The sequence below is a fragment of the Streptomyces sp. NPDC002619 genome (assembly GCF_042889305.1).
Taxonomy (GTDB): Bacteria; Actinomycetota; Actinomycetes; order Streptomycetales; family Streptomycetaceae; genus Streptomyces.
In genome coordinates this window covers 55965-455808 of sequence record NZ_JBIAQV010000003.1, presented here as the reverse complement: position 1 = coordinate 455808, position 399844 = coordinate 55965, and the positions used below count along the sequence as shown (strand labels likewise).

Sequence of the window (399844 nt, the reverse complement as noted above, 5' to 3'; positions counted from 1 at the left end):
AGGGCCGGCAGCCCGCCGCGTGACCGTCTCGCGGTGGCTTCGGCCGCCGCCCACCCCACACCCTCCGCAGGCATCCCTTGGAATTGATCATCTAGGCCTCTTGACCCGTCCGAGGAAATGACACGACTCGTGAGACTGAAGCCGCCCGACACGGCGTGAGACAACCGGAGAACGCCGCGGTCACGGACTTCGCACATGACACGGAAATTGACACCCTACAGCGGTTGTCTCAAATTTCGTGTCGGAATCTCACGGCCGGTGCCGGATGGAAGTCGGATCCGACGTGGCGCTGAGACATGCTGGTCGCGCCTGTACCTCGTTCGCGTTGAACGCCGGCGCCTGGAAGGCCAAGCGGCCGCGCCGGGAACAGCCGGTCCGGCCGACACGGTTGGATCGACCGAGGGACCGGCGCCGCACGGGCGGGGAACACGGAGACCACAAGGTCGTCCGCCCCACCAGGATCCGGGCCCCAAGATCGCGGTACGCCCGCCGCACACTCGGACCAAGACGTATTTCTACAGGAGGACTGTTTCATGACTGACCGGCCCTTGACCCTCATGGCAGTACACGCCCACCCCGACGACGAGGCCACCGGAACCGGAGGGGTCCTCGCGCGGTACGCGGCGGAAGGCATCCGCACGGTTCTCGTGACGTGTACCGACGGCGGTTGCGGTGACGGACCGGGGGGTGTCAAGCCGGGCGATCCCGGGCACGATCCGGCGGCGGTCGCCTTGATGCGCCGTCAAGAACTTGAGGCGAGCTGTGACGTCCTGAAGGTCAGCGATCTGGAGATGCTGGACTATGCCGACTCCGGGATGACGGGCTGGCCGAGCAACGACGCCCCCGGATCCTTCTGGCAGACCCCCGTGCAGGAAGGCGCGGCCCGACTCGCGGAACTCATGCGGCACTACCGACCTGATGTGGTCGTCACCTACGACGAGAACGGCTTCTACGGCCACCCCGACCACATCCAGGCCCACCGCATCACGATGGCGGCGCTGGAGATGACCGCGCTGGCACCGAAGGTGTACTGGACCACGATGCCCCGCTCGATGATGCAGCGGTTCGGCGAGATCATGCGCGAGTTTCATGAGGACATGCCGGAGCCGGATCCTGCCGAGGCCGCCGCGATGGCCGAGATCGGCCTCCCCGACGATGAGATCACCACGTGGGTGGACACCACCGCGTTCAGCGGTCAGAAGTTCGACGCGTTGGCCGCGCACGCCAGTCAGGGCGAGAACATCTTCTTCCTCAAGATGGGCAAGGACAGGTTCGGCGAGTTGATGGGCATGGAGACCTTCGTACGTGTCCAGGACGCCACCGGCGCGGCCATACCCGAGAACGATCTCTTCGCCGGACTGCGCTGATCCGCCCGTCCGGCCGGCCGGGAAAGCGCATCGACCGCACGGCGCGATCGAGCGGGTCACACACCCGGAGGCTTGTCCACGCGAGTTCCGCTCCGGCAGCCCGCGTCCAGGCCCTCGCCGGCGGCGTCGACGCGTGCCCGCCCTTCCGACCCGACACCGCGCTCGTCCCCAAACCACCTGGCAACCGCACAGGTGGGAGACCTGCGGGCTGCTGACTCGGAAGCTGCGCGACAGCCCAGGTCACAAGCCCGGCGGTCTGCTCCGATCAAGACAGACCGCCGAGGAAGCGACACGAAGCAGAGGCTCCGATGTCCGACACGCCGTGAGGCAACGGAAGAAGCAGCAGGTCACGAGGGCGGTCTCCGACACCAACCGCGAGACCCTACAGCGGTTGTCGGGTCTCAGATTTCGCTGCACAGTCTCACGGCCGCTTCATATCGACTGCACATATGAAGCGGCCGTGAGACAAGCAGGGATCAAGCGCCTCGAACGGGACCTCGGAAAGGCGCCGCTTGAACGCGCGGAACGCGGCCGGGCCATGAAACTGACCCCCTTCGGCGAGAAGGTCGTGGCAGTCGCTGGTACAAGGTCGTGTCCGGACCTGTGGCGCACCGCCGAGCCGGGCACACCCGCGCCCGAGCTGCGCCTGGAGGTCGTACGGACCCTCTCCGAGCACGGCATCGGCTGCGGGGTGCTGATGGCGCCGGTCATCCCGTTCCTGAGCGACCATCCGGCCCAACTGCGCGCCACCGTGCGGGCGATCGCGGCCGCCGGGGCCACCTCGGTCACCCCGCTCGTGCTGCATCTGCGGCCCGGGGCCCGGGAGTGGTTCATGGCCTGGCTCGCCGAGCACCACCCGCACCTGGTGCGCCGCTACGAGCGGCTGTACGCCGAGGGGGCCTACGCGCCCAAGTGGTACCAGCGGCGGATCACCCGTCAGATCCATGAACTGGCCCAGGAGTACGGCATCGGCCCCACGCGCGCGGGCATGCCGCGCCGGATCAGCCCGCCCGAGCCGGCGGAGCCGCCGACCCATGGACCGGAAATGCCCGAACCTACTCAACTCACGCTGATCTGAGAGCGTTCGAGGGCATCACGCGATCCAATTGGGTCAAGTATCGGCAGAATGCGTTCTGCCGGGTGCCCTTTCCGGGACGATGCGGCGAGGACGGCGACACACGCTGTCCGAAAACCCTCCGTCCTGGGAGGACCCATGAGAACTCGCGCAGCCGTACTGTGCGCTGCCGCCGTCGTGGTGGCCGGATCGGTCACGGCAGTCCCCGCCGGAGCGAGCACACAGCATCCCGCGCCGGTCGCACCTGCCGCTCAGGCCGCGAATGTCAGCTGGAAGAAGTGCGCCACCACGGACTATCCGACGCTCCAGTGCGCGTCCTTGAAGGTGCCGCTCGACCACGCGAGGCCGAAGGGCAAGCAGATCACGCTCGCCCTGTCCCGCGTCCCGCACACCGCCAAGACCTCTCAGGGCCCGCTGCTGGTCAACCCCGGCGGCCCCGGCGGCAGCGGTCTGACGCTGGCCGGATTCGTCGCGTCCGCGCTGCCGAAGGCGGTTGCGGCCCAGTACGACGTCATCGGCTTCGACCCGCGCGGCGTGGGCAAGAGCACGCCCGTGCTGGACTGCGAACCCGGCTACTTCAAGCCGGTCCGCCCGGACTCCGTCCCCGGCACGCCCGCGCTCGAGAAGGCCAACCTCACGCGCGTGCAGTCCTTCGCCGCCGCCTGCGGCAAGAAGTACGCGAGCGTGCTGCCGTACATCGACACCATCAGCGCCGTCCAGGACATGGACTCGATCCGGCAGGCCCTCGGCGCGAAGAAGGTCAGCTACTTCGGCTACTCGTACGGCACCTACCTCGGCGCGGTCTACGCGAAGCTGTTCCCTCAGCGGGTGCGGCGCCTGGTGCTGGACTCGATCGTCGACCCGACCGGTGTCTGGTACGACGACAACCTCGGCCAGGACTATGCCTTCAACGACCGCCACCGGGCACTGATGGCGTGGATCGCCAAGTACGACTCGACCTACAAGCTCGGCACCGATCCGGAGAAGATCGAGGCCAAGTGGTACGCGATGCGGGCGGCGCTCGCCAAGAAGCCGGCCGGCGGCAAGGTCGGCGCCTCCGAACTGGAGGACACCTTCATCCCCGGCGGCTACTACAACGGCTACTGGCCGTATATCGCCGAGGCGTTCGCGGCCTACGTGAACACCAAGGACTCCGGCCCGCTGGAGGAGGCGTACGACAACTTCGCCGCGATCGACTCCTCGGGCGACAACGGCTACAGCGTCTACGCCTCGGTGCAGTGCCGTGACGCCTCCTGGCCGCACGGCTGGAACCAGTGGCGCAAGGACAACTGGAGGGTGTACGACAAGGCGCCCTTCATGGCCTGGAACAACGCCTGGTACAACGCGCCATGCGCGTTCTGGCCGGTGCGCTCGACGCACCCGATGAACATTGCCAACGGCAAGCTGCCGCCGGTGCTGCTCTTCCAGGCGACCGACGACGCGGCGACCCCGTACCAGGGCGGCGCGACGGTCCACCGACTGCTGTACGGCTCCAGCCTGGTGGTCGAGCAGGGCGGCGGGAACCACGGCATCACGCTGAGCGGGAACGCCTGCCTGGACAAGTACCTGGCGACGTACCTGACCGACGGCAAGGTGCCGCACGGGCACGGTGAGGTCGACGCGGTGTGCCAGAAGACGCCCGACCCCACGCCGCTGACCGCGAAGGCGGCGTCCACGTCGGCGCACGGCTCGACTCTGCACGGTCTGCTCGGCTTCCACGGCTGAGCGGCTCCGCCCGGCCCGTCGGGGGCGTTGTCGGACCCATGGTCCACCATGGACGCATGACCGATCCGACCAGGATTACCGCCCCCGACGGCGTCGCGCCCGCCGCCCAGTACAGCCATGTCGTCACGGCCACCGGCCGGTTCGTCGCCGTCTCCGGCCAACTCGCCCTGGACAAGGCCGGCAAGCTCGTGGGCGAGGGCGACCCGGCCGCGCAGGCGCGCCAGGTCTTCGAGAACCTTCGGCGCTGTCTGGCCGCCGCCGGGGCGACGTTCGAGGACGTCGTCAAACTCACCTATTTCGTCACGGACATGGCCTATCTGCCGGCCGTCCGGGCGGCCCGCGCCGCGCACATGCCCGACGACCGGCTCCCGGCGTCCTCCGCCGTGCAGGTGGCCGCGCTCGTCGCGCCGCAGTTCCTGCTGGAGGTCGAGGCGTTCGCGGTGGTCGGCGCATGACCGCATCGGTGGTCCGGCTCATGACCGAGGCCGATGTCGAGCGCGTCTCCGAGATACGTGTCCGCGGCTGGCAGCACGCCTACCGGGGGCTCATGCCGCAGCCGTACCTCGACGCGCTCGATGTGGCGCGGGACGCGGAGCGGAGGCGCGTCCGCTTCTCCGCGGGCGCCGTGGACGGCGTGGTGAACCTCGTCGCCGAGCGGGCCGGCGAGATCGTCGGCTGGGCGGCGCACGGACCGTACCGGGACGACGAAGTGCGCACCACCGACGCCGAGTTGTACGCGCTGTACGTGGACGCGGCGCATCACGGCAGCGGCATCGGACGGGCGCTGGTGGAGAAGTCGGTGCGCCAGTGCTCCCCGCACCCGCGCATGTACCTGTGGGTGCTGAAGGGGAACACGAGCGCCCGGCGCTTCTACGAGCGGGCGGGATTCCTCGCCGACGGTGCCGAGGAGCCCTTCGAGGCGGGCGGCGTTGCCGTGCCCGAGGTTCGGTATGTGAAGGAACCGCTCGGCGGCTGAGGGCTCATCTCGGCCCGGGGATCCGCGCCAGCGCGTGCACGGCCGCCTCGGCGAGCGTCGGGTGGGCCAGGGCCTCGTTCAGGACGCGCCGGGCGCGGGCGTCCCCGAGCGAGCCGAGCCCCTCCACACAGGCGACGGCCACGCGGCGGTACGGGTCGTGCGGGCGCAGCCGGCGTTCCAGGGTGGTGATCAGCGCGGGCACGGACTCGGGAGCGCGCAGTTCGACCAGGAGCCGTACCGGGTGGAGGGCGTAGGCGACGCGCAGTTCGTTGGTGGCGAGGGCCGCGGCCGCGCGGGCGGTGCGGGGGTCATGGAGCCGGGCGAGGGCATGGGCCGCGGAGGCGCAGCGCGGGGGGTCGCGGTGGTTGAGGAGGAGGACGAGGGCCTCGAAGGCGCGCCGGTCGCCGGCCACGCCAAGGCGGAACGCGGCCAACTCCCTGGCCCACAGCGGTTGTCCGGCCGCGATCAGCACCTCCGCCAGTTCGTCGTGGTCCCCGGTCGCCGCCAGCCGCTCGTACGCCGCCGTGGCGCGTGACTCCTGTCGTAGACGCTCCGTGAGCAATCGCAACTCTTCGTCCACGAAGCCCAGCGTAGGGGTGTCGTCGGGCGGCCGGGAGCCACATCACAAACTCCGGGAACCGGCGCGCTCCGAGGGCTGGCGCGCTCGTTACTCACCGGTTAAGCTCATACGAGCGAGTAACCCACTCGCAGTTCTGCTTGCGGCGGTTTGGTGACGCAGCCGTTGCGAGTGCTGGTCGGTTCGGTACTCCATGTACCGCAGTACGACCCGGCTTCGGGACAGGGCCGGTCGGCATCAGCCGTTCCCCGGGCGTGTGCGCGCCCTCGGACACGGCACCGGGCGTGTGCGCTCGTAGCCCGGCAACACCCGCACTCCTCATATCCGCACCTGGTGCGCCCCCTCGGCGCACCCAGCGCGCTCCCAGCCGTCACCTCATTCCTGGAGTCCCGCGATGGCCACTCCCCTGTCCGACACCCCTCTGTCCCCGTTCAAGACCATTGCCGTCGTCGGCCTCGGCACCATGGGCACCGGCATCACCGAGGTCCTCGCGAAGGCCGGCCGCGAGGTGATCGGTATCGACATCAGCGAGGCCGCCGCCGCCCACGCGAGCGCCGCCCTGGAGGCCTCCACCGCCCGCGCCGTGGACCGCGGCCGGATCACCGAGCAGGAGCGCGCGGACACCCTCGCCCGCGTCCGCACCGGCACCGACCTGCGGGCCGCGGCCGACGCCGACCTCGTCATCGAGGTGGTCCCGGAGTCGTACGAGATAAAGCACCAGATCTTCCGCGACCTGGACGGCATCGTGCGCCCGGAGACGATCCTGGCGACCGGCACCAACGCCCTCTCCGTGACCCGGCTGGCCGCCGACTCGGCCCGCCCCGAGCGCGTGCTCGGCCTGCACTTCTTCAACCCGGCGCCCGCCATGCGCCTCGTCGAGGTCGTCTCCTCCGTGCTGACCGCGCCCCAGGCCGTCGCCGCAGTCACGGACCTCGCCATCGAGCTCGGCAAGGAGCCGGTCGCGGTCGGCGACCGCCCCGGGTTCGTCGCGGACGGCCTGCTCTTCGGCTACCTCAACCAGGCCGCCTCGATGTACGAGGCGAAGTACGCCTCCCGCGAGGACATCGACGCGGCGATGCGGCTCGGCTGCGGTCTGCCGATGGGCCCGCTGGCCCTGCTCGACCTGATAGGCGTCGACACCGCGCGTACCGTCCTGGAGGCCATGTACGCCGAGTCCCGCGACCGGCTGCACGCCCCAGCCCCGATCCTCAAGCAGCTCAGCGAGGCGGGCCTGACCGGTCGCAAGTCGGGCCGCGGTTTCTACACCTACGAGGAGCCGGGCAGCGCCACGGTGGTGCGGGACGCGCTGACCCCGCTGGACGGCACCGCCCTCACGCCGGGCCGTACGGTCCGTTCCGTCGGAGTCGCCGGCTCCGGCACCATGGCCTCGGGCATCGTCGAGGTCTTCGCCAAGGCCGGGTACGAGGTGGTCCTCGCCGCCCGCAGCGAGGAGAAGGCACAGGCCGCCAAGGCCCGGATCGGCAAGTCCCTGGCCCGGTCCGTGGACAAGGGCCGGATGACGGCCGAGGCGGCCGCGCAGACCCTGGACCGGATCACCGCGGCGGGCTCCTACGACGCGTTCGCCGAGGTGGACCTGGCGGTCGAGGCCGTCGCCGAGGACCTGGAGATCAAGCAGCAACTGTTCGCGACGCTGGACAAGGTCTGCAAGCCGGGCGCGATCCTGGCAACGACCACGTCCTCGCTGCCCGTCGTCGCCTGCGCCCGCGCCACGTCGCGCCCGCAGGACGTCATCGGCATGCACTTCTTCAACCCGGCGCCCGCGATGAAGCTGGTCGAGGTCGTGCGCACGGTGCTGACGGCCGAGGACGTCCACGCGACCGTCCGCGAGGTCTGCGTCACGATCAAGAAGCATCCGGTCGACTGCGGAGACCGTGCGGGCTTCATCGTGAACGCGCTGCTCTTCCCGTACCTCAACAACGCGATCAAGATGGTGCAGGAGCACTATGCGTCTCTTGACGACATCGATGCGGCGATGAAGCTGGGCGGCGGCTACCCGATGGGCCCCTTCGAGCTGCTGGACGTCGTCGGCCTCGATGTCTCCCTGGCCATCGAGAAGGTGCTGCACCGCGAATTCCGTGACCCGGGGCTGGCCCCGGCGCCGCTCCTGGAGCACCTGGTGGCTGCGGGCTGCCTCGGCCGCAAGACCGGCCGCGGCTTCCGCGAGTATGCCCGCCGCTGACGGCGTCGGCGACTGGTTCGGCACCGAGGCGGACTGGGGTGGACTGCTCGATCCGGGCAGTCACCCCCCGGCCAGCGGGCCTGGCGTCCCCCCGCCCGCACAGGTCGGGGGGAATCCCGGACATGCGCATCGAGCTGCGCACATGCAGTACGTTCGGGTCATGTCCCAGCCCGCCAAGTCCTCACGTACACCAGCCACGCCCGACGCGCCGGAAAGCGCCGCAGGCAGTCGCGCCGCCGCCCAGCGGCTGAAAATGCGGCGAGAACTGGCAGCGGCCGCGATGGAGCTGTTCGCGACCAAGGGGTACGAGGCGACCACTGTCGACGAGATCGCGGCCGCGGCCGGCGTCGCGCGCCGCACCTTCTTCCGTCACTTCCGCTCCAAGGAAGAGGCGATCTTCCCGGACCACGACGACACGTTGATCCGCGCCGAGGCGGTGCTCAATGCCGCCCCGGCGCACGAGCACCCGCTCGACACGGTGTGCCGCGGCATCAAGGAAGTCATGAAGATGTACGCGGCCCGCCCCGAGATCTCGGTGGCCCGCTACAAGCTGACGCGCGAGGTGCCCACTCTCCGCGAGGCCGAGATCGCGTCGGTGGCCCGGTACGAGCGCCTCTTCACCCGCTATCTGCTCGGCCACTTCGACGAGCACGCACACGACGACGACGCCAACGACGATCCGCTGCTCGCCAGGGTCGCCGCGTCCGCGGTCGTCACGGCCCACAACCATGTGCTGCGGCGCTGGCTGCGGGCCGGGGGGCAGGGCGACGTGGAGGCCCAGCTGGACCACGCCTTCGCGATCGTCCGCAAGACGTTCGGCGCCGGGATAGGGGCCGGACGCACCGCGGCGCCTCAGCCGGCGGCCGCTCCGGCGAGGGTCTCCGCGCAGGGCGAGGTGCTGGTGACGGTGGCCCGGACCGACGCGCCGCTCGACGAGGTCATGCGCACGATCGAGAAGGCGCTCAAGGAGCGCTGACGCCGGCCGACGCCTGGCTGCACCCCTCCGACCGCTGTGACGACGGCCACCCCACCGGGTGGCCGTTTTGGCATGTCAGGGCATCTTTTCGCGCGGATTTCCGAAGCCGTTCGATCGATCATCGCTCATTTGTTACGTAAAGATTTCATCTGAGGCGAATTTCTGGCACTCAGTGCCTTGCCGACTGACACGCGGTGTCATACGTTGGAAGAGTCCGGGCGGCCGGCGCGCAGATACCGATCGTGCGTCGGCTGTCCCCGCAAGCGAGTGGCTCGCGCGCCCGGACGCCTGCGTCACAGGCAACCTCCGCGCCACAAAGCGCTGCCGAAGCACCACCCGCCGAACCGACGGCACCTCACCCACCCTCAGCAGCACCGACGTAACCCTCAGCGCCCCTCCCTCAGGGCGCCCATCGCCGGAGGCACACCGTGACCGTGAAGGACATCCTGGACGCGATCCAGTCGCCGGACTCGACTCCGGCCGACTTCGCCGCACTGCCGCTCCCCGAGTCGTACCGCGCGATCACCGTGCACAAGGACGAGGCGGAGATGTTCGCGGGCATTCCCAGCCTTGAGAAGGACCCGCGCAAGTCGCTCCACCTGGACGACGTGCCGGTGCCCGAACTGGGCCCCGGTGAGGCCCTGGTGGCCGTCATGGCCTCCTCGGTCAACTACAACTCCGTGTGGACCTCGATCTTCGAGCCGCTGCCGACCTTCGCTTTCCTGGAGCGCTACGGCAAGCTCTCGGAGCTCACGCAGCGGCACGACCTGCCGTACCACATCATCGGCTCCGACCTCGCCGGCGTCGTCCTGCGCACCGGCCCGGGCGTCAACGCCTGGAAGCCCGGTGACGAGGTCGTCGCGCACTGTCTGTCGGTCGAGCTGGAGTCGTCCGACGGCCACAACGACACGATGCTCGACCCCGAGCAGCGCATCTGGGGCTTCGAGACGAACTTCGGTGGTCTCGCCGAGATCGCCCTCGTCAAGTCGAACCAGCTCATGCCCAAGCCGGGCCATCTGAGCTGGGAGGAGGCCGCCGCTCCGGGGCTCGTCAACTCGACCGCGTACCGACAGCTGGTCTCCCGCAACGGCGCCGGGATGAAGCAGGGCGACAACGTCCTCATCTGGGGCGCGAGCGGCGGACTCGGCTCGTACGCCACGCAGTTCGCGCTCGCCGGTGGCGCCACCCCCATCTGTGTGGTCTCCAGCGAGCAGAAGGCGGACATCTGCCGGAAGATGGGCGCCGAGGCGATCATCGACCGCACCGCGGAGGGCTACAGGTTCTGGAAGGACGAGCACACCCAGGACCCGAAGGAGTGGAAGCGCTTCGGCAAGCGCATCCGCGAACTCACCGGCGGCGAGGACGTCGACATCGTCTTCGAGCACCCTGGCCGCGAGACCTTCGGCGCCTCGGTCTACGTCACCCGCAAGGGCGGCACGATCGTCACCTGCGCCTCGACGTCCGGCTACACCCACGAGTACGACAACCGGTACCTGTGGATGTCCCTGAAGCGGATCATCGGCTCGCACTTCGCCAACTACCGCGAGGCCTGGGAGGCCAACCGGCTCGTCGCGAAGGGCAAGATCCACCCGACGCTGTCGAAGGTCTACTCCCTGCAGGAGACCGGCCAGGCCGCGTACGACGTGCACCGCAACCTCCACCAGGGCAAGGTCGGCGTCCTGTGTCTGGCCCCCGAGGAGGGTCTGGGCGTGCGCGACGAGGAACTGCGCGCCAAGCACGCCGACGCCATCAACCGCTTCCGGAACATCTAGAGGTCGTACATGAGTGAGCGTCAGCCTGCCGAGACAAGGCGGGAAAAGGACCGGCCTTGGCTCATGCGAACGTACGCCGGGCACTCGACCGCCGAGGCATCCAACGAGCTGTACCGGCGCAACCTCGCCAAGGGCCAGACCGGGCTGTCGGTGGCGTTCGACCTGCCGACGCAGACCGGCTACGACCCCGACCACATCCTCGCCCGCGGCGAGGTGGGCCGGGTCGGCGTGCCCGTCTCGCACCTCGGTGACATGCGCCGGCTGTTCCAGGACATCCCCCTGGAGCAGATGAACACCTCGATGACGATCAACGCCACCGCCATGTGGCTGCTGGCGCTCTACCAGGTCGTCGCCGAGGAGCAGGGCGCGGACATCACCAAGCTCCAGGGCACGACCCAGAACGACATCGTCAAGGAGTACCTGTCCCGGGGCACCCATGTGTTCCCGCCGGGGCCGTCGCTCCGCCTGACGACCGACATGATCGCGTACACGGTCTCCCACATCCCCAAGTGGAACCCGATCAACATCTGCAGCTATCACCTGCAGGAGGCCGGGGCCACGCCGGTGCAGGAGATCGCGTACGCGATGTCCACCGCGATCGCCGTCCTCGACGCCGTGCGCGACTCCGGCCAGGTGCCCGAGGAGCGGATGGGTGACGTGGTCGCGCGCATCTCCTTCTTCGTGAACGCGGGCGTCCGCTTCGTCGAGGAGATGTGCAAGATGCGGGCGTTCGGCCGCATCTGGGACAAGATCACGCGCGAGCGGTACGGCATCGAGAACCCCAAGCAGCGCCGCTTCCGGTACGGCGTCCAGGTCAACTCCCTGGGCCTGACCGAGGCGCAGCCGGAGAACAACGTCCAGCGGATCGTGCTCGAGATGCTGGCCGTGACGCTCTCCAAGGACGCACGTGCGCGTGCCGTTCAACTCCCCGCCTGGAACGAGGCGTTGGGCCTTCCCCGCCCATGGGACCAGCAGTGGTCGCTGCGCATCCAGCAGGTCCTGGCGCACGAGAGCGACCTGCTGGAGTACGAGGACATCTTCGAGGGCTCGCACGTCATAGAGGCGAAGGTCGTACAGCTCGTCGAGGAGTCCCTCGCCGAGATCGACCGGATCCAGGAGATGGGCGGCGCGATGGCCGCCGTGGAGTCCGGCTACCTCAAGTCGCAACTCGTCTCCTCGCACGCCGAGCGCCGCGCCCGTATCGAGTCCGGTCAAGAGAAGATCGTCGGCGTCAACATCTTCGAGACGACCGAGCCCAATCCATTGACCGCGGATCTGGATACGGCCATCCAGACGGTCGATCCGGCGGTCGAGGCCCGTGTTGTCGCCTCGCTCCAGCGCTGGCGCGACACCCGCTACCAGCCGCCCTTCAACCACCCGCGCCCCTGCAAGGCGCTGGAACGGCTGAAGCAGGCCGCCAAGGGCACCGACAACCTCATGGAGGCCACCCTGGAATGCGCCCGCGCCGGGGTCACGACCGGCGAGTGGGCCGGGGCCCTGCGCGAGGTGTTCGGCGAATTCCGGGCGCCGACCGGGGTCTCGTCCGCGCCGGTGGCCGTTCCCGCCGAACAGGGCTCGGCGATGGCCGAGGTGCGCGCCAGGGTGGACGCCACCGCCCGCGACCTGGGCGTCGGCAAGCTGCGCTTCCTGGTCGGCAAGCCGGGCCTGGACGGACACTCCAACGGCGCCGAGCAGATCGCCGTACGCGCGCGTGACGCCGGGTTCGAGGTGGTCTACCAGGGCATCCGGCTGACGCCCGAGCAGATCGTGGACGCGGCCCTCGCCGAGGACGTGCACGCGGTCGGCCTGTCCATCCTCTCCGGCTCGCACGCCCAGCTCGTGCCGGACGTGCTGGAGCGGCTGCGCGAGGCCAGCGCGGCCGACATCCCGGTGATCGCGGGCGGGATCATCCCGAACGCCGACGCCGACCAGCTCAGGGCCGCTGGAGTGGCCGCGGTCTTCACCCCTAAGGACTTCGACATCACGGGAATCATAGGCCGTATCGTCGACGAGATCCGGAAAGCGAACAAGCTCGACCCCCTGGAGGTCCCCGCATGACCACGCCCGTCAACCGTCTGCGTCCGCGGCGCTCCTGCCTCGCCGTGCCGGGCTCGAACCCGCGCTTCCTGGAGAAGGCGCAGGGCCTCCCGGCCGACCAGGTCTTCCTGGACCTGGAGGACGCGTGCGCACCGCTCGCCAAGCCCGGGGCGCGGCACACCATCGTCAAGTTCCTCAACGAGGGCGACTGGACGGGCAAGACGCGCGTCGTGCGCGTCAACGACTGGACGACCGAGTGGACGTACCGGGACGTCGTGACGGTGGTCGAGGGCGCCGGCCAGAATCTTGACTGCATCATGCTGCCGAAGGTGCAGGACGCCCAGCAGGTCGTCGCTCTTGATCTGCTGTTGACTCAGATCGAGAAGACCATGGGCTTCGAGGTCGGCCGCATCGGTATCGAGGCGCAGATCGAGAACGCGCAGGGCCTCAACAACGTCAATGAGATCGCCCAGGCCAGTCCACGTGTCGAGACGATCATCTTCGGCCCGGCCGACTTCATGGCGTCGATCAACATGAAGTCGCTCGTCGTCGGCGAACAGCCGCCCGGCTACCCGGCGGACGCCTACCACTACATCCTCATGAAGATCCTGATGGCCGCCCGCGCCAACAACCTCCAGGCGATCGACGGCCCCTACCTCCAGATCCGCAACGTGGAGGGCTACCGCGAGGTCGCCCAGCGCGCCGCGGCCCTCGGCTTCGACGGCAAATGGGTCCTGCACCCGGGCCAGGTCGAGGCGTCCAACGAGATCTTCTCGCCGTCCCAGGAGGACTACGACCACGCCGAGCTGATCCTGGACGCGTACGACTACTACACGTCCGAGGCGGGCGGCAAGAAGGGCTCCGCGATGCTCGGCGACGAGATGATCGACGAGGCCAGCCGCAAGATGGCCCTGGTCATCTCGGGCAAGGGCCGCGCCGCCGGCATGCAGCGCACCAGCAAGTTCGAGATCCCGGAGGCCTGAGCGCGATGCAGTTCGGACGCACCTACGAGGAGTTCGAGGTCGGGGCGACGTACAAGCACTGGCCGGGCAAGACGGTCACGGAGTACGACGACCACTTGTTCTGTCTCCTCACCATGAACCACCACCCGCTCCACATGGACGTCAACTACGCCGAGAACACCACGGACTTCGGCAAGAACGTCGTCGTGGGCAACTACATTTACTCCCTCCTGCTCGGCATGTCCGTCCCGGACATCTCCGGCAAGGCGATCGCCAACCTGGAGATCGAGTCGCTCAAGCACGTGGCGCCCACGTTCCACGGGGACACGATCTACGGCGAGACGACCGTGCTCGACAAGTGGCCGTCGAAGTCGAAGAACGACCGCGGCATCGTCTATGTCGAGACCAAGGGCTACAAGCAGGACGGCACGCTCGTGTGCGTGTTCCGCCGCAAGGTGATGGTGCCGACCGAGACGTACATCAAGGAGCGCGGCGGCGAGCAGCCCGGCCGCCCGGAGCCGAAGTCTCAGGAGAAGTAATGAGCCGCCTCGCCCAGACCGCCGGTCTGACGGACATCCAGCAGGAGATCGTCTCCACGGTCCGCGACTTCGTGGACAAGGAGATCATCCCGGTCGCCACCGAGCTGGAGCACCGCGACGAGTACCCGCAGCAGATCGTCGACGGCCTCAAGGAACTCGGCCTGTTCGGGCTGATGATTCCCGAGGAGTACGGCGGCCTGGGCGAGTCGCTCCTCACCTACGCCCTGTGCGTCGAGGAGATCGCCCGTGGCTGGATGTCGGTGTCCGGCATCATCAACACGCACTTCATCGTGGCGTACATGCTCAAGCAGCACGGCACGCAGGAGCAGAAGGACCACTTCCTGCCGCGCATGGCGGCCGGCGACATCCGCGGCGCCTTCTCGATGTCGGAGCCGGGGCTCGGCTCGGACGTCTCCGCGATCACGTCGAAGGCGGTCAAGGACGGCGACGAGTACGTCCTGAACGGCCAGAAGATGTGGCTGACGAACGGCGGTACGTCGTCTCTCGTGGCGATCCTCGTCCGAAGTGACGAAGGCCACCCCGAGGGCACCGCGCCGCACAAGTCGATGACGACCTTCCTCGTCGAGAAGGAGCCCGGCTTCGGAGAGGTCCGCCCCGGCCTCACCATCCCGGGCAAGATCGAGAAGATGGGCTACAAGGGCGTCGATACCACTGAACTGATCATGGACGGCCTACGCATTCCGGCCAATCGGGTACTCGGCGGTACGACCGGCCGAGGTTTTTACCAAATGATGGACGGAGTCGAGGTCGGCCGCGTCAATGTGGCGGCGCGCGGCTGCGGGGTCGCGCAGCGTGCGTTCGAGCTCGGCGTCCAGTACGCCCAGCAGCGTCATACTTTCGGCAAGCCGATCGCCCAGCACCAGGCCATCCAGTTCAAGCTCGCCGAGATGGCCACCAAGGTCGAGGCGGCGCATGCCATGATGGTGAACGCTGCACGCAAAAAGGACTCCGGGGAACGAAACGACCTCGAAGCGGGGATGGCGAAGTACCTCGCCTCCGAGTACTGCAAGGAGGTCGTGGAGGATGCCTTCCGGATCCACGGCGGCTACGGCTTCTCCAAGGAGTACGAGATCGAGCGCCTCTACCGCGAGGCACCGATGCTGCTGATCGGTGAAGGCACCGCCGAGATCCAGAAAATGATCATCGGGCGCAGGTTGCTCGAAGAGTATCGATTCCAGGGCTGATTGTCCGCATACAGGGTGTTTTCTTCGAGAAGAAGATCACACCCAGTAGGCAGTCTTCGGCCGCCGACTCAGCTTCCTGGCTTGCCCAGTTGTAGCCCCCGACCGGTACGATCCCGGGAAAGCCGCCGTCCCCCGTTACAGCGCGGCATCATCCGCTACGAAGGTCATCCATGCCCCACAGCCAAACCTCTGCACCACGCGACAGCCTGGTCGGCGTACGTCTTGCGCGCGGAGCATCGCCGTGGCTTATCCCGACCGTCGCCACCGCAGCCCTCAGCCTGGCCCGCGCTCGCCGTTCCGGCGCCGCCAAGGCCGTGGCCGTGCCCGCCACCGCGCTCGCGGCGGGCATGCTGTGGTTCTTCCGCGACCCCGAGCGCGAGATTGCTCAGGGCCGGGTCATCTCGCCCGCCGATGGTGTGGTGCAGAGCATCATGCCGTGGAAGGACGGACGCACCCGCGTCGCGATCTTCATGAGCCCGCTCAACGTCCACGTGAACCGCGCCCCGCTCTCCGGCACGGTCACGTCGGTCGAGCATGTCCCCGGAGGCTTCGTTCCCGCTTTCAACAAGGAGAGCGAGAACAACGAGCGCGTAGTCTGGCATTTCGACACCGAACTCGGCGACATCGAGATGATCCAGATCGCTGGCGCGGTGGCCCGCCGCATCGTCCCCTACGTCCCGCAGGGCACGAAGGTAGAGCAGGGTGACCGGATCGGTCTGATCCGCTTCGGCTCGCGTGTCGACCTCTACCTCCCCGAGGGCGTGGAGGTCGCGGTCGAGGTCGGCCAGAAGACCGTGGCTGGGGTGACTCGCATTGACCGTGATTGATCCGGAGACTCAGGCGGGCTGGGTGCCCGAGGCCGACGAGGTCGACGAAGAGGAGGAGATTCCGCTCTCTCTCCGCCTCTCGATAGCGGACACCCTCACGCTCGGCAACGCGACGTGCGGCTTCATGGCCGTCTACTTCACGACCACCGGCATCCTGATCCCGCACCTCACCGGCGACCAGGAGACCGGCATGGCCCGCCACAGCGCGGCCACGGCGGTCATCCTCATGCTCTGCGCCGCGGTCTTCGACCTGTTCGACGGCCTGGTGGCGCGCAAGCTGCGCTCCTCCCCCATGGGCGCGGAACTGGACAACCTCTCGGACCTGATCAGCTTCGGTCTGGCTCCGGCGTACTTCGTGCTGGTCTACGGCATGGTGGCTGACGACGCGCACCAGAGGATGGCGGCGCTAGGGGCAATCGTGGTGCTCCTGGCCGTGGTCCTCCGTCTGGCGCGCTTCTCGTGCGTGACGATAAAGGACGGCATGTTCCAGGGGATGCCGTCTCCCTTCGGCGCGCTGACGGTCGTGTCGATCGTGCTCCTCGAGCTGCCGTTCGTGGCGACGCTCCTTGCGATCCTGGGTACGGCCTGGCTGATGGTGAGCCGGGTGGAGTACCCGAAGCCGCGGGGGCGTCTCGCCGGGGGCGTGCTCGCCTGGATCGTCCTGTCGATGGGGCTGCTGGCGGCGTGGGCCTTCGACGCGCCGAGCGGTCAGCTGCTGTTGCAGACGGGCTGTGCGCTGCAGCTCGTTATGGGCGCGGTGATTCCCCTGTTCGCCACGGCTCGCCGGGTGAACAACTTCCGCGACAACCGGCGTGAGGCGCGGACCGCGCAGTTGCCGTAACGCGTGTGTTTCTTGGGGCCCCGGACCTGGTTGGGTTCGGGGCCCTTCGCTTTGCGGGCGCACGGTGCTGGTGTGACCGTCCCCGGGGGCTCCGCCCCCAGCCCCCCGGCCTATGCCCCACCCACCACCCGACTCGCTGGGTTCAAGGGGCGCCCTTGCAGCCGACCGTGACGGGTGGGTGGGAAACGGAGCCCCCAGGGGCCTCAGCCCAGGACGTCCTCGGCGATTCGCGCGGCGAGACGCTCCAGGATCGGCCCGGCATCCGCGATGCACGTAGCCACGTCCGGCTCGATCGACGTAAGCGCGTAGGCCCGCGAAATCCCCGCCCGCTGCAACACCGCATCCGGCAGAGCAACCCGCCCGCACACAGCCACGACCGTCTTCCCCGCCGCCCGAGCCGCCGCAGCAACCCCCGCCGGTGCCTTCCCGTGCAGCGTCTGCTCGTCCAGCGACCCCTCACCGGTGATCACCAGCGACGCCCGCTCCAGCGCGGGGGCGAAGCCCAGTACGTCGAGCATGACCTCGATCCCGGCCCGGAACCGCGCCCCGAGCAGCAGCGCGCCGTACCCGATACCCCCCGCGGCCCCCGCCCCGGGCGACGCCGCGTACTCGGCGGCACGCGGACCGAGCGCACCCTCCAGCACCTCCGCGAAGTGCGCGAGCGCCGCGTCCAGCGTCGCGACGTCCTCCGGCGAGGCCCCCTTCTGCGGGCCGTACACCGCGGGCGCGCCCTTCGGCCCGGTCAGCGGATTGTCGACATCGCTCGCGAGGACCAGGTCGACCGAGGACAGCCGGGGGTCGAGTCCGGACAGGTCGGCCCGGGCCAGCGACGCCAGCCCGCCGCCCCCCGGCGGCACCCGCTCCCCGTCCGCGTCCAGCAGTCGCGCGCCGAGCGCGGACAGCATCCCGGCCCCGCCGTCCGTCGTGGCGCTGCCGCCGACCCCGAAGACGATGGTCCGGGCGCCCGCGTCGAGCGCGGCGCGCAGCAGCTCTCCGGAGCCGAACGTGGACGCCGTGAGCGGCGCGAAGACCCCGGCCGGCAGCCGTTGCAGCCCGCTCGCCTCCGCCATCTCCACGACCGCGGTGTCACCACGCAGCGCGAACGCGGCGGTCACCTCGTGCCCCAGCGGCCCCGCGACCCGTACCTCCCGCCGCTCGAACCCGGCGGCGACGGCCGCGGCCACGGTCCCGTCACCGCCGTCGGCGACGGGCAGCGACTCCACCTCGAGATCCGGCACGACCCGGCGCAATCCGGCCGCCACCCGCTCCGCGACCTGCACCGCCGTCAGCGAGCCCTTGAACTTGTCCGCGGCGATGAGCACCCGTCGGGTGCCGTCGACTCCGGCGTCCGCCACTTGCATTCCCCTTGCTCTCCGGGCCCCGCACACGTCGGGGCCAGTCGCGCCGCTGCGACCTTAACCGGAGCGCACCCCCGCCGTCATGCCCCGCCCGAACCCTGGGAACCTCCTGGCAACCCCCTGTGCCACGGGCCCGATACCGGGTAGACCAACCCCATGACCCCTGTGGCCACCGAGCCGGAGCTCGCTGACCGCATCCTCGGGGGCTGGCTGGGCCGGATCGCGGGCAACATGCTCGGCAAGCCGGTCGAGCAGGGCGACCTGTGGACGCGGGACCGTATCGACCGCTATCTGCGACAGGCCGCCGCCCTGCCGCTCACCGACTACCTCCCCGAGCCCGCCGACGACTCCGACGGCGTCGAGCTGCGCCCGGAGTGGCGCCAGTGCGTCCGCGGCCGTATCCACGGCAGCTGCCGTGACGACGACGTCGACTACGCGATCCTCGGTCTGCACCTCCTGGAGACCCACGGCTTCGACTTCAGCACCGAGCAGGTCGGCGACCTGTGGCTGCTGCGGCTGCCGTATCTGCAGACCTTCACGGCGGAGCGCGCGGCGTACCGCAACCTCGCGAACGGGATGAAACCGCCGCTGACGGCGACGTACGAGAACCCGTACCAGGAGTGGATCGGCGCCCTGATCCGCGCCGACGTCTACGGCTGGACCTGCCCCGGCGCCCCACGCCGCGCCGCCGCCCTGGCCCGCCGGGACGCAGTGCTGTCGCACACCGGGAACGGGGTCTACGGCGCGATGTGGGCGGCGGCGCTGGTCTCGGCGGCGTTCACCGCCCCGACCGTGCGGAACGCCGTCGACACCGCGCTGACGGTGGTCCCGGCGAGCAGTCGGCTGGCCCGAACCGTGCGCCGGGTCGTCTCCCTCCACGAGACGCGCATGACCTGGGAGGACACCCTGTCCACGGTGTCGGAGGAGACCGCCGGGCTCGGCTGGATCCACACGATCCCGAACGTCGCCGTACTCACCGCCGGGCTGCTGTACGGCGACGGCGACTTCACCCGGACCATCGCCCTGACCGTGCGCGGCGGCCTGGACACCGACTCCAACGGGGCCACGGCGGGCTCGGTGGCCGGGGTGCTGACCGGCGCGGAGGCGATCCCGGCCCAGTGGAAGGACCCGTTGGAGGACACGGTCCGCAGCGCGGTGTTCGGCTTCGACGGGGTGCGCATCAGCGACCTCGCGGAGCGCACCCTGCGGCTGGTTACCCTTCCTGAGTGACCACGACTCAAGACTTCGCCACGTACATCGCGGGTCTCCCCCGCGTCCTCGCCGGTGCCGCCGCCCTGTTCCGTGACGCCGAGGGCCGGGTGCTGCTCGTCGAGCCCAACTACCGTGACGGATGGGCGCTTCCGGGCGGCACGATCGAGTCCGACGACGGGGAGACCCCGCGCCAGGGCGCGCGCCGTGAGACGGCCGAGGAGATCGGCCTCGACGTCGAACTCGGACGCCTGCTCGCGGTGGACTGGGTACACGGAACGGGCCGCCCGCCGCTGGTGGCGTACCTGTACGACGGCGGCGTCCTCTCCGCCGGCGACCTGCGCTCGATCCGCCTCCAGGAGGAGGAACTCCTCTCCTGGCGCCTGGTTCCCCGCGAGGAGATCACGGACCACCTGCCCGGCGCCCTGGGCCGGCGCGTCCTGACCGCACTGGACGTTCTCGCGGAGGGCTCGGGCACGGCGGAACTGGAGAACGGCAACCGGGTCGCCTGACCAGGCCCCCCGCCCGATAACCGCTCGCCGCCGGCGGACCACCCGACCTACCCTCGAACCCATGACCAAGCCCCTCGTGGCCATCCTCAGTGGCGCAGGTATCTCCACCGACTCCGGAATCCCCGATTATCGGGGCCCCAACGGGCTCTGGCGGCGCGATCCCGGGGCCGAGAAGCTCGTGACGTACGAGTACTACATGGGCGATCCGGAGATCCGGCGACGGTCGTGGCAGATGCGGCGGAAGAACCGGACGCTCAAGGCGGAGCCGAACGCGGCGCATCTGGCCGTCGCCGAGCTGGACAAGTCCGGTGTGCCCGTGCGGGTGATCACGCAGAACGTGGACGGGCTGCATCAGCTCGCCGGGATGCCTGCCCGAAAGGTGCTCGAACTGCACGGCAGCGCGCGGAGTTTCGTGTGTACGCGGTGTCATGCGCGCGGGCCGATGGAGGACGCGATCGCGCGGGTCGAGGCCGGGGAGGCGGATCCGCCGTGCCTGGAGTGCGGCGGCATCCTGAAGTCGGCGACCGTGATGTTCGGCGAGCGGCTCGACCCGGTCGTGCTCGGAGAGTCGCTCGCGATCACCAAGGCCTGCACCGTGTTCATCGCCGTCGGCACCAGCCTCCAGGTCCAGCCCGCCGCCGGGCTCGCCGGTGTCGCCGCCGACCACGGGGCACGGCTCGTCATCGTCAACGCCGAACCGACGCCGTACGACGACCGAGCCGACGAGTTCATCCGCGAACCCATCGGCACCGCTCTGCCCGAACTGCTGCGCCGGCTCCGGGAGACCGCCTCACCCTGAGCTTCCCGAGTGGCGGACCCGGCGGGCATGGACGGCGTCCAGCCAGTCGTCGGCCGCCCGGCCCGGTGTGCTCAACTCCGCCCCGTTCACCTGGCCGTTCCATACCTCGGGGTCGAACACGCCTTCCTCGACGTCGTCTTCGGGCGCGACCAGGACGGGCAGGGCCAGGGCGACCGCCATCCCGGCCTCCAACTGGAGCCAGGGAGAGGTCCACCAGCGGGACGAGGGTGCTTCCTCGTCGGTGTCCGGTCGCCAGACGGAGTGACGTGCGTCGAGCTGCCGGAACCCAAGCAGGACGACGCCGTCGACCCGCGCCAGGATGCGGGGCAGCGTGTGCCAGGGATCGTCGCCGTGGCCGTCCCGTCCCAGCCGGACCACCCGGAACGACTGGTCCTCCAGCCAGACCGTCCACTGTTTCAGGGTGGTCTGCTGGTCCTGGGTGAGGATGGAGGGCGCCCCGAGGAAGATGCGGACGGGTTCGGTGTCGGTCTTCATGCGTGTTCTTCGCTCACTGCGTTTCCGGCCGGGTCCAGCCGACGCGCGACGTCCGCGGGTATGTCCGTGGCGCCCGAGAACTGTGCGCCGTCGAGCCGGGCCCCGCGGAACCGGGCGCCGGTCAGTCGCGCCTCCCGGAAGTCCGCCCCGGTCAGGTCGGCGTCGACCAGGACGGCGTTCACCAGGGTCGCCCGGTAGAAGACCGCCCCGGACGCGGTGACGCCCCGCAGGGACGCGCCGGTGAGATCGGCCTCGAAGAGGTCGGCGTGCGTGAGGTCGACGACCTTCCTGTCGCCCTCGCGGTTCCCGAGGTAGGCGCGCGCCAGATTGCATCCCTGGAGGTCGGCGCGGGAGAGGGACGGCGCGTAGCGGAGGCCGTCGGCCAGGACCTTCTGGATCTGTCCGGTCGGGGATTCGCGGAGCAGTCCGGCGATCACCGCGATCGCCTCGTTGGCATAGGGGGTGCGGCCCGCGCCCTGTTCGGAGTTGTGGTCGAAGAAGCGGCGCATCAGGATCGCGGCGGCCATCTGCTGCGTCGTGTTGTCCGACGCCAGGGACTCCACCACGTCCCGGAACGCCGCCCCGACGGCCGCCGACCTGTCCCGCTTCCGCTGGAAGTTCAGCACCCCGAGCACACTGACCCCGACGGTGACGAACGTTCCGACGATTCCGGTCCAGACCTGCACGTCACTTGCCGCCATCTCACCCCTATGGTCGAGGTCGTGCTCCATGAGACGCGGGCCCGGCCGCGTCGTCACCCGCGTGACCATACAAGGTGGCTGGTACGGCTAGAACAACGCCGTTCCCCTCTCGAAGTCCAGGAGGCGGCGCTTGCGGTCGAGGCCGCCGCCGTAGCCGGTGAGGCTGCCGTCGGAGCCGACGACGCGGTGGCAGGGGACGATGATGCCGACGGGGTTGCGGCCGTTGGCGAGGCCGACGGCGCGGGACGCGTTGGGGTTGCCGAGGGCGTCGGCGAGTTCGCCGTACGTGCGCGTCTCGCCGTACGGGATCCGCGTCAGCTGTTCCCAGACGGTGCGCTGGAACGGCGTGCCGTGCAGGCGGAGTTCGAGGGTGAACTCCTTCAACTCCCCCGCGAAATAGGCGGTCAGCTGGTCCTCGGCCGCACCGAAGAGCGAGTCGTCGCGGGCGCCGAAGGTCTCCTCCGGGGGCCGGTGGCGCTGTTCGGTCATGTAGAGCCCGCACAGGGCGCCGTCGGTGTCGGCGACCAGGGTCAGGGGGCCGTAGGGGCTGTCGAGCACGGTGTGCTGCTTCATCGGAACGTCCTTCACGTCCTTCACGTCCTTACACGGGCAGGAAGTTGATCGGGTGGCCGTCCGTCGCCCACAGGTACTGGACGGCGTACGCCCGCCAGGGCCGCCAGGCCGCCGCGCGGGCGGTGAGGGCGGCCGGGGTCGACGGCAGGTCCAGCTCCTGGGCTGCGCGGCGGATGCCGAGGTCGGTGGGGAGGAAGGCGTCGGGGTCGCCGAGGGCGCGCATCGTGATGACGTCGGCCGTCCAGGGGCCGAAGCCGGGAAGGGCCAGAAGGCGGGAGCGGGTTTCGGTCCAGTCGCTCTCCACACCCAAGTGGAGGGTGCCGTCGGCCAGTTGGTGGACGAGTGTGGTGAAGGTGGTGCGGCGGGTGCGAGGCATCGCCAGAGACTCCGGGTCGAGGACAGCGAGCGCCTCGGGGGCCGGGAAGAGGTGGGTGAGGCCGCCCTCGGGGTCGTCGACAGGGATGCCGTGCGCGGTGACCAGGCGGGCGGCGTGGGTGCGGGCGGCGGCCGTGGAGACCTGCTGCCCGAGTACGGCCCGGACGGCGAACTCGGCCTCGTCGACGGTGCGCGGCACCCGGCGGCCCGGCGCCTTGTCGACCAGGGGCGCGAGGAACGGGTCCGTGCGCAGCTGATCGTCGACCGCGACCGGGTCGGCGTCCAGGTCGAGCAGACGACGGCAGCGGCTGATGGCGACGGGCAGATCGCGCAGGTCGCTCAGGGTGAGGCGGCAGGCGATGTGGTCGGGGCGGGGGGTGAGGGCCACGATGCCGTGGCCGTACGGCAGGCGGAGCGTGCGGCGATAGGCGCCGTCGCGCCACTCCTCCACGCCCGGTACGGCGGTCGCCGCGAGGTGGCCGAAGAGGTTGTCCGGGTTGAGCGGGGCGCGGAAGGGGAGCCGCAGGGACAGCGCGCCCGGGGTGGTCGGAGTGGCTTTCTTCGGCGCGCGGGCGCGCAGGTCGCTCGGGGAGAGGGCGAAGACCTCACGGACGGTGTCGTTGAAGGTGCGGATCGAGGAGAAGCCGGCGGCGAAGGCGATCTCCGCCATGGGCAGCGGCGTGGTTTCGATGAGGAGCCTGGCCGTCTGGGCGCGCTGGGCGCGGGCGAGCGCGAGGGGGCCGGCGCCCAGCTCGGCGAGAAGCTGGCGCTCGACCTGGCGGGTGCTGTAGCCGAGGCGGGCCGCCAGCCCCGGCACGCCCTCGCGGTCCACCACGCCGTCGGCGATCAGCCGCATGGCGCGGGCCACCAAGTCGGCGCGCTGGTTCCACTCCGGGGAGCCGGGGCTGGTGTCGGGCCGGCAGCGCTTGCAGGCCCGGAATCCGGCCTGCTGGCAGGCCGCGGCGCTCGGGTAGAACGTCATGTTCTCGGGCTTGGGCGGCACGACCGGGCAGCTGGGCCGGCAGTAGATGCGGGTGGTCAGGACGGCGGTGAAGAACCAGCCGTCGAAGCGCGCGTCCTTGGACTGGACGGCGCGCACACAGCGCTCCCTGTCGACGTGCATCCCGACGTACTTTCCGTCGTGCATCCCGTTCTGCATGCGTCCAGCATCGGCCATGGACCGTGCTGGGGCTGGCGGGAAACCGACATCAAGGTCGGCTGTCCTGCACCTGCCCGGATCGCCAGGCGGACGCGCGCAGGAGCCGCAGTCCGTTCAGGCCGACCAGCACGGTCGAACCCTCGTGCCCCGCGACGCCGAGCGGCAGCGGAAGGTGCCCGATCAGGTCCCAGGCGACCAGTCCCGTGATGAAGACACCGGCGATCACCAGGTTCTGGACGACGAGCCGACGGGCGGCGCGGGACAGTCGTACGACCGCGGGTACGGCCGTCAGCTCGTCGCGCACCACGACCGCGTCCGCCGTCTCCAGCGCCAGGTCGGAGCCCGCGCGCCCCATGGCCACACCGGAGTGCGCGGCGGCGAGGGCGGGCGCGTCGTTGACGCCGTCTCCGACGAACAGCACTTTGCGGCCGGCGAGTTGGAGGTCCCGCACGGCGTTCACCTTGTCCTCGGGCAGGAGGCCCGCGCGGACGTCGGTGAGGCCGGTGGCCTGGGCGACCCGGGCGGCGGCCGGGGCGTGGTCGCCGGTGAGCAGGACGGGCGCGCTGCCGGTGAGGGCGGTCAGGGCGGCGGTGGTCGCGGGGGCGGCGGGACGCAGCCGGTCGGTGAGGGCGAGGGTGCCGACGGGGGTGCCGTTCAGGGTGACGAGGACGACGGTGGCGCCTTCCGCGCCCGGCGCGGGGTCCGTCCCCGCGCCTGCCCCGTCCGTACGCCCCACAGCCACCGCCTGCCCCTCGACCACAGCAGTCACCCCGCGCCCCGGCGTCGCGGTGAACTCCTCGGCCGGTGCGAGGCGTAGCCCGCGGGTGCGCGCGGCGGTGACGATCGCGCGGGCCAGCGGGTGTTCGCTGGGGTGCTCGGCCGCGGCGGCGAGGGCGAGGAGGGCGTCCTCGTCGAGGCCGGAGCCGGGCAGGGGTCGTACGGCCGTCACCTCGGGGGCGCCCTCGGTCAGGGTGCCGGTCTTGTCCAGGGCGGCGGTGTCGATCTCGCCGAGGCGCTCCATGGCGACGGCGGACTTGACCAGTACGCCGTGGCGGCCGGCGTTGGCGATGGCGGACAGCAGGGGCGGCATCGTCGCGAGGACGACCGCGCAGGGGGAGGCGACGATCATGAAGGTCATCGCCCGCAGCAGCGCGGCCGTCAAGTCTGCGCCGAAGACGAGCGGGACGGCGAAGACGGCGATTGTCGCGGCCACCACGCCCACCGCGTACCGCTGTTCGACCTTCTCGATGAACAGCTGGGTCGGTGCCTTCGTGCGGGACGCCTCCTCGACGAGGGTCACGATGCGGGCGATGACGGAGTCCGCGGGGTCGCGCTCGACGCGGACGCGCAGGGCGCCGGTGCCGTTGAGGGTGCCCGCGAAAACCTCGTCGCCGGGGCGCTTGACGACGGGGAGGGGCTCGCCGGTGATGCTCGCCTGGTCGGCCTCGCTCACGCCGTCGAGAACCGTGCCGTCGGCGCCGACGCGTTCCCCGGGGCGGATCAACAGGACGTCACCGATGGCAAGTTCGGCGGTCGGCACGGTCTCCTCATCGCCGTCGGTCAGCCGGGTCGCGGTGGTCGGCGCGAGGTCGAGCAGGCCGCGCACGGAGTCGGCGGTGCGGGCGGTGGCCAGGGCCTCCAGGGCGCCGGAGGTGGCGAAGATGACGATCAGCAGGGCGCCGTCGAGTACCTGGCCGATGGCGGCCGCGCCGAGGGCGGCGACGATCATCAGCAGGTCGACGTCCAGGGTCTTCTGGCGCAGCGCCCGCACCCCTTCGAGGGCGGGTTCCCAGCCGCCCGCGGCGTACGCAACGGCGTACAGCGGGCCGTAGGACCAGCCGGGCGCGCCGCCGAGGTGCAGGGTGAGGCCCAGCAGGAAGGTGATCGTCGCCGCGAGCGCCCAGCGGGCCTCGGGCAGGGCGAGGACCCGGGTGCGGCGATCGAGCACCGTGGGCCGGGTCTCGGGGACGGGAGCGGGGGCGAGAGTCGTGGACACGCGGCCACCATACAGGAACACATGAAGACTCGTTCATCCGTTCATGTTCGTTGGGTAGGATGCCTCCATGGGTCATGGAGCCGTCACCACCGCAGCCACCGAACGGGTACGCCTGGACGCCGGCAACGTCGGGAACGTGGCCACCACCCTCCAGGCCCTGTCCACGCCCTCCCGGCTGCTGATCCTGGCCCGGCTGCGCGAAGGCCCGCTGCCCGCCACCGAGTTGGCCGCCGAGGTGGGCATGGAGCAGTCGGCGTGCTCGCACCAACTGCGGCTGCTGCGCAACCTGGGCCTGGTGGTGGGCGAGCGGCGCGGCCGCTCCGTGGTGTACGCGCTGCACGACAACCATGTCGCCGAACTCCTCGACCAGGCCGTGTACCACGTCGAACACCTGCGGCTGGGGATCACCGACGCCGAGTGACCGTCAGCGAGCGGGCCCGCCGAAGTAGTGGTCCCGAACTCGTCGCGGGCGGGCAGATCGTGGCCTTCGGGCCGGCGGGGTTCCGCACCGGCCTTCGCCCGGACCTCGCCTCGGTCCCGGTCGAGGGCGTCGAACCGGTCCAGGTGGTCCTCGTGACCCGCCGGGACGACCGCAACCCTCTGCTCTCGGCCTTCCGGGCCTGCGCCGCCGCCCACCTCACCGCTTGAGCGTCAGCCTTCGTGTCGGAACCGGGCGATCCACTCCGAGGTCGCGTGCAGCCCACCGAACGTGTAGAAGTGCACTTTCAGCTCGCCGTGGCGCCCCGGGTCGTACTCCTGGGCCAGTTCGCGTAGAAACCGGTCCGGGCCCGCCGTGTCCACGAGGTTGGTCAGCGAGAAGCCGTACTTGCGGGCGATGGAGGCGCTGGCGCCGACGCCGAAGCGAGCGGCGTAGCCCAGCAGGCGGCGTACGCCGGCGGGGCCGGGGACGCCTATGCGGATCGGCAGGTCGACGTCGCGGGCCCTTACCGCCTCGACCCAGTCGAGGACCGGTTCGGCGTCGAAGCCGAACTGGGTGATGACATTGCCCTCCAGCCGCTCGGCGCCGAGCACCGCGTGCTTGTCGGTGAGCGCCGACCACAGGGAGTGCTCGGTGATGGCGGGGTGACCCTCCGGGTAGCCGCTGATGCCGACGTGGCGGACGCCGTGGCCCTGGAGGAGCCCGGTGCGGATGACGGCGAGCGCGTCCTCGTACGGGCCCTCGGGACGGGCGGGGTCGCCGCCCACCACGAACACGTTCTCACCGGTGCCGTCGGCCTCCAGGCCGGACAGGAACCGCTCCAGGTCGGCCCGCGAGGGCAGGCGGCGGGCGGAGATGTGCGGGACGGGGACGAAACCGAGGCGCTTGACCGCGCGGGCCGCGGCGAGGCGCGTCTGGAGGTCCTCGTGGCCGAGGAAGGTGACGTTGACGCGGGTGCCCTGCGGGATGCCGTCCCGGGCCTCCTCGAGCTTCGGTACGTCCTTGCCGGTCATCTCGAGGGAGAAGTCCTCCAGCAGTGCCTTCGCCGGTGCGGGCGGTGCCGTGGTACCCGGGTTCAAGCGCGCTCCTTCGTCTCGGGCCAGGTCGGACGTTGATGTGAACGGTCCTGAGTGCCCGTCGTATTCCTCGTGATCTCCTCTTGTGCCCTGGTCAGGGGGCTCGCCAGACGTTGTCGAAGGCGGCCTCCTCGATGCTCCGGCGCTGTCGGGTGGCCTGCAGTTCCACCACCGCGTCGTTGACGGCGGCCAGCACGGTCACCACGGCCTCGTCGACGCGGTCCGCGAAGTCCTCGGCGGGCTCGTCATGGATGCCGATGGCGGCCGCGAGGGCGCCGAGGACGGGCTCGTCGGACTCCCAGCGCTCGGCCGCCCGGCGCCGGTCCGGCGAATCGACCAGTTCCGTCCGGCCGGTGCGGATCGGGAGGATCGAGTGCCGTCGCCGGGCGACCAGGCCGTCCTTCTCCAGGGCGGCGAAATAGGCCGCGTACAGGCCACGGCCCCGACGCCACAGCCAGTCCTCGACGGACTCGTACGGCGCCTGCCGGTCCAGCGCGCCCGCCGCCGCGTCCAACAGCACGTCGCCAAGCACCGGCTGGAGACGCGGCACGATGCGGTCGCCGTCCAGGGAGAGGGCCTCGGCGTCAAGGAGATCGAGGAGCTCGGCTCCGGCGAGTGCCAGCGAGAGCTCGCCCTGCTCGACGGGCGGCTCGGGGGCCGCATCGAGGGTGGCGATCAGGAGGTCCCGCGGTGTGGTCATGTCGGACTCCAGGTCAGAGGCGTCGTCGGCGCCGCGCGGGGCGGAGCGCCGCCCACGGCTGCGGTTCGCGGCTGCGGGCCGTCGTACCGGCGGAGTATGCCGCATCACCACCATGTGGTGCGGAGCGCCGATACGCAGCATGGAGACAGACACTGCCCGTGACGGGGGCCCCACCCCCGCTCGGCTTCCCGGAAACCCACCCCTATTTGAACGCGTTCAAATCTGCGGGCTAGGCTGGTGTCAACCGAAGCAGAGGGGGGCTCGATGAAGGTTGTACTGCCCGGGGGGACCGGACAGGTGGGCACGGTCCTGGACCGTGCGCTGACGGCGGCGGGTCACGAGGTCACGGTCTTGACCAGGCACCCTGAACAGGAACGTCACATCGGCTGGGACGGGGCCGCGCTGGGCCACTGGGCGGCGGCGGTCGACGGCTGCGACGTCGTGATCAACCTGGCCGGCCGCAGCGTCTCCTGCCGCTACACCGCCGAGAACCCACGGGCCATGATGGATTCCCGGGTGGATTCGGCGCGGGTGATCGGCGAGGCGATCGCCGCCGCCGAGCGGCCACCGCGGGTCTGGCTGCAGATGAGTACGGCGACGATCTACGCCCATCGCTACGACGCGGCGAACGACGAGTCGACGGGAGTGATCGGCGGCTCGGAGGCCGGGGTGCCCGACTACTGGGCCTACAGCGTCGAGATCGCGAAGAACTGGGAGCAGGCGCAGGCCGAGGCGCGGACACCGAAGACGCGGAAGGTGGTGCTGCGCTCGGCGATGGTCATGAGCCCGGATCGCGGCGGGGTCTTCGACGTACTGCTGCGGCTGGCGCGCCTCGGTCTGGGCGGGCCGGTCGCCGGCGGTGCGCAGTACGTCTCCTGGATCCACGACGAGGACTTCGTGCGCGCGGTGGAGTTCCTGATCGCCCGCGACGACCTCGAAGGGCCGGTCAACCTCGCCTCGCCGGGCCCGCTCCCGCACCGGGCGTTCATGCGGGCTCTTCGCACCGCCTGGGGCGTCCCGGTGGGGCTGCCGGCGACGCGGTGGATGGCGGAGCTGGGCGCGTTCGCGCTGCGCTCGGACACGGAGCTGCTGTTCAAGAGCCGCCGGGTGGTCCCGGGCCGGCTGCGCGCGGCCGGATTCGACTTCGCGCATCCGGAGTGGGACGGGGCTGTCGCGGACCTCGTCCGGCGGGTGCGGTCGATGCGGCCCGGCCTGTTCGGCTAGCCGAGCCGGCGGGCGAACGCGTCGTACGCACGCTCGTCGAAGAGGACGAATCTGACCTCTTCGACGGCCGTGTCCGTCCCGCGCACCGTCTCCACCGCGATGCGGGCGCCGTCGTCCATGGGCCAGCCGTAGATACCGGTGGAGATGGCCGGGAACGCGACCGTGCGGGCGCCGAGGTCGTCGGCCACTTCGAGTGAGCGGCGGTAGCAGGACGCGAGGAGCTCCGAGCGGTCGTCGGAGGACGACCAGACCGGGCCGACCGTGTGGATCACCCAGCGGGCAGCCAGTTCGCCGGCGGTCGTGGCGACGGCCTGGCCCGTGGGCAGTCCCTTGCCGTAGTGGGAGGCGCGCAGCTTGCGGCACTCCTCGAGGATCGCGGGGCCGCCGCGCCGGTGGATCGCGCCGTCCACGCCTCCACCGCCGAGGAGGGAGGAGTTGGCGGCGTTGACGATCGCGTCGGCTTCCTGGCGGGTGATGTCGCCCTGGACGAGTGTGATGCCGGTCATGTCTGTCTCAGCCTCCTCCAGACGGCCTTGGCCGCGTTGTGGCCGGACATGCCGTGCACGCCGGGGCCGGGCGGGGTGGCCGACGAGCAGATGAACACCGCGGGGTGCGGGGTGTTGTACGGGAACAGGGACAGCTTGGGGCGCAGCAGGAGCTGCAGACCGGAGGCCGCGCCGGTGCCGATGTCGCCGCCGACGTAGTTGGCGTTGCGGGCGGCCAGCTCGGGCGGCCCGGCGGTGGCGCGGGCGAGGACGCGGTCGCGGAAGCCGGGGGCGAAGCGCTCCAGCTGGCGCTCCATGGCTTCGGTGAGGTCGCCGGTCCAGCCGTTCGGCACATGGGCGTAGGCCCAGAAGACGTGCTTGCCCTCGGGGGCGCGGGTGGGGTCGGCGACGCTGGGCTGCACGGTGATGAGGAACGGTGGTTCGGGGGCGCGGTGCTGGCGGGAGGCAGCGCGCAGGGCGGCGCCGATCTCCGCGCTGTCGGCGCCGATCTGTACGGTGCCGGCGTCGCGCGCCTCGGAAGCGGTCCAGGGCACCGGGCCGTCGAGAGCGTAGTCGATCTTGTAGACGCCGGGGCCGTAGCGGTAGCTCGCGTAGTGGTTGCCGAAGCCCGCGATGCGGGCCAGGGCGGTGGGTGAGGTGTCGAAGACGTACGCGCGCGCGGGCGGCAGGTCGTCGAGGCGCTTGACCTCGTAGTCGGTGTGTACGGCGCCGCCGAGGTCGTCGAGATAGGCGGTGAGGGCGTCGGAGATCGCCTGGGAGCCGCCGCGGGCCACGGGCCAGCCGCGCGCGTGCGCGGCCAGGGCGAAGACCAGGCCGACGGCGCCGGTGGCGACGCCGCTGAGCGGGGCCATGACGTGGGCGACGAGTCCGGCGAACAGGGTCCGGGCGCGCTCGTCGCGGAAGCGGCGCAGCAGCCAGGAGGACGGCGGCAGCCCGGTCAGGCCGAAGCGGGCGAGGGTGACCGGGTCGCGCGGGAGCGTGCTGAGCGGCAGGGACATGAAGTCGTGCGCCAGGGTGTCCCACTTGGGCAGGAACGGCGCGACGAGTCTGCGGTACGTCCCCGCGTCGCGCGGTCCGAGGGAGGCGGCCGTCTCGGCCACGGACCGGGCCAGCACGGCGGCCGTGCCGTCGGGGAACGGGTGGGCCATGGGCAGCCGGGGGTGCAGCCACTCGAGGCCGTAGCGCTCCAGGGGCATCGCGCGGAACGCGGGCGAGTTGACGCCGAGAGGGTGTGCGGCGGAACACGGGTCGTGACGGAAGCCGGGCAGGGTGAGCTCTTCGGTGCGGGCGCCTCCGCCCACGGTGTCGCGGGCCTCGAAAAGGGCGACGGAGAAGCCGCGGCGGGCCAGCTCCACGGCAGCCGTCAGCCCGTTCGGCCCCGCTCCCACCACGACCGCATCGAGCATCGACGGCACCTTCGGACCCCTTCGTCAGCCGATGGCCACTAGGGATCAGCATATGCCGGGCCACTGACACCGCAGGCGGCGCGGGGTCGGTCGCCCACCGGCGAAACGGGCCGGTGGGCCGGGTGTCCGCAAGCGGAATCAGGGGGTGGCGGCGACCTCCCACGGGCAGCCGACCGCAGTCCCCGCAAACGGAATCGGTGGTGACGGGCAGCACCTCGTCGCCGGCGACCGCGGCCCGCTGATACGGAGTCTCAGTCGTTGCTGCCGCGCAGCAACTCCTGTACCCGCTCGGCCGTCGCCGCATCCCGTGCCGCCGTGAACGGGAGGGCGTTGCCGCCCGTGATGCGGAACGGTTCGCCCGTGAGGGTGAGGTGGGCGCCGCCCGCCTCCTCGACCAGGAGCAGGCCCGCCGCATGGTCCCAGGCGGCTTCCCAGGAGAAGGCGGTGGCGTCCAACTCGCCGCGGGCCACGGACAGATACTCCAGTCCGGCGGAGCCGCACGCGCGCGGGGCGACACCGTCGGTCCACAGGCCGAGCAGCGAGCGCTTCTGCTCGTCCGTCGTGTAGTCCGGGTGGGAGGTGGCTATGCGCAGGTCCCGGCCGGGCTCGGGTGGGCCCGCGAGGAGCCGTACACCGTCGAGATACGCGCCCTGGCCCCGTACGGCCGTGGCGAGTTGGTCGCGGGCCGCCGCGTACGTCCACGAAGCGAGGACGACGCCGCGGTGGGCGAGCGCGACCAGGGTGCAGAAGCCGGGGTCGCCGTGCACGAACTGCCGTGTGCCGTCGACGGGGTCGACGATCCAGACGGGCGCGTCGCCCCGAATCGCGTCGTACGTCGCCGGGTCGGCGTGGACCGCCTCCTCGCCGACGACCACCGAGCCGGGCAGCAGGGCGCCGAGCGCCTCGGTGAGGTACTTCTCCGCGAGCCGGTCGGCGTCCGTCACCAGGTCGTGCGGCCCGCTCTTCTGGTCGATCTCGTGGTCGGCGAGCCGGCGGAAGCGGGGCAGGATCTCGGCCGCGGCCGCCTTGCGGACCGCTTCCTCCACGTCGGCCGAGTGTCGTGCGAGAAACTCGTCGATGGTTTCCGTGTTGTCGAACATGCCTCCATAAGAGCACGCACCACTGACAACCCCCACCCGTTCGGTGTACGCCGAATGGAATCGGGACGAACAACCGGTTCCGCGGATCAACGGCCGACCGCGTACCCCTGCATCCCGCGCGGGTTGGCCGCCGCCGACAGGATCCCGGTCTGCGGGTCCCGGGCCACCGCGCACAGCCGCCCCTCGGACCAGCCGTCGGCGACCGTGACGTCGTGTCCGCGCCGCCGCAGCTCCTCGACGACCGAGGGGTCCGTGCGGTTCTCCACCGTGACGCTGCCGGGGCGCCTGCCGCGCGGGTGGAAGGAGCTGGGGAAGCTGTCGTTGTGCCAGTTCGGGGCGTCGACGGCGCCCTGGAGGTCGAGTCCGCCGCGGACCGGGGCGCGCAGGGCGACGGCGAGGAAGAAGTGCAGCTGCCACTGGTCCTGCTGGTCACCGCCGGGGGTGCCGAACGCCAGCACCGGCGTCCCGTCGCGCAGCGCGATCGACGGGGTGAGAGTGGTGCGCGGGCGGCGTCCGGGAGTGAGGGAGCCGGGCAGGCCCTCCTCCAGCCACGTCATCTGGAGCCGTGTGCCGAGCGGGAAGCCGAGTTCGGGCACGACCGGGTTGGACTGGAGCCAGCCGCCGCTGGGCGTGGCCGCGATCATGTTGCCCCAGCGGTCGACGACGTCGAGATGGCAGGTGTCCCCGCGCGTGCTGCCGTCGGCGGCGACCTCGGGCCCGCCGGGGAGCTTCGCGACCGTCGGCTCGCCCGCTCCCATCGGGTCGAAGCCGGTGTCGGCCGGGGCCACCACGCGCGCGTGCGCGGGCAGCCGCGGGGCGCGGCCGCCGGGGCTGCCCGGACGCAGGTCGTACGAGGCCTGGTCGTCGACGAGGGTCCGCCGCCCCGCGTTGTAGGCGTCCGAGAGCAGTTCGGCGAGCGGCACCTCGGCCGCGTCGCCGTACCAGGCCTCGCGGTCGGCCATGGCGAGCTTGCAGCCCTCGATCAGCAGGTGGACGTAGTCGGCGGAGCCGTACGCGGGCAGTTCGGGCGGCAGCAGGGCGAGTTGCTGGAGAAGGGCCGGGCCCTGGCTCCAGGGGCCGGCCTTGCACACGGTCCAGCCGTTCCAGTCGTACGTCGCGGGGGTCTCGTAGGTCGCCGACCAGCCCTTCAGGTCGGCCGCCGTGAGCGTGCCGGTGTGCCGCTCGCCGCTGTTGTCCAAGGTGGGCCGCCCGGCCTGCCGTACCAGCGCCTCGGCGATGAAGCCGGAGCGCCACACCTCGCGCGCCGCCTCGATGCGCGCCTCCCTGTCGCCCGCGCCGCCGGTCTCGGCGAGCAGTCGCTTCCAGGTGGCGGCGAGGGCGGGGTTGCGGAAGAGGCGGCCGGGCCGGGGTGCCTGTCCGTCCGGCAGGTACACCTCCGCCGACGAGGTCCACTCGGTCTCGAACAGCTCACGGACGCTCTCGACGGTGCCGCCGAGGTTCTCCACGGGCGCGTGCCCGTGCTCTGCGTACCCGATGGCGTACTTGAGGACGTCGTCGAGGGTCTTCGTACCGTGGTCGCGCAGGAGCAGCAGCCAGGCGTCGAAGGCGCCCGGCACCGCGGCGGCCAGCGGTCCCGTACCGGGTACGAGATCCAGACCGAGTCCCCGGTAGTGCGCGACGGTCGCACCCGCCGGTGCCACGCCCTGCCCGCACAGCACCCGTACCCCGCCGCCCGCCGGGGCGAGGAGGATCGGCACCTCACCGGCGGGCCCGTTGAGGTGCGGCTCGACGACGTGCAGCACGAAGGCGCCCGCGACGGCGGCGTCATAGGCGTTGCCGCCGTCCTCGAGCACGGCCATCGCCGACTGCGAGGCGAGCCAGTGGGTGGAGGACACCATGCCGAAGGTGCCCTGGAGCGTGGGCCGGGTGGTGAACACGGGGACTCCTCACTGCGGCGGCGACGGACCGTACGATCGTACGCAGCCGCGGGCCGGAGCCCGGCCGGTGGCAGGTGTGTGACCCCGAAGAGCACGGTTCGTCCCGCGATGCGCGGTGCACCGTCGGCGCTTCACCGTCACGGCGCGGGTACAGAGCGAGTTGGCACTTCCGCCCCACAGTCAGTCGTGTGACACTGGCGTCCCGTCCGCGGTGCGGACCACCTCCGCACACCCTCCCCCACGAGAAGTGTGTCGTGTCCTCCCTTCCTCTGCCGCTCACCCTCACCGCGCGTCTGTCGCCGGTCGCCGTGCTCGCCGCGGCCGGCTGGGCGCTGACGTCCGGCCCGTTGGCCGCGGCTCCGGCCGCCGAGCACCAGCCGGAGCAGAAGACCGCGAGTCAGTCGGCCTCGGCCCCGTCCTCGACGGCCGTGTCGAAGACGTACGCCGGCGCTCCCTCCCCGTGTGCGAGTGTGGGTGAAGCGACCGTCAAGTCCCTTGTGCCGGGCGCCAAGACGGCGGGCAAGGAGATCCCGTCGACGGACACGAAACTGCGCCGCACCTGCTCCTGGAACGCGCTCAAGGGCTACGACTACCGCTGGCTCGACGTCTCCTACGAGATCACGCAGTCGGACGACGCGGCGAAGAAGGAGTACCAGGAGCGCGTCAAGGAGAAGAAGGGCGGAGGGGACGTGCCGGGTGTCGGCGACTCCGCCTATTCCGTAGTGAACCTGACGAGCGAGGACAAACAGGACACGCGCGAGGGTGTGGTGATCGTCCAGGCGTCCAACGCGCTGGTGATCGTCACCTACAACGGCAGCGACTTCGAGTCGAAGAAGGCACCCTCCACGGACGAGATCAACAAGGGCGCCATCAAGGCGGCCAAGAACGCCGTGGCCACGCTGGAGGGCGATCAGTAGTCACAACTGACCGCCCTCCGAGGGCAGTTCGGTCAAGCAGCGGCTTCCGTACGGCCCTTGCCGGTCAGCAGCATCAGCGCCAGGTACAGCACCAGCGAGGTGCCGAGGCCCACTGCCCAGCCGTAGTCGGCCAGCGAGGACAGCGCCGGGATCGGGGTGCCGTCGAACAGCGGCTTGAAACTCGCGCCGCCGATCGCCAGCACACCGCCGGCCAGGAAGGCCACGACCGCCCGCCAGTTCCAGCCGCCCTCGTACCAGTAGCGGCCGCCGTTGCGGTACAGGTCGGTGAGGTCGAGGCGGGTGCGGCGCAGCAGCCAGTAGTCGGCGATGAGGATGCCGGCCACCGTGCCGAGCAGTCCGCCGACCAGGCCGAGCCAGGTGAAGATGTAGCCCTGCGGGTCGGAGTACAGCTTCCACGGGAAGATCAGCACCGCGAGGACGGCGGTGATCAGGGCTCCGGCGCGGAAACTGACCTTCCGGGGAGCGATGTTGGAGAAGTCGAACGCGGGCGAGACCAGGTTGGCCGCGATGTTCACGGAGAGGGTCGCCACCAGCACGGTCACCAGCGCGTAGACCAGGCCCACCACGTTGTCGGTCTTGGCGGCCAGCTGGACCGGGTCCCAGACCGGTTCGCCGTACACCGCCTGCGAACCTGACGTCACCAGCACGGACAGGAACGCGAACAGCGTCATGGTGGTCGGCAGACCGAGGGCCTGACCCCAGGTCTGGGCCTTCTGGCTCTTGCCGTACCGGGTGAAGTCGGGGATGTTCAGCGACAGGGTGGACCAGAAGCCGATCATGCCCATGAGGGAGGGCCAGAACAGCTTCCAGAAGTCGCCGCCCCAGCCCAGCTTGGAGGGCTGGTCGAAGAGCGGGCCGACGCCGCCGGCCTTGTTGCTCATCCACCACAGCATCACGAAGGCGCCGACGAGCACGAAGGGCGCCGCCCAGTTCTCGAAGCGGCGGATGGTGTCCATGCCCCGGTAGATGATCGCGATCTGGATCACCCAGAAGATCGCGAACGACAGCCACATCGTCCAGGCATAGCCGCCGATCTTCGACGCGTTCGCCCAGTCGTCGCCGATCAGCTTCCCGGCGAGGAAGTAGATGGCCTCGCCGCCGATCCACGTCTGGATACCGAACCAGCCGCAGGCCACCAACGCCCGTACGACAGCGGGCAGGTTGGCGCCGCGCACGCCGAAGGAGGCGCGGGCGAAGACCGGGAAGGGGATGCCGTACTTCGGCCCCGCGTGGCCGGTGAGCAGCATCGGGACGAGCACGATCAGGTTGGCCAAGGCGATGGTGAACACGGCCTGTTTCCAGTCCATGCCCACCGCGATGAGACCGGAGGCCAGTGTCCAGGAGGCCGTGTTGTGGGCCATACCGACCCACAGCGCGGAGAAGTTGTACGTGGTCCAGGTGCGCTTCTCGACGGGGACCGGAAGCAGGTCCCGGTTGGCGTACGGGCCGCTGGGCTGCGGCGAGCCGGGCGCGATCTCCACCCGGCCGTCGGCGAGGGTGACTTGGGAGGTCGGCGTTATGGCCGTGGGAGCGGTGTCGGTCATGGGCGGGCCAATCGACTGAGGCGGGAGGAAGTTGCCGTGCGGGCGGCGCCGAATGGGGGGTGCGCACCTGGGCGGACCGAGGGGGAGCGTCCTGGGCCCCCTCCCCGGGACGGCGGGAAGGGGGAGTTCACGAGGCGGGTCGGCTGTTGACCGGTGGATCAGCTGTTGACCGCGGGGATCACCTTCGCGCCGTACGCGTCGATGACCGCTTCCTGGGCGTCGTGCATGTCGTAGACCGCGAACTGGTCGACGCCCAGCTCGCGCAGGGCGCCCAGCTTCTCCACGTGCCGCTCGACGGGGCCGATGACGCAGAACCGGTCCACGATCTCGTCGGGCACGAACTGGGTGTCGGGGTTTCCGCTGCGCCCATGGTGCGAGTAGTCGTAACCCTCGCGGGCCCTGATGTAGTCGGTGAGTTCGTCGGGTACTGCCGCGGAGTGCTCGCCGTACTTGGCGACCAGGTCGGCGACGTGGTTGCCGACCATACCGCCGAACCAGCGGCACTGGTCGCGCGCGTGGGCGAGCGCCTCGGGCGAGTCGTCCTCGGTGACATAGGCCGGGGCGGCAACGCAGATCTTCACGTCGGCGGGGTCGCGCCCGGCCGCCGCTGCCGCATCCTTCACGGCCTTGACCATGTACTCGGTGAGGTACAGGTCCGACAGCTGGAGGATGAACCCGTCGGCCTCCTCGCCGGTCATCTTCAGCGCCTTGGGTCCGTACGCGGCCATCCACACGGGGAGTTCGGCGCCAGGCTTGATCCACGGGAACTTGACGACCGTGCCGCCGAGGTCGGCCTCCTCGCCCCGGCCGAGGGCCCGGATGACCTTCATGGCGTCGCTGATACGGGCCAGCGTGTTGGGCTTGCGGCCGGCGACACGCATCGCCGAGTCCCCGCGGCCGATGCCGCAGATCGTGCGGTTGCCGAACATGTCGTTGAGGGTCGCGAACGTGGAGGCGGTGACCTCCCAGGTGCGGGTGCCCGGGTTGGTGACCATGGTTCCGACCGTCAACTTCTGTGTATTGGCCAGGATCTGACTGTAGATCACGAACGGCTCCTGCCACAGCACGGCGGAGTCGAAGGTCCAGCCGTACCGGAAGCCGTTGCGCTCGGCCCGCTTCATCAGGCTGATCACACGGGAGGCCGGCGGATCGGTCTGCAGGACGAGTCCGAAGTCCATGGCGCCACTCCTAGTTGAGGTACTGACAGGTGGAGCGCGGGGTGTAGACGCCGTGCCCGGCGTGTCCGGTGTACTCCCGCTCGGTGATGACGAGTTCGCCGCGCGAGAGGACCGTCTCGACCCGGCCGGTGGTGCGCTTGCCCTCGTAGGCCGAGTAGTCGACGTTCATGTGGTGAGTGTCGGCGGACATGACCTGCTCGGCGTGCGGGTCGTAGATGACGACGTCGGCGTCGGCGCCCGGGGCGATGGTGCCCTTCTTCGGGTACAGGCCGAACATCCGGGCCGGGGTGGCGCAGGCGATCTCGATCCAGCGGCGGCGCGAGATGTGCCCGTCCACGACGGCCTGGTGGAGCAGGTCCATACGGTTCTCGACGCCCGGCAGACCGTTGGGGATCTTCGAGAAGTCGCCCCGGCCCAGCTCCTTCTGGCCCACGAAGCAGAAGGGGCAGTGGTCGGTGGAGACGACCTGCAGGTCGTTGGTCCTCAGGCCCTTCCACAGCTGGGCCTGGTGCTCCTTGGGCCGCAGCGGCGTCGAGCACACGTACTTGGCGCCCTCGAAGTCGGGCTCGGCGAGGTTGTCCGTCGACAGGAACAGATACTGCGGACAGGTCTCGCCGAAGACGTTCAGGCCCTCGTCGCGCGCCCGGGCCAGCTCGGCGACCGCCTCCGTCGCCGAGACGTGCACGACGTACAGCGGGGCGCCCGCGACCTGCGCGAGCTTGATGGCGCGGTGGGTGGCCTCGGCCTCCAGCAGGGCCTTGCGGACCTCGCCGTGGTACCGGGGGTCCGTCTCCCCACGGGCCAGCGCCTGCTCCACGAGCACGTCGATCGCGATGCCGTTCTCGGCGTGCATCATGATCAGGCCGCCGTTCTCGGCGGAGCGCTGCATGGCGCGCAGGATCTGGCCGTCGTCGGAGTAGAAGACGCCCGGGTAGGCCATGAACTGCTTGAAGCTGGTCACACCCTCCTCGACCAGCAGGTCCATCTCCTTCAGCGTGTCCTGGTTCACGTCGGAGACGATCATGTGGAAGCCGTAGTCGATGGCGCAGTTGCCCTCGGCCTTGGCGTGCCAGGTGTCCAGGCCCTCGCGCAGCGAGTGGCCCACGCTCTGCACGGCGAAGTCGACGACCGTGGTCGTACCGCCCCAGGCGGCGGCCCGGGTGCCGGTCTCGAAGGTGTCGGAGGCGAAGGTGCCGCCGAAGGGCAACTCCATGTGGGTGTGGGCGTCGACGCCGCCCGGGATGACGTACTTGCCGGTGGCGTCGATGATCCGCTCGGCCGTGAAGGCCTCGGCGGCGGGGGTGCCGGAGGCGGCGAGGGCGGCGATCCGGCCATCCTCGATGAGGACGTCGGCGTGGATTTCGTCGGACGCGGTGATGACGAGTCCACCGCGAATTAGGGTACGGCCGGTCATGCTGCTCCCCTGGGTGCGTGGTCGAAGTGACGGTTCGTTGTGGCTGGTCGCGCCCGCGCGGCGGCAGCCGCACATCGAGCACAGCCCCGCGCCCCTTGCGGGGCGCGGAGGTGGGCCGGAGCTGTTACGGAGCCGTCAGCGGCGGATAGGCGTCGGGACGGCGGTCGCGGTAGAACTGCCAGCGGTCCCGGACCTCGCGGAGTTTCGCCAGGTCCAGGTCGCGAACCACCAGTTCCGTCTCCTTGTCGCTCGCCACCTCGCCGACGAACTGGGCCTCCGGGTCGACGAAGTACGTCGTCCCGTAGAAGTCGTTGTCGCCCAGCTCCTCCACGCCGACCCGGTTGATCGCGCCGACGAAGTACTCGTTGGCGACGGCCGCCGCCGGCTGTTCCAGTTGCCAGAGGTAGGCGGACAGGCCGCGGGAGGTGGCCGAGGGGTTGAAGACCATCTCGGCGCCCGCCAGGCCCAGGGCACGCCAGCCCTCGGGGAAGTGGCGGTCGTAGCAGATGTAGACGCCGATCCTGCCGACGGCCGTGTCGAAGACGGGCCAACCGCTGTTGCCGGGACGGAAGTAGAACTTCTCCCAGAAGCCCTGCACCTGCGGGATGTGCGTCTTGCGGTACTTGCCGAGGTAGGAGCCGTCCGCGTCGATCACGGCAGCGGTGTTGTAGAGGACACCGGGCTGCTCCTCCTCGTACATCGGCAGGACGAGGACGAGGCCCAGTTCCTTCGCGAGTGCCTGGAAGCGCTTGACGGTCGGGCCGTCGGGGATGCGCTCGGCGTACTCGTAGAACGCCTTGTCCTGGACCTGGCAGAAGTACGGTCCGTAGAACAGCTCCTGGAAGCACAGGACTTGGGCGCCCTGCGCGGCCGCGTCGCGGGCCGCCTGCTCGTGGACCTGGATCATGGACTCCTTGTCGCCGGTCCAGGCGGTCTGGAAGAGGGCGGCACGGATCACTCTGCTCATCGGGACCTCCGGTCGCTCGGTGTGCGGCGAGCTTAGGAAGGCCCGGAGGCGTCTTTGAGGTGCAGCGTGTCACGTCTGCGGGCATGGCGCGTGTCACCGTGTCACGCTCTCGTCGGCTCATGTTTCACCGCCGTTTTCCCAGGTCGTCGCATGTTTCACCCCTGTTGCGCGTCATACGCGAGGAGCGCGATGTGCACCGAGGCCGCCTGCTCGAAGTCGTCGAGGTCCACGCCGAGTCGCGTCTGTATCGCCTCGATGCGGCGGTAGAGCGCGGGGCGCGAGACGTGGTGGAGCTGGGCGGTGCGGGACTTGTTGCGGCCGGTGGCGAGGTAGGTGCGCAGGACCGCGAGCAGGTCCTCGCCGGGTGCGCACAACAGGCCGTCCAGCTCCCGCTCGGCAAAGGACTGTACGTGCGGGTCGTCGCGCAGCAGCCGGATCAGGCCGCGCAGATGGACGTCCCTGAGGCGCACGACCGCAGGGAGGTCGAGGGCGGCCGAGGAGTCGGCCACCGCGTCCGCGACGTGCTGGGCCTCGCGCAGCCCCGCCGGCACCTCGTCCCAGCCGGTGCGCGGCCCGGCCGCCGCGACGACGGTACGGGTCTGTCCGGACGCCGTCCGCAGCCGCGTCGCGAAGTGCACGGCGAGCGACTCGGCGTCCTGGTCCCGGGCGAGGCTGAGCAGGACGGCGGTGGCCCCGTCGGTGAGTTCGGCGACGAGTCCGGGAAGCCCCAACACACGTAGCATCCGGTCGAGTTGGGCGGGCTCAGCGTCCCGTACGACGAGCGGCACGAAGGTCCGCCGGTTGACGGGAAGCCCGGCCGCCCGCGCCCGCGGCAGCAACTGCCGTGCGGGTACGACACCGGAGACCAGGTCGGTCAGCAGGCTCTGCGCCGACTGCTCCTCCCAGGTGTGGGCGGAGCCGCCGCCGAGCATGCGATGCAGGACGAGCGCCTCGGCGGCGCGGTCGGCGAGCAGCCGCCCGGCGGTCATGTCGCCGCGGTACCCGCACAGCACGATCTGCCCCCACCGCTCCCCGCGCCCGCCCAGTTCGGCGCGGACCCAGCCGTCCCCCTCGCTGCCGCCGGCCTGCCGCGCGATGCGCTCCCAGTCGCGCAGCACGTCGTCCACGGCCGGCCGCTCCCCCGCCGTGGCGAGCACGCGGTGGGCGAGGTTGGTGACGACGACCGGGCAGGCGCTGTGCGAGGCGACCTCGTCGAGCAGGCTCTGCAGGGGCGCGCCCGCGGTGATGAGGGCGGTGAGCGCGGTCCGTACGGACTCCGACAGGCTGACGGCGGCGAACTTCCGCCGCACCAGCCGGGACTGCACCTCCTCGGTCAACTCGGCGAAGGGGAAGGGCCGGTGGAGGACGACCATGGGCAGCCCGCACCGCTCGGCGGCCCGCCGCATCACGTCCGGCGGGGCGGGGAAGGCCCGCCCGAGGCCGAGGACGACGGCGGCCGCCTCGGCGCGGTGCAGGGACTGGATGTACTCGGCCTGCTTGCCCTCGTCGCCGGCGAGCAGCACTCCGGTGGTGAGGACCATTTCGCCGCCGCTGAGCATGACGCCGACGTCGGCGGCCTCGGCGACATGCACCCAGCGCACCGGCCGGTCGAGCTGGGCGGCGCCGGCCACCACCTCGGGCTCCCCGGCCAGCACCCGTTCCAGGCCGAGGACCTGACGGACCGACAGGGCGGGTTCCAGGGTCTCCAGGGTGTCCAAGGTGGTGGTCATGACGGGCCCCTCGCGTTGGTGCCGGTGGGTGCTAGTGGACGCTCCTCAGGGCGTTCTCGAGGATCGCGGCGCCCTCCTCGGCCTCCGCGACGGTCAGCGACAGCGGCGGGGCGATGCGCAGCGCGCTGGTGTTGTGGCCGCCGCCCTTGCCGATGAGCAACCCGCCCTCCCGGGCCGCCTCCAGAACGGCGGACGCGGCCTGCGGATCGGCCTCGTCGGTCCCCGGTTTCACCAGCTCGACGCCGATCATCAACCCGCGCCCGCGCACCTCCCGTACGCCGGGAAGCTGCGCGGTGACGGCCCGCAGCCGCTCGATGAGCAGCCCGCCTACGCGCCGGGCGTTGCCCTGGAGGTCGTGTTCCAGGAGGTACGTCAGGTTGGCCAGGCCCGCGGCCATGGTGACCTGGGTGCCGCCGAACGTCGAAATGCTGTTGCTGTCCAGGCAGTTCATGATCTCGGGGCGCGCGATGACGCCGCCGATGGACATGCCGTTGCCGATGCCCTTGGCGAACGTGAGGAGGTCCGGCGGCCCGCTGTGGCCGTGTGCCTGCCAGCCCCAGAAGTTGTCGCCGGTGCGGCCCCAGCCTGTCTGCACCTCGTCGGCGATCCACAGGATGCCGTGCTCGTTCAGCACCTCACGGAAGGCGGCGTACAGGCCGTCGGGTGGGGAGGTGAAGCCGCCGACGCCCTGGATGGGCTCGGCGATCAGAGCCGCGGGCGGGCGGGTGTGGCCGAGGAGGTCCCGCAGGTCTTCGACGCAGGCCGCGATGAACTCGTCGTCGCTCAGCCCGGCGAACGGTCCACGGGTGCGGACGCCTCCGTGGACGTACAGCGTCTGGAGCGGGGACAGGGAGGTCGGGGACCAGCCGCGGTTGCCGGTGATGCCGACCGCGCTGAAGGAGCGGCCGTGGTAGCTGTTGCGCATCGCCAGGATCGTGTTGCTGTGCCGGTAGGCGGTGGCCAGCAGCAGGGCGGTGTCGTTGGCCTCGGTGCCGGAGGTGGTGAAGAAGACGCGGGCGTCCGGGATGCCGCTCAACTGGGCGACGCGCTCGGCGAGTTCGACCATGGGGCGGTTGAGGTAGAGCGTGGACGAGTGGATGATCCGCCCGGCCTGCTCACTGACCGCCTTGGTCACCTCGGGCAGCGCGTGCGCGGTCATCGTCGTCAGGATGCCGCCGAAGAAGTCCAGGTACCGGTTGCCACTGGAGTCCCATACGTGGCGGCCCTCGCCGTGGGTGATCTCCAGGGGGTCCTCATAGTAGAGGGCGAGCCAGTCCGGCAGGACACCGCGGTGGCGGGAGTAGAGGTCGTTCACGGCTGCACCAGCCCTTCATAGGCGTCGGGGCGGCGGTCGCGGTAGAAGGCCCACTGTTGCCGCACTTCTTCGATGAGGTCGAAGTCCAGGTCACGGACGACGAGTTCCTCGCTCTTGTCGCTCGCGACTTCACCCACGAACTGCCCACGCGGGTCGACGAAATAGCTCGTTCCGTAGAAGTCGTTGTCCCCGTACTCCTCCTGCCCCACCCGGTTGATGGCGGCGACGAAGTACTCGTTGGCGACAGCGGCGGCGGGCTGCTCCAGTTGCCACAGGTAGGCGGACAGGCCACGCGAGGTGGCCGACGGGTTGTACACCAACTGGGCTCCGTTGAGTCCGAGTTGCCGCCAGCCCTCGGGGAAGTGCCGGTCGTAGCAGATGTAGACGCCGATCTTTCCCACAGCGGTCTCGAAGACGGGCCAGCCGGCATTCCCGGGCTTGAAGTAGTACTTCTCCCAGAAGCCTTTGACCTGCGGGATGTGATGCTTGCGGTACTTGCCGAGGAAGGTGCCGTCGGCGTCGATCACGGCCGCGGTGTTGTAGTAGAAGCCGGACTGCTCGACCTCGAAGACCGGGACGACGATCACCATGCCGGTCTCGCGGGCGAGTTCGCGCATACGACGCACCGTCGGCCCGTCCGGCACCGGCTCGGCCCAGCGGTAGTGCTCCGGCTCCTGGACCTGGCAGAAGTAGGGGGCGTTGAAGACTTCCTGGAACCCGATGACCTTGGCGCCCTGACGGGCCGCCTCGCGGGCGTGCTCCTCGTGTTTCGCCACCATGGACTCGGTGTCGCCGGTCCAGGTGGCCTGGACCAGAGCGGCGCGTACGACGTTGGCCATGAGCTGCTCCTTCGACGGGACGTCAGAGCCTCTACGCCCGTAGACACAGGCCGTAGAGGGACGAACGTAAGCCTCGGGGACGGGCTTGCCAAGACCATCGTCGTCAACCCGCGGAGTCGATCATGTTTCACACTCCAGTGGGTGATCGTGCGGCCGTTCAGGCGGTGAACCCGGCGACACGCAGGGCGTGGACGAGGTCCCAGTGCCGCTCGTCCGAGACACCCTGCGCGGCCTCCAGGAGCAGCGGGACGAGGTGTTGCGGATCGGCGGTGACGCTGCGGGCCGCCTCCTCTGGCGTGCGGACCCTGACGTAGGCGTCCAGCAGCGCCCGCACCTCACGCCGGCGTCCCTCGGTATCCAGCGCGAGCACGGCTTCGCCGATCTCGCCGGCGGGCCGGGCGACGCCCTGCCGCAGGATCTGCTGCCCGTCGACGGCACGCCCCGCGGCGACCAGCGCGTCGGCGGCGGCGACCAGCCGCTCGGCCGGCAGCGAGGCGGCCTCCCACAGCAGGGTGGCCCAGTCGGCGCCGTGCCCGGTGCGGTGCAGTTCGGCGGCCAGCAGCGGGAGGCGGGCGGCGGGCCAGTGGGCGGCCTCGACGAGCATGCCGTGCGCCTCGCCGCTGCGCCCCTCGCCCCGCAGCCGTACGAGCGTCTCGACGGCCTCCACGACAGCCCGCCGCGCCTCCGCGTCCAACGGCTCCACCTGCGGCTGCGGCCGCTCCACCGCCTCGGCGGCCCCGGCGAACCGGGCACCGCGCGGGGTACGGCGCGGGTCCGCGGCCGACGTCACGGCCGGGACGGGAGTCTGCGGTACGACGACCGGAGCGACGTCGTCCTCGACCATCCCGGCGAACCGCGCACCGCCGCGGCGGCGCTTGCGCTGTTTGGCAGGGGGCGCAGGGGATGCGGAAGGCTGGGCCTGCGCGGTGGAGGTGGGCCGGGGGGCGCCGTCTCGGGGTGGTGCGGCGGGGGCGTCGTAGGCGGCGGGCGCGGGGGCGCTTTCCGAGGGGTGGGGGGCGGACGGGCGGGGGACGTGCCGGGCGGAGGCGGCGGCTGGGGCCGAGGGCTGGGAGGCGTATCGGGTGGGTACGGTCTCCGGTGCGCCTGTGGCGCGTGTGTCGCCCGTGCCGCGTGTGCCGTCTGCCGCGCCGGGCGCTGACGCGTAACCGGCGGGCGCAAACCCCTCCGGACCGCCTGGCGCCGGCCTGTATCCGCCCTCGGCCCCGAAGGCACCGGCACGAGGATCTCCACGTCCGCCGGTCCCGACACCGTCCGACAACACGCCGCCGGCAGGACCGCCGCCGTACGCTCCCGAGGCCCGAACGCCGGGAGGCGACCCACCGGTCGCCGGGCTCCTCTGCGCCGGCACGCCGCCCGGACCGGTCACCGGCGATCCGCCGTCCGTCCGCGCCCCGGGGAACGGCTCACCGCCCCGCACCGCTCCACCGCCGCCCTCCCCCGGCCGCCGTATCGGCTGAGCGTCCCTCACCTGGCCGCCCGCGCCACGCCGGTCCAACTCGGTGATGCGTGAGCGGAGTTCGACGCACCGGGCGGTGGCCCGTTCGTGGTCGTCGCGGGCCCAGGCGAGGTCGAGGCGGATGGCGTGGGCCTCTTGCGGTGTGCCGGCCGAGGCGAGGAACCGGCCCAGTTCCGCCTGCCGTTCCGCGGCGTACCGCTGCTCACGGAGCATGACGTCGAGCCGGTCGCCCAGGGCGTCCCGGGCGCCCGGCCGGGAGTCGTACGCGCTGAACGCGGCCCCGTGCAGGAGCCGGGCGCGTTCCTTCTCGGCCCCGGCGGCACCGGGCCCGTAGGCCGCGGCGAGATCCTGCAGAAGCGCCTCCACGACGTCCCACGGCGGGACCTCACGCCCGTCCAGGCAGGCCTGCATACCCTCGGGATCGCGCTGCCAGAAGACCCCGCACCAGCCGCCGCCCTGATCAAGGCGCGCCAGAAGGCCGTCCAGGTAGTTCGCGAACTCCCGCACGCGAGCCGGGAGTTGATCCACTGCCATCGCCCAACTCCCGCCAGACCGGAGCACTCCGCTTCGTAGACAACACCAGCCGTGTTACGGGGCCGCTAAGGGGAGTTTTCAGTGCCGAAGCGGGGGCGATCTTGACCGAACCGTGGAACTCCGCTCAGACCTCCGCGAGCACGCACCGCTCGGCCAGTTCGTCCATCGACAGGCCGAGCGCACGGGCGAGCGCGGCAACCGTGAAGAAGGCCGGAGTCGGGGCACGCCCGGTCTCGATCTTGCGAAGCGTCTCCGCGGAGATCCCCGCCTCGGCCGCGATCTCGGTCATGCTCCGGCCCCGGCGTGCCTCGCGGAGCAGTCGGCCGAGCCGTTCGCCGCGTTCGTGCTCTTCGGGGGTGAGGGGGGTGCGCACCATCCCGTCATTCTAATACCGGTATAGTAATTGGCATGGTGGAGCTGAAGACGGATACCTCGATCGACGCGATGCACGCGGCGGGCCAGGTCGTGGGGCGTGCCCTGACGGCCGTACGGGAGGCCGCGCGCGTCGGCGTGACGCTGCTGGAGCTGGACGAGGTGGCACGGGAAGTGCTGCGCGAGGCGGGCGCGAGCTCCCCCTTCCTGGGCTACCGCCCCTCCTTCGCGCCCACCCCCTTCCCGGCGGTCATCTGCGCCTCGGTGAACGACGCGATCGTGCACGGCATCCCCACCCGCCACCGCCTCCGCGACGGCGACCTGGTCTCCATCGACTGCGGAGCCGAGCTGGACGGCTGGGCCGGCGACTCGGCGATCAGCTTCACCGTGGGCAGGGCGCGCCCGGCGGACGTACGACTGATCGAGACGGCCGAGCGCGCGCTCGCGGCGGGCATCGAGGCGGCCGTGGTCGGCAACCGCATCGGCGACATCGCCCACGCGATCGGCACGGTGTGCCGTACGGGGGGTTACGGCATCCCGGACGGCTTCGGCGGCCACGGCGTAGGCCGCCACATGCACGAGGACCCCCCGGTCCCGAACGAGGGCCGCCCCGGCCGCGGGCTCCCACTGCGCCACGGCATGGTCCTGGCAATAGAACCCATGCTGATCGCAAGCGGCAAAAACGGCTACCACGCAGCACCGGACGGCTGGACCCTACGCACCAACGACGGCTCCCGAGCAGCCCACGTGGAACACACGCTGGCGATCACCAACTCCGGTCCCCGAATCCTGACGGCCAGGGCAACCCCCTGAGGGCGCGGGGCTGTATCAATTTGCGGCTCCGCCGCGTGGGCGCGAGCAACCACGACGAACCCGCACTCGCGCACCGAACACGAGCCACCCGAGCTCCAAGGCGCCCCGCATGCCAGCCGGAGGCATCCGTGCCAAGGTATTATGAACGCGCACCAAAGGAACGGAACGCCATGACCAACGGCTACCCTCCCGACCCCTTCGGTGATTTCCTCGCCCGCTTCTTCGGCGGCGGCAACGCCGGAGGCGAGCCGCCCCCTGGCCCCCGCCACATCGACATCGGCCGACTGCTGAGCCAACCGGCCAGGGAACTCGTGCGGGGCGCCGCCCAGTACGCCGCCGAGCACGGCAGCCGGGACCTCGACACCCAGCACCTGCTGCGCGCGGCCCTGTCCACCGAGCCCACGCGGAGCCTGCTCAGCCGGGCGGGGGCGGACCCGGACTCGCTGGCGACGGAGATCGACGAGCGGTCGGGCCCGGTACAGCACCCGGCGGGCGAGGCACCGCCGCCCACGTCGCTGTCCCTGACCCCGGCGGTCAAACGCGCCCTGCTGGACGCGCACGACATGGCGCGGGCCACCGGTGCCGGGTACATCGGCCCGGAGCACGTGCTCAGCGCGCTCGCGTCGAACCCGGACTCGGCCGCGGGACACATCCTGAACGCGGCCCGGTTCGCGACCGGCGGTCTGCCGCCCGACGCCCCCGAGGCGGAGCGGGCCCGCACCCGGACCGGCACCGAGCGACAGGCGCCCACCTCCACCCCCACCCTGGACAAGTACGGCCGCGATCTGACCGAGCTGGCGCGGCAGGACCGTATCGACCCGGTGATCGGGCGCGACGAGGAGATCGAGCAGACCATCGAGGTGCTCTCCCGGCGCGGAAAGAACAACCCCGTGCTGATCGGCGACGCGGGCGTCGGCAAGACGGCGATCGTGGAGGGGCTGGCGCAGCGGATCGCCGACGGGGACGTGCCCGACATCCTGACCGGGCGCCGGGTCGTCGCGCTGGACCTGACCGGCGTGGTGGCGGGCACCCGCTTCCGGGGGGACTTCGAGGAGCGGCTGAACAACATCGTCGGGGAGATCCGCGCGCACTCCGACCAGTTGATCATCTTCATCGACGAGGTGCATACGGTCGTGGGCGCCGGCGGTGGCGGCGAGGGCGGGGCGATGGACGCGGGCAACATCCTCAAGCCCGCCCTGGCCCGCGGCGAGCTGCACATCGTGGGCGCGACCACGCTGGAGGAGTTCCGCCGGATCGAGAAGGACGCGGCGCTGGCCCGCCGGTTCCAGCCGATCCTGGTGCCGGAGCCGACGGTCACGGACACGATCGAGATCCTGCGCGGACTGCGCGACCGCTACGAGGCGCACCACCAGGTCCGCTACACCGACGAGGCGCTGGTCGCCGCGGTGGAGCTGTCCGACCGCTATCTCACCGACCGGCGGCTGCCCGACAAGGCGATCGACCTGATCGACCAGGCGGGAGCGCGGGTACGGCTCGGCGCCCGGACGAAGGGCACGGCCGTACGGACCATGGAGCGCGAGCTCGAACAGCTCACCTGCGACAAGGACCAGGCGGTCGCGGACGAGCAGTACGAGCAGGCCACGCAGCTGCGCGACCGGATCGGCGAGCTGAAGGAGCGGATCGCGGAGAGCAGCGGCGGTGAGCAGGCCGACGAGGGGCAACATCTGGAGGTGACGGCCGAGGCCGTCGCCGAGGTCGTGTCCCGGCTGACGCACATCCCGGTCGCCCGGCTGACCCAGGAGGAGAAGGAGCGGCTGCTCGGCCTGGAGGAGCATCTGCACCAGCGGGTGGTGGGACAGGACGAGGCGGTCGCCGCGGTGGCCGAGGCGGTGCTGCGGTCGCGCGCCGGGCTCGCCAGCCCGGACCGGCCGATCGGCAGCTTCCTGTTCCTCGGCCCGACGGGCGTCGGCAAGACGGAGCTGGCCCGCGCGCTCGCCGAGGCGCTGTTCGGCAGCGAGGACCGGATGGTGCGGCTCGACATGAGCGAGTACCAGGAGCGGCACACGGTGTCCCGGCTGGTGGGCGCGCCCCCCGGGTACGTCGGCCACGAGGAGGCCGGTCAGCTCACCGAGGTGGTGCGCCGGCACCCGTACTCGCTGCTCCTGCTCGACGAGGTGGAGAAGGCGCACCCGGACGTCTTCAACATCCTGCTCCAGGTCCTCGACGACGGACGGCTCACGGACTCGCAGGGCCGCACGGTGGACTTCACCAACACGGTCATCGTGATGACCAGCAACCTCGGTTCCGAGGCGATCACCCGGCGCGGTGTCGGCGTCGGCTTCGGGCCGGGCGGCGCGGAGGCCGACGAGGAGGCGCGGCGCGAGCGGATCCTGCGGCCCCTGCGGGAACACTTCCGGCCGGAGTTCCTCAACCGCATCGACGAGATCGTCGTGTTCCGCCAGCTCACGGCGGAGCAGCTCCGGCAGATCACGGACCTGCTCCTGGAACGCACCCGCCGTCTGATGCACGCCCAGGGCATCGCGGTCGACTTCACCGACGCGGCGGTGGGCTGGCTCGCCGAGCGCGGCCACCAGCCCGAGTACGGCGCCCGGCCGCTGCGCCGCACCATCCAGCGCGAGGTGGACAACCAGTTGTCCCGCCTGTTGCTGGACGGTCGTATGACGGAGGGCAGCCGGGTGACGGTGGGCGTCGCGGACGGCCGCCTCACGTTCGACACGACAGCCGCACCGGCGGAACCGGAGGCCACGGCTCAACCGGCCGCCACGGACGAGGCACCACCACCGGCGGGCCCGGCGTCGTAGCCGCCGGGCCCGCCCGAGGTACTGCTACGGCGCCGGGTTCACCACCATCGCCGAGCCGCCGCCCCGCCGTACCGTCTCGGCCGCCGCGAGCCACTTGCCGCCGGGCAGTCGCTGGACGCCTGTTGCCGCACCGATCTCGGGGTTGAGGGAGAAGGCGTGTCCGACGGCCTCCAGCTGGGCCTTCAAGTCGCTGTTGTACAGGGCGGGTTCGAGTTCGGTCTTCGCCGCGTTGCGCTGGCTGGCGCGCGGCGCGGCGATCGCGTCGACCAGGGGCAGCCCGCGGTCGAGGAACTCGGTCAGGGTCTGCAGCACGGTGGTGATGATGGTCGCGCCACCGGGTGACCCGAGCGCCACCACGGGCGTGTTGTGCCGGTCGAGGACGATCGTCGGCGAGATCGACGACCGCGGGCGCTTGCCGGGGCCGGGCAGGTTCGGGTCGTGGACGGCCGGGTTGGCGGGCGCGAAGGAGAAGTCCGTCAGCTCGTTGTTGAGGAGGAAGCCGCGGCCGGGCACGGTGATCGCGCTGCCGCCGGTCTGCTCGATGGTCAGCGTGTAGGACACCACGTTGCCCCACTTGTCGGCGACCGTGAGGTGCGTGGTGTTCTCGCCCTCGTACGTCGTCGGAGCCGCCGTGCCGCCGACGCCGCAGGCCGCCGGACGGCGTGGGTCGCCCGGTGCGAGCGGGCTGGTGAGGACGGCGTCGTCCTTGATCAGGCAGGCGCGTGAGTCGGCGTACTCCTGCGACAGCAGTTCCTTGGTCGGTACGTCCTCGAAGGCGGGGTCGCCGACCCAGCGCCCCCGGTCCGCGAACGCGATCCGGCTCGCCTCGATGAAGTGGTGCAGGTACTGCGCCTCGGAGGCCTTCGAAAGGTCGGTCTTCTCCAGGATGTTGAGGGCTTCGCCGACCGTCGTGCCGCCCGAGGAGGAGGGAGCGATCGAGTAGACCTTCAGGCCGCGGTACGACGTCTTCGTGGGCGCCTGGAGCTTGGCGCGGTAGGCGGCCAGGTCGGCAGTGGACAGCTTGCCGGGGCGGGCCCTCCAGCCCGAATTCGGGTCCACGGGAGGGTCGTCGACCGTGGAGACGATGTCCTTGCCGAGGTCTCCGTGGTAGATCGCGCCGACGCCCTTCTCGCCCAGTTCCTTGTAGGTGCGGGCGAGTTCGGGGTTCTTGAAGGCAGAGCCGACGACGGGGAGCTGTCCGCCCGGCAGGAACAGCCGGGCGGTGTCGGGGAAGTAGCGGAAGCGGGTCTCGTTGGACGCTGTCTGCGAGCGGAAGGTGTCGTCGACGGTGAAGCCGTCGCGGGCGATCCGCTCGGCGGGCTCGAGGACAGTACCGAGTTTCTTCCTGCCCCATTCGTCCAGGGCCGTCTGCCAGGTGGCGGGCGTGCCCGGTGTGCCCACGCTCAGTCCGCTGCTGACGGCGTCGGCGAAGGCGAGCGGCTTGCCGTTCTCCAGGAAGAGGTCGGAGCCGGCGCTGAGCGGCGCGGTCTCGCGGCCGTCGATGGTGTGCACCGTACGGGACTTGGCGTCGTAGTAGACGAAGTAGCCGCCTCCGCCGATGCCGGCGGAGTAGGGCTCGGTGACGCCGAGCGCGGCGGCCGTGGCGACGGCGGCGTCGACGGCGTTGCCGCCCTTTCTGAGGACCTCGATGCCGGCGGCGGAGGCGTCCGCGTCGACGCTGGCGACCGCGCCTCCGTAGCCGACGGCGACCGGAACCTTCGCCGCGGTGGCGCTCGTGGCCCCCGGTGGCGCTGCCGCCCCCACGGAGATCACGGCGGCCGAGACCGCGAGGACCGACAGTTTCCGTGCGACAGAGCGACGCATCCGCACCTCCAGTGAGGGACCGTTCGCGCAGCTTAATCCAACGGCATGTCCCCGTCAGGAACGCGTCGAACACCGGTTTGCCTTGGCCCGCTACGATGCGCGCCCATGAATGACGACGTCCGCAACATCGTTCTCGGCGTGATCGCCGCCGGCGTCAGCGCCGCGCTCGGCTGGCTGGCCCGCACTTATCTGTGGAAGCGCCGACTGCGCCGGAAGCAGGCCTTCTTCGGGCTGCCCGACAACTCCGAGTCGCTGCTCGTGGTCAACCGGGAGGCGGGCGGCCCCGAGCTGACGGTGATGCGGCACGACGTGTTCGCGCTCCTCGAACTCGCCGCCCTCATCAAGGACTGCAACGCCCACGCGCAGGTCATCGCCCATGACGCCGCGCAGCAGGGCTTCGGTGAGCGCACCGAGTTCTGCGTCGGCGGACCGGCCTCCAACCGCCGTATGGCCGCGCACCTCGCCTCCATGCTGCCCGGGGTACGGGTGAACGTGGACGCCGAGCCGGGCCCGGACCGCGGCGCCTTCCAGATAGGCAGCGAGCGCTACCGACTGGAGTCCGGCAGGAGCGAGTACGTGCTGCTGGCCCGGCTCACGGCGGGGCAGCAGCCCGACGCGCGTCCCGTGTTCCTGTTCTGCGGGCAGCGCGCGATCACCAACCAGGCCGCGACCCGCTATCTCGCCCGCAGTCACGAGCGGTTGGCCCGCAAGCACGGCGGCAACACGTTCGTGCTGCTGCTGAAGGTGGTCAACTCGCAGGCGTACGGCCCGGACGTCGTCGAGGTCGTCGCGGACGTGACGCGAGCCGCGCAGGCGCCGCTGCCGAAGGTGGAGGCTCCACGCGCCTCACACCGGGCCTCCTAGGTCTTCCCACACTTCAACAATCTTTACCGGCACGTAACTTACCGACGGGTTACTTACGGTAAGGGCTCGCGGTTACCGTCGGGTCACTTTGCACTGACACGAGTGAGGAGTGACCCCATGGGCACCGGTCGCACCACCCTGCGCACGTCGGCCGTAGGCGTCGTATCGGCGGCCCTGATCGCCGGTACCGTCGTCGGCCTGGCACCGGCCGCACAGGCCGCCGCACCCTCCGTCCGCTTCGTCGACATCACCGGCGACGGCGGCACGGTGCTCAGTGCGAATGTCGTCACCCCGGCGGGTGCCGATGCCTCGGGCGTCCACCCGCTCATCGTGCTCCCCACGAGCTGGGGCCTGCCACAGGTCGAGTACCTCGCCCAGGCCCAGCAACTCGCCGACTCCGGCTACATCGTGCTCACTTACAACGTCCGCGGCTTCTACCAGTCGGGAGGGAACATCGAAGTGGCGGGGCCGCCCGACGTGGCCGACGCCTCCAAGGTGATCGACTGGGCACTCGCCCACACCCCCGCCGACCCGAAGCGCATCGGCATGGCGGGCGTCTCCTACGGCGCCGGGATCTGTCTGCTCGCCGCCGCACACGACAAGCGGATCAAGGCGGTCGCCTCCCTCAGCGGCTGGGCGGATCTGATCGACTCCATCTACTCCGGCCGCACCCAGCACGTCCAGGCGGCCGCCCTCCTGGACGGCGCCGCGACGCTCACCGGCCGCGAGAGCGCCGAACTCCGGCAGATCTTCGACGAGTTCTACACCTCCGACCTGTCGAAGGAGCAGGAGATCATCGACTGGGGAAGGAAACGCTCCCCCGCGACCTACCTCGACCAGCTCAACAAGAACGGCGCCGCCGTCCTGCTCGCCAACGCCTGGGGCGACACGATCTTCCCCGCGAACCAGTACGCCGGCTTCTACGAGAGGCTGACTGTCCCCAAGCGCCTCGAATTCCGCCCCGGCGACCATGCCACGGCCGAGGCTACCGGGCTGTTCGGACTGCCCAACGACGTGTGGAGCGACACCCGGCGCTGGTTCGACCACTACCTCCGCGGCGTGGACAACGGCATCGACCGGGAGCAGCAGATCCAGCTCAAGTCCCGTACGTCGGGCGGCTACGAGGGCTATCCGAACTGGAAGTCGGTCGCGGCAACCCGGAAGAAGATCTCCCTCGCGGAGTCGGCCACGATCCACGCGAACGTCGACTCGGGCGCGGACGGCGGCGTCGTCTTCCTGTCCGCCATCCTGGACCAGGTCGCCCAGCTCCCGCCGGTCGCCTCGATCCCCCTGCTCCCCCGGCGCTGGGCCGCGGTCTGGCAGTCCGAGAAGTACGGCAGCACCCAACAGGTGCGCGGCACCACGACGTTGCACACGACGCTCACCCCGACCAAGGAGAGCGGCACCCTCGTCGCCTACCTCTACGACGTGGGCCCGCTCGGCCTCGGCAAGCTGGTCACCAACGCGCCCTACACCTGGCACGGCCGGACGCCGGGCAAGCCGTTCGGCGTGGACCTGGACCTGTTCTCCACGGCCTACGACGTCCCGGCCGGGCACCGGCTCGCTCTGGTCGTCGACACGGTCGACCCGCTGTACATCGAGCACAACCCGTCCGGCGCGCAGCTGACCTTCTCCTCGCCCGCGGACGACCCCTCGTACGTGTCCGTTCCGCTGCGCGAGCAGTGATCTCCGGCTGCCGCCGGCCGGGCCTGGCCCTCGACGTGGATCGGTGAGATCACCATCACCGGGATGAAGGGCAAATCCTAGTCGAGGTTCCACGCGTCGAGGGCGCGAAGAGGTCGAGCGCGGTAGGAGAGAGGGGAACAGGTGTACGTCGCCGGTCAGGACTCGGCGACCTCCGCGTACAGCTGCGACAGCTCGGGAACACCGCTCACGGCCCACTCGTGACCGGACGCGACGACGTCGAACTCACGCCCGGACTCCAACCGTACGACCGGCTGCTCGCCGGGCCAGATGCGCCAGCGGGCACCGGGCACGGTCCGGATGATCACCGTGCCGAGATACAGCCCCGCGTCGTTGCCCAGCCAGGGCAGAAGCTCCTCGTCGTCGCGCCAGCGCGGCAGCAGCTGGTCGATCGCCTCCAGCGAGGCCACGGAGTCGTCGAGGACGACACCCTCCTGCGACGCGAGGGAGCGCAGCAGCTCGCACTCGGACAGCAGCCCGGCGACGCCCTCCGGGTCGGCTGCGAACGCCGCTTCATCGCTCTTCTTGTGCCGGTTGCCCAGGAAGGGGATGTTCATACGTCCAGCCTGGCATTCGCACCGCCGTACGCACTACAGGCAGGACACGGGTGTCGCCACCCCGACGGCTGGAGTTCGTCTCCTAGACCTCCAGGTCGACGACGACCGGCGCGTGGTCCGAGGCGCCCTTGCCCTTGCGCTCCTCGCGGTCGACATACGCGTCCTTGACCGCCTTGGCGAACGGCTCGTTCCCGTACACCAGGTCGATGCGCATGCCGCGGTTCTTGGGGAAGCCGAGCTGGCGGTAGTCCCAGTACGTGAACGGGTGGTCGTACTTGAGGGGGCGCGGGACCACGTCGGACAGGCCCGTCTCGCGCAGGGCGGTCAGGGCGGCGCGCTCGGCGGGGGTGACGTGGGTGAGGCCCTCGAAGGCGGCCCTGTCGTAGACGTCGTCGTCCGTCGGCGCCACGTTGTAGTCGCCGAGGACCGCGAACGGGCGGCTGCCTCCCGCGTCGCCGACGACGGCGGCCTTCAGAGCCTCGAACCACTGGAGCTTGTAGGCGTAGTGGGGGTGGTCCACCTCGCGGCCGTTCGGCACGTACACCGACCAGACGCGGACCGGGCCGCAGGTCGCCGAGACGGCTCTGGGCTCCTGGACGCCCTCGTAGCCGGGGTCGCCGGGCAGGCCCTTGACCACGTCATCGAGGCCGACGCGGGAGAGCACCGCCACCCCGTTCCACCGGCCGGTCGCGTTCACCGCCGCCTCGTAGCCCAGCTCGCGCAGCTCGGCGAACGGGAACTGGTCCTCGGCGATCTTGGCCTCCTGGAGGCAGAGCACATCGGTGCCACTGCTCTCCAGCCAGGCCAGCAGCCTCGGCAAACGGGCGGTGATCGAGTTCACGTTCCAGGTCGCGATGCGCATGCCTCACAACCTACCCGGCGGCACTGACAACGCCCTCCCGCGTCAGACGTCGGCCGAGGTGCCCGGGGCGAGGCGCAGGTGCTCCGCGCCGCCGAGCGCGCCGATCTGGCGGTCGTAGATCGGGCGGGCGAGGTCGGTGAGCAGGGCGTCGTGGATGTCGTAGGCGCGCTGCGGCTCGACCTCCCGAACGTAGTCGATGACCTCGGCGATCTTGTTCCAGGGGGCCATCACGGGAATCATCAGCGTCTCGACCGCCTGGCCGGGGACGGTGAGGGCGTCGCCGGGGTGGAAGACGCGGCCGCCGTCGATCAGATAGCCGACGTTGGTGATCCGGGGGATGTCGGGGTGGATCACGGCGTGCAGCTCGCCGTGGACCTGGACGTCGAAGCCCGCGGCGGAGAAGGTGTCGCCGTGGCCGACGGTGTGCACGCGGCCCGGGAAGGCCGCCGCGATCTGGTCGGCGACCGACTTCAGGGTCCAGATCTCCGCGGCGGGGTTGGCCTCCATCGCCGCCCGCAGCCGGCCCTCGTCGAAGTGGTCCGGGTGCTCGTGCGTGACCAGGATCGCGTCCGCACCGACCGCGGCGTCCGCCTCGCTGAAGCCGCCGGGGTCGATGACGAGCGTCCGACCGTCCTTCTCGAGGCGGACGCAGGAGTGGGACATCTTCGTGAGCTTCATGGTCACCATCCTGCCCCCGGCGGCGGGGCGGTGGCGCGGCGGAGGCTGCTGCTCGCGACATCTGGACCGTCGGCGCGCTCAGTCCTCCGGGGTGGTCTCCTCACGGATGACCTGCTGGGCCACCTTGAACGCGCTGTTCGCCGCCGGCACCCCGCAGTACACGGCCGCCTGGAGCAGCACTTCCTTGATCTCCACCGGGGTCAGGCCGTTGCGCAGGGCCGCCCGCGTGTGGAAGGCCAGCTCCTCCAGATGGCCGCCGGCGACGAGGGCGGTGAGCGTGACGCAGCTGCGCGAGCGCCGGTCGAGGCCCGGCCGGTCCCAGATCTCGCCCCACGCATAGCGGGTGATGAACTCCTGGAAGTCGCCGGAGAAGTCGTCGGCCTGCGCCAGCGCCCGGTCGACATGCGCGTCGCCGAGCACCTCGCGGCGGACCTTGAGCCCCGTGTCGTACGGGTCGGACCGGCCCGCGGGTCGCGGCGGTACGAAGGCGGGGGCGATCTCGGCGATGGGCGCGGACTGCGGGGCGCTGTGCGGCGCGGCGGCCAGGACCGGTTTCACGGGGGTCGCCGGAATGGCCATCTGGCCGGTGGTCGAGTCGTAGGCCGGCTGCCAGGCCGAGGAGAAGTGCCGCACCAGCAGGTCGGTGACGGCCGCGGGCTGTTCGACCGGAACCAGGTGGGAGGCGCCGGGGACGACCGCGAGCCGTGCGTCCGGTATGCCGGCGACGAGGGTACGGGCCTCGGCCGGGCCGGTGACCTGGTCGTCCGAGCCGACCAGGACCAGAGTGGGCACGCTGATCCGGCCCAGTTCGGGCCGTACGTCGAAGCCGGCCAGGGCCTCGCACGAGGCGATGTAGCAGCCCGGGTCGGTGGTGCGCACCATCTGCACCGCCCACTCGGTGATCGCGGGCTGCGCGGCCGCGAACCCGGACGTGAACCAGCGGTCGGGCGAGGTGCGGGCGATCGGGTCGAGCCCGTTCGTGCGCACGATCACCCCGCGCTGCCGGAACTCGTCGGCCGTGCCGAACCGCGGCGAGGTGGCGACCAGCGCGAGCGACGCGATCCGGTCGGGGCGGCGCAGGGCGAGTTCGACGCCGATCGCGCCGCCGAGCGCACAGCCCGCGTACCCGAAGCGCTGCACACCGAGTCCGTCGAGCGTGGCGAGCAGCCGGGCGGCCAGCTCGGTGACCGAACCGGCCGGGTACGCGGGGGCGCCGCCGTGGCCCGGCAGGTCGAAGCGGAAGACCCGCCACTGCTTGACCAGCTCCGGCACCTGCCGGTCCCACATGTGCCAGGTGGTCCCCAGGGAGGGGCCGAGGATGAGGACCGGGGCGTCTTGGGGGCCGTCGAAGCGGTACTGGAGGGCAGGGATCTTCGTCTCACTCACGCGTTCCACGCTAACCGCCGTTTCCGGCACCCCGGCCCCTGGACCCCCAGTCTCCACACCGCCGTCCCTGGGATCACCTGCAAACTCTCACACGGCCTTCACCGGATGCCGTACAGCCGCGTCGAAGCGAGGATCCCGTGTGTTGGGGGGCATGGCGTCCGGCCGGACACGGCCCGTGGAGTCGGAGCGGTGCCGACCGAGCCCGGGTGCCGTGGCCTTGCGGTCAGGTGTCGTCCGGGGTGCCCAGGCCCGTCAGGGCGCCCACCGGGTCCAGGTCCGGTGTGCCGCGTGGCCACCAGTCGTCGCGGCCCGGTTCCGACTCGTACGCGTACCACAACCCGTCCTGGCCCAGGCGGAGTTGGACGTGTCCCCGGGGGTGGGTGAGGCGGTTGCGCCAGGGGCGGAAGGCGGGGAGGTCGGCGGCCAGGAGGAGGGGGCGGGCTCGGTCGAAGCGGCCCGCCGGTGGGTCCCAGGGCTCCTCCAGGACGGTCAGCCCCTCGAACCCGCCCTGCCGCCAGGCGGCCACCGCGCGGGCCAGTTCCGCCGGGGTGCGGTCGGCGGCGGAGGCGAGCGAGGAGTACAGCGCGCGGGTGCCGGCGGTCAGGCCGGAACCGGGGCGGGCCGCGGCGAGACGTACCGCGTCCTGCCACAGGGTCAGTCCGCCGACCGGGTCGCGTCCGGTGCCGAGCAGAGCGTGGGCGCGGGCGGCGGCGTCCGTGGCCAGCTGGTCCAGCGCGAAGGGGTCGGGGCCGCCGGGTGCCGCCGGGTAGACCGGGGGCTGCTCGGGGTGCGGGGGGACGGGCAACGGTCGTGGGAGGGGCGGGAGTAGGCGCGGCGAGAGGGCTTCGGCGGCGCGTACGCCGGGGAGGGGGGCGGGTTCCCTTTCCTGCGCGGCGCGGGCCGCTGCGGCGGCGTTGCGGCGGGACAGGGCGTCGAGCAGCTCGCGCTCGCCGCGGCCGCGCAGCAGGAGCAGGACGAAGGGGTCGGCGTCGAGCAGCCGCGCGGTCTGGTAGCAGAGGGCGGCGGCATGCTTGCAGGGGTGGCCCGAGTCGGGGCAGCTGCACCGGGGTTCGAGATCGCCGGGGCTGGGGAGCAGGGGCACTCCGCAGTCGGCGAGGGACTGCGGCAGCTCCTTGTCGAGCAGCGCGGCGATGTGTCCGGGGCGCTCGACGGCGGCGTCCAGGAAACGCGCCCAGTCTACGTCGCCCAGCGTGCGCAGCCCGACCTGCACGCGGTAGGGCCGCGGGCGGCTCCCCCGCACGTACGCCAGCACGAGCCCCGGCGTCACCGTGATCGCGTCGACATGCCCCTGTTCCGCGTACCCACGCCCCCGCGCGAGCCGCTTCACGTCCAACGCGCCCTGCTCCAGCGCACCGACCCAGGCGTTGCCCCACCAGGTCTCGGCGAAGCCCGCCTCCGCTGCCGCTGTGCGGGGCGGGAAGGGCCTGAAGGTACGGCGGAGTTCACCGTCTCGGTGGGGGGTGGCCATGGTGCGGGGGGCGTGGGGCGGGGCGGGAGTCGGCCGTGAGTCGGACGACGGCGCCACGAAGTCTCCCGGTGCCTGCCCGGAGTCGGACGGCGAGGAGGCGGGCCTGGTGGATGCCGGCGCGGAGCTGAACCTTGTCGGCGCGGTACGTGGCTCTCGTCGGGCGTTGTCCTTCGGTGTGTCCGATGTCGTCGGGGGCCTCGTCGTCCGTCCCTCTCGGCGGGCCGACCGCAGCGCCTCCCGGGCGACGTCACCGGGGCGCCCGCCCTGGTGACGGGCGTCGTGTGCGAGCGAAGCGGTGGCCACGTCCACGTAACCCGCTTCGTCGACCGTGGGCTCGTTCAGCGGTCCGGCATCGACGCCGTCGCCCTGCTGCCGCGCTCCCCCGACGCTCCGGCGGGCGGAGGCCGCCGATCGCAGCGCCGCTCGCGCGACATCGCCGGGCCTGTCTCGGCCGGCGACGCGCTTCTCGTCCGCCGTCTCCGCCCCGCCCTTGGGTTCCTCGCCCGGGACCGCTCCCTCCCGCGCAGCCCTGAGCGCCCGGCGTGCGGCATCCCCGGGGCGCTCCTCCCCGCCGCTCACGACTCCCTCCTCAGTGACACCAGGTCCGACAGCTCGCGGTCGGTCAGTTCGGTGAGGGCCGATTCGCCCGAGCCGAGGATCGCGTCGGCCAGGGCGCGCTTGGCCTGGAGCATCTCGGCGATGCGGTCCTCGACCGTGCCCTCGGTGACCAGGCGGTGGACCTGGACCGGCTGGGTCTGGCCGATGCGGTACGCGCGGTCGGTGGCCTGTTCCTCGACGGCCGGGTTCCACCAGCGGTCGAAGTGGACGACATGGCCGGCGCGGGTGAGGTTGAGGCCCGTGCCCGCCGCCTTCAGGGACAGCACCAGGACCGGGGTCCGCCCGCTCTGGAAGCGGTCCACCATGCGCTCCCGCTCCGGCACCGGTGTGCCTCCGTGGAGCAGGTCCACCGGGATCGCGCGGGCGGTGAGGTGGGACGTGATGAGCCGGGCCATCCCCACGTACTGCGTGAAGACCAGCGCCGAACCGTCCTCCGACAGCAGCGTGTCCAACAGCTCGTCCAGGAGCGCCAGTTTGCCGGAGCGTGCGGCGAGGCCGTCGGCGTGCGCCTCCTCCTTGAGATACAGCGCGGGGTGGTCGCAGATCTGCTTCAGCGCGCCCAGCAGCTTCAGTACCAGGCCGCGCCTCGCGATGCCGTCCGCCGTCTCGATGGCCAGCAGCGACTCGCGCACCACCGCCTCGTACAGCGCGGCCTGTTCGCGGGTGAGCGGGACCGGGTGGTCGGTCTCCGTCTTGGGCGGCAGCTCGGGGACGATGCCGGGGTCGGACTTCTTGCGGCGCAGGAGGAAGGGGCGCACCAGGCGGGCCAGGCGCGCCACCGCCTCCTCGTCCTCGCCGTTCTCCACCGCGCGCGCGTGCCGGGCGCGGAAGGACTTCAGGGGGCCGAGGAGTCCGGGGGTCGTCCAGTCGAGCAGGGCCCAGAGTTCGGAGAGGTTGTTCTCCACGGGCGTACCGGTCAGTGCCACGCGCGCGGGCGACGGGATCGTGCGCAGCGCCTTGGCCGTCGCCGAGTACGGGTTCTTGACGTGCTGGGCCTCGTCCCCAACGACCATCCCCCAGGGGCGCTCGGCCAGTTGAGGCGCCGTGGATCGCATCGTGCCGTACGTCGTGAGGACGAAGCCGCCGGTCAGGTCGTCCAGGGTGCGGTCCGGGCCGTGGAAGCGGCGGACGGGGACGCCGGGCGCGAACCGGGTGATCTCCCGCTGCCAGTTGCCGAGCAGCGACGCCGGGCAGACCACCAGGGTCGGCTCGGTGCGTGCCCGCTTCAGATGCAGGGCGATGACGGTGATCGTCTTGCCGAGGCCCATGTCGTCGGCGAGGCAGCCGCCCAGTCCGAGGGAGGTCATGAGGTCGAGCCAGGCCAGGCCCCGGAGTTGGTAGTCCCGGAGGGTGGCGTGCAGGCCGGGGGGCGGCTCGGCGGGGCGCAGGCCCGCGGTAAGGCGGTCGCGCAGGGCGGCGAGGGCTCCGACCGGTACGGCCTCGACGCTCTCGCCGTCGACCTCCGCGGTGCCGGTGAGCGCCGCGGACAGCGCGTCGACCGGGTCGAGCAGGCCCAACTCGCGCTTGCGTGCCTTCCGTACGAGCGCGGGGTCGACGAGCACCCAGCGGTCCCGCAGCCGTACGACCGGGCGGTGCGCCTCGGCCAGCGCGTCCATCTCGGCCTCGGACAACGGGTCACCGCCGAGGGCCAATTGCCAGCGGAACTGGAGCAGTTCCTCGCTCTCGAAGAAGCCCGTGCCGTCGGTCGCCGAGCCCGGCGCGGGCCGTACCACCGCGGCCGCGGTCAGGTCCTGGGCCAGGTCCCGGGGCCAGTGCACGGCGACTCCCGCCGCCGCGAGCCGGGTCGCCGCCATGCCGAGCAGTTCGCCGAGTTCGTCCTCGGACAGGGCGAGGACGTCGGGCACGTCCTGTTCGGCGAGCCGGTCCAGGGGCGGCCACACGCGGGCCGCCCGCCGCACGGCGAGGGCCGCGTCCACCCGCGCGCGTGGCCCGAATGCCCCGTCGGCCTCCCCCGCCCACAGTGCGGCAGCGTCGGCCACGAGGGTGGGGTCGGCGAGGCTGTGCACCTGGACGATCGCCGCGCCCGCGGTGCGGACCCCTGCGCCGTCGAACAGGTCGTAGGCGGACAGGTCCAGGCGGAGCGAGATCCGTACGCCCGCGTCCATGCCCGCGGCGACCTCGGCGGCCCAGTCGTGGGCGCCGGGCAGGTGCTGGGGCTCACGGGCGGCGAAGGGCCTGCCGGAGGTGTACGGCGCGGCCGGGGTGCGGGGCAGGGTGTCCGCGACCGCGTCCAGGAAGGAGCGCACCAGCGCCTCCGGCTCGGGCAGCCGCAGCGGGCCGGAGCCAGGCAGGGGCACGGCGTGCCCCTCGGCGGGCAGGGCCGCCGCGACCGCGCGCAGATGGGCGATGTCGTCGGGGTCCAGGGGGCCGGCCCGCCAGGCGTCGTGTCCGCTCGGGGTCAGTCCGGGCAGCAGCCGGCCGCGGGCGGTGAGCCGCAGCGCGTGCAGCGTCGCCGCGCCCCAGCAGGCCGTCGCAGGGTGGGCGGCCGGGTCGCGCCGGGCCCGGACGAGGAGTGGAAGGGCCGCACTGATCGAGAGGACCCGCGCCGGCACGGTCCTGCGGCGCACGCCCGCGCCATGCCGTCGTATGACCGTCAGCTCGTCGCTCTCGGCTCCGCTGCCGGACTCGCTCCCGGTCGGCAGCGGTCCGCCGTCGGGATCCCAGAAGGCGATCCGTCCGTCACGCGGGAGTGGTGCCGGCAGGTACACGGCGGCGAGGCGCGTCAGGACGGACTCCCCGGATGCCCCTGTGCTCCCGGCGTTCTCGGCCACCGCGGCCGTTGCGCTCATACGTCCTGCCACCTCCCGCCCATGTGTCGGATCAGACGTCTTCGACTGTACGGGCGGGGTCTGACAATCGGTCGTGTCAGGGAACCGTCCGCGAGACGACGTACACCATCGGATAGTTCGGGTCGGACATGTTCACGACCACGTCCTGGGTGGGCGCCGGATTCTTCTGCGGGTGCGCCAGACCCGACCAGACTCCGGGCACCTTGAAGTTCCAGCCGCTGACCTTCTGGTCGCGGGCGCTGACGGTGATGTGGTCCTTCTTCAGATCGTCGCGCCTGACACCCATGCCCTCCAGGAAGCTGTCCAGGCCCGCGCTGTTGGTACGGAACTCGACGTAGAGGCGGCTGGTCCTCCAGTTGTTGGTCTCGTACGAGGCGATGTAGTCGGCCGGATGCGGAACCGTCACCTGGTAGAGGCGGCGCTGCACCTTCGTCGGCCAGCCCGGGGTGAGGCCCCTCGCCGAGTACTTCGCCTCCTTGTCCTTGCCGCTGGCGCGGCTCTGGTTCGCGGAGATCACCAGATAGCCGGCCGGGACGCCGATGAGCAGCACGATGATCAGCAGGGTGAGTGCGCGGCGGCGGGCCTTGTGGCATGGGTTCTCCACCGGCCGCTCCGACTCGTCCGGGGGCGTGGCGGCCTGGCGGGGCAGTGATGCGGTCATGCGGTGTCCTGGGTGCGGCGGGCCTGGGCGTACCGTTCGTAGCGCTCGTACCGCTCGACGCGGCGCCGCTTGGCGCGCCGGAAGCGGCGGGCGACCAGGCGGGCGAGGTCGGCCGCGCCGACCATGCCGGCCTCGGGGCCGAGCTGGGCGCGGGTGATACGGGCCTCGGGGCGGTAGCCGCGGCCGGTGAGATGGCGCTTGAAGGCGTCCCGCGCGGGGCCGATCAGCAGGTTGTCGGCGGCCGAGACGCCGCCGCCGATCACGAAGCAGGACGGGTCGAGCGCGGCGGCGAGGTTGGCGATGCCGACGCCGAGCCACTGGCCGATGTCCTGGAGCAGCTCGATGCACATCGCGTCGCCCTCGCGGGCCAGCTCGGTGATCATCGGGCCGGTGATTTCGCCGATGTTGCCCTTGACGTGCTCGATGATCCCGTACGCCACCGGGGAGTCGGCGGCGGCCAGCTCCCTGGCCTCGCGGACCAGGGCGTTGCCGGAGCTGTACTGCTCCCAGCAGCCGCGGTTGCCGCACGGGCAGCGGTGGCCGCCGGGCACGACCTGCATATGGCCGAACTCACCCGCGACGCCGTACTTACCGCGCTTGACCTGGCCGTCCTCCAGGATCGCGCCGCCGATGCCGGTGCCCAGCGTGATCATGACGAGATGGTCCTCGCCGCGGCCGGCGCCGAAGCGCCACTCGGCCCAGGCGGCGGTGTTGGCGTCGTTGTCCACGAGGACGGGTACGGAGAGCCGACCGCTCAGGCGGTCGCGCAGCGGCTCGTTGCGCCAGGACAGGTGCGGGGCGAACAGCACTCGGTTGCGGTCGGCGTCGACCCAGCCGGCCGCGCCGATGCCGACGGCATGCACGTCGTGCCGGTCGGACAGGTCCAGGACCAGTTCGACGATGGTGTCCTCGACCACCCTCGGGCTCTTGGACTTGTCCGGGGTCTCCGTGCGGAGCTTCTCCAGGATGTTGCCGTCGGCGTCCACGACGCCCGCCATGACCTTGGTGCCGCCGATGTCGATGCCGACGGTGGGGACGCGGGGGGCGGTCAGGTGTGACCGGCGCTCCCTCGTACCGACCGTGCGGAGCGCCGACGCGCGGCGGGAGCCGATGGGGGCGGTGAAGTTGCCGTAGGTGCTCATCGCCGTCGATTCTGCCTCAACCTACGAGTGGCGTGCTGTCAGGGAGAGATAAGAGGGGTGCGCGACCATTGCCGGGTGCGGGTGCGTTGTGGCTTGTCGCGCCCACGCGGCGAAGCCGCAAATCGGCACGGCCCCGCGCCCCTAAGTACGTTGCAGTTCGTGGACCAGAGCCTCCAGGTCGGACCCGCCGGCCATCTCGCTCGTCAACTCGTCCAGGGTGGTCTCGTCCTGTGTGTGGTTACCCACCATCGTCCCCCGTCGCAGCAGTACGAGCCTGTCGCCCACCAGATACGCGTGGTGCGGATTGTGCGTGATGAGGACAACACCGAGGCCCTCGTCCCGAGCCGCCGCCACGTACTTGAGGACGACCCCTGACTGCTTCACGCCCAGCGCCGCCGTCGGCTCGTCCAGGACGAGGACCTTCGCGCCGAAGTACACGGCCCTGGCGATCGCCACGCACTGGCGTTCTCCGCCCGACAGCGTGCCGATGGGCTGGTCGACATCGCGCAGGTCGATGCCCATGCGCAGGAGTTCGGCGCGGGTGGTGCGGCGCATGAAGTCGACGTCCATGCGCTTGAACGGGCCCACGCCCTTGCGGGGCTCGGAGCCGAGGAAGAAGTTCCGCCACACCGGCATGAGCGGTACGACGGCCAAGTCCTGGTAGACGGTGGCGATACCGCGGTCCAGCGCCTCGCGCGGGGAGCCGAGGCGGGTCTCCTCGCGTACAGGAAGTTGATGTTGTCCTTGACGGCGGCCTGCTTCGCGCCGCTCTGCACGATGTCCCAGAAGGTGTTGCCGTCTCCCGAGTGGGTGATCATCGCGAAGGTCCAGCGGGGTGTGTTCACCGCCGCCCTGCCCTGGGCCGCCGCGGCCTTGCGGGCGTCCTCGGCCCGTTTGCCGCCGGTGCTGCTGCAGCCCGCCAGGGAGACCGATAGTGCCCCTGCCAGCGCGATGCCTACCCAGGTCCGAAACCGTGCCACGGGGCCGTGCCTTTCCAGCTGTGCTCTGTCGTACGCGAGGCCCGCCGGTCGGTGAACACAACGGCCTCAAACGTCTCAGTATCGAACACAGGGGACACTCATGACGCGACCGGGGATCGCGCATCGGTCGCATTGTCCGGACATTACGACTGATCCGGGGGTGCGCTCAGGGGCGAATCCGGGGATGCTTCCGGGGATTCTCAGGGGCGAATCCGGGGGCGCTCAGGGCCGTACGAGCAGCTGGAACTCGAAGGAATAGCGGGTCGGGCGGTAGATGTGGTCGCCGAACTCGACAGCGCGGCCGGTGTCGTCGAACGTGGTGCGCTGCATGGTGAGCAGCGGAGCGCCCTCGGTCTCCGTGAGCCGCTCGGCCTCGGCGGCCGTGGCACCTCGGGCACCGATCGACTGCCGGGCGCTGTGCAGGGTGATCCCGGCGGAGCGCATCAGCCGGTACAGGCCGGTCGCCTCCAGCTGGGCGGTGCCCAGGTCGAGCAGGCTGGGCGGCAGGTAGTTGGTGAGGTACGCCATCGGTTCGCCGTGGGCCAGCCGCAGCCGCTCGACGCGGTGGACGTCGCTGCCCTCGGCGACGCCGAGCGCGGCCGCGACCTCAGCGGACGCCGGGACGACGGTGTTGACCAGAACGGTGGTCGCGGGGCGCTGACCGGCCGCCTCCAGGTCGTCGTAGAGGCTGCTGAGCTCCAGCGGGCGCTTGACCTGGCTGTGCACGACCTGGGTGCCGACGCCGCGGCGGCGCACGAGCAAGCCCTTGTCGACGAGGGACTGGATGGCCTGGCGGACGGTGGGCCGGGACAGGCCGAGTCGCGCGGCGAGCTCGATCTCGTTGCCCAGAAGGCTGCCGGGTGTCAGCGAACCGTGCTCGATCGCGGCCTCCAGCTGCTGGGACAGCTGGAAGTACAACGGCACCGGCGAGCTGCGGTCCACACTGAGATCGAGCGACACGGTCGGGTCCACTTCTGGTTTCGGCACGGCCCGAGCGTAGCTCCGTGCCCGGATGACGGGAAGTCGTGTAGTCCGATTGTCCGGACAAACGCATTGACAGCGTACGGGGTGGGGCTCCACTTTGTTTCCATGCGCATCGGGGTCATCGGTACGGGCCGTATCGGCACCGTTCACGCGAACACGCTCAGCCGTCATCGCGAGGTCGGGTCGCTGATCCTCACGGACGCGGATCCGGCACGGGCGCAGGAGCTTGCGCACCAGCTGGGCGAGACGGCGGCGCCGGGGGTGGACGAGATCTTCAGGTGGGGTGTGGACGCGGTGGTGATCACCACGGCGACCTCGGCCCACGCCGATCTGATCGGCCGGGCGGCGCGCTCGGGTCTGCCGGTCTTCTGCGAGAAGCCGATCGCTCTCGACCTGCCCGGCACTCTGCAGGCGCTGGCCGAGGTCGAGGCGGCCGGGACCGTTCTGCAGATGGGTTTTCAGCGGCGATTCGATGCGGGGTACGCCGGTGCGCGGGAGGCGGTGCGCTCCCGGCGGCTCGGGCGGCTGCACACCGTGCGGGCGCTGACATCCGACCAGTCCCCTCCTGATCCGGAGTGGCTGCGGCTGTCCGGCGGGCTGTTCCGGGACACGCTGATCCACGACTTCGACGTGCTGCGCTGGGTGACGGGACGCGAGGTCGTCGACGTGTACGCGACCGGGTCGGACGCCGGGCCCGTGATGTTCCGGGAGGCCGGTGACGTCGACACGGGGGCGGCGCTGCTCACTCTGGACGACGGCATGCTGGCCACGGCGACGGCGACGCGGCTGAACGGCGCGGGCTACGACGTCCGGATGGAGCTCGCCGGAGAGCTGGACACGGTCGTGGTGGGCCTGGACGACCGAACGCCGATCGCGTCCACCGAGCCGACCGGGCCACCCCCGGCGGACAAGCCGTGGGCCGGCTTCCTGGAGCGGTTCGGTCCCGCGTACGAGGCCGAACTGTGCGCGTTCGTCGAGGTGTTGAACGGGGAACGGGCCAACCCCTGTGACGGGTTCGAGGCGTTGCAGGCGCTCAGGATCGCCGAGGCGTGCGAGGTGTCCAGACAGCAGCGCAGACCGGTGCGGCTGGCGGAGATCCCGGGCGGGGCCGAGCGGTTGTTCAGGTGAGCAGCCGTATCGACGGCGTGGTCGCGTCCGTGGCGAGGACGGACTCGCAGTGGGCGCAGCGGACGTCGGACGGCCGTACGGTGTTGGTCTGGATGCTGCCCGTGCCCGACTTCTTGGCCTCCTGGCAGTAGTACCCGAGGTGCAGCCGCACCCAGGGATGGCTGGTGGGCGCGGCGCTGGGGCGGTGGTCCCTGGTGTCGTCGAAGGGCGCCCACCAGAAGTCGACCACGGCCCGCACCGCCAGCCGGTCCGGGCCGGACGTCGTGTCGAACGCGGCGATACGGCCCGCCGTGTGGTGCCGCCCGAAGCCGCTGCGGCTGCCGGAGCACAGCGCACGTTCGGCGCCGGCTTCGAAGACAGTCGTACGGCCCGTGCGCTCGCACACGAAGCAGTCGACGGCGAACTCCAGCTTCGAGCGGAAGTGCAGGGCATGGGTGTCGGCGCCCTTGGGCAGCCCGGTCAGGCCTGCGCTGATCTCGGCGGTGCGCAGCATGCGGTGGGCCTCCTCGGGCGGGGACGGGAACCGGTGCGAGCACGCCGGTCGGCGGAGTTCTACCAGCGCACCGGCAAGCTGCGCACCCCCCTCATGAGCATGCCGGGCAGCCACTCCCCGGGCGGTCCGTCCAGGGTCAGGCCGGGGGCTCGCTCCAGGAGGGTGCGGATCGCCGTGCGGGCCTCCAGACGGGCCAGCGGGGCGCCCAGGCAGTAGTGGATGCCGTGGCCGAAGGCGAGGTGGCCGCGGGTGTCGCGGTGGAGGTCGAAGCGGTCGGGGTCGGGGAAGCGGGCCGGGTCCCGGTCGGCCGCGGTGAGGCCAATCATCACGGGCTCACCCTGGGCGATGGGGGTGCCGGCGATCTCCAGGGGCTCCGCGGCGTACCGGAACGTCGCGTTCTCCACCGGTCCCTCGAAGCGCAGCGTCTCCTCCACCGCGCCGTCGAGAAGGCTCATGTCGGCGCGCAGGGCGGCGAGTTGGTCGGGGTGGGTGAGCAGGGCGTGGACGCCGTTGGTGATGAGGTTGACCGTGGTCTCGTGCCCGGCGATGAGCAGGATGAAGGCCATGCCGCGCAGTTCCTGCGGGGAGAGCCGGTCACCGTCCTCGGCGGTGGTGCGGATCAGATCGCTGAGCAGGTCGCCACTGGGCCCGGCGCACCGCCTGTCCTCGATCAGCTCCGTCAGGTACTCGGCGAGTTTGACGAAGGCGTCGTACTCGCTGTCCGCGCTGGTGGGCGCGACGGCCTCCGTGGAGATCTTCCGGAACTCGGCACGGTCCATCTCGGGCACGCCGAGCAACTCGCAGATCACGGTGATGGGCAGCGGGTAGGCGAGGGACTCGACGAGGTCGGCGCGGCCGCGCGGGAGCATCTCGGCGAGCAGGGAGTCGGTGATCTCCTGGATCCTGGGCCGCAGTTCCTCGACCCGGCGCATGGTGAACGCGCGCGTGATGAGCCCGCGCAGACGCGTGTGCTGCGGCGGGTCGGCCGCCAGCAGGTACTTGCCGATCAACTCTTCGTCGAGGAACCTGATGCCGATCTTCTCGGCGTCCTTGGCGAGCCGTGGGTCGGCCAGCGCGGCGCGCGCCTCCTCGTGCCCCACGACGAGCCAGGTCTCCTGGTGCGCGTCCGGCGCCCCGAGCCTGACCCGGTGGACCGGGCCGAGCTCCCGCAGTCGCGTGTACACCGGATGCGGGTCCCTCCGGAAACCGTCCCCGAACTCCCCCAGATCGATCACCCGCGCCATGCCCCTCCCCTTCCGGACAGTCCCCCGAGGCTTCCCGGACGCGTCGCGGACACGTGCCGGTGAACTGACAACGCGCGCGGCACCCGACTAGTGCCCGACACGGGTCTCGTGCGCGGGTGCCCGCTGGTCTCGTGCGCGGGTGCCCGCGCCGTGAAGACCTGAGGCACCAAGTTAACTCCCTGAAAATTCATCGGACTTGACGGCGAATTCTTCACTCTTGTCATTGACATGTCACTATCTACGCGCGTCATCATGGGCCCATGCGATTCCCCCCACGGATCACTCGTCTCGGCGCCGCGAGCGCCCTCCTGTCCGCCGTTCTCATCGGCGGCACCGTCACCGCCACCACGGCGGACGCCACCACGCAGGCCGTCGGCAGCATCTGCTACGGCGACCTGCCCTCGCAGGCCTACGACACGCTGCGCCTCATCGACCAGGGCGGCCCGTACCCGTACTCGCAGGACGGCAGCGTCTTCCAGAACCGCGAGCGCGTCCTGCCCAGCCGGACCACGGGCTACTACCACGAGTACACGGTGAAGACCCCCGGCTCCTCCACCCGCGGCGCGCGGCGCATCGTCACCGGTCAGGAGTACCAGGAGGACTACTACACGTCCGACCACTACGTCACGTTCGATCTCATCGACTACGGCTGCTGAGATCCGGCGTTCCGCCAGTCCGACGCAAGCCCCTCGCCCTGCGTTCCCCCCACGGCTTCACCGGCCGCGGGGCGAGGTACGTCCGCACGTCCGGGCGCGGTCTAGGCGCCTTCCGGCAGTTCGTACGACCCGTACTCCGGGCGGCCCGCGAAGTCGTACGACTGGATGGAGACGCCCGCCGCCGTGACGCGTCCGCCGGTGTGCCGGAAGGCGGTCGGTACGGCCCCCTCCTCGAACAGGCGGCGGCCGGCGCCGAGCACGACCGGGAACGTCAGCAGATGGAGGGTGTCGACCAGGTCGAGGGCCAGCAGGGAGCGGACCAGGGCGCCGCTGCCGTGGACCTGGAGTTCGCCGTCCGTCTGTTCCTTGAGCGCCGTGACCTCCTTGGCGAGGTCGCCGCCGAGCACGGTGGTGCCGGCCCACTCGGGGTTCGCCAGGGTCGAGGAGGCGACGTACTTCGGCCGGGAGTTGAGCCGGGATGCGACCGGGTCGGCGGGGTCGGTCACCTTCGGCCAGAACCCCGCGAAGATGTCGTACGTACGGCGGCCGAGCAGGAAGGCGCCCACGTGGTCGAAGACCTCCGTGATGAACCGGCCGAAGTCCTCGTCGCCGTACGGAAAGCTCCAGCCGCCCTGGGTGAAGCCGTCGCGGGTGTCCTCCTGGGATCCGCCCGGTGCCTGGTAGACGCCGTCGAGGGTGACGAACATGGTGGAGACGAGCTTGCCCATGTCGGGTGCCTTCTTTCGGGGTGGGGTCTGTTGTCATCAGCTCAGACCCCACGGGCACCCGCAACTCATCGCTTCAGCCGGTGTGGGTCGAGAACAACCCTCCCGTCGGACCCTGCTTGTCGCCGCCCTGTGCCTTCTTCAGAGCGTTGGCGAGGCCCTCGATGGTGAGGGACTGCAGGATGACGCGGCCGTTGCCCTCCAGGGTGGCCAGGGACAGGCCCTCGCCGCCGAAGACCGCGTTCATGATGCCCTGACGATTGAGGCCGCCGACGCGCTGGACGCCGTACTGGATGCCCTCCTCGAAGGCCACCACGCAGCCCGTGTCGACCTCGATACGGCCCCCGAAGTCGGCCGGGTTGAGATCGATGAAGTTGCCCGCGCCCGCGATGATCACCGTGCCGTACCCGGTGAACTTCTCCAGGATGAAGCCCTCACCGCCGCTCATGCCGGTGCGGCCGCCCTGGAAGGCGATGCCGAACTCGACACTGGACTCGGCGGCCACGAAGGCGTCCTTCTCCGCGAACCACGCGCGTCCGCCGTCGAGTTCGAGTGCGCGCATCTCGCCGGGCAGCACGCCCGCGAAGCCGACGGTGCCCTCGCCGCCCTGGGCGGTGAAGTACTGGAACGCCAGCGATTCGCCGGCGAGCATGCGCTGGCCGACCTGCATGGCGGTGCCCATGGCCTGGCGCAGCATGCCGCCCATGCCGCCACCGCCGCCCTGCTGCCCGCCGCCGTTGCCCGACGGGCCGGACAGACGCGTCTCCATGGTCACGTTCGCCGTCTTGAACAGGAACTTCCCGGCCTCGCAGTAGACGGTCTGGCCGGGGTTCAGATTGACGACCGCCATCTGCATGGCGTTGCCGACGATTTCTTGCTGAAGAGTCACGAGGGGAGAACGCGGGAGGCGGACCGAAGAGTTCCGGCCACCGGAGATCGGTGTCCGATCGCCGCCGGCCCGCCTCGGATCAGCCGCCCAGTTCCTGGTGGCGGGCCGCGAGACTCGACGCCCCTGACTCCGTCAGGGAGCCGAACAGGCGCAGGCGGGAGATCCCGCCGTCCGGGAAGATGTCCACGCGCGCGTGCGTGGCGACCGCGGAGGCCGGGAGGACGAAGCGGTGGTTCGTGTCGGGCTGGAGGCGGGTGCGCGGGAGGATCTCGTGCCACTCGCCGGACTCGCCGTCCCGCACCGACACCGACGCCCAGCCCGCGCTGTTCCCCTTCAGGCAGGCGGTGTCGATCTCGAGCGCGCGGATCTGGGACTGGGCGGCCAGGCGGTAGCGGATCCAGTCGTTGCCCTGGTCACGGCGGCGGCGGGTCTCCCAGCCGTCGTCCATCTTTCGGGAGCGGCCGGGCTGGATGGTGTTCGTCGCCGGCGAGTAGAAGAGGTCGGAGGCGTCCTCGACCCGGCCGCCGTTCTCCAGGGCGACCACGTCGAAGGTGCCCAGCACCGCGAGCCACCGCGGGTCCGGTGCGACCTCGCCGTACACGCGCAGGCGCGCGATGCCGCCGTCGGGGTGCTGGTTCACGCGCACGTGCGTGAAGCGCTGCTGGACGTCCACGGCGAAGCCGTTGGCCGCGTGACCGCCGACCGGGGTGCGCGGGACCAACGTGGTCCACTTCACGTCGTCCCCGAGCAGCTCCTGCGGGGACGGGGAACCCGGCACCGACGTGGCCTCGACCGACACCGCCTGCGGGTAGTTCCCGCGGAAGTGGGCCGTGTCGACGACGACGCCACGGACGACGCCCGGCGCGCCGAGGCGGATCAGCGCCCAGTCGTGGTCGTCCTCCGTGGGCCAGGGGTGCTCGGCCGAGGCCCCGCGCCGGCGGCGCGTCTCCCAGCCGTCCATGATCTTGCCCTTGTGCCCGAAGTGCTCGGGGTCGAACTCGGCCCGCTCGGGGACCAGCAGGTTCTCGCGCTCGGCGAAGAACTCGTCGTTGGCGGCGACGACACCTGCACCGAGCCGGCGGTCGGCAAGATTGGCGTGGTGGGTGAAGGGGAAGTCGGCGGTGCGGTAGTCCGCGTACGGGTCACCGCCTCCGTAGGGGTTCGCGTCGCCGGTGGAGGTCGCCATCGCCGTCACTGTGATCAGGGGTTCCTTTCGGGAGTCGGCCGCTGCGGGTGCGGTAGGGAGACGGATCAAGGGGTACGGCTCAGGAGGCGGCCCCTCGGCTCGGTGAACTCGCCGTCCGCGACGATGCGTTCGCCGCGCAGCCAGGTGGACTTCACGACGCCGTACAGGGTCTTGCCCGCGTACGCCGTGACGCGGTTGCGGTGCTGGAGGGCGGCCGGGTCCACAGTGAACGTCTCGTCGGGCGCGAGGACCGCGAAGTCGGCGTCGCGGCCCACCGCGATGGCGCCCTTGCGCCCGTCCAGTCCGACGAGTTCGGCCGTGCGCGTGGACATCCAGCGGACCACGTCCGCCAGGTCGTACCCACGCCTGCGCGCCTCGGTCCACACCGCCGCCAGACTCAGCTGAAGGCTCGAGATCCCGCCCCAGGCCGTCGCGAAGTCGCCGGTCTTCAGGTCGGCGGTGGAGGGCGAGTGGTCGGTGACGACGCAGTCGATCGTGCCGTCGGCCAGCGCCTGCCAGAGCAGGTCCTGGTTGGCGGCCTCGCGGATCGGCGGGCAGCACTTGAACTCGCTGGCACCGTCCGGGACTTCCTCGGCGGTCAGGGTGAGGTAGTGCGGGCACGTCTCGACCGTGACGCGGACGCCGTCGGCCTTGGCGGCGGCGATCAGCGGCAGCGCGTCGGACGAGGACAGATGCAGGACGTGCACGCGCGCGTGGAGGCGTTTCGCCTGCTCGATGAGGCTCGCTATGGCCGTGTCCTCGGCGTCGCGCGGGCGGGAGGCCAGGAAGTCGGCGTAGCGGGGGCCGCCGTACTGCGGGGCGGCGGCGAGGTGGTGCGGGTCCTCGGCGTGCACGATCAGCAGTCCGCCGAACCCGCTGATCTCGGCCAGGGACCGGGCGAGTTGCTCCTGGTCCAGATGCGGGAACTCGTCCACTCCGGACGGCGACAGGAACGCCTTGAAGCCGAAGACGCCGGCCTCGTACAGCGGGCGCAGGTCCTTGACGTTGCCCGGCAGCGCGCCGCCCCAGAAGCCGACGTCGATGTGCGCCTTGTCCGCGGCGACCCGCTGTTTGGTGCGCAGGTGGTGGACCGTCGTGGTCGGCGGCAGGGAGTTGAGCGGCATGTCGACCAGGGTGGTGATGCCACCGGCCGCCGCCGCGCGCGTGGCGGTCCAGTAGCCCTCCCATTCGGTGCGGCCGGGGTCGTTGACGTGCACGTGGGTGTCGACCAGGCCGGGCAGCAGGACGTCGTCGCCGAGGTCCGTCAGGCGGGCGGTCTCGGGTACGGGCGCGTCGTGGGGCAGTACGGCCATGATCGTCCCGGCGGACACGGTGACCGTCGCGGGCCGCGTCCCTTCCGGGGTGATGACACGCGTCGAGCGCAGCACCAGGTCAGCGTCGGACACCCGGACCCCTCTCTCTGCCGCCGTTTTACATCGGGAAACGGGATTTACTCCCACGTAACAGATTTCAACGTTCTGTTGAAGGAGTCTTCACTCCCGCCCGCGTGTCGTCAAGGGCACACTTCTGTTCAGGGGTCGTCGGAGCATTACTCTGGACGTTTCCACAAAGCGGAATTACAATTCCGGCAGGCAGAACGTAGCTACGTACCATCGGGGAGTCGACCGCCCGCCGGATAGGCTTCCTCCTTTCCCGTCAGCCCCGAAAGGAACGCGCCGTGCCGACGTCCCGCGCCAGCACCCCCGACTCCGCCAAGTCCGCGAGCGGCGGGGTCCAGTCCATCGAGCGCGCGTTCGATCTGCTCGAGCGGATGGCGGACGCGGGCGGCGAGGTCGGACTGAGCGAGCTCTCGGCGAGCAGCGGACTGCCGCTGCCGACCATTCACCGGCTGATGCGCACACTGGTGGCCTGCGGGTACGTACGTCAGCAGGCGAACCGTCGCTATGCGCTCGGGCCGCGGCTGATCCGGCTCGGCGAGTCCGCGTCCCGGCTGCTCGGCACCTGGGCGCGGCCCTATCTGGCGCGACTGGTCGAGGAGACCGGTGAGACGGCCAACATGGCGCTGCTCGACGGTGACGAGATCGTGTACGTGGCGCAGGTGCCGTCCAAGCACTCGATGCGGATGTTCACCGAGGTCGGGCGCCGGGTGCTGCCGCACTCCACGGGCGTCGGCAAGGCCCTGCTGGCCAACGTCCCCGACGACGAGGTCCGCGCCCTGCTGTCCCGCACGGGCATGCCGGCCGCGACGGACCGGACCATCACCACGGCCGACGGTTTCCTCGCCGCACTGGAGGACGTGCGCCGCCTGGGCTACGCGGTCGACGACAACGAACAGGAGGTCGGCGTCCGCTGCCTCGCGGTCTCGGTCCCCGACTCCCCCACGGCCGCCGCGATCTCCATCTCGGGCCCGGCGGGCCGGGTCACGGAATCGACGACGGAAAAGCTCGTGCCGGTACTGCAGCAGGTGGCTTCGGAACTGTCCCAGGCACTGGCGACCTCGGGGACGTGAGCCCGGGGGCCGCCTGGCCGCGCACGAAGCGAGGCCGATCAGCCCCGTGGTGGTTCCCCGAACAGGTCCACCGCGTTCCGTACGTCCGACAGCCCCCGTGCCAGCGCGCTCACCGAGCCGATCGCGCCCGCGATCAGCAGGAGCGAGCGGCGCAGGCGTGGGCTTTCCGGAGTGCCGCCGGAGGTCATCGCGGCCAGGGCCGCGAGTTCGTCCTCGGCGATGCCTCGGTCGGGGAACTCGGCGGGGTGCGCTGCGAGTTCACGGCGCAGCCGGGACACCGCGGTCCGCAGTTCCGCCACTCTCGGGTCCTCGTCGATGCCGGTCACTGGCCTCTGCCCCAAGCTCCGCAACACAGCCCTCCCCCTCGCACGTCGTTGTGCGCACACGTCTCGCGGTCCTCCCTACGCCCTCCTGGCGGTGGTCGGGCGCCGGGGGACGCCGGTCAGTAAACGCCACCGGGCGCGGCGAGCGCCACCGCGCGGAGCGAAATTCAGCCCTTCGAAACCGGGCACCGGCCCCTGCGTCAGGTATGCAGGACACATGACGGACAACCAGGACCGGATCGCCGGGCTGCTCCTCGCCGCCGGCGGCGGACGACGGCTCGGGGGACGGCCGAAGGCACTGCTGGAACACCGGGGGCAGCCGCTCGTGGAGCACACGGTCGGGGTGCTGCGGACGGCCGGGTGCCGGCGGATCCACGTGGTGCTCGGCGCCGGGGCGGATGCCGTACGGGAGCGGGCCGACCTCGACGGGTGTGTGCTCGTGGACAACCCCGACTGGGGCGAGGGCATGGGGTCCTCGCTGCGGGCCGGTCTCGATTCCCTCGCCGGTACGGGCGCGCGGGCCGCGCTGGTCTCGCTCGTGGACCAGCCCGGCATCGGACCGGCGGCCGTGGCGCGGGTACTCGGCGCGTACGGGGACGAGTCGTCGCTGGTGTCGGCGGCCTACGACGGGGTGCGCGGCCATCCCGTGCTGTTCGGCGCCGCGCACTGGGCGGGCATCGCCGAGACCGCGACCGGGGACCGGGGTGCCCGTGCCTATCTGCGGGCGCACGAGGAGGCGATCACGCTCGTCGAGTGCGCGGACGTGGCCGAGCCGTACGACATCGACACCGAAGCCGATCTGGCCCACCTTGAGTGAGCGGGGTGGCACCGAGCGCCACGTTGCCTCGACTCGGAGAATCTCGACATCAACAAACCATTGAAGTTCCACGATGAGGAAACTAGTGTCCACTGATCAGAAACGCCTTCCCGCTCCGAGGGCGTCACTCGCCGTACCCGGAACGACTGGCACCCGGTGCCACCGCTGAAGGAAGTGACAGCTCATGTCCGCACCAGCGCCGTCCCCGCTGGCCATCGTCGACGCCGAGCCCCTGCCCCGGCAGGAGGAGGTCCTCACCGACGCGGCGCTCGCCTTCCTGGCCGAGCTGCACAGCCGGTTCACGCCGCGCCGTGACGAACTCCTCGCCCGCCGTTCGGAGCGCCGCGCCGAGATCGCCCGCACCTCGACCCTCGACTTCCTCCCCGAGACCGCCGCGATCCGCGCGGACGACTCCTGGAAGGTCGCCCCGGCCCCCGCGGCCCTCGAAGACCGCCGCGTCGAGATCACCGGCCCCACCGACCGCAAGATGACCATCAACGCCCTCAACTCGGGCGCGAAGATCTGGCTCGCGGACTTCGAGGACGCCTCCGCGCCCACCTGGGAGAACGTGGTCCTCGGCCAGGTCAACCTGACCGACGCCTACACCCGCCGCATCGACTTCACCGACCCGGCGTCCGGCAAGTCGTACGCCCTCAAGGCCGACGACCAGCTCGCCACCGTCGTGATGCGCCCGCGCGGCTGGCATCTGAACGAGCGGCACCTCGTCGACGCCGACGGGACCCAGGTCCCCGGCGCCCTCGTCGACTTCGGCCTGTACTTCTTCCACAATGCGCAGCGGCTGCTCGACCTCGGCAAGGGCCCGTACTTCTACCTCCCGAAGACGGAGTCGCACCTGGAGGCCCGCCTCTGGAACGACGTGTTCGTCTTCGCTCAGGACTACGTCGGCATCCCGCAGGGCACCGTCCGCGCGACCGTGCTGATCGAGACGATCACGGCCGCGTACGAGATGGAGGAGATCCTCTACGAACTCCGCGACCACGCCTCCGGGTTGAACGCGGGACGCTGGGACTACCTGTTCTCCATCGTCAAGAACTTCCGGGACGGCGGGCCCCGTTTCGTCCTGCCGGACCGCAACGCGGTGACGATGACGGCCCCGTTCATGCGGGCGTACACCGAACTCCTCGTCCGCACCTGCCACAAGCGCGGCGCGCACGCGATCGGCGGCATGGCGGCGTTCATCCCGTCCCGGCGCGACGAGGAGGTCAACAAGGTCGCCTTCGAGAAGGTCAAGGCGGACAAGGACCGTGAGGCGAACGACGGCTTCGACGGGTCGTGGGTGGCGCACCCCGACCTGGTGCCCCTCGCCATGGAGTCCTTCGACCGGGTCCTCGGCGACCGGCCCAACCAGAAGGACCGGCTGCGCGAGGACGTCCACGTCGAGGCCGCCGACCTGATCGCCATCGACTCGCTGGACGCCAGGCCGACGTACGCCGGACTCGTCAACGCCGTTCAGGTCGGCATCCGTTACATCGAGGCCTGGCTGCGCGGGCTCGGCGCCGTCGCCATCTTCAACCTGATGGAGGACGCGGCCACCGCCGAGATCTCCCGCTCGCAGATCTGGCAGTGGATCAACGCGGGCGTCGAGTTCGAGAACGGCGAGAAGGCCACCCCGGAGCTGGCCCGCAAGGTCGCCGCCGAGGAACTGTCCAACATCCGCGCGGAGATCGGCGAGGAGGCCTTCGCGGCCGGCCGCTGGCAGCAGGCCCATGACCTGCTGCTCCACGTCGCCCTCGACGAGGACTACGCGGACTTCCTGACGCTGCCCGCGTACCAGCAGCTCAGGGGCTGACGTCCGAACGGTCCGAGTGGCCCAGGGACTTGCCCGGGGCCACTCGGTCGCGTACGGCCTGCTTGACCGCCGTCGGCTCCGGGAAGCCCTGCTCGCGGCGGTCCCAGACCACCTCGCCGTCGACGCGGACGACGAACACCCCGCCCTTTCCGGGCTTGAGCGCCAGCTCGGTCAGTTCGGCCTCGAAGGTCGTCAGCAGCTCCTGCGCCAGCCAGGCGGCCCGGGGCAGCCAGCGGCACTGGGTGCAGTACTCGATCTCGACACGGCCACTCATCCGAGGTGCACCGACCAATCCTGTTCGGCCGCGGGTTTGCCGTGCAGATCGGGGACCTGCTTGAGCCACGCGGGGCGTCCTTGCTGATTGCGCTCCGCGCGCCGGGCCTCCTCTGCGGCGAGCTCCTCCCGGCTCGGGAAGTCCGTAGGCAGCCACTGCTCCGACACCCGCACGCGCGCGTGGAGGTACTCGACGTACGCCTCACGTGCCTCGTCCGGTGTCGCGAAGTCCGTGAGCCACTCGTCGGGAACCTCTGCGACGACCGAGCGCAGCAGTTCCTCGGTCACCTTCGGCGCCAGTTCGGCGTCGGCGGCGCGGACGTCCGGGCCGTAGTGGCCGAGCGCGTGGTGCCGGAAGTCGTACGCCTTCCCGGGCGCCGAGGCGTCCCAGCGGTGATGGAAGACGAGCGCGGCGCCGTGGTCGATGAGCCACAGGTGCGCCGACGCGGTGCCGAAGGTCGGCCAGACCATGAGGTTGGAGCTGTGCACGGTGCGGTCGACGTTCACGGTGAGGGCGTCCAGCCAGACGATCCGCCCCGCCTCCAGCGGGTCCACCGGGAACGACCTGGCGATCTCGGGCGTGAAGTCCTTCGCGCCCGGCAGGTAGTCCATGCCGAGGTTGAGTCCCCGGCTCGCGGTGTGCAGGTCCCGTACCTCCTGGTGCGGCTCGTCCCGGGCGATCGCCGGGTCGAAGTGCACCAGGACCAGCTCGGGGAACCTGAGCCCGAGGGCCCGCGCCAGCTCGCCCACGATCACCTCGGCGACCAGCGCCTTGCGGCCCTGCGCCGAGCCGGTGAACTTCACGACGTACGTCCCCAGGTCGTCGGCCTCGAAGACTCCGGGCACGGAGCCGCCGGACCTCAGCGGGGTCACGTATCGAACAGCGGTCACGTCGCGCAGCACACCGGCCAGCGTAAGCCAGGCCGCGGGTCAGGCGTCGCGCAGCGGGTTCGGAAGGGGCAGGTAGCGGGCGTCGGCACCGTCCGCGCCCGTCCAGCGCAGCAGCAGGTTCGTCTTGCCGGGGAGCGTGGGCGCGGCGAGCAGGGCGGTGATCTCCGGGAGCTCGTGGCGGGCGAGTTCGGCGCGGGCGGCAGGCCAGGGGTCGAGGCCGGGGTGGTGCTCGGCGAGGGCGGCGGCGATCTCGGTGAGGTGGTTGACGACCAGGGTGTACACCAGCCGCTCCCAGCCCGCCGCCCGGGACACCTCCGGCAGCAGCTTGACGCCCTCGGCGTCCCGGTACAGGGCCTGCACAGGCACGCCGTCGGCGTCCACGGCGACGACGGTGTTCTGCAGATGCGCCTCGACGACGACGCCGTGGTCCACGAAGGCCGTGAGCGCGGGCGGAACGACCTGGCGCAGATAAGCCGCCCACCAGGCCGCCGGGTCGGCCGCGGTGGCGAGCGGGCTGCCTTCGAAGCCCTCCACGAGCCCGGCGGCGAGCAGCGGGGTCGCGCCGCGCAGGAGGTGGCCGCCGAAGCCGTCGCGGACGAGGACGGCCAGCTCCTCGAAGGCGAACGCGGCGGTGCGATAGCCGCGGTCGGAGAGCCAGACCGCGGGCCCGTCCTGCGCCGCGAAGGCCGCGGCGGCGGCCGTGTCGGTGCGGCGCAGTCTCAGCAGGTCGTGGCGCCACAGGCGGCGGATGTCGTTGGTGATCCGCACGTCCAGGCTGAACTTCAGGAACACGTCGCGCCCCGGCTCGTACAGGGTGCGGATCGCCGCGGTCGGCCAGACGTCGAAGGTGGTGGCACCGAGCCGTACCAGGCGGCCGTCGGCGAAAGCCGGGGCGAGCGCGTGGGCGACGAGGTCGAGCTGCCAGGGGTGGGCGGGCAGCAGTCGGTAACCGGGCGGGGCCGTGCCGAGCGCGTCGAGCGCGCCGGTGTCGCCCTCCTCGACGACCTGGTCCTCGCGCACGCCGAGCAGGACGAGCGGGAAACGGGCGTGCGCCTCCGGGGCGTACGGCAGCCAGCCCGCCACGGGGCCGCCGCCGCGCGCCTTCGGGGCGGGGTGGTAGGGATGGCCGGTGATGAGGGACTGTTCCGAGCGCAGATACGGGTCCTCGGGCGCCGTCGCCCGGGCCCGGGCGGTGAGCAGCGCGGCGACCGCGTCCCGGCTGTCGGTCATCTCGGCGGGCAGATCGTTGCCCTGCAGCCCCGTGTGCGCGCGCAGTTCCTCGGCGACCAGTTTCACCAGCTCGGTGTGGCCGACGCGGCGCCACTCGCCCGCCGCGAGCACCTCGGGCTCGGCGGGGCGGCGGGCGCCGCGCACGCGCAGCAGCCGGCCGCCGGGCAGCCGGTACACGGGTCGGTCCCCGGGGTGCGGGAGCGGCTCGGCCACCTCCCGGAGCAGGCAGTTGAGCAGGGGCGCGGCCGCGTACGCGTCGGCACACGCTCCGACGTCGTCGCTGGGGGGCATGGGGTCCACGCGTTCCATTCGTTCGCTTGCGTCCAGTCGTTCTCTTGCGTCCAGACGGTCCGATCGCGATCAGTATGTCTGTCGTATCCGCCCATCCTGACCGGCGATCCTGATAGTCGCGACCGTCGCACCCGGCGCTCGTGACCGTCCCGCACCCTAGGAGCCCGCTCGTGCACCGTCCCCCCACCGCCGAGGCGCAGGTCGCCGCCGAACTGGCGGACGTACGGCCCGGCCTCGTGCCCAGGTACGCGGCTGAGCTGCCCGCCGCCCGGGCGGCCGTGCTGACGCGCCTGTGGCGGGCGCTGGCGCACGAGCCGCTGCCCTGGATCACCCGCCGGGCGGACGGGGCGGACGGCCTGGAACTACGGCTCGCCGACGGCCGGGTGCTGCGGGGGCCGCTCGCGGACCCGTACGCGACCGACGCGTATGTGAGTGCCGTACGCCTTGACGGGGTCCCGTACGACGATCCGGCCCGGCTGATGACGGACCTGGCGGTGCCGCACGCGGCGCGCTTCGCGGCCGAACTCGCGCACAGCGCCGCCTCGTTGGCACTGTCGCGGGCGGGACAGCAGGCTCACTCGAAGGAGTGGCCCGCGCGGGACTGGGAGTGGGAGCAGCGGATGGTGGACGGGCATCCGTTCCACCCCAACTGCCGTTCCCGGCCCGGCTTCTCGGTGGTGGAGCAGTTCGCGTACGGCCCCGAGCACCGGCCGGTGGTGCACCTGGGGACGGTGCCGGCCGACGCCTCCGAGTGTCTGCTGACGGGTGACTGGCCGGACGAACTACGGGACGGGGCCCGGCTGTTGATCCCGGTGCACCCGTGGCAGGCGACCCATGTCCTCAAGGTCCCGTGCGAGAACGGGCCGGCCGCGCACCCGCTGATGTCCCTGCGCACCCTCGCCCTGCCCGGCGGACCGCACGTCAAGACGGCGCTGAGTACGCGGCTGACCTCCTCGGTGCGGGACATCTCCACGTACTCGATCGGTGTGTCCGCGACCCTGTCCGCCTTCGCGGAGGATCTGGCGGCCCGCACGGACGGGCTGTTGCACGTCACCCGCACCCTGGGCGCGGTCACGGCCAACTCCCCCGATCTGGCGGCGGTGTTGCGCGAGTCGCCGCAGATGTACGCGGGCCCGGGCGAGCACCTACTGCCGGTCGCCGCCCTGGCCACCACGGACCTGCCCGACTCCCCCGCCTGGCTGGCCGCCTTCACCCGGCTCGCCCTCACGGTCGGGCTGCGCCTGCTGGAGCTCGGCGTGGCCCTGGAGGCGCACGGCCAGAACCTCCTGGTGGTCCTGTCGGAGTCGGGCACCCCGCTGCGTCTGGTCTACCGCGACCTGGCCGACATCAGGGTCAGTCCCGTCCGCCTGACCCACCACGGCATCACACCGCCGGCCCTCACCGGCCGCCTCATCACGGACGACGAGACCACCCTGCGCCGCAAGCTGTTCGGCTCCCTGGTGGCGGGTGCCCTGGCCGGGACGGCAGGCTCGGCCGCGTCCCTGCGGTCCGCCCTGGACACGGCGGTACGCGACGTGCCCACGACCCCCGATCTGACGGCCCTGCGCGAATCCCCCCTCCCGGCCAAGGCCCTGACCCTGATGCGTCTGTCCCCGGAAACCCCGGGCGACCAGTGGGCGGCGCTGCCCAACCCGCTGAACTGAGGATCCCGGTGGCCCCTCCTACTCGATGCGAGGAATCAGTGGGCCTTGACCTCGTCGGCGTCCAGGCCGCGGTCGACGCCGTGGGCGACGACTCTCTGGCCGGGCTCGAGTTCGAGGCGCTTTCCGTCGAGGTGGACCTCGATCTCGTCCGGCTCGAAGGACACCAGGTCGCCGATCCGGCCGACCTCGCGGTAGGCGGCACGGTACGACCAGGCGGCGCGGTGCGCGTCCCCGATGTCGTAGTAGTCGCACAGGCCCTTGTAGGGGCAGAAGGTCTGGCCCTCGACCGGCTTCAGCCGTGCCTCGTCGATGTCGGCGCGCGGGACGTACCAGCGCGGGGCGAAGCCGGACTCGTACAGCACGACGGGGTGCTCGGAGCGGGCCACCACGGTGTCGCCGAGGCGGACTTCGAGGGTGCGGGAGGTCTCGCGGATGTCGATGCGGTGGTAGGGGTCGGCGGCGTGGCCGAGGATGCGTTCGTCCTCCTCGTAGAAGGCGTCCATCGCCCGCCAGGCGAAGGCGGTACGGCCCTGGAGGTCGGCGGCGTGCGCGGGCAGCGCGGTCAGCTCCCAGGCGGCGCGTTCTGTGGTGCGGTCGCCCGCGGTGACGGCGTACCAGGTGGTGTCGCCGAGGTCCTTGTGCCGGGTGACCTTGCCGCTGGGGACCAGGGCCCGCTCGTCGACGTCCTCGCGGGGGAAGTAGGCGACGGGGTAGCGGCCGGGCTCGTGCAGCAGGATCACGTGCTCGCTGTCGGCGATCCAGGTGTCGTTGAACCTGACGCGCATGCGGCGGCGCAGCCGCTCGACGAACAGCAGCCGTTCGGGCAGGGGTTCGGAGGTGAGGAAGTGTCCGATCGCGCCTGCGGAGAGGGGGCCTTGTTGCCAGGACAGTCCCATGGTGAGTTCCTTCCGGGTCCGGGGCGGGCGGGAGGCCGCACCCCTGGAGTGGGTGCGGCCGGTCAGGCGAGGACGCGGCCGAGGAAGTCGCGGATGCGCTCGGTGATGGTGTCGAGGTGGCTCTCCAGGGCGAAGTGCCCGGAGGGCAGCAGGTGGATCTCGGCGTCGGGCAGGTCCCGGCCGAAGGCGTCGGCGCCGGCGGGGCCGAAGATCTCGTCGTTCGCGCCCCAGACGGCCAGCAGCGGGACCTGGGAGTCGCGGAAGTACTGGTGGACCTGAGGGTAGAGGTCCACGTTGGTCGGGTAGTCGCGGAACAGCCTGAGCTGGATCTCGTCGTTGCCGGGGCGGTCGAGCAGCGCCTGATCGTGGACCCAGTTGTCGGGGCTGACCAGGGTCGGGTCGGCGACGCCGTTCACGTACTGCCAGCGGGTGACCTCGGCGGTCAGGGCGCCGCGCATGGGTGCCTCGGTGTCCGGTCCGGGCGCCTTGGCGTAGGCGAAGACGCCGTCCCAGAAGGGCTGGACGAAGCCCTCTTCGTAGGCGTTGCCGTTCTGCGTGACGATCGCGGTGATGCGGTCCGGGTCGCGCAGGGCGAGCCGCCAGCCGATGGGGGCGCCGTAGTCCTGCACGTACATCGCGAACCGGTCGACGCCCAGCTGCTTGAGCAGTCCGTGGGTGACATCGGTGAGGGCCTCGAAGGTGTACGGGAAGTCCTTCGGGTCCGGCATCGCCGACTGGCCGAACCCGATGTGGTCGGGGGCGATGACGTGGTAGCGGTCGGCGAGCGCCGGGATCAGGTGGCGGAACATGTGCGAGCTGGTCGGGAAGCCGTGCAGCAGCACGACGGCGGGCGCCTGGGGGTCGCCGGCCTCCCGGTAGAAGACCTCCTGGCCGTTGACGGTGACGGTGCGGTGGTGGACTGCGGGAGCCATGGATCTAACCTCTCTTTCGAGTGTGACCGGTTACATAGCCAGTGGAGCACGCTCGATCTAACCTGTCAATTAACTTTTACTGGTTAGGTGAATGATTCAGGAGTCAGGATGGGTTTGTTGTAACCTTTCAAACGAATCAATCCGGTTAGGAGGTGGTCGGGGTGGTCGATCGAGAGCGACAGGACGCGCTGCTGGAACTCCTGAACACGACGCCGGTGGTGGGCGGGGCCGTCCAGGACCGGCTCGCGGATCCGGAAGCGGCCAGGTCGTGGCAGCGGGCGCACGGCGGGCAGGGCGGCGCGCAGGAGCGCCGGCATCTGGTGGAGGCGCGCGATGGCCTGCAGGCCGTGGTGCGCGGCAGCCGGCCGGCCGCGTCGCTGGCCCCGCTCCTCGAGGGCGTCGCCTCCCACCCGCGCGTTTCTCCTGGGGGCGTGTCCTGGGAGGTCGACGTGCCGCGGGAGCGCCGGCCGGCGGTGGACGCGGTTCTTGCGTGGGGGGCGTTGCAGGAGACGACGCCCGGCCGACTGCGCCCGTGCGAGAACCCGGAGTGCCGGCGGTTCCTGCTCGACCGCAGCAAGACCAACAAGGGCCGCTGGTGCTCGATGGCCCTGTGCGGCAACCGTATGAAGGCCCGCCGTCACTACCGGCGCACCCACGAGGGCACCACCGAGTGACCGGCACGGCGGCACGTGCCTCATCCCGGCCGGCCCCCGCCGCGGTGTCGACCTTGGGCAGTCCCCGTCGTCGCAGAGACCCCGCCGGCCGCTGTGACGCGGATGCCCCGGGGCACAGCACGCCCGCCACCTTGGCCACGGAACCCTCGTGGACCAAGGCCACCAGGCATTTCAGCGCCCGCAAAGTGGCCATACGTACATTCTCGGCAAATCGGCCCCGCCCGCACCGGACCGGTCGGCCGGACACCGTGCCGCAGCGGCTTCACCTCGCGCGTGAAAACCCCGGACGCGGGAAACCCGGGCAGGTGAATCCCCGTACCTGAGAACCAAGCCCACGGAGGAGAACCGCGATGGCGACGCTGGTGTCCGTCAACGTAGGGATGCCCAAGGACGTCTCCTGGCAGGAGCGGACCGTCCACACCGGCGTCTGGAAGGCCCCGGTCGACGGCCCCCGGATGGTACGGCGGCTGAACATCGACGGGGACGGTCAGGGCGACCTGGCCGGGCACGGCGGTGAGATGCGTGCCGTCCTCGTCTACCAGGTGGAGTCCTACCAGTACTGGCAGAAGCAACTCGGCCGCGACGACCTGACGTTCGGGAACTTCGGTGAGAACTTCACCGTCGACGGTCTGTCCGACGACGAGGTGTGCATCGGCGACCGGTATCGCATCGGCGAGGCCGAGTTCGAGGTCACCCAGCCCCGCGTCACCTGCTACCGCGTCGGGATGCGTCTGGGTGAGCCCGCGATGGCCTCCCTCCTGGTCGCGCACCACCGCCCCGGCTTCTACCTGCGCGTCCTCACCGAGGGACACGTCCGGGCCGGCGACGAGATCGCCCTCATCGGCAAGGGACCGGAACAGCTCAGCGTCGCCGACATCGACGCCCTGCTCTACCTCCCCGACCGCGACCCGGCGACGCTCCGCAAGGCGCTCAACATCCCCGCGCTCAGCCCCGGTTGGCAGCAGTCCTTCCGCGAGCTCGCCGCAGCCGAACAGCCGGCACGACAAACCGGCTGGCCCGGCTTCAGGACCCTGCGCGTCGCCCGCATCGTCCCCGAGACGCCGACCGTCTCCTCCGTCTACCTCGACACCACCGACGACACCTCGCTGCCCGAGGCCCGCCCCGGCCAGTACCTCTCCATCCGCCTGGCCGTCGGCGACGCGGCGCCGACAGTGCGCAGCTACTCCCTGTCGTCCGCGCCCGGCGCCGACACCTACCGCATCAGCGTGAAGTGCGAACCCCACGGCCAGGTCAGCGGCTACATCCACACCGGCCTGCGCCCCGGCGACCTCGTCGACATCGCGAGCCCGCGCGGCACGTTCGTCCTCGAAGCGGGCAGTGCCCCCGTCGTCCTCGTCTCGGCGGGCATCGGCGCCACTCCCGTCATGGCGATGCTCCATCAGCTCGCCGCCGCACGCGACCCACGCCCCGTCTGGTGGATCCACACCGCGCACGACCGCACCCATCACCCCTTCGCCGACGAGGCCCATGCCCTCCTGGCCCAACTCCCCGACGCCCACGAGCACATCTACTACACCGCCGAGGCCCCCCGTCCCGACGAACCCCACGTCACTCAGGGCCGCCCGACCGCCAGTTCACTCGCGGCCCTGGGCATCCCCGCCGACGCCGACGCCTATCTCTGCGGACCGCCCGCCTTCATGGACGGACTGACCGGCATCCTGCGCGAGCGCGGTCTGGACCCGGCGCGCATCCACACGGAACAGTTCGGCGCGCTCTCCGCCATCAACCCCGGTGTCACGCCCGGCGCCACGGTCCGACCGCACCAGCCGCCCGGCCCCACGGGCACCGGCCCGCTCGTCACCTTCGCCCGCAGCGGCATCAGCACCCCGTGGTCACCGACCCACGCGTCGCTCCTCGGCCTCGCCGAAGCCTGCGACATCCCCACCCGCTGGTCCTGCCGCACCGGCGTCTGCCACACCTGCGTCACCCCGCTCGTCTCCGGCGACATCACCTACTCGCCCCAGCCGCTCGAACCCCCGGAGCCTGGCAGCGTCCTCGTCTGCTGCAGCCGGCCCAGCGCCGAAGTCGTCCTCGACCTCTAGTCGTACGACCCGACCAGCGGCCCGTTTTGGAACACGACACCTTGGATCAATAAGATCCGCCGATGATCAGAAGACAACGGCTGGCGGCGGGCGTCTGCGCCCTGCTCGCCGCCCTGACGGCCGGGATCGCATGTCCCGTCGGAGCGGTCGCCGACGAGACCGATCAGGCCGCCCCCAAGGTGGAACTGGTGCTGGACGTCAGCGGATCCATGCGAGCGGCCGACATCGACGGCGGCACCCGCATGGCCGCGGCGAAGCAGGCGTTCAACGAGGTGCTCGACGCAACGCCCGAAGAGGTGCAGCTGGGCATCCGCACGCTCGGCGCCAACTACCGCGGCAACGACAGGAAGACGGGCTGCAAGGACACCGAACAGCTCTACCCGGTGGGCCCGCTGGACCGCACCGAGGCCAAGACCGCCGTCGCCACGCTGCAGCCGACCGGCTGGACACCGATCGGGCCCGCGCTGCAGCAGGCGGCCGGCGACCTCGAAGGCGGTGACGGCACTCGCCGTATCGTCCTGATCAGCGACGGCGAGGACACCTGCCAGCCGCTGGACCCGTGCGAGGTGGCCCGCGAGATAGCCGCCAAGGGCATCGGACTGACCATCGACACCCTCGGTCTGGTGCCGGACGCCAAGACCCGTGACCAGCTCAGCTGCATCGCGGACGCGACCGGCGGGACGTACACCTCCGTACAGCACAAGGAGGAACTCACCGACCGGGTCGGGCAGTTGGTCGATCGGGCCGCCGATCCGGTGGTGACGCCGGTGGAGACCGAGGGTGCCGCGCAGTGCGCGCAGGCCCCGGCCCTCAAGTCCGGTCTCTACACGGACCGCGAGGAGTTCGGCCGGCAGCGCTGGTACAAGGTGGACGTCAACCCCGGTCAGGAGCTGCGCGCTTCGGTGAGCGTGGCGGCGGACCGGGCCGTGAACCCCGACTACGGCGTGCTGCTGCGTGCGGTCACGATGCAGGGCCGTGAGATCGTGCGCGGCGAGGCCGCGGGCAACGGCCGTACGGACGTCATCTCGACGGGTCTGCGCTACCCGAAGGCCGAGAGCGACGACGAGACCGCCACCGCCGAGACCGTCTGCCTCCAGGTCACCAACTCCTACTCCGCGGCCGCCGGCGTGAAGACCACCCCGGGTCTGCCGCTCGAGCTGACCGTCGATGTCGTGGACGGGCCGAGCAAGGCGAGCGACGTGGCCTCCTTCGGCCTCGGGCGCGGCTGGTGGCTGCTCGGCGCGCTGGTGCTGACCGGCTTCGTCGCCGGTCTGCTGTGGGGCTGGCTGTCGCGCTGGCGTCTCGCGGTCTGGAGGACCAACTGATGCGGATCACACATGTGTTGAGCGCCGCCGTGCTGGCGCTGGGACTCGCCGCGGGCCCGGCCGCCGCCGACTCCTCGCCCTCCCCGAGCGCCTCCGAGGACAGCAAGGCGCCCACCCAGGCGGGCACCGCGTTCCGTACGGCGACCGAGATCGAGCAGGGGCAGCAGGCCACCGCGAGCGGCTCCACGGGTGACTACCTGTACTGGTCGTTCGCGGCCGACGCGGGCCTGCGCCCGAAGGTCGCCGCGACGGTGAAGCTCCCCGAGTCGCACACTGCCGAGACCTGGCAGATCGACGTGTACGACGGGCTGCGCCGCCGCCAGTCCTGCCAGTACGGCAACCAGACCCGCACCGCCGCCGAGGGCGCCGCCTCCGTCGAGCTGGCCTGTGTCCTGCGCACGGTCCGTTCCTGGTCGGAGCCGTGGGCCAACGACCCGCTGCCGGGGACGTACTACATCCGGCTGACGGCGGTGAACCTCGCCTCGTCCGACCTGGGCCAGCCGGTGAACGCCGAGGTCCGCGTCGACTCCAAGGACATCGGCGGCTCGGCCGCCGTGGACGGCTCGCTGGCCGAGCCGCTCGTGCCGGGCGTCGCGATGAAGCCGAAGACGGACGAGGCGGACGAGGACTCCTCGCCCAAGGCCGCCGTGCTGTCCGGCATCGAGCCCGACGGCGGCTGGTCCTCCGGCTGGTGGTCCGACCGCTGGGTGTGGACCGCGGTGGGCGGTGCGCTGGCCGCGCTCGCGGGTGTCGGCGGGTACGCGCTGACACGCGGCGTTGGACGACCCGGTCGGATGCCGCCGAACGTGTGATTCCCGGCCTGAGCCGAAGGAAGGCCCGCCGCAGTCGCGGCGGGCCTTCCTCCTTCCCGGGGCTTCTCAGGCTTCTCAGGCCTCGCGCAGCATCTTGGCCAGCGTGCCGTCGCCGGTCACGGTGATGCGCGCGGCCCGCACAGCGTCCAGGACGCCCAAATCCCCCCGGCTGACGGCCGTACAGGTGTCCGTGTCCATGTCGAGCCGGGCGTCGGGGTCGCCGGGCGCGGGACCGTCGCCGTACACCGGACCCTCCTCGGCGCCGACAACGAGGTGGAAGACCCCCTCCTCCAGGCGGACTTCCACGACTCCCTCCCCCTCGATCGCCCGCAGCAGCGGCAGCGCGAACCAGTGCGCGCGTACGGCGTCGGTGGGCCGCCGCTCGCCCAGTTCCGGCTGCCCCCACTCCCCCAGCGCCTGGAGCACGGGCAGCAACTTCCGCCCTCGCCCGGTGAGTTCGTACACATAGGCCGCACCGGGCGGCGGCAGCCGGCGCCGGGTCGTGAGCCCGTCGCGTTCCATGTCCTTCAACCGCGAGGCGAGTACGTCCGTGCTCACGCCCGGCAGGTCCGCGTGCAGGTCCGTGTAGCGGCGCGGACCCGCGAGCAGCTCACGGACGATCAGCAGGGTCCACCGGTCGCCGACGACGTCGAGTGCGCGGGCGGCGGAGCAGTACTGGTCGTAGCTTCGGCGAGGTGACATGCGACGCAGTCTAGACACGTTGTTGGACTTTCCAAGCTCCCACTTGGTAAAACCAAGCAACACGAGTTTCCGGAGGGGCGCAATGGAGTTCCGGCAGTCGAACAAGCTCAGCGAGGTCTGTTACGAGATCCGCGGCCCGGTGATCGAGCACGCCAACGCGCTGGAGGAGGCGGGCCACAGCGTGCTGCGCCTGAACACCGGCAACCCCGCGCTGTTCGGTTTCGAGGCGCCGGAGGAGATCCTCCAGGACATGATCCGGATGCTCCCGCAGGCGCACGGCTACACCGACTCGCGCGGCATCCTCTCCGCCCGTCGGGCCGTCGCCCAGCGCTACCAGACCCTGGGCCTGGAGGTCGGTGTCGACGACGTGTTCCTCGGCAACGGCGTCTCGGAGCTGGTGTCTATGGCCGTCCAGGCGCTCCTCGAGGACGGCGACGAAGTCCTCATCCCCGCACCGGACTTCCCCCTGTGGACCGCGGTCACCACGCTCGCCGGCGGCAAGGCGGTCCACTACCTGTGCGACGAACAGGCCGACTGGTACCCGGACCTGGACGACATGGCGTCGAAGATCACCGACCGGACCAAGGCCGTCGTCATCATCAACCCCAACAACCCCACCGGCGCGGTCTACCCGAAGGAGATCGTCGAGGGCATCCTCGACCTCGCCCGCCGCCACGGACTGATGGTCTTCGCCGACGAGATCTACGACCAGATCCTCTACGACGACGCCGTGCACCACTCGGCCGCCGCGCTCGCCCCCGATCTGGTCGTCCTCACCTTCTGCGGCCTGTCGAAGACATACCGCGTGGCGGGCTTCCGCTCGGGCTGGCTGGTGGTCACCGGCCCGAAGCAGCACGCCCGGAACTATCTGGAGGGCCTCACGATGCTGGCCTCCATGCGGCTGTGCGCCAACGCGCCCGCGCAGTACGCCATCCAGGCCGCGCTCGGCGGCCGTCAGTCCATCCATGAACTCACCGCTCCCGGCGGCCGGTTGCACGAGCAGCGGAACATGGCCTGGGAGAAGCTGAACGAGATCCCCGGGGTGTCCTGCGTGAAGCCGAAGGGCGCGCTGTACGCGTTCCCGCGCATCGACCCCAAGGTGCACCGCATCCACGACGACGAGAAGTTCGTCCTGGACCTGCTCCTGCGGGAGAAGATCCAGGTCGTCCAGGGCACGGGCTTCAACTGGCCCGCACCCGACCACTTCCGCATCCTCACCCTCCCGTACGCGGACGATCTGGAAGCGGCGATCGGACGGATCGGGCGGTTCCTGAGCGGGTATCGTCAGTAGGCCTCGCACGCACCACCGGGTCAGGGGCGCGCCCTGGACCGGCTGACCGGAGTCGTCCAGCCCGTGACCCCGCTCGTCGTCGCGGTCGGAGAACTCGCGCAGACGGTGCGCGGAGCCCTGGGGCATTGAGGCAGGCGGGACAAGACCAGGGGCGGAACGACGAAGCGGCCGTATGGCCCAGCCCGTCCTGCGAGTCGGCGCGACCGTGTGCCACGGTGCCGACAGGCGAGCGGGAAGGGCGCGCACGTGACTGACCTCTTTATCGTCCGGCACGGTGAGACCGAATGGTCGCGGTCCGGACGGCACACAGGCTGGACGGACGTCCCGCTCACCGAGCGCGGACGGGACGAGGCGCGCAGGCTGGTCCCGCTGGTCCGCTCGCACCGCATCGGCGCCGCCTTCGTCAGCCCCCTGCAACGCGCCCGGGAGACGGCCCAGCTCATCGGCGTGGACGACTGCCGAGTCGACTCCGACCTGCGCGAATGGGACTACGGCGGGTACGAGGGGATCACGACCGCCGAGATCCAGCGCACCCGCCCCGGCTGGTTCCTGTTCACGGACGGAGTCGCGCCGGGGCCGCCGCAGCATCCCGGGGAGACCCCCGAGCAGGTCGGCGAGCGGGCCGACCGGATGCTGGCCAAGGTGGACGCGGCCATGGCCAACACCGAAGGCATCGTCCTGCTGGTCGCGCACGGCCACTTCCTGCGCGTCCTGACCGCGCGCCGACTCGGCCTGCCGCCCTCGCAGGGCGCGCTGTTCCAGCTGGCCACGGGCACGGTGTGCCGGCTGAGCACGGAGCACATGCGCCCGGTGATCGCGGGCTGGAACATCCGGCCGTCGCCCTAGCCGAGCGCCCCCGTTGTCGGACCCGGGTCGTACGCTTCGAACGAGCCGGACGGGTACGACAACGGGGAGGAGCACGCCGTGACACGACCGCCGACCGCCGCGCAGCGGCGTGTCATCGACGCCGCCGACCCGGTCACCGGGCGGCTGCGGGGTACGGAGGCGCAGCTCGCGGCGCTGGTGAAGCGCGGGCTCGCCTTCCGGCACCCGCGCCCTCCGCACGACCACTTCCTGACTCCGGCGGGGCATCGGGTACGGGAGTCGGCGCCTCAGGAGCCTGCCGAGCCGGCCCCGGCCCAGGCTTCGGCGGCGGGTGGGGGCTTCGCGGCGCGCGTCGGGGGCGAGGAGGAGGCGGAAGCATCGGGCCCGGCCCGGGTGCGAGAGGTGCACAGCGCCTGGCAGGGGCTGCTGGAGCTGCGCCGGATGACCAATCCGGACGGGGCCACGGACCGGCCGTGCGGGTGGGAGCGTACGCATCTGGTGCGGGCCGCCGCGCTCGCCCTGGAGGCGGCCGGGCACCGGCCCGCGGGGAAGGACGGCGACGGCTACCGGGTGCGTGCGACCCCGCAGCCCGAGGCGGTCGCCGTGTACGTGCCCGACGGCGAGACCCTGCGGGCGTGCGCGGCCACGTTGGAGCGGGCGGGCTGGCAAGCCGGGGAGTACACGGAGCCTCGGACGAGGGCGCGCCATCTGCTGGCCTCGCCGCGCCGGGCGTGAACGGGGCATGCCAGGATCGGAGGGAATCGGTGCGTCGTACACGAGACGTCGTACACGAGAAGGCATGGGCGAGAAGCCGTACAGGAGAAGAGGACATCGTGAGCAAGCCGTTTTCCGTCCGGGTCACCGTGCGCGGATACGAGACCGATGTGCAGGGCCACCTCAACCAGGCGGTGTACCTCAACTACGCCGAGCACGCCCGCTGGTCGCTGCTCCAGGCGGCCGGGGTGAGCCAGGCCCGGCTCGTCGGCGGGGGCGTGGGCCCGGTGACACTGGAGACGACGATCCGTTACCGGCATGAGCTGCTCGCGGGCGACGAGGTCGAGGTGACCTGCGCGTTCGAGTGGGGCGAGGGCAAGACGTTCCGGATCGAGCAGGAGGTGCGCAAGACGGACGGCACGGTGGCCGCCGAGATCACCGCGGTCGGCGGGATCCTGGACCTCGAGCGGCGCAAGCTGGTCGCGGACCCACGGGAGATCTTCAAGGAACTGGCCACGGACCTGCCCCTGTTCGGACTCTAGACGCCCCCTCCCCGCCTACGCGTCGAGCAACTCCGGCTGGCGCTCGGCGTCGTAGGCCGCGCGGGCCTCGGCGACGTACACGCGGTTGCGCTCCGCCCAGTCGGTCAGTCGCTGGAGCGTCTCGTGCAACTCCAGGGCCACCGGGGTGAGTTCGTACTCGACCTTCGGCGGCACGGTCGGATGCACGGTGCGCGTCACCAGGCCGTCGCGCTCCAGGTTCCGCAGGGTGAGCGTGAGCATACGGCGACTGATGCCCTCGATGCCGCGCTCCAACTCCGTGAAGCGGATGGGCCCGTGCGCGGCCGCGACCAGGATCTGGACGCTCCATTTTCCGGCGACCCTGTCAAGAACTTCCCGGACCGGGCACGCGTGCGCGTTCACGACCTGGGTGGTAACACCCGTGTTCCCCTGGGACATCGAACTGCCTCCTTATGCCTCCGCCCATGGTCACCCACGATGTTCCCCGTTACAAGTCGTGCACCTGGTGCACGTACGGTTCCTACGGAGAATGCGGAGGCCTTCAGGCCATGTCGACCACCACCCAGTCACCGACCGGGGCGGCGCCGTATCGAACGTACTCCCGTCGGGCGTCCCTCGTCGTGCTGTGCGCGGGAACGCTGATGACGATCCTGGACGGCAACATCGTCACCGTGGCGATGCCCGCCATCCAGCGCGACCTGGGCTTCAGCGGATCAGGGCTCGCCTGGGTCGTCAACGCCTATCTCATCCCCTTCGGCGGGCTGCTCCTGCTGGTAGGCCGGCTCGGGGACCTGGTGGGCCGTAAGCGGATGTTCACGGCGGGCCTCGCCGTGTTCACCGTGGCCTCGGTGCTCGCGGGGGTGGCCACCAGTCAGGGCGTGCTGATCGCGGCGCGCGCCCTGCAGGGCGCGGGCGGGGCGATGGCGTCGGCCGTGGTGCTCGGCATGCTGGTCTCCCTGTTCCCCGAGCCGCGTGAACAGGCCCGCGCCATTGCGGTGTTCAGCGCGGTCGGCGCAGCGGGAGGGGCCCTCGGCACGTTTCTGGGCGGGGCACTGACCCAGGCCCTGAGCTGGCACTGGATCTTCTTGATCAACCTGCCGATCGGCATCGCGGCGTGGCTGGCGGCGGTGCGGGTCCTGGCGCCCGAGCGTGGCGCCGGGCTCGGCAGGGGCGCCGACTATCCGGGGGCCGCGCTCGTCACCGGTGCGCTGATGCTGACCGTGTACGTCATCGTCGGCTCCGGCGACCGCGAACTCACCACCTCGCTGCCGCTCGCGGGCCTCGCCCTCGCCCTGTTCGCCGGGTTCACCGTCCGCCAGGCGCGGGCCGCGCGCCCGCTGCTGCGGCTGCGGCTGTTCCGCTCCCGGCTGCTGTCCGGCGCGAACGCCGTGCAGATCATCATGATCGGGACGATGTACGGCTTCCAGTTCATCGGCGCGCTGTATCTGCAACGGGTGCTCGGCTACGGCGAGTTGGCGACCGGTACGGCCTTCCTGCCGGCGCCGGTCGCGATCGGGGTGCTGATGCTGGGCCTGTCGGCGCGGACCATCGGGCGGTTCGGGCCGTACCGCGTCCTGCTGGCCGGGCTGGTCCTGATCGTCGCCGGGATGGCCCTGCTGAGCCGTGCACCGGCCGACGGCTCGTACGTCACCGACGTGCTGCCGCCGCTGCTCCTGCTGGCCACCGGGTTCGCCGCCGCGATGCCCGCGCTGACCGGGCTCGCCATGACGGGGGCACGGGAAGAGGACGCGGGACTGGCCTCCGGGCTGTTCAACACCACGCAGGTGGTGGGCGGTTCACTGGGCCTGGCCGTACTGACGACCCTGGCGGCGAGCCGTACCGGCGGACTGCTCGACGGGGGCGCGGAGCTGATCCCGGCCACGGCGGAGGGCTACCGGCTCGCTTTCCGCGTGGCGACGGGGCTCGCCGTGGGCGCCCTGGCGCTGGCGGCGGTGGTGCTGCGGCCGGGGAGGCGGGACTGACCCCGGCCGCAGGCCCACGAACTCGCTGTCGGCGAGCGGAAGTTGCACAACCGGTTCGCCGAGGGCATCGGCCCCTCCTCAGGTCCCGGCCGGGTCCGGTACCGGCTCTCCTCCGGTCGGTTAACACGTCGGCTCTGACGTGGGTTTCTTGGAGGTGGTGCTCGCGGTCGTGCGGGACCGGTGGGGACGGTGACCGTCCGGGGCGCGTGCGCGTCCACGCACGCGCCCCGGAGACGGCCGCCATGGACCCCGCTCGGGTCCACGGCTACCGGCCGGGAGCCGTCCCTCCCGGCCGGAGATCAAAAGCCGTACGGCGAAGAGGAGTTACTGCGCGGTGATCCGCGCGAGCCGCTGGGCTTCCGCCCGCGTGGAGCGGGCGATGGCGTCCTCGTCGACGTGCAGCAGGTGGCTGTCCTGGACGATCTGACGGCCGTTCACGAACGAGGCCGTCACCGGTGCCGCCGCGCCGAGGACCAGGGCGGTCACCGGGTCGGCGATGGAGGCGTGGGCGAGGGTGTCCAGCTTCCACAGCACCAGGTCGGCCAGCTTGCCCGGCTCCAGGGAGCCGATCTCGGCGGCGCGGCCGAGGACTTGGGCGCCGCCGTACGTCCCGAGGCGCAGCGCCTGGCGGGCGTTCAGGGCAGCCTCGCGGCGGGCGCCGAGGCGGTTGATGAGGAGGGCGTTGCGCAGTTCGGTGTGCAGTTCGCCGGACTCGTTGGAGGCGGTGCCGTCGACGCCGAGGCCGACCGGGACGCCGGCTTCGAGCATGTCGGGGACGCGGGCGATCCCGGCTGCCAGGCGGGCGTTGGAGGAGGGACAGTGGGCGACACCGGTCTTCGTACGGGCGAAGGCGGCGATGTCGGAGTCGTTCATGTGGACGCAGTGCGCCATCCACACGTCCTCGCCCAGCCAGCCCGTCGACTCGAAGTAGTCGGTCGGGCCCATGCCGAACAGCTCGTGGCAGAACTTCTCCTCCTCGACCGTCTCCGAACCGTGGGTGTGCAGGCGTACGCCGAGACGGCGGGCCAACTCGGCGCCTTCACACAGGAGTTCGGTGGAGACGGAAAACGGTGAGCAGGGCGCGACGGCGACCTGGGTCATCGCGTCGAAGGACGAGTCGTGGTGTTCCTTGACGGTCGCCTCGGTGGCGGCGAGGGCGCCTTCGAGGGTCTCCACGGCGAAGTCCGGGGGCAGACCGCCGTCCTTCTCGCTGCGGTCCATGGAACCGCGGGCGAGGGTGAAGCGGACGCCCGTCTCGCGGGCGGCGCGGATGATGGCGCCGGACAGGTCGCCGGAGTCCTTCGGGAAGACGTAATGGTGGTCCATGGCGGTGGTGACTCCGCCGCGGGCCATCATCGCGAGGGATCCCTGCGCGGCGGCGTACACCATCGGCTCGTCGATGCGCGCCCAGGTCGGATAGAGCGCAACGAGCCAGTTGAAGAGGTTGTGGTCGGTGGCCAGACCGCGGGTGATCCACTGGTAGAAGTGGTGGTGGGTGTTGACCAGGCCGGGGGTGACCAGGTGCCCGCCGGCGTCGATGCGGCGTACGACGTTCTCCAGGCCTTCGGGGGCCTTGCCCGCGCCGAGCGCCTCGATGCGGTTGCCGGCGATGACGACGTGTCCGCTCGCGTACTCGGTGTCGTCCGCGTCGACCGTCGCGATCGCGGCGTTCTCGATGACGGTGCGCTGGGCTGCTGCCATGATTCGTCCTTTTCGCTCAGTGGACTCGGGGAGCGGGCACGGCAGGACCCTGGGAGTTTGAGTGCCGCGGCCGGGGCGCGGGGATCGCCGGCCGCGGGTGCCGAGATGAAGTTGCCAGGACTACAGGTTCGTGAGGTCCACCGGGATCCGCGCCTCGCAGCCGTCCCGCAGGATGGTGCCCTCGATCAGGCCGTAGGGCCGGTCGGCGGCGAAGTACACCTCATTGTCGTTCTTCAGCCCGAAGGGCTCCAGGTCGACCAGGAAGTGGTGCTTGTTCGGCAGCGAGAAGCGGACCTCGTCGATCTCACCGCGGTGGTCGATGATGCGCGAGCCCATCTGGTACAGCGTCTGCTGGAGCGAGAGGGAGTACGTCTCGGCGAAGGCCTGGAGCATGTGCTTCTTCGCCTGGTCGTACGACTCCTCCCAGTCGGGCATCTCCTGCTCGTCGTCGGTCCAGTTGAACCGCCAGCAGCCGGAGACCTGGGTGGCCAGGATGCGGTCGTACGCCTCCGGGAGCGTCGTGTACCTGTCCTTGACGTAGCCCCAGAACTCGGAGTCGGTCGAGTTCATCACGACGAGGTCCTTGAGCCCGGAGACGACCTCCCACGACGTGCCGTCGTAGGTGATCTGCGTCAACCGGGTCTCCTGGCCCTTGCGGACGAACGAGTGCTTCTTGTCGCCGGAGGTCTCGATCCGCTCCCAGGCGTATTCCTCGATGCGGATGCGGGCCCGGTGGATCGGCTCCTGCGAGGTGACGAAGTGGCGGGCGAGGTGGATACCGAACTGCTCGGCCGACTCGATGCCGTACTCCTTGGCGAACGCGTACACCGTGTTCTTGGTGGTGTCGGTCGGCAGGACGTGGGCGTTGGAGCCGGAGTAGTGGACCTCTTCCATGTCGCCGGAGAGCGACACGGACACGTTGAGGTCCTTGATGTGATGGGTGGCGCCGTCCCGCGTGATCTTTACGACTCGGTTCTCGGCCTTGCCGTACTGGTTCTGTCCCAGCATCACAGGTCGGGCAGGGCGGGAATTGACGGTCATTGAGCTAGCTCCCTCGGTAAACGGAGTAGCCGAACGGGTTGAGCAGCAGCGGTACGTGATAGTGCTCCCCGGCCTTCACGGCGAAGGTGATCGCCACCTCGGGGAAGAACACGGCACCGCTGTCCCGATTCGCGGGGGCGTCCTGCTGCGCATCGGCTTGCTTGTTCTCGAAACGCTCGAAATACGCCTCCACGGCGAAGTCGAGCCGTACGTGGGTGGTTCCTTCCGGCAGGGCCGGCAGGTCCTTGCACCGCCCGTCCACGTCGGTCGCAGAGCCGCCGAGCGCCTGCCAGCCGGCTTCCCGTCCGCCGCGAGCGGAGAGCTGGACGGCGACGCCGCCGGCGGGGCGGCCGATGCTCGTGTCCAGGATGTGCGTGGACACGGAGGCGGTGGTGCTGGTGCTCATGGTGTCAGGCGTCCTCTTCGACGAGTCGGCCGAGCCGGATCCGGTTGATCTTGCCCAGCTCGGTGCGGACGATCTCCCGTTCCTGCTCGGGCGAGTTCCCGATCCGCTCCTTGACCGCGTCCCGCATCTGCTCACCGGTTCTGCCGGTGGCGCAGATCAGGAAGACATGGCCGAACCTGTCCTGGTAGGCCAGGTTCAGTTCCAGCATCTCCGCCTTGAGATCGTCGGAGGCGCCGGCCATGCCGCGCTGCTCCCGGGCCGAGGTCGGATCGCCCTGCTTCGGGCGGCCGATCGGCGGGTGTCCGGCCATGGCTTCGGCCAGATCCTCACCGGTCAGCTCGGCCATGGCTGCGTCGCCGGCGATGTAGAGGTCGTCCGCGGTGGCGTAGGGGCGGCCGGTGAGCAGCCGGCGCGCCCATGCCGTGGAGGCGCACGCCTCGTGGAGTGCGGCGAGGGCCGCGTGCTCCGTAAGGTCGTTGAACCGGGCCAGGCCCGGGGGCGTGGAAGTCGAAGTCACGGGGGCCTCCGTGGCCGCGAGCGGCCTTGGGTGCTGAACGGGCTGCGGCCAGCTAACGCCCTCCGGAACACAACGTCAACACTTTGTTGAAAATTCCGGGTTGCAGAGCCGCCTCAGCTACGCGATCTTCCCGGGTCAGGCCTCTTTCTCACGGTTGAGGTAGTTGTAGACCGTGAAGCGGCTGACGCCCAGGGCGCCGGCCACGGTCTCCACGCCGTGCCGTACGGAGAAGGCGCCGCGCGCCTCCAGTATGCGTACGACCTCCTGCTTGGCCTTGCGGTCCAGCTCGGCCAGCGGCTTGCCCCGCTTGCGCTCCATGGCGGCCAGGATGTGGTCGAGGGAGTCGGCGAGCTGAGGCAGGCGTACGGCGACGACGTCGGCGCCCTCCCAGGCGAGCACGACGTCGTCGGGACCGGCCTCGTCCGGGGGCAGCATCTCCCCGCCCATGGCGTCGACCAATGGCTTCACGGCCGCGATGAAAGGCTCGTCCCCGGTCAATTGTCGCCCTTCCCGATCACGTTGACCTGCAGCGAGATCCGGGTGGCGCCGGCCTCCAGCGACTTGCGCAGCAGGGCGTCGACGGCGCTGAGCACGGTGTCGGCGCCACCCTCCGCCGTGTTGCCGAACGGGCCGACGTCCACCGCGTCCAGCTCGGCCGCCTCGATGACCTCGCGGGCCGCCAGCGCGTGCGCCGGGGCCTCGTCGAGATCGAAGGGTTCCGTCGTGAACTCCACTCGCAATCGCACTGCGCCCCCATGGCATCGCTCGCCCCGGTCACTCCGGGAGGACCTTAACAGCCACGAAAAGGGCGAGCCCGCCGAGGAAGAGAGCGCAGCGGCGTGCGACGCCGACACCCCGCACCGGCCCAGCGCCACACACGGCCTCGCCCCCCGACCCCCTTGACAACTCCCCGACCAGACCTGCAGTCTTCCATTAAGCAGAAATCAACTTCCGCAATACGGAAATGCGAGAACGGAAGGAGCGCGGCCCAGATGGGATTCGCAGACCAGCGCTTCAACGTCAACCTGTCGATCCTCTTCACGGAACTCCCGCTCCTGGAGCGCCCCGCGGCCGCCGCCGCGGCGGGCTTCTCCGCGGTCGAGCTGTGGTGGCCCTGGGTCGACTCCCCCACCCCCGAACAGTCCGAACTCGACGCCCTCAAGAAGGCGATCGAGGACGCGGGCGTGCAGCTCACGGGCCTGAACTTCTACGCCGGACAGCTCCCGGGCCCCGACCGCGGCGCCCTGTCGCTGCCCGGTGAGGAGTCGGACCGGTTCCGCGCCAACATCGACGTGGCCGCCGACTTCGCCGCCGCGCTGGGCTGCAAGGCGCTCAACGCCCTGTACGGCAACCGCGTCGACGGCGTCGACCCGGCCGAGCAGGACGCGCTGGCCCTGGAGAACCTCGTCCTCGCGGCCCGCGCCGCCGACCGGATCGGCGCGATCCTGCTGATCGAGGCCCTGAACAAGCCGGAGTCACCGCTGTATCCGCTGGTGTCGGCGCCGGCCGCGATCGAGGTCGTGGACAAGGTCAACGCGGCCACGGGTCTCGGGAACGCGAAGTTCCTGATGGACCTGTACCACCTGTCGATGAACGGCGAGGACCTGCCCTCGGTCATCGAGCACTACGCGCCGAAGACCGGCCATGTGCAGATCGCCGACAACCCCGGCCGCGGCGCCCCCGGCACCGGTTCGCTCCCCCTGAAGGAGCTGCTCGACCAGCTGGCGAAGGCCGGTTACGACGGCTGGGTCGGCCTGGAGTACAAGCCGGGCGACCAGCCGAGTTCCGAGGCCTTCGAGTGGCTCCCGCGCGAGTCCCGCTGAACACCCCGACTTCGCACCGCAGTCAGAGAGGCACCCATGAGCAACACTCTCCCCAAGATCGCATGGATCGGCCTCGGCATCATGGGCTCCCCCATGTCCGAGAACCTGATCAAGGCGGGTTACGACGTCACGGGCTACACCCTGGAGCAGGACAAGCTGGACCGGCTGACCGCCGCCGGCGGCACCGCGGCCGGCTCGATCGCCGAGGCCGTGCGGGACGCCGACGTGGTCATCACGATGGTGCCCGCCTCCCCGCAGGTCGAGGCCATCTCCTACGGCCCGGACGGCATCCTGGACAACGCGCGGTCCGGCGCCCTGCTGATCGACATGTCCTCGATCACCCCGCAGACCTCGATCGACCTGGCGAAGGCCGCCGGCGAGAAGGGCATCCGCGTCCTCGACGCCCCGGTGTCCGGCGGTGAGGCCGGTGCCGTCGAGGCGGTGCTGTCGATCATGGTCGGCGGTGAGCAGGCCGACTTCGACACCGCCGAGCCGATCTTCGAGGCGCTCGGCAAGACCATCGTGCTGTGCGGTCCGCACGGCTCCGGTCAGACCGTGAAGGCGGCCAACCAGCTGATCGTCGCCGTGAACATCCAGGCGTGCGCCGAGGCCGTGGTCTTCCTGGAGAAGTCCGGCGTGGACCTGACGGCGGCGCTGGACGTCCTCAATGGCGGCCTGGCGGGCTCCACCGTGCTGACGCGGAAGAAGGACAACTTCCTGAACCGCGACTTCAAGCCGGGCTTCCGCATCGACCTGCACCACAAGGACATGGGCATCGTCACGGACGCCGCCCGCAATGTCGGCGCCGCGCTGCCCGTCGGCGCCGTGGTCGCCCAGCTGGTCGCCAGCCTGCGTGCGCAGGGCGACGGCGGCCTGGACCACTCCGCCCTGCTGCGGGCCGTGGAGCGCCTCTCCGGCGCCCAGGTCTGACGCACCCCGACTTCCGGGCGGCACCGGCGCCGACAACTGTCCTGTCGCGCCCAGGCGCCGGCGCCGCCCGGAACCAACCGAGCGAACTGAACCCACGAACGGCGTGCGGAGTCGGACGGGAGGTCCTGACTCCGTGCGCGCAGCCCGCAGCCGAGCGGCCCGGATGAGGGGTGGCCGAACGGCAGGGTGGGCCGGGCGAGGACCGCGGCGCCTCGCGAGCCAGTGCGGTGGTGAAGGACCCGGGTTCCCCTTCCCGACCTGAGGGGAGGGCGTTCCCGGCCCGTCGCGACCGCCGCGGTCCCAGCCCCACGGCTCCCACAGGGAGCCCCTCACCTCCCACCGTCTCCGTCCGGCGGCGCGAACGTACCGTCGCGCCCGGTCTCGCGCCGTCGGACGGCCAGCCTCCTCCGGAGTGCGGAACCAGCCGCTCCGCAGGAGGCTTTAGTCATGACGCAGCCATCGCCCCAGTTCCCGCACCTCGTGGTGCACGCCCCCGCCCTGGACGGGTCCCGGCGGGTCACCGAGGGTGACGTGACCCTGGGGATCGCCTCCCACCTGGACGACGTCGTCGAGATCCTGCGCATGGCCGACCTGGACCGGATCGAGGTCGAGGAGAGCGATCTCATCGAGTGGCAGGGCGGCGGCCCGGACGAGTGGCCGGGCCTGTCGGAACACCTCGAGGACTGACCTGGCACCCGGCAGACGCAACGCAGAAAGCAGAAAACAGAGGGCGGCCCCATCTCCTGGACGGGGCCGCCCTCACTTGCACCCTCGTGTCAGACCTTGAGCGTCTTGATCGACGTCGGCGCATGCGCCGGCTCCGTCGCGACTTCCTCGAACTCGACCACGTTGCTGATGTCATTCGTCGTGGACATCGAGATGTTCGTGACCCGCTCCAGGATCGCCTCGACGACCACCGGCACCTGGTGCTCCGCGGCGAGCTTCTTGGCCAGTTCGAAGGCCGCGCCCAGTTCGTTCGGGTCGGTCACGCGGATCGCCTTGCAGCCGAGGCCCTCGGCGACCTTGACGTGGTCGACGCCGTAGACGCCCAGTTCCGGCGAGTTGATGTTCTCAAACTCCAGATTGACCTGGAAGTCGATGTCGAACGCCCGCTGCGCCTGGCGGATCAGGCCCAGGTAGGAGTTGTTCACGAGGACATGGACGTACGGGATCTTGTGCTGGGCGCCGACGGCCAGTTCCTCGAGCATGAACTGGAAGTCGTAGTCGCCGGAGAGGGCGACGACCGAGGCCTCCGGGTCGGCCTTCGCCACGCCCAGCGCCGCCGGGATCGTCCAGCCGAGCGGGCCTGCCTGGCCGCAGTTGATCCAGTGCCGCGGCCTGAAGACGTGCAGCATCTGGGCGCCGGCGATCTGCGAGAGGCCGATGGTGGAGATGTACCGAGTCTCCGGGCCGAAGGCCTTGTTCATCTCCTCGTAGACACGCTGCGGTTTGATCGGGACGTTGTCGAAGTGCGTACGGCGCTGGAGCGTGGCCCTCTTCTCCTGCGCGGACGCCGCCCAGGCGCCGCGGTCGGGGAGCCTGCCCGCCGCCTTCAGCTCCTTGGCCACCTCGATGAACAGCTGCAGCGCGGCCTTCGCGTCGGAGGCGATGCCGTAGTCGGGGGCGAAGATCTTGCCGAGCTGGGTGGGCTCGATGTCGACGTGGACGAACTTGCGGCCGGCCGTGTAGACGTCGAGCTTGCCGGTGTGGCGGTTGGCCCAGCGGTTGCCGATGCCGAGGACGAAGTCGGACTCCAGGAAGGTCGCGTTGCCGTAGCGGTGCGAGGTCTGCAGGCCGACCATGCCCGCGTTCAGCTCGTGGTCGTCGGGGAGCACGCCCCAGCCCATGAGGGTCGGGACGACCGGGATGCCGGTCAACTCGGCGAACTCGACGAGGAGTTCGGCCGCGTCCGCGATGATGACACCGCCGCCCGCGACGATCAGTGGCCGCTCGGACGCGTTGAGCAGCCCGATCGCCTTCTCGATCTGCGGGCGGGTCGCGGCGGGCTTGTAGACGGGGAGCGGCTCGTACGTCTCCGGGTCGAACTCGATCTCGGTGAGCTGGACGTCGATCGGCAGATCGATCAGGACCGGGCCTGGACGCCCCGAGCGCATCAGATGGAAGGCCTGCTGGAAGACACCGGGGACCTGCGCCGCCTCCAGGACCGTGACCGCCATCTTCGTGACCGGCTTGGCGATCGAGGCGATGTCGACGGCCTGGAAGTCCTCCTTGTGGATCACCGCGGTCGGGGCCTGGCCGGTGATGCAGAGGATCGGGATGGAGTCGCCGGTGGCCGAGTACAGCCCCGTGATCATGTCGGTGCCGGCCGGTCCTGAGGTGCCGATGCAGACGCCGATGTTGCCGGGGTGGGTACGGGTGTAGCCCTCGGCCATGTGCGAGGCGCCCTCGACATGGCGGGCGAGGGTGTGGGTGATGCCGCCGGAGGCCTTGAGCGCCGCGTAGAAGGGGTTGATCGCCGCGCCCGGCACACCGAACGCGTCCGAGACGCCCTCGCGCTTGAGGATCTCAACTGCCGCGCGGGCAGCGGTCATACGAGCCATCGAGTACTCCTGCTTCGGCTGTCGGATGCGTACTTCCGTCGCGCCCCGCGGTAAGCACTTCCGTATTGCGGAATTTAGTTTCTACTATCTGGAATCAATGTAGGCGGGTGACCAAAGGCCGTCAAGAGACGGACAACCCGGGCCCGACAGGAGCACGATGGGACCGCTGTCCCGATGAGACGCCCTGAGGAAACGCCTTGGAGAGGACCATGTCCGACAGCGTGCCGGTGTGCTGTCCGGCCTGCCGTCGCGAGCACGTCTACGCCGCGCCGTCGTACCCCTGCGCGTGCGGTGCCCCGGTCGCCCCGGTGCTGGACCGGCGGGCCGCGCCGGACGTGCTCGCGCAGCGCAGCTGGGACGAGGACTGGGTGACCGTGTGCTGCGCGTCCTGCGGCCGCCGGGACGAGTGGCCGCACCCGGAGCTGGGCTGCCCGTGCGGAACGGTGCTGCGCATCCCGGTCGCCGGGGTGGCCTCGGCGCCGGATCCGGGCTCCGGGCCCGCCGAGGAGGCACAGCCGCGCCGGGCCTTCCAGCCCGTGACGATCCGCACCGCGCGCGACGCGGTCACCACCGCCGCCTTGTATCTGCGCTGGCTGGGCTACCAGGACATCCGCCGCGCCGACCAGCGGCCCCCGTCCGGCATAGGCCTCGCCGCGCGCGGTCTGGTGGCCCAGGTCGACCCGACGGTCCGCCCCGCCTCGCTGCGTGACGTGGAGTGCCTGTGGCTGACTGCGATGACGGAGTCCGCGGAGTGCGTCTACTTCTCCCTCGCCGGGTACACCGAAGAGGCCCGCACCCGCGCCGACTCCCTCGGCGTCCCCCTGTTCGTCCTGGACCTCACGGGCACCCCACAACCGGTGAACAGCCCGGCCGACGAACTGAACGCGCCTGGCGCCTGACCGGCACCCGTCGCGCACCGCGCAGCCGACCGGAGGCCCGAGCCGCACACGGAGCCCCGACCGACCACAGCGGCGGTCACGGCCGCGGAAGGCCGCCTCGCACGAACGCGCTGCCATACCTGACAGCCGCCCCGCCAGGCCGCATCGTCGACACCGTCCCACGCCAGAAGCGGGCCGGCGCACCGCGAAACGCCGCACCGCACGACGCCCGGGCACGGCAACGTGCCGGGCCCCGGCCGCGTCGGCGGCCGGGGCCCGGAAGGCGTCGCGAAGGCCCGGAGGGCTACGCCCCGTACCGCTCCCGCAGTTCGATCTTGCGTACCTTGCCGGACACCGTCATCGGGAACGCGTCCAGGATCTGCAGTCGGCTCGGCACCTTGTAGTGCGCGAGGCGTCCCTCGCAGTAGGCGCGCAGTTCCACCAGCGTCAGCGGATCGGCCGCGTCGTGCGGGACGACACAGGCCAGCACCTCCTCGCCGTACGTCTCGTGCGGCACCCCGACAATCTGTACGTCCCTGATCTTCGGGTGGGCGTAGAGGAACTCCTCGATCTCGCGCGGGTAGATGTTCTCGCCGCCCCGGATGATCATGTCCTTGATCCGGCCGACGATCTCCACATACCCGTCCTCGCGCATCAGCGCCAGGTCGCCGGTGTGCATCCAGCGGCCGGGGTCGATGGCCTCGGCGGTCCTCTCGGGCTCGTTCCAGTAGCCGAGCATCACGCTGTAGCCGCGGGTGCACAACTCGCCCGCCGAGCCCCGGGGTTGGGTCACGCCGGTCACCGGGTCGACGACCTTCACCTCCAGGTGCGGCAGCACCCGGCCGACCGTGCCCGTGCGGTGCTCCAGGTCGTCGTCGATACGGGTCTGCAGGGAGACCGGGGAGGTCTCGGTCATGCCGTAGCAGATGGACACCTCGGCCATGTGCATCTCCGCGACGACCCGCTTCATCACCTCGACCGGACAGGGCGAGCCCGCCATGATCCCGGTGCGCAGGGTGGAGAGGTCGTACGTCGCGAAGTCGGGCAGGTTCAACTCCGCTATGAACATGGTCGGGACGCCGTACAGGGACGTGCACCGCTCCTGCTGGACCGCCGCCAGCGTCGCCGCCGGTTCGAAGGACGGCGCCGGGATGACCATGCACGCGCCGTGCGAGGTCGCCGCCAGGTTGCCCATCACCATGCCGAAGCAGTGGTAGAAGGGCACCGGGATGCAGATCCGGTCCTGCTCGCTGTAGGCGATCGACTCGCCCACGAAATAACCGTTGTTGAGGATGTTGTGGTGGGAGAGGGTCGCCCCCTTCGGGAAGCCCGTTGTCCCCGAGGTGTACTGGATGTTGATGGGGTCGTCGCACGACAACTCGGCCTGACGCGCATCGAGTTCAGCGCGCCGCTCCGCCCCTCCGCGCCGGGAGAACGCCTCCCAGCTCGCGTCCCCCATGTACACCGTCTCCCGCAACTGCGGGCACCGGCCCCGCACTTGCTCGACCATCGCCCGGTAGTCGCTCGTCTTGTGGCTGAGCGAGGCGAACAGCAGCGAGATCCCGGCCTGGCTGAGGACGTACTCCACCTCGTGGGTCCGGTACGCCGGATTGATGTTCACCATGATCGCGCCGATCCGGGCGGTGGCGTACTGCACCAGCACCCACTCGGCGCAGTTGACCGCCCAGATGCCCACCCGGTCGCCCTTGGCGACCCCGCTCGCCAGGAGCGCGTACGCCAAGTCGTCGACGTCGGCGGAGAATTCGGCGTACGTCCAGCGCCGCCCGGAGGGCACGTCGACCAGGGCCTCGCGCTCCGGCCAGGCCGCGACCGCCCGGTCCAGGCTGGCCCCGATGGTGTCGCCGAGCAGCGTCGTGGCGCTCGTGCCGTGCGTGTACGACGACTCGCTCACCGGAAGTCCTCCTCGCGGTACTCGTCCGCCGAGCCCCCGGCCGTCGCCTCGCGCAGCTCGATGCGGCGGATCTTGCCGGAGACGGTCTTGGGCAGTTCGCCGAACTCCAGGCGGCGGATGCGCTTGTACGGCGCGAGGACCTCGCGGGAGTGCTCGAAGAGGACCTTCGCGGTGTCCGGTCCCGGCTCCCAGCCCTCGGCGAGGACGATGTACGCCTTGGGCACGGCCAGGCGCACCTCGTCCGGCGCGGGCACGACCGCCGCCTCGGCCACCGCCTCGTGCTCCAGCAGCGCGCTCTCCAGCTCGAAGGGGCTGATCTTGTAGTCGGAGGCCTTGAAGACGTCGTCGGAGCGGCCGACGTAGGTGATGTAGCCGTCCTCATCCCGGGAGCCGATGTCGCCGGTGCGGTAGTAGCCGCCCGCCATCGCCTCGGCCGTACGGTCGGCGTCGCCGTGGTAGCCGGTCATGAGGCCCACCGGGCGGTCCGACAGGTCGAGCGCGATCTCGCCCTCGCTCACCCCGGGGGCGCCGGAGACGGGGTCGAGGAGTTCGACGCGGTAGCCGGGGCTGGGCCGGCCCATGGAGCCGGTCTTCAGGGCCTGGCCGGGGCTGTTGGAGACCTGCACGGCGGTCTCGGTCTGCCCGAACCCGTCCCGGATGGTGACGCCCCAGGAGCGGCGGACCTGCTCGATGACCTCGGGGTTCAGCGGCTCGCCCGCGGCGACGGCCTCGCGGGGTGGGGTGCGCAGCTGGGTGAGGTCGGCCTGGATGAGCATGCGCCACACGGTCGGCGGGGCGCAGAAGGTGGTGACCTGCGCCCGGTCCATCTCGGCCATCAGCCGGGTCGCGTCGAAGCGTGTGTAGTTGTGGATGAAGACGGTCGCCTCCGCGTTCCACGGGGCGAACAGATTGGACCAGGCGTGCTTGGCCCACCCCGGTGAGGAGATGTTGAGGTGCACGTCGCCGGGCTTCAGGCCGATCCAGTACATGGTGGCCAGATGGCCGACCGGGTACGAGAGGTGCGTGTGCTCGACCAGCTTGGGGCGGGCGGTGGTGCCCGAGGTGAAGTACAGCATCAGCGGGTCGTCGGACCGGGTGGGGCCGTCCGGCGTGAACTCGGCGGAGGCGGCGTACGCGTCCTCGTACGCCTGCCAGCCCTTGAGGGCGCCGCCCACCGCGATGCGCGTGTAGTCGCCGGGCACTTCGTCGAACTTGCCGGTGTCGGCCGCGCGCACGAGCACATGCCGCACCTGGCCGCGTTCGACGCGGTCGCGCAGGTCGGCGGGGCCCAGCAGCGGGGTGGCCGGGATGACGACGGCACGCAGCTTCATCGCGGCGAGCATGGCCTCCCACAGCTCGGCCTGGTTGCCGAGCATGACCAGGATGCGGTCCTCGGCGCCCACACCGCGCTCGCGCAGCCAGTTCGCGACGCGGTCGGAGCGGTCGGACAGCTCGGCGAAGGACAGCCTGGTCTCGGTGCCGTGCTCCTCGACGATGTGCAGGGCGGTGCGGTCGTTGCCGTCCGCGATGACGTCGAACCAGTCCAGGGCCCAGTTGAACTGCTCGGGTCGCGGCCAGCTGAAGCCCTCGCAGGCCGTGGCGTAGTCCTCGCGGTGCTCCAACAGGAAGTCCCGTGCCGTGCGGAACACCTCCGTGGCCGTCGTCATATGCCCACCTCTCCTTTTTGGTCGTTCGCCCCCGGGTCGCTCCCTGACCGTTTCGCCCCTACGGCTCACTCCCTGGTGCCGGACCATTGCCGGGCGGCTCTCTGGCATCGTGTAATCCGTGACTCAGGTCTCACTACCCCCGTACGGGGGTGTGGACAGCACAAAGGCCGCGACGAAGGGGCGAACAGGTGGCAGGAGACGGCACGGGGGTGGTGGAGATCCAGGGCGCGCTGGCCCGGCTGCGGCGTGCGACGGGGCTTCCGGTGGCCTTCGGCGGCCTGGTCGAGCCCGGACGGCCGCGGGTGCGCATCAGCGAGCTGAGCGGCACGGCCACCGTGGCCCTGCGCTCGCTCGCGGTGACCTCGGGCAACGGCCTGGGCGGCAAGGCGGTGGCGCTGGCCCGGCCGTGCGCGGTGACGGACTACTCGTCGTCGCGGCAGATCAGCCACGAGTACGACGTGCCGGTGGCCGTGGAGGGCCTGCGCTCGGTGCTCGCCGTTCCGGTGGTGGTACGGCGCCGGGTGCGGGGCGTGTTGTACGGCGCCCTACGCGCGGCCCAGCCGCTGGGCGACCGCACATTGAGCGCGGCGGTGGCGGTGGCGCGGGACGTGGAGCAGACGCTGGTGGTCCGGGACAAGGCGCAGGAGCTGCTGGCGGCGGCCCGCCCGGAGCCGGTCGCCGACGCGGCCGCCGGTGCCTCCTGGGAGCAGGTGCGGGAGGCCCACGCGGCGCTGCGGGCCCTGGCGCCGAGGATCTCGGACCCCGCGCTGCGGGCCGAACTCCTCGCCGCCTGCGGCCTGTTGACTGCTACGGAACCGGTGCGTGCCGCGAGTCTGGCGCCGCGCGAGCTGGACGTCCTGGCCTGTGTGGCGGCGGGTGCGACCAATGCGGCGGTGGCCGAACGCCTGGGTCTGCGCCCCGAGACGGTCAAGGGCTATCTGCGCTCGGCCATGCGCCGGTTGGGCGCCCACACGCGCGGGGAAGCGGTGGCGACGGCTCGTCGGGCGGGGCTACTGCCGTAGTCGTAAGGAACCTTGTCCATTCATCAGGACCAACCCGCGAATATCCTTGTGCGGGGCACCTGTTATTTCGCTCACCATGTCTTCCGTCCGAATTTCAAGGATCATTGCCTAGAATTTGGTCCGGACACGACACGAGGGGAGCGGTGACCGTGCGACGGGACTTCCAGGAGCCTGCTCGATGCCGCCCCGACCTGGTCATCGGCCGGGAGGACCTGTTCACGGACGCCCGTGAGCAGCTCACCTCGGGCGGCAGTGTGCTGCTCCACGGCCCCGCCGGAATAGGGAAATCGACCGTCCTGCGGGCATTGGCCGCCGAATACACCGGCGCCGCCCGCACCGTGTTGCGGTGTTCGGCCACCGAGTCCGAATCGCATCTGCCCTTCCTCGCACTGGCCGACCTGCTCGGCCTGGCCCTCGACCAGGTCTCGGGACGGCTGCCCACGGCCCAGCGCACCGCCCTGGAGTCGGCGCTCACCGGCCGCGGCGAGTCCTCCCTCCAGCGCGACGGCCTTGCGCTGCGCCTCGCAGTGCTGTCCGCGCTGCGCGCGCTCGCCGCCGAGGGCACCGTCCTGATCGTCGCCGACGACCTGCAGTGGCTGGACCCGGCCAGCGCGGAACTCCTCGGCTTCGCCGCCCGCCGCCTGGGCGGCACGCCGGTCCAACTGCTGTGCGCGGTACGGACCGAGGGCTCCGAGGGCCAGGAGTACGACCGCCATCTACGCGCGTCCCCGCCGGACACCGTCGCCCTGCGCCTCGGCCCGCTCTCCCGCGCCCAGGTGTCGGCCCTGCTCGACGACCGCGGCCACACCGGCCTGACGCGCTCCACGGTCCGCGAGATACACCGCACCAGTGGCGGAAACCCGCTGTTCGCCCTGGAGTTGGGCCGTGCGCTGGCCGAGAGCTCCACCCCACCCCGGCCCGGCGAGCCGCTGCCGGTGCCGACCTCGCTGCGCGCGCTGGTGCTCAGCCGGCTCGACATGCTGTCGGTAGAGGCCCGCCGCACCCTGCTGGTGGCCAGCGCGGGCGCGCGTCCCACCCCCGCGCTGCTGCTGGCGGCGGGCCGCGAGAACGTCGAGGCCGAGTGCGCCCAGGCAGCCGAACTCGGGCTGCTGGCAACAGACATCGAGGGTCCGGCCGGTCCCACCATCCGGTTCGCGCACCCGCTGATCTCAGCCGCGCTGTACGCCGAGGCTCCCGCGCACGAGCGGCGCGCCGCGCACGCCGCGCTGTCCACGGCGGCCTCCGACCCGATCGAGCGGGCCCGCCACCTCGCCCTGGCGACCACCGGCACCGACCCGGAGGCCGCCGCCCGCCTCGCCGAGGCCGCCGCGCAGGCCCGGGACCGCGGGGCGCCGTCCGTGGCCGCCCAACTCGGTCTGCTCGCCGCCCGGCACACTCCCTCAGGCACCGTGCCCGGCCCGAACGAACGCCGGTTGCAGGCCGCGGAGGACGCGATCACGGCGGGCGAGATCGACCTCGCACGAGACATCGCCCGCGAGGTGCTGACCCGGGCCACCGTGCCCGCGGACCGGGTGCGGGCCTGGATCATCGTGATCGACACGGCGGGCCACACCATGACGGAGGTGGACGCCGTGTTCCCGCAGGCTTTGGCCGACGCGGGCGACGACCCCCGGCTGCTGGCCCTGGTCCACTACCAACTGGCCTGGCGCGGACTGATCGTGGAGGGCGACTTCACCGAGGCCCGCGAGGCGGCCGCGCACGCCGCGGAGCTGGCCGCGCGCGGCGGCGACCGGCGCACCGAGCTGCTCTCCCTGGCCTTCCAGGCGCAGACCGAGACCTTGATGGGCCATCCGAACGCCCCGGCCACCATCAAGCGCGCCCTGAAGGAGCCTCAGGACCCGCTGGTGGCCTGCCATCACAACGGGGCGGGCAGCGCCAGGTTCCGCTGGCTGCTGATGAGCGACCAGCTCGCCGAGGCCCGCGCGACGGTCACCGCGCTGCTGCGCGAGGTGCGGCGGCGCGGCTCGGTGGAGAGCGAGGTGCACTTCCTGCGCAGCCTCGCCGAGGTCGAACTGCGCGCCGGGCACTGCGGACGCGCGCTCGACCTGGCCCGCGACAGCCTGCGGCTGGCCCGCGACAGCGGGATCGGCGAGACGGCCTGCGCCATGATCGCCTCGATCGCCGAAGCCTCCGGCGGGGACGTGGACCGGGCACTCGCGCTGGCCCGGGAGGCGGTGGAGCACGCCGAGGAGGACGGCGACCAGATGTACCTCTCGCGGGCTCTGGGCGCGCTGGGACAGGCCCAGTTCGTGGCCGGGGACCCGGCGGGCACGGTCCGCTCACTGCGCCGGGTGCGCGAGCTGGAGGTGAGTCTGGGCGTCCACGACCCGGCGCGCGGGCGCTGGCAGGGCGACCTCGCCGAGGCGCTGGTGCTGATCGACGAGGTCGCCGAGGCGCAGGACGTCATCGACGTCACCCGCGAGCACGCGCTGCGGCTCGGCCGGGACAGCGTGCTCGCCGTACTGGACCGGGCCGAGGCGCTGGTGCGGGCGGCGCAGGGCGACCAGGAGACCGCGGTCTCCCAGCTGACGTCCGCTCAGGACCGGCTCGCCAAGCTGGGATTCGGCATGGAGGAGGCGCGGGCCGCCTTCGCGCTCGCGCGGCTGCGCCCCCGGGGCCAGGCGTCGTACGACGAGGCCACCCGGCTGTTCCGGCGCTGCAGTGCGCTGCCCTGGCTACGCCAGGTGGACGAGGCCGGCACGGCGCCCAAGCCGCGGCCCGCGGCCGCTCCCCCGGCGCTCGACGGTCTGGAGGGTCTGGCCTCGATGGAGCGTCAGGTCGCCGCGCTCGTCATGGAGGGCGCCACCAACCGGGAGATCGCCGCACGCCTGTTCATCAGCGTGAAGACGGTCGAGGCCACCCTGACGCGGGTCTACCGGAAGCTGGGGATCCGCTCGCGGGTGGATATCGTCCGACTGGCGGCGGGGCGTCGCGCGAAGTGAGAACGTGGCCGGTTAACTGACCCGACCGAGGGTTTTCCCTGCCCTGTGCCCCTAGGGAGTTCCCTCATAGGGAGTCAGGGGACCCGGGTCCTAGCTTAGGGGCGTGCCGCTCGCCCGGGCATACGGGGGTCGGTCCCGCGACCCCCGTGCAAACCCCCCACACCCGTGCGAACCCCCCACCGGCAATTCCCACGAGGAGACTCATGTTCGGGCTCACCCGTGCCAGAAAGACCGCAGCCACGGTGGTGGCGGCCGCTGCCGCCGCCGCGAGCGCGCTGATCGCCGCCCCCTCGGCGGTCGCCGCCCCGGAGCCCATCGTCGGCGGCAGCACGACCACGACCACCTCGTACCCGTTCATGATGCAGATCACGGACGCGTCCCAGAACCAGTTCTGCGGCGGCACCCTGGTGGCGCCGAAGAAGGTCGTGACGGCGGCGCACTGCATGGTCGGCGAGACCACCGGCAGCGTCCGTGTGGTCGGCGGCCGGACCTACCTCAACGGCACCAACGGCACGGTCAGCCGGGTCAGCAAGATCTGGATCAACCCCAGCTACACGGACGCCAACAACGGTGACGACGTGGCCGTACTGACCCTCTCGACCTCGATGCCGTACACGACGGCGTCGTACGTCTCCTCCTCCCAGACGAGCGTGTACGCGGCCGGCACGACGGCCCGCATCCTCGGCTGGGGCACCACCTCGGAGAGCGGCAGCTCCTCCAACCAGCTGCGGACCGCGACCGTACCGATCGTGTCCGACTCCGGCTGCCGCAGCTCCTACGGTTCGGACTTCGTCCAGTCCGACATGGTTTGCGCCGGATACTCGTCCGGCGGCGTAGACACCTGCCAGGGCGACAGCGGCGGTCCCCTGCTCATCGGGGGCGTCCTGGCAGGGATCACTTCCTGGGGGGAGGGGTGCGCGGAGGCCGGTTACCCGGGTGTCTACACCCGGCTGACCACCTTCTCGAACCTGGTGACCACACAGGTCAACTCATAGCCCGGAAGAACTCCTGAGCACCCCCTCAGGCAGAGCCAGGGGGGCGCTGCGAGCCTCCACGAGCGGCCCGCAACGCCCCCCTATCCAACGTCTACGGATGTACGACGGGCCCGAACCGGATGTCGTACGCGGCTCCCGGATGCAGCACCGCGAGCATGCGCTCGCCCTCCTCCGCCACCTCCGCGCACCGATCCCTGGTCAGCCCGCCGAACACCTCGATGACCATTGCGTCCTCCGCCAGTTTCCACACACCCGCCAGGAAACCGTCGACGAGGAGGGCGCGGTGGGCCTGGTTGCCCTGCCAGGTACGGCCCCAGTACTCGGGCGGTACGACGCGCGTGCGGTCGGCGTGGGAGAGGAGCAGGTTGTCGAACTCGGGCAGGAAGCGGGGCGGGGCCGGGGTGTCCGGGTCGGGGCGCGGGGCGTCGGGGAGGTCGAAGAGTTCGGTGCCGTCGGGGGCGCGGAAGGTGACCAGGCGGGGGCGCAGCCGCTCGAAGGCGTCCCGGAGGCGGGTGAGTCCGGCCCAGGTCTGCATGTCCTTCACGGAGGCCGGGCCGAAGGCGGCGAGATAGCGCAGCACCGTGGCGTCCGGCGCCGGGGCGGGCTCGGCGCTCCGGCCCAGCCAGTGCTCGGCGGTGGTCAGGGCGACCTGCCCGCTGCGGCCCCACAGCCCGCGCGGGGTGACCTGGACGAGTGGCAGCTTGCAGCGGGCGGCGACGGCGAGCGACTGCGGGTCGGCGTCTGGCCACTCGGCGAGCAGGGCCTCGCGCAGCTGCCGCATGGTGCGCGGCTCGGCCTCGACCAGCTCACGGGCGAGTGCGGCGAGCCGGTCCAGGTCGACGCCGGCGAGCCCCGCGCGGAAGTTGGTCAGCTCGCGGTCCCTGGCCGGCTGGACGAGCGGGCGCAGGGTGAGACAGTCGTCGGCGGTGTGGGTGTGGATGGTCGAGCGCAGGGTGACGATGCGGACGGCCTCGCGGTCGGCCATGAGCCGGGACAGCTCCTCGGGGGCGAAGCCGTCGAGCCGGGCGGCCAGGGCGTAGTACGGGGGTTTGACGTTCTGCGCCTGGAGTCCGAGGAGGTGCGCAAGGGCGGCGCCGGCGGAGAGGGGCGAGCGGCGCAGGAGAAGCTGCCGGTCGAGGGTGGCGCGGTTCAGCGCGCGGGTGCCGATCATGCGGGGGCCGTTCAAGGGGGCCGTCGCCTTGGTGGTGCTCCGCTTCGTGGTGCTCGTACTCCGCTTCGTCATGCTCCGCACGCTAGTCGGGCTTGCGGACACCTTCGGTCCGCAATTCTCACCGATTCCCGCCCGGCAACCCGGATCCGACGCCGTATGCCCCGTATATCCTGCTCGGTGATCACGCCGGTAGCACGACACGCCTGCGCGGTGGTCACGTCGGCGCAGGCCCGACAGAGAGGCAGCCCGCGATGCCCGAGCGACGCGACCGCCACGCCTCCAGGGTCTCCCGCAAGTCCGTCTGGCGCCGGGCCCAGCCCCCGGCGCAGCCGCCCGCGCCCGCGCCGCCCGCAGAGTCCACCGCGCCCCGGGCCGCGGAAGCGGCCGAGACGGGCAGCATCGTGCAGGCGGCGCTGTACCGCGACGGGGTGCGTGTCGCCGCGCCGGCCACGCTCGCCGACACCTTCCGCGAACTGCGCCGGCAGCGCTCCGGCATGGCGTGGATCGGGCTCGCCCGGCCCACGGAGGACGAACTCCTCTCCCTGGCCGACGAGTTCGATCTGCATCCGCTCGCGGTCGAGGACGCGATGGAGGCCCATCAGCGGCCGAAGCTGGAACGGTACGGCGAGACACTCTTCGTCGTCCTGCGCGCCGCCCGCTATCTCGACGCGCCCGAGGAGGTCGACTTCGGCGAGCTGCACGTCTTCGTCGGCCCGGACTTCGTGATCACGGTTCGACACGGCGGGGCCCCCGATCTCTCGGCGGTCCGGGGCCGTATGGAGGACTCCCCCGATCTACTCAAACTCGGCCCGGAAGCGGTGCTGTACGCGATCCTCGACTCGGTGGTCGACGGTTACGCGCCCGTCGTCTCCGGCGTCCAGAACGACATCGACGAGATCGAGACCGAGGTCTTCCGCGGCGACCCCGAGGTCTCCCGCCGTATCTACGAACTCTCCCGCGAGATGGTCGAGTTCCAGCGCGCGACGCGTCCGCTGGTCGGCATGCTGCACGCTCTGATCGCCGGTTTCGCCAAGTACGAGACCGACGAGGAACTCCAGCGCTATCTCCGCGACGTCGCCGACCACGTCACGCACACCAGCGAACGCGTCGACGGCTTCCGCCAGGCCCTCACGGAGATCCTCACGGTGAACGCGACGCTGGTGACGCAGCAGCAGAACGCGGAGATGCGGGCGCTCGCGGAGGCGGGCTTCGAACAGAACGAGGAGATCAAGAAGATCTCGTCCTGGGCGGCCATCCTGTTCGCCCCGACCCTCGTCGGCACGATCTACGGCATGAACTTCCAGAACATGCCGGAGTTGCACTGGGGCTTCGGGTACCCCTTCGCGATCGGGCTGATGGGGATCGTCTGTCTCAGTCTGTACCTGATCTTCAAGCGGCGGGACTGGCTCTAGATTCCTCGCACCTCGCTCAGCCCTCCCTCATTCTTTGCTCTCGCATCGATCAGGAATCGGGCCGAAGGGGGCCCTGGGGAGAGGTGATGCACGTGATCTCCTCGCCCTACTCCCGGCGGGCACCTGGCCAGGCTTTTGGCACGTGGGGAGAGCTGAGGAGAAACCGGGGAGAAACGGCTGGCCTCCAGCGGCGCGTGCTGGTACCGCGCCGCGCAGCCGGTCAGCGCCATCGACGCCGTGATCGCCGTACCCATCGCCGGGAATCGGCGTCTACGGCATGAACTCCGACCTCGGTCTTCCGGGTCTTCCGCGACAAGGGCCGGCTGTAGGCGACCGGCGGCGGAAGCGCCGCACGCGTCCTCGCGCCGTGGCATGACCGCCGACACCCGGATAGTCACCAGCGCCTTTAGACCTCAATGTGCGAGCCCATGATGACTGTCCGGTCTCGGGGCAGGCCGAAGTATTCAGCGGCGTCGGCGGTGATGTAGGAGGTGGCGATGAAGAGCCGCTTGCGCCAGGGCGCCATGGTCCGTGCCGTCCCGCGCCGGAGCTCGATCTTCGACAGGAAGTAGGACGCCTGATCCAGCTGGAGCTGTCCCTCGGTCGTGGCCGGGTCGAGCATCGCGAGCGCGGAAGGCACGTCCGGTGTCTCCATGTAGCCGAACCGGGCGGTGACGTGGATGATCCTGTCGTCGGCGTAACCGAGGGGATCCACGGTCATCCGCTCGTCGGCCGGGAAGCGGGGCACGGGCTCGGTCTGGAGGGAGAGGATCACGACCTGCTCGTGGAGCACATGGTTGTGCTCGACGTTGGCCCGCATGGCCAATGGGGCGGTCTGCTTGCCACGGTTGAGGAAGACGGCCGTACCAGGCACACGGAGCGTCGGTGCTTCCCCGGTGCGCAACTGATCGATGAATTCGGGCAGCGGCCCTTCGTGCCGTGCTCGTTCCGTGGTGACGATCGCGCGGCCGCGTTGCCAGGTGGTCATGACGGTGAAGGCGGTGAGGCCGATCAGGAGCGGCAACCACGCACCGTGAACGAACTTGGTCATGTTGGCCGCGACGAACAGCAGGTCCACGAACAGCAGCACACTCGCGCCGATGCAGACCAGCCACAGCGGCGTACCCCACTTCGCCCGGGCGACGTAGAAGAACAGCAGGGTGGTGATGGTGATGGTCCCGGTCACCGCCATACCGAACGCGAAGGCCAGCGCCGCGGAGCTGCGGAAGGCGAAGACCAGGGTGAGGACCGAGACCATCAGCAGCCAGTTGATCCACGGTACGTAGATCTGGCCGATGGTGGACTCGGAGGTGTGCGCGATCCGCAGCCTGGGCAAGTAGCCGAGCTGAGCCGCCTGGGAAGCGACCGAGTACGCCCCGGTGATCACCGCCTGGGAAGCGATCACGGTGGCTGCCGTGGCCAGCACGATCATGGGCCATCGGGCCCAGCCGGGTGCCAGCAGGAAGAACGGGCTGCTGACGTTGGCCGGGTCGGCCAAGACCAGGGCGCCCTGGCCCAGGTAGCTGAGCATGCACGCGGGGAAGACGAGGATCAGCCAGGCGCGGGTGATCGATCTGCGGCCGAAGTGCCCCATGTCGGCGTACAGCGCCTCGGCGCCGGTGACCGCGAGCACGACCGCGGCCAGGGCGAAGAACGCGGTGCCGAAATGACCGAACAGGAAGTCCAGCGCGTACGTCGGTGACAGCGCCTTGAGGATCTCCGGGTGGTCGACGATACCGGCCACCCCGCACGCGCCGATCGCCACGAACCAGCCGATCATCACCGGCCCGAACACCCTGCCCACCGCCGCGGTTCCCCTGCGTTGTACCAGGAACAGCACCACGATGATCACCGCCGTGATCGGTACTACGAGGTCCTCCAGCGACGGCTCGACGACCTTGAGCCCCTCGACCGCGGACAGGACCGAGATGGCTGGGGTGATCATGCTGTCACCGAAGAACAGCGAGGCGCCGAAGATGCCCAGGGCCGCCAGAACCACGGCGGCCCGCCGACCCTGCTGTGCGCCCCACCGTCGCAGCAGCGTGATCAGGGCCATGATGCCGCCCTCGCCGTCATTGTCGGCGCGCATCGCCAGCAGGACGTAGGTGACCATCACGATGATCACCACCGACCAGAACACGAGAGACACCACCCCGTACACGTTCGCAGTGCTGACCGGGACGGGATGCGGGTCGTCCGGGTTGAACACGGTCTGCAGGGTGTAGATCGGGCTGGTCCCGATGTCGCCGAACACCACACCAAGGGCACCGATCACGACCGCGAGGCGCACCGAGTCCCGCGCGCTCGGCTCCTCTGCCGACGCCAATCGCGATACGGAACCGTCTTCCGGCCCGGTCACATGCTGACGATCGGTCACGGCAAGCCTCCTCGCCCGGGGTCGGCGCGCCGCAGGACCGGCGCGACGTGCGGGACGAACCGATCCCATCACGCAAACATCGACATGGCCAGTCGCACACACTGTGTCAGGATTCGGCCCGCGCCTGGCGAAAGACCGCTGGTAAGGGGTCCGCCAACGGAGGATGCCGGACGGTCTCGGCGAAGACGGTCCTGGACTTCCGCAGCTCGCTACGTCCGAAGGCCGTAGCGTGCTCGGGCACAGACCCACGTCGCGGCTGCGGATGTCGTTCACGGACTCGCGGCGGACGAGCAGGCAGCCACAGCCGCCGTCCACGGCGACACAGGTGTGTTCGCCGTTCTGGCTGTCCCTGCAGACCGTGAAGCCGGTGCAGACTTCGCAATCCACAGCGATCCCACGAGCCCCTCACCCACGCAAGACCATCGCGTCACCAACGTCCGGGCACTGGCCCAGCAACAGGTCCGTCGCCTTGCGGTAGTCGGTGAGCGCCGCTTGTTTGCCTCCGGTGCGGCCGTCGTTCTCCAGGGCGCGACCGACCAGTTCCTGGTACTCGGCGAAGCCGTCGGTCTGCGAATCCACGGTCTTCTCGTCGGTGCGGTCCCCCTGTGCGGCGACAGCCAGGGCGCGCAGGTCGTGGCCGATCTCGCGCCGGGCGTCACCGTAGAAGCCGACGGCCTTCTCGTACGGCGTCTTGAGGCGTCCTTCGCCTCCGTCGCCACTGGACAGCAGGATGTTGGCGACCTGCGCGTCCATGTCGTTGAGGGCGAGGTTGAGGCCCGCGGCGCTCGTGGTGCGCGGCGCGTCCCGTTTCGCGACGGCGTTGGAGGTGCGGTTGGCGGCGAGCCCGGCGATCAGCAGGAGCACCGCCAGGGCGGTGACGAGCGAGACCGTGGCCGCACGCAGGAGGCGCAGCCGCGCGGGCACGGTGGCCCAGTAGCGGCGGCGCAGAGCGGCCCGCGCAGCCACGGTCTCGTGCCGGAGACGGCGTCCCGGCCGCGGCCCCCCTCCTGGCTGCGGACCGGGACTCGTCCCGAGGGGAACAACGGGTCCGTGCGGTGGCTGGGCGGCGGCCCTCACCGTCGCCTCAGCAGGGCTCGCATTTCCGGCCGTGATGGTCAGGAGCCCTCCAACGTCACACCACGGACGATCGTCCGTCCCCCGTGGCGCTCAGTCTGCGACCGGAATCGACCACGAGCGATGCGCGTTGATGACCTCCTGATGGCCTCCTGATGGCTTCCCAGCCCTGTTTGGCGAGACCTTGACGACGTCGCGGGCCGACGCGTCAGAGAGGCGCAAATACCGCGCCGAGCAGGGATGCCGGCGGATTCGGCGGGGATAGATTCGGTGGCGGCCGCCGGAGGGCGCGGACGTCGCTCGCAATGACGGCTCTCCTCCGGAAGCACCTTCCGAAACGCCCACGGCGGCCGAGCGCGCGGCGTTCCGTCGTCCCACTTCCGGCGTCCGTGCGCTGCCTTGCGGTGCCGGGGCCCCGGCACCGCACGGCCCGGCCGCCGCACTTCCCTGTCAGCCCGACCGGTCGTCGGCGTGCTCCGGTGCGCGGCGCCGGCCCCCAACCAGGCCCGAAGGACTCATGTCTTACGCCGCCCCCCAGCAGGCCCCGCCGTCCCGGCCCAAGCGCGCCATCCAGCCCGGCTCGAAGAGAGGAGCGAAGCGCCGGGCCCCGAGCGGGCTGTTCGAACCGGCCCAGCTCGCCCGGTCCTTCCCCGACGCACTGCGCAAACTGCACCCCCGCACACTGGTGAAGAACCCGGTGCTGTTCGTGGTCTCCGTCGGAGCCGTTCTGACCACGCTGTCCGCGCTGCTGCACCCGGCCGTCTTCACCTGGGTCATCAGCACCTGGCTGTGGCTGACGGTGGTCTTCGCCAACCTCGCCGAGGCCGTCGCCGAGGGCCGCGGCAAGGCACAGGCCGAGTCACTGCGCAAGGCCCGTACGGACACGGTCGCCCTGCGGCTGCTGGACTGGCGCTGGGGCACGAACCTGCGCACGGCCCGCACCGAGGCCGTCGCCGCGACGGAGCTGAAGCCGCTCGACGTCGTGCTGGTCGAGGCCGGTGAGACGATCCCGGCCGACGGGGACGTCGTCGACGGCGTGGCCGCTGTCGACGAGTCGGCGGTCACCGGAGAGTCCGCGCCGGTCATCCGGGAGGCCGGCGGCGACCGCAGCGGGGTCACCGGGGGCACGACGGTGCTGTCCGACCGGATCGTGGTCCGGGTGAGCGCCCGCCCCGGCCACAGCTTCCTGGACCGGATGATCGCCCTGGTTGAGGGTGCCTCCCGGCAGAAGACGCCGAACGAGATCGCCCTGAACATCCTGCTGGCCTCGCTCACGATCATCTTCCTGCTGGTCGTGGTCACGCTTCAGCCGATGGCCGAGTACGCCGATGCCGCCCAGTCCACGACCGTGCTCGTCGCACTGCTCGTCACGCTCATCCCGACCACCATCGGCGCACTGCTGTCCGCGATCGGCATCGCCGGCATGGACCGCCTCGTCCAGCGCAACGTCCTGGCCATGTCCGGACGGGCCGTCGAGGCGGCCGGCGACGTCAACACGCTGCTGCTGGACAAGACCGGCACCATCACGCTCGGCAACCGCGAGGCCGCCGCCTTCGTCCCGCTGCCCGGCATCGACGAGGGGCAGCTCGCGGACGCCGCCCAGCTCTCCTCCCTGGCCGACGAGACACCGGAAGGCCGCTCCGTCGTGGTCCTCGCCAAGAACCGGTACGGGCTGCGGGCCCCCGCCGAGGGCGAGTTGGCGAACGCCCGCTGGGTGGCCTTCACCGCGCAGACCCGGATGAGCGGCGTCGACCTGCGCTGGGACAACGGCGCCGTGTGCGCGATCCGCAAGGGCGCCGCCCAGCAGGTGATCGACTGGGTACAGATGTACGGCGGCCGAGTCCCGCCCGAGGCCCGGCACTTCGCCGACACGGTGGCCGCATCGGGCGGCACGCCGCTCCTGGTGGCCGTGCACGACTGGAACGGTCCCCGCGTGCTGGGCCTGATCCACCTCAAGGACGTCGTCAAGGACGGCATCCGCGAACGCTTCGCCGAGCTCCGCCGCATGGGCATCCGCACCGTCATGGTCACCGGCGACAACCCGCTCACCGCCCGCGCCATCGCTCAAGAGGCGGGCGTCGACGACTACTTGGCCGAGGCCACCCCGGAGGACAAACTCGCCCTGATCCAGCGCGAGCAGGAGGGCGGCAAGCTGGTCGCGATGACTGGTGACGGCACGAACGACGCCCCGGCCCTCGCCCAGGCGGACGTCGGCGTGGCGATGAACACCGGCACGTCGGCCGCCAAGGAGGCCGGCAACCTGGTCGACCTCGACTCCAACCCGACGAAGCTGATCGAGATCGTCGAGATCGGCAAGCAGCTCCTCATCACCCGGGGCGCGTTGACCACGTTCTCCATCACCAACGACATCGCCAAGTACTTCGCGATCCTCCCGGCGATGTTCGCCGGCGCCTACCCCGGCCTGGAGGCGCTCAACGTCATGGGCCTGCACAGCCCGACCTCCGCGATCACCTCGGCGATCATCTTCAACGCGCTGATCATCGTCGCGCTGATTCCGCTCGCGCTGCGCGGCGTGCGGTACACGCCGTCGTCGGCGCACGACCTGCTGCGCCGCAACCTCCTCCTGTACGGGCTCGGTGGGCTGGTGCTGCCCTTCGTGGGCATCAAGCTGATCGACCTGCTCATCTCGATGATGCCGGGCCTTGGCTGAACCGCGCCTGCTGTGGCCGGGACAGAGCCGTCAAGGATACGTATGCTCACGTCAGAGGGGCGTCAGAGAACGGGAGTCGGGCTTGCCCGGGGCCTGCGGTACGGCTTCCATGGGCGATGTGAACAGCGCCTGGCTCCTCTTCGACCGGCCGCCGAGTCCCGCTCGGCAGCTGAGTCGTACGCCGCGCTGCCCGGAAACGCCTGCGTCCTTCTGACGCGCTTTCCGTGACCCCAGGGGCGCCGTGATGCCACACGGCGCCCTTCCGCTTCTCATCACCGCACGTCCACCACCCCGCCGCCGGGGCCGCTCGACGTGCCCACAACCCCGGAATGGACCATGCCCGACTCCACCCTTTCGTCCCGCACCGTCCTCGTCACCGGCGCCACCTCCGGCATCGGTTACGAGACCGCCCGGCAACTCGCCGAACGCGGCGCCACCGTCCTGCTGCACGGCCGCACCGCCGAGGAGGCCCAGGCCGCAGCCGACCGCCTCGTCGCCACCGTCGGGATCGACGCGGCGCAACTGCGCACCTTCGCCGCCGACTTCGCGCACCTCCACGAGGTCGAGGCCATGGCGGACCGCGTCGTCCGCGACCACCCGCACCTCGACGTCCTCGTCAACAACGCGGGCATGGCCGCCCCCGAGCGGCACACCGTCACCGCCGACGGCAACGAGATCGCCTTCCAGGTCAACTTCCTCGCCCACTACCTGCTGACCTGCCTGCTCGAGCCGGCCCTCACTCGGCGCGGCCTTCGAACGGCTCACCCCCTGGGACCGCATGGTGTGGACCCTGCAGGCCGAGCCCCAGCCCGCGACCGTCCCCTTCGGCGTGACCGTACGCCGCCTGGAACCGGCCGACACCGACGCGCTGGAGGCCCTCGGCCCGGACGTCTCCTGGATCTCCGCCAGCTGGGGCGGCCCGCTCGGTCTCGCTTCCTCCGGACACGCCTGGGCCGCAGTCAGCCGCAGCGGTCACATCCTGGCCATCGCCTGCACCTTCTTCCTCGGCACCCAATACGAGGACGTGGCCGTCTACACCGTCCCCGACCGCCGCCGCCACCGACTCGGCCTCGCCTGCGTCACCGCCCTGTGCGCCGACATCGCCGTACGCGGCCACACCCCCACCTGGAACTGCTCCCTCCACAACCGCCCCAGCCGCCTGCTCGCCTGGACCGCCGGGTTCCGTCTGGTGCGCGAGTACGTCCACTACGCGGTCGGCAGCCCCGTAGCGCGCACTCCACTCAGCGCATGAAACAAAAGGCCAGCCAACCCCGAGGAAGGAGATCCCACGTGACCAGGACGCCCCTCATCAAGCTTCCGATCCTCGACTCGACGGCCGCCACGAGCTGACAATCGCCCGCTGAAGCGCAGGAAGATCGCGGTGTCGATGTCGACGTCGGTGTGCTCGGCCATGACCTGCATGCGGAAGCAGGCGGCGGCGGAAGCGACCGCGGGCTGTTCGCACGGAACCGTTCGCAGGCCGCGGCCATCATCCGCACCGCCCGTCCCGTGCACGCGATCGTGGCCCGCGCCTCGGCCCTGGCTGACCCTGCGGTGCTCCACTACGCCGCCTGACCGTTCTGCCGGGCGGCGTGCCGCGCGGGCCGGCGGGCGGAAAAGCCCGAGGGCGGGCAGTCGCTGGACCTCAACGGCGCCTACACCGCGGGAACCGTCGCCCAGACCCTCGACACCAAGGCCGGTGGCAACTACCTGGTGCAGTTCAAGATTGCCGGCAACCCCGAAGGCGACCTGGGCGTCAAACGCCTTCGAAGCCGACTCGCCGATCAGCCCGATCGCGAAGGGGTATCCGAAGCCCCAGAGCAGCTCCGGCATGTTCTGGAAGTTCATGCCGCAGATCGTGCCTACGAGGGTCGGGGCGAACAGGATGGCCGCCCAGGACGAGATCTTCGTCTGTCTCAGTCTGTACCTGATCTTCAAGCGGCGGGACTGGCTCTAGGTTCCCCGCCGGTGGACGGCGATGAGGGCAGCGTCGTCTCCGAGGCGTCCGCCGGTGTGGGTGAGCAGGTCGCGGTGGATGTGGTGGAGCAGAGTGTCGGGCGGCTGTCCGGCCCAGTGGGCGACGCGTTCCGCGAGCGGGTAGAAGGCACCGGCACGGTTGCGGGCCTCCACGACACCGTCGGTGTACAGCAGCAGCGTGTCGCCGGGGGCGAAGGACAGGACGTCGACCGTGACGTCACCGCACTCGGTGAGGCCGACTCCCAGCGGGGGCGCGGGGGCCAGTTCCGGGAGAGTCACGGACCGGCCGGGTCGGAGCAGCAGTGGTGCCAGGTGGCCGCAGCTGGTGACGCGGGCGACGGAGTCGACGTCGGGGATCTCCAGCAGGAGAGCGGTCACGAAACGCTCACCCGCCTCGGCCGTGGGCTCGAAGTCCGCGAGGTACCGACCGACGCTCTGCTCCAGGGAGGCCGCCAGTGCGGGCAGGGCGTCATGATGGTGCACTGCCTCGCGGAACGCGCCGAGCAGGAGTGCCGCCTCGCCGATGGCCGGCAGGCCCTTGCCCCGCACGTCGCCGATCACGAGCCAGGTGCTGTCCCGGCTGCGGGCGGCCGCGTACAGATCGCCGCCGATCTCGGCCTCTTCCTCGGCGGCCAGGTAGACGGACGCGAGCTGCAAGGTGCCGAGCCGGCCGGGCAACGGCCACAGCAGCACCCGCTGAGCCGCCTCGGCGACCGACCTCACCTGCGCCAGCTCACGGGCACGCCGGTCACGCAGCACGCAGAAGGTCACGATCAGCAGGGAGAGCACGCCCAGGGCGACCATCTGCACCAGCACGTTCCGTGTCAACAGAATGCCGGAGCGCCAGCCGATGAACCCCTGCGCCGCCACCGCCGCGGCTCCCACACCCGCCGTGGTCGCGGGGCCCGCGAACCAGGCGGTGACCGCGGGTGCGATGACGAGCAGCGGACCGAGGACGATGTCGGCCGGCGCGACGATGTCGGCCACCACGATCACGGCGATGAGTACGGCCGGAACCAGCAACAGCAGCCGCCCCGGCTGCCGCGACCATGCCAAACGTTGCTGCCAGGAGATCATGCTTCCCACCGTGCACCGCAGTGGGCCTACGCGCGATGTGACCGCGCCCGACCCGGTCCGGCCCGTGGCGGTGCCGAACCCGGCCAGGAGACGGCTGCCCGCCGGACAAGAGGCCCTGTTTCCGCCTGGCGGGGGCTGGGAACGGCGCGGGAGATTCCTCAGTGCACCGTCACGTTCACGGTCGACGAGTTCGTCGTCCCGTGCGACACCCGGAAGTGCTGGGTGCCCTTGGCCGTGGGCCGGTCAGTGAGCGAGAAGGCGTGTCCCTTCTTGATCGCGGTATGGGTGTGGAGCGTGTGCCAGGTGCCGTTCTCCCGTTGTTGCAGGATCACGGAGGCTCCCGCCCTGATGCCCGTGGTGTGCCCCGTGAACCGGACCTTCTCCCCGGCCTTCACGCTGGTCGGGTGGGCTTTGACCGTGATCGAGGCGGTCTTGTGGGTGGCGCTGTGTGTCATCGTGTGCTTCGGGCTGGGTGTCGTGCTCGCCGCGAAGGCCCCGGCCGAGCCTGCCGACACCAGCGCGACGGACACGGCAACGACGGACACCGCACGAGCACCGCGGCTGCGAAGACTGATACTCATGGCGACTCCCGGTCATAGAGGGAATATGACCAGCTTTGTCGCTGCCTCGATGCGCGCGACTCCAGATGGGTGTGAGAGCCCCCAGAGAATCCCCAAATCCTGGTAAGGACGCAGGCGGAGCGCCTCGGTCGGCCCGGAAATTCTTGCCGTTCTCTTGCCTGCCGTGCACGCTCAGGCGCCCGGCACGCGGTCCAGGTCCATGTCGGTGCCGGTCACCCAGTCCGGTTCCGACACCAGGAGACTGAGTTCCTCCGGACCGAGGTCGACGTCCACGGCATGCCGGAAGCCCGCCGACGCGGCGGCAGCCAAACCGGCGCTGCCGCCTCCTGGACGAGGTGTACGGCTCGGGTTACGTCCGGACCCTGGTGCTGCGCCTGGACGCACCCGCAAGGACCCCGAGCCCGTCGCACCGCACACCGCCGGCACCCTCCACCACATCCACGTGATCAGCGGGAAGCTGCGCACCGGCCCGATCACCGAACCGGTGGAGCTCACCGCCGGCGACTTCGCCCGTTTCCCCGGCGACATCCCCCATCTGCACGTCTGCCTGAGCGAGCGCGTGGTCGCACACATGGTCACCACGTTGCCGCAGGTGCGCCGGATCACGCCCACGGTCATCCAGGGACGACCCTCGACCTGACACGCTTGTGGCCCGACTCACACCAGCCACCAGCGAATTACTAGGACATCCTAGTAATCATTAGTAGGACGTCCTAATAACCGTTCCACTCCCGTCTTCCCGACCCGCTGTGAGGACACCACCCATGAGCGACCTGCACCGTCCCGTGCACCCCGTCCGGATCGTCACTGCCTCCGCCCTGTTCGACGGTCACGACGCGTCGATCAACATCATGCGGAGGATCTTCCAGTCGCAGGGCGCCGAGGTGATCCACCTCGGGCACAACCGCTCGGTGCAGGAGGTCGCGGACGCGGCGCTCGAGGAGGACGCGCACGGTGTCGCCGTGTCGTCCTACCAGGGCGGACACGTGGAGTACTTCGAGTACCTGGTCCAGTCGCTGCGCGAGCGGGGCGCGGAGCACATCCGCGTGGTGGGCGGGGGCGGCGGTGTGATCGTGCCCGAGGAGATCGCAAGGCTGCGCGCGAGTGGGGTGACCATCTTCTCCCCCGAGGACGGCCAGCGGATGGGCCTGGCGGGAATGGTCAACTCGGTCGTGAGGGACTGCGACTTCGACCTCTGGGACAGCGGGCCCGCCGACACCGCGGCCGTACTGGCAGGCGACCGGTTCGCGACGGCCCGTGCCCTCACCGGCGCCGAACTCGGCAAGCTGCCCGCGGAGTTCCTGGAGCAGGTGCGGCGCGCGGCGGCTGCACGGTCCGTGCCGGTGCTGGGCATCACGGGCACCGGCGGCTCCGGGAAGTCGTCACTGACCGACGAACTGGTGCGCCGGTTCCGTTTCGATCAGCAGAACAAGCTGCGGATCGCGGTCGTCGCGGTCGACCCGACCCGTCGCCGCGGCGGCGGTGCGCTGCTCGGCGACCGGATCCGGATGAACTCCCTGGACGGCGACCGGGTCTTCTTCCGCAGCCTCGCCACCCGCGGCAGCCACGAGCTGCCCGGCCATCTGGCCGACGTGATCGACGTGATCAAGGCCGCCGGGTTCGACCTGGTCATCGTGGAGACGCCGGGCATCGGCCAGGGCGACGCCGCGATCGTGCCGTTCGTCGACACCTCCCTGTATGTGATGACGCCGGAGTTCGGCGCCGCCTCGCAGTTGGAGAAGATCGACATGCTCGACTTCGCCGATGTGGTGGCGATCAACAAGTTCGAGCGGCGCGGCGCCAAGGACGCTCTGCGCGACGTAGGACGCCAACTGGTGCGCAACCGTGAGGCGTTCGGGTCGAGGCCCGAGGACATGCCGGTGTACGGCACCTCGGCGGCGACGTTCAACGACGACGGCGTGACCGCCCTCTACCAGCATCTCAGGACCGCCCTGGCCGAGAAGGGGCTGCCGCTGTCCGAGGGCGCGCTGGCGCCGGTCGACGTACGCCACTCCTCCGGTATCCGGCAGGTCGTGCCGGCCGACCGCGTCCGCTACCTCGCCGAGATCACCGAGACCGTCCGCGCGTACCACACCGAGACCGAGCAACTGGCCGAGGCGGCCCGGCGGGTGCAGCGCCTCGACGCGGTCCGGGACGAGCTCGTCGGGGCAGGTTCCGAGGCGGGGAACGTGGAGACCCTGCTTGAGGATGCCCGCAGGCGGCTGCCCCACGACGTCACCGAGCAGATCGCGAACTGGCCCGCCGTGGTGGAGTCGTACTCCGGCGACGAGCAGGTGGTGAGGATCCGGGACAAGGAGCTCCGCACCGCGCTCACCCGCGAGTCCCTGTCCGGCAACCGGATCCCGCGCGTCGCGCTGCCCGCGTTCGCCGACCACGGCGAGCTGGTGCGGTTCTGGCGCCGCGAGAACCTACCCGGCCACTTCCCCTTCACCGGCGGGGTGTTCCCCTTCAAGCGAGACGGCGAGGACCCGGCGCGGATGTTCGCCGGTGAGGGCGACCCGTTCCGCACCAACCGGCGCTTCAAGCTGCTCTCCGAGGGCCAGCCCGCCACCCGCCTGTCCACCGCCTTCGACTCGGTCACCCTGTACGGCCGTGACCCGGGCGAGCGCCCCGACATCTACGGCAAGGTCGGCACCTCCGGGGTGTCGGTGGCCACGCTCGCGGACATGAAGGCGCTCTACGACGGCTTCGACCTGGCGGCGCCCACGACCTCGGTGTCGATGACGATCAACGGCCCGGCACCCACCGTGCTGGCGTTCTTCCTCAACACGGTGATCGACCAGCAGACCGAGAAGTTCCGCGCCGCCGAGGGCCGCGACCCCTCGCCCGAGGAGGCCGCCGGGCTGCGCGCGCACGCGCTGGCGACCGTGCGCGGCACGGTGCAGGCCGACATCCTCAAGGAGGACCAGGGGCAGAACACCTGCCTGTTCTCGACCGAGTTCTCGCTGCGGATGATGGCCGACATCCAGGAGTGGTTCATCGCGCAGAAGGTCCGCAACTTCTACTCGGTGTCCATCTCCGGCTACCACATCGCCGAGGCGGGCGCGAACCCGATCAGCCAGCTCGCCTTCACCCTCGCCAACGGCTTCACCTACGTCGAGGCGTACCTGGCGCGCGGCATGCACATCGACGAGTTCGCCCCGAACCTGTCGTTCTTCTTCTCCAACGGCATGGACCCCGAGTACTCCGTGCTCGGCCGGGTCGCCCGCCGTATCTGGGCGGTCGCGATGAAGGAGAAGTACGGTGCGGGAGAGCGTTCGCAGAAGCTGAAGTACCACGTCCAGACCTCGGGCCGGTCCCTGCACGCGCAGGAGATGGACTTCAACGACATCCGCACCACCCTGCAGGCCCTCATCGCCATCTACGACAACGCCAACTCGCTGCACACCAACGCCTACGACGAGGCCGTGACGACCCCGTCGGAGGATTCGGTGCGCCGGGCGCTCGCGATCCAGCTCATCATCAACCGCGAGTGGGGCCTTGCGATGAACGAGAACCCGCTCCAGGGCTCCTTCGTCATCGACCACCTCACCGACCTGGTCGAGGAGGCCGTACTCGCCGAGTTCGACCGGATCAACGAGCGCGGCGGTGTGCTCGGCGCCATGGAGACCGGCTACCAGAGGGGCCGTATCCAGGACGAGTCGATGCTGTACGAGCAGCGCAAGCACGACGGTTCGCTGCCGATCATCGGCGTGAACACCTTCCGCCGACCCGGCGGCGACGGCGAGCACCACGAACTCGAACTCGCCCGCGCCACCGAGACGGAGAAGCAGTCCCAGCTGGAGCGCGTCCGCGACTTCCAGACCGCGCACCGCGACGCGGCCACGGAGGCGATCGAGCGGCTGAAGTCGGCGGCACTGGACGGGGCCAACGTCTTCGAGGTCCTGATGGACGCCGCCCGGGTCTGCTCGCTGCAGCAGGTCACCGAGGCGTTCTTCGAGGTGGGAGGCCAGTACCGGCGGAACGTGTGACCGGGCCCTGTCGGAACCTCGTCACGACGGATGTCTGAGGTCCCGCCAGGCCTGGGGCGACACCCCGTACGCGGCCTTGAAGGCGCGGCTGAAGTGGGACGGGGACCTGAAGCCCCAGCGGTGGGCCAGGGCCGCGATCGTTTCCGTCGTCGGAGGGACGCGGGAGAGTTCGCGGCGGCAGGCGTCCAGGCGTTCCGTGCGCACCCATTCGCCGAAGCCGACGCCGGCGCGGGCCAGGATCGTGTAGAGGTAGCGGACCGAGATGTGGTGGGCGCGGGCGACCGAGGCCGGGGACAGGTCCGGGTCGGCCAGATGGGTGCGCATGTGCTCGAGGATGCGGACGCCCAGCGCCTCGTAGAGCGGCCCCCTGGCCGACGCGGGCCGGTCCGACTCCGAGGCGATCACCGCGCGGACCAGCTCCATGCTGGGCGCGGCCAGCAGGTGCGCGGCGGTGGCGTCGAGGGTCGCGCGACTCTCGGCCAGGCGCCTGAGATAGCCGGTGGCCAGGGCCGGCACGCCCCCGTCCTGGCCCATGCCGCGGGCCACGGCCTGGCACAGGACGTCGTCGGGGAGGGCGACGTCCCGGACCGGGATGCGGAAGAAATGCATGTCGACGCCGTGGTCGAACAGGAGCGTGTACGGGCGCCGGGTGTCGTAGAAGGCGATGCTCCCGGGCCGCAGGACCGCGCTGCGGCCGTCCTGGACGACCGTGCTCTCGCCGGAGACCTGGAGGCTGATGAACAGCACGGGTTCGTCGTCGGCCCTGGCCAGCCTGGACGTCCGGTGCACGGTGGCCGGGTTGGCCCGCACCGTGCTCACCTGGAGCGAGCCGATGTCCGTGATCGTCACGTCGGCGTGGACCTGCTCCGCCGCCGAGGGCAGCACGAGTTCGACGGGTACGACGTGTTCCCGGATCGTCTGCCGCAGCGCGTCGGCACGGTCCGCGAGCGGTACGGTCTCGGTTCTCCAGTTCGTGGTGATCATGCCGGTCCTTCCCCCCTCGTACGACGGTCGCGGCCCCGCCTCGACTACCGGGTGAACCGCGACACGAACGCGAGCGCCGTCTCCGCCACCTCTCGCCAGCCGTTGTCGATCGTGAGCGCGTGTCCCCGGCCCGGTATCTCCTGGATCTCCGTCACCGCGTGCTCGTTGCCTGCCTGCTTCTTGTACGAGGCGTTCGCGATGGCCCAGGGCACCGTGTGGTCCTTCTCGCCGGAGATGACCAGGAGCGGGCCGCGTTCGGGCGAGAGGGTGTCCACCTTCACCTCGCTCCACGGATTGATGTTGGCCACCGCCGCCTGGAACAGCGGCTCACCGGGCGCCGGTACGGCGAACCGCTCGTACAGATCCTTGGCCTCCTCCTCGCTCACCGCGTTGGCGAAGGCGTACCGGAACTGCTCGTACGTCAGCGGCACCGCCCGGTGGTAGTTGGCGGGGTTGCCCAGCACCGCGCTCGCCGCGCGCAACGACGAGAACGGCAGCGGCAGGACGCCTCCACGACCGTCTCGACCGGCAGTCCCAGCCGCCCGGCGTCGATCATCAGGGCCTGCGAGGATCCCGTGCCGGACCAGCCGTAGGTCCGCGCGGACACCTCGTGCAGCACGCTGATGTCGTCCGGCCCCAACAGCTGCTGCCGACCTGCCAGTTCGACCCGCCCGGTGCCCCGCGTCTGGAGCGTGACGGAGACGATGGGCCGCTCCCGCAGCCGGCGCAGATGCTTCTCCGTACGGCGCACCCGGAACCCGGTGCCACGGGCGTCGACGAGATCCAGCGCACCGATGCGCCAGCCCTCCAGCCGCGCCCTGATCCCCGCCGCCGGACCCTCGTGGACGACATCGTTCGGCACCGACTGGTCCAGCGCGTGCTGAAAGGCGTCGACGCGTTCGTGCGGCGCGACGGTGTCGAGATCCACCAGCAGCACGGGCAACCCCCTGTCCTGACCCACGACCTCCAGGGTCACATGGTGCATCAACGCGCCGGTGACGAGGGCGTTCCGGCCGAGAAGCGTGCAGTGCCTAGCGGTCGTCGCGCGCCGCCCAGCCCGTCCAGCGCAGGACGGTGACCGCGACGACCGGGCCGGTCGGGGGGTGGTCGCGGTACTGGGGGTACTTGGCGCGCAGAAGGGCGAGGGCAGCGGACTGTTCCTCGCTCGCGGTCGGGTCCGCCGCGCTGGGTCGGTCGGCCGCTACGACCCGCGCGTCGCCGTCGGCCCGGACCCACCACAGCTGGTTCCAGTCCTCGTCGTACGCGTCCACCAGCAGGCACACGGACGGATGGGCGGCGATGTTGCGCAGCCGCTTCAGCCGGGTCGTCGTCTTCGGTTTGCGGTCCACCGCCGTGACGAGGCCGTCGGCACCCTGCCTCGCGAACACGACCGGCACCAGATGGGGGCGGCCCGTCGTATCCACCGTCGCCAACCGGGCTACGCGCGCCGCCGTGAACCGCCGCCGTGCCTCATCGGCCGTGATCTCCGGCATCTCGCACCTCCATCGGTCGCCACCCCCGGCTCTTCCATAGTGATACGGCGACGTCCGGAAGCCGCGCTCCTGCTGGACACGGCCTCCACACACTGCATCCATAAGGCGCGAACCGGCCGCTCCCGCGTACGCCCCCGCACGGACAGGCGCTGGGCCAAGTGAGTGAGCCAGGGGTTACCTTGCAGGTGACCGGAGTTGATTCCCTACGATCGTCTCGTGGTGAACTTCTCTCTCGAACGCACGGCGCCGCTCCCCGTCGGCGAGGCTTGGCGCCGGCTCACGGAGTGGCCCCGTCACGCCGACGTGGTCCCGCTGACCCGGATCACCGTGGTCACGCCCGCGCCGACCCGCGTGGGCACGCGCTTCGTGGTCCGTTCGGGATTCGGCCCCATCGCCTTGGTGGACCCGATGGAGGTCACGGTCTGGTGCCCGCCGACCGACACCGGGTCGGGCCTGTGCCGCCTGGAGAAGCGCGGCCGGTTCGTGCGGGGCTGGGCCGAGATCGAGGTCCGGCCGGGGCCCGGCGGCCGTGCCTGGGTGGTCTGGCGCGAGGAAGTGGATGTCCGCTTACTGCCCGGCGTCTTCGACGGCGTCCTGGAGGGGGCGGCACGTGCGGTCTTCGGACGGGCGGTAAACCGGTTGCTCCGCTGGGCGTGACGTCGACCGGTTGCCGCGGCGGGCGTCAGGCGCGTATGCCTCCGGCTGAGCAGCCGGGCCGCGGCCTCGGCGATCTCCTCCGGGGCGGCGTCCGGCCGAGCGGAGTCTGGGCGGTGAGGCGGTCGACGATGCCAGGGCCGACCGCGTCCCAGTCGTCGATCATCTCGGTGAGCGTGGTGCCGGGCACGACAGCGCTGACGCTGCTGCCCCGGGTCCATAGGTAGGCGCTACGGCGGCTGTCGGTGTCGGCGTCCAGGGCATGAACGTGGTGGGCGGCCAAGAGGTCGGTGCGTCCCGGCAGGGCCTGATGACCTGCCACGGCACGAGGGCCTGTCAGGAGACGCGAAGGCCCGACATGGACGCGGGTGAGGACCCGGTGTCATGGTGGATCGGTGTATGCGCGCCGGTGAGCGAGACGCCGCTGCCACCCCGGCGGGCTGCGACGATCTCCGCAGCGATGGACAGCGCAGTCTCCTCCGGGGTGCGGGCGCCGAGGTCGAGGCCGATCGGGGAGCGCAGGCGGGCCAGTTCGAGTTCGGTGACGCCGACCTCGCGCAGGCGCTCGTTGCGGTCCAGGTGGGTGCGGCGGGAGCCCATCGCGCCGACGTACGCGACCGGGAGGCGCAGGGCCAACTGGAGCAGGGGTACGTCGAACTTGGCGTCGTGGGTGAGGACGCACAGGACGGTACGGGCGTCGACGTCCGTACGGGCCAGGTACTCGTGGGGCCACTCGACGACGATCTCGTCGGCCTCGGGGAAGCGGGCCTTCGTCGCGAAGACGGGGCGGGCGTCGCACACCGTCACGTGGTGCCCCAGGAACTTGCCGACCCGCACCAGCGCCGACGCGAAGTCGATCGCGCCGAAGACGATCATCCGGGGCGGGGGGACGGAGGACTCGACCAGGACCGTGAGCGGCGCGCCGCAACGCGAGCCCTGTGCGCCGATCTCCAGGGTGCCCGTGCGGCCCGCGTCCAGGAAGGCACCGGCCTCGGCGGCGACCGTCCGGTCCAGTTCGGCGTGGGCGCCGAAGCCGCCTTCGTACGCGCCGTCGGGCCGTACCAGCAGGGCTCGGCCGGTCAGCTCGGCCGGGCCCGTGACGATCCGCGCGACCGCCGCCGCCTCCCCTCTCGCGGCGGCGGCCAGCGCGGACGCGACCACCGGCCGGACGGGAACGTCCACCCGTACCGGCGTGACGAGGACGTCGATGACGCCACCGCAGGTCAGTCCGACGGCGAAGGCGTCCTCGTCGCTGTAGCCGAAGCGCTCGAGGACGGTTTCGCCGTCCTGGAGCGCCTGCCGGCACAGCTCGTACACGGCGCCCTCCACACAGCCGCCGGAGACCGAGCCGATCGCCGTGCCGTCGGCGTCCACCGCGAGGGCGGCTCCGGGTCGGCGCGGGGCGCTTCCACCGACCGCCACGACGGTGGCCACGGCGAAGTCACGTCCCTGCTCGACCCACCGGTTCAGCTCGTCGGCGACGTCCAGCATCTCGGTCTCCTTGACAACGGTTGCGTGGAAGGGCGTTCGGGACGCGTCTAGTGCACGCCCAGCCAGCCCTCGATGGGGTTGAGCGCGAAGTACACCAGGAAGATCACCGTGAGGCCCCACATGAACGCCCCGATCTCACGGGCCTTGCCCTGGGCGGCCTTGATGGCGACGTACGAGATGACGCCGGCGGCCACGCCCGTGGTGATGGTGTAGGTGAACGGCATCAGGACGACCGTGAGGAACACCGGGATCGCGGTGGCCCGGTCGGCCCAGTCGACATGCCGGGCGTTCATCAGCATCATCGCGCCGATGACCACCAGGGCGGCCGACGCCACCTCCTGCGGCACGATCGCCGTCAGCGGGGTGAAGAACAGACAGGCCGCGAAGAGGGCGCCGGTGACGACCGAGGCGAGTCCGGTGCGGGCGCCCTCGCCGACGCCGGTCGCCGACTCGATGAACACGGTCTGGCCTGAGCCGCCCGCGACACCGCCGATCGCCCCGCCTGCGCCGTCGATGAACAGCGCCTTGGACAGGCCCGGCATCCGGCCCTTGTCGTCGGCCAGTTGGGCCTCGGTGCCGACGCCGATGATGGTCGCCATCGCGTCGAAGAACCCGGCGAGCACGAGGGTGAACACGATCATGCCGACGGTCATCGCGCCGACCTTGCCCCAGCCGCCGAACTCGACGTGCCCGAAGAGCGAGAAGTCGGGCATCGAGACCGCGCTGCCGTGCAGTTCGGGAGCGCCGGCGGCCCACTGCTTCGGGTCGATGGCCCCGGCGGCGTTGAGTATCGCGGCGACGATCGTGCCGCCGACGATGCCGATCAGGATGGCGCCGGGCATCCCGCGGGCCTGGAGCATGAAGATCAGGAGCAGCGTGCCGGCGAACAACAGCACGGGCCAGCCCGCGAGTTCGCCCGCCGGGCCCAGGGTCACCGGGGTCGCCTTGCCCTGGTGCACGAAGCCGGACTTGTAGAAGCCGATGAGGGCGATGAACAGACCGATGCCCATGGTGATGCCGTGCTTGAGCGCGAGCGGGATCGCGTTCATGATCATCTCGCGCAGACCGGTGACGACCAGGAGCATGATGACCACGCCGTACATCACACACATGCCCATGGCCTGCGGCCAGGTCATCTGCGGGGCGACCTGGGAGGACAGGACACCGGACACGGAGAGGCCGGCGGCGAGGGCGAGCGGCGCCTTGCCGGCGAAGCCCATCAGCAGCGTGGTGAGGGCCGCGGCGAACGCGGTTGCGGTGATCAGGGCCTTCTGGCCCAGCGTGTCCCCGGCCGCGTCCTTGCCGGACAGGATCAGGGCGTTGAGGAGGAGGATGTACGCCATCGCCATGAAGGTGGTGACGCCGCCGCGGACTTCTCTTGCGACGGTGGATCCTCGGTGGGATATGTGGAAGTACCTGTCGAGCCAGGACCTGCCGGCGGGGACGCGGGTTCCTTTGCCCGCGTCTTCGGATGTGGTCCTGGGCTCCAGTGACTGTTGGGTCATGGTGCCGTCTCCCAAGGTTCATAGGGGCTCCCGTACAACCGCCTTACCGGGCACGGGATTTGGGATGCGCACGACCCGGGGGACGGCCCAGGACGAACAGTTGGGGGCCTGGGGGACGTCGTCCCCCAGGAAAAAAATCACCGGTCGAAACCCCGGAGGGTCACGTTCCCGTCAGGTGTTCCGGGCGTACCGGAGTCCGATTCAGCTCGATCCCCGTCGCATTCCGAATGGCCGCCAGGACCGCCGGAGTTGACGACAGGGTCGGGGCCTCGCCGACGCCGCGCAGGCCGTACGGGGCGTGGTCGTCGGCCAGTTCGAGTACGTCGACGGGGATGGTCGGCGTGTCGAGGATGGTGGGGATCAGGTAGTCCGTGAAGGAGGGGTTCCTGACTTTTGCCGTCTTGGGGTCGACGATGATCTCCTCCATCACGGCGACGCCCAGACCCTGGGTCGTACCGCCCTGGATCTGGCCCACGACGGACAGCGGGTTGAGCACCTTGCCGACGTCCTGGGCGCAGGCCAGTTCGATGACCTTGACCAGGCCGAGCTCGGTGTCGACCTCGACGACGGCCCGGTGCGCGGCGAAGGAGTACTGGACGTGGCCGTTGCCCTGGCCGGTGCGCAGATCGAAGGGCTCGGTCGGCCGGTGCCGCCACTCCGCCTCGATCTCGACGGCGTCGTCACCGAGGACGTCGGCGAGTCCGGCCAGCATTTCGCCGCCGTCGGTGACCACTTTGCCGCCCTCCAACAGCAACTCGGCGGTCGCCCAAGCCGGGTGGTAGGTACCGAACTTGCGGCGCCCGAGCTCCAGCACCCGCTCGCGGACGAGCTCACAGGCGTTCTTGACCGCGCCTCCGGTGACGTACGTCTGACGGGAGGCCGAGGTCGAACCCGCCGACCCCACCTGTGTGTCCGCGGGTTGGATCGTCACCTGGGTGACGCCCAGCTCGGTGCGGGCGATCTGCGCGTGGACGGTGACGCCGCCCTGGCCGACCTCCGCCATCGCGGTGTGCACGGTGGCGACGGGCTCGCCACCGACCACTTCCATGCGGACGCGCGCGGTCGAGTAGTCGTCGAAGCCCTCGGAGAAGCCGACGTTCTTGATGCCGACCGCGTAGCCGATGCCCCGTACGACGCCTTCGCCGTGTGTGGTGTTGGACAGGCCGCCGGGCAGCTGCCGTACGTCGGCGCCCTCGCTGCTCTCCCACTGACGCTCCGGCGGCAGCGGCATCGCCTTGACGCGGCGCAGGAGTTCGGCGACGGGGGCGGGCGAGTCGACGGGCTGGCCCGTCGGCATGATCGTGCCCTGTTCCATGGCGTTCAGCTGCCGGAACTCCACCGGGTCCATGCCCAGTTGTTTCGCCACCTTGTCCATCTGCGCCTCGTACGCGAAGCACGCCTGGACCGCGCCGAAGCCGCGCATGGCGCCGCAGGGCGGGTTGTTGGTGTAGAGGGCGACGGCCTCGATGTCGACGTCGTCGACGACGTACGGTCCGATGCCGAGCGAGGCTGCGTTGCCGACGACCGCGGGAGACGCGGAGGCGTACGCGCCGCCGTCAAGCACGATCCGGCACTTGACGTGGGTCAACTTGCCGTCGTGCGTGGCCCCGTGCTCGTAGTACAGCCGTGCCGGGTGGCGGTGGACGTGTCCGAAGAAGGACTCGAAGCGGTTGTAGACGATCTTGACGGGCTTGCCGGTGCGCAGCGCCAGCAAGCAGGCGTGGATCTGCATCGACAGGTCCTCGCGGCCGCCGAACGCGCCGCCGACGCCGGCCAGCGTCATGCGCACCTTGTCCTCGGGCAGGCCGAGCACGGGCGCGATCTGGCGCAGGTCGGAGTGGAGCCACTGGGTGGCGATGTAGAGGTGGACGCCGCCGTCCTCGTCGGGCACGGCAAGGCCGGACTCGGGGCCCAGGAAGGCCTGGTCCTGCATGCCGAAGTAGTACTCGCCCTTGACGATCACGTCGGCGCGCTCCCGCGCGGCGGAGACGTCGCCGCGCACGATCGGCTGGCGGTGGACGACGTTCGGGTGCGGGACGTGGCCGATGTGGTGGTCGTCGCGGTTGTCGTGGACGAGGACCGCGTCCGGCGCGGTCGCGGAGGCCTCGTCGGTGATGACCGGGAGCTCGCGGTACTCCACCTTGATCTTGGCGGCGGCTCGGCGGGCGGTCTCCGGGTGGTCGGCGGCGACGATCGCGACGGGCTCGCCGTGGTGGCGTACCTTGCCGTGCGCCAGGACAGGGGTGTCCTGGATCTCCAGGCCGTAGTTCTTCACCTCGGTCGGCAGGTCGTCGTACGTCATGACGGCGTACACGCCGGGCGTGGCAAGGGCCTCGCCGGTGTCGATCGACACGATCTCGGCGTGGGCGACCGTGGAGCGCAGGATCTGGCCCCACAGCATGTCCTCGTGCCACATGTCGGACGAGTACGCGAACTCGCCGGTGACCTTGAGGGTGCCGTCCGGGCGGAGCGTGGACTCGCCGATGCCGCCGCGGGTCTGCGAACCCTGGGTGATCTTCGTGGGAGCGCCGTTCGTCGGCATGGTCAGACCTCCTCTCCCTGCCGGGCGGCCGCAAGGCGGACCGCGTCCATGATCTTCTCGTAGCCGGTGCAGCGGCACAGGTTGCCCGACAGCGCCTCGCGGATGTCCGCGTCGGTCGGGTTCGGGTTGCTCTCCAGCATCTCGTCGGCGGCGACGAGCAGACCGGGCGTGCAGAAGCCGCACTGGACGGCGCCGGCGTCGATGAACGCCTGCTGGATCCCAGAGAGCGCTGCGCGCGGGGATGAGCCGGTGCCTTCGCCGGTCTGGGAGTCTGTGCCCTTTGCGGCCCTCCCCCAGGCTTCGCCCGGGGGGACCCCCAGCTTGGCCTCGTCGAGCGAGGTTCCGCACGAGCGCTGCCTGGCGAAGTCCGCGAGCCCTTCGACGGTCACGACCTCGCGGCCCTCAACCTGCCCCGCCGCGACCAGGCAGGAACACACCGATACGCCGTCCAGCCTGACGGTGCACGACCCGCACTCGCCCTGCTCGCAGGCATTCTTGGAGCCGGGCAGGCCCAGGCGCTCCCGCAGGACGTACAGGAGGGACTCGCCCTCCCAGACGTCGTCGGCCTCCTGCGGACGTCCGTTGACGGTGAAGTTGACGCGCATTACGCAGCTCCCTCCGAGGTACGGGTGCCGCGGTACGACTCCCAGGTCCAGGTGAGCGTCCGGCGGGCCATGACCCCGACCGCGTGGCGGCGGTAGCTCGCAGTGCCCCGGACGTCGTCGATCGGGTTGCAGGCGGCGGCGCACAGGTCCGCGAACTGCTTGGCGACCGACGGCGTGATGATCTTTCCGTTGTCCCAGAAGCCGCCCTCGTCGAGCGCCGCGTTCAGGAAGTCCTCGGCCGTCCTCGCCCGGACCGGGGTCGGGGCGGCGGAGCCGATGCCGGTGCGGACCGTGCGGGTCTCGGGGTGCAGGGCGAGGCCGAAGGCGCAGACCGCGATGACCATGGCGTTGCGGGTGCCGACCTTCGAGTACTGCTGCGGGCCGTCCGCCTTCTTGACGCGGACGGCGCGGATCAGCTCGTCGGGGGCGAGCGCGTTGCGCTTCACGCCGGTGTAGAAGTCGTCGATGGGGATGAGCCGGGTGCCGCGCACCGACTCGGCCTCGACCTCGGCGCCCGCCGCGAGGAGAGCCGGGTGGGCGTCGCCGGCCGGGGAGGCGGTGCCGAGGTTGCCGCCGACGCCGCCGCGGTTGCGGATCTGCGGGGAGGCGACCGTGTGCGAGGCGAGCGCCAGGCCCGGCAGCTCGGTCCGGAGGTGCTCCATGATCCGGGTGTACGGGACGGAGGCGCCGAGCCGTACGGTGTCCTCGCCGACCTCCCACTCGTAGAGGTCGCCGACGCGGTTCAGGTCGAGCAGGTACTCGGGCCGGCGGTGGTCGAAGTTGATCTCGACCATCACATCGGTGCCACCCGCAATCGGCACAGCGGTGGGGTGCTCGGCCTTCGCGGCGAGCGCCTCCTCCCAGCTGGCGGGGCGAAGGAAGTCCATGACCGGCTCTCTTCTTCGTCTCGTGGTCATACGCAATGAGCCAGTTCGTGTGCGGCGGGCCCGGCTCGTTCATGTGCTGTTTACGCGGAGTGGACTCAGTACACAGGGCCGTGCTCCGACGGGGTCAGTCACGGAAACCATGAAGGAGTTGGCTGGCCAGCACGGGCATCTTGTAGATTCGTATGAACGGAGGTCATCAGTAACCTCCTCGTTTTCCGATGGAAACGACAACGGGCCCCCGCCCCACCGGCCCCTTGCAAGATTCATCGTAGTTTTCGAGACAAAGATCGGCGGCGACGAGATGCGGCTGCGCGCTCTGCTGGACACCGACGCGCTGGGCCTGCGGCTGCTCGGCGGCGAGGACGAGCTGGACCGGACGGTACGGGGTGTCATGACCACCGACCTGCGGGACCCCAGCCGCTACCTCTCGGGCGGTGAGCTGGTGCTGACGGGCCTGGCCTGGCGCAGGGACGCCGCGGACTCGGAACCTTTCGTACGACTCCTCGTGCAGGCCGGTGTGGCGGCCCTGGCGGCCGGCGAGGCGGAGCTGCGGGACATCCCCGACGACCTGGTGCTGGCCTGCGCCCGGCACCGGCTGCCGCTGTTCGCGGTGGACGAGTCGGTGGCGTTCGCGACGATCACGGAGCACGTCGTACGGCAGGTGTCCGGCGAGCGCGCCGGGGACCTCGCGGCCGTGGTCGACCGGCACCGCCGGATGATGACCTCGGGCCCGGCCGGCGGCGGCCCGGACGTCGTGCTGGACCTGCTCGGCTCCGACCTGGACCTGCGGGCCTGGGTGCTCTCCTCCACCGGGCGGCTGATCGCGGGCTCCAAGGTCGCGGGCCCCGCGCTGTCCGCCGAGATCTGCGCCCGGCTCGCGGCAGAGCAGCTGGCCGGCGCCCGCACGGGCCGCCGGGGACCGCACCGGATCCTGCTGGACGACGCCACGTACTCGCTGTTCCCGATCCGCGCCGGCGGCCGCTCGTCGCAGGGCTCGCGGGACGTGCGCGAGACCGTACTGTCGGACTGGCTGCTGGCCGTCGAGGCGGACGCCGGTGACTGGGCGGAGGAACGGCTGGATCTGCTCCAGGGCGTCACCCAGCTGATCGCGGTCGAGCGGGACCGCCGGGACGCGGCGCGCACGGTGCGGCGGCGGCTCGCGCAGGAGGTCCTGGAGCTGGTGCAGACGGGCGCGGCACCGGCCGAGATCGCGGCGCGACTGCGGGTGGCGGCGCCGGTGCTGCTGCCGGGGCTGGGTGCCGCTCCGCACTGGCAGGTCGTCGTGGCGCGGGTCGAGTGGGACGGCGCCGACGTCGAGGGCGGTCCGATCGCCCAGTCGCTCCTCGAGGAGATCCTGGTCGATCCGCTGGCCACCGGTCCCGAGCCGTCCGACCGGATAGCGGTCGCCCACACCGGCGACGAGGCGGTCGCGCTGGTCCCGCTGCCGGCGGTGTCGTCCGAGCACGACGGCTCCGAGGCCGGGATCCTCGCCGACGCGCTCCTGGACGCCGTACGGGAGCCGCTGTCGGCGGGGCTGAACGACGACGGGCGGGTCACGCTCGGCGTCAGCGCGGCCGTGCACTCGGCGGAGGGGCTGCGCGGGGCGCTGGAGGAGGCGCGGCACGCCCGCCGGGTGGCCGCGGCGCGTCCGGGCCGGGTCTGTGCGGCGGGCCACCAGGAGCTGGCGTCGCATGTGCTGCTGCTGCCGTTCGTGCCGGACGACGTGCGCCGGGCCTTCACCGCGCGGCTGCTCGATCCGCTGCGCGACTACGACCGCCGGCACCGGGCCGAGCTGATCCCGACGCTGGAGGCGTTCCTGGACTGCGACGGCTCCTGGACGCGCTGCGCCACCCGGCTCCACCTGCACGTCAACACGCTGCGCTACCGGGTGGGGCGGATCGAGCAGTTGACGGGACGGGACCTGTCGCGGCTGGAGGACAAGCTCGATTTCTTCCTCGCGCTGCGCATGAGCTGACGTAACACAGGGGTGGGGCTGGTGGGTCCCAAGTGGCGCGCCTTCCCACGACTTTGTGAAATCCTTCACCTACCCCCTTGGCCAGGCCCCTGCATTGGTGCTGGAATGCCGCCACCACTCAACAGCTCAATGGCGTGCTCGGGGAGGGCAACGTGGCGCATTCCGCCATGTCTGGTAACGGAACGACCGCCGGTGACGATCCGCTCCAGACCGCGGTATGGCGATTGCGCTCGCGGGCCTGCTGGGCCGACGCGGCCGCCCTGCTCCGGCCGGACACCGCCGCGGCCGCGCTCCAGCGGGCCGTGCTGCTGGTCGAGCGGTGTCTGTACACCGAGCGGGGCTGGGCGGAGGCCGAGGACGCGCTGCGTACGGCGGAGGCGCTGGCGCAGACCGACGAGGAGCGCGGTGCGGCCGCTTGTGAACGCGGGCAACTTGCGTACTCGGCCACGCTGCACGGGGTGCGGGACCGGGCCGACGAGGCGCGGGCGGCGCTCGGGCGTGCGGCGGCGCTGATCCCGCCGGGGGCGCCGGGCAGGGCGCTGCTGGACTTCCGCCGCGGTCTGCTGGCGGAGAACCTCGCTCGCTCCCCGCAGGCGGCCCGCGCCGCCTACCGGCGCGCGCACGCGGCCGCCGACGCGCACTCCGACCCGCTGCTGCTGTCCTTCACCTGGCGGCATCTGGCGGGACTCGCGCTGCGGGACGGCGAGTTGGCGGAGGCCCGGCACGGCTTCGCGGAATCCCTGCGCATCCGGGAGGAGTTGGGCTACCTGGTGGGCACGGCCCCGGCGCTCGCATCCCTCGCCGACACCGAGTCCGAGCCGGAGGCGTCCCGCCTGCGGGAGGAGGCCCGTCGGCTGTTCCGGCTGCTCGGCGGCGTACCGACGTGGCTGGCCGAACAGTTGGCTCCACCGGCACCGGGGGCGGCCACGGCCTGAGCGGGGGTGCGGAGGCGGTGACGCGTGGGCTGAGAGGTGACTGAGAGGTTCCTGTGCCAAACTGCGGAACCCCGACCTCCGGAGGAACCCCCCATGAGTCTCGTCAACGGGCTGCCCGCGCATGTCCTGCTCGTCCATGTCGTCGTCGTGCTCGTACCGCTGGTCGCGCTGGCCCTGGTGATCTGCGCGCTGTGGCCGAGCGTCGCCCGTCGGCTCGGTGTGCTGCTGCCCCTGCTCGCCCTCGTGGCCCTCGCCGGTGTGCCGCTGACGACGCAGGCGGGCGAGTGGCTGGAGAAGCACGTCGCAAGCGACACGCTGGTACGGCGCCACGCCGAGCTGGGTGACGGGCTCCTGCCTTGGGCTTTGGGCCTGTTCGTCCTGGCGGCCGTGGTGTGGTGGGCGAGCCGCAGGCCGGCCGGCACGGCAACGGACGCCGCGCCGGTCACCACGCGCTGGACCGCGCTGCCGGTGCGGATGACCGTGGCGGTGCTTTCCGTGGCCGTGGCCGCGGGCGCGGTGGTCGACGTCTACCGCATCGGCGACTCCGGCGCGAAGGCCGCATGGCACGACGGCTTCTCCAAGACGGCGACGAGCACGGGGGCCGAGGGCGGCAACGGCGACTGACTTCCCCGGACCCGACGGGCGAAGCCCGCGTGGAGGCGGGCGCGCACCCGGCGTGCGAGGGCCGTTGGCCGCCGCCCGCCCGGCGTGACAAGGCCGTCGGAGCAGGCGCCGTAGCGGCGGAGCCTTCGCGCGAAGGCCGTGGACGGCAGAACCGTGCCGCCGCGTGAGGTTCGCGCGGCCGCCCGGGGGCCGTCCGCCTCCGCGGTCCTTCGGCCTGGCAACGCGAGGAACCCCGTCGTTCACGGCCGACACGTCGACGCCTCCGCCGTACCGCTCAGACCGCTCCCCAGTGTTCCGCCACCAGCGCCGGGACCACGTCCAGGTCTCTCGTCAGCAGGGCATCCAGCAGCGCCGTGTGTTGCGACGCGTTCGTGAGGAGTTCGGCGGAGTCGGGGCGGAGTGGGCCGCCGACCAGGGGCCACTGGGAGCGGCGGTGGAGGTCGCCGGCGATCTGGACCAGCTGTTCGTTGCCGGAGAGGGACAGGACCGCGCGGTGGAAGGCGCGGTCGGCCTCGGCATAGGTGGCGCGGCAGCCGGAGGACGCGGCGCGCACCGTGTCGTCGGCGAGCGGCCGTAGCTCGGCCCAGCGCTCGGCCGGCACCGTACGGGCCAGCCTCAGCACCACCGGCACCTCGATCAGCGCCCGGACCTCGGCCAGTTCGGACAGCTCGCGCGCGCCCCGCTCGATCACCCGGAACCCGCGGTTGGGCACGACCTCGACGGCGCCCTCCAGCGTGAGCTGCTGCATGGCCTCGCGCACCGGCGTCGCGGACACCCCGAACCGCTCCCCGAGCGCCGGCGCCGAGTACACCTCGCCGGGCTTCAGGTTGCCCGTGACCAGTGCGGTGCGCAGGGCGTCCAGGATCTGACCGCGCACCGAGGACCGCTGGACGACGGGCCGCGGCCGGGGAACGGGCGGCTCGCTGTGCGTGTGCTCACCCCGGGCGGCCGGCGCAGCGGCACCGCGCTCCCGGGTCGCGTCCGCGGCGTCCACGGCCCGCGTCTGCTGCGGCACCCGTACCGCATCCGCTCCCACGCACGGCTCCGGAACCCCCGTCCCGGCAGAGTGCACGCCCTGCTGCACGGGGTCCTCCTCCGGGGTGTCGGCACTGGGGTCATTAGCACTGTTTGTCACTCGTCCGTCAAGCACCTTAGGCGCATGGGGCGACAGTTCAAATTCCGAGCGATGCGAATAAGGTAAGCCTTACTTTCCTTGCCCCGCCCGCGATCACTGATCGGTGGTTCCGTCATGCCTGCTCCGGCCTCGGCCGTCACCGCCGCGTACGCCCGACTCACCGAGGTCTACGTGGGACTGGCTGTGACGGAACTGACTGCCGAGGACCCCGACCCGAGCGGCGACGGCTGGACCGCCGCGGCCGCGCTCGCGGCGGGCGGCCCCGACCTGGACGCGTTCCTGGCGTGGGACGAGGCGCAGGTGCTGCGCGACTACGGACAGCGGGCCCGCCCGGACGTCGTGGCGAGCTTCGGCCTGCACCGCTATGCCTGGCCCGCCTGTCTGCTGATCACCCTCCCCTGGTTCCTGCACCGCCGGGTGCCGCGCCTCCCGGTCACCCACGTCTCGTACGACCGCACCGCCGGCCGCATGGCCGTCCGCCCCGCCTCCTTCGCCTGCCTCCCGGACGACCCGGCGGCGGCGCTTCCCGGTGCGGCCGTCGTACCGGACGAGGAGGCGCTGCGGGCCGCGGTGCGCGCGGCGGTCGCGGAGCACCTGGAACCGGTCCTCACCGGGTTCGGGCCGCGCATGCGGCGGCGTGGGCGGGCGCTGTGGGGCATGGCGACCGACGAGGTCGTCGAGGGGCTGTGGTACGTCGCCTCGCTGCTCGGCGCGGACGAGGAGCGGCGCGCCGTGCGCGAGCTGGAGCTGCTGCTGCCGGGGTCGACCGAGCCGTACGTAGGGTGCGCCGCCTTCCGCGTACTGACCGGTCCGGGCGGCGAGTCGCTGCCCACCCGTGACCGGGCGAGCTGCTGCATGTTCTACACGGTGCGGCCGCAGGACACCTGCGTCACCTGCCCGCGCAACCGCGACGCCGACCGCATCGCCAAACTCACGGCGGCAGGTGCGGCTTGAGGCCCCCTCAGGCCGGAGCACGGTCCGCTCTCCACTAAGATCAACGGCGAGTGGCACACCCGTACGGTTACAGCTGATTCACAACTTCCTCACTTGTCACGGGAACTTTCCGCGGAACCATCCGTACGGGTAGTCTTATTCGAACTCAACTCCCGTCCGTCAAGCGGCAGTTCGAGCAGAACGCCGCCCTGGGCACCCCCTCACACCTCCTCGGCGGGCTCCTGCCCCGAAACCCCGTGAGGGCTTGTGGAATTGGGCCACTATGGCGGGCGTCACGCCCTATCCCCATGCAAGGGACCCAGATGAGAATGACCGACATATCGCTGACCTGGCTGCTTCCGGGCGCCGTATTGCTCCTGGGCCTGCTGGCGGCGGTGGCGGTGCTCGCGCGAGGCAAGCGCCCCTCCGGGGACAACGCGAGCGCGGACGACTCGTGGGAGCGCAGCGAGGAGCGCCGCAGGCGCAAGGAGGCCATCTACGGCACGGCCTCTTACGTGCTCCTGTTCTGCTGTGCGGCGGTGGCCGCCGCCCTCTCCTTCCACGGCCTGGTCGGCTTCGGTCAAGAGAACCTCGGCCTCAGCGGCGGCTGGGAGTATCTGGTGCCGTTCGGCCTGGACGGTGCGGCGATGTTCTGCTCCGTGCTCGCGGTGCGCGAGGCCAGCCACGGCGACGCGGCCCTCGGTTCCCGGATCCTGGTGTGGACGTTCGCGGGCGCGGCGGCTTGGTTCAACTGGGTGCACGCGCCCCGGGGCTTCGGCCACGAGGGCGCCCCGCAGTTCTTCTCCGGCATGTCCCTCTCGGCGGCCGTGCTCTTCGACCGCGCGCTGAAGCAGACCCGCCGGGCCGCGCTGCGGGAGCAGGGCCTGGTGCCGCGTCCGCTGCCGCAGATCCGTATCGTCCGCTGGCTGCGGGCCCCCCGCGAGACCTACAAGGCCTGGTCGCTGATGCTCCTGGAGGGCGTGCGCAGCCTGGACGAGGCGGTCGAGGAGGTGCGCGAGGACAAGCAGCGCAAGGACGAGGCCAGGATGCGGCGGCGGGACCAGCAGCGGGTCGAGCGGGCGCAGCTCAAGGCGATCAGCCGGGGGCACCGCGGGTTCATCGGCCGGGGCGGCGGACGGCAGCTGGAGCCGCAGGCCCTGGAGGCCGCGCCCGCCCAGGCCTCCACGGAGCCTGCCCCAGCGGCGCCGGAGCAGCTGCCCGTGCGTTCTCGGCCGGACCTGCAGCCCGTCCGCAAAGGGCCTGACCCGATCACCGTCGACCTGACGGTGGAGGACGACACCATGGCCCTGCCGCGGCTCGACTCCCTGGAGCGCAAGCTCAAGGACCTTGAGCAGCAGTTCGGCTGACATCGGCTGACAGGCCGACACCGGACACCACCGGACGGGCGCGTGACCACCTCGGTCACGCGCCCGTCCCGTTTCCGGCGGCGTGCGTCTCAGGCGGCTTCCGCGCCGAGTTCGAACCAGACCGCCTTGCCCACTCCGTGAGGCCGTACGCCCCAGGCGTCCGCCAGGGACTGCACCAGGACCAGTCCCCTGCCGTGCGTGCCCTCGTCGGCGTCGGGCGCGCACAACCGCGGCCTGCGGGCCACGAAGTCCCGTACCTCCACGCGCAGTCCACGCGGTCCGACGACGGCCGTCAGGACGGCGTCGTGGTCGGTGTGGACGAGCGCGTTGGTGACGAGTTCGCTGGTGAGCAGTTCGGCTATCTCCGAGCGGCCCGGTTTCCCCCAGTGCCGCAGGAGTTCGCGCAGCGCCCTGCGCGCCTCGGGGACCTCTCGCAGGTCCGACCGGCCCAGTCTGCGCCGCAGTTGCGGCGCGCGGGTCCGGTTTCTGACGTCGTCGGTGTCTTCCCCCGCCGCTTTCACCGAGGAGGCCCCGATGGTCACGGGACCGACCCCTCGCGCATGCCTTTTCATGACCCCCGCCCGCACGCTGTTTTCCGGTTCCCCTCCTGACCGAACACGTTCACGGAGATCCATGCCCCGTGAGCCCGGGCGCAGTCATGTGGAATCGTCAACGACCGAGGGATCGGCCACGGTTGTACGGCCGCTGGGTCAAGGCTCGAGTCCCGCCGTACCAAAGAATCATTCGAAGGCGGCACCATGCGTCGGCCGGCCGCCCCGTCCCGGTGAGACAGAGCGGCCGGTTTCCTGCCCGGGCTGCCCGGCAGAGTCCGTGAAACTGGCTGAAATCGCTTGCTTCCCGGCACCGGCCTCAGGGCCGGGGCACGTTGCGCAGATTGGAGCGGGCCATCTGCACCATGCGCCCGACGCCGCCGTCCAGCACCATCTTGGACGCGGACAGCGCGAACCCTGTCACCATCTCGGCGCTGATCTTCGGCGGGATGGACAGCGCGTTGGGGTCGGTGACGACGTCGACCAGGGCGGGCCCCTTGTGCTTGAAGGCCTCCTTCAGGGCGCTCGCGAGCTGTTTGGGCTTGTCGACCCGGATGCCGAAGGCACCGCAGGCGCGGGCCACGGCGGCGAAGTCCGGGTTGACGTTGGTGGTGCCGTACGAGGGCAGGCCCGCGACCAGCATCTCCAACTCGACCATGCTCAGCGCGGAGTTGTTGAAGAGGACGACCTTGACCGGCAGGTCGTACTGCACGAGCGTCAGGAAGTCGCCCATCAACATGGCGAATCCGCCGTCGCCGGACATCGACACGACCTGCCGGCCACGGTCGGTGAACTGCGCCCCGATGGCCATGGGCAGCGCGTTCGCCATCGAGCCGTGCGAGAACGAACCGATCACGCGGCGGCGGCCGTTGGGCGAGATGTAGCGGGCGGCCCAGACGTTGCACATGCCCGTGTCGACCGTGAACACGGCGTCCTCGTCGGCGGTCTCGTCCAGTACGGCGGCCACGTACTCGGGGTGGATCGGGACATGTTTCTCGACCTTGCGGGTGTAGGCCTTGACCACGCCCTCGAGCGCGTCGGCGTGCTTCTTCAGCATCTTGTCGAGGAAGCGCCGGTTCTCCTTGGTGCGCACGCGCGGAACGAGACAGCGCAGGGTCTCGCGGACGTCGCCCCACACGGCCAGATCGAGCCGGGAGCGCCGGCCGAGCACCTCGGGCCGTACGTCGATCTGGGCGATCTGCACGTCGTCCGGGAGGAAGGCGTTGTACGGGAAGTCGGTGCCGAGCAGGATCAGCAGGTCGCACTCGTGGGTGGCCTCGTAGGCGGCGCCGTAGCCGAGGAGCCCGCTCATGCCGACGTCGTACGGGTTGTCGTACTGGATCCACTCCTTGCCCCGCAGGGCGTGTCCGACGGGTGACTTGATCTTCCCGGCGAACTCCATGACCTCGGCGTGCGCGCCCGCCGTGCCGCTGCCGCAGAAGAGGGTGACCTTCTCGGCCCGGTCGATCATCTCGACGAGCCGGTCGATCTCGGCGTCGCCCGGGCGCACTGAGGGCCGTGAGGTGACGAGGGCGCTCTCGGCGGCCTTCTCCGGGGCAGGCTCGGAGGCGACGTCGCCGGGCAGGGACACGACGCTGACGCCGCTCTGACCCACCGCGTGCTGGATGGCGGTCTGCAGCAGCCGGGGCATCTGCTTGGGGTTGGAGATCAGCTCGCTGTAGTGGCTGCACTCGCGGAAGAGCTGGTCGGGGTGGGTCTCCTGGAAATAGCTCAGGCCGATCTCGCTGGAGGGGATGTGCGAGGCGAGGGCGAGAACGGGCGCCATGGACCGGTGGGCGTCGTACAGGCCGTTGATCAGGTGGAGGTTGCCGGGGCCGCAGGAGCCGGCGCAGGCGGCCAGCTTCCCGGTGATCTGGGCCTCGGCACCGGCCGCGAAGGCGGCGGTCTCCTCGTGGCGTACGTGGATCCAGTCGATGGCGGAATTGCGGCGGACGGCGTCGACGACCGGGTTGAGGCTGTCACCGACGACGCCGTAGAGGCGGCGCACACCGGCGCGGGCGAGGATGTCGACGAACTGCTCGGCGACGTTCTGTTTGGCCATGGCTCTCATATGCCCCTTCGGTCTTGCGGTGATCCGTCCGAGGTTTCGGGGTGGTCGAGTTCCATGAATCCACAGGGGCCGCGGTTACGCCTCCCAAACGGCCGCAACCGTACGGTCGTCCGCGTACCCCTTCACCCTCACCTGTGTGTCCGCCAGGAACGCGGCCAGGCCGGGCGGGGTGCCGCCGGACCAGCGACGGGCCAGGTAGGCGCAGAGGGCGGGTTCACCGCGCAGCGGTTCGGCCAGCCCGCCGCTGCACATCAGCAGCGCGTCACCCGGGCGGGCGACGGAGGCACGGAAGCGGAAGGGTTCGCGGGGCGGCTGGGGGGCGGGCTCGTACGGGCTGGGCGGCGTCGGAATACCGAAGTCCATGGTGAGCCGGTCCCCGTCCGGGGTCTCGGCCGGCAGCGAGCCGAAGCCGACGACGGGCTCCCCGGCGGCGTCGTCGGCGCTGACACGGGGCTCGATGTCCTGCCACTCACCGCCCCGCAGCCGGAACAGCCCGCCCTGGCCGACACCGAAGAACACGCGGGTACGGCACTCCGGGTCGGCCGGGAGCAGCAGACAGCGCAGGCTGGCCGCGTACTCCTCCGGTTCGATGCCCTGCTCGCCCGCGCTGGCCCGGAGTTTGCCGAGGCTGCGGTCGGTGAGCCGGTGCAGGCCCGACTTCAGGTCTCCGCGGCGGGCGGCCCTTATGTCCTCGACGAGCCTGAGGTGACTGCGCCCCACGGCCCGCCCGATCCACTGGCACGCCTCGGCGGCGGACCGGTGCGCACCCGGGGTGGCCCGCGCGCCCGTGGCCAGCGCCACGAGAATCAGCGCCTGCTCGCCGCTCCCGAACCGGGCGGTGAGCAACGAATCGCGCCGCGGCTCACCCCGGTACCGCGCGGAGTCCCCCCGCACGGACACGGCCCGCAACGTACAGGCCCCGTACCGCGCCCCGTCAAGGACGGTGTCCGCCACAAGTTCGTCCAGCTCGTCGGGATCGGCGGGCGGCAGGGCGGTGGGTTCGGCGTCGTATGTGGGCGGCCCGGAACCGACGTAGTCGACGGCGGCGGCCGGGGGGAGGTCCGGGTGGGTGGAGGTGGGAGGGGTGCTCCGCGGGGCAGGGGTCGGCGGGGTCGGAGGCTCTGCCGTGTCGAGGTCCAGGGCGATGCCCCGCCGGGCGGGTGGGGCGGTGGCCTCGGGGGCCGGGTCCGCAGTGGGTGCTGTCGACTCCGGCTCGGGTGTTTCCGGGTCCGCCGAAGGGGGTTGGAAGATGTCCGATGGGACGCGGGACGCGGGCACGGACGCGGAGGTCGGCGGACCAGGCGGTGTCACGCCCGGGGGTTCCATGGCCACGCGCGGCCATCGCGGGACGGCCTCGGCCTCGTCCTCCGCCTCGTGCGCGGAAACCGGCGCCCCGGAAGAGGGCGCCGGTGATGCGCCACCCAAGTCGGTCTCCGGCGCGGCGTCGTCCGCCGCACCCGTTTCCCCTGTCACTGTGTTCGCTGCCGAGGCGAACCGGTCGTCCAGGGAATCCGCCGCGGCCGTCGGCCCCGTGTCCTCGGTGGAGTCGTCGTACAGCTGACCCCACCACTCGTCCTCGTGACGGGCTGGCCTTCCCCCCTGCTGGCTCATGCCCCTGATTGTCCACCGCACGGGCCGTATGAAAACGGGGCATCCCGAAATTCGGGCGCACCCGACCGTTTCACAGGCGTGTCGAGGGACGCGGCGAACTGCCGTACGAGACAAGGCGGCAGGGAAACGCAAGGGGGAAACAGGTCGCCGGGCGGCTCCACCCCCCACGGGAGAACCGCCCGGCGACTCGGAGTGGCCCGGCCCCATGTCCCCTTCACGCGCTTGCGCGCTCATGGGCCCGGGTCACCGTCTCCGCGGCCGAGTCGCCGGCCGTGTCCGCCGGGCCGACCAGGGCATGCCTTGTCTTCCTGCGGCCCGGCCGGTGGGACACGCACTCGGTGATCGATACCGCCGTGACGACACCTTGGCAGAGTGACCGGTGATACAGCGATGATGTGCCGAGGCGGGTTTGCGCCGTGGCCGATTTCCGCCATGGCGCGCATCCGGGGGTGTTGTCTTAAGGGGAGGGACGAGGGGCTGATGCTGGCAGCGATCGGTCTGGACGAGACGCACGAGTCCGCGTACCGGGCACTGGTGTCCGTGGGCGCGGCCGACGTGCCCGACCTGGCGCGGCGGCTGGCGCTGGCCGAGCACGACACGGAGCGCGCGCTGCGCAGGCTGGAGCAGCACGGGCTGGCGGCCCAGTCCTCGGCGCGCCCCGGCCGCTGGGTCGCGGCGCCCCCCGGCGTAGCTCTCGGCGCGCTGCTCACCCAGCAGCGGCACGAGCTGGAGAAGGCCGAACTGGCTGCGGCGCTGCTGGCGGAGGAGTACCGCGCGTCGGCCACCGAGCCCGCCGTGCACGACCTGGTCGAGGTGGTCACCGGCGCGGCCGCGGTGGCGCAGCGGTTCCTGCAGATGCAGCTCGCCGCGACCGAGGAGGTGTGCGCGCTGGTCACCGACAACCCGATGGTCGTCTCCGGCATGGAGAACGACGCCGAGGAGCAGGCGGTCGGCCGCGGGGTGCGCTACCGGGTGGTGGTGGAGCGGTCGGTCCTCGACCTGCCGGACGGGATGTTCCAGCTGACTGCGGCGCTGGGCCGGGACGAGCAGGTGCGGGTGGTGGACCAGGTGCCGACCAAGCTGGTGGTGGCCGACCGTTCGCTGGCGATGGTGCCGCTCACCTCGCGCAGCGCGGAACCGGCCGCGCTCGTGGTGCACGCGAGTGGTCTGCTGGAGCTGCTGTCCGGACTGTTCGAGTCGGTGTGGCGGGACGCGCTGCCGCTCAGGCTCGGCACGTCCGGGGTCACCGAGCAGCAGCCGGACGGCCCCGACGGAACCGACCTGGAGGTGCTGTCCCTGCTGCTGGCGGGGCTGACGGACGCGAGCGTCGCCAAACAGCTCGACCTGGGCCTGAGGACCGTACAGCGGCGCGTGAAGCGCCTGATGGAGCTGACCGGGGTGACGACCCGGCTCCAGCTCGGCTGGCACGCGTACGAACGCGGCTGGGTGTCCCGTGACATCCACGACTGACCGGTACGACGTCCACAGCTGACGGGTATATGGCCTGCGCCGTCGCGCCGGGTCCGGCACCCTGGGCAGATGGGAGTGTCGGAACTCCTGCTGGTCGGCCTGATCCTCGTGCTCGGCCTGTGCGGAGTGCTGGTGCCCGGGGTGCCGGGGTCGTGGCTGGTGTGGGCCGGAGTCCTGTGGTGGGCGCTGCAGGATCCACGGCCGGCGGCCTGGGGGGTCCTGGTGGGGGCCACCGCGGTGCTGCTTCTGGCGCAGGTGGTGCGCTGGGCGCTGCCGCCCCGGCGGCGGCTGCGCGCCAGCGGCGCGACGCCCCGGATGGAGGCGTACGCGGGGCTCGGAGCGTTCCTCGGCTTCTTTCTGCTGCCGGTGGTGGGCGCGATCCCCGGCTTCATGGCCGGGATCTACGTCCACGAACGGCTGCGGCTCGGCGGTCACGGCGAGGCGATGGCCGCGCTGCGTACGACGATGCGCTCGGGCGGCTCCAGCGTGCTGACCGAGTTCTTCGCCTGTCTGCTGATCCTGGGGGCGTGGCTGGTCGCCGTCATCCGGGGCTGACGGCTCGGTCCATGACGTCGACATCGAAGGCGTCGGCCAGGGCCCGCATCCCCGCGTCGTTGAAGTGCAGATGGTCGTCGGGGTCGTAGGCGGGCCGGATCCGGTCCGGCCGTATCGAACCGGCCGCCCTTCTGCCCCGGCACGGACAGCGAGGTCAGCGCGCCGCCCGGGCCGGCGGTGAGGAGGAGGGAGCCGAGGGGCCCGTCCACGCTCGTCCAGTACGTCGGTTCGAGGCTCATACCGATTCCAACTCTCGCTCTGTGTCCAGGTGTTGCAGGGCGTAGGACCGCCAGGGCCGCCAGCCGTCGGTGGCGCTGTCCGGCATGTCCCGGCCGGGCGGGATCACATCGGGATCCCCAAGGGCACGTACGCGGATCAGGGCGACGACGGCCGGGTCCATCCCGGGCAGGGCGAGCAGAGCCGCCTCCGCATCGTCCCGGTCGGCGCCCGGGTCGAGGCGTACGGTGCCGTCGGCGAGCGCGGCGGCGAGTGCGCCGAGGGTGCCGCCCGACTCGGCCTCGGCGAGGACGGCAGGCTCGGGGAAGAGGTGGGTGAGGCTGCCGCAGGGGGCGTCGAGTGCCTTGCCGTAGCGCAGCACCAGCCGCTCGGCCGCGGCTCGCCCGACGAGCGCCCGTACGGCCAGTTCGGCGGGGTCGACGGTGCCGGGTGAGCGCAGTCCGGGCCGGGCGGCGACCAGCGAAGCGAGCCGCTCGTCACTGCCGAGCCGCTCGTCGACGGCGTAGGGGTCGGCGTCGAGGTCGAACAGCCGCCGCAGCCGCTGCACAGCCGTGGTCAGGTCGCGTGGGTCGGTGAGGTGCAGCCGGGCATCGAGCCAGCCGCCCGGGTGTGCGGCGGGCCCGCCCTTCGAGGCGCCGGTCCGTTCGTCGACGGCGACGGTCCCGGTGCCGTACGGCAGCCGCAGGGTGCGCCGGTAGGTACGGCGGCCGCGCCCGCCGCTCACCTCCTCGACCCCGCTCACGGCCTCGCGCTCCAGCAGGTCGAAGACCGCGCCCGCCTGGTACGGCCCCCGGTACGCGAGCCTCAGCGGAATCCCCGCGCCCCGGCGCGTACCCCGTCCGCGGGGCGCGGTGGCGCGCAGTTCGCTCGGTGTCGCGGCGTACACGGCGCGGATCGTGTCGTTGAACTGCCGCACGCTGGCGAAGCCGGAGGCGAACGCGATCTCCGTGATCGGCAGGTCGGTCGTCTGCACGAGCACGCGCGCGGTGTGCGCCCGCTGCGCCCGGGCCAGTGCGACCGGACCGGCGCCGAGTTCCGCGGTGAGCTGCCGCTGGACCTGGCGTGCGCTGTAGCCGAGCCGCGTGGCGAGCCCGGCGACACCCTCCCGGTCCACGACCCCGTCGCCGATCATCCGCACGGCCCGCCCCACGACGTCGGCCCGCACGTCCCAGTCGGCGGAGCCGGGCACGGCGTCCGGGCGACACCGGCGACACGCCCGGAAGCCGGAGCCCTGCGCGGCGGCGGCGGTCGCGAAGAACCGCACGTTCCGCCGCTTGGGCGTCACCGCCGGACAGCTGGGCCTGCAGTAGATCCCGGTCGTCTCGACGGCGAAGAAGAACTCACCGTCGAACCGGGCATCCCGGCTCCGCACGGCCTCGTACCTGCTGTCTTCGTCCATCACGCCTTCCAGTCTGCGGGAGGGACGAAGCCGGGGCTGGCGGAAATCGGACGCGGCGCTGGGACGGCCGACGTCAGCGCGAACGCCCGCGCTCGGACGGTCGGGCGTGCGCAAACGTCCGTGCGCGGGCCATCGGGCGTCGGCGCCAACCCCCGCCCACGGACGGTCGGGCGACAGTGCCGACGCCCGTGCTCGGGCCATCGGGCGTCGGCGCCAACCCCCGCCCACGGACGGTCGGGTGACAGTGCCGACGCCCGTGCTCGGGCCGTCGCGGGCCGGCGCCGGCGTGTGCGCACAGACCGCTGGGCCACAGCGCCAACGCCCACACTCGAACCGTCGCGCGTCAGCACCAGCCCCCGCCCTCGGCCGGTCGCGGGTCAGCGCCACCGGCCGCGCTTGGCCTCCATGGCCGCCTTGCCCTCCGCCCCCTTCCGCTTCCAGTCCCGCCGCAGCTCGGCACGGACTCGGGCATCGGTCTTGGCGGTGATCCACTGGTTCTCACGGATGAGCTTGCGGTAGCTCTCCAGGCGGCGGAACGGCAGATCCCCGTTCTCGACGCCGGCCAGGACGGCGCAGCCGGGCTCGCTCTCGTGCGCGCAGTCGTGGAACCGGCACTCCCGTGCCAGCTCCTCGATCTCGGAGAACACCTGGCCGACCCCGGTCTCGGCGTCCCACAGCCCCACGCCCCTCAACCCAGGGGTGTCGATGAGAACGCCCCCACCGGGCAGGGCGAGCAAATTCCGGGTGGTGGTGGTGTGCCGCCCCTTGCCGTCGACGTCCCGCGCCGCCCGGACGTCCATCACGTCCTCGCCGAGGAGTGCGTTCGCGAGCGTGGACTTGCCGGCGCCGGACTGCCCGAGCAGCACGGAGGTGCCCCCGCCGACGGTCGCGACGAGGACGTCGAGCCCGTCGCCGTGCAGAGCGCTGACGGTGAGCACCGGCACTCCGGGGGCCGTCGTCTCCACGTCCTGGACGAGGTGCGCGAGCGTCACCGGGTCGGGCACGAGGTCGGCCTTGGAGAGCACGACCACGGGCTGCGCCCCCGACTCCCAGGAGAGTGCTGACGTATGCAGCGGTGCCTCACCACCCGAACCGGACATGGCGAGCGCCAGAAACCGTTCGATCCGCCCGAGGTCCAGTTCGACCGCGAGTGACACACAGATGACGACGTAGTCGATGTTGGTGGCCAGCACCTGACCCTCGGAGCGCTTGGACGACGTCGAGCGCACGAAGGCGGTACGGCGTGGCAGCAGGGTCCGCACGTACAGCGGGTCGCTGCCTTCGGGGTCGACGGCGACCCAGTCCCCCGTGCACACGACCTTCATCGGGTCCCGGGGGACGACGAACTCGGTGTCAGCGCGGACGGTGCCAACCGGGGTGATGACGTCGCACAGGCCACGGTCGACCCGCACGACACGGCCGGGCAGAAGACCCTGCTCGGCGTAGGGAGCGAACTCCGCTTCCCAACCCTCGTCCCAGCCGTACAGGGCGAGAGGGTGCGAGGAAGTTGAAGAAGCCGAAAGAGAAGAGAAATTCAAGGGAAACCCTTCACAAGGGCGGCCCCGGCCCCGCGCAAGTGTGCGCTGGGAGAAAAGGTCAGCCGGAGACCACGGAGGTGGAGTGGACGATCTTCTGGTTGCGGGCAGCGCCCATCACAGAGACAGCCATCGGTCACACCTCCCGTTTCACACCTGGCCGACAGCGGCAGCCAACGGCCACCGCGCGAAGCGGTCCTCAGCCTAGGAGCGCGCGCAGTTGGGCGCTACCCAATATCCGGCAGACCATCGAGACGTCCTGGCTGCTCCCTCCTCACGGGTCTGCGCTTGCTGGGTGTCAACCAGGTCCCGAGGCACGTGAACGCGATCCTCCACGCGAGGGCCTCGCACGCCCCGTCGTAGGCGTCGCTCAGCACAGTTCGGGTGGTGTCCGGCACCGAGAGCAGTCCGACCCGGTACGGGCCCTGCGCGCGTCGAGCCCGTCGGCACGAAACTCCCTCCCCTGACCGCGTGCCCGTACGGCATCCCTCGCGATTCGTACGGCGAGGGCGACGAGCGGTAGCCGACGTCGAGGCAGGTGGGCTGAACCAGGGCCGGCGCAGCCCACCCGCTATTACGGGGCAGGTCCGCCAAGCTAACGATCCACGATTTCCTGAATTCAGAAATTTATGTACTGTTGTGCTGTGCTGACTGTTGCCTCCGACATCGAAGTGCTGGCCCGGTTCGGCCGCGCGCTCGCTGACCCGATCCGCTGCCGCATCCTGCTCGCGCTGCGCGAGGCCCCGGCCTACCCCGCCGATCTCGCCGACGCGCTCGGCATCTCGCGCACCCGGCTCTCCAACCACCTCGCATGCCTGCGCGACTGCGGTCTGGTCGTCACCATGCCCGACGGCCGGCGCACCCGTTACGAACTGGCGGACGAGCGCCTCGGTCACGCGCTGGACGACCTGCGTGCCGCTGTGGTGGCTGTCGAGACCGACCGCACCTGTGCCGACGCCGACGACAAGGGATGCTGCTGATGACCGCAATATCCCTCGGCCCATCCCCGGCCCGCCGAGACGTACTCGCCCGTCGGATACGTCTGCTGGTCGCGGCGACCATCACCTACAACGTCATCGAGGCGATCGTCGCCATCACCGCCGGCACTCTCGCCTCGTCCACCGCTCTGATCGGCTTCGGCCTGGACTCGGTCATCGAGGTCTCCTCCGCCGCCGCGGTGGCCTGGCAGTTCTCCGCCCGCGAGCACGCCGTGCGCGAGGCGCGAGAGAAGACAACGCTGCGGATCATCGCGCTGTCGTTCTTTGCGCTCGCCGCCTACGTCACTGTCGATGCCGTCCGCGCGCTGATTGGTACGGGGGAGGCGGAGCGCTCCATCGCCGGCATCGTGCTCGCCGCCCTCTCTCTCGCGGTCATGCCGTTCCTGTCAGCAACTCAACGCCGCGCGGGCCGTGAACTCGGCTCCGCCAGCGCGGTCGCCGACTCCAAGCAGACCCTGCTGTGCACGTATCTCTCGGCCGTGCTCCTGGTCGGCCTGGTCCTCAACGCCACCCTCGGCTGGTCCTGGGCCGATCCCATTGCCGCACTCGTCATCGCCGCCGTTGCCACAAAGGAAGGCCGTGACGCCTGGCAGGGCAAGGGCTGCTGCGCGCCCTCCGCGGTGGCGGTTCCAACCATCGACACCGAGGGGGACGGCGCGTGCGGCTGCCGCCCAGGCTGCGATTGCTGTAACTGACTGTCCGCAGAAGCCCAGCGGGCGCTGGGGCTGACCGCGAGACGTCCCCCAATGTTCAGTGATCTTCGTCAGCTCCCCAGCGCGAGGAGGGCCGCTACGGCGGAGGTCAGTGCGAGCACGGCGAACAGGCCGGGATAGCCGCCGAGCGGTCCGGCGAGCGCGGCTCCTGCGAACGGCGCCAGGGCTGCAGGGCGGCAGCGATGGTGGCTGGGGCGGCCAGCATTCCGGACAGGCGACCGTAGTGGGTGGTGCCCCATCGGTCGGTGACGGCGGTGGCTTGGAGCCTCGCTGGTGTGGAGGTCGGCCATCGGCGGATCAGCAGCAGCCGCCCGCGACGGGCGGTTCCTTCGCGTCGACGGCGGCGTCGGCGGGGCCCACGCAGCAGGTGCTGCCCTGTTGCTTGGCCAGGGTGTCGGCGTCGGCCTTGACGACGTACACCTCCCAGGGTTCCTGGCCGGGGCCGTGGACCCAGACCTTGTCCTGGAGGGCGTAGCAACAGGTGGTGTCGTCCTCCACGTCGGTGGCCAGGCCGGCCTCGCCCAGGCGGGCGGTGGCGGCGTGCACCGCCTCGGTGCTCTCGACCTCGACGCCGAGGTGGTCCATGCGGGTCGCCTCACCTGCGGTGCCCTCGATGAGGACGAGCTTGAGCGGGGGCTCGGTGATGGCGAAGTTGGCGTAGCCGTCGCGGAGTTTGGCGGGCTCGGTGCCGAAGAGCTTCGTGTAGAAGGCGACGGACTCGGAGAGGTCGGGAACGCGGAGGGCGAGCTGTACGCGGGACGTCATGGCGAACCTCCTTGGGTGGGTGGGATGTTCAGCAGCCGCCGGAGCTGGAGGCCGGGGCGCCGATGCCGATCTGGAGGGTGGTGGGGGTGGCGCAGCATCCGCCGGCGGACTGCTCGGCGTTCTCCGGTTCGTCGAAGAGGCCCGCGCCGCCGCACACGCCGGTCTCCGGAAGGGTGAGTTCGACGCGCTCGGCGGCCTCCTGGTCGCCCGCGATCGCGGCAGTGATGGAACGGACCTGCTCGTAGCCGGTCATGGCGAGGAACGTGGGGGCGCGGCCGTAGGACTTCATGCCGACCAGATAGACGCCCTGCTCGGGGTGCGAGAGCTCGTTCACGCCGTGCGGGTAGACCGTGCCGCAGGAGTGGACGTTCGGGTCGATCAGCGGGGCGAGCGAGGTCGGGGCCTGGAGGCGCTCGTCGAGGCCGAGGCGGACCTCGGACAGGAAGGACAGGTCCGGGCGGAAGCCGGTCAGGGCGATGACCTCGTCGACCGGGTCGAGGCGGCGGCCGTCCTCGGCGACCAGAACCAGGCGACTGTCGGCATCTCGCTCGACGGCCTCGATGCGGAAGCCCGTGGCCGCGCTCGCGTATCCGTTCTCGACGGCGGACTTGGCCCGCAGGCCCAGTGCACCGCGGGCGGGCAGCTGGTCGGCCTCGCCGCCGCCGTAGGTGTTGGCGCTGGTGTCGCGGCGCAGGATCCACAGCGAGTGCGTTCCGTCCTCCTCCTTGGCCAGGTCGGCGAGGTAGGCGAGGGCGGTGAAGGCGGAGGCGCCCGAGCCGACGACGGCTGTGCGCTTGCCTGCGTACCTGGCCCGGACGGCAGGGGCGCCCAGGTCGGGGACGCGGTAGGAGATGCGCTCGGCGACGGTCTTCTCGCCGAGGGCGGGCAGGCCGTCAGCGCCCATCGGGCTGGGGGTGGACCAGGTGCCGGAGGCGTCGATGACGGCGCGGGCGGCGATCCGCTCCTCGTGGCCGTCGGCGAGCTGGATGTGGACGGTGAAGGGCTGCTCCTCGCGACCGGAGTCCACGATGCGATCACGGCCGGCGCGGGCGATACCGGTCACCGTGGCGCCGTAGCGGACCTTGTCGCCGAGGACATCAGCGAGCGGCTGCAGGTACTGCTCGGCCCAGTCGCCGCCGGTGGGGTAGGTGGCACTGTCGGGGTGGGTCCAGCCGGTCGAGGCCAGGAGCTTCTCAGCGGCCGGGTCGATGACCTCGCCCCAGGTGGAGAACAGCCTCACGTGCGACCACTCCCGTACGGCGCTACCGGCAGCGGGGCCGGCTTCCAGGACCAGGGGTTCGATGCCGCGCTCGATGAGATGGGCGGCGGCGGCCAGGCCGATGGGGCCGGCTCCGATGACCACGACGGGCAGCTGGTCGGTGGTGAGCACGCTGTTCATGGACGCGGCCACTGAGTTCCCCTTTGCTTCGACGCTTGTGGATGGCTTGTGCGGCCAGCTTGGCACCTGTATCGATAAACGTCAACATAGACACCTATCTAATTCGGCGGGCGAGTGGGCAATCGTGTCACGGCACGGTCCTCTCGGCTGGGTCAAACTGCACCTCGCCACCCTGGTTCGACGTATGTCAACATAGATACATGTCGAATACGAAGGTGCTGCCGCTGCTGGAGCCCAAGGTCTCGGAGGCCGTGGCGCCGTGCTGCCCGCCGCTCACCGAGCGCCCGCTGACCGCCGAGGAGGCGGAGAAGACCGCCCGGATGTTCAAGGCGCTCGGCGATCCGGTGCGGTTGAGGCTGTTCTCGCTGGTCGCTTCGCACGAAGGCGGCGAGGCGTGCGTGTGCGACATCTCCGACGTCGGCGTCTCGCAGCCGACCGTCTCCCACCACTTGAAGAAGCTCAAGGAAGCCGGGATGCTCACCTCCGAGCGGCGCGGCACCTGGGTCTACTACCGGGTGGAACCGTCGGTGGTCGCGGCGATGGGGCACATGCTCGGCACCATGGGCTGAGCACGCTCTGCAGAGCGGAGGTGAGTTCGTTGAGCGAGTCCGCGGTGGACCGCAAGGCCGTCCACGAGGAGATGGAGCGAGCCCGTACGGCGTTCCACCAGCTCCTCGAACACGCCACCGGGACCGACCTGCGCCGGCTCACCGACGGCACCCGGTGGACCAACGAGCAGTTGCTGTTCCACATGCTCTTCGGCTACATCCTGATCCGGCCCCTGCTGGTCCTGCTACGGGTCTTCGGGCGGCTGCCGCACGGCGCCAGCCGGCTCTTCGCCCGGCTCCTGAACGCTGCCACCAAGCCCTTCGACGTCGTCAACTACCTGGGCCCCGTGGGCGGCGCGAAGGTCCTCGGGCGCCGCCGGATGGGAACGGCATTCGACCGTGTCATCGCCGACCTGCACCGTCGCCTCGACGCCGAGCGGGAACCCGATCTCGCGCTGCTCATGCATTACCCCACCCGTTGGGACCCCTACTTCCGCGATGTCATGACCATCGCGGACCTGTACCGCTACCCGACCGAACACTTCGATTTCCACCGCCGACAGCTCACGCTGAGGGAGGGGCGCTGATCGGGCGGAAGCAGGAGTCAGCCGTTGGAGCTCACGCCTTCAACCGCGTGCGGTGAATGCGAAGCCGGCCAGGGCCAGCACCATCCAGGCCGCGAGGTAGGCGAACGCGGCTGTCGGGGACAGAGCGGTCCACAGGATGCCGGCGACGGCGGAGGCGGCAAGGTTGCCCAGGGACTGCCTGGTGGCCAGCAGGCCGAAGGCCGAACCTCGCGGATCCTGGGGAGCCAGCGCGGCGACGGCGGAATGCTGTGCTGTCTCTACCGCGCCGATGCCGACCCCGGCCAGGACGAACGGGATCGCGAGGAAGGCGATGGCCGCGCCGCTGACCGCGAACAGGTCGTAGGAGACGGCAAATGCCGCGACCCCGGCCGTCAGGACGAGCAGTGGGCCGCGCACACCCAGCCGGTCGGCCAGGCGTCCGGCGGGGACGGAGGCGACGGCCGCGGCAACGTTGTAGGCGGTGTACAGGCCGAGCGCGAGCGTGGTCGCCGTCTTCGTGCCGTGGTCGGGCGTGAGCAGTTCGGTCGTCCGCAGCATCAGCAGCGTCGCGCACAGGCCGCTCGTCGGGCAGCTCGTAGCGCTACTCGTAGTCGGCCAGGTACTCCACCACGTGCTGCGCGTCGGGGTAGGTCTCGCCGCTCTGCGCCGGCATGAGGCGGCCAGGCAGCGAGGAGTACGCGGCCGGGGAGAACAGGCGCAGTGAGTCCCAGGCGTGCTGCCAGGCGCCGCCCGGTGTGGTCTGGGCGTCGAGGATGACGAAGTCGAGGCCCGGACGGCGCAGGTGGTAACCGACGGCGAGCCCGGCCTGACCGCCGCCGATCACCACCACCTGCGTCCTGTGGCTCACTCGGCCGATCGTCCGGGCATGAAGATGAGGGCCACCAGTGCCAGTCCGACCACGGCGCCCACGAGTTGCATGCCGATGAAGCCCAGAACCGAGCCCGGCGCGATGCCCGCGAAGGTGTCGGTGAAGGCGCGGCCGACGGTCACCGCCGGGTTGGCGAAGGACGTCGACGAGGTGAACCAGTACGCGGCGCCGATGTAGGAGGCGACGGCCACGGGCGCGAACTGCAGGCGATCGGCGCGGGCGAGGCCGAAGATCAGCAGGATCAGGCCCGCAGTCGCGACGATCTCACCGAGCAGCAGGTGCCCGGCCGAGCGGTCGTGTGTGGACCACTTCACGAGAGGCTCGCCGAACATCGCATCCGCGAGGATCGCACCCGCGATCGCGCCCACGATCTGCGCGGGCAGATAGACAGCCATCTCGCGCAGGGTTACCCCGGCGCCGCCGCGGCGGGCGGTCCACCACTCGGCCAGCGTGACGACCGGGTTGAAGTGCGCGCCGGAGACCGGGCCGAGCAGCAGGATCAGGATGCCGAGGCCGAAGACGGTGGCCGTGGAGTTGGCCAGCAGTTGCAGGCCGACGTCCTGGGTCAGTTCGGTGGCCTGGATGCCGGAACCGACCACGACCGCCACCAGCAGCGCCGTGCCTATGAGTTCGGCGGCGGCCCGGGCGACCAGCGGGGTACGCGGCGGGGTGGCACCCGGCGCGGGTGCGGGAGCGGCTGGGGCGGACTCCGCGGTGGTGGCGGCTTCGGTGGGGGTCATGGGCAGGCCCTCTTGTTCTCTGCGGCGGCACGAGCGGACTCGGCCAGGTCGGCGAACTGACCGGCGAGCTGGGCGATGACGTCCGGGCGCAGCTTGTAGTACGTGTAGCGGCCGCACGGTTCCGTTTCGACGACCCCGGCTTCGCGCAGCACTCTCAGGTGGTTGGAGAGGTTGGTCTGCCGGGCACCGGTCTCCTCCACAAGGTGGGTGGTGCACAGCGTCTCTTTGGCGAGCAGGGTCACGATCTGGAGCCTGAGCGGGTCGGCCAGTACCCGGATCAGATCAGTGTCGACTGGCGTCATCATGGGCTGATACTGTCACATCAGCGGTGACTGACACCACCGGGTGCTGATATGTCGTACCCGTCCGGTTGCGAGACAAGAGAGACCTCTGATGTCCGACAAGCCCTCCGTGCTGTTCGTCTGTGTCCACAACGCCGGCCGTTCCCAGATGGCCGCAGCGTGGCTGACCCACCTGGCCGGGGACCGTGTCGAGGTCCGCTCCGCCGGCTCCAACCCGGGCGCCGACGTCAACCCGGCCGCCGTCGAGGCCATGGCCGAGGTCGGCATCGACATCTCCGCCGAGGTACCGAAGATGCTCACCGTCGACGCGGTGAAGGAGTCGGACGTCTGCATCACCATGGGCTGCGGCGACACCTGCCCCGTCTTCCCGGGCAAGCGGTACCTGGACTGGGAGTTGGAGGACCCGGCGGGCCAGGGCGTCGAGGCCGTGCGTCCGATCCGGGACGAGATCAAAGTACTGATCGAGGGCCTGATCAAGGAGATCGCGCCGGAGCCCCAGGCATGAGCACGGCGACGGACATACGCAACGTCATCGTCATCGGCTCCGGCCCCGCCGGATACACCGCCGCCCTCTACACCGCCCGCGCCTCGCTGAAGCCGCTGGTCTTCGAGGGCGCGGTCACGGCCGGCGGCGCGCTGGTCCAGACGACCGAGGTGGAGAACTTCCCCGGCTTCCGCGACGGCATCATGGGCCCGGACCTGATGGACAACATGCGGGCCCAGGCCGAGCGCTTCGGCGCCGAGCTGGTCCCGGACGACGTCGTCCAGGTCGACCTGACCGGCACGGTCAAGACCGTCACCGACAGCGCGGGCACGGTCCACCGGGCGAAGGCCGTCATCGTGGCGACCGGCTCGCAGCACCGCAAGCTGAACCTGCCCGGCGAAGACGCGCTGTCCGGCCGTGGCGTGTCGTACTGCGCGACCTGCGACGGCTTCTTCTTCCGCGAGCACGACATCGTGGTGGTCGGCGGCGGCGACACGGCGATGGAGGAAGCCACCTTCCTCTCCCGCTTCGCCCGCTCCGTGACGGTCGTCCACCGCCGCGACACCCTGCGGGCCTCCAAGACCATGCAGGACCGCGCCTTCGCCGACCCGAAGATCTCCTTCGCCTGGAACTGCGTGGTCGCCGAGATCCACGAAGACGGCGGCAAACTCGCCGGGCTCACCCTGCGCGGCACCGTCACCGGTGAGACCTCCCGCCTCCCGGCCACCGGACTCTTCGTCGCCATCGGCCACGACCCGCGCACCGACCTGGTCACCGGCCAGCTGGACCTCGACGACGAGGGCTACCTCAAGGTCGCCTCCCCCTCCACGCGCACGAACATCGCGGGCGTCTTCGGCGCGGGTGACGTGGTCGACCACACCTACCGGCAGGCGATCACCGCGGCCGGCTCCGGCTGCGCGGCCGCCCTCGACGCCGAGCGGTACCTCGCCGCTCTGAGCGACGCCGACACCACAGGCGAGCCTGTCCCGGCTGCCGTCTGACGCCCGGAGAAACATCATGACTCTCAAGAACGTCACCGACGACTCCTTCGAACAGGACGTCCTCACCAGCGACAAGCCGGTCCTGGTCGACTTCTGGGCTGCCTGGTGCGGCCCGTGCCGCCAGCTCGCCCCCTCGCTGGAGGCGATCGCCGCCGAGCACGGCGACAAGATCGAGATCGTCAAGCTCAACATCGACGAGAATCCGGCCATCGCCGCCCGGTACGGCGTCATGTCCATCCCGACGCTGCACCTCTACAAGGGCGGCGAGGTCGTGCAGACCATCGTGGGCGCCAAGCCGAAGGCCGCCCTCGAACGCGAACTCGCCGACCACCTCGCCTGACACGCGACGCCGGTGGGGGCGCCCCCAGAGCCCCCACCGAGCCCCCTTTCTCTGATCTCCGACGGAGGTATCCCGATGGCCGGCAAACGCATCGTCGCCATCGGCGGGAGCGATGCCGTACGAATCAATCGTGCTGTGCGGGCAGCCAACGCTCGACAGAGGCGCGGAGCCCTTCCGACCGGGCACCGCGCGCGACGTAACCGAGGTAGCCGTCAGGGCGTACGCGCCCCTGGACCGCGTCCGGCCACGGGCTCTTTTCGCCGAGCCGGTGGATGCTGATCAGGTCGTCGCGTCCGCGCAGGATTGAGGCGAAGCGGGAGTTGTGGCTCTCGCTCTCCTCGCGGCGCTCCTGCTGATCGCCGTCAATGCGGACACCCACCGGATGATCCCGCTGTTCGCGATCGGGGTGTTCATCGGCTTCACCATCGGCCAGATCGGACTCGTACGGCACTGGGCGCAGCAGCGACCGTCCGGCTGGTTGCGGCGCGCGGCGCTCAACGGTGTCTGCGTGCTGCCGTACCGGCTGAGCCTGTGACTGCCCCAGGCCCAGCCGGTACGCGCCACACCAAGGCAGGAGCTCGGCGCTACGGGCTGACGTCTCGCCGGCTCGTGTCGTCCAGCGACTGGCCGTCACCGTCACGGCATGCTCCCCTCTCTACCGAGCCTTCCGCCGCAGGCACCGGCTCTGACACGCGCCTTACCTGCTCCTGGCACACTGGCCGGATCTCGGCGAAGGAGTACTGCATGTCGATGGTCGGCAACCTGCGCAAAGTCGCCCATCTCGCGCGGCAGGGGCGCCCGGTGGACCTCAGCCACCCGGCCCGCTCCCCGCTCGGCTCCACCGTCGTCAACTGTGTCATCTACCGTGACGGCATCCGCCAGGAGGCCGCCCCCACCGTTGAGGAATCCGTCGCCCGCGTACGCAAACGCGGCCACGGCTTCGTCTGGCTCGGCCTGCACGAGCCCACCAAGACGGAGTTCGCGCGGGTCGCCGAGCTGTTCGGCCTGCACCCGCTCGCCGTCGAGGACGCCGTCCACGCCCATCAACGGCCCAAGGTCGAGCAGTACGACGACGTCCTGTTCGCCGTCTTCAAGTCGGTCGCCTACGTCGAGCACGAAGAACTGACCGCCACCAGCGAGGTCGTCGACACCGGCGAGATCATGGTCTTCGCCGGACCCGACTTCGTGGTGACCGTCCGCCACGGACGCCATGGCTCCCTAGGCCCGCTGCGCGAAGACCTCGAAGCCGACCCGGACCAGCTCGCCAAGGGCCCGGCCGCCGTGCTGCACGCCATTGCCGACCACGTCGTCGACGACTACGTCACCGTCACCGATGCAGTCCAGAACGACATCGACCAGGTGGAAACGGACGTCTTCTCACCCCAAGGCTCCAAGGCCGCCGACGCGGGCCGCATCTACCAGCTCAAGCGCGAACTCCTGGAACTCAAACGGGCCGTGGTGCCCCTCGGCCGCCCCCTGCAGGTGCTGGCCACCGAGCCGACGCGCATCATCGAGCCCGAGATAAGGGCGTACTTCCGCGACGTCGCCGACCACCTGACCCGCGCCACGGAGCAGATCACCGCCTTCGACGCCCTGCTCGACTCCATCCTCCAGGCCCACCTCGCCCAGGTCACCGTCGCCCAGAACGAAGACGCGCGGAAGATCACCGCCTGGGCCGCGATCATCGCCGTACCGACCATGGTGTGCGGCGTCTACGGCATGAACTTCGACCACATGCCCGAACTGCACTGGCGCTTCGGGTACCCGCTCGCCCTCGCCGTCATCGCCACCGCCTGCTTCCTCATCCACCGGGGCTTCAAGCGCAACGGCTGGTTGTGACCGCCCGATGTCGCGCTCGCGCTTGACGTGCCGCGGGTTCATCGTCCGCTGAGTCGGCCGCCCGCTGCCGCTCGGTGTCGCAGGCCACGAAGGCTCCACCGTCATCGCCGGCCTGAACGGTCTGCGCCTGCTGCGCGATGCCGCCCGGCGCCGCGCCCGGGACACCGACCGGTGAGCTGCCGCATCCGCAAGGCCGCCCCCGCTCCGGCGGGGGCGGCCCGCTGCACGGTCACCGTGTGCCGGGGGCGCTGCTGCGGCCCACCCAAGATCCCCGGCCTCGATCACTCTCAGCAGCTCGCCCGGCTCCGCGAGCGCCTCGCCGGACAGGCCCAGGTACGGGTGAGCGGCTGCCTGGACGCCTGCGAGCACGCCAACATCATCGTGATCCAGCCGTCCGCCGAGGGCCGCAAGGCCGGAGGACGGCCCGTGTGGCTCGGGCTGGTCAACGACGAAGACGCCACCGCCGACATCACCGCCTGGATCGAGGCCGGCGGCCCCGGCCTCGCCGACCCGCCCGGAGTCCTCGACCTGTACGCCTTCAGCCCCTCCCGCCGCATCCGCCGGCCCTTGGAAGGCTGACCTCATGCGCGGCCGGGCACGAGCTCACGGGGCGGGCTGGGGGTCGAGGGCGATCAGCAGCACGATGGTGGTGAGCCAGGCGAGCAGGGCGGTAGCCACGAGGTAGGGGCCGTACTTCTTCATGACACGACTTCCTCTCGGGGCAGGGTTCAGCCGAGGCCGAACCAGCCCAGGACGGTCTGCACGAGCAGGATGGTGGACATGCCCGCGACGCCGACCACGACCGTGGTGGCGGCGATGCGGTAGCGGGGGCTGTTGGCCGCCTTGCCCAGCAGGGAGCGGCGGTTGGTGAGGACCAGCAGGTAGACCAGCACGATGGGGCTGATCAGTCCCTGGAGGACCTGGGTGCCGATGAGTAGCTGGATGACGTCGACCGGGGTCATCGCGACCGTGGCGCCGAGGACGATCTGGGCGGTGAACAGGCCCAGGAACAGGGGTGCGTCGCGGAAACTGCGGGAGACGGAGCGTTCCACGCCCGCGGCCTCGCCGATGGCGTAGCTGGCCGACAGCGGCACCACCGCCCCGGCCAGCGCGGAGGCGCCGATCAGGCCGAGAGGGAAGAGGAGTTCGGCGTTCTGTCCGGCGACGGGTTTGAGGGCTTCGGCGGCCTGGGCGGCGGAGTTGAGCGGGCCGGTACCGCCGATGGCGGCGGCGGTGGCGATGATGATGGTCAGGCTGATGAGGCAGGCGAAGACGGCGCCGAGGATGGCGTCGGCGCGGATGAGCTTGTAGTCCTCGGGCTTGGCGCCGCGGTCGACGACGCCTGCGGCCGCGTAGAACTGCATGTACGGACTGACCGTGGTGCCGATCAGGGCGACCGCCAGCAGGATGAAGCTCTTGCTCGGCTCCATGTGCGGGACGACCAGGTGCTTGCCGACCTCGCCCCAGTGCGGGTGGCCGAGGATCATCGCGATCGGGTAGGCGAAGAACGCCAGCGACATGATCAGGAAGATGCGTTCGGCCCACCGGTAGGAGCCGAACAGCACCAGCGACCACAGCAGGATCGCGGCCGGGGGGATGACTGCCCACTTGGGGACGCCGAAGAGTTCGAAGGCGGCGCCGATCCCGGCGAACTCCGAGACGACCAGGCCGGTGTTGGCCAGCAGCAGGCAGAACACCGCGAGCCCGGTCAGCCGCAGGCTGAACTGTTCGCGGATCAGCGCGCCCAGGCCCTTGCCCGTGTGCGCGCCGAGGCGTACGGCCATCTCCTGGACCATGACCAGGGCGATGGTGACCAGCACCATGAAGAAGAGCGTGCCGTAGACGAATTGGGAGCCGGCCGAGGCGTAGGTGGCGATCCCGGCGGCGTCGTTGCCGGCGTTCGCGGCGACGAGGCCGGGCCCGGCGATGGCGGCAACCACAGTGAGGCGTCCCAGGCCCCGCCGCCGGGGGCCGGGGGCGGTCGCGGAGACCGGCGGGGCTGCGGTGGTGTCGAGGTCGCGGGTCACTGCAGGAACCTCCGGAAGTGCAGACGCCCGCGCTCGGGCAGCAGGGTGTCCAGGACGTCGTCGGCCAGAATCCGGCCCAGCGGACGTTCCTGGTCGTCGACGACCAGCAGGGAGGAGGCACGCGAGGCCACCAGCTGTTCGGCAGCCTCGGCCAGGCGGGTGTCGGGGTGCACGGTCGCCGGTGGGCCGAACTGGGCGAGCCAGCCGGTCAGATCGGCGACCTTTGTGGTGTCCTCGGCCACCGCCAGGTCGAACAGCGCGATGTCGGTGACCAGGCGGCCGTCGTCGTCCACCATGGCGATCGCGTCGATCTCGGTACGGTGCTCGGACTGCGCCGCCAGTACGGCGCGGACCTCGGCGACACTCTGCTCGCGTCGGGCGGTGACCAGCAGCGTGGTCATCGCACCGCCCGCCGTGTCCTCCGGGTAGGCCAACAGCCGGCGCAGGTGCGCGGCCTCGGCGGCGGGCATACGCTCCAGCAACCGCTCGCGCTCGTCCTCGTGCAGGTCGCGCAGCGCGTCGACGGCCTCGTCCGGCTCCATCTCCTCCACCAGCCGGGCGGCGTGGGCGGGGTCGGCCTCGCGCAGCAGGTTCTCCAGCTCGGCCGGCTCCATCTCCTCCAACGCATCCGCAGCGGCGGCAGGTTCCAGCATGTGCAGCAACTGCTGCCGCTCGGTCCGGCCGAGGTCTTCGAGCAGATCGGCCAGGTCCGCGGGGCGCAGCTGGTGCAGTGCGCCCCGGGAGGCACGCAGCTGGACCTGCGCGGGGCCGTCGGTGGCGTGTTCGGCGAACGGGGCCATAGCCTGCCAGTCCAGCACCCGCTCCGGGGTCGGGCGGGCCTGCCACCGGCGCGGCCCGAGGCGGCGCAACAGGGTCGGCAGGCTGACATCCACCCCGACCAGCACCACCCGGTCGGCCAGCGGGGCCAGGTACAGGTCGGCGGCACGGGTGACCTGCACCCCGTCGACATCGACGAGCTGATGGTCGAGAACGTCGCGGGCGAGCAGCACCTCACCGGGACGACGCTCGTACTCGCGCAGGTCCAGGCGGGCGCTGCGCAGGGCGACCCGCCCGGCGTGGACCTTCTCCACGGTGCCGGCGGCCAGGAAAGCGTGGCGGCGGCCGACCCGGATGACCAGGCCGGTCACCGGCGGGTAGGGATCGGGGCCGTACAGCCGGGCGACGACGTCGACGACCCGGCCGACTTCCTCCCCGGCCTGGTTGGTGACCGGTCCGCCGATCAGACCTGCGAGCGAGACCAGGGACGCGCGCACCGCCTTGGACGCGGTCGCACGACGCTCCAGATGAACCCGGCGGTTGCGCAGGCGGGCGGTGGTGGACATGAGCAGAGTGTTGGTGGCCAAGGTGAACACCCCCTTGCCCCGACGAGACAGCGGGGCACCGGGCGGCACCAGACAGCACCAAGCGCCCTGACCAGGAGATCTGCGCAGGCCGACCGCCAGGACGGGTAGGCGAGCGCTGGCGGCCGGCAACGGTGCCGGACGGAGGTCAGGGAAGCAGCAGCTGCCTCGTGCCGCGGCAGGACGACGAGGACAACGCGGGTAGGGGCCGACTATGGCCCGGACTACTGTCCATCTCTCGCCTCCTTCCGGCCGGAGACACCGCAGAGGTGTCGCGACGACTCGGCAAGGAGCGGACCAGGACGCGATGCTCCTGGTTCACCCCAACTCGTCAGAGCTTTGGCACTCCACGGCGTGATCCCACCCGTGGGCGGGAAGCCACTTGGCCTCACCCCTTAAGTCGGGGAGAGGTGTCCTGAACCTGGGCGTCTCTCGACGTCGTCGGGTCAGTGGCCTGTGTCCGTGAAGACGCCTCACCGAACGAGGTGCCTCAAACAAACAGCGCACAGCTTACGCCCGCCGCGGTCACCGTCACCCACACGCCTTCACCTTCGGTAAGAGTGGCCGGCAGAGCCACGGCCGACGCGAGACCCGTGCGAACGCGTCGACCCCGCCCTGGTAGCGCGCCGCGGCGTCTCAGCGCCCCGGCCGCTGTTGTCGGATGCGCTGGGCGACTTCGCTGTTCTCGGTCTCCCACCAGGGGCGTACGAGGTCCGGTCTCTGTGCCGGTCCGGCCGCGGATGCCGCCGGGACCAGCTCCGCCTCCAGGCGCCGGTCCAGCGCGGCGGTCTCGGCGCGTTCGGTACGGGCCCACTGCACCAGGATCGCGAGCAGGAAGGGCAGCGCCACCAGCTCGGCGATGCTGATCATCGCGCCGCCGCCGAGCTGCTGGTCATGGAGCACGTCCGGCGCCCAGGACGGGGCATGGTCCCGGTACCAGGCCCCGGCGATGAGGGTGCCGTGGGTCATCACCACGATGCCCGGCACGGCGTCGATGATCCCGTCGAGGAACACCAGCGCCGCCCGGACCGGATGGGTACACCACCCCGGCAGCGCCTCCTCGCGGGTGAGCACCGGCATGACGAACAGGCTTCCGGCGAGCAGCAGGTGCACATACATCACCTCGTGCAGCCAGTCGTTGGCCAGGGCGGTTTCGAAGTACGGGGTGAAGTACACCGTCAGCTCCGTCGTGAGCACCAGAGCCGTACTGACCAGCGGGAAGGTCAGCAGGCGCATCAGGCGCCCGGTCATCACCCGCTGTGCGCGCCCCGCGGCGCGCTCGGGCAGGGCACGGACGGCCAGCCGCAGCGGATCGCCCAGCGCCAGCCCGAGCGGTGCGATCAGGTCGAGCAGGACGTTCTGGACCGCCGCCGGCCAGAACAGCACACGGTCGTACACCGCGAGAGCGGACATCGTTGCCACGACCAGCGTGCCGAGGCCGAGCAACGCGAAGGCGGCGACGCGCGGTACGGGCCAGCGCTCACCCCGGCGCCGGAGCCGCAGCACGCCCCAGCTGTACAGCGCGCCCAGAAGGACGACGAGCAGCAGCGCGGGCACGTCCCATTGCCAGGAGGAGAGCAGCCGTCCTGTGGTGAGCTGCGGCAGACTCCCCATCGCGTTCTACCTCCACGGCATGCCAGATCTGCCCCGGGACTTTACGCCGCACACGACCGTCCCCGGTCGCGCACTCACTGCCATCGCTGTCGTCACACCGAGCTCATACCGAACCCATACCTAGAGCGACGGCTGCGGTCCGCGCCGCCTTCACCATCCGTGCCGCACCCGGCCCTTCGGCCGGCGCCCAGCGGGACGCGTGAGCGGCACGACCGACCCGGCGCCCACGCCGTGCGCCTGCGGGCGTACGACGCATCAGCCGCGCTCAGCCGGCAACCAGCGGGCGAGGTAGGCCCGCAGCCCCTCCAGATCGGTGCCGCGGGCGACATGGCCGAGGTAGCCGTCGGGGCGTACAAGCCCGTGGGCGACCTCCGGCCACGGACCCTGCTCGCCCAGCCGATGCACGGTGAGCAGATCGACCCGCCCGTTCAGGAGCGAAGCGAGCCGCTCGTCGGGCCACAGGCGCGGCGGGCCGGACAAGAGCAGGTGATAGCCCGTCCCGGCCGTGCGGGCTTGCAGGCCACGGGGCAGGTCGGGCAGCCGGTCCCCCGCTCGCGGGCCGCTTCGGGGCGGACGTGAACCGGCCGTGGAGGCGGGGCTGCGGCGGTAGTGGATGCCGAGTTCCGAGACCGTACGGAACACACGTCCGCGGGGTCCGGTGGCGCGCAGCGCCAACGGGGCCAGGCGCGGGGCGAGTCGGGTGAACTTCTTCACCAGTCGCCGCTCCGCCCGGAGCTGGGCCAGGAACCACCCCGACTACACGGGCAAGGCCATCGACCAGGCCGGCGCCAAAGCCCTGGGACGTTCCGTTTTCGGCTCGCTCCTGGCGGACGACCACGGGCGAAAGTGCGAATGATGGCCGGCATGCGCATCCGCATCGACGCCGTCGACCTGCCCGGCCTTACCTGCCCACCTGCCCACCTGCCCACCTGCCCACCTGCCCACCTGCCCACCTGCCCACCTGCCCACCTGCCCACCTGCCCACCTGCCCACCTGCCCACCTGGAGCATTCGCCGGCGACGACGTCCCGGTGTGCCGCAACATCCACGTCGCCGTGCAACGCCGCGACCGCCCAGCCGACTCCTCGATCTACAGCCTGGCGACGCTGCCTCGGCAACCTGGACCCTGGAGTGCACCACGGCAGACTCAGCCAACGGCACCGATGTGAAAGGCCCCTACGTCCAGGGCCGTCCAAGAGGCCGATTCATCTACCTGTCGTGGGGCACCGTCGACGACTCCCGGCACTCTCACGATGTTCCGCCGCGCCAAGCTCATGCTCGACGCCGTGCCTGCTGAGGTACTCGACGCCGCCGCACGCACCGGCCTGCTGGTAGGCCGCCTCGGACTGCGTGGCGGGAGAGGGTCTTGGTCCTTCGTCACAGTCTGGTCCGTTCCGTTGCTTGTCCTGTTTCCGATCAGACGGCGAACGGGCCGCGCATCTGCTCGGTGACCGACCACAGGCGCTGGGCGGCCGGGACGTCGTACGAGTCGTGCGAGGAGACGACCGGGGTAAACCGGTTGTAGTAGGCGCCGGCCTGCACGCTGCCGATCGCCAGGCGCACCACCGGCTCGGCGCCCCGCCGGGCGGACAGCGCGAGGGCGTGGACGAGGCGCACCTGCACGGTGGGGAACTCGCGGCCCAGGCGGGTGCGCACGAACCCGGGATGCAGGGCCACCACGGTCAGCTCGGGACAGCGCTCGTGCAGCTGATAGGTGAACAACAGGTTGGCCAGCTTGGTGCGGCTGTAGACCATGAACGGGTCGTAGCCGCGCTCGCTTTGCAGGTTGTCGAAGTCCAGGACGACCCGGTCGCCGCCGCGCATGGGAGCGCGGTGGCCCTCGGAGTTGACGTTGACCACCCGCCCCTGGCCGCGTCTGAGCAGGGGCAGCAGCCGGCTGGTCGTGGAGTACGGCGCTAGATGATGCACGGCGAAGTTCAGCTCGAAGCCCTCGGCGGTGACCTCCCGGGCGGGGCGCATGACGCCCGCGTTGTTGACCAGGACGTCGATGCGGTCGGTGACCTCGGCCACCTGGCGTGCCACGGCGTCCACACCGTCGGCGGTGGCGATGTCCGCGCTGATCACATGGGCCTGGGGCAGCTCGGCCGCCAGGTCCTTCGCCCGGCGGGAGGAGCGGCCGACGAGGATCATCCGGTGGCCGTCGGCGGTCAGCCGGCGGGCGGCCTCCCGGCCCAGGCCCGAGGTCGCCCCGATGAGCACGATGGTGCGGGTCCCGACGTTCATCAGGCGGCTCCTGCGGTGACCTTGCTCAGCTTGAGGCTGCTGGCGATCAGTCGCTCGCGCAGGCCCGCCGGCAGCCGCGACAGCGTGCCCAGGGCCCGGGCGTCGCGGCTGGCGATGTAGCGCCGCTTGGGGTTGCGGGCCTCCACCGCGGTGGCGATGGTCTTGACGACCCGGTCCACAGTATGAGGGCGAGGCGGCAGGTTCCTGTCGCGGCTGCCTCAGTGGTTGGCCGCGTGCCGGGCGTGCGAGTGCGGGTGGTCGCCTTCCAGCGCCGGTGTCGACGGCTGGGAATATCCGTTGGGGAGCGACCCCCCATCGGGCGTCGTGGTCTTGCTCGCGGCCGGGCTTTCCGTACGCGCATCGTCGGCCCTGCGGGAGTCTTCCGCGGACGAGGGGTCCGCAACGGTGGGGGTGCGGCGACCGAGGACGACGGTCGCTAGCCCGAGTGCACTCCACAGGACGAGAACGGCGATATGACCTCCGGAGTCGTTGCCGTTGAAGTAGGCCGTGCCGCGCAGAAGATTCGCACCGGCGCCCGGAGGCAGCCACTGGCCGATGTCGTCCACCGCCTTGGGCAGCAGTTCCGGTGCGGACGTGCTGCCGGAAAACGGGTTACCTACGAAGACCATGAGCGCGGCGCTGAGCCCTAGTCCTGCAGGGCCGATGAGTGTGATCAGGCCGGCGCTGGTTGCACTGATGGCGAGCACGGTGAGGGAGAGGGCCGCCCAGGTGGCCACGTGGTCGTGCGGCAACGCGCCGAGAAGGCCCTGGGCAACCAGGTAGGCAGCGAAGCCAGTCGCGGCGCACGCAGCGAGCAGGTCCACGAGCCGACGCCAGCCCGGCATTCGGGCACCCGCCATGGTGATGAGCGATGCCATCAGAATGCTGCACATTGTGAGCGGGAGAAGCGCCGAGCTGAACACCACTCCCCGGGGGTCGTCTGCAGAGTTCGGGACGACATCCACCGCCCTCACCGTGACCTTGGCTGGTCTCTTGGCGACATCCTTCCGGGCCTTGGACTTGACGGACGTGCCATGAGCCGACGGCCTTGCGTCCTTCACGGCCACCTTGGATGCATGGGCGGCAAGTTGTTGGCCGGATGTACTGAGCAGTTGGGCCACAGACGCGCTCGCGGCAGTGGCCTCCAGTACGGTGACGCTGCCAGGAGTGACGAGGAGGGCGCCGTAGACCTCCCGGTTCTTGATCGCGGAGCGCGCCGACGCCTCGTCGGGGTAAAGGTGAAAGTCAAATGCGCCCGGCTTGCCGCGCTCCAGGCCTTCGACCGCATTCTGGCTGGCCGTGGTCGTGCCCACGATCCCTACAGGCAGATCACGCGGCGCGATGCGCGAAGCGGGCCATGCATACGCCATCACGGCCAGCGAGATCGCCATTGGCAACGCCACTGTCACGATGACGACCCGACGCCATGACAGGAGTCGGGTCAACGGGTTCTTCACGGTCAAGCCTCCCGAAGGTGAATGATCATTCCGTAGCGCCCCCAGTCTGCTTGGGCGTCCGGGAAACGTCAACACGAACATTCGTTTTTCTTTATCTTGGATCCATGACCGACATCGCTGCCGGCCTGGGCCACAGCCCAGCGCCACCCCTCACCGGCCAGGCAGTTCCACGACTTGCCGGCGCAGATCCGCTCCGGCCTCGCCACGGTCGTCCGAGAGCATCGAAAGAGCAGCGGTCTACCTCACGACGTGACCACCGAGGTGATCGCCGTTGCGCTGATGCGGGTCTGCCCGCCTACTGCATCCTCCGGCCGGCCATGCTCGTTCCCACGGTCGAGGATGGGGTCGCCAACACGGTGCGGGCGCTGTGGCGAGTGCCACGGGCTCCCTGACCACGGACTGACCGTCGGCGCCTTTGAACCAGAAGAACCCATCCGGCGACACTGACCAGTCCGGGGGTGATCATCCGGTAGAGGAGATCGGCGGCCGTGGCGGCACTACTGGGTACCCCACCGTGATGTAGGGCGAGGACCAGGGCCGCATCAAGAGTGCCGATCCCGGCAGGCAGCAGCGGCATGGCCGACGCGGCGGTCATCCCGGCGATGTACGCAAGGAGCACCGTACTCAACGTGGCCGGTATGCCCAGTGCACGGCACACAGCGAGCAAACACACGAGGTCACAGGTCCAGTTGAGCAGGGCGAAGCCGAGCCCCCGCGCCCAGAAACGGGTCGGCGGGCGCACAGCAGCAAGTTCGCTGAGCAGGCGTTCGGCCCCCGACGTCTGTTTCACGGCACTGCGCCGCAGTCTGCTCCACAAGTAAAGGAAGGCGCTCACGGGCCGACGCAGCACAGCGGCGTGGCGGAGCAACGACAATGCGGCGCTGGTGAGGGCGCAGATCGCCCCCACCCGAACGGCGAGCCAGACAAGCTGCGATCTGTCCCCCGCGAGAGTCGGGCCGACGCCGGCGAGCACGATCAGCGCGATCGTGCTCAGAACACCAGTGGCTGCATGCGTGAAACCGATCTGAGGCGTGTTGGCACCCCAGGAGCGCATGCGGCGCGTTCGGTAGGTGATCGACACCAAACTGCCGCCTGGCAAGGTCGCGCCGAGAGCGTTTCCGGCGAACACTGCGGCGACAGCAGAACTCAGCCTTACGCGCAGCCCACCGGCCCCCAGCGAGAGCCGTTGCAGGCAGGCGAACGCCGTCATGGAAACCATCTCCGCGGTAACGGCCAGCAGGAACCACATGGGTCGGGCGTGGGCCAACTGACCTGCGGCTCGGGGCACGTAGGGCGCGATCAACACCAACTCGGTGCCCAGCACGGCCACCACCGCGCCTGCGGTCAGCGCGGTACTCCGACGGAAGCGCAGCACAGGCGTGAACTCGTTGGTCCGGCAAGCCTGCTCTGTCCGGCCACCCGCCGCCGCGCACGGATCGTGCTCGCTGCCCGCCTCGGCCTCACGCGGGCTGCTCATCGCGGCATCGGCCAGTCGGGCACCAGACGGACCTGGCCCTCCAGGTGCACCTGGCACCGTGTGTGCTCCGCGATGGCCAGGTCCCACAAGCCCGCAAAGAATCGCACGTCAATGCCGACCGCTACAACATGGCCCGATTCCTTCCCCGCGATCGAAGAGAACGGGCCGACAACGTTCAGTCGGAGCAGGGTCACGGCGTCAGTGATGCCATTGAGCGTCAGCGTGGCGCTGAGGGCTTGGCAGGTGCCTGTCTCGTCATCGGGGTATGTGCGGACCAGCCGCAGTTCCCCGTCGGATCCGGCCAGTTGGTGCCCAAGGTCTGCCCGACGCCACCAGGAGCGCCGAGAGCGGCCGGCTTCACTGGCGTCGGATATCCGAAAGCGCAGCAGTCCCCCTGCCGGTTCTTCGTTGTCATGGCTGACGAGGAAAGCATCCACGAGGTGCAACGGCAGATGTGAGGAGATCTGACCGCGACGTCGACAGCGCAGCCAGCTGCTGGCCCCGCGGTAGCCGTTGCCGTCTCCGCTGTCCGGTGGCTGTGGCCCGAGGTCCGGGCGGTCCACATCGTCCGGAGGCGGGGGTGGGACAGAGTAGATCATGGTGAGCCACCTGAGGGAGGTTTCGAGCGAGGACTTGGGCAGTTTGACGGGGAAAGGGCAGCGGTCCGGGCGACGCTCGTGGCCCGAGCCGGGTTCAGCCCTCCGCCCGACGCCGTGTCTGCCGATGTTGTGAATGCGACCTACGAGCGCGCCGAAGAGCACGATGAGGAAGGCCCCAGCGATGGCGTCTGCCAGATAGTGGTTGCCGGTTGCGACGACGACCACGGTCGTGAGCACCGGGTAGGCCAGGCCGAAGACCATCAGACTCTTTCGGCGGGCGTGCCGGAAGAGGAGCCAACCCGACCACACTGCCCAGCCGACATGGAGTGACGGCATCGCCGCGTACTCGTTGACGAGGCCGCCAAGCCCGTGCGGCGCGCTGGTCTGCCCGCTCCACCACCCCCACTGCTCGACATCGGCCACGGTGTCGTGGATCCCCGTGTGGGGAAGCAGCCGGGGCGGCGTGGCCGGGAAACGCCAGAATCCGATGAGCGCGCTCAATGTCACCGCGGCGAGCCAGGTGCGGGCTCTGCGGTAGTGCCCGGGATGCGCCCGGTAAAGCCAGATGAGCACGGCGGGCGTGAGGATGAAGTGCAGGGTGGCGTAGAAGTACGCGGCGAGCACGGCCAGGACCGGCAGGTCGTGCAGTACCTCGTTGAGCGACTGCTCCGGCGCCAAGTGCAGGGCTTCTTCCCAGCGCTGGATACTCCGGCCGTTGCGATCCGCAGTGGCCGTCCAGCTCCGCTGCAGCCCCCGGGTGGTTTCGTAGACCGCGTACAGCAGTCCCACCAGCAGCAATTCCACCCACCAACGCGGCAACTCGCGCCCGCCCGATGTGCGTGAGGGGTGCGGAAGTAGATGGCGCGCGAAGGAGGCCGGGTTGGCCATCAGGATTCTCGCACCGTGGCCGCGGGCCGCTGGACGAGCCAGTCTTGGGTGAGCCGGTAGCCGACCTCGATCAGCCGCGGAGTGTCACGGAAGTCGATGAGGCTACCCACAGGGGTGGTGGCTGTGGGCAGCCGAAGAACCGACCCGCGGACCGCCGCCAAATCCCGCCGCTCACGTTCATCCAGGATCTGACCCAATGCCCGATAGGCGGCGAGTAGGGCCGCTGCGTGCGGCTGACGGTCCACCTGTTCCGTAACCGCGGCGGGCAGCACGTAGATGGTGGTCGCGCCGAGTGCTTCCGCCTGGAGCACGGGCATGTCCGCCGATACGCCGCCGTCGATAAGGCGGCGCTCCCCGACGGGCACCGGGGGGTACAGGCCCGGGAAGGCCGCGGAGGCAAGCAGCGCCGAAACGGCGTCGCCCCGGGACAGGACCACCGCGGCGCCGGTCTCGAAGTCGGTCGCCACGGCGTGCACCGGCACGGCGGTCTCCTCAAGTCGGCCGACGCCGAGGCCGGACCGTAGCAATTGCTGCAACGCCGCGCTGGAGACCGCCGCCTCTCCCCGGCCCACCGCAGCCCTGATCAGGGTCCGAAGCGATATCGGCGCGATGTGCCGGCGCTTGAGGCGCAGCCACAGCGCTTCCAGCCGGTCGATTCCCTCGATGCTCGGGTCGGCGGCGAAGGCGGCGCCGTTGAGCGCGCCGGCCGAGGACCCCACTACGAGATCGGGCCTGACTCCCGCCTGTGTAAGCGCCCGCAATGTGCCGACCTGCGATGCGCACAGGCTGCCACCGCCCTGCAGCACGAACGCCACGGTGTCGGACGGCGCCCGTTCAGCCACCGCAGGCACGGCCAGCGCCCCAGCATCCCGTGGAACGTGGTACGGAGTCATCGCCGACCCGCTGGTCTGCACGGTACTCATGTCGCCTCCTCCCTTATCCGCGAACGACCATTCTGTTTTGTGCGCCCATCCTGAGGCGCCGATCAACGCGATGTCAAGACGAACATTCGTTTTTCTTGTAGCATCGCCTCATGCCCAAAGTCACAGAGCAATACCTCGCCGACCGCCGCCGGCACATCCTGGACGCCGCCCACCGCTGCTTCCTGCGCAACGGCGGCTTCCAGACCACCTCGATGCAGGACATCTTCGCCGAATCAGGCCTGTCCTCAGGAGCCGTCTACCGCTACTTCGCCAGCAAGGACGAAATGATCCTCGCCATAGCCGAAGACAACATCCGCGAAGTCACCGCCATGATCAGGACAGTGACCCACGCCCACAACGGAGGAGCCCTGGGCGCCGCCCTCGCAGCAGCAACCACACTCGTCGACACCAAGACCGAACACCAAGGCCTGGCCCAACTCAGCGTCCAGGTCTGGGCCGAAGCACTACGAAACCCCCACCTGCGCCCCCAGTACAGACGCATGCTGACACAAACCAGAACCGAGATCGCCGACATCGTGCGCGACCACCAACACACCGGACACCTGCCCCCCCACGTACCGGCAACAGCCCTCGCAGACGTCCTCGTCAGCATCCTGCCCGGCTACATCCTCCAACTCGCCCTACTCGGACCCCACGCACAACCCGGCATCACCGATGCCCTACACGCCCTGTGGCCCCACCCCGACAACACCAAACCCCACAACAAACAAACCGCCACCGACCTGCAACGGTCGTAGTGCGCGTGAGGGTGCGGGTGGCAGATTGGCTCGACAACGGGATCCTCTGAACGGAAGAAGTCTTGGTCGGCTTTCCTCCTACCAGAGGATCCCGTCTTACGTGCCCCGAACTACCCATGCACCGACAGTCCTTGACGACGCAGGGCCAGCCCTGACTTCGTGGCATTGCTTCAACCGCATGCTCGGCTGCCTCCACCACTGCCTCACCCACCGCTTCCACTACAACGAAGCAGTCGCCTTCCCAACCCCATCAGACACTCAACTCGCCGAGGCCGCTTGACAGTTCTTCCGCATCGGATGTCTTCTTCTCGCCGTTGAACCCGCTGCTGGCGGTCGGGGCGGTGTCGGCGGCGCGGACGGTCCGGGAGCCGATCACGGCCGCGGTCGGCACCGGTCCACGCCCGTCGGCCAGACGCGCACGTTCACGCAGCGCTGCGTAGATCCGGTACCACGCCCGCGCGTGGGTCCACCGGCGGAACAGGGCGTAGACGGTCTGGTGCGGCGGGAAGTCGGCCGGCAGGGCCCGCAAGGCGATCCCGCCGCGGACCAGGTAGAAGATCGCGTCCAGGACCAGGCGGGCCTGCCCCCGCCAATCGGACTGCGCGGCAGGCAACCGGCACCCGCGTGCGCTTACGTCTGACGGCCTGTGGGACAGGCAAACCGAGTCAGCAGATCCATCAGTTGCTCGGGCTCGCCGGGCCCGAGTTCGGCAACCAGCCGCTCCGCCACTGATGCCGCCTCATGCGCTTCGTCGAAAAGCTCGATGCCCTCAGGCGTGATCTCCACTACACGCACCCGCCGGTCCCCCATGACCGTCTTGCGAACAGCGAGCCCCTTACGCTCCAGGTCGTCCACGACCCGCATGATTCCCGCCTTGTCCGACCCCGTCGCCGCCGCCAAGTCCCGCTGTATCGTGGGTCCGCGATCGATCAGCACGATCAGCACGGCAAAGTGCCGCAACTCTATGCCGAGCGGGCGAAGCGCTTCCCTCATCGCCGAGGCAGCGCGCCAGCGCGCCCGGCGCAGCAGCAAGGCGAGAGCGAAAGCCGAGGCATCCCCGGGGTGGTCGGCCGCACACGATGCGCTGGTTTGGTGAGGAACGTCGACGATCACGAGGGCATATTAGCTAGCCGCGTATTGAGCTGGAACGGTTGGGCTGCCTCCACATAGGCCGAATGCGATCAAGGTTGAGACGCGCGTCGGCTGCCGCCCGCCACCGCCGCGTGCTACGAAGGCATCGCCGTCTGCTTCCCGCGCTCCCCAACGTGGAGGTCATGCCGGACGACGGCTACCTCGGCCTGACACGCGACGATCCCGCGCAGGCGATCACACCACCCAGAAAACTGAACAAGAGTGCTCTGGCAGCACCCATGAACGCGGGGAACGCGACCGCCACCGGCACTCCTCCGACCGCAACACCGTCGAACACGCCCTCGCCGGCCACAAACGCTGGAAACAACTCGCGTACCTCTTCCCCTTCCGCAAGAGCTGCCCGCACATGCTCGAATTCGGCACGCAGTTCCTCCACTCGCACCGCCGCAGCCTTCTCACGGCGCTCGAGCACGGCCCGCATCGACGGTATTCACGACCTCCACGCAACCCGGGGAACAAGACGCTCCTCAGCCTGCCCCTTGAGGCAAAACTGGCCCTGTGCCCGGATCACGATCTGTCACGGGTGGCTCGAGTGCCCGGCTGACACCAGCGTCCGCCGTCGTAAGCGCCTCAGGCGCTTTACAGCCACTGGCGGCGGAGCCGGACGTCAGGACGGCGAGCACCGGTGGGACAGGCTTCAGTCCGTCGTGGCCATCGCCGAACGTGGTTTCTCCTTCGACACCTTCTCGACATACTGGTTCGACGCCAGGCGAGCCGAACTTGAGGCCGCACTCCTGCAGGACCGCGTGGACGCTGCGACCGTGGCGCAGCACCTCAGCCGCGTCCGGGAGGCCCGTCGGCTCGCGGGTGTCTGCGGGACAGCGATCCCTACTGGGAACAGGCCTGACGGCTCGCCCCGTTCGCTGCGGAGGCAGCCGACTCGGACGATGAACTGGACTTGTACCGAGGCTGCCTGCGCGTCATGAAGGAGCTCGGAGTGCAGCCGTCCGCGGACCCGAGACGGCTGGTCGACCGACTGCGTCGATGGGCGGGCAGACCGTGTTGGCGCTCGGTGTAGGACGCGATTTCCTCGGCATTAACAGCCGACGTCGCACGATTCACCAAGGCACCAGGGCCCAGACACACCTTCACGGAGGCCCTCCGATGACAGAAACCCTCGACACGACCGTCGATTTCCGAGCCACGATGAGTCGGCTCGTCACGGGCGTCAGCGTAATTACCACGTGCTCTGGAAGCACGCCCATTGGCATGACGGCGAGCGCCGTGTCCGCCCTCTCCCTGGACCCGCTCCAGCTGCTCGTGTGCATCAGCAACCAGCTGTATACGCGGACCGCGATCGCGGCGCACGGCCGCTTCGCTGTCAACATCCTCGGCGAGGACAGCGAGTCCCTGGCGCGGAACTTTGCCGTCTCCAAACAAGACAAGTTCGCCGGCGTCGAGACCTTCGACGACCACGGTGTGCCGGTATTGAAGGACGCCATCGCGGCTGTCGTGTGCGACGTCGCCGAGGCGCTCCCCGGCGGCGACCACACGATCTTCGTGGGGGACGTCCGCTATTGCGCATACAAGGTGGATTGCCGACCGCTGGTCCACTTCGCGGGAGGTTTCGGCACTCTCAGGTCTTCGAACTAGTCCTGGTGGCAGCGGTCCCAAGGAGACCGCGGTGGGGTCCGTGACCGACCCCACCGCGCCCACGTTGAGCTCTTACGAGGCGAGACGTGGGCGTCGGGGCTGCGCTCGTTGGCGTGATCGACTCGGCAGCCTCCTCGACGAGTATGAACAGGCCTGGGCGGGCGAGGTTTCCGGCAGGGGCGGGCCTCCCAGGATGCGTCAGCGCCGGTCGACGAGGTACTCCTCTGTGAGTTTCGGCATGAACCCTCTAAAGAAAACGAATGTTCGTCTTGACATCGGACCGATCGATCCCTCATGATGGGGGAACGCAAAACGGAATGGCCGTTCGCGGAACAGGACGAAGCGACGTAGGTGCCGTGCAAACCGCGAGACGGCGATGGCTCCACGCCAGGGTCACAGGACGCTGGGTAGCTGGCCGAATGTTGGCGAGGGCCTGGCGTGACTCACGCCAACCAGTTGGTTCGATTCTCGACTGTGTCCGCACGCTAAGCGGCAGCGCCACCAATCGCAGACCCAGGCGATGGACTCTGCGAGGAGGAAAAAATCATGAAGAAGTTGATGCGGCGGATCGCGACCACCGGCGTTTCCGCCGTTCTAGTCGCAGGCGCCCTCGTGGCCACTGGCGGCTTCGCGACGGCGGCCACCGCTCAGACAGCCGGGCACACTCCTGCCCCAACCACCATGGCCGACACCAGCCACCACCCGAGCCGGCACTCCACCACACACTGGCACACCGATCCTTGGGTCGCGGACCAGCTGGCGGTGTTCGATCCCAGGGCTGCCCAGCTAGTGGCCATAGTCGACCCCTGGATCAAGGACCAGTTGATCCTGTTCGTACCCGTCCGCTGACAAATTCCACATCGCCCTGCGCCACTGGCGACAAGACTGCCTGCCCCACACCGAGGGCCACCCTCTCGCAGGACAGTGCGACCGACCGTCATCGAAGGCACGCCTCAAGGCCGCTCGGGAGTGACTGCCGGCGTCCATGCTGGTGGCGGTGGTGATCTCCTTGCTGTGCGAGCGCAGGACACGGCCGTCAAGAGCGGGCGAGACCGCCGCACAGGCTTCAGCAAGGCCCTCCTTGCTGCGAACTCGGCGCCCGGGTCCGCTCCTTCGCGGACCTTCCGCGGCGTCGGGAGAACACGAATCGGCATCTCGGTTCCAGAGAACGCTATGGTCCGACCCTCCACCGCCCCGCCTCTTCGGCCCGCGGCATCCCACGCCCGTCGGCACTCACCACTTCCGCGCGCGGCCGACACTGCGGACGGGCAGCATCCGAACGCCCGCAGGACGTGAGGCTTACCAAAGCGAGACGGCACGGCCGGCCCGACACTGCACTCCGAAGGAACCAGACATGGGCCGAGCGCCCTCCCGCACTTGGCGTCCCTCGCGAAAGCGGTGTGCGGGGTACATGACCAGCGATGAAGCCTTCATAGGCCGAAGCGTCTGCGCCGTCGACGACGGCAAGACGGAGACCCTCGCTCCGCTGCCTCCTGCACTGCGAGCAGCCCGGGCACTCCTGCCACGGGTCCCTGCGACCTCGTCGTACGATTCCGGCACGACGCACTGAAATTCCTCGACCACCTGGTTGAGGAAACGTACCTTCCGGCTTTCGTTCCAGGGTCCGTCTTCAAACGGATCTTGCCCAGAGCAGGAACGATGCGAGTGTGACCGCCGCTTCGTAGGAGGTGACGGTCTTCTCGCATCTGGTGGCGATGCCGGGGAAGCCTTTCGCCCGGATCAGCGCCCGCTGGTCCGCCTGCGTGAAGCCGGACAGTGGCACTAGGTGTTGTTCGTCCTGGACCCCGGCTACGACGTCGTACGCCTGACGTGGCTCTTGCGCGAGGAGCCGGCGTGGCTGCTCGGCCGGGTCCGCTCCGACCGGGTAACGCGCGCCCAGGGCGGTCGCCGCGAGGGTCCGACCCCGGCCCGGCCGCCGGCCTCGGCACGACGAGGAGTTCAGCCTATCCGCCCCCGCCAACCACCCGGACTTCACCCATGTCATGGGCGCTTCGGCTCCGTCACCGCCCGCTGCTCGGGCGCCTGCACGCCAAGTCGGACCGCCGCCAAGGCGGGTGGAGCGAGTACGACGGCGAACTGCCCGTCATCGAAGGCACATTGGTCTGCCTCGCCGTGGTGCGTCTACCGGGCAACCGCGAGCCCCACCCGCTGTGTCTGTGACACAGCGGCCCCGACGCCACCGCCCGTGGTGTCGACCTCCTGTTGCGGATCTTCCTCAGGAGGTTCGGTATTGAACATACCTTCTGGCGGTTGAGACAGACTCGCCCCGAGCAGGCCGACCGGTGGCCGGCTGTCGTCGCCGTCCGAACCCAACTCCGCTCGGAGGTTTACGGTCAAGTTGCTGCCAGGCTCCGGAATTTGCCCCGTCGGTACGGGGCGAGGGCGGAGCGACGCACCCGGCCGCTCGTGTGCCGCTCCGCCGGTGTGCGGTCAGTCGGTGGGCTCAGGGGTGATGTTCTTGTTGAAGCGGAGCAGGTTGTGGGGGTCCCAGGCGGCCTTGATCGAACGCAGGAGCTGGTGCTTGGCCTCGCTACCGTGCAATCCGCGCCGCCACTCGTCGCCCAGGTCGTCGGTGAGGTTGGCGTAGCCGTTCGTCAGTGCGTGCGGCTGCATCGCCTCGGTGAGGGTGGTCGCCCATTCGTCGTACTGCGCGTCGTACTCGGGTGCGTCCCACTTGGTGATGGCTTCCCACAGCCAGGCGGCTCCCTCACGGGAGAAGGCCATGGCGTCCTCGCCTATATCCTCGGAGATCGCGCCGCCCATGAACGAGATGTTGATCGAGTAGAGGGCGCCGGGGTTCGACGGCATGGTGGCGACGCTCTCCAGCAGCACGTCGATGGCGTCGGCGGACAGTGTCGGCAGGTACCCACCACGCAGGTTCATACGCATGCCGTAGGGGGCGACGGCATCGAGCATGCTGTTCGCCTTCACCCACGTGGTCTTCGCGACCAGGTTGGCGAGCGGTTGGCCGAGCGCGGCGAGCGGCTTGACGACCTCATGGGCCGTGGTGGGATCCCCGGTGTAGACCACGACGAGAATCAGCGCCGGCTTCCCGTGCACCTCCTTGGGCAGCATCGCCAGAGGGGGAGCAGGAGCGATGGCGACCAGCAGGCCCAGCTCTCGCGGGGCTGTGGCCAGGTGCGCCGAGAGCTTTTCGAGGACGTCGGCGGCCTGGCCGAACGGAAAGATCAGCTGTCCTGCAACGACGTCGGGGCCAACCGGGTGTGCGCGGTACTCGAGTGAGGTGACGACGCCGAAGTTGCCGCCCCCGCCGCGCAGCGCCCAGAACAACTCGGAGTTTTTGGTCTCGTCGGCGCGGACCTTGCGGCCGTCCACGGTGATCATGTCGCAGGCGAGCAGATTGTCGACGGTGGCACCGTAGCGGCGCATCAGAAAGCCGATGCCGCCGCCCAGTGTCAGCCCGGCAATGCCGGTGCTGCTCACCGTCCCGGCGGGTACGGCCAGGCCGTGCCGCTGCGCGGCGGCGTCCATCTCACCGAGCTGGACACCCGGTTGGGCCCGTACCACCCGCGTCTCAGGGTCGACGGTGACCGTCTTCATCGCCGAGAGATCAATGACGAGCGCGCCACCGGGCATCGCATAGCCGTCCGAACCATGCCCACCGCTGCGCACGGCCACCGGGATGGCGTGTGCGGAGGCGTAGCGCAGGACGGTCGCGACGTCCTCCTCCTCGGTGCACTGCGCGATCAGCGCGGGGCCCTCGTCGGCGGCACGGCCCTGGTATAGCGCACGCGCCGCGTCGTACTGGTCATCGCCAGGCCGCAGCACCACGCCGCGGAAATCGGTGGGGAAATCGGAGTAGGTGAAGGGTTCTGTAGACACGCTCATGGGGGATCTCCTGTGGCAGGGATGTACAAACGGACTGGACATGCATGCTGCTGCCGCGGACCACCTGGGGGTGTCGTTGTGGTTTCCGGGGTGTAAGAGCTCCTGCGGCGGCAGGGCGATCGTGCCAGCAGCCCTAACGGCGGGCCGTCGAGCAGGACGATGCGGCGGTGGCCTGACGGGCGAAGGAGACCTGGCCCCGGGCACAGCCACCACGGCGGCGCTCGGGGCATGGCTGCTCTTCGAGGACGAAGCCGCCGTCTCGATGACGGCGCACCGCCCCCGACCGGGGCGCTGAAAGGCAGCACATCGCTGGAGCCAATTGCGGCGGTACGCGGCCGAGCACGACTGGCTCACCATCGTGCAACCGTCCGTCTTCGCGCGCCCGACCTCAGCCCGGTTCGGGGGTATGTGGTCGTAACTCCGGCCCGACGCGACCACCTCGTCCAAGCTGTCCGGAGCTGCATGCGGCGCATCCAACGACGAGCTCACCTCATCGACGGATGCGTCGCAGAAACCGGACTCTCGCCAGACCGACAACTCAGCTGAAAGATCAGTACGAACGCGCTTCCCTGATCGTAACCAGCAGCAGGCCCCTCGGACGCCAGGGCAAGGTTTTCGGCGGCGATACGGTCGCCGCTGTGATCGACCGACTCGTCCCATAACACCGAAGTGATCTCCCTGAAGGACAAGGGGGATCGCGTTCGCGGGCGTGACCTGGGCCGGGTCCCCGCGGCCAAGACCAGTGAACGACCGACATCAACTGACCGCTAGGAGTCCATCTTCACAGCCCACCACCGGGCCGGCTTTCGAAGTCCGCCGGCACCTCACTGCCCCGCGCGGTATCAGAGCTGGTCTTCCACAAGTGCGGGTGGCGCCGGCATGTCGAGTTCGAGGGCCATGACACGGTGGAATCGTGACAACGCATTCCAGATGCTGATACACATGACGAGTTCTACACGCTGTGCTGCGTCGAACACCCGCTGCACGTCGTCGCGGACACTCGCAGAGACGCCGGTGGTGCCACGCCCCACGGGGACCGTCGGAAGGGAGATCGTCATCTCCTCAGCCAACTGAAGAGCTAGCCGCTCCCGCTCGGTGAAGCGTTCGAGCTCACCTTTCGCAATGGCCGCGAGGTCGTCGGGCCCCACCCCCTTGGCCAGCGCAGACGTGTATCGGTGACTAGTTGTATAGCGGCAGTGGTTGAGCACGGCGACGCGTACGGCCACCAGTTCCTTCACGCGCTCCTCCAACGCGCCTGGGCCGTTGAGCTGCCTGAGGAACGGCAGGTATGTGGCGAGCAAGCCGGGACTGTTCCCGATGGCCGCCCAGGTGTTCAGCACCTGGCCGTAAGCATCCACCCCCTGTGTGAGAGTGGATTGGTCGACCGAGGAGAACTGGTCGGCTGTGAGCAGGGGCACAAACGACATGTGAACTACCTTTCAACGGGTCCTGCCTGTAAGCGGCTGGCTCGAGGTGAGTGTGGGGCAGACTCTTGGTGAGTGGCCGTATCTGCGGGCTCGGTCTGATGACGCGATAAAGGTTGAGGTTTCCGCAGGCCGATCGCGATGCCCATCGTCGCGTTGAACCACGGCACGAGGAAGGTAAGTGCGATCCGAGCCGTGAGCGCCCATGTGAACGGACCTTCCCGGACCGGCGAGTACAGGTTGACCATGAACAGAATTGACCCGACTATCAGGGCAGCCACGGTGGTCTGCGCCATTGCCCTGCCTCTTACGGCACCGCGCAGTGCCACGCTCCAGGCGACAGTGGGAGTCTTCGCTTGAGGGTCTTGCTTGGGCAAGCTCATTGTGTGCTTCAACGCTCTCGTCAAGTCACGGTCTGCGGCGGGTTCTCGAGGAGGATTGATGAGCTCCGCCATCCACTGAGCCGCAACCGCACCGCCAACGGGCCGATGGTCCGCGGACAGGGTGAAACGCATTGTGTGAGCCACGGCGGTCTGACCCTGCCTCGGTTGAGGCCGGAGATCTCACCGAGGTCCGCAGCAGGAGAGCACGAACGTCGTCTGAGAGCTCTGCGATCGCAACCGGGCCAGCGGTGTGGAGTGCCTCGTCATCGTGGGGCTCTCCGGCTTCTGTCCCCCCACTACCGTGACAGAGAATGGATCCAATTTCAATCATTCCTCAGGAAACCTCTCCAAGGAAGCGGCAGAATGGATCCCGAAGCGCGCCTTGGCTGGCGGCGACCTGGTGCCCTGAGTCGTTGTTTCGCGGCGTAGGTCGGCGCGTTCGGCGTGACGGCGGGATGATGCGGCCGGAGCGTCGAGGGTCGAGTCGGTGCTGACCGACGATGCGCGTGCGACGCCGACCTGGTGGGCAAGGCGCTACACGTCCTCGCAGGCCCTGGCGTCGCGGTCCCGGGTGATGCTGAAGTGCGCAACCGGGGTGCCGAACAGGATGTCGCCACCCCGGGCAGGTCCGCGCCGGTGCTGCAGATGATGCCGGGGGGCGCCCGCGCGTCGTACCTACAACTACGTCCGCGGTCGCGTTACCACCCTGCTTGGCGCGCTGAACACTGCCACCGGCGAGGTGATCGGGCGGAGCCACTGCCGGCACCCGCACCGGAGTTCAAGAAGTTCCTCGCTCGCATCGATCGCGAAGTGCCGCCCGAGTGGGACGTCCACCTGACTTGCTACGACATCTCCACCTGCCAAACACCCGCCACCCGGCCATGACTGGCGCCTGTCCGAGGTTCCGCTGCACGAAACCCGTGGAGGAGATTCTGAAGGCCTAGCCGGATACCTGAACTGACCCAACGACTCAGGACACTAGGTCGGCTCCCAGAACGTCGACGACGGACCGGACCGCGACGTTGAGATCGGGCACGGTGATCTGGTTCTGCGTGCCGGACGGTGACATCACCCGGGAGCTGCTTCCAGCCCTCACCCGCTTGCGGGTGCATTCTCGCCCAGCCGCTTCGACTCCGCCGCCCTTCGCTTGCACCTGAACAAGAGGAACGAATCGGTGAGCGGCATGTGTCATGTGGTCGCCTACAGCGGTGCCTTGCGAACCGAGAGGCTGATCTCCATCTGGCACCCCACTGCCAGCCAGCAAGAAGGCCGCTTCCAACCACCTCGCTGCGGGAGTTGACGTCGCTCACCCTCCAGTGTTAAGTGATACTGAACGCACGGCTGTGGGTGGCGCACGCGTGCAGCCCCACTACCCGTGACCGTCCGCTAGGCAAAGGAGTTGTGATGGCGATTCCAACGTTCGGGCCGAACACGGTCGACTGGGAGACCCGCGTCGACATGAGCAGGCTTCGCGACGAGCGGCTGGCCCGTCTCCGCGAGTCGTTGGAGCAGTCCGACCTCGGTGCCGTCCTCGCCTTCGACTTCGCCAACATCCGCTACATGTCCTCGACCCACATCGGCACCTGGGCGATCGACAAAATGATCCGGTTCTCCCTGCTGGTCAGGGGAGGCGAGCCGATCGTCTGGGATTTTGGATCAGCCGCCAAGCACCATCAGCTGTACAACCCGTGGTTGGACTACTCGAAAGCCCACTCGGACGGTGATCCGCACGGAGCCCACCACGGAGCTGATGTCCGCAACCCGAGCGGCGCTCGCGCCGGCATCTCGACGTTGCGCGGCGCCATCAACCCTCTGGTCGGGATGGCGGACTCGGTCGCCCAGAAGATCAAGCGCGAGCTCGAGCTCTACGGGCTCCTGGACCAACCGCTCGGCGTCGACGTCATTGAGCTCCCGGTCCTGATGGCCCTGCAGAACGCGGGAATCACGGTGGTCGACGGCCAGCAGGTGTTCCTGGAGGCTCGACGCATCAAGACACGTGACGAGATCCTTCTACTCACCCATGCTTGCTCAATGGTCGACGCTGCCTACGAGAACCTCTACGAGTTTCTCCGGCCAGGTGTGCGCGAGAACGAGTGCGTGGGTGTGGTGGCCAAGACCCTCTACGACCTCGGCTCGGAGTTCGTCGAAGGCGTGAATGCGATTTCCGGGGAGCGGTGTGCACCACACCCCCACGTCTTCTCGGACCGCATCGTGCGGCCCGGGGATCCAGCGTTCTTCGACATTCTGCACAGCTACAACGGCTATCGCACCTGCTACTACCGCACTTTTGCCGTCGGCAGTGCGTCTTCCGCTCAACGCGACGCCTATACGCGGTGCCGTGAGTACATGGACGAAGCAATCAGCCTCGTCCGACCCGGAGCCACAACGGCCGACATCGTGTCGGTGTGGCCAACGGCGCCGGAGTTCGGCTTCCCCGACGAGGAAGCGGCCTTCGCGCTTCAGTACGGCCACGGTGTCGGACTGTCAATCTGGGAGAAGCCGGTGTTCTCCCGCCTGGTGTCCCTTGAGCACCCGGAGGTACTCGAAGAGGGCATGGTCTTCGCGCTGGAGACGTACTGGCCGTCAAAGGACGGTTGGGGCGCGGCCCGGATCGAGGAAGAGCTCGTGGTGACCTCGGACGGGTGCGAGGTGATCACCAAGTTTCCTGCAGAGGATCTTCTCGTCGCCGGCCAGCGTTACTTCACTGTCTCGGGACCGCTGCCGACCGAGCGCGACTCCCAGTCGCATATGAACACGGCTACCAGGAACCAGTCCAGCCATTCGATCGACTCTGCTGACCTCTGACCGGAGGGCTGTCCCAATCCCGTCGGTCCACGTGGACACGGATTCCGGGAAACTCTTGGTTGCCGCGAGGCAGTGCTCGTGTCCGTGAGGGGTCCCCTGCAAGGGCAAAGTGGGCCGCCCCCAGCGCCTCCGATTGAGACGGGTGGGGGCGGATCAGGTTGCACGGTCGTCCGCCGTAGCCTTAGCTCACGATCACCTGAGAGTCGGCGACGAGTTCGCTGACGCGGTCGCCCGCCATCTGCACACACACGACGGTGTTATCGGCCAAAGCGACGGGCCTCACCGCACCAGGTGTGAGGAGGACGGCACATTGCGATCGTTACCTGACAGGTCGTTGGTCGTAATGACGTGAACCACTTCACGCTCGTAGCGACTGTGAACTTTTCCCATTTTGACGGACACCTTTGGTGCGGTGTGAGGCAGCGAGGCGACCATGCAGTCAGCCGGTCTGCGGCCCGGCGCCCAACGGGCGGCTGCGGCTGGCGGCAACCTGATCGCTGATACTCCCCGAGAAAACCCACGTCCTCGGAACGAGCGGCCCAGGTGCTCCGAGAGGCATTCGACCAGCGGCTCGGATCAGCTGAGTGGTCCTGGGGCGGATTGTGTTTCCGGGGTCGTTGCTCACCGTGGTAGGCAGGCATTCGCGTGTAGGTGGAATCCATCGCCCAGGGCGGCTCCTCGTGACTGGTGCCGGTTGGTGGGTGTCCTGATCGCGTGCACGCGCAGGTGTCGATGGTCTTTATGGGGCAGCCGGGTGCGGACCATGCGCCCGTGGCCACTACCCAGTTTCAGGACGCGGCCGAATCGGGCCAGAGCGCTCGAAAGGCGTCGGGAACCTCCTCCAGCCCCTTGGAGTCGCCCATGGCCAACTGGAGAATGTAGCCGGGCAGGGTGCAGAAGAGCGCGGCGGCGATCGCCTCGGGAGACACCTCGCTCGTGAGGCTGCCACTTTGCTGGTGCTCTCGCATAACCTCGGTGAGAGCGGAGCGCATCTGGGCAAGCAGGTCGTTGAACTGCCTGGCCAACGACGGGTTTCGTAGGGATTCAGACCAGGCCAGTACGGACAGCCCGGCGAGGTTCTGCTCGGCAGTCTTGGCCTTGACGATATCGAGGACGTCAGCCATGAAGTTCCCGACGGAGCTGCTGGGCCGGCGCTGGGCGACGCTGTGGACCGCCGAGAGCACGTCACGCATGTTCTCTTCGACGATCGCCGTGATCATCTCGTTCTTGCTGGCGAAATGCCGGTACACCGCGCCCGCCGAGAGGCCCGACTCGGCGAACAGGTCCTGCATCGACGTCGAATGGAATCCGTCCCGTAGGAAGCAGCGGCGAGCCGCCTCCAGGATCTGCTTGCGGCGGGCCTCCATGTACTCCTGCGTGACCTTCGGCATGCATCCACCCTACGCGGTAAAAAACGAATCTTCGTGTTAACTTAGCATGCGGACGGTCCAGCCCTCACCCTTCTCGGCTCGTGGTGTGTGTGCGCTGTGCTACAAGCCGTAGCCGGAGGCCCACTTTGGCCCTTCCGGGACGGCGATCCATTTGGCCTTCATGTCGGCAGATGTCGACGTGGCAAGCGACATCGCTGCTGATGGGTTCAGCTGCCGGCCCCCGCAAACCTTCGCTGCGATCCGTTCGGCCTTGGACGTCCCGCCGCGGGTGGTGCTGCACGCGCCTGATGGCGTCGCCGCAGGTAATCAGGTAATGCGGCCGCGATCGATGCGCTGTGGTCAAGGGGGCGCACGAGTTCGTCCTCGGATTCCAGGCCGCCTACGCGCTGGCGGACCTGGCCGCGATCGGCGCGCTGACCAACCTTGCCGGCGTTGCCGCCGGACTCGGCGAGCGCCGGTGGGCAGCCGACCGGGACGTGCCCCGCATGCGGCGCGCGGCCTCCTGTTGGCTGGATGGTTCGGCCGCCCGAGTGGACGACGCCCAAGTCCTGGTGGCCGAGTTGGCAAAGGACGCAGGCAGGGTTCTCGATCATCTGGGCTCACTGATACAGCGTGCTTCGACGCTCGCGGGAGGCGTCAATGCGTACCGCCTCGCTACCCACCCTCCGCACCTTGTCTGTGCGCTGATCATCGAAGACATCGGCGCCGAGGTCGATGACGATCTGTACTTCAGGCTGTCCCGGCACACCGGGCGGCGAATACCCGGCCGAGGTGGCGTGACGAGCCACCAGCCTGCTTGTTCCAGTTGGGCCGGCTGAGCTGGACTGATCGCGGTGAGCTACGGCTGTCGGCTGCATGTGGCCCTATGGACACGGCTGGAGCCCGATGCTCAGGTCGGGTGCTCCAGGGTGCACCGCAGCCCGCACCGGACGGCCCACGCCGGTCGCACGACACGCGCCGCCACATCCAGCGGGCTCACGGCGCGGACCGGGCTTCACCCTCACGGCCGGGGACACCTGTAGCTCGCGGTGGGGTGGCGCGGCGCCCTTGCTCCACAGGCGCGGACGAAGCCTCAAAGACGTGTGAGGTCAGGTCTGTTTCGGCCCAGACGACCTTGCCGCCCGATGCCAGGCGATAGCCCCATCGCCGGGACAGCTGGGCAACCATGAAGAGGCCGCGGCCGTTTTCGTCGCTGGTGTGCGCTCGACGCAGGCGCGGGGGGCATACCTCGGTATCGGACACTTCGCAGGTGAGGAATTGATGCTTGATCAGGCGCAGGCCGATGGGACCGGTGCTGTGGCGGGCGGCGTTGGTGACGAGTTCGCTGACGATCAGCTTGATTGGGTCCTGGAGACCGGCCAGGCCCCATGCGGTGAGCTGACACGCTGCCAGGTGCCGGGCGCTTTGGACTACGGTCTGGTCACTGGGCAACGTCCAGGAGGCAACCTGGGTGGGTTTGAGTGAGCGGGTCCGGACAAGGAGCAGGGTGACGTCGTCACACGGTACCTGCCCTTGGATGGGCTTCGTCGCGCGGGTGCAGAGGTCTTCCAGGGATCGATCCGGCAGGCTCAGGGCGGTGCCCAGGCGGCGCATTCCCTCATCGATGTCGTGGTCGCGGGTCTCGATCAGACCGTCGGTGTACAGGGCGATGAGACTTCCCTCGGGCAGTTCCAGCTCGACGGACTCGAAGGGGTCTCCAAGTCCGATACCCAGTGGGGTTCCGGTGGGAAGGTCGGGGAAAGTGACCCGGCCTTGCGGGTCGACGATCGCGGGCGGTGGATGCCCAGCCCTGGCCATGGTGCAGACGCGGGTAACCGGGTCATAGACGGCGTACAGGCAAGTGGCGCCCCCTACGGCGGGGAGCCCATCGGCGGCGTCGGCGTCTTCTTCGACCAGTCGCTGGACGGTGTCGTCAAGGTGAGTCAACAGTTCGTCGGGGGGCAGTTCCATGTCGGCGAGTGTGCGTACGGCGGTGCGGAGCCTGCCCATGCTCGCCGCGGCGTTGATCCCGTGTCCGACCACGTCGCCGACGACGAGGGCGACTCGGGCGCCGGACAACGGGATCACATCGAACCAGTCGCCGCCGACGCCGTGGTCCATGTCGGCGGGCAGGTAGCTCGATGCCACCTCGACCGCCGTGCCGCCCTTCAAACCGCGTGGGAGCAGATTGCGTTGGAGCGCGAGGGCCGCGGTGTGTCGGCGCGCGTACTGACTCGCGTTGTCGAGCGACAACGCCGCGCGGCTGACCAGTTCTTCGGCCAGACGAAGATCGCCTTCCTGGAATGGCACCGGGTCCTGCGTACGGATGAACAACGCCGTGCCCAGCAGGGTGTGCCGCGCGCGGATGGGAACGACCATCAGGGAATGCATTCTATTTTCTCGGATCTTCTGCGCCCGGGCCGGGTCGTGATCGATCCATGCGCCCGGAGCGGTGTCCAAGACCGGTTCCAGGAAAGGCCTGCCCGTGCACAGGACGTGAGCGAAAGGGGATGCGGGCGGCACTGGGACCGACTCACCGCGGTCCCATGGGGATTCGGGGACTCCTTGGTGGATCGAGGCAAGACCGGCACGTCGGAGAACGGGGAGGCGCTCACCCGTCGGCCCGATGTGGACCGAGGACGCTTCGCCGAACGGAATTGACTGCTCCAGGTCAATGGCGACGTAATCGGCGAGCAGGGGTACGGCGAGGTCGGCCAGTTCCTGGCTGGTCTGCATCACGTCCAGGCTGCTGCCAAGGCGCGTACGGGCCTCGCTCAGGATGGCAAGGCGCTCGCGGGCCCGGCGGCTCTCGGTGACGTCGACGCTGATGGAGCACACCCCCAGCGCTTGGCCGTCGGCGTCTTTGAGGCAGAAGAACGAAGTCGCAAGTATGTGCTCCCGGCACGGACTCGTCGACAGCTGTGGCCGGTACTCAAGGACCCTGGTAGTCCCGTTTTGGAGCACCTTCCTCAACACCGCCTCGATTGCTTCGGTTTTGAAACCGGGCTGCGCTTCGGTGAGACGACGTCCGAGCCGTCGGTCAGGGTGAATACCGTCGTAGCTTTCCATGGTGTCGTTCACCCAGGTGCAACGCAGCTGCCGGTCACGTACGACAATGCCGATCGGTGCGCGGGTCAGAAGCGACTCCCGCATCGAACCGTGCCGCGCGGAGTCCTGGGCGAGCATGCCGATGTCGGTCATGGACACGAGCCACCGGACTGTTCCATCCTGCCCCCGCAACATCGAAACCCGTCGGCTGACGTTGACCATGCGACCGTCCCGGTCGCGCACCGCCGTCATTCCCGACCGTCCATCGTGGGCACGGCAACGCTCGACGTATGCGGATATCGTCGGCGCTTCCTCGGAGGGTGGCACGACGAGTGCGGCGGAGCGACCCACCACGTCCTTTGGGGTGTATCCAACGAGCCGTTCAGCGGCCTGCGTCCATCCGACCACTGTTCCGTGATCGTCGAGCATCGCGATCGCCGAGTCGGTCATCGCGCACGTGTTCGTGGGATTTCTTGTTGTCACTTCGCTATTGCCAGTCATCGAACTCTTGTCCAAGGGCAGTTGGGGTCGGGGCAGGATGGGCGCGACAAGCCGACGCACGGACAGCTGCGGCAGCCAGGACCCGGCGGAGTGCCCCGAAGGTGGATCGGCGCTCGCGGTACGGGGACTTCAGCGCGGGCGGGTACTGCTCGCACTCCGGTTCGCCCCAGGGGTCGCCGGTGGCCAGGCGCTCGCAGGCGCGCTTCTTGATCTCCGCCAGTGGCCCGCCGGTCACCACACAGACGTGCCACGGCTGCAGGTTCGAACCGGACGGGAACCCAGGCCGCTGCGGACAGCACGCGCTCCAGCGTCTCCCTGGGGACGTGCCGGCCGGTGAATCCGCGCACCGCCCGTCGGCTCGTGACCGCCTCGTAGCCGTCCATGATCGCCTGCATCCCCTCCATTCGACCTCTTCTGTTCCATTCGCGATAGTATCATTCGATCCTATCTTGTGCGGAACTATCACCACATATGGATCCTCGGCCCTCGGTTCTCGGCACCGGACAGCGCCTCTTTGAAGAAAGCCCCTGGCCACGCTGCTGCACGTCGACTCGCCCGCCCTCCGCGGGAGCGTCGCCGCCACCCCAGTCCCGCACACCACCCTCGGCACCTGGTCCGCCGGCTTCGCCGCCCAGTCCGAGCGCACCCCTGAACAGTCCGCCGCCTTCGCGACGCGCGTGAAACTCAACGAGGAGCCGGAGCGGGCGGACTCCGTCCTGATCGGCGCCCCCATGGACAACTACTCGGTCGCGCCGATCCTCAAATCGTGCCCGGCCAATGGTCCTGCCCGAGCGCACCGCGGGCGAGACCCTGCCCGCCCAGGGCACCCCGCCGCCGTCGTCGCCGGCCGCGGCGGCTCCTACCGCACCGGACACCCCGCGCGAAGGCTACGAGTTCGTGCAGAACTGCCTGGAGGCCGTCCTGCAGAGCACCCTCGACCTGGAGGACGGCTTCATCGTCCCGGAGCTCACCATGTCCCCCTCCGCAACCCGGCCATGTCTGAACTGGCCTCCCTCTGTGAGGCCGCCCGTAAGCGCGCCTTTGGGGATGCGATCACCAGGGCCAGGGGAGCCACGCCGCGCGGCGCCTCGACCCAGGGCCTCAAACGATGTCGTCCGCGCCTGGGGCGACTCGGAGGGTGACGGTGCTGCGCCGACCCTGGAGGCCGGTGACCCGGCGCCGGGAGCGGCGGGGGCGATCGGCCTCCTGGCGGGCGCGCATTGAGACTACGGCGTTGCGTGCCCGGGTGAAGACCGCACCGTCGGCCACGCATGCGACGAGGGAAGTGTGGACAACCCGGCCCCCTCGGCAACGGAGCTCCGACCGCAGCCCGCAGCCAGAGCCGACGCGAAGTGACGACGACCCGCAGCTCTCAATGCCGGGTTCGGCGCGAATGCCGCACAACACCAAGCGCGCCCATGCGGCAGGCAATCAGTGGACGGGCGCGCTTACGCCTCGTCGCCTGCGGGATGGGCGAACCGGGTCAGCAGATCCGTCAGTCGCTCGGGCTCGCCATGGCCGGCGTTCAGGGCCTTCCCGCCAGTGTGACCACCCGCCGCCTCTCGTGGAGGCGGACGCCCATCGGCGGGGAGGTGTCCCGGTAGGTCGGAGAGCAGCCGCTATGCAGACACCGGCCTTGCTCTCCTCGACAAGAGCAACGATGAAACCCAGTTCCGCACCGCGTGGCGCGGCCGCATAGCCGCCTGATCCACCGCCGAGGATTGCGCGGCCGAGAGTGGTCTCGGTCGTGGCCCGTCTCCTTCGCTACGCGTGCGCTGGTACTCAAAGCAGGATCCGGAGCGGGTGCTCGAGCACGTCCACGAACGCCTTCATCCACTCGGCCGCAGTGGCGCCGTCCACCGACCGGTGATCGACGGCGAGGGTCAGACGCAGAACGGATGCGATGGTGACCGCACCCTCCTCGACGACTGACTCCTGCCGCACCGCACCGACGGCCAGGATCGCGGCCTGTGGAGGGTTGATGATCGCTGCGAAGTCCTCGGTGCCATACATGCCGAGGTTCGTGATCGTGATCGTGCCGCCTTCCAGTTCGTCCTGCCGGAGCCTGCGCTCCTTCGCGCGGGCGATCAGGTCCTTCGTCGCCGTGGCGACGCGGCTCATCGACAGGGAGTCCACGCCGCGGATCACTGGGGTGACCAAACCACCGTCGGTGGCGACGGCTACGGCGATGTCGACGTCCGAGAAGTGCCGGATCGAGGTGTCGTTCCACTGCACGTTCATCGCGGGAACACCCACGTGCGCGGACGCGATCGCCTTGACGAGCAGGTCGTTGATCGACACCTTCACGCCTTGGCCGGCGTTGATCTGTTGCCGCAGCTCAAGCAAAGCGTCGACGCGTGCGCGTGCGCGTAGATAGAAGTGCGGCGTGTTCTGCTTGCTCTCCGTCAGCCGACGGGCGATGGCTGCCCGCATCCGCGTGTTGGGCACATCCACCCATCGCGGATCGACCGCCGAAGTCCCGATGCTCTGGACCTCTGCCCCGGCCTTTGCCGGCAACGTTTCCTCCGGCTCGGCCGGCCTGGCGACAGCTGCTTCGACATCGGACCGTCGGATTCGTCCGTGCGGGCCGCTGCCCACCACAGCGTTCAGATCGACTCCGAGCTCGCGCGCGAGACGTCGCGCCAGCGGGCTGGCGAAGATGCGCTCGATGTTGTCCCGCGCGGCCTCGGTTGGCTCAGGAGCAACCGTGCCCGCCGGCGCCGCCGGCTCTTCCGGCGCCGACGCCAAGGCGGTGGAAGCCGTCACGGGCGCTGCTCCCATACCCAGTGAAGCCACCAAGGCGTCCGCCTCGGACGCCGACTCGTCCGGTGCGCCCCAGACTGCGATCGGTGTGCCAACCGCCACTGTCGTACCCGCTTCCACCAGGAGGCGCAGTAGTACGCCGTCGCTCTCGGCTTCCACGTCGACCGCGGCTTTCTCGGTCTCCACCGTGACGATCGTGTCGCCGGCCGCGTAAGGAGCGTTCAGGCCGACGTTCCAGGATTCCAGGATCGCCTCTGTGGTGTTGGCGGCGACCTCGGGCATACGCAGAATCTCAGCCATTGTCCGGCCCCTGAGAGATCTCGCGGAGCTTGGCGACGACTTCCTCCGTGGAAGCCAACGCGGCACGCTCCAGTACCTTGCTGATGCTCGGCGACGCCTCGCCACCCGTCACGCGCTCGATCGGGGCGTCGATCCAGTCGAACAGCCGTCGTTGGATCTCGTCCGCGAGCCAGCCGCCATAGGAGGTACCAAGGGCGCCCTGCTCGGCGATGAGCACGTTGTTGGTCTTCATCACCGACTGGGTGATCGTGTCCCAGTCCAGGCTGGCCCGGTCCAGCCAACGCAGGTCGATGACCTCGGCGTCCACTCCCGTCTCTTCGACGGCGGCCAGAACGGCCGAAGTCATCGACAGATAGGTGAGGATGGTCAGGGCCGCGCCCTCACGGCGTACGGCGGCCTTGCCGACCGGAAGGTAGTGGTCGTAGTTCTCCGGCAGTCCGGGACCGGTCGAGTTGTACAGATCCACGTGCTCGAGAACGACGACCGGGTCATCACAGGCCAGGGCCGTGTTCATCAGGCCGACGTAGTCGAACGGCGTCGACGGAGCGACGACTCGCCAGCCCAGTGCCGTCGCAAAGATGCCGGCCGGGTCCATCGAGTGCTGTGATCCGTAGCCGGTACCCATGGCGACCTTGCTACGCAGGACGAACGGCACCTTTCCCTCACCTCCGAACATGTGGCGGGCCTTTCCGATCTGGTTGAACAGCTGGTCGGCCGCCACCCACATGAAGTCGGCGTACATGAACTCGACGATCGGGCGGAACCGGCCGTCCAGAGCCAGTCCGCCGCCGAGGCCGGCGAACGCGTTCTCCGAAATCGGGGTCCCCATCACGCGGTCGGGGAACCGCTCACTCAGGCCGCGGGTGGCGCCATTGGTGCCGCCGTTGAGCCGGTGCACGTCTTCCCCCATCACCACGACACGAGGATCGGTCTCCAGACGGCGTCCCATCACACCGGCGACGGCGCCGATGAACTTGACATCGGTCAAGCCGTCAGCGAAGTCCTCGGCGTCGGTGAACTCGATCTGGGCCAGCTCCGACAGGTCGCCCCGGACGCCTTTGTCGACGAACGCCGGGTCCGGCCACTCCGAGGGCAGGATGCGTCGCTCACCCGGCTTACCGCCCGGTCGCGGTTCCAGGATGATGTCGCCGAGTTCGGACATCAGAGCCTTGGCGCGCTCGATCGTCTCGGCAACCGCCTTCTTGCTGAGGATTCTGCGTCGCACCAGGTGCCCCACCATGGTGTCGATCGGGTCGCGAGCGCGCCACTGCGCTTCCTCTTCCTTGGTGCGATACCGGAACGCCGAGCCGGGAAAAGGACCGTTCTGGTGGAAGTAGCGGTACACATCGGCTTCGATCATTGTCGGACCGTTGCCGCTGCGCATGTGCGCGAGGGCCTGCTGCGTCACCAGGTGCACGGCCAGCGGATCCATGCCGTCGACCTTCCAGCTCCGGATGCCGAAGCCCGGGCCGCGGCCGGACAGCCGTGGCTCGGCGGTGACTTCGGACACGTGGGTGGAGACGGCGTACAGGTTGTTCTCGACGAAGAAGCACAAGGGCAGCGACCACGCCGCCGCGAGATTGAGGCTCTCCAGCGTGGATCCGATGTTGATCGCGCCGTCGCCGAAGAACGTGAAGGTGACCGCGTCGGTGCCGGCGTTCTTGTGGGCCCACGCCGATCCGGCCGCGAGCGGTACCCCGCCACCGACGATCGCGTTGGTTCCGATGGCACCGGCCTCGTGCCACTGGAGATGCATGCTGCCGCCTCGACCGTGGCTGAAGCCCGCGTCCAGTCCGCAGATTTCGCGCAGGCTGCGAAGAAGCACGGCCCGCACATCCTCAGGGAACGGCTTCCTTGGATCTATCCCTTTCGGATGCAGATGGGCGAGCACCTTGGCGAGGAACTGGTGATGGCCGCGGTGCGACCCGTTCACGGTGTCCTCCGACGTAAGGGCGAAGCACGCACCGACAGCGCCGCCCTCCTGGCCGATGCTGGAGTGCGCAGGGCCGTGGATGAGCCCGTCCGCGGCAAGCTCCAGAACGTACTCCTCGAAGGTCCGGATCAGCACCAGCTGGCTGAACATGCCCGTCAGGAGGTCCGGAGCCGCGGCGTTCCAGTCGTCCTGGGTGACGACGAACTCCGACCACGCGGCCTTCGCTTCGAGTGTGTGTTCCACAGGCATCGGGAGCCCCCTTCAATCGACCGGAGTGCACCGACCGTGGCACACGTTTGGATCCAATTGCAAGACCAGGCTCGACTTTTTGCGCCACTGACGCCACCATGAGAGGCAGTCTTGGATCCAAAGGAGGAAGATCGTGGCTCTACCTGGCCTCATGCGCCTAGATCACATCGGATTCACGGTGCCGGACCTGGACCAGGCGCACGCGTGGCTCGTGGATGTCCTGGGCTGCGAGTACCTGTACTCTCTCGGCCCGTTCAGCTCGGCAGGCGACTGGATGTCGGAGCACCTGAACGTGGACGCGCGCACAGTCATGCGTCAACTGCGCTTCTACCGGTGTGGTGAACAGGCCGTGTTCGAGGTCTTCGAGTACCAGGCGGATGTGCAGCAGACGGTTATCCCGCGCAACAGCGACATCGGCGGCCACCATGTCGCGTTGTACGTCGAAGACCTGGACGACGCCGTGTCGTTCCTGAGAGCCAGGGGCGTTCCCGTGCTGGGCGACCCGACCGTCAGCGCCGGACCGTCAGAGGGACAGCGGTGGGTCTACTTCCTCTCACCGTGGGGAATGCAGTTCGAGTTGGTGTCCTATCCTGGCGGCAAGGCCTTCGACCATAACCCATCAGATTTCAGAGGTGACCGCTCTTGACTCCTGCGCACGCTCGCGATCCGCACAGGTCGGACAGCGTCAGGAGTCAGCGCATCGCCGGCATCCTCCGCGACGAGATCCTCGCCGGCGAGCTGCCGCCCGGGACTTGGCTGCGTCAGGATGAACTCGCGGCACGCCTCGGCACGAGCCGGATCCCCGTCCGCGAAGCGCTGCGCATCCTGGAATCCGACGGCCTCACCGAGTCGTTCCCCAACCGAGGTTCGCGGGTTCCGATCCTCAGCCTTGAGGAGGTGAACACGTATTACCGGATGCGTGAGCGACTCGAGCCACTGACTCTGAACGAGAGTCTCCCCCATCTCACCGACCACCACCTGGACCGCCTGGAGCACATCCAGGAGGAGATCGAGACTCAGAGCGACGTCAATAGGTTTCTTCATCTGGACCGTGACTTCCACATGACTACCTACGCAGGTTGCCCGAGCGACCACCTCCTGGCCATCACGGAGCGGCTCTGGAATTCCACTCAACACTATCGCCGTGCGTTCATGGTGCTCGCGGACCCTGGCCGAGCCACGATCGTCAACGCCGAACACCGACTGATCCTCGACGCCGTGCGGCGCTGTGACCCTGAAGACGGTGAGCGGTACCTCGTGGGGCACATCCGGCGCACAAGGGTCGAACTCACTGCTCACCCGGAACTCTTCGTCAAAGAGCGATAGCGCGAGCAGGAACCCGGGAACCTCCCGAAACGAACTGGCGTCCCACCGCAAACGATTTTCAGCGAAGACCCCGTCGGGTGGCACGACCGGCAGACGACGAACTGGTTCGCGTCAAGCGGTGAGCAGAAGGGGGAGGCGCACCGCTTCGCGGACGGCAATGCGCGAGCAACCCAGCCGAAACGGTGCTACGCGGTTGACGGGTGCTCATCGTGCACACCGATCGTCTCGACCTGCGGACGTCGCATTCCCCGGTGGCCCAACGCTCACCCCCATCACCCTTACCGGCCCGGGCCTACTGGATGCGCGGTACGACCCATGTGAACCGAGAGTGAATCGAACCCTCTTTTAACGCGGACAGTATCCAGCGCTTCGCCCAGCCGCCCGGAAAGAGACGGAGTGACTGCCCGAAGAGAGGTTCGCTAACCTTAGAATGTATCCATTCAAACACGGCTGTAGGACATCTGCGCCGTAATGTGGTGGTACACGAACATCGAAGACTCCAAAATGTATCCAATCATTCCTCATTGGATACCCATGCCACGAGGAGAAAGCCATGCCCATCGCCACTGTCAATCCCGCTACCGGTGAGCTCATCGAAGAGTTCGCTCCACTCACGAAGGAGCAGGTCAACCAGCGTCTGACGCGAGCACAGCTCGCAACCGCGACGCTCCGAGCAACCGACTTCGACACTCGCGCCCAGTGGATGCGGGTGGCCGCAGACCTGGTCGAGGCCGAGGCAGCCGAGACCGCGCGAATGCTCACCATCGAGATGGGCAAGCCGATCGCGCAAGCCCGCGGAGAAGTCCTCAAGTGCGCCCAGGCTATGCGGTTCTATGCCGACAACGCCGAAAGCCTGTTGGCCGACCAGCCGCTCGCTGACCCCAGCACGGTCAGTGCTTCGGCTGCCTACACCTCATACGAGCCTCTCGGGATCGTTCTTGCCGTGATGCCGTGGAACTATCCCATGTGGCAGGTGATTCGCTTCGCTGCGCCTGCGCTGATGGCCGGCAACGTCGGCCTGCTCAAGCACGCGTCGAACGTGCCGCAGTCCGCGCTGTACCTCGACAAGCTCTTCGAACGAGCAGGCTTCCCCATCGGGTCGTTCCAGACCCTCCTCATCGGCGCAGCCGACGTCGAAGCAGTCGTCCGCGACCGGCGCATCGCCGCCGTGACGCTGACCGGTTCCGGGCCGGCCGGGCGGTCGCTCGCAGCCATCGCGGGCTCGGAGGTGAAGAAGGCCGTGTTGGAGCTAGGTGGGTCCGACCCGTTCATCGTGCTGCCCTCCGCCGATGTTCGCGCGGCCGCCTGAACGGCCGTGACCGCTCGTACGATCAACAACGGCCAGTCCTGCATCGCGGCCAAGCGGTTCATTGTCCACACGGAGGTGTACGAGGAGTTCGTCGAGGCCTTCGTCGCGGGCACAAAGGCGCTGACGGTCGGCGACCCGCTCGACGAGGAAACCGAGATCGGGCCGATCGCCACGGAGTCCGGTCGGCGCGAGCTCGTCGAACTGGTCGACGACGCCATCGCGAATGGTGCCGTCCTGCGGTGCGGTGGGTCGGCGGTCGGTACTGAGGGGTGGTTCTTCGAGCCGGCGGTGCTGGAGGAGGTCACCAGCGAGATGCGGGTGTACCGGGAGGAGGCTTTCGGTCCGCTGGCCGTGGTTCACCGGGTCGACGACATCGAGCAGGCCGCGGCGCTCGCCAACGACACGACCTTCGGCCTCAGCTCGTCGGTGTGGACCACTGACTCGGACGAGGAGCGGTTCCTGATCACCCGCCTCGAGACCGGTGCCGTCTTCGTCAACGGCATGAGCGTCTCCTACCCCGAGCTGCCTTTCGGCGGCGTGAAGGACTCCGGTATCGGCCGCGAGCTCGGCGCGGAAGGCATCCGGGAGTTCTGCAACCTCAAGACGATCTGGAAGAGCTGACGGGAAACGTCGGTCTCCTCGGCCCGGGCGCGATGGGCTCGGCCATCGCCCGTCGCGCGTCGGCTCCTCGCGCACGGTCACGACGTCGTGGCCTGGAACCGTTCCCCCGCGCCGGTCGCTGAGCTGGTCGAAGCCGGCGCTCGACCAGCTGCCTCGCCAGGGGAGGCGGTCGGCGCGCCGGTGTCTTTCTCGATGCGTGCCAACGACATCGCCACCGACCCGATCCCGGCCCGTGAACACTTCCAGGACTGCGCCGGCGGGTGCATGTCGGCCTTGCGTCCATCACTCCTGCTGCCGTCGGCAGGGCCGCTTGCACCTGGCCGAGACCGTCGCCCATGAGGTGCACCTCAAGCTGCCGACAGCGCCTACGATCCGCCGAATGTTCGAGGAGGCGCTGGCGGACCCGGCGCTTCACGGCAGCGATTGGTCAGCAATCACTGAAGTCCGGCGATGCACACCGGCCTTACGAAATGGGAGGCCGACCGGATCAACGAGCCGGCCCGCATACTCGTCGCGCTCGCCGCTTTGGGCGCGGGATGTGCAGCCCAGGTGCGTCAGCTTGATGCGTATCCCTCTGTTCACGTGGGCGCCGGCGACGCGGTCGGTCTCGATGAGCGTTCCGTCCAAGATGACGTGAGTGAGGCCGTCGGCTTGGCACTACATCAGCATGTGGTGCAAGTCTGGGACTTCATCTGCGAGAACGTCAGTGCCTTCGTGGAGGTAGCGGTAGCCGGTGGCCTGGGAGATCCCGGCGCCGCCGGCCGGGCAGTGCACACGTCCGCGAATGTGGCGCAGGCCCTGGCGGAGGGTTCGTTCGAGATGTTCATCGTCCCTGAAAGCGGCGTTGGCCGGCGGGCCGCGCCGTAGCAGTGACCGAACCCTCTCCACCGGATACAAGTCCGTGTGTATGAGGGCAGTTGAACGATGGTGAGCCAGTCGTGTGCGGCGGTGCCGAGTTGGATGTGGGCGCGCACGACCAGGTCGCGGTGGTCAGGCGTACCGCAAGGATCAGCGCACGTCACCCCCGACAACACTCCGACGAGTTCAGTGGTCGAAAAGCTCGATGAAACGTGGCAGCGACGCGTCGAGCGCGTCGTCGTATGACATCGATGCGAACTCGTAGAGGGAGCGACGGCCAGGGGCACCTGCGCCAGCCGCCCTCAGTGCGTTGTCGAGCCACTCCTGGGCGACCACAGCTGCTCGGCCGGCCTCAACCACGGCCTGCACGAGACCGACCTCGCGGGCCCTCTCGGCGGTGAACGGCTCGCCGGAACCTATGTTTTCGATCGCCAGGCGCGGCCCGAGCCGATGAATGATGGGCACTTGCGCGATCATCGGCCACATCCCGGCGCCGACCTCCACCGTGCCGATTCGCGCACTGTCCACTGCGACGGCGAAGTCGCAGGCCGCGACGAACGAGGCGCCCCCGGCGAGCGCGTCGCCGTTGACGGCAGCCGCGACAGACAAACCCAGACGAGGGAAAATCCGGAGGGTCTCCATCAATGCCTCGCCGAACAGAGCTGGGTCTGCACCCGCTTTGACGGCAGCGATGTCGAGACCGCCACAGAAGGTCTCACCTGCGCCGGTGAGCAGGACGGCGCGGATGTCCGGGTTGTCGTCACACTCCTGCAGCCGGGCGCGGATGTCGGTGAGGATGCCTGGGTTCAACAGGTTCCGCTCGCCATTGTGAATGGTCAAGACGCTGGTAGCACCGACCACTTCTTGCTCTACGCCGCCGCTCCAGACGCTGTCCACGCTATTCATCATCCGAGTCCTCTCACTTCGTTGACGAGGCGCGGTCTGTTTGCCGGAAACGGCGCGCCCGATTCCTGCCATGTCGGCCTTGCTGCGTCGCGATGCGTCACTACTGCGTCCTCGCCCAGGCCCTGCGTCGAGCCCGGTGAGCTCGGCGACCTCACCGTCCTCGACGCGCTTGGCGGAGGTGACCAGCACGGGGTCTCCGAGCCGCAGATGGCTGTCGCCTGTCAGTGCCGACGTCACTCGTGGCCCCTCGAGCGTCACGAGCGCGTCGACGACCGTCGAACCTCCGGAGTCCGGATTGCGCGCCAATCTCGCTGCCGTTCCTGGCCCGTTGCCGGCACCTTCGGCAAGACTCGTATCAGAGGACTCGGAGGATGTCTTCGACTCGGTTCTTGGCGTCGCCGAAGAGCATGGCGGAGTTCTCGCGGTAGAAGAGCGGGTTCTGGACGCCGGCGTACCCGGAGGCCATGGAGCGTTTGAAGACGATGACCTTCTCGGCGTTCCACACCTGGAGGACGGGCATGCCGGCGATGGGTGAGCCCGGGTCCTCGGCGGCGGCGGGGTTGACGGTGTCGTTGGCGCCGATGACGAGTACGACGGCGGTTTTGTCGAAGTCGTCGTTGATCTCGTCCATCTCCAACACGATGTCGTAGGGGACCTTGGCCTCGGCGAGCAGGACGTTCATGTGGCCCGGCAGCCGGCCCGCGACCGGGTGGATGCCGAAGCGCACGTTGACGTCTCGGTCCCTGAGTTTGCGGGTCAATTCGGCGACGCCGTACTGGGCTTGGGCCACGGCCATGCCGTAGCCGGGGGTGATGATGACCGAGTCGGCCGACCCGAGGAGCTCGGCGACGCCCTCGGCGGTGATCTCGTGGTGCTCGCCGTAGTCCTTGTCGTCGGCCGGGCCTGCCTCGATACCGAACCCGCCGGCGATCACGGAGATGAAGGACCGGTTCATCGCCTTGCACATGACGGAGGACAGGTAGGCACCCGAGGAGCCGACCAGGGCGCCTGTGATGATCAGCAGGTCGTTCTCCAGCAGGAATCCCGACGCCGCGGCAGCCCAGCCGGAGTAGGAGTTCAGCATCGAGACCACGACCGGCATGTCACCGCCGCCGATCGAGGCGACCAGGTGCCAACCCAGGGCCAGCGCGACGATCGTGACCGCGACCAGCAGCCACAGCGCCGGGTCGATCACGAACCACGTGGTCAGCACCGCGAACGCGGCCAGGGCACCGAGGTTGAGGTAGTTCTTGCCGGGCAGCATCAGCGGGGACGACTTGATCCGTGCCGAGAGCTTGAGGAACGCCACGATCGAGCCGGTGAACGTAACCGCGCCGATGAAGACGCCGATGAACACCTCGGCGGAATGGATCCCGAGCAGCTCCTGAGCCTCCAGCACCTTGGCCTCGGCACTGACCGCGCCGTCCAGGGTGGACTCCACGTGCAGGTAGCCGTTCCAACCGACCATCACCGCGGCCAGACCCACGAAGGAGTGCAGCAAAGCGATCAGCTCGGGCATCCCGGTCATCTCAACGACCCGCGCCCGCCACAGCCCTATCGCGGCACCGACCGCCATGGCGCCGATCATCAACGCCAGACCGACTCCGGAGATGTCACGGTGGATCGCCAGCGCAATCGTCGCGGCCAAGGCCACCGCCATGCCGCCGATGCCGAAGGTCTTGCCGGCCTTGGCGGTCTCGTGCCGGGATAGTCCGGCCAGCGCCAGGATGAACAGCAGGGCTGCGACGATGTAGGCAGCCGCCGCGGCGGTTTCGACAGTCATCAGATCAGACATGACAGGGCCCTTCAGCTTCTCGAGAACATGGAGAGCATCCGGCGGGTCACCGCGAAGCCACCGAAGATGTTGACCGAGGCCAGCAGGATCGCGATCGTCGACAGCACCGTGACCGCCTCGCCGTTCGGGGTCTGACCGTGCCCGATCTGCAGCAGGGCGCCGACCACGATGATTCCCGAGATCGCGTTGGTCACGCTCATCAGAGGCGTGTGCAGGGCGTGGTGCACTTGCCCGATCACGTAGTAGCCGATCACGATCGCCAGCGCGAACACCGTCAGGTGCCCCAGCAGCGCCGACGGGGACAGGGCCGCGAGCAGGAACAACACCGTGGCGCCGACCCCAACCGCTGTGTACCGCCGCTGGGTCGACACCGACTGCTCGGCCCGGGAGCCGACCGGCTTCACCCCAGAGGGTGCGGAGGCAGAAGCGGCTGCTGGAGCGGCGGACACCTGGACCGGCGGCGGCGGCCAGGTCAACTCGCCGTCGCGCACCACGGTGATCGACCGCTGCACCACGTCGTCGAAGTCCAGCACCAGTCGGCCGTCCTTGTCCGGGGTCATCAGCTTGATCAGGTTGACCAGGTTGGTGCCGTACAGCTGGGACGCCTGCGCGGGCAACCGACCGGGCAGGTCGGTGTAGCCGATGATCGTCACACCGTTGGCCGTGACCACCGCCTTGTCCTTGACCATGCCCTCGACGTTGCCGCCGCTCGCGGCGGCCATGTCCACGATCACGCTGCCCGACCTCATCAACGCCACCATCTCCGCGGTGATCAGCGTCGGCGCAGGCCGGCCCGGGATCTGGGCCGTCGTGATCACGATGTCCATCTCGGCGATCCGGTCTGTGTACAGCTGGGCCGCGCGGGTGTTGTAGTCCTGCGACATCTCCTTGGCATAACCCGTCGCCGACACCTCCAGCTCGCCGGCATCCTCGGGCTCGACCGAGAGGTACTCGCCACCCAGCGACCGGACTTGGTCGGCAACCTCCGGTCGCGGGTCGGTGGCGTACACGATGGCACCCAGGCTTCCCGCCGCACCGATCGCGGCCAGACCCGCCACCCCCGCACCGCAGACCAGCACCTTGGCCGGCGGCACCTTGCCGGCAGCCGTCACCTGACCGGTGAAGAACCGGCCGAAGACATGAGCGGCCTCCAACACCGCGCGGTAGCCCGCAATGTTCGCCATCGACGACAACACGTCCAAGGACTGCGCCCGCGAGATACGCGGCACCGCATCCATCGCCAACGCCGTGATCGGCCGGTTCGCCAGGTCCTCCACCAGCGCAGGGTTCAACGCCGGGCTCATGATGCCCATGACCGTCGCACCCGGCTTCAACCCGTCCAACTGTTCAGGCGAGAGAGCGTTCACTCCGAGCACGACGTCCGCTGCCAGCGGGTCACCGATCCTCGCACCGGCCCCGGCATACGCCTCGTCCGGGAAGCTCGACAACGCTCCAGCACCCGGCTCCACCACGACGTCGTACCCCAGCTTCACCAGCTGGACCACCGTGGCGGGAGTCGCGGCAACGCGTGTCTCGCCACGGCGGGCTTCGCTCACGATTCCGATCAGCATTCCCAAAACTCCAAGGTGTCGATGTTGCGGAACACTCGGCGGATCCTCAGGTACGCAAACCAGAAGCGCCATCCAAGGCGAGTGCGGACCTTGGATGGCGCTTGCCTGGGGGCCTGAGATCAGGCGACGGGCTTCGTCAGCCCGCCGTCGACGCGCAGCACCTGACCGGTCACGTAGGAGGCGTCGGCGGACGCCAGGAATGCCGCCGCGGCGCCGATTTCGGCGGGCTCGGCCCAGCGGTCGAGGCGAATGCCGAGCCCCTTGGCCATTCCGGCCCGGACCTCTTCGGCACTCTTGCCCTGCTGCTTGCCCATGGCCTCGGTCTTGGTGAGCCAGCCCTCGGTCTTCGTCATTCCGGGGGAGATCGCGTTGACCCGGATGTTGCTGGGAGCCGCCTCGGTCGCCAGGTAGCTCGTAAGCGCGACCACGCCCGCATTCACGATGGCCGTAGGACCGGTGTTGGGAATCACCGCGTGTGCAGTGGCGCCGACAACATTGACGATGTTGCCGCTGCCGGTCCGGCTCAAGAACGGGAGAGCGGCCTGCGAGACGCGAAGGAACCCGATCAGCTTTGTGTCGAAGGCCGACGCGATGGTCTTCTCGTCGACCTTGTCCAGGGTGGACGGCGCGAGCTGCGGCCCTGCGTTGTTCACAAGGATGTCAAGGCTGCCCTGCCACGCGTGCACCTCTGCCAGCGCGCCGTTGACGGAATCCGCGTCGGTGACGTCCGCGACGACGGGGAGCACGTCCTCGGCGCCGGCCCCAGCGGTGAGACGACCGGCCGCAGCCTTGACGGCCGCTTCGTCCCTGGCGGCGATCGCCACCTTGGCGCCACGCTCGAGCAGCGCCTGTGCGATGGCGAAGCCCAGGCCTCGACTACCACCGGTCACGAAAGCCGTGCGGCCCTCCAAGTTCCAACCTGCAGCCATGGTTCGGCTCCTCCCTATCGGTTTATTCGTTCTGCGAAGAGTGGATCTGAAGCGCTACGGCCACTGCAAGCGCGGTTAACGCAGGTTTCACACACGGACGATCGGGCCGCCTCGCACCCTCCGAACGGCTAACGGTGCGAGGCGCACACTGACCCGGGCTCAGCCCGTTCCGAGGGTGAAGGAGGGAGGGGCGATGGAGGTCCTCAGCCTCGAGGTACCTGACGGGAAGCGGGTCGCTGGTAGTCGCCGCACGGGGGGAGCAGGCTCGCGCGCCAAGGTCGCGATCGGGACCTTCGACGGTGTTCACCTCGGTCACCGTCAGGTCCTCTACGGGTGCGACACAGTGCTCACATTTGACCCTCACCCGATGCAGGTGCTCGAGCCACGCCGTGTACCGAGACTGCTGAGCGAGCGCCGACGGAAGCTCCAGAAGCTTGACAGCTTGGGGATCCGGCGCGTGGCGATCGTCCCCTTCGACCAAGCCTGGTCGCGAGTCTCTGCCGAAGACTTCGTCGAAGGTGTTGTTGTCGACCAGCTCGGTGCGGAGTTCGTCAGCGTCGGCCAGGGCTTTCGATTCGGCGCCCGGGGCGCCGGGACGACCACCACTTTCGATCAATATCCCGGGCTGAGCACCCGAGTCGTCCCGCTCGTCACGCAGGGACCGACCGGTGAGCCGATCTCATCGACGCGCATCCGCCGGCTGATCTTCGACGGCGCCGTCGAATTGGCCGCTGATCTGCTGGGCGCCTCCGTAGCCCTTCCGGCAATCGTGGGTGATGCGGGCCAGTTGCTGATCTCGTCCGAATTCGCGCGCCCCGCACCCGGGTCCTATCTCGGGTACGTCGACAGTCACCCCTGCACGCTTCGCGTGTGTCAGGACCACACGGTCGAAGTCATGCGCACAGCGCGGACCGGCACCCATGTCGAGGTGAGGTTCGTGAAGCGAACCTCATAGGCCGATCCGATGGTCCACTTTCAAGGCGTTCGGGTTCCGCGGATCCACAGGCGCCTGGACGTTTGCCGTTCATAGCCCTTCCCACCGGGACTTCGACGAGCTCCATCTGAAGCCCCCAGGGGGCAAACCCAGGTCTGACCTGCGCTTGGCCCTCTTGTACGCACCGTCGACCGACCCATGATCTGGACACCGTGCGCGATCTGAGCAAGGGCGTCCTCGACCTCGAAGGAGCCGAGGCCGTACAACTCGGCGGTTTCCAGAACGTCGACGCGGAACCGGGGCGCGGCCCATCGGGCATGGTGATCTCTAGATGGTCACCACTACGCAGACCCGACAATCCACACAGGCATCCCGCACCCTCTGACTCGTTTAGTATTACTGCACATCAGTCTCGGGCAACGCCCGAAGCCGATCAAAGACTGCCCGTATGTCGCATGCGGGATCGAGGAGGGAACGGACCCGTGGAACCCGAAGCGCGCGCCCGCTTGCGCACTGCTCGCACTGAGGCGAAGCTCAGCGTCCGTGAGCTGAGCCGCCGCGTCGGCATCTCACCGAGCATGTTGTCCCAGATCGAGAATGGGCACTGCGAACCCTCGGTCGCCACCCTCTACGCCCTGGTGTCCGAACTCTCGATCTCGTTCGACCAGCTCCTCGCCGGGCCGGGGGTGGAGCACGGTCCCGGCCCCCTGCCGACCCATCCCTCACCTCTTGTGACGCCCGACGAACGAGCTGTGCTCGTGATGGACAGCGGCGTCACCTGGGAGCGGCTGACGCCCGCCTCCGACCCGATTGTCGATGCACTGCTCGTGACCTACCCGCCGGGCAGCAGCTCTTCCACCAACGGAGGTCTGATGAGTCACCATGGACGGGAGTACGGCTTTTTGATGTCGGGACGCCTCACCCTCCGTCTCGGGTTCGAGACCTACAGCCTCGAGCCCGGCTCGTCCATCAGCTTCGACTCTGCAGTCCCCCACTTGTACGTGAACGAGAGCGACGAGCCGGCGAGCGGCCTGTGGCATGTGGTCGCCGGCGGCGGTGCGTCGGGAACCGAGGGCCCGATCCCAACCTGGCGCCCCCTCGACGCGCAGCAAGAAGGCCGCATGTAACGATCTCACCGCCCACCAGGAGTTACTGCCGTTCACCCTTCTGCCGTTAAGTCACACTTGATAGTACGTGTGCTATTCCGCCCCCATCCCCACCTGAAGCGGCAGTACTGGAAATGCTCACTGCCCAGACTGAACGCTTCCACGGTGAGGACGAATTGGCCACCGTTGCAGAGATTTCACCGGCCACCGGTGGGGAGAACTACGGGCCAACTCAGGGAAGTTAGAGGCCGTTGACAGTCAGGGGAGTCTGGCCGGCCTCACGCTGAAGCCGGATGAGGAGGGCCATGAAGTCCAGCTCACCCAAGCCAGTCGAGATACACGCCTGAAGCAGCTGCTGCACGACGCCGGTGACCGGCAGCGGAACCCCACCGGCTGCGGCCGATGCAAGGGCCAGGTCCAAGTCCTTGCGCATGAGCCGCGAGCTGAATGTCGACGTGTAATCGTCTGCCAGGAGGGGCCCGATCTTGTACTTCACCAACGGTGACGCGACCGCCGAGGCGCCGACGACCTCCAGAAGTTTGTCCCGTTGCACGCCATGGGCCTCAGCCAATGCGACGCACTCGGCAAGGAGTTCGGCCGTCCCGGCGACCATGAGGTTGAGAGCCAGCTTGATGATCCGGGCAGCATCCCCCTCACCGGCGTAGAACACATGGGGACCGATATCGCGAAGCAGACTTTCCATGGACGTGAAGACAGCGTTCTCACCCGAGGCGATGATCGTGAGGTTCCCGGCACGCACGACACCCGGGTTTCCGCTTACTGGAGCACGCAGGTACCGCACGCCGCTGGCCGCAGCCGCGTCGGCCACGCCACGCGAGACCTCCGCAGAGACCGTGCTCATGTCGATGTGGGTCCGTCCGCTGCCGGCCGCGGCGTGGGCAAGCACTCCGTCGGGCGCGAGCACGACATCGGCCAAGGCATGCGAGTCCGCGACCATCGTGATGCAGACCTCTGACCGGGCCCATGCCTCACCCGGGGCGTCCAGCTCGAACGCGCCCTTGGCCACCAGGCCGTCTGCCCTTCCCTTCGATCGATTCCAGACACTGACCTCATGGCCTGCGCTGATGAGTCGTTCGGCAATGGCGGATCCCATCTGGCCGAGACCCAGCACGGATACCTTCACGTTCAACTCCTGGAGACACAGTGCGCGACGTGCGCAAAGGATTGTTGATCTCCACCCGAGCTCGGCACCTCGCGGTGGTGCGCAGTGCCGGCCTGGGCGCCTGGGCGGGCCCTCGCTACATTGACGCAGCGAGCTGCCAGTCGAATGCAAGCTGCGCATGGGTATGGGGATCGCAGAGGCTGCCGAATCTCCCACCGAAGTACACGAGTGGGTCCGAGTCGACGGAGTAGCCGCAGCTGACCACCTCGCCGATAAAGATCGTGTGGTCTCCACCGGCGATCTCTTCCTTCACATTGCAAGCAAAGTAAGCGACCGCGCCGTCAACTACGGGGAGCTCTTGGTCGGTTCGGAGCCCCATGCCGGCGAACTTGTCGTCACAACGGCTCGCGAACCGAAGCGCGTGCCGCTCCTGGCCCTGTGAAAGGACGCTGACAGCGAAGACTCCGGAGCCGGAAATCGCGTCCCTCGTCGCAAGGGTGTTTCCGACACACACCAGCAGCATGAGCGGCTCCAGGGAAACCGACGCAACAGCGCTGGCTGTCATCCCTGCTGGTCCATTCGGCGTCCTGGTGGTCACGATCGTGACGCCGGTCGTGAACCGTGCCATTGCTCCGCGATACGTTGCGGACATGTCCTGCGCGGTCGTTGTACCCATGATGCCCTCCGTTGCCTGTAACGAGATGGCTTGAGCGTCGCCTGTAACCAGGTGGCCTCAGCGTGACTGACAACCTGTTTATCCACGCGAAATCGGTCCAGGCCTATCGGCGCAACTGGGTGACCAGTCGACGAACCTCGTCGGACGGTGGCACGCCGAGCTCCCGCATCCGCACGACGTATCGTTGGTAGAGCGCCAGCACGGCGTCATCGCTGCCGCTGGCATGTGCCAGCCTGATGGCGAGCTGCCACGCCTGCTCGCGGTACGGATCCTCGCGAAGCACTCGGTCGACCAGTCCCTTTGCCTCGCGATAACGGTTCATTCGATAGGCGAGCCTGGCCGCGTCGACTCGGGCCGACAAGAAGGTCTCGGTCAGGAGTGCACGGCGCTCCGCGACCCACTCACTTGAGACCGTGGCAAGGTAGGGCCCTGTCTCGGCGCTGCTGAGGGCGCGCAACAGTGTCTGGAGACGAACCTCTCCGTCCTGTCTCCCGGCCTGGGCGACGAGGTCGACTGCCCGTTGTGCCGTACCTATGGCCAACGCTGGGCCGACCAGTTCGAAGACGTCGCCACCCTGCGCTGGGCCCAAGCCCTCAGGCAGTGCCTCGCGAAGGCGGTAGAGCGCCTGCCTCAGATAGCTGCGGCCGGCAGCATCATTGCGGCCACCGAAGAGCGCCCCGAGAAGCTCTTCGCGTGTAGCCCTGCGGTCGGGTGTCCAGAGCAGGTAGCTGAGGAGCTCGACACTCTTCGTCAGCCGAAGCTGAGTCACGTTTCCGTCGGCCGTGAGGGTCGGCTCGCCGAACTCCTCAAGCACGAGTCGGGGCGTACCCACATTCACGCGTACGGGATGCTGGCCGGAGAGGACGGCGATGATCTCGTGCCAGGGTGACATGCGACTGGACCTGGTGTCCGCAGCTCTGGCCGCAACCGACGGTACATCCGCCAGGGCCGTCAGCAGCAGGTGCTGTGTTCCGTGCGTCGAGGCGGAGGCCATCGCAAGGTCGGCCGTAGCGTCGGACTCCTCCTCGAGACCGAGACGCCATTGCGCCTCGGCCAGGTACACGGCAGCCGTCGGGAGATCGAGATGGCGGTCTCCTTTCTGCATACTTCGGAGGCATTCCGCGAGGTACTCGTGCCCCTCGGCATCCCTGTTCTGCAGAAGCATCGACAGACCCGACCACATCTGCCACGTCTCCCGCGTGAGGGTGTACTCCGATGCTCCGTTGGCAGTCGCCTCGGCGAGCACACGGTCGGCACGTCTTGTGTCACCCCCGAGGCGCAGCCATAGCTTGGCTTCGACAAGCAGGCTCATGTTCTTGTAAACCTTCGAGCCAGTTGACGCAATGAGCTCTCTGCCTCGCTTCATGGCCGCGCAGGCTTCGTCTCCGCGGCCGAGGTCGAGCATGAGATCGACGGCGTCGACGGCGTGCAACCAGACCGGCTGCGACGAACCGCGGCGAGGCTCAAACATCGACATCGCAGCGTCGAGTCGCCCGGTGGCGCGCAGCGCCGCGACGACCCAAGGTCCGCCGAGTATCGTGCGCCACGGATCGAACGATCCCGGGTCGTCAAGTCCTTCAAGGCGACCGCGCAAGAAGGCGAGCCGCATCAGCAAGCCGTCGAGGGGGCCGGACGGCGTGGTCGAGAACTCGGGAAAGGGTGGCGGCTCCTCGCCCGTGGCCAGCGCGATCAACGTCTGCGCGATGAGCCGGTTCCGCCCCTGCGGCAACCGATCGGCAATGGACCGCGCCTCCTCGATCCGACCGGAGTGCCAAAGGCACCAACAGGCCAGGACGTGCGCCTCTTCGAAGTCGGGAGCCCCCGGTTCCGGAAGCCAGCCATATCCATGACGATCGACCAGTTCCACTCCGCGATCACATTGCTCGAGTGCAAACGCAACGCGCAGGACGACCGGTCCGATCTCCGGGGTCGGAGTCCGGACCGACGCTCCCAGTGCATCGAGCCAGCGTGCCGCCGGCGCGAAGTCCATCCGCGCAACCAGACTGGGAAGGGCAACAGCCGCCAGCCGCCCAGCCGCTTCAAGGTCCCCGAGCCGGAGCAACTCATCGACGGCTTCCTCGTGCTGGCCGCTGGCGACCAGGAACTCGGCGTGCCTGCGACGAACCACGCGGAGCGTCTTGGCGTCCTCCCGTTGCAGAGCCTCATGCAGGAAGTCGCGGAACACCGGGTGCGGCGTCATGCGCAACCCGTCCGAGGACCACGTCACCGGAAGATGCCGGGCGCGGAGGTCCGCCATCACCTGCGCTGCATTCTCCTGCCCCAGGGCCCGAGCGCCCTCAACCGATACCTCTTCCAGCAGACAGGTATGAAGGAGGAAGGTTCTCTCAACCAGGGAAAGTGAGTTGACGACGTTCGCTGCGACGTATGTCCGCAGCGAATCGGGATCCAGCTCGCGAGACCGCGCATGACGCCAGCCCTCGAACAGGACGCCAGTGACCCAGCCCCCTGTCGCCGCCACCGCCTGAGCCGGATGCACGTCGACGTGGCCGACCGTCCGAAGTGCTGCTTCGGCTTCCTGGACGTTGAAAGCGAGATCGCTCTCGACCAGCTCACCCACCCGGTGACGCTCCCTCGTCGAGCCCGAGTCGAGGCGGACATCGACGCGGGAGATCAGTACGAGGTTTACGCCGGACGGCAGGTAGCGAGCGAAGGACGACAGCACAGCGACACAGGTCGCGTCGGGCGCGATTCGTTCCACGTTGTCGCACACGAGAATGAGCCGACTCCCCTGGAGGCTCTCAGCCAGCAGTCCCGCTGCCTCACCGATGTGGAGGCTGCTGCTCAGCGCGTCAGAGGCCACATCGGCGGCGCTGGGGACAGCGCCCTCAACAGCCGCTTCGAGATAGACCAGCAGGCGTCCCGCCGCCTGCTCCGTACCGTCTAGCGACAGCCAGGCAACGGGCCTGTCGAGGGCGCTGACAGCCAGAGCCACTGCCGTGGTCTTGCCAGCGCCGGCTGTCGCAAAGACATTCACCACGGTGTGGCGGTCGAGTACGGCTCGCAACCGCTGATTAAGTCGCTCGCGGGCGACTACGTCTTTTGCCAGCTCCGGCGTTTCAAGTTTCCGCCTGATAATCGCGCGATGCTGTCGACCTGGCATCCTCGAGCCGCTTGGTCGGTCGGAAGCAGAGTCACCCATCGATCGCCGCGCCTCCGTGATCCTTAGTGCTCGTGCGGGAGTTTGCGCCAGTCGTCCGGGAAGAAGAACCCGTCCGAGGTCGGAGGGATCGGCGATTGCACTTCGATCCAACGGGCCGGCTCGTCACGCTCGTTGACGAAACCGTGTGTGCCGTTGGTGCCTGCCCACACAAGATCACCTGTCTGGATGACCTCGTCATTGCCGTCGAGGGTCCCCCGCATCCCTCCGGAAGTGAAGTAGTAGATCTCCTCGAACGGGTGGTAGTGGACCTTGGCCGCCTTGCCCGGGCCGGACTTCGGCGCGATCTCGCACACGAAGACGGTGTGATGCTGTGCTCCCACGAGCTGGTCGATCATCATCCTGAGGCTGATGTTCTTGACGTTGGGACCGTGGTAGCCGGGCATCGACAGCTGCGCGTACGGGGCCATGTCCGAATCTGCGAAGTGCCCGACGTAGCGATGCCGGGGGTCCGTCTCCGACGGGCGCCCGAGATTCTCACCCGGAGAGGGTTTGGCCGCGATGCGGCTTCGGGCTCCGTCGAACGTCGGCGGCTTCGGCGCGCGGACCCCGAGCCACGTCAGTCCCTCCTCACCGGCGGACAGTGAATGGGCGACGCCGACAGGCGCCACACCGTAGTCACCAGAACCGAGTTCGTAGCACAGCCCGGCAAAGGCAGCTTCGCCGGATCCGCCCGTGATGAACCACGACTCCTCGAACGGGCAGCGCGCCCAGCCCGTTGTCGCCCCGGGAGCCAGCTCGTACAAGCTCACTTCCAGGTGAGCAGCACCCTGCTCGTGTCCGACCAAGAGCGCCTGCCGAAGACCCGGCACGCCCTCGACATCGAAGAACTTCCGGTCCGCCGCACGCGCAATGTAGTAAGCCATGTCATTCTCTCCGTTCACACGCGAGGGATGCCAGGGCCGGCATCCCTCGCTGGTTGCTGCTGATCCTCATCGGGCCTCTGCCCAGGGCAACGGTGAGGGCGGCGGACGCTTCGCGGCCGACAGCGGCCACGAACCGCCCCTACACCGTCGTCGGCTCAGCGGACCCGTGAGCCCTCAAGCCGTGCGCCGTCAAGGCGTCGGGCATATTCGGCCTGCTCGGTGTAAGCCGTCACCTCGGGGGCGCCGGGCTCCTGAAGGCCACAGACCTTCCGAGCAAGCTGTGTCAGCGGCCCGGAGGGTGACAGCTCCGAGCGCTTCATCGTGTGCATCCGAGTGGCGAGCATCGGGGTCCCGTTGAACTGCTCGAACGTGCTCACCCTGTCGCCGAAGTCGGAAAGGAACAGGTCACGGATAACGCGCGAGATGCGCAGGCGGTCGTAGGGCTCGCCGACCGCACCTGCCTGCAGCGGTTCCAGCCAGTCGTGAAGCTCGGGGTTGTTCCACTGCTCCTCGGTGGGGAACAGGAGCGAGGCACGGCCGGCAAGGTCGATCACCTCGTTCCTCATATCCGCGTACCTCTCCAGGTAGTACGACCGGCCGAAGTCGAAGAGCAGGACGTTCGGCTTGTAGAGCCCCGACGGCGAGATGAACCCTTCCGTCTCGGACGCGATCACGTGGGCTCGCATCGTCTGGTAGAACTCGACGAGACGCGCCAGGCGCGCCTGGACCGGCGGAATCTGGTAGGTGCCGAGGTGCTCGGTCATCAGCATCGCCAGTCCGACCATGAGTTCGGCCCGGACCATCTGCCGGATGAGCGCCTCGTAGTGCGTCCAGTCGAAGATGCGCTGCGGGTACAGCGAAGCGTGCTCGGGGCTTCCGATGTGGAATACAAGCTCCCACGGAATGAACACGTTGTCGAAGATGACGGTGCATTCGAGTTCGTCACCGGCCGAAGAAATCGGGTGGTTATCGGGGTCGTCACGCACCGTCGCCTCGCGGGAGGTTATCGTGACGCCCGGCGCGTTCACCGGACAGGCGCCGTAAATGACCTGTTCGCTCTCGATTCCCGGGCGGTAGAAGACGCCGATGTGAAGGTAGTCGGCGAACGGCGCACCGGTGACCACGGCTTTGACACCGTTGACCACGATGCCGTCGTCGCGAGTCTCCACGACACGCAGCGCGGTCTTGGCCGCGTGCTGCTTGGACCGGTCGATCTGAGGGTCGATGAAGGCGAAGGCGCAGTTGAGGTCGCCCTCCTTCACCAGATCCAGGAACTTTCGGATGCCCACGGTCAGGTCACGCCCGCCCGTACCCACGGACTGGTCACTCCACGGCTGCGGGTCCTCTTCGTAGGTGACCAGGCCGTAGTTGTTCGCGCACGGGGTCCGCCCAATCGATCCGCCATCGAGCTCCCGGACCACGGTCTCCAGATACACACGCTTGCGCCGCAACCCCTCGGCGTCCCCGTGCTTGAACCACATCATCGGACGACGCACTCCGTCGTCGTCGACGAAGGTCATGATGTCCTGCATCTCGGGCTCGTGATGCAGGTCGTAGAACTTCGCAAAACTCTTGGCCGCTGCCCTGGTCTTCGGGTGTGCCGTGATGTCGTCGATCCGATCACCGCCGACCCAGACAACGCGCCCGTCCCTCAGAGACTCCAAGTACTCGTCGCCAGTTCGCATCGAATGCCACCTTCTCCCATCATCCAAGCACCATCCTGCATGACTGTTCTCGTCCGGGGCGTCATTCAAGTTCCACTCGACAGAACGTCGCTAAGAAACCACCGCGAGCCCGTTTATTGCCCTGGCCGCACCGCGTAAGAAGCCGGGAAATCAGTGCCACAACCGACTGACCATTCGAACTGCTCAATCCGAATCGACGAAAACACATTTCCCGTGAATTGGACAATCGTTTGGTCGTTGATTCCTCGGAGTTTAGCCAGACGGTGTTAGTGGGCCGTTAACCGCAACGAGGCGCCGTCAGCAATGCCGTTAAAGGGTCTCGTAGCGGAGCATTGCGAGTTCGACCAGGGGCGGACGCTGCCGGCAGCCGAAGAACTGCCCACGGGCCGCCGCACCCGAGTCCCGCTGCTCACCTCGACCCAGGATCTGCCCCACGGCCCGGTAGGCGGCGAGCAGGACCGCGAGCGCGTGCGGCCGCCCGCACCGCAACCACGGCCGGCGCCACATACATGGCGGCCACACCGAGTGCTTCCGCCTGAAGATCGGGCCGCACCCCCGGCGTACAACGGAGCGTCCCGTGACACGGAGTCATCGCCGACCCGCTGGTCTGCACGGTACTCATGTCGCCCCCTCCCTTATCCGCGAACGACCATTCTGTTTTGTGCGCCCATCCTGAGGCGCCGATCAACCCGATGTCAAGACGAACATTCGTTTTTCTTGTAGCATCGCCTCATGCCCAAAGTCACAGAGCAATACCTCGCCGACCGCCGCCGGCACATCCTGGACGCCGCCCACCGCTGCTTCCTGCGCAACGGCGGCTTCCAGACCACCTCGATGCAGGACATCTTCGCCGAATCAGGCCTGTCCTCAGGAGCCGTCTACCGCTACTTCGCCAGCAAGGACGAAATGATCCTCGCCATAGCCGAAGACAACATCCGCGAAGTCACCGCCATGATCAGGACAGTGACCCACGCCCACAACGGAGGAGCCCTGGGCGCCGCCCTCGCAGCAGCAACCACACTCGTCGACACCAAGACCGAACACCAAGGCCTGGCCCAACTCAGCGTCCAGGTCTGGGCCGAAGCACTACGAAACCCCCACCTGCGCCCCCAGTACAGACGCATGCTGACACAAACCAGAACCGAGATCGCCGACATCGTGCGCGACCACCAACACACCGGACACCTGCCCCCCCACGTACCGGCAACAGCCCTCGCAGACGTCCTCGTCAGCATCCTGCCCGGCTACATCCTCCAACTCGCCCTACTCGGACCCCACGCACAACCCGGCATCACCGATGCCCTACACGCCCTGTGGCCCCACCCCGACAACACCAAACCCCACAACAAACAAACCGCCACCGACCACGATCACATCGCTGGTCAATGACCTGAACGCGCAGTGTCGTTGGAGGCTGAAGGGAAAACCCGTGGCCCCAATTTCTCACCTCCGGCGACTGCCTGCGGGCGGAGAGCCACCCCTGACACACCACCAGTCGCATCAGGCGACCCACTCAGGAACAAGCCTCTCCATGATCGGTGTCCGATCGCCCCAGTGCTTGGGTTCGGTGACGGTCAGCGACTTGAGGACACATCCGAGCAGCATGCGGCGATCCTGCGTGCTGGACTCCTGCCACGCCTCGGCCAACGCTTCGCCGTCCGCGAAGAAGACGGTGAGATCCGCCTCCATGGCGAGGCGCGCCGTTTCCTTCTCCAGGGCAGCTCGACTTCGGTGAGTGGCTGCGCCGACGGCGCCGCAGCGCCGAGGCACGCCCGCACCTCAGCGCGGCACTGGAGTGCTTCCAGCGGCTCGATGCCCGGCCCTGGACCGATCGCACAGCCGCGGAGCTGCGGGCGACGGGAGCTCCGGTGGCAGCGGCCACGGCCCCGAGCCCGGCGAGCGAACTCACCCCGCAGGAACGGCAGATAGCCGAACTGGCCGCTCAGGGCCTGACCAACCGCGACATCGCGACCCGGCTCTACCTCTCACCCCGGACCGTCGGCCACCACCTGCACAAGATCTTCCCCAAGCTCGGTATCCGTGCCAGGGCCCAACTCCGCGACGCCCTCTCGCAGGATCCGCGGCAGTGACCGGGCAAGGACGATCGAGCTGTTGACCGTCGCGATCAGAGTTCCGAGTGTGGTGCTGGACAGGGCGCCCCTCTTGGAGCGGGGATGATCCAGCCCGAGCCACGCCGCGCGGCCCGCTCTACCCGACCGGTTGTCTTGTCTGCCCCTTCGGCGGCTCGCCCGTCTTGCTGCATGGCCGTGGTGAAGCGCACTGGTTGCGGGTCCCGTGGACGACATCCGGCACGGGCGATGTGCGCTGAACCGCCCGCGCCACGCTCTGTGCCGAGCAGGGCGCGGTGGTCGTCCAGGCAGCATGTTCGGCCACCAGTCGGCGGAGCATGCGGGTCTCGCGCGGGGCGTTCCAGCCGACCACGCCGACCACCGTTGCCCGGTGGCCGTACGCGGCGACGAAGTGGCGGTCGGCCGGGTCGCCGTGCAGGATCCGGACCTCGGCGCCGGCGGGGAAGATGCCGTAGGCCTGGATCCTCGTGTCGTACTGGTCGCTCCAGAAGTAGGGGACGGGCGCGAACGGTTCGTTGTCGCCGAGCAGGTTGCCGGCCGCGGCGATGGCCTGCTCGGTGGCGTTCATCCGGTGCTCCACGCGCATCCGGGTGCCGAAGTGCAGGTTGTGCCAGGAGGCGACGTCCCCGGCGGCATAGACGCTCGGGGCGGCCCGGCACCGCTCGTCGCACTCGATCCCGCCGTTCAGGGGCAGGCCCGACCCTTCCAGCCAGCCGGTCGCGGGAGTGGATCCCATGGCAAGGACGACCACGTCGGCCGGCAGAACTGTCCCCTCCCCCAGTTCCACCCCGACGACCCGCCCTCCGGCGCCGAGCAGTCGGCGAACCGGTATCCCGCAGCGCACATGCGTGCCGTGCTCCAGGTGCAGGCGTGCGACCAGGGCTCCGATGCCCTCACCGAAGGGGCGATACACCGGCACCGGCAGCGGCTCGACCAGGGTCACTTCCAGGCCCAGGGTGCGGGCGGTCGCCGCGACTTCGGCCCCCAGGAAACCGGCTCCCACGACGACGACCCGTGGGCCCGCGAGCAGCGCCTGCCGCAGGACGAGTGCGTCGTCCACGGTGCGCAGCACGTGCACCCCGGCCAGGTCCGCGCCGGGCAGCCGGCGCGGAGCGACCCCGGTGGCGAGGATCAGGCCGTCGAAAGCGAGCCGCTCGCCCCCGTCCAGGACCACCTGCCGGGCGGAAAGATCCAGCCCCGCTGCCGCCCGACCGAACCGCAACTCCGCATCCAGCAGGGCCAGCTCCTCGGGCGCACGCAGGGCGATACGGTCCGGCTCCCACTGCCCCGCCAGAACCTGCTTGGACAGTGGGGGCCGGTCGTACGGCGGGTGGGGCTCGTCGCCGATCAGCGTGAGCCGTCCGCCGTAACCGCGGCGGCGCAGGGTCTCGGCAGCGGTCAGACCCGCCGCCGATGCGCCCACGATGACGACGTCGGCCGGCACGCTCATGTCCCGTCCACCCATATCGCCCGTGCCGGACAGACCGCAGCCGCCTTGCGGACGGCGTCGGCCAGCTCGGCGGGCGGGTTGGCATTCAGCAGGACAACGACGCCGTCTTCGTCGCGCTGGTCGAACACCTCGGCGGTGGCCAGCACACACTGTCCCGAAGCGACACATTTGTCCTGATCGACGGTTACTCGCATGACATTCTCCTCATCAAGATCAATGGCTGTGACAGCCAGGTGGCTGCCCGGGCGGCCCCTCCGTCTCGGGAGTGCCATCCGCCGTGATTTCTCGTGGTGTCGGGGACGTTCACCAGGTGACGGGCAGTCGGTGGACGCCGTAGATGAAGCCGTCGTGCTTGAACGGGATCTGTTCCCGGTCCACGGCCAGGCGCAGGGTGGGGATGCGCCGGTAGAGGGTGCCGTAGACGACCTGGAGCTCGACGCGGGCCAGCGGCTGGCCCAGGCACTGGTGGACCCCGAAACCGAAGGCCACGTGATGGCGGGCATCGCGGTGGATGTCCAGCCGGTCGGGCTCGGCGAAGGCGGCGGGGTCCCAGTCGCCGGCGTCGTTGGCCAGGATGACCGGCTCGCCGGCGCGGATGACCTGGCCGCCGATCTCGATGTCCGCCGCTGCTACCCGGCGCCGCCCGCTGTGAACGATCGTCAGGTAGCGCAGGAGTTCCTCGACCGCCCCGGCGACCAGCTTGAGGTCGTCGGCCTGGCGTAGCTCGGCCAGCTGGTCAGGGTGCTCGAGCAGGGCCAGCGTGCCGAGCGCGATCATGTTCGCGGTCGTCTCGTGGCCGGCCGTCAAGAGCAGGCGGCCCATGGCGGCCAGTTCGCGCTGGGAGATCGCACCGGTGGCGACCTGCTCGACGGCCAGCTTCGACAGCAGATCGTCGCCCGGGTCTGCGAGCTTGTCGGTGATGACCCGGTCCAGGTAGTCGATCAGTTCCTGGTTGGCCACCCACGCGGCCTGCGGTGTTACCCCGCGCTTGACCAGCAGCCTGCTGCGGGCCTGGAAGAAGCCGTGGTCGGCATAGGGCACGCCGAGCAGCTCACAGATCACCATGGACGGCACGGGCAGGGCGAACGCGTCGACCAGGTCGACCGGCTTCTCGCCCGCCAGCATCGTGTCGATCAGACCGTCCACGATCTTCTGGATGGCCGGACGCAACGCCTCGACCCGCTTGATGGCGAACGACGCGGTCGCCATCCTGCGCCGATGGGCGTGCTCCGGATCGTCCATGTTGATGAAGGTCGGATCGCTCCTCACACGTTCCCTGTGCCCGGGGCCCTGGAAGGGGAAGTTCGGGTAGGTGACGTCCGAGCTGATCCGGGGGTCCGTCAGCAGCGTGCGCATTTCGTCGTAACCGGTGACCAGCCACGGGGTACTGCCGTCCCACAGCCGCACTCGGGTGATCGGCGCGCTGTCCTGGAGGACACGCAGTGCCGGGGGTGGTGCGAAGGGGCATTCGGCCGCTCGGGTCATCGGGTACTCCGGAAGATCGACCTGATGTGACCGCACTGGCGCGACCGGGTTGTCTGTCATGACTGTGCGCCTCCTTGGAGCCGCTGTTCGTGTTTCGCTCACGCCGGGATGCTCCGGCCGCGACCTGCCGGCGGCTGGTCAGGGCGTGGCCGACCCACCGCTGGGGCGGGGCCGCTTCTTGGCGGTGCGGGTCAAACGCCGGATGACGGGCAGGGCCACCTGCATGGCCGAGGCCAGCGCCTCCTCGTCCTCCGCGGGCAGGGTTGCCACCAGGTCGGCCAGGCGGGCGTGGTAAGCCCGCCGCCGCTCGACCAGCAGTTCCCGCCCGGCATCAGTGATGGTGACCAGAGCAACCCGCCCGTCCTCGGGATCGCTCACGCGCCGCGCCAGACCCTGCCGCTCCAGCCGCTTGACCAGCTGGGTCATCGACGGCTGAGCAATGCCCTCCGCCGCGGCCAGCGCCGTCAGCCGGACAGGCTCATCACGCCCGAGCCTGCCGAGAGTCGAGGCGGTGGTGAGGCTGAGGTCCCGATCGACCAGGTGCCGCACCATGAGCGCCGCCGCTTCCTCCAGCGCATCGGCAATGGCTTCGGGGTCCTGACCAGAACGCGTTCGCTCCATGAGTCCGTTCAATCTCCTTTCCATATGGCTCGCCCAGAGATCACGAGAGGGCTCGACCACCTGCCTCCTCGGGCAGCTCGGCGGCGACGGCTACGGCACAGGTGCCGGACACCTTTCAGGGGTTCAAGATCACCGCATTGCTCCTCCGGGGCATACCCGGTCACATCCAGGTCGGCCCAATGGATGGTGCGCCCGACCTCCTGGCGGACGCCGTGAGCGGTGGCGACATGATCGACGATCGTCAGTCCGCGGCCGCGCTCGCCGCCCGTGCAGCTGGTCGCCCAGTCGCCTTCCGTGGTGGCAGGACCGCCGTCGGTGACCTTCACGTGCAGTCGTGAGGATGCCGAGTCACGGCTCAGCTCCAGGGTGAGCGGTGGACGGGCGTGTTCCACGGCGTTGGTGACGAGTTCGGAGACCGTCAGTCGCGCCGACTCCACCACCTCTTCGGGGACCCTCCACCGGCTCAGGGCATCCGCAGCGATCCTGCGGGCTTCGCCGGCGGCTTGCGGCTGGTGCACCAGCGGCCAGATACGTCCGTCCGCCGGCGCGCGCGCTTTGATCTGCCTCCCGGAAAGCCCTCCGGTGTAGGCGCACATCACAGCCATCACTCCCTCCAGCGTCTCGGAGACACCTTCGGGCCCTGGCCAGAGCCATAACGGTCTATATGGGCATTTATATCACTTGTCTATATAGGGCGTCTATGGTTTACGGGAGTGAATATTTCGGGGCCCAGGGCGGGCACGACCGGCCATCGCCGCTGACCGCCACCACTTCGGTATCGACCGACCACGAAGGCACCCGCTTCCTGGTCATCTGAAGTCCTGTCGCGGGCGGCTCAACTCCGCGCGCACGCCTCTCCGTTCAGCGTGAACGCGTAGGGCGTCGAGTTCTTGTCGTGCCACGAGGCGAGGAAACCGAAGGTCAGCGATGCGTCGGCGGCCACCGACTTGTTGTAGTCCGCGGCGGTGGCCGTGACGCGGGAGCCGGTCTGGGTGGACGTGGCGTCCCATGTCTGGCCGATCTGCTGGCCGTCCCGGAAGGACCAGACGACGCGCCAGCCGGAGAGGGCCTTGGTGGTGTGGACGGTCACCGTGGCCTGGAAGCCGTCGGGCCATTCGTCGACCACGTCGTAGTCGACCCGGCAGGTGGGGGCCTGAGTCGGGGTGGGGGAGGACGTGACTTCGTCGGGGGGCGATGAGGAGGAGCCCTGGGGTTCCGGGTCGGGATTCTTGTGGTCCGCCGGGCCATGGGTGCGGCTTGGCTTCGGGTGCGGCGCGCGGGAGGTGGAGGCGGGCGCCGAGGGGAGTGGGGCAGCAGGGAGGGACGGGCTGGGGTCGGCGACCGGTTGGCGTTCGTCGTGGGCCGTCGCGCTGTCCTCGCCGGAGTCGCCGAACGGCATCATCGACACCCCTAGCGCCAGCACCGAGAGCAGTACGGCGGTGGCGAGCAGGCTGTTGCGCAGGACGCGGTGTCTGCCCCGGCCGTCTTTCGGGTCAGCGGTGTCCGGGTCCGCGGCCGTCTCGGGGCGGGCGCCCAGGCGTACTTCGGCGGCCCGGCGGCGGCGTTCGAGGTAGGCGAGGCCGCCCCAGCCGATCACACCGCCGGCCAGGGCCGCGGGCAGTCCGCCGCCGTGCAGCCGCAGGCAGGCCGCGGCCTCGGCGCACCCCACGCAGGTGGCGAGGTGCCGGGAGAGGTCGTCCGGCGTGTCGGCGGCCGGCGAGCGGGTGACCGCGTCGAGGAGCCGGGCGTAGCTGCGGCACTGCGCGTCCATCGGGGTGTCGAGGTGGGCGCGGTGGCAGCGGTCCCGGAACAGGGCGCGCACCTGGTCGAGTTCCTGGGCGGCGGCGCCCAGGTCGAGGCCGAGGCGGCGGGCGACGACGGGCAGCGGCAGCGCCTCGACCTCGGCCAGCCACAGCAGCGCCGCGTCCGCCTCCTGCATGTCCCTCAACCCACGTAGCGCGACCGGGCGTTGCAGGGGCGGGACGGTGTAGCGGGCGGCCTTCTCCGAGTTGAGCCACAGTCTCAGGTCGGGGTCGAGCCGGTGGCCGGCACCGTCGGCCTCCCAGCCGGCGGCCGTGGTGCGTACGGCCGTCAGCAGCAGGGGGATCATGGGCAGCCGGGGTGTGCGGCGGCCCGTGCCTCTTACGGGTGCGGACCCCGCGGCACGGGCCTCCCGCATGCCCAGCGCGAAGGCTTCCGTGGCCAGTTGGCCCGCCGCCTGGGAGCCGGATGTGCACAGGTCGGCGTAGGAGAGCACCGCGTCCCAGCACTCGGAGAACAGCGCTGCCTCGGCGGCGTCCCGGGGGGTCGGCAGGTCGGGCATCGGACTCCTGCATCCACAGGCGAGGTCAACTCGCCATATTGGCATTGGAGTTGATGGGGGCCCCGCGGCAGAGCCCGAGCCTTTCACGTGTCCGACACAACTGACAAGCGGCCTGTTCGGATCCGGTTACCGAGCGTCGAGCGACCGGTTGCACCGAGTCGAGAGCCGACGGCTCGCACGGCTCACACGCGCGCCGTCTCCTCCCCCACCGCCGGAAGGCTGTCCATGAAGGAGCTGACCGAGAAGACCGCGCGGCCGGGGCCGGGCGGGCCGTAGCCGGGGGGCGAGGAGAGGCCGAAGTCGTCCATCGTGGCGCGGTACGCCTCGAGGAGCCGGATGTGGTACTCCAGCGGCGCGCCCTGCGGGTTGGCCTTGCCGAGCGGGGTCGTCGGCTCGGGGCACCAGGTGGTGAAGCGGGGCGTGATGCCGTGGGACATGAAGAAGCGCAGGCCCTCGGTCGTGGACGCGATGGCCTCGTCGACGGTCGTGAAGCCGAAGGGCTCGGCCATCTCCACGCCCGCCACGAAGTTGGGGATGACGTTGCGCGCGCCGAAGATCTCCGCCGAGTCGAGGATGCGCTTGTGCCACTCGTCGCGGCCGACGTAGCGCTCCTTGCCGGGGCAGTACAGCTCGAACAGGCGCCGGTCCCACACCTCGTAGTTGGGGTGGTAGATCTGTACGCCGTAGTCCTTGAAGCGCTGCACGTCGTCGCGCGGCAGCGCCTGGGCCACCACCTTGCCGATCCACCGCCCCGGGAAGCGTTCCTCGATGGCCCTGGCGTAGTGGCCGTAGAAGTCGGCCTCGTCGCGCCCGGCGACCTTCGACGTGATCGCACCACCCGTCAGCGTGTAGGCGGTGGACGCCTTCTGGGTGTCGTACCGGTCGATGATCTCCAGCGCCTCCAGCACCTCCTCGACGTCCTTCACGCCGGTGTAGGGCCGCCCGGCCGCCTTGTGCTGGCGCCAGTTGTGGTTGATGTCGCAGTACTGGCACTCCTCCTTGGCGCCGAAGTACTGGCAGACCCGGAAGACGGTGAGGTAGATCAGGTAACCCCACTGGATGGTCGGGGCCACCTCCATCACGGACTTGCCGCTGGAGAGCTTGTGCCGGTAGTACTCCGGCATCGGCGGCACGCCCACGTCGGCGATCCGCTTCCCGTCGAGGTAGAGGCCGAGCATCCCCTCGTCGTCGGCGGCGACACGGTACGGCGAGACCGGATTTACGCGGACCGAGACCACGGTGCGGCGCAGGTCGTACGGCCCGCCGGTGAGGATGATCTCCTCCGGGGGCCGGCGCAGCGCGGCCTCGCCCAGCTCCGGCAGGGTTCCGTGGTCGAAGGAGAAGATGAAGTACGACTTCGGCTTGACCTCTCCACCTTCGTTGTCGCTCAGCGCGGACGCGTCGAAGGCCACGCCGCCCCGAAGCAGGTCCTCCTTGAAGACGGCTTCCCGCGGTACGTGCGGGAACCGCTCCATCAGATCCTCGACCAGCGCGGTACGGCTGCCCATCCCGTGTCTCCTCTACGATCTCGACCCAGGTGTTCGACTCCTCACGTTATGCCCCCGCCACCGCAGCTGCCGTGCCGGGTCCCCACCCGGAGTCCGTAATCACCGGATTGGTCAGGATTGCGACCGTGTGGAACTCCGCAGCACCACATGTGTCCCCAGCACCACGTGCCGCCCCTCGTCCCCCCGCAGCGCGCAACGGACGGCCGCCCGCCCCAGCTCCTCCTGCGGCACATGCACGGTGGTCAGCGACGGGTGGACGTCGAGCGCGAGCGGAACGTCGTCGTACCCGGCCACCGCCACGTCGTCCGGAATACGCCGGCCGGCCTCGCGAAGTGCCTGCACCGCTCCGGCGGCGACGGCATCCGTCGCCCCCATGATCGCCGTGAACTCCCGCCCGGAGACGAGGAGTTCGGACGCGGCGCGATAGCCGTAGGCTCGGCTGAAGTCGCCGTCGGCGATCAGTTCCGAGTCCGGGGCCAGGCCCAGGAGCGCATGGGCCCGGGTGAAACCGGCGACGCGCTCGCTGCTGGTGGACAGGCCCGCGACCCGGCCCACATACGCGATGCGCCGATGTCCCGCCGACAGCAGATGACTGGTCAGGGCGAAGGCGCCGCCCTCGTTGTCGTACTCGACGACCGTGGCGGGCACACCGGGGCCGAGCGGTGGGCGGCCGACCAGGACCAGCCGGGAGCCCACGCGGTCGAGGGCGTGGGCGAAGTGCGTCATACGGTCCTGGTAGGCCGTGTCCTGCCAGGCGCCGCCCACCACGATCACCGCGTCGGCGCGCTGCTCGCGCATGGTGTCGACGACGGCGACGATGCGCCGCGGATCGCCGTGCGTAGTGCACAGCAGGCACATACGGCCCTCTTCCGAGGCCTGTTCCTCCACTCCGCGTGCGATGTGGGCGTAGAAGGGGCTGGTGACGTCGTCGACCACGACGGCGATCGTCTGGTTGGCGGCGCCGCCCAGGGCGCGGGCGTGGGCGTTGACCACGTAGTCGAGGTCGCGGATCGCCTGGAGCACCTTGGCGCGGGTCGCCGGGGCCACCGGATAGGTGCCGCCCAGGACCCGGGAGACGGTCGAGGCGGAGACCCCGGCCCGCGCGGCGACGTCCCGCACGGTCGAGGCGTGCTTGCCGCTCACGCCGTCCGCTCCAGCGCGGCGGGGTCAACCGGGTACGCCAACTCCCTTCCCGTGGCAAGTCGTTCGGCTTCTTCTACGACGGTGAGGCCGAGCCGGGCGAGCTCGTTGCCCTGGGAGCCGGCGAGGTGCGGGGTGAGGAAGGCGTTCGGCAGGTCGTAGAGGGGCGAGTCGGTGGGCAGCGGCTCGGGGTCGGTGACGTCGAGGACGGCGCTCAGGCGTCCGGCGCGGAGTTCCGCGATGAGCGCGTCGTGGTCGAGCAGGGCGCCGCGCGCGGTGTTGATCAGGACCGATCCGGAGGGCATCAGGGCCAGCTCGCGGGCGCCGAGGAGGTGCCGGGTCTCGGGGGTGTCGGGGGCGTGCAGGGTGACGATGTCGCTGGAGCGCAGCAGGTCGTCGAGCGGCAGCAGCGGTACGCCGAGCCGGGCGGCCTCCGCTTCGTCGACGTACGGGTCGGCCAGGCTGACGCGCAGGTCGAAGGGGCGGAGGAGTTCGATCAGGCGGCGGCCGATGCGGGAGGCGCCGATGACGCCGACGCGTCGGCCGTGGTTGCCGATGCCGGGGATGATCCCGCCGTACGGGAGAGTGCGGTCGGCGCGGAGCCGGTCGCGGAGGGCGAAGACGTCCTTTCCGGCCAGCAGGATCATCGCGAGGGTGTACTCGGCGACGGGGAGCGCGTTGGCGGCGGCGGCCGAGGAGACCGTGATGCCGCGCCGCCAGACCTCCGGTGTGGTGAAGCCCTTCACGGAACCGGCCGCGTGCAGGACGGCGCGCAGCTTGGGCGCCGCGTCCAGCGCGGCCGCGTCGAGGCGGGGGCAGCCCCAGCCGGTGATCAGGATCTCGGTGCGGGCGAGCGTCTCCCGGAGCCGTTGTCCGGTGAATTCCTCCGCGACCAGGGTGGGATCGATTTCTACGACCCCCCTGAGCCGCGCGAGCACATCCGGGGGGAAGATGCGTGGAATGTTCCGGTCTGTCATGGCGAACAGTGCCTGGGGACGCTCGGGCAAGGACCTGACCCTCCGGCTCGGAGACGCGCGGGCAGCAACCGGTCTCTACGCTAGGACCCGGCCAATGAGAGGGTCAACGCACGGGGCACTACCGGGAGGACGGCAGGGATGACGCAGACGGTAACCAACTGGGCGCGCAACATCACGTATACGGCCGATGAGTTCCACCGCCCCGGCTCGCTCGACGCCCTGCGGACGCTGGTGGCCGAATGCGCGCGGGTGCGGGTGCTGGGCAGCGGCCACTCCTTCAACGAGATCGCCGACCCGGGCGCCGGCGGTGTCCTGGTGTCGATCGCCGACCTGCCGCCGGTGCTCGACGTGGACACCGAGGCTCGTACGGTACGGGTCTCGGGCGGCGTCCGGTACGCGGAACTGGCCGCCATGGCCTGGGCACACGGCCTCGCCCTTCCCAACATGGCGTCCCTGCCGCACATCTCGGTGGCCGGCTCGGTGGCGACCGGCACGCACGGCTCGGGCGTCGGCAACGGGTCGCTGGCCGCGCCGGTGCGCGAGGTGGAGCTGGTGACGGCGGACGGCTCGACGGTGACGATCGCCCGGGGCGACGCGCGTTTCGACGGCGCCGTGACCTCCCTCGGCGCGCTCGGCGTGGTCACCGCGCTCACCCTCGACCTGGAGCCGTCGTACGAGGTCGAGCAGTCCGTGTTCACCGAACTCCCGCTCGCCGGGCTCGACTTCGAGACGGTCGCGGCGTCGGCGTACAGCGTGAGCCTGTTCACCGACTGGCGGGAGCCCGGCTTCAGGCAGGTGTGGCTGAAGCGGCGCACCGACCAGGCGCCGGTGGACTTCCCGTGGGCCGCACCCGCGACCGAGGCGATGCACCCGGTGCCGGGCATGCCCGCGGGCAACTGCACCCAGCAGTTCGGGGTGCCAGGTCCCTGGCACGAGCGGCTGCCGCACTTCCGGGCGGAGTTCACGCCGAGCAGCGGCGACGAGCTGCAGTCCGAGTATCTGCTGCCGCGTGCGCTGGCACTCGAGGCGCTGAACGCCGTCGACGCGATCCGGGAGACGGTCACGCCGGTGCTGCAGACCTGCGAGGTGCGTACGATCGCCGCCGATCCCCAGTGGCTCAGCCCCGCCCACGGCCGGGACTCGGTCGCGCTGCACTTCACCTGGGTCGACGACACGGCGGCGGTGCTGCCCGTGGTGCGACGGTTGGAGGAGGCGCTGGACGCCTTCGATCCGCGCCCGCACTGGGGCAAGGTGTTCACGGTCCCGGCGGACGTGCTGCGGCGGAGGTACGAGCGGCTCGACGACTTCCTGACGCTGGCCAAGGACCTGGACCCGAGCGGCAAGTTCACCAACGCCTTCGTGCGGGACGCGCTCGGGGCCTGACGTCACCGGTCCGGACTTGGCCCCAGGCGCGTGACGTCACTGGTCCCGACTTTATAAAGCCCCTTTCCAAAGCCCATTTAGTAAGCCCTTGCGGAAAGCCCTTCCCTGCCCATAACCTTGCGCCGCGCCGGTGCCGGTGCCGACGTCGCCGTGGCCCGGCCCCGGGGCAGGGAGGGGCAGCGCAGTGAAGCGCACGTCACGTGACATCCGCACCGCGAACCGCTACGAGGTGCTGCGTCAGATCATCGCCGCGTCGCCCACCTCCCGGCAGGAGCTGGCCGCCGCCACCGGTCTGAGCCTGGCAACGGTCGCCACGCTCGTGGGCGAGCTGCTCGACCTGCGCATGATCACCGAGGTCGGCTTCGAGGACTCGGCGGGGGGCCGCCCACGCGGACTCGTGGCCGTCAACGTCTCCGGCGGTGCACTCATAGGCGTCGACATCGCCGAAACGTACGTCCACGTCGAGCTGTTCGACCTCGCGCTCACCGTGCTGGCCCGCGCCGAGGAGGACATGCGTCCCGGCGAGAGCCGCCCGGAGCAGGTGGTCGGCCATGTCGCCGCCGCCGTCGATTCGGTCGTCGCGCAGGCCGGGGTCGAGGCGGCCCAGGTGCTCGGTGTCGGGGTGAGCGTGCCGGGCCAGGTGGACCGGGACACAGGCGTGTCCGAGTACGCGCCCAACTGGGACTGGCACGACGTGCCGTTGCTCGAGCTGCTCGCCGAACACATCGCGTATCCCCTGTACTTGGACAATCCACTGCGCGCCTGTGCGGTCGCCGAGCTGTGGTTCGGGGCGGCGCGCGGGCGCGGAGACGCGGTCGTGGTCAACCTCGGCACGGGTGTCGGCGCCGGGCTCGCGCTGGGCGGCGGGCTGCACCGTGGGGTGAGCAACAGCGCCGGCGAGTGGGGGCACACCACGCTCGTACTCGACGGGCGGCTGTGCCACTGCGGCAACCACGGCTGTGTGGAGACGTATGTGGGTGCGCCCGGCATCATGCAGAACCTGCGCGAACTCAGCCCGCAGAGCCCCCTGTTGCACTCCGAGGACCAGACGGCGACCATCGACACCCTGGCCCGCGCGGTGGCCGCGCAGGACCCGGTGGCCGTCAAGGTGGTCCGGGACACCGCCCGTTATCTGGGCGCGGGCATCAGCGACCTGATCAACCTGCTCAACCCCGAAGTGGTCGTGCTGAGCAGCTGGGTCGCCGCCCGGCTCGGCGAGCCCCTGCTCGCCGAGGTACGCGAGGCCGTCGCCCGGCACACGCTGCGCCGGCCGCTGGCGGCCACCGAGATCGTCCTCTCGCCGATCCCCACCGATCCGGTCTGTCTGGGCGCAGCCACGTTCGCGCTGGAGGGCGCGCTCCAGTCGGGCGGCCGGCGCACCGGCACCACCAGGCGCACCGTTCCCCGGCGCACCCGCATCGTCAACTGACGCCCCGACTTCACCCAACCCGTTGCCGAAGCATCAGCCGAAGGTCACGCCGACTATGAGCAGCAGGAACTGGGACCGCCGATCGATCTTCCGCGGCGCCGCGGCACGCTGGCCGCCTGTCACCACTGGTGATCGGCCAGGACCCGGGCGCCTGGACGGTTCAGGCCGCCCTCTCGTCGTACATGACCAATCAAACCGTCGACTACCACCTGCTCTTCATGGCCACGGCCATTTCCATCCTTCCCTTGCTGTTCGTGTCCCTCTTCCTCCAGCGCCGACTGGTGCAGGGGGTCGCACAGACCGGGATCAAGTGCTGAGCTAGGAGTCCGATGTCTTTCCGCACCACCACGGCCATCGACTACATCGAGGATGTCTCACCGGGCTCCGGGGCGCTTCCGCCCAGGGCCTGGTACGCCTCCTCCGACGCCAAGGCCCTGTCATTGAACGGTAGTTGGCGCCTGCGCCTGTCGGCGACGGCGGACGCCGAGGACGACGCGTTCGCCGAGCCCGGGTACGACGCCGCCGGCTGGGCGGAGGTCTCGGTCCCGGGCCACTGGGTCCTCCAGGGCAGCGGTTCCTTCGGATCCCCCATCTACACGAACCACCTCTACCCCTTCCCGGTCGACCCGCCCCGCGTCCCGACCGAGAACCCCACCGGCGACCATCTGCACGTCTTCGACCTGCCGGCCGACTGGCCCTCGGACGGCGGGTCGGTGCTGCGCTTCGACGGCGTCGAGTCCTGCGCCCGCGTCTGGCTGAACGGCACGGACATCGGCGAGTTCAAGGGGTCACGGCTGCCGCACGAGTTCGCGGTCGGGCATCTGCTCAAGCCCGCCGGGAACGTGCTCGCCGTCCGCGTGCACCAGTGGTCGGCGGGCTCGTACCTGGAGGACCAGGACCAGTGGTGGCTGCCGGGCATCTTCCGTGATGTCACCCTGCTGCACCGCCCGGCGGGCTCAGTCGCCGACTTCTTCGTCCACGCTTCGTACGACCACGTCACCGGCAAGGGCACCCTGCGCGTCGACTCCGACGTCGACGGCCGGGTGACCGTGAGCGCGCTGGACATCGATGTCGCGACCGGTGAGCCGGTGACCGTCCGGGTCGAGCCATGGACCGCCGAGACGCCGACGCTGTACGACGGTGTCCTCACCACCGAGGGCGAGCGGGTGCCGCTGCGCATCGGCTTCCGTACGGTGGAGCTGTCGGACGGCCTGATCAAGGTGAACGGCAGGCCGGTCCTGTTCAAGGGCGTCAACCGGCACGAGTGGCACCCGGAGACGGGACGCGCGCTCGACCTGGAGACCATGCGCGCGGACGTGCTGCTGATGAAGCGGCACAACATCAACGCCGTCCGCACCTCCCACTATCCGCCGCACCCCGCGTTCCTCGCCCTGTGCGACGAGTTGGGCCTGTGGGTCATCGACGAGTGCGACCTGGAGACCCACGGCTTCACCGAGCAGGCCTGGCGGGACAACCCCGTCGACGACGACCGCTGGACCCCGGCCCTGCTCGACCGCGCCGCGCGCATGGTCGAGCGCGACAAGAACCACCCCTCGGTCGTCGTCTGGTCGCTCGGCAACGAGGCGGGCACCGGCCGCGGCCTGACGGCGATGGCCGAGTGGATCCACTCCCGCGACTCCTCCCGGCTCGTGCACTACGAGGGCGACATCAACTGCCGTGACACGGACATGTACTCGCGGATGTACGCGTCCCACGCCGAGGTCGAGCGGATCGGACAGCAGCTGGACGGCGGCACGGAAAGGCGCCGCGAACTCCCCTTCATCCTCTGCGAGTACGGGCACGCCATGGGCAACGGCCCCGGCGGACTCGCCGACTACCAGCGGATCTTCGAGTCGTACGACCGGCTCCAGGGCGGATTCATCTGGGAGTGGATCGACCACGGCATCAAGGACGAGCGGTACGGCTTCGCGTACGGCGGTGACTTCGGGGAAGAGCTGCACGACGGCAACTTCGTGTGCGACGGGCTGCTGTTCCCGGACCGGCGGCCGTCCCCGGGTCTGGTCGAGTACAAGAAGGTGATCGAGCCGGTTCGGTTCGCGGGCGACGGCGGCATGGTCCGGGTCACCAACCGCCATGACTTCGCGGACCTTTCGGCCCTCGCGTTCGAGTGGTCGTACCAGGCGGACGGCGAGACGGTCGCTTCGGGTGTGCTGCCGGTGCCGGCGACGCTGGCGCCCGGCGAGTCGGCGGAGGTGAAGCTGCCGGAGCCGCCTGCGGACGTGCCCTTCGGTGCGGAGACGCAGTGGACGGTACGGGCGCTGCTCGCTGCCGACACCGCGTGGGCGCCGAAGGACCACGTGGTCGCGTGGGGCCAATTCCCGCTACTGTCACGCCAGTTGACGACCGTCGCGCAGTCCGCCCCTCCAGTGCTCGGCGAGCGGCTGGTCACGCTCGGCCCGGGCTCCTTCGACGCCCGTACCGGCGAGCTGCGCTCGATCGGCGGGGTGGCCGTCACGGGGCTGCGGCTGGACGTGTGGCGGGCGACCACCGACAACGACGACGGCGCCCCCTGGCAGCCGGACCTCCGTCTCGGCCCGGTGTGGCGCAAGCTGGGCCTGCACCGCATGCGACACCGCCTCGACGCGGTCGACCTGTCCGACGACGCGCTGACGGTACGCACCCGAGTGGCACCGGCCGCCCGGGACCTGGGCCTGACCACGCGGTACCGCTGGACCTCCGACGGCACCCGGCTGAAACTGACCGTGTCCGTCTCCCCCGAGGGCGACTGGCCGGTGCCACTGCCCCGGCTCGGCATCCGCTTCGGGCTCGCGGAGGCGGACCGGGTGAGGTGGTTCGGCGGCGGTCCCGGCGAGGGGTATCCGGACACCAAGTCGGCGTCGTTGACGGGACGTTGGGAGTCGACGGTCGACGAACTGCAGACCCCGTACGTCCGCCCGCAGGAGAACGGTGCCCGTGCCGACGTCCGCTGGGCGGAGTTGGGCGGGCTGCGTGTCGAGGGCGACCCGGAGTTCTGGTTCACGGCCCGCCGCTGGACGACCGAGCAACTGGATGCCGCCGCGCACCGCAGCGACCTCGTGCCTGGCGACACGGTGTGGGTCAACCTCGACCACGGCCAGCACGGCATCGGCTCCCAGTCCTGCGGCCCGGGCCCGCTGCCCCAGTACTACCTGACCGTTCGGCCGGCCGAGTTCTCGTTCGTGTTCTCGACAACTGACTGACGTCGGCGCGAGAGTCGGGCCATGACGGATCATCCCCACACCGACGAGGCCGCCCTCTGGGCCCGCCTGGCCACGCTTCTGCCCTCCCCCGAGGAGGCGGCCGAGGTGCAGGCGTGCTGGGACATCGGGGAACAGGAGGGCGGTCTCACCCTGCTCGTGCAGAGAATCGGCGAGCAGCGCGTGCCCGTCGACGACTTGACCCGCGCCGAGATCGCGCTCCTTGCTCACGAGTGGGGAGTGTGGGACCAACTCGGCACGCTTGTCGCGGCGTTCACACCCGGCACCGGTCGACCGGAGCGGCTGCGTGTGCTCGTCGACGGCACGGAGGAGCCGGTCCCCGTGCGGTCCGTGCTCCCGGACCACCCGTCGCCGGAGCTGCTCCTCGTCCCGTGGATCACCTGTGCGGGTCGCGGGTCGACCCTGGCCCGGGGACATGTGCGCGAGCCGTGGGGGGACCTGTCGTATCTGCCGCTCTGCTACGTCACGTTCAGCACCGGGGCCGACGTCGCGCCGCAGGTGTTCGCGCACGAGCGGCCGGGTGCCGTCTGGTCCGCGTTCGGGGCCCTGCGGTCGGAGGTCACTCCGGTGAGGCAGGACTCCCCCTCAACGGATCGCTGAGGGGGCTCACGACCGCCTGATCGCCGTGCCCAGGGCGGTCGCGGCGATCAGGGTGCAGGCGGCGCCCGCGATCAGGGCCACCGGAGTCGTGCCCCGGTGTTCCGCCACCCAGGTGAGGAGGGCAGCGCCGATCGGGGCCGCCGCGTACTGGAAGGTCCAGAAGGCGGAGGTGACGCGGCCGAGGAGGTGTTCCGGGGTGACTTCCTGGCGCAGGGACATGGAGCAGGTGCCCGCCATGGCGACGCAGGCCAGGTAGGCCGCGCTCAGCGCCGCCACTGCCGGGACCGGGCTGAACCAGCCGAGGCCCGCGAAGGCGAGCCCGCACACCGCGACCGAGCCGATCCAGGTCGGCCCGAAGCCGAGGCGGCGGCGGACGCGGGCGACGAGGAGGGAGCCCGCGATGGTGCCGAGCGCGCCCACCGCCATGACGGTGCCGACCGTGCCGTCGTCGTGGCCGAGGTCGTGCTTGACGTGGTAGATGACCAGGTCGGTCAGGCCGAGGGTGAGAAAGCTGAACACGAAGAGGAGGGCGGTGAGGGCGCGCAGCACCGGGTGCCCGTAGAGGAAGGAGATCCCTGTGCGCAGGTCCCGCCAGAGGCTCGTGTTTCGGGGCCGGCGATCGTCACCGGCGCGTACCCGCAGCCGTACGAGCAGCATGCATGCCGCAGAGACCCCGAAGCTGGCCGCGTCCACGGCCACCGCGTTGGCCGGTCCCGACCAGGCGACCACCACGCCCGCGCCGAGCGGGCCCAGCACCCCGGCCGCCGCTGCCGTCGCGTTCAACCGGCCGTTTGCTTCCGTCAGTTGAGCGGTGCCGACCAGTCCTCGTACGACGGTGACGTAGCCGACGGCGAACAGCATGCCGACGGCCTCGCACACGGGAAGGACGGTGTAGAGCAGCCAGACGTGCGGTCCGAACAGCCACACCACCGGGACGACCCCGTACAGCACCATCCGCACCAGGTCGCAGCCGATGAGCAGCCGCCGCCGGTCCACCCGGTCCACCACGGTCCCGGCGAACAAGGCCGCCAGCACCGAGGCGGCCCCGCCCAACGCGGTCAGCAGCCCCATCCGGGCGAGCGAGCCCGTGGCTTCCAGCACCAGCAGGGGCAGGGCGATCAGGGCGAAGGAGTCCCCGAGGACGGAGAGGGTCTGGGCGGCCCAGAAGATCCCGAAGTTCCGCTGCCGCCAGAGGGGACGTGCCGCGGGTGCCTCCGCGGTACCCGCCTCTCCTTCGCGTTGCGTTTCCCGCGTCACCCATGCCCCCTCGGTCTCGAGGCCCCGGTCAGCGCCCCCTCGACATCCTCACGCACTCCTGGCGCAGTTCGCGCGCCGTCTGCCCGTACTGCTGCTTGAGCGCGCGAGCCATGTGGGCCGTGTCGACGCAGCCCCAACGGGCGGCCACCCCCGCGACGGTGAGTCCGAGGTGGGCGGGGTCGAGCAGGTCGCGGCGGATGCGGGCCAGCCGTTCCTGGCGGAGCCAGGTCGCGAAGGAGGTGCCGGTCCGGTGGAAGAGGCGGTGCAGATGGCGGTGCGAGATGGCGTGGGCCCGCGCGACCGACTCGCCGCACAGGGCCGGGTCGGAGATGTTGAGCAGGACGTGGACGTGATCACGCGGGGCGGGCGCGTGACCCGGTGTTCCGAGCCGCGGATGCGGGCCACGGCCAGCCGTCCCAGCGCCGCCGCGTCGATGTCGGCGCGGAAGGCCGCCGTATCCGGGGCCGTCACGGAGAGCGGAGCGAGGATCGACGACGCCGCGGTCTGCAGCTCGTCGACTCCCGCCCGCTCGATGCGTAACGCACCATCACCCATGAAGAGACCTCCCCCGTCCTCCACTTGAGCCTCTCCCCGTTGACGCGCCCTGCCATGCGGCGGTTCCTTGGCGCGGATCGGAGAAACAGCGGGCGGGATCAGGTGACTCGGCGCCTCGCCGCGTACCTACTCTGAAGGCATCGGGGGAGCGAGGTCGGCCGGCACGTCAGTCCAGCTCCGGCCGGCCAACCCCCGGATGCCGGGTATCGGCGACGGCAGCAGCCACAGCAGGGACAGGGCGCCGCCCACCGCGGCCACCGTGATCGTCGGGCGCAGGCCGATGACCATGGCCAGGCCTCCGCCGGTCAGGGCACCCAGGGGCCGTATGCCGTAGTTGACCGTGGTGTAGGCGCCGGCGACGCGGCTGCGCAGGGCGTCCGGGATGACCGACGCGTTCAGCGAGTTGAGGTTCACGTCGAAGAGCATCACGCCGAAGGCGGACAGGAACTCGACCGCCGCCAGCACCCCGGCCCGCGCCCATAAGGGACCCTCGGCCGCCCACACCAGGGCGTACGGCGCCGGGAACAGCACCGCGCCCACCGCCACGCTGCGCCCGACGCCGATCAGCCGGGATATCCGGGGTGCCGTCACCGCGCCAAGGAGACCACCGGTCGCGCCCGCGCCGAACGCGAGCCCGATCACGCCCGCGGACACGCCGAGTTCCCGGTCGGCGAACAGGACGAGCAGGCCGGTTCCGGCGAGGAAGGTGAAAAAGTTCAGCGTGGTGGTGCAGGCCAGGGCCGACCGCAGCACCGGGTGGCGGACGATGAAGGTGAGGCCTTCGCGCGCGCTCCGCAACAAGGAGGGGCCGGCGGTCGAACCCTCGTCAGCGGTCGACACCGGTTCGTCGACGCGGATACGGCCCACCAGCACCGCCGACGCCAGGAACGACACCGCGTCCACGGCCACGGCCACGGGCGCGGTCAGCAGCTGGACCAGCCCGCCGCCGAGCGCGGGTCCCGCGATGAAGGAGGCCGAACGGGACGCGCTGAGCTTGCTGTTGGCGTCGACGTACGACGAACGCGGCACCAGGCGAGCGAAGAAGGACTGGTACGCATTCCCGAACACCACTCCCGCCAGCCCGGTCAGCAGTGCCACCGCATACACCTGGCCGAGCGTCACCATGTCGAACAGCGCGGCCACCGGCAGCGTCAATAGCACACCGGCGCGCACCAGATCTGCGGCGACCATCAGCTCACGCTTGCCGCGCCGCCGGTCCACCCACGCACCGAGCACGAAAGCGAGCAGGTTCGGGGCCCAGGACAGCGCGGTCAGCAGGGCGACCTGCGCGGCGGAGGCGTGCAGCGCGGCCACGGCGATCAGCGGGAGGGCCAGTTCGGTGACGCGGTCGCCGAACTGGGACACGGTCTGCCCCGCCCAGAAGCGGACGAAGCGCCGGTCGCGCCAGAGCGAGCCGGTCACTCCGCCGTGTCCGTGGTCCCGTCGGCGCCCTCCGGCAGCGCGTACATCAGCAGCCGTACGCCGCGGGTTCCGTCCGGCCGGTCCGCCGCGTCCCGGGTGACGTACGGCGCGACGAGTTCCTCCAACTTGTCCTGCAGCCCGGCCAGTTCCTCCGCCGAGATCACGATCCGGGTGTTGGCCGCGCCCGCGTGCCGGGCCCATCCGGGTTCCAGCCCCGGCTCGGTCTCGGTGAGCCAGCGCAGGGGCAGTTCGGCGGTGCGGGCGAACATCTCCCCGGACAGTACCCGTGCCGCCGACCGCCCGTCCTCGTCCTCCGGCACCTCGAAACGGAAGCCGCGCGCCACCGCCTCCCACCGCCGCTCCCGCCGGTCCGTCGAGCCGTCGGAGTCCCGGACGAGGCCGAAACCCGCGAGATGGCGCAGATGCCAGCTGGTCACGGACGGGGTGGCGCCGACGTGCGGGGAGAGTTGGCTGGCGGTGGCGGGGCCGTGCCGTTGCAGCCGCTCCAGGACGGCGAGCCGTACGGGGTGCGCGAGCGCCCGCATGGCTTTGGGGTCGGTGATCTCCAGGTCGCCGTAGCGATTGCCCGATGCCATGGTGTGAGAGTGTTCTCTCATAAAGCCTGAGAGTCAACTCTCACATCTGTCCGGCCTCCCGGTGCTCATGCGATGAACCATGTGCCTGGGTATGTTGGGCCGGGCGACTGGCTGATGATCAACGGTTTCGGAGGCACCCCACCCCATGGCTCGCGCAGGCATCACCGCCGACCGGCTGGTCGCGGCGGCAGCCGAACTCGCCGACGAGGTCGGGTTCGAGAACGTCACCCTGTCGGCGTTGGCCCGGCGGTTCGGGGTGAAGGATGCGAGTCTGTACTCGCACGTCAGGAATCTGCACGACCTGCGCACCCGCCTCGCCCTGTACGCGGGCGCCGAGATGATCGACCGGATCGCGGCGGCCGTCGCGGGGCGGGCCGCGAAGGACGCGCTGGTGGCGTTCGCCGGGGCGTACCGGTCGTACGCCCTCGAGCGGCCCGGGCGCTACGCCGCCACCCAGATCCGTATCGACCAGAGCCTGATCGCCGACTCACCCGCCCTGCGCCGCACCGCCGAGATCACCTACGGCATGCTGCGCGCGTACGGCCTCGACGAACCCGATCTGACCGACGCCGTACGGCTGTTGCGCAGCACGTTCCACGGCTACTGCGCCCTGGAGTCGGCGGGCGGCTTCGGTGCCCCGCGTGATGTGCGGGCCTCCTGGGACAAGGCGGTCGACGCCCTGCACATCACGCTCACGCACTGGCCCCGGGAAACGCCCACCCCGTCGGCCTCAGCCACCACTTAGACTGGACGCCTTGGGGAGGGAGCGTCTTGTCCCAACAGCAGCTCGGACGCGGGCCGTTGCGATCCGACGGTACGGCTCCGGTGCCCGCGCCGGATGCGGGCTCGCCGTCGGCGCGGTTCGTCGGCAAGTTGGCGAGTCTGGGGTGCGTGGCGGCCGGATACGGCGTGTTCCAGGGCCTGTTCGGCGTGCTGCCCGACTCGCTCGGCGGGGAGGCGGCCAAGTGGCTGATCTCCGTGGTGAGCGGGGTCGGTACGACGGTGGCGGCCTGGCTGGCGGCCGCGCTGTTGCGCGCCAGGGCCGCCGGCGCGGCACGAGCGGACGTGGTGCCCGTGCAGGAGACGCCGCCCGAGCTGCCGGGGCCGCTGCCCGGGGTGTTCTCCGCCGCGTACGAGAAGCTGGTCGACGGGGTGACCGTCGTCGAGGACCCGGTCCGCGGACGGCTCACCGGCTGGTCGCACTCCCTGGGCGAGGGCGCCGCGTCGCCGCCGACGGCGCTGAGCACGGCGTACGGCCTGCACATGATGCTCGACCTCGGCGTGCCCGACGGCCGCCTGAACACGGGTGAGTTGGTGGAGACGCTGTGGCGGCTGAGGCTGCCGGACGGCGGCTGGTCGGCACGGACGCAGGGAATGAAGGCCCGGCCGGAGATCACGGCGCTGGTGCTGGGCGCGCTGGCACGGGCGGGCTCCTCCGGTGACCGGCTGGCGGCCGAGGTGACCGGTTGCACCGCCGGTTTCACTCGCGAACTCGACCCGGCGGGGCGGGAGTCGACGCACGTCGTTACGACCGTGCTGCGCGGTCTGCTGCGTGCCGCGCCCCGTTCGGCCGCCCTGCCCGCGCTGTGCGAGGCCCTGGTGGACGGGGCGGTCGACGACGAGCGCCGCGACCATCTGCGCGGCTGGGCCTACCGGTTGCACGCGCCGTACGGCCGGCCGTCGGCGCTGCACACCGCGCAGGCGGTGGTCGCCCTCGATCGTGCGGCCCGCATGCTGGGCGAGACGGCCGGAGCACGCGCAGCCCGTCAGGACGGGGTGCGCTGGCTGCTGTCGTGCCCGGATGCCCGGCACGACACCTGCCCCGACGTGGCGCACCTGCGTGAGGAGGTCCGCCGTTCGCACCCCGACGACCCGGCCCGTCACGAGGTTCTGTACGTACGGCACTTCACCGCAACCTGGCTGGTGCGCGCCCTGACGACACCGGGCGCGCGGGAGGTCGCCGTCGCCGACGGTCTGGAGGAGCGGTGGCGGGAGCGCCTCGACGGGGCGTTCGCCGCGGTGTGGGCGGGGCAGACGAACGGTATCTGGAGCTGGGACCACGGCGACGGGAGTGAACTGCGGCGCCCGCTGTGGATGACCTATCAAGGTCTTTCGGCGCTGAGCGCCCATGCCGTATGGATGTATCGCCCGCATATTTAGTTGAGGGCGCCTGAACACGACATGACCGTACGGCAGTTGAAGGGTGAGTGCATGGGTGGTCGGCAGGTCCAGGCGGCGCGGCGGCTGCTGACCGGGACGCTGGGCGGCGCGCTGTCCGAGGACGAGACTGTGGCAGCGGCACGTGCTGCGGTGGCCGAACTCGGCTCCTCCGACCGCCTGTTGGAGCTGATCGCCGAACTCGCCTCGGGCGAGGGCGATCCCGAGGGCTGTGCGCGGCTGTCGTACCGGCACGTCCTCGGGTTCGACAAGCTGCTGCTGATCGACGGCGGCCCCCGGCTCATGCTGCGCGTACACGTCTGGCATCCGGGCGCCGGCTCGCCCACCGAGGAGGACGTCCACAACCACCGTTCCCCGCTGGCGTCCTATGTCGTACGGGGCCGGTTGGCCATGGAGCTGTACGAGTCAGGGGCCGAGGGCGGCGGGATCGCGGCGGAGCGATACCAGGAGTCACTGTCGGACGACGGGTCGGCGAACTGGCTGCTGCGGCCGGCGGGACCGGCGCGGCTGCGGCTGACGCATGTGGGCCAGTACGCGGCGGGCAGTTCCTACGCGCTGCCCGCGCACACCCTGCACCGCGCCTCGTGCGACACGAACGCGCCTACGGTGACGCTGTTCCTGGAGACGGGCGCCGAACGGCGGCGCCACACTGATGTGTTCACGGCGGGCGGTCCGCATCCCGGGGCGGTGGCGAAGGTGCCGTTGGACGTGCCGGGCTATCTGGCCGCGCTGAGCGACTTGGCGGAACTGCTCAGGAACTCGTACGTGTGAGGGCCCCGAGGGCCTGACACACGATGTCGCGGTTGTAGTCGTCGATGTCGACCGAGGACAGCCGGTCCGGCGGCAGCCAGGCGAAGTCCTGATCGTACTCCGGGAGGGTGACATGCCGGGTCAACGGCCTGACCAGGAAGTTGTCCTGCCAGTTCTTGACCTCGTGCCCGCGGTACTCGCTGACGAAGGAGGACTCGCCGATCCGCCGGACCACCTCGCCGAGCAGCCCGGTCTCCTCTTTCAGCTCGCGCAGGGCGCCGTCCTCGGGGCTCTCGCCCGCCTCCAGCTTCCCGCACGGCACGCCCCACACACGCGGCAGGAACCGCTCACGCTCACTGCGGCGCACCAGGAGCACGCGCCCCTGCTCGTCCATCACGACGGCGGCCGCCAGTCGCCTCTCGCCGGGGATCTCCATGTCCATGGTTCCTCGGTCCCTCGCCGGTGGTGAGTCCAATACGTCTGATACCCACGAAAGCATCCACGGTACCAGGATCGGCCGAACGGGGCTGTGCGCTCGGTCTCACCCGTCCCCGCGGGCCAGCGCCTGCACCTCCCCGTACGAGGGTGTCGTACCACGACTCGGCGCACGCCCGCCCACGATGCCGTCCACCGCGTCGAGGGCCGCGCCCAGGGCCCGCCGGTAGAGCAACGAACCGAGACTGACGCGACGCACACCGAGCGCGGCGAGTTCGGGGAGGGTGGGTCCGTCAGGCGAGTGAAGGATGTTGAGGGGTACGTCGAGGTGCCGTACAAGGTCGGAGATGCGGGCCGGATCGGTGAGCCCGGGCACGAACACCCCGTCGGCGCCGGCCTGTTGATAGGCGTCGAGTCGCCGAAGAGTCCCCTGCCCATCCCCGAGCCAGTGAGTGTCGGTACGGGCGTTCACGAAGAGCCCGGGGACGGCGGACTTCACGGCGGCGATCTTCGCCGCGTGTCGCTCGACCGGCCCGAGCCCGTCCTCCAGATTGATCCCGACGGCCCCCACGGCCCACAACTCCTTGGCGAACTCGGCCACTTCCCCGGGGTCGTCGCTGAAGCCGCCCTCGGCGTCGACGGAGAGGAGGAAGGGCCCGCTGCCGAGGGTGAGAGCGAGTTGAAGGGTCTGGTCCCGGGTGGCTGCCGCGCCGTCGGGCAACCCGACAGCGGCGGCGACCCCGAGACTCGTCGTCCCGACCGCCGCGAACCCACGCGCCGCGAGGGCAGCGGCCGAGGCGTGGTCCCAGGCGTTGGGCAGGAACAGGGGCCGCCCCGGCTGATGGTGAAGACCGACGAAGGCGGCACCAGGGGTCGCGTGCCCGACCGTGCTGGTGACGGGGTCGGCGGGCGACGTGGGTGCGGTGTAGTGCCTCATACGGTGAACGCTAGGGCCGGGTTCTTTCGGCGCCGGCCGAAGTGTCGAGGCAAGCTGTTCCCGCCCCCTCACTCCCCGCGTTCCGCCGCACTCCGTTCCACGCAGAATTCATTTCCCTCGGGATCGGACAGAACAGCCCAACCGGTCCCGTCCTCCCTCCGCTGGTCGTCGACGAGCGTCGCCCCGAGTTCGAGCAGCCGTGCGACCTCCTCGTCCCGGGTACGGTCCTGCGGCTGGAGGTCCAGGTGGACGCGGTTCTTGACGGTCTTGGGCTCCGGCACGGTGACGAAGAGCAGCCCGGCCGCCTCGATCAGCGCTTCCGGGTCGCCAGGGTGGTCGTCCTCGTGCAGGGGCTGGCCGAGGACCTGTGCCCAGAAGGCGGCAAGGGCGTAGGCGTCGGCGCTGTCGATCGTGACGTGCCGGATCTTGGAAGTCATGGCGGGGATTCTCGCTCACCTGGGCGCCACCGACCACAACAATTCCGTCGATGGTCCGCCCGACGCCGTGAACCGGAACTCCATCACCGTGCCGGAGGCCCAGTGGACGTCGAGGTCCCTGGCCTCCCGCGCCTCCACGGACACCAGCTCCGCGAGGGGCAGGGGTTCCGCCTCGCCGGTGAGCCGGGCCAGGGCCACGAAGAGGGTGGGGGTCTCGGTCGTCGTGCCTGCGCCGTCCTCCGACATGCCAAGAGCAGGCGCTAGTTCGGCCCGTACGTCGTCCCCCGCCGCCCAGCCCGTCACCCGTACCGGCGTTCCCGCAGCCGCCCCCGCCACCAGGTGGGCCCGTACCTCCACCGCGCCCTCGGTCACCACCAGGCTCGTCACCGTGACGCCGCCGCGGACCGTGTGCCTGGAGGCCGCCCAGCCGTCGCCGACGCCCAGCGGGACGATGTCCTTACGGCTCGGATCGTCACCGACGATCACGCTGTTGTCGTACGACGCCGAAGGCTCCGTCACGGTCGAGTAGGCGAGCCGGGTGTAGTAGGGGTCGTAGCGGACGTCCTCGCTGCCGTGGTTGTGGAGGCGGACCAGGCCATCCGAACTGGTGGACTGGAGCAGCCAGTTGGAGGGCGCGATCCGTGTGACCGCGTCCGTGCGTTCCGCCGGGCCCGGTTCCTCCGGCGCCGTCCATACCTCGTGGTCCGGTGGGAGGAGGAGGCCCACGAAGCCCTTGCTCGCCCAGTAGGGGGAGGCTGGGCCCGAATAGCCCTGCAGAATCGCCTCGTTGGGACCGTGCCAGCCCAGCGACAGCAGGCCGTTCCCGTCCACCGCGCCCCGGTCCAGGAAGTACTTCAGCGCGCCCGAGGCCAGCCTCCGGGTCTCGCCCGGCGACAGGGGCGTACGGCCCGTGACCGCGCCCAGCCACAGCGGAGCCGCCGTCGCGAAGCGGTAGGTCAGGGAGCGGCCCTGGAGCATGGGGGCGCCGTCGCTGCCGAACAGGCGGGCGTAGTCGGAGAGATGGCGCTCGAGCCGGCCGCCGTACAGATCGAGCATGTCGGGCGCGTCAGCCAGCCAGGCGTGCAGCACCGGGTAGAGGTGCAGGGCCCAGCCGTTGTAGTAGTCGAAGGCGCGGCGCGGGCCGTCCGTGTACCAGCCGTCCCCGACGTACCACTGCTCGATCCGCTCCAGGCCGTGGTCGATCGCCTTGTGGGCGGCGGCCACCTCGTAGCCGATCTCCTGGAGGAAGCCGCCCACCGTTACCGGGAACAACTCCCAGTTGCACTCCCAGGGTTCGGCCGTGAGCGCGTCCGCCAGCCAGGCCGCGGCCCGCTCCCGAACGGGCTCGTCCAGCCGGTCCCACAGCAAGGGCCTGGTCAACCGCAGGGAGAGAGCGATCGACGCCGCCTCCACCAGGGGCTGGCTGCGGTCCTCGATCCGCGGCCACACGCCAAGAGGGCCTGAGGCGAGGCCCTCGGCGTAGCGGCCGAGCACGGTCCCGTCCTGGCGGAAGGCGGCGAGCAGGAGCGTACGGGCGTAGCCCTCCAGGCCGTCGGAGAGGCGACCGGAGCTGCTGACGTGGTCGCCGGGGAGGTGGTAGAGGGCACGGTCGTCGGTGGCGTACGGCTCCACGGCGTCGAGCAGGGCGTCGGCGGCGGCCTCCCAGTGGGCTCGGGTGTAGCCGGTGTACGGGCTGAGCGTGTGGTCGGGGTCGGGCAGGTGCATCAGCGGCTTGTTCCCTTCCGTGCGTGACCCAGGGCGCCCCGGTTCCGGTCGGGACACCCCGGGCCTGGCCGCTGGACGCTACCGCTCCGCGCAAGCGCTTTCCAGACCCCTGGTCCGCCGCAGGCTGCACCGGGACCGAAGTCAGCGTGCGCTGGGCGCCTCGGGGAACCCCAGCCGCGGTGCCAGCGCACGGGCCCCGGCGGCCCAGCCCGCCAGGAACGCCAGCGCCAACCCCCCTTTCCCTGTACGGGAGTTCGGCGGAGACGGTTCGCCCGCCGCCGTAGTCCAGCTGCTCCTCCCCGGCGCGGGCGAGCATCAGGTTCAGGTGGAACTCGACGCCATCTGACCTGCGCCGCCGCCTTCCCGCCGCTTCGACTAACGTCCATGGCATGACCGGCACCACCTCGCCCCGCCTGCGCGACGCACTCGCCGCCGGGTCCCTCGTGCTCGACGGCGGCATGTCCAACCAGCTCGAATCCGCCGGGTACGACCTGAGTGACGCGCTGTGGTCGGCGCGGCTGCTCGCCGAGCGGCCCGAGGCGGTCACCGAGGCGCACCTGGCCTACTTCAGGGCGGGCGCGAACGTGGCGATCACCGCGAGTTACCAGGCCACCTTCGAGGGCTTCGCCCGGCGCGGAATCGGTCGGGAGGAGGCCGCCCGGCTGATCGCGCTCAGCGTGGAACTCGCTCGGGAGGCCGTACGGCAGGCCCGCCGCGAGGGCATCGCGCGGCCCCTGTGGGTGGCGGCGTCCGCCGGGCCGTACGGCGCGATGCTCGCGGACGGCTCGGAGTACCGCGGCCGCTACGGGCTGAGCGTCACCGAACTGGAGCGCTTCCACCGCCCGCGCCTCGAAGTGCTGGCCGGCGCCGCGCCGGACGTGCTGGCGCTCGAGACCCTCCCGGACACCGACGAGGCGACGGCACTGCTGCGCGCGGTGTGCGGGCTCGGGGTGCCGGCCTGGCTGTCGTACACGATCGACGGCGACCGCACCCGCGCCGGGCAGCCCCTGGAGGAGGCCTTCGCCCTGGCCGCCGACGCGGACGAGGTGATCGCGGTCGGCGTGAACTGCTGCGCACCCGGGGACGTGGAACTCGCGGTCAGGACGGCGGGCCGTGTGACTGGCAAGCCCGTCGTCGTCTACCCGAACAGCGGGGAGGCCTGGGACGCGGGTACGCGCGCGTGGAAAGGCCGATCCACCTTCCGTGCCGGGCAGGTTGAGGCGTGGCGGGACGCCGGGGCGCGGCTGGTCGGGGGTTGCTGCCGGGTGGGCCCGGACGCAATCACGTCGATCGCTCGAACCCTGGGTGGCGCAGGCGCCCCATAGGGGCGCGGGGCTGTATCACTATGCGGCTCCGCCGTGTGGGCGCGACCAGCCACGACGAGACCCGCACCCGCCCATCGGCAGCACATGCTCAGTGCAAACGCGCCCCCACCGTACGCCGCAGCCGACGCACCGCGGACGCCAACTCCCTGCCACGCGCGGCCGAAGCCCCGTCGGCAGGCGGCGGCGCCCCGGCACCACTCTCGGCCGACCAGAGCGCCAGTTCGGCGTCACGCGGACCATACGCCGTATACGGCTCCCCGCCCCCAAAGATCCGCACCGGATGCGACGAGTCCCACGCCTCCCACCCCGGCTCCCCCGCGGCAGCGAACCGCACCCACGCCCCGTGCATCTCCTCGCACAATTCATGCGGCCCGCCCTCCCCCGCCAGCTTGCGCGACTCGGGCGCGTCTCCGGTGTCGAAGACGAAGCCCAGCTCCAGGGCGTGGCAGGCGCCGAGGTCGGGGAGGTTGGAGGGCCAGGCGAACTCGTAGACGTACGACGATCCGGGGCGTGCCTCGGCCAGACGGTGCAGCGGGAGACGCAGCAGGTGGTCGGTGACCATCTGGCCGACGGTCTCGGCGGTGCCGGCGTCGGGGTGCAGGGCGCGGTAGCCGCGCGGCACCTCATGGCCGCAGTGACAGCGGGCCATCGCCGCGGCGAATGCCACTGGGCCGAGCCGGTCGACGTGCTCGATGAGCCCGCCCGGCACCAGCCACAGCCGGTACTCGTCCCGGGTCCAGCCCAACAGCAGGTCGACGCCCGTCGCGGCCTCCCCGTCGATCAGCGCGGCCAGCGGGTCGCGCGGGACGAGGTCGCCGTCGACGACGACGCCGAAGGCGGGGCCGCCCAGGACCGGGCTGCTCAGCCGGCCCACCTCGGCCTGGGTCTTCAGGAGCAGCTCCGGGTCGACGGCCGCGAAGGCCTCGGCGGTGGCGGGGATCTTCAGCCGGGTCGCCATACGGCGCACCATCCGCCGTACCTTGTCGCGCTCGGAGGCCTCCGGCGGCCCGCTCTGCAGGACGGCCCGCCGTACCAGGCCCTGGGCCTGCGGGGCAGCGATCAGGGCGCCGATGCTGATGGCGCCGGCCGACTGGCCCGCCAGGGTGATCCGGTCGGGGTCGCCGCCGAAGGCCACGATCGACTCGTGCACCCAGCGCAGCGCGGCCAGTTGGTCGCGCAGCCCTGGGTTGGGAGGCGCGTCCGGGAACAGTCCGTAGCCCTCGACGCCGAGCCGGTAGTTCACGGAGACGAGGACGACTCCGTCCCGGGCGAACGCGTGCCCCTCGTACACCGGTACCGCCGAGGACCCCCTGGTCAGCGCCCCGCCGTGGAGCCACACCAGCACCGGGAGCCGCGCGGCGGGGCCCGGCTCGGGTGTCCACACGTTCAGGTTGAGACAGTCGTCGCCGGGCACGACCGGATCGGACAGATAGTGCGCGAAGGCGTCGGAGTACGGCGGTTTCGGCGCCGTCGGCCCGAAGGCACCCGCGTCGCGCACGCCGTCCCAGGGCTCGGGCGGCTGAGGCGGCCGGAACCGGCGCGGTCCGAAGGGCGGGGCCGCGTACGGGATGCCGCGGAACACGGCGACCCCGCGCTCGTACCTGCCGCGCACCGCCCCGTGCGGCGTCCTGACCACGGGGCCCGCCTGAACTGCCGTCATCCGCCCACCAACTCCTCCCGCCACCCACGCGTACCGGTTACAACAGAGCACTACATCGTCCGTCCGTATTCCGGTGCGTGCAGGGGATGGTGGGCCGTTCGGCGTACGGCGCGCGGGCACAAGGGGCGTGGGGACGGGCGCCTCGCGTGAAGCACCCGGCCCTGGGCAGTACCCGCCGCTCAGTCCTCATCGTCCCGGCCGGCCGCTCGGTGCGCCCCGACCAGGGCCTCCACCGCGTCGACGGCGCTGCCGTCGTGGTCGCTGCCGGCCGTGCCCCTGCCGGTCCGGAGGTTGGCCATGCGGCCGACCTCGAGGATCGAGTCCGCCTGGGAGTTGTCGATGACGGTGATCAGGCTGCCGGCAGCGGCCGCGGGTGCGACGGTCGCCCCGAGGAGCGCCGCCGCGATCGCCGTGGCGGCCCGCAGCCGGGGTACGGCACGCGTCACACGCCCACGCCCACGGGCGCGCGCCTCTCCGGGGCGATGTTGCGCTCCAACAGGGTGGTGGACGCCTTGACGCCGACCCCGCTCGCGGCATCGAGTTCGGGCAACCCGCCGTCGGCGGCCCGCAGTTCGGTGAGCGCGGACTCCATCGCCTCGTGGGCGGCGAACAGGCACGGGGTGCTGTAGATCGCGACATCCACCCCCAGGATGGACAGTTCACCGAGGGACAGCCGGGGCGACTTGCCGCCGGCGATCTGGTTGAACAGCAGCGGCTTGTCCCCGACGACCTCGCGGATCCGGCGGATCCACGCCACGCTGCGTACCCCGTCGACGAGGACGACGTCCGCGTCGGTGGCGGCGAGCCGTTCGGCCCGGTGCAGGATGTCGTGCTCGTCGGTGGCGTCCGTACGGGCCACCACCAGGTCCTGACGGGTCGCCAGCACCTTCTCCAGCTTCTCCAGGTACTCCTCCAGCGGCAGCACCTGCTTGCCGTCCGCGTGCCCGCACCGGCGCGGCCGCTGGAGGAGCACCCGGTTCACCGGAGAAACGTCACTCGTTCCGGGCCACCCAGTCGATCCCACCGCGCAGATGAGCCAGGAAGTCCCCGTCGGTGTAGGCCTCGCGGGCATGTCCGAGGGCCGTGTAGAAGACCCGGCCCGCCGCGTGGTCGCGGCACCACGCCAGCGGGTGGTCGGTGCCCATTCCGCCACCTTCGTAGGAGGACTCGTCCGCGCGTACGAGCACCCGTACGGCTCCGCGCGGGTTGCTCCGGAAGTCGTACCACTCGTCCGTGAAGTCCCAGACGGCGGGCAGCTGCCGGGTGGCCGGATGGTCGCGGTCCTCGACGACGGCCTTGCCTGCCTGGAGGTGCGGGTGCCGATCGAAGCGGGCGCCGAGGAGTTCGCCGTAGTACGGCCAACCGTACTCGGTGCAGGCCGCCGCGTGCACCCCGGCGAAGCCGCCGCCCGACTCCACATACCCGGCGAGCCGCTCGCGCCCGGCGGGGCTCAGCACGTCGCCGCTGGTGGAGAGGAAGACGACGGCCGCGTAGCCCTCGAGGGGCTTTTCGAGGGCGGCGGGGTCCTCGGTGGCGTCCACGTCGAAGCCGTGGAACCCGCGTACGGCGGCGACGGCGTCGGGGATGGAATCGTGGCGGTAGTCGGTGGTGCGGGTGTACACGAGCAGCCGGGGTGCCATGGCAGAGGAGCCTATGCCGAGGGGCGGGACGTGCGAAGCGGCCCAACCACGCCACTTGTTGACTCGTCCGCTCCGCGTGAAAGCCCACCCTTCGCGACAATGCGTGCACGGCCGATGACTGACAGCAACAGATCGACGCGCTCCACGCGGAGTTGGTCCGCCGGAACGACCCGGCCGCCCGGGTGCGGGAGGCCGACGCGGTGGAGGCCTCGCTGCGCTGTCCCCGACTCGCGCTGCGCGGGCCGGTGTTCGGGATCGCGGCCCGGGATCCGGGCGAGGGCCGGCCGTGGCGGCTGGTGCTGCCGGTGTCGGACGGGATGACGCCGATGGCCCGGGACGGGCTGAACTCGTGTCTGTGATGCCGGGCCGAGGACGACACCGACGACCCTGCCGTACGCCGTGAACCGCTCGCCGCCCTCGGCACCGAACTGGACCTCTCCGAAGGGCCGGTGGGCTTCTCCTTCACCGTGGACACCGCCGACGGACCGGTGACCTTCGGCTGAGAGCGTGTCCGATTCGTTCAAGACCGGGGACGGGCACCCTGCCTACGGTGACGGTATGACTCCACGATTCGCCCTGATCGGTGTGGTGGCCTCCGACATGGCCGCCTCGCTGGCCTTCTACCGTCGCCTCGGACTCGTCTTTCCCGAGGGTGCCGAGGAACTGCCGCATGCCGATGCCGAGTTGCCCGGCGGTCTGACCTTCGCCCTGGACGCCGAGGAGACCATCCGCTCCTTCCACTCCGCGTGGCAGCCACCGGCCGGCGGCGGCCGCGTCGCAATCGCCTTCCGGTGCGGATCGCCCGCGAAGGTGGACGCCCTGTACGAGGACCTGGTGAGTGCCGGGTATCACGGGGAGCTGAAGCCGTGGGACGCCTTCTGGGGGCAGCGGTACGCCACGGTGCTCGATCCCGACGGCAACGGCGTCGATCTGTTCGCGCCGCTATCGGCCGCCGAGTAGCTCGCCCAGCGTCCGTCCCGCCAACTCTCTTACGTCCCGGGCCAGGTGGGGCTGGTCCGCGTAGCCGGCGCGGGCGGCGGTCTCCGCGAGGGAAACGCCGGCGCCGGCGAGTGTGAGCGCGCGTTGCATGCGCAGGATCCGGGCCAGGGTCTTGGGGCCGTAGCCGAAGGCGGTCAGGCAACGGCGATGCAACTGGCGGGCGCCGAGGCCTAGTTCGTCGGCGGTGGCGGCCACCGGGCGGCCCGCGTCCAGGGCCGCGACCAATCGGCGCAGGGCGGGGTCGGGGGCCGGTGACCGTTCCAGCGCGATCTCCTCCAGGGCCGTCGCCGGGTCTGCCGCGGCCGCCACGCGTCCGCCGAGGCGTCGTACCTCCGCGGCGGGCCACAGATCGGCCAACTCCACGCGCCGGTCGCGCAGTTCGTGCGCCGGTACGCCCAGGGCGGCCGGGGCCGTGCCGGGGTGGAAGCGGACGCCCGCCCAGCGGCACGGTGGGCCGCCGGGGACGTGCGCGCGCGTGTCCGGGCCCGCGACCAGCAGCCGTCCCTCGCTCCACAGCAGGTCCATGCAGCCGTCGGGCAGGACGAGTACGGGCCGGGCGCTGGGGTTCGCGGGGTTCTCCGGCGTACGGCGCCACACCACGGCACCGCTCAGCCTCGACGCCCGCTCCTCGTACACGTACGTCAGGCTACGCGGGTGCGGTGGTCCTGGGGGCTGACGCCGTAGACGCGTTGAAGGCGCTGGACAGGGCGAAGGCGCTGCCGTAGCCGACCTGACGGGCGATCGCGGCGATGGTGTCGTCGGTGTCGCGCAGGCGGTCGGCGGCCAGGGCGAGGCGCCAGCCGGTGAGGTAGGACATCGGGGGCTCGCCGACCAGGTCCGTGAAGCGGCGGGCCAGCGCCGCGCGCGACACCCCGGCCTTGGCGGCGAGGGAGGCCACCGTCCAGGGGTGGGCCGGGTCGTCCTGGAGGAGGCGCAGGACGCGGCCGACGACCGGGTCGGCGAGCGCCCGGTACCAGGCGGGAGCCGCGGCCTCGGGGCGGGAGAACCAGGCCCGGAGCGCGGCGATGACCAACAGGTCGAGGAGGCGGTCGAGGACGACTTCCTGGCCGGGGGCCTCGCGGGTGATCTCCTCCGTGAGGAAGGGGGTGAGCGGGCAGGGCCACTCGTCGCGGGTGAGGGTGAGCAGCGGTGGCAGCGCGTCCAGCAGCCGGCCGCTGATCTCGCCCCGCATGAGGTAGGTGCCGATCAGCATGACCGCGGCCCCGTCCGGGCGGTCGCCCCAGGTGCGGACTCCCAGGTCCATGGAGCCCTTCAGGGACGTACCGTCGGGATAGCGGCACTCGCCGCCGGGCAGGATGAGCGCCTGCGGGGGTGTGCCGGGGTCGTCGGCGCAGGCGTACGGGTCCGGGCCGCGCGCGATGGCCAGGTCGCCCTCCTGCAGCCGTACGGGTTCACCGGCGTCCGGCGTGATCCAGGCGTCGCCGCGGACCGCCAGCATCACGGTGAGCGGGGCGCGGTCCTCCACCCGTACGGCCCAGGGCGGGTCGAAGCACGCCCTGATCATGAAGGCGCCACGTGCGCGTGGGCCCTCCAGGAGGCCTGCGAGTGGGTCCATGGGGCCAGCGTAGACGCGCGCTTATGGGAACGAGCCGTTCAGCGATGGTCCCTTGCCGGGTGCGGCAGTTGACTGGGGCCATGACACGGAACACGCAGAACATGACGGTGGTGGTGACGGGTGCGTCCGGGCGTACGGGGAGCCGGGTGGCCGAGTCCGCGCATGCCGCCGGGCTGACGGTCCGGGCGGCCTCACGGGCGCAGGGCTTCGACTGGCGGGACCGGTCGACGTGGGCGCCGACGCTGCGCGGCGCCGACGCGGCGTATCTGGTGTACCCGTCGGACGTGGGCGCGCCGGAGGCGGCGCGGGCGGTGGGGCTGCTGGCGCACGAGGCGGTGGGGCTCGGTGTACGGCGCCTTGTGCTGCTCTCGTCGCGGGGCGAGGAGCTTGCGCGGCCCACGGAGGAGGCGTTGCGGGAGTCAGCAGCGGACTGGACGGTCGTACGGGCCGCGTGGTTCGCGCAGAACTTCAGCGAGGGGCCGCTGGTGGAGGAGCTGCGGGAGTGCGGGGAGCTGGTGTTCCCGGGCGGTGAGGTGGGCGAGCCGTTCGTGGACGTGCGGGACATCGCGGACGTGGTGGTGGCGGTGCTCACGGCGGGCGACCGGTACACCAGGCAGGCACTCGCCGTCTCGGGGCCGCGGCTGCTGACGTTCCGCGAGGCGGTCGCGGAGATCGCGGCGGCGACGGGGCGTCCGATGACGTACCGGCCGGTGTCGGCGCCCGAGTACGGCGAGCGGCTGACCGGCTTCGGCGTGCCGCCCGAGGAGGCCGGCTTTCTGGTCGACCTGTTCGAGTCCCTGCTCGACGGCCGCAACGCGTACCTGTCGGACGGGGTCCAGCAGGTCCTGGGCCGCGAGCCGCGCGACTTCACCGAGTACGCCCGGGAGGCGGCGGCAGGGGGCGCGTGGAAGCAGTGACGGGGATGCCCGGGTCGGCTACTTCTTCTGCGGCTTCGGGTCCGGCGGAGTCTTGTGGGAGTGCGACTTCACGTGGGTGCGCAGGCGGGCCGTCACGTCCTCCGGGGGGAGGAAGCGGGACCAACGTTCGGGGAACTCGGACGGCATGTCCGGGTCGTCGGGGTCCTGGTCGCGTGCCGCGGCCGCGCGGGCGACGTACTCGGCGACCTGGGCCTCCCGCAGCCGCTCGTTGGCCGCACGCGCCGCCGAGGTCGCCGCGGCCGGCCAGACGCGGTCGATCGCGGCGTTGACCGCGGCGCCGACCAGCACCGCGAACGCCGACACACCGATCCACAGCAGCACCGCCACCGCCGCCGCCAGTGAGCCGTAGATCGTCGCGCCCTCGATGGTGTTCGTCAGGTAGATGCGCAGCAGGAAGCTGCCGAGGACCCACATGGCGAGCGCGACCAGGGCGCCGGGCACGTCCTCGATCCACGGGGAACGCACGGGAACCGACACGTGGTACAGCGTCGTCAGGAACACGATCGACAGGACGATGACGACCGGCCAGTACAGGACCTGCACCAGCGTCTCCGACCAGGGCAGGAACCGCACCACCGCGTCCGGCCCCGCGACCATCAGCGGCAGCGCGACGGAGCCGATCAGCAGCGCCGCGACGAACAGCAGGAACGACACCACTCGCGTCTTGACGATGCCCCGGACGCCGTCGAGGCCGTACATCACGGTGATCGTGTCTATGAAGACGTTCACCGCGCGGGAACCCGACCACAGGGCGAACAGGAAACCGATGGAGATGACGTCGGGCCGGCCGCCCTTCATCACGTCGTGCAGGATCGGCTCGGCGATCTCCCTGACGCCCCTGTCGGACAGGACGGTGCGGGACGCCTCCAGGAGGTTGTTCTCCAGGCTGTGGATGGTGTCGGCGCCGGTCCAGTCGTCCACGTAGCCGAGCAGCCCGATCAGGCTCAGCAGCAGCGGCGGAACCGACAGCAGCGTGAAGAACGCCGCCTCGGCCGCGAGGCCGAGGATGCGGTACTCCAGGCACGAGTTGACGGTGTCCTTGACCAGCAGCCAGGCGGTCCTGCGCTTGGATACGTTCCGGTAGAGGACACGTGCCCGGTGGAGGCGCCCTGCGGGCCGCTGGGGGGGTTCACTTGCTGACTGCACGATCCAACGGTATCCGCCGCGCCGCGCCCTATTCACCCTGGTGACCATTGGCGACGTCCGGACGGTAGGTTCGCACACATGGCAGGCACGACCACCCACACCGTGACGAACCAGCCACCGCCGCTGGTCGGGTACGACGTGTTCACCTCCGACCGGGCCCTCGTCGAGGCCGTCGAGCGGCACACCGCCCCCGGTCTGCTCGACGAGGTGCGCGACGAGCTGTCGGTGCTCGGCCGGTCCGCCGGTTCCGCGCAGGTGCAGGAGTGGGGGGTGCAGGCCAACGAGAACCCGCCCCGGCTGCGCACGCACGACCGCTACGGCCATCGGATCGACGAGGTCGACTTCCATCCGGCCTGGCACCGGCTGCTCGGCAAGGGGATCTCGGCGGGCCTGACCACGGCCTGGGTCCGCCCGGCCGGGCATGTGCGGCGGGCGGCCGGGTTCCTGGTGTGGACGCAGGCCGAGGCCGGCAGCGGATGCCCGCTGTCCATGACCCACGCGGCCGTGCCCGCGCTGCGCACCGACCCCGCCCTCGCCGCCGAGTGGGAGCCGCGGCTGACGTCCACGGTCTACGACCGCGAGCTGCGGCCCGCGCAGCTGAAGGTCGGCGCGGTCTTCGGGATGGGCATGACCGAGAAGCAGGGCGGCAGCGACGTACGGGCGAACACGACCGCAGCGCAGCCGCTCGCCGAGGACGGGACGTACGAGCTGACCGGACACAAGTGGTTCTGCTCGGCACCCATGTCGGACGGGTTTCTCGTGCTCGCCCAGGCCCCCGAGGGGCTGACCTGTTTCCTCGTCCCGCGCGTCCTCGCTGACGGCACGCGCAACACGTTTCTCCTTCAGCGGCTCAAGGACAAGCTGGGCAACCGGTCGAACGCGTCGAGCGAGGTCGAGTTCGACGGGACCTGGGCGCGCCGGGTGGGTGAGGAGGGGCGCGGGGTGCGGACCATCATCGAGATGGTCGCGGCGACCCGGCTCGACTGTGTGCTCGGCTCGGCGGGGCTGATGCGGCAGGCGGTGGCGCAGGCGGTGCACCACTGCACCTATCGGGAGGCGTTCGGCGGCAGGCTGCTCGACAAGCCGCTGATGCGCAACGTGCTGGCCGACCTCGCCCTGGAGTCGGAGGCCGCGACGACGCTCGCGCTGCGGCTGGCCGCCGCCTACGACGACGGGAGCGAGCAGGAGCGGGCGCTGCTGCGGCTCGCGGTGCCGACCGCCAAGTACTGGGTGACCAAACGGTGTACGCCGGTGACAGTGGAGGCCGCCGAGTGCCTGGGCGGCAACGGCTACGTCGAGGAGTCGGGGCTGCCCCGGCTGGTGCGCGAGTCGCCGCTCAACTCCGTGTGGGAGGGCGCCGGTAATGTCCAGGCGCTCGACGTACTGCGGGCGTTGCAACGGGAGCCGCAAGCACTGAACGCATTCCTCCTGGAGGTCGGCCGGGCGCGCGGCGCCGATCACCGGCTGGACGCGGCGGTCAAGCAACTGTTGGCCGAACTCGGTGACTTGGAAGGTGTCGAGGGACGTGCCCGGCGGCTGGTGGAACGTATGGCGCTGGTGCACCAGGGGTCGCTGCTGGTGCGGTTCGCGCCGCCGGAGGTCGCCGACGCCTTCTGCGGTTCGCGGCTGGGCGGCGAATGGGGCTCGGCGTTCGGAACGCTGCCGTACACCACGGCGCTGGCTTCGGTGGTGGAGCGGGCCCGTCCGGTGTCCTGACCTGCGGACGGAGGTTCCGGCCCAGGTCGCGCGGTGGAATGTCGCGGGGGTGGTGCTGCGCCGACACGGCACCACCCCCGCCTGCGGGCCAGTACGAGACCCGGAACGCCGCTCTCGGCGGCGTTGCTCAAGTTTCAGACACCCTCTGGCCGTTCACCAGGGTTGCAAGGGGTTGCAACTTGTTGGCATCAATGAGTGGAGTGGATGCCTCCGGCGCTGGAGAGCGGCAGTATGAGACCGAATGGTCGGATCGGAAACCGCCGCCCGGACGACTTCACGAACAAGAATGCGTTGCACTCCGGGAGGGAACCCCTGTGGCGAACCCGCCGATGAACGTCGCGCAACTCGCCGCCGTGGACGCGGCGCAGGCCGCGCGGCTGCTCAGCGAGGTGCGCGAGGCCACGCTCGCGGGACAGCGTGCGCGGATCGCGCCGCGCCCGGTGATCGAACAGTCCTGGGGGCGCGTGCTGCGCAGCGGCGTCGACCCGGACCGGGACAACAGCCCCGGGGTGCTCGGCCTCGACGAGGTGCTGCGCAGACGGGAGGAGTCGCCGCTGCGGGATGTGCTGCCGGTGTTGCGGGAGGGGCTGCTCTCGGTCGCGGACGTCACCCACATCATGGTCGTCGCGGACGCGGAGGGGCGGGTGCTGTGGCGCGAGGGCTGTTCTCCCGTGCTGCGCAAGGCCGACGGCCTCGGCTTCGAGCCCGGCGCGGACTGGCGGGAGGACACCGTCGGCACCAACGGGGTGGGCACGGTGGCGGCGGTACGGCGGCCCGTCCAGGTCTTCGCCGGGGAACACTTCGTGCGCTCGCACACCTCGTGGACGTGCACGGGCGCCCCGATCACCGACCCGCGCGACGGCCGGCTGCTCGGCGTGGTGGACATCAGCGGCCCGCTGGAGACGATGCATCCGGCGACCCTGGCCTGGGTCGACTCGGTGGCCAAGCTCGCCGAGGCACGACTGCGGGAGTTGCACCAGACCTCGCTGGAGCGGTTGCGTGCCGTCGCGGCCCCGGTCCTGGCCCGGATCGACGAGCGGGCCCTGGTGGTGGACGGATCCGGCTGGACCGCGGCGATCACGGGGATGCCGTACGCACCGCGCGTTGCACTCCCCAAGTCGCTCGCCCCCGGGCTGCGCTGGCTGCCGACGCTGGGGCTGTGCTCGGTGGAGCCGCTCGCGGAGGGCTGGCTGGTGCGCGCGGTGCCCGAACCGCCGGCGTCCGGGGCGACCTGTGTCGTCCTCGATCTGGCGCACCCGCGGCACTGGTCGGTGGGGGTGTCGGGCGGCGCCGGTTCCTGGTCGCGCGAACTGAGCCCGAGGCACGCCGAGTTGCTCTGTCTGCTCGCCGTCCACCGCTCGGGGCGCAGCGCGGCGGGGCTGGCCGGGGACATGTTCGGCGACCCGTCCCGCACGGTGACGGTGCGCGCGGAGATGTCGCGGGTACGGCGGTACTTGGGAGCGCTCCTCGAACACCGGCCGTATCGTTTCTGCGAGGACGTGGACGTCGAGGTGCTGCTGCCCGACGAACCGCGTGACCTGCTTCCGCACTCCATGGCACCGGCGGTGACGGACGCCCGGGCGAGCGGGCGCATGCCCTGAAAGGGTACGGCCTCTGGCATATTCCGCACATCCGATTCGGCCCAACGGGACCCAATCTTCCACATATTTGCGGGGTCTTCGGCCGGGGCCGCCCAAGACTGCCGTAGCATCCCGGTACGGGCCTGCCCACCTGCTCCTCGGCCAACGCAAGTACCACCAGGCGCAGTTGGCCCGTGTTGGGAGGAAGCATGAAGCATCGCGGCAGACATCGCCGGCGCAAACGTGGCCAGGTGCTGCGCGCGGTCCTGGCCGGGGCCGCACTCGCGCTCACCGCGGCCGCCACCATGATCAGCGCCTCGCAGGCCACGGTCGCCGACGACCCCGGCGCCCTGAAGCCGCTCACCTCCTCCGCCGCGATGGGCGAACTGCGGCTCCAGGAGCGCCTGGTGCCGCCGGGCACGCTGGGGCGCCTGGCGCGGGCGATGGGCCGTCCGGTCGGTGTCGGCACCGTCCTGAAGAGCGCCGACCGCACCCTGCGATCCGGCGTCGGCTGTGCCTCCGCCGACCACGAGTCGCTGCCCGTGGCGCCGGAGGCCGCGCGGGCGTACTGCTGGGACCCGGCCGACACCGTCACGCCGGACTGGCAGCCGGCCTCGGCGACCACGTCCGGGGACGCGGACGACGACGGCCTGTGGGGCGCGAACCGCGTGATCCTCGCGGGCTGGAGCCACAGCACGACGACCGGGCCCACCGCCGAACGGGGCCTGGCCCGCGTCGCCTTCGTCGACGCCGCCGACCCCGTCCGCCCCGCCTACCGCTGGGCCCTCTTGGTGGTCCCCACCGAGGGCGGCCGTGACTACCGCGGCCTCGTCTCGCACGTCTCCGGCATGGTCTGGTACCAGGACAAGCTGCTGGTCACCACGACGACCGGGACCGCGGACGCGCTGTACGTGTACGACCTGAACCGCATCCAGCGCACGACGGTCGACAGCCCGGCGATCGGCCGGGTGCCCGGCGGCTGGTCGGCCGACGGCTACGGCTATGTGATGCCCGCTGTCGGCACGTACCGCTTCTCGGCCTCAGCGTGCGGCGCCTCCGGCTCCCCCTGTCCGGGCAGCATCTCCCTGGACCGCAGCACGGCGCCCGACAGTCTGGTCCTCGGCGAGTGGACCCCGGCCGACAGCGACCGGCGCGCGCGCCTGTGGCGCTACTCGTTCAGCTCGGCACCCGGGCGCGGCGGTCTGCTCGCCACGGACGTGCGCGGGCGGGCGAGCGCGGTCGAGGCGTATGAGACGCGGGCGGCCGGGATCCGGGGCGTGCTCTCGTACCGCCCGGCCGGCGCGACCCGCTCCGACTGGTACGTCGGACAGCTGCCGAACACGACGGCCGGGCCCGGCATTCTGTGGCGCCAGAACACGAAGGGCACCCGGGCGGCCCGCTGCGGCTCGGACGAGACACAGCGCTGCTGGGCGGAGGGCACCGGCTCCCTGTCGTACTGGCAGGAGACCGGGGCGGTCTGGTCGGTCACGGACCGGATGCTGTTCTCGGTCCCGCTGCGCTCGATCGACAGGTCGCTGGGGTAGATGATTCCCTGGCGTCCATGAGCGCCCTCACCGTCACCACCTGGTCCCTGGAGCAGACGTCCCCGACCGACCTGCTGCCCGCCACCGCCCCCGAGGGCGACGTCCGGATCGTCCGCTCCGAGGTCCCCTCCCCCGAGTTCAGCCGCTTCCTCTACGCCTCGGTCGGCGGTGACATCCGCTGGACCGACCGGCTCGGCTGGAGCTACGCGCGCTGGCGGGAGCACCTGGACCGGCCCGGCGTCGAGACCTGGGTCGCGCTCGACCGGGGCACACCCGCGGGGTACGTGGAGGTGGAACCGCAGGACGACGGAGTCGTGGAGATCGTCTACTTCGGGCTGATCCCGGCCTTCCGCGGGCGGCGGATCGGCGGTCATCTGCTGGCGTACGGCGCCGCCCGCGCCTGGGACCTCGCGGACCGCTGGCCGGGGCTTGCGGAGACGAAGCGCGTATGGCTGCATACATGCAGCAAGGACGGCGAGCACGCGATGGACAACTACCTGCGGCGCGGCTTCAAGCTCTTCGACACCGAGGTCGAGGAGGAGGCGGCGGCGCCCACGCCCGGTCCCTGGCCGGGGGCGTACACCGCCTGACCTGCACGGACACAACCGCTTTCGAATGCTGTGACCGAGGCCACGCCTGTCTCACATTGCGGGACAAGGATGTCCGCATCATGGACGAAGCTGGACTGAGTCCAGAACGCCGTGACACGCTGCCGTCATGTCTGGAACTGGAATTGCCTTGGTGAGTCGGCGGCACGTCGACCTCGGCCGCATGTCCAGCGCCATCTGTCCGGCGATCTGACGCTGTCCGCAGTGGCCCTGGGCCACACCGGCACCGCCGAACCTCCCGCAACCGCCTCATTCTGCGCAATGCCGCGCACGTATGCCCGCACGCGCAGGTCAGTGCTGCTTCCGCCTGTCCCGAAGGACGTATCAACCATGGCCGCCACCCCGCAGAACCCTGCCGCCTCCGCGCCCCGCCGCAAGGTGAGTCGTCACCGCGGCGAGGGTCAGTGGGCCGCGGGACACTTCACCCCGCTGAACGGCAACGAGCAGTTCAAGAAGGACGATGACGGTCTCAATGTGCGGACACGCATTGAGACGATCTACTCCAAGCGCGGCTTCGACTCGATCGACCCCAACGATCTGCGCGGCCGTATGCGCTGGTGGGGGCTGTACACCCAGCGCAAGCCCGGGATCGACGGCGGCAAGACCGCGATCCTGGAGCCGGAGGAGCTGGACGACAAGTACTTCATGCTGCGGGTGCGCATCGACGGCGGCCGGCTCACCACACGGCAGCTGCGGGTGATCGGCGAGATCTCACAGGAGTTCGCGCGCGGCACGGCCGACGTCACCGACCGGCAGAACATCCAGCTGCACTGGATCCGGATCGAGGACGTGCCCGAGATCTGGAACCGTCTCGAGGCGGTCGGGCTGTCCACGACCGAGGCCTGCGGTGACACGCCCCGCGTGATCCTCGGCTCGCCCGTCGCCGGCATCGCCGCGGACGAGATCATCGACGGCACCCCGGCCGTCGACGAGGTCCACCGCCGGATCATCGGCAACAAGGACTTCTCCAACCTGCCCCGCAAGTTCAAGTCCGCGATCTCCGGCTCGCCGCTGCTCGACGTGGCGCACGAGATCAACGACATCGCCTTCGTCGGTGTGGACCACCCCGAGCACGGACCCGGCTTCGACCTGTGGGTCGGCGGCGGTCTGTCCACCAACCCGAAGATCGGCGTACGGCTCGGCGCCTGGGTCCCGCTGGACGAGGTGCCCGACGTCTACGAGGGCGTCATCTCGATCTTCCGCGACTACGGCTACCGGCGGCTGCGTACGAGGGCCCGCCTGAAGTTCCTGGTCGCCGACTGGGGCGCGGAGAAGTTCCGGCAGGTGCTGGAGAACGAGTACCTGCAGCGGAAGCTCGTCGACGGTCCCGCGCCCGCCCAGCCCGTGGAGCGCTGGCGCGACCACGTCGGTGTGCACCGGCAGCAGGACGGACGGTTCTACGTCGGTTTCGCGCCGCGCGTCGGCCGCGTCGACGGCACCACGCTGGCGAAGATCGCCGACCTGGCGGAGGCCCACGGCTCGGGCCGGGTGCGCACGACCGTCGAACAGAAGATGATCGTGCTCGATGTAGAGGATGATCGGGTCGACTCGCTGGTCGAGGGCTTGGAGTCGCTGGACCTCACGGTCAACCCCTCCCCGTTCCGGCGCGGCACGATGGCCTGCACCGGCATCGAGTACTGCAAGCTCGCCATCGTCGAGACCAAGGCGCGCGGCGCCTCGCTGATCGACGAACTCGAGCGCCGCATCCCGGAGTTCGACGAGCCGATCACCATCAACCTCAACGGCTGCCCGAACGCCTGCGCCCGTATCCAGGTGGCGGACATCGGTCTCAAGGGTCAGCTGGTGCTGAACGAGAACGGCGAGCAGGTCGAGGGCTTCCAGGTCCACCTCGGTGGCGCGCTGGGTCTGGAGGCCGGTTTCGGCCGCAAGGTCCGTGGCCTGAAGGTGACTTCGGAGGAGCTGCCGGACTACGTCGAGCGCGTGCTCAAGCGGTTCCAGGCGGAGCGCGAGGACGGCGAGCGGTTCGCCACCTGGGCGGCACGGGCTTCCGAGGAGGCGCTGTCGTGAGCGAGCGGGCCGCCCCCTTCTACTGCCCCTACTGCGGCGACGAGGACCTGCGTCCGAACGAGCAGGGCCACGGCGCCTGGGAATGCGCGGCGTGCAGCCGCGCATTCCAGCTGAAGTTCCTCGGGCTGCTGGCCCGGGGCGTTCAGCGGACGGACAACGGAGGGGACGAGATATGACCACCGTTCAGGAAGCGCGTACGGACGACGAGTTGAAGGCGCTGGCCGAGCAGGCGGGCCGCGACCTCGAGGACGCCTCCGCCCTGGAGATCCTTCAGTGGGCGGCGGACACCTTCGGCAAGGACTTCTGCGTGACCTCCTCGATGGAGGACGCGGTGGTCTCCCATCTGGCGTCCCGTGTCCTGAAGGGCGTGGACGTCGTCTTCCTCGACACCGGCTACCACTTCCCCGAGACCATCGGCACCCGGGACGCGGTCGAGGCCGTGATGGACGTCAACGTCATCACACTCACGCCGCGCCAGACGGTCGCCGAGCAGGACGCGGAGTACGGCCCGAAGCTGCACGACCGCGACCCCGACCTGTGCTGCAAGCTGCGCAAGGTCCAGCCCCTCGAGGAGGGCCTCAAGAGCTACCGGGCCTGGGCGACGGGCCTGCGCCGCGACGAGTCGCCGACCCGGGCGAACACCCCGGTCGTCGGCTGGGACGAGAAGCGCCGCAAGGTCAAGATCTCCCCGATCGCCCGCTGGACTCAGGACGACGTGGACGCCTACATCGCCGAACACGGCGTACTGACGAACCCGTTGCTGATGGACGGCTACGCCTCCGTCGGCTGCGCCCCCTGCACCCGCCGGGTGCTGGAGGGCGAGGACGCGCGCGCCGGCCGCTGGGCCGGGCGCGCGAAGACCGAGTGCGGGCTGCACGGATGAGTACGGCCGACGCCGCTCTCATGGCATCCACAGATCCGGCTGCTACTGATGTTGCCGAAGCGACCACTTCGACCCAGGAGAATCACGTGACGACCGGAGCCACCGTCTGGCTCACGGGTCTGCCGAGTGCGGGCAAGACCACCATCGCGTACGAGCTGGCCGGCCGGCTGCGCGACGAGGGCCACCGCGTCGAGGTGCTCGACGGCGACGAGATCCGCGAGTTCATCTCGGCCGGACTCGGCTTCAGCCGTGCGGACCGGCACACCAACGTGCAGCGCATCGGCTTCCTCGCCGAACTGCTCGCCCGCAACGGCGTCAAGGCGCTCGTGCCGGTGATCGCGCCGTACGCGGACAGCCGTGACGCGGTGCGGGGGCGTCACGAGGAGAGCGGGACGACGTACCTCGAAGTCCATGTCGCCACCCCGGTCGAGGTGTGCTCGGTCCGCGATGTGAAGGGGCTGTACGCCAAGCAGGCCGCGGGCGAGCTGTCCGGCCTGACCGGCGTCGACGACCCGTACGAGGCACCCGAGTCGCCCGATCTGCGGATCGAGTCGCAGAACCAGACCGTGCAGGAGTCCGCGGCGTCCTTGTACGCCCTGCTCACCGAGAAGGGACTGGCATGACGACCGTCGTGAACGCCGCGGAGGGCACGGGCACGCCGTACGGCCTGTCGCACCTGGACGCGCTGGAGTCCGAGGCGGTGCACATCTTCCGTGAGGTGGCGGGTGAGTTCGAGCGGCCGGTGATCCTTTTCTCCGGCGGCAAGGACTCCATCGTCATGCTGCATCTGGCGCTGAAGGCGTTCGCCCCGGCGACGGTGCCCTTCTCGCTGCTGCATGTGGACACCGGACACAACTTCCCCGAGGTGCTGGCCTACCGCGACCGTGTGGTGGCCGCACATGGGCTGCGCCTCCATGTGGCCTCCGTACAGGACTACATCGACCGCGGTGTGTTGCGCGAACGCCCCGACGGCACCCGCAACCCCCTCCAGACCCTCCCGCTCACCGAGCGGATCCAGAGCGAGAAGTTCGACGCCGTCTTCGGCGGCGGCCGCCGGGACGAGGAGAAGGCCCGCGCGAAGGAGCGGGTGTTCTCGCTGCGCGACGAGTTCTCGCAGTGGGACCCGCGCCGCCAGCGCCCCGAGCTGTGGAACCTCTACAACGGCCGGCACGCGCCCGGTGAGCATGTCCGGGTCTTCCCGCTGTCCAACTGGACCGAACTGGACGTGTGGCAGTACATCGCCCGCGAGGGCATCGAACTGCCCGAGATCTACTACGCCCACGAGCGCGAGGTCTTCCAGCGCCACGGGATGTGGCTGACCGCCGGCGAGTGGGGCGGCCCGAAGGGCGGCGAGACGGTCGAGAAGCGCCAGGTGCGCTACCGGACCGTCGGTGACATGTCCTGCACGGGCGCCGTCGACTCCGACGCGACCACGCTGGACGCCGTCATCGCCGAGATCGCCGCCTCCCGGCTGACCGAGCGCGGCGCCACCCGCGCCGACGACAAGCTCTCCGAGGCCGCGATGGAAGACCGCAAGCGCGAGGGGTACTTCTAGCCATGAGCACGACCACGGAACTCACCGAGACCACGCTCCTGCGGTTCGCCACCGCGGGTTCGGTCGACGACGGCAAGTCGACGCTCGTCGGCCGTCTGCTGCACGACTCCAAGTCGGTCCTCGTCGACCAGCTGGAGGCCGTGGAGCGCGCCTCGGCGAGCCGGGGGCAGGAGGGTCCCGACCTCGCGCTGCTCACGGACGGTCTGCGGGCCGAGCGCGAGCAGGGCATCACCATCGACGTGGCGTACCGTTACTTCGCCACGCCCCGGCGGCGGTTCATCCTCGCCGACACCCCCGGCCATGTGCAGTACACCCGCAACATGGTCACCGGCGCCTCCACCGCCGAGCTGACGGTGATCCTGATCGACGCCCGCAACGGCGTCGTCGAACAGACCCGCCGGCACGCAGCCCTCGCGGCCCTGCTCCGCGTCCCGCACGTGGTCCTCGCGGTCAACAAGATGGACCTCGTCGACTACAAGGAGTCCGTGTTCGCGGCGATCGCCGAGGAGTTCACGGCGTACGCGACCGAGCTGGGCGTCCCGGAGGTCACCGCGATCCCGATCTCCGCGCTCGCCGGTGACAACGTCGTGGAGCCGTCCGCGAACATGGACTGGTACGGCGGCCCGACGGTCCTGGAGCACCTGGAGACCGTCCCGGTCAGCCACGACCTGACGCACTGCCACGCGCGGCTGCCCGTGCAGTACGTGATCCGCCCGCAGACCGCCGAGCACCCGGACTACCGCGGCTACGCGGGCCAGATCGCGGCCGGCACGTTCCACGTCGGCGAACAGGTCACCGTCCTGCCCTCGGGCCGTACGACGACGATCTCCGGCATCGACCTTCTCGGCAAGCCGGTCGACGCGGCCTGGACGACGCAGTCGGTGACGCTGCTGCTGGCAGACGACATCGACGTCTCGCGCGGCGACCTGATCGTGCCCAGCGAGGACGCGCCCGCGACCACGCAGGACGTCGAGGCGACGGTCTGCCATGTCGCGGACCAGCCGCTGACCGTCGGGCACCGGGTGCTGCTCAAGCACGGCACGCGCACGGTCAAGGCGATCGTCCGGGACATCCCGTCCCGCCTCACGCTCGACGACCTGTCCCTGCACCCGCACCCGGGACAGCTCGTCGCCAACGACATCGGCCGCGTGAAGATCCGCACCGCGGAGCCGCTGCCGGTGGACTCCTACGCCGACTCGCGGCGCACCGGCTCGTTCATCCTCATCGACCCGGCCGACGGCACCACGCTCACCGCGGGCATGGTCGGCGAGTCGTTCGCCTCCCCGGAGCCCGTCGAGGACCCGGCCGACGACGACGGGTGGGACTTCTGAGCATGAACTCCACCGATTTCTACTCGACGTTCGCGAAGGAGGGCGGCCGCGTCGGCAGCGGCGCCCTCGGCAGCGGGCAGGGCGGAGTGGCGCGATGTGCGCGATGACGTACGCGCACTGCCTGCGCGCCCTCACCCCCCACCGCTTGCGCAAAAAAAGACCTGCCGACCTCCCGGCCACGACCTGAGAAACCGTGACCAGCCGGGCCAACGAGAGGAACCCCTCCCGTGCCTGCCAACCGCTCGCCCCGTAGCACCTTCCTCCGCCGCGGCTTCGCCGTGGTCGCCGCACTGCCCCTTCTGACCCTCGCCGCCTGCGGGTACGGGTCCGACTCCAAGGACGACTCGGCGAACCAGAAGGTCGCCGCCGGGTCCAAGAAGATCGACGGTCTCGACTCCGTCAAGATCGGCTACTTCGGCAACCTGACCCACGCCACCGCTCTCGTCGGCCGTGGCCAGGGTCTCTTCCAGAAGGAGCTCGGCGCCACCAAGGCCGAGTACGCCACCTTCAACGCCGGCCCGTCGGAGATCGAGGCGCTGAACGCCGGTTCCATCGACATCGGCTGGATCGGCCCCTCCCCGGCGATCAACGGCTTCACCAAGTCCGACGGCAAGAGTCTGAAGATCATCGGCGGTTCGGCGTCCGGCGGTGTGAAGCTGGTCGTGAACCCGAAGAAGATCAAGTCGCTCAAGGACGTCAAGGGCAAGAAGATCGCGACGCCCCAGCTCGGCAACACCCAGGACGTGGCGTTCCTCAACTGGATCGCCGACCAGGGCTGGAAGGTCGACGCGCAGAGCGGCAAGGGTGACGTCACGGTCGTCCGCAGCGACAACAAGGTGACCCCGGACGCGTTCAAGGCCGGTTCCATCGACGGTGCCTGGGTGCCGGAGCCGACCGCGTCCAAGCTGGTCGCCGAGGGCGGCAAGACGATTCTCGACGAGTCCACGCTGTGGCCCGACAAGAAGTTCGTGATCACGAACATCATCGTGTCGCAGAAGTTCCTCGCCGCGCACCCGAAGGCCGTCGAGGCGGTGCTGAAGGCCTCGGTCGAGACCAACAAGTGGATCAACGCCAACCCGGATCAGGCGAAGGCCGCGGCGAACAAGCAGCTGGGCATCGACTCGGGCAAGGAGCTGCCGGCCGACGTCCTGGACTCGGCGTGGAAGTCCATCCAGATCACCAACGACCCGCTGGCCTCCACCCTCAACACCGAGGCGGACCACGCGGTCAAGGCAGGTCTGCTGGAGAAGCCCGACCTGAACGGCATCTACGACCTGACCATCCTCAACAAGGTCCTCAAGGCCGAGGGCGACAGCCCGGTCGACGCCGCCGGTCTCGGCACCAGCTGACCCCACGACCCGACGAGTTCCCAGGAGGTGACGACCATGGCCACGACTCTCGCCAAGGCCGAGGAGTCGGTCGAGCACGCGGCACGCATCGAGCACGTCTCGAAGTCCTTCGCCAATCCGGGCGGGCAGCAGCTCGTCCTGGACGACATCAGCATCGATGTCGCGCCGGGCGAGTTCGTCACCCTCCTGGGGGCCTCGGGCTGCGGCAAGTCCACGCTGCTGAACCTGGTGGCGGGCCTCGACGAGCCCACCGCCGGCGCCATCACGACGGACGGGCGCCCCGCCCTGATGTTCCAGGAGCACGCGCTGTTCCCATGGCTGACCGCGGGCAAGAACATCGAACTCGCCCTGAAACTGCGGGGAGTTCCCAAGAACGAGCGGCGCGGCAAGGCCGAGGAGCTGCTCGAACTCGTACGACTGAAAGGCGCGTACGGCAAGCGGGTGCACGAGCTGTCGGGCGGTATGCGCCAGCGTGTGGCGCTGGCCCGGGCGCTCGCGCAGGAGAGCAACCTGCTGCTGATGGACGAGCCGTTCGCCGCTCTCGACGCCATCACCCGGGACGTGCTGCACGACGAACTGACCCGGATCTGGCAGGAGACCGGCCTGTCCGTCCTGTTCGTCACGCACAACGTGCGCGAGGCGGTGCGGCTGGCGCAGCGGGTGATCCTGCTGTCCTCGCGGCCGGGCCGTATCGCCCACGAGTGGACGGTCGGCATTCCGCAGCCGCGCCGGATCGAGGACGCGCCGGTGGCCGAACTGTCCCTCGAGATCACCGAAGTACTGCGTGGGGAGATCCGCCGTCATGGCCAGCACTGAGACGAAGACGACGGACAGCTCCGGTCTGGCCGGCATCGAGGCGGGCCTGGACGCGCTGGAGTCCTCGGTCACGCGCCGTACGCCGTTCCGGCAGACCTTCGTCAACAAGATCCTGCCGCCGATCATCGCGGTCGCCGTGGTCCTGGTGGTCTGGCAGGGGCTCATCTCCTTCGAGATCGTCACCGATCCGTCCAAACTGCCGTCGCCGTCGGCGGTGTGGCACACCCTCCAGGACGCTTGGCTGAAGGGCACCCTGCTCGGCTACATCTGGACGAGCGTCTCGCGCGGTCTGCTGGGCTTCCTGTTCGCCCTGGTCATCGGCACCCCGCTGGGGCTGCTCGTGGCACGGGTGAGGTTCGTGCGCGCGGCCATCCACCCAATCCTGTCCGGTCTGCAGTCGCTGCCGTCGGTGGCGTGGGTGCCGCCGGCCGTGATCTGGCTGGGCCTGAACAACTCGATGATGTACGCGGTGATCCTGCTCGGCGCCGTCCCCTCGATCGCCAACGGTCTGGTGTCCGGCGTCGACCAGGTGCCGCCGCTCTTCCTGCGGGCGGGCCGCACGATGGGCGCGACGGGCCTGAAGGGCACCTGGCACATCACGCTGCCGGCCGCGCTGCCCGGGTATGTGGCGGGCCTCAAGCAGGGCTGGGCGTTCTCGTGGCGCTCGCTGATGGCCGCGGAGATCATCGCCTCGTTCCCCGATCTCGGCGTGGGCCTGGGCCAGTTGCTGGAGAACGGCCGCAACGCCAGTGACATGGCGATGGTGTTCGAGGCTATCCTGCTCATCCTGTTCGTCGGCATAGCGATCGACCTGCTGATCTTCAGCCCGCTGGAGCGGTGGGTGCTGCGCAGCCGCGGTCTCCTCGTCAAGAGCTGATCGCCCATGCACAGGCCGGTTCTTCTCGTCATCGCCCACGGCAGCCGCGACCCGCGGCACGCCGCGACCGTGCACGCCCTCGTACGGCGGGTGCGGTCGCTGCGGCCGGGTCTGCGCGTGGAGACCGGCTTCCTGGACTTCAACGTCCCGTCCGTGCACGGGCTACTGGAGTCCCTGGCGGCTCAGGGCGTACGGGACGTGGTGGCCCTGCCGTTGTTGCTGACCCGCGCCTTCCACGCGAAGGCCGACATCCCGGCGGTCCTGCGGGACGCGCCGGCCCGGCTGCGGATCCGGCAGGCCGAGGTGCTCGGCCCGTCGCCGCTGCTGCTGTCGGCCCTGGAACGGCGCCTGTACGAGGCGGGACTCACGCTCGCCGACAAGTCCTCGACCGGGGTCGTCCTGGCCTCGGCGGGGTCGACGGACCCGGAGGCGATCGCGGTGATCGCCGACATCGCGCGGGAGTGGTGGCACACCGGTTGGTGCGCCGTGCGACCCGCGTTCGCCTCCGCATCGCTGCCCCGCACCGAGGACGCGGTCCGTGAGCTGCGGGCGGCGGGCTGTGCGCGGGTCGCCGTCGCGCCGTACGTCCTGGCCCCCGGCTTCCTGCCGGACCGCATCGCGCGGGGCGCGACGGAGGCGGACGTACTGGCCGATGTACTGGGCCCCGCGCCCGAGGTGGCACGACTGCTGCTGGAGCGGTACGACGCGGCCCGCGTCCCGTCGTTGACGGCCCTGGGCGCCTGACCCGACGCCCCAGACGACCCACCAGGCTCCGACCTGCTCGGATTCCCCGAAAACCCTTCCTGGCCCCGGCCGTATCTGCTGGGATGGTCCCTGGAGAACCGGCGGGGGAGAGCAGTTCGCGTGGCGGTCGTGAGTTCGGGCATCACCTGGGCTGCCACGGTGGGCAACGCTCTCGGTGCCGCAGGCTGCGACGCCGGACTCGAAGAACCGTCCCCCCGCGATCATGGTGGTGCGCTGAGCCCATGACGACCGTCATCCGCCCCTCGTGCTTCGACCGCGCGTCGGCACTGCTTCCGGTCCGTACGGCGGGGAAGGGGCGCGCCGAGTGAGTCTCGCCCAGCTGCACTACACCTCGGCGCCGCCCGGACCCGACGGGTCGGGGTTCCGGTTCACCGCGGTCAGCTCCGGCGTCCCGGCGACGCTGCTGCGGGAGGCGGAGCAGCTCATCGGGTACGAACCCCCGCACGACGGCCCGGACGGTCCCGCCGAGCAGCTGAAAGGCTTCCCGACGGCCCTCAGCTTCAGCGAACTCTCCGACGGGGGACGGCTGCTCAGCCGGTCCGTCTACACCGGCACGGACCACGGGGGACGACCGGGGAACTTCCACGCGCACGCCCTCCATCTGCCGTCCGGTGCGCGGCTGCCGGACGGGGCGCTGCCGATCACCGCGTGGGAGTCGCCGCGCTGGGCCGAGGCCACGCCGCCGGAGGGGCGGCCGGTGCCGATCGAGCGGTTCGAGCCGTCCGGGCTGCTGCGCAAGGAGGGGCTGGTGGTGTTCGCGCGGTCCCGGGCGGACCGGCTCGCCCCCTTCTTCGCGGACCTGCGGGCGCTCGTCGGCCGAGCGGACGCCCGGCAGCTCGTCGTCGTGGAGCGGGACAGCGCCGACGTCGCCCTGTGGATCGCCCTCGCCTGCACAGTGCTGCCGCGCGAGCAGGCTCACGCGCTGACCTTCACCACATACACGCGCCGGCCACGGCAGGCCCGGCAGCAGATCATCGGGGCGCTGCCGTCCTCGGAGCCGGTCGGCGACGACCACCGCTTCCGGGTGCACGACTGCACGGCACGCGCCGACACGGAGCCGGTCACCGACACCTGGGCCGACCTGTGGGCCCGCATCTGGTCCGCGGGCCGCCCCGACCTGTTCCGCGACGCGCCCGACGATCTGGGCGGCCTCGCGGCGACGGCCCTGACGTCGGACATCGCCCTGCGGTCGGACGCCCGAGCGGCGGCCGCCCGCTGGACCACGGACCAGGCGTTCGCTCTTCCCGAGGAGCGGCTGCGGGAGCTGGTGGAGCGGTTGTGCGGGGACGGAGTCGGCCGGCTGGACGCATACGGCCGGTCCGCCGACGGTGCCACGGCGGACACCGAACTCGTCGCGCTGGCAGATCTGTTGGAGCGGCTGGACGGGAACGTACCGACCGCCGTGTCCGCTCCGCTCGCCGCGCGGGTGCTGGCCTCGGGCGTGAGTGGGCGGGGTCCGGTGCCCGTACTGCGGGCCGGGTCGCTGACGCCGCAGGCACAGACCGAGCTGGCCCGCGACCTCGCCTACGACCTGCGGGCCGGCATCGCGGACGCCACCGAGCCCGCCGCCGGACGGCCCCTGGCCCTGCTCCGGGCCGCCGACCTGCTCGACGTGGACTGCCAGGACGAACTCCCGGACTTCGCGGGCCGCCTCGCCCGGGGCCTGGTGGGCGTGGACGAGACGGCCGGGAATGCGCGGCGTGCAGCCGCGGACCCGGCCGCCCCCGTCTGTCCCCCCGCCCTCCTCGAAGCCGTACACGGGCACCCCGCCCTTCGCATCGCCCTCTTCGAGGCCCTGAACACGCTCGCCGCCGCCGATCCGCCGGCGGCCACGCGGCGGTTGGCGGGATCGGGGCTCCCCGTCGAGTTGCCGCCCGCGTTCCCTCATCTGCGGATGTGCGTCGCCGGGGCCGGGACCTCCGGCGACCGGCTCGGCCGGTTCCACGGCTTGCTGCGCACGGCCGGGGTCTCGCCGCACGCCGAACCGGCCGTGCTGCGCACCGCGTTCCGCCTGGTCTGGCCGGACGGGCCGCCCACCGGCCGGGAGGCGAGCCTGCTGCTCAACCAACTGGGTTCCGACACCCACCGGATGGCCGGCACCCGGGACCTGCTGATCGGGGCGGCCCTCGCCGCACCGGCCGACGATCCCGACGTACCGCCACTCGCGACAGATCTGCTGCGCTCGTTCACCGGGGAGCTGCGCCGCGCCTACCAGGCGCCGCTGCATCTGCTGGAGTTCGCGGGGCTGCTCGGCACGGACCGCGAGGGCGAGGAGTGGGTGAGCCGTGCGCTGGCGCTCCGGGACGGCGTGCCCGAACCCGTCCCGGAACCGGTCATGGAGCGGGTGTTCGAGGCCCTCGCGCGGCGGCTGCTGACCGCGCCGGTGCCGGAGAGCGAGCTGTACGCCCTGGCCCGCTCCGGTGATCGGGGGCTGCTCGCGGCGTACGAGCGGGAGGCCCGCGAGGAGCGGGTCGGCGACCGGCTGCGCGTCGTGCCGTCGTACGTCGCCGCCTGTTTCTGCGACTGGAGCGCGTACCCGGGGACGCATCCCTCGTGGGACGCGACGCGGACGACGCTGCTGTCCAAGGTGCTGCGGCCGGTCGTGCGGGTGCTGCCCCCCGCGGACCGGGCCACGGTGGAGGAGGCGCTGGCCCGCGCGGGTCGGGGCAAGCTGGACGCGTTCCACGCGTGGAACCGCCCCGGCGCCCTGGGCCGCCTCGCGGGCCGACTCACGGGTCGCGGCCGGTGACAGCCGCCAACGCGGCGTTGTCCGGCGAAGGTTGCCGGGCGTGACGCCGTGACACGGGCCCCGACGGGTTACAGCCCCAGGGCGTGGGTCAGTTCCTGGACGAGTGCCAGGGAGCCGGTGCCCGCCGTGACGCCGATGCCGATCGTGTCCAGGGAGGAGCGGATACGGCCCTTGTTGGCGCCGCGGCCGTCCGGGGCGGCCTGTGTCAGCTCGTCCCGGATGATCTCGCCATAGCCGATGAGCGCCGGGGCCTCGCTGCGCAGCCGCTCGACGAGCTGCTCCGCGAGGCGCAGCACGGCCGCCGTGCCGGCTCCTTTGTGGGTCTCGACGGGGCCGTGGTCGCTGAAGTCGCCGAGCCCGTCCACGTCCCCGTGGAAGTCGTACATGCTCATTGTCCTGTCCTCGCTCCGAGTACCGGGACCGCTGACCTGCCCCTCCAGCGGATGTGCGCGCCTCACCCTAGGGACAACCCGGGTGGTCTGTCCTGGAGTTCACGCGTCTTGAACCCGACAGGGGCTACTGAGCGAGGAGGGCCGTCCCGGTCCGGTACTCCCCTGCGATACCGGGCCGTGGACGACCGGAGGGCCGTCACTTCTCGCAGGACGGCTCCTTGTACTGCGCCACTGGCGTCGTATGTGTCACAGTGCGCTTCTGGTACATCACTGTCAGGGGTCGAATTCCGGTCAGTCGAAGGACAGTCCCCCGGTGCGGGTGCGCTTGAGTTCGAAGACGTCCGGGTGGGTGGCCAGAACCCGGAAGCTGTCGAAGAGTTCGACGGCCGCCGCGCCGCGCGGGACGGCGCGCAGGACGGGGCCGAACCACACCGTGCCGTCGACATGGAGGGTGGGCGTGCCCACATAGCCGCCCGAGTCGGGTTCGGCGCCGGCGTCGTGGCTGCGGCGTACCGCGTCGTCGTACGACGGATCGTGGGCGGCGGCGGCCAGGTCTGCGGGCAGCCCGAGTTCGGCGAGGGACTCGGCGATCACCGCGTCGAAGTCCTTGTTGCCGTGCACATGGATCCGGGTGCCGAGCGCGGCGTACAGGTCGCGCAGGATCGTGTCGCCGTGGTGTTCGGCGGCGGCCGCCGCGACCCTGACCGGGCCGATCGAGCGATCGACCAAGTCCCGGTACCAGTCCGGGAGTTCGTTGCCGGTGTTGTGCAGATACAGGCTCATCACATGGAAGCGGAGGTCGAGCGCGCGGCTGCGCTCGACCTCCAGCAGCCAGCGGGAGGTGATCCAGGCGAAGGGGCAGGCCGGGTCGACGTACATGTCGACCCTGGTGGTCTCGGAACGCGTCATGGCGACGACGTTACGGCGCCAGTGGCCCAGGATCCCGACCCAATCAGCCACGTTTCGACTGGTCCATTCCGTCGACCGCCCGCTGTCGCGGGTCCCGGCCGCTGGCGGCCAGTGCCCGGTCGAAGACGGGCGCGTCGGCGGGCACGGGCACCGGGTCGGCGAAGCCGTCGTACTGGCGGTAGAGGTCGCCATGGGTCTCCACCACGTCGAGGACGAGCCGGCCGGCGCCCTCCGAGACGCGGTACTCCTGGCCGGTGGCGGTGGCGACGTCCCAGCCGTGCACCGCCAGCTCCTTGATGATCATCGAGGCGATTTCGGCGGCCGGCATCTTTGCCATGCCCAGGTCGACGTCACCCTCCCACACCGCCGGGTCCGCCCAGGCGGCGACGGCCCGGTCCAGCTGGGCGGCGTACGCCTCCGCCCAGTCCGCGTCGGCGGTGAAGTCGCGTTTGGTCAGCTCCTCGGGGAGCTGCTTGCGCAGGGCGCGGTGCTCCAGGCCGTACGAGGTGTAGAGGACCCAGTGGTTGACGAGGGCGCGGACGTCCCATGCGGGGCAGTGCGTGGGGTCGTCGAGCCGCGCGGCCGGGACGCCGCGCGCGACGCGGGCCGCCTCGGCGGCGCATTCGATCAGGTACGGGTGCAGGTCGTCGTACGTCATGCGCCCCACGCTAGGCAGCGTCCGCTCAGGCCTCTTGAACAAACGCGACAGCGTCGTCCGCCAGCCGCGTCAGCTCGGCGACCGGCAGGGACCCGGCGGCCCGCCGCTCCCGCGCGAAGGTGTTGGCCAGCCGCTGGAGCAGCTCGTTCAGCGGGGTCGGCACGCCGTGCAGCCGGCCCAGTAGGACGATCTCGCCGTTGAGGTAGTCGGCCTCGATGGTGCCGGTGCCCCGGGTGAGGGACTGCCAGGAGGAGCCGCCGCCGCGCGGGGCGCCGGCCAGCGGGACGAGGGTGACCTTGTCGCCGCGCACCGCGGCCTGCTCCGCCTCGCGCGCGTAGGCGATCCCGGCGGCGTCGAGCACGGCCTCGCCCTCGGCGCGCACGCGCGCGTAGAGCGCCTGGGATTCCTCGCCCACGATCGGTCCGGCGACCGCCTCCAGCGCGTTGGCGAGGTTGCTGAGCAGCTTGGCGTACTGCCAGCGCGCCACGTCCGCCACCACCGGCGCCTCGAAGTGCGCCGTCTCGAGGTCGGCGGCGATGCGCCGGGCGGTGTCGTCGGTGCCGTGCGGACACCGGCCGAGATGGAGGATCCCGGTGAGCGGGGTGCCGGCGGCGGAGACCACGCCGGGTTCCACGAATGTCGCGGGCAGCCAGACGCAGACGCCGTACACGTGCCGGAAGCGGCGCAGCGCGAGGCGACCGCTCTCCACGCCGTTCTGCGCGCACAGCAGCGGCAGCCGCTCGGCCGCTGTGCCGCCGCCCGCCACCGGTACGGGTCCCCAGGTCTCCAGGGCGGCCTCGGCGTCCTGGGTCTTCACGGCCAGCAGCAGCACGTCGTCGGCGCGCAGCGTGCCGAGCGGCGCAGGGCCGTCGACCACGGCCGTCCGGTACGTCGACTCGCCCTCCGGCACCCGCAGCCGCAGCCCGCCCTCGCTGAGCGCCGCGTACTGCTTGCCCCGCGCGACCAGCACGACCTCGTGCCCGGCCTGCGCGAGCCGCCCACCGACGGCACCGCCGACGGCCCCTGCCCCGATGATGATGTAGCGCATGGAATAGAGCCTCGCACAACCGTCCGGCTCGACCCTGCCCCTGGGTCAAGGGGGAGCGTCCGACTGCGGCGAGCTTCTCTCGCTCGCCCCCTACCTCGGTCCGCGCACGGTCACGCTGCCGTCAACTCCACGAGTTTGACGACCGTGTTCCAGTTGCGGCTCGTCGCGATCAGGCCCTTGTTGATGCGCGGCTTGGCCAGGTGTTCGGCGAGTTTGGAGCGGCCGAGGCCGTCGGGGGCGTACAGGTACAGGGCGCGGTCGCCCAGGCGGAACTCCTCGGGGTGGTACGCCTTCGGGTCGATCTCCGCGAAGCGTTCCGCGTCGACGGGGCCGGAGAAGTACGTCACGTGGAGCTGCTTGGGCTCCAGTTCGGCGGCCGGGAAGGGGCAGGCCTCGGCGATCGCATTGAGGTAGGCGTGATCGCGCACGATCACGTCGACAGCGAAGCCGAACCGTTCCTCGATCGTCCGCGCCAACTCGGCGGCCAGGGACTCCTCGTCGCCGCCGTCGGTGGTGAACACGGCCTGTCCGCTCTGGAGATGGGTGCGTACGCCGATGTGCCCCAGGCCCTCCATGAGCTGCCGCAGCTCGGCCATCGGGAGCTTCTTCTTGCCGCCCACGTTGATTCCGCGCAGCAGCGCCGCATACGTCGTCATCCGGACACCATAGAGCGGCCGCCGTGCCCCGTGGGGGTGGGCACGGCGGCCGCGCGCCCGTGGTCCGGGCTGGGCGAAACTCTCGCTGATGGAGGGGGCCCGGAGCAACACCTACACGCAGCTGTGACTTGTTCAACAAAGTTTCTTAATCGCAAAGTGGATCTCTGCCGACGCAACGGACACCCTGATCAACATCCCCGGGAAGCCCGGATAGATGTAAGGGCCCGGCATCATCCCCAGAGGCGAGAGGGCCGTGCCGTACTTCACCGGGCAGCACGAGGAGACGCGCTTATCCGGCCCATACCTTCGAATCGGAACGAAGCGAAGTCGTGGCGGCCGGGGTCCGTCACCGCACGGAGGGGGCAAACCCGTCATGGGGAACGGAGATTCGCGGGTGCGGGGCCTGGCCGCCCGGGCCGGCGGCTGGAGCGCCCGGCACCGCTGGGCGGCCGTCGGCATCTGGCTGCTGTTCGTGGTGCTGGCGATGGGACTGGGGTCGGCCGCGGGCCGGGTCGACGTCAATGAGAGCGACCAACTGAAGGGCGAGACGCACACCGCCGCGCAGATCATCGACGACGCGGGGATCAAGGAGCCCGCCGGTGAGACGGTCCTGATCCAGTCCAAGGAAGGCGCCGTCAAAGCCACCGACCCGGAGTTCCGGGCGGCCGTCGCCGATGTCGTCAAGGCCGTGGACGGGACCGGCAAGGTCACGGACATCACGTCGCCGTACGCCACGAAGACCATCTCGAAGGACGGCCGCAGCGCGCTGATCCAGTTCGACATGCGCGGCGACGCGGACACCGCCGCCGACCGCGTCGAGCCGGTGCTGAACGCCGTGGCCGGGGTTCAGAAGGAGCACGGGTCGCTGCGGATCGAGGAGATCGGCGGCGCCAGCATGAACAAGCAGTACCAGGACGCCTTCGGGGACGACTTCCAGAAGGCCGAGCTCTCCGCGGTACCGGTGGCCCTCGGCATTCTGCTCATCGCCTTCGGCGCGCTGGTCGCCGCGCTGCTGCCGGTGGGACTCGCGATCACCGCGATCATGGCCACGATGGGCCTGATGGGCATCGTCAGCCATCTGCAGCCGATGAGCGACACCGCCAACTCCGTGATGCTGCTTGTCGGTCTGGCGGTCGGCGTCGACTACTGCCTCTTCTATCTGCGCCGGGAGCGCGAGGAGCGCCAGGCCGGCCGGGATGCACAGACCGCGCTGCGGATCGCCGCCGCCACCAGCGGCCGGGCGATCATCGTCTCCGGTGTCACCGTGTGCGTGGCGATGGCGGGCATGCTGTTCACCGGGCTCGCCGAGTTCGAGGCGATGGGCCTGGCCTCGCTGATGGTCGTGGCGGTCGCCATGGTCGGCTCCGTGACGGTGCTGCCCGCGCTCCTCTCGCTCCTCGGCGAGCGGGTCGAGAAGGGGCGGATCCCGTTCCTGCGCCGCCGCGCCCGCACCGGCGGCTCCTCGGAGAGCCGGTTCTGGACCGCTGTGCTGCGGGGCGTGCTGGCGAAGCCGGTGATCTCCGTGGTCGTCGCTGTGGGCGCGCTGCTCGCGGTGGCCGCCCCCGCCCTCGGGATGAAGACCTCGCAGCTCACGCTGGATCAGGAGTTCGGCGACAAGCTGCCCATCGTGCAGACCTACAACCGCGTCAACGACGCCTTCCCCGGCGGCTCCGAGCCGGCCGAGGTGGTCGTCAAGGCCAAGGACATCAACGCTCCCGAGGTACGCCAGGCGCTGGCCGACTTCCGTCAGCGGGCCATCGACTCGGGCGCCTCGCGCGGTCCCGTCGACATCAAGCTGCACGACGCGCAGAACGTCGCCCTCGTCTCCGTGCCGCTCGTCGGCGGCTCCGACATGGACAAGGCGGAGAAGAGCCTGGAGAAGCTGCGCGACGAGGTACGGCCCGCCACGCTCGGCAAGATCGACAGCGTCCAGGCGCCGATCACCGGAAACGTCGCCGGCTCCCACGACTTCAACGACCAGCTGGTCGGCTCCGTGGTCCCGGTCTTCGCCTTCGTCGTGGTCTTCGCCTTCCTGCTGATGCTGCTGTCGTTCCGCTCGCTGACCGTCGCGATCACGTCGATCGTGCTCAACCTGCTGTCGGTGGGCGCGGCCTACGGCATCCTCGTGGCCGTCTTCCAGCACGGCTGGGGCGCCTCGCTGGTGGGCGCGGAAGGTGTCGGCGCGATCGTCACCTGGCTGCCGCTGTTCCTGTTCGTGATCCTGTTCGGCCTGTCCATGGACTACCACGTGTTCGTGGTCTCCCGGATCCGCGAGGCGCGCCAGAGGGGCCGTACGACGAAGGACGCGATCCAGCACGGTGTCGTCACCACAGCGGGTGTCGTCACCAGCGCCGCGGTCATCATGGTCGCCGTGTTCGCGATCTTCGGCACGCTGTCCATGCAGTCCATGAAGCAGATGGGCGTGGGCCTCGCGGCCGCGGTGCTCATCGACGCGACGGTCATCCGGGGCGTGCTGCTGCCCGCGGTGATGGCGCTGCTGGGTGAGCGCAACTGGTATCTGCCGAAGTGGCTCCACCGGCTGCCCGACCTCACCCACGACGAGCCGCCGGAGGAACTGGCACCGGCGGTGCCGGACGAGGGCAAGCTGCTGCGGGTCTGAGCGTCACGAAAGGCCTTGTCGCGAGGGCCCGTTGGTCTCCCGAGGAGCCGACGGTCCCTCACTCATGCCCGGCGTGCGGGAAGTTCCGCCTCGATGAGGTCGGCCGCGCGTCGGGTACCGCCTTCCTCGGCCATTCCGGCCTGAATTCCCTTGAGCCGCCTGGCCACTTCGGGGTCGTCGACGAGCACGAGGGCGGTGGCGCGGAGCGCGTCGGCGGTGGCCTCCTCGGTGGGCAGATACCGGGCCACGCCCAGGGCCTGGAGCAACTCGGCGTTGCCGAACTGGTCCACGGCCTGCGGCACGGCGATCATCGGCGTGGCCGTGGCCAGCCCCTCCTGGCTGCCGCCCGCACCGGCGTGCGTCACGAACAGGTCGGCCTGCCTCAGGACGGCCAACTGCGGGACCCAGGAACGCACTTCCACGTTCGCCGGTACGTCGCCCAGCTCGGCGGGGTCGACATGCCTGCCGATCTGGAGAACGAGGTGCCAGCCGGGCAGGTCCCCGAACGCCGCCACGCACTCCCGGTAGAAGGCGGGCTGCTTGGTGAACGCCGACCCGAGCGACACCAGCGCCACCTTCTCGGCACCGGCCGGCCGCCGCCAGTCGCCCTGTTCGGCACGGTCGCCCTGACAGGCACCGACGAAGCTGTGGACCCGCTCGTCGACCCGGTCGGCGTGGGGCTGGAGCGCCCTGGGGATGAGGACGAGGGAGCGGGCCGGGCGGCCGACGAACGGGTCCGGGTGCTCGGTGATCCCGTTGTCGGCCAGCCAGGCCTCGAAGCGGGCGTAGTAGGCCCGGCCGCGCTCGATCCTCCTCGGCTCCGCCCACATCGGCTCGGCCACCTCCTCCTCGTAGCCGTCCCAGGCGACGAGGTTCGGCGAGAGCGAGATCGCGGGCACGCCCCAGCGGTGGGCGAGGACACGCGCCGGATAGGAGGTGATGTCGTGCAGCACGAGATCGGGCACGCCGACGCCCGAGTCACTCTCGTACGCCTCGATGAGCTGCGGGAGCGCCTGGATCGCGTCGTCCAGGAAGGGCTCCACGTTGTCCAGCAGGGTGCTGCCCCAGGCGTCGGGATCGGCGTCGGGCGAGGGCAGGACGGAGGTGTACGGCACCGGACGGGCCCCGGTCTCGGCCACCTTCTCGGCGAACAGCGGCGGAATCGCGTACGTGACGCGGTGCCCCCGCGCGACGAGCTCGCGGATCACCTCCAGGCTCGGGTTCACATGGCCGTGGGCCGCGATGGAGAACATGGCGATGTGTGCGGGAGTGGTCATGGCGTCGAGGCTAGGCGAGACGATACGTCTCGTGCAATTCGATTACCGGGTCAGCGCTGGTAGCGGGCCGACACCAGGTCCGACCTGTACGAATGCGAGACTGGTCCGGTTCGGGATCAGACACGGAGGCGGACGATGGACGAGGCGCGGGCCCGGGACGTACTGGCCGCGACGGGCGCGCTGCCGGGTCCGGCGCGGGACGCGCGGCTCCTCGCCCTGGGCGAGAACGCGGTGTTCGCGGCCGGTGGCCTCGTCGTCAAGGTCGGCCGGGACGCCGCACTCCTGGACCGGGCGCGGCGCGAGCTGGAGGTCGCCGGCTGGCTGGCCGAGGCGGGCGTGCCGGCGGTGCGCGCGGCCGAGCCCGAGCCGCTGCTGGTCGAGGGGCACCCGGTGACCGTGTGGCACCGGCTGCCCGACGCCGTACGGCCGGCCGAACCACGGGATCTGGCCGAACTGCTACGCCTCGTGCACGCTCTCCCCTCCCCCTCCTTCGTGCTGCCGCCCCGCGATCTGCTGGGCGGTGTGGAGCGCTGGCTGCGGCTCGCGGTCGACGCGATCGACCCTGCGGACGCGGCGTATCTGCGCGAGCGCCGCGACGGTTTCGCGGCGGCCGCGGCCGCACTGACGCCGCAGTTGCCGCCGGGCCCGATCCACGGCGACGCGCTGCCCCGCAATGTGCTGGTCGGCCCCGACGGACCGGTCCTGGTCGACCTGGAGACCTTCTCGTCCGACCTGCGCGAGCACGACCTGGTGGTCATGGCCCTCTCCCACGACCGCTACGGCCTGCCCACCGAGGCCTACGACTCCTTCACCGAGGCATACGGCTGGGACGTACGCGCGTGGAAGGGCTGCTCGGTGCTGCGCGGCGCGCGCGAGACGGCCAGCTGCGCCTGGGTCGCCCAGCACGCGCCGAGCAACCCGAAGGCGCTGACCGAGTTCGAGCGCCGGGTGGCGTCCCTGCGGGACGGGGACGAGACGGTGCGGTGGTACTCGTTCTGAGCCGGGTTCGGTTCCCGGTTCAGACCCGTTCGTCCGTCAACTCCCGCAACGGCCACACCCCGTCGACCACCGCGTTCGCGTCGCCCTTGCGGCGCAGGAAGTCCTGGAAGTCCGCCGCCCATTCGGCATACCACTCGATCTGGCGGCGGTGCAGTTCCGCCGGGCCGAGGGCCGCGATCTTGGGGTGGCGGTCGGCTATCGCGCAGGCCAGCCGGGCGGCGGCCAGAGCGTCGGCCGAGGCGTCGTGGGCGGAGAGGAGCGGGACGCCGTACTCGGCGCAGACCGCTTCGAGGTTGCGCTTGCCCTTGCGGTAGCGGTCGACCCAGCGGTCGATGGTGTATGGGTCGACGACCGGGGCGGGGTCGGCGCCGCCGAGCCGGTCGGACAGGGACGGCAGCCCGTGGCGCCGCAGTTCGGCGGAGAGCAGGGTGAGGTCGAAGGCCGCGTTGTAGGCGACGACCGGCACGCCCGTTTTCCAGTACGCCGTGAGGACGTCGGCGAGGGCGTCGGCGACCTGGTCGGCGGGCCGGCCCTCGGCGGTCGCGCGTTCGTTGCTGATGCCGTGCACCGCCACCGCGTCGGCCGGGATCTCCACGCCCGGGTCCGCCAGCCACTCGCGGCTTCCTATGGGCCGTCCGGCCCTGACCTCGATCACGGCCCCCGTGACGATACGCGCCTCGCGCGGATCGGTCCCGGTCGTCTCCAGGTCGAAGCCGATCAGCAGCTCCTGGTGCCAGCCCATGGGCGGCCCCCCTTCTTGGTGGTGCTTTCCCCCAGTGGTCTCCACGATCGCATGCGCCACTGACAATCCGACGGGCGCGTTCCGCTTGCGCTCAAGGACAATTCAGGACACTGGCCGCGAATCGGCCCAAGCCAGCTCGAACTCGTCGCGGTAGGTCGGGAAGAGCCCGGGTTCCACCACGTCGTCCGACTTGAGCACACGGTTTCCGTTGCGCAGCACCAGCACCGGTGACTCCATCCCCCGCGCCCCGCGCAGATAGGACTGCACCACGGCGACGCCGTCGGCCCCGTCGCCGTCCACGAGGTACGCCGTGAAGCGGGGCGTCTCGTCGTAGACCTGGATCTCGAAGGCGCCCGGATCGCGCAGCCGGGAGCGCACCCGGCGCATGTGCAAGATGCTCATCTCGACGGACCGGCTCAGTTCGCCGCGTTTCATCCCGAGTTCGCGCTCGCGGCGCTTGACCGCGCTGGAGGCCGGGTTGAGGAAGAGGAGCCGTACCCGGCAGCCGGACTCGGCCAGCCGCACCATGCGCCGTCCGGAGAAGTTCTGCACGAGCAGGTTGAGGCCGATGCCGATCGCGTCCAGCCGGCGGGCGCCGCCGAAGATGTCCTCGGCGGGGAACTGGCGCAGCAGCCGCACCCGGTCGGGGTGCACCGCGACCACGTCGGCGTACCGGTCGCCGACCAGGTCCTCGACCGCGTCGACGGGCAGCCGGCGCGCGGACGGCACGTCGCCGCCCGAGCCGAGCATCTCGAGGAGGCGGGCCGAGGCCCGCTCGGCCTGGGCCAGGACGGCCTCGGACAGGGCGCGGTTGCGGGAGACGACGTTGCGCGTCACCTCCAGCTCGTCCAGGGCGAGTTCTACGTCGCGACGCTCGTCGAGGTACGGCTCGAAGCACGGCCAGTGCTGCACCATCAGCTCGCGCAACTGAGGCAGGGTGAGGAAGCTGAGGACGTTGTCGTCGGCAGGGTCGAGCAGATAGCCCTTGCGGCGGCTGACCTCGCGCACGGCGACCGCGCGCTGCACCCACTCCTGTCCGGCGGGTCCGGCAGCCGCGACCGCCCAGTCGTCGCCGTGGACGGGTTCGTAGATGGGGCGCAGAACGGCGGCCACGACCGCGCGCAGCCGCTGTTCGACGAGGTTCAGCCAGATGTAGGCCCGGCCGGCCCGCTGTGCGCGGGTACGCACCTCGAGCCAGGCCTCGGCGCCCCAGTCCAGTTCCGGCCCGATGGCGCCGGCGTCCATCGGCCGCGCCAGGGACACCGCGCCGGGCGGGACCTCCGTGGAGTTCCCCTCGTGACCCTCGTCACCAGGGGGCAGCTCCAGCCCTCCCGAGCCCACCCGTGCACCGCCTTCCGCTCCCCCGAGCTCTCGCCGTCTCAACGATCAAGGAAGGGTACTCCGGTACCGGTCGGCGGTGCAGCCGGATGGGCAGGGTCGTTGCTCAACTTCCGCCTTCCACATGACCGTTCTGATCGGCGAGCGCGGCCGGCGTGAGCGGATTCATAGCGGTCACGTCGCGCGGGGCGACGGAGAAACCCTGCCAGTGGACCGGCATGGGCTGCTGGTCCTCGTCCCGGGCGATGTGGTGGAAACCGACGTTGACCCAGACCACCGGGTGGGTGAGGGTCTGTCTGTTCACCCACTTGTCGAGGGTCTTGGGGTGACCGCCCGCACAGCCCGGGTTGTTGCTCGCGAACAGCTCGCACTTGTCGTACTCGGTGAAGTACACGTCGTGCTTCGTGAATCCGTGGCCCGGGTACTTGTTGGTGGCGCCCTGGACGATCTCGTACGAGCGGGCGTGGCCGTCCTTGTTCTTCCCGGCCGTGCTGACGACCCGCCACCAGCGCATGTTCCTTGCGTCACCGGCGAGTTCGTTGGTGACCTTGGTGCTGGTGGTCTTGTTCGTCGGCGCTTCCTGACCGCGCGCCGGCGCACTGACCTGTGAGTCGTACTGCTCGACGCGGCCCTTGGCGGAGCCGTCCAGGTCGAAGTCCAGCCGCCAGAAGACGTTGTGGCTGTGGCTGGTCGCGTAGGCGGTGGCGCCCTTGCCGATCGGCCAGCCGCGGCCGTCACCGGCGTCGTAGTCGACGGGCGAGAGGCTGCCGGTGGCGCCGACGTTCATGTTGATCGTGCCGTCGTCCTGGAACCGCCACTCGGTCATGTACTCGTACCAGCCCACCTTGTTGACGGTGTAGACGAGCAGGTCCTTGCCCTGCTGCTGGTACACCTTGTTGCCGGTGTCGGCCTGCATGCGGTACGCGTGTCCACGCGAACGGGTGGTGGTGCACAGGCCGTTGACATTTGGGTGCCTCGGGTCCCAGGCCTCGGGCACCTTGACCGTCTTGATGGTGCCGCCGGGGCATTCGCCCGAGGCCAGGTTCACCAGGCCCTGGGCGAAGCCGAATCCCGTGAGGTCGTCGTACTCGACGCTTCCGTCGTCGTACGGCACGTCGATCTGGCCGAGCCTGGCACTGGCGAGGACCTTGATCGGGGCGGCCTCGCCCTTGGGCTGGTAGGAGATGTCCTCCAGGACGAGCCCGGCCTTGCTGTCGTAGTGCCAGCACATCCGCCAGGTGGTGCCGGTGGAGAGCTTCTGCTCGATGCGGTATGCCGCGCTGCAGTGCGGTGCCTCCGCGGAGGACGACGTGGAGGTCGCTGACGGCTGGGCGACGGCCGGTCCCGCCCCGGCGGCCGCGCCCGCGGCCAGCGCGGCCACGGACACGCCCACGGCGGCCCGCCTGCGGGCACGGTTGATCGTGTTCACACGCATGACGAAATGACTCCTCGTGCAGGAGATGCAAGTTGCGAGTTGGAAAAGCGAACCGAGGCCTGGCTCAGCGGCGGAGCGCGACGACCTTGCGGGCGCTCAGGTCGATCACCAGCGAGCGGGCGTCGATCCACGGCCCGTTCGCGACCTTCGGGAACAGCCGCACGCAGCGGTGCTCTCCGCACGCGTCCAGCGCGGCGGGCTGGGCGCCCGGCGTCGCCCGGTAGACCGCGCTGTTGAGCAGCAGTTGGTCGGGCGAGGTGAGCGGCTGCCCGGTGGCGTCCTCGAAGTCGGCCTTCAGGCCCACGCCGAGCTTGTCGGCGATCAGCAGCTTCGCCGCCTCGACGTTCTCGTCGTGGCTCAGCGGCGGCTGCGCGCCGTGCCGGGTCGTCGTCCGCTCGACCTTCCCCGTGCCGAGGTTCACGGTCCGGGTGACGAGGGTGTCGTCGCGGTAGTCGTAGAACGTCAGGTCCGCGCGGCGCGGCGCGTCCGGGTCGTCCACCTCGTCCGCGTCCGGTTCGGCGAGGTCGACGCCGATGCGCTGCGGGCCGCGCCCGCCCTCGACGTTCTCGCTCGCGTGGAACAACTGTGCGCTCACCGCGAGCTTCTCGACCCGCGCCAGCTCGTCGTCGGTGAGCGGGTCACGGCCCCTGCCCTTGTCGCCCTCGGCCGGGGCCTTTTCGACGACGCCCGGCCCGACCGCGCCCTGTCCCTGGCCGGGCCGCTGAGCGGCCTGCGTACCGCCGCCCCTGGGTCCTCCCGTTTCGTCAGCCCCTGCCGTGCCCGGCAGGGTGATTCCGACCATCACGGCGGTACCGGCCACCGCGAGGGCCGCACCGGCCACTATCTTTCCCAGATGGCGGTGCACTAGCTCACGCACATCTTCCCCCTACTCCCCCTGTGTCCCCGGGAGTACGTTTTTGTCCCACTGGTTCGGCATACGGCGTCACATGCGCCTCTGTATGCACTGGTCGCACGCTAAGAGGGGCGTGAGCCGGAGGGGGTTCCGTCACTTTCGGGCAGACTCGGGGCCAAGGCGCCCCCAGCGGCGGGGCACACCTGGAAGAGTCGTGTCCATGCAGGTCTGGCCTGGAGAGGCATATCCGCTCGGCGCCACCTACGACGGCGCCGGCACCAACTTCGCGGTCTTCACCGAGGCCGCGGACCGAGTAGAGCTGTGTCTGCTGCACGACGACGGCTCGGAGACGGCGGTGGAACTGCGGGAGAGCGACGCGTTCGTGCGGCATGCGTACGTGCCGGGCGTGATGCCCGGGCAGCGCTACGGGTTCCGGGCGCACGGCCCGTACGACCCCGGCCGCGGGCTGCGCTGCAACTCGGCGAAGCTGCTCCTCGACCCGTACGCGAAGGCGGTCAGCGGGTCGGTGCGCTGGGGCGAGGAGGTCTACGGCTATCACTTCGACGCGCCCGACGAGCGCAACGACCTCGACTCGGCGCCGCACACCATGTCGTCGGTCGTGATCAACCCGTACTTCGACTGGGGCGACGACCGCCGCCCGCGCACCGAGTACCACCACACGGTGATCTACGAGGCCCATGTGAAGGGCCTGACGATGCGCCACCCGGGCCTGCCGGACGAGCTGCGCGGCACCTACGCGGCGCTCGCGCACCCGGCACTCATCGAGCACCTCACCGGCCTCGGCGTCACGGCCCTGGAGCTGATGCCGGTGCACCAGTTCGTGACCGACCACCGCCTGGTCGACATGGGTCTGAACAACTACTGGGGCTACAACACGATCGGCTTCTTCGCCCCGCACAACGCGTACGCCTCCTGGGGCGACCGCGGCCAGCAGGTCCTGGAGTTCAAGTCGGCGGTCCGGGCGCTGCACGAGGCCGGCATCGAGGTCATCCTCGACGTGGTCTACAACCACACCGCCGAGGGCAACCATCTGGGCCCGACGCTGTCCTTCCGGGGCCTCGACAACCCGTCATACTACCGCCTGGCGGACGACCCCCGCTACTACACGGACACCACCGGCACCGGGAACTCGCTGCTCATGCGGTCCCCGCACGTGCTCCAGCTGATCATGGACTCGCTGCGCTACTGGGTCACCGAGATGCACGTCGACGGCTTCCGCTTCGACCTCGCGGCGACCCTGGCCCGGCAGTTCCACGAGGTGGACCGGCTGTCGTCGTTCTTCGACCTGGTGCAGCAGGACCCGGTGGTCTCCCAGGTGAAGCTGATCGCCGAGCCGTGGGACGTCGGCGAGGGCGGCTACCAGGTGGGCAACTTCCCGCCGCTGTGGACCGAGTGGAACGGCAAGTACCGCGACACCGTACGGGACCTGTGGCGCGGCGAGCCGCGCGCGGTCGGGGAGTTCGCGTCCCGGCTGACCGGCTCCTCCGACCTCTACCAGGACGACGGGCGGCGCCCGCTGGCCTCGATCAACTTCGTGACGTGCCACGACGGGTTCACCCTGCGCGACCTGGTGTCGTACAACCAGAAGCACAACAGCGCCAACGGCGAGGACAACCGGGACGGCGAGAGTCACAATCGCTCGTGGAACTGCGGCGTGGAGGGCGACACCGACGACCCTGGTGTACGGGAGCTTCGGGCCCGTCAGATGCGGAACTTCGTGGCGACGCTGATGCTGTCCCAGGGCGTGCCGATGATCAGCCACGGGGACGAGTTCGCGCGCAGCCAGGGCGGCAACAACAACGCGTACTGCCAGGACAACGAGGTGTCCTGGGTGGACTGGCCCGGCGACGACGGCGAGTTGCTCGCGTTCACGCGCGCGATGGTGTGGCTGCGCAAGGACCACCCGGTCTTCCGCAGGCGGCGCTTCTTCCACGGCCGTCCGGTGGAGGGCACCCACGACGACCTGTCCGACATCGCCTGGTTCACCCCCGAGGGCCGGGAGATGACCCAGCGCGACTGGGACTCGGCGCAGGCGTCGGCGCTGACGGTGTTCCTCAACGGCAACGCGATCTCGGAGCCCGGCCCGCGCGGGGAGCACATCGCCGACGACTCGTTCCTGCTGATGTTCAACGCCTCCCCGAAACCCCTCGACTTCGTCGTGCCGGTCAATCACGGCCGGCAGTGGCAGGTCGTGGTCGACACGGCCCGCGCCGACGGGGTGCCGCCCGGCACGGGTCCGAAGGTGCAGGCCGGTGAACGGCTCGCCCTGGTGGACCGGAGCCTGACCGTGCTGCAACGGCCCACGTAGGGGCACGCGCGCGTGGGCCCTCTGCGTGACCCTGGAGAATCACTCGTACGGCCGGTGCGGCCGGACCCGCGCGCGGGATGCGGTGACACGAAGGGCGGCGGGATGGGTACGTAGGTCTGCATGACAAGTGAGCGACCCGACCCCGTGGTGCCGACGGCCACCTACCGGCTGCAGCTGCAGCCCGCGTTCCCGTTCGCGGCCGCCGCGGCCGCCGTGCCGTACCTGGCCTCGCTCGGCGTCTCGCATCTGCACCTGTCACCCGTCCTGGAGGCCGTCCCCGGCTCCGCGCACGGCTACGACGTGGTGGACCACGCGCGCGTGCGCGCCGAGCTGGGCGGGGAGGAGGGGCTGCGTGCGCTGGCGGGCACCGCGCGGGAGCACGGGCTCGGCCTGGTGGTGGACATCGTGCCCAACCACATGGCGATGGCCCCGCGCCACAACCGCGCCCTGTGGGAGGTGCTGCGGGAGGGCCCGAAGTCGCCGTACGCGCGATGGTTCGACATCGACTGGGAGGCCCAGGGCGGGCAACTGCTGCTCCCGGTGCTCGGCGGCCCGCTCGGCACGGTGGTCGCAGACCTGGTGGTCGACGGCGACGTGCTGCGGTACCACGACCATGTCTTCCCGCTCCGCGAGGGCACCGGGGAGCTGCCGTTGCCGCGGCTCCTGGACGCGCAGTGGTACCGGCCGGTGTGGTGGCGGCTGGCCCGTACGGAGCTCAACTACCGGCGTTTCTTCAGCATCTCCGAGCTGATCGGGGTGCGCGTGGAGGACCCGGAGGTGTTCGAGGCCACACACGCCAAGATCCTCCAGCTGCTGCACGAGGGCGTGGTCGACGGGCTGCGCGTCGACCATCCGGACGGCCTCGCCGACCCCGACGGCTACCTCCGCAGGCTGCACGAGGCGACCGGCGGACGCTGGACCGTGGTGGAGAAGATCCTGGCCGACGGTGAACACCTCCCGGCGTCCTGGCCCGTCGCGGGCACCACCGGCTACGACGCGCTCCGGCACGTGGACGGCCTGCTCACGGACCCGGCGGGCGCCGGTGAACTCCTCGGGCAGTACCGCAGGTTCGCGGCCCCGCAGACGGACCGGGGCGGCGACTGGGCGGCCACGGTGCGGCGGGCCGCGTACAAGGTGCTCACGCACGAACTCGCCGCCGAGACGGACCGGCTGACCCGGGTGGCGAGCCGCCTGTGCGCCACCTCTGAGGACCCGTCGCTGCGCGACCGCGCACCCTGGGCGCTGCGCTCCGCCCTCCAGGAGCTGCTGGTACGGCTGCGCGTGTACCGGCCGTACGGCAGCGCCGACATGGCGTCCGTGGTCACCGAGGAGGCCGCTGCAGAGGCCCGGCTCGCCTTCGTCGTGCCCGAGGAGGGCGGGGCGGTCGACGTCGTACGGCGCCTGCTGCTCGAGCCTGTCGGGGAGGCATCGGACGTGGCGGAGTTCCGGGCGCGGTTCGCGCAGACCTCGTCGGCGTTGCGGGCCAAGTCCGTGGAGGACACGGCGTTCTACCGCTATGTCCCGCTCCTGTCGGCGACCGAGGTGGGCGGCGATCCCGGCCGCCCGGCCGTGTCCCCGGAGGAATTCCACGCGTACTGCGCGCGCGTGCAGCGCGACTGGCCGGTCACCGGGACGGTGGTGTCCACGCACGACACCAAGCGCAGCGCCGATGTGCGCGCGGCGCTGGCCGTGCTGACCGAGTGCCCCGAGCGCTGGGCGGACGTGCTCGCCGAGGTCACCGGCGACGGCGAGGGCGTGCCGGACGCGCAACTGGCGTGGGCGGCCTGGCAGACGGTGTTCGGGCTGGGCCCGGCGGACGCGGAGCGCGTCCAGGGTGCCCTGCTCAAGCAGGTGCGCGAGGCGGGCCTGTACACGAGCTGGACGGAGCAGGAGCCGCCGTACGAGGAGGCGGTGGCGGCGTTCGTCGCGGCCGGCCCGTGCGGGCCCCCTGGCGCCCACATGGCCGCCTTCCGAGCCTCCCTGGCAGCCCACATCCGAGCGAACGTCCTGAGCACGGCCCTCGTCCACCTGACGATGCCCGGCGTACCGGACCTGTACCAGGGCACGGAGGACGAGTACCTGGCGCTCGTGGACCCCGACAACAGGCGGGCTGTGCGGTTTCCCTCCGGGGAGCTGCCTGAACTCGGGGAGAAGGCTGCGGTGACAGTGGCGGCGTTGCGGTTGCGTGCGCGGCGGCCGGACGTCTTCGGGGACACGGCGACGTACGCACCGCTGGCGGCGGAGGGACCGGCCGAAGCGCACTGTGTGGCGTTCGCGCGCTCCGGTGAGGTGATCACGGCCGTGACGCGGCTGTCGCTGCGGCTGACGGCGGCGGGCGGCTGGGGCGACACGCGGTTGCCGCTGCCACCGGGGCGGTGGGTGGATCTGCTCACGCCGGGGCGGGAGTTCACGGGGCACGCGCGCGTGGCGGATCTCTTCGGACCGCTGCCGGTGGCACTGCTGGAGCGGGCCGGGGAGGCGGACTGAGGTGTGCCGCTCGCCGCGGCGGAGCCGAATGCATCCGGGCGCCCCCTGGAGCCTCCTCGGTCCTCTCCTTGACAGTTCACCTATGTCGTGCGGCACTGGGGGTGGCGAAGACGGGCGGACAAGTCGGGGGTGAGTCTCCTGCCGGAGCTGCGTTACCCCAGTGTTCCCGAACTGGTGGCATTCTCCCGGGCGTTGGCCGCTGGCTGGCCGGGTCTGTGCACGCTGCGGCAAGTGGGGGTCTCCCGCGAGGGCAGACCTCTCCAACTGCTGTCGGTCGGTCATGCGCGGCGCTCGGTGCTGGTGGTCGCGGGCGCCCATGCCAACGAGCCGACGGGAGGTTCCACGCTCCTCGTACTCGCGGAACGCATCGTGCAGGAGCGCGAGTTAAGGGACGACACGTCCTGGCACTTCCTGCTGTGCGCGGACCCGGACGGCGCGAGCCTGCATGTGACCCCGGCGCCGCGCAGCCTGCTCGACTACCACCTCGGCTTCTACCGGCCCGCCGGACCGGAGCAGCCGGAGTGGTCTCCCTCCGTGCTGCCGCCCGACCGGCTGCCGCCCGAGACCCGCGCCCTGACCGGAGTCATCGACGAACTGCGCCCCTACCTCCAGGTGACCCTGCACGGGACCGACCTGGGCGGCAGCTGGGTGCAGTTGACGAAGGACGTGCCGGGCCTGGCCGAGCCGTTCGCCAAGTCCGCAGCGGAGCTGCACATCCCGGTGGAGACGGGAGCCTCGGACGCCGCGGGCTGGCCCGCCTCGGGACCCGGTGTGCGCGTGATGCCGGGCCCGGAGTCGGGGCTGGCCTACCCGAGCATGCCGGACGACGCACGGCACAGCACCTGGTACCACGCGCACCGCTACGGCGGCCTCACGGCGGTGGTGGAGGTGCCGATGTGGGCCAGCGACCTGGTGGACGATCCGGCGCCGCATCCGGCCCCTGCGGCGGCGATGCGCCGGCTGGCCCTGCGGCTGCGGCGGGACGCCATGGAGGTGGAGCGGGTGCTCGACGAGGCGCTGCCCCGGCTGCACGGTCCCGAGGGGCCACTGCTGCGGGCCGCCAAGTGGGCACTGGAGCTGATCCCGGGCCTGGCCGCCGACTGGGTCGAGACGCCGCCGGTCGACACGACCATGGCGTACGTCGGCAGCGTGGACGCCTTCGGGCGCCGGCTGCCGCTGCGGGCGGCGGCGATGCTGCTGCGGGTGCTCCAGGAGGCCGACGACAGTGCCGCGCCCCGGCTCGAACAGCTCGTCACGGCCTGGTGCGAGGCCTTCGCGATACGGTTCCGGGCGCGCTGGGTGCCATTGAAGGACCAGGTCGAGCACCAGTCCCGGACGGTGCTCGCGGCGGCGCTGCACGCGCGCGATCGGGCGGCCTGAGCCAAGAGACCAGGAGCACGCGCGCGTGGGACGTGATCGGCCGGCACGACCGCGCTCCACGCACGCGTGCCCCTGCGCAAGGACTCCGCTCAGCTGTCCAGCGCGAAGACCGACCCCGTCCGGGCGGCCAGGACGCAGCTGTTGGAGAACGTCTTCCGGTACTCCACAGGCCGTCCGTGCCACTGCCCGCGCGCGTGGGCGGTCACCGGGGCGTAGATCATGGGGCAAAGAGCGCCCTCCTTCGGCGGGATGCCGCCGATGTCGCCGTCCGCCGCCTCCAGTTCGGCGCAGGCCTCCGCCGCGTGCGTGCGGCCCTGGGTCAGGTCGCACAGCAGCAGGGCGCCACGCGTGTCGCTGGAGCGGGCGTCGCCCCGGGTGACGGTGAGGTAGAGCCAGTCGCCATGGAGCTTTCCGGCCGGTGCCGCCGAGGCTGCCTGGGCGGGGCCGAGGGCCAGGAGCGCGGCCGCCGTGAGCAGTGCGCCCCGTACGGCTGTCGCCGTGGTGGTGTTCGTCATTCCCGGTGCATCGGCACGGCGGCCTCGGTACCCCACCCCGACTCACCCGAACGGGATCGCACGCGCGCGTGCCTGCGAGCCAGTTCGAACGCGCCGAGCACCACGCGCGCCTGGTACTCGGCCTGACGCGCGACCGGGATCCAGCGCGCCCCGCAGCCGTCGCGGTAGTCCGCGCACCACGCGTCGATGAGTCGGTCCAGGTCCGGCAGGACGCCGGCGGGGTCCTGGCCGGTGCCGCGCACGAGCCGCTGCAACAGTCCGGCCGTGCGCAGGGCGAGCCGGCGTCCGGCGATGCGCAGGGCGGTCAGGTGGGCGGTGTTGAGCGCGGGGAGGGGCCGGGCCCGGCCGTCGTCGGTGTCGGGGTCCCACGCGTCGGCGAGGCCGGGGCAGACCAGTAAGTAGTCGTCGACCGGGGCGAGCAGGCTGGCCGCGTCCGGCGCCTCGGCGAGCTGGGGCCGGATCCGGGCGAGGATGCTGTCCAGAAGCCGTGTGTCGTGGCGCAGCGCCCCGCTGACGGCCCGCAGGGTGGCGTCCCGGTCCGTGGGCGGTGAGCCGTCCTCCACGGCCGTCACGCCCCACATGGGGGCCTCGACGACCGCGGTGACCGTGCCGTGCCGGTGCGGGTGGAACCAGGTCGACTCGACCGCCGCCTCGGTGATGGCGGCGGCCAGATCGCCCCGGCGCGGTGGCGGGATCCGGTAGACGGCGGGGCCGACGGTGGGCCAGTACAGGGTGTCGTACGCGCCGAGTTCGCGGGGGATGCCGAGGCGGGCGGCGGTGCGCCGGACGCGCTGGGCGAGGCCCGGCAGGTCGCGGGTCAGCTCGACGAAGCCGCCGCCGACGTCGACGCCGTGCAGCGAGCACTGGAGGAAAGGCCGCAGTTCGTCCTGGAGGGCGAGCAGGGTGAGGGTCTCCGGCAGTGCGGCAGCGGCCGCGCCGTCGGGCAGCCACTCGGGCTGCTCCCGGAAGCCGGGCCGGAAGAAGTTCCGGAAGTAGTGGCCCAGGGTGTAAGGGCCGGACAGCCAGCCCTCGTTGCGGCGCGAGCCGTCGGGGTCGAGGCACAGCAGCAGGTGCCAGGAGGCGTCGGCGTGCACGGTGAGCCGGGGTTCGGCCAGGAGGCGTTCGGCGAGGTGGACGACGGTGGCGCCGCCCACCGGTTCGTTGGCGTGCGGCCCGGCGACGACGAGGACGTTGCGGCTGCCGTGACCGATCGAAAGCAGCCACAGGGGCGTGCCCGCACGGGAGGTACCGACGCTGCGCAGCCGGGCGTCCCCGGGCCGGCGCGCGACGAGCGCGGCCGCGTGGGCGCGCAGCTCGTCCACGGTCGGATAGCGGAGGAGCGGCAGGGCACACCTCCACAAAACGATGCTGCCGATTCACCTGGCGTGCATGGCGTACGCACAGTCAGTCACGACTTCAGGGGTACGTCAACACCGCGGTGTCCCACAGGTTTTCGGCCATCGACAGTGGTGAGCGAGGACGGCGGATTCAGTCGGCCGAGAGCCGGAAGGCCACCCGTCCGAAGCTGACCTGGTCGCCCTCGCGGACGACGGCGGCACCGATGACCCGGCGGCCGTTGACGGTGGTGCCGTTGGTCGAGCCGAGGTCCCTGAGCACCCACATCCCGCCCTGCCGGGTGAGTTCGGCGTGCACCCGCGAGACCGTCTCATGGGTGAGGCGCAGCCCGTTGACGGGATCGCGCCCGATACGCAGCGGCGGTCCGCCCACCGGACGCGGCAGCAGCAACTTGGGCAGCCGCTCGGCCTGCCAGGCCCTGCGCAGCCGTACGGGAAACCCGGACATCGCCTCGACGGCCCCGAACAGCGCCCGCGAGATGCGGCTTTCACGCGGCAGATCGGCGGTGAGCGCGGCGAGTTCGTCCACGCGACGCGCGGCGAGCACGAGCTCCATGCGCCGCACGAACGTGTCATGCGACAAGCGTCCCTTGACGACACCGTCCCGAAGCATTTCGAGCGCCTTGTCGCGCTCCGCATCGGACAAACGCGCGGGGTACGTGGGGAACTCGAAGGACGACGTCACGCTCGTGATTGTCGGGCAGTGAACCCCGGGTGTCCAGGAAACGTGGAAACGGTCCGCGTGCGCGTACTCGCAGCGGAAAGATCTCCGTCACGGCACGATGGACCTGCTACATCACGGTGAGCAGACGAAGGGGAACCGTCCGTGCAGTTCGAGGTGTGGGCACCGCAGGCAGACCGTGTGACGCTCCGGTGCGAGGGCGTCACACGCGCGTTGGAGCGCGATCCGGAGCGGGCCGGGTGGTGGTCGGGGGAGGCGGAGGCGAGCGACGGCGTGCGGTACGGGTTCGCGCTGGACGACGGTCCGGTGCTGCCGGATCCGCGCTCGCGCCGCCAGCCGGACGGCCCCGACGGGCAGAGCGCGGTCGTGGACCATGGCCAGTACGCGTGGCGTGCCGCGTGGCCGGGGCGCGCGCTACCGGGGGCGGTGCTGTACGAGCTGCACGTGGGGACGTACACCCCCGAGGGCACCCTGGACGCGGCGGCCGGGCGCCTTGAGCACCTGGTCGAACTGGGCGTCACGCACGTGGAGTTGATGCCCGTGTGTCCCTTCCCGGGCCGGAACGGCTGGGGGTACGAGGGGGTCTCGCTGTGGGCGGTGCACGAGCCGTACGGCGGACCCGAGGCGCTGAAACGGTTCGTCGACCGGGCGCACGAGCTCGGCCTGGGTGTGGTGTTGGACGTGGTGCACAACCACCTGGGCCCGTCCGGGAATTACCTGCCCGCGTTCGGGCCGTACTTCACCGAGACGCACCACACGCCCTGGGGCGCGGCCATCAACCTGGACGCGCCCGGCTCGGACGAGGTGCGCGCGTTTCTGGTGGGCAGCGCGCTGGCGTGGCTGCGCGACTACCGGATCGACGGGCTGCGCCTCGACGCGGTGCACGCGCTGCGCGACACGCGCGCGTGCCACTTCCTGGAGGAGCTCTCGGCGGCCGTGGACGCGCTCGCCGACGAGCTGGACCGGCCGCTGTTCCTGATCGCCGAGTCGGATCTCAACGACCCGCGGATCATCACCCCGCGCGCGGAGCACGGGCTGGGGCTGGACGCGCAGTGGAACGACGACTTCCACCATGCGATGCACGCCGCGCTGACCGGCGAGTCCCAGGGCTACTACGCCGACTTCGCACGCGATCCGTTCGCGGCCCTCGCCAAGACGCTGACCGGCGGCTTCTTCCACGACGGCACGTACTCGGGCTTCCGGGGCCGAAGCCACGGCCGCCCGCTGAACCGCTCCGAGGTGGCCGCGCACCGGCTGCTCGGCTATGCCCAGAACCACGACCAGGTCGGCAACCGCGCCCAGGGCGACCGCCTTTCGGCCACCCTGTCCCCCGGTCTCCTCGCCTGCGCGGCCACCCTCACGCTCACCGCGCCCTTCACGCCGATGCTGTTCATGGGCGAGGAGTGGGCGGCGGGCACCCCTTGGCAGTTCGTCACCGACCATACCGATCCCGAGCTCGCTCAGGCCGTACGGCAAGGCAGGCGGCGGGAGTTCGCGGCGCACGGCTGGGCGGAGGAGGACGTGCCCGACCCGCAGGACCCGGCGACGCGCGAGCGGTCCTGCCTCGACTGGTCGGAGCCGGACCGTGAGCCCCACGCGCGCGTGCTGGCCTGGTACCGACGGCTCATCGCGCTGCGCAAGGAGCAGCCCGACCTGACCGATCCCGATCTCGCCGACACCAAGGTGGCGTACGACGAGGAGGCCCGCTGGCTCGCCTTCCGGCGCGGGGACGTCCGGGTAGCCGTCAACCTCGGCAAGGAACCGGCGGCGATCCCCCTGGGCACCCGCCGGGCCCGGGTGCTGGCCGCGTGGGAGCCGGTCGAGACCCCCGGCCCGGACGGCCTGCTGCACGTGCCGGGCGAATCGTGCGTGGTGCTGACGCAGGAGTGACGAAGGCCCTAGGGCTCCTCGTCCGCCGGCGCGTCCCGGAACTCGGTGGTCCGCTCCAGCAGGATCGTCTCCCAGGCGCGCGCCAGCTGGGTCCGTAGCAGCGGCAGGGGGCCGGTGTCGCGGCCGTCGAGTTGGTCCTTGAGGCGCAGGACGGTGTCGCAGCGGGCGAGCCACAGGCCGCGCAGGCAGGGGCGGACGCCGTAGCCGGCGAGGGTGGCGGCGCGCACGGCGGCGCCGGAGCCGACGGCTAGGGCGAGTCCGGCGATGTCCTCGGCCGGGTCGGCGACGGCCGCGTCGGTCCAGTCGAGGACGCCGCGCACCCGGCCGTCGGCGCTCACCACGAGGTGCTCGCCCTTGAGGTCGTGGTGGACCAGCACCGCGGTGCCGGGCTGCGCGGCGAGCTGGGCCGCGCCGGGCGACGTGAGCCGGCGGAGCCGGGCGAGGTCGAACTCGTCGGCCGCGCCGAGGCGTTTACCGGCGTGCACGGCCATGCGGCGCAGCGCCTCCAGGGACCGCGGCCGCGTGCGCGGCACACCGAGCGGCTCGGTCTGCCGTACGGACACCTCGCGCAGGCCCGTGAGCAGTCCCGCGAGGTCTGCCTCGCCGACGGCCGACACGTCGTGCTCCTCCGCCGTGCCGCCGGGCAGCAGGATGTCGAGGGTGTAGGTCAGGCCCGGCGCCCACTCGCCGTGTGCCACGCTCGTCGGGACGGCGACGGGCAGGTGCGGGCGTACGACTTCGCGCAGGCGCAGTTCGCGGAGCTGGCGGACGGCGGCCTCGCGGTCGGGGGCGAGGCGCAGCACATGGCGGGTGCCGACCCACCAGGTGGAGTGGCCGACGCCCTCCGCGACCGGGCGCACGTCGGGGCCCGTGGTGCCGTCCGCCCCGTCCTTGAGCAGCGTGCGGACGATGCGGCGGACGGTGTCCGCGGTGGGGGTCGGTGCCTGGGTCATCTGTCGCGCCATAGCCGTTCGGGGGTGCGTCGAGGTGGTAGGTCTCGGGGGTTGTCAGTCCACTATCACCATCTCGCGGGTGGTGTTGTTGAGGCGACGCCCGCTGTCCTCGGTCACTGTGACGATGTCCTCGATGCGCACCCCGAAGCGGCCGGGCAGATAGATGCCGGGCTCCACGGAGAAGCACATCCCGGGCACGAGGGGCTGTTCCTCGCCCTCGATCATGTACGGCGGCTCGTGCGTGGTGACGCCGATGCCGTGGCCGGTGCGGTGGATGAAGTACTCGCCGTACCCGGCGTCGGCGATCACCGCGCGGGCGGCGCGGTCGACGTCCTGGCAGGCGGCTCCGGGCCGTACCGCCCGGAATCCGGCCTCCTGGGCGGCGCGCACGATGTCGTGGACCCGGCGCTCCTCGTCGGTCGGCTCGCCGACGTGCACGGTGCGGGTGGTGTCGGAGCCGTAGCCGTCCTTGAGCCCGCCGAAGTCGAGGACGACCATGTCGCCGCGCTGGATGACGCGGTCGCCGACCTCATGGTGCGGGTTGGCGCCGTTGGGTCCCGAGCCGACGATGGTGAAGTCGACCTGGGAGTGCCCGAACCGGCGCAGCAGGTCGGCGAGGTCGTGGCCGACGTCTGACTCGCGCCTGCCTGCGAAGGCAACCTTCCGGATCTCCTCGAACGTGGCGTCCGCGGCGGCCCCCGCGGCGGCCAGGAGTTCCAGTTCCGCCGTGTCCTTCACGGCCCGCAGCATGGGCAGGGCGTCGGTGAGGGCGGCGTAGGAGGTGCCGGGCAGCGCCTTCTGGAGGCCGAGCAGATGCAGGGCCCAGGTGTTGTCGCTGATGCCGAACCGGCCGTCGGCGGCGAGGAGGGCGCCGGTGAGGGCGTAGGGGTCCTTGCCGTCGGTCCAGTCGCGCAGGGTCAGGGCGGGCGCGCCGGTGGCCTGCTCCGCGTCCGGGGCCTCCAGCGTGGGGACGACGAGCACCGGGTCGTGTCCGGCGGTGAGGACGAGGAGGGTGAGCCGTTCGGTGACGGCGGTGGGCGCGTAGCCGGTGAGCCACACCAGGTCGGGGCCGGGGGCCACGAGCAGCCCCGCGAGACCGGCGTCGGCGGCGGCGCGCGCGGCGCGGTCCATACGGGCCCGGTAGTCGTCGGCGGTGAAGGGCGCGGGCGCGGGGCCGGTCATCCGGGCCTCCCAGGGCGGGTGCGGGTCAGGGGACTACGGGCAGCATCCTGCCCGGACCGGGAGGGCTGCGCGAGCCGATTGGGAGGTCGTGCCGTCGAGACCGCGGCGGTCCGATGCGTCAAGCCTGCTGAACCATTAGCCCTAATGGTTGAGCGCTCGGGCCACGAAGCGCGACGTGCGGGTGCACGGCCGGCTGTCGGAGCTGCCGGACGGGGGGTTACGTCACGACCCCGGGTACGGCGGTCAACTGCTCGTAGCCGCCGCTCTGGTGACGCACCGTCAGGGTGACCTCCCGGCCCGGGGTGGCGTGAGCGACGGCTCGTGCGAGGTCGGCGGCCGATTCGATGCGGGTCGACCCGAACTGCAGGAGCACGTCTCCGCGGACGAGGCCCGCCGTGTAACCCGGGCCGGGCAGGTGGACGCCGACGAGCAGCGCGCCCGTCTTCTCGGCGTCCACGGCCTCCACGCCGAGGGTCGCGCCGGCCGGGTCGGGCGTGGGACTCGGGACGGCCGAGGGTTTGACGGGAGCGGGTGGGTGCGCGGGCGGCAGCTGCCGCTGCAGTTCGGCGAGTCTGCTCATGCCGATCACCGTGGCGCCGACCGTACCGATCCCGACGCCGGACAGGACCAGGACCGTACCCACCACGACGCCGAACAGCACGGCCCTGAGCCGCCGTCCGCGTCGCCGGGCGGCGTGCGGACGCCGGACGGGGCCTGCCGTGCCACCGTCCCGCCGCTTCTGACCGGGCATCGGTTTGGGCCGCAACACTGTCTGTTCCATGGCTCGCCTCCGCTGGTGATCTACCCGGCGCACGCGGGCGCGACGAGCCACGAACGAGTGAGACTGAAACGGGGCCGGGCGTCATCCGACCGGGAGCGCGGGTGGCCGGTCCGGCAGGAAGCCGTGGGCCCGGCGCGCGAGGTGGGGAGCCTTGTAGCGGTCCACGGACCTGTGCCAGTTCAGAATTCCGGACATCCAGTTCCGCAGGTCGGCCACATAGGCCTCCACGGCCACGCGCCCCTCGGCCGACAGCGCGAAGTCGTCGTACACGACCGGGAGTTCATGGGCCACGACATGCTCGAAATGCTGCAGACGCTGTGTCATCAGATCGTGTACGACACCGAGCGCGGTCGGGTAGTCGACGCCGAAGAAGTTCTGCACGACGAGGACGGCGTTGTGGATCTCGCCCTCGTACTCGATCTCCTTCTGGTAGGAGAACACGTCGTTGAGCAGGCAGGCGTAGTCGATGGCCGCGTTCTCCAAGGAGCGCACGGGGCCGCTGTCGTAGACCTGCTGGGGGATCGCGGGGCCGTGGCCCATGCGGCACAGGCTCAGCGTGAGGTCGGAGCCGAACGTGGCGCGGCGCATCTCCAGATAGTCGACCGGGTCGGGGACGCGGTTCTGGAGCTGGTTGGACAGCTCCCACAGCCAGCTCGCCGTCATCGTGTCGACCGTCCGCTTCACGGCGGCCTGTTGGCCGGGGGTCATCTCGGCCGTTGTACGCGCCCACAGGTCGAGCAGTCCGCGTTCCATTCCGGTGGCCGGGACGGGCAGTGGCTCCCCGGCGAGCGGCATGCACGCCGACAAGCGGGCGGTGGCCGCCTTCGCGCCGGCCAGGTCGCGGCGGTGGCCGAACACGAGCGGGTAGTAGTCGTCGGCGTACGTCCCCCAGGCGAGCCACTGGGAGCTGAGATCGAGGGCCTCGGTGGTGGCATCCGGGTCCAGGCCGGCCGCGCACAGCGGAAGGTCGTTGGCGGCGAGCTTGTCCTCGTCCCAGACACCCTCCTCGAGGATGCCCATGCGGTGCGCCCAGTCGGGCAGGCGCTCGCGGGCGCCGTCCAGGTGCGGGGAGAGCTCCAGCGGGAAGGGCATGTGGAAGTCGGGCAGCAGGGACGGGCCCACCTTCTGGAACGGCACGTGCGCGTAGGCCCTCAGCCTCCCCCACTGCCCGAACGGCGTGGGAGGTGCCCCCATCACCGCCGCAGACGCGAGCAGCGCGCGCACGTCCGCCGCCGACGTGCCGGGGCCGGTCAGTCCGTGCCACGGGGAGTCGGAGACGGCGCCCTCGTTCATGTACCGGCTGGAGCGCAGATGCCATTCGTGGCCGCCCGACTGCCAGTCCTGCAGGCCCTTCGTGTAGGCCGCCACCGCGGCGACCTGGTCCGGCGTGAGGCCCTTCTCGAGGGCCAGTGCGGGCACTTCGGTGAGCGCGGTGTGCTCGAACTGGTGGAGGCGTGAGGTGAGGATGTCGTTGACGGTGTCGGCGGCCTCCTGGGTGGTGCAGCCGAAGAAGGTCTCCAGGACGAGCACGCCGTTGCTGTTCTCGCCCTCGTCCTCCACCTCCCGTTGGTAGGAGAACAGGTCGTTGCGCAGATGCACGGCGTCCGAGAACGTCTCCATGAGCACCCTGAGCGGCCTCGACTCCGCCACGGCGGTGGGCACTTCGGCGGTCGCGTACTCGATGAGCCCGGCCGACCAGGGGGCGCCGCCCACCTTGCGGCGCATCTCGATGTACTCGACGGGGTTGGCGATCCGCCCTTCGTTGATGTTGGACAGCTCCCACAGGGACTCATTGAGCAGATGCTCGGTGGCCACGGCGAAGCGCCCGCGCCAGTCGTCGGACATCGTGGGCACCGTGCGCGCCCACAGGTCGGCGAGGCCCGCCTCGACCGGGTTCTGCGGCTCGGGGACGGGCGTGGCGAGGTCGAGCGGCATGAACAGCGGCAGCCGGTCGAGGTGGGCCTTGCCGGCGGCCCGGTCCTGGGTGCGCTTGTACATGTCCAGGAAGTGGTCGTCGAAGAAGAACACCCAGACGTACCAGTCGGTGATCAGGGAGAGCGCGGGTCCGTCGCAGTCGGGGTGGGTGTATGCGCACAGCAGTCCGTAGTCGTGCGCCTCGAGGTCGGCCCGGTCCCAGATCCCGGACCCCTCCAGCATGCCCATCTCACGCGCCCACGCGGTGGAGTGGGCGCGCGCCTCGTCGAGATGCGGGTTCAACCGCGCGGGGTACGGCATGTAGAAGTGCGGGAGTTCGAACGGCTGCGTCATGGCCCGGTCCTGCCCGTGCCCCTCAACTGCCATCCACGGCATGGCACATGATCACACCTTCGCGTGAACATCGCCCTGCCGGCGCTGCCGCGCGACCGGCAGGGCGTCGGCGCGTCCGGCGGCCACAGCAGGGCCGCCGCGAGGTCCGCGTCCGCCCGCCGCCCCGGCTTCTCCCGCACGCTCTCGGCCGAGGCACCGCCGCCGCCCAGCCGCACCGGCCGGCACGTGGCCGCTCGCGAAGACGTGGTCGAGCCAGAGTTCCCTCGGGCTTTCCTTCAACACCGCGCGGGCGGTCGGCACGCTCGGTCCGTGCCCTTGCCGAGCCCCCTCCGGCGGGTCACGGTGGTGCACATGAGCTACCTGTCGCGCCCTGAGGCGGTTCCCGGTGTCCCCGGTGTTCCCGATGTCTTCGATCCGCGCCGGTATGCCGTCGGGGTGCCTTACGCCGACTACCGCGTCCTGCGCGACCACCACCCGGTGACCTGGCAGGACGAGTCCGAGGTGCTGGGCTGGCCGGCCGGGCCGGGGTTCTGGGCGGTGACGCGGCACGCGGACGTGGTGCGGGTGCTGAAGGACTCGGGGACGTACTCCTCGTACGTCGGCGCGACGCAGATCCGCGATCCGGACCCGGCGGACCTGCCGTTCATACAGCGAATGATGCTCAACCAGGACCCGCCGGGACACGGCAGGCTGCGGCGGCTGGTGAGCCGGGCCTTCACGCCGGGGCGCGTGGACCGGTTCGCGGGGGTCGCGCGGGAGCGGGCCCGCGCGCTGTTCGCGGACGCCCTGGAGACGGCCCGCGAGGGAGACGGCACGGTCGACGTGGTCGGCGCCGTCACCGACGAGTACGCGCTGCTCAACCTGGCCGACCTGCTGGGTGTCCCGGAAGGCGACCGGCGGCTGCTGCTGCACTGGACGCAGCGGGTGATCGGCTACCAGGACCCGGACGAGGCCGCTCCCCCGGTACTGGACGCTGCGGGCAAGCCGGTGAATCCGCGGTCGCCCGCCATGCTGCGGGACATGTTCGCGTACGCCCAGGAACTGGCCGCGCACAAGCGGCGCCACCCGGCGGACGACGTGCTGACCACGCTCGCGCACGACGCCGAACTCACCGGCCCCGAACTGGAGATGTTCTTCTTCCTGCTGACCGTCGCGGGCAACGACACGGTGCGCAGCGCCGCCCCGGGCGGTCTGCTGGCGCTGGCCGGGCACCCGGAGGCGTACCAGCTGCTGCGCGACGCAAAGGTGGAACTCTCCACCGCCACCGATGAGTTGCTGCGCTGGCATCCGCCCGTGCTGACCTTCCGGCGCACCGCCGCGCAGGACACCGAACTGGCCGGGCGGCGGATCCGCGCGGGTGACAAGGTGGTCGTCTTCCACGCCTCGGCCAACCGCGACGAGCGGGTCTTCGCGGACCCCGATCGGCTGGACCTGTCGCGTACGCCGAACCCGCACGTGTCCTTCGGGGACGGTCCGCACGTCTGCCTGGGCGCCCACTTCGCCCGGCTCCAGCTGCGGCTGCTGTACGAGGAGGCGCTGCGGGTGCTGCCCGCTCCGAGGCTCGCCGGGCCCGCCGAGCGGCTCGTGTCGAACTTCATCAATGGCCTCAAGTCGCTTCCGCTACAGCTGGCTTGACGGCCCACAGCTGGCTTGACGGCCGTGCCTGGATCAGCGCGTGGGTGCCCGAGGTACGCCACCGCGCCCCCTCCGCGGCGTCCAGCGCGGCCTCGGTGGCCGCGTCCAGCCCGGTGATCACGTCGGACTTCAGCGTGCGCAGGGCGGCGACGGGGCCCGGGAAGTAGGCGGTGACGTCCCGGAAGGGAGTGGTCGGCGGCCACAGCCGGTCGCCCACCAGGCGCCGGTAGTTGAGGTCGCCCTTGAAGATGGTCAGCGTGCCGGAGGCGAACTCGGCACGGAGGTCGTCGGGCATGTCCGAGTACGGCAGCGGGGCCGCCGAGAAGGGGTGCGCGCGCACGGTGAGGCGGCCGTCGGCCAGTGCCTCCCACAGGTGCCGACCGTACACGGCCGCCGCGCCCGGTGCCGAGGTGAGCCGGCGCACGGCGTCGACCACGTCGGCGGTCGTCGCGTCGGAGACGTAGTAGGGGTACGGCTTGATGTGCAGCACGGCCCGCCCGACGCGCCCCTCGGCGAGGAGGTGGGCGAGCAGGAGCAGGTCGGGGATGAGTTCACGGCCCGCGTTGTCCGCGACGAGGTAGAGGGTGCCCGTGCCGGAGGGCGGGAGCAGGGACCACAGGGTCTCGCTGTCGTCGGCGACCAGGGCGGGGACCTGGGAAGGCGCCGCCTCGTCCGTCTCGGCGCCGGCGGAGAGCCGGAAGCCGAGGTCGGCGCGGTTGCCCCAGAGCGAGCCGTGCAGCAGGGCCCGCGCCCGCTCAGGTGCCGGGCGGTCCTCCAGGGCGTCGAGGGCGGCGAGTTCCTCGTCCGTCTCCTTGGCGTCGAGTTCGGCGAGTTTGAAGCGGCGGAAGGGGTCGATGCCCTGCCAGGCGCCGGGGCCGAACCAGCCGACGGCATCGAGGAGCCGGCGGTAGAAGTAGCTCTCGGACCAGAGCCAGGGCGCGTCGAACCAGGAGCGGCCGACGTGGGCGTCCGCGCCCCAGTCCCGCCACCGCGCGCGGTCGGGCGCGGTCGCGGGGAGCGGTTCGATCACGCCGTGGAGGCAGCTCTCGAGGAGCGCGTCGAGCGCGCAGTGCTGCTCGGGGCCGTACGGGAAGGTGTCCCGCACCTGCCCGATGATCGCCGGGTGCCGCTGCGCCAGCACGCTGTGGGGGAACGAGCCGGGTTCGTTGCCGAGGATCACGGACGCGGTGGGGAGATCCGACATGTGCGTCACCGTACCGCGCGGGTCAGACGGTTCTGATCTCCCGCTCCAGTTGCGTGGCGAGCGTGAGATAGCGGGCGCGGCGGGGCACCGGCACCAGGCCGCGAATCATCAGATGCCACATCTCGGCGATCCTCCGGGGCAGCCGGGAGACGGGTTCGAGGGAGCGGCCCGTGACCCGGGTGCCGACGAAGAAACAGACCAGGGAGTGGGCCACGGCGTCCACATCCAGGTCGGAGTGGACGTCGGACTCCTTGACGGCGCCCAGGAGTTTGCGGGTCGTGATCTCCAGCCACTCGGTGAACGGGTGCTTGAGCGGCGCCCGTACGGCGACATCCGCGGTGGCCAGCCGGAGTCCGGCCCGCTGGATCGGGCCCTCGACCGCGAGCCGGGCGATCCCGAACGTGGTGCGCATCAGGGCTTCGAGGGAGGAGCAGCCGCGGCCGTCCACCTCGCTCGCCAACTGCCGCGCGGCCCTCGACTGGAGCTCCATGATGGCGTGCGCCAGGTCCTCCTTGGCGGCGAAGTGGAAGTACAGGGCCCCCTTGGTGACATGGGCGTGTTCGACGATGTCACTCAGGCTGGTGGACTCATAGCCATGACGGTCGAACAGGTCAGCGGCGGCTGTGATGATCGTTGCGCGGGTCTGCTCGGCGCGTAACTGCCTCGCCATCGGCTGAACACTCCTTGCGGTGAAACGAACGGGTCGTGCCGTTTGTTCTCTACCCCTCGCACACGATAGCTCACCGTGCGGCAGCGGGACCCCGGTGTGCGGACCTGGTGGACGACACGTGCAACTCGTGTGTGGACGGCCGCGCCCGTCCTGGGAGTTCGGTAAACGGACGAAGTCAAAACACGGCCCTCCCTCGGCTCTCTCCCGCATCCGGAGGTATCGGCGGGTGGCGGACCGCCGCATCGGTGATCGCCACGATACGAGGGGGACGGTCGGTTCTCAATGGGCCCTCGACAGGTCGTCAAAACGGACGGTCCGGTCGGTGCGTGCCTCACTGCCCCGGGCGTCGGTGAACAGGGCGGGCGCGTTTCGCGTACTGCACGGGAGCAGTCCGTTCCCGCGCCGGCCGAGGAGACGTCCCGGATGACTCGGATCACCCCACACCTCAGGGTCACGGGGGCCGCCGTCGCGGCCTGCGCCCTGCTGTCCCTCTGGGCGGCCGGGCCCGCCCTGGCGCACGGCGCGCCGACGGACCCGGTCAGCCGGGTGTACGCCTGCTCCCCCGGCGGCGGGAGTTCGTCGACGGCCGCCTGCCGGGCGGCGATCGCCGCGAACGGCGGGCCCTTCACGGCGTGGGACAACCTGCGGGTTGCGGGAGTCGGCGGACGGGACCGGCAGCTGATCCCGGACGGCAGGCTGTGCAGCGGGGGCCTGCCCGGCTACAAGGGCCTCGACCTCGCCCGTACGGACTGGCCGGCGACGCGGCTGACCCCGGGCGGCCGGCTGACGCTGACGTACGCCTCGACGATCGCCCACGAGGGTACGTTCGAGCTGTACTTGACCGAGCCGGGCTACGACCCCGCAAAGCCGCTGAAGTGGTCCGACCTGCCCGCGCGACCGTTCGCCACGGCCCAGGACCCTGCCCTGACGAACGGGGCGTACCACATCGGCGCGACGCTGCCGGCGGACCGTACGGGACACCATGTCCTGTATACGATCTGGCGGAACAGCAGTACGCCGGACACGTATTACTCGTGCTCCGATGTGGTGTTTCCGGCCGCGGCGAAGACCTCCGCGCCGGCGAAGTCGTCGGCTCCCGCGAAGAGCGCGACAAAGGAACACGCCACTCCCGCCCCGGCTCCCTCGAAGAGCGCGGCCGAGCCGTCGTCCGCCGTGCCGCGCGCCGAGGCCACCGGTGTCGACAGCACACCGGTGGCCTCGGACGCGGACGCCGGTTCGGGTCCGTCCGCGCCGCTGATGGCGGGCGGCGCCGCTGCGGTGCTGGTGCTCACCGGGGGCGCCGCCCTCGCCCTGCGTCTGCGTCAGCGGTGAACGCCGGGCGTACGGGGATCAGTTGACGTCGACGGCTACGCCACCCAGGGTCGCGTCGACGACGGGGCCGTACTTCGCGGTGAGGTACGCGGTGGAGAAGCAGAGCGCGGAGCCGGACGCCTTCGAGAGCGCCTGTTGGTGAAGGTCATGCTGTGGTCGGAGTTGTCGGTCGTGCCGGTCACGCTCGCCGCCGTGTAGACGCAGCTGACGTTGCCCAGAATGGTCTTCAGGCTGATCGTGGCCTGGATGTTGAAGAGGGTGACCGCGCCGGCCGAGGTGACCGTGGCGCTGTACGGCAGGTTGTTGACCGTGATGCCGTTGACACCGGTGACGCCGGTGACGCCATCTCGGGGATGCCCTTCACGGTCACCGCGACCGAGCTCAACGGCACCGGTTTCGAGCAGTTCGGCGGGCTCGACAACATGGCGGACGGCAGCCCCAATGCGGGTGACACCGGCGGGCAGGTGCTGATCGTCACCTCGGCGATCAAGGACGCGACGCTGACGAAGCTGTGCCAGAGCGTCGACCTGGGCGGTACCAACCTGCTGATCACCGCGGGCACCGGCAGCCAGAAGGTGGAGGCGCACGATCTCACCACCGACTCCACCGAACTGACGGGCGACGCCGCGTTCGACAACATCGAGATCGGCAACGACGCCAGCACGCTCGACAAGGCCGGGGTGCAGGGGCCGATCGGCGTGTTCAGCCAGCAGGCCGACACCGTACGCATCGCGAATCTGCGGCAGACCAACTATGCGACGACGGCAGGGGTGTTCAAGCTCCCCGGCCTGAAACTCCGCTTCAGCGAGTCGGGTTGCTGATGCCGGTCCGATCCGGACAGGAAGCGCGGCCCGCCTTCCGGCGCTGGCGGGCGCGCCGCCCGTTCTGGGGCGGGCTGCTGCTCGCCCTGGGCGGGGCGGAGATCCTTCTCACCGAGAAGGTGTCGATGAAAGTCGTGATGCACATCGGCATGCAGGGCCTGGCGGGCTATCTGCTCCCGGTCGTGATGCTGCTGTGCGGCCTGCTCACCCTCTTCAACCCGGCCCAGCGCCTCTTCTACTCGATCATCGGCGTCCTGGTCACCCTGGGCACCTGGATCACCTCCAACCTCGGCGGCTTCTTCATCGGCCTGCTGCTGGGCCTCGTGGGCAGCTGCCTGACATTCGGCTGGCTGCCGGACCAGGAACCACGAACAAGCCGCCGAGGGCGCCGTAAGGAGACCCGAGCGACCGCACTCCACAGCGACCCGACGAACTGACCACCGGCTGGGCCCCTCCCCCGCGTTCAGACCCCGGGCAACCTGCGCGGCTCGAGCCGCTCCTCGCTCACCCCGCCCCCGTCCCGGGTGACGACGTACGCGCCCTTGCCCGGGACCTCCGTGACCGCTTCGCTGAGCCGCGTCCCGTGGTACACGAGACCCACGCCGTCGTCCGTGCAGTGCGCGGTCGGCAGGGTGCCGTCGGCGACCAGGCGGTGGATCAGCGGGCGCCGGCCCTCGTCGCTGTCGTAGTGGACACCGTTGCCGTACGGCAGGAAGCCGAGAGCGTCCGTGAGCGGGCAAAGCTCCGGACCGAAGGAGTCGGTCGTGCCGCCCCGGAACCAGCAGATGGACCCGGCGCTGACCCCGCTCAGGACGACCCCGGACTCCCAGGCCCGCCGCATGATCCGGTCCAGCCCGTGCACCCGCCACACGGCGAGCAGGTTGGCCACCGAGCCGCCCATGACCCAGACGACGTCCTGGTCGAGGACCGCGCCCTCCACGTCCTCCAGGTTGGGCCGCGGGAAGAGGTGCAGCGGGGTGAGATCGAATCCCGCCACCCGTGCCGCCTCGGTCATCCGCGACGTGAAGTGCTCGGCGTCCCCGATGGCCGTACCGACGTACATCACGCGCGGCCGTCGGCCGTGCGCGCCCGACAGGTCCACCGCGTGATGGACCAGCGCGTCGAACTCGACCATGGTCCGCCCGCCCACCCGGTGTCCGCCCGACGTAGCGACGATGGTGGGTTCCGCAGCGGCCATGATCCGGATGCTAACCGCAAGTGGCCGAATTCGTCTGCCGGGTTGTGAGATCCCGGGTCGTCGGGACCGCCGGAACTTATCGGCCCCGCCACGAGTTTCTACGGTGCTGCAGAAGTGATCGATGTGTGCATTCAAGGAGTTCGCATGGCCCTGTGGGACCGCATCAAGGAGTCCGCATCGACGATGCAGACCCAGCTCGTGGCGAAGAAGAACGACCTGAAGAGCGGTGCCTTCCGCGACGCGAGCATGGCGATGTGCGCGCTCGTCGCGGCCGCCGACGGGACCATCGACCCGGCGGAGCGGCAGCGCGTGGCGCAGCTCATCGCGACCAACGAGGTGTTGCAGAACTTCCCGGCGGACGACCTGCGGCGCCGTTTCGAGGAGAACCTGAACAAGCTGACCGCCGACTTCGCCTTCGGCAAGGTGAGCGTGCTCCAGGAGGTCGCCAAGGCGAAGAAGAAGCCCGCCGAGGCGCGTGCCGTGATTCAGATCGGCATCGTCATCGGCGGCGCGGACGGCGACTTCGACAAGACGGAGCAGGCCGTGGTGCGGGAGGCGTGCTTCACGCTGGACCTGCCGCCGCACGAGTTCGACCTCTGACGGACGGTCGAGCACAACGCGGGTGCCTCCGGACAATGGAGGCACCCGCGTCGTTCCGACGTGCAAAGGTCAGACGAGACCAGCGTCCTTCAGCCAGGTCTTGGCGACGTCCAGCGGGTCCTTGTTCTGCGACTGCACCTGGGTGTCGAGGTCGAGCAGGGTCGCCGTGTCGAGCTTGGCCGACACCGCGTTCAGCGCGGCGACGCCCTCCTGGGAGAGCCCGCTCTTGTAGACGAGCGGCTGGACGTTCTCGAAGCCGAAGAGGTTCTCCGGGTCCTGCAGGACGACGAACTTCTCCTTGGAGATGGACGGGTCCGTGGTGAAGATGTCCGCGGCCTGCACGGTGTTCTTCTTCAGCGCCGCCAGGGTGAGCGGACCGCCCGCGTCGAGCGCCTTGAAGGACTTGAACTCCACGCCGTACACGTCCTTGAGGCCGACCAGGCCCTGCTGCCGGGTCTGGAACTCCGGCGAGGCGCCGATGGCCAGGTCCTTGGCGACGGACTTGAGGTCGGCGATCGAGGACTTGTCGGTCAGGTTGTACTTCTTCGCGGTGGCCGCGTTGAGGGTGACCGAGTCCTTGTCCTGCGCGGGCGCCGGCTCCAGCAGGGTCAGCTTGGAGTCGAGCTTCGCGTCGATGGCCGCGGTGGTCGCCTCGACGGTCTTCGGGGCCGCCTTCGCGTCCAGGTAGGCCAGCAGCGCGCCGTTGTACTCGGGCAGGACCGAGATGGTGCCGTTCTTGAGCAGGCCGTACGTCGTCTCGCGGCTGCCGATGTTCAGCTTGTAGGAGACCTTGATCCCCTTGGCCTTGAGGGCCTCGCCGTAGATGTCGGCGACCAGGATGCTCTCGGCGAAGTTGTTGGAGCCGACGACGACCGTGTCACCGCTCGCCTTGTCTCCCGCGAGCGGGTCGGACTTGTCGTCGGAGGAGGAGGAACAGCCCGCCAGCAGGGCCGTTGCCGCGGCGAGCGCGACGGCCGCCGCGCCTCGGTTTCTCCGGATGGACCTGCTGGTGTGGGTGTTGGAAGTCACGGTTCCCGTTCCGGGCTCTGGAGTTGGCTGGGGTCTGTGCACACGACTGCACGACACTGCGCACAGGTCTTCACTGATCCAATCCAGCCCCTTCTCACCCAGTCAAGCGCCACCGGGTCACCGATTGGCTTCGATCCTTGGTCAGTTGTGCATACCGGGGAACCTCTTTGTAACGGATTCTTGATGAGAGGCTGCCCGATCGTGGGTTCGAAGAGGCGGTAGTCTCACTGCAGTTGATTTCCGTCACAGCGGTGCACGGGGCCCACTCCAGCGTCGTCACGCATCAGCTTTCGGGTGGCAACACCCACACGAAGGAGGCCCGGTGTCCACGAACCAAGTGGACGCGCCCGCCCGGCCCGCCCCACCGACCGGGGGTGGCATACGGGGCTTCGCAGACAGCTGGCCCTTCAGGCGCAAACTCAATCTGCTCGTCGGCGTACCGCTCGCCGTGGTCGCCGTACTGCTCACCTATCTCATCACCGACCTGCTCGGACAGGCGAACAGCGCCCGGTCGGCGGCCCAACTGGTACGCGACAGCGCCCAGGTCGCCCGCCTCGCGGACCGCGTGGAGGCGGAGCACCAGCAGGCGATCCTGCTCTCGGCGCGCTACGAGGCCGGTGACAGCAAGCCCTCGTCGGCCGCCTACCGCAAGTCCCAGACCGCGGTGAACTCCCAGGTGCAGAAGGTGCGCGACACCTTCGGCGATCGGCTGCCGGGCACCGCGGCGCAGACGCTGCGAGAGGTGGAGGGCCTGTCCAGTCTGCGCGACTCGGTCGAGCAGGCCTACCTCCCGGCCGACAACATCGACCCGGCCTACGCCAACACCGCCAACGAGCTGATCGACAGCCTCGGTCTCGACCGCAACGCGTCCCTCGCGTCCACCTTCACCGGCAACCTGCTGGACTCCCTGCTGCGCGCGGACGCCGCCCACGCCGCCTTCGAGACCAGCGTGTTCTCGGCGACCACCGGGGACACCAACGCGCTGATCGAGTTCACCAACGCGGTCGGCGCCTACGACCTCTACACCCACCAGGCCGACCGCTTCACCCGGTTCGCCACCGAGCCGCAGGCGGAGGAGCTCGCCGGGATCGAGCACACGCCCGCGCAGCGCGCCATCGCCGAGTCGTACGCGGAGATGCAGATCGACACCAGCCAGCTCGAGGCAGGCACCCAGGCGGAGATCCGGCAGGCGGTCAAGGACGCCCTTACCGAGTACCCCGCCTATCCCGAACAGGCCGCGGCCCGGCTGCAGATCACCACCTCGCTGATCGGCCAGATCGCCGACCGGGCCGACGACGCCTCCCGGTCGGCCACCTGGCGCGCGAGTCTGCTGCTGAGCGGCACGCTGCTCGGCTTCGCCCTCTGGCTCGCGTTCACGGTGCTGGTCCGCCGCTCGGTGATCCTCCCGGTGCAGGCCCTCACCAGTGTCGCGCACGAGGTCGCCGACGTGGCGGGCCGCGAGCTTGCCCGCGTGGCCGACGACGACGCCGAGGACGACGGTCCGCCCCTGCTGCGGGACGTGCCCGTCACCGCGCGCGATGAGATCGGCGACCTGGCCGAGGCCTTCAACCAGGTGCAGACGACAGCGGCGGCGCTGCTCGAACGGCAGGTGCTCAGCCGCCGCAACACCGCCGAGATGTTCGGCAACGTCGGCCGCCGCGTCAGCAACCTCACCACCCGTCAGCTGGCGCTGATCGACGCCGTCGAGCGCGGCGAGACCGACCCGGCCCTGCTGGAACGCCTGTACTCCATCGACCACATCGCCGTCCGTCTGCGCCGCAACGCCGACAGCCTGATGCTGCTGGCCGGCATCCGGGAGACGGTGCTGGACTCGGGGCCGACGGCGCTCACCAACGTCGTACGGGCGGCGCTCGGGCAGATCGAGGGCTATCAGCGGGTACGGCTGTACGCCGCGACGGAGATCATGGTCGCGCCCGACATCATCGGCGACCTGACGCTGATGGTGGCCGAACTCCTGGAGAACGCGGTGTCGTTCTCGCCGGAGGGCAGCCCCGTCGAGGTGACGGTCCGGGCCAGTGCCGAGGGCGCCCATGTCGTCGTCACCGACCACGGGCTCGGGATGAGCGCGGAACGGCTCGCCGAGGAGAACGCCCGGCTGATCCGTCGTGAGCGGCTCGACCTGATGCCGACCAAGGTGCTCGGCCTGTTCGTGGTGGGCACGCTGGCGCGCCGCTGGGACATCGGTGTCGAGCTGACCCGTACGCCGGGTGGCGGTGTGACGGCGGAGGTGACGCTGCCGGCCGCGCTGCTGCTGACGATGAGCCCGGTGACCTCCGGCGCCCCCGCGACCACCACCGAGCCGGTGCTGGCCGCAGCGCCCGGCACCACGACGACCACGCAGCTGACGGCGGCGGCAGCAACGGCCGCCAGCGGCCCGAAGCCCTCCCCGTCCACCCCCGTCGAACTCGGCCCGCTCCCGCGCAGGAACCCGCCCCGCGAGCAGGACGACACCGACGAGAGGTCCCCGTCGTACGACGACGCCCCCACGTCGGCTGCCGGGACACCCGACCCCGAACCGACGGACAACGCGCCCTCGGCGCCGACCGGCCCGGTCTCCCCGGCGTACGACGAGGCCCTTACCACGACCGGCGCCGCCGCCGCGGAGGCCGGCGGGAAACCCCCGTTCATCCCCCGCGCCCGTACCGAAGCACCACTCCCCTCCGTCGCCAGTGACGCCGACGGCACCTCCCGCCCGCTTCGCCGCCGGGTCCGCGGGGCCACGCTCCGTACGACCGCCGGTGCCCAGCAGGTCGTACCCCAGACCGTGAACCCGGCCGACGCCGAAGCCGTACGCGACGCGCTCGACGAGTTCGAGGCCGCCGTGGAGCGCGCGCGGCGCGACAGCGACAGCGACACCGGCAGTTTTGCGCGCCCCGACGACGGCACCCGGCCGACGAACCGATCGCACGACCAGAACCACCACCCGGAAGGAGCCGAGCAGTGAGCACGTCGACAGGTGACACCCCGACGGGCGGCACCACACCCACCGACCTGCAGGCCGCCGCGGCCGACTTCACCTGGCTGCTGAACCGCTTCGCCACCGAGACCGCCGGTGTGGTCGACGCGATCGCCGTGTCGTCGGACGGGCTGCTCATCGCCGTGTCGGAGCTACGCGAACGCGCCCACTCCGAGCGGCTCGCGGCGATCGTCTCCGGCATCACCAGCCTGGCCGCCGGCGCCTCCGGCAACTACGGCCTGGGCGGCCTCAACAAGGTCATCATCGACCTGGAGGGCGGCCATGTCATCGTCTCCGCGATCGGCAGCGGCGCCGTGCTCGGCGTGGTCGCCGACAAGGAGGCCAAGCTGGGCAACATCGCCTACGAGATGACGGTGTTCGCCAACCGCGCCGGCACCGCCCTCAGCCCCCAACTCGTCCTGGAACTGAAGAACAGCGTCGGCGTCCCGTCGTCGCACTGACCGGCGCCGCCCGGTCGTAAGAAGAGGAAGCGAAGGAACCCATGGCGGACGGCTCCCCGCCTCCGGGCCCCGACCCGGTCGGTCCCGCCCCCGCCGTGAGGCCTTTCCTGGTCACCGCCGGCCGGGTGGCGGACGCCGCCTCAGTCCGGACGATGCCCGTCGAGACCCAGGTGGTGGCCACCGCCGCCGGTCTCGGCGCGCTCGGCGGGCTCTCCTTCGAGCAGCGCGACATCGTGGCCGCCTGTCGTCTCCCGCAGTCGCTCGCGGAGCTGGCGGCCCGGCTGCGGCTGCACCTGAACGTGGTCCGTGTGCTGGCCGAGGACCTGCGCGCCGCCGGGCAGTTGACGGTGTACGTGCCCGACTTCGAAGCCACGCACGGCTCGTCCGTCCTGCGCAGGGTTATCGATGGCCTCAGGGCCATCCCCGACTCCCGAGGGGTACTCCGTGACACCGACTGAACCACTGGTCAACACCTCGGCCGCGCAGACCGCCGTACGTCCGCCGCTGCCGGTGAAGATGGTGGTCGCGGGCGGCTTCGGCGTCGGCAAGACCACCGCCGTCGGCTCGATCTCGGAGATCGAGCCGCTGACCACGGAGGCCGCGATCACGGAGGTCGCGGCGGGTGTGGACGACCTCACGCACACACCGCGCAAGACCACCACCACGGTGGCGATGGACTTCGGCTGCATCACGATCGACCCGACGCTGAAGCTGTATCTGTTCGGCACACCCGGCCAAAAGCGGTTCGGGTTCATGTGGGACGACATCGTCGAGGGCGCGATCGGCGGGCTCGTCATCGTCGACACCCGCCGCCTGGACGACTGCTACGCGGCCGTCGACTACTTCGAGCACAGGGACATCCCGTTCGCGGTGGCGATCAACGCCTTCGACGGGCAGGTGGAGCACACCCTGGACGAGGTCCGCTGGGCGCTGGACGTGACCGAGGGCGTCCCGCTCGTGGTGTTCGACGCCCGGGAGCGGGGCTCGGTGCGGGACGCGCTGCTCGTCGTACTGGAGCTGGCGCTGGCCCGCACCGAGGGCTGAGCGTCAGACGCTGCGCCGCACTCCAGGCGACACCGCGAGCCGGCCGACCGCCCAGAACAGCGCGAGGGTGGCCAGGGCCAACCCGGCGACCAGGGTGGCGCCACCGACGACCTTCTCGTAGTTGTGCTGGTAGAGGCCGTCGATGATGTACCGACCGAGGCCGCCGAGTCCGATGTACGCGGCGATGGTGGCCGTCGAGACGATCTGGATGGCCGCCGAGCGCAGGCCGCTGAGGATCAGCGGGAGCGCGACCGGCAGTTCGACCTGGAAGAGGATCCGCGACTCGGGCAGGCCCATGCCCCGCGCGGCGTCCACCGGGGACGGGTCGACGGAGCGCACCGCCTCGTAGGTGGTGACCAGGATCGGCGGTACGGCGAGGACGACCAGCGGCACCATCACGGTCACCATGCCGAACCCGAACAGGATGACCATCAGCACGAGCAGACCGAAGGTGGGCAACGCCCGCCCGGCGGTGGCGATCAGGGCGAGGGCGTTGCCGCCGCGCCCGTAGTGGCCGGTGAGCACACCGATCGGCAGCCCGATCGCGGCGGCGAACGCGAGCGCCTCCAGGGAGTACCCGAGGTGCTCCAGGAAGCGTGTGGGGATGCCGTCGTAGCCGTGCCAGTGGGCGCTGTCGCTGAAGAAGGCGTTGACGAAGTTGAGTACGTTCACCGGGCGCGTTCCTTCGGCATCCAGGGGGTCAGCAGGACGCGTGCCACGACCAGGGCGGCGTCGACGAGGACCGCGAGGGCGGCCGTGGTGACGACGGAGGTCCAGGCGAGGGGCGGCCGGTTGTAGATCTGCGCGTCGTGGAGCAGGTTGCCGAGCGCGCCCTGGTTGCCGATCAGCATGCCGACACTCACCAGCGAGATGCTCGACACGGTGGCCACGCGCAGACCGGCGATGATCGCGGGGACGGCGATCGGCAACTGCACCTGGACGTACCGGCGTACGGGTCCGAAGCCCATGGCGGTGGCGGCGGCGAGGGTCTCCGGCGGCACCGACCGCACTCCGTCCACGATCGCCGGGACGAGCACCACGAGGCTGTACACGGCCAGCGGGATCATCACCGTGGTCTCGCTCTGGCCGGTGTAGTCGATGAGGACGACGAAGAAGGCCAGCGACGGGATGGCGTACAGCACGGTGGTCACGCCGAGCACGGGCGGGTACAGCCAGCGGAACCGCATGCAGAGCTGGGCGAGGGGCAGCGCGACGATCAGGCCGGCGAGGACCGGGATCAGGGCCTCCCGCAGATGCAGGCCGATCAGGCCGAGGTAGCTGTGCTGGAGGTCGCTGGGGATGTCGAAGTAGCCGCTCGCCGAGATCATCGGACGGCCTGCGCTTCGTCGTCCGTACGGCCCTGCGCGTGCGCGTGCCGGATGGCCTCGGCGATGACCGACTGCGAGACGACGCCGACGACGCGCCCGGTGCCGTCCACGCCGACGGCCCACCCGGTCGGCGACAGCACGGCGCCGTCGAGCGCGGCCCGCAGCGAGTCCCGGCCGTGCACGAAGGGCCGCCCGTACGGCAGCAGTTGCTCGGGCGTGATCTCCCCGGCGGTGAGGTCCTGCGGCGCGCTCCAGCCGAGGGGCTTGCCGTCCAGGTCCGTCACGAGGAGGTAGGGCACGTCGGCCGAGCCGCGCGCGGAGAGCTTCTTCGCGTCGGCGTCGACGGGGACGACCGGGCCGGTCTCCAACTCCAGCCCGCCGGACGGGAAGAACGACAGGCGTCGGATGCCGCGGTCGGCACCGAGGAAGTCCTCGACGAAGGCGTCGGCGGGCGCGGTCAGCAGTTCGGCGGGCGGGGCGAACTGGGCCAGCTTGCCACCGGCACGCATCACGGCGACCATCGTGCCGAGCTTGATCGCCTCGTCGATGTCATGAGTGACGAAGACGATGATCTTGCCCAACTCCTCCTGGATACGTAGGAGTTCGTCCTGAAGCCCCTTGCGTACCACGGGGTCGACAGCGGAGAACGGCTCGTCCATGAGCAGCACCGGCGGATCGGCGGCGAGCGCCCGCGCGACACCGACTCGCTGCTGCTGTCCGCCCGACAGCTGGTAGGGGTAGCGCTTGGCGAGCGAGGAGTCGAGGCCCACCCGCTCCATCAGCTCCACCGCCCGTGTCCGGGAGCGCTCCTTGCTCCAGCCGAGCAGGCGGGGCACGGTCGCGATGTTGTCGAGGATCGTGCGGTGCTGGAAGAGTCCGGCGTTCTGGATGACGTAACCCATGGAACGACGCAGCGTGTTGACGGGTTGCGCCTGGATGTCCACGCCGTCGAGGAGGATGGAGCCCTCGCTCGGCTCCACCATCCGGTTGATCATCCGAAGGGTCGTCGTCTTGCCGCAGCCGGAGGGCCCGACGAGCACGGTGATCGAGCGGTCCGGTACATCCAGCGACAGCCGGTCGACAGCCACCGTGCCGTCCGGGTACCGCTTGGTGACTGAATCTATCCGTATCAAAACGCCGAATACCCTTCGGGTTTGGCAGAAACCTGCCCACTTTCGGCCACGGTCGTCGTTGCGCAGGCCGTTGCGTGCAGAGTCTAGACCTCGATTGTTGCGGCTTCTTGGCCACGGGTGCCGCAACCATGAGCGACGGCTTCCGGGTCCTGGACCGGCTGCGCTCGGTGCTGCGGTATCTGATGCGCAGGGTCGCGGCCAGGGTGTCGGCGGGAGTCGTGTGGCGCAGTTGGGCCTCGGCTTCAGGGTGCTCGGCCAGCAGTTTCTGGAGCCGCGCGGCCGGCGTCTCCTCCGCGGCTCCGACCGCGACCGCTCACCGCTCGCCCGCGCCTCGGCCAACCGTACGACGAGAAGCTCCAGTTCGGCGGATTAGGCACCCTCCGCGCTCCGGAAGGCAGCCGTCAGCCGGGACTTGGCCCACGCGTAGCCGTCCCCGACCAGTAACTGGACGGCCGCGCCACTCCGGCCAGCCCCACGATCTCTGCGCCCACGCTTCCCCCTTCTCGTGACGACTCCGCTGCGCCCCACGGTAGAGATCATCCGGCCCCGGGCGAACGGAATCGGGCCGGGAAAGGGGGAGTTCGAGCCACGACGACCGCCGTACGGCCAAGCAGTCACCGCGACCACCGGCCTGCCGGCCTCACCAGGCCGCCCATTCCTCCGGCATCGTGGCGCCCTCCCGCAGTCGCGGTCGTGCCGCCACCACCGCCACGTCGTCCTCGGCGTGGCGGACATCGAGGCGGCTGAGGATCGTCTCGAGGATGTCGTCGACGGACGCGGCGGTCGGGAAGTGGAGCCGGGCCAGACGGTCCAGGGAGATGTCGATGTCCTCGCCCCGGTGCTCCACGAGCCCGTCGGTGAACAGCACCAGCGTCTCGTCGCGGTCGATGGTGTGCGTCGCGGACTCGTAGCCCCCGAATCCGGTCCCCAGCGGCGGCCCGACGGGCATGGGGAGCAGGGTGGTCTCGCCCTCCCGGGTGATCAGCGCGGGCGGCAGATGCCCGGCACTGGAGAGCGTGAGCTGTCCGCGGGCCGGGTCGACGCGCACGATCAGGCAGGTGGCGGGCCTGCGGTCCGCCTCGCCGGAGGCGATGTCGTCCATCTGGCGCAGCACCCGGTGCGGGGGCAGGTCGGCGGAGGCGATGTAGCGCAGGGAGGAGCGGTAGGCGTTCATGTCGACGGCGGCCTCGAGGCCGTGCCCCATGACGTCGCCGACGACGAGCAGGGTGCGTCCGAAGTGCAGCCGTACGGTCTCGCACCAGTCGCCGCCGACCAGGGTCCGGCTCCCCGCCGGCAGATAGCGGATGGCGACGTCCAGGTTCGGATGCGGCCGGCCGGGTTCCGCCAGCAGGGCCCGTTGCAGGTCAGCGGCGGTGCGGTTGACGTTTTCGTACTCGCGGGCGTGCCGGATGTGCGAGGCGGCGCGTTCGGCGATGAGGGCGAGCAGCTCGGCCTCGGAGCCGGTGAACGGCAGGGTGCCCCGGGCGCAGACGAGGACGCCATAGTGGGCGTCTCCGCTGGTCAGCGGCACGCAGAGCGCGGATGTGCCGCTGTGGCCCGCCGGGTACTCGATCCAGGGTTCGGGCGGGCGGTCGGCTGCGGGGGCGCCCGCTTCCCGGGCCACCGCGGCGGCCCAGCGGGCGTCGGGCAGCGCGTTCGGGTCCCCGGTGATGGCCTCGTACCCGGAGATGGTCTCGCCGGCCCGGCGCATCACGGCCGCCACGCCGCCGGCCAGCCGTACGGCCGCCCGGACCAGCTCCGCGCAGGTCGTGCCCTCGTCGAGTGTCGTACCGATCCCGGCCACGACCGACCGTGCCGCCTTCAGCCGTGACGACGCGCCGTCCCCCTCCATGAGCCCGTCCTCGGGGCCGAGACCGGCCGCCGCGGGTCTCCGCAGGGCCTGGATCCAACGCGCGACACCCACCACCTTCACAGAATCTCAAACGGAAGCATTCGAGGCACCAGCCGCATGCGCCCCGACCGAGCCCCGGGCCGCGCGGGCCCGGGGCTCAGGGAGCGGGATCGTGGCGGCTCAGTCCTCGTCCGCCGTCAGCCGCAGCGAGATGCTGTTGATGCAGTACCGCTGATCGGTCGGGGTCGCATACCCCTCACCCTCGAACACATGCCCGAGGTGGGATCCGCAGCGGGCGCAGCGGACCTCCGTGCGGACCATCCCGTGGGAACGGTCCTCGATGAGCTCCACGGCGTCGGAGTCCTTCGGGTCGTAGAAGGACGGCCAGCCGCAGTGCGACTCGAACTTGGTGGTCGAGGTGAACAGTTCGGCACCGCAGGCGCGACAGGAGTAGACGCCCTTGGTCTTGGCGTCGGTGTACTCACCGGTGAAGGCGGGCTCGGTGGCGGCCTGCCGCAACACGGCGTACTCGGCCGGGGTCAGCTCCGCGCGCCACTGCTCGTCCGGCTTCTCGACGTCGTACGACATGTTCTTCAGCCCCTTCACTGATGCGACAGGCGGTCCAGGATGAGTGGGCCCAGGTCGGTCACGTCGCCCGCACCCATGGTGAGAACGAGATCGCCCGGCTTCGCCATTCCCGCGATCACGGAAGGAGCCTCGGCCTGGTCGTGCACGGCCGTGACGTCCGCGCCGGCCGCGCGCGCCGCGTCGATGATCAGGGTGCTGGTGACCCCCGGAATCGGGTCCTCGCGGGCGGGATAGATGTCGAGGACGACCGACGCGTCCGCGAGGGCCAGCGCCTGACCCATCTCCTTGCCCAGTTCCTGGGTACGGGAGAACAGATGGGGCTGGAAGACGACCAGGATGCGGGCGTCACCGGCGGCGGCGCGCATCGCCTCCAGGTCTGCGGTCATCTCGGTGGGGTGGTGGGCGTAGGAGTCGATGACCTGCACGCCGGCGGCCTCGCCCGTCAGCTGCAGGCGCCGCTTGACGCCCGTGTACGCGGCCAGCGCCGACGCCAGCTCCGCGGCCGGCACGCCGAGCGCCACGCCCGCGGCGAGCGCGGCGACCGCGTTGTGCGCGTAGTGCCGGCCGGGCACGGAGACGGCGAAGGTGAGCTCCTGCCCGTCCAGCAGGACGGTGACCTCGCTCTTCAGCCCCTGGGGCACGACCGACAGAACGCGTACATCGGCGTCCTCGGCCTCGCCGTACGTCACCGTTCGCACCCGCCCGGCGAGCCGCCGGGTCAGCTCCCGCGCGCCCTCGTGGTCGGCGGCGATCACCAGCGTGCCGCCGGGCACGATCCGGTCGGCGAAGGTTTCGAAGGACTCGTAGATCTCGTCGATCGAGGCGTAGTTGGCGTGGTGGTCCAGCTCGACGTTGAGGACGATGGCGACCTCGGGCGCGTACTTGTGGAAGCTGCGGTCCGATTCATCGGCCTCGGCGACGAAGATCTCGCCGTCGCCGTGCAGGGCGTTGGAGCCGGGGGCGTCCAGGTCGCCGCCGATGGCGTACGACGGGTTCAGCCCCAGCTCCGTCAGCGACACGGCCAGCATCGAGGTGGTCGTGGTCTTCCCGTGGGTGCCGGCGACGGCGATCGGACGCAGGCCGTCCATCAGGGCGGCGAGGGCGTCGGAGCGGTGCACCACGGGGATGTCCAGCTCGGCGGCGCGGGCCAGCTCCGGGTTGTCCTTGCGGATCGCCGACGACACGACGACACAGCTGGCGTCGTCGGCGAGGTGCGCGGCGGCGTGCCCGATGTGCACGGTCACGCCAAGCGCACGCAACGCCTCGGCGGTCGCCGAGTCCTTCGCGTCACTGCCGGCCACCTTGGCCCCGCGCTGCGCGAGGATCTTCGCGATACCGGACATTCCGGCCCCGCCGATGCCGATGAAGTGCGGTCGGTCCATGGCGGTAGGAAGGCCGGGTGCCATGCATGTCTCCCCAAGTACGGTGCGATCCGGAGCACGCCTAGCCTATGCGCTGAGGTACGGGGTTCCTTGCAAGGGGCGCCGGCGATGGGCGCCCCGAAGGGGCGCGGGGCTGTATCGATATGCGGCTCCCGCCGCGTGGGCGCGACAAGCCACAACGGACCCGCTCCCGCGAACGCACCGCACCCCAACGGCGCCTAGGCCTTACTGTGCGAGAACAACTTGAGCACCGGCACCCCTACCTTGTGCCGCGCCCGAGACGCCCAGTCCCGGTGGAAGAACTCCTCCACATAGTGGGGATCGGTCAGCACGATGACCTCGTCCGCCCCCACCTCCTCGACGAGCTTCTTCAGCGCGTCCAGCGGATGTTCCTCGACCAGTCTCCCCTCGGCCGCACTGCCGCCGGCCCGCAGCGCCGTGAGCGACACGGTCAGCGCCTGCTCCGCCGGCTCCTTCGCCGCGAGACCCTCGGGCGTCTCGCCTTCGCGCGCCGCGTCGTCCAGTTCGCCGAGGGCGATGTCGTCGATGGCCCGCAGCAGCCGGTCGGCCTGGTCGCCGCGGGGCTGGAGCAGCACATGGAAGGCGACGGCCTCGTCTCCGTGCAAGGTGGTGACGAACTCCACGTCGGCGGACGTCAGGGCCTTCTCGATCATCAGTACGCTTGTGAACACCAGCGCCCCATTCTCCTCCGAGGACCCGTGGGCCCTCTCTCCTCCGTGGGCCGTATCAGACCCTGCGGAAACCATCCTGCCCCGTGATCGCACGGGTTCTGCCGGATTCAGTGTGCCCGGCGCAGGTTAAGCGGAACGGTAGCTTCCGCTGAATTCAGGACCGGCAGTACCTACCGAAGAGGAACCCGCCCTCTTCGAGCAAGGACACCAGTTCGAAGCGTAGAGGAACGGACACCGACGGGCCCCCGGAGATCCGTTGCGCGCCGCCCGCGACGAGCAACGGCGAGATCGTCAGACACAGCTCGTCGAGCACCCCGGCGGCGATGAACCGGCCGAGCAGCCGGGGTCCGCCCTCGGTGAGCAGCCGGGTGTGACCCAGGTCGGCCAGGGCCCGTACGGCGCGGGCCGGGTCGACCTCGGCCCCGTCACCCGCGATCACCACCCGCGCGCCCGCTTTCTCGGCCGCGGCGACCCGGTCCGGGGCGGCAGCGGCGCCGGTGAGGATCAGGGTGGGCACGAGGGGTGAGGTGAACAACGGAAGGGAGAAGTCCAGGTCCAGGCTCGCGGTCGCGATCGCGATCACCGGGGCCGGGCCCTGGCCCGCGGCAGCACGGGCCGCCGCGAACTCCGCACGCGCGCGTGCCGGCCGGTACCCCTCCTGCCGTACCGTTTCCGCGCCCACGACCACGGCGTCCGCCAGCGCCCTCAACGTGCCGAAGATCCGCATGTCGGCGTCGCTGGAGATGCCGGCGGAGCGGCCCTCGTGCGAGGCGGCGCCGTCGAGCGTGGAGACCATGTTCCCGCGCAGCCAGGGCGCACGCCCGGCGGCCACGGACTCGGGGTAGGCGTAGGCGGCGGCGAGATCGGCGAGGCTCCACTCACCGGCACCGGTGCCCGGCGCCCTCTCCTCCGTAGCCCCGCCGGAGGCCTGGGCTGCTGTTTCGTCGGTCACAGGGAACAGGCGTCGCATGCCGTGCAGTGTGACACGGCGCTTAGCATGGGGAACCGTGTCCTCCTCCACCGCCGCCCCGGGCCTCGGCGCGATAGCCGAAACGGCCCCCCAGTCCCTGTGCGTCCGCGAGCCGCACGTCCCCGCGGACCGGCTGGTCGCCGAGATGGTGCCACCGCCGCGCTTCGACTCGGTCCGCTTCGCCACGTACCTCCCGGACCCGAACCAGCCCAGCCAGACCGAGGCCGTACGGGTCCTCGAAGGCTTCGCGGCCGGTCTCGGCGGGGCCCACGCCAGCGGCAGCGGAAAGCGGGGGTTCTTCGGGTTCGGCAGGGGCAGGGCGCAAAAGGCCCCGGCCGGTCCGCGCGGGGTCTACCTCGACGGCGGCTACGGCGTCGGCAAGACCCATCTGCTCGCCTCCCTGTGGCACGCCACTCCGGCCGAGCCCGCGCTCAAGGCGTTCGGCACCTTCGTCGAGCTGACCAACCTGGTCGGCGCCCTCGGCTTCCAGAAGACGGTGCAGACCCTTGCCGGCCACCGGCTGCTGTGCATCGACGAGTTCGAGCTCGACGACCCCGGTGACACCGTCCTCGTGTCGACCCTGCTGGGCAAGCTGGTCGAGGCGGGCGTCGCCCTCGCCGCCACCTCCAACACGCTGCCCGGCAAGCTCGGCGAGGGCCGGTTCGCGGCGGCCGACTTCCTGCGCGAGATCCAGGGCCTGTCCGCCCGCTTCCGCACCCTGCGCATCGACGGCGACGACTACCGCCACCGCGGTCTGCCCGAGGCCCCGGCGCCGTACTCCGACGAGCAGGTGACCAAGGCGGCGTACGCCACCGAGGGCGCCTCGCTCGACGACTTCCCGCATCTGCTGGACCACCTCGCCAAGGTCCACCCCAGCCGGTACGGCGCGCTGACCGACGGTCTGAAGGCCGTGTGCCTCACCGGTGTCCGGCCGGTGCCGGACCAGTCGACGGCGCTGCGGCTCGTGGTCCTCGCGGACCGGCTCTACGACCGTGAAGTCCCGGTCCTGGCCTCGGGGTTGCCCTTCGACAAGCTGTTCAGCGAGGAGATGCTGAACGGCGGCTACCGCAAGAAGTACTTCCGCGCGATATCCCGGCTCACCGCGCTGGCCCGCGACGCGAAGGGGCTCGTGGCGCCGGAGTAGCCGACCGACTCCGCCCGGTCAGGGGACCGCGGCGCCGCCCTGCCCGCGCCCGGGTTCTTCGCGCCACACGAGAACCTCGTCCCCCCGTACGCCTCGGCGCACGGGGCGTGGCCCCGGACCAGACGCCGGGCATATCGTTGTAGGAGTGGATGTATCGGGCCTCTCGTGGAGGAGGTCGACATGCTCCAGGAGCTGCTGGGGGCGATCGCGGCGGCTGGTGCCGTCGGCGTGGTGTACCTGGCCGCAGCCGCGCGGGTCGTCAAGCAGTACGAGCGCGGCGTGGTCTTCCGGCTGGGCCGGGTCCTCGGGCAGAGCCGGGCGCCGGGGTTCACCATGGTGATCCCCGTGGTGGACCGTATGCGCAAGGTCAACATGCAGATCGTGACGATGCCCGTGCCTGCCCAGGAGGGCATCACGCACGACAACGTGACCGTGCGGGTCGACGCCGTCGTGTACTTCAAGGTCGTGGAGGCGGCGGCCGCGATCGTCAATGTCGAGGACTACCGGTTCGCCGTCTCGCAGATGGCCCAGACCTCGCTGCGCTCGATCATCGGCAAGAGCGACCTCGACGACCTGCTGTCCAACCGGGAAAAGCTCAACCAGGGGCTGGAGTTGATGATCGACAGCCCGGCGGTGGGCTGGGGTGTGCAGATCGACCGGGTGGAGATCAAGGACGTGTCCCTGCCGGACGCGATGAAGCGCTCCATGGCCCGCCAGGCCGAGGCCGACCGGGAGCGCCGGGCCAGGATCATCAACGCCGACGCCGAGTTGCAGGCCTCGAGGAAGCTGGCGGAGGCGGCTCAGCAGATGGAGGACACGCCCGCCGCGCTGCAACTGCGGCTGCTGCAGACGGTCGTGGCGGTGGCGGCGGAGAAGAACTCCACGCTGGTGCTGCCGTTCCCGGTGGAGCTGCTGCGCTTCCTGGAGAGGCCACCGACGGCGAGTGGCCACTGACGCCGGCCTCGAACGGGACTAACGTGCCGGTCATGCGCCTCTGCCTGTTGATCGTGACGGTGGTGACCGCGATGGCCGTCGTCGCGGGATGCGGTGACGGTGACGGCGGCTCGCCCGCACCCACCCCCACCGCCGCGCATCGCGTCACGGTGACGAGTTCCGCCTTCGCCGAGGGCGGCACGATCCCCCGCCGCCACACCTGCGACGGCGAGGACCTCTCACCGCCCCTCGCCTTCACCGGCGTACCGTCGCACACCACCGAGCTGGTCCTTCTGGTCGAGGACCTCGACGCCCCGCACGGCCGGTTCACGCACTGGCTGACCTGGAGAATCGACCCGCACACCACGGAACTGGCCGCGGGCCAGGCACCCCCGGGCGCCACCCAGGGCCGCAACGGCTTCGGCCGGAACGGTTACGGCGGCCCCTGTCCGCCCAAGGGCGACCAGCCCCACCACTACGTCTTCTCGGTCTACGCCGCCGACCGCCGCCTGGACCTCCCCGCCGGCGCCACTCCCGACGACCTGCAGCGCGCCCTCGCCGGCCACACTCTCGCCACGGGCACCCTGACCGGCCGCTACGGCCGCTGAGCCCTGACGGACCCTCATCCGAGGCCGAGCACCGCCCCGCGCCCGGCCGGGTGATCCCACCTCTCTCACCGGGCCACGTTGGGTGATTTGCCGGATTTCCAGTCATATCTTCATACGGTGTTCACTCATGTACGCCGCGCCACCACGGTCTGCGCCTTGAGCGTCGCCCTCGCCTCCTGCGGCACCGCCGAGGTACCGCACACCGCCCACCCGGCCCATGCCCAGCCCGCCCCCGCCCCCGCCCCCTCCTCTTCACAGCCGCCCAAACTGGCACCGGGGCCGGGCGGTCTCACCCCGGTCTTCATGAACGGACCGCGCACCCTGGGCAAGACCGTCGCCCTCACCTTCGACGCCGACATGACCGCCGACGAGGGACCACGCGCCGCCTCGGGCGAGCACTTCGACAACCCGGAGCTGATCGCCGCCCTGCGCGCGCTGAAGGTCCCGGCGACCGTGTTCATGACGGGCCGCTGGGCCGACGAGTACCCGGCCGAGGCCCGCTCCATCGGCACCGACCCGCAGTTCGAGATCGCCAACCACTCCTACAGCCACTACGCCTTCACCGGCGACTGCTACGGCCTGCCGACCGTCGGCACCGACCGGATGAAGACGGACGTGGAGCGGGCGTACACCGCGATCCGCAAGGCGGGCGTGCCACACGCGATGCCGTACTTCCGCTTCCCCGGCGGCTGCTACGACCAGCAGGCGCTGCGCGCCCTGAGCGGGCTCGGCGTCACCGCGGTGCAGTGGGACGTGGTGAGCGGGGACGCGTTCGCGACGGATGCCGACGCCGTGGCCAAGCAGGTCCTCGACGGTGTGAAGCCCGGGTCCGTCGTGGTCATGCACTGCACCCGCAGCGCCGCCCCGACGACCGAGCGGGTCGTACGCACCGTCGTGCCCGAGCTGCGCAAGCAGGGCTACCGGTTCGTGAAGGTGTCCGAGCTCATCGGGGAGACGGGCGCCCGTCGCTGACCCGCCTACGCTTGAGGCATGAGCGACGAGGACTACTGCACGATCATCGACGCCACCCGGCCCCCACGGGCCGACGGCCCGCCGTACGCGGAGTGCGTGCTGTGCCGCGAGCCCACGGAGTACCCGGAGTCGCACAAAGGCGTCACGCTGTGCCCCGTCTGCGAGTGGCAGGAGGCACAGCGCACCGCCTGCTCAGGGTGAGCGCCGACCCGCGAGTGCCGCGGCCACCCCGAACGCCGCGGGAGTCGATGCCGGCCGTAGATCACGTTGCATGAGGGCAATTTCGCGCGGCCTTTAAGGTTGGCTGTTGTGAGCGACGTTCCCACGCCCCCGAGCGACAGTCCCTTCCACGCCGAGCGCACCCCGCGCGACGAGGCCCCGCAGTTCGTGCTGCCCCTGGTCGTACGGATCGAGCGGAGCGCCCCGCCCGCGCGCACGGACGCCCTGGAGACCGCGGCCCGGGCCGTGCTCCTGCTGCTCGGCGACGAGCGGTCGCTGGGCGACGGGGAGTGGGCGCAGGCCGTACGGGACTGGCAGGACGCCCGCATCCGCAAGGTCGTACGGCGGGCCCGGGGTGCCGAGTGGCGGCGTGCCGAGGCGCTGCCCGGGATCACGGTCACCGGGAAGTCCGCGGAGGTACGGGTCTTCCCGCCCGTTCCGCTGGACGCCTGGCCCAAGGACCTGGCCCGGCTCCAGGTGTCCGGCACCGACCTCGACGACCCGGAGCCGCCCGCCGAACCCGACCGCACCCAGCCCGTGCTCTGGCTGAACCCGGACCTCGGCATGTCCGCCGGCAAGGCCATGGCCCAGGCGGGGCACGGCGCCCAACTCGCCTGGTGGGAACTGTCCGACGAGGAGCGCACCGCATGGCGCGAGGCAGGCTTCCCCCTCGCCGTGCGCACCGCAGCCCCCACCGACTGGACCGAACTGACCAGCGGCGCCCTGCCGTTGGTACGCGACGCGGGCTTCACCGAGATCGCACCGGGCTCCTGCACGGTGGTCGCCGACCATCCCGCGTTGCGCTGACCCGTCTCTGCTTCACCGGCCGGGAGGCGTTCGCGAACCTCAAATGTTGCTCTGAACGTGCACCGCGCGCGATTCGGCCCCGGACTCCGGGGCCATACCCCCGTCACGCCACGGCGGCGGCAGTGCGGCACGGAGGGGGACGCGTGATGGTGCGACTGGGGACGGGGATCGGCTGGCGGCCGGAGATCGCGGACGCCGTGGAGCGCATGCCCGGGATCGACTGGGTCGAGGTCGTGGCGGAGAACGTGTGTCCGGGGCATCTGCCCGAGTCGTTGCTGCGGCTGCGCGAACGCGGTGTGACCGTCGTCCCGCACGGCGTCTCGCTGGGCCTCGGCGGCGCGGACCGGCCCGACCCGGGGCGGCTGAGCGCCCTCGGCGAGCGGGCGGCGGCCCTGAAGTCTCCGCTGGTCACCGAGCACATCGCGTTCGTCCGGGCGGGCGGACCGCTGACCGCGTCCCCGCGCCTCGAGGCGGGTCATCTGCTGCCCGTCCCGCGCACCCGGGACGCCCTCGACGTGCTGTGCGAGAACGTGCGCGTCGCCCAGGACGCGCTGCCCGTGCCGCTCGCGCTGGAGAACATCGCCGCGCTGATCGCCTGGCCCGGCGAGGAGCTGACCGAGGGGCAGTTCCTGTACGAGCTGGCCGAGCGGACCGGCGTACGGCTGCTCATCGACGTGGCGAACCTGCACACCAACCACGTCAACCGCGGCGAGGACCCGGCCAAGGCGCTCGCCGAACTGCCGCTGGAGGCCCTCGCGTACGTCCATGTCGCGGGCGGCGTCGAACGGGACGGCGTGTGGCACGACAGCCACGCCCACCCCGTCCCGCGCCCGGTCCTCGACATCCTGACCGACCTCGCCGCACGGGTCTCCCCGCCCGGGGTACTGCTGGAACGGGACGAGAACTTCCCCGAACCGACCGAGCTGGAGCGGGAGTTGGGCGCGATACGGAAGGCCGTGACCAAGGGTGCCGCGAGGCGGCCGGGCGCGGCCGCGGCGGACATCGGCTCCACGCCAAAGCCTGCTGTGACGGTGACCGAGGGCCGCCGCGAGCACGTCGCCCTCGCGCAGACCGCCGTACTGTCCGCGCTCGTCGCCGGGACGCCCGTGCCGGAGGGCTTCGACCGGGTCCGGATGGGCGTGCAGGCGCGGGCGCTCGCCGCCAAGCGGGCCGACGTGGTGGCCAAGGTCGCGCCCGAACTGCCCGAGATCCTGGGCGAGCGGTACCGTCCGGCGTTCCTCGGATACGCCCAGGGCCACCCGATGACCGGGGGCTACCGCCGGGACGCGCTGGACTTCGCCGGGCATCTGCTGTTCACGGCACCGGGCGAGGAGCCCGCCGTGCACCGGGAGTTGCGGGCGTGGTGGCTGGAGCGGTCGGGCCCGGCGCCCCGGTCGCGCAGGCCGGTCGTGCGGGCCGCCCGCGCCGCGCGCCGGGTGCTGCTGCACAGGGGGTGAGGAGGTCGGGTGCGGACTGCGCAGTAATATGCCAACCCCGCACCCACTCGAACCACCCATTCGAACCACCCTGGCGTGCGGTGCCGTAAGCAGGAGGCACCATGCGACCGCGCTCCCCGATCAAGGGCCGAGGCATACTCAGCGGCACAGGACTCATCATCACGGCCCTGGCCGCGACCCTCGCGGCGCTGATCTTCCCGATCTGGTCGTACGCCGACCGGTCCGGGACCGGCGCCGACGTGCTGAGCGACCGGACCGTGACGACGCCGTACGGCCCGCTGTCCGCGCAGGACCGCGACTTCGTCACCCGGGTCCGGCTGGCCGGGCTCTGGGAACTGCCCGCGGGCGAGCTGGCGGAGCAGAAGGGCACGAGCGCGGCCGTACGGACGGCCGGACAGCATCTGATCGACGGGCACACCTCGCTGGACGCGCATGTGCGCACGGTCGCCGAGCGGCTCGGTGTGGCGCTGCCCAACGAGCCCAACGAGCAGCAGAAGCAGTGGCTGGCCACGCTGAACTCGGCGCGGGGGCCGGACTTCGACCGGCAGTTCGCGAACATCCTGCGGCTCGCGCACGGGAAGGTGTTCTCCGTGGTCGCCCAGGTCCGCGCGGGCACCCAGAACTCACTCGTGCGCGGCCTCGCCGACGACGCCAACTCCACCGTCCTCGACCACATCAAGATCCTGGAGGCGACGGGATACGTCGACTTCGCCCGGCTGGCCCGGGACTTGACCGCGACCGCCGCACCGCCCACCGGCGCCCCCGTGCCGAGCGTCGACCCGGCGTCGGCGATCCCGGTCACGCCCTCCGCGTCCCCGACCTACCCGCTCCCGCCGGCCGCCTCCAGCCCACCACCGGCGAACAGCCCCTGAACCGCGGGCGAATCGGAACACCACGCACGGGCAACTCTGCGTCCGGATGGTGAACAGGGCATGGCGTTTCCCACGCTTCCGGCATAGAAACACGTCATGTTCTGGGTCCTCCTCCTGCTGCTGGCCTGGGCCGTCGCCGGCACGGCGTGCACGCGGCTGTGCCTGGCCGCCGTACGCGCGGCGGCCGTCGAGACGCACGACACGGACGCGGGCCGCGAGCACGATCTGACGCTGTACGAGGCGGCGTTCCTGTCCGGCGGGCCCGCGCGGGTCGCCGATCTCACCCTGGTCTCCATGGCGCGTCAGCGGCGGCTGCTGCTCGCGCACACCGGCTGGGCGACCGTCGTCGACCCGAAGGGCCGGGACGAGATGGAGCGGTCGGTGATAGGGGCGATCGGCCCCGAGGGGCAGTCCCGCATCGAGCCGGTGCGCTCCGCGACGGCGGGCGCCGATGCCGTACGGCGCCTCGCCGACGGGCTGGTGAGGGCGGGGCTCGCGGTGCCCGACGTGGCCCGTACGACCGTCGCGGCCGGGGTGCGTCAGGTGCGGGCCGCTGCCGTCGGCGTGCCGGCGCTGGGCGTGGCCGCGCTGCTGCTGCCCGCTCACAGCGAGATGCCGCGCGATCTGATCGCCCTGTGGTTCGCACTGCCGCTCACCCTGGCCCTGAGCTGCCTCGCCATCGCCCGCGTCGAGGCGCAGCCGTACGCGCGCTGGGCTTCGCCGGCCGGGCAGCGGCTGCTCGGCGCGCTGACGCGGCGCACCGCCGGCGCCGGGGACGAGCGTACGTATCTCACCTCCGTCGCCGTACGCGGCATCCGCGCGGTCGGCGAGCCCGAACTGCGGGCCGCGTTCGCCAACCGGGACGCGTACTGGTCCGAGTGAGGGCGGCCCGAGGGGCGCATCGGGGGCATTGGCGCCGACACCGGCCGGATGGTGCTTGCCTTCGTCAACAGGCGAACGAAACATCCCTTTTGTTGCTGCAGTGTCCGTGCTGCCGTGCACCGAAGGGAAACGCGATGAGAGCTGCCGCCCTCTACTCGGCCGCCGGGTCCTTGCTCCTGACCACTCTGGCCGCGGCCCCGGCCGGCGGCGCGCCCGCCGCTCCTGGGGCAGTGGCCGCCGAGGTGCGCGGTACCGCTGTCGCCGCTGCCCGGGCGCGGGCGGCCGGTGTCGACTTCGGGAAGTGTCCGGCCGCGGAGCACGCGCCGGGCACGCTGAGCTGCGGAACGGTGCGCGTCCCGCTGGACTACGCGCATCCCGACGGCAAGCAGATCGAACTGACCGTCAGCCGGATGCGGGCCACCCACAAGGACCCGCAGAACAGCAAGCGCAAGGTGCCCCGGCGGGGCGCCCTCGTCTACAACCCGGGCGGACCGGGCGCCTCCGGCATGTACTTCCCGCTGATCGGCGCGATGCCGGAGTGGAAGCGGATCGCGGCCGCGTACGACCTCGTCGGCTACGCCCCGCGCGGGGTGGGCCACTCGGCGCCGCTGTCCTGCCAGGACCCCAAACGCTTCTTCAAGGGGCCCTCGCAGGCGCCGGCGCACCCCTCGGAGTCGTACAAGAAGGACCGCCTCGCGCAGGCGCAGGCGTACGCGCGCGGCTGCGCCAAGCGGTCCGGGAGCGGGCTCGGGTACTACAACACCCTCAACAACGCACGTGACCTGGACGTCCTGCGCGCTGCACTGGGCGAGGAGAAGCTGACGTTCATGGGCGCGTCGTACGGCACCTACCTCGGGTCCGTGTACGCGTCGCTGTTCCCCTCGCACGTACGGCGCATGGTGCTGGACTCGGCGGTCAATCCCGACCCCGGGCAGATCTGGTACCGCAACAACCTGGGACAGTCGGCCGCCTTCGAGGGCCGCTGGGTCGACTTCCGCGAGTGGATGGCCCGGCACGACGGCGTGTACGGCCTCGGTGGCACGGCCGAGAAGGTATTGCGCAGCTACGAGAAGGCGAGCCGCCGGCTCGCCGCCGAGCCGGCGGGTGGCAAGGTCGGGCCGGGGCAGTTGCAGGCCGCGTTCCTGACGGCCGGGTACTACGACGACTTCTGGCCGAGCCGTGCAGCGGCGCTGTCGGCGTATCTGAAGGGCGATCCGAAACCGCTGGTCGCGGTGGCGGGGCCGACACCGGAGACGGCCACCGAGGACGAGAACAGCAGCGCGGTCTACACGGCCGTCGAGTGCAACGACGCGCCCTGGCCGACGGACTGGGCGGTGTGGAACCGCGACAACACACGGCTCGCGCGGGTGGCGCCGTTCGAGACCTGGGACAACGTGTGGATGAACCTGCCCTGCGCCTACTGGAAGGCCAAGCGGCAGCGGCCCGTCGACGTGCGGACCGGGCCCGGTGAGCTGCCGCCGACGCTGATCCTGGCGGCGGAGCGGGACGCGGCGACGCCGTACGACGGGGCACTGGAGATGAACCGCCGGCTGGCCGGTTCGGTGCTGGTGACCGAGCGGGACGCGGGCACGCACGGCGTCGCCGGCGGGCCGAACAAGTGCGTGAACGCCCACCTGGACGCCTACCTGCTGGAGGGCCGCCTCCCGGTGCGGCACGCGTCCTGCGCACCGCACCCGGAGCCGAAGCCCGAGACCCCATCCGGCTCGGCGGACAGCAACCAGCCCCTCAGGGACGCCCTGAAGGGCAAGGCGGACCGGACCTGAGGCCGCGGCCCAGGCGAGGCCGGCGACCAGTTCCACGACGTCCTTACGGCGCCCCGTACTGCATCTCCTGGGGGACGCAGCACCCGATTGCCGCTGCGCGGCGGGCCAGACCCCCGGCCGACCACCGCGCCCCGCGTCCGATCATGCGAGCCCGGCGATCAGCTCGGCGATGTCCTTCCGGCGCCCCGTGAAGAACGGGATCTCCTCGCGGACGTGCATGCGGGCCTCCGAGCCGCGCAGGTGGCGCATGAGGTCGACGATACGATGCAGCTCGTCTGCCTCGAACGCCAGGACCCACTCGTAATCGCCCAGCGAGAACGAGGCGACCGTGTTGGCGCGCACGTCCGGGTAGCCGCGGGCCATCTTGCCGTGGTCGGCGAGCATGCGGCGGCGGTCCTCGTCGGGCAGCAGGTACCAGTCGTAGGAGCGCACGAAGGGGTAGACGCTGATGTAGTTGCGCGGCGTCTCGTCGGCGAGGAACGCCGGGATGTGCGAGCGGTTGAACTCGGCGGGGCGGTGCAGCGCCATGTTCGACCAGACCGGCTCCAGGGCGCGGCCCAGCTTGGTGCGGCGGAAGAGGTTGTACGCCTCCTGCAGCTGGTCCGCGGTCTCCGCGTGCCACCAGATCATCAGGTCGGCGTCGGCGCGCAGCCCGGAGAGATCGTAGGTGCCGCGGACGGTCACGTCCTTGGCGGCGAGCTGGTCGAACAGCTCCTGGACTTCGTCGGCGTAGCCCGCGCGGTCGTCGGGCAGCACGTCCTTCAGCTTGAAGACGGACCACAGCGTGTAGCGGATGACCTCGTTGAGGTCCTTGGCCAGCTTGCCCTTGTTCGGGATCCTGCCGGCCTCGGTGGTGGGGGCGTCGTCACTCATGTCCCTTATTCTCCTGATCCTCCGTGCAGACTCTGCACCGGGTTGGCGGTGAGCTCCTCGACACCGCTGAGATCGCCTCCGAGCTGGTCGACCGCGGCGTACGCGCTTGCGATGCACGCCGGGATGCCGACGCCGTCGTACTGCGCTCCGCACACGGCGAGGCCCGGGAGCTTGGCGACGTGTTCGCGGATGCGGGCCACGCGCGCGTGGTGGCCCACCGGATACTGGGGCAGGCCGTCGGTCCAGCGGACGACGCGGGTCTCCAGGGGCTGCGCGTCGAGGCCGGTGGCCGCGCGCAGGTCGTGCCGGGAGACGTCGACCAGCTCCGCGTCCTCGCGGCCGAGGATCTCCGTCTCGCCGTAGCGCCCCACGGAGGTGCGCAGCACGACGACGTCCGGGTCCTCGTCTGCTATCCAGCCCCATTTCCGGGAGGCGAATGTCGACGCCTTGATCGTGCGCCCGTCGACCGGCGGAACGAGGAAGCCGCTGCCCTCGGGGAGGTCGGTGTCGGCGCGGCGGTAGGCGAGGGTGACCAGGGCCATGGAGGCGTACTCGACGGTGCGCAGCTCGGCGGCGGCCTCGGGGGACTCGGCGTCCAGCAGCCGGGCCGCGGCCGGGGCGGGGACGGCGACGACCACGGCGTCCGCGTGCAGCACCCGGTCACCGGCGACCACCCGCCAGCCCGCACCGGCCTCCCGGCGCAGGTCGGTCACCGGCGTCCCGGTCAGGATCTCGCCGCCGCGCGCACGCACCGACTCCGCGACGGCGAGCGGGAGTTGACCCACGCCGCCCTCGATGCCCATGAACACCGGGCCGGTCTGCCGGCCCGCCTCGGCCTTGGCCTGGATGTCGCGGACGGCCTCGGTGAGGGAGGCGTGGGTGCGCGCGGCCTGGAAGAGCTGGGGGACGGCCGAGCGCATCGAGATGCGGTACGCGTCACCCGCGTAGACCCCGCCCAGAAGGGGCTCGACGAGACGGTCGACGACCTCGCGGCCGAGGCGGGCCGCCACATACTCCCCCACCGCCACGTCGTCGCCGACCTCCGTGCGGGGCAGGTCGGCGTCGCGCTCGATACGGGCGAGTCCCTCGTCGGACAGGACGCCGGAGAGAGCGGCCGCGGTGCCCGGTACGCCCATCACATGCCCCTTGGGCATGGGGCGCAGGGCGTCGCGGGTCCAGATCGAGGCCGTCGCGGTGGCCGGCGGCTGGAGCCGGTCGGCCAGGCCCACCTCACGGGCCAGGGCCACGGCCTCGGGACGGCGCGCCAGCATCGACTCGGCGCCCAGGTCGACCCGCACGCCCGCGATCTCGCCGGGCAGCAGCTTTCCGCCGACCCGGTCCGATGCCTCGAGAACGGTCACGCGCGCCCCGCGCCCGAGCAGCCGGTGGGCGGCCGCCAGCCCGGAGACGCCGGCTCCGATGACGACGACATGGCCCGTGACCGTTGGTGATCCGCTCATGGCTCCACCTTCTCAGACACCACCGACAGCCGCGCCAGGGCCGTGTGGCCCCATCGCGTTGTGACCGTGACCTCATCGGAACCGTTTCCGGCCAACGTCCCGCCCCGCGCAGGCGTCGAAGGAGCGTCAGTCGTCACGACGACCCTCGGGGGTACCTCACGATGCACGCACGACATTCCCTGCGACCCGTTCACGCCATGGCCGGGATCCTGCTCGCCGCCTCGCTCACGCTCGCCGGGTGCAGCGGCGGGAACGACACCGCGAGCTCCAGCTCCGACAAGGCCGCCGCGGGCAGCGCCGCCCAGCAGGAGGGCGACGGCAGCGTGGACACGGCGGGCGCCGCGGACAGCGCGGGCGGCAAGGCGAAGGGCGGCCCGGCCCAGCGGGCGCCGAAGCTCACCACGAACAGCATCATCCGCACCGCCTCCCTGACCGTGCAGGTCAAGGACGTGCCCAAGGCGCTGGACACGGCCCGTGTCACAGCCGAGAACGCGGGCGGGTTCGTCGGCCAGGAGAACACCCGCCGGGACGCGGCGGGGCACGAGAGCACCCAGGTCGTCCTGCGCGTGCCGACCGAGCGGTACGACGAGGTCCTCGCCGATCTCCAGGGCACGGGCAAGCTGATCAACCGCACCGCCCGGGCCGAGGACGTCACCGACCAGGTCGTGGACGTGGACAGCCGCATCAAGTCGCAGCGGGCCAGCGTCGCCCGGATCCGCGAGCTGATGGACCGGGCGACCAAGCTCAGTGACGTGGTCACGCTGGAAGGGGAGTTGAGCAGTCGCGAGGCCGATCTGGAGGCGCTGCTCGCCCAGCAGGCGTCCCTGAAGGACCGCACCAGCCTGGCCACCATCACCCTGTCGTTGACCGAGACACCGGTGAAGAAGGCCGCGAAGGACGAGTCCCCGGGCTTCCTGGACGCCGTGTCCGGTGGCTGGGACGTCTTCGTCACGATGCTGCGCTGGATCGCCCTGGCCCTGGGTGCGGTGCTGCCCTTCGCCGCGCTCGCGGCGCTGCTCGTGCTGTTGTGGCTGCGGGTCGTACGGCCGCGCCTGGCGCACCGCGCCGGGCCCGCTCCGGCGACTCCGGCGACTGCGGCGCCGCAGGTCCCTGCGGGGGGCGCGCCCGGCGAGGAGGGCTGACCAGGCCCGAAATGCCCCGTGCCCGTAGCGTGTTCGCATGAGCGTGAGCGTGAACATGAGCGGTGGACGGGGCCCGGCGGAACGACTGGTCGTGATCGGCGGCGACGCCGCGGGGATGTCCGCGGCGTCGCAGGCGCGCCGGATGCGGGGCCCCGACGAGTTGGAGATCGTGGCGTTCGAGCGCGGGCACTTCAGCTCCTTCTCGGCGTGCGGCATCCCGTACTGGGTGGGCGGTGACGTCCCCGAGCGCGACCAGCTGATCGCCCGTTTTCCCGAGGAGCACCGCGCGCGGGACATCGATCTGCGCATGCGCACGGAGGTCACGGAGATCGACGTGGACCGGCAGCGGGTACGCGCGCGTGACGTCGATTCCGGCGCCGAGTCCTGGACGCCGTACGACAAGCTCGTGATCGCGACGGGCGCTCGCCCGATCCGCCCCGACATGCCCGGCGCGGACGCGCCCGGATTGCACGGTGTGCAGACGCTGGACGACGGCCAGGCACTTCTCGACTCGCTGGCACGCACGCGTGGCCGTCGCGCGGTCGTCGTGGGCGCGGGTTACATCGGCGTGGAGATGGCCGAGGCGCTCATCAAGCGCGGTTACGAGGTGACGGTCGTCAACCGCGGCAAGGAGCCGATGTCCACGCTCGACCCCGACATGGGGCGCCTGGTGCACCGGGCCATGTCGGGCATGGGCATCAACATGGTCGACGACGCCACGGTCACCAAGGTGCTCACCGGCCCGGACGGACAGGTTCGCGCGGTGGTGACGGAGGACGTCGAGTACCCCGCCGACGTGGTCGTGCTCGGCATCGGCGTCCGCCCCGAGACGTCCCTGGCCAGGGCGGCGGGCCTCCCCCTCGGCGCCCACGGCGGTCTGCTCACCGACCTCGCGATGCGCGTGCGCGGCCACGAGAACATCTGGGCCGGCGGTGACTGCGTCGAGGTTCTCGACCTGGTCTCGGGCCAGGAGCGGCACATCGCGCTCGGCACGCACGCCAACAAGCACGGGCAGGTCATCGGCATGAACGTGGGCGGCGGTTACGCCACGTTCCCGGGGGTGGTCGGCACGGCGGTGAGCAAGGTCTGCGACCTGGAGATCGCCCGCACGGGCCTGCGCGAGAAGGACGCGCGCCGGGTGGGCCTCCAGTACGAGACGGTCACCATCGAGTCGACCACGCGCGCGGGCTACTACCCCGGCGCGTCCCTCATGACGGTCAAGATGCTCGCCGAACGCCGCACGGGCCGGCTGCTGGGCGTCCAGATCGTGGGCCGGGAGGGCGCGGCGAAACGCGTCGACATCGCGGCGGTGGCACTGACCGCCCGCATGACGGTGGAGGAGATGACGACCCTGGACCTGGGCTATGCGCCCCCGTTCTCCCCGGTGTGGGACCCGGTGTTGGTGGCGGCACGCAAGGCGGCGACGAAAGTACGCGCCACTGCATGACCCGGCAATGACGCAGCATCCCCGATTCACAAGCTGCTCCCGGGGCACTACTCCTACGTGGTGATCCCCGTCCATGACGTGAACCCGGTACGTCGCACCCCCTGGGTGACGTACGCGCTCATCGTCGCCAACGTGCTCGTGTTCCTGTTCACGCCGGGGCTGGCCGGGTCCGTGGCCGGGGACAGCAGCCTGGCGCAGTTCTGTCATCTCCAGGCGTTCATGGACCACTACGCGGCGGTGCCCAGGGAGCTGATCCACGATCAGCTGCCCCGGGTGGTACCGACGGGCGAGGTGGGAGTCGGTGTCGGGGGTCCGGGGTGTGTCATCGGACCGCCCGATTACGACAAGTCCCCGCCCCTGTCGGTGTTCACGGCGATGTTCCTGCACGGCAGCTGGCTGCATCTGCTGGGCAACATGCTGTTCCTGCTGATCTTCGGCAACAACGTCGAGGACCGGATGGGACACATCCGGTACTTCCTCTTCTACGTCGTCTGCGGCTACGCGGCCGGGTACGGCTTCGCGCTGCTCAACGACACCTCGGGCGACCCGCTGATCGGCGCGTCCGGGGCGATCGCCGGGGTGCTGGGCGCCTATCTGGTGCTGTATCCGAGAGCCAGGGTGTGGGTCCTGGTCCCGTTCCTGATCTTCCTGCCGCTGCGGCTGCCGGCCTGGCTGGTGCTGGGCTTCTGGTTCGTACTCCAGGCCGTGTACTCGTCCGGCCACGGAGTCTCCGGCGCCGGCACCGTGGCGTACTCGGCGCACATCGTGGGCTTTGTCGTCGGCATGCTGCTGGTGCTGCCCCTGCGCCCGGGCACCCCACCGCCGCCGGAGCCGCGCAACCTGCTGTTCGGCAGACAGGCCCGGCCCCGGCACACCTGGTGAGGGTCAGCGGGCGGTGTGCGTGTGCACGTGCTCCACGAGCCGGGTGAGGGCGTCCGGGTCGGTGGCGGGCAGCACACCGTGGCCGAGGTTGAAGACGTGGCCCTCCAGACCGGCGGCCCCTTCGAGCACCTCGCGCGTCTTGGCCTCGACGGCCTCGGTGGTGGAGAACAGGACCGTCGGGTCGAGGTTGCCCTGGAGCGCCTTGCCGGGGCCGACGCGGCGGGCGGCCTCGTCGAGCGGGACGCGCCAGTCGACGCCGACGACGTCCGCGCCTGCCTCGCCCATCAGGTTCAGCAACTCGCCGGTGCCGACCCCGAAGTGGATGCGCGGGACGCCGTACCCGGCGACGGCCTCGAAGACCTTCGCGGAGGCCGGCATCACCGAGCGGCGGTAGTCGGCGGGGGCCAGCGCGCCCACCCAGGAGTCGAACAGCTGGACCGCGCTCGCGCCCGCCTCGATCTGCACCTTGAGGAACGCGGCCGTGATGTCGGCGAGACGGTCGAGCAGGTCGGCCCACAGCTCGGGGTCGCCGTACATCATCGCCTTGGCGTTCTCGTACGTCCGCGACGGGCCGCCCTCGACGAGATAGCTCGCGAGGGTGAACGGGGCGCCGGCGAAGCCGATGAGCGGGGTCGGGCCCAGCTCGAGGGTGAGCAGACCGATGGCCTCGGTGACGTACGAGACGTCCTCGGGGGTCAGGTCGCGCAGCCGGGCCAGATCGGCGCGGGTGCGGACCGGGCGCTCGACGACCGGGCCGACGCCGGGCTTGATGTCGAGGTCGATGCCGATGGCCTTGAGGGGGACGACGATGTCGCTGAAGTAGATCGCCGCGTCCACGTTGTGCCGGCGCACCGGCTGCAGCGTGATCTCGGCGACCAGCTCGGGCCGCATGCAGGACTCCAGCATCGGGATGCCCTCGCGCACCTTGCGGTACTCCGGCAGCGAGCGCCCGGCCTGCCGCATGAACCACACCGGCGTGTGCGGCACCGGCTCACGCCTGCACGCCCTGAGGAACGCGGAGTCGTACGTGGCTGTCGGCGGCTGGCCCGTGGGGCTGGGGTTGGCACTCACGTCCGCCAGTCTCCCACGGCGCCGAAGCCGACCTGACCGCACCCTTGGTGGTGTCTCTCCCTGCGCGGAGCCCCCGTTCCCCTTAACCTTCCCCGCATGGCTGCGGCTCAGGGACGACTGTCGGACGGCGCTGGCGGAATGGACGACGCGAAGGAGGCGGGGGAGGCGGAGCGGCGTACGGACAGTACGGCCCCGCCGGCCTTCCGGGCTGCGGTCGAGGCGTTGCGGAACGCGCGGCTGCGGCCGCAGATCGAGGTCGATCCGACACCCGCTCCCCAGCGGCTCGCCCCCTTCGCGTACGCGCTGGAGGCGGCGGTCGTCGACGGTGACCAGGACCTGGCCGACGGCCGGCTGATCCTGCTGCACGAACCGGCCGGGCACGACGCCTGGCGGGGCACCTTCCGGCTGGTGACGCTGGTGCGCGCCGAGCTGGAGGCGGAGATGGCGGCCGATCCGCTGCTGCCCGAGGTGTGCTGGTCGTGGCTGACCGGCGCGCTGCAGGCGCGTGGGCTGTCGTACGGCGAGCCGAGCGGGACCGTCACGCGCGCGAGCTCGCACTACTTCGGCGGGCTGTCCGAGCGCCCGGCCGCCTCGCAGATCGAGATCCGTGCCTCCTGGACGCCCCGCGAGAGCCTGGGCGAGGTACCGGACACCGCGGCCCACCTCGCCTCGTGGTGCGATCTGCTCGCCCAGGTCGCGGGCCTTCCGCCGGCCGCTCCGGGGGACGCGTCGGTGGTGTCCCTGCCGCAGCGCAGGGATCCCCAGTCGCGCTGACCGGCTCCGCCGCCGGATTGATCATCATCTCGTTGACCATCTCTTTGTCGATACGGCCACTTTCGATCCCGTAAGCGAATCCGGGTGAACCGACTCGATCTTCGGATGATCGATCGCGTGTCCGAATTGCACGGAATGTTCTCACTAGATCGTGATCATTTTCTAAAGGCGGACGGGTTTGATGCCGAAGACGACTGTGACCTTGAAAGCACGGTTCGTCCCGGCTTCATCCCCAGAGCCGGCCCCGTCCCGCACCCCAGGAGGCCTGGTGTCCGTTCTCCTCGAGCAGCCCGCAAGCCTGGTCGCCTACCGCCCGAACAAGCCGACCGCCATGGTGGTCGTGGCCGACCCCCGCGTCCGCTCCACCGTCACCCGCCATCTGTGGGCGCTCGGTGTGCGCGACGTGATCGAGGCCTCGTCCGTCGCGGAGGCTCGTCCCCGCATCGGCAACCCCCGAGACATCTGCGTCGCCGACGTCCACCTGCCGGACGGTTCCGGCCTGACCCTCCTGTCCGAGACCCGAGCCGCGGGCTGGCCCAACGGCCTGGCGCTGTCCGCCGCCGACGACATCGGTGCCGTACGCAACGCCCTCGCCGGCGGGGTCAAGGGCTACGTCGTCACCGGCACCCGCACCAACATCGGGCTCCCCACCCGGCCGGGCGCCGCCCCCATCGGCTCGGCCGCCGCCCGTATGCACCGCCGCCCCCCGGGTACCCCGAGCCACCCGGGTGGCTACCGAGAACTGTCCGGCCGTGAGGTCGAGGTACTGCGACTGGTCGCGGAGGGCCAGTCGAACAAGGCGATCGGCGTCTCGATGGGCCTGTCCGCCCTGACCGTCAAGAGCCACCTCGCCCGCATCGCCCGCAAGCTCGGCACCGGTGACCGGGCCGGTATGGTCGCCGTGGCCCTGCGGACCGGGATCATCCACTGAAGGGTGATCGTTCACTCATGTGAACGAGTGCTTTCACCGGCCTGACTGGTTTACGACCCCCCAGCGCCCGTCGACGGAACGTTACGTCGACGGGCGCTGTCCACACACAGATACTCTTGACAGGTGACCGACGCCCAAGAGACCGCAGCAGACACGCCCCTGCGAACCACCGGAGAAACCCCTCCGGACGACGGCGGAACCTCTGTGGCACAGGCGCCGACCCCTTTGCTCGAACCGCGTGAGGGCATTCCGCCCGTGATCGCCGACGAGGCCGCCCTGGCCGATGTGATCGCCGCCTTCGCCGCCGGCTCCGGCCCCGTCGCCGTCGACGCCGAGCGCGCCTCCGGATATCGCTACGGCCAGCGCGCCTATCTGGTGCAGCTGCGCCGCGAGGGCGCCGGCTCCGCACTGATCGACCCGGTCGCCTGCCCCGACCTGTCCGCCCTGGGCGAGGCGCTGTCCGGTGTCGAGTGGGTGCTGCACGCGGCCACGCAGGATCTGCCCTGTCTGCGCGAGATAGGCATGCTGCCGACCCGGCTGTTCGACACGGAACTGGCCGGGCGGCTCGCCGGGTTCCCCCGTGTCGGTCTCGGCGCGATGGTCGAGAGCGTCCTCGGCTTCGTCCTCGAGAAGGGCCACTCGGCCGTCGACTGGTCGACCCGCCCGCTGCCCGAGCCCTGGCTGCGCTACGCCGCGCTCGACGTCGAACTCCTCGTCGACCTGCGCGACGCGCTGGAGAAGGAGCTGGACCGGCAGGGCAAGCTGGAGTGGGCCCGGCAGGAGTTCCACGCGATCGCGTCCGCCCCGCCGGCCGAGCCCCGCAAGGACCCCTGGCGCCGTACGTCCGGTATGCACAAGGTGCGCCGGCGCCGGCAGCTCGCCGTGGTGCGGGAGCTGTGGGAGACCAGGGACCGGATCGCCCAGCGGCGGGACGTGTCTCCGGGCAAGGTGCTCTCCGATGCGGCGATCGTGGAGGCGGCGCTCGCACTTCCGGCCACCGTGCATGCGCTGGCGGCGCTGAACGGGTTCGGACACCGGACGGGACGGCGGCAGCTGGAGCAGTGGCAGGCGGCGGTGGACCGGGCGAAGGCCTTGCCCGAGGTCGGGCTGCCCCAGCCGGGGCAGCCGGTTGCGGGGCCGCCGCCGCCGCGGGCCTGGGCCGACAAGGATCCTGTTGCGGCGGCTCGGTTGTCGGCGGCCCGCTCCGCGGTGTCTGCCTTGGCTGAGGAATTGAACATGCCGCAGGAGAATTTGATCGCTCCTGACACGGTTCGGCGGGTTTGTTGGGAGCCGCCGAAGGTTGTCGATGCGGAGACCGTCGCGGCGGCGTTGGCGGGGTACGGGGCTCGGCCTTGGCAGGTTGAGCTGGTCACGCCAGTGTTGGTTGAGGCGCTGTCTGCGAAGGACGCCTAGGGCCTGTCCGGCGGATCAGGTCGCAGAGAAGCGACGGTGCCAAATCAGCCCAGGTGAGCGGGGACGATGGGGGTCCCCCCGCTCGAGCGCAGTCGAGAGTGGGGGAGCGTGCAGCTGCAAGGCGGAGGAGGGCGTCGACGCGATGGGGGTCCCCCGCGCGAGCGAAGCCGAGCGTGGGGGAGTCGGCAACCGACGACAACGCCGCTGGGGCCGCCCCCTCTGCGGGAGGGCGTGCCAGGCCCCGCGTCTGCGGCATGATCCGCCGGACAGGCCCTAGTCGCCATTGCGGATTCGGCGTACGGCGGGTGCGGGTTTCGTCGTGGTTGCTCGCGCCCATGCGGCGGAGCCGCATATTGATACAGCCCCGCGCCCCTTCAGGGCGCGCTGCCTCGGCGGCATCCAAATGGGACCGTCTAGATCGCGCCAAGATCCTGGGGTCTTCCGGTGTGACGTTCGCCGCTCCCGGCCCCCGGGGTGGGCAGCTACGTTACTCGTAAGTAGCATGGGGTCTGAGCGCGCGCTCAGCGTGCCGCAGCAGTGCCATCCCGCACCCTGGAGGAGAGCCATCGTGCCTCGTACCGTCAGGGACGTCGTTTTCGTCGACGGCGTCCGCACCCCGTTCGGCAAGGCGGGTCCGAAGGGCATCTACCACGAGACTCGCGCCGACGACCTCGTCGTGAAGGCGATCCGGGAGCTGCTGCGCCGCAACCCCGGTCTGGACCCGAAGAAGATCGACGAGGTCGCCATCGCCGCGACCACGCAGATCGGTGACCAGGGTCTGACCCTGGGCCGCACCGCCGGCATCCTCGCGGGTCTGCCGACTTCCGTGCCCGGGTACTCGATCGACCGTATGTGTGCCGGTGCGCTGACCGCCGTGACCACCACGGCCGGTTCGATCGCGTTCGGCGCGTACGACGCCGTCATCGCCGGTGGTGTCGAGCACATGGGCCGCCACCCGATGGGCGAGGGCGTGGACCCGAACCCGCGGTTCGTCAGCGAGAAGCTGGTCGACGAGTCTGCCCTGTTCATGGGCATGACCGCCGAGAACCTGCACGACCGCTACCCGCACATCACCAAGCTGCGCGCCGACGAGTACGCGGTGCGCTCGCAGGAGAAGGCCGCCAAGGCGTACGCCAACGGCAAGATCCAGCAGGACCTGGTGCCGATCTCGGTGCGCCGCACCAACCCGGAGGCCGGCGAGACCGGTTGGGGTCTGGTCACCGCCGACGAGCCGATGCGTCCGGGGACCACCCTGGAGAACCTGTCGGGTCTGAAGACGCCGTTCCGCGTCCACGGGCGGGTCACCGCCGGTAACGCCGCCGGTCTCAACGACGGTGCCACCGCCTCGATCATCGCCTCCGAGGACTTCGCGCGAGAGAACGGCCTGCCGGTCAAGATGCGCCTCGTCTCCTACGCCTTCGTCGGCGTCGAGCCGGAGGTCATGGGCTACGGCCCGATCCCGGCCACGGAGAAGGCCCTCGCCAAGGCCGGTCTGTCGATCGAGGACATCAACCTCTTCGAGATCAACGAGGCCTTCGCCGTGCAGGTGCTGGCCTTCCTCGACCACTACGGCATCGCGGACGACGACGAGCGCGTCAACCAGTACGGCGGCGCCATCGCCTTCGGCCACCCGCTCGCCTCGTCGGGCGTGCGTCTGATGACGCAACTGGCCCGCCAGTTCGAGGAGCAGCCGAACGTCCGCTACGGCCTGACCACCATGTGCGTCGGCTTCGGCATGGGCGCGACGGTCATCTGGGAGAACCCGCACTTCGAGGGGGACAAGTGAGCACCACCGCTGAGCTGTTGAAGGACGCGGCCGAGCTGTTCCCCGACGAGGTCGTGACGTCCGCGCACGTACGCCACCTCGATCTGCCGTTCGGTGCCGGGCGTTTCGCGCTCATCACCCTGGACAACGGCCTCGACCACACCAAGCCGACCACCTTCGGCCCGGCCTCGCTCGCGAACCTCAACACCGCGATCGACCAGGTCGAGAAGGAGGCCGCGGCCGGGGAGATCGTCGGCGTCGGTGTCACCGGCAAGCCGTTCATCTTCGCGGTCGGCGCCGACCTCAAGGGCGTCGAGCTGCTGAAGGAGCACGAGCACGCGCTCGCCATCGGCAAGGGCGGCCACGAGGTCTTCAAGCGCCTCGCGGGCCTCGCGGTCCCGACCTTCGCGTACTACAACGGTGCCGCGATGGGCGGCGGCGTCGAGGTCGGCCTGCACTGCTCCTACCGGACCGTCTCCAAGGCGATCCCGGCGTTCTCCCTGCCCGAGGTGTTCCTGGGCCTCGTCCCGGGCTGGGGCGGCTGCACGCTGCTGCCGAACCTGATCGGCGCGGACAAGGCCGTCTCGGTCATCATCGAGAACAGCCTCAACCAGAACAAGCAGCTCAAGGGCCAGCAGGTCTTCGACCTGGGCATCGCCGACGCCATCTTCGAGGGCGCCGACTTCCTGGAGCAGTCGCTGATCTGGACGGCGAACGTCCTCAAGGGCGACCTCCAGGTCGAGCGCCCGGTCATCGACCGCGGCGAGGGCTGGGACCAGGCCGTCGCCAAGGGCCGGTTCATCGCCGACAGCAAGGTGCACGGCGCCGCTCCGGCCGCCTACCGCGCGCTGGACATCATCGCCGCCGCCAAGAACGGCGACCTCCAGCAGGGCTACGACGCCGAGGACGTCGCGCTCGCCGACCTGATCATGGGCGGCGAACTGCGCGCCGGCATCTACGCGTTCAACCTCGTGCAGAAGCGCGGCAAGCGTCCGGCCGGTGCGCCCGACAAGTCGCTGGCGCGTCCGGTCACCAAGGTCGGTGTCGTCGGCGCCGGTCTCATGGCCTCTCAGCTCGCGCTGCTCTTCCTGCGCCGCCTCGAGGTGCCGGTCGTACTCACCGACATCGACCAGGAGCGCGTCGACAAGGGCGTGGGCTACGTCCACGGCGAGATCGACAAGCTGCTCGGCAAGGGCCGTATCAACCAGGACAAGGCCAATCGCCTCAAGGCGCTTGTGACCGGTGTGCTGGACAAGGCCGAGGGCTTCTCCGACGCCGACTTCGTCATCGAGGCCGTCTTCGAGGAGATCGGCGTCAAGCAGCAGGTGTTCGCGGAGGTCGAGGCGGTCGCCCCGGCGCACGCGATCCTCGCCACCAACACCTCCTCGCTGTCGGTGACGGAGATGGCGTCGAAGCTGAAGAACCCCGAGCGGGTCGTGGGCTTCCACTTCTTCAACCCCGTCGCGATCCTCCCGCTGCTCGAGATCGTGCGCGGCGAGCAGACGGACGACGCCTCGCTGGCCACGGCGTTCGCCGTCGCCAAGAAGCTGAAGAAGACCGCGGTCCTGGTGAAGGACGCCCCGGCGTTCGTCGTCAACCGCATCCTCACCCGCTTCATGGGCGAGATCCAGAACGTCATCGACGAGGGCACCCCGGTCGAGGTCGCCGAGAAGGCCGTCGAGCCGCTCGGTCTGCCGATGTCCCCGCTGGTCCTGCTCGAGCTGGTCGGCCCGGCGATCGGTCTGCACGTCTCGGAGACCCTCAACCGGGCCTTCCCGGACCGCTTCACGGTCTCCCCGAACCTCGCGGCCGTCGTCAAGGCCGGCAAGCGCGGCTTCTACGTCTACGACAGCGGCAAGCCGGAGCTGGACCCCGAGGTCGCCGCGCTGCTGCAGCAGGGCGACGTCGTCCTGACGGAGGAGCAGGTCCGCGCCCGTGTCCTCGACGCGGTGGCGCAGGAGATCGGGCTCATGCTCGACGAGGGCGTCGTCGCTGAGGCCCAGGACATCGACCTCTGCCTCATCACCGGCGCCGGCTGGCCCTTCCACCTCGGCGGCATCACGCCGTACCTGGACCGCGAGGGCGTCTCGGAGCGCGTGAACGGCAAGAAGTTCCTGGCTCCGGGCGTGGCGAGCGTCCCGAAGTAACCCGGTCCGTACCGGCGTACGGTGCCCGGCCCACCCTGTGCGGTGCGCCGGGCACCGGCATGTCAGCGGGCGTCCTCGACGTGGACGACGTGCAGCTCTGTGCCGTCCTCATGCCGCTTGGAGCGGCCGTGGATGCCGACGGCCAGGTGCGAGGAGTCGGCGGGTTCGTCGAGCGGCACGAACGTGACGACGTCCGGGTGGTGCCCGGTCACCAGCCAGCCTTCGCCGCTCTTGAGTTCAAGCACACGGAAGTCGCCGGCCGTCGTGGCGACGTGCACGGGGCCGTACTCCCGCAGGATGTCCTTGGCCTGTTCGGCGAGTTCACCGGCGGGGTTGTCCAGCACCACACAAGTCCCGTGCTCGAAGAGCACCCAGGACTTTCCGGAGTCGGTGAGCAGGCGCCGCCAGGCGTCGACGAGTGTCTCGGTGTCCACGCCCGCCATCATGGCGCACTCACACCTCGCGCCACGCCTCCAGGGCCAGACCGGGCTCGTCCTTGCGTCGGGTCAGCAGGAGGCGGCCCGTGGAGGGGGACAACGTTGCCGCCACCACCCGGTCGTCCTCGTCCACCGCGAGGGACACCGCGGCGTCCGCCGGCAGTTGGGGGCCGGACTCCGACCACCAGGCGCCCGCCGACTCCTGCTCCGTCGGGTACGCGGCGAAGGCGACCCGGCCGCTGGAGGAACGCTGGGCGAGCAACGTGCAGTCGTGGCCGTCGAGTTCGCAGCGGACCGCCGTGACCGGGTCGGGGCCCGCGGAGGCGAGCAGCGCGACGGGCTTGGTGCCGGGGCGCCAGGCGCACAGGTCGCCCGAGTCGTCGGTGTAGAAGAGGGTAGTGCTCTCGGCGGACGTGGCGAGGGCGTGCAGGGTGCCCGGGCGGACCTCGGCCTCCATCGCCTCCTCCAGGACCGGTTGGGCGCCCGGCGCCTCCTGGCGCCAGTGCAGGATGCCGCCCGGCACGGCCGCGTACAGCTCGACGAGACCGGACTCCCCCGTCACCGCGGCCGGTTCCTCCTGGACGTCCCGGCCCTTGAGGTCGCGCCAGGGGTCCCAGCCGCCCTTCTCCTTCTGCGCGACCATGCTGATGCCACCGCCCTTGTTGCGGACGAAGACATGGGCGCGGCCCCGGTCGTCCACCGCGAGGGCGGGCGTGCCTGTGCGGTCGCCCTTCTTGTCGGGGTGGCCGGCCGGGTTCCAGTCCAGGGCGGCCAGCAGCGGGCGGTAGTGCGTGGAATGCACCAGGCCCGACTCGCCCTTCAAAGTGGGCCGCCAAGAGACCAGATGGGCGTAGCCGTCGGCGCCGTGGCCGACGGCGAGGACGGGGTGCAGCTTCTGTTCGCCGCCCACCTTGCGCGGGGCGCTCCAGGGGCCGCCGGGGACGCGCTCCGCCCGGCACAGGACGGCGTCGCCCGAGGGCAGATACACACTGAGCCGGCCGTCGCGGCCGCGTATGAGCCAGTCGCCGTTCACCGGTTCACTCTAAGCCGGTTGCATCCGTCGCCGCGGCTCGCCCCCCGGCCTGGTCACAGCCGCTTGGCACTGCGGAACAGCCCGGCGTAGAAGCCGTTGCCGTCGAGCCGCGAGACACCGCCCTGGTCACCGATGGTGGGGCCGTTCTGTTCCTTTCGGCTGGAGACGAAGACCTTGTGGCCCTCGGTGTCCGGGCCCAGGTAGATCGCGGAGTGGTCCATGTGGTTGCCGGTGCGGTGGTCCATCTTGAAGAACAGCAGATCACCGGGCTGGAGAACGTCGATGTTCTTCGGTCGGACGTACCAGGGGCTCGAGCCCTGGAGTTTGATGATGTCGACACCGACCTTGGAGCGGGCCATGCCGTCGGCGGTGCGCGGCAGCCCGTCGCCCTTGTCGTTGGCGGCCATCAGCGGATAGCGGGCGCGGTAACCGTAGACCAGGCGCAGGTAGCCGGAGCAGTCCACGGATCGCAGACGGTCCTTCTGCGGGTACATCGTGGTGCCGTCCCGGAAGGTGTACGGGATGCCCAGGTAGTCGAAGAAGTCGGTCTGTTCGTACCGGTCCACGCCGTTGGGCTTGTACGGCCCGTAGAACGCCTGGCCCTCGTACTGGACGCCCTGGTCGTCCTTCTTGACCGGTGCACCCGGCGTGTACTGGAAGGCGAACGCGAAGATGTCGTCCTCCTCGCTGCCGTAGTACTGCTTGAACCAGTCCTTGAACCACTGCTGGTTCTCGGCGCCCTTGGTCCAGGGCTCCGGCAGGAGGCGGACCCAGTCGTCGGTGATCACCTTGGTGTTGGTGTTGACCGGTTCGCTGAAGGTCCGCGAGGGGCCCTTGAGCGTGGCGGTGCGGGCGCCGTCCGTGAAGGTGGCGACGACCGCGCCCTTGCTGTCGCGCAGTACCGACCGCGCCGGGTTGTTCAGCCGTTCCCAGGTCTGCTGGCCGGTCGCCTTGCCCGAGTTCCGCAGGGCGCTGTCGTTGATCGTCTGGGCGGCCGGGGCCTTCGCCTGCGCGTCCTTGCGCAGGTCGTACGTGAAGTACGCGCTGCCCGCGAGCAGCGCCAGGACCGTCACCGTATGGACGACGGGGCGGCCTTTGCGCTTCGGCATGGTGAGTGCTCCAGGGGTGCGTCGGGTAGAGACGGGTTCAGGAGGACGGCAGGGCGCCCAGCAGGATGCCGGCGGTCAGGACCACATAGGTGGCCAGGGTGACCGATCCGGTGGACAGCAGCGTCGCGCCCTTGGGCTGGCGGACCAGTTGGTAGCCGATCAGGCCAGGGACGATGAACCCGAGCGTCTGGTTGGCGTACAGCAGCGGGAACTCCATCTGCAGCACGATGATCACGGTGGCCTGGATGAGGACGCCGCTGAGCACCACGGCCGCGAACAGCCGCTTGCCGTACAGGATCACGAAGCGCTGCAGCAGCAGCGTGGTGAGGTAGGTCAGCACGGTCACCCCGACCACCAGCGCGGCCCGCTGCAGATCCTCGATGAGGGTGAGCGCGAGCCAGCCCGGCGTGATCATGCCGCCGGGCGACAGGTTGGTCGTCAGGTAGCACATCAACGAGAACATCAGGCCCAGGCCGATGCCGATCGCGGCGATCTCGGGGGTGAGGACAGAGGGGATCAACGCTGTTCTCCTGGGCTGTGCCACTGCTGGCTGTCGTCGGCGGAGGGCTGGGGACGTGTGCGGGGTTCGAACGGCCCACGGGGCGGGGCCTGTCCGGCGGAGGGACGCGCCTGCGGCACGGCGGAGTGGGGCTGGTCGCCGTGGTACGGCTGCGTCCACGCGTCCTGCGGGTACGCCTGGCCGTTCCCTGCCCGGCTCACCCGCTCCTGCTGCGGATACGGATGTACGGCGTCGCCCTGCAGGGGGATCTGCGGGACGTACGGCTGCTGCGCGTAACGCGACTCGTACGCCTCCGAGTAGCGCTGGTACGGGTCGATGCGGGGCGCGTACAGCTGCATTGTCTCGACGTGCTCGGGCACCGCGGGTGCCGCCCCCGCGCGGCTGGGCGGGGCCACGGGCTCGGCGGCGGAGTCGTCCGGCGGCAGTTCGGCGAGGTGCTCCAGCAGGATCTCGCCCTGGCCGTGGATGTTGCCGATCGCGACCAGCGAGGAGTCCGGGCCGAGCAGCTCGAGGAGCCTGGCCATGAACTCCTCCGGGTCGCGCTTGTCGCCGCCGAGGTCGACGGCGCGCGAGCGGAACTCGGCCGGGATGGCGTCGATGGCGGACTTGGCCGGGTGGCCGATGACGAAGACGCGCTCGGGGTCGAGGTCGGGGATGATCTCGCCCATCTGCCCGTTGCGTTCGACGCGGTCGGGGCGGCAGTTGATGACCACGTTGAGCGGACGGTTGACGGCGCCGAGGTCGAGCAGCTGGTTGATGTTCATCAGCGTCGACTCGGGGTCGTTGGCCGCGAAGACGTTGGCGAACCGCAGCTTCTTCCCCTCGGGCGTCAGATAGCGCTCGACGGAGAGGACACCGGGGTCCGGCGGGGCCTCGTACATCCCCTGCAAAGCCGTCTCCCGGTCGACGCCGAGCAGTTCGGCGACGGTCAGCGCGATGGCCACGTTCTCCTTGAAGGTGAACCAGCTGAAGCCGCGCAGCTCTTCGTCGCTGACCGTTTCGGGATCGGCGTAGACCAGTCGGCAGTTCCGGGCGTCCGCCTCCTCCTGGAGGATGTGGAAGCGGTCCTTCTCGGCCGTGACGCAGATGCCGTCCTCCGGCATCGAGCGGCACAGCGAACGCGCCACGTCGTCCAGGGTGGGGCCCATCTCGGCGAGGTGGTCCTCACGGACGTTGCACAGCACGCCGATCGTGGAGCGGATCAGCTTGGACTGGTTGATCTCCTGCAGGGCCGGCATGACGGCCATGCACTCGATGACGAGCGCGTCCGGCTTGTACGCGGCGGCGCGCCGCACGATGCCGATCTGCTCGACGACGTTGGCGATGCCGAACTTGCGGTAGACGGGCTCCTCGGTGGCGTCCGGGTGGATGAACCGGGCCGCGGTGCCGGTGGTCTTGGCGACGGTCGTCAGGCCGCCGCCGCGCAGGGCACCCGCGCACAGCCGGGTGATGGAGGACTTGCCGCGGATGCCGTTGACCAGGACCCGGGTGGGTATGTGGTCCAGGTTGGTGAAGTGCCGGCGCTGCTCCACGATGCCCGCGAGGAGCAGGATCGCGCAGCCCACCAGCAGCACGGTGTAGAGGAAGAGCACGGGCGATCAGTTCCTTGTGTACTGCTGCGGCGTGGACGGCCGGGGTGGGGTGCGGCGGGGTTGCTGCCGACTCTGGTCCGCCAGCTGCTGCCGGATGAGTTCCAGGGATCGGGTGACGGCCCCGACCTCGTCGTGGTGCTGCGGAAAGAGAACGGTCTTGCGGTCGCCCCCGGCCAGCGCCTCGGCCCGGTCCGCCAGCGTGCGCAGCGGCCGGGCCACCACGATGTGCAGCCAGCCCAGGCAGGCGGCGGCCGCGGTGGCGCCGAGAAGCCCGGCGAGGATGGTGCGGTTCTGGGCTTCGTACCCGGGGATGGCGAGCCGGTCGGCGGACTGCCAGCTGACCACGCTCCAGCCGAGCGACTCGGCGGAGCCGCTGCCGGAGAACGGCGCGGCGGCGGCGATCCGCACCCCGTGCTCGCGATAGAGCACGCCGTTGGGCCGCGCCTTCTTGCCGAGCCGCTGGGCACTGGCCGCGACGAGGTCCTTCAGGTGAGCGTCGGGCAGCGACTGGAAGGCCAGGAAGCCGGTGTTGCCGGCGATGACCCTGCTCTGGTCGTCCACGAGCCGGACCACCCCCAGCCCCGGGCGATTCAGCAGGGCGTTGAGGAACGCGATGCGGAACTCGCCCACCAGGTGGGCGCCGTTGCGGCCGGGTATCTCCGCGGTGGCGACGAGGACGGGCTCCTTGCCGCCGTGGCCCAGCAGCCGGATGGGGGTGCCGGAGACCCGCTTGGACTCGATCACCTGGGGCTTCTTGCCCTCCCGGGCCTGTATCTCGCCGGAGGAGTCGACGACGTAGAGCGAACGGTAGCGCTGGTTCTCGTTGAAGGTGCGTTCCAGCACCTCGCCCATGGCCTCGGGTTCGGTCCGGTCGCCGATCAGGGACGCGACCGACTGCAGGTCGGCGTCGCCCTCGTTGAGCGCGCGGCGCACGCGGTCGCTGAGCGTGTCGGTGCGTTCACGCTGGTCGTCGACGAGCTGCCGGGGTATGACGGTCGTGGTGTCCGCGCGGTTGAACAGGAGCATCAGCGGTGCGGCCCAGGCCAGCAGGAGCACCGCGCAGACTGCGAGGAGGGCTCGGGTGCCCACCCGGCGCAGTCCGCGCGGACGCGGCGGTGGGCCGGAGGTTCCGGCGGCCTGGCCGAGCTGATGTCGCAACTGCTCCAGGGCGTTGCCGATGCGATGCGTCTCACCGTAGCCGGGGACGGTGACGGGCCGGGTCAGGTCGCCCCGGGTGAGCCGGCGGGACTCCAGAAACAGCCGGATGAGCGGGCGTTGCACGGTTCCCAGCAGGACCGCCACGGCCAGTCCGCCGATGACGAGCAGCGCGCCGCCTGCCAGCAGACCGAACACCTGGGAATGGGCACGGGCGGTGTCCTCGGTCACCCTGACCATGGAGACCACGGAGAGGCCGAGCCCGGAGGCCGTGGTGGCCTCGCCGGGCTGGGGCGCGGCCAGCGTGGCGTATCCGGCGACGGACCGGTCGCCCAGCAACCGCTCGCCGAGCAGGCTGCCGCTGACGCCCTGGTAGCCGCCGGTGCCGGGCTCCTTGCTGCTGCGCGGATCCCGCTGCGCCTCGCGGGCCGCACGCCGGGCGAAGTCGTCGAGCTGTTTGCCGGAGGCCGCGATCTCCTTGCGGTCGATGCTGTTGCTCGCCTGCTCGGGTTCGGGGATGCCGTCGCTGCTGAGGATCGCGCCGTCCCGGTCGACCACGGCGATGGAGCGGAACTGGCCGAGGCTGATGCCGGGAAACTTCAGGGTGCTGGAGGCCACCAGCAGGAGTTGCGGCTTGCCCGGCCAGGTCAGCAGCCCGAAGGACAGCAGACGCACCTCGCCGTTCTTCAACTGGACCATGCGTGGGGCCAGTCCGTTCTCGCCGCCGAGGGAGGCCGTGTCCACGGAGGTCAGCGGCACCGTCTCACCGCGGGCCGCGACCAGCTTGCCGGTGCTGATCTCGACGACGGCGGTGCCCATCCACTTCTGGTAGGTGCTGCCGAGTTTGTCGAGGACGGCGTCGCCGGACACCGGCTGCCCGGCGCTGAACAGCGCGGCGGACCGGGTGATGTCGGTGACGGACTCGTCGATGGAGGCGCGCAGTGCGATGGCGCCGTCCTCCGAAAAGTGCTGCTGGGACGTCAGCACGGCCTTCGGTATCCCGCCGTTGTCGACGCGGCCCAGCACGAGTGCCGTGACGGCGGCGAGCGACAACAGGAGCACCGAGAGGACCGCGATCGGCGGGCGGATGCCTCCGATCAGCGACATGTCGGCTCGGCGGCGGGCTCGGTGCTGCCGCGCCGGGGGCGGTGGCGCCAAGGGAGGGTCCTCTCGGGGTGTGCGGGCGACCGGTTCCGCACGGGGAAGCGGGAAGAGCTTTTCGGTTGTGCGTGCACTCCGGGCACACCCGTCGCACAAGTACACCGCAGAATTCAGACAGGTAAGAACCGCATAACGTTGCACACGATCCGGTGTGATCTGTGCAACATTTGCGTTTAGATGATCAGGGCCGGGCAGAGGTGTTCGTCATTCGGGCAGCGGCGTCAGCGGTTTCAGGCCGTCCTGGGCGGCGCCCCGGTTGAGCAGGGTGCCCTCGGTGCGCTCGAAGGCGAGCCTCAGCCGGGCCCGCTGGGCGTCCGTCAGGTCGTGGTCGTCCCGGAGGGCGGCGGGCACGTCCAGCAGACGGTAGTCCCGCACATCGTCGTCCGTGTAGGTGGCCGTGCCGCCGTCCCTGACGTTCTCGGCGTCCGGCGGGATCGTCAGCAGCGTCGGCTCGAAGCGGGGCTGGACCTCCCAGTTGCCCTTGCCGTGCTCGGTGAACGTGAACCAGGCGATCACGCCCTCCTCGGTCAGCCCCGTCGGCACCTCATGCCGGGCGATCTGGTTGCCGAGGCCGTAGGTCACCCAGGTCCCGTCCACCTTCTCCATCGGCTCCACGACGTGCGCGTGATGGCCGATGACCAGGTTGATGCCCGTCTGCCGGGCGATCTGCCGGGCGAAGGACAGCTGCGAGGACGAGGGTTCCGGATGATGCTCGCGACCCCAGTGCAGGGAGAGGATCACCACTTCGGCACCGGCCTTGCGTGCCAGCTGCTCGGCGGCCTCGATCCGGCCCAGATCCTGCTGGTTGGCGAGCCACTGCTGGTCCTTCGGCAGCGTGTGCGGCTCGTTGAAACCGTAGGCGAACGATATCTGCGCGACCTTGACACCCTTGACGTCCATGACCAGCGGGGTGAGCGCCTCCTTCTGGGTCCGGAAGGAGCCCGTGTGCTTCACGCCCGCGCCATCCAGCGCGTCCAGGGTGCGCTTCACGCCCGCGTAACCGTGGTCGAGCGTGTGGTTGGAGGCCGTGGAGCAGGTGTCGTACCCGATGTCCTTGATCGTCTTCGCGGTCTGTGGCGGTACCTGGAAGTCCGGGAAGCCCTCGAACGGGCCCTTCGGCGTGCCCATCACCGGCTCGAAGTGGCAGATCGCCAGGTCCGCCTTGCTGATCACCGGCTCGATACCGGCCATCATCGGCCCGAAGTCCAGCCCGTCCACGCCCTTGCCGGTGCGCTTTGCGTCCTTGCGCGCCTGATCGACCAGCTCCGGATGCATCAGGATGTCGCCGGCGGCCGCGACGGTGAAGGAGCGCCCGCCGCCCTGGTCGTTCGCGTCGTCCTGGACGAGGCCGCAGCCGGCCAGGGCTGCGACGAGGGAGAGCGGGATCAGCAGGGTGCGGCTCAGGCGTCTGTTCACCGGGATATCTTGATACAGCCATGAGAGCCAACCGCTCACGAATCATAACGATCGCAACAATTCTGCTGATCGTCACTGGCCTCGCCGGTGCGCTGCCCGCCGTCCTGAACGCCACCCGCGGCGAGGCGACGGATGATGCCGGCCGGCGTGTCCCCAAGGGTGCCGAGCAGATCGACCTGGCGCGCGCGGTCACGGACTACACGAGCCGGTTCGCCCCTGACCGCGGCTACCGGCCACCCGGCCGAGCCGACCGCGAGGCCGTGGCCGCGGCGGTCGGGCTGTTGCTCGACGGCCACCGCACCCAAGCGGAACAGCAGCTTTCGCAACGGGACTTCACGGTGCGCACTGTCGTCGACCGGGCCTCGGGACGGCGCTGGGCCGAGGTGGCCGACCGCACCGACGACGCCGTGACGCCGCGCGGCTGGGGCCGGGTCTACCTCGACCTGGACCACCGCCCGGGCTGGTCGGTCCAGGTCCCGCATCCCGTCTTCGACCGGGGCACCGAACAGTTGGGCGTGCGGGTGCTGCACGCCGCCCCCGGCGGAATCCTGGTGATTGCGGGAGCACATCGCAAAGCCGGACCCGGGAACTCCGCTGACGTGGCGCACCGTCACGACACCGTCTTCGGTGCCATCTGTGACGAGCTGGCCCGCCGCGGGATCCCCGGGATCCAGGTGCACGGCTTCGCCGCGTCCTCCGCCCCGGGCTACGACGCGGTCGCCTCCACCGGGGCCGGGTCGGCGGGCCGCCACGACGGCCGCAGGCTGGCCGACGCCCTGCGCGCGCACGGCTTCCAGGTGTGCCGGGCCTGGGCACGGTCCTGTCCGCTGGAGGGCCGGGAGAACGTGCAGGGCCGAGTCGCCGACGACGACCATGTACCGTTCCTGCACGTCGAGTTCTCCCCCGCGGTGCGCGCCGGCGGGCGAGCCACCGAGCGGGCGGCCGCCGCGATCGGCGAGATCACTCGCGGGTGGGCGAAGAACCCGTGACAAACTGAGGCCATTATGAACATGACGGATACGACGGACACCCCCCTCCCGCTCCTCGTGATCGTCGACGCCGCGAACGTGGTCGGGTCGGTGCCCGACGGGTGGTGGCGGGACCGGAAGGGGGCCGCCGAGCGGCTGCGGGACCGGCTGGCCTCGGAGGGGCTGCCGGGGCATCCGAACCCGGTGGAGCTCGTGCTCGTCGTCGAGGGCGCCGCGCGCGGGGTGGAGTCCGCGTCCGGCGTCCGGGTGGTGCCGGCGCCGGGCAGCGGTGACGACCGCATCGTCGAGCTGGTCGCGGAGAACCCGGGCCGTGCTTGCCTGGTCATCACGGCTGACCGTGAACTGCGCGGCAGGGTCAAGGAGTTGGGGGCGGAGGTGACCGGGCCGCGCTCGGTGCTGGGCGGCACTCCCTAGTCCTTCGCCACGCGCGCGTACAGCACCGCGCCGTCCACCCTCCCCACCTCCTCGTAGCGTGCCGCGAGCAGGCCCCGCAGGCTCGGCAGCCGCTCGGGGGCGTACGGCTTGCCCCGGGAGTCGTCGATCACCAGGGCCGGGGCATGGCGGGCCAGTTCCGCGCGGAAGACGGGCCAGGCGCCCTCGACGGCGTACTTCTCGCCCACCCGGGAGTCGCCCCGGCCGCCGCTGTAGTTGGTGAGCAGGCCCGCGGTGAGATAGCGGCTGGCCGGGGCGCGGTCGGCCAGCCAGTACGTCTCCGGGTGTATCCCCCACACCAGGACGCGGTCGGCCGGTGACGTGCGGTCGGCGACGGCGGCGGCCAGGCGCTGGGCGTGGGCGAGTTCGGGGCGGGGGGCCAACAGACCCCAGGTCAGGAACAGGGAGCAGCAGCAGACGGAGGTGAAGAGCGCCGCCGTCAGCCGCTCTCGGGGCAGAAAGCGCAGCGCGGCCGTCGCAAGGAGCGCCAGCGGCGGGGTGAGCTGCAGGTAGTAGTGGCCGAAGAAGTGGAAGCCTGCGACGACGGCCGCGGCCGAGGACGCGAGCCACACCCACAGGTCCGCCGCCGAGGCGCGGGCGATGCGCGGCGCCCGTACCAGGGCCGGGAGCAGGCCCGCGCAGGCCGCCGCCAGGATCACCGTGTTGGCCAACGCCCGGACGACGACGTGGAGTTCGGAGCCGGTGAAGGAGGCGTACGCGCCCGAGCCGGTGACCGTCCAGAACACGAAGGCCGCCGGGTCGGTGAGCAGGGCCGCGCACAGCACCGGGACCGCCACGCCGGCGGCCAGCCGCAGAACACTGCCTTGCTGGGCGCCGTACCGGTGCAGCATCCACACCACCGGCACGAGCACCGCTCCGCCGGTCTGCTTGGTGAGGACGGCGCAGGCGACGGCGACCCCGGCCGCCCCCCAGCGGCGGCGGTCGGCGCACCACAGGGCGGCGGCCGTGCAGGGCAGTATGAAGACCTCGAAGAGGGCGGCCTGCGCGTCCTCGGGATTGAGTCCGACGGAGACCAGCAGATAGAGCACTCCGGCCGTACGGCCCGCGGTGTCGCCCCAGCGGCGGCGGGCGAGGGAGGCCAGCAGGACGGCGGTGAGCAGTTGTGCGAGGACGGCCAGGATCCGGACCGAGGTCAGCGAACCGGAGCCGCCGAACGCGAACGCCGCCTGGTACAGCCACGGCACGATCGGCGGCTTGCGGTCCACGACCGTGTCGTACAACTGCCCGCCGTGCGCCAGCATCCGGGCCTGTACGGCGAGATAGCCCTCGTCGGGGTTCCACAGCGGCCGGGTGAAGGACGGGGCCCGGGTGACGCAGGCCAGCGCCGCCAGCGCGGGCAGCAGCCGCGTCCAGTACGCCGTCCGTACGGCTGTTGACCTGGCGGGGGCCAGGGGCGCGGCAAGCATGGGGAGCACGCTATCCGGCCCCGTAGTCCCCACGAAGCGGGACATACGGGGCCGGGGCGGCAAGCCGGTCGAGTGCCGTGCGATCGGTTACGCCTGGGCGTCCCCGGGCGGGCGGTTGCGGGTGACCTCGGCGAGGGTGGTCTCCTCGTGGCGGCCGAGGCGGCTGTGCGAGCGGCCGTACAGGAAGTACACGAGGAAGCCGATCACCATCCAGATCGCGAACCGCAGCCAGGTCTCGGCGGGCAGATTGAGCATCAGCCACAGCGTGGCCAGGACGGACACGATCGGCAGGAACGGCACCCAGGGCGTGCGGAAGGAGCGGTGGAGGTCGGGGCGGGTGCGGCGGAGGATGATCACGCCCATCGCGACGAGGACGAAGGCGAACAGCGTGCCGATGTTCACCAGCTCGGCGAGTTCGCTGAGGCTGGTGAAGCCCGCGATGACCGCGATGATCACGCCGAGCAGGATGGTCGGGCGGTGCGGGGTGCGGAACCGCGGGTGGACGTGGGAGAAGAAGCGGGGCAGCAGTCCGTCGCGGCTCATCGCGAAGAACACGCGGGTCTGGCCGAGCAGCAGGATCATGCAGACCGTCGTCAGACCGACGGCGGCGCCGAAGCTGATCACGCCCGCATACCAGGGATGCCCGAGGGCCTTGAACGCGTCGGCGAGCGGGGCGTCCACGGAGAGCTTGCTGTAGTGCTGCATACCGGTGACGACGATCGACACCGCCACGTACAACGCCGTGCAGATGAACAGGGAGCCGAGGATGCCGCGGGGCATGTCGCGCTGCGGGTTCTTGGTCTCCTCCGCGGCGGTGGCCACGACGTCGAAGCCGATGAAGGCGAAGAAGACGACGGAGGCGGCGGTGAAGATGCCCATCACGCCGAAGTTGGACGGCGCCCAGCCGACCATCAGCTGGATGAGCGGGGCCTTGAGGCTGCCGCCCGCCGGCACGGGCTCCGCCTTGGGGATGAACGGCTTGTAGTTGTCCGACGTGATGAAGAAGGCACCGGCGATGATCACGATCAGGACGACCGTGACCTTGATGGCGACGACCAGCTCGGTGACCCGCGCGGACAGCTTCATGCCGAGCACGAGGATGCAGGTGAGGACCAGGATCAGCGCGGCGGCCAGGACGTCGAAGCCGAAGCCGTGCGCGCCGTCCCGTCCGGAGAGGTACGCGGGCAGGTGCCAGCCCGCGTTGTCGAGGAGCGAGCGGACGTAGCCGGACCAGCCGACGGCCACCACCGCAGTGCCGAGCGCGAACTCCAGGACCAGGTCCCAGCCGATGATCCAGGCGGGCAGTTCCCCGAGGGAGGCGTACGAGAAGGTGTACGCGGAGCCCGCCACCGGGAGGGTGGAGGCGAACTCGGCGTAGCAGAGCGCGGCGAGGGCGCAGACGACGCCGGCCACGACGAAGGCCAGGGAGACGGCGGGTCCCGCGTTCTCCTTCGCGACCTTGCCGGTCAGGACGAAGATGCCGGTGCCGATGATGACTCCGACACCGAAGACTGTCAGATCCAGCGCGGACAAGGATTTCTTGAGCGCGTGTTCTGGCTCCTCGGTGTCGAGGATGGACTGCTCGACCTTCTTCGTCCGGAAGAGGGTGCTGGTCACGGGGTACCTCCCACGCTTGTCGTCCTCGACATGATCGAGAGGGGGCGTGGTACGTATGCCCCGGCGCGGGTGTATTCACGCAAATGGGCCGATTTCACCACTCTGGCAGTGGTGAACCCGGCCCCGAGGGCGTGTCAGTCGCGTGCGGACTCCACGGAGTCGACCTCGTTCGCCCGGCCGTCGAACCGGCCGCCCGTCAGCTTGCAGACCAGCCCGGTGACCTGGCGGGCGATGTCGGGGGCGGTGAGCCCGATCTCGGCCATGACCTCGGCGCGGGAGGCGTGGTCGAGGAAGCGCGGCGGGATGCCGAAGTCGCGCAGCGGTACGTCGACGCCCGCGTCCCGCAGGGCCTGGGCGACGGCCGACCCGACGCCGCCGACGCGGGAGTTGTCCTCGACGGTGACGACCACGCGGTGCCGCTCGGCCAGCGGGGCCATGGCCTCGTCGACGGGCTTGACCCAACGCGGGTCGACGACGGTGGTGGTGATGCCCTGCTTCTCGAGCAGAGCGGCGATCTCCAGGCACATCGGCGCGAGGGCGCCCACGGAGACGAGGAGCACGTCGGGCATGTCCGTCCCCGGCTCGCGCAGCACGTCCATGCCTCCGACCCGACCGACGGCCGGTACGGCGGGGCCGACGGCGCCCTTCGAGAAGCGCACGACGGTCGGCGCGTCCTCCACCTCGACGGCCTCGCGGAGTTGGGCGCGGACCTGGTCGGCGTCGCGCGGCGCGGCGAGGCGCAGCCCCGGCACGACCTGAAGGATCGACATGTCCCACATGCCGTTGTGGGAGGCGCCGTCCGTGCCGGTGATGCCGGCACGGTCGAGCACGAAGGTGACGCCGCACTTGTGCAGGGCCACGTCCATCAGCACCTGGTCGAAGGCCCGGTTGAGGAAGGTGGCGTAGACGGCGAAGACGGGGTGGACGCCGCCGACGGCGAGGCCGGCCGCGGAGACGGCGCCGTGCTGCTCGGCGATGCCGACGTCGTAGATCCGGTCCGGGAACGCGTCCGCGAACTTCTTCAGACCGACCGGCTGGAGCATCGCCGCCGTGATCGCGACGATGTCCTCGCGCTCCTGGCCGAGCCTGACCATCTCGTCGCCGAAGACGGAGGTCCAGTCGGCGCCCGAGGCCTTGATCGGCAGGCCCGTGTCGGGGTGGATGGGGCCGATGCCGTGGAAGCGGTCGGCCTCGTCCTGGAGGGCGGGCTGGTAGCCGCGGCCCTTCTCGGTGAGGCAGTGCACGATGACGGGCCCGCCGAACCGCTTGGCCCGCGCGAGAGCCGACTCCAGGGCCTCGATGTCGTGGCCGTCGATCGGGCCGACGTACTTCAGGCCGAGGTCCTCGAACATGCCCTGCGGGGCGATGAAGTCCTTGAACCCCTTCTTCGCCCCGTGCAGGGTCTCGTAGAGCGGCCTGCCGACGACGGGGGTCCGTTCCAGGACCTCCTTGGTGCGGGCGAGGAAACGCTCGTACCCGTCCGTCGTCCGCAGCGTCGCCAGGTGGTTGGCGAGTCCGCCGATGGTCGGGGCGTACGACCGCTCGTTGTCGTTGACGACGATGACGAGGGGCCGGTCCTTGGCGTCGGCGATGTTGTTCAGCGCCTCCCACGCCATGCCGCCCGTCAGGGCCCCGTCACCGATGACGGCGACCACATGGCTGTCGCGCCCGTGCAACTGGTTGGCCTTGGCGAGGCCGTCGGCCCAGCCGAGGACGGTGGAGGCGTGGGAGTTCTCGATGACGTCGTGCTCGGACTCGGCCTGCGAGGGGTAGCCGGACAGGCCGCCCTTCATCTTCAGCTTGGAGAAGTCCTGACGCCCGGTGAGCAGCTTGTGCACATAGGACTGGTGACCGGTGTCCCAGAGCACCTTGTCCTTCGGCGACTCGAAGACACGGTGCAGGGCGAGAGTGAGCTCGACCACGCCCAGGTTGGGGCCGAGGTGGCCGCCGGTCTTGGAGACGGCGTCCACGAGGAAGCTCCGGATCTCCTCCGCCAGCTGGTCCAGCTCCTCCAGGCTGAGCCGGTCCAGATCGCGCGGTCCCCTGATGCGGGTCAGCAGCGGCACCCGTGCCTCCTTGCAGTATCGCTGATCGAGCTGTTGCCGGGCCCGACGATTCTAATGTTCCGTCTCTGTACGACACGACAGTGCCCGGCACCTTGAAGGCACCGGGCACTGTCGTCCAACGGCGATGCCGGTCAGGCGCGACCCGCCGTCTTCTGAGTCTTACGCGTGACCGAGTCGATGACCACGGTGGTCAGAAGGACCGCCGCCGTGATCATGTACTTCACCGGCTCCGCGATGGACTCGAGCTGCAGTCCGTACTGGATCGACACGATGACCAGCACACCGAGCAGCGCGTTCCACGTGCGGCCACGACCGCCGAAGAGCGACGTACCACCGATGACCGCCGCGGCGATCGCGTTCATCAGCAGGTCACCCGTGCCGGCGCTCTGGTTGGCCGAGGCGATCTTGGAGGCCAGGAACAGACCGCCGATCGCCGCGAGGCCGCCCGAGATGGCGAACACGGTGATCCGCACCGAGGTGACGTTGATACCCGCACGACGCGACGCCTCGACGCTGCCGCCGAGCGCGAAGATCTTGCGTCCGTACGCGGTACGGCGCAGCACGAAGTCGGTGAGGATCAGGAAGGCCAGGAAGACCACCGTGGCCAGCGGCAGGCCCTTGTACTGGTTGTACATGTACGCCGCGGCGAAGGAGATGATCGCGAGCAGCGCCGTACGCATCAACGTGTCGCTGAGCGGCCGGGACGGGACGCCCGCGGCCTCGCGGCGGCGGTTGCCCAGGAAGGAGGTGACGAAGAACACCACGACCACGACGAGGGCCAGACCGTAGGCGGCAACCACGTCGGTGAAGAAGTACGTGGTGAGCTTGCCGATCAGACCGTCGCTGTCGAGGTTGATCGTGCCGTTCGCGCCCAGCACCTTGAGCATGAAGCCGAGCCAGAACAGCAGACCGGCCAGGGTCACGGCGAAGGCGGGGGCGCCGAGCACCGCGAAGAAGAAGCCGTGCGTCGCGCCGATGGCCGCACCCGCGGCGATGGCGACGAGCACCGCGACCCACTCGGGCCAGCCCTGGTTGACCGCGAGGACGGCCGCGAGGGCGCTGGCCGCGCCGCTGACCGAGCCGACCGACAGGTCGATCTCGCCGAGCAGCAGCACGAAGACGATGCCGACGGAGATCATGCCCGTGCCGACCATCGTGACGGTGATGTCGCTGATGTTCTGCGCGGACAGGAAGTTGGAGTTGAGGCTCTGGAAGATGATGCAGATGATGATCAGACCGAGGACGACCGGGAGGGAGCCCAGTTCACCGGTCTTCAGCTTGCGCTTGAACTCGCCGAGGTAGCCCGCGAGGCCCTGCTCGCGCACGAGCAGGCGGGGGTCTACGGCGGTCACGGCGGCCGCAGCCGCCTCAGGGTTCTCCACGACGCTGTCGTCCTGCGGCGACGCGGAGGTCTTGTCGATGCTCACTTGGAAACCTCCCCGGTCGAGCGCGCGGCACGACGGGTCACAGCGTTGTCGGTGGCGCCGGTGATGGCGGAGATGATCTCCTCCTGCGAGGTCGTCTTGACCTCGAAGACGCCGTTGTTGCGGCCGAGGCGCAGGACGGCGACCTTGTCGGCCACGGCCTTCACGTCCGCCATGTTGTGGCTGATGAGGACGACGGCAAGACCGCGCTCACGCAGCCGCTCGACGAGGTCGAGGACCTGGGCGGTCTGCTCGACACCGAGGGCGGCGGTGGGCTCGTCCAGAATGACCAGCTTGGGCTCGCCGAGCATGGAACGGGCGATGGCCACGGTCTGGCGCTGACCGCCGGAGAGCGAGGCGATCGGGATGCGGACGCTGGGGATGCGGATCGACAGCGTGGTCAGCAGCTCGCGGGAGCGGCGCTCCATCTCGACCTCGTCGAGGACGCCCCACTTCCTCAGCTCGCGGCCGAGGTACAGGTTGCCGACGACGTCGATGTTGTCGCACAGCGCGAGGTCCTGGTACACCGTCGCGATGCCCAGGGCCTGGGCGTCGTGCGGCCTGCCGATCGACACGGGCTTGCCCTCCCATTCGATGACGCCCTCATCGATGGGGTGCACGCCGGCGATCGTCTTGACCAGCGTGGACTTTCCGGCGCCGTTGTCGCCCACCAGGGCGACCACCTCACCGGCGTGGACCTCAAGCTCTACATCGGTGAGCGCCTGAACGGCACCGAACCGCTTGGAGACCCCGCGCAACGCCAGCACGGGCGTAGCGGACACGTGAACCATCTCCTTCGCCGCCTGACCCGGCGGGAGGTTGTGCAGAAGTTTGGGGGGATGTTCCGTCCGGCGCCCCGCGGCGAGCTTGCGGGGCTGTCTGATGCGCGGGGCGCCGGAGGAGCCTGGAGGGGTCAGTCCCGTACGGGGACCCATGACGGATCCCCGTGATTGTGCCGGGACTTGACGCCGCTTACTTGATGCCGAGCTTGGTGCAGGCCGACGCGTACTTGCCGGTGCAGATGTCAGCGGCGGTGTAGACGCCGTCCTTGATGACGGTGTCGTTCACGTTGTCCTTCGTCAGCGAGGTGACCGGGACGAGGACCGACGGGACGTCGGTGGCCGAGCCGCTGGAGACCTTGTCCTTGGCGATCGAGGAGAGGTCCTCGCCCTTGGCGAGCGCGACGGCCATCTCGGCGGCGGCGTCGGCCTCGGGGGCGTACGGCTTGTAGACGCTCATGTACTGCTCACCGGCGATGATGCGCTGCACGCCCGCGAGTTCGGCGTCCTGGCCGGTGACCGGCACGGAGAGGCCGGCCGCCTTGAGGGCGGTGATGATACCGCCGGCCATGCCGTCGTTGGCCGAGTAGACGCCCGCGATGTTCTTGGCGCCGACCGCGGAGATCGCCGTCTCCATCTCGGAGTTGGCGTTGTCCGGCGACCACTCCTTGGTGTCGTACTCCTTGGCGATCGTGACCTTGCCGTCAAGGACGGAGTGGGCGCCCTTCTTGAACTGCGCGGCGTTCGGGTCGGTGACCGAGCCGTTGACCATGACGATCTTGGAGGACTTGGTGGCCTTGCTGCCCAGCGCCTTCAGCAGGGCCTCGCCCTGGGCCTTGCCGACCGCCTCGTTGTCGAACGAGGTGTACGCGCTGATGGGGCCCTCGGCCAGACGGTCGTACGCGACGACCTTGATGCCCGCGTCCTTGGCCTTCTGGACGGAGTTCTGGATGGCCTTGGCGTCCACGGCGTCCAGGATGAGCACGTCCACCTTGTTGGTGATCATCGTGTCGACCTGCTGGGCCTGGAGGTTGGCGTCCTGGCGGGCGTTGTTGTACTGGATCTCCGCCTTGTTGTTCGTCAGCTCCTTGATCTTCTTCTCGATCAGAGGCCGGTCGAACTTCTCGTACCGCGCGGTCTTGTTCTCGGGGAGAAGGAGACCGACCTTGATGTTGTCGCCCTTCTTGACGGACGACTCGGAAGCAGAGCTCTTGTTGCCGGAGTCCTTGGCGCTGCCACATGCGGCCAGCGAAACGGCCATGGCACCAGCAGCAACGGCGAAGGCCGCACGACGCATACGCGTGTTCACTTCAGAAACCTCCCTGACGAGGCCGCGTCGTTGCGGCCGAGGTGGCTGGAAGTCAACTCGGCCACACGTGCGACGTCAAGAAGTAAATCCTTAACGAGATGGCAACGGTGCCATCCGTTCTCTAAGTGAAGGCGGGAGCAATCGCGGGCACCGACCCATCCAAAAGGGTCGAATCACCCATCTCGCTGAGCGCGAGAGCGAGCGCTCCGAGCACCTCGGCGCGGCCGCCGAGGGCCCCCGGGAGAACGGACAACTGCCGTGCCGCGCTGGGGATCGCGTAGCGGCCGACGGACTCTCTGATGGGCCCCAGAACGAGCTCTCCGGCCTCGGCAAGATCGCCGCCGAGGACCACCCGGCTGGGGTTCAGCAGGTTGCAGAGATTGGCCACTCCGGAGCCGATGTGACGGCCGACGTCGGCGATCACCCGACGGCAGCCCGGGTCACCGTCCCGAGCCAACCGTACGACGCCTTCCATGGTCAGGTCGGTGCCATGACTGGACTGGAGCAGCGGAAGAACGTATCGGGCCGCCGTGAAGGTCTCCAGACATCCGCGGTTTCCGCAGCGGCAGACCGGACCGGCTTCGTCGAGGGTGATGTGTCCGATTTCACCCGCCGTGCCGCCGGGTCCACGGTAGATCTTCCCGTTGATCACCAGGCCGGCGCCGACACCGCTGGCGACCTTGATGTACGCCAGGTCGCGCACGCCCCGGCCACTGCCCCAGACCAGCTCGCCGAGGGCACCGAGGTTGGCGTCGTTGTCCACGTGCACGGGCACGCCCAGCCGCCCGCGCAACTCCTCGGCGGGCTTGGTGCCGCCCCAGCCCGGCAGGATCGCGGTGGAGCCCAGGGTGCCGGACTCGACGTCGATGGGCCCGGGGACGCCGAGGCCCACCCCGGCGACCTTCGAACGGTCCACCCCGACCGCCTCGATCAGCCGGTTGACCAGCTCTTCGGCCCGGTCGAAGCCCTGGCTGGCGGAGGCGTCGACGTCCAGCGGCTCGGACTCCTCGGCCAGCACCTGGTGGGCGAGATTCCCGATCGCCACGCGCAAATGGGCGTGCCCGAAATCGACGCCGATGACAATGCCGGCGTCGCCGCTCAGGGAGACGCTGCGGGCCCTTCGTCCACCGGATGAAGTGGGCGTGACCTCGACGGTTCCGCCATCCTTCAGTTCCCGCACGATATTGGAGACCGTCGCGGCGGACAGGCCGGTCGTGCGCGCGATCTCCGCCTGCGTGAGCGACCCGGCCAGCCGCACGGCCCGTACGACTCGTTCCAGGTTGGCCCGGTGCAGCGACGACTGCGACCCCGGAGTCTCCATCGACCCATCCACTCCTGCCATCGGCGGGCGGCCACGATGCCGCCCGTGGCCCAGGTCACATCTGCGGAACCGGGCCACTTACAAGTTATGAACTCCAAGCTCTGCCGAACGGGTTGTCGCAGTCAAGACCTAGACGGAAATCGCTGTCACTTCTCCCACCCGGCCCCGGACACCCTCCGGACATGCGTACGCCACCCCAGAGCAGGGCGGCGTTGCCTCGGAGGCGGCTCTCGCGGGCCCTCCAAGGGGTCCGCACTGGGCTGACGTGCGGACATGGGCCCACATACCGAATCCTTCAGCCGCGGAAACCTTGTGGGTTCACACAAGGGACGCTGAATGGGAACCGGTGTGCGAATTGCGGGTGCGAATTTCAGATGTGGGGATGCGGCCTCGGTGGTCCCGACATGCCAGTGGGCGCCGGCATGCTGCCGGCGCCCACTGGCACACCTCCGCGTCCGCTACTTCAGCGTGGCCGAGGTCAGTCCCGCCTGCACCTGGCGCTGGAAGGACAGATAGACGACCAGCATGGGGATCATCGCGATCGTCACGCCCGCGAAGAGGACGGGCAGATCCGAGGCGTACCCCTGCTGCTGTTGCAGTTGGATCAGCCCCTGGGTGAGGACGTAGCGCTCCGGATCACTGCCGCTCTGCGGCTGCATCAGGACGGTCGGCAGGATGAACTGGTTCCACTGGCCGAGCGTGTTGAAGATCCCGACGCTGATCAGACCCGGCTTGGCCATCGGCAGCATCACCTGGAAGAAGGTCCGGGTGTGCGAGGCACCGTCGAGGACCGCCGCCTCGAAGACCGCCGTCGGCAGGGTCCGGAAGAAGGCGTGCATGAAGAACACCGTGAACGGCAGCGAGTACGCCACGTAGACCAGGATCAGACCCTGGTAGGTGTTCAGCATGTCCAGCCGCTTCACCATGAAGAACAGCGGGACCAGGGCCAGGAAGACGGGGAACATCGCGCCCGCGACGAAGAAGTAGTACAGGAAACGGTTGCCCCAGAACTGGTAGCGGGCCAGCACGTACGCCGCCATCGAGCCGAACAGCATCGTCAGCGGTACCGAGAAGACCAGCACGATGACGGTGTTGAGGAAGTAGTCGCCGATGCCCTTGTCCCAGGCCCGGGAGAAGACGCCGAACGACCAGTGCTGCGGCCAGCCGAAGGCCGAACCGCCGATCTGGACATTGGTCTTGAAGGAGCTGAGCACCAGCCACAGCAGCGGCAGCACGATCAGCAGCCCCCACAGGGCGAGGAATCCGTGCGAGAAGACGTTCAGTACGACGCCTTCGCCGCGCGAGTCGCCGGGGCGGGCCGGCGTGCTGCCGGCCGAGGGCTGGGCCGGGACGGAACCACCCGCGGGGGCCGTCTCCTTGAGAGGTGCGCTCATCGTCGTCGTCTCTTCCGCTCAGAACTCGATGCGGTCGCGGCGGGTGGCGCGCAGCGTGACCACGGACAGGATCAGGGTGAGGACGAGCATGACCACGCCCATGGCACAGGCGTAGCCGCTCTTCCCGTAGTAGAGGAAGTTGCGCATCATCACGGTGGCCATGACTTCACTGTCGTGGTCGGGGCCGCCGCCGTACGCGCCCATGTTCTGTGTCATCGACGAGACGAGCACGAACATGTCCATCGCCACGATGCCCAGATAGACCCAGGCCGTCTGCACGGAGTCCCAGAGCAGGGGCAGCGTGATGCGGAAGAAGGACTGGGAACGGCGGGCACCGTCGATGAGGGCGGCCTCGTAGATGTCCCTCGGGATGGACTGCATGGCCGCCGAGAAGAGCACGAGGTAGAAGCCGACCCCGTGCCAGACCACGACCAGCATCAGCGCCCACAGCACCAGGTTGGGCTCGTTGAGCCACTCCACGGGACTGTTCGCGTCGACGAGGCCGAGTTTGATCAGGAAACCGTTGAGCAGACCGCCACCGTCACTGCGGTACACGGCATTGAACAGAACCGCGAGAATCGCGAGCGAGAGGACCTGCGGGAAGAAGTAGACGATCTTGTAGAACTTGGATCCGGCGACTCCCTGGACACCTCCGGCCCGGCTGCGCCCGCCCGCATTCAGCATGAACGCGAAGAACAGGGCGAGCAAAATGGTGATCACCGGGATGAACACCAGGAACAGGATGTTGTGCCAGATGGCCTTCAGGAAGATGTCGTCCTGCAACAACGCCTTGTAGTTGTCCAGTCCGACGAAACTGAAAGTCTGCGACTCACCCTTCCAGTCGGTGAGCGAATAGCCGAACGTCTGGACGTACGGCCAGATGACGAAGATCAGGTAGAGCGCCACGGGAACGAGAAGAAATCCCGCGACGAACCTGTACTGCCCTTTGCGCATGGCGTTCCTGCCCCTGGTGTTCCGGTCCGTGTAGCGCCCCCGAAGGGGGCGCGGGGCTGTGCCGATGTGCGGCTCCGCCGCGCGGGCGCGACCACCCACGGACAATCCGCATCTCACACCGGTTCACAGCCCCGGCGCCCTTGGCGGAGCTAGTCGCGGTGGTTCTTCTTGGAGGCCGGGTCCTTGGCCGCCTTGTCGACCGCCGCCTGGGCCCGCTTGAGCCATTCCTTGGGCTGAATGCGCTTGGCCATCAGCTCGTTGGACGCCGCCTCGATGGCGGTGCCCATCTCGCTGTACCACTCGGTGTACAGGAACCGGAAGGTGTTGTCCCCGGCCGCCTTCGACACCTCGACCGTGGACTGGGTGCCCGGGCGCAGCGTGACGCTCGGGTCGACGCCGTCCTTGAGGATGGTCAGCGAGTTCGCCTCCTTGGCGAACAGCGTCGACCACTCCTTGGAGAGCATCATCCGCATGAACTCCTTGGCCCCGGCCAGGTTTCCGGCCTTGGCCGGGATGATGAAGGGCTCGCCGGAGCCGGCGCGGATCGCCTCGAAGGGCAGCTTGCTGTCCGGCAGCAGGGGCATCGGCATGAACTTCATGTCGAAGTCGGCCGGCGTCTGCTTGAGCTGCTCGTTCTCCAGCCAGGAGCCACAGGTGATGAACGCGGCCTTGTACTGGTTCCAGCGGGTCTGGGACTCGGTGTGGGTCAGGCCGTTCGTACCGGGCATCAACAGGCCCTTCTCGACGACCTCGTAGATCGCCTCGACGCCCGCCTGCGCGGCGTCGGAGCCGACGAAGGCCTTGGGGTCGAGGTTGTCGATCGCCTTCATGGCGTCCAGACCGCCCTTCTTGGCGATCATGTCCATGATGGCGACGTTGATGTAGTACGGGTACTTGCCCTGGTGGGCCAGACCGCCGATGCCCTGCTTCTTGGCGTCCTGGCAGATGGCGATGAAGTCGTCCCAGGTCTTGGGCTCTTCCCAGCCCTTCTCCTTGAAGAGCTTGCCGGAGTACCACAGACCCCAGACCGTGTAGATGTAGTTGAGGGCGACGATCTTGCCCTCCTGCATGCCCGGGTCGAGCGTGCCCGGGATCAGGGTGTCGCGCACCTTCTTGGAGGGGTCGTCGATCGACGGGGAGTCCAGCACCACGGCCAGGTCGAGGAGTTGGCCGTTCTTGTAGAGGACGTCGATCTTGATCTGCTGGGCGCCGGAGTCGTCGACGACGTCCGGCGGGGTGCCGCCGTTGAAGCGGGGCTGGAGCTTGCCGGTGATCTCCTGGGTACCGGTGTGGGTGGAGGTGATCCCCCACTTCTTCTGGAAGCTCGCCTCCCACGCCTTGGCGTAGTCGTCGCCGTATCCGCCCTTGAAGACGACGACGTCGAGCTTGCTGCCCTTCTTCACTCCGAAGGGGTTCGACTTGGACGTCTTGCCCCCGGAGTTGTCGTTATTGCTGTTGTCGCCGCCACCGCTGGCACACGCGGACAGGAAACTCATCGTCGGCACGGAGATCAGACCAAGTGCGGCGGACCGCTTGATCAGATCGCGCCGGCCCACACCTTCGGAACCGTTCGCTGCGGAAGTGGATCCCATGCTCAAGTCCTCGCCTTCTCCAGGACTCAGGCGGTGAACCGGATCCTCCCCGGCACCGCGGTCGGGTAGTGCAGGGTTGTGCAGGAAACGCCGACAGGTATAGTCCACTTCTCGCCAGCTGGGCAAGATCGAATACAAGGTTGGCCATGGGTCTTTTCCGAGTTGAGACCTCCCGGAAATATGAGGCGCCTGTGAGTGCCTTGCCGGAAAAATCCGCGACATAGGTCCCTGAATGCCGCAGCCAACGCTCTTGACATCACCGGCCACTTGACTCCCTACTGGTTCCTGCGCACCAAAATTGACAACGTTGTCTAACGTGCGCAGGGAGGGTACCCGCTTTGTTGCAGCGAAGAACTGGGCACAGATGGGGTCCGGCGGTCGTGGTCACGGCCGCCTTCGTCATGGCGGTCGGCTCGCAGGGAGCGGCAGTCGCCCTGCCCGTCCAAGCGACCGCCCCGGGCCAGGAGTTCGCCTCGTCGTTCGAGACGGGCGATCCGGCGCCGGACTGGCTGAACACCGTCGACACGGCACCGGACGGAAGCAAGCGCGCCTCCGGCGTCGACGGCGGCTACAGCACCGGCATTCCGGGCAATGTCACCGACCATGTCACCGACGTACGGGCGAGCAGCGAGAACACGGGCGGAGGCGAGGTCAAGGAGAACCTCGTCGACGGCGAGCCGAGCACCAAGTGGCTCACCTTCGAGCCCACCGGCTGGGTCGAGTTCGACCTCGACAAGCCCATCAAGCTCGTGACGTACGCCCTCACGTCGGCCAACGACTTCGACGGGCGCGACCCGAAGGACTGGACCCTTCAGGGCTCGACGGACGGCAAGGACTGGAAGACCGTCGACACCCGGACCGGGGAGTCCTTCTCGGAACGATTCCAGACCAAGACGTACGATCTCACCGAACCGGCCGAATACCAGCACTTCCGGCTCGACGTGACGAAGAACAACGGCGCGTCGGACATCCTGCAGCTGGCAGACGTGCAGTTCTCCACGGGCGGCACGGGTGACCCGGTGCCGCAGGACATGCTCTCGCTCGTCGACCGCGGCCCGAGCGGCTCGCCGACGGCGAAGGCCGGCGCGGGCTACACCGGCAAGCGGGCCCTGCGCTACGCGGGCCGGCACACCGCGGACGGGCGGGCGTACTCGTACAACAAGGTCTTCGACGTCGATGTGAAGGTCGGCCGCGACACCCAGCTGTCGTACCGGATCTTCCCGTCGATGGCCGACGGCGACCGCGACTACGACGCCACCAACGTCTCGGTGGACCTGGCCTTCACGGACGGGACGTATCTGAGCGGTCTCGGCGCCACGGACCAGCACGGCTTCGCACTGACCCCGCAGGGGCAGGGCGCCGCCAAGGTGCTGTACGTCAACCAGTGGAACAACGTGGCCTCGCGAATAGGTTCGGTCGCCGCGGGCAAGACGGTCGACCGGATCCTGCTGGCGTACGACTCCCCCAAGGGGCCGGCCAAGTTCCGCGGCTGGATAGACGACGTGGCGGTCAAGGCGGTCGCCCCCGAGAAGCCCAAGGCGCACCTGGCCGACTATGCGCTAACCACCCGCGGCACCAACTCCAGCGGCAGCTTCTCGCGCGGCAACAACTTCCCGGCGACCGCGCTGCCGCACGGCTTCAATTTCTGGACGCCGGTGACCAACGCGGGCTCGCTCAGCTGGCTGTACGAGTACGCGCGGGGCAACAACGCCGACAACCTGCCGACGATCCAGGCGTTCAGCGCGAGCCATGAGCCCAGCCCCTGGATGGGCGACAGGCAGACCTTCCAGGTGATGCCGTCGGCCGCCTCGGGCACGCCGGACACTGACCGTACGGCGCGGTCGCTGGCCTTCCGGCACGAGAACGAGACCGCGCGGCCGTACTACTACGGCGTCCGCTTCGAGAACGGGCTCAAGGCGGAGATGGCGCCGACCGACCACGCGGCGTCCCTGCGCTTCACCTACCCCGGTGACGACGCGAGCGTGCTCTTCGACAACGTCACCGAGCAGGCCGGGCTCACCCTCGACAAGGACAACGGCGTCGTCACCGGCTACTCCGACGTGAAGTCGGGCCTGTCGACGGGCGCGACGCGGCTGTTCGTGTACGGCGTCTTCGACAAGCCGGTCACGGACGGGAGTTCGAGCGGGGTCAAGGGCTATCTGCGGTTCGCCGCGGGTGACGACCACACCGTCACCCTGCGCCTGGCGACCTCGCTGATCAGCGTCGACCAGGCGAAGGACAACCTGCGCCAGGAGATCCCGGACGGCACGTCCTTCGACGCGGTGAAGGCGAAGGCCCAGCGCGCCTGGGACAAGATCCTCGGCAAGGTCGAGGTCGAGGGCGCGACGCCCGACCAGCTGACCACGTTGTACTCCAGCATGTACCGGCTGTACCTGTATCCCAACTCGGGCTTCGAGAAGGTCGGCTCGAAGGACCAGTACGCGTCGCCGTTCTCGCCGATGCCGGGTCCGGACACCCCGACCCACACCGGCGCGAAGATCGTCGACGGCAAGGTGTACGTCAACAACGGCTTCTGGGACACCTATCGGACCACGTGGCCGGCGTACTCCTTCCTGACGCCCTCTCAGGCAGGCGAAATGGTCGACGGGTTCGTGCAGCAGTACAAGGACGGTGGCTGGACCTCCCGTTGGTCCTCCCCCGGCTACGCGGACCTGATGACCGGCACCTCCTCGGACGTGGCGTTCGCGGACGCATACGTCAAGGGCGTCACGTTCGACGCGAAGGCGGCGTACGACGCGGCCGTGAAGAACGCGACCGTCGTCCCGCCGTCCTCGGGCGTGGGCCGCAAGGGCATGGCCACCTCGCCCTTCCTCGGCTACACCAGCACGTCCACCGGTGAGGGCTTCTCCTGGGCCATGGAGGGCTACGTCAACGACTACGGCATCGCCAAGATGGGCGAGGCCCTCTACAAGAAGACAGGCGAGAAGCGCTACAAGGAGGAGTCCCAGTACTTCCTCAACCGCGCCCAGGACTACGTCAACCTCTTCGACTCCAAGGCCGGTTTCTTCCAGGGCCGTGACGCGCAGGGCAACTGGCGCGTCGACTCCGCCAAGTACGACCCGCGCGTGTGGGGTTACGACTACACGGAGACCAACGGCTGGGGCTACGCCTTCACCGCCCCGCAGGACAGCCGCGGCCTCGCCAACCTGTACGGCGGCCGCAGCGGCCTCGGCGACAAGCTCGACGAGTACTTCGCCACGCCGGAGACGGCCTCGCCCGAGTTCGTCGGCTCCTACGGCGGTGTCATCCACGAGATGACCGAGGCGCGGGACGTACGGATGGGCATGTACGGCCACTCCAACCAGGTCGCGCACCATGTGATCTACATGTACGACGCGGCCGGTGAGCCCTGGAAGGCGCAGGAGAACGTCCGCCAGGCGCTCTCCCGCCTCTACACGGGCAGCGAGATCGGGCAGGGCTACCACGGCGACGAGGACAACGGCGAGCAGTCGGCCTGGTACCTCTTCTCCTCGCTCGGCTTCTACCCGCTGGTCATGGGCAGCAGCGAGTACGCCATCGGCTCCCCGCTGTTCACCAAGGCCACGGTCCATCTGGAGAACGGCCACGACCTGGTGATCAACGCCCCGAAGAACAGCGCGAAGAACGTCTATGTGCAGGGCCTGACCGTCAACGGCAGCTCCTGGACGAAGACTTCGCTCCCCCACACGCTGCTCGAGAAGGGCGGGGTGCTGACCTTCGACATGGGCTCCAGGCCCTCGAAGTGGGGCACCGGCAAGAACGCGGCCCCGGTCTCCATCACCCAGGACGACAAGGTCCCCACGCCCCGCGCGGACGTGCTGAAGGGTGACGGCGCCCTGTTCGACAACACCTCGGCGACGTCCGCGGCGGTGACGTCCGTGGACCTGCCGGTGGGGAGCGCGACGAAGGCCGTCCAGTACACGCTGACGTCCGGTACGGACCACACAAAGGCACCGACCGGCTGGACCCTCCAGGCCTCCACCGACGGCACGACCTGGAAGACCCTGGACCACCGCTCGGGCGAATCCTTTGCCTGGGACCGCCAGACCAGGGCGTTCACGGTCGACGCCCCGGGCTCGTACACGAAGTACCGCCTGGTCCTGGACGGCGAGTCGACGCTGGCGGAGGTGGAGCTGCTGGCGTGACGGACGTCTGACAACCCTGAGGGCCCGCCGGTCGAGACCGGCGGGCCCTCCTGTTTCACTTCATGCGGCCGGTCAGCTCACCGCGAGGGTGAACACGTGCAGGTCGCTGTTGTCCGGAAGCCGCACGCTCTTGATGCTCTTGCCGGCCGGCGCCTCGTACGGCTTGGTGGCGAAGACGTACGTCGCCACCGGGTCCTTGTCCGCACCGGCGACGTTGCGGTACGCGGCCTTGGCCACGACCACGTTGCCGTACTGGACGGTCCCGCCTCCGCCGCCGACGGTCCAGTCGGTGAAGGAGAGGTCGACGGTGTCCGTGGTGCCGTCGGTGTAGGTGACGGTCGCCCGGGTCTGCTGGTTGCCGTTGACCGCGCTGCCGACGAACGACAACTTGGCTGCCGGGGTGGGCAGTTCGATGCTCTGGCCGGCCGCCGTGGCGTTGTCCGGGCGCCCGGCGCGGCGGTGCTGTTGGCGTTGCCTCTGGTGTTCTCCGGACTCCAGGAGAGCATGCCGAAGGGCACGACGGCGCCCGGGAAGACGTTGCCGCCGTTCTTGGTGCCGATCAGCGGATCGACGTATGCCGTGGGGTCGTCGACCAGATCAGGGGGTGCGGCGGTCGCCGCGAGGGCGGGGGTGGCAGCGCCGACCGCGAGCGCGGCGGCGAGCAGCAGGGACGTGGGACGGAAACGCATGACGCGGCCCCTCCTCCTTCGGACGGGTCGCGCACCACAGGTCGCACAAGCCGCAGGGACAGTAGCGTGCGCCACCGCTACCACGGAAGACCGCGTGCACCGGCCGCGACGCCGATCCCGGCCGCGTCAACAGACCCGGGGTTCACCTGTTCGGGCTATCTCAAGTCCCTTGACATCGTTGTCGGTTGGGGCGATAGAGTCATGTACAGACCACTCAGACAACGTTGTCGCACCTCGGCGCCGACACAAGCCACGCTCCATCCGGACAGGTTGCTCCCCCCTTTGACCTGCCCGGCTCGCGGACCCGGTGCTGCCCGATTCACCGGGTCCGCCCAGAGCGGCCCAATGTCCCAGGGCAACGGAAAGGGCCGCATCCCCGTCTTCGGGGGATGCGGCCCTGGACCGCATTGCCGTACCGCTTACTTGCTGATCAGGCTCCGCAGCACGTACTGCAGGATGCCGCCGTTGCGGTAGTAGTCGGCCTCACCGGGGGTGTCGATGCGGACGACCGCGTCGAACTCGACGCCCGTGTCGGTGGTGACCTTGACCGTGCGCGGGGTCGTGCCGTCGTTGAGCTCGGTGACGCCGGTGAAGGAGAAGGCCTCCTCGCCGGTCAGGCCGAGGGACTCGGCGTTCTGGCCCTCCGGGAACTGCAGCGGCAGGACGCCCATGCCGATGAGGTTCGAGCGGTGGATGCGCTCGTACGACTCGGCGATGACGGCCTTGACGCCCAGGAGGGCCGTGCCCTTGGCCGCCCAGTCGCGGGACGAGCCGGAGCCGTACTCCGTGCCGGCCAGGACGACCAGCGGGGTGCCCTGCGCGAGGTAGTTGCGCGAGGCGTCGTAGATGTAGGAGACCGGGCCGCCGTCCTGGGTGAAGTCGCGGGTGTAGCCGCCCTCCGTGCCCGGCGCGATCTGGTTGCGCAGGCGGATGTTGGCGAACGTGCCGCGGATCATGACCTCGTGGTTGCCGCGACGGGAGCCGTACGAGTTGAAGTCACGACGCTCCACACCGTGCTCGGTGAGGTACTGGCCCGCCGGGGTGTCCGCCTTGATCGCACCGGCCGGGGAGATGTGGTCGGTGGTGACCGAGTCGCCCAGCTTGGCCAGGACGCGGGCGCCGGCGATGTCGGTGACCGGGGCCGGCTCCATCTGCATGCCCTCGAAGTACGGGGGCTTGCGGACGTACGTCGACTCGGCGTCCCACTCGAAGGTGTTGCCCGTCGGGATGGGCAGGGACTGCCACTGGGCGTCGCCCGCGAAGACGTCCCGGTAGGACTTGTTGAACATGTCCTCGCCGATGGCGTTCGCCACGACGTCGTTGACCTCGGCCTCGGTCGGCCAGATGTCGGTCAGGTAGACCGGCTTGCCGTCCTGGTCCGTGCCCAGCGCGTCCTTGGTGATGTCCACCTTCATGGAACCCGCGAGGGCGTACGCGACGACCAGCGGCGGGGAGGCCAGGTAGTTCATCTTGACGTCGGGGTTGATACGGCCCTCGAAATTCCGGTTGCCGGAGAGGACCGAGGTGACCGCGAGGTCGTGGTCGTTGACGGCCTTGGAGACCTCCTCCGGCAGCGGGCCGGAGTTGCCGATGCAGGTGGTGCAGCCGTAACCGACCAGGTTGAAGCCGACCTTGTCGAGGTACGGGGTGAGCCCGGCCTTGTCGAAGTAGTCGGTGACGACCTTCGAGCCCGGGGCGAGGGTGGTCTTGACCCACGGCTTGCGGGTCAGGCCCTTCTCCACGGCCTTCTTCGCGACGAGCGCGGCAGCGACCATGACGTACGGGTTCGAGGTGTTGGTGCAGGAGGTGATGGCCGCGACCGTCACCGCACCGTGGTCGAGCGTGTAGGTCGTGCCGTCGGGGGCGGTGACCTGGACCGGGTTGGACGGGGCGCCGTTCGGCGCGACGGCCGGGGCGTCGGAGGCCGGGAAGGACTCCTCGCCCGCCTCGTCGGCGGTGTCCACGTAGTTGCGGACGTCCGTCTTGAACTGCTCGGCGGCGTTCGCAAGGACGATGCGGTCCTGCGGGCGCTTCGGGCCGGCGATGGAGGGGACGACCGTCGACAGATCCAGCTCGAGCTTCTCGGAGAAGTCCGGCTCGGCCTTCGGGTCCAGCCAGAGACCCTGCTCCTTGGCGTACGACTCGACAAGCGCGACCTGCTGGTCGGAGCGGCCGGTCAGTCGCAGGTACTTCAGGGTCTCGTCGTCGATCGGGAAGATCGCGGCGGTGGAGCCGAACTCGGGCGACATGTTGCCGATGGTGGCGCGGTTGGCGAGGCTCGTCGCGGCCACACCCTCGCCGTAGAACTCGACGAACTTGCCGACGACGCCGTGCTTGCGGAGCATCTCGGTGATGGTCAGCACGAGGTCGGTGGCGGTGGTGCCGGCGGGCAGCTCACCGGTGAGCTTGAAGCCGACGACGCGCGGGATCAGCATGGAGACCGGCTGGCCGAGCATGGCGGCCTCGGCCTCGATGCCGCCGACGCCCCAGCCGAGCACGCCCAGGCCGTTGACCATGGTGGTGTGCGAGTCGGTGCCGACGAGGGTGTCGGGGTACGCCTGGCCATTGCGAACCATGACGGTCCGGGCCAGGTGCTCGATGTTCACCTGGTGGACGATGCCGGTGCCCGGCGGGACGACCTTGAACTCGTCGAACGCGGTCTGGCCCCAGCGCAGGAACTGGTAGCGCTCCTTGTTGCGGCCGTACTCCAGATCGACGTTCTGCTTGAAGGCGTCGTTGGTGCCGAACTTGTCGGCGATGACGGAGTGGTCGATGACCAGCTCGGCCGGGGCCAGCGGGTTGATCTTCGCCGGGTCACCGCCGAGCTCCTTGACGGCCTCGCGCATCGTGGCGAGGTCGACGACACAGGGCACGCCGGTGAAGTCCTGCATGATCACGCGGGCCGGCGTGAACTGGATCTCCTGCGACGGCTGCGCCTGGGAGTCCCAGGAGCCGATCGCGCGGATGTGGTCGGCGGTGATGTTCGCGCCGTCCTCGGTGCGGAGCAGGTTCTCCAGCAGCACCTTCAGGCTGTACGGAAGGCGAGCCGAGCCTTCCACCTTGTCCAGCCGGAAGATCTCGTACGACTCGTCGCCCACCTGCAGCGTGCTGCGGGCGTCGAAGCTGTTCGCCGACACGACAGTCTCCTTCATTGATGTGCGCGTACTCACCGCAATCCTGCCGCCACGACGCCTTGGCCGATCAGCTAAGGTAAGGCTAACTTAGGTAGCCCTTACTGGGTGGCGACTGCGGTGCACCTCGGCAGATATCTCGATGTCGAGATAACTCTAGTACATGGGGGCGGGATGGTCATGCCCGGACCCGGCTGTCCGTTCTCACCGAAGCCAGTCGGCGTCTCATCCAACCCAGTCGAGTCATAGCCGGTCAGGCCTGCGGTGCCAGGCCGTCGTCCACGGGGACGTTCTGGGCTTCCAGCGTGATGCCGGAGTTCCTGGCCTGCTCAATGATCAAGGCGGCGAAATCCTCCTCGACATGCCCTGCCCCGATGGCACCCGCGACGAGCTGAGCGGTGGCGGCGGCGAGCGGCATCGGGACCTCCAACTCGCGGGCCGCGGACAGCCCCAAGTCGAAGTCCTTGCGCAGCAGCGGCATGGTGAACGTCGGCTTGAAGTCCATGTTGACCAGCGCGGGCGACTTGTAGCGGGTGTAGACCGAACCCATCACGGAGTCGTTGAGGAATTCCAGGAAGGCGGCACGGCTGACACCGCCCTTCTCCGCAAGGATGGTGATCTCGGCCAGCGACTGGGTGACGACACCGAGGAAGACGTTGTGCGCGATCTTGACGAGACGGGCGACTTCGTCCTCGCCGACGTAGGTCACCCCGCGCCCCAGCCGTGCCAGCAACGGCTCGACCTGGTCGAACACCTCGCGCGAGCCGGAGACCGCGACGGTCAACTTGCCTGCGGCGATCACCTTCGGGTTCCCACTCACCGGGGCGGCCAGGAAGTCGGTCCCACGCGTGGCGGCTGCTTTCCGGATCAGCGCGGACATCTGCGTGGACACCGTGGAGCTGTCGACCAGCACCCCCGGTGCGGCATCCGGCGAGGTCAGCACGCCGCCAGGGCCCGTGGTGACCGCCTCCAGGTCGGGTGAGGCGGAGACCATGGTGAAGACGACGTCCCGGTCGGCCAGATCGGCCGGCCGGTCGACGATTGTGGCTCCCCGTTCAGCCAGCGGTTCGGCCTTGGCGCGGGTTCTGTTGTAGACGGCTACGTCGTGCCCCGCGTCCAGCAGCCGGGCGGCGAGCTGGAAGCCCATGCGGCCGGTACCGATCCAGCCGATGCGCGGGCGGTCCTGGGCGACATACGTCATTTCTGTACCTCGATCCTGGAAGGCGGCTCGATCTATGCGGCCCTGCAGCTCACCGACCGGATCGCGGCATACACCGACAAGGTGCCGACACGCGACGGCCTCTGCATCGGATTGCATAACCATCCCGCCCTGCCTGGGGCGGTGAGGATGGAGACGTGCTGGGACCACACCCGCGTATGCGAGCAAATGTGAGTCTGCGTCCACACACACTCGCTCGGCTTCAGGCGCAACCGCAGGCACTCCAGGCGGGTGACAGCGTGCCTGGCCCAGACCGCATCGACTGGGTTGGATGAGACGGCGACTGGCTTCGGTGAGAACAGACACCGGCTGTCCTGTCCGAGTAGAACTGGGGCAGTCACACTCTTTCCGGGGCGCCGGTGGCTGTGTCTCAGCCCTTCTCGGGCAACTAGCGCGGTGTTTCAGTCTCTCTGAGGTGCCGCTGCCGCGCCTTCCCTACGGTCGCTGTACCGCGTCGACGCTTGGTGGTGGGGGCCGGGACGGATTCGCCGGACGCCGGGTTCGGCCGGTCGGGCCGGATGGTGCCCTGCGCAAGGGCCCGCTGTCCGTGATGTGGTCGTTGCGGTTCAAGGCCGGCCATCCGTCGCGGTCCTTTCCCTCGTGTCGGGGGCAGGGGATCTTCACCGGCTGGTACTGGTCAGCGACGGGCGATGGGCACGTTCCGTATGAGGCCTGGCTGGAGCGCCATCACCTCACGCGGCTCGACTTCGATCTTGCCTTGGTCGGCGTGGATGCCCAGCCGTTCACGCTGTCCTGGCGGGACGACGAGTGGGGTCCGCTGCCGACGCGCCCTGTAGAGCACGTTGCGGCATTTGCTCCGATACACCCGAATCATCCCAGCGTCCAACGAGCGGCACACTCGCACCACCAGGCACCATGGACATGCCGTCACCCGAATGGACCCCCCCCAACAGGTGCCATCTCATATCTGAGATAGCCTCGACCACATGGCAGACGACTACCTCGTACGCATCGGCCGACTCATCCGTGACGCCCGGCAACACCGAGGCTGGACACAGGCACAGCTCGCGGAGGCGCTCGGCACCAGCCAGAGTGCCGTGAACCGTATCGAACGCGGCAACCAGAACATCAGCCTTGAGATGATCGCCCGAATCGGTGAAGCCCTGGACAGTGAGATCGTCTCGCTGGGCTACGCGGGCCCGATGCATCTGCGGGTCGTCGGTGGCCGTCGGCTGTCCGGCGCCATCGACGTCAAGACGAGCAAGAACGCCTGCGTCGCCCTGCTGTGCGCCTCGCTGCTCAACAAGGGCCGTACTGTGCTGCGCCGGGTCGCGCGGATCGAGGAGGTGTACCGCCTCCTGGAGGTGCTCAACTCCGTCGGCGTGCGCACCCGCTGGATCAACGACGGCGTCGACCTGGAGATCGTGCCGCCGGCCGAGCTGGAGCTGGCGGCGATCGACGCGGAGGCGGCCGTACGGACGCGCTCCATCATCATGTTCCTCGGCCCGCTGATGCACCGCATGGACCGCTTCAAGCTGCCCTACGCCGGCGGCTGCGACCTCGGTACGCGGACGATCGAGCCGCACATGATCGCGCTGCGCCGGTTCGGGCTCGAGGTCACCGCGACGGAGGGGCAGTACCACGCCGAGGTGGACCGCTCGGTGCGCCCCGGGCGCCCGATCGTGCTGACCGAGCGCGGGGACACCGTCACCGAGAACGCGCTGCTGGCCGCCGCCCGCCACGACGGCGTCACGGTCATCCGCAACGCGTCCTCCAACTACATGGTCCAGGACCTCTGCTTCTTCCTGGAGGCCCTGGGCGTCCGGGTCGACGGCATCGGCACCACCACGCTCACCGTGCACGGCGTGCCGACCATCGACGTCGACGTGGACTACTCCCCCTCCGAGGACCCGGTCGAGGCGATGAGCCTGGTGGCCGCCGCGGTGGTCACGGAGTCGGAGCTGACGGTGCGGCGCGTGCCGATCGAGTTCCTGGAGATCGAGCTGGCGGTCCTGGAGGAGATGGGCCTCGACACCGACCGCACACCGGAGTACGTCGCCGACAACGGCCGTACGCGACTGGTGGACCTGACCGTGCGGCCTTCCAAGCTGGAGGCGCCGATCGACAAGATCCACCCGATGCCGTTCCCCGGCCTGAACATCGACAACGTGCCGTTCTTCGCGGCCATCGCGGCGTCCGCGCAGGGAAAGACGCTGATCCACGACTGGGTCTACGACAACCGCGCGATCTATCTCACGGACCTCAACCGTCTCGGCGGCCGCCTCCAGTTGCTCGACCCGCACCGCGTCCTGGTCGAGGGCCCCACGCGCTGGCGCGCGGCGGAGATGATGTGCCCGCCGGCCCTGCGTCCCGCGGTGGTCGTCCTGCTGGCGATGATGGCGGCGGAAGGCACGTCGGTGCTGCGCAACGTGTATGTCATCAACCGGGGTTATGAGGATCTCGCCGAGCGCCTCAACTCGATCGGGGCGCAGATCGAGATCTTCCGGGACATCTGAGTAACGCCGACACTGTTCTACTGAAGTTCTACGGACAATCGAGTGCCACCGCTCGCAGATCCGGAAGCACTTGGCTTCCCGGGAGGCGTATCGACAGGTGAGTCCGGCGATTGTCGTGCGCCGGTTCAGGGGTGCCCGTCCGGAGGCTGGAGGGAGTCGAGCCAGCGCAGGAGGCGGGCCCCCTCGCGGGTCATGATGTCCGGCTCGCGCAGGGCGTTGGCCAGGAGTGACATGCCCTGGTAGGCGGAGATGAGCGTGAGGGCCAGGTCCTCCGGTTCGGACAGATCCAGCTCGCGGAACTGGCGTCCCGCCCAGTCCAACAGCCGCCGGATCACTGCGCCGACCTCCGCATCGAGGGTCCCGTCGGCGCGCTTGTCGAGTTCGACGGCCAGGGTGCCGGTGGGGCAGCCGTGGCGGGCGGCGACGTCACGCTGGTCGACCCAGGCTTCTATCAGCCCCTTGAGGCGGTCGAGCGGGTCGGCCAACTGCTCCAGTCGGCCGGTGAGTTCGTCCAGGTGCGCGCTGTGCTCGGACAGCGCGGCCCGGACCAGCTCGTCCTTGGTCTTGAAGTAGTAGTAGACGTTCCCGACAGGGACGTCGGCCTCACGCGCGATGTCGGAGAGGGTGGTGCGTTCGACCCCCTGCTCGTGCAGGACCCGGGCCGCCGCCGCCGTGAGCCGTTGACGCTTCTGCGACGCCCGCACCCGCCGATTCACTGAGTTGGTCACCCAACTGACTATAGACAGCCAGCCGCGGGAGCGTGCTACCGTCACTTCTAAGTCAGTCAACTAACTAACTTCAAGGGGGCACGATGATCACAGTGACGGGCGCAACCGGCAACATCGGGCGGACGCTGGTGGAACTGCTGGCCGAGGCGGGCGAGGAGGTCGTGGCCGTGTCGCGGCGTCCCCAGCCCGCCCACCCCGCGGCCGGCGTCCGGTGGGCTCAGGCCGATGTCGGGGACGCCCCGAGCATGCGCCCCGCCCTCGAAGGCACCCGCGCGCTATTCATCCTGCTGAGCGGCGAGCTCAACAGCCGGGGCGAGAGCCCCGACGCCCTGATCGGCGCGGCCACAGACGCCGGGATCGAGCGGATCGTCCTGGTCTCCTCGCAGGTCAGCGCCACTCGCCCCGAGGCGCTCTCGCACGCCCGCCTGCGGGAGTTCGAGGCGGCGGTGCGTGCGTCCGGCGTCGAGTTCACCATCCTGCGCCCCGGTGGTTTCGCCTCCAATGCCTTCGCCTGGGCCGAGACGGTCCGCACCAAGCGCACGATCTTCGCCCCGTTCGGTGACGTGGCGCTGCCCGTCATCGACCCGGCGGACATCGCCGCGGTCGCCGCGGCCGCACTGCGCGATGACGGGCACGCGGGCCGCGCGTACGAGCTGACCGGCCCTGAGCTGATCAGCCCACGTCGGCAGGCTGTAGCCATCTCCGAGGCGCTGGGCGAGGAAGTGACCTTCGTGGAGTTGTCTCGCGAGGACGCTCATCTCCACATGAAGCAGTTCATGCCGGAGGAGGTCGTCACCGGCACTCTCGATGTCCTCGGCGTCCCGCTCCCGGCCGAGCAGAAGATCAGCCCCGACGTGAAGGCCGTCCTTCACCGCCCGGCCGGCTCCTTCGGCGAGTGGGTCGCGCGCAACCTGCCGGCGTTCCGCTAGAACCCGTCCCGGGCGCGCGAAAGACTGCGCGCCCGGGACAGCTCCGCGGCGCTCTAGGCGCCCAACTCACTGCGCTTTACGGCCGTCACGAACGAGGCCCAGTCGCCGGCCCCTGTCGTCGCCGAAATCACGCGTGAAGCCCGCGCAACCGTTGCCTGGCCATCGGAGGGGGAGCCCTCGAAGCCGTCGAGTCCCTGTGTGCCGAACTGGAGAAGACCCCGACGTTCGGACGCCGTGCCCTTAGTGCCGTCGGCGACATGAAGCTCTACACGACCCGTCTCGAAGCCACGGACACCCGCCCGGCCCTGACCGTCACCTACGTCTACGACGCCCCGCCGCCCGAGCCCGGTCTGATCCGGATCGCGCTCGTGTCCCCGGTGCGCTTTGCAGGTGGCGGTGCGGAGATCTGACACCCGCGCCCTCCAGGCCGGCCGGTGACCTGACCCAACGTCAAGGGCCCCTGCCCGGCGTCACCGCCGGGCAGGGGCCCTTGAGATCGGTCGGGCTACATCAGCCGTCGTTCTCCGACGACGGGAGGTAGGCGCCCGGTACGTCGTTCGGCGAGTAGATCTTGCTCTCGCCGGGGTACGGCGTCTTCCAGTTGTGCGTCTCGTACCACGTGAAGTGGTTCATCTGCGCGGGGTTGGCGAAGTCGGGCACGGCGCCCGGTCCGGTCAGCCGCTGGTGCGACTTCCATGCGTCCCACCGCGCCGCGAGCGCCTGCTTGTCCGCCGGCACCGCTGCAGACGTCGGCGCGGGCGCCGCCTTGGCGTCCTGAGGCGCCGGGGTGTCCGCGCCGCAGGTGGGCTGGGGGCTCACGCCGAGGGTCAGCGAGGTCCGGTTGGGCACCGCCGTGAACGGCGTGTTGTTCGCGTGCCCGGTGAACGCCCCACGCATCGGGGTGGCCGCGCTGTCCTTCTGGTTCATCGGGTGGATCCCGAGGATCTGCTCGATGACCTGGGTGACCGACCTGCCGTGCCAGCCGTTCTGGGTGAAAGCCCGACGGCCACGGCGACACCCGCGTCCTGCACAGGTGGTGCGGTGGTCGGGTTTCCGAGGCGCCGTGGACCCGGACGAGCCTCGCAGCAACGGCTTGCGTGGGACCAAAGCGTCAGCGCTGCCAGCCGTCGGCGGTACGCAGGCCGAATCCGAAGGCCCGGTCGGAGGCGATGTGCTGCAGCCAGGCCGGACCGAAGTTGAACAGGGGGACGGCAATGGCCGGCGAGTTGGGGATCAGACAGGTGAGCATGATGACGACGGCGGCGACGAGCCGGTGTATGCCGTGAGTCGTTCAAGCAACCCTTCAGGCCGAGCGGTGACCATGGTGCCGACGGGTCGTCCGGGGACGTCCTCGGGACCGGCTTGGAGGGGCGGTATGAGGCTGAGGTTCTGGCTCGGCAGGGTCGGCGCCATCGCGATGAAGCAGCTGTTCATCCAGCTCAACGGTCTCGGCGTCTTCTTCGTCGGACCGCTGCCCGGTGTCCACTACGTCGCCCTGGGCACCGGCTCCGACCCCGCTCCCCGGGAAGCGCCGCCACCGGGGCCCCCGCCCGGGCACCCGGAGCGGCACTGCGCGACCCCGCCGAGCCGGGAAGAGCGGGAGCTGTGGGCGTCGCTCGGCATCGACACGGAACGCACCGGAAGGTGACGCATCGCCACATCACATACACGGCGACGCGACGACGGCCGCGCCTGCCCGGCGGGCGGCGCGGCCGTCGCGTGTACGCGGTCAGTTCGCGACGAGTGTCACGTCCTGCTGTCGCGACGCGTGGAACGCCGGCAGGGGCAGGCCGCCCTGGGGGTGGAGTTCCATGACGGTGGCCTCGACCTGGGCCGCGCCGGGGGCGACCTTGTCCGACGTGACCTTCCCAGTGTTCTCCCAGGTGTGCTCGGCGCCGTCACAGACGGCCAGGGTGCCGCCGATGCCGTGCTTCACCTGCGCGTCGCCCTGGCTGACCGAGGAGCTGACGAACACCGGACCGGTGCCGCCGGTGCAGCGGTAGGTGCCGGTCAGGGTCACGGTGCCGTCAGCGGTGATACGGCCCGTCGGGTCGACGCTCACCGACTCGTACGGGTCGGCGGTGGCGGGGGCGACGGCCGCGGCGAGCAGCAGGGCCGCCGCGCCGACGGCGGCGCCGAGGTGGGGACGTACGGGCATGGGGTTCCTCCCGGAACGTGGGGTGGGGTTTTCCCAGGTAGTTACCGGGCCGCTGCGATCCCGTCCGTGATCTTCACTCCATCGGTGGCGCGTCATGGGCGTCATGGAACGGTCAGGGGGTCGTCCGTGTGTTGTCACCCTTCGCCACAGGCCGTTCCTAGGAGTTCCCGAGCGGCGCATGGTCTACTGTGCCGGGCGGCGAAAGGCCGCGAGGGAGCCGAAGGGCCGAGCACGATCGCCGCCTCGGCGCCGGCTGGAAGCGCCCCGTAGGTGACCGAGCCGTCAGGGGGGCCGGCACCCGTCACATCCGACGCGGAGGTGCGCCATGTGTTCACACCAGACCCAGAGCCACGACAGCGGCGCCCCGCACATTGTCGCCGCCCACCCGGAGCAGGGCTGGAACCTGCTGTGCGACGGCACGATCCACTTCGACGACACCGGCGAGTTGCACCCCGACGGAAGCGTGGTGCAGCCGCACCGGGTACCGGCCGAACGGCTCACGATCGCGGCCTGAGCAGTTCCCGACCTAGGGCAGGACCGCGAAGCCGTCGATTTCGACCTGCGCCCGCTCGTCCCAGAGGCGTACGACCTCGACGACCGCCATCGCGGGATAGTCCCGGCCCGCCGACTCCCGCCAGATACGGCCGAGTTCGGGGGCGTGGGTGCGGTAGGCGGCGACGTCGGTGGCGTAGACGGTGACACGAGCGAGGTCGGCGGGGGTGCCGCCCGCCGCGCGCAGGGCGGTGAGCAGGTTGGCCAGGGCCCGCTCGAACTGCTCCGGGAGGGTGTCGCCGGTGATCTTTCCGTCGGTGTCGAGGGCGGTCTGGCCGGCCAGGAAGACCACCCGGGTGCCCGTGGCGACGACGGCGTGCGAGAAGCCGGCGGGCGGGGAGAGCTCGGGCGGGTTGAGGCGCTCGGTCGTCACGGGGTCTCCGGGTGCTCCTGGGTGGCGGGCAGGGCGGCGTACAACTCCTTGGCGATGATGCCTCGTTGGACCTCGCTCGCGCCCTCGTAGACGCGTGGGGCGCGCACCTCGCGGTAGAGGTGTTCGAGCAGGTGGCCGCGGCGCAGGGCGCGGGCGCCGTGCAGCTGGACGGCCTTGTCGACGACGTACTGCGCGGTCTCGGTGGCGAGCAGCTTCGCCATCGCGGCGCGCCGGGGGACGTCCGGGGAGCCGGCGTCGTACGCCGTCGCCGCCGCGTAGACCATGAGGCGGGCGGCGTCGGTGCGCAGCGCCATCTCCGCTACCTGGTGGGCGACCGTCTGCAGGTCGCTCAGCTTGCCGCCGAACGCGTCCCGCCCGCGCGTGTGGGCGAGGGTGGCGTCGAGCGCGGCCTGTGCCATGCCGACGGCGAAGGCGCCGACGCTGGGGCGGAAGAGGTTCAGCGTGCCCATCGCGACACGGAACCCGCGGTCCACCTCGCCGAGCACGTCGTCACCGGTGACGGGTACGGCGTCGAAGGCGAGGCTGCCGATGGGGTGCGGAGAAAGCATCTCCAGGGCGGCGCCGGTGAGGCCGGGCCGGTCGGCGGGAACGAGGAAGGCGGTCACCCCGCGGGCCCCGGCGCCGGACGTGGTGCGCGCGAACACGGTGTAGAAGTCGGCCTCGGGGGCGTTGGAGATCCAGCACTTCTCACCGGTGAGGCGCCAGCGCCGGGGGCCGTCGGGGCGGGCGTCGAGGGGGGAACCGCTGGGGCCGACCCTCCCGGTGGGGTCGCTGCTCGCCGAGCCGCCCTTCGCCGAGTCGGCCGTCCCGGCGGCGCCGCCCCGCTCCTGATCGGTGCGCGACTCGAAGGCCGCCGCGCCCGAGCCGCTGTTGCCGCCGCCGACTCTCGGATCCGCCCGTACCCCACGAGGCCGCGCACCCACGGCGCGGGGTGCACCACCCCGCCCCAGGCCCTCCCCCATGACGACGGCCGCATTGTCCTCGTCGCCACTGCCGCCGCCCACCCCCGGATCGGGCCGCGCCCCGCGAGGCCGCGTCCCCACGCTGCCGGGTGCCCCACCCCACTTCGGCCCCTCCCCCGTGTCCTCGTCGCCCGAGCCTCCGCCCCCTTCCGGGACCGCGCGCAGCGCGAGTGCCGCCGCGTCCGAACCCGCCCCCGGTTCGGACAGGGCGAACGCCGCCACCGTCGTTCCGTCCGTGACGCCGGGCAGCCAGCGCTCCCGTTGGGCCGGGGTGCCGTGGGCGTGGATCGGATGGGCGCCCAGGCCCTGGAGGGCGAGGGCCGTCTCCGCCTCCGTGCAGGCGCGGGCGAGGGACTCGCGCATCAGGCAGAGATCCAGGGCGCCGGAGGTGAACAGGCGGGAGAGCAAACCGAGTCGGCCCAGTTCCGCGACCAACGGGCGGTTGACGCGGCCGGGCTCGCCCTTCTCGGCGAGTGGGCGCAGCCGCTCGGCGGCCAGCGTGCGCAGTTCGGCGCACCAGGCGGTTTGCTCGGGTTCGAGTGAGAATGCGGGCACTGCCGGTCCTCCCTCCACGACGGGCCGTCCTGACCCCACTCGACGGTATCGCGCACCGTTGACTGTCGTCACCAACACGATACGCTCCTTGTGCGAGCCCACCAGCAGCCCAGCAGGCAAGGGGGCGAACCGCCATGAACGTCTCGGCCCACGTCGACACCTTCGCGCGCGACCACCTGCCGCCGCCCGACCAGTGGCCCGAGCTCAGCTTCGACCTGCCGGAGCTGAACTACCCCGACCGGCTGAACTGCGCCGCCGAACTCCTGGACCACACCGATCCGTCCCGGCCGGTGTTTCACACGCCCATGGGCGACTCCTGGACGTACGGCGAGCTGCGCGCCCGCGTCGACCGACTCGCCCACGTCCTCACCGGTGACCTCGGTGTGGTTCCCGGCAACCGCGTCCTGCTGCGCGGCCCGACGACCCCCTGGCTGGCGGCCTGCTGGCTGGCGGTGCTGAAGGCAGGCGCCGTCGCCGTGACCGTGCTGGCCCAGCAGCGCCCGCACGAGCTGGCCACGATCTGTGAGATCGCCCGGGTGCGGCACGCCCTGTGCGACGTGAGGGCCGTGGACGACCTGGCGAAGGCCGAGATCCCCGGGCTGCGGATCACGACATACGGCGGTGACGCGCCGGACGACCTGCTGCGCCGCCCGGCGCCCGGGACGCCGTACACGGCCGTGGACACCGCAACCGACGACGTCGCGCTGATCGCGTTCACCTCGGGCACCACCGGTCGCCCGAAAGGGTGCATGCACTTCCACCGGGATGTGCTCGCCATCGCGGACACCTTCTCGAAGCATGTGCTCCGGCCCCATGTGGACGATGTGTTCGCGGGCAGTCCCCCGCTCGGCTTCACCTTCGGTCTCGGCGGCCTCGTGGTGTTCCCGATGCGCGTTGGCGCCAGCGCCCTGCTGCTCGAACAGGCCGGCCCCAAGCAGCTGTTGCCGGCCATTGCGCGGCACCGCGTCTCCGTGCTGTTCACCGCACCGACCGCCTACCGCGCGATGCTCGACGAGCTGGACGGGCACGACACCGCCTCCCTCAGACGCTGTGTCTCGGCGGGCGAGAACCTGCCCGCCGCCACCTGGCGGGCCTGGCACGAGCGCACCGGCCTGCGCATCATCAACGGCATCGGCGCCACCGAGCTGCTGCACATCTTCATCTCCGCGGCCGACGAGCACATCAGGCCGGGCACGACCGGCAGACCCGTACCGGGGTGGCACGCGCGCGTGCAGGACGAGCGCGGGGAGCCCGTTCCCGACGGCGAGCCCGGACTGCTGGCCGTGCGCGGCCCGGTCGGCTGCCGCTACCTCGCGGACCCGCGGCAGCGGGACTACGTGCGGGGCGGCTGGAACGTCACCGGGGACACGTACGTCCGCGAGGGCGACGGCTACTTCCGCTATATCGCCCGCGCCGACGACATGATCATCTCGGCCGGGTACAACATCGCCGGCCCGGAGGTCGAGGACGCTCTGCTGCGCCACCCGGACGTGGTGGAGGCGGCGGTGGTCGGCCGGCCCGACGAGGCGCGGGGCCAGGTGGTGGTGGCGTACGTCGTCGTCAAGGAGGGCGCGGACCGGGACGAGGACGCGCTGCGCGCCTTCGTCAAGTCGGAGCTCGCGCCGTACAAATGCCCGCGCGAGATCGTCTTCCTGGACGCCCTGCCGCGCACGGCGACCGGCAAGCTCCAGCGCTTCCGGCTGCGGACCACCGGAAATCAGTAGTGATCAAGAAGACCTAAGATGATCAACGTGTCCGAGCTGCACGCCCCCCGGTCCCTCATCGTCACGCTCTACGGCGCGTACGGCCGCTTCATGCCAGGCCCCGTGCCCGTCGCCGAGCTCATCCGGCTGCTGGCCGCGGTCGGCGTGGACGCGCCGTCCGTGCGCTCGTCGGTGTCCCGCCTGAAGAGACGGGGGCTGCTGCTGCCCGCACGCACGGCGCAGGCCGCGGCCGGCTACGAACTGTCCCCGGAGGCACGGCAGTTGCTGGACGACGGCGACCGGCGCATCTACGCCGCCGCGCCGCCCGAGGACGAGGGCTGGGTGCTGGCCGTGTTCTCGGTGCCCGAGTCGGAGCGCCAGAAGCGGCACGTGCTGCGCTCCCGTCTCGCGGCCCTGGGCTTCGGCACGGCGGCGCCCGGGGTGTGGATCGCCCCGGCGCGGCTGTACGAGGAGACGCGGCACACCCTGTGCCGCCTCGCGCTTGCTCCGTACGTGGACTTCTTCCGCGGCGAGCACCTCGGTTTCGCGCCGACGGTCGAGGCCGTCGCCCGCTGGTGGGACCTGGCCGCGATCGCCAAGGAGCACGAGGCGTTCCTGGACGTGCACGCGCCCGTGCTGCACGCCTGGCGGCGGCGCGCGGACACCCCGCCCGAGGAGGCGTACCACGACTACCTCCTCGCCCTGGACTCCTGGCGCCACCTCCCCTACACCGACCCCGGCCTGCCCACGCGCCTGCTGCCCGCGAACTGGCCCGGCGCGCGCTCGGCGGAGGTGTTCCGGGCGCTGCACGAGCGGCTGCGGGAGGCGGGGGCGGCCTATGTGGGCGTCTGATCCAGTGTGAGCCGGGGTTTGGGTGCGTCGGCGCGTCCGGTCTGCGGGCGGCGGCTGCCGGCCCGGTAGGGGGCGGGCCAGCCGGCGCCGGGCCCCTCGTAGCCCTGCTCGGCGGCGGCGTGCAGGGTCCAGTTCGGGTCGTAGAGATGTGGACGGGCCAGCGCGCACAGGTCCGTACGCCCGGCCAGGATCAGGGAGTTGACGTCGTCCCACGACGAGATCGCGCCGACGGCGATCACCGGGATCCCGGCCTGGTGCCGGATGCGGTCGGCGAACGGCGTCTGGTACGACCGCCCGTACTCCGGCTGCTCCTCCGCCACCACCTGCCCGGTCGACACATCGATCGCGTCGGCGCCGTGCGCGGCGAAGGCGCGGGCGATCTCGACGGCGTCCTCGGCCGTGGTCCCGCCCTCGGCCCAGTCGGTGGCGGAGATCCGCACGGTCATGGGCTTCTCCTGCGGCCACACCCCGCGTACGGCATCGAAGACCTCCAACGGGAAACGGAGGCGCTTGTCGAGCGAGCCGCCGTAGGCGTCGGTGCGGTGATTGGTGAGCGGGGAGAGGAAGCCGGAGAGCAGATAGCCGTGGGCGCAGTGGAGTTCGAGCAGATCGAAACCGGCGCGGGCGGCACGCCAGGCCGCGGCCGTGAACTGCTCGCGGATGTCGGTGAGTTGAGCACGGGAGAGCTCGCGCGGGGTCTGGCTGTCCGGACGGTACGGCAGCGGGGAGGCGGCCACGAGCGGCCAGTTGCCGTCGGGCAGCGGCTCGTCGATGCCCTCCCACATCAGCTTGGTGGAGCCCTTGCGCCCGCTGTGGCCGAGCTGCAGGCCGATCGCGGTGCCGGGCGCCTGCGTGTGCACGAAGTCGGTGATCCGTTTCCAGGCCTCGGCCTGTCTGCCGGTGTAGAGGCCGGTGCAGCCGGGGGTGATCCGGCCCTCGGCGCTGACGCACACCATCTCGGTCATCACCAGCCCGGCGCCGCCGAGGGCGCGGGAGCCGAGGTGGACGAGGTGGAAGTCGCCGGGGACGCCGTCGGTCGCCGAGTACATGTCCATGGGGGACACGACGACCCGGTTGCGCAGGGTGAGGCCGCGCAGCCGGAACGGCGTGAACATCGGCGGGGTGCCGGGCGGGCAGCCGAACTCGCGCTCCACCGCCCCGGTGAAGTGGGCGTCGCGCAGTCGGAGGTTGTCGTGCGTGACGCGGCGGCTGCGGGTGAGGAGGTTGAAGGCGAACTGGCGTGGCGGCTGGTCGAGATACAGCCCGAGGTTCTCGAACCATTCCAGGCTGGCGCGGGCGGCGCGCTGGGTGGAGGCGACGACGGGTTTGCGTTCCTCCTGGTAGGCCGTCAACGCGGCTGCCAGGGAGGGCTGTTCCTCCAGACAGGCCGCCAGCGCGAGCGCGTCCTCCACGGCGAGCTTGGTGCCTGAGCCGATGGAGAAGTGGGCGGTGTGGGCAGCGTCGCCGAGCAGGACGACGTTGCCGCACGACCAGCGCTCGTTGACCACCGTACGGAACGTGGTCCACGCGGACTTGTTGGAACGCAGCGGCCGGCCGCCCAGCGCGTCCGCGAAGATCTTGGCGCAGCGCTCGACGGACTCCTGTTCGTCGAGTTCGTCGAACCCGGCCGCCCGCCACACCTCCTCGCGCATCTCGACGATCACCGTGGACGAGTCGGCCGCGTAGGGATAGCCGTGCAGTTGCATCACGCCGTGCTCGGTCTCGGCGATCTCGAAGCGGAACGCGTCGAAGGCGAAGTCGGCGGCGAGCCAGATATAGCGGCAGTGGTGGGCGGCCACATGGGGCCGGAACATATGGGCGTAGGCCTCACGGGTGGTGCTGTGCACACCGTCGGCGGCGATGACCAGGTCGTACGTCTCCGAGAGCCAGGCGACGTAGGGGGCTTCGCTGGTGAAGCGGAGGTCGATGCCGAGCGTGTGGCAGCGGTTGTGCAGGATCTCCAGTAGGCGTTTCCTGCCCAGTGCGGCAAAGCCGTGGCCGCCGGAGGTGTGCCTAACTCCTCGGTGGACGATGTCGATGTCGTCCCAGCGGACGAAGTCCCGTTGCATGGCTTCGTATACGGCTGGGTCCGCGTGTTCGATGCCGCCCAGTGTTTCGTCGGAGAGGACCACTCCGAAACCGAAGGTGTCGTCGGGGGCGTTGCGTTCCCACACGGTGATTTCACGGGCCGGGTCGAGGCGTTTCAGCAACGCTGCGGCGTACAGCCCGGCTGGGCCTCCGCCGATGATCGCCACGCGTAGGGGGTGACTGATCCCGTCTGGCTGCTGCGGACGCGTTGTGGCTTGTCGCGTCCCGGGGCGCAGCCGCATATCGACACTGCCCCGCGCCCCTGGGTCGGCTGCCCCTTTTGTCGACTTCATCGGCCCCGCCACTTCGGGGGGCGCTTCTCTGTGAACGCCGCATGGAACTCCGCGTAGTCCTCGCCGTTCATCAGGAGGGCCTGGGTCGACGCGTCCAGTTCCACCGACGCCGCCAGCGGCATGTCCAGCTCCGCCGTCAGCAGTGCCTTCGTCTGGGCGTATGCCAGGGCCGGGCCCTCGGCCAGGCGTCGCGCCAGAGTCGACGCCGCCTTGTCCGCCCCGCCCTCCTCCGTCAGCTCGCTGATGAGGCCGATGCGTTCCGCCTCCGGTGCCCGTACCGGTTCGCCCAGCATCAGCAGGCGCGTGGCGTGGCCCAGGCCGACCACCCTCGGCAGCAGGTATGCCGCGCCCATGTCGCCGCCCGACAGGCCCACGCGGGTGAAGAGGAAGGCGAAGCGGGCCGTGGGGTCCGCCACCCGGAAGTCGGCTGCCAGGGCCAGGACCGCGCCGGCGCCCGCCGCCACCCCGTGGACCGCCGCGATCACCGGGAAGGGGCATTCCCGTACGGCCCGGACCACCTGGCCGGTCATCCGGTTGAAGTCGAGGAGCTGGGAGGTGTCCATGGCGAGGGTCGCGCCGATGATCTCGTCGACGTCACCGCCGGAGCAGAAGCCGCGGCCCTCGCCGGCCAGGACCAGGGCGCGTACAGACTTCTCGCGGGAGAGCTCGGCGAGCAGGTCGCGCAGGTCGGCGTAGGCGCCGAAGGTGAGGGCGTTGAGCTTCTCGGGGCGGGCGAGGGTGACGGTGGCGACGCCGTCGGTGAGCTCGAATCGCAGATGCTTCCAGTCCGCGGTGCGGGCGGCGGAGCCGGTGAAGGGACTCATGAGGTGCGGCCTCCTCGGGCGGGCGGTGCCTCACGTAGCTCTACCCTCCGAAGCTATCACTCATTTGTGACTGTCGTCACGACTCCGCGACAGCGTCGCCCGATGCGGCGGCGCGATCCGGTCACGTCCGTCACGGGACGTCAATAACGCGGTAACAGCCGGCACGGGCGGGGGAGGCAGACCGCCCGGCCGGGTATTCCGCCTGTCATCGGGGCCCAAAGTCCCGAGCGATGCCCGTCGAGGGACTCTTCAGAGGGGCGCCGTACCATTCATAAGGTTGAAAGCAGGACGACAACCTGCTCATCGAACGGACCCGCCTTGTACGAACACCCCGCGTCCCCCGCCTCCTGGCGCATCGCGCTGCCGCACACCACCGCGGCCGTGCCGGTGGCCCGCGCCCTGGTGCGTTCGGCACTGGAAGAGCTGGAGCACGGGGCCGACTGCGACACTGCCGAGCTGCTCACGGCCGAGCTGGTCGCCAACGCGGTGGAGCACACCGCCGGGCACGGCCCGATAGAGCTGGTGGTCGAGGTGCGGCCGAACAGCTGCCAGGTCGAGGTGCACGACCCCGACCCGGCCCCGCCCGCCAACCTCACCCGTCCCGACATCGAGGCGCCCGACCCGTTGCAGGAGCACGGACGCGGTCTGCTGCTGATCCGCTCCCTCAGCGCCTCCTGCGGTCACCGGCCCACCGCGTCGGGCAAGGCCGTCTGGTTCAGACTGCCTGTCGTACCGCATCAGCGGCGTCCGGCGTGACCTCGGCCGGCGCGGGCCGCACGAGCGTGGAGTGCCGGCGGCCGTAGCCGAGGTACACCAGGAAGCCGGCGACCAGGAAGGCGGTGGACTCGCCGAGGCCCGCGTAGGCGAAGGAGTACGAGGATCCGGAGACCGGGATCGCGCCGCCCAGCTCCGCGAAGGAGAAGGCGGTGAAGACGCAGGTGATCGCGGCCAGGATGAAGGAGACGACGACGGCGGGGCCGGCCTGGGCGACCGAGTCGGAGAGGCCGACGAAGATGCCGGTGCCGACGATCGCGCCGACACCGAAGCAGATCAGCTGCCAGAGGCCCATCGTGCGCTTGAGGCCGTGTCCTTCGCGGTCGGCGCCGGATTCGGCCACCAGGAGGTGGGGGGACTTGATGCGGGGCATGCGGGTGGTGCTCGTTTCTGGTGGTGCGGGTGCGACTGGGGGTGCCCCCTGCTCGAGCGAAGCCGAGAGCTTGGGGGAATGTCGCGACGGCGGCACCGGAAGGGGTGGCTCCGGGCCGCCGGTCAGGATAAGGCCTGGTGAGGCCCGTCAGGTGAGGCTGTGTGAGGACGCCGGGGGGTCAGGCGAGTGTGGCCACGAGGATCGCTTTGATGGTGTGCATCCGGTTCTCTGCCTCGTCGAAGACGACGGAGTGCTCGGATTCGAAGACCTCGTCGGTGACCTCCAGCTCGGTCAGCCCGTGCCGCTCGTGGATCTCGCGTCCGAGGTCGGTGCCGAGGTCGTGGAAGGCCGGCAGGCAGTGCAGGAACTTCACGTCGTCTTTGCCGGTGGCGCGCAGCACGTCCATGGTCACGGCGTACGGGCCGAGCAGCGCTATGCGCTCGTCCCAGACCTCCTTGGGCTCCCCCATCGACACCCAGACGTCGGTGGCGACGAAGTCGGCGCCGCGCACGCCCTCCTTCACGTCGTCGGTGAGGCTGATCCGGGCGCCGGACGCGGCGGCGAGCTGCTGGGCGAGCTCGACGATCGTGTCGTCGGGCCACAGCAGCTGGGGCGCGACGATACGGACGTCCATGCCGAGCAGGGCACCGGTGACGAGGTAGGAGTTGCCCATGTTGTAGCGGGCGTCGCCGAGGTAGGCGAAGGCGATCTCGGGCAGCGGTTTGGCGCTGTGCTCGGTCATGGTGAGCACGTCGGCGAGCATCTGGGTGGGGTGCCACTCGTCGGTGAGGCCGTTGTAGACGGGGACGCCGGCGTGGACGGCCAGTTCCTCGACGATGCCCTGGCGGTGCCCGCGGTATTCGATGGCGTCGAACATCCGGCCGAGAACGCGGGCCGTGTCCTTGGCGGACTCCTTGTGCCCGATCTGCGAACCGGCCGGGTCCAGGTAGGTGGTGTGGGCGCCCTGGTCGGCGGCGGCGACCTCGAACGCGCAGCGGGTGCGCGTCGAGGTCTT

The 399844-nt window shown here is 70.4% G+C and carries 346 protein-coding genes, 20 pseudogenes and 1 riboswitch (1 of these 367 running past the window's edge); of the genes and pseudogenes, 161 read left to right on the top strand and 205 right to left on the bottom strand.

What is annotated here, in order from left to right; translation table 11 throughout:
- Nucleotides 1-533 precede the first annotated feature (533 nt).
- The 5 genes and pseudogenes from ACFYXB_RS09255 to ACFYXB_RS09235 all read left to right on the top strand — a co-directional run bounded on the left by ACFYXB_RS09255 (nt 534) and on the right by ACFYXB_RS09235 (nt 5143).
- Nucleotides 534-1367 (top strand): PIG-L family deacetylase, encoded by an 834-nt coding sequence (locus ACFYXB_RS09255; RefSeq protein ID WP_351352403.1) that lies wholly within the window; start codon nt 534-536, stop codon nt 1365-1367.
- 598 nt (nt 1368-1965) lie between these two features.
- A pseudogene (locus tag ACFYXB_RS09250) lies at nt 1966-2445 on the top strand (radical SAM protein); the annotation flags it as partial.
- 135 nt (nt 2446-2580) lie between these two features.
- Entirely contained in the window at nt 2581-4167 is a 1587-nt protein-coding gene (locus tag ACFYXB_RS09245; protein WP_389579496.1) for an alpha/beta hydrolase, read from the top strand.
- Between the two features lie 56 nt (nt 4168-4223).
- Entirely contained in the window at nt 4224-4622 is a 399-nt protein-coding gene (locus ACFYXB_RS09240) for a RidA family protein (protein ID WP_389579493.1), read from the top strand.
- Nucleotides 4619-5143 (top strand): GNAT family N-acetyltransferase, encoded by a 525-nt coding sequence (locus ACFYXB_RS09235; protein WP_389579490.1) that lies wholly within the window; start codon nt 4619-4621, stop codon nt 5141-5143. The genes ACFYXB_RS09240 and ACFYXB_RS09235 overlap by 4 nt, the downstream gene beginning before the upstream one ends.
- A 4-nt stretch (nt 5144-5147) precedes the next feature.
- Here ACFYXB_RS09235 and ACFYXB_RS09230 read toward each other — a convergent pair whose 3' ends face one another.
- Complete coding sequence (locus tag ACFYXB_RS09230; RefSeq protein WP_389579487.1) at nt 5148-5723, bottom strand: adenylosuccinate lyase; 576 nt, start codon at nt 5721-5723, stop codon at nt 5148-5150.
- A 391-nt stretch (nt 5724-6114) separates the two neighbouring features.
- On the opposite strand from ACFYXB_RS09230, the gene ACFYXB_RS09225 reads away from it, so the two are divergent.
- From ACFYXB_RS09225 to pssA, 9 genes are all read left to right on the top strand, one after another.
- Nucleotides 6115-7920, top strand: coding sequence for a 3-hydroxyacyl-CoA dehydrogenase family protein (locus tag ACFYXB_RS09225; protein WP_389579485.1), 1806 nt, complete (start codon nt 6115-6117; stop codon nt 7918-7920).
- A 160-nt stretch (nt 7921-8080) separates the two neighbouring features.
- Nucleotides 8081-8896 carry a TetR family transcriptional regulator gene (locus tag ACFYXB_RS09220; RefSeq protein ID WP_389579483.1) on the top strand — a complete coding sequence of 272 codons (816 nt, stop codon included), beginning with the start codon at nt 8081-8083 and terminating at the stop codon, nt 8894-8896.
- A 434-nt stretch (nt 8897-9330) separates the two neighbouring features.
- Nucleotides 9331-10668, top strand: a complete 1338-nt coding sequence (ccrA, locus tag ACFYXB_RS09215; RefSeq protein WP_351366135.1) for a crotonyl-CoA carboxylase/reductase — start codon at nt 9331-9333, stop codon at nt 10666-10668.
- A gap of 9 nt (nt 10669-10677) precedes the next feature.
- On the top strand, nt 10678-12726 hold the full coding sequence (locus tag ACFYXB_RS09210) for a protein meaA (RefSeq protein WP_389579480.1): 2049 nt from the start codon (nt 10678-10680) through the stop codon (nt 12724-12726).
- The gene (locus ACFYXB_RS09205; protein ID WP_388504075.1) at nt 12723-13688 is read left to right on the top strand and encodes an HpcH/HpaI aldolase/citrate lyase family protein; all 966 of its coding nucleotides are present in this window, start codon (nt 12723-12725) and stop codon (nt 13686-13688) included. The genes ACFYXB_RS09210 and ACFYXB_RS09205 overlap by 4 nt, the downstream gene beginning before the upstream one ends.
- 5 nt (nt 13689-13693) lie before the next feature.
- Nucleotides 13694-14206 carry a MaoC family dehydratase gene (locus tag ACFYXB_RS09200; protein WP_351353161.1) on the top strand — a complete coding sequence of 171 codons (513 nt, stop codon included), beginning with the start codon at nt 13694-13696 and terminating at the stop codon, nt 14204-14206.
- Nucleotides 14206-15411 carry an acyl-CoA dehydrogenase family protein gene (locus ACFYXB_RS09195; RefSeq protein WP_351353158.1) on the top strand — a complete coding sequence of 402 codons (1206 nt, stop codon included), beginning with the start codon at nt 14206-14208 and terminating at the stop codon, nt 15409-15411. The genes ACFYXB_RS09200 and ACFYXB_RS09195 overlap by 1 nt, the downstream gene beginning before the upstream one ends.
- Nucleotides 15412-15581: 170 nt before the next feature.
- On the top strand, nt 15582-16238 hold the full coding sequence (locus ACFYXB_RS09190) for a phosphatidylserine decarboxylase (protein WP_351353156.1): 657 nt from the start codon (nt 15582-15584) through the stop codon (nt 16236-16238).
- Nucleotides 16239-16260: 22 nt separating this feature from the next.
- Nucleotides 16261-17079, top strand: coding sequence for a CDP-diacylglycerol--serine O-phosphatidyltransferase (gene pssA, locus ACFYXB_RS09185; protein ID WP_351353176.1), 819 nt, complete (start codon nt 16261-16263; stop codon nt 17077-17079).
- A 203-nt stretch (nt 17080-17282) separates the two neighbouring features.
- On the opposite strand, the gene ACFYXB_RS09180 is transcribed toward pssA, so the two are convergent.
- Nucleotides 17283-18440, bottom strand: a complete 1158-nt coding sequence (locus ACFYXB_RS09180) for a glycerate kinase (protein WP_389579476.1) — start codon at nt 18438-18440, stop codon at nt 17283-17285.
- 153 nt (nt 18441-18593) lie between these two features.
- On the opposite strand from ACFYXB_RS09180, the gene ACFYXB_RS09175 reads away from it, so the two are divergent.
- The 3 genes from ACFYXB_RS09175 to ACFYXB_RS09165 all read left to right on the top strand — a co-directional run bounded on the left by ACFYXB_RS09175 (nt 18594) and on the right by ACFYXB_RS09165 (nt 20957).
- Nucleotides 18594-19667 carry an ADP-ribosylglycohydrolase family protein gene (locus tag ACFYXB_RS09175; RefSeq protein ID WP_389579473.1) on the top strand — a complete coding sequence of 358 codons (1074 nt, stop codon included), beginning with the start codon at nt 18594-18596 and terminating at the stop codon, nt 19665-19667.
- Nucleotides 19664-20158 carry an NUDIX domain-containing protein gene (locus tag ACFYXB_RS09170; RefSeq protein WP_388504084.1) on the top strand — a complete coding sequence of 165 codons (495 nt, stop codon included), beginning with the start codon at nt 19664-19666 and terminating at the stop codon, nt 20156-20158. Before ACFYXB_RS09175 ends, ACFYXB_RS09170 begins: the two co-directional genes overlap by 4 nt.
- Before the next feature lie 61 nt (nt 20159-20219).
- Nucleotides 20220-20957 carry an NAD-dependent deacetylase gene (locus tag ACFYXB_RS09165; protein ID WP_389579470.1) on the top strand — a complete coding sequence of 246 codons (738 nt, stop codon included), beginning with the start codon at nt 20220-20222 and terminating at the stop codon, nt 20955-20957.
- On the opposite strand, the gene ACFYXB_RS09160 is transcribed toward ACFYXB_RS09165, so the two are convergent.
- From ACFYXB_RS09160 to ACFYXB_RS09140, 5 genes are all read right to left on the bottom strand, one after another.
- Entirely contained in the window at nt 20949-21452 is a 504-nt protein-coding gene (locus ACFYXB_RS09160) for a hypothetical protein (RefSeq protein WP_389579467.1), read from the bottom strand. The genes ACFYXB_RS09165 and ACFYXB_RS09160 overlap by 9 nt on opposite strands.
- Entirely contained in the window at nt 21449-22210 is a 762-nt protein-coding gene (locus ACFYXB_RS09155; protein ID WP_388504088.1) for a pentapeptide repeat-containing protein, read from the bottom strand. The genes ACFYXB_RS09160 and ACFYXB_RS09155 overlap by 4 nt, the downstream gene beginning before the upstream one ends.
- 30 nt (nt 22211-22240) lie before the next feature.
- Nucleotides 22241-22726 carry a methylated-DNA--[protein]-cysteine S-methyltransferase gene (locus ACFYXB_RS09150; RefSeq protein ID WP_351353135.1) on the bottom strand — a complete coding sequence of 162 codons (486 nt, stop codon included), beginning with the start codon at nt 22724-22726 and terminating at the stop codon, nt 22241-22243.
- Nucleotides 22727-22754: 28 nt separating this feature from the next.
- Nucleotides 22755-24224: an AlkA N-terminal domain-containing protein gene (locus ACFYXB_RS09145; protein WP_389579562.1), complete on the bottom strand. Its 1470-nt coding sequence runs from the start codon at nt 24222-24224 to the stop codon at nt 22755-22757.
- A gap of 85 nt (nt 24225-24309) precedes the next feature.
- Nucleotides 24310-26256, bottom strand: coding sequence for a heavy metal translocating P-type ATPase (locus ACFYXB_RS09140; RefSeq protein ID WP_389579463.1), 1947 nt, complete (start codon nt 26254-26256; stop codon nt 24310-24312).
- A gap of 67 nt (nt 26257-26323) precedes the next feature.
- Between ACFYXB_RS09140 and ACFYXB_RS09135 the strand changes: the two genes are divergently transcribed.
- Nucleotides 26324-26677, top strand: a complete 354-nt coding sequence (locus ACFYXB_RS09135) for a metalloregulator ArsR/SmtB family transcription factor (RefSeq protein WP_351353129.1) — start codon at nt 26324-26326, stop codon at nt 26675-26677.
- The gene (locus ACFYXB_RS09130; protein WP_388504095.1) at nt 26674-26904 is read left to right on the top strand and encodes a hypothetical protein; all 231 of its coding nucleotides are present in this window, start codon (nt 26674-26676) and stop codon (nt 26902-26904) included. The genes ACFYXB_RS09135 and ACFYXB_RS09130 overlap by 4 nt, the downstream gene beginning before the upstream one ends.
- Before the next feature lie 3 nt (nt 26905-26907).
- Here ACFYXB_RS09130 and ACFYXB_RS09125 read toward each other — a convergent pair whose 3' ends face one another.
- Both ACFYXB_RS09125 and ACFYXB_RS09120 read right to left on the bottom strand, forming a co-directional pair.
- The gene (locus tag ACFYXB_RS09125; protein ID WP_389579560.1) at nt 26908-27708 is read right to left on the bottom strand and encodes a methylenetetrahydrofolate reductase; all 801 of its coding nucleotides are present in this window, start codon (nt 27706-27708) and stop codon (nt 26908-26910) included.
- 157 nt (nt 27709-27865) lie between these two features.
- Nucleotides 27866-28471: a GPP34 family phosphoprotein gene (locus tag ACFYXB_RS09120; protein ID WP_389579557.1), complete on the bottom strand. Its 606-nt coding sequence runs from the start codon at nt 28469-28471 to the stop codon at nt 27866-27868.
- A 264-nt stretch (nt 28472-28735) separates the two neighbouring features.
- Here ACFYXB_RS09120 and ACFYXB_RS09115 point away from each other — a divergent pair, with 264 nt between their 5' ends.
- Nucleotides 28736-29695 (top strand): TIGR01777 family oxidoreductase, encoded by a 960-nt coding sequence (locus ACFYXB_RS09115; protein ID WP_389579459.1) that lies wholly within the window; start codon nt 28736-28738, stop codon nt 29693-29695.
- Here the strand turns inward: ACFYXB_RS09115 and ACFYXB_RS09110 are convergent.
- From ACFYXB_RS09110 to ACFYXB_RS09095, 4 genes are all read right to left on the bottom strand, one after another.
- Nucleotides 29692-30201 (bottom strand): O-acetyl-ADP-ribose deacetylase, encoded by a 510-nt coding sequence (locus ACFYXB_RS09110; protein WP_351353114.1) that lies wholly within the window; start codon nt 30199-30201, stop codon nt 29692-29694. The genes ACFYXB_RS09115 and ACFYXB_RS09110 overlap by 4 nt on opposite strands.
- A complete protein-coding gene (locus ACFYXB_RS09105) occupies nt 30198-31607 on the bottom strand; it encodes a phytoene desaturase family protein (protein ID WP_389579456.1) in 1410 nt (469 codons plus the stop codon). Before ACFYXB_RS09105 ends, ACFYXB_RS09110 begins: the two co-directional genes overlap by 4 nt.
- A 251-nt stretch (nt 31608-31858) precedes the next feature.
- Entirely contained in the window at nt 31859-32707 is an 849-nt protein-coding gene (locus ACFYXB_RS09100; RefSeq protein ID WP_389579453.1) for an inositol monophosphatase family protein, read from the bottom strand.
- Between the two features lie 86 nt (nt 32708-32793).
- Nucleotides 32794-34605, bottom strand: a complete 1812-nt coding sequence (locus ACFYXB_RS09095) for a gamma-glutamyltransferase family protein (protein ID WP_389579450.1) — start codon at nt 34603-34605, stop codon at nt 32794-32796.
- A 254-nt stretch (nt 34606-34859) separates the two neighbouring features.
- Here ACFYXB_RS09095 and ACFYXB_RS09090 point away from each other — a divergent pair, with 254 nt between their 5' ends.
- Nucleotides 34860-35522, top strand: coding sequence for a hypothetical protein (locus ACFYXB_RS09090; protein ID WP_389579447.1), 663 nt, complete (start codon nt 34860-34862; stop codon nt 35520-35522).
- A gap of 32 nt (nt 35523-35554) precedes the next feature.
- Here ACFYXB_RS09090 and ACFYXB_RS09085 read toward each other — a convergent pair whose 3' ends face one another.
- From ACFYXB_RS09085 to ACFYXB_RS09045, 9 genes are all read right to left on the bottom strand, one after another.
- Nucleotides 35555-37087, bottom strand: a complete 1533-nt coding sequence (locus ACFYXB_RS09085; RefSeq protein ID WP_389579445.1) for an NCS1 family nucleobase:cation symporter-1 — start codon at nt 37085-37087, stop codon at nt 35555-35557.
- Between the two features lie 158 nt (nt 37088-37245).
- Nucleotides 37246-38265, bottom strand: a complete 1020-nt coding sequence (locus ACFYXB_RS09080) for a TIGR03842 family LLM class F420-dependent oxidoreductase (RefSeq protein ID WP_351353097.1) — start codon at nt 38263-38265, stop codon at nt 37246-37248.
- Nucleotides 38266-38275: 10 nt separating this feature from the next.
- The gene (hydA, locus tag ACFYXB_RS09075; RefSeq protein ID WP_389579442.1) at nt 38276-39679 is read right to left on the bottom strand and encodes a dihydropyrimidinase; all 1404 of its coding nucleotides are present in this window, start codon (nt 39677-39679) and stop codon (nt 38276-38278) included.
- A gap of 124 nt (nt 39680-39803) precedes the next feature.
- Nucleotides 39804-40646 (bottom strand): nitrilase-related carbon-nitrogen hydrolase, encoded by an 843-nt coding sequence (locus tag ACFYXB_RS09070; RefSeq protein ID WP_389579440.1) that lies wholly within the window; start codon nt 40644-40646, stop codon nt 39804-39806.
- 155 nt (nt 40647-40801) lie between these two features.
- Entirely contained in the window at nt 40802-42376 is a 1575-nt protein-coding gene (locus tag ACFYXB_RS09065) for a PucR family transcriptional regulator (protein ID WP_389579438.1), read from the bottom strand.
- Nucleotides 42377-42407: 31 nt separating this feature from the next.
- On the bottom strand, nt 42408-43691 hold the full coding sequence (locus tag ACFYXB_RS09060; protein WP_389579435.1) for an aspartate aminotransferase family protein: 1284 nt from the start codon (nt 43689-43691) through the stop codon (nt 42408-42410).
- Nucleotides 43688-44530, bottom strand: a complete 843-nt coding sequence (locus ACFYXB_RS09055; protein ID WP_389579431.1) for a nitrilase-related carbon-nitrogen hydrolase — start codon at nt 44528-44530, stop codon at nt 43688-43690. The genes ACFYXB_RS09060 and ACFYXB_RS09055 overlap by 4 nt, the downstream gene beginning before the upstream one ends.
- Nucleotides 44531-44687: 157 nt before the next feature.
- Nucleotides 44688-46541 (bottom strand): hypothetical protein, encoded by a 1854-nt coding sequence (locus tag ACFYXB_RS09050; protein WP_389579428.1) that lies wholly within the window; start codon nt 46539-46541, stop codon nt 44688-44690.
- A gap of 124 nt (nt 46542-46665) precedes the next feature.
- A complete protein-coding gene (locus ACFYXB_RS09045) occupies nt 46666-46917 on the bottom strand; it encodes a helix-turn-helix transcriptional regulator (protein WP_351353076.1) in 252 nt (83 codons plus the stop codon).
- 32 nt (nt 46918-46949) lie between these two features.
- Between ACFYXB_RS09045 and map the strand changes: the two genes are divergently transcribed.
- Nucleotides 46950-47726 (top strand): type I methionyl aminopeptidase, encoded by a 777-nt coding sequence (map, locus tag ACFYXB_RS09040; protein WP_351353073.1) that lies wholly within the window; start codon nt 46950-46952, stop codon nt 47724-47726.
- Nucleotides 47727-47896: 170 nt separating this feature from the next.
- Nucleotides 47897-50509, top strand: a complete 2613-nt coding sequence (locus ACFYXB_RS09035) for an ATP-dependent Clp protease ATP-binding subunit (RefSeq protein WP_389579425.1) — start codon at nt 47897-47899, stop codon at nt 50507-50509.
- Nucleotides 50510-50533: 24 nt separating this feature from the next.
- Here the strand turns inward: ACFYXB_RS09035 and ggt are convergent, their stop codons facing one another.
- Nucleotides 50534-52333 (bottom strand): gamma-glutamyltransferase, encoded by a 1800-nt coding sequence (gene ggt / locus ACFYXB_RS09030; protein ID WP_389579422.1) that lies wholly within the window; start codon nt 52331-52333, stop codon nt 50534-50536.
- A gap of 105 nt (nt 52334-52438) precedes the next feature.
- Between ggt and ACFYXB_RS09025 the strand changes: the two genes are divergently transcribed.
- Both ACFYXB_RS09025 and ACFYXB_RS09020 read left to right on the top strand, forming a co-directional pair.
- Nucleotides 52439-53197 carry a hypothetical protein gene (locus ACFYXB_RS09025; protein ID WP_389579419.1) on the top strand — a complete coding sequence of 253 codons (759 nt, stop codon included), beginning with the start codon at nt 52439-52441 and terminating at the stop codon, nt 53195-53197.
- A gap of 117 nt (nt 53198-53314) precedes the next feature.
- Entirely contained in the window at nt 53315-54883 is a 1569-nt protein-coding gene (locus ACFYXB_RS09020; protein ID WP_389579417.1) for a CocE/NonD family hydrolase, read from the top strand.
- A 155-nt stretch (nt 54884-55038) separates the two neighbouring features.
- Here the strand turns inward: ACFYXB_RS09020 and ACFYXB_RS09015 are convergent, their stop codons facing one another.
- The 11 genes and pseudogenes from ACFYXB_RS09015 to ACFYXB_RS08965 all read right to left on the bottom strand — a co-directional run bounded on the left by ACFYXB_RS09015 (nt 55039) and on the right by ACFYXB_RS08965 (nt 67044).
- On the bottom strand, nt 55039-55458 hold the full coding sequence (locus tag ACFYXB_RS09015) for a DUF6278 family protein (protein ID WP_351353058.1): 420 nt from the start codon (nt 55456-55458) through the stop codon (nt 55039-55041).
- 82 nt (nt 55459-55540) lie between these two features.
- Entirely contained in the window at nt 55541-56320 is a 780-nt protein-coding gene (locus ACFYXB_RS09010) for an exodeoxyribonuclease III (RefSeq protein WP_389579413.1), read from the bottom strand.
- 42 nt (nt 56321-56362) lie between these two features.
- Nucleotides 56363-56998 (bottom strand): MBL fold metallo-hydrolase, encoded by a 636-nt coding sequence (locus ACFYXB_RS09005; RefSeq protein WP_389579410.1) that lies wholly within the window; start codon nt 56996-56998, stop codon nt 56363-56365.
- A gap of 78 nt (nt 56999-57076) precedes the next feature.
- Complete coding sequence (gene pcaC / locus ACFYXB_RS09000; protein WP_389579407.1) at nt 57077-58384, bottom strand: 4-carboxymuconolactone decarboxylase; 1308 nt, start codon at nt 58382-58384, stop codon at nt 57077-57079.
- 223 nt (nt 58385-58607) lie between these two features.
- Nucleotides 58608-60452 carry an SWIM zinc finger family protein gene (locus ACFYXB_RS08995; RefSeq protein WP_389579405.1) on the bottom strand — a complete coding sequence of 615 codons (1845 nt, stop codon included), beginning with the start codon at nt 60450-60452 and terminating at the stop codon, nt 58608-58610.
- The gene (locus ACFYXB_RS08990; RefSeq protein ID WP_389579402.1) at nt 60449-63301 is read right to left on the bottom strand and encodes a DEAD/DEAH box helicase; all 2853 of its coding nucleotides are present in this window, start codon (nt 63299-63301) and stop codon (nt 60449-60451) included. Before ACFYXB_RS08990 ends, ACFYXB_RS08995 begins: the two co-directional genes overlap by 4 nt.
- Nucleotides 63302-63377: 76 nt before the next feature.
- Nucleotides 63378-63962 (bottom strand): sugar kinase, encoded by a 585-nt coding sequence (locus ACFYXB_RS08985; RefSeq protein ID WP_389579399.1) that lies wholly within the window; start codon nt 63960-63962, stop codon nt 63378-63380.
- The gene (locus tag ACFYXB_RS08980; protein ID WP_389579396.1) at nt 63959-65104 is read right to left on the bottom strand and encodes an ROK family glucokinase; all 1146 of its coding nucleotides are present in this window, start codon (nt 65102-65104) and stop codon (nt 63959-63961) included. Before ACFYXB_RS08980 ends, ACFYXB_RS08985 begins: the two co-directional genes overlap by 4 nt.
- Before the next feature lie 141 nt (nt 65105-65245).
- Nucleotides 65246-65824, bottom strand: a pseudogene (locus tag ACFYXB_RS08975) (ATP-binding cassette domain-containing protein); the annotation flags it as partial.
- Nucleotides 65794-66084 (bottom strand): annotated as a pseudogene (locus tag ACFYXB_RS08970) (sugar ABC transporter substrate-binding protein); the annotation flags it as partial. The pseudogenes ACFYXB_RS08970 and ACFYXB_RS08975, both read right to left, overlap by 31 nt.
- 222 nt (nt 66085-66306) lie before the next feature.
- Entirely contained in the window at nt 66307-67044 is a 738-nt protein-coding gene (locus ACFYXB_RS08965) for a GntR family transcriptional regulator (RefSeq protein WP_389579554.1), read from the bottom strand.
- Nucleotides 67045-67173: 129 nt separating this feature from the next.
- Between ACFYXB_RS08965 and ACFYXB_RS08960 the strand changes: the two genes are divergently transcribed.
- Nucleotides 67174-68196 (top strand): Gfo/Idh/MocA family oxidoreductase, encoded by a 1023-nt coding sequence (locus tag ACFYXB_RS08960; protein WP_389579394.1) that lies wholly within the window; start codon nt 67174-67176, stop codon nt 68194-68196.
- Here the strand turns inward: ACFYXB_RS08960 and ACFYXB_RS08955 are convergent.
- On the bottom strand, nt 68189-68689 hold the full coding sequence (locus ACFYXB_RS08955; protein WP_389579391.1) for a hypothetical protein: 501 nt from the start codon (nt 68687-68689) through the stop codon (nt 68189-68191). The genes ACFYXB_RS08960 and ACFYXB_RS08955 overlap by 8 nt on opposite strands.
- A gap of 59 nt (nt 68690-68748) precedes the next feature.
- Nucleotides 68749-69933, bottom strand: a complete 1185-nt coding sequence (locus ACFYXB_RS08950; RefSeq protein WP_389579388.1) for a cytochrome P450 — start codon at nt 69931-69933, stop codon at nt 68749-68751.
- A 260-nt stretch (nt 69934-70193) separates the two neighbouring features.
- On the opposite strand from ACFYXB_RS08950, the gene ACFYXB_RS08945 reads away from it, so the two are divergent.
- Nucleotides 70194-70589, top strand: a complete 396-nt coding sequence (locus ACFYXB_RS08945) for a ribonuclease domain-containing protein (RefSeq protein ID WP_351360997.1) — start codon at nt 70194-70196, stop codon at nt 70587-70589.
- A gap of 101 nt (nt 70590-70690) precedes the next feature.
- Here ACFYXB_RS08945 and ACFYXB_RS08940 read toward each other — a convergent pair whose 3' ends face one another.
- From ACFYXB_RS08940 to allB, 4 genes are all read right to left on the bottom strand, one after another.
- A complete protein-coding gene (locus ACFYXB_RS08940; RefSeq protein WP_389579385.1) occupies nt 70691-71317 on the bottom strand; it encodes a dihydrofolate reductase family protein in 627 nt (208 codons plus the stop codon).
- A 73-nt stretch (nt 71318-71390) separates the two neighbouring features.
- Nucleotides 71391-72203: an AIM24 family protein gene (locus ACFYXB_RS08935; RefSeq protein WP_389579382.1), complete on the bottom strand. Its 813-nt coding sequence runs from the start codon at nt 72201-72203 to the stop codon at nt 71391-71393.
- Between the two features lie 79 nt (nt 72204-72282).
- A complete protein-coding gene (gene alc, locus ACFYXB_RS08930; RefSeq protein ID WP_389579380.1) occupies nt 72283-73389 on the bottom strand; it encodes an allantoicase in 1107 nt (368 codons plus the stop codon).
- 65 nt (nt 73390-73454) lie between these two features.
- Nucleotides 73455-74795 (bottom strand): allantoinase AllB, encoded by a 1341-nt coding sequence (gene allB, locus ACFYXB_RS08925; RefSeq protein ID WP_389579377.1) that lies wholly within the window; start codon nt 74793-74795, stop codon nt 73455-73457.
- 272 nt (nt 74796-75067) lie between these two features.
- On the opposite strand from allB, the gene ACFYXB_RS08920 reads away from it, so the two are divergent.
- Nucleotides 75068-75859 carry an IclR family transcriptional regulator gene (locus ACFYXB_RS08920; protein ID WP_389579374.1) on the top strand — a complete coding sequence of 264 codons (792 nt, stop codon included), beginning with the start codon at nt 75068-75070 and terminating at the stop codon, nt 75857-75859.
- A gap of 38 nt (nt 75860-75897) precedes the next feature.
- Here ACFYXB_RS08920 and ACFYXB_RS08915 read toward each other — a convergent pair whose 3' ends face one another.
- On the bottom strand, nt 75898-76212 hold the full coding sequence (locus ACFYXB_RS08915; RefSeq protein ID WP_351360981.1) for a DUF5955 family protein: 315 nt from the start codon (nt 76210-76212) through the stop codon (nt 75898-75900).
- 187 nt (nt 76213-76399) lie between these two features.
- Between ACFYXB_RS08915 and ACFYXB_RS08910 the strand changes: the two genes are divergently transcribed.
- Together ACFYXB_RS08910 and aceB are read left to right on the top strand one after the other, a co-directional pair.
- A complete protein-coding gene (locus tag ACFYXB_RS08910; RefSeq protein WP_389579371.1) occupies nt 76400-76999 on the top strand; it encodes an NTP transferase domain-containing protein in 600 nt (199 codons plus the stop codon).
- Between the two features lie 184 nt (nt 77000-77183).
- Nucleotides 77184-78809, top strand: a complete 1626-nt coding sequence (aceB, locus tag ACFYXB_RS08905; RefSeq protein ID WP_389579369.1) for a malate synthase A — start codon at nt 77184-77186, stop codon at nt 78807-78809.
- Here aceB and ACFYXB_RS08900 read toward each other — a convergent pair.
- Genes ACFYXB_RS08900 through ACFYXB_RS08890 form a run of 3 tightly spaced genes read right to left on the bottom strand, consistent with a single transcriptional unit; the run spans nt 78799 to nt 81512 of the window.
- Complete coding sequence (locus ACFYXB_RS08900) at nt 78799-79083, bottom strand: SelT/SelW/SelH family protein (RefSeq protein WP_389579366.1); 285 nt, start codon at nt 79081-79083, stop codon at nt 78799-78801. The genes aceB and ACFYXB_RS08900 overlap by 11 nt on opposite strands.
- The gene (locus ACFYXB_RS08895; protein ID WP_351360969.1) at nt 79080-79985 is read right to left on the bottom strand and encodes a HipA family kinase; all 906 of its coding nucleotides are present in this window, start codon (nt 79983-79985) and stop codon (nt 79080-79082) included. The genes ACFYXB_RS08900 and ACFYXB_RS08895 overlap by 4 nt, the downstream gene beginning before the upstream one ends.
- 27 nt (nt 79986-80012) lie before the next feature.
- On the bottom strand, nt 80013-81512 hold the full coding sequence (locus ACFYXB_RS08890) for an IucA/IucC family protein (protein WP_389579363.1): 1500 nt from the start codon (nt 81510-81512) through the stop codon (nt 80013-80015).
- A 152-nt stretch (nt 81513-81664) separates the two neighbouring features.
- On the opposite strand from ACFYXB_RS08890, the gene ACFYXB_RS08885 reads away from it, so the two are divergent.
- Nucleotides 81665-83158, top strand: coding sequence for an IucA/IucC family protein (locus tag ACFYXB_RS08885; RefSeq protein ID WP_389579361.1), 1494 nt, complete (start codon nt 81665-81667; stop codon nt 83156-83158).
- A gap of 35 nt (nt 83159-83193) precedes the next feature.
- Here the strand turns inward: ACFYXB_RS08885 and ACFYXB_RS08880 are convergent, their stop codons facing one another.
- Both ACFYXB_RS08880 and ACFYXB_RS08875 read right to left on the bottom strand, forming a co-directional pair.
- Entirely contained in the window at nt 83194-84054 is an 861-nt protein-coding gene (locus ACFYXB_RS08880; protein ID WP_389579359.1) for a DUF427 domain-containing protein, read from the bottom strand.
- A gap of 62 nt (nt 84055-84116) precedes the next feature.
- Nucleotides 84117-84986, bottom strand: a complete 870-nt coding sequence (locus ACFYXB_RS08875; protein ID WP_389579356.1) for an alpha/beta fold hydrolase — start codon at nt 84984-84986, stop codon at nt 84117-84119.
- Between the two features lie 161 nt (nt 84987-85147).
- On the opposite strand from ACFYXB_RS08875, the gene ACFYXB_RS08870 reads away from it, so the two are divergent.
- The 4 genes from ACFYXB_RS08870 to ACFYXB_RS08855 all read left to right on the top strand — a co-directional run bounded on the left by ACFYXB_RS08870 (nt 85148) and on the right by ACFYXB_RS08855 (nt 89860).
- Nucleotides 85148-85660 carry a CGNR zinc finger domain-containing protein gene (locus ACFYXB_RS08870; protein ID WP_389579353.1) on the top strand — a complete coding sequence of 171 codons (513 nt, stop codon included), beginning with the start codon at nt 85148-85150 and terminating at the stop codon, nt 85658-85660.
- A 350-nt stretch (nt 85661-86010) separates the two neighbouring features.
- A complete protein-coding gene (locus ACFYXB_RS08865; RefSeq protein WP_389579350.1) occupies nt 86011-87723 on the top strand; it encodes an MOSC domain-containing protein in 1713 nt (570 codons plus the stop codon).
- A gap of 62 nt (nt 87724-87785) precedes the next feature.
- Complete coding sequence (locus ACFYXB_RS08860) at nt 87786-89048, top strand: VWA domain-containing protein (RefSeq protein WP_389579347.1); 1263 nt, start codon at nt 87786-87788, stop codon at nt 89046-89048.
- A complete protein-coding gene (locus ACFYXB_RS08855) occupies nt 89048-89860 on the top strand; it encodes a hypothetical protein (protein WP_389579345.1) in 813 nt (270 codons plus the stop codon). Before ACFYXB_RS08860 ends, ACFYXB_RS08855 begins: the two co-directional genes overlap by 1 nt.
- Nucleotides 89861-89935: 75 nt before the next feature.
- Here the strand turns inward: ACFYXB_RS08855 and ACFYXB_RS08850 are convergent, their stop codons facing one another.
- Nucleotides 89936-90562, bottom strand: coding sequence for a winged helix-turn-helix transcriptional regulator (locus ACFYXB_RS08850; protein ID WP_389579342.1), 627 nt, complete (start codon nt 90560-90562; stop codon nt 89936-89938).
- An 82-nt stretch (nt 90563-90644) separates the two neighbouring features.
- Here ACFYXB_RS08850 and ACFYXB_RS08845 point away from each other — a divergent pair, with 82 nt between their 5' ends.
- From ACFYXB_RS08845 to ACFYXB_RS08830, 4 genes are all read left to right on the top strand, one after another.
- A complete protein-coding gene (locus ACFYXB_RS08845) occupies nt 90645-91853 on the top strand; it encodes a pyridoxal phosphate-dependent aminotransferase (protein ID WP_351348834.1) in 1209 nt (402 codons plus the stop codon).
- Between the two features lie 246 nt (nt 91854-92099).
- The gene (locus tag ACFYXB_RS08840; RefSeq protein ID WP_389579339.1) at nt 92100-92699 is read left to right on the top strand and encodes a histidine phosphatase family protein; all 600 of its coding nucleotides are present in this window, start codon (nt 92100-92102) and stop codon (nt 92697-92699) included.
- A gap of 78 nt (nt 92700-92777) precedes the next feature.
- Nucleotides 92778-93413 carry a hypothetical protein gene (locus ACFYXB_RS08835; RefSeq protein ID WP_389579336.1) on the top strand — a complete coding sequence of 212 codons (636 nt, stop codon included), beginning with the start codon at nt 92778-92780 and terminating at the stop codon, nt 93411-93413.
- A gap of 98 nt (nt 93414-93511) precedes the next feature.
- Complete coding sequence (locus ACFYXB_RS08830; protein WP_351348843.1) at nt 93512-93934, top strand: acyl-CoA thioesterase; 423 nt, start codon at nt 93512-93514, stop codon at nt 93932-93934.
- Nucleotides 93935-93949: 15 nt separating this feature from the next.
- Here the strand turns inward: ACFYXB_RS08830 and ACFYXB_RS08825 are convergent, their stop codons facing one another.
- Nucleotides 93950-94351, bottom strand: a complete 402-nt coding sequence (locus ACFYXB_RS08825; protein ID WP_389579332.1) for a winged helix-turn-helix transcriptional regulator — start codon at nt 94349-94351, stop codon at nt 93950-93952.
- 110 nt (nt 94352-94461) lie between these two features.
- Here ACFYXB_RS08825 and ACFYXB_RS08820 point away from each other — a divergent pair, with 110 nt between their 5' ends.
- Nucleotides 94462-95895, top strand: a complete 1434-nt coding sequence (locus ACFYXB_RS08820; RefSeq protein WP_389579329.1) for an MFS transporter — start codon at nt 94462-94464, stop codon at nt 95893-95895.
- A gap of 324 nt (nt 95896-96219) precedes the next feature.
- Here the strand turns inward: ACFYXB_RS08820 and ACFYXB_RS08815 are convergent, their stop codons facing one another.
- The 6 genes from ACFYXB_RS08815 to ACFYXB_RS08790 all read right to left on the bottom strand — a co-directional run bounded on the left by ACFYXB_RS08815 (nt 96220) and on the right by ACFYXB_RS08790 (nt 100306).
- On the bottom strand, nt 96220-97596 hold the full coding sequence (locus ACFYXB_RS08815) for an 8-oxoguanine deaminase (protein ID WP_389579326.1): 1377 nt from the start codon (nt 97594-97596) through the stop codon (nt 96220-96222).
- Nucleotides 97597-97716: 120 nt separating this feature from the next.
- Entirely contained in the window at nt 97717-98637 is a 921-nt protein-coding gene (gene pucL / locus ACFYXB_RS08810) for a factor-independent urate hydroxylase (protein ID WP_389579323.1), read from the bottom strand.
- Between the two features lie 4 nt (nt 98638-98641).
- A complete protein-coding gene (gene uraH, locus ACFYXB_RS08805) occupies nt 98642-99043 on the bottom strand; it encodes a hydroxyisourate hydrolase (RefSeq protein ID WP_351348858.1) in 402 nt (133 codons plus the stop codon).
- A 4-nt stretch (nt 99044-99047) separates the two neighbouring features.
- Nucleotides 99048-99560 carry a 2-oxo-4-hydroxy-4-carboxy-5-ureidoimidazoline decarboxylase gene (gene uraD / locus ACFYXB_RS08800; RefSeq protein ID WP_389579319.1) on the bottom strand — a complete coding sequence of 171 codons (513 nt, stop codon included), beginning with the start codon at nt 99558-99560 and terminating at the stop codon, nt 99048-99050.
- A 135-nt stretch (nt 99561-99695) separates the two neighbouring features.
- Nucleotides 99696-100007, bottom strand: a complete 312-nt coding sequence (locus ACFYXB_RS08795) for a helix-turn-helix domain-containing protein (RefSeq protein WP_389579551.1) — start codon at nt 100005-100007, stop codon at nt 99696-99698.
- A gap of 47 nt (nt 100008-100054) precedes the next feature.
- Complete coding sequence (locus ACFYXB_RS08790; RefSeq protein ID WP_389579316.1) at nt 100055-100306, bottom strand: hypothetical protein; 252 nt, start codon at nt 100304-100306, stop codon at nt 100055-100057.
- A gap of 246 nt (nt 100307-100552) precedes the next feature.
- Between ACFYXB_RS08790 and ACFYXB_RS08785 the strand changes: the two genes are divergently transcribed.
- From ACFYXB_RS08785 to ACFYXB_RS08775, 3 genes are all read left to right on the top strand, one after another.
- A complete protein-coding gene (locus ACFYXB_RS08785) occupies nt 100553-101383 on the top strand; it encodes a TIM barrel protein (protein WP_389579314.1) in 831 nt (276 codons plus the stop codon).
- A 36-nt stretch (nt 101384-101419) separates the two neighbouring features.
- The gene (locus ACFYXB_RS08780; protein ID WP_388499576.1) at nt 101420-102313 is read left to right on the top strand and encodes a 2-hydroxy-3-oxopropionate reductase; all 894 of its coding nucleotides are present in this window, start codon (nt 101420-101422) and stop codon (nt 102311-102313) included.
- A 447-nt stretch (nt 102314-102760) separates the two neighbouring features.
- Nucleotides 102761-103000 carry a hypothetical protein gene (locus ACFYXB_RS08775; RefSeq protein WP_389579311.1) on the top strand — a complete coding sequence of 80 codons (240 nt, stop codon included), beginning with the start codon at nt 102761-102763 and terminating at the stop codon, nt 102998-103000.
- A gap of 89 nt (nt 103001-103089) precedes the next feature.
- Here ACFYXB_RS08775 and gcl read toward each other — a convergent pair whose 3' ends face one another.
- Nucleotides 103090-104874, bottom strand: coding sequence for a glyoxylate carboligase (gene gcl / locus ACFYXB_RS08770; protein ID WP_389579309.1), 1785 nt, complete (start codon nt 104872-104874; stop codon nt 103090-103092).
- Nucleotides 104875-105083: 209 nt separating this feature from the next.
- On the opposite strand from gcl, the gene ACFYXB_RS08765 reads away from it, so the two are divergent.
- Complete coding sequence (locus ACFYXB_RS08765) at nt 105084-105773, top strand: hypothetical protein (RefSeq protein WP_389579307.1); 690 nt, start codon at nt 105084-105086, stop codon at nt 105771-105773.
- A gap of 283 nt (nt 105774-106056) precedes the next feature.
- Here the strand turns inward: ACFYXB_RS08765 and ACFYXB_RS08760 are convergent, their stop codons facing one another.
- Together ACFYXB_RS08760 and ACFYXB_RS08755 are read right to left on the bottom strand one after the other, a co-directional pair.
- Nucleotides 106057-107664 (bottom strand): AMP-binding protein, encoded by a 1608-nt coding sequence (locus tag ACFYXB_RS08760; protein WP_389579304.1) that lies wholly within the window; start codon nt 107662-107664, stop codon nt 106057-106059.
- A complete protein-coding gene (locus ACFYXB_RS08755; RefSeq protein ID WP_389579302.1) occupies nt 107661-109331 on the bottom strand; it encodes an AMP-binding protein in 1671 nt (556 codons plus the stop codon). The genes ACFYXB_RS08760 and ACFYXB_RS08755 overlap by 4 nt, the downstream gene beginning before the upstream one ends.
- A 188-nt stretch (nt 109332-109519) precedes the next feature.
- Here ACFYXB_RS08755 and ACFYXB_RS08750 point away from each other — a divergent pair, with 188 nt between their 5' ends.
- The 3 genes from ACFYXB_RS08750 to ACFYXB_RS08740 all read left to right on the top strand — a co-directional run bounded on the left by ACFYXB_RS08750 (nt 109520) and on the right by ACFYXB_RS08740 (nt 114311).
- The gene (locus ACFYXB_RS08750) at nt 109520-110353 is read left to right on the top strand and encodes a response regulator transcription factor (protein ID WP_389579299.1); all 834 of its coding nucleotides are present in this window, start codon (nt 109520-109522) and stop codon (nt 110351-110353) included.
- Nucleotides 110354-110496: 143 nt separating this feature from the next.
- Nucleotides 110497-113316: an AAA family ATPase gene (locus ACFYXB_RS08745; protein WP_389579296.1), complete on the top strand. Its 2820-nt coding sequence runs from the start codon at nt 110497-110499 to the stop codon at nt 113314-113316.
- 203 nt (nt 113317-113519) lie between these two features.
- Nucleotides 113520-114311 (top strand): S1 family peptidase, encoded by a 792-nt coding sequence (locus ACFYXB_RS08740; RefSeq protein WP_389579293.1) that lies wholly within the window; start codon nt 113520-113522, stop codon nt 114309-114311.
- A gap of 91 nt (nt 114312-114402) precedes the next feature.
- On the opposite strand, the gene ACFYXB_RS08735 is transcribed toward ACFYXB_RS08740, so the two are convergent.
- Entirely contained in the window at nt 114403-115554 is a 1152-nt protein-coding gene (locus ACFYXB_RS08735) for a winged helix DNA-binding domain-containing protein (RefSeq protein ID WP_389579290.1), read from the bottom strand.
- Nucleotides 115555-115733: 179 nt separating this feature from the next.
- On the opposite strand from ACFYXB_RS08735, the gene ACFYXB_RS08730 reads away from it, so the two are divergent.
- On the top strand, nt 115734-116894 hold the full coding sequence (locus ACFYXB_RS08730) for a magnesium and cobalt transport protein CorA (RefSeq protein ID WP_389579287.1): 1161 nt from the start codon (nt 115734-115736) through the stop codon (nt 116892-116894).
- A 406-nt stretch (nt 116895-117300) separates the two neighbouring features.
- Here the strand turns inward: ACFYXB_RS08730 and ACFYXB_RS08725 are convergent, their stop codons facing one another.
- Both ACFYXB_RS08725 and ACFYXB_RS08720 read right to left on the bottom strand, forming a co-directional pair.
- Nucleotides 117301-119271, bottom strand: a complete 1971-nt coding sequence (locus ACFYXB_RS08725; RefSeq protein WP_389579284.1) for a potassium transporter Kup — start codon at nt 119269-119271, stop codon at nt 117301-117303.
- A 405-nt stretch (nt 119272-119676) separates the two neighbouring features.
- Nucleotides 119677-120237, bottom strand: a complete 561-nt coding sequence (locus ACFYXB_RS08720) for a hypothetical protein (RefSeq protein WP_389579280.1) — start codon at nt 120235-120237, stop codon at nt 119677-119679.
- A 625-nt stretch (nt 120238-120862) separates the two neighbouring features.
- Between ACFYXB_RS08720 and kdpB the strand changes: the two genes are divergently transcribed.
- The 3 genes and pseudogenes from kdpB to ACFYXB_RS08705 all read left to right on the top strand — a co-directional run bounded on the left by kdpB (nt 120863) and on the right by ACFYXB_RS08705 (nt 124268).
- Entirely contained in the window at nt 120863-123016 is a 2154-nt protein-coding gene (gene kdpB, locus ACFYXB_RS08715) for a potassium-transporting ATPase subunit KdpB (RefSeq protein ID WP_389579277.1), read from the top strand.
- 336 nt (nt 123017-123352) lie between these two features.
- Nucleotides 123353-123757, top strand: a pseudogene (locus tag ACFYXB_RS08710) (SDR family NAD(P)-dependent oxidoreductase); the annotation flags it as partial.
- A 37-nt stretch (nt 123758-123794) separates the two neighbouring features.
- Nucleotides 123795-124268 carry a GNAT family N-acetyltransferase gene (locus ACFYXB_RS08705; protein ID WP_389579274.1) on the top strand — a complete coding sequence of 158 codons (474 nt, stop codon included), beginning with the start codon at nt 123795-123797 and terminating at the stop codon, nt 124266-124268.
- 527 nt (nt 124269-124795) lie between these two features.
- Here the strand turns inward: ACFYXB_RS08705 and ACFYXB_RS08700 are convergent.
- The 4 genes and pseudogenes from ACFYXB_RS08700 to ACFYXB_RS08685 all read right to left on the bottom strand — a co-directional run.
- Nucleotides 124796-124924: pseudogene (locus ACFYXB_RS08700) on the bottom strand (CorA family divalent cation transporter); the annotation flags it as partial.
- Between the two features lie 45 nt (nt 124925-124969).
- Nucleotides 124970-126070 (bottom strand): PP2C family protein-serine/threonine phosphatase, encoded by a 1101-nt coding sequence (locus ACFYXB_RS08695; RefSeq protein WP_389579271.1) that lies wholly within the window; start codon nt 126068-126070, stop codon nt 124970-124972.
- 158 nt (nt 126071-126228) lie between these two features.
- Nucleotides 126229-126651: a hypothetical protein gene (locus tag ACFYXB_RS08690; protein ID WP_351348921.1), complete on the bottom strand. Its 423-nt coding sequence runs from the start codon at nt 126649-126651 to the stop codon at nt 126229-126231.
- A 171-nt stretch (nt 126652-126822) separates the two neighbouring features.
- Nucleotides 126823-126960: a hypothetical protein gene (locus tag ACFYXB_RS08685; RefSeq protein WP_389579269.1), complete on the bottom strand. Its 138-nt coding sequence runs from the start codon at nt 126958-126960 to the stop codon at nt 126823-126825.
- Between the two features lie 133 nt (nt 126961-127093).
- On the opposite strand from ACFYXB_RS08685, the gene ACFYXB_RS08680 reads away from it, so the two are divergent.
- A complete protein-coding gene (locus ACFYXB_RS08680) occupies nt 127094-127291 on the top strand; it encodes a hypothetical protein (protein WP_389579267.1) in 198 nt (65 codons plus the stop codon).
- Between the two features lie 124 nt (nt 127292-127415).
- Nucleotides 127416-130643: a fused isobutyryl-CoA mutase/GTPase IcmF gene (icmF, locus tag ACFYXB_RS08675; protein WP_389579265.1), complete on the top strand. Its 3228-nt coding sequence runs from the start codon at nt 127416-127418 to the stop codon at nt 130641-130643.
- A 21-nt stretch (nt 130644-130664) separates the two neighbouring features.
- Here the strand turns inward: icmF and ACFYXB_RS08670 are convergent, their stop codons facing one another.
- Genes ACFYXB_RS08670 through ACFYXB_RS08655 form a run of 4 tightly spaced genes read right to left on the bottom strand, consistent with a single transcriptional unit; the run spans nt 130665 to nt 133120 of the window.
- Nucleotides 130665-131627 carry a helix-turn-helix domain-containing protein gene (locus ACFYXB_RS08670; RefSeq protein WP_389579263.1) on the bottom strand — a complete coding sequence of 321 codons (963 nt, stop codon included), beginning with the start codon at nt 131625-131627 and terminating at the stop codon, nt 130665-130667.
- 44 nt (nt 131628-131671) lie between these two features.
- The gene (locus tag ACFYXB_RS08665) at nt 131672-132091 is read right to left on the bottom strand and encodes a hypothetical protein (RefSeq protein ID WP_389579261.1); all 420 of its coding nucleotides are present in this window, start codon (nt 132089-132091) and stop codon (nt 131672-131674) included.
- Entirely contained in the window at nt 132049-132612 is a 564-nt protein-coding gene (locus tag ACFYXB_RS08660; protein ID WP_389579258.1) for a hypothetical protein, read from the bottom strand. The genes ACFYXB_RS08665 and ACFYXB_RS08660 overlap by 43 nt, the downstream gene beginning before the upstream one ends.
- A gap of 46 nt (nt 132613-132658) precedes the next feature.
- Nucleotides 132659-133120 (bottom strand): TIGR03668 family PPOX class F420-dependent oxidoreductase, encoded by a 462-nt coding sequence (locus ACFYXB_RS08655; protein ID WP_389579255.1) that lies wholly within the window; start codon nt 133118-133120, stop codon nt 132659-132661.
- A gap of 216 nt (nt 133121-133336) precedes the next feature.
- Here ACFYXB_RS08655 and ACFYXB_RS08650 point away from each other — a divergent pair, with 216 nt between their 5' ends.
- Nucleotides 133337-133777 (top strand): SRPBCC family protein, encoded by a 441-nt coding sequence (locus ACFYXB_RS08650; RefSeq protein WP_389579253.1) that lies wholly within the window; start codon nt 133337-133339, stop codon nt 133775-133777.
- Between the two features lie 25 nt (nt 133778-133802).
- On the opposite strand, the gene ACFYXB_RS08645 is transcribed toward ACFYXB_RS08650, so the two are convergent.
- The 6 genes from ACFYXB_RS08645 to ACFYXB_RS08620 form a co-directional block, all read right to left on the bottom strand.
- Nucleotides 133803-134096 carry a hypothetical protein gene (locus ACFYXB_RS08645; RefSeq protein ID WP_351348948.1) on the bottom strand — a complete coding sequence of 98 codons (294 nt, stop codon included), beginning with the start codon at nt 134094-134096 and terminating at the stop codon, nt 133803-133805.
- Nucleotides 134097-134110: 14 nt separating this feature from the next.
- Nucleotides 134111-135265, bottom strand: coding sequence for an XdhC family protein (locus ACFYXB_RS08640; protein ID WP_389579251.1), 1155 nt, complete (start codon nt 135263-135265; stop codon nt 134111-134113).
- Nucleotides 135266-135312: 47 nt separating this feature from the next.
- Entirely contained in the window at nt 135313-136770 is a 1458-nt protein-coding gene (locus tag ACFYXB_RS08635; RefSeq protein WP_389579248.1) for an NCS2 family permease, read from the bottom strand.
- 160 nt (nt 136771-136930) lie between these two features.
- Entirely contained in the window at nt 136931-139312 is a 2382-nt protein-coding gene (locus ACFYXB_RS08630; RefSeq protein ID WP_389579246.1) for a xanthine dehydrogenase family protein molybdopterin-binding subunit, read from the bottom strand.
- A 2-nt stretch (nt 139313-139314) separates the two neighbouring features.
- On the bottom strand, nt 139315-139917 hold the full coding sequence (locus tag ACFYXB_RS08625) for a (2Fe-2S)-binding protein (RefSeq protein ID WP_389579243.1): 603 nt from the start codon (nt 139915-139917) through the stop codon (nt 139315-139317).
- On the bottom strand, nt 139917-140804 hold the full coding sequence (locus ACFYXB_RS08620) for a xanthine dehydrogenase family protein subunit M (protein WP_351348960.1): 888 nt from the start codon (nt 140802-140804) through the stop codon (nt 139917-139919). Before ACFYXB_RS08620 ends, ACFYXB_RS08625 begins: the two co-directional genes overlap by 1 nt.
- A 301-nt stretch (nt 140805-141105) precedes the next feature.
- Between ACFYXB_RS08620 and ACFYXB_RS08615 the strand changes: the two genes are divergently transcribed.
- The 3 genes from ACFYXB_RS08615 to ACFYXB_RS08605 all read left to right on the top strand — a co-directional run bounded on the left by ACFYXB_RS08615 (nt 141106) and on the right by ACFYXB_RS08605 (nt 144338).
- Nucleotides 141106-142779 carry a PucR family transcriptional regulator gene (locus ACFYXB_RS08615; protein WP_389579240.1) on the top strand — a complete coding sequence of 558 codons (1674 nt, stop codon included), beginning with the start codon at nt 141106-141108 and terminating at the stop codon, nt 142777-142779.
- A 167-nt stretch (nt 142780-142946) separates the two neighbouring features.
- Nucleotides 142947-143714, top strand: coding sequence for a hypothetical protein (locus ACFYXB_RS08610; RefSeq protein ID WP_388503148.1), 768 nt, complete (start codon nt 142947-142949; stop codon nt 143712-143714).
- Between the two features lie 93 nt (nt 143715-143807).
- Nucleotides 143808-144338: a DUF2231 domain-containing protein gene (locus tag ACFYXB_RS08605; protein WP_389579238.1), complete on the top strand. Its 531-nt coding sequence runs from the start codon at nt 143808-143810 to the stop codon at nt 144336-144338.
- A gap of 274 nt (nt 144339-144612) precedes the next feature.
- Here the strand turns inward: ACFYXB_RS08605 and ACFYXB_RS08600 are convergent, their stop codons facing one another.
- A complete protein-coding gene (locus ACFYXB_RS08600; RefSeq protein ID WP_389579549.1) occupies nt 144613-145422 on the bottom strand; it encodes a GntR family transcriptional regulator in 810 nt (269 codons plus the stop codon).
- 165 nt (nt 145423-145587) lie between these two features.
- Between ACFYXB_RS08600 and ACFYXB_RS08595 the strand changes: the two genes are divergently transcribed.
- Together ACFYXB_RS08595 and ACFYXB_RS08590 are read left to right on the top strand one after the other, a co-directional pair.
- Nucleotides 145588-146427: a (2Fe-2S)-binding protein gene (locus ACFYXB_RS08595; RefSeq protein ID WP_389579236.1), complete on the top strand. Its 840-nt coding sequence runs from the start codon at nt 145588-145590 to the stop codon at nt 146425-146427.
- A gap of 302 nt (nt 146428-146729) precedes the next feature.
- Nucleotides 146730-147773 carry a DUF2637 domain-containing protein gene (locus ACFYXB_RS08590; protein WP_388503155.1) on the top strand — a complete coding sequence of 348 codons (1044 nt, stop codon included), beginning with the start codon at nt 146730-146732 and terminating at the stop codon, nt 147771-147773.
- Nucleotides 147774-147862: 89 nt separating this feature from the next.
- Here the strand turns inward: ACFYXB_RS08590 and ACFYXB_RS08585 are convergent, their stop codons facing one another.
- The 3 genes from ACFYXB_RS08585 to ACFYXB_RS08575 form a co-directional block, all read right to left on the bottom strand.
- Nucleotides 147863-148315, bottom strand: a complete 453-nt coding sequence (locus ACFYXB_RS08585; protein ID WP_351348980.1) for an ATP-binding protein — start codon at nt 148313-148315, stop codon at nt 147863-147865.
- 328 nt (nt 148316-148643) lie between these two features.
- A complete protein-coding gene (locus tag ACFYXB_RS08580; protein WP_351348984.1) occupies nt 148644-150386 on the bottom strand; it encodes a pyruvate dehydrogenase in 1743 nt (580 codons plus the stop codon).
- Nucleotides 150387-150470: 84 nt separating this feature from the next.
- Nucleotides 150471-152006 carry a protein phosphatase 2C domain-containing protein gene (locus tag ACFYXB_RS08575; protein ID WP_389579231.1) on the bottom strand — a complete coding sequence of 512 codons (1536 nt, stop codon included), beginning with the start codon at nt 152004-152006 and terminating at the stop codon, nt 150471-150473.
- A gap of 480 nt (nt 152007-152486) precedes the next feature.
- Between ACFYXB_RS08575 and ACFYXB_RS08570 the strand changes: the two genes are divergently transcribed.
- Nucleotides 152487-153476 (top strand): helix-turn-helix domain-containing protein, encoded by a 990-nt coding sequence (locus ACFYXB_RS08570; RefSeq protein ID WP_389579228.1) that lies wholly within the window; start codon nt 152487-152489, stop codon nt 153474-153476.
- 69 nt (nt 153477-153545) lie between these two features.
- Complete coding sequence (locus tag ACFYXB_RS08565; RefSeq protein WP_389579226.1) at nt 153546-154031, top strand: DUF456 domain-containing protein; 486 nt, start codon at nt 153546-153548, stop codon at nt 154029-154031.
- 119 nt (nt 154032-154150) lie between these two features.
- Here the strand turns inward: ACFYXB_RS08565 and ACFYXB_RS08560 are convergent.
- The 3 genes and pseudogenes from ACFYXB_RS08560 to rsgA form a co-directional block, all read right to left on the bottom strand.
- Nucleotides 154151-154270: pseudogene (locus tag ACFYXB_RS08560) on the bottom strand (cysteine methyltransferase); the annotation flags it as partial.
- Nucleotides 154267-155667, bottom strand: a complete 1401-nt coding sequence (locus tag ACFYXB_RS08555; RefSeq protein ID WP_389579546.1) for a DNA-3-methyladenine glycosylase 2 family protein — start codon at nt 155665-155667, stop codon at nt 154267-154269. The pseudogene ACFYXB_RS08560 and the gene ACFYXB_RS08555, both read right to left, overlap by 4 nt.
- 377 nt (nt 155668-156044) lie before the next feature.
- Nucleotides 156045-157205, bottom strand: coding sequence for a ribosome small subunit-dependent GTPase A (gene rsgA, locus ACFYXB_RS08550; RefSeq protein WP_351348998.1), 1161 nt, complete (start codon nt 157203-157205; stop codon nt 156045-156047).
- A 641-nt stretch (nt 157206-157846) separates the two neighbouring features.
- On the opposite strand from rsgA, the gene ACFYXB_RS08545 reads away from it, so the two are divergent.
- Together ACFYXB_RS08545 and ACFYXB_RS08540 are read left to right on the top strand one after the other, a co-directional pair.
- The gene (locus ACFYXB_RS08545; RefSeq protein WP_388503171.1) at nt 157847-158182 is read left to right on the top strand and encodes an ArsR/SmtB family transcription factor; all 336 of its coding nucleotides are present in this window, start codon (nt 157847-157849) and stop codon (nt 158180-158182) included.
- On the top strand, nt 158182-158895 hold the full coding sequence (locus ACFYXB_RS08540; protein WP_389579222.1) for a cation transporter: 714 nt from the start codon (nt 158182-158184) through the stop codon (nt 158893-158895). Before ACFYXB_RS08545 ends, ACFYXB_RS08540 begins: the two co-directional genes overlap by 1 nt.
- Nucleotides 158896-159210: 315 nt before the next feature.
- Here the strand turns inward: ACFYXB_RS08540 and ACFYXB_RS08535 are convergent, their stop codons facing one another.
- Nucleotides 159211-159678 (bottom strand): ArsI/CadI family heavy metal resistance metalloenzyme, encoded by a 468-nt coding sequence (locus ACFYXB_RS08535; RefSeq protein ID WP_389579219.1) that lies wholly within the window; start codon nt 159676-159678, stop codon nt 159211-159213.
- 28 nt (nt 159679-159706) lie between these two features.
- Nucleotides 159707-161077 (bottom strand): NAD(P)-binding domain-containing protein, encoded by a 1371-nt coding sequence (locus ACFYXB_RS08530; protein ID WP_389579543.1) that lies wholly within the window; start codon nt 161075-161077, stop codon nt 159707-159709.
- Nucleotides 161078-161277: 200 nt separating this feature from the next.
- Here ACFYXB_RS08530 and ACFYXB_RS08525 point away from each other — a divergent pair, with 200 nt between their 5' ends.
- Nucleotides 161278-161646: a metalloregulator ArsR/SmtB family transcription factor gene (locus tag ACFYXB_RS08525; protein WP_351349013.1), complete on the top strand. Its 369-nt coding sequence runs from the start codon at nt 161278-161280 to the stop codon at nt 161644-161646.
- Between the two features lie 29 nt (nt 161647-161675).
- The gene (locus ACFYXB_RS08520) at nt 161676-162212 is read left to right on the top strand and encodes a DinB family protein (RefSeq protein WP_389579216.1); all 537 of its coding nucleotides are present in this window, start codon (nt 161676-161678) and stop codon (nt 162210-162212) included.
- Between the two features lie 39 nt (nt 162213-162251).
- Here the strand turns inward: ACFYXB_RS08520 and ACFYXB_RS08515 are convergent, their stop codons facing one another.
- The 4 genes and pseudogenes from ACFYXB_RS08515 to ACFYXB_RS08500 form a co-directional block, all read right to left on the bottom strand.
- On the bottom strand, nt 162252-162749 hold the full coding sequence (locus ACFYXB_RS08515) for an MFS transporter (RefSeq protein ID WP_389579214.1): 498 nt from the start codon (nt 162747-162749) through the stop codon (nt 162252-162254).
- 46 nt (nt 162750-162795) lie between these two features.
- Nucleotides 162796-163059: pseudogene (locus tag ACFYXB_RS08510) on the bottom strand (FAD-dependent oxidoreductase); the annotation flags it as partial.
- A complete protein-coding gene (locus ACFYXB_RS08505; protein WP_389579210.1) occupies nt 163056-163820 on the bottom strand; it encodes an aquaporin in 765 nt (254 codons plus the stop codon). The gene ACFYXB_RS08505 and the pseudogene ACFYXB_RS08510, both read right to left, overlap by 4 nt.
- Complete coding sequence (locus ACFYXB_RS08500; protein ID WP_389579207.1) at nt 163817-164125, bottom strand: ArsR/SmtB family transcription factor; 309 nt, start codon at nt 164123-164125, stop codon at nt 163817-163819. The genes ACFYXB_RS08505 and ACFYXB_RS08500 overlap by 4 nt, the downstream gene beginning before the upstream one ends.
- Before the next feature lie 88 nt (nt 164126-164213).
- On the opposite strand from ACFYXB_RS08500, the gene ACFYXB_RS08495 reads away from it, so the two are divergent.
- The 6 genes from ACFYXB_RS08495 to ACFYXB_RS08470 all read left to right on the top strand — a co-directional run bounded on the left by ACFYXB_RS08495 (nt 164214) and on the right by ACFYXB_RS08470 (nt 168365).
- A complete protein-coding gene (locus ACFYXB_RS08495) occupies nt 164214-164627 on the top strand; it encodes an arsenate reductase ArsC (RefSeq protein ID WP_351349025.1) in 414 nt (137 codons plus the stop codon).
- Nucleotides 164624-165607 carry a thioredoxin-disulfide reductase gene (gene trxB / locus ACFYXB_RS08490; protein ID WP_389579203.1) on the top strand — a complete coding sequence of 328 codons (984 nt, stop codon included), beginning with the start codon at nt 164624-164626 and terminating at the stop codon, nt 165605-165607. Before ACFYXB_RS08495 ends, trxB begins: the two co-directional genes overlap by 4 nt.
- 16 nt (nt 165608-165623) lie before the next feature.
- Nucleotides 165624-165947 (top strand): thioredoxin, encoded by a 324-nt coding sequence (gene trxA, locus ACFYXB_RS08485; RefSeq protein WP_351349030.1) that lies wholly within the window; start codon nt 165624-165626, stop codon nt 165945-165947.
- Between the two features lie 322 nt (nt 165948-166269).
- Nucleotides 166270-166482: a hypothetical protein gene (locus ACFYXB_RS08480; RefSeq protein WP_389579200.1), complete on the top strand. Its 213-nt coding sequence runs from the start codon at nt 166270-166272 to the stop codon at nt 166480-166482.
- A gap of 209 nt (nt 166483-166691) precedes the next feature.
- Nucleotides 166692-167786, top strand: coding sequence for a magnesium and cobalt transport protein CorA (locus ACFYXB_RS08475; RefSeq protein WP_389579197.1), 1095 nt, complete (start codon nt 166692-166694; stop codon nt 167784-167786).
- Between the two features lie 171 nt (nt 167787-167957).
- On the top strand, nt 167958-168365 hold the full coding sequence (locus tag ACFYXB_RS08470; protein WP_389579195.1) for a (2Fe-2S) ferredoxin domain-containing protein: 408 nt from the start codon (nt 167958-167960) through the stop codon (nt 168363-168365).
- Between the two features lie 149 nt (nt 168366-168514).
- Here the strand turns inward: ACFYXB_RS08470 and ACFYXB_RS08465 are convergent, their stop codons facing one another.
- The 4 genes from ACFYXB_RS08465 to ACFYXB_RS08450 all read right to left on the bottom strand — a co-directional run bounded on the left by ACFYXB_RS08465 (nt 168515) and on the right by ACFYXB_RS08450 (nt 173502).
- Complete coding sequence (locus tag ACFYXB_RS08465) at nt 168515-169813, bottom strand: NRAMP family divalent metal transporter (RefSeq protein ID WP_389579194.1); 1299 nt, start codon at nt 169811-169813, stop codon at nt 168515-168517.
- The gene (locus tag ACFYXB_RS08460) at nt 169810-171186 is read right to left on the bottom strand and encodes a magnesium transporter MgtE N-terminal domain-containing protein (RefSeq protein ID WP_389579192.1); all 1377 of its coding nucleotides are present in this window, start codon (nt 171184-171186) and stop codon (nt 169810-169812) included. Before ACFYXB_RS08460 ends, ACFYXB_RS08465 begins: the two co-directional genes overlap by 4 nt.
- Nucleotides 171187-171489: 303 nt before the next feature.
- Nucleotides 171490-171666: riboswitch (M-box (ykoK) riboswitch) on the bottom strand.
- A gap of 144 nt (nt 171667-171810) precedes the next feature.
- Nucleotides 171811-172788 carry a cytochrome c oxidase assembly protein gene (locus ACFYXB_RS08455; RefSeq protein ID WP_389579189.1) on the bottom strand — a complete coding sequence of 326 codons (978 nt, stop codon included), beginning with the start codon at nt 172786-172788 and terminating at the stop codon, nt 171811-171813.
- A gap of 255 nt (nt 172789-173043) precedes the next feature.
- Entirely contained in the window at nt 173044-173502 is a 459-nt protein-coding gene (locus tag ACFYXB_RS08450; RefSeq protein WP_389579186.1) for a hypothetical protein, read from the bottom strand.
- Here ACFYXB_RS08450 and merB point away from each other — a divergent pair.
- Both merB and ACFYXB_RS08440 read left to right on the top strand, forming a co-directional pair.
- A complete protein-coding gene (gene merB / locus ACFYXB_RS08445) occupies nt 173402-173644 on the top strand; it encodes an organomercurial lyase (RefSeq protein ID WP_389579183.1) in 243 nt (80 codons plus the stop codon). The two genes, ACFYXB_RS08450 and merB, sit on opposite strands and share 101 nt — an antisense overlap.
- A pseudogene (locus ACFYXB_RS08440) lies at nt 173641-174238 on the top strand (DUF5990 family protein). Before merB ends, ACFYXB_RS08440 begins: the two are co-directional and overlap by 4 nt.
- On the opposite strand, the gene ACFYXB_RS08435 reads toward ACFYXB_RS08440, so the two are convergent.
- The 6 genes from ACFYXB_RS08435 to ACFYXB_RS08410 form a co-directional block, all read right to left on the bottom strand.
- On the bottom strand, nt 174204-175031 hold the full coding sequence (locus ACFYXB_RS08435; RefSeq protein WP_389579181.1) for an SDR family NAD(P)-dependent oxidoreductase: 828 nt from the start codon (nt 175029-175031) through the stop codon (nt 174204-174206). The pseudogene ACFYXB_RS08440 and the gene ACFYXB_RS08435 sit on opposite strands and share 35 nt — an antisense overlap.
- A complete protein-coding gene (locus ACFYXB_RS08430; protein ID WP_389579178.1) occupies nt 175031-175210 on the bottom strand; it encodes a hypothetical protein in 180 nt (59 codons plus the stop codon). The genes ACFYXB_RS08435 and ACFYXB_RS08430 overlap by 1 nt, the downstream gene beginning before the upstream one ends.
- 39 nt (nt 175211-175249) lie before the next feature.
- Complete coding sequence (locus tag ACFYXB_RS08425) at nt 175250-176494, bottom strand: ABC transporter permease (RefSeq protein ID WP_389579175.1); 1245 nt, start codon at nt 176492-176494, stop codon at nt 175250-175252.
- Between the two features lie 289 nt (nt 176495-176783).
- Nucleotides 176784-177965 (bottom strand): YbhN family protein, encoded by a 1182-nt coding sequence (locus ACFYXB_RS08420; protein WP_389579173.1) that lies wholly within the window; start codon nt 177963-177965, stop codon nt 176784-176786.
- Nucleotides 177962-179452, bottom strand: coding sequence for a phosphatase PAP2 family protein (locus ACFYXB_RS08415; protein ID WP_389579170.1), 1491 nt, complete (start codon nt 179450-179452; stop codon nt 177962-177964). Before ACFYXB_RS08415 ends, ACFYXB_RS08420 begins: the two co-directional genes overlap by 4 nt.
- Nucleotides 179452-180375 (bottom strand): patatin-like phospholipase family protein, encoded by a 924-nt coding sequence (locus ACFYXB_RS08410; RefSeq protein ID WP_389579168.1) that lies wholly within the window; start codon nt 180373-180375, stop codon nt 179452-179454. The genes ACFYXB_RS08415 and ACFYXB_RS08410 overlap by 1 nt, the downstream gene beginning before the upstream one ends.
- 110 nt (nt 180376-180485) lie before the next feature.
- Here ACFYXB_RS08410 and ACFYXB_RS08405 point away from each other — a divergent pair, with 110 nt between their 5' ends.
- A complete protein-coding gene (locus ACFYXB_RS08405) occupies nt 180486-181133 on the top strand; it encodes a TetR/AcrR family transcriptional regulator (RefSeq protein ID WP_389579165.1) in 648 nt (215 codons plus the stop codon).
- A gap of 250 nt (nt 181134-181383) precedes the next feature.
- On the opposite strand, the gene ACFYXB_RS08400 is transcribed toward ACFYXB_RS08405, so the two are convergent.
- The 3 genes from ACFYXB_RS08400 to ACFYXB_RS08390 all read right to left on the bottom strand — a co-directional run bounded on the left by ACFYXB_RS08400 (nt 181384) and on the right by ACFYXB_RS08390 (nt 182697).
- Nucleotides 181384-181746, bottom strand: coding sequence for a transposase (locus ACFYXB_RS08400; protein ID WP_389579162.1), 363 nt, complete (start codon nt 181744-181746; stop codon nt 181384-181386).
- A 17-nt stretch (nt 181747-181763) separates the two neighbouring features.
- Complete coding sequence (locus tag ACFYXB_RS08395; RefSeq protein ID WP_389579160.1) at nt 181764-182246, bottom strand: MarR family winged helix-turn-helix transcriptional regulator; 483 nt, start codon at nt 182244-182246, stop codon at nt 181764-181766.
- A 175-nt stretch (nt 182247-182421) separates the two neighbouring features.
- Nucleotides 182422-182697 carry a hypothetical protein gene (locus ACFYXB_RS08390; protein ID WP_389579158.1) on the bottom strand — a complete coding sequence of 92 codons (276 nt, stop codon included), beginning with the start codon at nt 182695-182697 and terminating at the stop codon, nt 182422-182424.
- A gap of 692 nt (nt 182698-183389) precedes the next feature.
- On the opposite strand from ACFYXB_RS08390, the gene ACFYXB_RS08385 reads away from it, so the two are divergent.
- The 3 genes from ACFYXB_RS08385 (at nt 183390) to ACFYXB_RS08375 (ending at nt 186059) form a co-directional block, all read left to right on the top strand.
- A complete protein-coding gene (locus ACFYXB_RS08385) occupies nt 183390-183878 on the top strand; it encodes a flavin reductase family protein (protein WP_389579154.1) in 489 nt (162 codons plus the stop codon).
- A gap of 546 nt (nt 183879-184424) precedes the next feature.
- Nucleotides 184425-184727: a hypothetical protein gene (locus tag ACFYXB_RS08380; RefSeq protein WP_388507228.1), complete on the top strand. Its 303-nt coding sequence runs from the start codon at nt 184425-184427 to the stop codon at nt 184725-184727.
- Between the two features lie 1149 nt (nt 184728-185876).
- Nucleotides 185877-186059: a hypothetical protein gene (locus ACFYXB_RS08375; RefSeq protein WP_389579151.1), complete on the top strand. Its 183-nt coding sequence runs from the start codon at nt 185877-185879 to the stop codon at nt 186057-186059.
- A gap of 270 nt (nt 186060-186329) precedes the next feature.
- On the opposite strand, the gene ACFYXB_RS08370 is transcribed toward ACFYXB_RS08375, so the two are convergent.
- The 3 genes and pseudogenes from ACFYXB_RS08370 to ACFYXB_RS08360 form a co-directional block, all read right to left on the bottom strand.
- Nucleotides 186330-187748 carry an FAD-binding oxidoreductase gene (locus ACFYXB_RS08370; protein ID WP_389579148.1) on the bottom strand — a complete coding sequence of 473 codons (1419 nt, stop codon included), beginning with the start codon at nt 187746-187748 and terminating at the stop codon, nt 186330-186332.
- A gap of 842 nt (nt 187749-188590) precedes the next feature.
- Complete coding sequence (locus tag ACFYXB_RS08365; protein ID WP_389579145.1) at nt 188591-189175, bottom strand: carboxymuconolactone decarboxylase family protein; 585 nt, start codon at nt 189173-189175, stop codon at nt 188591-188593.
- Nucleotides 189176-189180: 5 nt separating this feature from the next.
- A pseudogene (locus tag ACFYXB_RS08360) lies at nt 189181-189711 on the bottom strand (hypothetical protein); the annotation flags it as partial.
- A gap of 1248 nt (nt 189712-190959) precedes the next feature.
- Here ACFYXB_RS08360 and ACFYXB_RS08355 point away from each other — a divergent pair.
- The gene (locus ACFYXB_RS08355) at nt 190960-192360 is read left to right on the top strand and encodes a M24 family metallopeptidase (RefSeq protein WP_389579540.1); all 1401 of its coding nucleotides are present in this window, start codon (nt 190960-190962) and stop codon (nt 192358-192360) included.
- 788 nt (nt 192361-193148) lie between these two features.
- Here the strand turns inward: ACFYXB_RS08355 and ACFYXB_RS08350 are convergent.
- A complete protein-coding gene (locus ACFYXB_RS08350) occupies nt 193149-193751 on the bottom strand; it encodes a TetR/AcrR family transcriptional regulator (RefSeq protein WP_389579143.1) in 603 nt (200 codons plus the stop codon).
- A 335-nt stretch (nt 193752-194086) separates the two neighbouring features.
- Between ACFYXB_RS08350 and ACFYXB_RS08345 the strand changes: the two genes are divergently transcribed.
- Nucleotides 194087-194569, top strand: a complete 483-nt coding sequence (locus tag ACFYXB_RS08345) for a hypothetical protein (RefSeq protein WP_389579141.1) — start codon at nt 194087-194089, stop codon at nt 194567-194569.
- Between the two features lie 157 nt (nt 194570-194726).
- On the opposite strand, the gene ACFYXB_RS08340 is transcribed toward ACFYXB_RS08345, so the two are convergent.
- The 4 genes and pseudogenes from ACFYXB_RS08340 to ACFYXB_RS08325 form a co-directional block, all read right to left on the bottom strand.
- Nucleotides 194727-197228: a SpoIIE family protein phosphatase gene (locus ACFYXB_RS08340; protein WP_389579138.1), complete on the bottom strand. Its 2502-nt coding sequence runs from the start codon at nt 197226-197228 to the stop codon at nt 194727-194729.
- A 136-nt stretch (nt 197229-197364) separates the two neighbouring features.
- Nucleotides 197365-197662: pseudogene (locus ACFYXB_RS08335) on the bottom strand (nitroreductase family protein); the annotation flags it as partial.
- Nucleotides 197663-199061: 1399 nt separating this feature from the next.
- Nucleotides 199062-200342, bottom strand: a complete 1281-nt coding sequence (locus tag ACFYXB_RS08330) for a dihydrolipoamide acetyltransferase family protein (RefSeq protein ID WP_389579135.1) — start codon at nt 200340-200342, stop codon at nt 199062-199064.
- Nucleotides 200335-202524 (bottom strand): thiamine pyrophosphate-dependent enzyme, encoded by a 2190-nt coding sequence (locus tag ACFYXB_RS08325; protein WP_389579132.1) that lies wholly within the window; start codon nt 202522-202524, stop codon nt 200335-200337. The genes ACFYXB_RS08330 and ACFYXB_RS08325 overlap by 8 nt, the downstream gene beginning before the upstream one ends.
- 133 nt (nt 202525-202657) lie before the next feature.
- Between ACFYXB_RS08325 and ACFYXB_RS08320 the strand changes: the two genes are divergently transcribed.
- From ACFYXB_RS08320 to ACFYXB_RS08300, 5 genes and pseudogenes are all read left to right on the top strand, one after another.
- Entirely contained in the window at nt 202658-203170 is a 513-nt protein-coding gene (locus ACFYXB_RS08320; protein WP_389579129.1) for a VOC family protein, read from the top strand.
- A complete protein-coding gene (locus tag ACFYXB_RS08315; protein WP_389579127.1) occupies nt 203167-203850 on the top strand; it encodes a GntR family transcriptional regulator in 684 nt (227 codons plus the stop codon). Before ACFYXB_RS08320 ends, ACFYXB_RS08315 begins: the two co-directional genes overlap by 4 nt.
- Nucleotides 203851-204403: 553 nt before the next feature.
- Nucleotides 204404-205780, top strand: a pseudogene (locus ACFYXB_RS08310) (NADP-dependent succinic semialdehyde dehydrogenase).
- An 87-nt stretch (nt 205781-205867) separates the two neighbouring features.
- Nucleotides 205868-206119, top strand: a complete 252-nt coding sequence (locus ACFYXB_RS08305) for a hypothetical protein (RefSeq protein ID WP_389579124.1) — start codon at nt 205868-205870, stop codon at nt 206117-206119.
- A 111-nt stretch (nt 206120-206230) separates the two neighbouring features.
- A complete protein-coding gene (locus ACFYXB_RS08300; protein ID WP_389579121.1) occupies nt 206231-206647 on the top strand; it encodes a hypothetical protein in 417 nt (138 codons plus the stop codon).
- A 177-nt stretch (nt 206648-206824) separates the two neighbouring features.
- Here ACFYXB_RS08300 and ACFYXB_RS08295 read toward each other — a convergent pair whose 3' ends face one another.
- The 4 genes from ACFYXB_RS08295 to ACFYXB_RS08280 form a co-directional block, all read right to left on the bottom strand.
- Nucleotides 206825-207850: an enoyl-CoA hydratase/isomerase family protein gene (locus tag ACFYXB_RS08295; RefSeq protein ID WP_389579119.1), complete on the bottom strand. Its 1026-nt coding sequence runs from the start codon at nt 207848-207850 to the stop codon at nt 206825-206827.
- A gap of 49 nt (nt 207851-207899) precedes the next feature.
- Nucleotides 207900-209327 carry a Re/Si-specific NAD(P)(+) transhydrogenase subunit beta gene (pntB, locus tag ACFYXB_RS08290; RefSeq protein WP_389579116.1) on the bottom strand — a complete coding sequence of 476 codons (1428 nt, stop codon included), beginning with the start codon at nt 209325-209327 and terminating at the stop codon, nt 207900-207902.
- Nucleotides 209328-209350: 23 nt separating this feature from the next.
- Nucleotides 209351-210910 (bottom strand): Re/Si-specific NAD(P)(+) transhydrogenase subunit alpha, encoded by a 1560-nt coding sequence (locus ACFYXB_RS08285; protein ID WP_389579113.1) that lies wholly within the window; start codon nt 210908-210910, stop codon nt 209351-209353.
- Nucleotides 210911-211029: 119 nt separating this feature from the next.
- Nucleotides 211030-211821, bottom strand: a complete 792-nt coding sequence (locus tag ACFYXB_RS08280; protein WP_389579110.1) for an SDR family NAD(P)-dependent oxidoreductase — start codon at nt 211819-211821, stop codon at nt 211030-211032.
- Between the two features lie 211 nt (nt 211822-212032).
- Here ACFYXB_RS08280 and ACFYXB_RS08275 point away from each other — a divergent pair, with 211 nt between their 5' ends.
- Together ACFYXB_RS08275 and ACFYXB_RS08270 are read left to right on the top strand one after the other, a co-directional pair.
- Nucleotides 212033-212794: a hypothetical protein gene (locus ACFYXB_RS08275; RefSeq protein WP_389579107.1), complete on the top strand. Its 762-nt coding sequence runs from the start codon at nt 212033-212035 to the stop codon at nt 212792-212794.
- Nucleotides 212795-213255: 461 nt separating this feature from the next.
- Complete coding sequence (locus tag ACFYXB_RS08270) at nt 213256-213900, top strand: helix-turn-helix domain-containing protein (protein WP_389579104.1); 645 nt, start codon at nt 213256-213258, stop codon at nt 213898-213900.
- Nucleotides 213901-214120: 220 nt separating this feature from the next.
- Here the strand turns inward: ACFYXB_RS08270 and ACFYXB_RS08265 are convergent, their stop codons facing one another.
- The 5 genes from ACFYXB_RS08265 to ACFYXB_RS08245 form a co-directional block, all read right to left on the bottom strand.
- Entirely contained in the window at nt 214121-215023 is a 903-nt protein-coding gene (locus ACFYXB_RS08265; protein WP_389579101.1) for an NAD(P)-dependent oxidoreductase, read from the bottom strand.
- A 115-nt stretch (nt 215024-215138) separates the two neighbouring features.
- Nucleotides 215139-215678, bottom strand: coding sequence for a flavin reductase family protein (locus ACFYXB_RS08260; protein ID WP_389579099.1), 540 nt, complete (start codon nt 215676-215678; stop codon nt 215139-215141).
- A 103-nt stretch (nt 215679-215781) separates the two neighbouring features.
- Entirely contained in the window at nt 215782-218676 is a 2895-nt protein-coding gene (locus tag ACFYXB_RS08255; protein ID WP_389579096.1) for a BTAD domain-containing putative transcriptional regulator, read from the bottom strand.
- A 185-nt stretch (nt 218677-218861) separates the two neighbouring features.
- Nucleotides 218862-219722 carry a cupin domain-containing protein gene (locus tag ACFYXB_RS08250; protein WP_389579094.1) on the bottom strand — a complete coding sequence of 287 codons (861 nt, stop codon included), beginning with the start codon at nt 219720-219722 and terminating at the stop codon, nt 218862-218864.
- A 155-nt stretch (nt 219723-219877) separates the two neighbouring features.
- Complete coding sequence (locus tag ACFYXB_RS08245; protein WP_389579092.1) at nt 219878-221407, bottom strand: 4-hydroxyphenylacetate 3-hydroxylase N-terminal domain-containing protein; 1530 nt, start codon at nt 221405-221407, stop codon at nt 219878-219880.
- 732 nt (nt 221408-222139) lie between these two features.
- Here ACFYXB_RS08245 and ACFYXB_RS08240 point away from each other — a divergent pair.
- Nucleotides 222140-222796: a TetR/AcrR family transcriptional regulator gene (locus tag ACFYXB_RS08240; protein WP_389579089.1), complete on the top strand. Its 657-nt coding sequence runs from the start codon at nt 222140-222142 to the stop codon at nt 222794-222796.
- Between the two features lie 111 nt (nt 222797-222907).
- Here ACFYXB_RS08240 and ACFYXB_RS08235 read toward each other — a convergent pair whose 3' ends face one another.
- Nucleotides 222908-223177 (bottom strand): hypothetical protein, encoded by a 270-nt coding sequence (locus ACFYXB_RS08235; RefSeq protein ID WP_389579087.1) that lies wholly within the window; start codon nt 223175-223177, stop codon nt 222908-222910.
- Between ACFYXB_RS08235 and ACFYXB_RS08230 the strand changes: the two are divergent.
- Nucleotides 223126-223497 (top strand): annotated as a pseudogene (locus ACFYXB_RS08230) (LuxR C-terminal-related transcriptional regulator); the annotation flags it as partial. The gene ACFYXB_RS08235 and the pseudogene ACFYXB_RS08230 sit on opposite strands and share 52 nt — an antisense overlap.
- A gap of 118 nt (nt 223498-223615) precedes the next feature.
- Here the strand turns inward: ACFYXB_RS08230 and ACFYXB_RS08225 are convergent.
- The 9 genes from ACFYXB_RS08225 to ACFYXB_RS08185 form a co-directional block, all read right to left on the bottom strand.
- Complete coding sequence (locus tag ACFYXB_RS08225) at nt 223616-224947, bottom strand: NAD(P)/FAD-dependent oxidoreductase (RefSeq protein ID WP_389579084.1); 1332 nt, start codon at nt 224945-224947, stop codon at nt 223616-223618.
- On the bottom strand, nt 224944-225141 hold the full coding sequence (locus ACFYXB_RS08220; RefSeq protein ID WP_351348576.1) for a ferredoxin: 198 nt from the start codon (nt 225139-225141) through the stop codon (nt 224944-224946). Before ACFYXB_RS08220 ends, ACFYXB_RS08225 begins: the two co-directional genes overlap by 4 nt.
- A 109-nt stretch (nt 225142-225250) precedes the next feature.
- Nucleotides 225251-226492: a cytochrome P450 gene (locus ACFYXB_RS08215; protein ID WP_389579081.1), complete on the bottom strand. Its 1242-nt coding sequence runs from the start codon at nt 226490-226492 to the stop codon at nt 225251-225253.
- Between the two features lie 78 nt (nt 226493-226570).
- Entirely contained in the window at nt 226571-227053 is a 483-nt protein-coding gene (locus ACFYXB_RS08210) for a MarR family winged helix-turn-helix transcriptional regulator (protein WP_389579077.1), read from the bottom strand.
- Nucleotides 227054-227061: 8 nt separating this feature from the next.
- Nucleotides 227062-227649, bottom strand: a complete 588-nt coding sequence (locus ACFYXB_RS08205; protein ID WP_389579537.1) for an ATP-binding protein — start codon at nt 227647-227649, stop codon at nt 227062-227064.
- Between the two features lie 239 nt (nt 227650-227888).
- On the bottom strand, nt 227889-229376 hold the full coding sequence (locus ACFYXB_RS08200) for a cellulose binding domain-containing protein (RefSeq protein WP_389579074.1): 1488 nt from the start codon (nt 229374-229376) through the stop codon (nt 227889-227891).
- A gap of 182 nt (nt 229377-229558) precedes the next feature.
- Nucleotides 229559-230884, bottom strand: coding sequence for a radical SAM protein (locus tag ACFYXB_RS08195; protein WP_351348562.1), 1326 nt, complete (start codon nt 230882-230884; stop codon nt 229559-229561).
- 111 nt (nt 230885-230995) lie between these two features.
- The gene (locus ACFYXB_RS08190) at nt 230996-232027 is read right to left on the bottom strand and encodes a LacI family DNA-binding transcriptional regulator (protein ID WP_389579071.1); all 1032 of its coding nucleotides are present in this window, start codon (nt 232025-232027) and stop codon (nt 230996-230998) included.
- Nucleotides 232024-233031: a hydroxyacid dehydrogenase gene (locus ACFYXB_RS08185; RefSeq protein ID WP_389579068.1), complete on the bottom strand. Its 1008-nt coding sequence runs from the start codon at nt 233029-233031 to the stop codon at nt 232024-232026. The genes ACFYXB_RS08190 and ACFYXB_RS08185 overlap by 4 nt, the downstream gene beginning before the upstream one ends.
- A 108-nt stretch (nt 233032-233139) precedes the next feature.
- On the opposite strand from ACFYXB_RS08185, the gene ACFYXB_RS08180 reads away from it, so the two are divergent.
- The 5 genes and pseudogenes from ACFYXB_RS08180 to ACFYXB_RS08160 all read left to right on the top strand — a co-directional run bounded on the left by ACFYXB_RS08180 (nt 233140) and on the right by ACFYXB_RS08160 (nt 239631).
- The gene (locus tag ACFYXB_RS08180; protein WP_389579065.1) at nt 233140-234384 is read left to right on the top strand and encodes an FAD-binding protein; all 1245 of its coding nucleotides are present in this window, start codon (nt 233140-233142) and stop codon (nt 234382-234384) included.
- A gap of 184 nt (nt 234385-234568) precedes the next feature.
- A complete protein-coding gene (locus tag ACFYXB_RS08175) occupies nt 234569-235813 on the top strand; it encodes an ROK family protein (protein ID WP_389579063.1) in 1245 nt (414 codons plus the stop codon).
- A gap of 116 nt (nt 235814-235929) precedes the next feature.
- Nucleotides 235930-236130: pseudogene (locus ACFYXB_RS08170) on the top strand (carbohydrate ABC transporter permease); the annotation flags it as partial.
- Nucleotides 236131-236142: 12 nt separating this feature from the next.
- Nucleotides 236143-239013, top strand: a complete 2871-nt coding sequence (locus ACFYXB_RS08165; RefSeq protein ID WP_389579061.1) for a glycoside hydrolase family 2 TIM barrel-domain containing protein — start codon at nt 236143-236145, stop codon at nt 239011-239013.
- A gap of 21 nt (nt 239014-239034) precedes the next feature.
- Nucleotides 239035-239631, top strand: a complete 597-nt coding sequence (locus ACFYXB_RS08160) for a hypothetical protein (RefSeq protein ID WP_389579059.1) — start codon at nt 239035-239037, stop codon at nt 239629-239631.
- 6 nt (nt 239632-239637) lie between these two features.
- On the opposite strand, the gene ACFYXB_RS08155 is transcribed toward ACFYXB_RS08160, so the two are convergent.
- The 4 genes from ACFYXB_RS08155 to ACFYXB_RS08140 all read right to left on the bottom strand — a co-directional run bounded on the left by ACFYXB_RS08155 (nt 239638) and on the right by ACFYXB_RS08140 (nt 243461).
- Entirely contained in the window at nt 239638-240888 is a 1251-nt protein-coding gene (locus tag ACFYXB_RS08155; RefSeq protein WP_389579056.1) for an MFS transporter, read from the bottom strand.
- 28 nt (nt 240889-240916) lie between these two features.
- Entirely contained in the window at nt 240917-241204 is a 288-nt protein-coding gene (locus tag ACFYXB_RS08150) for a helix-turn-helix transcriptional regulator (RefSeq protein WP_389579534.1), read from the bottom strand.
- A 365-nt stretch (nt 241205-241569) separates the two neighbouring features.
- Nucleotides 241570-242865 carry an MFS transporter gene (locus ACFYXB_RS08145; protein ID WP_389579054.1) on the bottom strand — a complete coding sequence of 432 codons (1296 nt, stop codon included), beginning with the start codon at nt 242863-242865 and terminating at the stop codon, nt 241570-241572.
- Nucleotides 242862-243461: an ArsR/SmtB family transcription factor gene (locus ACFYXB_RS08140; protein ID WP_389579051.1), complete on the bottom strand. Its 600-nt coding sequence runs from the start codon at nt 243459-243461 to the stop codon at nt 242862-242864. The genes ACFYXB_RS08145 and ACFYXB_RS08140 overlap by 4 nt, the downstream gene beginning before the upstream one ends.
- A gap of 145 nt (nt 243462-243606) precedes the next feature.
- On the opposite strand from ACFYXB_RS08140, the gene ACFYXB_RS08135 reads away from it, so the two are divergent.
- From ACFYXB_RS08135 to ACFYXB_RS08125, 3 genes are read left to right on the top strand one after another with little or no spacing between them, the layout of a single operon-like run.
- Nucleotides 243607-244206, top strand: coding sequence for a WHG domain-containing protein (locus ACFYXB_RS08135; protein WP_351348530.1), 600 nt, complete (start codon nt 243607-243609; stop codon nt 244204-244206).
- Nucleotides 244207-244232: 26 nt separating this feature from the next.
- A complete protein-coding gene (locus ACFYXB_RS08130; RefSeq protein WP_389579047.1) occupies nt 244233-245621 on the top strand; it encodes a hypothetical protein in 1389 nt (462 codons plus the stop codon).
- 51 nt (nt 245622-245672) lie between these two features.
- Nucleotides 245673-246410 (top strand): hypothetical protein, encoded by a 738-nt coding sequence (locus tag ACFYXB_RS08125; RefSeq protein ID WP_389579044.1) that lies wholly within the window; start codon nt 245673-245675, stop codon nt 246408-246410.
- Here ACFYXB_RS08125 and ACFYXB_RS08120 read toward each other — a convergent pair.
- The 4 genes from ACFYXB_RS08120 to ACFYXB_RS08105 all read right to left on the bottom strand — a co-directional run bounded on the left by ACFYXB_RS08120 (nt 246391) and on the right by ACFYXB_RS08105 (nt 249923).
- Nucleotides 246391-246831, bottom strand: coding sequence for an NUDIX hydrolase (locus ACFYXB_RS08120; protein ID WP_351348522.1), 441 nt, complete (start codon nt 246829-246831; stop codon nt 246391-246393). The two genes, ACFYXB_RS08125 and ACFYXB_RS08120, sit on opposite strands and share 20 nt — an antisense overlap.
- 99 nt (nt 246832-246930) lie before the next feature.
- Nucleotides 246931-247761, bottom strand: coding sequence for an isocitrate lyase/phosphoenolpyruvate mutase family protein (locus tag ACFYXB_RS08115; RefSeq protein WP_389579041.1), 831 nt, complete (start codon nt 247759-247761; stop codon nt 246931-246933).
- Between the two features lie 68 nt (nt 247762-247829).
- Entirely contained in the window at nt 247830-248198 is a 369-nt protein-coding gene (locus ACFYXB_RS08110) for a VOC family protein (RefSeq protein WP_389579039.1), read from the bottom strand.
- Nucleotides 248199-248213: 15 nt separating this feature from the next.
- The gene (locus ACFYXB_RS08105; RefSeq protein WP_389579036.1) at nt 248214-249923 is read right to left on the bottom strand and encodes a DUF2264 domain-containing protein; all 1710 of its coding nucleotides are present in this window, start codon (nt 249921-249923) and stop codon (nt 248214-248216) included.
- Between the two features lie 389 nt (nt 249924-250312).
- Here ACFYXB_RS08105 and mmuM point away from each other — a divergent pair, with 389 nt between their 5' ends.
- Nucleotides 250313-251248, top strand: coding sequence for a homocysteine S-methyltransferase (gene mmuM / locus ACFYXB_RS08100; RefSeq protein ID WP_389579033.1), 936 nt, complete (start codon nt 250313-250315; stop codon nt 251246-251248).
- An 88-nt stretch (nt 251249-251336) separates the two neighbouring features.
- On the opposite strand, the gene ACFYXB_RS08095 is transcribed toward mmuM, so the two are convergent.
- The 4 genes and pseudogenes from ACFYXB_RS08095 to ACFYXB_RS08080 form a co-directional block, all read right to left on the bottom strand.
- Nucleotides 251337-252908, bottom strand: a complete 1572-nt coding sequence (locus tag ACFYXB_RS08095; protein WP_389579030.1) for a carboxylesterase/lipase family protein — start codon at nt 252906-252908, stop codon at nt 251337-251339.
- Between the two features lie 179 nt (nt 252909-253087).
- Nucleotides 253088-253354 (bottom strand): hypothetical protein, encoded by a 267-nt coding sequence (locus ACFYXB_RS08090; RefSeq protein ID WP_389579028.1) that lies wholly within the window; start codon nt 253352-253354, stop codon nt 253088-253090.
- Nucleotides 253351-253872 (bottom strand): annotated as a pseudogene (locus tag ACFYXB_RS08085) (isocitrate lyase/phosphoenolpyruvate mutase family protein); the annotation flags it as partial. The gene ACFYXB_RS08090 and the pseudogene ACFYXB_RS08085, both read right to left, overlap by 4 nt.
- Nucleotides 253873-253900: 28 nt before the next feature.
- On the bottom strand, nt 253901-254548 hold the full coding sequence (locus ACFYXB_RS08080) for a ThuA domain-containing protein (protein ID WP_389579025.1): 648 nt from the start codon (nt 254546-254548) through the stop codon (nt 253901-253903).
- Between the two features lie 152 nt (nt 254549-254700).
- Between ACFYXB_RS08080 and ACFYXB_RS08075 the strand changes: the two genes are divergently transcribed.
- Both ACFYXB_RS08075 and ACFYXB_RS08070 read left to right on the top strand, forming a co-directional pair.
- Nucleotides 254701-254907, top strand: a complete 207-nt coding sequence (locus ACFYXB_RS08075) for a DUF5954 family protein (RefSeq protein ID WP_389579022.1) — start codon at nt 254701-254703, stop codon at nt 254905-254907.
- Nucleotides 254908-255106: 199 nt separating this feature from the next.
- Nucleotides 255107-255508, top strand: a complete 402-nt coding sequence (locus ACFYXB_RS08070) for a VOC family protein (RefSeq protein WP_389579019.1) — start codon at nt 255107-255109, stop codon at nt 255506-255508.
- On the opposite strand, the gene ACFYXB_RS08065 is transcribed toward ACFYXB_RS08070, so the two are convergent.
- Together ACFYXB_RS08065 and ACFYXB_RS08060 are read right to left on the bottom strand one after the other, a co-directional pair.
- Nucleotides 255491-256183, bottom strand: coding sequence for a helix-turn-helix domain-containing protein (locus tag ACFYXB_RS08065; protein ID WP_389579016.1), 693 nt, complete (start codon nt 256181-256183; stop codon nt 255491-255493). The two genes, ACFYXB_RS08070 and ACFYXB_RS08065, sit on opposite strands and share 18 nt — an antisense overlap.
- A 5-nt stretch (nt 256184-256188) precedes the next feature.
- A pseudogene (locus ACFYXB_RS08060) lies at nt 256189-257123 on the bottom strand (AraC family transcriptional regulator).
- 80 nt (nt 257124-257203) lie between these two features.
- On the opposite strand from ACFYXB_RS08060, the gene ACFYXB_RS08055 reads away from it, so the two are divergent.
- Complete coding sequence (locus tag ACFYXB_RS08055) at nt 257204-258040, top strand: NmrA family transcriptional regulator (RefSeq protein WP_389579013.1); 837 nt, start codon at nt 257204-257206, stop codon at nt 258038-258040.
- A gap of 18 nt (nt 258041-258058) precedes the next feature.
- On the opposite strand, the gene ACFYXB_RS08050 is transcribed toward ACFYXB_RS08055, so the two are convergent.
- Nucleotides 258059-259207 carry a YihY/virulence factor BrkB family protein gene (locus ACFYXB_RS08050; protein ID WP_389579011.1) on the bottom strand — a complete coding sequence of 383 codons (1149 nt, stop codon included), beginning with the start codon at nt 259205-259207 and terminating at the stop codon, nt 258059-258061.
- Nucleotides 259208-259285: 78 nt separating this feature from the next.
- On the opposite strand from ACFYXB_RS08050, the gene ACFYXB_RS08045 reads away from it, so the two are divergent.
- The 16 genes from ACFYXB_RS08045 to ACFYXB_RS07970 all read left to right on the top strand — a co-directional run bounded on the left by ACFYXB_RS08045 (nt 259286) and on the right by ACFYXB_RS07970 (nt 277008).
- Nucleotides 259286-260923 (top strand): acyl-CoA dehydrogenase family protein, encoded by a 1638-nt coding sequence (locus ACFYXB_RS08045; RefSeq protein ID WP_389579008.1) that lies wholly within the window; start codon nt 259286-259288, stop codon nt 260921-260923.
- A 329-nt stretch (nt 260924-261252) separates the two neighbouring features.
- Nucleotides 261253-262524, top strand: coding sequence for a GAF domain-containing protein (locus ACFYXB_RS08040; RefSeq protein WP_389579531.1), 1272 nt, complete (start codon nt 261253-261255; stop codon nt 262522-262524).
- Nucleotides 262525-262712: 188 nt separating this feature from the next.
- Nucleotides 262713-264047, top strand: a complete 1335-nt coding sequence (locus ACFYXB_RS08035; protein ID WP_389579006.1) for a hypothetical protein — start codon at nt 262713-262715, stop codon at nt 264045-264047.
- Nucleotides 264048-264064: 17 nt separating this feature from the next.
- The gene (locus ACFYXB_RS08030) at nt 264065-264637 is read left to right on the top strand and encodes a GNAT family N-acetyltransferase (RefSeq protein ID WP_389579004.1); all 573 of its coding nucleotides are present in this window, start codon (nt 264065-264067) and stop codon (nt 264635-264637) included.
- Nucleotides 264638-264764: 127 nt separating this feature from the next.
- On the top strand, nt 264765-264848 hold the full coding sequence (locus ACFYXB_RS08025) for a putative leader peptide (RefSeq protein WP_351348587.1): 84 nt from the start codon (nt 264765-264767) through the stop codon (nt 264846-264848).
- Nucleotides 264849-264985: 137 nt separating this feature from the next.
- Complete coding sequence (locus ACFYXB_RS08020; RefSeq protein WP_389579003.1) at nt 264986-266683, top strand: nitrite/sulfite reductase; 1698 nt, start codon at nt 264986-264988, stop codon at nt 266681-266683.
- Entirely contained in the window at nt 266680-266859 is a 180-nt protein-coding gene (locus tag ACFYXB_RS08015) for a hypothetical protein (RefSeq protein WP_351348470.1), read from the top strand. Before ACFYXB_RS08020 ends, ACFYXB_RS08015 begins: the two co-directional genes overlap by 4 nt.
- Nucleotides 266856-267566 (top strand): phosphoadenylyl-sulfate reductase, encoded by a 711-nt coding sequence (locus ACFYXB_RS08010; RefSeq protein WP_351348467.1) that lies wholly within the window; start codon nt 266856-266858, stop codon nt 267564-267566. Before ACFYXB_RS08015 ends, ACFYXB_RS08010 begins: the two co-directional genes overlap by 4 nt.
- A gap of 20 nt (nt 267567-267586) precedes the next feature.
- The gene (gene cysC, locus ACFYXB_RS08005; RefSeq protein ID WP_389579000.1) at nt 267587-268189 is read left to right on the top strand and encodes an adenylyl-sulfate kinase; all 603 of its coding nucleotides are present in this window, start codon (nt 267587-267589) and stop codon (nt 268187-268189) included.
- Complete coding sequence (gene cysD / locus ACFYXB_RS08000; protein ID WP_389578998.1) at nt 268186-269121, top strand: sulfate adenylyltransferase subunit CysD; 936 nt, start codon at nt 268186-268188, stop codon at nt 269119-269121. Before cysC ends, cysD begins: the two co-directional genes overlap by 4 nt.
- Nucleotides 269122-269123: 2 nt before the next feature.
- A complete protein-coding gene (locus tag ACFYXB_RS07995) occupies nt 269124-270452 on the top strand; it encodes a sulfate adenylyltransferase subunit 1 (protein WP_389578996.1) in 1329 nt (442 codons plus the stop codon).
- Nucleotides 270453-270679: 227 nt separating this feature from the next.
- A complete protein-coding gene (locus ACFYXB_RS07990; protein WP_388503308.1) occupies nt 270680-271801 on the top strand; it encodes an aliphatic sulfonate ABC transporter substrate-binding protein in 1122 nt (373 codons plus the stop codon).
- 36 nt (nt 271802-271837) lie between these two features.
- The gene (locus ACFYXB_RS07985) at nt 271838-272617 is read left to right on the top strand and encodes an ABC transporter ATP-binding protein (RefSeq protein WP_351348452.1); all 780 of its coding nucleotides are present in this window, start codon (nt 271838-271840) and stop codon (nt 272615-272617) included.
- On the top strand, nt 272604-273494 hold the full coding sequence (locus ACFYXB_RS07980; protein ID WP_389578993.1) for an ABC transporter permease: 891 nt from the start codon (nt 272604-272606) through the stop codon (nt 273492-273494). The genes ACFYXB_RS07985 and ACFYXB_RS07980 overlap by 14 nt, the downstream gene beginning before the upstream one ends.
- A gap of 6 nt (nt 273495-273500) precedes the next feature.
- Entirely contained in the window at nt 273501-274238 is a 738-nt protein-coding gene (locus tag ACFYXB_RS07975; RefSeq protein ID WP_389578990.1) for a sirohydrochlorin chelatase, read from the top strand.
- A 325-nt stretch (nt 274239-274563) separates the two neighbouring features.
- Nucleotides 274564-277008, top strand: coding sequence for a GTPase-associated protein 1-related protein (locus tag ACFYXB_RS07970; RefSeq protein ID WP_389578987.1), 2445 nt, complete (start codon nt 274564-274566; stop codon nt 277006-277008).
- A 68-nt stretch (nt 277009-277076) separates the two neighbouring features.
- Here the strand turns inward: ACFYXB_RS07970 and ACFYXB_RS07965 are convergent, their stop codons facing one another.
- The 5 genes from ACFYXB_RS07965 to ACFYXB_RS07945 form a co-directional block, all read right to left on the bottom strand.
- Entirely contained in the window at nt 277077-277400 is a 324-nt protein-coding gene (locus ACFYXB_RS07965) for a hypothetical protein (protein ID WP_389578984.1), read from the bottom strand.
- A gap of 291 nt (nt 277401-277691) precedes the next feature.
- The gene (locus tag ACFYXB_RS07960; RefSeq protein ID WP_389578982.1) at nt 277692-278309 is read right to left on the bottom strand and encodes a DsbA family protein; all 618 of its coding nucleotides are present in this window, start codon (nt 278307-278309) and stop codon (nt 277692-277694) included.
- Nucleotides 278310-278352: 43 nt separating this feature from the next.
- Nucleotides 278353-278967 (bottom strand): TIGR03086 family metal-binding protein, encoded by a 615-nt coding sequence (locus tag ACFYXB_RS07955; protein WP_389578980.1) that lies wholly within the window; start codon nt 278965-278967, stop codon nt 278353-278355.
- A 25-nt stretch (nt 278968-278992) separates the two neighbouring features.
- Complete coding sequence (locus ACFYXB_RS07950; protein WP_389578977.1) at nt 278993-280015, bottom strand: ketopantoate reductase family protein; 1023 nt, start codon at nt 280013-280015, stop codon at nt 278993-278995.
- Between the two features lie 110 nt (nt 280016-280125).
- The gene (locus tag ACFYXB_RS07945) at nt 280126-280671 is read right to left on the bottom strand and encodes a DUF1697 domain-containing protein (protein WP_351348428.1); all 546 of its coding nucleotides are present in this window, start codon (nt 280669-280671) and stop codon (nt 280126-280128) included.
- A 373-nt stretch (nt 280672-281044) separates the two neighbouring features.
- Between ACFYXB_RS07945 and ACFYXB_RS07940 the strand changes: the two genes are divergently transcribed.
- The gene (locus ACFYXB_RS07940; protein ID WP_389578974.1) at nt 281045-283291 is read left to right on the top strand and encodes an MMPL family transporter; all 2247 of its coding nucleotides are present in this window, start codon (nt 281045-281047) and stop codon (nt 283289-283291) included.
- A 62-nt stretch (nt 283292-283353) separates the two neighbouring features.
- On the opposite strand, the pseudogene mgt reads toward ACFYXB_RS07940, so the two are convergent.
- A pseudogene (mgt, locus tag ACFYXB_RS07935) lies at nt 283354-284611 on the bottom strand (macrolide-inactivating glycosyltransferase).
- A gap of 92 nt (nt 284612-284703) precedes the next feature.
- Here mgt and ACFYXB_RS07930 point away from each other — a divergent pair.
- On the top strand, nt 284704-285567 hold the full coding sequence (locus tag ACFYXB_RS07930) for a phosphotransferase enzyme family protein (protein WP_389578972.1): 864 nt from the start codon (nt 284704-284706) through the stop codon (nt 285565-285567).
- A gap of 19 nt (nt 285568-285586) precedes the next feature.
- On the opposite strand, the gene ACFYXB_RS07925 is transcribed toward ACFYXB_RS07930, so the two are convergent.
- From ACFYXB_RS07925 to ACFYXB_RS07910, 4 genes are all read right to left on the bottom strand, one after another.
- Nucleotides 285587-286309 (bottom strand): 3'-5' exonuclease, encoded by a 723-nt coding sequence (locus ACFYXB_RS07925; protein ID WP_389578970.1) that lies wholly within the window; start codon nt 286307-286309, stop codon nt 285587-285589.
- A gap of 102 nt (nt 286310-286411) precedes the next feature.
- Entirely contained in the window at nt 286412-287650 is a 1239-nt protein-coding gene (locus ACFYXB_RS07920) for an SAV2148 family HEPN domain-containing protein (protein WP_389578968.1), read from the bottom strand.
- Between the two features lie 103 nt (nt 287651-287753).
- Complete coding sequence (locus ACFYXB_RS07915; protein ID WP_389578966.1) at nt 287754-289082, bottom strand: copper amine oxidase; 1329 nt, start codon at nt 289080-289082, stop codon at nt 287754-287756.
- Between the two features lie 64 nt (nt 289083-289146).
- Nucleotides 289147-289959 carry a Tat pathway signal sequence domain protein gene (locus tag ACFYXB_RS07910; RefSeq protein ID WP_389578963.1) on the bottom strand — a complete coding sequence of 271 codons (813 nt, stop codon included), beginning with the start codon at nt 289957-289959 and terminating at the stop codon, nt 289147-289149.
- Nucleotides 289960-290155: 196 nt separating this feature from the next.
- On the opposite strand from ACFYXB_RS07910, the gene glgX reads away from it, so the two are divergent.
- From glgX to ACFYXB_RS07895, 3 genes are all read left to right on the top strand, one after another.
- Nucleotides 290156-292264, top strand: a complete 2109-nt coding sequence (gene glgX, locus ACFYXB_RS07905; protein ID WP_389579528.1) for a glycogen debranching protein GlgX — start codon at nt 290156-290158, stop codon at nt 292262-292264.
- A gap of 120 nt (nt 292265-292384) precedes the next feature.
- Entirely contained in the window at nt 292385-294751 is a 2367-nt protein-coding gene (treY, locus tag ACFYXB_RS07900) for a malto-oligosyltrehalose synthase (RefSeq protein WP_389578961.1), read from the top strand.
- A gap of 129 nt (nt 294752-294880) precedes the next feature.
- Nucleotides 294881-296131: a M14 family zinc carboxypeptidase gene (locus tag ACFYXB_RS07895; protein ID WP_389578958.1), complete on the top strand. Its 1251-nt coding sequence runs from the start codon at nt 294881-294883 to the stop codon at nt 296129-296131.
- Nucleotides 296132-296220: 89 nt separating this feature from the next.
- Here ACFYXB_RS07895 and ACFYXB_RS07890 read toward each other — a convergent pair whose 3' ends face one another.
- The 3 genes from ACFYXB_RS07890 to ACFYXB_RS07880 all read right to left on the bottom strand — a co-directional run bounded on the left by ACFYXB_RS07890 (nt 296221) and on the right by ACFYXB_RS07880 (nt 298686).
- Nucleotides 296221-296646 (bottom strand): SSI family serine proteinase inhibitor, encoded by a 426-nt coding sequence (locus ACFYXB_RS07890; RefSeq protein WP_389578956.1) that lies wholly within the window; start codon nt 296644-296646, stop codon nt 296221-296223.
- The gene (locus tag ACFYXB_RS07885; RefSeq protein ID WP_389578953.1) at nt 296643-297968 is read right to left on the bottom strand and encodes a M14 family zinc carboxypeptidase; all 1326 of its coding nucleotides are present in this window, start codon (nt 297966-297968) and stop codon (nt 296643-296645) included. Before ACFYXB_RS07885 ends, ACFYXB_RS07890 begins: the two co-directional genes overlap by 4 nt.
- A 166-nt stretch (nt 297969-298134) precedes the next feature.
- On the bottom strand, nt 298135-298686 hold the full coding sequence (locus ACFYXB_RS07880; protein WP_351348395.1) for a DUF1707 and FHA domain-containing protein: 552 nt from the start codon (nt 298684-298686) through the stop codon (nt 298135-298137).
- Between the two features lie 141 nt (nt 298687-298827).
- On the opposite strand from ACFYXB_RS07880, the gene treZ reads away from it, so the two are divergent.
- Entirely contained in the window at nt 298828-300573 is a 1746-nt protein-coding gene (treZ, locus tag ACFYXB_RS07875) for a malto-oligosyltrehalose trehalohydrolase (RefSeq protein WP_389578950.1), read from the top strand.
- An 8-nt stretch (nt 300574-300581) separates the two neighbouring features.
- Here treZ and ACFYXB_RS07870 read toward each other — a convergent pair whose 3' ends face one another.
- The 4 genes from ACFYXB_RS07870 to cyc2 form a co-directional block, all read right to left on the bottom strand.
- Nucleotides 300582-301526 carry an aminoglycoside phosphotransferase family protein gene (locus tag ACFYXB_RS07870; RefSeq protein WP_389578948.1) on the bottom strand — a complete coding sequence of 315 codons (945 nt, stop codon included), beginning with the start codon at nt 301524-301526 and terminating at the stop codon, nt 300582-300584.
- A 54-nt stretch (nt 301527-301580) separates the two neighbouring features.
- The gene (locus tag ACFYXB_RS07865; protein ID WP_389578945.1) at nt 301581-302708 is read right to left on the bottom strand and encodes an aminopeptidase P family protein; all 1128 of its coding nucleotides are present in this window, start codon (nt 302706-302708) and stop codon (nt 301581-301583) included.
- 217 nt (nt 302709-302925) lie between these two features.
- Nucleotides 302926-303489 carry a PDZ domain-containing protein gene (locus ACFYXB_RS07860; protein WP_389578942.1) on the bottom strand — a complete coding sequence of 188 codons (564 nt, stop codon included), beginning with the start codon at nt 303487-303489 and terminating at the stop codon, nt 302926-302928.
- 81 nt (nt 303490-303570) lie between these two features.
- On the bottom strand, nt 303571-305757 hold the full coding sequence (cyc2, locus tag ACFYXB_RS07855) for a germacradienol/geosmin synthase Cyc2 (protein WP_389578939.1): 2187 nt from the start codon (nt 305755-305757) through the stop codon (nt 303571-303573).
- 351 nt (nt 305758-306108) lie between these two features.
- On the opposite strand from cyc2, the gene ACFYXB_RS07850 reads away from it, so the two are divergent.
- Complete coding sequence (locus ACFYXB_RS07850) at nt 306109-307392, top strand: cytochrome P450 (protein ID WP_389578936.1); 1284 nt, start codon at nt 306109-306111, stop codon at nt 307390-307392.
- Here the strand turns inward: ACFYXB_RS07850 and ACFYXB_RS07845 are convergent.
- On the bottom strand, nt 307364-308596 hold the full coding sequence (locus ACFYXB_RS07845; protein WP_389578933.1) for a damage-control phosphatase ARMT1 family protein: 1233 nt from the start codon (nt 308594-308596) through the stop codon (nt 307364-307366). The two genes, ACFYXB_RS07850 and ACFYXB_RS07845, sit on opposite strands and share 29 nt — an antisense overlap.
- Nucleotides 308597-308618: 22 nt before the next feature.
- Nucleotides 308619-309266 (bottom strand): ScbR family autoregulator-binding transcription factor, encoded by a 648-nt coding sequence (locus ACFYXB_RS07840; RefSeq protein WP_389578931.1) that lies wholly within the window; start codon nt 309264-309266, stop codon nt 308619-308621.
- 423 nt (nt 309267-309689) lie between these two features.
- Between ACFYXB_RS07840 and ACFYXB_RS07835 the strand changes: the two genes are divergently transcribed.
- The 3 genes from ACFYXB_RS07835 to ACFYXB_RS07825 all read left to right on the top strand — a co-directional run bounded on the left by ACFYXB_RS07835 (nt 309690) and on the right by ACFYXB_RS07825 (nt 311856).
- Entirely contained in the window at nt 309690-310598 is a 909-nt protein-coding gene (locus tag ACFYXB_RS07835) for a lytic polysaccharide monooxygenase (protein WP_388503360.1), read from the top strand.
- 152 nt (nt 310599-310750) lie between these two features.
- On the top strand, nt 310751-311419 hold the full coding sequence (locus ACFYXB_RS07830; RefSeq protein WP_389578927.1) for a DUF6230 family protein: 669 nt from the start codon (nt 310751-310753) through the stop codon (nt 311417-311419).
- Nucleotides 311419-311856 carry a DUF6114 domain-containing protein gene (locus ACFYXB_RS07825; protein WP_389578924.1) on the top strand — a complete coding sequence of 146 codons (438 nt, stop codon included), beginning with the start codon at nt 311419-311421 and terminating at the stop codon, nt 311854-311856. The genes ACFYXB_RS07830 and ACFYXB_RS07825 overlap by 1 nt, the downstream gene beginning before the upstream one ends.
- Nucleotides 311857-311882: 26 nt before the next feature.
- On the opposite strand, the gene ACFYXB_RS07820 is transcribed toward ACFYXB_RS07825, so the two are convergent.
- On the bottom strand, nt 311883-312617 hold the full coding sequence (locus ACFYXB_RS07820) for a peptidase E (protein ID WP_351348373.1): 735 nt from the start codon (nt 312615-312617) through the stop codon (nt 311883-311885).
- Between the two features lie 144 nt (nt 312618-312761).
- Here ACFYXB_RS07820 and ACFYXB_RS07815 point away from each other — a divergent pair, with 144 nt between their 5' ends.
- Complete coding sequence (locus ACFYXB_RS07815) at nt 312762-313217, top strand: TerB family tellurite resistance protein (RefSeq protein ID WP_351348371.1); 456 nt, start codon at nt 312762-312764, stop codon at nt 313215-313217.
- Between the two features lie 69 nt (nt 313218-313286).
- Here the strand turns inward: ACFYXB_RS07815 and ACFYXB_RS07810 are convergent, their stop codons facing one another.
- A complete protein-coding gene (locus ACFYXB_RS07810) occupies nt 313287-314246 on the bottom strand; it encodes an ABC transporter substrate-binding protein (RefSeq protein ID WP_351348369.1) in 960 nt (319 codons plus the stop codon).
- Nucleotides 314247-314568: 322 nt separating this feature from the next.
- Here ACFYXB_RS07810 and ACFYXB_RS07805 point away from each other — a divergent pair, with 322 nt between their 5' ends.
- From ACFYXB_RS07805 to ACFYXB_RS07790, 4 genes are read left to right on the top strand one after another with little or no spacing between them, the layout of a single operon-like run.
- Entirely contained in the window at nt 314569-317211 is a 2643-nt protein-coding gene (locus ACFYXB_RS07805; RefSeq protein WP_389578920.1) for an ATP-binding protein, read from the top strand.
- Nucleotides 317208-317684, top strand: a complete 477-nt coding sequence (locus ACFYXB_RS07800; RefSeq protein WP_389578917.1) for a roadblock/LC7 domain-containing protein — start codon at nt 317208-317210, stop codon at nt 317682-317684. The genes ACFYXB_RS07805 and ACFYXB_RS07800 overlap by 4 nt, the downstream gene beginning before the upstream one ends.
- A 41-nt stretch (nt 317685-317725) precedes the next feature.
- On the top strand, nt 317726-318142 hold the full coding sequence (locus ACFYXB_RS07795; protein ID WP_351348364.1) for a DUF742 domain-containing protein: 417 nt from the start codon (nt 317726-317728) through the stop codon (nt 318140-318142).
- Nucleotides 318129-318728, top strand: coding sequence for an ATP/GTP-binding protein (locus ACFYXB_RS07790; RefSeq protein WP_389578914.1), 600 nt, complete (start codon nt 318129-318131; stop codon nt 318726-318728). The genes ACFYXB_RS07795 and ACFYXB_RS07790 overlap by 14 nt, the downstream gene beginning before the upstream one ends.
- Before the next feature lie 3 nt (nt 318729-318731).
- On the opposite strand, the gene ACFYXB_RS07785 is transcribed toward ACFYXB_RS07790, so the two are convergent.
- From ACFYXB_RS07785 to ACFYXB_RS07775, 3 genes are read right to left on the bottom strand one after another with little or no spacing between them, the layout of a single operon-like run.
- Nucleotides 318732-319400: an ABC transporter permease gene (locus ACFYXB_RS07785; RefSeq protein WP_351348360.1), complete on the bottom strand. Its 669-nt coding sequence runs from the start codon at nt 319398-319400 to the stop codon at nt 318732-318734.
- Nucleotides 319397-320056, bottom strand: coding sequence for an ABC transporter permease subunit (locus tag ACFYXB_RS07780; RefSeq protein ID WP_351348358.1), 660 nt, complete (start codon nt 320054-320056; stop codon nt 319397-319399). Before ACFYXB_RS07780 ends, ACFYXB_RS07785 begins: the two co-directional genes overlap by 4 nt.
- A complete protein-coding gene (locus ACFYXB_RS07775; protein WP_389578910.1) occupies nt 320053-321189 on the bottom strand; it encodes an ABC transporter ATP-binding protein in 1137 nt (378 codons plus the stop codon). The genes ACFYXB_RS07780 and ACFYXB_RS07775 overlap by 4 nt, the downstream gene beginning before the upstream one ends.
- Before the next feature lie 220 nt (nt 321190-321409).
- On the opposite strand from ACFYXB_RS07775, the gene ACFYXB_RS07770 reads away from it, so the two are divergent.
- Nucleotides 321410-321562, top strand: a complete 153-nt coding sequence (locus ACFYXB_RS07770) for a hypothetical protein (RefSeq protein ID WP_389578908.1) — start codon at nt 321410-321412, stop codon at nt 321560-321562.
- Nucleotides 321563-321829: 267 nt separating this feature from the next.
- Here ACFYXB_RS07770 and ACFYXB_RS07765 read toward each other — a convergent pair whose 3' ends face one another.
- The 5 genes from ACFYXB_RS07765 to ACFYXB_RS07745 form a co-directional block, all read right to left on the bottom strand.
- Nucleotides 321830-323113 carry a PP2C family protein-serine/threonine phosphatase gene (locus ACFYXB_RS07765; RefSeq protein WP_389578906.1) on the bottom strand — a complete coding sequence of 428 codons (1284 nt, stop codon included), beginning with the start codon at nt 323111-323113 and terminating at the stop codon, nt 321830-321832.
- 108 nt (nt 323114-323221) lie between these two features.
- Complete coding sequence (msrB, locus tag ACFYXB_RS07760; protein WP_389578903.1) at nt 323222-323629, bottom strand: peptide-methionine (R)-S-oxide reductase MsrB; 408 nt, start codon at nt 323627-323629, stop codon at nt 323222-323224.
- A gap of 14 nt (nt 323630-323643) precedes the next feature.
- Nucleotides 323644-325035 (bottom strand): UDP-N-acetylmuramate--L-alanine ligase, encoded by a 1392-nt coding sequence (murC, locus tag ACFYXB_RS07755; protein ID WP_389578901.1) that lies wholly within the window; start codon nt 325033-325035, stop codon nt 323644-323646.
- 194 nt (nt 325036-325229) lie between these two features.
- Entirely contained in the window at nt 325230-325703 is a 474-nt protein-coding gene (locus ACFYXB_RS07750) for an indole-3-glycerol phosphate synthase (protein ID WP_351350684.1), read from the bottom strand.
- 154 nt (nt 325704-325857) lie between these two features.
- Complete coding sequence (locus ACFYXB_RS07745) at nt 325858-326673, bottom strand: pyrimidine reductase family protein (protein ID WP_389578898.1); 816 nt, start codon at nt 326671-326673, stop codon at nt 325858-325860.
- A gap of 37 nt (nt 326674-326710) precedes the next feature.
- On the opposite strand from ACFYXB_RS07745, the gene zapE reads away from it, so the two are divergent.
- The 10 genes from zapE (at nt 326711) to ACFYXB_RS07695 (ending at nt 336351) form a co-directional block, all read left to right on the top strand.
- Nucleotides 326711-327817 (top strand): cell division protein ZapE, encoded by a 1107-nt coding sequence (gene zapE, locus ACFYXB_RS07740; protein ID WP_389578895.1) that lies wholly within the window; start codon nt 326711-326713, stop codon nt 327815-327817.
- Nucleotides 327818-327997: 180 nt separating this feature from the next.
- Complete coding sequence (locus ACFYXB_RS07735) at nt 327998-328771, top strand: slipin family protein (protein WP_389578892.1); 774 nt, start codon at nt 327998-328000, stop codon at nt 328769-328771.
- A 32-nt stretch (nt 328772-328803) separates the two neighbouring features.
- Nucleotides 328804-329358 carry a YbhB/YbcL family Raf kinase inhibitor-like protein gene (locus ACFYXB_RS07730; protein ID WP_389578889.1) on the top strand — a complete coding sequence of 185 codons (555 nt, stop codon included), beginning with the start codon at nt 328804-328806 and terminating at the stop codon, nt 329356-329358.
- Between the two features lie 117 nt (nt 329359-329475).
- Nucleotides 329476-330330: a polysaccharide deacetylase family protein gene (locus ACFYXB_RS07725; RefSeq protein WP_389578887.1), complete on the top strand. Its 855-nt coding sequence runs from the start codon at nt 329476-329478 to the stop codon at nt 330328-330330.
- A gap of 18 nt (nt 330331-330348) precedes the next feature.
- On the top strand, nt 330349-330531 hold the full coding sequence (locus ACFYXB_RS07720) for a hypothetical protein (RefSeq protein ID WP_389578885.1): 183 nt from the start codon (nt 330349-330351) through the stop codon (nt 330529-330531).
- 99 nt (nt 330532-330630) lie between these two features.
- Nucleotides 330631-331356, top strand: a complete 726-nt coding sequence (locus ACFYXB_RS07715) for a peptidyl-tRNA hydrolase (protein ID WP_389578882.1) — start codon at nt 330631-330633, stop codon at nt 331354-331356.
- Between the two features lie 146 nt (nt 331357-331502).
- Complete coding sequence (locus tag ACFYXB_RS07710) at nt 331503-332813, top strand: DUF692 domain-containing protein (protein WP_389579525.1); 1311 nt, start codon at nt 331503-331505, stop codon at nt 332811-332813.
- 101 nt (nt 332814-332914) lie between these two features.
- Entirely contained in the window at nt 332915-333685 is a 771-nt protein-coding gene (locus ACFYXB_RS07705) for a DUF4142 domain-containing protein (protein WP_389578879.1), read from the top strand.
- A gap of 96 nt (nt 333686-333781) precedes the next feature.
- Nucleotides 333782-334567 (top strand): TIGR04222 domain-containing membrane protein, encoded by a 786-nt coding sequence (locus ACFYXB_RS07700; protein ID WP_388502697.1) that lies wholly within the window; start codon nt 333782-333784, stop codon nt 334565-334567.
- Between the two features lie 134 nt (nt 334568-334701).
- The gene (locus ACFYXB_RS07695; protein ID WP_389578876.1) at nt 334702-336351 is read left to right on the top strand and encodes an alpha/beta hydrolase; all 1650 of its coding nucleotides are present in this window, start codon (nt 334702-334704) and stop codon (nt 336349-336351) included.
- 141 nt (nt 336352-336492) lie between these two features.
- Here ACFYXB_RS07695 and hemQ read toward each other — a convergent pair whose 3' ends face one another.
- Both hemQ and hemG read right to left on the bottom strand, forming a co-directional pair.
- Nucleotides 336493-337224 (bottom strand): hydrogen peroxide-dependent heme synthase, encoded by a 732-nt coding sequence (gene hemQ, locus ACFYXB_RS07690; RefSeq protein WP_351350662.1) that lies wholly within the window; start codon nt 337222-337224, stop codon nt 336493-336495.
- Nucleotides 337225-337229: 5 nt separating this feature from the next.
- Complete coding sequence (hemG, locus tag ACFYXB_RS07685; RefSeq protein ID WP_389578873.1) at nt 337230-338684, bottom strand: protoporphyrinogen oxidase; 1455 nt, start codon at nt 338682-338684, stop codon at nt 337230-337232.
- A gap of 161 nt (nt 338685-338845) precedes the next feature.
- Here hemG and ACFYXB_RS07680 point away from each other — a divergent pair, with 161 nt between their 5' ends.
- The 3 genes from ACFYXB_RS07680 to ACFYXB_RS07670 are packed head-to-tail and all read left to right on the top strand — an operon-like array spanning nt 338846 to nt 342155.
- Entirely contained in the window at nt 338846-339826 is a 981-nt protein-coding gene (locus ACFYXB_RS07680; protein ID WP_389578870.1) for a DUF4349 domain-containing protein, read from the top strand.
- Between the two features lie 37 nt (nt 339827-339863).
- Nucleotides 339864-341273 (top strand): FAD-dependent oxidoreductase, encoded by a 1410-nt coding sequence (locus tag ACFYXB_RS07675; protein WP_389578867.1) that lies wholly within the window; start codon nt 339864-339866, stop codon nt 341271-341273.
- 57 nt (nt 341274-341330) lie between these two features.
- Entirely contained in the window at nt 341331-342155 is an 825-nt protein-coding gene (locus ACFYXB_RS07670) for a rhomboid family intramembrane serine protease (protein ID WP_389578865.1), read from the top strand.
- A gap of 3 nt (nt 342156-342158) precedes the next feature.
- Here ACFYXB_RS07670 and hemE read toward each other — a convergent pair whose 3' ends face one another.
- Nucleotides 342159-343226, bottom strand: a complete 1068-nt coding sequence (gene hemE / locus ACFYXB_RS07665) for a uroporphyrinogen decarboxylase (protein WP_389578862.1) — start codon at nt 343224-343226, stop codon at nt 342159-342161.
- 96 nt (nt 343227-343322) lie between these two features.
- On the opposite strand from hemE, the gene ACFYXB_RS07660 reads away from it, so the two are divergent.
- The 5 genes from ACFYXB_RS07660 (at nt 343323) to ACFYXB_RS07640 (ending at nt 350256) form a co-directional block, all read left to right on the top strand.
- On the top strand, nt 343323-344000 hold the full coding sequence (locus tag ACFYXB_RS07660) for a DUF3000 domain-containing protein (protein ID WP_389578860.1): 678 nt from the start codon (nt 343323-343325) through the stop codon (nt 343998-344000).
- Between the two features lie 268 nt (nt 344001-344268).
- On the top strand, nt 344269-344931 hold the full coding sequence (locus ACFYXB_RS07655; RefSeq protein ID WP_351350650.1) for a response regulator transcription factor: 663 nt from the start codon (nt 344269-344271) through the stop codon (nt 344929-344931).
- A 123-nt stretch (nt 344932-345054) separates the two neighbouring features.
- Complete coding sequence (locus ACFYXB_RS07650) at nt 345055-346344, top strand: ribonuclease D (RefSeq protein ID WP_389578858.1); 1290 nt, start codon at nt 345055-345057, stop codon at nt 346342-346344.
- A gap of 568 nt (nt 346345-346912) precedes the next feature.
- Complete coding sequence (locus ACFYXB_RS07645; protein ID WP_351350646.1) at nt 346913-348130, top strand: acetyl-CoA C-acyltransferase; 1218 nt, start codon at nt 346913-346915, stop codon at nt 348128-348130.
- Nucleotides 348127-350256, top strand: coding sequence for a 3-hydroxyacyl-CoA dehydrogenase NAD-binding domain-containing protein (locus ACFYXB_RS07640; RefSeq protein WP_389578856.1), 2130 nt, complete (start codon nt 348127-348129; stop codon nt 350254-350256). Before ACFYXB_RS07645 ends, ACFYXB_RS07640 begins: the two co-directional genes overlap by 4 nt.
- A gap of 62 nt (nt 350257-350318) precedes the next feature.
- Here the strand turns inward: ACFYXB_RS07640 and ACFYXB_RS07635 are convergent, their stop codons facing one another.
- The 7 genes from ACFYXB_RS07635 to ACFYXB_RS07605 all read right to left on the bottom strand — a co-directional run bounded on the left by ACFYXB_RS07635 (nt 350319) and on the right by ACFYXB_RS07605 (nt 358679).
- Entirely contained in the window at nt 350319-350699 is a 381-nt protein-coding gene (locus tag ACFYXB_RS07635) for a hypothetical protein (RefSeq protein WP_351350696.1), read from the bottom strand.
- A 10-nt stretch (nt 350700-350709) separates the two neighbouring features.
- A complete protein-coding gene (locus ACFYXB_RS07630; protein ID WP_389578854.1) occupies nt 350710-351726 on the bottom strand; it encodes a hypothetical protein in 1017 nt (338 codons plus the stop codon).
- A 53-nt stretch (nt 351727-351779) separates the two neighbouring features.
- Nucleotides 351780-352835, bottom strand: a complete 1056-nt coding sequence (locus tag ACFYXB_RS07625; protein ID WP_389578852.1) for an NlpC/P60 family protein — start codon at nt 352833-352835, stop codon at nt 351780-351782.
- Nucleotides 352836-352872: 37 nt separating this feature from the next.
- Nucleotides 352873-353355, bottom strand: coding sequence for a poly-gamma-glutamate biosynthesis protein PgsC/CapC (locus ACFYXB_RS07620; protein ID WP_389578850.1), 483 nt, complete (start codon nt 353353-353355; stop codon nt 352873-352875).
- Nucleotides 353352-354947: a poly-gamma-glutamate synthase PgsB gene (pgsB, locus tag ACFYXB_RS07615; protein ID WP_389578847.1), complete on the bottom strand. Its 1596-nt coding sequence runs from the start codon at nt 354945-354947 to the stop codon at nt 353352-353354. Before pgsB ends, ACFYXB_RS07620 begins: the two co-directional genes overlap by 4 nt.
- 6 nt (nt 354948-354953) lie before the next feature.
- Complete coding sequence (locus ACFYXB_RS07610) at nt 354954-357209, bottom strand: HAMP domain-containing protein (protein ID WP_389578845.1); 2256 nt, start codon at nt 357207-357209, stop codon at nt 354954-354956.
- A 258-nt stretch (nt 357210-357467) separates the two neighbouring features.
- Nucleotides 357468-358679 (bottom strand): CapA family protein, encoded by a 1212-nt coding sequence (locus ACFYXB_RS07605; RefSeq protein ID WP_389578843.1) that lies wholly within the window; start codon nt 358677-358679, stop codon nt 357468-357470.
- A gap of 20 nt (nt 358680-358699) precedes the next feature.
- Between ACFYXB_RS07605 and ACFYXB_RS07600 the strand changes: the two genes are divergently transcribed.
- Both ACFYXB_RS07600 and ACFYXB_RS07595 read left to right on the top strand, forming a co-directional pair.
- Nucleotides 358700-359668, top strand: a complete 969-nt coding sequence (locus ACFYXB_RS07600; RefSeq protein ID WP_389578840.1) for a hypothetical protein — start codon at nt 358700-358702, stop codon at nt 359666-359668.
- 21 nt (nt 359669-359689) lie between these two features.
- Entirely contained in the window at nt 359690-360082 is a 393-nt protein-coding gene (locus ACFYXB_RS07595) for an NTP pyrophosphohydrolase (protein ID WP_389578839.1), read from the top strand.
- On the opposite strand, the gene ACFYXB_RS07590 is transcribed toward ACFYXB_RS07595, so the two are convergent.
- The 10 genes from ACFYXB_RS07590 to ngcE all read right to left on the bottom strand — a co-directional run bounded on the left by ACFYXB_RS07590 (nt 360079) and on the right by ngcE (nt 373983).
- Nucleotides 360079-361527: an ArnT family glycosyltransferase gene (locus tag ACFYXB_RS07590; RefSeq protein ID WP_389578836.1), complete on the bottom strand. Its 1449-nt coding sequence runs from the start codon at nt 361525-361527 to the stop codon at nt 360079-360081. The two genes, ACFYXB_RS07595 and ACFYXB_RS07590, sit on opposite strands and share 4 nt — an antisense overlap.
- A gap of 87 nt (nt 361528-361614) precedes the next feature.
- Nucleotides 361615-363144 carry an amino acid permease gene (locus ACFYXB_RS07585; RefSeq protein WP_389578834.1) on the bottom strand — a complete coding sequence of 510 codons (1530 nt, stop codon included), beginning with the start codon at nt 363142-363144 and terminating at the stop codon, nt 361615-361617.
- 134 nt (nt 363145-363278) lie between these two features.
- On the bottom strand, nt 363279-365210 hold the full coding sequence (gene dxs / locus ACFYXB_RS07580) for a 1-deoxy-D-xylulose-5-phosphate synthase (protein WP_389578831.1): 1932 nt from the start codon (nt 365208-365210) through the stop codon (nt 363279-363281).
- Between the two features lie 131 nt (nt 365211-365341).
- Entirely contained in the window at nt 365342-366637 is a 1296-nt protein-coding gene (locus tag ACFYXB_RS07575) for a sugar ABC transporter permease (RefSeq protein WP_351350632.1), read from the bottom strand.
- Nucleotides 366634-367425 (bottom strand): ATP-binding cassette domain-containing protein, encoded by a 792-nt coding sequence (locus ACFYXB_RS07570; protein WP_389578828.1) that lies wholly within the window; start codon nt 367423-367425, stop codon nt 366634-366636. Before ACFYXB_RS07570 ends, ACFYXB_RS07575 begins: the two co-directional genes overlap by 4 nt.
- Nucleotides 367426-367606: 181 nt before the next feature.
- Nucleotides 367607-368710, bottom strand: a complete 1104-nt coding sequence (locus ACFYXB_RS07565; protein ID WP_389579522.1) for a sugar ABC transporter substrate-binding protein — start codon at nt 368708-368710, stop codon at nt 367607-367609.
- A 133-nt stretch (nt 368711-368843) separates the two neighbouring features.
- The gene (locus tag ACFYXB_RS07560) at nt 368844-370043 is read right to left on the bottom strand and encodes an ROK family protein (protein WP_389578825.1); all 1200 of its coding nucleotides are present in this window, start codon (nt 370041-370043) and stop codon (nt 368844-368846) included.
- A 458-nt stretch (nt 370044-370501) separates the two neighbouring features.
- Nucleotides 370502-371437 (bottom strand): carbohydrate ABC transporter permease, encoded by a 936-nt coding sequence (locus ACFYXB_RS07555; RefSeq protein WP_389578822.1) that lies wholly within the window; start codon nt 371435-371437, stop codon nt 370502-370504.
- 18 nt (nt 371438-371455) lie between these two features.
- The gene (locus ACFYXB_RS07550) at nt 371456-372391 is read right to left on the bottom strand and encodes a sugar ABC transporter permease (RefSeq protein WP_351350624.1); all 936 of its coding nucleotides are present in this window, start codon (nt 372389-372391) and stop codon (nt 371456-371458) included.
- A gap of 149 nt (nt 372392-372540) precedes the next feature.
- Nucleotides 372541-373983, bottom strand: a complete 1443-nt coding sequence (gene ngcE, locus ACFYXB_RS07545; RefSeq protein WP_389578818.1) for an N-acetylglucosamine/diacetylchitobiose ABC transporter substrate-binding protein — start codon at nt 373981-373983, stop codon at nt 372541-372543.
- A gap of 401 nt (nt 373984-374384) precedes the next feature.
- Between ngcE and ACFYXB_RS07540 the strand changes: the two genes are divergently transcribed.
- On the top strand, nt 374385-378128 hold the full coding sequence (locus tag ACFYXB_RS07540) for a GH92 family glycosyl hydrolase (RefSeq protein WP_389579520.1): 3744 nt from the start codon (nt 374385-374387) through the stop codon (nt 378126-378128).
- A gap of 72 nt (nt 378129-378200) precedes the next feature.
- Here ACFYXB_RS07540 and ACFYXB_RS07535 read toward each other — a convergent pair.
- From ACFYXB_RS07535 to ACFYXB_RS07520, 4 genes and pseudogenes are all read right to left on the bottom strand, one after another.
- Nucleotides 378201-378581 (bottom strand): annotated as a pseudogene (locus ACFYXB_RS07535) (glycoside hydrolase family 92 protein); the annotation flags it as partial.
- Nucleotides 378582-378607: 26 nt separating this feature from the next.
- Nucleotides 378608-378817: pseudogene (locus ACFYXB_RS07530) on the bottom strand (hypothetical protein); the annotation flags it as partial.
- A gap of 419 nt (nt 378818-379236) precedes the next feature.
- Nucleotides 379237-381954 (bottom strand): aconitate hydratase AcnA, encoded by a 2718-nt coding sequence (acnA, locus tag ACFYXB_RS07525; RefSeq protein WP_389578815.1) that lies wholly within the window; start codon nt 381952-381954, stop codon nt 379237-379239.
- Between the two features lie 247 nt (nt 381955-382201).
- Complete coding sequence (locus tag ACFYXB_RS07520) at nt 382202-383149, bottom strand: NAD(P)-dependent oxidoreductase (RefSeq protein WP_389578812.1); 948 nt, start codon at nt 383147-383149, stop codon at nt 382202-382204.
- Nucleotides 383150-384114: 965 nt separating this feature from the next.
- Between ACFYXB_RS07520 and ACFYXB_RS07515 the strand changes: the two genes are divergently transcribed.
- On the top strand, nt 384115-385644 hold the full coding sequence (locus tag ACFYXB_RS07515; RefSeq protein ID WP_389578809.1) for a helix-turn-helix domain-containing protein: 1530 nt from the start codon (nt 384115-384117) through the stop codon (nt 385642-385644).
- Between the two features lie 125 nt (nt 385645-385769).
- On the opposite strand, the gene ACFYXB_RS07510 is transcribed toward ACFYXB_RS07515, so the two are convergent.
- Entirely contained in the window at nt 385770-386360 is a 591-nt protein-coding gene (locus ACFYXB_RS07510; RefSeq protein WP_389579517.1) for a TetR/AcrR family transcriptional regulator, read from the bottom strand.
- A gap of 95 nt (nt 386361-386455) precedes the next feature.
- On the opposite strand from ACFYXB_RS07510, the gene ACFYXB_RS07505 reads away from it, so the two are divergent.
- Together ACFYXB_RS07505 and ACFYXB_RS07500 are read left to right on the top strand one after the other, a co-directional pair.
- Nucleotides 386456-387301 (top strand): SDR family oxidoreductase, encoded by an 846-nt coding sequence (locus ACFYXB_RS07505; RefSeq protein ID WP_389578807.1) that lies wholly within the window; start codon nt 386456-386458, stop codon nt 387299-387301.
- Nucleotides 387302-387558: 257 nt separating this feature from the next.
- Nucleotides 387559-387711, top strand: coding sequence for a hypothetical protein (locus ACFYXB_RS07500; RefSeq protein ID WP_389578804.1), 153 nt, complete (start codon nt 387559-387561; stop codon nt 387709-387711).
- A gap of 100 nt (nt 387712-387811) precedes the next feature.
- Here ACFYXB_RS07500 and ACFYXB_RS07495 read toward each other — a convergent pair.
- A pseudogene (locus ACFYXB_RS07495) lies at nt 387812-388258 on the bottom strand (phosphoesterase); the annotation flags it as partial.
- A gap of 154 nt (nt 388259-388412) precedes the next feature.
- On the bottom strand, nt 388413-388580 hold the full coding sequence (locus ACFYXB_RS07490) for a DUF4260 family protein (protein ID WP_389579515.1): 168 nt from the start codon (nt 388578-388580) through the stop codon (nt 388413-388415).
- A 96-nt stretch (nt 388581-388676) separates the two neighbouring features.
- Here ACFYXB_RS07490 and ACFYXB_RS07485 point away from each other — a divergent pair, with 96 nt between their 5' ends.
- The gene (locus tag ACFYXB_RS07485; RefSeq protein ID WP_389578802.1) at nt 388677-388949 is read left to right on the top strand and encodes a DUF6059 family protein; all 273 of its coding nucleotides are present in this window, start codon (nt 388677-388679) and stop codon (nt 388947-388949) included.
- An 81-nt stretch (nt 388950-389030) separates the two neighbouring features.
- Here ACFYXB_RS07485 and ACFYXB_RS07480 read toward each other — a convergent pair whose 3' ends face one another.
- The gene (locus ACFYXB_RS07480) at nt 389031-389459 is read right to left on the bottom strand and encodes a DUF6299 family protein (protein WP_389578799.1); all 429 of its coding nucleotides are present in this window, start codon (nt 389457-389459) and stop codon (nt 389031-389033) included.
- 325 nt (nt 389460-389784) lie between these two features.
- On the opposite strand from ACFYXB_RS07480, the gene ACFYXB_RS07475 reads away from it, so the two are divergent.
- The gene (locus ACFYXB_RS07475; RefSeq protein WP_351351953.1) at nt 389785-389973 is read left to right on the top strand and encodes a DUF5999 family protein; all 189 of its coding nucleotides are present in this window, start codon (nt 389785-389787) and stop codon (nt 389971-389973) included.
- 12 nt (nt 389974-389985) lie between these two features.
- Here ACFYXB_RS07475 and ACFYXB_RS07470 read toward each other — a convergent pair whose 3' ends face one another.
- The gene (locus tag ACFYXB_RS07470) at nt 389986-390384 is read right to left on the bottom strand and encodes a RidA family protein (RefSeq protein WP_389578796.1); all 399 of its coding nucleotides are present in this window, start codon (nt 390382-390384) and stop codon (nt 389986-389988) included.
- On the bottom strand, nt 390381-391922 hold the full coding sequence (locus ACFYXB_RS07465) for an acyl-CoA dehydrogenase family protein (RefSeq protein WP_389578793.1): 1542 nt from the start codon (nt 391920-391922) through the stop codon (nt 390381-390383). The genes ACFYXB_RS07470 and ACFYXB_RS07465 overlap by 4 nt, the downstream gene beginning before the upstream one ends.
- Nucleotides 391923-391984: 62 nt before the next feature.
- On the opposite strand from ACFYXB_RS07465, the gene ACFYXB_RS07460 reads away from it, so the two are divergent.
- Together ACFYXB_RS07460 and ACFYXB_RS07455 are read left to right on the top strand one after the other, a co-directional pair.
- Nucleotides 391985-393646, top strand: a complete 1662-nt coding sequence (locus ACFYXB_RS07460) for an AMP-binding protein (RefSeq protein ID WP_389579513.1) — start codon at nt 391985-391987, stop codon at nt 393644-393646.
- Between the two features lie 18 nt (nt 393647-393664).
- Entirely contained in the window at nt 393665-394477 is an 813-nt protein-coding gene (locus ACFYXB_RS07455) for a PaaX family transcriptional regulator C-terminal domain-containing protein (RefSeq protein ID WP_351351961.1), read from the top strand.
- On the opposite strand, the gene ACFYXB_RS07450 is transcribed toward ACFYXB_RS07455, so the two are convergent.
- Both ACFYXB_RS07450 and ACFYXB_RS07445 read right to left on the bottom strand, forming a co-directional pair.
- Nucleotides 394462-396858 (bottom strand): bifunctional salicylyl-CoA 5-hydroxylase/oxidoreductase, encoded by a 2397-nt coding sequence (locus ACFYXB_RS07450; protein WP_389578789.1) that lies wholly within the window; start codon nt 396856-396858, stop codon nt 394462-394464. The genes ACFYXB_RS07455 and ACFYXB_RS07450 overlap by 16 nt on opposite strands.
- A complete protein-coding gene (locus ACFYXB_RS07445) occupies nt 396855-397682 on the bottom strand; it encodes an enoyl-CoA hydratase family protein (protein ID WP_351351967.1) in 828 nt (275 codons plus the stop codon). The genes ACFYXB_RS07450 and ACFYXB_RS07445 overlap by 4 nt, the downstream gene beginning before the upstream one ends.
- Before the next feature lie 318 nt (nt 397683-398000).
- Between ACFYXB_RS07445 and ACFYXB_RS07440 the strand changes: the two genes are divergently transcribed.
- Nucleotides 398001-398438 carry an ATP-binding protein gene (locus ACFYXB_RS07440; RefSeq protein WP_389578786.1) on the top strand — a complete coding sequence of 146 codons (438 nt, stop codon included), beginning with the start codon at nt 398001-398003 and terminating at the stop codon, nt 398436-398438.
- Between the two features lie 40 nt (nt 398439-398478).
- Here the strand turns inward: ACFYXB_RS07440 and ACFYXB_RS07435 are convergent.
- Both ACFYXB_RS07435 and argF read right to left on the bottom strand, forming a co-directional pair.
- A pseudogene (locus ACFYXB_RS07435) lies at nt 398479-398829 on the bottom strand (amino acid permease); the annotation flags it as partial.
- Between the two features lie 178 nt (nt 398830-399007).
- Nucleotides 399008-399844: the 3' portion of an ornithine carbamoyltransferase gene (gene argF, locus ACFYXB_RS07430; protein ID WP_389578783.1), read on the bottom strand. 171 nt of this gene lie beyond the right edge of the window; only the last 837 of its 1008 coding nucleotides appear in the window; its start codon lies beyond the right edge, outside the window — the gene reads right to left on this strand; its stop codon occupies nt 399008-399010.

Excerpts from the sequence above, each read along its gene's own strand:
- ACFYXB_RS08660 (WP_389579258.1), bottom strand. The coding sequence starts at position 132,612 with ATGCACCATGTGACCCTGGAGGTCGTGGGTCAGGACAGGGGGTTGCCC.
- ACFYXB_RS07550 (WP_351350624.1), bottom strand. The coding sequence starts at position 372,391 with ATGCGCAAAGGGCAGTACAGGTTCGTCGCGGGATTTCTTCTCGTTCCC.
- ACFYXB_RS07705 (WP_389578879.1), top strand. The coding sequence starts at position 332,915 with ATGCGACCGCGCTCCCCGATCAAGGGCCGAGGCATACTCAGCGGCACA.
- icmF (WP_389579265.1), top strand. The coding sequence starts at position 127,416 with ATGAGCGACCTGCACCGTCCCGTGCACCCCGTCCGGATCGTCACTGCC.
- ACFYXB_RS08635 (WP_389579248.1), bottom strand. The coding sequence starts at position 136,770 with ATGACCCAACAGTCACTGGAGCCCAGGACCACATCCGAAGACGCGGGC.
- ACFYXB_RS07505 (WP_389578807.1), top strand. The coding sequence starts at position 386,456 with ATGATCACAGTGACGGGCGCAACCGGCAACATCGGGCGGACGCTGGTG.
- ACFYXB_RS07795 (WP_351348364.1), top strand. The coding sequence starts at position 317,726 with ATGGCGGACGGCTCCCCGCCTCCGGGCCCCGACCCGGTCGGTCCCGCC.
- ACFYXB_RS08780 (WP_388499576.1), top strand. The coding sequence starts at position 101,420 with ATGAGCAACACTCTCCCCAAGATCGCATGGATCGGCCTCGGCATCATG.
- ACFYXB_RS07695 (WP_389578876.1), top strand. The coding sequence starts at position 334,702 with ATGAGAGCTGCCGCCCTCTACTCGGCCGCCGGGTCCTTGCTCCTGACC.
- ACFYXB_RS08880 (WP_389579359.1), bottom strand. The coding sequence starts at position 84,054 with ATGGGACTGTCCTGGCAACAAGGCCCCCTCTCCGCAGGCGCGATCGGA.
- ACFYXB_RS09110 (WP_351353114.1), bottom strand. The coding sequence starts at position 30,201 with ATGACCGGCATCACACTCGTCCAGGGCGACATCACCCGCCAGGAAGCC.
- ACFYXB_RS09115 (WP_389579459.1), top strand. The coding sequence starts at position 28,736 with ATGAAGGTTGTACTGCCCGGGGGGACCGGACAGGTGGGCACGGTCCTG.
- ACFYXB_RS08565 (WP_389579226.1), top strand. The coding sequence starts at position 153,546 with ATGGGAGTGTCGGAACTCCTGCTGGTCGGCCTGATCCTCGTGCTCGGC.
- ACFYXB_RS08825 (WP_389579332.1), bottom strand. The coding sequence starts at position 94,351 with ATGTCCCAGGGGAACACGGGTGTTACCACCCAGGTCGTGAACGCGCAC.
- ACFYXB_RS09135 (WP_351353129.1), top strand. The coding sequence starts at position 26,324 with ATGGGTCATGGAGCCGTCACCACCGCAGCCACCGAACGGGTACGCCTG.
- ACFYXB_RS08110 (WP_389579039.1), bottom strand. The coding sequence starts at position 248,198 with ATGACTTCCAAGATCCGGCACGTCACGATCGACAGCGCCGACGCCTAC.
- ACFYXB_RS07980 (WP_389578993.1), top strand. The coding sequence starts at position 272,604 with ATGGCCAGCACTGAGACGAAGACGACGGACAGCTCCGGTCTGGCCGGC.
- ACFYXB_RS07925 (WP_389578970.1), bottom strand. The coding sequence starts at position 286,309 with ATGGGCTGGCACCAGGAGCTGCTGATCGGCTTCGACCTGGAGACGACC.
- trxA (WP_351349030.1), top strand. The coding sequence starts at position 165,624 with ATGACTCTCAAGAACGTCACCGACGACTCCTTCGAACAGGACGTCCTC.
- ACFYXB_RS08380 (WP_388507228.1), top strand. The coding sequence starts at position 184,425 with ATGAAGAAGTTGATGCGGCGGATCGCGACCACCGGCGTTTCCGCCGTT.
- ACFYXB_RS07840 (WP_389578931.1), bottom strand. The coding sequence starts at position 309,266 with ATGGCGAGGCAGTTACGCGCCGAGCAGACCCGCGCAACGATCATCACA.
- ACFYXB_RS08025 (WP_351348587.1), top strand. The coding sequence starts at position 264,765 with ATGTCTGGAACTGGAATTGCCTTGGTGAGTCGGCGGCACGTCGACCTC.
- ACFYXB_RS08260 (WP_389579099.1), bottom strand. The coding sequence starts at position 215,678 with ATGGGTACAACGACCGCGCAGGACATGTCCGCAACGTATCGCGGAGCA.
- ACFYXB_RS09175 (WP_389579473.1), top strand. The coding sequence starts at position 18,594 with ATGACCCCTGTGGCCACCGAGCCGGAGCTCGCTGACCGCATCCTCGGG.
- ACFYXB_RS07870 (WP_389578948.1), bottom strand. The coding sequence starts at position 301,526 with ATGACCCAGGCACCGACCCCCACCGCGGACACCGTCCGCCGCATCGTC.
- ACFYXB_RS08340 (WP_389579138.1), bottom strand. The coding sequence starts at position 197,228 with ATGACCGACTCGGCGATCGCGATGCTCGACGATCACGGAACAGTGGTC.
- ACFYXB_RS09205 (WP_388504075.1), top strand. The coding sequence starts at position 12,723 with ATGACCACGCCCGTCAACCGTCTGCGTCCGCGGCGCTCCTGCCTCGCC.
- ACFYXB_RS07720 (WP_389578885.1), top strand. The coding sequence starts at position 330,349 with ATGAGCGACGAGGACTACTGCACGATCATCGACGCCACCCGGCCCCCA.
- ACFYXB_RS08890 (WP_389579363.1), bottom strand. The coding sequence starts at position 81,512 with ATGGAACGCGTGGACCCCATGCCCCCCAGCGACGACGTCGGAGCGTGT.
- ACFYXB_RS08140 (WP_389579051.1), bottom strand. The coding sequence starts at position 243,461 with ATGGCATCGGGCAATCGCTACGGCGACCTGGAGATCACCGACCCCAAA.
- ACFYXB_RS09150 (WP_351353135.1), bottom strand. The coding sequence starts at position 22,726 with ATGAAGCAGCACACCGTGCTCGACAGCCCCTACGGCCCCCTGACCCTG.
- ACFYXB_RS07555 (WP_389578822.1), bottom strand. The coding sequence starts at position 371,437 with ATGAGCGCACCTCTCAAGGAGACGGCCCCCGCGGGTGGTTCCGTCCCG.
- ACFYXB_RS08210 (WP_389579077.1), bottom strand. The coding sequence starts at position 227,053 with ATGGAGCGAACGCGTTCTGGTCAGGACCCCGAAGCCATTGCCGATGCG.
- ACFYXB_RS08385 (WP_389579154.1), top strand. The coding sequence starts at position 183,390 with ATGACAGAAACCCTCGACACGACCGTCGATTTCCGAGCCACGATGAGT.
- ACFYXB_RS08215 (WP_389579081.1), bottom strand. The coding sequence starts at position 226,492 with ATGACAGACAACCCGGTCGCGCCAGTGCGGTCACATCAGGTCGATCTT.
- ACFYXB_RS07590 (WP_389578836.1), bottom strand. The coding sequence starts at position 361,527 with ATGCTTGCCGCGCCCCTGGCCCCCGCCAGGTCAACAGCCGTACGGACG.
- ACFYXB_RS08820 (WP_389579329.1), top strand. The coding sequence starts at position 94,462 with ATGTCGACCACCACCCAGTCACCGACCGGGGCGGCGCCGTATCGAACG.
- ACFYXB_RS08200 (WP_389579074.1), bottom strand. The coding sequence starts at position 229,376 with ATGCCCGACCTGCCGACCCCCCGGGACGCCGCCGAGGCAGCGCTGTTC.
- ACFYXB_RS07485 (WP_389578802.1), top strand. The coding sequence starts at position 388,677 with ATGAGGCTGAGGTTCTGGCTCGGCAGGGTCGGCGCCATCGCGATGAAG.
- ACFYXB_RS09235 (WP_389579490.1), top strand. The coding sequence starts at position 4,619 with ATGACCGCATCGGTGGTCCGGCTCATGACCGAGGCCGATGTCGAGCGC.
- ACFYXB_RS07945 (WP_351348428.1), bottom strand. The coding sequence starts at position 280,671 with ATGACGACGTATGCGGCGCTGCTGCGCGGAATCAACGTGGGCGGCAAG.
- mmuM (WP_389579033.1), top strand. The coding sequence starts at position 250,313 with ATGACCGGCACCACCTCGCCCCGCCTGCGCGACGCACTCGCCGCCGGG.
- ACFYXB_RS07635 (WP_351350696.1), bottom strand. The coding sequence starts at position 350,699 with ATGGCGGGCGTGGACACCGAGACACTCGTCGACGCCTGGCGGCGCCTG.
- ACFYXB_RS09100 (WP_389579453.1), bottom strand. The coding sequence starts at position 32,707 with ATGTTCGACAACACGGAAACCATCGACGAGTTTCTCGCACGACACTCG.
- ACFYXB_RS08695 (WP_389579271.1), bottom strand. The coding sequence starts at position 126,070 with ATGATCTCCTGGCAGCAACGTTTGGCATGGTCGCGGCAGCCGGGGCGG.
- ACFYXB_RS07610 (WP_389578845.1), bottom strand. The coding sequence starts at position 357,209 with ATGTCGCTGATCGGAGGCATCCGCCCGCCGATCGCGGTCCTCTCGGTG.
- ACFYXB_RS08620 (WP_351348960.1), bottom strand. The coding sequence starts at position 140,804 with ATGGACTTCCTTCGCCCCGCCAGCTGGGAGGAGGCGCTCGCCGCGAAG.
- ACFYXB_RS07480 (WP_389578799.1), bottom strand. The coding sequence starts at position 389,459 with ATGCCCGTACGTCCCCACCTCGGCGCCGCCGTCGGCGCGGCGGCCCTG.
- ACFYXB_RS08355 (WP_389579540.1), top strand. The coding sequence starts at position 190,960 with ATGGCGATTCCAACGTTCGGGCCGAACACGGTCGACTGGGAGACCCGC.
- ACFYXB_RS08850 (WP_389579342.1), bottom strand. The coding sequence starts at position 90,562 with ATGTCACCTCGCCGAAGCTACGACCAGTACTGCTCCGCCGCCCGCGCA.
- ACFYXB_RS08495 (WP_351349025.1), top strand. The coding sequence starts at position 164,214 with ATGTCCGACAAGCCCTCCGTGCTGTTCGTCTGTGTCCACAACGCCGGC.
- pucL (WP_389579323.1), bottom strand. The coding sequence starts at position 98,637 with ATGACCGTCAATTCCCGCCCTGCCCGACCTGTGATGCTGGGACAGAAC.
- trxB (WP_389579203.1), top strand. The coding sequence starts at position 164,624 with ATGAGCACGGCGACGGACATACGCAACGTCATCGTCATCGGCTCCGGC.
- ACFYXB_RS07745 (WP_389578898.1), bottom strand. The coding sequence starts at position 326,673 with ATGCGACGCCTGTTCCCTGTGACCGACGAAACAGCAGCCCAGGCCTCC.
- ACFYXB_RS08095 (WP_389579030.1), bottom strand. The coding sequence starts at position 252,908 with ATGACGGCAGTTCAGGCGGGCCCCGTGGTCAGGACGCCGCACGGGGCG.
- alc (WP_389579380.1), bottom strand. The coding sequence starts at position 73,389 with ATGGCGACCTCCACCGGCGACGCGAACCCCTACGGAGGCGGTGACCCG.
- ACFYXB_RS09190 (WP_351353156.1), top strand. The coding sequence starts at position 15,582 with ATGCCCCACAGCCAAACCTCTGCACCACGCGACAGCCTGGTCGGCGTA.
- kdpB (WP_389579277.1), top strand. The coding sequence starts at position 120,863 with ATGTCTTACGCCGCCCCCCAGCAGGCCCCGCCGTCCCGGCCCAAGCGC.
- ACFYXB_RS08420 (WP_389579173.1), bottom strand. The coding sequence starts at position 177,965 with ATGAGCAGCCCGCGTGAGGCCGAGGCGGGCAGCGAGCACGATCCGTGC.
- ACFYXB_RS07950 (WP_389578977.1), bottom strand. The coding sequence starts at position 280,015 with ATGCGCTACATCATCATCGGGGCAGGGGCCGTCGGCGGTGCCGTCGGT.
- ACFYXB_RS08875 (WP_389579356.1), bottom strand. The coding sequence starts at position 84,986 with ATGGCTCCCGCAGTCCACCACCGCACCGTCACCGTCAACGGCCAGGAG.
- ggt (WP_389579422.1), bottom strand. The coding sequence starts at position 52,333 with ATGCGTCGCTCTGTCGCACGGAAACTGTCGGTCCTCGCGGTCTCGGCC.
- ACFYXB_RS08605 (WP_389579238.1), top strand. The coding sequence starts at position 143,808 with ATGAGTCTCGTCAACGGGCTGCCCGCGCATGTCCTGCTCGTCCATGTC.
- ACFYXB_RS08135 (WP_351348530.1), top strand. The coding sequence starts at position 243,607 with ATGGCTCGCGCAGGCATCACCGCCGACCGGCTGGTCGCGGCGGCAGCC.
- ACFYXB_RS09210 (WP_389579480.1), top strand. The coding sequence starts at position 10,678 with ATGAGTGAGCGTCAGCCTGCCGAGACAAGGCGGGAAAAGGACCGGCCT.
- ACFYXB_RS09145 (WP_389579562.1), bottom strand. The coding sequence starts at position 24,224 with ATGCACGTCGACAGGGAGCGCTGTGTGCGCGCCGTCCAGTCCAAGGAC.
- ACFYXB_RS07835 (WP_388503360.1), top strand. The coding sequence starts at position 309,690 with ATGACTCGGATCACCCCACACCTCAGGGTCACGGGGGCCGCCGTCGCG.
- ACFYXB_RS09200 (WP_351353161.1), top strand. The coding sequence starts at position 13,694 with ATGCAGTTCGGACGCACCTACGAGGAGTTCGAGGTCGGGGCGACGTAC.
- ACFYXB_RS09050 (WP_389579428.1), bottom strand. The coding sequence starts at position 46,541 with ATGGCAGTGGATCAACTCCCGGCTCGCGTGCGGGAGTTCGCGAACTAC.
- ACFYXB_RS07520 (WP_389578812.1), bottom strand. The coding sequence starts at position 383,149 with ATGACGTATGTCGCCCAGGACCGCCCGCGCATCGGCTGGATCGGTACC.
- ACFYXB_RS07940 (WP_389578974.1), top strand. The coding sequence starts at position 281,045 with ATGGGGAACGGAGATTCGCGGGTGCGGGGCCTGGCCGCCCGGGCCGGC.
- ACFYXB_RS07565 (WP_389579522.1), bottom strand. The coding sequence starts at position 368,710 with ATGCGTCGTGCGGCCTTCGCCGTTGCTGCTGGTGCCATGGCCGTTTCG.
- ACFYXB_RS08225 (WP_389579084.1), bottom strand. The coding sequence starts at position 224,947 with ATGAGCGTGCCGGCCGACGTCGTCATCGTGGGCGCATCGGCGGCGGGT.
- ACFYXB_RS08160 (WP_389579059.1), top strand. The coding sequence starts at position 239,035 with ATGACGGATCATCCCCACACCGACGAGGCCGCCCTCTGGGCCCGCCTG.
- ACFYXB_RS07730 (WP_389578889.1), top strand. The coding sequence starts at position 328,804 with ATGCGCCTCTGCCTGTTGATCGTGACGGTGGTGACCGCGATGGCCGTC.
- ACFYXB_RS07975 (WP_389578990.1), top strand. The coding sequence starts at position 273,501 with ATGCACAGGCCGGTTCTTCTCGTCATCGCCCACGGCAGCCGCGACCCG.
- ACFYXB_RS07675 (WP_389578867.1), top strand. The coding sequence starts at position 339,864 with ATGAGCGTGAGCGTGAACATGAGCGGTGGACGGGGCCCGGCGGAACGA.
- ACFYXB_RS08195 (WP_351348562.1), bottom strand. The coding sequence starts at position 230,884 with ATGGGCAGCCGTACCGCGCTGGTCGAGGATCTGATGGAGCGGTTCCCG.
- ACFYXB_RS09005 (WP_389579410.1), bottom strand. The coding sequence starts at position 56,998 with ATGAAGCTCACGAAGATGTCCCACTCCTGCGTCCGCCTCGAGAAGGAC.
- ACFYXB_RS09065 (WP_389579438.1), bottom strand. The coding sequence starts at position 42,376 with ATGACCACCACCTTGGACACCCTGGAGACCCTGGAACCCGCCCTGTCG.
- ACFYXB_RS08055 (WP_389579013.1), top strand. The coding sequence starts at position 257,204 with ATGACACGGAACACGCAGAACATGACGGTGGTGGTGACGGGTGCGTCC.
- cysC (WP_389579000.1), top strand. The coding sequence starts at position 267,587 with ATGGCATCCACAGATCCGGCTGCTACTGATGTTGCCGAAGCGACCACT.
- ACFYXB_RS07500 (WP_389578804.1), top strand. The coding sequence starts at position 387,559 with ATGAAGCTCTACACGACCCGTCTCGAAGCCACGGACACCCGCCCGGCC.
- ACFYXB_RS08630 (WP_389579246.1), bottom strand. The coding sequence starts at position 139,312 with ATGCCGACGAACGGCGCTCCCACGAAGATCACCCAGGGTTCGCAGACC.
- ACFYXB_RS08785 (WP_389579314.1), top strand. The coding sequence starts at position 100,553 with ATGGGATTCGCAGACCAGCGCTTCAACGTCAACCTGTCGATCCTCTTC.
- ACFYXB_RS08580 (WP_351348984.1), bottom strand. The coding sequence starts at position 150,386 with ATGGCCAAACAGAACGTCGCCGAGCAGTTCGTCGACATCCTCGCCCGC.
- ACFYXB_RS08165 (WP_389579061.1), top strand. The coding sequence starts at position 236,143 with ATGTCTTTCCGCACCACCACGGCCATCGACTACATCGAGGATGTCTCA.
- ACFYXB_RS08275 (WP_389579107.1), top strand. The coding sequence starts at position 212,033 with ATGGAGGTCCTCAGCCTCGAGGTACCTGACGGGAAGCGGGTCGCTGGT.
- ACFYXB_RS08410 (WP_389579168.1), bottom strand. The coding sequence starts at position 180,375 with ATGAGTACCGTGCAGACCAGCGGGTCGGCGATGACTCCGTACCACGTT.
- ACFYXB_RS08955 (WP_389579391.1), bottom strand. The coding sequence starts at position 68,689 with ATGCTGCGCACCGCCGAGATCAGCGCAGGCCTGACCGGGCTGCCCAAG.
- ACFYXB_RS08860 (WP_389579347.1), top strand. The coding sequence starts at position 87,786 with ATGATCAGAAGACAACGGCTGGCGGCGGGCGTCTGCGCCCTGCTCGCC.
- ACFYXB_RS08855 (WP_389579345.1), top strand. The coding sequence starts at position 89,048 with ATGCGGATCACACATGTGTTGAGCGCCGCCGTGCTGGCGCTGGGACTC.
- ACFYXB_RS08040 (WP_389579531.1), top strand. The coding sequence starts at position 261,253 with ATGAACGTCGCGCAACTCGCCGCCGTGGACGCGGCGCAGGCCGCGCGG.
- ACFYXB_RS08350 (WP_389579143.1), bottom strand. The coding sequence starts at position 193,751 with ATGCCGAAGGTCACGCAGGAGTACATGGAGGCCCGCCGCAAGCAGATC.
- ACFYXB_RS08435 (WP_389579181.1), bottom strand. The coding sequence starts at position 175,031 with ATGAACGTCGGGACCCGCACCATCGTGCTCATCGGGGCGACCTCGGGC.
- ACFYXB_RS09070 (WP_389579440.1), bottom strand. The coding sequence starts at position 40,646 with ATGAGCAGAGTGATCCGTGCCGCCCTCTTCCAGACCGCCTGGACCGGC.
- ACFYXB_RS09080 (WP_351353097.1), bottom strand. The coding sequence starts at position 38,265 with ATGGACTTCGGACTCGTCCTGCAGACCGATCCGCCGGCCTCCCGTGTG.
- ACFYXB_RS08500 (WP_389579207.1), bottom strand. The coding sequence starts at position 164,125 with ATGATGACGCCAGTCGACACTGATCTGATCCGGGTACTGGCCGACCCG.
- ACFYXB_RS08045 (WP_389579008.1), top strand. The coding sequence starts at position 259,286 with ATGGCAGGCACGACCACCCACACCGTGACGAACCAGCCACCGCCGCTG.
- ACFYXB_RS07930 (WP_389578972.1), top strand. The coding sequence starts at position 284,704 with ATGGACGAGGCGCGGGCCCGGGACGTACTGGCCGCGACGGGCGCGCTG.
- ACFYXB_RS08940 (WP_389579385.1), bottom strand. The coding sequence starts at position 71,317 with ATGGGCAAGCTCGTCTCCACCATGTTCGTCACCCTCGACGGCGTCTAC.
- ACFYXB_RS09105 (WP_389579456.1), bottom strand. The coding sequence starts at position 31,607 with ATGCTCGATGCGGTCGTGGTGGGAGCGGGGCCGAACGGGCTGACGGCT.
- ACFYXB_RS08795 (WP_389579551.1), bottom strand. The coding sequence starts at position 100,007 with ATGGGCGGGGAGATGCTGCCCCCGGACGAGGCCGGTCCCGACGACGTC.
- ngcE (WP_389578818.1), bottom strand. The coding sequence starts at position 373,983 with ATGGGATCCACTTCCGCAGCGAACGGTTCCGAAGGTGTGGGCCGGCGC.
- hydA (WP_389579442.1), bottom strand. The coding sequence starts at position 39,679 with ATGACCGGCCGTACCCTAATTCGCGGTGGACTCGTCATCACCGCGTCC.
- ACFYXB_RS08640 (WP_389579251.1), bottom strand. The coding sequence starts at position 135,265 with ATGCTGGACGTCGCCGACGAGCTGAACCGGTGGGTCGAGCAGGGACGT.
- ACFYXB_RS07820 (WP_351348373.1), bottom strand. The coding sequence starts at position 312,617 with ATGGCCGCTGCGGAACCCACCATCGTCGCTACGTCGGGCGGACACCGG.
- ACFYXB_RS07710 (WP_389579525.1), top strand. The coding sequence starts at position 331,503 with ATGGTGCGACTGGGGACGGGGATCGGCTGGCGGCCGGAGATCGCGGAC.
- aceB (WP_389579369.1), top strand. The coding sequence starts at position 77,184 with ATGTCCGCACCAGCGCCGTCCCCGCTGGCCATCGTCGACGCCGAGCCC.
- ACFYXB_RS08220 (WP_351348576.1), bottom strand. The coding sequence starts at position 225,141 with ATGCGAGTAACCGTCGATCAGGACAAATGTGTCGCTTCGGGACAGTGT.
- murC (WP_389578901.1), bottom strand. The coding sequence starts at position 325,035 with ATGGCACCCGGCCTTCCTACCGCCATGGACCGACCGCACTTCATCGGC.
- cysD (WP_389578998.1), top strand. The coding sequence starts at position 268,186 with ATGACGACCGTCGTGAACGCCGCGGAGGGCACGGGCACGCCGTACGGC.
- ACFYXB_RS07700 (WP_388502697.1), top strand. The coding sequence starts at position 333,782 with ATGTTCTGGGTCCTCCTCCTGCTGCTGGCCTGGGCCGTCGCCGGCACG.
- ACFYXB_RS07815 (WP_351348371.1), top strand. The coding sequence starts at position 312,762 with ATGGCCCTGTGGGACCGCATCAAGGAGTCCGCATCGACGATGCAGACC.
- ACFYXB_RS09010 (WP_389579413.1), bottom strand. The coding sequence starts at position 56,320 with ATGCGCATCGCGACCTGGAACGTGAACTCGATCACCGCCCGTTTGCCG.
- ACFYXB_RS09255 (WP_351352403.1), top strand. The coding sequence starts at position 534 with ATGACTGACCGGCCCTTGACCCTCATGGCAGTACACGCCCACCCCGAC.
- ACFYXB_RS08625 (WP_389579243.1), bottom strand. The coding sequence starts at position 139,917 with ATGCGCGTCAACTTCACCGTCAACGGACGTCCGCAGGAGGCCGACGAC.
- ACFYXB_RS08615 (WP_389579240.1), top strand. The coding sequence starts at position 141,106 with ATGCGGCTGCGCGCTCTGCTGGACACCGACGCGCTGGGCCTGCGGCTG.
- ACFYXB_RS09055 (WP_389579431.1), bottom strand. The coding sequence starts at position 44,530 with ATGGCCAACGTCGTACGCGCCGCTCTGGTCCAGGCCACCTGGACCGGC.
- ACFYXB_RS07570 (WP_389578828.1), bottom strand. The coding sequence starts at position 367,425 with ATGGTTCACGTGTCCGCTACGCCCGTGCTGGCGTTGCGCGGGGTCTCC.
- ACFYXB_RS09120 (WP_389579557.1), bottom strand. The coding sequence starts at position 28,471 with ATGACCACACCGCGGGACCTCCTGATCGCCACCCTCGATGCGGCCCCC.
- ACFYXB_RS07595 (WP_389578839.1), top strand. The coding sequence starts at position 359,690 with ATGACGGATACGACGGACACCCCCCTCCCGCTCCTCGTGATCGTCGAC.
- ACFYXB_RS08080 (WP_389579025.1), bottom strand. The coding sequence starts at position 254,548 with ATGGCACCCCGGCTGCTCGTGTACACCCGCACCACCGACTACCGCCAC.
- ACFYXB_RS08730 (WP_389579287.1), top strand. The coding sequence starts at position 115,734 with ATGCCCGAGCGACGCGACCGCCACGCCTCCAGGGTCTCCCGCAAGTCC.
- ACFYXB_RS08945 (WP_351360997.1), top strand. The coding sequence starts at position 70,194 with ATGCGATTCCCCCCACGGATCACTCGTCTCGGCGCCGCGAGCGCCCTC.
- ACFYXB_RS08590 (WP_388503155.1), top strand. The coding sequence starts at position 146,730 with ATGAGAATGACCGACATATCGCTGACCTGGCTGCTTCCGGGCGCCGTA.
- ACFYXB_RS08120 (WP_351348522.1), bottom strand. The coding sequence starts at position 246,831 with ATGGACATGGAGATCCCCGGCGAGAGGCGACTGGCGGCCGCCGTCGTG.
- ACFYXB_RS08655 (WP_389579255.1), bottom strand. The coding sequence starts at position 133,120 with ATGCCGGAGATCACGGCCGATGAGGCACGGCGGCGGTTCACGGCGGCG.
- ACFYXB_RS07995 (WP_389578996.1), top strand. The coding sequence starts at position 269,124 with ATGAGCACGACCACGGAACTCACCGAGACCACGCTCCTGCGGTTCGCC.
- ACFYXB_RS07915 (WP_389578966.1), bottom strand. The coding sequence starts at position 289,082 with ATGCGTGTGAACACGATCAACCGTGCCCGCAGGCGGGCCGCCGTGGGC.
- ACFYXB_RS08405 (WP_389579165.1), top strand. The coding sequence starts at position 180,486 with ATGCCCAAAGTCACAGAGCAATACCTCGCCGACCGCCGCCGGCACATC.
- ACFYXB_RS08530 (WP_389579543.1), bottom strand. The coding sequence starts at position 161,077 with ATGAACAGCGTGCTCACCACCGACCAGCTGCCCGTCGTGGTCATCGGA.
- ACFYXB_RS07865 (WP_389578945.1), bottom strand. The coding sequence starts at position 302,708 with ATGACCGGCCCCGCGCCCGCGCCCTTCACCGCCGACGACTACCGGGCC.
- ACFYXB_RS08245 (WP_389579092.1), bottom strand. The coding sequence starts at position 221,407 with ATGCGAACTGGCGACGAGTACTTGGAGTCTCTGAGGGACGGGCGCGTT.
- ACFYXB_RS08030 (WP_389579004.1), top strand. The coding sequence starts at position 264,065 with ATGAGCGCCCTCACCGTCACCACCTGGTCCCTGGAGCAGACGTCCCCG.
- ACFYXB_RS08985 (WP_389579399.1), bottom strand. The coding sequence starts at position 63,962 with ATGACCGCATCACTGCCCCGCCAGGCCGCCACGCCCCCGGACGAGTCG.
- ACFYXB_RS08900 (WP_389579366.1), bottom strand. The coding sequence starts at position 79,083 with ATGAGTGGCCGTGTCGAGATCGAGTACTGCACCCAGTGCCGCTGGCTG.
- ACFYXB_RS09195 (WP_351353158.1), top strand. The coding sequence starts at position 14,206 with ATGAGCCGCCTCGCCCAGACCGCCGGTCTGACGGACATCCAGCAGGAG.
- ACFYXB_RS09025 (WP_389579419.1), top strand. The coding sequence starts at position 52,439 with ATGAATGACGACGTCCGCAACATCGTTCTCGGCGTGATCGCCGCCGGC.
- merB (WP_389579183.1), top strand. The coding sequence starts at position 173,402 with ATGCCGAGTTCCGAGACCGTACGGAACACACGTCCGCGGGGTCCGGTG.
- cyc2 (WP_389578939.1), bottom strand. The coding sequence starts at position 305,757 with ATGACGCAGCCGTTCGAACTCCCGCACTTCTACATGCCGTACCCCGCG.
- ACFYXB_RS07965 (WP_389578984.1), bottom strand. The coding sequence starts at position 277,400 with ATGAGCATGTACGACTTCCACGGGGACGTGGACGGGCTCGGCGACTTC.
- ACFYXB_RS09045 (WP_351353076.1), bottom strand. The coding sequence starts at position 46,917 with ATGGTGCGCACCCCCCTCACCCCCGAAGAGCACGAACGCGGCGAACGG.
- gcl (WP_389579309.1), bottom strand. The coding sequence starts at position 104,874 with ATGGCTCGTATGACCGCTGCCCGCGCGGCAGTTGAGATCCTCAAGCGC.
- ACFYXB_RS07560 (WP_389578825.1), bottom strand. The coding sequence starts at position 370,043 with ATGGAGACTCCGGGGTCGCAGTCGTCGCTGCACCGGGCCAACCTGGAA.
- ACFYXB_RS07475 (WP_351351953.1), top strand. The coding sequence starts at position 389,785 with ATGTGTTCACACCAGACCCAGAGCCACGACAGCGGCGCCCCGCACATT.
- hemQ (WP_351350662.1), bottom strand. The coding sequence starts at position 337,224 with ATGAGTGACGACGCCCCCACCACCGAGGCCGGCAGGATCCCGAACAAG.
- ACFYXB_RS07860 (WP_389578942.1), bottom strand. The coding sequence starts at position 303,489 with ATGGAACAGACAGTGTTGCGGCCCAAACCGATGCCCGGTCAGAAGCGG.
- ACFYXB_RS08525 (WP_351349013.1), top strand. The coding sequence starts at position 161,278 with ATGTCGAATACGAAGGTGCTGCCGCTGCTGGAGCCCAAGGTCTCGGAG.
- ACFYXB_RS08105 (WP_389579036.1), bottom strand. The coding sequence starts at position 249,923 with ATGCACCTGCCCGACCCCGACCACACGCTCAGCCCGTACACCGGCTAC.
- ACFYXB_RS08575 (WP_389579231.1), bottom strand. The coding sequence starts at position 152,006 with ATGAGCCAGCAGGGGGGAAGGCCAGCCCGTCACGAGGACGAGTGGTGG.
- ACFYXB_RS07850 (WP_389578936.1), top strand. The coding sequence starts at position 306,109 with ATGAGCTACCTGTCGCGCCCTGAGGCGGTTCCCGGTGTCCCCGGTGTT.
- ACFYXB_RS08705 (WP_389579274.1), top strand. The coding sequence starts at position 123,795 with ATGGTGTGGACCCTGCAGGCCGAGCCCCAGCCCGCGACCGTCCCCTTC.
- ACFYXB_RS08740 (WP_389579293.1), top strand. The coding sequence starts at position 113,520 with ATGTTCGGGCTCACCCGTGCCAGAAAGACCGCAGCCACGGTGGTGGCG.
- ACFYXB_RS08950 (WP_389579388.1), bottom strand. The coding sequence starts at position 69,933 with ATGGCGCGGGTGATCGATCTGGGGGAGTTCGGGGACGGTTTCCGGAGG.
- ACFYXB_RS09240 (WP_389579493.1), top strand. The coding sequence starts at position 4,224 with ATGACCGATCCGACCAGGATTACCGCCCCCGACGGCGTCGCGCCCGCC.
- ACFYXB_RS08375 (WP_389579151.1), top strand. The coding sequence starts at position 185,877 with ATGTCATGGGCGCTTCGGCTCCGTCACCGCCCGCTGCTCGGGCGCCTG.
- ACFYXB_RS08035 (WP_389579006.1), top strand. The coding sequence starts at position 262,713 with ATGAAGCATCGCGGCAGACATCGCCGGCGCAAACGTGGCCAGGTGCTG.
- uraH (WP_351348858.1), bottom strand. The coding sequence starts at position 99,043 with ATGAGCACCAGCACCACCGCCTCCGTGTCCACGCACATCCTGGACACG.
- ACFYXB_RS09015 (WP_351353058.1), bottom strand. The coding sequence starts at position 55,458 with ATGAACATCCCCTTCCTGGGCAACCGGCACAAGAAGAGCGATGAAGCG.
- ACFYXB_RS08540 (WP_389579222.1), top strand. The coding sequence starts at position 158,182 with ATGACCGCAATATCCCTCGGCCCATCCCCGGCCCGCCGAGACGTACTC.
- ACFYXB_RS08250 (WP_389579094.1), bottom strand. The coding sequence starts at position 219,722 with ATGGCTTACTACATTGCGCGTGCGGCGGACCGGAAGTTCTTCGATGTC.
- ACFYXB_RS08415 (WP_389579170.1), bottom strand. The coding sequence starts at position 179,452 with ATGGCCAACCCGGCCTCCTTCGCGCGCCATCTACTTCCGCACCCCTCA.
- ACFYXB_RS08990 (WP_389579402.1), bottom strand. The coding sequence starts at position 63,301 with ATGAGCGCAACGGCCGCGGTGGCCGAGAACGCCGGGAGCACAGGGGCA.
- ACFYXB_RS08690 (WP_351348921.1), bottom strand. The coding sequence starts at position 126,651 with ATGAGTATCAGTCTTCGCAGCCGCGGTGCTCGTGCGGTGTCCGTCGTT.
- ACFYXB_RS07455 (WP_351351961.1), top strand. The coding sequence starts at position 393,665 with ATGATCAACGTGTCCGAGCTGCACGCCCCCCGGTCCCTCATCGTCACG.
- ACFYXB_RS08010 (WP_351348467.1), top strand. The coding sequence starts at position 266,856 with ATGACCACCGTTCAGGAAGCGCGTACGGACGACGAGTTGAAGGCGCTG.
- ACFYXB_RS08755 (WP_389579302.1), bottom strand. The coding sequence starts at position 109,331 with ATGACGACGGCCACGGAGGTGTTCCGCACGGCACGGGACTTCCTGTTG.
- ACFYXB_RS08370 (WP_389579148.1), bottom strand. The coding sequence starts at position 187,748 with ATGAGCGTGTCTACAGAACCCTTCACCTACTCCGATTTCCCCACCGAT.
- ACFYXB_RS08535 (WP_389579219.1), bottom strand. The coding sequence starts at position 159,678 with ATGACGTCCCGCGTACAGCTCGCCCTCCGCGTTCCCGACCTCTCCGAG.
- ACFYXB_RS07735 (WP_389578892.1), top strand. The coding sequence starts at position 327,998 with ATGCTCCAGGAGCTGCTGGGGGCGATCGCGGCGGCTGGTGCCGTCGGC.
- ACFYXB_RS07540 (WP_389579520.1), top strand. The coding sequence starts at position 374,385 with ATGGCGGTCGGCTCGCAGGGAGCGGCAGTCGCCCTGCCCGTCCAAGCG.
- ACFYXB_RS09165 (WP_389579470.1), top strand. The coding sequence starts at position 20,220 with ATGACCAAGCCCCTCGTGGCCATCCTCAGTGGCGCAGGTATCTCCACC.
- ACFYXB_RS08455 (WP_389579189.1), bottom strand. The coding sequence starts at position 172,788 with ATGGGGAGTCTGCCGCAGCTCACCACAGGACGGCTGCTCTCCTCCTGG.
- ACFYXB_RS08815 (WP_389579326.1), bottom strand. The coding sequence starts at position 97,596 with ATGGCAGCAGCCCAGCGCACCGTCATCGAGAACGCCGCGATCGCGACG.
- ACFYXB_RS08570 (WP_389579228.1), top strand. The coding sequence starts at position 152,487 with ATGCTGGCAGCGATCGGTCTGGACGAGACGCACGAGTCCGCGTACCGG.
- ACFYXB_RS07600 (WP_389578840.1), top strand. The coding sequence starts at position 358,700 with ATGAGAGCCAACCGCTCACGAATCATAACGATCGCAACAATTCTGCTG.
- ACFYXB_RS08515 (WP_389579214.1), bottom strand. The coding sequence starts at position 162,749 with ATGCTGCGGACGACCGAACTGCTCACGCCCGACCACGGCACGAAGACG.
- ACFYXB_RS08595 (WP_389579236.1), top strand. The coding sequence starts at position 145,588 with ATGCCTGCTCCGGCCTCGGCCGTCACCGCCGCGTACGCCCGACTCACC.
- ACFYXB_RS08475 (WP_389579197.1), top strand. The coding sequence starts at position 166,692 with ATGTCGATGGTCGGCAACCTGCGCAAAGTCGCCCATCTCGCGCGGCAG.
- hemG (WP_389578873.1), bottom strand. The coding sequence starts at position 338,684 with ATGAGCGGATCACCAACGGTCACGGGCCATGTCGTCGTCATCGGAGCC.
- ACFYXB_RS08070 (WP_389579019.1), top strand. The coding sequence starts at position 255,107 with ATGACTCCACGATTCGCCCTGATCGGTGTGGTGGCCTCCGACATGGCC.
- ACFYXB_RS08765 (WP_389579307.1), top strand. The coding sequence starts at position 105,084 with ATGTCCGACAGCGTGCCGGTGTGCTGTCCGGCCTGCCGTCGCGAGCAC.
- ACFYXB_RS08980 (WP_389579396.1), bottom strand. The coding sequence starts at position 65,104 with ATGAGCACCTACGGCAACTTCACCGCCCCCATCGGCTCCCGCCGCGCG.
- ACFYXB_RS07825 (WP_389578924.1), top strand. The coding sequence starts at position 311,419 with ATGCCGGTCCGATCCGGACAGGAAGCGCGGCCCGCCTTCCGGCGCTGG.
- ACFYXB_RS08365 (WP_389579145.1), bottom strand. The coding sequence starts at position 189,175 with ATGTCGTTTGTGCCCCTGCTCACAGCCGACCAGTTCTCCTCGGTCGAC.
- ACFYXB_RS07845 (WP_389578933.1), bottom strand. The coding sequence starts at position 308,596 with ATGTCGGATCTCCCCACCGCGTCCGTGATCCTCGGCAACGAACCCGGC.
- ACFYXB_RS08670 (WP_389579263.1), bottom strand. The coding sequence starts at position 131,627 with ATGATCACCACGAACTGGAGAACCGAGACCGTACCGCTCGCGGACCGT.
- ACFYXB_RS08775 (WP_389579311.1), top strand. The coding sequence starts at position 102,761 with ATGACGCAGCCATCGCCCCAGTTCCCGCACCTCGTGGTGCACGCCCCC.
- treY (WP_389578961.1), top strand. The coding sequence starts at position 292,385 with ATGACAAGTGAGCGACCCGACCCCGTGGTGCCGACGGCCACCTACCGG.
- ACFYXB_RS09160 (WP_389579467.1), bottom strand. The coding sequence starts at position 21,452 with ATGAAGACCGACACCGAACCCGTCCGCATCTTCCTCGGGGCGCCCTCC.
- ACFYXB_RS09225 (WP_389579485.1), top strand. The coding sequence starts at position 6,115 with ATGGCCACTCCCCTGTCCGACACCCCTCTGTCCCCGTTCAAGACCATT.
- ACFYXB_RS08020 (WP_389579003.1), top strand. The coding sequence starts at position 264,986 with ATGGCCGCCACCCCGCAGAACCCTGCCGCCTCCGCGCCCCGCCGCAAG.
- glgX (WP_389579528.1), top strand. The coding sequence starts at position 290,156 with ATGCAGGTCTGGCCTGGAGAGGCATATCCGCTCGGCGCCACCTACGAC.
- ACFYXB_RS07955 (WP_389578980.1), bottom strand. The coding sequence starts at position 278,967 with ATGACGTACGACGACCTGCACCCGTACCTGATCGAATGCGCCGCCGAG.
- ACFYXB_RS08285 (WP_389579113.1), bottom strand. The coding sequence starts at position 210,910 with ATGCTGATCGGAATCGTGAGCGAAGCCCGCCGTGGCGAGACACGCGTT.
- ACFYXB_RS09245 (WP_389579496.1), top strand. The coding sequence starts at position 2,581 with ATGAGAACTCGCGCAGCCGTACTGTGCGCTGCCGCCGTCGTGGTGGCC.
- ACFYXB_RS08240 (WP_389579089.1), top strand. The coding sequence starts at position 222,140 with ATGCCCAAAGTCACAGAGCAATACCTCGCCGACCGCCGCCGGCACATC.
- ACFYXB_RS08505 (WP_389579210.1), bottom strand. The coding sequence starts at position 163,820 with ATGACCCCCACCGAAGCCGCCACCACCGCGGAGTCCGCCCCAGCCGCT.
- ACFYXB_RS08325 (WP_389579132.1), bottom strand. The coding sequence starts at position 202,524 with ATGCCTGTGGAACACACACTCGAAGCGAAGGCCGCGTGGTCGGAGTTC.
- ACFYXB_RS09085 (WP_389579445.1), bottom strand. The coding sequence starts at position 37,087 with ATGACCGACACCGCTCCCACGGCCATAACGCCGACCTCCCAAGTCACC.
- ACFYXB_RS08115 (WP_389579041.1), bottom strand. The coding sequence starts at position 247,761 with ATGAGGCACTACACCGCACCCACGTCGCCCGCCGACCCCGTCACCAGC.
- ACFYXB_RS08845 (WP_351348834.1), top strand. The coding sequence starts at position 90,645 with ATGGAGTTCCGGCAGTCGAACAAGCTCAGCGAGGTCTGTTACGAGATC.
- ACFYXB_RS08180 (WP_389579065.1), top strand. The coding sequence starts at position 233,140 with ATGACGCAGACGGTAACCAACTGGGCGCGCAACATCACGTATACGGCC.
- ACFYXB_RS08865 (WP_389579350.1), top strand. The coding sequence starts at position 86,011 with ATGGCGACGCTGGTGTCCGTCAACGTAGGGATGCCCAAGGACGTCTCC.
- ACFYXB_RS07660 (WP_389578860.1), top strand. The coding sequence starts at position 343,323 with ATGGCTGCGGCTCAGGGACGACTGTCGGACGGCGCTGGCGGAATGGAC.
- msrB (WP_389578903.1), bottom strand. The coding sequence starts at position 323,629 with ATGTCGTACGACGTCGAGAAGCCGGACGAGCAGTGGCGCGCGGAGCTG.
- ACFYXB_RS07890 (WP_389578956.1), bottom strand. The coding sequence starts at position 296,646 with ATGACGAACACCACCACGGCGACAGCCGTACGGGGCGCACTGCTCACG.
- ACFYXB_RS07515 (WP_389578809.1), top strand. The coding sequence starts at position 384,115 with ATGGCAGACGACTACCTCGTACGCATCGGCCGACTCATCCGTGACGCC.
- ACFYXB_RS07960 (WP_389578982.1), bottom strand. The coding sequence starts at position 278,309 with ATGACGCGTTCCGAGACCACCAGGGTCGACATGTACGTCGACCCGGCC.
- map (WP_351353073.1), top strand. The coding sequence starts at position 46,950 with ATGGTGGAGCTGAAGACGGATACCTCGATCGACGCGATGCACGCGGCG.
- ACFYXB_RS08735 (WP_389579290.1), bottom strand. The coding sequence starts at position 115,554 with ATGACGAAGCGGAGTACGAGCACCACGAAGCGGAGCACCACCAAGGCG.
- pntB (WP_389579116.1), bottom strand. The coding sequence starts at position 209,327 with ATGACTGTCGAAACCGCCGCGGCGGCTGCCTACATCGTCGCAGCCCTG.
- ACFYXB_RS09180 (WP_389579476.1), bottom strand. The coding sequence starts at position 18,440 with ATGCAAGTGGCGGACGCCGGAGTCGACGGCACCCGACGGGTGCTCATC.
- ACFYXB_RS08300 (WP_389579121.1), top strand. The coding sequence starts at position 206,231 with ATGCACACCGGCCTTACGAAATGGGAGGCCGACCGGATCAACGAGCCG.
- ACFYXB_RS07625 (WP_389578852.1), bottom strand. The coding sequence starts at position 352,835 with ATGCCGAAGCGCAAAGGCCGCCCCGTCGTCCATACGGTGACGGTCCTG.
- ACFYXB_RS08555 (WP_389579546.1), bottom strand. The coding sequence starts at position 155,667 with ATGGACGAAGACAGCAGGTACGAGGCCGTGCGGAGCCGGGATGCCCGG.
- ACFYXB_RS08330 (WP_389579135.1), bottom strand. The coding sequence starts at position 200,342 with ATGGCTGAGATTCTGCGTATGCCCGAGGTCGCCGCCAACACCACAGAG.
- ACFYXB_RS07450 (WP_389578789.1), bottom strand. The coding sequence starts at position 396,858 with ATGAAGTCGACAAAAGGGGCAGCCGACCCAGGGGCGCGGGGCAGTGTC.
- ACFYXB_RS07445 (WP_351351967.1), bottom strand. The coding sequence starts at position 397,682 with ATGAGTCCCTTCACCGGCTCCGCCGCCCGCACCGCGGACTGGAAGCAT.
- ACFYXB_RS08610 (WP_388503148.1), top strand. The coding sequence starts at position 142,947 with ATGTCTGGTAACGGAACGACCGCCGGTGACGATCCGCTCCAGACCGCG.
- ACFYXB_RS09020 (WP_389579417.1), top strand. The coding sequence starts at position 53,315 with ATGGGCACCGGTCGCACCACCCTGCGCACGTCGGCCGTAGGCGTCGTA.
- ACFYXB_RS07985 (WP_351348452.1), top strand. The coding sequence starts at position 271,838 with ATGGCCACGACTCTCGCCAAGGCCGAGGAGTCGGTCGAGCACGCGGCA.
- ACFYXB_RS08960 (WP_389579394.1), top strand. The coding sequence starts at position 67,174 with ATGCGCATCGGGGTCATCGGTACGGGCCGTATCGGCACCGTTCACGCG.
- ACFYXB_RS09220 (WP_389579483.1), top strand. The coding sequence starts at position 8,081 with ATGTCCCAGCCCGCCAAGTCCTCACGTACACCAGCCACGCCCGACGCG.
- ACFYXB_RS07680 (WP_389578870.1), top strand. The coding sequence starts at position 338,846 with ATGCACGCACGACATTCCCTGCGACCCGTTCACGCCATGGCCGGGATC.
- ACFYXB_RS08205 (WP_389579537.1), bottom strand. The coding sequence starts at position 227,649 with ATGTGCGCCTACACCGGAGGGCTTTCCGGGAGGCAGATCAAAGCGCGC.
- ACFYXB_RS08910 (WP_389579371.1), top strand. The coding sequence starts at position 76,400 with ATGACGGACAACCAGGACCGGATCGCCGGGCTGCTCCTCGCCGCCGGC.
- ACFYXB_RS09125 (WP_389579560.1), bottom strand. The coding sequence starts at position 27,708 with ATGACCGGCAAGGACGTACCGAAGCTCGAGGAGGCCCGGGACGGCATC.
- ACFYXB_RS09035 (WP_389579425.1), top strand. The coding sequence starts at position 47,897 with ATGACCAACGGCTACCCTCCCGACCCCTTCGGTGATTTCCTCGCCCGC.
- ACFYXB_RS07780 (WP_351348358.1), bottom strand. The coding sequence starts at position 320,056 with ATGATCTCGGCGAGCGGCTACTTCGACATCCCCAGCGACCTCCAGCAC.
- ACFYXB_RS08125 (WP_389579044.1), top strand. The coding sequence starts at position 245,673 with ATGGGTGGTCGGCAGGTCCAGGCGGCGCGGCGGCTGCTGACCGGGACG.